General features: G+C 29.2%; 431 protein-coding genes, 2 tRNA genes, 1 other RNA gene, 4 pseudogenes and 1 riboswitch (1 of these 439 running past the window's edge). Of the genes and pseudogenes, 237 read left to right on the top strand and 201 right to left on the bottom strand.

The genetic code is table 11. The features are described 5' to 3' along the window. From pta to LPB03_RS03725, 6 genes are all read right to left on the bottom strand, one after another. Positions 1-380, bottom strand: the beginning of a protein-coding gene (pta, locus tag LPB03_RS03750) for a phosphate acetyltransferase (protein ID WP_065319208.1). The gene continues 1,714 nt to the left of window position 1, outside the view; only the first 380 of its 2,094 coding nucleotides appear in the window; its start codon is at positions 378-380; the stop codon falls past the left edge of the window. A 218-nt stretch (positions 381-598) separates the two neighbouring features. Next, positions 599-2,227, bottom strand: coding sequence for an acyl-CoA carboxylase subunit beta (locus LPB03_RS03745; RefSeq protein WP_065319209.1), 1,629 nt, complete (start codon positions 2,225-2,227; stop codon positions 599-601). Positions 2,228-2,300: 73 nt separating this feature from the next. After that, a complete protein-coding gene (locus tag LPB03_RS03740) occupies positions 2,301-2,546 on the bottom strand; it encodes a T9SS type B sorting domain-containing protein (protein ID WP_065319210.1) in 246 nt (81 codons plus the stop codon). 80 nt (positions 2,547-2,626) lie between these two features. After that, positions 2,627-3,472, bottom strand: a complete 846-nt coding sequence (locus tag LPB03_RS03735; RefSeq protein ID WP_065319211.1) for an ABC transporter permease — start codon at positions 3,470-3,472, stop codon at positions 2,627-2,629. Between the two features lie 19 nt (positions 3,473-3,491). Next, positions 3,492-4,391: an ABC transporter ATP-binding protein gene (locus LPB03_RS03730; RefSeq protein ID WP_065319212.1), complete on the bottom strand. Its 900-nt coding sequence runs from the start codon at positions 4,389-4,391 to the stop codon at positions 3,492-3,494. A gap of 271 nt (positions 4,392-4,662) precedes the next feature. Beyond that, a complete protein-coding gene (locus tag LPB03_RS03725; protein WP_065319213.1) occupies positions 4,663-5,163 on the bottom strand; it encodes an IS1096 element passenger TnpR family protein in 501 nt (166 codons plus the stop codon). Between the two features lie 72 nt (positions 5,164-5,235). Between LPB03_RS03725 and LPB03_RS03720 the strand changes: the two genes are divergently transcribed. Beyond that, positions 5,236-5,652: a PaaI family thioesterase gene (locus LPB03_RS03720; protein WP_065319214.1), complete on the top strand. Its 417-nt coding sequence runs from the start codon at positions 5,236-5,238 to the stop codon at positions 5,650-5,652. 85 nt (positions 5,653-5,737) lie between these two features. Then, complete coding sequence (locus LPB03_RS03715; RefSeq protein WP_170324210.1) at positions 5,738-6,820, top strand: chorismate-binding protein; 1,083 nt, start codon at positions 5,738-5,740, stop codon at positions 6,818-6,820. 201 nt (positions 6,821-7,021) lie between these two features. On the opposite strand, the gene LPB03_RS03710 is transcribed toward LPB03_RS03715, so the two are convergent. Together LPB03_RS03710 and LPB03_RS03705 are read right to left on the bottom strand one after the other, a co-directional pair. Further along, the gene (locus tag LPB03_RS03710; RefSeq protein ID WP_065319215.1) at positions 7,022-7,384 is read right to left on the bottom strand and encodes a PUR family DNA/RNA-binding protein; all 363 of its coding nucleotides are present in this window, start codon (positions 7,382-7,384) and stop codon (positions 7,022-7,024) included. A gap of 73 nt (positions 7,385-7,457) precedes the next feature. After that, positions 7,458-9,212 carry an ABC transporter ATP-binding protein gene (locus tag LPB03_RS03705; RefSeq protein ID WP_065319392.1) on the bottom strand — a complete coding sequence of 585 codons (1,755 nt, stop codon included), beginning with the start codon at positions 9,210-9,212 and terminating at the stop codon, positions 7,458-7,460. A 149-nt stretch (positions 9,213-9,361) separates the two neighbouring features. On the opposite strand from LPB03_RS03705, the gene nusB reads away from it, so the two are divergent. The 8 genes from nusB to LPB03_RS03665 all read left to right on the top strand — a co-directional run bounded on the left by nusB (position 9,362) and on the right by LPB03_RS03665 (position 15,847). Further along, the gene (gene nusB / locus LPB03_RS03700) at positions 9,362-10,300 is read left to right on the top strand and encodes a transcription antitermination factor NusB (protein WP_065319216.1); all 939 of its coding nucleotides are present in this window, start codon (positions 9,362-9,364) and stop codon (positions 10,298-10,300) included. 51 nt (positions 10,301-10,351) lie between these two features. Beyond that, positions 10,352-10,816, top strand: coding sequence for a DUF1573 domain-containing protein (locus tag LPB03_RS03695; RefSeq protein ID WP_065319217.1), 465 nt, complete (start codon positions 10,352-10,354; stop codon positions 10,814-10,816). 20 nt (positions 10,817-10,836) lie between these two features. Next, positions 10,837-11,136 carry a preprotein translocase subunit YajC gene (yajC, locus tag LPB03_RS03690; RefSeq protein ID WP_065319218.1) on the top strand — a complete coding sequence of 100 codons (300 nt, stop codon included), beginning with the start codon at positions 10,837-10,839 and terminating at the stop codon, positions 11,134-11,136. Positions 11,137-11,294: 158 nt separating this feature from the next. Further along, positions 11,295-12,176 (top strand): CdaR family protein, encoded by an 882-nt coding sequence (locus tag LPB03_RS03685; RefSeq protein WP_231953133.1) that lies wholly within the window; start codon positions 11,295-11,297, stop codon positions 12,174-12,176. After that, entirely contained in the window at positions 12,177-12,761 is a 585-nt protein-coding gene (gene coaE, locus LPB03_RS03680) for a dephospho-CoA kinase (RefSeq protein WP_065319220.1), read from the top strand. Between the two features lie 118 nt (positions 12,762-12,879). Continuing rightward, complete coding sequence (locus tag LPB03_RS03675) at positions 12,880-14,448, top strand: sensor histidine kinase (protein ID WP_065319221.1); 1,569 nt, start codon at positions 12,880-12,882, stop codon at positions 14,446-14,448. A gap of 10 nt (positions 14,449-14,458) precedes the next feature. Next, the gene (locus LPB03_RS03670; RefSeq protein ID WP_083187149.1) at positions 14,459-15,160 is read left to right on the top strand and encodes a response regulator transcription factor; all 702 of its coding nucleotides are present in this window, start codon (positions 14,459-14,461) and stop codon (positions 15,158-15,160) included. Between the two features lie 66 nt (positions 15,161-15,226). Next, a complete protein-coding gene (locus LPB03_RS03665; RefSeq protein WP_065319393.1) occupies positions 15,227-15,847 on the top strand; it encodes an L-threonylcarbamoyladenylate synthase in 621 nt (206 codons plus the stop codon). Between the two features lie 162 nt (positions 15,848-16,009). On the opposite strand, the gene LPB03_RS03660 is transcribed toward LPB03_RS03665, so the two are convergent. Together LPB03_RS03660 and LPB03_RS03655 are read right to left on the bottom strand one after the other, a co-directional pair. Beyond that, a complete protein-coding gene (locus LPB03_RS03660) occupies positions 16,010-17,008 on the bottom strand; it encodes a glycosyltransferase family 2 protein (RefSeq protein ID WP_065319223.1) in 999 nt (332 codons plus the stop codon). Between the two features lie 46 nt (positions 17,009-17,054). Further along, complete coding sequence (locus tag LPB03_RS03655) at positions 17,055-17,498, bottom strand: type I restriction enzyme HsdR N-terminal domain-containing protein (protein WP_065319224.1); 444 nt, start codon at positions 17,496-17,498, stop codon at positions 17,055-17,057. A gap of 113 nt (positions 17,499-17,611) precedes the next feature. Here LPB03_RS03655 and holA point away from each other — a divergent pair, with 113 nt between their 5' ends. Together holA and LPB03_RS16940 are read left to right on the top strand one after the other, a co-directional pair. Then, the gene (holA, locus tag LPB03_RS03650) at positions 17,612-18,613 is read left to right on the top strand and encodes a DNA polymerase III subunit delta (RefSeq protein WP_065319225.1); all 1,002 of its coding nucleotides are present in this window, start codon (positions 17,612-17,614) and stop codon (positions 18,611-18,613) included. Between the two features lies 1 nt (position 18,614). After that, a complete protein-coding gene (locus LPB03_RS16940; RefSeq protein WP_317039007.1) occupies positions 18,615-18,908 on the top strand; it encodes a hypothetical protein in 294 nt (97 codons plus the stop codon). A gap of 201 nt (positions 18,909-19,109) precedes the next feature. Here LPB03_RS16940 and LPB03_RS03640 read toward each other — a convergent pair whose 3' ends face one another. Together LPB03_RS03640 and tsaD are read right to left on the bottom strand one after the other, a co-directional pair. Next, on the bottom strand, positions 19,110-20,966 hold the full coding sequence (locus tag LPB03_RS03640; RefSeq protein ID WP_231953132.1) for an LTA synthase family protein: 1,857 nt from the start codon (positions 20,964-20,966) through the stop codon (positions 19,110-19,112). Between the two features lie 83 nt (positions 20,967-21,049). Further along, a complete protein-coding gene (gene tsaD / locus LPB03_RS03635) occupies positions 21,050-22,075 on the bottom strand; it encodes a tRNA (adenosine(37)-N6)-threonylcarbamoyltransferase complex transferase subunit TsaD (RefSeq protein WP_065319226.1) in 1,026 nt (341 codons plus the stop codon). Between the two features lie 230 nt (positions 22,076-22,305). Here tsaD and LPB03_RS03630 point away from each other — a divergent pair, with 230 nt between their 5' ends. The 3 genes from LPB03_RS03630 to gap all read left to right on the top strand — a co-directional run bounded on the left by LPB03_RS03630 (position 22,306) and on the right by gap (position 28,874). Next, positions 22,306-26,712: a translocation/assembly module TamB domain-containing protein gene (locus LPB03_RS03630; RefSeq protein WP_083187155.1), complete on the top strand. Its 4,407-nt coding sequence runs from the start codon at positions 22,306-22,308 to the stop codon at positions 26,710-26,712. A gap of 157 nt (positions 26,713-26,869) precedes the next feature. Then, entirely contained in the window at positions 26,870-27,853 is a 984-nt protein-coding gene (pfkA, locus tag LPB03_RS03625) for a 6-phosphofructokinase (RefSeq protein WP_065319228.1), read from the top strand. Between the two features lie 19 nt (positions 27,854-27,872). Then, a complete protein-coding gene (gene gap / locus LPB03_RS03620) occupies positions 27,873-28,874 on the top strand; it encodes a type I glyceraldehyde-3-phosphate dehydrogenase (RefSeq protein WP_065319229.1) in 1,002 nt (333 codons plus the stop codon). A gap of 135 nt (positions 28,875-29,009) precedes the next feature. Here the strand turns inward: gap and LPB03_RS03615 are convergent, their stop codons facing one another. Both LPB03_RS03615 and LPB03_RS03610 read right to left on the bottom strand, forming a co-directional pair. Further along, positions 29,010-29,390, bottom strand: a complete 381-nt coding sequence (locus LPB03_RS03615) for a Rid family detoxifying hydrolase (protein WP_065319230.1) — start codon at positions 29,388-29,390, stop codon at positions 29,010-29,012. Positions 29,391-29,524: 134 nt separating this feature from the next. Next, positions 29,525-32,122, bottom strand: coding sequence for a putative LPS assembly protein LptD (locus LPB03_RS03610; RefSeq protein WP_231953131.1), 2,598 nt, complete (start codon positions 32,120-32,122; stop codon positions 29,525-29,527). 197 nt (positions 32,123-32,319) lie between these two features. On the opposite strand from LPB03_RS03610, the gene LPB03_RS03605 reads away from it, so the two are divergent. From LPB03_RS03605 to LPB03_RS03545, 13 genes are all read left to right on the top strand, one after another. Beyond that, positions 32,320-33,423 carry an N-acetylmuramoyl-L-alanine amidase family protein gene (locus LPB03_RS03605; RefSeq protein WP_065319231.1) on the top strand — a complete coding sequence of 368 codons (1,104 nt, stop codon included), beginning with the start codon at positions 32,320-32,322 and terminating at the stop codon, positions 33,421-33,423. Between the two features lie 54 nt (positions 33,424-33,477). Beyond that, positions 33,478-34,473, top strand: a complete 996-nt coding sequence (locus LPB03_RS03600; RefSeq protein ID WP_065319232.1) for an MlaD family protein — start codon at positions 33,478-33,480, stop codon at positions 34,471-34,473. A 17-nt stretch (positions 34,474-34,490) separates the two neighbouring features. Beyond that, complete coding sequence (locus tag LPB03_RS03595; RefSeq protein WP_065319233.1) at positions 34,491-35,807, top strand: 4Fe-4S dicluster domain-containing protein; 1,317 nt, start codon at positions 34,491-34,493, stop codon at positions 35,805-35,807. Between the two features lie 175 nt (positions 35,808-35,982). Further along, the gene (locus tag LPB03_RS03590) at positions 35,983-36,762 is read left to right on the top strand and encodes a (Fe-S)-binding protein (protein WP_065319234.1); all 780 of its coding nucleotides are present in this window, start codon (positions 35,983-35,985) and stop codon (positions 36,760-36,762) included. A gap of 4 nt (positions 36,763-36,766) precedes the next feature. Then, positions 36,767-37,348 (top strand): SPOR domain-containing protein, encoded by a 582-nt coding sequence (locus LPB03_RS03585; protein WP_070239014.1) that lies wholly within the window; start codon positions 36,767-36,769, stop codon positions 37,346-37,348. Positions 37,349-37,367: 19 nt separating this feature from the next. Continuing rightward, complete coding sequence (locus LPB03_RS03580) at positions 37,368-37,880, top strand: PH domain-containing protein (RefSeq protein ID WP_065319236.1); 513 nt, start codon at positions 37,368-37,370, stop codon at positions 37,878-37,880. Then, the gene (locus LPB03_RS03575) at positions 37,873-39,381 is read left to right on the top strand and encodes a PH domain-containing protein (RefSeq protein WP_065319237.1); all 1,509 of its coding nucleotides are present in this window, start codon (positions 37,873-37,875) and stop codon (positions 39,379-39,381) included. Before LPB03_RS03580 ends, LPB03_RS03575 begins: the two co-directional genes overlap by 8 nt. Next, complete coding sequence (gene menA / locus LPB03_RS03570) at positions 39,372-40,304, top strand: 1,4-dihydroxy-2-naphthoate octaprenyltransferase (protein ID WP_065319238.1); 933 nt, start codon at positions 39,372-39,374, stop codon at positions 40,302-40,304. The genes LPB03_RS03575 and menA overlap by 10 nt, the downstream gene beginning before the upstream one ends. Positions 40,305-40,344: 40 nt before the next feature. After that, positions 40,345-40,860 (top strand): SRPBCC family protein, encoded by a 516-nt coding sequence (locus tag LPB03_RS03565; protein ID WP_065319239.1) that lies wholly within the window; start codon positions 40,345-40,347, stop codon positions 40,858-40,860. A gap of 100 nt (positions 40,861-40,960) precedes the next feature. Further along, complete coding sequence (locus tag LPB03_RS03560; protein WP_065319240.1) at positions 40,961-41,998, top strand: o-succinylbenzoate synthase; 1,038 nt, start codon at positions 40,961-40,963, stop codon at positions 41,996-41,998. Positions 41,999-42,001: 3 nt separating this feature from the next. After that, positions 42,002-42,979, top strand: a complete 978-nt coding sequence (locus LPB03_RS03555; RefSeq protein WP_065319241.1) for a CPBP family intramembrane glutamic endopeptidase — start codon at positions 42,002-42,004, stop codon at positions 42,977-42,979. After that, positions 42,966-44,021: an AMP-binding protein gene (locus LPB03_RS03550; protein WP_065319242.1), complete on the top strand. Its 1,056-nt coding sequence runs from the start codon at positions 42,966-42,968 to the stop codon at positions 44,019-44,021. The genes LPB03_RS03555 and LPB03_RS03550 overlap by 14 nt, the downstream gene beginning before the upstream one ends. Positions 44,022-44,119: 98 nt before the next feature. Continuing rightward, positions 44,120-46,207, top strand: coding sequence for a VWA domain-containing protein (locus LPB03_RS03545; RefSeq protein ID WP_065319243.1), 2,088 nt, complete (start codon positions 44,120-44,122; stop codon positions 46,205-46,207). 41 nt (positions 46,208-46,248) lie between these two features. Here the strand turns inward: LPB03_RS03545 and LPB03_RS03540 are convergent, their stop codons facing one another. Beyond that, the gene (locus LPB03_RS03540) at positions 46,249-46,899 is read right to left on the bottom strand and encodes a peptidoglycan-binding domain-containing protein (protein WP_065319244.1); all 651 of its coding nucleotides are present in this window, start codon (positions 46,897-46,899) and stop codon (positions 46,249-46,251) included. 386 nt (positions 46,900-47,285) lie between these two features. Here LPB03_RS03540 and LPB03_RS03535 point away from each other — a divergent pair, with 386 nt between their 5' ends. After that, on the top strand, positions 47,286-47,822 hold the full coding sequence (locus LPB03_RS03535) for a hypothetical protein (protein ID WP_065319245.1): 537 nt from the start codon (positions 47,286-47,288) through the stop codon (positions 47,820-47,822). A gap of 57 nt (positions 47,823-47,879) precedes the next feature. On the opposite strand, the gene LPB03_RS03530 is transcribed toward LPB03_RS03535, so the two are convergent. Then, positions 47,880-48,500, bottom strand: coding sequence for a metallophosphatase domain-containing protein (locus LPB03_RS03530; RefSeq protein ID WP_065319246.1), 621 nt, complete (start codon positions 48,498-48,500; stop codon positions 47,880-47,882). Positions 48,501-48,741: 241 nt separating this feature from the next. Here LPB03_RS03530 and LPB03_RS03525 point away from each other — a divergent pair, with 241 nt between their 5' ends. From LPB03_RS03525 to LPB03_RS03465, 14 genes are all read left to right on the top strand, one after another. Beyond that, positions 48,742-53,787: a translocation/assembly module TamB domain-containing protein gene (locus LPB03_RS03525; protein ID WP_065319247.1), complete on the top strand. Its 5,046-nt coding sequence runs from the start codon at positions 48,742-48,744 to the stop codon at positions 53,785-53,787. Positions 53,788-53,792: 5 nt separating this feature from the next. Next, the gene (gene tamL, locus LPB03_RS03520; RefSeq protein ID WP_065319248.1) at positions 53,793-56,072 is read left to right on the top strand and encodes a translocation and assembly module lipoprotein TamL; all 2,280 of its coding nucleotides are present in this window, start codon (positions 53,793-53,795) and stop codon (positions 56,070-56,072) included. Positions 56,073-56,266: 194 nt separating this feature from the next. Further along, positions 56,267-58,645 (top strand): heavy metal translocating P-type ATPase, encoded by a 2,379-nt coding sequence (locus LPB03_RS03515; RefSeq protein WP_065319249.1) that lies wholly within the window; start codon positions 56,267-56,269, stop codon positions 58,643-58,645. Further along, positions 58,642-60,006 carry an oxygen-independent coproporphyrinogen III oxidase gene (gene hemN, locus LPB03_RS03510; RefSeq protein WP_139058954.1) on the top strand — a complete coding sequence of 455 codons (1,365 nt, stop codon included), beginning with the start codon at positions 58,642-58,644 and terminating at the stop codon, positions 60,004-60,006. The genes LPB03_RS03515 and hemN overlap by 4 nt, the downstream gene beginning before the upstream one ends. Before the next feature lie 99 nt (positions 60,007-60,105). Then, on the top strand, positions 60,106-60,273 hold the full coding sequence (gene ccoS / locus LPB03_RS03505) for a cbb3-type cytochrome oxidase assembly protein CcoS (protein ID WP_065319396.1): 168 nt from the start codon (positions 60,106-60,108) through the stop codon (positions 60,271-60,273). Between the two features lie 16 nt (positions 60,274-60,289). Continuing rightward, positions 60,290-62,485 (top strand): cytochrome-c oxidase, cbb3-type subunit I, encoded by a 2,196-nt coding sequence (ccoN, locus tag LPB03_RS03500; RefSeq protein WP_065319251.1) that lies wholly within the window; start codon positions 60,290-60,292, stop codon positions 62,483-62,485. Positions 62,486-62,489: 4 nt separating this feature from the next. After that, positions 62,490-62,657: a cytochrome c oxidase subunit IV gene (locus LPB03_RS16495; protein ID WP_026777565.1), complete on the top strand. Its 168-nt coding sequence runs from the start codon at positions 62,490-62,492 to the stop codon at positions 62,655-62,657. 13 nt (positions 62,658-62,670) lie between these two features. Continuing rightward, positions 62,671-63,615, top strand: a complete 945-nt coding sequence (locus LPB03_RS03495; protein ID WP_065319252.1) for a cbb3-type cytochrome c oxidase N-terminal domain-containing protein — start codon at positions 62,671-62,673, stop codon at positions 63,613-63,615. A gap of 117 nt (positions 63,616-63,732) precedes the next feature. Next, a complete protein-coding gene (ccoG, locus tag LPB03_RS03490) occupies positions 63,733-65,154 on the top strand; it encodes a cytochrome c oxidase accessory protein CcoG (protein ID WP_065319253.1) in 1,422 nt (473 codons plus the stop codon). A 135-nt stretch (positions 65,155-65,289) separates the two neighbouring features. After that, positions 65,290-65,736, top strand: a complete 447-nt coding sequence (locus LPB03_RS03485) for a FixH family protein (RefSeq protein WP_065319254.1) — start codon at positions 65,290-65,292, stop codon at positions 65,734-65,736. Positions 65,737-65,824: 88 nt separating this feature from the next. Continuing rightward, positions 65,825-66,523, top strand: a complete 699-nt coding sequence (locus LPB03_RS03480; RefSeq protein WP_065319255.1) for a sulfite exporter TauE/SafE family protein — start codon at positions 65,825-65,827, stop codon at positions 66,521-66,523. Positions 66,524-67,020: 497 nt separating this feature from the next. Beyond that, the gene (locus tag LPB03_RS03475; protein ID WP_065319256.1) at positions 67,021-68,748 is read left to right on the top strand and encodes an ATP-binding protein; all 1,728 of its coding nucleotides are present in this window, start codon (positions 67,021-67,023) and stop codon (positions 68,746-68,748) included. Positions 68,749-68,825: 77 nt separating this feature from the next. Beyond that, positions 68,826-69,530 carry a LytR/AlgR family response regulator transcription factor gene (locus LPB03_RS03470; RefSeq protein ID WP_065319257.1) on the top strand — a complete coding sequence of 235 codons (705 nt, stop codon included), beginning with the start codon at positions 68,826-68,828 and terminating at the stop codon, positions 69,528-69,530. 111 nt (positions 69,531-69,641) lie between these two features. Beyond that, positions 69,642-69,941 (top strand): hypothetical protein, encoded by a 300-nt coding sequence (locus tag LPB03_RS03465; protein WP_065319258.1) that lies wholly within the window; start codon positions 69,642-69,644, stop codon positions 69,939-69,941. 238 nt (positions 69,942-70,179) lie between these two features. Here the strand turns inward: LPB03_RS03465 and LPB03_RS03460 are convergent, their stop codons facing one another. Beyond that, positions 70,180-70,539: a hypothetical protein gene (locus tag LPB03_RS03460; RefSeq protein WP_065319259.1), complete on the bottom strand. Its 360-nt coding sequence runs from the start codon at positions 70,537-70,539 to the stop codon at positions 70,180-70,182. Positions 70,540-70,690: 151 nt separating this feature from the next. On the opposite strand from LPB03_RS03460, the gene LPB03_RS03455 reads away from it, so the two are divergent. Further along, positions 70,691-71,506 (top strand): SDR family oxidoreductase, encoded by an 816-nt coding sequence (locus tag LPB03_RS03455; RefSeq protein WP_065319260.1) that lies wholly within the window; start codon positions 70,691-70,693, stop codon positions 71,504-71,506. Between the two features lie 111 nt (positions 71,507-71,617). Then, positions 71,618-72,433, top strand: coding sequence for an SDR family NAD(P)-dependent oxidoreductase (locus LPB03_RS03450; protein ID WP_065319261.1), 816 nt, complete (start codon positions 71,618-71,620; stop codon positions 72,431-72,433). Between the two features lie 108 nt (positions 72,434-72,541). Here the strand turns inward: LPB03_RS03450 and LPB03_RS03445 are convergent, their stop codons facing one another. After that, positions 72,542-73,312 (bottom strand): alpha/beta fold hydrolase, encoded by a 771-nt coding sequence (locus LPB03_RS03445; RefSeq protein ID WP_065319262.1) that lies wholly within the window; start codon positions 73,310-73,312, stop codon positions 72,542-72,544. A gap of 135 nt (positions 73,313-73,447) precedes the next feature. On the opposite strand from LPB03_RS03445, the gene LPB03_RS03440 reads away from it, so the two are divergent. The 3 genes from LPB03_RS03440 to LPB03_RS03430 all read left to right on the top strand — a co-directional run bounded on the left by LPB03_RS03440 (position 73,448) and on the right by LPB03_RS03430 (position 76,447). Then, the gene (locus LPB03_RS03440; protein WP_083187158.1) at positions 73,448-75,277 is read left to right on the top strand and encodes an alpha-amylase family glycosyl hydrolase; all 1,830 of its coding nucleotides are present in this window, start codon (positions 73,448-73,450) and stop codon (positions 75,275-75,277) included. Positions 75,278-75,395: 118 nt separating this feature from the next. Next, on the top strand, positions 75,396-75,905 hold the full coding sequence (locus tag LPB03_RS03435; RefSeq protein ID WP_065319264.1) for a DUF421 domain-containing protein: 510 nt from the start codon (positions 75,396-75,398) through the stop codon (positions 75,903-75,905). Next, positions 75,905-76,447: a hypothetical protein gene (locus LPB03_RS03430; protein ID WP_065319265.1), complete on the top strand. Its 543-nt coding sequence runs from the start codon at positions 75,905-75,907 to the stop codon at positions 76,445-76,447. Before LPB03_RS03435 ends, LPB03_RS03430 begins: the two co-directional genes overlap by 1 nt. Before the next feature lie 182 nt (positions 76,448-76,629). Here LPB03_RS03430 and LPB03_RS03425 read toward each other — a convergent pair whose 3' ends face one another. From LPB03_RS03425 to LPB03_RS03410, 4 genes are all read right to left on the bottom strand, one after another. Next, positions 76,630-76,995 carry a YchJ family protein gene (locus LPB03_RS03425; protein ID WP_065319266.1) on the bottom strand — a complete coding sequence of 122 codons (366 nt, stop codon included), beginning with the start codon at positions 76,993-76,995 and terminating at the stop codon, positions 76,630-76,632. A gap of 4 nt (positions 76,996-76,999) precedes the next feature. Then, a complete protein-coding gene (gene mnmE / locus LPB03_RS03420) occupies positions 77,000-78,394 on the bottom strand; it encodes a tRNA uridine-5-carboxymethylaminomethyl(34) synthesis GTPase MnmE (RefSeq protein WP_065319267.1) in 1,395 nt (464 codons plus the stop codon). Positions 78,395-78,491: 97 nt separating this feature from the next. Then, positions 78,492-79,409 carry a mechanosensitive ion channel family protein gene (locus LPB03_RS03415; protein ID WP_065319268.1) on the bottom strand — a complete coding sequence of 306 codons (918 nt, stop codon included), beginning with the start codon at positions 79,407-79,409 and terminating at the stop codon, positions 78,492-78,494. Positions 79,410-79,466: 57 nt separating this feature from the next. Beyond that, the gene (locus LPB03_RS03410) at positions 79,467-79,967 is read right to left on the bottom strand and encodes a Dps family protein (protein WP_065319269.1); all 501 of its coding nucleotides are present in this window, start codon (positions 79,965-79,967) and stop codon (positions 79,467-79,469) included. A gap of 280 nt (positions 79,968-80,247) precedes the next feature. Here LPB03_RS03410 and LPB03_RS03405 point away from each other — a divergent pair, with 280 nt between their 5' ends. Then, positions 80,248-80,586 carry a DUF4870 domain-containing protein gene (locus LPB03_RS03405; protein ID WP_065319270.1) on the top strand — a complete coding sequence of 113 codons (339 nt, stop codon included), beginning with the start codon at positions 80,248-80,250 and terminating at the stop codon, positions 80,584-80,586. 262 nt (positions 80,587-80,848) lie between these two features. Here LPB03_RS03405 and LPB03_RS03400 read toward each other — a convergent pair whose 3' ends face one another. Then, entirely contained in the window at positions 80,849-81,283 is a 435-nt protein-coding gene (locus LPB03_RS03400; protein ID WP_065319271.1) for a DUF4268 domain-containing protein, read from the bottom strand. A 322-nt stretch (positions 81,284-81,605) separates the two neighbouring features. After that, complete coding sequence (locus tag LPB03_RS03390) at positions 81,606-82,187, bottom strand: MiaE family protein (RefSeq protein WP_065319273.1); 582 nt, start codon at positions 82,185-82,187, stop codon at positions 81,606-81,608. Positions 82,188-82,289: 102 nt separating this feature from the next. On the opposite strand from LPB03_RS03390, the gene LPB03_RS03385 reads away from it, so the two are divergent. Both LPB03_RS03385 and LPB03_RS03380 read left to right on the top strand, forming a co-directional pair. Then, a complete protein-coding gene (locus LPB03_RS03385) occupies positions 82,290-83,603 on the top strand; it encodes a DEAD/DEAH box helicase (protein WP_065319274.1) in 1,314 nt (437 codons plus the stop codon). A 203-nt stretch (positions 83,604-83,806) separates the two neighbouring features. Further along, entirely contained in the window at positions 83,807-85,723 is a 1,917-nt protein-coding gene (locus LPB03_RS03380) for a cation:proton antiporter (protein ID WP_065319275.1), read from the top strand. A 141-nt stretch (positions 85,724-85,864) separates the two neighbouring features. Here LPB03_RS03380 and dnaX read toward each other — a convergent pair whose 3' ends face one another. Then, the gene (gene dnaX, locus LPB03_RS03375) at positions 85,865-87,562 is read right to left on the bottom strand and encodes a DNA polymerase III subunit gamma/tau (protein ID WP_065319276.1); all 1,698 of its coding nucleotides are present in this window, start codon (positions 87,560-87,562) and stop codon (positions 85,865-85,867) included. Positions 87,563-87,884: 322 nt separating this feature from the next. Here dnaX and msrA point away from each other — a divergent pair, with 322 nt between their 5' ends. Continuing rightward, positions 87,885-88,556: a peptide-methionine (S)-S-oxide reductase MsrA gene (gene msrA, locus LPB03_RS03370; protein ID WP_065319277.1), complete on the top strand. Its 672-nt coding sequence runs from the start codon at positions 87,885-87,887 to the stop codon at positions 88,554-88,556. 64 nt (positions 88,557-88,620) lie between these two features. On the opposite strand, the gene LPB03_RS03365 is transcribed toward msrA, so the two are convergent. From LPB03_RS03365 to LPB03_RS03325, 9 genes are all read right to left on the bottom strand, one after another. After that, entirely contained in the window at positions 88,621-89,151 is a 531-nt protein-coding gene (locus LPB03_RS03365) for an OmpH/Skp family outer membrane protein (RefSeq protein ID WP_065319278.1), read from the bottom strand. 84 nt (positions 89,152-89,235) lie between these two features. After that, on the bottom strand, positions 89,236-90,498 hold the full coding sequence (locus LPB03_RS03360; protein WP_065319397.1) for a DUF2254 domain-containing protein: 1,263 nt from the start codon (positions 90,496-90,498) through the stop codon (positions 89,236-89,238). Between the two features lies 1 nt (position 90,499). Next, a complete protein-coding gene (miaA, locus tag LPB03_RS03355; protein ID WP_065319279.1) occupies positions 90,500-91,402 on the bottom strand; it encodes a tRNA (adenosine(37)-N6)-dimethylallyltransferase MiaA in 903 nt (300 codons plus the stop codon). Positions 91,403-91,408: 6 nt separating this feature from the next. Next, positions 91,409-92,236 carry an ion transporter gene (locus LPB03_RS03350; RefSeq protein WP_065319280.1) on the bottom strand — a complete coding sequence of 276 codons (828 nt, stop codon included), beginning with the start codon at positions 92,234-92,236 and terminating at the stop codon, positions 91,409-91,411. A gap of 567 nt (positions 92,237-92,803) precedes the next feature. Beyond that, entirely contained in the window at positions 92,804-93,646 is an 843-nt protein-coding gene (locus tag LPB03_RS03345; RefSeq protein WP_065319281.1) for a DUF6503 family protein, read from the bottom strand. A 567-nt stretch (positions 93,647-94,213) separates the two neighbouring features. Beyond that, positions 94,214-94,696, bottom strand: a complete 483-nt coding sequence (locus tag LPB03_RS03340; RefSeq protein WP_065319282.1) for a GNAT family N-acetyltransferase — start codon at positions 94,694-94,696, stop codon at positions 94,214-94,216. A 10-nt stretch (positions 94,697-94,706) separates the two neighbouring features. Beyond that, positions 94,707-95,882, bottom strand: a complete 1,176-nt coding sequence (locus tag LPB03_RS03335; protein ID WP_065319283.1) for a lipoprotein N-acyltransferase Lnb domain-containing protein — start codon at positions 95,880-95,882, stop codon at positions 94,707-94,709. 5 nt (positions 95,883-95,887) lie between these two features. After that, positions 95,888-96,958: a putative type IX sorting system protein PorV2 gene (locus LPB03_RS03330; protein ID WP_065319284.1), complete on the bottom strand. Its 1,071-nt coding sequence runs from the start codon at positions 96,956-96,958 to the stop codon at positions 95,888-95,890. A gap of 71 nt (positions 96,959-97,029) precedes the next feature. Next, the gene (locus tag LPB03_RS03325; protein WP_065319285.1) at positions 97,030-98,013 is read right to left on the bottom strand and encodes a YheT family hydrolase; all 984 of its coding nucleotides are present in this window, start codon (positions 98,011-98,013) and stop codon (positions 97,030-97,032) included. A gap of 95 nt (positions 98,014-98,108) precedes the next feature. Between LPB03_RS03325 and LPB03_RS03320 the strand changes: the two genes are divergently transcribed. Genes LPB03_RS03320 through LPB03_RS03310 form a run of 3 tightly spaced genes read left to right on the top strand, consistent with a single transcriptional unit; the run spans position 98,109 to position 100,420 of the window. Further along, complete coding sequence (locus LPB03_RS03320; RefSeq protein WP_139058955.1) at positions 98,109-98,834, top strand: CDP-alcohol phosphatidyltransferase family protein; 726 nt, start codon at positions 98,109-98,111, stop codon at positions 98,832-98,834. A 4-nt stretch (positions 98,835-98,838) separates the two neighbouring features. Then, complete coding sequence (locus LPB03_RS03315; protein ID WP_065319286.1) at positions 98,839-100,056, top strand: sensor histidine kinase; 1,218 nt, start codon at positions 98,839-98,841, stop codon at positions 100,054-100,056. Positions 100,057-100,063: 7 nt separating this feature from the next. Then, positions 100,064-100,420, top strand: coding sequence for a VOC family protein (locus LPB03_RS03310; RefSeq protein ID WP_065319287.1), 357 nt, complete (start codon positions 100,064-100,066; stop codon positions 100,418-100,420). Here LPB03_RS03310 and lptB read toward each other — a convergent pair. From lptB to LPB03_RS03290, 4 genes are all read right to left on the bottom strand, one after another. Then, a complete protein-coding gene (gene lptB, locus LPB03_RS03305) occupies positions 100,417-101,154 on the bottom strand; it encodes an LPS export ABC transporter ATP-binding protein (RefSeq protein WP_065319288.1) in 738 nt (245 codons plus the stop codon). The two genes, LPB03_RS03310 and lptB, sit on opposite strands and share 4 nt — an antisense overlap. A 123-nt stretch (positions 101,155-101,277) precedes the next feature. Then, entirely contained in the window at positions 101,278-101,622 is a 345-nt protein-coding gene (locus tag LPB03_RS03300; protein ID WP_065319289.1) for a carboxymuconolactone decarboxylase family protein, read from the bottom strand. After that, a complete protein-coding gene (gene tatC, locus LPB03_RS03295; protein ID WP_065319290.1) occupies positions 101,606-102,427 on the bottom strand; it encodes a twin-arginine translocase subunit TatC in 822 nt (273 codons plus the stop codon). The genes LPB03_RS03300 and tatC overlap by 17 nt, the downstream gene beginning before the upstream one ends. After that, a complete protein-coding gene (locus LPB03_RS03290; protein WP_065319291.1) occupies positions 102,427-103,395 on the bottom strand; it encodes a KpsF/GutQ family sugar-phosphate isomerase in 969 nt (322 codons plus the stop codon). Before LPB03_RS03290 ends, tatC begins: the two co-directional genes overlap by 1 nt. Positions 103,396-103,531: 136 nt before the next feature. Between LPB03_RS03290 and LPB03_RS03285 the strand changes: the two genes are divergently transcribed. Next, a complete protein-coding gene (locus tag LPB03_RS03285; protein ID WP_065319292.1) occupies positions 103,532-105,715 on the top strand; it encodes an ATP-dependent DNA helicase RecQ in 2,184 nt (727 codons plus the stop codon). Here LPB03_RS03285 and LPB03_RS03280 read toward each other — a convergent pair. The 5 genes from LPB03_RS03280 to LPB03_RS03260 all read right to left on the bottom strand — a co-directional run bounded on the left by LPB03_RS03280 (position 105,712) and on the right by LPB03_RS03260 (position 110,189). Continuing rightward, positions 105,712-106,353 carry a response regulator gene (locus tag LPB03_RS03280; RefSeq protein WP_065319293.1) on the bottom strand — a complete coding sequence of 214 codons (642 nt, stop codon included), beginning with the start codon at positions 106,351-106,353 and terminating at the stop codon, positions 105,712-105,714. The two genes, LPB03_RS03285 and LPB03_RS03280, sit on opposite strands and share 4 nt — an antisense overlap. A gap of 61 nt (positions 106,354-106,414) precedes the next feature. Then, positions 106,415-108,088, bottom strand: coding sequence for a sensor histidine kinase (locus LPB03_RS03275; protein WP_065319294.1), 1,674 nt, complete (start codon positions 108,086-108,088; stop codon positions 106,415-106,417). A gap of 51 nt (positions 108,089-108,139) precedes the next feature. Further along, the gene (locus tag LPB03_RS03270; protein ID WP_065319295.1) at positions 108,140-108,685 is read right to left on the bottom strand and encodes a hypothetical protein; all 546 of its coding nucleotides are present in this window, start codon (positions 108,683-108,685) and stop codon (positions 108,140-108,142) included. A 104-nt stretch (positions 108,686-108,789) separates the two neighbouring features. Beyond that, the gene (locus LPB03_RS03265; RefSeq protein ID WP_065319296.1) at positions 108,790-109,467 is read right to left on the bottom strand and encodes a ZIP family metal transporter; all 678 of its coding nucleotides are present in this window, start codon (positions 109,465-109,467) and stop codon (positions 108,790-108,792) included. Then, entirely contained in the window at positions 109,464-110,189 is a 726-nt protein-coding gene (locus LPB03_RS03260) for a methyltransferase domain-containing protein (RefSeq protein WP_065319297.1), read from the bottom strand. The genes LPB03_RS03265 and LPB03_RS03260 overlap by 4 nt, the downstream gene beginning before the upstream one ends. 193 nt (positions 110,190-110,382) lie before the next feature. Here LPB03_RS03260 and LPB03_RS03255 point away from each other — a divergent pair, with 193 nt between their 5' ends. Next, a complete protein-coding gene (locus LPB03_RS03255; RefSeq protein ID WP_065319298.1) occupies positions 110,383-111,564 on the top strand; it encodes a THUMP domain-containing class I SAM-dependent RNA methyltransferase in 1,182 nt (393 codons plus the stop codon). Positions 111,565-111,802: 238 nt separating this feature from the next. Here the strand turns inward: LPB03_RS03255 and LPB03_RS03250 are convergent, their stop codons facing one another. The 6 genes and pseudogenes from LPB03_RS03250 to LPB03_RS03230 form a co-directional block, all read right to left on the bottom strand. Further along, positions 111,803-112,534, bottom strand: a complete 732-nt coding sequence (locus LPB03_RS03250; RefSeq protein WP_065319299.1) for a hypothetical protein — start codon at positions 112,532-112,534, stop codon at positions 111,803-111,805. A 133-nt stretch (positions 112,535-112,667) separates the two neighbouring features. Then, positions 112,668-112,748, bottom strand: a pseudogene (locus LPB03_RS16935) (IS3 family transposase); the annotation flags it as partial. A gap of 27 nt (positions 112,749-112,775) precedes the next feature. Then, a complete protein-coding gene (locus tag LPB03_RS03245) occupies positions 112,776-113,165 on the bottom strand; it encodes a hypothetical protein (protein ID WP_065319300.1) in 390 nt (129 codons plus the stop codon). Positions 113,166-113,422: 257 nt separating this feature from the next. Then, positions 113,423-114,052 (bottom strand): hypothetical protein, encoded by a 630-nt coding sequence (locus LPB03_RS03240; protein ID WP_065319301.1) that lies wholly within the window; start codon positions 114,050-114,052, stop codon positions 113,423-113,425. A 298-nt stretch (positions 114,053-114,350) separates the two neighbouring features. Continuing rightward, complete coding sequence (locus tag LPB03_RS03235) at positions 114,351-115,214, bottom strand: alpha/beta fold hydrolase (protein WP_065319302.1); 864 nt, start codon at positions 115,212-115,214, stop codon at positions 114,351-114,353. A 5-nt stretch (positions 115,215-115,219) separates the two neighbouring features. After that, the gene (locus LPB03_RS03230; RefSeq protein WP_065319303.1) at positions 115,220-116,125 is read right to left on the bottom strand and encodes an alpha/beta fold hydrolase; all 906 of its coding nucleotides are present in this window, start codon (positions 116,123-116,125) and stop codon (positions 115,220-115,222) included. 180 nt (positions 116,126-116,305) lie between these two features. Between LPB03_RS03230 and priA the strand changes: the two genes are divergently transcribed. Then, positions 116,306-118,747: a replication restart helicase PriA gene (priA, locus tag LPB03_RS03225; RefSeq protein ID WP_170324212.1), complete on the top strand. Its 2,442-nt coding sequence runs from the start codon at positions 116,306-116,308 to the stop codon at positions 118,745-118,747. Between the two features lie 231 nt (positions 118,748-118,978). Beyond that, positions 118,979-119,425 carry a hypothetical protein gene (locus LPB03_RS03220; RefSeq protein WP_070239013.1) on the top strand — a complete coding sequence of 149 codons (447 nt, stop codon included), beginning with the start codon at positions 118,979-118,981 and terminating at the stop codon, positions 119,423-119,425. Between the two features lies 1 nt (position 119,426). Here the strand turns inward: LPB03_RS03220 and LPB03_RS03215 are convergent, their stop codons facing one another. Then, positions 119,427-121,061: a DUF2135 domain-containing protein gene (locus LPB03_RS03215; RefSeq protein WP_065319305.1), complete on the bottom strand. Its 1,635-nt coding sequence runs from the start codon at positions 121,059-121,061 to the stop codon at positions 119,427-119,429. Between the two features lie 286 nt (positions 121,062-121,347). Here LPB03_RS03215 and LPB03_RS03210 point away from each other — a divergent pair, with 286 nt between their 5' ends. The 3 genes from LPB03_RS03210 to LPB03_RS03200 all read left to right on the top strand — a co-directional run bounded on the left by LPB03_RS03210 (position 121,348) and on the right by LPB03_RS03200 (position 125,556). Next, positions 121,348-122,688, top strand: a complete 1,341-nt coding sequence (locus LPB03_RS03210; RefSeq protein ID WP_065319306.1) for a DEAD/DEAH box helicase — start codon at positions 121,348-121,350, stop codon at positions 122,686-122,688. Positions 122,689-122,857: 169 nt separating this feature from the next. After that, complete coding sequence (locus tag LPB03_RS03205) at positions 122,858-124,393, top strand: SDR family NAD(P)-dependent oxidoreductase (RefSeq protein WP_065319307.1); 1,536 nt, start codon at positions 122,858-122,860, stop codon at positions 124,391-124,393. A gap of 113 nt (positions 124,394-124,506) precedes the next feature. Continuing rightward, positions 124,507-125,556: a zinc-binding metallopeptidase family protein gene (locus LPB03_RS03200; RefSeq protein WP_065319308.1), complete on the top strand. Its 1,050-nt coding sequence runs from the start codon at positions 124,507-124,509 to the stop codon at positions 125,554-125,556. A gap of 107 nt (positions 125,557-125,663) precedes the next feature. On the opposite strand, the gene LPB03_RS03195 is transcribed toward LPB03_RS03200, so the two are convergent. The 11 genes from LPB03_RS03195 to LPB03_RS03145 all read right to left on the bottom strand — a co-directional run bounded on the left by LPB03_RS03195 (position 125,664) and on the right by LPB03_RS03145 (position 135,127). Then, positions 125,664-126,404, bottom strand: a complete 741-nt coding sequence (locus LPB03_RS03195) for an acyl-CoA desaturase (protein ID WP_065319309.1) — start codon at positions 126,402-126,404, stop codon at positions 125,664-125,666. A 57-nt stretch (positions 126,405-126,461) separates the two neighbouring features. Then, entirely contained in the window at positions 126,462-127,031 is a 570-nt protein-coding gene (locus LPB03_RS03190) for a Crp/Fnr family transcriptional regulator (protein ID WP_065319310.1), read from the bottom strand. 143 nt (positions 127,032-127,174) lie between these two features. Beyond that, a complete protein-coding gene (locus tag LPB03_RS03185; protein WP_065319311.1) occupies positions 127,175-127,852 on the bottom strand; it encodes a type 1 glutamine amidotransferase domain-containing protein in 678 nt (225 codons plus the stop codon). A 32-nt stretch (positions 127,853-127,884) separates the two neighbouring features. Then, on the bottom strand, positions 127,885-128,517 hold the full coding sequence (locus tag LPB03_RS03180; protein ID WP_065319312.1) for a nitroreductase family protein: 633 nt from the start codon (positions 128,515-128,517) through the stop codon (positions 127,885-127,887). Positions 128,518-128,539: 22 nt separating this feature from the next. Continuing rightward, the gene (locus LPB03_RS03175) at positions 128,540-129,124 is read right to left on the bottom strand and encodes a TetR/AcrR family transcriptional regulator (protein WP_065319313.1); all 585 of its coding nucleotides are present in this window, start codon (positions 129,122-129,124) and stop codon (positions 128,540-128,542) included. 261 nt (positions 129,125-129,385) lie between these two features. Continuing rightward, complete coding sequence (locus LPB03_RS03170) at positions 129,386-130,285, bottom strand: EamA family transporter (protein ID WP_065319314.1); 900 nt, start codon at positions 130,283-130,285, stop codon at positions 129,386-129,388. 123 nt (positions 130,286-130,408) lie between these two features. Then, positions 130,409-131,698: a mechanosensitive ion channel family protein gene (locus LPB03_RS03165; protein WP_065319315.1), complete on the bottom strand. Its 1,290-nt coding sequence runs from the start codon at positions 131,696-131,698 to the stop codon at positions 130,409-130,411. 19 nt (positions 131,699-131,717) lie between these two features. Next, positions 131,718-132,356, bottom strand: a complete 639-nt coding sequence (locus LPB03_RS03160; RefSeq protein WP_170324213.1) for a thiamine phosphate synthase — start codon at positions 132,354-132,356, stop codon at positions 131,718-131,720. Positions 132,357-132,392: 36 nt separating this feature from the next. Next, positions 132,393-133,004: a DEAD/DEAH box helicase gene (locus LPB03_RS03155; protein ID WP_065319317.1), complete on the bottom strand. Its 612-nt coding sequence runs from the start codon at positions 133,002-133,004 to the stop codon at positions 132,393-132,395. An 89-nt stretch (positions 133,005-133,093) separates the two neighbouring features. Then, positions 133,094-134,341 carry a cation:proton antiporter gene (locus tag LPB03_RS03150; protein WP_065319318.1) on the bottom strand — a complete coding sequence of 416 codons (1,248 nt, stop codon included), beginning with the start codon at positions 134,339-134,341 and terminating at the stop codon, positions 133,094-133,096. A 51-nt stretch (positions 134,342-134,392) separates the two neighbouring features. Further along, positions 134,393-135,127 (bottom strand): arylesterase, encoded by a 735-nt coding sequence (locus tag LPB03_RS03145; protein ID WP_065319319.1) that lies wholly within the window; start codon positions 135,125-135,127, stop codon positions 134,393-134,395. Between the two features lie 100 nt (positions 135,128-135,227). Here LPB03_RS03145 and LPB03_RS03140 point away from each other — a divergent pair, with 100 nt between their 5' ends. From LPB03_RS03140 to LPB03_RS03120, 5 genes are all read left to right on the top strand, one after another. Then, positions 135,228-135,917: an ABC transporter ATP-binding protein gene (locus tag LPB03_RS03140; RefSeq protein WP_065319320.1), complete on the top strand. Its 690-nt coding sequence runs from the start codon at positions 135,228-135,230 to the stop codon at positions 135,915-135,917. Then, entirely contained in the window at positions 135,917-138,448 is a 2,532-nt protein-coding gene (locus LPB03_RS03135) for an ABC transporter permease (RefSeq protein WP_231953130.1), read from the top strand. Before LPB03_RS03140 ends, LPB03_RS03135 begins: the two co-directional genes overlap by 1 nt. A gap of 34 nt (positions 138,449-138,482) precedes the next feature. Beyond that, positions 138,483-139,229 (top strand): 5'-nucleotidase C-terminal domain-containing protein, encoded by a 747-nt coding sequence (locus tag LPB03_RS03130; protein ID WP_065319321.1) that lies wholly within the window; start codon positions 138,483-138,485, stop codon positions 139,227-139,229. Position 139,230: 1 nt separating this feature from the next. After that, positions 139,231-140,145, top strand: a complete 915-nt coding sequence (locus LPB03_RS03125; protein ID WP_065319322.1) for a bifunctional metallophosphatase/5'-nucleotidase — start codon at positions 139,231-139,233, stop codon at positions 140,143-140,145. 196 nt (positions 140,146-140,341) lie between these two features. Continuing rightward, positions 140,342-140,965 carry a MarC family protein gene (locus tag LPB03_RS03120; RefSeq protein ID WP_065319323.1) on the top strand — a complete coding sequence of 208 codons (624 nt, stop codon included), beginning with the start codon at positions 140,342-140,344 and terminating at the stop codon, positions 140,963-140,965. A gap of 269 nt (positions 140,966-141,234) precedes the next feature. On the opposite strand, the gene LPB03_RS03115 is transcribed toward LPB03_RS03120, so the two are convergent. The 7 genes from LPB03_RS03115 to LPB03_RS03085 form a co-directional block, all read right to left on the bottom strand. Next, a complete protein-coding gene (locus LPB03_RS03115; protein ID WP_065319324.1) occupies positions 141,235-142,722 on the bottom strand; it encodes an ArnT family glycosyltransferase in 1,488 nt (495 codons plus the stop codon). A 70-nt stretch (positions 142,723-142,792) separates the two neighbouring features. Then, on the bottom strand, positions 142,793-143,620 hold the full coding sequence (locus LPB03_RS03110; RefSeq protein ID WP_065319325.1) for a hypothetical protein: 828 nt from the start codon (positions 143,618-143,620) through the stop codon (positions 142,793-142,795). A 172-nt stretch (positions 143,621-143,792) separates the two neighbouring features. Beyond that, positions 143,793-144,254 carry a hypothetical protein gene (locus tag LPB03_RS03105; protein WP_065319326.1) on the bottom strand — a complete coding sequence of 154 codons (462 nt, stop codon included), beginning with the start codon at positions 144,252-144,254 and terminating at the stop codon, positions 143,793-143,795. 322 nt (positions 144,255-144,576) lie between these two features. Continuing rightward, positions 144,577-145,737 carry an iron-containing alcohol dehydrogenase gene (locus LPB03_RS03100; protein WP_065319327.1) on the bottom strand — a complete coding sequence of 387 codons (1,161 nt, stop codon included), beginning with the start codon at positions 145,735-145,737 and terminating at the stop codon, positions 144,577-144,579. A gap of 39 nt (positions 145,738-145,776) precedes the next feature. Beyond that, positions 145,777-146,409, bottom strand: coding sequence for a nitroreductase family protein (locus LPB03_RS03095; RefSeq protein WP_065319328.1), 633 nt, complete (start codon positions 146,407-146,409; stop codon positions 145,777-145,779). Positions 146,410-146,545: 136 nt separating this feature from the next. Then, complete coding sequence (locus tag LPB03_RS03090; protein WP_065319329.1) at positions 146,546-147,124, bottom strand: TetR/AcrR family transcriptional regulator; 579 nt, start codon at positions 147,122-147,124, stop codon at positions 146,546-146,548. 262 nt (positions 147,125-147,386) lie between these two features. Continuing rightward, positions 147,387-148,280 (bottom strand): AraC family transcriptional regulator, encoded by an 894-nt coding sequence (locus LPB03_RS03085; RefSeq protein ID WP_065319330.1) that lies wholly within the window; start codon positions 148,278-148,280, stop codon positions 147,387-147,389. A gap of 388 nt (positions 148,281-148,668) precedes the next feature. Here LPB03_RS03085 and LPB03_RS03080 point away from each other — a divergent pair, with 388 nt between their 5' ends. Together LPB03_RS03080 and LPB03_RS03075 are read left to right on the top strand one after the other, a co-directional pair. Continuing rightward, entirely contained in the window at positions 148,669-149,676 is a 1,008-nt protein-coding gene (locus LPB03_RS03080) for a zinc-binding alcohol dehydrogenase family protein (RefSeq protein WP_065319331.1), read from the top strand. 617 nt (positions 149,677-150,293) lie between these two features. Then, a tRNA-Tyr gene (locus tag LPB03_RS03075) sits at positions 150,294-150,375 on the top strand. 373 nt (positions 150,376-150,748) lie between these two features. On the opposite strand, the gene LPB03_RS03065 is transcribed toward LPB03_RS03075, so the two are convergent. The 3 genes from LPB03_RS03065 to LPB03_RS03055 all read right to left on the bottom strand — a co-directional run bounded on the left by LPB03_RS03065 (position 150,749) and on the right by LPB03_RS03055 (position 154,152). Continuing rightward, the gene (locus LPB03_RS03065; RefSeq protein ID WP_065319333.1) at positions 150,749-151,474 is read right to left on the bottom strand and encodes a hypothetical protein; all 726 of its coding nucleotides are present in this window, start codon (positions 151,472-151,474) and stop codon (positions 150,749-150,751) included. A gap of 139 nt (positions 151,475-151,613) precedes the next feature. Then, a complete protein-coding gene (locus tag LPB03_RS03060) occupies positions 151,614-153,038 on the bottom strand; it encodes an amidohydrolase family protein (protein WP_065319334.1) in 1,425 nt (474 codons plus the stop codon). A 133-nt stretch (positions 153,039-153,171) separates the two neighbouring features. Beyond that, the gene (locus LPB03_RS03055) at positions 153,172-154,152 is read right to left on the bottom strand and encodes an alpha/beta hydrolase family protein (RefSeq protein ID WP_231953129.1); all 981 of its coding nucleotides are present in this window, start codon (positions 154,150-154,152) and stop codon (positions 153,172-153,174) included. A gap of 322 nt (positions 154,153-154,474) precedes the next feature. On the opposite strand from LPB03_RS03055, the gene LPB03_RS03050 reads away from it, so the two are divergent. The 5 genes from LPB03_RS03050 to LPB03_RS03030 all read left to right on the top strand — a co-directional run bounded on the left by LPB03_RS03050 (position 154,475) and on the right by LPB03_RS03030 (position 157,922). After that, positions 154,475-155,038, top strand: a complete 564-nt coding sequence (locus tag LPB03_RS03050) for a TetR/AcrR family transcriptional regulator (protein WP_065319335.1) — start codon at positions 154,475-154,477, stop codon at positions 155,036-155,038. A 69-nt stretch (positions 155,039-155,107) separates the two neighbouring features. After that, entirely contained in the window at positions 155,108-155,659 is a 552-nt protein-coding gene (locus LPB03_RS03045) for a carboxymuconolactone decarboxylase family protein (protein ID WP_065319336.1), read from the top strand. A gap of 106 nt (positions 155,660-155,765) precedes the next feature. Continuing rightward, a complete protein-coding gene (locus LPB03_RS03040) occupies positions 155,766-156,080 on the top strand; it encodes an EthD family reductase (protein WP_065319337.1) in 315 nt (104 codons plus the stop codon). 2 nt (positions 156,081-156,082) lie between these two features. After that, positions 156,083-156,727: a DsbA family oxidoreductase gene (locus LPB03_RS03035; RefSeq protein ID WP_065319338.1), complete on the top strand. Its 645-nt coding sequence runs from the start codon at positions 156,083-156,085 to the stop codon at positions 156,725-156,727. Positions 156,728-156,917: 190 nt separating this feature from the next. After that, positions 156,918-157,922: an LLM class flavin-dependent oxidoreductase gene (locus tag LPB03_RS03030; protein WP_065319339.1), complete on the top strand. Its 1,005-nt coding sequence runs from the start codon at positions 156,918-156,920 to the stop codon at positions 157,920-157,922. Positions 157,923-158,022: 100 nt separating this feature from the next. Here the strand turns inward: LPB03_RS03030 and LPB03_RS03025 are convergent, their stop codons facing one another. Continuing rightward, positions 158,023-158,892: a diacylglycerol/lipid kinase family protein gene (locus LPB03_RS03025; RefSeq protein WP_065319340.1), complete on the bottom strand. Its 870-nt coding sequence runs from the start codon at positions 158,890-158,892 to the stop codon at positions 158,023-158,025. A 56-nt stretch (positions 158,893-158,948) separates the two neighbouring features. On the opposite strand from LPB03_RS03025, the gene LPB03_RS03020 reads away from it, so the two are divergent. From LPB03_RS03020 to LPB03_RS02990, 7 genes are all read left to right on the top strand, one after another. Next, the gene (locus tag LPB03_RS03020; protein WP_065319341.1) at positions 158,949-159,917 is read left to right on the top strand and encodes an App1 family protein phosphatidate phosphatase; all 969 of its coding nucleotides are present in this window, start codon (positions 158,949-158,951) and stop codon (positions 159,915-159,917) included. 423 nt (positions 159,918-160,340) lie between these two features. Continuing rightward, positions 160,341-161,189, top strand: coding sequence for an SDR family oxidoreductase (locus LPB03_RS03015; protein WP_065319342.1), 849 nt, complete (start codon positions 160,341-160,343; stop codon positions 161,187-161,189). 152 nt (positions 161,190-161,341) lie between these two features. Beyond that, on the top strand, positions 161,342-163,471 hold the full coding sequence (locus LPB03_RS03010) for a catalase (protein WP_065319343.1): 2,130 nt from the start codon (positions 161,342-161,344) through the stop codon (positions 163,469-163,471). 134 nt (positions 163,472-163,605) lie between these two features. After that, the gene (locus tag LPB03_RS03005; RefSeq protein WP_065319344.1) at positions 163,606-164,031 is read left to right on the top strand and encodes a hypothetical protein; all 426 of its coding nucleotides are present in this window, start codon (positions 163,606-163,608) and stop codon (positions 164,029-164,031) included. A gap of 2,483 nt (positions 164,032-166,514) precedes the next feature. After that, positions 166,515-167,918 carry a hypothetical protein gene (locus LPB03_RS02995; RefSeq protein WP_065319346.1) on the top strand — a complete coding sequence of 468 codons (1,404 nt, stop codon included), beginning with the start codon at positions 166,515-166,517 and terminating at the stop codon, positions 167,916-167,918. Between the two features lie 26 nt (positions 167,919-167,944). Next, complete coding sequence (locus LPB03_RS16875; protein ID WP_262502071.1) at positions 167,945-168,076, top strand: hypothetical protein; 132 nt, start codon at positions 167,945-167,947, stop codon at positions 168,074-168,076. Between the two features lie 748 nt (positions 168,077-168,824). Continuing rightward, positions 168,825-169,112 carry a GIY-YIG nuclease family protein gene (locus LPB03_RS02990; protein WP_065319347.1) on the top strand — a complete coding sequence of 96 codons (288 nt, stop codon included), beginning with the start codon at positions 168,825-168,827 and terminating at the stop codon, positions 169,110-169,112. 345 nt (positions 169,113-169,457) lie between these two features. Here the strand turns inward: LPB03_RS02990 and LPB03_RS02985 are convergent, their stop codons facing one another. The 3 genes from LPB03_RS02985 to LPB03_RS02975 all read right to left on the bottom strand — a co-directional run bounded on the left by LPB03_RS02985 (position 169,458) and on the right by LPB03_RS02975 (position 172,067). After that, complete coding sequence (locus LPB03_RS02985) at positions 169,458-170,327, bottom strand: cation diffusion facilitator family transporter (RefSeq protein WP_065319348.1); 870 nt, start codon at positions 170,325-170,327, stop codon at positions 169,458-169,460. Positions 170,328-170,688: 361 nt separating this feature from the next. Next, the gene (gene hxpB, locus LPB03_RS02980; RefSeq protein WP_065319349.1) at positions 170,689-171,330 is read right to left on the bottom strand and encodes a hexitol phosphatase HxpB; all 642 of its coding nucleotides are present in this window, start codon (positions 171,328-171,330) and stop codon (positions 170,689-170,691) included. Further along, complete coding sequence (locus LPB03_RS02975; RefSeq protein ID WP_065319350.1) at positions 171,330-172,067, bottom strand: NUDIX hydrolase; 738 nt, start codon at positions 172,065-172,067, stop codon at positions 171,330-171,332. The genes hxpB and LPB03_RS02975 overlap by 1 nt, the downstream gene beginning before the upstream one ends. A gap of 313 nt (positions 172,068-172,380) precedes the next feature. Between LPB03_RS02975 and LPB03_RS02970 the strand changes: the two genes are divergently transcribed. The 11 genes from LPB03_RS02970 (at position 172,381) to LPB03_RS02920 (ending at position 188,460) form a co-directional block, all read left to right on the top strand. Then, entirely contained in the window at positions 172,381-172,926 is a 546-nt protein-coding gene (locus tag LPB03_RS02970) for a hypothetical protein (RefSeq protein WP_197497427.1), read from the top strand. After that, positions 172,927-173,811, top strand: a complete 885-nt coding sequence (locus LPB03_RS02965) for a carbohydrate kinase family protein (protein WP_065319351.1) — start codon at positions 172,927-172,929, stop codon at positions 173,809-173,811. A 770-nt stretch (positions 173,812-174,581) separates the two neighbouring features. Then, positions 174,582-175,382 (top strand): hypothetical protein, encoded by an 801-nt coding sequence (locus LPB03_RS02960; RefSeq protein ID WP_065319352.1) that lies wholly within the window; start codon positions 174,582-174,584, stop codon positions 175,380-175,382. Positions 175,383-175,809: 427 nt separating this feature from the next. Then, on the top strand, positions 175,810-177,771 hold the full coding sequence (locus LPB03_RS02955; protein ID WP_065319353.1) for a DUF2779 domain-containing protein: 1,962 nt from the start codon (positions 175,810-175,812) through the stop codon (positions 177,769-177,771). Position 177,772: 1 nt separating this feature from the next. Next, complete coding sequence (locus LPB03_RS02950) at positions 177,773-178,783, top strand: helix-turn-helix transcriptional regulator (RefSeq protein ID WP_065319354.1); 1,011 nt, start codon at positions 177,773-177,775, stop codon at positions 178,781-178,783. Between the two features lie 128 nt (positions 178,784-178,911). Beyond that, positions 178,912-179,229: a DUF3892 domain-containing protein gene (locus LPB03_RS02945; protein WP_065319355.1), complete on the top strand. Its 318-nt coding sequence runs from the start codon at positions 178,912-178,914 to the stop codon at positions 179,227-179,229. Between the two features lie 4 nt (positions 179,230-179,233). Next, entirely contained in the window at positions 179,234-180,253 is a 1,020-nt protein-coding gene (locus LPB03_RS02940; RefSeq protein ID WP_065319356.1) for a nucleotidyltransferase family protein, read from the top strand. Between the two features lies 1 nt (position 180,254). Continuing rightward, the gene (locus LPB03_RS02935) at positions 180,255-182,393 is read left to right on the top strand and encodes a ThiF family adenylyltransferase (RefSeq protein WP_139058957.1); all 2,139 of its coding nucleotides are present in this window, start codon (positions 180,255-180,257) and stop codon (positions 182,391-182,393) included. Continuing rightward, complete coding sequence (locus LPB03_RS02930) at positions 182,386-183,219, top strand: DUF6602 domain-containing protein (protein WP_065319358.1); 834 nt, start codon at positions 182,386-182,388, stop codon at positions 183,217-183,219. Before LPB03_RS02935 ends, LPB03_RS02930 begins: the two co-directional genes overlap by 8 nt. Before the next feature lie 5 nt (positions 183,220-183,224). Further along, positions 183,225-184,298, top strand: coding sequence for a hypothetical protein (locus tag LPB03_RS02925; protein ID WP_065319359.1), 1,074 nt, complete (start codon positions 183,225-183,227; stop codon positions 184,296-184,298). 2,968 nt (positions 184,299-187,266) lie between these two features. Continuing rightward, positions 187,267-188,460, top strand: coding sequence for a multidrug effflux MFS transporter (locus LPB03_RS02920; RefSeq protein WP_065317962.1), 1,194 nt, complete (start codon positions 187,267-187,269; stop codon positions 188,458-188,460). Positions 188,461-188,685: 225 nt separating this feature from the next. Here the strand turns inward: LPB03_RS02920 and LPB03_RS02915 are convergent, their stop codons facing one another. Next, a complete protein-coding gene (locus LPB03_RS02915) occupies positions 188,686-189,498 on the bottom strand; it encodes an RDD family protein (protein ID WP_065317963.1) in 813 nt (270 codons plus the stop codon). A gap of 22 nt (positions 189,499-189,520) precedes the next feature. Between LPB03_RS02915 and LPB03_RS02910 the strand changes: the two genes are divergently transcribed. The 6 genes from LPB03_RS02910 (at position 189,521) to LPB03_RS02885 (ending at position 195,408) form a co-directional block, all read left to right on the top strand. Then, the gene (locus LPB03_RS02910) at positions 189,521-190,486 is read left to right on the top strand and encodes a stage II sporulation protein M (RefSeq protein ID WP_065318096.1); all 966 of its coding nucleotides are present in this window, start codon (positions 189,521-189,523) and stop codon (positions 190,484-190,486) included. Then, positions 190,487-191,203 (top strand): DUF4129 domain-containing protein, encoded by a 717-nt coding sequence (locus LPB03_RS02905; RefSeq protein WP_065317964.1) that lies wholly within the window; start codon positions 190,487-190,489, stop codon positions 191,201-191,203. Beyond that, positions 191,200-192,438 (top strand): DUF4350 family protein, encoded by a 1,239-nt coding sequence (locus LPB03_RS02900; protein WP_065317965.1) that lies wholly within the window; start codon positions 191,200-191,202, stop codon positions 192,436-192,438. Before LPB03_RS02905 ends, LPB03_RS02900 begins: the two co-directional genes overlap by 4 nt. Next, positions 192,422-193,438, top strand: coding sequence for an AAA family ATPase (locus tag LPB03_RS02895; RefSeq protein WP_065318097.1), 1,017 nt, complete (start codon positions 192,422-192,424; stop codon positions 193,436-193,438). Before LPB03_RS02900 ends, LPB03_RS02895 begins: the two co-directional genes overlap by 17 nt. A gap of 175 nt (positions 193,439-193,613) precedes the next feature. Then, positions 193,614-194,948, top strand: a complete 1,335-nt coding sequence (locus tag LPB03_RS02890; protein ID WP_065317966.1) for a DUF58 domain-containing protein — start codon at positions 193,614-193,616, stop codon at positions 194,946-194,948. 34 nt (positions 194,949-194,982) lie between these two features. Continuing rightward, positions 194,983-195,408, top strand: coding sequence for a DUF805 domain-containing protein (locus LPB03_RS02885; protein WP_065317967.1), 426 nt, complete (start codon positions 194,983-194,985; stop codon positions 195,406-195,408). A gap of 226 nt (positions 195,409-195,634) precedes the next feature. Here the strand turns inward: LPB03_RS02885 and LPB03_RS02880 are convergent, their stop codons facing one another. Further along, on the bottom strand, positions 195,635-196,168 hold the full coding sequence (locus tag LPB03_RS02880) for a DUF4251 domain-containing protein (RefSeq protein ID WP_065317968.1): 534 nt from the start codon (positions 196,166-196,168) through the stop codon (positions 195,635-195,637). Positions 196,169-196,286: 118 nt separating this feature from the next. Between LPB03_RS02880 and LPB03_RS02875 the strand changes: the two genes are divergently transcribed. Together LPB03_RS02875 and LPB03_RS02870 are read left to right on the top strand one after the other, a co-directional pair. After that, positions 196,287-196,994: a pseudouridine synthase gene (locus tag LPB03_RS02875; protein ID WP_065317969.1), complete on the top strand. Its 708-nt coding sequence runs from the start codon at positions 196,287-196,289 to the stop codon at positions 196,992-196,994. Positions 196,995-197,040: 46 nt separating this feature from the next. Continuing rightward, positions 197,041-197,445 carry a hypothetical protein gene (locus tag LPB03_RS02870; protein WP_065317970.1) on the top strand — a complete coding sequence of 135 codons (405 nt, stop codon included), beginning with the start codon at positions 197,041-197,043 and terminating at the stop codon, positions 197,443-197,445. Between the two features lie 12 nt (positions 197,446-197,457). Here the strand turns inward: LPB03_RS02870 and LPB03_RS02865 are convergent, their stop codons facing one another. The 3 genes from LPB03_RS02865 to LPB03_RS02855 are packed head-to-tail and all read right to left on the bottom strand — an operon-like array spanning position 197,458 to position 200,669. Next, entirely contained in the window at positions 197,458-197,643 is a 186-nt protein-coding gene (locus LPB03_RS02865) for a CPXCG motif-containing cysteine-rich protein (protein ID WP_065317971.1), read from the bottom strand. Then, on the bottom strand, positions 197,643-198,650 hold the full coding sequence (locus tag LPB03_RS02860) for an NADP-dependent oxidoreductase (RefSeq protein ID WP_065317972.1): 1,008 nt from the start codon (positions 198,648-198,650) through the stop codon (positions 197,643-197,645). Before LPB03_RS02860 ends, LPB03_RS02865 begins: the two co-directional genes overlap by 1 nt. A gap of 30 nt (positions 198,651-198,680) precedes the next feature. Beyond that, complete coding sequence (locus tag LPB03_RS02855) at positions 198,681-200,669, bottom strand: alpha-ketoacid dehydrogenase subunit alpha/beta (RefSeq protein WP_065317973.1); 1,989 nt, start codon at positions 200,667-200,669, stop codon at positions 198,681-198,683. A gap of 241 nt (positions 200,670-200,910) precedes the next feature. Between LPB03_RS02855 and LPB03_RS02850 the strand changes: the two genes are divergently transcribed. After that, a complete protein-coding gene (locus LPB03_RS02850) occupies positions 200,911-201,513 on the top strand; it encodes a hypothetical protein (protein WP_065317974.1) in 603 nt (200 codons plus the stop codon). 12 nt (positions 201,514-201,525) lie between these two features. Continuing rightward, the gene (locus tag LPB03_RS02845) at positions 201,526-202,032 is read left to right on the top strand and encodes a YlmC/YmxH family sporulation protein (RefSeq protein ID WP_065317975.1); all 507 of its coding nucleotides are present in this window, start codon (positions 201,526-201,528) and stop codon (positions 202,030-202,032) included. 135 nt (positions 202,033-202,167) lie between these two features. Here the strand turns inward: LPB03_RS02845 and LPB03_RS02840 are convergent, their stop codons facing one another. Both LPB03_RS02840 and LPB03_RS02835 read right to left on the bottom strand, forming a co-directional pair. Beyond that, complete coding sequence (locus tag LPB03_RS02840; RefSeq protein WP_065317976.1) at positions 202,168-202,647, bottom strand: Lrp/AsnC family transcriptional regulator; 480 nt, start codon at positions 202,645-202,647, stop codon at positions 202,168-202,170. A gap of 76 nt (positions 202,648-202,723) precedes the next feature. Beyond that, positions 202,724-203,782, bottom strand: a complete 1,059-nt coding sequence (locus tag LPB03_RS02835) for a M14 family zinc carboxypeptidase (RefSeq protein WP_083186950.1) — start codon at positions 203,780-203,782, stop codon at positions 202,724-202,726. Between the two features lie 355 nt (positions 203,783-204,137). On the opposite strand from LPB03_RS02835, the gene LPB03_RS02830 reads away from it, so the two are divergent. From LPB03_RS02830 to LPB03_RS02815, 4 genes are all read left to right on the top strand, one after another. After that, entirely contained in the window at positions 204,138-204,488 is a 351-nt protein-coding gene (locus tag LPB03_RS02830) for a helix-turn-helix domain-containing protein (RefSeq protein ID WP_065317978.1), read from the top strand. Between the two features lie 293 nt (positions 204,489-204,781). Then, entirely contained in the window at positions 204,782-205,561 is a 780-nt protein-coding gene (locus LPB03_RS02825; protein WP_065317979.1) for a HipA family kinase, read from the top strand. Further along, entirely contained in the window at positions 205,551-205,934 is a 384-nt protein-coding gene (locus LPB03_RS02820) for a DUF3037 domain-containing protein (RefSeq protein WP_065317980.1), read from the top strand. Before LPB03_RS02825 ends, LPB03_RS02820 begins: the two co-directional genes overlap by 11 nt. Positions 205,935-205,960: 26 nt before the next feature. Continuing rightward, positions 205,961-206,269 carry a hypothetical protein gene (locus LPB03_RS02815; RefSeq protein ID WP_065317981.1) on the top strand — a complete coding sequence of 103 codons (309 nt, stop codon included), beginning with the start codon at positions 205,961-205,963 and terminating at the stop codon, positions 206,267-206,269. Between the two features lie 338 nt (positions 206,270-206,607). Here the strand turns inward: LPB03_RS02815 and LPB03_RS02810 are convergent, their stop codons facing one another. Beyond that, entirely contained in the window at positions 206,608-206,883 is a 276-nt protein-coding gene (locus tag LPB03_RS02810) for a winged helix-turn-helix transcriptional regulator (RefSeq protein WP_065317982.1), read from the bottom strand. Positions 206,884-207,039: 156 nt separating this feature from the next. On the opposite strand from LPB03_RS02810, the gene LPB03_RS02805 reads away from it, so the two are divergent. Further along, on the top strand, positions 207,040-207,552 hold the full coding sequence (locus tag LPB03_RS02805) for a VOC family protein (protein ID WP_065317983.1): 513 nt from the start codon (positions 207,040-207,042) through the stop codon (positions 207,550-207,552). Positions 207,553-207,745: 193 nt separating this feature from the next. On the opposite strand, the gene LPB03_RS02800 is transcribed toward LPB03_RS02805, so the two are convergent. After that, positions 207,746-209,605, bottom strand: coding sequence for a B12-binding domain-containing radical SAM protein (locus tag LPB03_RS02800; RefSeq protein ID WP_065317984.1), 1,860 nt, complete (start codon positions 209,603-209,605; stop codon positions 207,746-207,748). A gap of 173 nt (positions 209,606-209,778) precedes the next feature. Between LPB03_RS02800 and LPB03_RS02795 the strand changes: the two genes are divergently transcribed. The 3 genes from LPB03_RS02795 to LPB03_RS16870 all read left to right on the top strand — a co-directional run bounded on the left by LPB03_RS02795 (position 209,779) and on the right by LPB03_RS16870 (position 211,383). After that, positions 209,779-210,600, top strand: a complete 822-nt coding sequence (locus tag LPB03_RS02795; protein ID WP_083186956.1) for a cyclase family protein — start codon at positions 209,779-209,781, stop codon at positions 210,598-210,600. Positions 210,601-210,776: 176 nt separating this feature from the next. Continuing rightward, positions 210,777-211,208 (top strand): hypothetical protein, encoded by a 432-nt coding sequence (locus LPB03_RS02790; RefSeq protein ID WP_065317985.1) that lies wholly within the window; start codon positions 210,777-210,779, stop codon positions 211,206-211,208. 43 nt (positions 211,209-211,251) lie between these two features. Beyond that, positions 211,252-211,383, top strand: coding sequence for a hypothetical protein (locus LPB03_RS16870; RefSeq protein WP_262502041.1), 132 nt, complete (start codon positions 211,252-211,254; stop codon positions 211,381-211,383). 81 nt (positions 211,384-211,464) lie between these two features. On the opposite strand, the pseudogene LPB03_RS16490 reads toward LPB03_RS16870, so the two are convergent. Further along, positions 211,465-211,644, bottom strand: a pseudogene (locus LPB03_RS16490) (zinc-dependent peptidase); the annotation flags it as partial. 123 nt (positions 211,645-211,767) lie between these two features. Between LPB03_RS16490 and LPB03_RS02785 the strand changes: the two are divergent. Together LPB03_RS02785 and LPB03_RS02780 are read left to right on the top strand one after the other, a co-directional pair. Continuing rightward, complete coding sequence (locus tag LPB03_RS02785; RefSeq protein WP_231953128.1) at positions 211,768-212,019, top strand: type II toxin-antitoxin system RelE/ParE family toxin; 252 nt, start codon at positions 211,768-211,770, stop codon at positions 212,017-212,019. Between the two features lie 3 nt (positions 212,020-212,022). Further along, the gene (locus tag LPB03_RS02780; RefSeq protein ID WP_065317987.1) at positions 212,023-212,307 is read left to right on the top strand and encodes an addiction module antidote protein; all 285 of its coding nucleotides are present in this window, start codon (positions 212,023-212,025) and stop codon (positions 212,305-212,307) included. A 19-nt stretch (positions 212,308-212,326) separates the two neighbouring features. Here LPB03_RS02780 and LPB03_RS16930 read toward each other — a convergent pair whose 3' ends face one another. From LPB03_RS16930 to bcp, 6 genes are all read right to left on the bottom strand, one after another. After that, positions 212,327-212,452, bottom strand: coding sequence for a zinc-dependent peptidase (locus LPB03_RS16930; protein WP_340850760.1), 126 nt, complete (start codon positions 212,450-212,452; stop codon positions 212,327-212,329). Further along, positions 212,397-212,744 (bottom strand): zinc-dependent peptidase, encoded by a 348-nt coding sequence (locus tag LPB03_RS16925; protein WP_317038996.1) that lies wholly within the window; start codon positions 212,742-212,744, stop codon positions 212,397-212,399. Before LPB03_RS16925 ends, LPB03_RS16930 begins: the two co-directional genes overlap by 56 nt. A gap of 13 nt (positions 212,745-212,757) precedes the next feature. Next, a complete protein-coding gene (locus LPB03_RS16920) occupies positions 212,758-213,105 on the bottom strand; it encodes a zinc-dependent peptidase (RefSeq protein ID WP_317038997.1) in 348 nt (115 codons plus the stop codon). A gap of 16 nt (positions 213,106-213,121) precedes the next feature. Next, complete coding sequence (locus LPB03_RS02770) at positions 213,122-215,563, bottom strand: M1 family metallopeptidase (RefSeq protein WP_065317988.1); 2,442 nt, start codon at positions 215,561-215,563, stop codon at positions 213,122-213,124. A gap of 248 nt (positions 215,564-215,811) precedes the next feature. Beyond that, positions 215,812-221,346 carry a T9SS type A sorting domain-containing protein gene (locus LPB03_RS02765; protein ID WP_065317989.1) on the bottom strand — a complete coding sequence of 1,845 codons (5,535 nt, stop codon included), beginning with the start codon at positions 221,344-221,346 and terminating at the stop codon, positions 215,812-215,814. Positions 221,347-221,474: 128 nt separating this feature from the next. Then, positions 221,475-221,927, bottom strand: a complete 453-nt coding sequence (bcp, locus tag LPB03_RS02760; protein ID WP_065317990.1) for a thioredoxin-dependent thiol peroxidase — start codon at positions 221,925-221,927, stop codon at positions 221,475-221,477. Positions 221,928-222,042: 115 nt separating this feature from the next. Between bcp and LPB03_RS02755 the strand changes: the two genes are divergently transcribed. After that, the gene (locus tag LPB03_RS02755) at positions 222,043-222,699 is read left to right on the top strand and encodes an endonuclease III domain-containing protein (RefSeq protein ID WP_065317991.1); all 657 of its coding nucleotides are present in this window, start codon (positions 222,043-222,045) and stop codon (positions 222,697-222,699) included. A gap of 296 nt (positions 222,700-222,995) precedes the next feature. On the opposite strand, the gene LPB03_RS02750 is transcribed toward LPB03_RS02755, so the two are convergent. Together LPB03_RS02750 and LPB03_RS02745 are read right to left on the bottom strand one after the other, a co-directional pair. Then, entirely contained in the window at positions 222,996-223,619 is a 624-nt protein-coding gene (locus LPB03_RS02750) for an SDR family oxidoreductase (protein WP_065317992.1), read from the bottom strand. A gap of 729 nt (positions 223,620-224,348) precedes the next feature. Continuing rightward, on the bottom strand, positions 224,349-224,936 hold the full coding sequence (locus LPB03_RS02745) for an RNA polymerase sigma factor (protein WP_065317993.1): 588 nt from the start codon (positions 224,934-224,936) through the stop codon (positions 224,349-224,351). Positions 224,937-225,152: 216 nt separating this feature from the next. Here LPB03_RS02745 and uvrA point away from each other — a divergent pair, with 216 nt between their 5' ends. The 6 genes from uvrA to LPB03_RS02715 all read left to right on the top strand — a co-directional run bounded on the left by uvrA (position 225,153) and on the right by LPB03_RS02715 (position 234,321). After that, on the top strand, positions 225,153-227,939 hold the full coding sequence (uvrA, locus tag LPB03_RS02740; RefSeq protein ID WP_065317994.1) for an excinuclease ABC subunit UvrA: 2,787 nt from the start codon (positions 225,153-225,155) through the stop codon (positions 227,937-227,939). Between the two features lie 410 nt (positions 227,940-228,349). Further along, positions 228,350-229,441 (top strand): hypothetical protein, encoded by a 1,092-nt coding sequence (locus LPB03_RS02735; protein WP_065317995.1) that lies wholly within the window; start codon positions 228,350-228,352, stop codon positions 229,439-229,441. A 273-nt stretch (positions 229,442-229,714) separates the two neighbouring features. Beyond that, positions 229,715-231,655 carry a sensor histidine kinase gene (locus tag LPB03_RS02730; protein ID WP_065317996.1) on the top strand — a complete coding sequence of 647 codons (1,941 nt, stop codon included), beginning with the start codon at positions 229,715-229,717 and terminating at the stop codon, positions 231,653-231,655. A 40-nt stretch (positions 231,656-231,695) separates the two neighbouring features. Next, positions 231,696-232,445 (top strand): LytR/AlgR family response regulator transcription factor, encoded by a 750-nt coding sequence (locus LPB03_RS02725; RefSeq protein WP_065317997.1) that lies wholly within the window; start codon positions 231,696-231,698, stop codon positions 232,443-232,445. 67 nt (positions 232,446-232,512) lie between these two features. Beyond that, complete coding sequence (locus LPB03_RS02720; RefSeq protein WP_065317998.1) at positions 232,513-232,878, top strand: helix-turn-helix domain-containing protein; 366 nt, start codon at positions 232,513-232,515, stop codon at positions 232,876-232,878. Positions 232,879-233,955: 1,077 nt separating this feature from the next. Beyond that, the gene (locus LPB03_RS02715) at positions 233,956-234,321 is read left to right on the top strand and encodes a helix-turn-helix domain-containing protein (protein WP_065317999.1); all 366 of its coding nucleotides are present in this window, start codon (positions 233,956-233,958) and stop codon (positions 234,319-234,321) included. 146 nt (positions 234,322-234,467) lie between these two features. Here LPB03_RS02715 and LPB03_RS02710 read toward each other — a convergent pair. The 3 genes from LPB03_RS02710 to LPB03_RS02700 all read right to left on the bottom strand — a co-directional run bounded on the left by LPB03_RS02710 (position 234,468) and on the right by LPB03_RS02700 (position 236,468). Then, a tRNA-His gene (locus LPB03_RS02710) sits at positions 234,468-234,543 on the bottom strand. Between the two features lie 54 nt (positions 234,544-234,597). After that, positions 234,598-235,314 carry a bacillithiol biosynthesis deacetylase BshB1 gene (bshB1, locus tag LPB03_RS02705; RefSeq protein ID WP_065318000.1) on the bottom strand — a complete coding sequence of 239 codons (717 nt, stop codon included), beginning with the start codon at positions 235,312-235,314 and terminating at the stop codon, positions 234,598-234,600. Beyond that, a complete protein-coding gene (locus LPB03_RS02700) occupies positions 235,311-236,468 on the bottom strand; it encodes a trans-sulfuration enzyme family protein (RefSeq protein ID WP_065318001.1) in 1,158 nt (385 codons plus the stop codon). The genes bshB1 and LPB03_RS02700 overlap by 4 nt, the downstream gene beginning before the upstream one ends. Before the next feature lie 72 nt (positions 236,469-236,540). Here LPB03_RS02700 and LPB03_RS02695 point away from each other — a divergent pair, with 72 nt between their 5' ends. From LPB03_RS02695 to LPB03_RS02680, 4 genes and pseudogenes are all read left to right on the top strand, one after another. Further along, positions 236,541-237,236 (top strand): Rossmann-like and DUF2520 domain-containing protein, encoded by a 696-nt coding sequence (locus tag LPB03_RS02695; protein ID WP_065318002.1) that lies wholly within the window; start codon positions 236,541-236,543, stop codon positions 237,234-237,236. Beyond that, positions 237,226-237,750 carry a KdsC family phosphatase gene (locus LPB03_RS02690; RefSeq protein ID WP_065318003.1) on the top strand — a complete coding sequence of 175 codons (525 nt, stop codon included), beginning with the start codon at positions 237,226-237,228 and terminating at the stop codon, positions 237,748-237,750. Before LPB03_RS02695 ends, LPB03_RS02690 begins: the two co-directional genes overlap by 11 nt. A 73-nt stretch (positions 237,751-237,823) precedes the next feature. After that, positions 237,824-238,252: pseudogene (locus LPB03_RS02685) on the top strand (DUF2147 domain-containing protein). Positions 238,253-238,285: 33 nt separating this feature from the next. Continuing rightward, positions 238,286-239,524, top strand: a complete 1,239-nt coding sequence (locus LPB03_RS02680; RefSeq protein WP_065318004.1) for an ATP-binding cassette domain-containing protein — start codon at positions 238,286-238,288, stop codon at positions 239,522-239,524. Here the strand turns inward: LPB03_RS02680 and LPB03_RS02675 are convergent. Next, positions 239,521-240,162, bottom strand: a complete 642-nt coding sequence (locus tag LPB03_RS02675; protein WP_065318005.1) for a protein-L-isoaspartate(D-aspartate) O-methyltransferase — start codon at positions 240,160-240,162, stop codon at positions 239,521-239,523. The genes LPB03_RS02680 and LPB03_RS02675 overlap by 4 nt on opposite strands. Positions 240,163-240,370: 208 nt before the next feature. Between LPB03_RS02675 and LPB03_RS02670 the strand changes: the two genes are divergently transcribed. From LPB03_RS02670 to LPB03_RS16815, 3 genes are all read left to right on the top strand, one after another. Continuing rightward, a complete protein-coding gene (locus tag LPB03_RS02670; protein WP_065318006.1) occupies positions 240,371-241,354 on the top strand; it encodes a Gfo/Idh/MocA family oxidoreductase in 984 nt (327 codons plus the stop codon). Positions 241,355-241,496: 142 nt separating this feature from the next. Further along, complete coding sequence (locus LPB03_RS02665; protein WP_065318007.1) at positions 241,497-242,384, top strand: 3-hydroxybutyryl-CoA dehydrogenase; 888 nt, start codon at positions 241,497-241,499, stop codon at positions 242,382-242,384. 9 nt (positions 242,385-242,393) lie between these two features. Next, positions 242,394-243,032: an acyloxyacyl hydrolase gene (locus tag LPB03_RS16815; RefSeq protein WP_083186964.1), complete on the top strand. Its 639-nt coding sequence runs from the start codon at positions 242,394-242,396 to the stop codon at positions 243,030-243,032. 132 nt (positions 243,033-243,164) lie between these two features. On the opposite strand, the gene LPB03_RS02655 is transcribed toward LPB03_RS16815, so the two are convergent. Further along, entirely contained in the window at positions 243,165-243,638 is a 474-nt protein-coding gene (locus LPB03_RS02655; protein WP_065318008.1) for a Dps family protein, read from the bottom strand. 100 nt (positions 243,639-243,738) lie between these two features. On the opposite strand from LPB03_RS02655, the gene LPB03_RS02650 reads away from it, so the two are divergent. Continuing rightward, entirely contained in the window at positions 243,739-244,680 is a 942-nt protein-coding gene (locus LPB03_RS02650) for a hydrogen peroxide-inducible genes activator (RefSeq protein WP_065318009.1), read from the top strand. Between the two features lie 191 nt (positions 244,681-244,871). On the opposite strand, the gene LPB03_RS02645 is transcribed toward LPB03_RS02650, so the two are convergent. After that, a complete protein-coding gene (locus LPB03_RS02645) occupies positions 244,872-246,491 on the bottom strand; it encodes an ABC-F family ATP-binding cassette domain-containing protein (RefSeq protein WP_065318010.1) in 1,620 nt (539 codons plus the stop codon). 184 nt (positions 246,492-246,675) lie between these two features. Here LPB03_RS02645 and LPB03_RS02640 point away from each other — a divergent pair, with 184 nt between their 5' ends. Both LPB03_RS02640 and LPB03_RS02635 read left to right on the top strand, forming a co-directional pair. After that, a complete protein-coding gene (locus LPB03_RS02640; protein ID WP_065318011.1) occupies positions 246,676-248,067 on the top strand; it encodes a TlpA family protein disulfide reductase in 1,392 nt (463 codons plus the stop codon). A 145-nt stretch (positions 248,068-248,212) separates the two neighbouring features. Continuing rightward, complete coding sequence (locus LPB03_RS02635; RefSeq protein ID WP_065318012.1) at positions 248,213-250,033, top strand: DEAD/DEAH box helicase; 1,821 nt, start codon at positions 248,213-248,215, stop codon at positions 250,031-250,033. 122 nt (positions 250,034-250,155) lie between these two features. Here the strand turns inward: LPB03_RS02635 and LPB03_RS02630 are convergent, their stop codons facing one another. From LPB03_RS02630 to LPB03_RS02620, 3 genes are all read right to left on the bottom strand, one after another. Beyond that, positions 250,156-251,664 carry a bifunctional metallophosphatase/5'-nucleotidase gene (locus LPB03_RS02630; RefSeq protein ID WP_065318013.1) on the bottom strand — a complete coding sequence of 503 codons (1,509 nt, stop codon included), beginning with the start codon at positions 251,662-251,664 and terminating at the stop codon, positions 250,156-250,158. Positions 251,665-251,706: 42 nt separating this feature from the next. Next, positions 251,707-252,480: a hypothetical protein gene (locus LPB03_RS02625; RefSeq protein WP_065318014.1), complete on the bottom strand. Its 774-nt coding sequence runs from the start codon at positions 252,478-252,480 to the stop codon at positions 251,707-251,709. A 357-nt stretch (positions 252,481-252,837) separates the two neighbouring features. Continuing rightward, on the bottom strand, positions 252,838-253,695 hold the full coding sequence (locus LPB03_RS02620) for a hydroxymethylglutaryl-CoA lyase (RefSeq protein ID WP_065318015.1): 858 nt from the start codon (positions 253,693-253,695) through the stop codon (positions 252,838-252,840). 85 nt (positions 253,696-253,780) lie between these two features. On the opposite strand from LPB03_RS02620, the gene LPB03_RS02615 reads away from it, so the two are divergent. Next, positions 253,781-254,953, top strand: coding sequence for an MFS transporter (locus LPB03_RS02615; protein ID WP_065318016.1), 1,173 nt, complete (start codon positions 253,781-253,783; stop codon positions 254,951-254,953). 155 nt (positions 254,954-255,108) lie between these two features. Here LPB03_RS02615 and LPB03_RS02610 read toward each other — a convergent pair whose 3' ends face one another. From LPB03_RS02610 to LPB03_RS02575, 8 genes are all read right to left on the bottom strand, one after another. Beyond that, complete coding sequence (locus LPB03_RS02610) at positions 255,109-257,376, bottom strand: aconitate hydratase (RefSeq protein WP_065318017.1); 2,268 nt, start codon at positions 257,374-257,376, stop codon at positions 255,109-255,111. 179 nt (positions 257,377-257,555) lie between these two features. After that, positions 257,556-257,867: RNase P RNA component class A (gene rnpB, locus LPB03_RS02605), an RNA gene on the bottom strand. Between the two features lie 187 nt (positions 257,868-258,054). Beyond that, on the bottom strand, positions 258,055-259,182 hold the full coding sequence (gene dnaJ, locus LPB03_RS02600; protein WP_065318018.1) for a molecular chaperone DnaJ: 1,128 nt from the start codon (positions 259,180-259,182) through the stop codon (positions 258,055-258,057). Between the two features lie 99 nt (positions 259,183-259,281). Then, positions 259,282-259,830: a nucleotide exchange factor GrpE gene (locus LPB03_RS02595; RefSeq protein WP_065318019.1), complete on the bottom strand. Its 549-nt coding sequence runs from the start codon at positions 259,828-259,830 to the stop codon at positions 259,282-259,284. A gap of 205 nt (positions 259,831-260,035) precedes the next feature. Beyond that, positions 260,036-261,343: a UDP-N-acetylglucosamine 1-carboxyvinyltransferase gene (murA, locus tag LPB03_RS02590; RefSeq protein WP_065318020.1), complete on the bottom strand. Its 1,308-nt coding sequence runs from the start codon at positions 261,341-261,343 to the stop codon at positions 260,036-260,038. Positions 261,344-261,346: 3 nt separating this feature from the next. Further along, on the bottom strand, positions 261,347-261,997 hold the full coding sequence (locus tag LPB03_RS02585; RefSeq protein WP_065318021.1) for a DUF4290 domain-containing protein: 651 nt from the start codon (positions 261,995-261,997) through the stop codon (positions 261,347-261,349). Positions 261,998-262,182: 185 nt separating this feature from the next. Next, positions 262,183-262,641, bottom strand: a complete 459-nt coding sequence (gene tnpA / locus LPB03_RS02580) for an IS200/IS605 family transposase (RefSeq protein WP_065318022.1) — start codon at positions 262,639-262,641, stop codon at positions 262,183-262,185. Positions 262,642-262,968: 327 nt separating this feature from the next. Further along, positions 262,969-265,293: an ATP-dependent helicase gene (locus LPB03_RS02575; protein ID WP_065318023.1), complete on the bottom strand. Its 2,325-nt coding sequence runs from the start codon at positions 265,291-265,293 to the stop codon at positions 262,969-262,971. Between the two features lie 207 nt (positions 265,294-265,500). On the opposite strand from LPB03_RS02575, the gene LPB03_RS02570 reads away from it, so the two are divergent. Genes LPB03_RS02570 through LPB03_RS02560 form a run of 3 tightly spaced genes read left to right on the top strand, consistent with a single transcriptional unit; the run spans position 265,501 to position 267,354 of the window. Further along, positions 265,501-266,115, top strand: a complete 615-nt coding sequence (locus tag LPB03_RS02570) for a hypothetical protein (protein WP_065318024.1) — start codon at positions 265,501-265,503, stop codon at positions 266,113-266,115. A 2-nt stretch (positions 266,116-266,117) separates the two neighbouring features. Then, positions 266,118-266,840, top strand: a complete 723-nt coding sequence (locus LPB03_RS02565; RefSeq protein ID WP_065318025.1) for a DUF3307 domain-containing protein — start codon at positions 266,118-266,120, stop codon at positions 266,838-266,840. 1 nt (position 266,841) lies between these two features. After that, positions 266,842-267,354, top strand: a complete 513-nt coding sequence (locus LPB03_RS02560; RefSeq protein ID WP_065318026.1) for a DUF7935 family protein — start codon at positions 266,842-266,844, stop codon at positions 267,352-267,354. Between the two features lie 92 nt (positions 267,355-267,446). Here the strand turns inward: LPB03_RS02560 and LPB03_RS02555 are convergent, their stop codons facing one another. After that, complete coding sequence (locus LPB03_RS02555; protein WP_065318027.1) at positions 267,447-269,351, bottom strand: TonB-dependent receptor plug domain-containing protein; 1,905 nt, start codon at positions 269,349-269,351, stop codon at positions 267,447-267,449. A 144-nt stretch (positions 269,352-269,495) separates the two neighbouring features. Next, positions 269,496-269,722: riboswitch (cobalamin riboswitch) on the bottom strand. Positions 269,723-269,799: 77 nt separating this feature from the next. Here LPB03_RS02555 and guaC point away from each other — a divergent pair. Beyond that, positions 269,800-270,837 (top strand): GMP reductase, encoded by a 1,038-nt coding sequence (gene guaC, locus LPB03_RS02550; protein ID WP_065318028.1) that lies wholly within the window; start codon positions 269,800-269,802, stop codon positions 270,835-270,837. Next, entirely contained in the window at positions 270,837-271,967 is a 1,131-nt protein-coding gene (locus tag LPB03_RS02545) for an ABC transporter substrate-binding protein (protein ID WP_065318029.1), read from the top strand. The genes guaC and LPB03_RS02545 overlap by 1 nt, the downstream gene beginning before the upstream one ends. Here LPB03_RS02545 and LPB03_RS16570 read toward each other — a convergent pair whose 3' ends face one another. The 6 genes from LPB03_RS16570 to LPB03_RS02520 form a co-directional block, all read right to left on the bottom strand. Continuing rightward, the gene (locus LPB03_RS16570) at positions 271,968-272,132 is read right to left on the bottom strand and encodes a hypothetical protein (RefSeq protein WP_157579350.1); all 165 of its coding nucleotides are present in this window, start codon (positions 272,130-272,132) and stop codon (positions 271,968-271,970) included. Between the two features lie 2 nt (positions 272,133-272,134). Then, positions 272,135-272,479 (bottom strand): DUF2834 domain-containing protein, encoded by a 345-nt coding sequence (locus LPB03_RS02540; protein ID WP_065318030.1) that lies wholly within the window; start codon positions 272,477-272,479, stop codon positions 272,135-272,137. A 21-nt stretch (positions 272,480-272,500) separates the two neighbouring features. Beyond that, positions 272,501-272,971 (bottom strand): hypothetical protein, encoded by a 471-nt coding sequence (locus LPB03_RS02535; protein ID WP_065318031.1) that lies wholly within the window; start codon positions 272,969-272,971, stop codon positions 272,501-272,503. Between the two features lie 40 nt (positions 272,972-273,011). Beyond that, a complete protein-coding gene (locus tag LPB03_RS02530; protein ID WP_065318032.1) occupies positions 273,012-275,759 on the bottom strand; it encodes a DNA gyrase/topoisomerase IV subunit A in 2,748 nt (915 codons plus the stop codon). Between the two features lie 339 nt (positions 275,760-276,098). Continuing rightward, positions 276,099-276,443: an ORF6N domain-containing protein gene (locus tag LPB03_RS02525; protein WP_231953127.1), complete on the bottom strand. Its 345-nt coding sequence runs from the start codon at positions 276,441-276,443 to the stop codon at positions 276,099-276,101. Between the two features lie 286 nt (positions 276,444-276,729). Then, a complete protein-coding gene (locus LPB03_RS02520) occupies positions 276,730-278,595 on the bottom strand; it encodes a DNA topoisomerase IV subunit B (RefSeq protein ID WP_065318033.1) in 1,866 nt (621 codons plus the stop codon). Positions 278,596-278,854: 259 nt separating this feature from the next. Here LPB03_RS02520 and lysA point away from each other — a divergent pair, with 259 nt between their 5' ends. The 5 genes from lysA (at position 278,855) to LPB03_RS16565 (ending at position 283,707) form a co-directional block, all read left to right on the top strand. Beyond that, complete coding sequence (gene lysA, locus LPB03_RS02515) at positions 278,855-280,093, top strand: diaminopimelate decarboxylase (protein ID WP_065318034.1); 1,239 nt, start codon at positions 278,855-278,857, stop codon at positions 280,091-280,093. A gap of 95 nt (positions 280,094-280,188) precedes the next feature. Further along, a complete protein-coding gene (locus LPB03_RS02510; RefSeq protein WP_065318035.1) occupies positions 280,189-280,803 on the top strand; it encodes a fumarylacetoacetate hydrolase family protein in 615 nt (204 codons plus the stop codon). A 9-nt stretch (positions 280,804-280,812) separates the two neighbouring features. After that, positions 280,813-281,331 carry a GNAT family N-acetyltransferase gene (locus tag LPB03_RS02505; protein ID WP_065318036.1) on the top strand — a complete coding sequence of 173 codons (519 nt, stop codon included), beginning with the start codon at positions 280,813-280,815 and terminating at the stop codon, positions 281,329-281,331. 81 nt (positions 281,332-281,412) lie between these two features. Next, a complete protein-coding gene (locus tag LPB03_RS02500; protein WP_083186966.1) occupies positions 281,413-283,536 on the top strand; it encodes a Tex family protein in 2,124 nt (707 codons plus the stop codon). Between the two features lie 24 nt (positions 283,537-283,560). Further along, the gene (locus LPB03_RS16565; RefSeq protein WP_157579349.1) at positions 283,561-283,707 is read left to right on the top strand and encodes a hypothetical protein; all 147 of its coding nucleotides are present in this window, start codon (positions 283,561-283,563) and stop codon (positions 283,705-283,707) included. 136 nt (positions 283,708-283,843) lie between these two features. Here LPB03_RS16565 and LPB03_RS02495 read toward each other — a convergent pair whose 3' ends face one another. After that, positions 283,844-284,422 (bottom strand): AbiV family abortive infection protein, encoded by a 579-nt coding sequence (locus tag LPB03_RS02495; protein ID WP_065318037.1) that lies wholly within the window; start codon positions 284,420-284,422, stop codon positions 283,844-283,846. 192 nt (positions 284,423-284,614) lie between these two features. Between LPB03_RS02495 and LPB03_RS02490 the strand changes: the two genes are divergently transcribed. Continuing rightward, positions 284,615-286,960 (top strand): type IA DNA topoisomerase, encoded by a 2,346-nt coding sequence (locus tag LPB03_RS02490; RefSeq protein ID WP_065318038.1) that lies wholly within the window; start codon positions 284,615-284,617, stop codon positions 286,958-286,960. On the opposite strand, the gene LPB03_RS02485 is transcribed toward LPB03_RS02490, so the two are convergent. From LPB03_RS02485 to rpsF, 9 genes are all read right to left on the bottom strand, one after another. Next, entirely contained in the window at positions 286,953-287,231 is a 279-nt protein-coding gene (locus LPB03_RS02485) for an STAS domain-containing protein (protein ID WP_065318039.1), read from the bottom strand. The two genes, LPB03_RS02490 and LPB03_RS02485, sit on opposite strands and share 8 nt — an antisense overlap. A 143-nt stretch (positions 287,232-287,374) precedes the next feature. Then, the gene (locus tag LPB03_RS02480) at positions 287,375-287,698 is read right to left on the bottom strand and encodes a histidine kinase (protein ID WP_065318040.1); all 324 of its coding nucleotides are present in this window, start codon (positions 287,696-287,698) and stop codon (positions 287,375-287,377) included. A 2-nt stretch (positions 287,699-287,700) separates the two neighbouring features. Next, entirely contained in the window at positions 287,701-288,747 is a 1,047-nt protein-coding gene (locus LPB03_RS02475) for a sensor histidine kinase (RefSeq protein WP_065318041.1), read from the bottom strand. Beyond that, the gene (locus LPB03_RS02470) at positions 288,747-289,886 is read right to left on the bottom strand and encodes an FIST signal transduction protein (protein WP_065318042.1); all 1,140 of its coding nucleotides are present in this window, start codon (positions 289,884-289,886) and stop codon (positions 288,747-288,749) included. The genes LPB03_RS02475 and LPB03_RS02470 overlap by 1 nt, the downstream gene beginning before the upstream one ends. A gap of 130 nt (positions 289,887-290,016) precedes the next feature. Next, a complete protein-coding gene (locus LPB03_RS02465; RefSeq protein WP_065318043.1) occupies positions 290,017-290,430 on the bottom strand; it encodes a response regulator in 414 nt (137 codons plus the stop codon). A gap of 133 nt (positions 290,431-290,563) precedes the next feature. Continuing rightward, positions 290,564-291,031 (bottom strand): DUF6495 family protein, encoded by a 468-nt coding sequence (locus tag LPB03_RS02460; protein ID WP_065318044.1) that lies wholly within the window; start codon positions 291,029-291,031, stop codon positions 290,564-290,566. 85 nt (positions 291,032-291,116) lie between these two features. After that, entirely contained in the window at positions 291,117-291,563 is a 447-nt protein-coding gene (gene rplI, locus LPB03_RS02455; RefSeq protein WP_065318045.1) for a 50S ribosomal protein L9, read from the bottom strand. A gap of 15 nt (positions 291,564-291,578) precedes the next feature. Continuing rightward, complete coding sequence (gene rpsR / locus LPB03_RS02450; protein ID WP_026777666.1) at positions 291,579-291,875, bottom strand: 30S ribosomal protein S18; 297 nt, start codon at positions 291,873-291,875, stop codon at positions 291,579-291,581. A gap of 3 nt (positions 291,876-291,878) precedes the next feature. Next, entirely contained in the window at positions 291,879-292,220 is a 342-nt protein-coding gene (rpsF, locus tag LPB03_RS02445) for a 30S ribosomal protein S6 (protein WP_065318046.1), read from the bottom strand. Between the two features lie 124 nt (positions 292,221-292,344). Here rpsF and LPB03_RS02440 point away from each other — a divergent pair, with 124 nt between their 5' ends. Further along, complete coding sequence (locus LPB03_RS02440) at positions 292,345-293,235, top strand: sterol desaturase family protein (RefSeq protein WP_065318047.1); 891 nt, start codon at positions 292,345-292,347, stop codon at positions 293,233-293,235. 93 nt (positions 293,236-293,328) lie between these two features. Here LPB03_RS02440 and ald read toward each other — a convergent pair whose 3' ends face one another. From ald to LPB03_RS02420, 4 genes are all read right to left on the bottom strand, one after another. Further along, positions 293,329-294,411, bottom strand: coding sequence for an alanine dehydrogenase (gene ald / locus LPB03_RS02435; protein WP_065318048.1), 1,083 nt, complete (start codon positions 294,409-294,411; stop codon positions 293,329-293,331). A gap of 281 nt (positions 294,412-294,692) precedes the next feature. After that, a complete protein-coding gene (locus LPB03_RS02430) occupies positions 294,693-295,808 on the bottom strand; it encodes a hypothetical protein (RefSeq protein WP_065318101.1) in 1,116 nt (371 codons plus the stop codon). Positions 295,809-295,869: 61 nt separating this feature from the next. Beyond that, complete coding sequence (locus LPB03_RS02425) at positions 295,870-296,682, bottom strand: hypothetical protein (protein ID WP_065318049.1); 813 nt, start codon at positions 296,680-296,682, stop codon at positions 295,870-295,872. Further along, positions 296,669-297,229: an RNA polymerase sigma factor gene (locus tag LPB03_RS02420; RefSeq protein ID WP_065318050.1), complete on the bottom strand. Its 561-nt coding sequence runs from the start codon at positions 297,227-297,229 to the stop codon at positions 296,669-296,671. Before LPB03_RS02420 ends, LPB03_RS02425 begins: the two co-directional genes overlap by 14 nt. A gap of 296 nt (positions 297,230-297,525) precedes the next feature. Here LPB03_RS02420 and LPB03_RS02415 point away from each other — a divergent pair, with 296 nt between their 5' ends. Beyond that, positions 297,526-297,894, top strand: a complete 369-nt coding sequence (locus LPB03_RS02415; protein ID WP_065318051.1) for a DUF4258 domain-containing protein — start codon at positions 297,526-297,528, stop codon at positions 297,892-297,894. On the opposite strand, the gene LPB03_RS02410 is transcribed toward LPB03_RS02415, so the two are convergent. Both LPB03_RS02410 and LPB03_RS02405 read right to left on the bottom strand, forming a co-directional pair. Then, positions 297,891-298,484 carry a YdeI/OmpD-associated family protein gene (locus LPB03_RS02410; protein ID WP_065318052.1) on the bottom strand — a complete coding sequence of 198 codons (594 nt, stop codon included), beginning with the start codon at positions 298,482-298,484 and terminating at the stop codon, positions 297,891-297,893. The two genes, LPB03_RS02415 and LPB03_RS02410, sit on opposite strands and share 4 nt — an antisense overlap. 2 nt (positions 298,485-298,486) lie before the next feature. After that, positions 298,487-299,155 carry a TrmH family RNA methyltransferase gene (locus LPB03_RS02405; RefSeq protein ID WP_065318053.1) on the bottom strand — a complete coding sequence of 223 codons (669 nt, stop codon included), beginning with the start codon at positions 299,153-299,155 and terminating at the stop codon, positions 298,487-298,489. A 35-nt stretch (positions 299,156-299,190) separates the two neighbouring features. Here LPB03_RS02405 and LPB03_RS02400 point away from each other — a divergent pair, with 35 nt between their 5' ends. Beyond that, positions 299,191-299,874 (top strand): SIR2 family NAD-dependent protein deacylase, encoded by a 684-nt coding sequence (locus LPB03_RS02400; protein ID WP_065318054.1) that lies wholly within the window; start codon positions 299,191-299,193, stop codon positions 299,872-299,874. Here the strand turns inward: LPB03_RS02400 and LPB03_RS02395 are convergent, their stop codons facing one another. From LPB03_RS02395 to LPB03_RS02385, 3 genes are read right to left on the bottom strand one after another with little or no spacing between them, the layout of a single operon-like run. Further along, positions 299,875-300,096 carry a VF530 family protein gene (locus LPB03_RS02395; protein ID WP_065318055.1) on the bottom strand — a complete coding sequence of 74 codons (222 nt, stop codon included), beginning with the start codon at positions 300,094-300,096 and terminating at the stop codon, positions 299,875-299,877. It lies immediately after the preceding gene. A 6-nt stretch (positions 300,097-300,102) separates the two neighbouring features. Beyond that, positions 300,103-300,762, bottom strand: a complete 660-nt coding sequence (locus LPB03_RS02390) for an NAD(P)H-binding protein (RefSeq protein ID WP_065318056.1) — start codon at positions 300,760-300,762, stop codon at positions 300,103-300,105. Beyond that, the gene (locus tag LPB03_RS02385) at positions 300,762-302,384 is read right to left on the bottom strand and encodes an aminopeptidase P family protein (RefSeq protein ID WP_065318057.1); all 1,623 of its coding nucleotides are present in this window, start codon (positions 302,382-302,384) and stop codon (positions 300,762-300,764) included. Before LPB03_RS02385 ends, LPB03_RS02390 begins: the two co-directional genes overlap by 1 nt. Before the next feature lie 132 nt (positions 302,385-302,516). Between LPB03_RS02385 and gcvT the strand changes: the two genes are divergently transcribed. The 3 genes from gcvT (at position 302,517) to LPB03_RS02370 (ending at position 305,807) form a co-directional block, all read left to right on the top strand. Further along, complete coding sequence (gene gcvT, locus LPB03_RS02380; protein ID WP_065318058.1) at positions 302,517-303,602, top strand: glycine cleavage system aminomethyltransferase GcvT; 1,086 nt, start codon at positions 302,517-302,519, stop codon at positions 303,600-303,602. Positions 303,603-303,680: 78 nt separating this feature from the next. Continuing rightward, complete coding sequence (locus LPB03_RS02375) at positions 303,681-304,796, top strand: SDR family oxidoreductase (protein ID WP_065318059.1); 1,116 nt, start codon at positions 303,681-303,683, stop codon at positions 304,794-304,796. A 12-nt stretch (positions 304,797-304,808) separates the two neighbouring features. Continuing rightward, complete coding sequence (locus LPB03_RS02370; protein ID WP_065318060.1) at positions 304,809-305,807, top strand: metal-dependent hydrolase; 999 nt, start codon at positions 304,809-304,811, stop codon at positions 305,805-305,807. Positions 305,808-306,298: 491 nt separating this feature from the next. Here LPB03_RS02370 and LPB03_RS02365 read toward each other — a convergent pair whose 3' ends face one another. Further along, positions 306,299-307,486 (bottom strand): hypothetical protein, encoded by a 1,188-nt coding sequence (locus tag LPB03_RS02365; protein ID WP_065318102.1) that lies wholly within the window; start codon positions 307,484-307,486, stop codon positions 306,299-306,301. A gap of 217 nt (positions 307,487-307,703) precedes the next feature. Between LPB03_RS02365 and LPB03_RS02360 the strand changes: the two genes are divergently transcribed. Then, on the top strand, positions 307,704-309,068 hold the full coding sequence (locus LPB03_RS02360; RefSeq protein ID WP_065318061.1) for an acyl-CoA dehydrogenase family protein: 1,365 nt from the start codon (positions 307,704-307,706) through the stop codon (positions 309,066-309,068). 154 nt (positions 309,069-309,222) lie between these two features. Here the strand turns inward: LPB03_RS02360 and ychF are convergent, their stop codons facing one another. Continuing rightward, positions 309,223-310,314 (bottom strand): redox-regulated ATPase YchF, encoded by a 1,092-nt coding sequence (gene ychF, locus LPB03_RS02355; protein ID WP_065318062.1) that lies wholly within the window; start codon positions 310,312-310,314, stop codon positions 309,223-309,225. Between the two features lie 284 nt (positions 310,315-310,598). Here ychF and LPB03_RS02350 point away from each other — a divergent pair, with 284 nt between their 5' ends. Then, positions 310,599-312,101: a carboxypeptidase-like regulatory domain-containing protein gene (locus LPB03_RS02350; RefSeq protein WP_065318063.1), complete on the top strand. Its 1,503-nt coding sequence runs from the start codon at positions 310,599-310,601 to the stop codon at positions 312,099-312,101. 122 nt (positions 312,102-312,223) lie between these two features. On the opposite strand, the gene LPB03_RS02345 is transcribed toward LPB03_RS02350, so the two are convergent. Then, positions 312,224-312,574 carry a 4Fe-4S binding protein gene (locus LPB03_RS02345; protein WP_065318064.1) on the bottom strand — a complete coding sequence of 117 codons (351 nt, stop codon included), beginning with the start codon at positions 312,572-312,574 and terminating at the stop codon, positions 312,224-312,226. A gap of 69 nt (positions 312,575-312,643) precedes the next feature. Between LPB03_RS02345 and LPB03_RS02340 the strand changes: the two genes are divergently transcribed. The 9 genes from LPB03_RS02340 (at position 312,644) to LPB03_RS02300 (ending at position 321,638) form a co-directional block, all read left to right on the top strand. Next, entirely contained in the window at positions 312,644-313,705 is a 1,062-nt protein-coding gene (locus LPB03_RS02340; RefSeq protein WP_065318065.1) for an acyl-CoA reductase, read from the top strand. Between the two features lie 249 nt (positions 313,706-313,954). Further along, positions 313,955-315,010: a 3-phosphoserine/phosphohydroxythreonine transaminase gene (gene serC, locus LPB03_RS02335; RefSeq protein ID WP_065318066.1), complete on the top strand. Its 1,056-nt coding sequence runs from the start codon at positions 313,955-313,957 to the stop codon at positions 315,008-315,010. An 86-nt stretch (positions 315,011-315,096) separates the two neighbouring features. After that, on the top strand, positions 315,097-316,047 hold the full coding sequence (locus tag LPB03_RS02330) for a D-2-hydroxyacid dehydrogenase (RefSeq protein ID WP_065318067.1): 951 nt from the start codon (positions 315,097-315,099) through the stop codon (positions 316,045-316,047). Between the two features lie 83 nt (positions 316,048-316,130). Then, entirely contained in the window at positions 316,131-317,366 is a 1,236-nt protein-coding gene (locus LPB03_RS02325) for a DUF1015 domain-containing protein (protein ID WP_065318068.1), read from the top strand. A gap of 117 nt (positions 317,367-317,483) precedes the next feature. Next, positions 317,484-318,143, top strand: coding sequence for a YggS family pyridoxal phosphate-dependent enzyme (locus tag LPB03_RS02320; protein WP_065318069.1), 660 nt, complete (start codon positions 317,484-317,486; stop codon positions 318,141-318,143). A 24-nt stretch (positions 318,144-318,167) separates the two neighbouring features. Further along, positions 318,168-319,247 carry an exonuclease domain-containing protein gene (locus LPB03_RS02315; protein WP_065318070.1) on the top strand — a complete coding sequence of 360 codons (1,080 nt, stop codon included), beginning with the start codon at positions 318,168-318,170 and terminating at the stop codon, positions 319,245-319,247. Positions 319,248-319,513: 266 nt separating this feature from the next. Then, entirely contained in the window at positions 319,514-320,047 is a 534-nt protein-coding gene (locus tag LPB03_RS02310) for an RNA polymerase sigma factor (RefSeq protein WP_065318071.1), read from the top strand. Positions 320,048-320,051: 4 nt separating this feature from the next. Then, positions 320,052-320,843, top strand: a complete 792-nt coding sequence (locus LPB03_RS02305) for an anti-sigma factor (RefSeq protein WP_065318072.1) — start codon at positions 320,052-320,054, stop codon at positions 320,841-320,843. A gap of 150 nt (positions 320,844-320,993) precedes the next feature. Continuing rightward, positions 320,994-321,638, top strand: a complete 645-nt coding sequence (locus LPB03_RS02300; RefSeq protein WP_065318073.1) for a hypothetical protein — start codon at positions 320,994-320,996, stop codon at positions 321,636-321,638. Between the two features lie 137 nt (positions 321,639-321,775). Here the strand turns inward: LPB03_RS02300 and LPB03_RS02295 are convergent, their stop codons facing one another. Both LPB03_RS02295 and LPB03_RS02290 read right to left on the bottom strand, forming a co-directional pair. Continuing rightward, a complete protein-coding gene (locus tag LPB03_RS02295) occupies positions 321,776-322,681 on the bottom strand; it encodes a DUF72 domain-containing protein (protein ID WP_065318074.1) in 906 nt (301 codons plus the stop codon). Positions 322,682-322,683: 2 nt separating this feature from the next. After that, positions 322,684-323,658 carry a patatin-like phospholipase family protein gene (locus tag LPB03_RS02290; protein WP_065318075.1) on the bottom strand — a complete coding sequence of 325 codons (975 nt, stop codon included), beginning with the start codon at positions 323,656-323,658 and terminating at the stop codon, positions 322,684-322,686. Positions 323,659-323,888: 230 nt separating this feature from the next. Here LPB03_RS02290 and LPB03_RS02285 point away from each other — a divergent pair, with 230 nt between their 5' ends. The 3 genes from LPB03_RS02285 to pepT all read left to right on the top strand — a co-directional run bounded on the left by LPB03_RS02285 (position 323,889) and on the right by pepT (position 326,886). After that, the gene (locus tag LPB03_RS02285; protein WP_065318076.1) at positions 323,889-324,932 is read left to right on the top strand and encodes a WD40/YVTN/BNR-like repeat-containing protein; all 1,044 of its coding nucleotides are present in this window, start codon (positions 323,889-323,891) and stop codon (positions 324,930-324,932) included. 147 nt (positions 324,933-325,079) lie between these two features. Continuing rightward, complete coding sequence (locus tag LPB03_RS02280; protein WP_065318077.1) at positions 325,080-325,643, top strand: hypothetical protein; 564 nt, start codon at positions 325,080-325,082, stop codon at positions 325,641-325,643. Position 325,644: 1 nt separating this feature from the next. Further along, the gene (gene pepT / locus LPB03_RS02275) at positions 325,645-326,886 is read left to right on the top strand and encodes a peptidase T (RefSeq protein ID WP_065318078.1); all 1,242 of its coding nucleotides are present in this window, start codon (positions 325,645-325,647) and stop codon (positions 326,884-326,886) included. 163 nt (positions 326,887-327,049) lie between these two features. Here pepT and LPB03_RS02270 read toward each other — a convergent pair whose 3' ends face one another. Then, positions 327,050-327,589, bottom strand: a complete 540-nt coding sequence (locus tag LPB03_RS02270) for a 1-acyl-sn-glycerol-3-phosphate acyltransferase (RefSeq protein ID WP_065318079.1) — start codon at positions 327,587-327,589, stop codon at positions 327,050-327,052. Positions 327,590-327,777: 188 nt separating this feature from the next. Between LPB03_RS02270 and LPB03_RS02265 the strand changes: the two genes are divergently transcribed. From LPB03_RS02265 to LPB03_RS02245, 5 genes are all read left to right on the top strand, one after another. Continuing rightward, a complete protein-coding gene (locus LPB03_RS02265) occupies positions 327,778-329,121 on the top strand; it encodes a DNA recombination protein RmuC (protein ID WP_065318080.1) in 1,344 nt (447 codons plus the stop codon). Positions 329,122-329,210: 89 nt separating this feature from the next. Continuing rightward, positions 329,211-329,429 (top strand): hypothetical protein, encoded by a 219-nt coding sequence (locus LPB03_RS02260; protein ID WP_065318081.1) that lies wholly within the window; start codon positions 329,211-329,213, stop codon positions 329,427-329,429. 271 nt (positions 329,430-329,700) lie between these two features. After that, on the top strand, positions 329,701-329,952 hold the full coding sequence (locus LPB03_RS02255; RefSeq protein ID WP_065318082.1) for a hypothetical protein: 252 nt from the start codon (positions 329,701-329,703) through the stop codon (positions 329,950-329,952). A 12-nt stretch (positions 329,953-329,964) separates the two neighbouring features. Continuing rightward, positions 329,965-330,201 carry a hypothetical protein gene (locus tag LPB03_RS02250; RefSeq protein WP_065318083.1) on the top strand — a complete coding sequence of 79 codons (237 nt, stop codon included), beginning with the start codon at positions 329,965-329,967 and terminating at the stop codon, positions 330,199-330,201. 81 nt (positions 330,202-330,282) lie between these two features. Continuing rightward, positions 330,283-330,468 (top strand): CsbD family protein, encoded by a 186-nt coding sequence (locus LPB03_RS02245; protein ID WP_065318084.1) that lies wholly within the window; start codon positions 330,283-330,285, stop codon positions 330,466-330,468. A gap of 60 nt (positions 330,469-330,528) precedes the next feature. Here LPB03_RS02245 and LPB03_RS02240 read toward each other — a convergent pair whose 3' ends face one another. Next, entirely contained in the window at positions 330,529-331,776 is a 1,248-nt protein-coding gene (locus LPB03_RS02240; protein ID WP_065318085.1) for a cation:proton antiporter, read from the bottom strand. 90 nt (positions 331,777-331,866) lie between these two features. Beyond that, the gene (gene glyA / locus LPB03_RS02235; RefSeq protein ID WP_065318086.1) at positions 331,867-333,141 is read right to left on the bottom strand and encodes a serine hydroxymethyltransferase; all 1,275 of its coding nucleotides are present in this window, start codon (positions 333,139-333,141) and stop codon (positions 331,867-331,869) included. Between the two features lie 200 nt (positions 333,142-333,341). On the opposite strand from glyA, the gene fahA reads away from it, so the two are divergent. From fahA to LPB03_RS02165, 14 genes are all read left to right on the top strand, one after another. After that, the gene (fahA, locus tag LPB03_RS02230) at positions 333,342-334,619 is read left to right on the top strand and encodes a fumarylacetoacetase (protein WP_065318087.1); all 1,278 of its coding nucleotides are present in this window, start codon (positions 333,342-333,344) and stop codon (positions 334,617-334,619) included. Between the two features lie 746 nt (positions 334,620-335,365). Further along, positions 335,366-335,722 (top strand): hypothetical protein, encoded by a 357-nt coding sequence (locus LPB03_RS02225; protein ID WP_139058922.1) that lies wholly within the window; start codon positions 335,366-335,368, stop codon positions 335,720-335,722. Then, the gene (locus LPB03_RS02220; protein WP_139058923.1) at positions 335,719-336,075 is read left to right on the top strand and encodes a hypothetical protein; all 357 of its coding nucleotides are present in this window, start codon (positions 335,719-335,721) and stop codon (positions 336,073-336,075) included. Before LPB03_RS02225 ends, LPB03_RS02220 begins: the two co-directional genes overlap by 4 nt. Positions 336,076-336,235: 160 nt before the next feature. Next, a complete protein-coding gene (locus LPB03_RS02215) occupies positions 336,236-336,748 on the top strand; it encodes a hypothetical protein (protein ID WP_065318090.1) in 513 nt (170 codons plus the stop codon). A 177-nt stretch (positions 336,749-336,925) separates the two neighbouring features. After that, positions 336,926-337,819 (top strand): TolB-like translocation protein, encoded by an 894-nt coding sequence (locus LPB03_RS02210; RefSeq protein WP_065318091.1) that lies wholly within the window; start codon positions 336,926-336,928, stop codon positions 337,817-337,819. Positions 337,820-337,952: 133 nt separating this feature from the next. After that, the gene (locus LPB03_RS02205) at positions 337,953-338,159 is read left to right on the top strand and encodes a hypothetical protein (protein ID WP_065318092.1); all 207 of its coding nucleotides are present in this window, start codon (positions 337,953-337,955) and stop codon (positions 338,157-338,159) included. A 600-nt stretch (positions 338,160-338,759) separates the two neighbouring features. Further along, on the top strand, positions 338,760-339,398 hold the full coding sequence (locus LPB03_RS02200) for a DUF6266 family protein (RefSeq protein ID WP_139058924.1): 639 nt from the start codon (positions 338,760-338,762) through the stop codon (positions 339,396-339,398). Positions 339,399-339,663: 265 nt separating this feature from the next. Beyond that, a complete protein-coding gene (locus LPB03_RS02195; protein ID WP_170324176.1) occupies positions 339,664-340,698 on the top strand; it encodes a DUF4365 domain-containing protein in 1,035 nt (344 codons plus the stop codon). 157 nt (positions 340,699-340,855) lie between these two features. After that, positions 340,856-341,938, top strand: a complete 1,083-nt coding sequence (locus tag LPB03_RS02190; RefSeq protein WP_065318095.1) for an outer membrane protein assembly factor BamB family protein — start codon at positions 340,856-340,858, stop codon at positions 341,936-341,938. A gap of 90 nt (positions 341,939-342,028) precedes the next feature. After that, entirely contained in the window at positions 342,029-342,550 is a 522-nt protein-coding gene (locus tag LPB03_RS02185) for a helix-turn-helix domain-containing protein (protein ID WP_065317941.1), read from the top strand. Further along, positions 342,469-343,383 carry an IS3 family transposase gene (locus tag LPB03_RS02180; RefSeq protein WP_139058919.1) on the top strand — a complete coding sequence of 305 codons (915 nt, stop codon included), beginning with the start codon at positions 342,469-342,471 and terminating at the stop codon, positions 343,381-343,383. Before LPB03_RS02185 ends, LPB03_RS02180 begins: the two co-directional genes overlap by 82 nt. Positions 343,384-343,607: 224 nt before the next feature. Further along, entirely contained in the window at positions 343,608-344,018 is a 411-nt protein-coding gene (locus LPB03_RS02175) for a hypothetical protein (RefSeq protein ID WP_157579348.1), read from the top strand. 150 nt (positions 344,019-344,168) lie between these two features. After that, positions 344,169-344,480: a hypothetical protein gene (locus LPB03_RS02170; protein ID WP_065318109.1), complete on the top strand. Its 312-nt coding sequence runs from the start codon at positions 344,169-344,171 to the stop codon at positions 344,478-344,480. Then, a complete protein-coding gene (locus LPB03_RS02165) occupies positions 344,480-344,806 on the top strand; it encodes a hypothetical protein (protein WP_065318110.1) in 327 nt (108 codons plus the stop codon). Before LPB03_RS02170 ends, LPB03_RS02165 begins: the two co-directional genes overlap by 1 nt. A 143-nt stretch (positions 344,807-344,949) precedes the next feature. Here the strand turns inward: LPB03_RS02165 and LPB03_RS16975 are convergent. Then, positions 344,950-345,191 (bottom strand): annotated as a pseudogene (locus LPB03_RS16975) (IS110 family transposase); the annotation flags it as partial. A gap of 140 nt (positions 345,192-345,331) precedes the next feature. Between LPB03_RS16975 and map the strand changes: the two are divergent. Beyond that, a complete protein-coding gene (gene map, locus LPB03_RS02160) occupies positions 345,332-346,096 on the top strand; it encodes a type I methionyl aminopeptidase (RefSeq protein ID WP_065318111.1) in 765 nt (254 codons plus the stop codon). Positions 346,097-346,329: 233 nt separating this feature from the next. Further along, complete coding sequence (locus LPB03_RS02155; RefSeq protein WP_065318112.1) at positions 346,330-348,579, top strand: FUSC family protein; 2,250 nt, start codon at positions 346,330-346,332, stop codon at positions 348,577-348,579. A gap of 65 nt (positions 348,580-348,644) precedes the next feature. Here the strand turns inward: LPB03_RS02155 and LPB03_RS02150 are convergent, their stop codons facing one another. From LPB03_RS02150 to ytxJ, 7 genes are all read right to left on the bottom strand, one after another. Further along, on the bottom strand, positions 348,645-348,929 hold the full coding sequence (locus tag LPB03_RS02150; protein ID WP_065318113.1) for a hypothetical protein: 285 nt from the start codon (positions 348,927-348,929) through the stop codon (positions 348,645-348,647). 82 nt (positions 348,930-349,011) lie between these two features. Then, positions 349,012-349,980, bottom strand: coding sequence for a deoxyhypusine synthase family protein (locus LPB03_RS02145; protein ID WP_065318114.1), 969 nt, complete (start codon positions 349,978-349,980; stop codon positions 349,012-349,014). Positions 349,981-349,989: 9 nt separating this feature from the next. Then, positions 349,990-351,522, bottom strand: coding sequence for a bifunctional GNAT family N-acetyltransferase/carbon-nitrogen hydrolase family protein (locus LPB03_RS02140; protein WP_065318115.1), 1,533 nt, complete (start codon positions 351,520-351,522; stop codon positions 349,990-349,992). Between the two features lie 10 nt (positions 351,523-351,532). Further along, on the bottom strand, positions 351,533-352,477 hold the full coding sequence (gene speB / locus LPB03_RS02135; protein ID WP_065318116.1) for an agmatinase: 945 nt from the start codon (positions 352,475-352,477) through the stop codon (positions 351,533-351,535). 44 nt (positions 352,478-352,521) lie between these two features. Next, positions 352,522-353,913, bottom strand: coding sequence for a type III PLP-dependent enzyme domain-containing protein (locus LPB03_RS02130; protein WP_065318117.1), 1,392 nt, complete (start codon positions 353,911-353,913; stop codon positions 352,522-352,524). A gap of 365 nt (positions 353,914-354,278) precedes the next feature. Next, positions 354,279-355,826, bottom strand: coding sequence for a DEAD/DEAH box helicase (locus LPB03_RS02125; RefSeq protein WP_065318118.1), 1,548 nt, complete (start codon positions 355,824-355,826; stop codon positions 354,279-354,281). A gap of 59 nt (positions 355,827-355,885) precedes the next feature. Further along, positions 355,886-356,287, bottom strand: coding sequence for a bacillithiol system redox-active protein YtxJ (ytxJ, locus tag LPB03_RS02120; RefSeq protein WP_065318119.1), 402 nt, complete (start codon positions 356,285-356,287; stop codon positions 355,886-355,888). Between the two features lie 199 nt (positions 356,288-356,486). Here ytxJ and clpB point away from each other — a divergent pair, with 199 nt between their 5' ends. Together clpB and LPB03_RS02110 are read left to right on the top strand one after the other, a co-directional pair. Next, a complete protein-coding gene (gene clpB / locus LPB03_RS02115; protein WP_065318120.1) occupies positions 356,487-359,096 on the top strand; it encodes an ATP-dependent chaperone ClpB in 2,610 nt (869 codons plus the stop codon). A gap of 94 nt (positions 359,097-359,190) precedes the next feature. Then, positions 359,191-359,691, top strand: a complete 501-nt coding sequence (locus LPB03_RS02110) for a SixA phosphatase family protein (RefSeq protein ID WP_065318121.1) — start codon at positions 359,191-359,193, stop codon at positions 359,689-359,691. Between the two features lie 103 nt (positions 359,692-359,794). Here the strand turns inward: LPB03_RS02110 and LPB03_RS02105 are convergent, their stop codons facing one another. Then, positions 359,795-360,523, bottom strand: coding sequence for a DUF6503 family protein (locus tag LPB03_RS02105; protein ID WP_065318402.1), 729 nt, complete (start codon positions 360,521-360,523; stop codon positions 359,795-359,797). Positions 360,524-360,678: 155 nt separating this feature from the next. Between LPB03_RS02105 and smpB the strand changes: the two genes are divergently transcribed. The 4 genes from smpB (at position 360,679) to LPB03_RS02085 (ending at position 363,457) form a co-directional block, all read left to right on the top strand. Beyond that, positions 360,679-361,140 carry an SsrA-binding protein SmpB gene (gene smpB, locus LPB03_RS02100; RefSeq protein ID WP_065318122.1) on the top strand — a complete coding sequence of 154 codons (462 nt, stop codon included), beginning with the start codon at positions 360,679-360,681 and terminating at the stop codon, positions 361,138-361,140. 8 nt (positions 361,141-361,148) lie between these two features. Then, the gene (locus LPB03_RS02095; protein WP_065318123.1) at positions 361,149-361,727 is read left to right on the top strand and encodes a Maf family nucleotide pyrophosphatase; all 579 of its coding nucleotides are present in this window, start codon (positions 361,149-361,151) and stop codon (positions 361,725-361,727) included. A 146-nt stretch (positions 361,728-361,873) separates the two neighbouring features. Then, positions 361,874-362,827 carry a transketolase family protein gene (locus LPB03_RS02090; RefSeq protein WP_065318124.1) on the top strand — a complete coding sequence of 318 codons (954 nt, stop codon included), beginning with the start codon at positions 361,874-361,876 and terminating at the stop codon, positions 362,825-362,827. 36 nt (positions 362,828-362,863) lie between these two features. After that, complete coding sequence (locus LPB03_RS02085) at positions 362,864-363,457, top strand: outer membrane beta-barrel protein (RefSeq protein WP_065318125.1); 594 nt, start codon at positions 362,864-362,866, stop codon at positions 363,455-363,457. Positions 363,458-363,534: 77 nt separating this feature from the next. Here the strand turns inward: LPB03_RS02085 and LPB03_RS02080 are convergent, their stop codons facing one another. From LPB03_RS02080 to LPB03_RS02065, 4 genes are all read right to left on the bottom strand, one after another. After that, entirely contained in the window at positions 363,535-364,074 is a 540-nt protein-coding gene (locus LPB03_RS02080; protein WP_065318126.1) for a GFO_1091 family lipoprotein, read from the bottom strand. Positions 364,075-364,140: 66 nt separating this feature from the next. Beyond that, a complete protein-coding gene (locus LPB03_RS02075) occupies positions 364,141-364,659 on the bottom strand; it encodes a GFO_1090 family protein (RefSeq protein ID WP_065318127.1) in 519 nt (172 codons plus the stop codon). A 51-nt stretch (positions 364,660-364,710) separates the two neighbouring features. Next, positions 364,711-365,145, bottom strand: coding sequence for a PG0215 family putative anti-sigma factor (locus LPB03_RS02070; protein WP_065318128.1), 435 nt, complete (start codon positions 365,143-365,145; stop codon positions 364,711-364,713). Further along, positions 365,132-365,641, bottom strand: coding sequence for a GFO_1088 family ECF-type sigma factor (locus LPB03_RS02065; RefSeq protein WP_065318129.1), 510 nt, complete (start codon positions 365,639-365,641; stop codon positions 365,132-365,134). The genes LPB03_RS02070 and LPB03_RS02065 overlap by 14 nt, the downstream gene beginning before the upstream one ends. A 153-nt stretch (positions 365,642-365,794) precedes the next feature. Between LPB03_RS02065 and LPB03_RS02060 the strand changes: the two genes are divergently transcribed. Both LPB03_RS02060 and LPB03_RS02055 read left to right on the top strand, forming a co-directional pair. After that, positions 365,795-367,249, top strand: a complete 1,455-nt coding sequence (locus tag LPB03_RS02060; RefSeq protein WP_065318130.1) for a S41 family peptidase — start codon at positions 365,795-365,797, stop codon at positions 367,247-367,249. Beyond that, positions 367,250-368,713, top strand: a complete 1,464-nt coding sequence (locus tag LPB03_RS02055) for a GFO_1087 family putative carboxy terminal peptidase (RefSeq protein WP_065318131.1) — start codon at positions 367,250-367,252, stop codon at positions 368,711-368,713. Between the two features lie 43 nt (positions 368,714-368,756). On the opposite strand, the gene aroQ is transcribed toward LPB03_RS02055, so the two are convergent. From aroQ to LPB03_RS02040, 3 genes are all read right to left on the bottom strand, one after another. Continuing rightward, on the bottom strand, positions 368,757-369,170 hold the full coding sequence (aroQ, locus tag LPB03_RS02050; RefSeq protein ID WP_065318132.1) for a type II 3-dehydroquinate dehydratase: 414 nt from the start codon (positions 369,168-369,170) through the stop codon (positions 368,757-368,759). Between the two features lie 80 nt (positions 369,171-369,250). Further along, positions 369,251-369,865, bottom strand: coding sequence for a porin family protein (locus LPB03_RS02045; RefSeq protein WP_065318133.1), 615 nt, complete (start codon positions 369,863-369,865; stop codon positions 369,251-369,253). 56 nt (positions 369,866-369,921) lie between these two features. Continuing rightward, positions 369,922-370,845, bottom strand: a complete 924-nt coding sequence (locus tag LPB03_RS02040) for a hypothetical protein (protein ID WP_065318134.1) — start codon at positions 370,843-370,845, stop codon at positions 369,922-369,924. Between the two features lie 53 nt (positions 370,846-370,898). On the opposite strand from LPB03_RS02040, the gene LPB03_RS02035 reads away from it, so the two are divergent. Then, entirely contained in the window at positions 370,899-371,270 is a 372-nt protein-coding gene (locus LPB03_RS02035) for a TM2 domain-containing protein (RefSeq protein ID WP_065318135.1), read from the top strand. Between the two features lie 288 nt (positions 371,271-371,558). On the opposite strand, the gene LPB03_RS02030 is transcribed toward LPB03_RS02035, so the two are convergent. Further along, positions 371,559-372,050, bottom strand: coding sequence for a putative outer membrane beta-barrel protein (locus tag LPB03_RS02030; RefSeq protein WP_065318136.1), 492 nt, complete (start codon positions 372,048-372,050; stop codon positions 371,559-371,561). A 203-nt stretch (positions 372,051-372,253) separates the two neighbouring features. On the opposite strand from LPB03_RS02030, the gene xerD reads away from it, so the two are divergent. After that, the gene (xerD, locus tag LPB03_RS02025; RefSeq protein WP_065318137.1) at positions 372,254-373,150 is read left to right on the top strand and encodes a site-specific tyrosine recombinase XerD; all 897 of its coding nucleotides are present in this window, start codon (positions 372,254-372,256) and stop codon (positions 373,148-373,150) included. 234 nt (positions 373,151-373,384) lie between these two features. Here the strand turns inward: xerD and rny are convergent, their stop codons facing one another. The 3 genes from rny to LPB03_RS02010 form a co-directional block, all read right to left on the bottom strand. Then, positions 373,385-374,953 carry a ribonuclease Y gene (gene rny, locus LPB03_RS02020; RefSeq protein ID WP_065318138.1) on the bottom strand — a complete coding sequence of 523 codons (1,569 nt, stop codon included), beginning with the start codon at positions 374,951-374,953 and terminating at the stop codon, positions 373,385-373,387. Between the two features lie 253 nt (positions 374,954-375,206). Then, a complete protein-coding gene (locus tag LPB03_RS02015; protein WP_065318139.1) occupies positions 375,207-375,500 on the bottom strand; it encodes a cell division protein ZapA in 294 nt (97 codons plus the stop codon). 13 nt (positions 375,501-375,513) lie between these two features. Then, positions 375,514-375,804, bottom strand: a complete 291-nt coding sequence (locus LPB03_RS02010) for a hypothetical protein (RefSeq protein ID WP_065318140.1) — start codon at positions 375,802-375,804, stop codon at positions 375,514-375,516. Between the two features lie 146 nt (positions 375,805-375,950). Here LPB03_RS02010 and LPB03_RS02005 point away from each other — a divergent pair, with 146 nt between their 5' ends. Together LPB03_RS02005 and LPB03_RS02000 are read left to right on the top strand one after the other, a co-directional pair. Then, the gene (locus tag LPB03_RS02005) at positions 375,951-377,654 is read left to right on the top strand and encodes a M23 family metallopeptidase (protein ID WP_065318141.1); all 1,704 of its coding nucleotides are present in this window, start codon (positions 375,951-375,953) and stop codon (positions 377,652-377,654) included. Between the two features lie 5 nt (positions 377,655-377,659). Then, positions 377,660-380,107 (top strand): TonB-dependent receptor, encoded by a 2,448-nt coding sequence (locus LPB03_RS02000; protein WP_065318142.1) that lies wholly within the window; start codon positions 377,660-377,662, stop codon positions 380,105-380,107. Between the two features lie 106 nt (positions 380,108-380,213). On the opposite strand, the gene LPB03_RS01995 is transcribed toward LPB03_RS02000, so the two are convergent. The 16 genes from LPB03_RS01995 to LPB03_RS01920 form a co-directional block, all read right to left on the bottom strand. After that, the gene (locus LPB03_RS01995) at positions 380,214-381,245 is read right to left on the bottom strand and encodes an AI-2E family transporter (RefSeq protein WP_065318143.1); all 1,032 of its coding nucleotides are present in this window, start codon (positions 381,243-381,245) and stop codon (positions 380,214-380,216) included. Positions 381,246-381,346: 101 nt separating this feature from the next. Then, positions 381,347-381,706 carry a cupin domain-containing protein gene (locus LPB03_RS01990; RefSeq protein ID WP_065318144.1) on the bottom strand — a complete coding sequence of 120 codons (360 nt, stop codon included), beginning with the start codon at positions 381,704-381,706 and terminating at the stop codon, positions 381,347-381,349. 8 nt (positions 381,707-381,714) lie between these two features. Further along, entirely contained in the window at positions 381,715-382,101 is a 387-nt protein-coding gene (locus LPB03_RS01985; RefSeq protein WP_065318145.1) for a hypothetical protein, read from the bottom strand. Positions 382,102-382,109: 8 nt separating this feature from the next. Beyond that, positions 382,110-382,667 (bottom strand): hypothetical protein, encoded by a 558-nt coding sequence (locus LPB03_RS01980; RefSeq protein ID WP_065318146.1) that lies wholly within the window; start codon positions 382,665-382,667, stop codon positions 382,110-382,112. 47 nt (positions 382,668-382,714) lie between these two features. After that, entirely contained in the window at positions 382,715-384,274 is a 1,560-nt protein-coding gene (locus tag LPB03_RS01975) for a helicase HerA-like domain-containing protein (RefSeq protein WP_065318147.1), read from the bottom strand. Positions 384,275-384,360: 86 nt separating this feature from the next. Beyond that, positions 384,361-385,206, bottom strand: coding sequence for an aldo/keto reductase (locus LPB03_RS01970; protein ID WP_065318148.1), 846 nt, complete (start codon positions 385,204-385,206; stop codon positions 384,361-384,363). Between the two features lie 208 nt (positions 385,207-385,414). Beyond that, positions 385,415-386,062, bottom strand: coding sequence for a hypothetical protein (locus tag LPB03_RS01965; protein ID WP_065318149.1), 648 nt, complete (start codon positions 386,060-386,062; stop codon positions 385,415-385,417). Positions 386,063-386,092: 30 nt separating this feature from the next. Next, complete coding sequence (locus tag LPB03_RS01960) at positions 386,093-386,848, bottom strand: LytR/AlgR family response regulator transcription factor (RefSeq protein ID WP_065318150.1); 756 nt, start codon at positions 386,846-386,848, stop codon at positions 386,093-386,095. A gap of 2 nt (positions 386,849-386,850) precedes the next feature. Next, positions 386,851-387,306, bottom strand: coding sequence for a DUF2306 domain-containing protein (locus tag LPB03_RS01955; protein ID WP_065318151.1), 456 nt, complete (start codon positions 387,304-387,306; stop codon positions 386,851-386,853). 31 nt (positions 387,307-387,337) lie between these two features. Further along, a complete protein-coding gene (locus tag LPB03_RS01950; protein ID WP_083186972.1) occupies positions 387,338-387,652 on the bottom strand; it encodes a 2TM domain-containing protein in 315 nt (104 codons plus the stop codon). 1 nt (position 387,653) lies between these two features. Then, positions 387,654-387,989, bottom strand: coding sequence for a 2TM domain-containing protein (locus LPB03_RS01945; protein ID WP_065318152.1), 336 nt, complete (start codon positions 387,987-387,989; stop codon positions 387,654-387,656). A gap of 4 nt (positions 387,990-387,993) precedes the next feature. Further along, the gene (locus LPB03_RS01940) at positions 387,994-388,281 is read right to left on the bottom strand and encodes a 2TM domain-containing protein (protein WP_065318153.1); all 288 of its coding nucleotides are present in this window, start codon (positions 388,279-388,281) and stop codon (positions 387,994-387,996) included. Positions 388,282-388,296: 15 nt separating this feature from the next. Continuing rightward, complete coding sequence (locus tag LPB03_RS01935; RefSeq protein ID WP_065318154.1) at positions 388,297-388,578, bottom strand: 2TM domain-containing protein; 282 nt, start codon at positions 388,576-388,578, stop codon at positions 388,297-388,299. A 1-nt stretch (position 388,579) separates the two neighbouring features. After that, positions 388,580-388,903, bottom strand: coding sequence for a 2TM domain-containing protein (locus LPB03_RS01930; RefSeq protein WP_065318155.1), 324 nt, complete (start codon positions 388,901-388,903; stop codon positions 388,580-388,582). A 2-nt stretch (positions 388,904-388,905) separates the two neighbouring features. Continuing rightward, positions 388,906-390,264 (bottom strand): 2TM domain-containing protein, encoded by a 1,359-nt coding sequence (locus tag LPB03_RS01925; protein WP_065318156.1) that lies wholly within the window; start codon positions 390,262-390,264, stop codon positions 388,906-388,908. Between the two features lie 17 nt (positions 390,265-390,281). Further along, a complete protein-coding gene (locus LPB03_RS01920; RefSeq protein WP_065318157.1) occupies positions 390,282-390,695 on the bottom strand; it encodes a DUF2141 domain-containing protein in 414 nt (137 codons plus the stop codon). 473 nt (positions 390,696-391,168) lie between these two features. On the opposite strand from LPB03_RS01920, the gene LPB03_RS01915 reads away from it, so the two are divergent. The 12 genes from LPB03_RS01915 (at position 391,169) to argH (ending at position 402,946) form a co-directional block, all read left to right on the top strand. Then, the gene (locus tag LPB03_RS01915) at positions 391,169-391,786 is read left to right on the top strand and encodes a GNAT family N-acetyltransferase (protein ID WP_065318158.1); all 618 of its coding nucleotides are present in this window, start codon (positions 391,169-391,171) and stop codon (positions 391,784-391,786) included. Beyond that, positions 391,783-392,961 (top strand): argininosuccinate synthase, encoded by a 1,179-nt coding sequence (locus LPB03_RS01910; protein WP_065318159.1) that lies wholly within the window; start codon positions 391,783-391,785, stop codon positions 392,959-392,961. The genes LPB03_RS01915 and LPB03_RS01910 overlap by 4 nt, the downstream gene beginning before the upstream one ends. A 61-nt stretch (positions 392,962-393,022) precedes the next feature. Next, entirely contained in the window at positions 393,023-394,003 is a 981-nt protein-coding gene (gene argC, locus LPB03_RS01905) for an N-acetyl-gamma-glutamyl-phosphate reductase (protein ID WP_065318160.1), read from the top strand. Positions 394,004-394,088: 85 nt separating this feature from the next. Then, on the top strand, positions 394,089-394,901 hold the full coding sequence (gene proC / locus LPB03_RS01900; RefSeq protein ID WP_262502048.1) for a pyrroline-5-carboxylate reductase: 813 nt from the start codon (positions 394,089-394,091) through the stop codon (positions 394,899-394,901). Between the two features lie 47 nt (positions 394,902-394,948). Further along, positions 394,949-396,079, top strand: a complete 1,131-nt coding sequence (locus LPB03_RS01895) for an aspartate aminotransferase family protein (RefSeq protein ID WP_065318162.1) — start codon at positions 394,949-394,951, stop codon at positions 396,077-396,079. Between the two features lie 19 nt (positions 396,080-396,098). Further along, entirely contained in the window at positions 396,099-397,268 is a 1,170-nt protein-coding gene (locus LPB03_RS01890; protein ID WP_065318163.1) for a glutamate-5-semialdehyde dehydrogenase, read from the top strand. 89 nt (positions 397,269-397,357) lie between these two features. Beyond that, entirely contained in the window at positions 397,358-398,122 is a 765-nt protein-coding gene (proB, locus tag LPB03_RS01885; protein ID WP_065318164.1) for a glutamate 5-kinase, read from the top strand. A 33-nt stretch (positions 398,123-398,155) separates the two neighbouring features. Continuing rightward, positions 398,156-399,094: a Rossmann-fold NAD(P)-binding domain-containing protein gene (locus LPB03_RS01880; protein WP_065318165.1), complete on the top strand. Its 939-nt coding sequence runs from the start codon at positions 398,156-398,158 to the stop codon at positions 399,092-399,094. Between the two features lie 98 nt (positions 399,095-399,192). Beyond that, the gene (gene argB / locus LPB03_RS01875; RefSeq protein ID WP_065318166.1) at positions 399,193-399,969 is read left to right on the top strand and encodes an acetylglutamate kinase; all 777 of its coding nucleotides are present in this window, start codon (positions 399,193-399,195) and stop codon (positions 399,967-399,969) included. 1 nt (position 399,970) lies between these two features. Continuing rightward, complete coding sequence (locus LPB03_RS01870) at positions 399,971-401,038, top strand: M20 family metallo-hydrolase (protein ID WP_065318167.1); 1,068 nt, start codon at positions 399,971-399,973, stop codon at positions 401,036-401,038. 47 nt (positions 401,039-401,085) lie between these two features. After that, positions 401,086-401,607, top strand: coding sequence for a hypothetical protein (locus LPB03_RS01865; protein WP_065318168.1), 522 nt, complete (start codon positions 401,086-401,088; stop codon positions 401,605-401,607). Between the two features lie 64 nt (positions 401,608-401,671). After that, positions 401,672-402,946 (top strand): argininosuccinate lyase, encoded by a 1,275-nt coding sequence (argH, locus tag LPB03_RS01860; protein ID WP_065318169.1) that lies wholly within the window; start codon positions 401,672-401,674, stop codon positions 402,944-402,946. A 182-nt stretch (positions 402,947-403,128) separates the two neighbouring features. Here argH and LPB03_RS01855 read toward each other — a convergent pair whose 3' ends face one another. The 7 genes from LPB03_RS01855 to LPB03_RS01825 form a co-directional block, all read right to left on the bottom strand. Beyond that, a complete protein-coding gene (locus LPB03_RS01855) occupies positions 403,129-403,725 on the bottom strand; it encodes a hypothetical protein (RefSeq protein ID WP_065318170.1) in 597 nt (198 codons plus the stop codon). Positions 403,726-403,731: 6 nt separating this feature from the next. Further along, a complete protein-coding gene (locus tag LPB03_RS01850; RefSeq protein WP_065318171.1) occupies positions 403,732-404,520 on the bottom strand; it encodes a metallophosphoesterase family protein in 789 nt (262 codons plus the stop codon). A 221-nt stretch (positions 404,521-404,741) separates the two neighbouring features. Further along, a complete protein-coding gene (locus LPB03_RS01845) occupies positions 404,742-405,881 on the bottom strand; it encodes a lycopene cyclase family protein (protein ID WP_065318172.1) in 1,140 nt (379 codons plus the stop codon). 56 nt (positions 405,882-405,937) lie between these two features. Beyond that, positions 405,938-406,384, bottom strand: a complete 447-nt coding sequence (locus tag LPB03_RS01840) for a sterol desaturase family protein (protein WP_065318173.1) — start codon at positions 406,382-406,384, stop codon at positions 405,938-405,940. 2 nt (positions 406,385-406,386) lie between these two features. Next, entirely contained in the window at positions 406,387-407,229 is an 843-nt protein-coding gene (locus LPB03_RS01835) for a phytoene/squalene synthase family protein (protein WP_065318174.1), read from the bottom strand. Position 407,230: 1 nt separating this feature from the next. Next, complete coding sequence (crtID, locus tag LPB03_RS01830; RefSeq protein ID WP_065318175.1) at positions 407,231-408,697, bottom strand: bifunctional phytoene desaturase/3,4-desaturase; 1,467 nt, start codon at positions 408,695-408,697, stop codon at positions 407,231-407,233. A 63-nt stretch (positions 408,698-408,760) separates the two neighbouring features. Continuing rightward, positions 408,761-409,654 (bottom strand): MerR family transcriptional regulator, encoded by an 894-nt coding sequence (locus LPB03_RS01825; protein WP_170324181.1) that lies wholly within the window; start codon positions 409,652-409,654, stop codon positions 408,761-408,763. Between the two features lie 118 nt (positions 409,655-409,772). Between LPB03_RS01825 and LPB03_RS01820 the strand changes: the two genes are divergently transcribed. The 3 genes from LPB03_RS01820 to LPB03_RS01810 are packed head-to-tail and all read left to right on the top strand — an operon-like array spanning position 409,773 to position 411,380. After that, positions 409,773-410,267: an RNA polymerase sigma factor gene (locus LPB03_RS01820; RefSeq protein WP_065318177.1), complete on the top strand. Its 495-nt coding sequence runs from the start codon at positions 409,773-409,775 to the stop codon at positions 410,265-410,267. A 2-nt stretch (positions 410,268-410,269) separates the two neighbouring features. Then, positions 410,270-410,884, top strand: a complete 615-nt coding sequence (locus tag LPB03_RS01815) for a DUF8845 family protein (RefSeq protein ID WP_065318178.1) — start codon at positions 410,270-410,272, stop codon at positions 410,882-410,884. A gap of 10 nt (positions 410,885-410,894) precedes the next feature. After that, positions 410,895-411,380 carry a hypothetical protein gene (locus tag LPB03_RS01810; RefSeq protein ID WP_065318179.1) on the top strand — a complete coding sequence of 162 codons (486 nt, stop codon included), beginning with the start codon at positions 410,895-410,897 and terminating at the stop codon, positions 411,378-411,380. Here the strand turns inward: LPB03_RS01810 and LPB03_RS01805 are convergent. Together LPB03_RS01805 and LPB03_RS01800 are read right to left on the bottom strand one after the other, a co-directional pair. Continuing rightward, positions 411,377-412,396, bottom strand: coding sequence for a threonine aldolase family protein (locus tag LPB03_RS01805; protein WP_065318180.1), 1,020 nt, complete (start codon positions 412,394-412,396; stop codon positions 411,377-411,379). The genes LPB03_RS01810 and LPB03_RS01805 overlap by 4 nt on opposite strands. Before the next feature lie 97 nt (positions 412,397-412,493). Beyond that, entirely contained in the window at positions 412,494-414,908 is a 2,415-nt protein-coding gene (locus LPB03_RS01800) for a zinc-dependent metalloprotease (protein WP_065318181.1), read from the bottom strand. An 86-nt stretch (positions 414,909-414,994) separates the two neighbouring features. On the opposite strand from LPB03_RS01800, the gene prfB reads away from it, so the two are divergent. The 3 genes from prfB (at position 414,995) to LPB03_RS01785 (ending at position 419,294) form a co-directional block, all read left to right on the top strand. Next, on the top strand, positions 414,995-416,083 hold the full coding sequence (prfB, locus tag LPB03_RS01795) for a peptide chain release factor 2 (protein WP_065318182.1): 1,089 nt from the start codon (positions 414,995-414,997) through the stop codon (positions 416,081-416,083). 266 nt (positions 416,084-416,349) lie between these two features. Then, complete coding sequence (gene arsC, locus LPB03_RS01790) at positions 416,350-416,742, top strand: arsenate reductase (glutaredoxin) (protein ID WP_065318183.1); 393 nt, start codon at positions 416,350-416,352, stop codon at positions 416,740-416,742. Positions 416,743-416,828: 86 nt separating this feature from the next. Beyond that, a complete protein-coding gene (locus LPB03_RS01785; RefSeq protein ID WP_170324182.1) occupies positions 416,829-419,294 on the top strand; it encodes an outer membrane beta-barrel family protein in 2,466 nt (821 codons plus the stop codon). 319 nt (positions 419,295-419,613) lie between these two features. Here the strand turns inward: LPB03_RS01785 and LPB03_RS16715 are convergent, their stop codons facing one another. Beyond that, positions 419,614-419,787 (bottom strand): hypothetical protein, encoded by a 174-nt coding sequence (locus LPB03_RS16715; RefSeq protein ID WP_026777886.1) that lies wholly within the window; start codon positions 419,785-419,787, stop codon positions 419,614-419,616. A gap of 155 nt (positions 419,788-419,942) precedes the next feature. On the opposite strand from LPB03_RS16715, the gene fumC reads away from it, so the two are divergent. Beyond that, the gene (gene fumC, locus LPB03_RS01780; RefSeq protein ID WP_065318185.1) at positions 419,943-421,343 is read left to right on the top strand and encodes a class II fumarate hydratase; all 1,401 of its coding nucleotides are present in this window, start codon (positions 419,943-419,945) and stop codon (positions 421,341-421,343) included. A 196-nt stretch (positions 421,344-421,539) separates the two neighbouring features. Then, a complete protein-coding gene (locus tag LPB03_RS01775) occupies positions 421,540-422,010 on the top strand; it encodes a nucleoside deaminase (RefSeq protein WP_065318186.1) in 471 nt (156 codons plus the stop codon). Positions 422,011-422,094: 84 nt separating this feature from the next. Here the strand turns inward: LPB03_RS01775 and LPB03_RS01770 are convergent, their stop codons facing one another. Continuing rightward, the gene (locus LPB03_RS01770; protein WP_394364924.1) at positions 422,095-423,429 is read right to left on the bottom strand and encodes an MATE family efflux transporter; all 1,335 of its coding nucleotides are present in this window, start codon (positions 423,427-423,429) and stop codon (positions 422,095-422,097) included. A gap of 198 nt (positions 423,430-423,627) precedes the next feature. Further along, complete coding sequence (locus LPB03_RS01765) at positions 423,628-424,188, bottom strand: fasciclin domain-containing protein (protein WP_065318188.1); 561 nt, start codon at positions 424,186-424,188, stop codon at positions 423,628-423,630. Positions 424,189-424,387: 199 nt separating this feature from the next. On the opposite strand from LPB03_RS01765, the gene tpx reads away from it, so the two are divergent. The 7 genes from tpx (at position 424,388) to LPB03_RS01730 (ending at position 431,954) form a co-directional block, all read left to right on the top strand. Further along, entirely contained in the window at positions 424,388-424,885 is a 498-nt protein-coding gene (gene tpx / locus LPB03_RS01760; RefSeq protein WP_065318189.1) for a thiol peroxidase, read from the top strand. Positions 424,886-424,887: 2 nt separating this feature from the next. After that, positions 424,888-425,268, top strand: coding sequence for a diacylglycerol kinase family protein (locus LPB03_RS01755; RefSeq protein WP_065318190.1), 381 nt, complete (start codon positions 424,888-424,890; stop codon positions 425,266-425,268). A 44-nt stretch (positions 425,269-425,312) separates the two neighbouring features. After that, complete coding sequence (locus LPB03_RS01750) at positions 425,313-427,781, top strand: FtsK/SpoIIIE family DNA translocase (RefSeq protein WP_065318191.1); 2,469 nt, start codon at positions 425,313-425,315, stop codon at positions 427,779-427,781. Between the two features lie 39 nt (positions 427,782-427,820). Further along, the gene (gene lolA1 / locus LPB03_RS01745; protein ID WP_065318192.1) at positions 427,821-428,477 is read left to right on the top strand and encodes an outer membrane lipoprotein periplasmic chaperone LolA1; all 657 of its coding nucleotides are present in this window, start codon (positions 427,821-427,823) and stop codon (positions 428,475-428,477) included. 70 nt (positions 428,478-428,547) lie between these two features. Next, positions 428,548-429,999: an LptF/LptG family permease gene (locus tag LPB03_RS01740; protein WP_065318193.1), complete on the top strand. Its 1,452-nt coding sequence runs from the start codon at positions 428,548-428,550 to the stop codon at positions 429,997-429,999. Continuing rightward, entirely contained in the window at positions 429,996-431,141 is a 1,146-nt protein-coding gene (gene ribB, locus LPB03_RS01735; protein ID WP_065318194.1) for a 3,4-dihydroxy-2-butanone-4-phosphate synthase, read from the top strand. The genes LPB03_RS01740 and ribB overlap by 4 nt, the downstream gene beginning before the upstream one ends. A gap of 78 nt (positions 431,142-431,219) precedes the next feature. Continuing rightward, the gene (locus LPB03_RS01730) at positions 431,220-431,954 is read left to right on the top strand and encodes an SDR family oxidoreductase (protein ID WP_065318195.1); all 735 of its coding nucleotides are present in this window, start codon (positions 431,220-431,222) and stop codon (positions 431,952-431,954) included. A 2-nt stretch (positions 431,955-431,956) separates the two neighbouring features. Here the strand turns inward: LPB03_RS01730 and pepE are convergent, their stop codons facing one another. After that, positions 431,957-432,652, bottom strand: coding sequence for a dipeptidase PepE (gene pepE / locus LPB03_RS01725; RefSeq protein WP_065318196.1), 696 nt, complete (start codon positions 432,650-432,652; stop codon positions 431,957-431,959). Positions 432,653-432,758: 106 nt separating this feature from the next. Between pepE and LPB03_RS01720 the strand changes: the two genes are divergently transcribed. The 7 genes from LPB03_RS01720 to LPB03_RS01690 all read left to right on the top strand — a co-directional run bounded on the left by LPB03_RS01720 (position 432,759) and on the right by LPB03_RS01690 (position 440,926). Further along, positions 432,759-433,304, top strand: coding sequence for a lipocalin family protein (locus LPB03_RS01720; protein WP_170324183.1), 546 nt, complete (start codon positions 432,759-432,761; stop codon positions 433,302-433,304). Positions 433,305-433,421: 117 nt separating this feature from the next. Beyond that, positions 433,422-434,198, top strand: coding sequence for a BamP family beta-assembly machinery protein (locus LPB03_RS01715; RefSeq protein ID WP_065318198.1), 777 nt, complete (start codon positions 433,422-433,424; stop codon positions 434,196-434,198). Positions 434,199-434,277: 79 nt separating this feature from the next. Beyond that, on the top strand, positions 434,278-435,084 hold the full coding sequence (locus LPB03_RS01710; protein WP_065318199.1) for a peptidase associated/transthyretin-like domain-containing protein: 807 nt from the start codon (positions 434,278-434,280) through the stop codon (positions 435,082-435,084). Continuing rightward, positions 435,081-435,842, top strand: a complete 762-nt coding sequence (locus tag LPB03_RS01705; protein ID WP_065318200.1) for a hypothetical protein — start codon at positions 435,081-435,083, stop codon at positions 435,840-435,842. The genes LPB03_RS01710 and LPB03_RS01705 overlap by 4 nt, the downstream gene beginning before the upstream one ends. Before the next feature lie 30 nt (positions 435,843-435,872). Further along, positions 435,873-436,370 carry a DUF6702 family protein gene (locus tag LPB03_RS01700; protein ID WP_065318201.1) on the top strand — a complete coding sequence of 166 codons (498 nt, stop codon included), beginning with the start codon at positions 435,873-435,875 and terminating at the stop codon, positions 436,368-436,370. Between the two features lie 29 nt (positions 436,371-436,399). Further along, positions 436,400-438,511 carry a M1 family metallopeptidase gene (locus tag LPB03_RS01695; protein WP_065318202.1) on the top strand — a complete coding sequence of 704 codons (2,112 nt, stop codon included), beginning with the start codon at positions 436,400-436,402 and terminating at the stop codon, positions 438,509-438,511. A gap of 213 nt (positions 438,512-438,724) precedes the next feature. Further along, positions 438,725-440,926, top strand: a complete 2,202-nt coding sequence (locus LPB03_RS01690; protein WP_065318203.1) for a M1 family metallopeptidase — start codon at positions 438,725-438,727, stop codon at positions 440,924-440,926. A 483-nt stretch (positions 440,927-441,409) separates the two neighbouring features. On the opposite strand, the gene LPB03_RS01685 is transcribed toward LPB03_RS01690, so the two are convergent. Both LPB03_RS01685 and guaB read right to left on the bottom strand, forming a co-directional pair. Next, on the bottom strand, positions 441,410-442,291 hold the full coding sequence (locus tag LPB03_RS01685; protein WP_065318204.1) for a hypothetical protein: 882 nt from the start codon (positions 442,289-442,291) through the stop codon (positions 441,410-441,412). 37 nt (positions 442,292-442,328) lie between these two features. Further along, on the bottom strand, positions 442,329-443,804 hold the full coding sequence (guaB, locus tag LPB03_RS01680) for an IMP dehydrogenase (RefSeq protein ID WP_065318205.1): 1,476 nt from the start codon (positions 443,802-443,804) through the stop codon (positions 442,329-442,331). Between the two features lie 248 nt (positions 443,805-444,052). Between guaB and LPB03_RS01675 the strand changes: the two genes are divergently transcribed. Then, the gene (locus LPB03_RS01675; RefSeq protein WP_065318206.1) at positions 444,053-446,284 is read left to right on the top strand and encodes a TonB-dependent receptor family protein; all 2,232 of its coding nucleotides are present in this window, start codon (positions 444,053-444,055) and stop codon (positions 446,282-446,284) included. 258 nt (positions 446,285-446,542) lie between these two features. Here the strand turns inward: LPB03_RS01675 and LPB03_RS01670 are convergent, their stop codons facing one another. Further along, positions 446,543-447,808, bottom strand: a complete 1,266-nt coding sequence (locus LPB03_RS01670; protein WP_083186974.1) for a T9SS type A sorting domain-containing protein — start codon at positions 447,806-447,808, stop codon at positions 446,543-446,545. 318 nt (positions 447,809-448,126) lie between these two features. On the opposite strand from LPB03_RS01670, the gene LPB03_RS01665 reads away from it, so the two are divergent. From LPB03_RS01665 to LPB03_RS01655, 3 genes are all read left to right on the top strand, one after another. Further along, complete coding sequence (locus LPB03_RS01665) at positions 448,127-448,720, top strand: Crp/Fnr family transcriptional regulator (protein WP_065318208.1); 594 nt, start codon at positions 448,127-448,129, stop codon at positions 448,718-448,720. Positions 448,721-448,805: 85 nt separating this feature from the next. Further along, positions 448,806-449,315: a YceI family protein gene (locus LPB03_RS01660; protein ID WP_065318209.1), complete on the top strand. Its 510-nt coding sequence runs from the start codon at positions 448,806-448,808 to the stop codon at positions 449,313-449,315. 222 nt (positions 449,316-449,537) lie between these two features. Then, a complete protein-coding gene (locus LPB03_RS01655) occupies positions 449,538-449,936 on the top strand; it encodes a GlcG/HbpS family heme-binding protein (protein ID WP_065318210.1) in 399 nt (132 codons plus the stop codon). 136 nt (positions 449,937-450,072) lie between these two features. Here LPB03_RS01655 and capB read toward each other — a convergent pair whose 3' ends face one another. The 3 genes from capB to LPB03_RS01640 form a co-directional block, all read right to left on the bottom strand. Continuing rightward, entirely contained in the window at positions 450,073-451,320 is a 1,248-nt protein-coding gene (gene capB / locus LPB03_RS01650) for a cysteate-C-fatty acyltransferase (protein ID WP_065318211.1), read from the bottom strand. Between the two features lie 87 nt (positions 451,321-451,407). Next, on the bottom strand, positions 451,408-452,406 hold the full coding sequence (gene capA, locus LPB03_RS01645) for a cysteate synthase (protein ID WP_065318212.1): 999 nt from the start codon (positions 452,404-452,406) through the stop codon (positions 451,408-451,410). A 126-nt stretch (positions 452,407-452,532) separates the two neighbouring features. Further along, on the bottom strand, positions 452,533-454,647 hold the full coding sequence (locus LPB03_RS01640) for a S9 family peptidase (RefSeq protein ID WP_065318213.1): 2,115 nt from the start codon (positions 454,645-454,647) through the stop codon (positions 452,533-452,535). Positions 454,648-454,788: 141 nt separating this feature from the next. Here LPB03_RS01640 and LPB03_RS01635 point away from each other — a divergent pair, with 141 nt between their 5' ends. The 5 genes from LPB03_RS01635 (at position 454,789) to LPB03_RS16560 (ending at position 459,199) form a co-directional block, all read left to right on the top strand. Further along, the gene (locus LPB03_RS01635; protein WP_065318214.1) at positions 454,789-455,112 is read left to right on the top strand and encodes a YbaB/EbfC family nucleoid-associated protein; all 324 of its coding nucleotides are present in this window, start codon (positions 454,789-454,791) and stop codon (positions 455,110-455,112) included. A gap of 92 nt (positions 455,113-455,204) precedes the next feature. Beyond that, positions 455,205-455,492, top strand: a complete 288-nt coding sequence (locus LPB03_RS16480) for a DUF2752 domain-containing protein (protein ID WP_083186976.1) — start codon at positions 455,205-455,207, stop codon at positions 455,490-455,492. A gap of 8 nt (positions 455,493-455,500) precedes the next feature. Further along, entirely contained in the window at positions 455,501-455,818 is a 318-nt protein-coding gene (locus LPB03_RS01630; protein ID WP_065318215.1) for a CCC motif membrane protein, read from the top strand. 166 nt (positions 455,819-455,984) lie between these two features. Beyond that, on the top strand, positions 455,985-458,615 hold the full coding sequence (locus LPB03_RS01625; RefSeq protein ID WP_065318216.1) for an AsmA-like C-terminal region-containing protein: 2,631 nt from the start codon (positions 455,985-455,987) through the stop codon (positions 458,613-458,615). A gap of 161 nt (positions 458,616-458,776) precedes the next feature. Beyond that, positions 458,777-459,199: a hypothetical protein gene (locus LPB03_RS16560; RefSeq protein ID WP_065318217.1), complete on the top strand. Its 423-nt coding sequence runs from the start codon at positions 458,777-458,779 to the stop codon at positions 459,197-459,199. A 16-nt stretch (positions 459,200-459,215) separates the two neighbouring features. On the opposite strand, the gene LPB03_RS01615 is transcribed toward LPB03_RS16560, so the two are convergent. After that, a complete protein-coding gene (locus tag LPB03_RS01615; protein ID WP_065318218.1) occupies positions 459,216-459,665 on the bottom strand; it encodes a DUF5362 family protein in 450 nt (149 codons plus the stop codon). Positions 459,666-459,767: 102 nt separating this feature from the next. Beyond that, positions 459,768-461,045, bottom strand: coding sequence for an ornithine--oxo-acid transaminase (gene rocD / locus LPB03_RS01610; RefSeq protein WP_065318219.1), 1,278 nt, complete (start codon positions 461,043-461,045; stop codon positions 459,768-459,770). Between the last annotated feature and the right edge of the window lie 328 nt (positions 461,046-461,373).

Genomic DNA, 461,373 nt, shown 5'->3' with positions numbered 1-461,373 from the left:
AAGTTTACATCCACTTCTGTAAAACCTCCATCACCAGAAAAATCTGTACCTTCAATTAACACATAATCGTAAGTAGCTTCTAAATTTTTATATTTTTTGATGATATTGTGAATTACCTCATCAGTTTTGCCTTCGCTAATTAATTCTACAACTTCACTTTGTTCGTAAACAAAACAGTCTTTATAATCAATATCTAAATTAAAATAATTAATTGCTGTGTTTGTATGGTTGTCGAATTCGTTATTTTCTCCTTTGTTGATAATCGGCCTAAAATACCCAACTTTAGAAGATTGATTAAGCATCATTCTTAAAATACCAAGAGATATTAAAGATTTACCACTATTAGGTTCAATAGTTGTTATATAAATAGATTTACTCATTTTTAGTAATTTATTGCAAAAATAAGGCATAAAAAAATGACTAATTGTGATATTAGTCATTAATTATTGATTGAAATATAGGTAGTGTTTATTGTTTTGACTTTCTATTTTGTTTTCATATTTCCCAATCACTTTGTCACTCTGGAAGAGTCTTTTATATTATTGTTTGGGATGCTTCCAGCATGACAAAACTGGACAAAAACTTTAGTTATAATTCCCTAAACCTGTAAAACTCCCATATTAAATTTCTTTTCAATAGGAGCGTGGTTTGCAGCTTCAATTCCCATAGAAATCCAAGTTCTGGTATCTAAAGGGTTTATTACACCATCTGTCCAAATTCTTGCAGCAGCATAATATGGAGAAACTTGGTTGTCATAACGCGTTTTTATTTTATTAAAAAGTTCTGCTTCTTTTTCAGGAGTAATTTCTTCACCACGTTTTTTAAGTGAAGCAGTTTCTATTTGCAACAACACTTTTGCAGCAGAGTTTCCACTCATTACAGCTAGTTCAGCACTTGGCCAAGCCACAATTAATCGTGGATCATACGCTTTACCACACATTGCGTAATTTCCTGCTCCATAAGAGTTTCCGATAACAATTGTGAACTTTGGCACTACAGAATTACTTACTGCATTGACCATTTTTGCACCATCTTTTATAATTCCTCCATGTTCAGATTTAGAACCCACCATAAAACCAGTAACATCTTGTAAGAAAACTAATGGAATTTTCTTTTGATTACAATTGGCTATAAAACGTGTGGATTTATCAGCAGAATCATTGTAAATTACTCCACCAAATTGCATTTCTCCTTTTTTTGTTTTTACTAATTTACGTTGGTTGGCAACAATACCAACTGCCCAACCATCAATTCTTGCATAACCAGTAAGAATGGTTTGTCCATAACCTTCTTTATATTGTTCAAATTCAGAATTATCTACCAAACGCTTTATGATTTCTAACATATCATATTGTGCATTTCTTTCTTTTGGTAGAATTCCAAAAATATCATCTTGATTTTCTTTTGGCTCAAAAGCTTCAGTTTTGCTAAAACCAGCTTTGTCATAATCACCAATTTTATCAACAATAAATTTTATTTTGTCAAGTGCATCTTTATCATCTTTGGCTTTATAATCTGTAACTCCAGAAATTTCACAATGTGTAGTTGCACCACCTAAAGTTTCATTGTCAATAGATTCGCCAATGGCTGCTTTTACCAAATAACTTCCTGCTAAAAAGATACTCGCAGTTTTATCTACAATTAAAGCTTCATCACTCATAATTGGTAAATAGGCACCACCAGCAACACAGCTTCCCATTACTGCAGAAATTTGCGTAATTCCCATAGAACTCATCACAGCATTATTTCTGAAAATGCGCCCAAAATGTTCTTTGTCAGGAAAAATTTCATCTTGCATTGGTAAATAAACTCCAGCAGAATCCACTAAATATATAATGGGTAATCTATTTTCTATGGATATTTCTTGCGCTCGTAAATTCTTTTTTCCAGTGATAGGAAACCAAGCACCTGCTTTTACAGTAGCGTCATTGGCAACAACAATACATTGTTTGCCTTTTATATAACCCATTTTTACAACAACACCTCCTGAAGGACAGCCTCCATGTTCTGCATACATATCTTCGCCTGCAAAAGCAGCAATTTCTATCGATTTTTTATTTGAGTCTAATAAATAATCAACTCTTTCACGAGCTGTCATTTTACCTTTTTCATGTTGTTTATCGATTCTTTTTTGACCTCCACCTAATTTTACTTTGGCAAAACGTCTTCTTAAATCTGAAACTAATAGTTTATTGTAATCTTCGTTTTTATTAAAGTTGATGTCCATATAAATCGATTTCTTAATTTTTAGCTAATTTAAGTAATATAAATGTGAAATATTTTATAAAACTATCCATTCTTTACTGTTTCCTCAAAAGTGAAAAGTTTCCTTTTTTGTTGATGGTTGGTTTTGTAGTATCAGCAGGAATTAATGTAATATTGAACCAATAATCATCAGATGGTAATAATTTACCTTGATACATTCCATTCCAGCCTTGGCTGTCTATTGGTTCTTGTGCTACTAATTTTCCATATCTGCTAAAAATAATAAGAAATAAATAATAATAGAGTCTTCTTACTATAACTTTAAACCATTTTATGCACAAAATTAAAATGGAGTATCATTTTTTAATTATGATACTCCATTCTTGAAATTTTTATTGAAATTACAATGATTATAAATAACTTATAAATCTCTTTTTAATAATAATTTATAGGATAAAAATATAAAGATAAACGTCCAGAAAGAAACGATTAAAACGTTTAAAAAATCTACAGAATAGCTTTTTGTGAAAATTTCACCCATTGTATTGGCAGCAGATCTAACAGCTCCTAGTCTAGAAAACGGTTCTTTTATTAAATTTGCCATGGCTTCTAGTGGAAGAAATTGCATAATACTATCAACTTTGTCACCTGAATTATCTGAACCTTGAAATTGCCAATATAAAAATCCTTTAAAGATACTTTCTATAATTAGCCAAACAAACATAGCACCAACAGCAAAAGCTGATCGTTTTACGAGAATGCCTAAAAACAATCCAAAAGAGAAAAAACCGACTAATTTTATAAAGAAAGCTACTAAATATTCTAAATCAGAAACTATAATTGCAAATTCATTATAATCTGAATATATTAAACCCAAAACTAATGAAACAATAAAAACAAAAACGGTAGAAACTGCTGCAAAAGCAATAACTGCATAGAATTTAGATAAAATAAATTCTTTTTTACTTAAACCATCGATTAAGTTTTGTTTTAAAGTTTTATAACTGTATTCGTTAGACATCATTGAAACGATTACTAACAATAAAAAGAATTTTAAAATGGAAGCAATATAGGTGTTGAAATGCCAGATATAAGGAAAGTTAAAAATTCCTGCATCTGCCAAATGTATTTTAAAACTTCCGAACTCAAATTTTATGGCTGCAATTAATGCTATTGATGTAAGCAAGCCAAAATAAATAATTGATAATATTTTACTTGCTTTATTATATTTTAATTTATGAAATTCTATAGTGAGTAGTCTTAACATGACTTTGTATTTTAGTTGATTAGTTGTTGTTGGTTAAATCTAAAAATTGTTGTTCTAAACTTGGTTTACGTTTTACCAAATGGCTTAAAACAAAACCTTTATTAAACAAAAATTGATTAATTTCTGTTGCTGAAATTTCACTATTCAAAGTTGCAATAATCGTTTCGTGATCTTTTGTTACTTTTAAAATTGCAGGATGATTTTCTAAAAGTTGTATTAACTCAGCTTCATTTGTGTCAATTTTTAGTTCTAACAAACCTTTAGAAGCTGTCATTTCATCAACTCTACCAGCATATAATTTTATTCCTTTTCTAATAACAACCACATGAGAACAAACTTTTTCAACTTCATCTAAAAGGTGCGAAGCCAATAAAATAGTGGTTCCATTTGCTGCAATTTTTTTGATGATTTGTCTTATTTCATGAATTCCTTGAGGATCTAAACCATTTGTTGGTTCGTCTAAGATTAAAATTTCTGGATCGTTTAACAATGCAGATGCAATTGCCAAACGTTGTTTCATTCCTAAAGAAAAGGTGCTAAACTTGCTATTTCTTCTTTCAAAAAGATTTACAGTTTGTAATTTTTCATCTATTTTTTCTGTTGATATTCCTTTTATCTTACAAATCAACGCCAGATTTTGAGTTGCAGTCATGTAAGGATAAAAGTTTGGACGTTCTATAATTGCGCCTACTTTTTTAAGTGCTTCATGGGTAGATAAATTTCCATTAAACCAGGAAAATTCGCCAGAAGTTCTGTTTACAACATTTAAAATAATGCCTAAAGTTGTTGATTTTCCTGAGCCATTTGGTCCAAGAATTCCGTAAACATTTCCTTTTTGAATATCAAAAGAAAGATTATTTACTGCATGAACAGCTCCGTATTTTTTATCGAGATTTTTGAGAGATAAGATTGTTTCCAAAGAAATTGATTTAGTCAGTTATAAAAATAAGACGACTAAAGTACGAATTTGTTACAATATACAGTTTACAGTTGGCAGTAGCAGTATTCAGTTTCCAATTTTATGGAAAAAGTATTCTAAAAATATTTTGCCACGAATTCTCGAATTATTTTAAGGTTATACTTAAATAAATTCGTGAATTCGTGGCAATTTTTTATCACTTGGAAATAATTACATAATATTTAATAGTCAGCGTTTTACATAATTCAACACTTACACAATTACACAACAATTAATACTCATTATAATCGAAATCATCAAAATGTCCAAATTCATCATCAATATCATCTTCATCACCAAAACCATCGTCTATTTTTTCTGCAACAAATTCTTTTTCTGGAGCTTCTGCAGGAATTTCGCCAACAGTTAAAATTATTTGAGGTAAATCGTCTCTTTTTTCGTCCGATATTTCAACAACATCTACATAAAAAGTCCACATTTTTAAGAAATCGTATACGTAAATAAGTTTGCTGTTTTCTTCTGGCAACGTTTCATTTAAAATACAACTTTTCATAGAAATATCTTCGCCAGCTTCTGCCATATTAAATAACGGAATTTCCTCACCTTGAGTCCATTCATCATCAGTTCTGTAAAAAGAAGCCATTTCTTGCCCAGCAAAACCAAAAGACGAAGCAATTGTTTTGTGCAAAATTTCTAAATTAATAGTTTCTTCAACTAAAATAGTTCTAATAATATCTTCTTTGGTATCTAAAATAATTCTTATTTTGTACATAATCTCTTGCTCTTTTCAATGGCAAAAATACAAATTTTTATGCGTATTTTTACAAGATAAAACCTTTTTAGAATGGATACAAAAGAACTCCTAAAAGCATTTAATGCTCGTAATAAAAATACATTAATGGAAACGCTTGATATAGAATATGTTGCTATTGGTGATGATTTTTTAACAGCTAAAATGCCAGTTTCACCTAAAGTTCATCAACCTTATGGACAATTACATGGAGGAGCAACTGCAGCTTTGGCAGAAACTGTGGGCAGTGCAGCTTCCAATTTTTTTATTGATAGTAAAGAACATTTTATAAACGGAATTCAGCTTTCTATAAATCATATAAAAAGTAAAAGAGAAGGTGTGGTTTTTGCTACTGCCAAAAATATTCACAAAGGAAAAACAACTCATTTATGGGAAGTTAAAATTGTAGATGAAGAAGATAATTTAATTTCTATTGCTAAAATGACGAATATTATTTTAGCAAAAAGATAATAATTGATTTGAGTTTTTGATGGAATTTTTAGCAGATTTTATCAAATTTTAAATTTAGTAAAGAAGAATTATTAAACTATTTATATTGAAGATTTTTAACACAATCACAGCATTTTACAAAGATAAGTTACCTTTTGTAGTTTATAGAAAACCTAATGAAAACAAGATTTCTGGGTTTTTTGTGAATGATGATTCGTTAATGTATACAGAAAATTTTACAGAATCTGGTTTTGTTTTTACGCCTTTTAATGTTGATGAAAAGGCAATTTTATTTCCATCAGAAAAAGCTACATTTCTGGAAGAAGTATTGTTGTTAAACGATTTTAATTTTGATAAAAATGAATCTTTGGTTGATGAAGATTCCAAAGAAAATCATATTAAAATTGTAGAAAAAGCCATTGATGAAATTAATAAAAGCGATCTTCAAAAAGTAGTAATTTCACGCAAAGAATCAGTTCAGTTATCTGACTTTGAATTGCTTTTAGTGTATCAAAAATTACTAAAAAAGTATCAAAATGCATTTGTTTATGTTTGGTTTCATCCCAATGTAGGGTTGTGGCTAGGAGCAACTCCAGAAACCTTGTTGCAAATTTCTGATGCTAATTTTAAAACAATGTCTTTAGCAGGAACGCAAGTTGCCAATAAAGATTCAGAATCTACATTTACTGAACAAATTAACGTGGTTTGGAAAAGTAAGGAATTAGAAGAACAGCAATTAGTAACCGATTTTATAGAAAAGCAATTGGCAACAATTTCATCGAACTTAAAAATTGATAAAACAGAAACTATTAGAGCTGGAAATTTATTGCATTTAAGAACTAAAGTAGAAGGAAAGTTACTAGAAAAAGCCGATTTAAAATCTTTAATACGAGCTTTGCATCCAACACCAGCAGTTTGTGGTTTGCCAAGAAACATGGCAAGAGATTTTATCATCAAAAATGAAAATTATAACAGAAGTTTTTATACTGGTTTTTTGGGGGAATTAAATCTTAAAAAATCAAATGGAGCTATTCAAAGTTCGCAATTATATGTAAATTTAAGATGTATGGAAATCAACCATAATAAAGCATCGATTTATGTTGGAGGAGGTATCACTAAAGATAGCATTCCAAAGAACGAATGGAAGGAAACCGTTTCTAAAAGTGAAACAATGAAAAAGGTTTTGTAATTAAATTTGGATCTTTTTTTCAAACTAAAAAAAATATAAAAAAATATAAAAAAATAAAAACCGTAAACGTTCGCTTACGGTTTTTTTTAGTAAAAATAATTGTAAATTGAATCTGAATTAAAATTCTTTTAAAAGCTTTAATGATATAAATTAATTAAAAAAATTCTGCAAACTTGCTAATAAAATAGTTTGCAAGTATTGCTAGATATCATCAAAAGAAATGTCTGTAAAACTTTTTGGTGAAGTTGTTGCTTCTTCAGTGCTTTCTTCTTTCTTAAAATCTTTTTGATGACGTTCGCTAATTACTTCATCACCTTTTTCATTAACTATATAATCTGTAGCTTTCTTTAACATTTCATGAAAATCAGAAAAATCTTCTTTATAAAGATAAATTTTGTGTTTTTGATAATGGAAAGTTCCATCATCATGTGTAAATTTTTTACTTTCTGTAACAGTAAGATAATAATCGTCTGCTTTTGTAGATCTTACATCAAAAAAATAGGTTCTTCTTCCAGCTCTTAATACCTGAGAAAAAATTTCTTCCTGTTCAACTCTCTCTGCCATAATCTTTATAATAGTAGTTATTGTTTGTTAGTTTACAAATCTAATAAAATATTTTACGTAGCAATGTTAAAGATTAATTTTCTTTTTCTAAAAGTTGCTGTTCGTATAAATTCTTATAATACCCTTCTTGTGTTAATAGTTGATTGTGAGTGCCTTGCTGTATAATTTCTCCTTCTTCTAAAACAATTATTTTATAGGCATTTTTTGCTGATGAAACTCTGTGACTTATAATAAAAGTCGTCTTATTTTTTGACACTTTCTCTAAATTAGAAAGTATTTTTTCTTCAGTTTCTGTGTCTACAGCAGACAAACAATCATCAAAAATTAAAATTTTAGGATTTTTAATAATAGCTCTAGCAATAGAAACACGTTGTTTTTGCCCTCCAGAAAGTGTTACTCCACGTTCTCCAAGAATGGTGTTGTAACCATTTGTAAATTCGATAATATTATCGTGAACTACAGCATTTTTTGCAGCTTCAATAATTTCATCTTCTGTGGCATCTTCTTTACCGAACTTTATATTATTGCCAATGGTATCAGAAAATAAAAAAGGATCTTGAGGCACAAAACCAATTTGACTTCTAATATCATTTAAATTACCTTGTTCAATAGGTTTGTCATCTAATAAAATGGTACCTTTTGTTGTATCATATAATCTAGAAATTAACTCAATTATAGTAGATTTACCTGAACCTGTATTTCCTAAAATAGCTAAAGTTTCTCCTGGGTTAACTGTAAGATTAATATTTTTTAAAGCAGTAATATTAGTGTCATCATACGTAAATGTAACGTCTTTAAAAGTTACTTTTCCATGAATTTCTGTTGATGTTTCACTCTCGTTTTTAATTTCTGGCACTTGATCTAAAAACTCATTAATTCTTGCTTGCGAAGCTTCTGCTTGTTGCACCATAGATGTTACCCAACCAACAACAGCTACTGGCCAAGTTAAAATATTTACGTACATTATAAACTCTATGATAACTCCAGATTGTATTTCGCCATTTATGTATTGATTACCACCAACATAAATTACAATTAAGTTACTAATACCTATTAAAAATAGCATTAAAGGGAAAAAGAGCGCATTTGCTTTCTGTAAATGAATATTTTTTTCCTTGCTCATATCAGAAATTTTATCAAAATCTTTTATGATTAATTTCTCAATTCCATAAGATTTTACAACATTTATTCCCGAGAAAAATTCCTGGTTAAAAGTGGTTAGTTCAGATAAATATTCTTGAACAATTGTACTTCTTTTATGTATTACTTTGCTTAAGAAAAATATAGAAATCGATAAAAGAGGAAAAGGAAGTAGCGTATATAAGGTAAGTTTTAAATCTACTTGAACCATTTGCGTAAAACCGACTGCAAAAAGCACAATCATATTCATAGTATACATTACAGCTGGGCCAACATACATTCTAACTTTAGAAACGTCGTCGCTAATTCTGTTCATTAAATCTCCAGTTCTATTTTTTTTGTAGAAATTTAACGATAGTTTTTGGTACTGTTGATAAATTTCGTTCTTTAAATCGAACTCAATTAATCTTGAAGTAACAATAAGTGTTTGTCTCATTAAAAACGTAAAAAAACCACTTAATAAAGCAACACCAATAATAATAAGTACATTTATTAAAAGTTCTTTTTTAACAGACGCTATATCAATTGTTTTGTCTTTTAAATAATCTTCTACAACATTAAAAGATTCACCAATAATCTTTGGCACTTGTAATGCTAAAAGTTTCGATAAAATAGTAATGAGTAAACCAATTAAAATACGCCATTTGTATTTCGAGAAATATTTATTTAAATATTGTAATGCTTTCAAACGAGTTTTTTGCTTTTTAAAATAAAGCACGAATATACGAGTTTCGCTAAGATATATTTTCTTAAAAAAGAATTAAAAAAGTACGCATCAAAAAGTAAAATAACACTACTTTTGCAACGCAAATAAATAAGCCTTTTAAGTTCTTTATAATGATTAACAGAAGACATATTCGAGTTAAAGTAATGCAATCTGTATATGCTATGCAGCAATCTCTAAATCAAGATTTGATTAGAGAAGAGAAATTTCTAAAACACAGTGTTCTAAAAATGTTCGATTTGTACGTTTTAAACCTTCAACTTTTGGTGGAAGTTCAAAAACTAGCAGCAAAAAGAATGGCACTTTCTAAAAAGAAAATTCTTGCCACAAAAGAAGACCTAAAACCCAACACAAAATTTATTGATAATAAATTGATCAATCTTATAGCAGAAAGCATAAGTATTGAAAGTTATATTGAAATAAATAATTTAAATAACTGGGAATTAGATAGTGAGTACGTTAAAATTATTTTAGATGAATTACAAAAAAGTGATTTATATAAAAAATATTTAGATACTGTAGAAGATTCTTATAAAGTAGACCAGGCTTTTGTAATTGACTTTTTTAAAGAAATAATTGCTCCTAATGAAAAGTTAGCAGATTATTATGAAGATAAGATGATTTCTTGGGTTGATGATATTCCTTTTGTAAACACTTGGATTGTAAGATCTTTAAGCAAACAAAAAGCGAGTAATAATTTTATTATAGGTGTTTTGTATAAAGATGCAGATGATGAGGCTTTTGTAAGCAAGTTATTTAGAAAAACAGTTCTAAAACAACAAAATTACGAGCAAGATATTGCAGATAAAACGCCAAATTGGGAAGCAGATAGGATTGCTGATATTGATATGATTCTAATTAAAATGGCAATTACAGAGTTTATTGAGTTTCCATCCATACCAACAAGAGTAACTATTAACGAATATATAGAAATCGCAAAAGATTATTCAACCGTAAAAAGTAGTTATTTTATCAATGGAGTTTTAGATAAAATTTCAAAAGAATTAACAAAAGATAAAAGAATTGTTAAAATAGGTAGAGGTTTATTGTAACCTCATTGCTAAAGACAATTTATTTATTATTTTTACAAAAAATATAATATCATGAAAAAAGTATCAATACTATTCGCTTTTATAATTTCTTCAAGCCTATTTATTTCTTGTGGAAATGGTAATAACGCATCTACTAAAATTAATAGCGATAATTTAGAAAGTGCAAAATCTAGAGACACAGAAATTAAAAATGGAGCAGCTTCTATTTCTTTCGAAAACCCTGTGTACGATTTTGGAACTGTAAATGAAGGAGAAGTTATAGAAACTACTTTTAAATTAACAAATTCAGGAAAAACAGATTTGGTCATTACAGATGCACAAGTAACTTGTGGTTGTACAGTACCAGTTTGGCCTAAAAAACCAATTAAACCAGGAGAATCTGAAGAAATTCAAGTAAGGTTTAATACCAATGGTAAACAAAACAGACAACAAAAAAACATTACCTTAATTACAAACACAGAGTCTGGAAGAGAGATTTTAACGTTGAAAGGAATGGTAACACCAAAAGTTCAATAAAAACAAATTAAATTTTACACATGGATTCAGGAACATTAGCAAGTATGTTGCCTTTTGCAGCAATGATTTTAGTCTTATACTTTTTTATGATAAGACCACAAATGTCAAAAGCAAAAAAAGAAAAATCTTTTCAAGCAGAAATTAAAAAAGGAGCAAAAGTGGTTACTTCAAGTGGTATTCATGGTAAAATTGCTGAAATAAATACAACAGACAATACAATTACAATTGAAACTGGTGCAGGTAAAATTAAATTTGAACGTGCAGCAATTTCTATGGAATTAAGCAAACAATATTTAGCAGCACCTGCTGTAAAGAAATAAAATAATTTCAAATTTTAAAAAATGAGCTTTTCTTTTTATAGTAAAGCTCATTTTTTTGTTTATAAGCTTTTCATTAGATTGCATTAAAATTAAATTTCTTGGCTACATCTTCAAAGAAAATACCGAAAACATTTATTACGTTTCTAATCATCTCTTTTTTGATTTGGTTATTAATTACTTTTTCTAAAGAATACACAACAGTTATTACGTATCCTGTAAATTATAATAATATTGCACAAGATAAATTGTTGCAAGAAATTCCTATAAAAAAAATAGATCTTTCTATTACAGCAACTGGTTTTAAAATTTTACGAGCTAAATTAGCCACGAAAAAAATTAATTTAGATGCCTCTAGGTTGAGGAAAAAAAGCGCTTCAAAATTTTATTTTCTTCCAAGAAATCAAACTACAAAAATTCAAAAACAATTATTAAATGGTATTGTTTTAGAAGAAATAATGCAAGACACAATTTTTTTAAGTTTAGGTGTTTTAACTTCTAAAAAAGTAGCATTAAAACCAAAAGTAGATATTACGTATCATATTGGTTATGATTTGTTAAACCAGCTTAAGGTAACTCCAGATTCTATTGTAATTTCTGGGCCAAAAGATCAATTAAATAGCATTGAACATCTTAATTTAAGTCCTTTAACGTTAAAAGGTGTAAAAGGTAGCTTTACAGAAGAAGTGTCAATCTTAAAATCTGAAAAACAGAAGAATTTAAAATTTAAAAATACGAAAGTTACTATTACTGGTAAAGTAGATAAGTTTACGGAAGGTACTATTCAAGTTCCTTTTATTATTAAAAATTTACCAGAAAACACTAATTTAACTATTTTACAAGATAAAGTAGAAATTGTATATGTAGTTGCATTGTCTAATTTTGCAAAAGTATCAGAAACATCTTTTATTGTAGAATGCGATTATGCAATGGCTGTTAAAAATGAAGTTGGTTATTTAATTCCTAAGATAAAAACGGAAATAGATTTTATAAAAAACATAAAAATAATTCCTAGTAAAATTGATTTTTTAATTCAAAAATAAATGAAAATTGTTGGTTTAACAGGTGGTATTGGAAGTGGTAAAACAACTGTTGCAAAATTCTTTGCTGAGTTTAAAAATGTTGCTATTTATATTGCTGATGTAGAAGCCAAAAAGTTAATGAATTCGTCTGAAATTATAAAAACAAAACTTGTAAAAGAGTTTGGAAAAGAGTCTTTTATAAAGGGTGAATTAAATCGTACATTTATTGCAGAAATCGTTTTTAAAGATAAAGAAAAATTAGCTATTTTAAATGGAATTGTACATCCAGAAGTAAGGAAACATTTTCAAAAATTTATAGAGAACAATCAAGACAAAGCATACATTATTTACGAGAATGCTATTTTATTTGAAAGTAAAAGCAATATATTTTGCGATATTGTTGTTACTGTGTATGCAGATTTAAATACTAAAATTAATAGAGTAATTGCCAGAGATTCATCAACCAAAACAGCAGTTTTAAATAGAATGAAAAGTCAATGGAGTGATGCTAAAAAAATGCTACAATCTAACTATATAATCTATAACGAAAAACTCGAAGATACTGTAAATCAGGTTCATAAAATTCATAATATTTTAACACAATAACAAGGTCGATTTTTTGAATTATCAATATTTTTGTTAAATTACTCTTAAATTTGCGCTATTTTTGTTAATTTAGGTTAAAATCGTTAATTCCAATTCTTTAATAACTTAACTTTGATATATGGGCAAGAAAATGTTTGTTCTTATTGTAGTTTTAATGAGCGTTTCCCTGATGGGAATTATCGCTGTTCAGCTCTATTGGATTAACAATGCTGTAGAAAGTAAAAATGAGCAATTTACCAATGATGTTCAAAAATCTCTAGGTAGTGTTGCAGAGAGAATCAACGAAAAAGAAGAAAGTCAACTTAATAGTCAGATACAAGATATTATTAACGAGAAAGCTTCTGCAGACAATGCACAAATTAAGAATTTTTTAATTCAACAAATTGATACAACAAACAATAGAAAAATAACTTTTGGAACGACAGTTTTAGAAGAGAATTTTGAAATTCCGTTAGATTTTTTAGATAATGAAAGTATTATTTATACGAGAGTATATAGTAAAAAAGATTTTTCTCAAACAAGTATCATAAAAGGAGTTGATGATTTATTTAAACCTATAGAAGAAAAACGTTTTTCTTTTACAAGCAGATCAAAAAAAGTAGAGGAAGCTTTATTTGCTGATGCTATGGATGTTTATAAAAAATATTATCCTATAAATCAACGAGTAAATAATAGAGAGTTAAATGAAACGATAAAAGAGGAATTACAAAAGCGAAATATAAATTTAGATTTTAAGTATGGTGTTTATGGAAGTGATGGCTTAGCAACCAAAATAAAATCTGGTTATTATACACTTAATACAAAAGAGAGTTATCCTTATCCATTATTTATGGATGAATATAATGTTCCAGAATATATTTTACATGTAACGTTTCCAACAAAAAATAAGCATATTTTATCAGGTATTTCTGGTATCTTACTATTATCCTTATTTTTTATATTGATAATTATTATCGCATTTTCAAGTTCTTTATATCAATTGATAAAACAGAAGAAAATTTCAGAAATTAAAACTGATTTTATCAATAACATGACACATGAATTTAAAACACCAATTGCTACCATTAATTTAGCAATCGATTCTATTAAGAATCCAAAAATTATTAATGATACAGAAAAAGTAATTCGTTATGTAAATATGATTCGTGACGAAAATAAAAGAATGCACAAGCAAGTAGAAAATGTTTTGCGTATTTCTAAATTAGAAAAAAATCAATTAGACATCAGTACAGAGATTATAGATATTCATGAAGTTATAGAAGATGCAATTAATCATGTTAGCCTTTTAATCGATGATAAAAAAGGAACTGTTAATACACATTTTCAAGCAATTACATCAGAAATAAATGGAAACGAATTTCATTTAACAAACGTTTTGGTGAATATTTTAGAAAATGGAATAAAATACACGCAAGGAGCACCAAAAATTGATGTATATACAGAAAGTGCCAATAAATTTTTTATTATCAAAATAAAAGATGAAGGAATAGGAATGAGTAAAAGTGTTCAAAAACAGGTCTTTGATAAATTTTACAGAGAGCAAAAAGGAAACGTACATGACGTAAAAGGGCATGGTTTAGGTTTGGCTTATGTAAAAGAAATTGTAGAAAAACATCATGGAACAGTTTTTGTAGAAAGTGAAAAAGGAGAAGGAAGCATATTCACAGTAAAATTACCTTTAATTTAAAATTATAAAAATGGGAAGTAAAAAAATATTATTAGTTGAAGACGATCCAAATTTCGGAACTGTTTTAAAAGATTATTTAGCGTTAAATGATTATAATGTAACACACGCAAAAGACGGTATAGAAGGTTTAATCATGTTTAAAAACAGCGATTATGACTTATGTATTTTAGATGTTATGATGCCAAGAAAAGATGGTTTTTCTTTAGCACAAGACATTAGAGTTACCAATAAAGAAGTGCCAATTATTTTCTTAACAGCAAAAACATTAAAAGAAGATGTTTTAAAAGGATATGCTGTTGGTGCAGATGATTATTTAAACAAACCTTTCGATTCTGAAGTGTTATTGCATAAAATTAAAGCGATTTTACAACGCAAAGAATCTGATAAATCTGCTGAATCAGAGCAGTTCGAATTTAAAATTGGTAATTTTTTCTTCAATTCTAAATTGCGTCATTTATCTATTGGTGAAGATGGTGAACCAAATAAATTGTCGCCAAAAGAAAGCAAATTGTTACGCATGTTAGCAATTCATAAAAACGATTTAATGCCAAGAGAATTAGCACTTACAAAAATCTGGAGAGATGATAACTACTTTACTTCTAGAAGTATGGATGTTTACATCGCAAAATTACGTAAGTATTTAAAAGACGATGATTTGGTGGAGATTTTAAATATTCATGGAGAAGGTTTTAGATTGGTAGATAAATCTTAAAAAGTAAAACTTCCTATAATAAAAACTCAATTTGTATTTCAGGTTGAGTTTTTGTAATTTTATATGATGGCAGAATTTATAAAAATTTATAACGAAAATCCTAATCAGAAAGCAATTGATAAAATTGTAAAGGTTTTAAAAAACGATGGTGTAATTATTTATCCTACAGATACTGTTTACGGTTTAGGGTGTGATATTAACAGCAACAAGGCCTTAGAAAGAATTGCTTTGATGAAAGGAGTAAAATTAGAGAAAGCAAAATTTTCTTTTATTTGCGATAGTTTAAGCCATTTATCAGATTATGTAAAGCAAATCGATTCTCCTACATTTAAAATATTAAAACGAGCTTTACCTGGTCCTTACACATTTATTTTGCCAGGAAGTAATAATTTACCGAAAGTTTTTAAGAAGAAGAAGACAGTCGGAATTCGTATTCCTGATAGCAATATTGTAAAAGCAATTGTTTCTTCTTTAGGCAACCCAATCGTTTCTACTTCGATTAGAGATGATGATGATGTTTTAGAATATACTACAGATCCAGAATTAATTTTCGAGAAATGGGAGAATTTGGTAGATTTAGTTGTTGATGGTGGTTATGGAGATAATTACGCATCTACAATTATCGATTTAACTGGAGATGAACCAGAAGTTGTTAGAGAAGGAAAAGGAAGTTTAGAGATACTTTAATTCAAAGTTTAGGGTTCAAGTTCAAAAGTTGTCAATTTGAGTGATTTTTGATTTTTTAGAAAATTGTATCGAGGATTAATTAAAATCAAAAATTTTACATTTTTTCCTCTTTTATTGGAAGTTACCCTAACTTTGAACTAAAAATTTTGAATTTTAAATCTATTACTTTAGATCTTCAAATTTTTTTCTACCCAAAAAGAAATATTGCCAAACAATGCTTGTATGTAAGTTATAGTCTTGTTTTTTCTGAAGTTTTCTACGTTTTCCTAAAAATTTAAAAAAGTTCTTATAAAAACTTAAATGCGCTTTAAGAATCGACCAAGTATGGATTGGCCTTAATTCAATCAAGAATTTAATTCCTGCAATTCCGTCTAAAATTAATCGAGAAAATACAACAAACAAGAACCATTTTTTAGGCACATTTTTCACTATATTTAATAAACTATTTCGAAAGTTTAAATATGTTTTATGAGGATTTGTTTCTTGTAAAGTAGCTCCACCAATATGAAAAACTGTTGACATACCTACATATTTAACCTTATAACCAATGTTTTGAGTTCGCCAGCACAAATCAATTTCTTCTTGATGTGCAAAATAATCTTCATCAAAACCATTTAGTTGATGATAAACTTGAGAGCGAATAAAAAAACAAGCTCCAGAAGCCCAAAAAATTTCAGAAATATCGTTAAATTGATTGTTATCTTTTTCAAGGTGATTAAAAACGCGTCCTCTACAATAAGGATATCCATATAAATCTACAAAACCACCTGCAGCACCTGCATATTCAAACTTAGTTTGATCTTTATAATCTAAAATTTTTGGTTGAATGATGGCTGTTTTTTCATCACTTTTAAAAACATCTATAATAGGAGAAAGCCAATTTTCGGTAACTTCAACATCAGAATTAATTAAGCAATAAATATCGGCATTAATCGACTGTAAAGCATCATTATACCCTTTTGCATAACCACCATTTACAACATTTTGAACAATTTTTACAGCAGGATAAAACTCTTTTATATAATTGATAGAACTATCTGTAGAAGCATTGTCAGCTACATAAATTTCGGCTTCATTAGCGCTAAAATTTACGATTGATGGCAAAAACTGTTCAAGTAGTTTTTGACCATTCCAATTTAATATGACAATTGCTGTTTTCAAGTTTGCGAATTTACATTTTAAAAACTGTTTTATAACTAAAGTTTTCTTAATTATAAGCTGGTATTTCTTTCAAGAAAATATAGGTTTCTTTTTCAAAATCCATTTTGCAGTAAAAATGATCTAAACCATTGGTAACAATTAAATAATTGGCTTTTAGTTTTAGATTGTATCGTGCAATTTGATCGAAAGTAGCTTGAGTAATTTTTATTTGTGGTGCTTTACATTCTACAATAATATCAGGATTTCCATCAGTATTAAAAACTAAAATATCAGTTCTTTTTTTTCTGTTGTTGATTGTTAATTGCTTTTCAATGGCGATTAAAGAAACAGGATATTTTTTTTCATCAATTAAAAACTGCACAAAATGCTGACGAACCCATTCTTCTGGAGTTAAAACAAAATATTTTTTTCGAAAATTATCAAAAATAAGCGTCTTATTTTCGCTACTTTTGAGTTTGAATTTATAGTTGGGTAGATTGAGTTTTTGCATTCGATAAATGTATAAAAAATTACTTTCAGATATTTATTTTCAGACAAAGTATTCATTAGAATAATTAATTAGCAAGAGTTTCCTTTCCTTTGGAAAGGAGTAAGGATAGGCTTATGAACGAGATAAGAACCATTGTTTCAGATATTAAAAAAGGCGATATAAAACCCATTTATTTTTTAATGGGAGAAGAACCTTATTATATAGATAAAATATCTGATTATATAGAAAAAACGGTTTTAGATGAAGCTGAAAAAGGCTTCAATCAGCAAATTATGTATGGTAGAGATGCAAGTGTAGAAGATATTGTTGCTTCTGCAAAACGTTACCCAATGATGGCTGAAAGGCAGGTTTTAATTATTAAAGAAGCTCAGGATTTAAGCAGAACTATCGAAAAACTGGTTTCTTATGCGCAAAATCCACAGCCAACTACAGTTTTGGTTATCAACTATAAATACAAAAAGTTAGATAAACGTAAAAAACTACACAAAGCCATTGCAAAATCGGGTTTAATTTTCGAGAGTAAAAAATTATATGACAATCAAGTTTCAGATTGGATTAGAAGAGTTTTAAGTGGAAAAAAATATCAAATAGAACCAAAAGCTGCTCATATGTTAGTGGAGTTTTTGGGAACTGATTTAAGCAAAATAGCAAATGAATTGGATAAGTTAATGTTGATTCTACCAGTAGAAACCATCATTAATGATAAACATATTGAAGAGAATATTGGAATTTCTAAAGACTTTAATAATTTTGAATTGCAAAAAGCAGTTGGCACAAAAGACATTAAGAAGGCCAATAGAATTATCAATTATTTTGTGGAAAACCCAAAAAATAACCCAACAGTAATGACGATTTCATTATTGAATAGTTTCTTTACAAAATTGTTGTTATTTCATGGTTTGGAAAATAAATCTAAAGATGCTGTTTCTAAATCTTTGGGGGTTGGTTTTTATTTTATTGATGATTATTTTACGGCTGCCAGAAATTATCCTATGAGAAAAGTTGCACAAGTAATTGCCTTTTTAAGAGATGCAGATGTGAAAAGCAAAGGAGTAGGAGCAAGCCAAACTCAAAGAGATATTCTAAAAGAATTACTATTTAAAATTTTACATTAATATGAAAAACATTTTCACAAAAGAAATTACTGAAGAAGTTGTTGCTAGAATTGAGGATTTAACTTCTCAAACTCAACCAATTTGGGGTAAAATGTCTGTGGCACAAATGTTAGCATATTGCTGTGTAACCTATGAAATGGTCTATACAGATAAGCATCCAAGACCAAATGCTTTTGTAAGATTTTTGATGAAAACTTTAATTAAAAATATTGTAACTTCAGAGAAAGCCTATGTTAAAAATGGTAGAACTGCAAAACAATTTGTTATAACAGATAGCAAGAATTTTGAAACATAAAAAAAGCGATTAATCGATTTTATTACAAAAACTCAACAATTAGGAGAGCAAGAATTTGAAGGAAAAGAATCTCACTCGTTTGGAAAGCTAACAGCAAAAGAATGGAATAATTTATTCTACAAACATGTAGATCATCATTTAAGACAATTTGGAGTTTAACACTTTTAGCTTAAACAATTTTATAGATTTACTATAATACATCTATTTTCTTTCCAAAAAATCTTGATAAGAATGCTGTGTAATAGACTTTCCTAAAGAATCTAGTTTTTGAGAATTTTTACCTTCATATAAAATCGGTTTTTGACTTACGTAATCATAAAGATAAAATCCATTTTTATTTTTTATTCCAAAACCCTTATTGAAACTGTAATAAGCATATTGATCATCTGAAGTATTAAAAATATTTTTACCAAAATCAAAGTCATCTTTATCGCCATTTAATAAATCTAATAAAGTATAAGAAAAATCTACTTGGCTAGAAAAATTATTAACTTCTTTGATATTTGAATTTACAGCTCCTCCAAGCCATAACATAGGAATTCTAAATTTTTTAGGTGAAAAATAAGGCCCTTCATGCTTTGGAGAACTATGTCCATGATCTGACATAATTACAATTAACGTATTTTTATACCATTCTTGCTTTTTGGCAAAATTGATAAAATCGCCAATAACACTATCTGTGTAAAAATGTGCACTTCTAAATTGATTATCATGCGTTTCTTTTCCAAATTTATACTCGCCTTTTATTTCGTAAGGTTCATGGCTCGTTAATGTTAATGCAATTTTAAAAAAAGGGTCTTGTTGTTGGGTTGATAAATCATCTGCAAAACGTTTCATAAAAACATCATCATAAGCGCCCCATTTTGAGTTCCAATCTTTTTTATCAAATTGACTTCCATCTATAATTTCTGAAATTCCTGCATTTCGTAAATACGTATTCATATTGCCAAAATTTAAATCTCCACCATAATAAAAAGACGTTTTGTAACCTAATTCTGCCATCTTTTTTGGCAACATTGGTAAGCTTCTGGTTTTGTTTGGCATTCGCATAATTCTCTTTACAGGTTGTGGGTAATAGCCACTTAAAACAGCAGGAATTCCTTTATCTGTTCTATCGCCATTTGCATAGAAATTTGTGAATAATAAACCCTCTTTAGAAAGTCGGTTTAAGTTGGGAGTAACATTTGGTTCACCTCCTAAAGAGCCCACGATTTTTGCAGGTAAACTTTCCCAAAGAATTAAAATAACATTAGGTTTTGTGGTTGTTAAAATAGAATCTGTATCTGCAAGTAAAAGGTTGTTTTTTGTTTTGTTGATGATTTTTAAGGCTGTTTCATCCTCAAAATATTTATAAGGATTTGTGCCATCTGTTTTATGCGTAAGTGTGTTAGAAAAATTCCACATAAAATTAATGGCTGCGTGATTTGCAAACATCGATTCAGAAAAATAAACGTTGCTTTGGTTTACAGGCACAATTTGAAAACCACCTCTTACAGGAATAATCAAAAAAGCTGTCATCAACAAAAAAAAAGGAAGATGTAACCAATTTCTAAAACTGATTTTATCGCTATTTTTTTGATGAATTTTTTTGAAAATTTGAATAAAAAAGAACGAAATTAAAATCCAAGCAAAAATACCAGAAACCAACTGAAAAGTTGATGTTGAAGAAATCATTAATTCTGGTGTATTTAAATAAGGAAGCAAAGAAGTGTCTAAACGAACGCCCCAAGCTTGGTATAAACCAGCATCAATGAGTAATAATAAACTTATAAAAGTGATGATAATAAAAGTGTACCATTTTATGATTTTTAAAATGATTTTTGGGTTGATAATCACAGAAAACATGATTAATAAATAAGGAATTGTCGATAAATACGCAGCAAAAGAAGCATCTAATCGCAAACCATATAAAAATGTTTTTCCTATTGTTGATGCTTCTAATTCTTGAGTTTTATCAACATAATACATCAGAAAAAAGAAACGCGCAAAAACGAAATAAACGACCCAAAATAGAAAGTAATAAATATTATATAAAAATCTGTTTTTAAAGGTTTTCAAATTGTTTTAGTTTAATTGATTTATCAAAAGTCTTTATCAAAGAGAATTAAAGTTAGTTGGTAATAAAAAACTCTCTAAGAGCGTTATTCTGTAACTTTTAAGCGTGCTTTAGCAGTAACATCAGCATTCGCAAAATCGTTATTTAAAAATTTTAAATAGCCAGTAATTGCAATCATTGCTGCATTATCTGTAGTATATTCAAATTTTGGAATGTAGGTTTTCCAGCCAAAATGTTTTTCAGCTAATTGTAAGCGATTTCTAATTTCTGAATTTGCAGAAACGCCACCAGCAATTGCAATTTGTTTAATGCCTGTTTTTTTAACTGCATTTTTTAACTTATTCATCAAAATTTCAATAATTGTAAACTGAATTGATGCGCAAATATCGTTCAGGTTTTCTTCAACAAAATTAGGATTTATTCTTTGCTGCTTTTGAATAAAATATAAAATACCTGTTTTTAAACCACTGAAACTAAAATCTAAATCGCCCACTTTTGGTTTGGTAAATTTATAAGCTTTTGGGTTTCCTAGTTTCGCATATTTATCTATAAAAGGACCTCCAGGATAAGGCAATCCTAAAATTTTGGCAGATTTATCAAAAGCTTCACCAACAGCATCATCAATTGTTTCACCTAAAATTTCCATTTCAAAATGATTGATAACTTTTACAATTTGTGTATGTCCACCACTTATTGTTAAACAAATAAATGGGAATGTTGGTATTTTACTTTCATCATCTTTAATAAAATGTGCCAAAATGTGCGCTTGCATATGGTTTACATCCAACAAAGGAATTTGCAAACCCAAAGCCAAAGATTTTGCGAAAGAGGTTCCCACTAAAAGTGAACCCATTAAACCTGGGCCTTTTGTAAAAGCAATTCCAGCCAATTGTTCTTTGGTTACATTGGCTTGCTCCAAAGCTTGTTGCACTACAGGAACAATATTTTGTTGATGTGCTCTCGAAGCTAATTCTGGCACAACTCCACCATATTTTGAGTGAACTTCTTGATTTGCAACAACGTTACTTAGCACTTTGGCATCGCAAATTACAGATGCACTTGTATCATCACAAGAAGATTCTATTCCTAAAATATAAACAGGTTTTTTCATCAAAAATTAGTTAAAGTGTTGCAAAATTAAGGATTAATTTATGCACCTCTCCATTTTTTAAGAATAGAAATTTAATTCTTTGTTAAAATTGCACGTTCTTTGTACTAAATGGTACTTTTTTTGAGTATAATTACTTAAATTTTACAAGCACTTTAAAAGCAGCAAATATCAAAATAATTGGAAAGAAAATACTGAAATTCTTAGGGTACTTTATCCTCTTTTTACTATTGATGAGTATAGTGCTTTCTATTCCTGCTGTACAAACAAAAATTGGGAAACATTACACAGATAAAATTAACGAAGATTTTGGAACCAATTTATCGATTAAAAAGATTGATTTATCTTTTTTAGGAAGTGTAAATTTAAAAGGAGTTGAAATTAAAGATCATCATAAAGATACCATGATTTATGTTGAGAAATTAACAACATCGATCATAAATGCCAAAAGAATTTTAGACAAAGAGGTTTTTTTGAATGATATTTATCTTGATGGCGCCTATTATTACATGAAAACCTATAAAGGCGAAGAAGATGATAATATGGGCGTTTTTATTGATTCTTTTGATGATGGATCTCCTAAAGATTCGCTAAATCCTTTTATTTTAAAAACATCTAATGTTTACGTAAATAACCTCAATTTTAGATTAACAAATGCCAATAAAGCAGATTCTGTAAACTATGCAGCAAAAAATGCTGGTGGAAATTTACAAGATTTATCGATTGTTGGTTCAAATTTTTCGAGCAATATTAGAGGTTTGTATTTTAATGATAAATATGGTTTGGATGTAACCAATTTAACTACAGATTTTTCGTATTCTGAAACTGCAATGCATTTTAAAAATACCACTTTACAGACCGAAAACACCAACATAAAAGCAGATATCGATTTTTTGTATAAGAAAGAAGATTTATCAGATTTTAACAATAAAGTTCAAATTAAAGCACGTTTTAATGAGAGTGAAGTTGCTGTGCAAGATGTTAAAAACTTTTATAATGAATTGAGTGGAAATGATATTTTAAGCTTAGAAGGAAACTTAAATGGAACTATCAATAACTTTGAGCTAAAGAATTTAATATCATCCTCAGAAAAAGGGTTAAAAATACAAGGAGATTTATTCTTCGTAAATGCTGTAAGTAGAGAGAGAGGTTTTGTTTTTGAAGGAGATTTGGCTAATTTAACAGCCACTTATAGAGAATTAAAAAATATTTTACCAAACGTTTTGGGTAATAATTTGCCAACCGAATTTGGCAAACTAGGAAAATTCAATTTAAATGGACAAGTAAAAGTTACTCCAGATCAAATTCAAACAAATATTACTGTAAATTCTGTAATTGGTACCCTAAAAACAGATTTGCAAATAGCGAATATCGAAAATATAGATTACGCAAAATATGATGGAAAAATTCAATTGAAAAATTTTAATATCGGTAATTTTTTCAACGATCCATTATTTGGTAAAATTTCTTTAAAAGGTGATGTAAATGGAAGTGGTTTTAAATTAGAAAATATTAGTACTTCTTTTATTGGTAAGGTTTCAGAGTTTCAATTTAAAGAATATAGTTACAAAAATATTGATGCAAATGGGCAATATCAAAATAATAAATTCGATGGAGAATTAACGATTGATGATGAGAACTTTAAGATGAAGTTTAATGGTTTAGCAGACTTATCATCAGAAGTTTATGAATTCGATTTTAAGTCAGATATTGATTATTTAAATTTAAAAGAAACCAACCTATTTACAAGAGATAGTATTGCTCATTTAAAAGGTTCTTTTGAGTTAGATATTGAAGGTAACACACTTGATGATATTGTTGGAAACGCCATTTTTAAAGATGTTTTTTATACCAATCAAAAACAGGAATTTAGTTTTAAACAATTTACGGTTTCATCTTCGGTAAAAGATAGTATTAAGAGAATCGATTTAGAATCAGAAGATATTGCAAAAGGGTATGTAACTGGTAAGTTTACGTTTTCTGAAGTTGCTAAAGTTGCACAAAATGCGTTAGGAAGTATTTATACCAATTATCAACCTTATGAAGTTGCTCCAAACCAGTTTTTAGATTTTAATTTTACAGTATATAATCAAATTGTAAATGTATTTTTTCCTGATATTTATATTGATGATAACACCAAATTGAAAGGCAAGATAGAGTCTAACAAAAATCAACTTAGGTTTACATTTTCATCACCAAGAATAGATGCTTATGGCAATGAGTTTAAAGAAATTTTATTGAGGACAGATAATCAAAATCCACTGTATAATTCTCATTTAACAGCTGCAGAAGTAAATACTAAATTCTATAATATTTCTAAACTAAATCTTTTAAATAGAACAGAAAATGATACGCTTTATTTTAAATCGGAATTTGATGGAGGTTTACAAAACAATGAGAATTTTAATTTAGATTTCTATTATACCATCAATAAAGAAAATAAAAATGTTTTAGGTTTTGAAAAATCTACTTTCGTCATAAAAAATACTGCATGGAGTATTAATCCTGATGAAGAATATACAGATAAAATTACCTTCGATTTAAAAAACAATGAGTTTGATTTTAGTCAGTTTAAACTAATATCTGGTCAGCAAAAAATTGAATTTAAAGGAAGTTTAAAAGGAGATAGCGAAAAAATGCTACTTGCAAATTTAACCAAAGTTAAACTACAAAGTTTTTTACCAGAAATAGATAGTTTGGCTTTAAAAGGCAGGGTTTCTGGGAATGTAGATTTTGTTCAAAAAGGAACTGTTTATAGTCCAGAAGCTAATTTAATTATCAGTAATTTTGAAGTTAACAACTTTAAACAAGGAGAATTAGCCATAAATATTGCAGGAGATAATTCCTACGAAAAATACAATGTAGATTTATCAATCAATAATGAAAATGTAAAAAGTATTGCAGCAACTGGTGTTTTAGATTTTTCAAATAAACGACCGATTATAGATATTGGCGTTTATTTAGAAGATTATAATTTGCAAGCATTTAGTCCTTTAGGGCAAGATGTAATTTCGTCTTTAAGAGGTAGTGTTTCTGGTGATTTCTTTTTGAGAGGTTTTCTAAGAAACCCAGATATGGAAGGTGTTTTAAGATTGAAAAATGCAGGTTTAAAATTCCCTTATTTAAATGTAGATTTTGATTTTGAGGGAGAATCCATCATTTCTCTAGAGCAACAATCTTTTATTTTAGAAGATATCAAATTAGTAGATACTAAATACAATTCTACAGGAAGATTGTTTGGAAATATTACGCATCAAAATTTTGAACAATGGTTTTTAGATTTAGAAATCGATACCGAAAATTTGGTGGCATTAGATACAAAAAATACAGAAGAAGCTACCTATTATGGAACTGCATTTATGAAAGGTTCTGTTGCAATTTCGGGTTTAACAGATCAATTAACCATCGATATTAATGCCACAACAAATCCTAGAACAAAATTTGTTGTACCTTTAAAAGATGTGGAAACTGTAGATAGTTTTCGTTTAATCTATTTTAAATCTGATAAAATAAAAGTAGAAGATAAGCAAAGAGAATTAGCACAAGAAGCTTTAAAAGGATTAACATTAAACATCGATTTAGAAGTTACTAAAGATGCAGAAGCACAAGTTGTAATTGATGAAGTAAACGGAAGCCAATTAACAGGAAGAGGAGCTGGAAACTTACAAATTAGAATTGATACAAGAGGTAAATTTAATATGTATGGAGATTACAGAATTGATACTGGGGTATACGATTTTAAATATGGAGGCATTATTAATAAACCTTTTATAATACAAAAAGGAGGAACAGTTTCTTGGATTGGAAATCCTTATGAAGCAAATTTAGATGTTACTGCCATTTACAAAGCAAAAGCTAATCCAGGAGTTTTATTACAAAATTTTAACTCAAATAGAAGAGAGGAAATAGATTTGGTAACAAGAATTACAGGAGATTTATTTAACTCAAAACAGGAGTTAGATATTCAGCTTACAAATGTAGATCCAACAATTGCAAGTGAGTTAGAGTTTGTTTTAAATGATAATAATGTGAACGAGAAAACCACTCAATTTATATCCTTATTAGCATTTAATACATTTAGAAATCCAGATAAAGTAGATTTTGATGTGAATAATACTTTAACAGGAACTGCTTCAAGTGCACTTGCAGGCGCTTTTTCTAATTTATTAAACAATCCAGATAGTAAGTTTCAATTGGGGTTAGATTATCAACAAGGAGAAAGAGGAAATGATATAGATCGTTTAAATATCGATAATCAAGTAGATGTTTCTGTAAGCACACAAGTTAGTGATCGAGTTATTATAAATGGAAAAGTTGGTGTTCCTGTGGGTGCACAAACACAATCGAGTGTTGTTGGTGAAGTTAAAGTTGAAATTCTTTTAAATACCGAAGGAAATTTTAGAGGCATAATTTTTAACAGACAAAACGAAATTCAATACTCACAACAAGAAGAAGGTTACACGCAAGGAGTTGGTTTATCTTATCAAGTAAACTTTAATACTTTATCTGGCTTACTTACAAGAATTGGCCTAAAGAAAGAGGCGAAAATCAAAGAGGCAAAAAATAAGGAGAAAAAAAACGAGGAAAAGGATTCTTTGATATCAAAAGTAAACTCTTTAATAAATTTTGAAGGAAATTAGAACCTTTAATTTTTAACAGTATATTCACTAAAAACGAAATGGTTTTCGTACTTAAATTTGTATTTTTCCTTTTAAAATTAAGGGGTTAAAGGCTATATCGATTTCGTAATTTAATTATTTTAAACCACTTAAAAGATTTATTTTTACATCATAATATATGGAGAAAATTAAAAAAATAGGCGTAATGACTTCTGGAGGAGATTCCCCAGGAATGAACGCAGCAATAAGATCTGTTGTAAGAACTTGTGCATATTATAAAATAGAATGTGCAGGAATTTACAGAGGTTATGAAGGGATGATAGAAGGCGATTTTATCGAATTAAATGCACGTAGTGTAAAAGGGATTATTAACAAAGGAGGTACTTTTTTAAAGTCTGCGAGGTCTAAACAATTTATGACCAAAGAAGGAAGACAAAAAGCTTATGATGCCTTAAAAGCAGCAAATATAGATGCTTTGGTTGTTATTGGTGGAGATGGAACTTTTACAGGTGCTTTGATTTTTAATAAAGAATTCGGTTTCCCAATCATGGGAATTCCTGGAACCATAGATAATGATATTGCTGGTACTACACATACTTTAGGGTATGATACAGCTTTAAACAATGCAGTAGAAGTTATCGATAAAATTAGAGATACAGCATCCTCTCATAACAGATTGTTTTTTGTTGAAGTAATGGGAAGAGATGTGGGACATATTGCATTAAACGTTGGTGTTGGAGCAGGAGCAGAAGAAATTCTAATACCTGAAGAAGATTTAGGTTTAGAGCGTTTGTTAGAATCTTTAAAGAGAAGTAAAGAATCTGGAAAATCGTCGAGTATTGTAATTGTTGCAGAAGGTGATAAAACAGGTAAAAACGTATTTGAATTAAAAGATTACGTAAACGAACATTTACCAGAATACGATGTTCGAGTATCGGTTTTAGGACACATGCAAAGAGGTGGTTCACCTTCTTGTTTCGATAGAGTTTTGGCAAGTAGAATGGGGGTAAAAGCAGTAGAATCTTTATTGGATGGTAAATCGAACTTAATGGTTGGTTTAATTAACGATAAAATAGCTGTAACTCCTTTAAGTAAAGCCATAAAAGGACAATCAAAGATAAATAAAGAATTAATTCGTGTGTCAGATATAATGACCACATAATATTTAAAATTAAGTAATAATGATAAAAGTAGGAATTAACGGATTTGGAAGAATAGGAAGATTAGCATTTAGATCTTCAGTTTTAAGAGATAACGTTCAAGTAGTAGCAATAAACGATTTATTAGATGTAGATTATTTAGCATATATGTTAAAATACGATTCAGTTCATGGTCAATTTGATGGAACTGTTGAAGTAAAAGATGGTAAATTAGTTGTTAATGGAAACGAAATTAGAATTACTGCAGAAAGAGATCCAGCAAATTTAAAGTGGAATGAAGTTGATGCAGATTACGTAATTGAATCTACAGGTTTTTTCTTAACAGAAGAAACTGCTGGAAAGCACTTATTAGCAGGAGCTAAAAAAGTTGTTTTATCTGCACCATCTAAAGATCATACACCAATGTTTGTTATGGGTGTAAATAATAAAGAATTAAAAGCAGATCAAAAGATTTTTTCTAACGCATCTTGTACAACAAACTGTTTAGCACCAATAACAAAAGTTTTAAATGATAACTTTGGTATTGTTGAAGGTTTAATGACAACTGTACACGCTGCAACTGCAACACAAAATACTGTTGATGGACCTTCTGTAAAAGATTGGAGAGGTGGACGTTCTGCAATTGGTAACGTAATTCCTTCTTCTACTGGAGCTGCAAAAGCAGTAGGAAAAGTAATTCCTGCAATGAATGGTAAATTAACAGGTATGGCTTTTAGAATACCAACTATGGATGTTTCTGTGGTAGATTTAACTGTAAAGTTAGAAAAATCAGCAACGTATGAAGAAATTTGTGCAGCAATGAAAACAGCTTCAGAAAGCGAAGAAATGAAAGGTATTTTAGGTTATACTGAAGATTTAGTAGTTTCTCAAGATTTTGTTGGTGATACAAGAACTTCAATTTTTGATGCTAAAGCTGGTATTGCTTTAAATGATAATTTTGTAAAAGTTATTTCTTGGTATGATAATGAAATGGGATATTCAACTAAAATAGTTGACTTAATTGAATATGCTGCTACTTTATAGTAACAACAATTTCATATAAATATAAAAACCTGATAGAATTAATTTTCTATCAGGTTTTTTATTGTTTGTTTAATTTCAAAGTTTTCATTTTCACTAAAAACTAAAAACTAAAAACTAAAAACTAAAAACTAAAAACTACTTCACAGCAATCATACTAATTTCTACGTTTACAAATTTTGGTAAGTTTGCAACTTCAACAGTTTCTCTTGCAGGCGCAGTTTCTTCATTAAAATAAGAACCATAAACCGTATTTATTTTAGCAAACTGATTCATATCAGCAATAAAAATAGATGATTTTATAACATCTTCAAAAGTCATATCAGCAGCAGCTAAAACTTCTTTCATATTTTCCATTACTTGTGTTGTTTCAGCTTCAATAGAATCTAAAACCAATTCTCCAGTTGCTGGGTTAATTGCTATTTGTCCAGAAGTATATAATGTATTTCCGCTTAAAATTGCTTGGTTATAAGGCCCAATAGGAGCAGGTGCTTTTGTAGTTGATATTATTTTTTTCATTTATATAAGTTTCAAAATGTTTAGGATTATTCTTTTTAAATAGATTTCTTTTTTTTTAATTTAACTTCAAACTTCAAACTTCAAACTTCAAACTTCAAACTTCAAACTTCAAACTTCAAACTTCAAACTTCCAACTAGAACAATCTATCTGGTGGTTTATTTTTATCCCACTTTAAGTCTGCTAGAGTAGATGATTTTACACCAATAAAAAAGGTATAAGAGGACTGTGAACCAAAAGGAACCCAGTTAAAATTAAATTGCCAGCTATCTAAATCTCTTGTAAAGTTAAATCTTGAGAAAGAAAAAGCACCATTTTTAACATCATAACCAGAAGAATAACCAACTTTCCATTTTGGTGATAAATCCACATTACCACTAAAACCTAAAGTGTGCACACCAACAGTTCCTGGAATTAAACCATTGTTAGAGTAAGTTGCAGCATATACTAAGTTTACAGTCCAAGGAATTTTACCTTTATATAAATCTGTTTTTTTAGTTCCACCTCCAATATCTCTTGAATCTTGTCTTCCTTGTCTGTCTGTTGGGTCTATATCTGCACCCATTGTATCTGGAGGATTATTGTTTCCATTAGCATTGTTATTCTTATTTTCATTGTCTTTGTTACTTTTATCAAAGTCGGAACTAGAAATTGAATAGTTAGCTGTTAAATTAGCATTTGATAATCTAAAAATTCCAGGGTTAAACTTATCAATTCTCCTACCATTTTCATTTACCTGATAAGGATCTAAAGAACCAGTGAAGTTTAAGGCTAATTTATCTTTAAAAAGTCTTGTTCCAGCACTAAAGGTAACATTAGACCATCGTAAACTATCTGCAGCAATATTATAAGAAGTATTAAAATTTAAATTATTTAAAATCATTATTTTTTCATCTTCCTCATCACTATCAGGATCTTTAGGTGCCATTTTTGCCTCTAAAACATTGTTTAAAGAAAGCCCAATAGAATTGCTTAAACCTCCAGATGGAGATCCATAAATACCTTGATCAAAAACAGTATAATCTATAACATCTAAAGGGTTTGCAGTTTGTTGAACTTGCTCAAGATAATTATCTTTAAAATCTGGTCTGTAAGAATAAGAAACTGTAGGTCTAATAGTATGCCTTATGGCTTTTAATCTCCCTTTTTTAAAGTTGAAAGTTCCATAGATATTAGTAGACAAACTAACGCCCATATTATATTCTCTATACGATTTAAAGCCTCTTAAAGTATCTGTAATAATCACATTATTAGTTTCATCATATTTTTTATCAATATAATCAAACTGCCAAGTTTCCTCATAATTTACACTTGGTGATAATGTAAAATATTTAAATGCTTTAATATTGGTATTGGTACTAGTTTTATGTTGAATACCAGATCTTGCTGTTTCAAACATTTTACTGGTAAAAAACTCATCATCTGTAGTGTTAATTAAATATTGACCTTGCATATTATAATTAAAACCTAATTTTTGAATTGGATTCTTTTTTACACCATCTTTTCCTGCAAATGGGTAAACTCTATTCATATTTAAAGTTAACGATGGTAAGGTCATTATTATACTTTCCGTATTTGTATTTTGTTGATGAGAAGCTGTAACAGCCATATTAAAAGGTGTTCCAACAAATGTTTTACTATAATTAACAGAAGAGTTAAAAGTGTTATTTTGATTTTGATTCAGGTTAAACTGATTTAAAGATTCTCTAAAAAATCGGCTACTTCCTAAATTCACAGAGGCAGAAAATCTCGAATTAGGACTTGCTTTAGAATCCTGACTATGATTCCATCTTATATTAAAATTACTTCTTTTATCAAAATCATCAAAACCTCGAATTCCGTTAATTATGTTTTCATAATTAAAACTAAAAGTACCATTAAACCTATAACGTTTATTATAATTAGAATTAGTTCTTAAACCCCAACTTCCATTTGCCCAAGCATCTCCAGTTAAAGTTAAATCTACATAATCGTTAATTGCAAAATAATAACCACCATTTTGCAAACCAACACCTCTGGTGCTACTTCCTGTATCAAAAGCAGGAATTAAAAATCCAGAAACACTAGTTTCTGTCATTGGAAAATAAGCAAAAGGTAAAAAAAGAGGAGTTGGCACATCTGCCAAAACTAAATTACTTAGACCAACAATAATTTTTTTTCCAGGAACTAATTTTGCTTTATCTGTACTAATATAATAATCTGGAACCTCTTTTTCTGAGGTTGTAAATCTTATTTTTCGAATATAAATAGTAGAATCATTTACCTGCTTTGTTTTCTCTCCATAGGTAAACATTTCTCCTTGTTTGGTTTTTAAACCATAAATTAATGCTCGTTTACTTTTAAAGTTATAAAGAATGGAATCCTGTTCAGATTCTTGTCCACCTTGTTTAAAAACAGGTCTTTGCACATAGCCTGTGCTATCTTTTATTCCTTTAGCAAATAGCGTGTTTTTTTTATAATCAATAATAATAATCCCTGATTTTAAATCGATATCTGTATAGGTAATATTCGCCTCATTATATAAAGTTACGGTTTTTTCTTTCGCATTTTGTATGGTATAATCTTGGGCAATATGCGTAATGATATCATCAATACTTTCCTTCGGTTTTATAGAATCGTTTACAATTGAGTCTTTATTTTTTAGAAGTATGCTGTCTTTTTTTAAAATGATGCTATCTTTTTTGATAGTTACTAAAGAATCTTTCTTCTGTAAATTTATGTAATCTCTTTGCACAGAGGAGATTACAATTTTTTCTGTCGTTTTTATATCTTGTGCAAAACTAATCTTTATAAAAAAGATACAACAAAATAAAAGTAGGTATGATAGGTTTGATTGCAATGCTATATATGCTATTTTTGTATAAAAGTAAAAGTATGGCTCAATAATTGAAACACAAAATTAATGATGCCAAAATTAGTTAAATTTTATTGATGAACTTTTCACAAACTAACAAAATTAATACCAAATTTAAAAAACTTGTTTTTTTAACATTTTCGCTTGTCTTTTTATTTGCAGGATTTACCATAAATGCGCAAAAAAAATACACGATTGTAATTGATGCAGGTCATGGAGGTAAAGATCCTGGGAATTTAGGAAACGGATATAAAGAAAAAAATATTGCGTTAAAGGTTGCTTTAAGTGTTGGGAACGAATTAAAGAAAAATAAAGATATTAAAGTTCTTTATACAAGAGACAAAGATGTTTTTATAGATTTATGGAAAAGAGGAGATGTTGCCAATAGTGCAAAAGCAGATTTGTTTGTATCTATTCATTGCGATTCTCATACGTCTAATGCATATGGAGCAGGAACTTTTGTTTTAGGGTTAAGAGGGAACAAAAAAAATCTAGAAATTGCCAAAAGAGAAAACTCTAGTATTCTTTTAGAAGATAATTTTAAGGATAGGTATGTAGGTTTTGATGCGAATTCAGTAGAGTCAGTAGTTGGATTATCACTTTTACAAGAAGAAAATTTAGATAAAAGTTTAGAAATTGCAAGTCTTATACAGAATAACTTTACTTTTAAATTAAAAAGAAATGATCGAAAAGTAAAACAAGATAATTTTCAAGTTTTAAGAGAAACTATTATGCCAAGTGTTTTGGTAGAATTAGGTTTTTTAACAAACAAAAATGAAGGTAGATATTTAAATTCTAAAAAAGGGCAATTGCAAATGAGTAAATCAATTGCAGATGCTATTGAAAATTATGTTAGCAATTTAAAAATAAATACTGTTATCGATAAAATTTCTGAAAAAGATATAGTTGAAACCTCTAAGAATGATGTTGAATTTAAGGTGCAATTAGCATCTGGAAGAAATAAAATTGAAACAAAATCTTATAATTTTAAAGGATTAACAAATGTTGAAAGAGTAAAGGTAGGGTCTTATTATAAATACTATTATGGTGTAACTTCCTCATACAAAGATGTTATAGCGTCGTTAAGTATTGCTAAAAAGAAAGGCTATACATCTGCCTTTGTTGTAGCTTTTAAAAATGGTGAAAAAATATCTGTAAAAGAAGTGAATAAAATGCCTTAAATTTGCCAGTATCAAACAAAAATATTCAGTAATATTGTTATCAAATTTCTATGTATGTCTAAAGAATTAAAAACAGGAATTATAGTTGTTTTAATAGTTGTAACCTTCGTTTGGGGGTTCAATTTTTTAAAAGGGCATGACTTGTTAGATGGTAAAGCACGAAAATTCCAAGTGGAATATTCTAAAATTGGTGGTCTTAACAGAGCAAGTTCAGTAACTTTAAACGGTTTAAAAGTTGGCCAGGTTAATGAAATAGAGTTTAATACAACTCCAGAAAAAAGAGGTGAATTAATTGTTACTTTTTCAGTTGAAAACGATTTTCAATTCTCTAGAAAAAGTGTTGTTAGAATTTATTCTCCTAATCCATTAGCAGCTTCAAGTTTGGCTATTATTCCTAGTTACGAAGGTGAAATGGCTGTTTCAGGAGATACACTTGAAGGTAAAATTGAAGAAAGTTTATTTACTTCTATTGGAGAAAGATTAGATCCTCTACAAGATAAACTAGAAAAAGTTATTGTAAGAGCAGATACTTTATTTAGTGGTGTAAATAGAATATTAAATGATGAAACTATTGATGGAGTAAATGGTTCTATTAGCAACATAGCAGCCATTATTGCAGATTTAAGAGAAACTGTAAGAAAGGTGAATTTGCTTGTTGTTGATAATCAAGATAATCTTAAAGTAACACTTCAGAATACTAAAAATATTACAGGAAATTTAAGTAAAATTTCTGATAGTTTAACAACCGTTAACATCAATAATATTGTTAAAAAAGCAGAAAACGCTGTAGATAATTTTAATAATTTATCAGAAAAAATGAACTCCAATTCTGGTTCTATTGGTAAATTAATTAATGACGAGGAGTTGTATCGTAATATTGAAGCTGCAACCAAAGAATTAGAAGAGCTATTAAGAGATTTAAAATTAAATCCAAAACGATATGTTCATTTTTCTTTATTTGGCAAAAAACCAAAAGAATATTCGCCTGCAGAAAATCAATTGCAAGAATTAAAGGAATTAAAAGAACAAATTGAAGAGTTAAAACAATAGTATTTTAAAAAACAACTATGCAATATTTGCCAAATATACTTTTTGCGATCATTTTAGCTGTTGGTATTGGTTTTTTTGTGATGAATGTCAGGAAATTATCAAGAAATATCAAATTAGGGAAAGACGTAGACAGAACAGACAATAAATCTGAACGCCTAAAAAATATGTTAATGATTGCCATTGGGCAATCTAAAATGGTAAAAAGACCTTTGTCAGGACTTCTTCATATCGTTGTTTATATTGGCTTTATAATTATAAATATAGAAGTTTTAGAAATTATTATTGATGGTTTACTAGGTACTCATAGAGTATTTCAAGGCATTATTGGCGATGGTTTTTACGCATTTTTAATTGGTACTTTCGAAATTTTAGCAGCATTAGTTTTTGTAGCTGTTATCATTTTTTGGTTACGAAGAAATGTTGCAAACATCAAACGTTTTTTAAATAGAGAATTAAAAGGATGGCCTAAAAATGATGCAAATTATATCATTTATTTTGAAATAGTTCTAATGTCGCTTTTTATAGTGATGAATGCAACAGACGTTCCATTTCAACAAGCAGGAATTGGAAATCCAATAAGTCAATTTGTGGCACCATTGTTCGATGGTTTTACACCAGAAACGATCCATACTGTAGAAAGAACTGCTTGGTGGCTTCATATTGGTGGTATTTTAATATTCTTAAATTACCTATATTATTCTAAACATTTACACATTTTATTAGCGTTTCCAAACACATATTTTGCAAATTTAAAACCAAAAGGACAATTCAATAATTTAGAATCGGTTACAAACGAAGTAAAATTAATGATGGATCCTGATGCAGATCCTTATGCAATGCCAGCTGAAGGTGAAGAAGAAGCTGTTCCAGAAAAATTTGGAGCAAGTGATGTTGCAGATTTAAGTTGGGTGCAGTTACTAAATGCATACACATGTACAGAATGTGGACGATGTACTTCTGCATGTCCTGCAAACTTAACTGGTAAAAAATTGTCTCCTCGTAAAATTATGATGGACACAAGAGACAGGCTAGAAGAAGTTGGTAGAAATATAGATGCAAATAAAGGTACTTTTGTAGATGATGGAAAACAACTTTTAAACGATTATATTTTAGAAGAGGAACTTTGGGCTTGTACAAGTTGTAATGCTTGTGTAGAAGAATGTCCTGTAAATATCGATCCATTATCAATCATTATGGATATGAGAAGATATTTAGTAATGGAAAAAAGTGCAGCTCCACAAGAATTAAATATGATGATGACCAACATCGAAAACAATGGTGCTCCTTGGGCTTACAATCAACAAGATAGGTTGAATTGGGCAAATGAAGAGTAAAAAAGAAGTTGGCAGTAATCAGTAACAGTTTGCAGTTAACCACTAAATAAATAAAATAGTTTACAGTTTTTAGTAAATGTTAGTTTTATTGATTTTGCTTTTTTGTAAAATTACTTTAAGAACCAACAAATATACAATTACACGTTTCAACAGTTAAACAATTAAACAACACGAAATGAACGTACCAAAAATGGCAGATATGATGGCTCAAGGAAAACAACCAGAAGTGTTGTTTTGGGTTGGTGCTGCAGGAAGTTATGATGATAGAGCAAAAAAAATAAGTAGAGCATTTGTAAAAATTTTACATCAAGCAAACGTAGATTTTGCAGTTTTAGGTGTGGAAGAATCATCTACTGGAGATGCTGCAAAAAGAGCAGGAAACGAGTTTTTGTTTCAAATGCAAGCCATGATGAATATCGAAGTTTTAAATGGTTATGAAGTCAAAAAAATCGTGACTTGCGATCCTCATTCTTTCAATACATTAAAAAACGAATATCCTTCTTTAGGAGGAAAATATGAAGTTTTTCATCATACGCAATTCATTCAAAATTTAATTTCAGAAGGTCGTTTAAAGATTGATGATACCAATTTAAAAGGAAAAAGAGTTACGTTTCACGATCCTTGTTATTTAGGTAGAGCTAATGAAGTGTATGAATCTCCAAGAGATTTAATTAGAAGATTAGGTGTAAATTTAACAGAAATGAAACGCAGTAAAGAAACAGCTTTATGTTGTGGAGCTGGAGGTGCACAAATGTTTAAAGATGCAGAAAAAGGTGATAAAGAAATAAATGTTTTAAGAACAGAGGAAGCTTTAAAAACCAATCCTCAAATAATTGCAACTGGTTGTCCTTATTGTAATACAATGATGACAGATGGTATAAAATTTAAAGAAAAAGAAGACAGTGTAATTGTAAGAGATATTGCAGAATTAATTGCTGAGGCAAATAATTTATAGATTTATGAAGATTGTAGGGGTTTTATGTTGTTTTTTATTAGTCAGTTTTTCTTGCTCAAAAAAGCAGAAAGACAGAAGAAACATGAATATTCCTGAACCAGAGTATCCAGAAATGATTCGTAAATCTGATAGTAATACTTTAACACAACTTCAAATTGACGAAGCAACAAAGCAAATAACCACAGAAACTTTAGAAGAAGTTCCTGAAGAAATTACTCAAAAAACTCCTACAGAAACTTTTAAAAACGCCTCGAAAGAAGCTATAAAAATAGAACAAAAAGAAACGGTTAAAGAAGCTCCTAAAGTAGAGAAAAAACAGGTTTCTAAAATAGAAGAAAAAAAAGTTTCTATTGATACATCAGGCCTTATTTATACAGTTCAAATAGCAGCTGTAGATCGTAAAAGTGAAAAATTTAGCGCTATTAATAATGTAATAACTTACAATGAAAACTCATTAGTAAAATATAGTTTAGGTGCTTTTAAAACTCTTAAAGAAGCTAATAAATATAGGTTACAAATAAATAAGAAATACAAAGGTGCATTTGTTAAAGCGTTAAGAAACAATGTGCCAGTTTCTATTAAATAAGTAGTACAACAATAATTCTATGACAGATTATTTTCAAAATTCAGAAGTTGTTTCTTTACCAGATATTATTAAAGTTGAATTTACAAAAATTGATAAAAATTATTTCAAGGTAATTTTAATCAATTTTTTTTTAATATTCATTTTTCTTTTTGTGGGACTGGTTTTGTTAGATAAATTTACGTTTACTGAAGAAATAACAGCATATTCAATTTATATATACGCATCATTTACAGTTTTTTTTGGATTGATTTTTCTATTTTTACTCTTTAGTTTTCCTAAAAGAATGTATGTTCTTCGAGACAAAGATATTTCTTACAAAGCTGGTTTATTTACAAAAACAATTACAACAGTTCCGTTTTCAAGAATTCAACATGTAGAGATTGATGAAAAACCATTTTCTAGAATTTTTAATTTAGCTTCCATTAGTGTTTATACTGCAGGTGATAGTAGTGATGATTTAGAAATAAAAGGCATCAACAAAGAAAAGGCTTTACAAATTAAAGAGTTTATTAGCACAAAAATAGATGAATAATTTGTTTGATTTTTCAACTTTTTCAAGGCAATCTACAAAAGGAATTTTAGTTATTTATATTGCTCATCTTTATAAATTTCTAAAATTAACTTGGATTCTTGTTTTTTTGATTGTAAAAGATTTTACCAAAATAACAAACAAAGTAGATGCAATTTATATTTATGCAGGAGTTGCCTTTTTTCTAATCTTTTTTTTGGTAAGAACTTATTTAATATTCAAAAATTTTCAATTTAAAATAGAGAGCGAACACTTTATTTTAAAACAAGGTATTCTTAAAAAAACAAATACAGCTATTCCTTTTCATCGCATTCAAAACATTAATTTTAAGCAAAATATTGTTCAGCAAATTATTGGCGTTTTTGAGGTTAGTATAGAAACTGCTGGTTCAAGCACTACAGAAATTTCAATAAAAGCTTTGTCTCTTAAAAAAGCAACAGCTTTAAAAGAAGTTATTTCTAAAAACACAAAACTTAGCGAAGCTGAAGTTATAGAAGAACAACACACAAAACCTTTGGTTAGAATTGGTGTTAAAGAACTATTTAAAGTTAGTTTAACAGAAAATCATTTACAGAATTTATTAATATTTTTTGCCATTGTTATTGGTTTGTTACAACAATTACAACAAGTTACAGATAGTTTAGGGAAAACAGAATTGATAGATGGTTTTATAGAAGAAAATACAAATGCAATTTCTGCAAGTATTTTTTTAGTAATTATTTTACTGCTATTGTTAACTGTTGTTGCTTTGGTAAGTTCTTTTGTAAGAGTGTTTTTAGTTCATTTTAACTTAACAGCGTATTTAAAAGAAGATGCTTTTGAAATTAATCAAGGGTTATTTACTAAGAAATCCATTATTTTAAAAAAGCAGAAAATTCAAAATATTACCATTTCTACAAACCCATTAAAAAGATTGATTGGCATTTCCTTTATCACTTTTAAACAAGCTGTAAGTGGTAAATTGAACAATAAAAAGAAAGATAAATTAATACGAATTGTTGGTTGTAAAAAAGAGCAAGTAGAAATTATAAAGGCCAGTTTGTTTGAGCCAAGTGAAGTTGAAAATAATGAGAAAAAATTTCCTGAAAATTATTATAAAAGAAGAATTTTCATTTTCACATTTTTATTTTTAATTGTTTCCTATACCATTGCATATTTAGTATTTTCTAATTTCGAAATTTTCTATTCTACGATAGTAATCATCCCAATTGTTGTATTTTTGATTTTGAAAAAAGTAAAGAAACGTTTCTATAAAATATCTGATGAAATGCTATTAGTTGGCAAAGGATTATTAGAAACTCATGTTACATATTTAGAGATTTTTAAGGTTCAAAATATAAAAATGCAACAAACTATTTTTCAAAAAAGAAGCAATGTTGCCGATTTAATTTTACAAACAGCATCAGGAAAAATAAAAATTCCTTGCATCGATTTTCAAGAAGCCATCAACATTTATAATCATACTTTATACAAAGTAGAAACGACCAAAACTTCATGGATGTAAAAAGTTTTATAAAAGCTGCACGTTTACGTACGTTACCTTTATCAATTTCAGGAATTATAGTAGGGAGTGTTTTAGGGAATTTCTATGCTTTTGAACAGAGTACTTTGTGTATAAAATATCCTTTTTGGTTAACGCCAATTTTTTGGTTAGCAATCTTAACCACAATCGGTTTTCAAGTTTTATCCAATTTCGCAAACGATTATGGCGATTTTGTAAAAGGCTCAGATAAAAACAGAACTGGAGAAGCAAGAATGGTTTCATCAGGAAAAATTACGCCAAAACAAATGAAAACAGCGATGATTATTACAACCATCATCACTTTAATTATTGCTTTATTATTAATTTATGTTTCTTTCGGAAAAGATAATTTTGGGTATTCAATCTTATTTTTTGTTCTTGGAATAGCTTCAATTACTGCAGCCATAAAATACACAGTTGGTAATGCTGCTTATGGATATTCTGGTTTTGGTGATGTTTTTGTATTTCTATTTTTTGGTTTGGTAAGTGTGGTTGGGAGTTATTTTTTATATACAAAATCCATCAATTTTGAAATATTTTTACCAGCAATCTCTATTGGTTTGTTAAGCACAGCCGTTTTAAATTTAAATAATTTAAGAGATAGAGAAGAAGATAAAAAAAATAATAAAAATACATTAGTTGTAAAATTAGGAACTAATAAAGCAAAAAAATATCATTATTCTCTAATTATTGGAGCTTTAATTACAGCTTTAATTTACGTCTTTTCAAATTACGAATCTCCATATCAATTAATTTTTTTGGTAGCTTTTATTCCGTTGATAAAAAATATAAAAACGGTTGCAGCAAATAAAATTCCTGCAACTTTAGATAGTGAATTAAAAAAAGTAGCTTTAAGTACTTTTCTGTTTGCCATTTTATTTGGCATAGGAAACACTTTTTTTTAAACCAATAGCTCTTAAAATTTGTAAAATATTTTATTAAATTATGAAAACTGTAAAAGTAATTTTAACCATTATTGTTATTTTAACATTAGCCTTTTTTGCGACAGGCATTATTGTAAAAGAAACAACATATCAAGCAACAGTTTCTATAAAGAAACCAATTGAAGTTGTTTTTGCTGAATTTAATAGTCCAGAAAACACCAAAAATTGGATTCCAGAAATTAAAAAATTTGAAGTTGTAAACGAAAATTATGGAAAAACGGGTAGTGTTTATGATATTGTAGTAGAAAATCAAGATCAAGAAATTAAAATGACTCAAAAAGTAATGGCTTATGTGCCTAATGAAAAAGTTACTTTGTTTTTTGATGCTGAGAATATGTTAAAAAAAGACGATTATACTTTTTCTGAAAATTATGGGATTACTACTATAAATTTGAATTCAGCTTGTAATAGCAAATCGTATATTATGTCTTGTATGTTGCCTTTTTTTGCTGATAAATTAGAAGCTCAAAGTCAACTTTATTTAGATAATTTTAAAGTATATGTGGAAGGTAAATAGTCTTTATTGCTAGTTTCTATAAGTAATTTTCACTCAATGTCAGTTCGAGTGATTTCGCTTTTGGGCGAAATTGTATCGAGAACATTTTAATATTTTTATTGTGATAAAAGCAACTTACAAAAAATACATACTTAACTTTAAAAATCCAAGTGGAACATCTAGAGGCGTTTTAAGAACGAAAGAAACTTGGTTTATCATTTTAGAAGAAAACAACAAAATTGGTGTTGGAGAAACAGGACTTTTTAGAGGTTTAAGTATTGATGATGTTCCCAATTACGAAGAAAAACTAATTTGGGTTTGTAAAAATATAAACCAAGGTTTAGAAAAATTATTACCTCAAATTGCTAATTTACCTTCGATTCAATTTGGCTTGGAACAAGCTTTTTTATCTTTAAAAAGCAAATATAAATTTGAATTATTTCCATCTGAATTTACCAAAGGAAATAAATCCATCAACATTAATGGTTTAATTTGGATGGGCGAAAAACAATTTATGAAAGATCAAATTAAAGAGAAATTAAAAACGGGTTTTTCTTGTATTAAAATGAAAATTGGTGCGATTGATTTTGATGCTGAAATTGAGTTGTTAAAATCGATTAGAAAAGAATTTTCTGCAAACGAAATTGAATTAAGAGTAGATGCAAATGGCGCTTTTAGTCCTAAAAATGCATTAGAGAAATTAGAGAGATTATCAGCTTTAAAAATCCATTCTATAGAACAACCTATAAAACAAGGGCAAATTCAAGAAATGGCAGCTTTATGTGCAAAAACACCTTTACCAATTGCTTTAGATGAGGAATTGATTGGTGTTTTTTCATCCGAAGAAAAACAACAATTAATAGAAACTATTCAACCACAATTTATCATTTTAAAACCAAGTTTGGTAGGTGGTTTTGCAGGTAGCAAAGAATGGATTAATTTTGCGACAAAAAATAAAGCAGATTGGTGGATAACATCTGCTTTAGAAAGTAATATTGGGTTGAATGCAATTGCACAATTTACGTTTACGTTGCAAAGTAAATTACCACAAGGTTTAGGAACTGGAGGTTTATTTACCAATAATTTTGAGAGTCCATTAGAAGTTAAAAACGGAGAATTACACTATAATTCCAATAAAAATTGGGATTTTAATTTATAAAAAATGAATTATATACAACAAGCATATAAAGGTCAGTACAAATGGTATTATTGGTTAATTACTATTTTATTGGTGTTTTTTGGTTGGCAAATTTTAGGAGCAATTCCTTTGGTAGCTGTTGCATTTGCGCACGCAGATGGTTTGGAAGCTTTTATGGCAGCTGGTGCAGATAATTTTATGACTTTGGGAATAAACAAAAATTTATTTTTATTCCTGATGCTTTTCACCTTTGTTGTTGGTCTTGTTTTCTTATTGATTAGCATAAAATTTATACATAAAAGAAGTATTACATCTCTAGTAACTAGTAGAAAAAAAATAGATTGGAAACGTTTTTTTACAGGTTTTTTAACTTGGGGAGCTTTGGCAATTGCATTTTCGTTTATTGGTATTTATCTGGAACCAGAGGTTTATACATTCAATTTTAATGCAAAACCATTTTTTATATTAGTAGCAATTTCCGTTTTAATTTTGCCTTTACAAACAAGTTTAGAAGAACTTTTATTCAGAGGTTATTTTATGCAAGGAATTGGTATTATAGCAAAAAATAGATGGTTGCCACTTTTAATAACTTCCATTAGTTTTGGTTTGTTGCATGGAGCAAATCCAGAAGTTCAAAAATTGGGTTCTGTAATGATGGTTTTTTATATTGGTACAGGTTTTTTCTACGGAATTTCTACTTTAATGGATGAAGGAACAGAGTTAGCTTTGGGTTTACATGCAGCCAATAATATGTTTGCAGCCTTTTTAATCACTACAGATTGGATGGTTTTTCAAACTGATGCTTTGTATATTGATACTTCAGAACCTGCTGTAAGTTTCGAAATGTTTTTTCCTGTATTTATTTTATATCCTTTGCTTTTATTCTTCTTTTCCAAGAAATATAAATGGACTAATTGGAAAGATAAACTGACAGGAAAAATAGAAAAACCAGTGAATTTAGAAGAAAACTATAGAATTTTAGAGGATATTGGAACAAAATAAATTCCATAAAGAGTTTAAATTAAATAACAATTCATTTGCTTCTGTTGATGAGTTACAAGCGTTTACAAGAAATTTTTCTGATGAAATTTATCAATTTTTAGAAGCTTGGTTTTCTGATGATGATGCAATTATTGTGAATACTTCAGGATCAACAGGAAAACCAAAACCAATTTCACTTAAAAAAGAATTTGTTAAAAATTCGGCAAAAGCAACAGGTTTATATTTCGATTTACAGGCAAATACAACTGCATTATTATGTTTGCCAACTGCCTATATTGCAGGTAAATTAATGTTGATAAGAGCCTTAACTTTAGGTTGGCATTTAGACGTTGTAGAACCCAACTCAAACCCTTTAGAAACGATTGATAAAAAATACGATTTTTCTGCTATGGTTCCTTTGCAAGTAGAAAATTCGTTAGCTAAACTCAACTTCATAAAAAAACTAATTGTTGGTGGAGGAGTAGTTTCCAATTCTCTTCAAGAAAAATTACAAGAAATTTCTACAGAAGTTTTTGCAACCTATGGAATGACAGAAACCATAACTCATATTGCTGTTAAAAGGTTAAATAATTTTAGAGGCTCAAAAAAAGCTTACAAAGACGAATTTTATCAAACTTTACCAAATGTAACTATTTACATAGACGAACGAAATTGTTTGGTAATTGCTGCTCCAAAAGTTTCCGAAAAATTAGTGGTTACAAATGATGTTGTGAATTTGATTTCTGATGTTCAATTTGAATGGTTAGGACGTTTTGATAACGTTATAAATTCTGGTGGTATAAAATTACATCCAGAAAAAATAGAAGAAAAACTATCTAAAATCATTACAAATCGTTTTTTTGTAGCTGGAATTCCTGATGAAAAATTAGGAGAAAAGCTAGTTTTAATTGTGGAAGGAAATCAACAGGAAATTAATATTGATCTTGCACAATTTTCTAAATTTGAAATCCCAAAAGAAATTTACTTTCTAAATAATTTTGTTGAAACTGAATCAGCAAAAATCCAAAGAAAAAAAACAGTAGCGAAAATCTTCACTAAATAGAAAAGTAAGTTAACCTCTAAAAAAGGAGTGTTTACTCATTATTGGTTTTTTAAAATTGATGATAACACTAGTTTTATACTAACTTTAAAACAACTGTTATGTATAAAAAACTATTTTTTCTGTTGATGATTCTAGGAATTACAATAGTACAAGCTCAAGAAAAAAATATTACTGGAATTGTTTACGAAACTTTTGGTCCTTTATCAGGCGTAAATGTTTTGGTAAAAGGAACCACAAATGGAGTACAAACCGATTTTGATGGTAAATATTCAATTAAAGCATCCATAGGAGATCAATTAATTTTTACATATTTAGGTTTTAAAACAGCCTACAAAACTGTAGGTAAATCTTCTACTATTGATGTTACTTTAATTGAAGATGCCCAATCTTTAGAGGAAGTAGTAGTATTTGGATATGGTACTTCAAAAAGATCTTACACAACTGGCTCTTCAGTTTCATCTATAAAAGCAAGTCAAAATAATGCAAGACACAACAAAATAAATAACGCTTTAAATGGTCGAGTTTCTGGAGTTCGAATTACGAATCAACCAAGTACAAGTTCAGCAATAAGAATTAGAGGAAAATCATCGATTTCTAAAAATAAAGAACCTTTATACATTGTAGATGGTGTTGCTATCAAAAATAATTACAATTCCATAATTAAGGATTTGGATAAAGATGATATTCAAAAAATTAATGTTTATAAAGGACATAAAGCGAAGAAACTTTTTGGACATGCAGCATCTAATGGTTGCATTGTTATCACCACTAAAAAAGGAAACTACAGATTAGAAAATGAGGAATCGTATGCACAAATTCATGAAAATAAATTTAAAAGAGTGCAACTTTCTCCTTTATCAACATTTTCAATAGATGTAGACAAAGCCTCTTATAGCAATGTAAGAAGAATGATTAATAATGGTGAAAAAGTTCCTTTTGATGCTGTTAAAATTGAGGAAATGATCAATTATTTTGATTATCAATATCCACAACCTAAAGACGAACACCCATTTTCAATCAATACAGAATTTGTAGAAACTCCTTGGAATACAACTACAAAATTGGTTAAAATTGGTTTACAAGGTAAAACCTTTGAGCAGGAAGATTTGCCACCATCAAACCTTACTTTTTTAATTGATGTTTCTGGATCTATGGGGTCTCAAAATAAATTGCCTTTATTAAAATCGGCTTTTAAACTTTTGGTAAATCAATTAAGAAAAGAAGATAAAGTTGCTATTGTTGTGTATGCAGGTGCTGCTGGAGTTGTTTTAAAACCAACTTCTGGAAATCAAAAAGAAAAGATTTTAAAGGCTTTAAATAATTTAGAGTCTGGAGGTTCTACAGCTGGAGGAAAAGGAATTGAATTAGCGTATAAACTTGCAGAAAAAAACTTTAAAAAGAACGGAAATAATAGAGTAATTCTTGCAACTGATGGCGATTTTAATGTAGGTGCTTCAAGTAATAAAAACATGGAAAATTTAATTGTTAAAAAAAGAGAAACAGGTGTTTTTCTATCGGTTTTAGGTTTTGGTTATGGGAATTATAAAGATTCTAAATTAGAGATTTTAGCTGATAAAGGCAATGGAAATCATGCGTATATAGATACTATGCAAGAAGCTCAAAAAGTTTTTGGACAGGAATTTGGAGGCACTTTGCACACTATTGCAAAAGATGTTAAAATTCAAGTTGAATTTAATCCAAACAAAGTAAAAGGCTACAGATTAATTGGGTATGAAAATAGGTTGCTAAATGATGAAGATTTTATAGATGATACTATTGATGCTGGAGAATTAGGAGCTGGGCACAAAGTAACAGCTTTGTACGAAGTAATTTTAGCAGGAACAGAAAATGAATTTTTAAAAGAAATTCCAGATTTAAAATACACTGCTAAAAACACAAAATTATCCACAAATAATTATGAATTATTTACGGTAAAATTTAGATATAAAAAACCAACAGAAGATAAAAGTATAGAAATGATACACATTCAGAATGATGTAATTACAAATCCTTCAGAAGATATGAAATTTGCAAGTGCAGTTGCTCTATTTGGTTTAAAATTAAGAAAATCTCAATATATAAATGAAATTAAAAATTCAACAATTATTGAATTGGCAAAAAATGGAAGAGGAGAAGATGTAAATGGCTACAGAGCAGAATTTATAAGACTCGTAAAAAGTATTTAATTCAAAAGAAAAAGGATTCCAAATGCAATCCTTTTTACTTTTTACTCAAACATTATTTCTAACGTTAAATCATCTAAATAACCATCTGCTAAAAGGTTGTTTTTTTCTTCAAAAGCTTTTATAGCATTAAAGGTTTCAATTCTGTAAACACCATCAACAGTAATAGTATCACCTTTTCGATTCAACTCTTTTTGAACTTCATAAATAATAGCATTTTTTTCGCCATTATAAAGTTTTACGTTCGAATTGAAAAGGTTTTTAATTTTATCGTACTTTAATTTTCTTTTGTAAGTTTTTAGATCAACTCCTTCAGTTTCAAGAAATTTTATTTCTTTATTATCAAGTCCTTTTTCTTTTAAATTGGTAGAGTTTTCAAGAATAGCTTCATAAAAATGAACCTTGGCAAGTTTTTTAGCGTAGTTTTCTACAGCAACTTTTGTTTCAATATCATCATCTTCTGGAGTTCTCACATCAATTTCGTTAGCAGACCATTGCAACATTACATAGCTATCTAAAGCCTCAACAGCCTCATAATAGTTCATTAAAATTTCTTGATTGTGATAGGAAATATCAATATTTTTATCGGTTTTGTAATTAATTTCTGGTGATGAGTATCTTTTATATTGGCTATATTTTCCATAACCAATAAGCAAGGCAATAATTACAAGTAAAAATATAATGATTTTTTTCATGTTTATTGGGGAGTTAGGTTGATGTCAATTTTTTAACAAATGTATAAAATCTTTTAGAAAATAAAGATATTATGAAATTTAAGGCAAAGTAAGATAATTTCTTGCATATTTGCACTTTAAGAAAGTAATAAACATACAAATTAATCTATGAATAACATCAAACAACATAAAATCGGGCGTTTTTTACGAATATGGATGTCGTTATTTTAGAATTTAAAATATCTATAAAATAGTAAAAGCGTCCAAAATTCATTTTTTGGACGCTTTTTTATTGAAAGATTAACATCAATTAAAAAATCAATTTTAAAAATGATTTAAAAAGACACGTAGAATAATAATATATTTGCAGAATAAAGCACTGTCTTTTTAGTGAAAAGAAAATAAACATGGGATCAGACATTAACAACTATATATTTAAAGCGTTAGAAAATTACCCTTACGATTTAGATGAAGTCATGGAAGCATTAAATTATGCTTTGTCTTATGACGAAAAAAATACAATGGCATTAACTTTAATGGGAAGAATGTATGCCGAAAAATTATACAAATACGAAGAAGCAATTAAATTTTTTAAAGATGCTTTAGCAGAAAATATTTATGCTTTTGAAGCTTATTTGCCTTATATCAATACACTTTTATGGAATGAAGATTACAAGGAAGTGGAAGAGTTTATCGATTTTGCTTTAACTGTAAAAGGTTCTGATAAAGCAGTTTTATACTTAAAGAAAGCAGTTTTACACGATCAATTAAAAGACTATAAAAAAGCATTAGCTTTTGTTAAATTGGCAAAATTACATACGTATAATGCTGAATTTATGGAAAGTGTAAAAGAAGAAAAAGATAGGATTAAAGGTAAAATGCCAAAGAAAAAGAAAGTAGAAGCCGTAAAAAAGGATAAAAAAGAAAAGAAAAAGAAGAAGTAATTCTTGAAAATCTTAATTTTTTTTAATTTTATACTTGTTTTTGCAGGCTTATAAATATCATAAATTAACCACTATAGGTATGTGTGCACTTTGATATTTTTCATTTAATAAAGAGGCGTTTATAAAAAAGGTATTATTAATGGTGGTTGTTCCATAACCTTCGTGAATATGTCCAAAAACATGCAGTTTTGGTTGTATTTCAAACACTTTCTTTTTTAGTTCTTTACAACCAGAATACAACCCAATTGTTGTTAAATCTAAAATTCCATGTGGAGGCCCATGTGTAATTAAAACATCTGTATCTGTGGGAATTAAATCCCAATGTTTTTTAATTTCTTCACCTCTTTTTCTATTAAATGCCCATTTAAAAAAATCAGGCTGAATTGGAGAGCCCCAAAACTTTAAACCGTTAATTTCACAGCCAGAATCGTTTAAATAAATTAGGTTTTTGAATTCAGTTTTTAAATTGTTTTTTACGGCATTTTCAAAATAAAAATCGTGATTTCCAGCAATAAAAATTTTGTGTTTATGTGGCTGTGATTGAAACCATTTTATAAAAACATCAACTTCTGCTTTTGTTCCTCTTGAAGTTACATCACCAGCATGAATTAAAATATCACCTTTAGGAATCCTAAAGTTGTGGTTGGTGTGTGTATCAGAAATTAAAACAATTTTCATAGGCAGTGTGCAAAGTTAAAGGTATTTATTGATAGTTTGCAGCTGCTTTGTGTAATTTTCCTGAATTTCGGTTAGGTAATAATATTCATAAAATCACAGACTCAACAATAATAAGCCAAATTAATAATTTGTAAACTTTATGTTTTAATAAAGAAACATTGTAAAAGAGTTAAAAAATTATTCAAAAAAGACAATTTTCTGCTAAGAGTATAAATATCTTTACGTTTCTAAATTTTATTAATTGTCTGCTAAAAAACCAAAGAAAAGAAAGTATCGTTTTGTAAGGAGATTGCTACGTGTTTTACTAGGAATTGCTATTCTGTTTTTTCTCTTGTATCTGTTTATCAGAAGTCCTTGGGGACAAAATATTATTGTAGATAAAGCAACGAATTACGTTTCTAGTAAAACCAATACAACTGTAGAGATTGATAAAGCGTTTATCACTTTTGATGGAAATTTGAAAGTTGAAGGGTTGTTTTTAAATGATAAAAAAGGCGATACTCTTATATATTCCAAATCTTTAGAAGCTAATTTGCCACTTTGGGGTTTAATAAATGGCACAGCTTTAGGTGTAGATGATGTAAAATGGAATGGTTTAAAAGCCAATATTATTAGAAAAGATACAGTTTCTGGTTATAATTTTCAGTTTTTAATGGATGCTTTTGCGACAAATTCCACAACTACTGTTGCAAAAGATACCACAACAACATCACCAGAAATTGTTATTGGAAGTTTAAATTTATCTGAAATTGATGTTGTTTATATTGATATTCCTTTGGGAATTGAAAGCCGATTTAAAATTGGCGAACTAGAAACTAACATGGAAACTGTAGATGTTGAAAAGATGGTTTTTAGCATTAATGATTTGAATTTATTAAACTCAAACATCAAATATATTCAAAAACCAGTTTTAATAACTTCTACTGAAGAAGCTCCATTACCAAAATTATCCGCAGAAAATATTATCATAAGAAACACGAAAGTTTACTACAAAGCAGAAGAAAATAATTTGTTAGCAGATTTAAATCTTGTTGATGCTGAGATAGAAAACCCTAACTTGAATTTACAAGAATCAATTTTTAAGATTGATAAATTTGCACTTAGAGATTCACAAACGCTTGTAGAAATACAATCTGCGAGTAATTCAAATTCACAAACTACCAATTCAGAATTTATTTGGCCAGCAATTACTTTGGATGTTAATGAAATTGAAATTGAAAATAATTCAATTAATTACATTGTAAACAACTCTAAAATTAATAAAAATGCTTTTGATGCAAATGCAATTTCTTTGCAGGATGTAAATTTAAAAGCATCTACAATTTTTTATAAAGATAAAAATGCAGGGTTGTTAATTGATACTTTTAATTTTAACGAAACTTCTGGCATCAATTTAGAAAAATTAAATCTGAATGTTCAATTAACAGATAAAAATTTAGATGTTACGAATTTAGATGTTGAACTGAATAAAAATAAACTAAAAGCAAACGCGAGTGTAAGTTATAGTTCTTTTTCGCAGTTTATGGCATCACCAGAAACAGCAAAATTAAAAGTTTCTTTATCATCTTTTAATATATTTTTAAAGGAATTATTTAAGATTGAACCCTCTTTAAGAAACAATAAAATTATTAACGATTTAAGCAAAAAACCATTTACAGGAAATTTATATGCAGATGGTACATTTTCTAGCATAGAAGTTTTTAACAGTAAAGTTTTGTGGGGAAATACCACTCAAATTTATTTAAATGGAATTGTTGAAAATATTACAAACCCTGATAAACTTTCCCTAAATATTCCAGATTTTAAAGCAGAGACTATTAAAAAAGATGTGTTAACATTTATTAAAGAAGAAGATTTAGGAATTCAAATTCCAGAAAAAATTTATTTGACAGGTTCAATTAATGGAGGTTTAAAGGATGTTGCTACCAACTTAAACTTAAAATCATCTCAAGGAACTATTGCTTTAAATGGTAATTTTAAAAATACAAATACAATTGCTTTTGATGCTGATATCAATATAGATAATTATCAACTAAACAAACTTTTAAAAAACGATCAATTAGGAGAAATTTCTATCAACATACATACAAAAGGAAATGGAAAGACAATAAATGATTTAGATGCCGATTTAAATGCGACAGTTTCTGATTTCAAATTTAAAAATTATGCGATTAAAGATTTAAACTTACAAGGAAAATTTAAAGATGGTAATGGAAAATTAACATCAAACTATAAAGACGATAATTTAAATATCACTTTAGATGCTTTGGTAAATTTAGACACTGTAAATACAAAAGCAACTGCAACTATTAATTTAATTGGTGCAGATTTGCAAGGTTTGGGCATTATGAAACGTAATGTAAAAACGGGTATGGATATTTCTTTAGAATTTAATGGAAATTTAAACAGCTATAAAGTAGATGCAGATGTTACAAATGGTGCAGTTGTTTACGATAATAGAACGTATTTATTAGGTTCTATAATTGCAAATGGCTTTGTAGATAAAGACACAACATCGATTACCATCAAAAATAAATTAATTGATTTAGACTTGCAATCTAACACAGATCCTGCTACTTTTAGTAAATCTATTCAACAACATATTTCAAGTTATTTTTATAGAGATGTTGTTGTAACAGATACTTTAAAAAAACCTGTAAACTTAAAATTAAAAACTAAAATTGCACAAACATCTTTGTTGAGTGATGTTTTTTTAGTGAATGTAAAAGATATAGATACCATTAATATTTCTGTAGATTATAACGAAGCTAAAAGAAAATTAGATGCAAAAATTACAGCTCCACATATAAATTATAGTGGTAATAAATTGGATAGTTTAGCTTTTACGATGCATACAAACAAGGATAATTTCAACTTTAAATTTGGCTTTAAAGAAATCCTTGCAACCCCATTAAATATTCCAAGAACCATCATTACAGGAAACCAAACCAATAACGAATTGTCATTAAATTTTGCAGGTTATCATAAAGGTAAAACTTTAATGAACGTAAATACCAAAATTACAGGGAATAGAGATCGTTTAAGTTTTACTGTAAATCCAGATAGTTTAATTTTAAATAGAAACAAATGGAATATTCCAACAGATAATGAAATTGTTTTTACTGAAGGTGATAAATTATTATTTACAAACTTTAAAATTGATAGAGAAAATCAATCTATAGAAATTACAGACAAATTACCAAATGTTGCCAAAAATCATATTGCAATAGATTATAATAATTTTAAAATTAGCGAGGTTTTTAATTATTTGAATCCTGATGAAAATTTAGCAACAGGAATTTTAAATGGAGATTTTGTATTGGAAGATCCGTTTTACGATACTGGAATTATAGCAAATTTAAACGTAAGTAAATTTAAAGTTTTAAATACAGATTTAGGTAAATTAACCATGGATGCTAAATCTTTAGGAAATAATAAGTATGATTTTAGTGCAAAATTAGGTGAAGGTGATATCGATTTAAATTTAACAGGCGATTATTCTGTAACAAATAATGATGCAAATCTAAATTTAAATTTAGCAATTAATGAATTTAAAATGAAAGCGTTAAATTCACTTTCTTTAGGTGAGATCAAAGAAACAAGTGGTAGTTTTTCTGGCGATTTTAAAGTAACAGGAACAACATCCAATCCTAAATATAATGGCGAATTAAATTTTAAAGATGCCGTTTTTAACATCACAAAATTAAATACAAAATTTACCTTACAAAACGAAAAATTAAGTGTTGATAATAAAGGACTTTCTTTAAACAACTTTACAGTTTTAGATGCTAATAAAAATGCTTTAAAATTATCTGGCTCAATAGGCACAGAAAGTTTTATAAACCCAACTTTTAATTTAGATTTAAAAGCAACTAATTTTAGAGTTTTAAACGCTAAAAAAGAAGATAATGCATCACTTTTTGGTTTGGCAACTTTTAACGCAAAAGCAAAACTTACTGGAGATTTACAAATACCAAAATTAAATGCAGATGTTACTGTTGGTGCAGATACAAATTTAACGTACGTTTTACCTGCAACCTATGCAAATATAGAGAGTAGAGATGAGGTTGTTGCTTTTGTAAATCGAGAAAACCCAGATGCAATTTTAACACAAACAGAAGAAAAAACGGCTATTATTAGTGGCTTTGATATTAAAACAATTTTAAAGATTGATAAAAAAGCAGCTATAACTGTTGTAATAAATGAAGAAACTGGCGATAATTTTAAAATTTCTGGAACAGGAGATTTTATTTTTACAATGTTACCAAATGGCAGAATAACATTAACAGGAGGTTATGAAGTTGCAGATGGGCATTATGAGTTAAACCTTTATAATTTAGTAAATAGAAAGTTTAATTTAGTGCCTGGAAGTAGAATTTCTTGGTCTGGAGATCCTTTTGATGCAGATTTAAATGTTACTGCAAGCTATCAAATAGAAACTTCTGCTTCTCCTTTAATGGCAAGTCAAATTTCTAATGAAGATCCATCAGTAAAAAATAAATTTAAACAAGTTTTACCTTTTAATGTATATTTAAATATTGATGGTGAATTGTTAAAACCTAAGATTTCTTTCAATTTAAATATGCCAGAAGAAGAACAAGGAGCAATTGGTGGGCAAGTTTATGGAAGAGTGCAACAAGTAAATCAACAAGAAGAAGAATTAAATAAGCAAGTTTTCTCTTTATTGGTTTTAAATAGATTTTATCCAAATTCAGGAAGTGATGGTAGCTCAGGAGGTTTTGCAACCATTGCAAGAGATAATTTAAATGATGCAGTTTCAGGGCAATTAAATACTTTTTCAGATAATCTTTTAGGAGGTTCTGGGATAGAATTAGATTTTGATTTAAATAGTTATACAGATTATCAAGGAGCAAGTGCTACAGACAGAACTCAATTAGGTGTTACAGCGCAAAAAAAACTTTTTAACGAACGATTAACTGTAAGAGTTGGAAGTGATGTAGACATACAAGGAAGCAGTTCTACAGGAGAAACATCGCCATTAATTGGGAATGTTAGTATTGAATATAAACTATCTGAAGATGGCAGATATCGTGTAAAAGGTTTTAGAAAAAGTGAGTTCGAAAATGTAATTGATGGGCAAACGATTGTAAGTGGAATTGCATTAATTTTTACACAAGAATTTAATGAGTTTAATGAATTATGGGATGCTATTTTTAGGGCTAAAGAAGATGAAGAAGAAATAAAAAAAGCAAAAAAAGAAGCCGCTAGAAAATTGAAAAAGAAACAAGCAGCAACTAATGAAAGTATTCAAAAGAAAAAGAATTAATTTAAATGAAAAATATACAAACTAAAATCAGTTTATTTTTTTTAGTAATACTGTTATATTCTTGCAGTATTAATAAATTTATTCCTGAAGGTAAACGTTTATATACAGGCGCAAAAATTAAGATTGATGCAGATTCATCTGTACAAAAAGTAAATAAACTAAAAGAAAATTTATTAACTGTTGTATCTCCTAAACCAAATACCAAATTTTTAGGAATGCATTTGGGTTTGTATTATTACTATAAAAATCAGAAAGAAAACACCAGTTTTATTAATAGATGGTTGTATAAGAAAATTGGTCAAGAGCCTGTTTATCAAGAAGATGTTGAGCTGTTAGATGTAGAAGATATTTTAAGAAATCGATTAGAAAATAACGGTTTTTTTTACAGCACTGTAGTTTCTTCTTTTAATGAAAAAGAAAAAAGAGCTTCAGCAACCTATACTTTAAAAGTACCAAAACCTTATAAAATGGCAAATTATAAGATTGATAGTATGATTTCTCCAATTTATAAAGATATTAAAAAAGCCACTTTAACATCTCCTTTTCAAGAAGATATGCGTTTCGATTTAAATAACTTGAAATTAGAACGTCAACGTTTAGACCTTGAGTTAAAGAAAATGGGGTATTATAATTTTAATCCTAATTTTTTAATTTTTGAAGCAGATACCAATCAATATACAAATAAAAAGTTTGATTTATTTTTAAAATTAAAAGCAAACGTGCCTAAAAAATCTACTGTTCCTTATACTTTAAAAACAATTAATGTATATCCTAATTACAATTTAAAAGATTCCACAACTACAAAGGCTATTAAATTCGATTCTATAAATTATTATCAAGATGAAATATTTTTTAAACCTGAATTTTTAGACGAATTTATCACTTTAAAAAAAGGAAGTAATTACAACCCAATAACCTCTAAAAACACTGCAAGACGTTTGTCTTCAATTGGTGCTTATAAATATGTGAACATTCAATATAAAGAATTAGATTCTACCATAACTGGTAATGAAGGGAATCTGGAAGCAAACATTTTTTTATCGCCTTTAACAAAAAGAGCGCTTCGTGCAGAATTGCAAGCAGTTACAAAATCTAATAATTTTGCAGGGCCAACTTTAGGCTTAACTTTTAGTAACAGAAATTTATTTAAAGGTGGTGAAACTTTAAACATAAGCTCTACAATTGGTTATGAGACTCAAGTTTCTGGTGGAGATAATTCAGGTTTAAGCAGTTTAGAATTAGGGTTAAAATCCGAATTAATTTTTCCAAGAGTAATATCTCCTTTTTCTTTTAGAGAAGATTTTTTCGAATATTCGATTCCAAAAACAAAAACGAGTTTAAGTGCAACCTATTTAAGCAGAAGTGAATTATATACGTTACTTTCTGGAACTGCACTTTTTGGTTATGTTTGGAACGCGAATAAATATATTACATACGAATTCAACCCAATCTCTGTAAATTACACACGCTTATCGAATACAACACCAGAATTTGAGCAAATATTAGAAGATAATCCATTTTTAAAGCGAAGTTTCGATCAGCAATTTATATCGGGTTTAACCTTTGCTTTTACGTATAATGAAATGGTAAGCTCATCAAAAACTCATCAATTTTATGTAAATAGTACTTTAGATGTTGCAGGAAATTCTATTAGTTTATTTGATAAAGAATCGTCTACAAGCACATCAAAAGAATTTTTAGGATTAGAATACGCACAATATGCAAAAGCCGATGTTGATTTTAGATATCATTTTAATTTTGGTAGAAATAAAGAACAAAAAATAGCAACAAGATTATTTGCAGGTTATGGTTTGGCTTATGGAAATTCTGATGTTGTGCCCTTTGTTAAACAATATTTTTCTGGAGGTCCTTATAGTGTTAGAGCGTTCAATATTCGTTCTTTAGGACCAGGAACTTATGCAGATACCACTTCAGAAGACAACAGTTCTTTTTTCGATAGAACAGGTAATATTCGTTTAGAAGCCAATATTGAATATCGTTTTCCTATTTATTCTTTCTTTAAAGGCGCTGTTTTTGCTGATGCTGGAAACGTGTGGAATTCTTTTGCAAACCCAAGTTTTAATGGGCAAGATAAATTCACGTCAAACTTTATAAACGAATTAGGAATGGGAGCAGGAGTTGGTTTGCGAATTGATGTGCAAGGTTTTGTAATTCGTTTTGATTTAGCTGCGCCTTTTCACGATCCTGGTTTGCCAGAAGGAGAACGCTTAGATTTTAGGTTTGATGAGCCAGTTTTAAACTTTGCAATTGGGTATTCTTTTTAAATTCTGATAATAAACGAATTGTAGTTCCTGTAACTGCACCAATACTATTTTCAAATACTTCGTACAATACATTGTTCATATTTGCTTATTTAATAGATGAGTTTACTAGGGAAACAAATATCTTTAAAAGATGATAAATATCATATTTTAAAATTTATTCTTATCGGAAATTTGCACTAGGCAAAAGAGTAAATATGAATACGATACAGTGCTATCATTGTGGAGATTCTTGTAATGATACTAGTATAAATGTTGAGGAAAAAAGTTTCTGTTGCAATGGTTGTAAAACTGTTTATGAAATTTTTTCTGAAAACGATTTAACTTGTTATTACGATTTTCAAGAAAATCCAGGAGCAATTCCAACAGAAATTCAAGGAAAATACGATTTTCTTGACAACAAAACTATCCTCGATAAATTATTAGATTTTAATGATGATGCTACACAAATTGTAACATTATATATTCCTCATATTCATTGTAGTTCTTGTATTTGGGTGTTAGAAAATTTGCATAAATTAAATTCAAAAATAACAACATCACAAGTAGATTTCCCTAAAAAAACAGTAAGAATAACATACAATTCTAGCACTATTTCACTAAAAGAAATTGTGCTTTTATTAAGTTCAATTGGTTACGAACCTTATATAAGTTTAGAAGATTATGAAGCTGGCAAAAAGAAAGTTAACAGAAGTTTAATTTATAAACTTGGTGTAGCAGGTTTCGCGTTTGGAAATGTTATGTTCCTATCTTTTCCAGAATATTTTGAAGTTGATGGTTTTTGGATAGAGGAATACAAAAATATATTTCGATGGTTGATGTTTTTCTTCTCTTTACCTGTTGTTTTTTACGCTGGTAAAGATTATTTTATATCTGCTTATAAAGGTTTGCGTTCAAAAATTTTAAATATTGATGTGCCAATTGCCTTGGGTATTTTGGTATTGTTTGTTAGAAGTTCTGTAGAAATTATTTTCGATTTAGGAACTGGTTTTTTTGATAGTTTAACAGGCTTGGTTTTCTTTTTATTGTTAGGAAAGTATTTTCAACAAAAAACTTACAACTTCTTATCTTTTGAAAGGGATTATAAATCGTATTTTCCAATTGCAGTAACTCGAATTTTAGCGAACAATAAAGAAGAAAATGTTCAGATTTACGATGTAGAAAAAGGCGATAGATTATTAATAAGAAATCAAGAATTAATTCCTGTAGATGGTATTTTAATCAACGGAAATGCACAAATAGATTACAGTTTTGTTACTGGAGAAGCTGTGCCAGTTGCCAAAAAATCTGGAGATAAATTATTTGCTGGAGGCAAACAGTTATCAGGAATTATAGAAATGGAAGTTTTAACTTCTGTTTCTCAGAGTTATTTAACACAACTTTGGAGTAACGATGTTTTCGCAAAAGATAAATCATCCACCTTTAAAACACTAACAGATAACATCAGTAAAAATTTTACCATTTTTGTGTTATCAGGCGCATTTTTATCTACGTCATTTTGGCTATTTTATGATGCTAGCAAAGCCTTAAATGTTTTTACAGCAGTTTTAATTATTGCTTGTCCTTGTGCAATTGCATTGGCAGCACCATTTACTTTAGGGAATTTATTACGCATTTTTGGAAAGCAAAAATTCTATTTAAAAAATGCCACAGTTATCGAGCAATTAGCAGGAATAAATTCTATTATTTTTGATAAAACAGGTACACTTACCACCAATAAAGAAAGCACTATTTCTTACAATGGAATTGCTTTAAATCAACAAGAAAAAAGGATTTTAAAAAGTGCTTTACGAGCTTCCAATCATCCATTAAGTAGAAATTTATACAACACTTTTGCAGATTTAGAAACCTTAGAAATAACAAATTATGATGAAGTTGTTGGGAATGGAATCAAAGCAAAATATAAGGAAACTTCCCTAAAATTAGGCGCTGCTTTTTTTGTGAAGAATGAAAACGAAAAAAGCTCTTTAGATACAGCTGTTCATATCAGTTTTAATGATGTTTATAAAGGGAAATTTACTTTTAAAAATTCATACAGAAAAGAGGTTGTTGCACTTTTAAACTCTCTAAAAAACGATTATGATTTGGCAGTTGTTTCTGGCGATAATGAAGGCGAAAGAGATTATTTAAAAGAAAATTTACCTAAAAACACAAATTTATTATTCAATCAAAAACCCAATGATAAATTAAATGTTATTGCAAAATTACAACAAGAACATAAAAAAGTTGTGATGGTTGGAGATGGTTTAAATGATGCTGGAGCTTTAGCACAAAGTGATGTTGGGATTGCTTTATCAGAAAATATAAATGTGTTTTCTCCTGCTTGTGATGCTATTTTAGATGCTTCACAATTTCATAAAATAGGAACGTTTTTACAAGCTTCAAAAAAAGCGATTACAATTATAAAATACTGTTTTATACTTTCTTTATGTTACAATTTAATAGGATTATACTTTGCAACAACAGGTCAGTTAAAACCAGTAATAGCAGCAATTTTAATGCCTTTAAGCTCTATAAGTGTGGTTGTTTTTACAACAGTTGCCACTAATTTATTAGGAAAAAAAATAAATAGATAATGAAATCATTAATTCAAAAATACAATATTTCAGGACCAAGATATACGAGTTATCCAACTGTTCCTTTTTGGGATGCTGCAACTTTTAGCAAAGAAAAATGGATTGAAAGTTTTAAGAAATCATTTATAAAATCAAACGAAAAAGAAGGTATCAGTTTATACATTCATTTACCTTTTTGCGAGAGTCTGTGTACGTTTTGTGCTTGTCATAAACACATTACGAAAAGACACGAAGTTGAAGAAGAATACATACAAACCGTTTTAAAAGAATGGCAGTTATATGTTAATTTAGTTGATGAAACACCTATCGTTAAAGAATTACATTTAGGTGGAGGAACTCCTACTTTTTTCTCAAAAGAGCAATTACAAATTTTAATGGACGGACTTTTTAAAATAGCAAAAAAGCATCCAGAAGCTGAATTTAGCTTCGAAGGTCATCCAAATAATACAACTAAAGACCAATTGCAAACTTTGTACAATTGTGGCTTTGAAAGAGTAAGTTTTGGTGTGCAAGATTATAACTTAAAAGTACAAGAAGCAATTCATAGAGTACAACCTTTTGAAGCTGTTGAACAAGTTACAAAATGGGCAAGAGAAATTGGCTATACATCTGTGAGTCACGATTTAATTTTCGGACTTCCTCATCAAACCAAAGAAAACGTAATTTATAGCATTAACAAAACAAAAGAATTACAACCAGATAGAATTTCATTTTACAGTTATGCTCATGTGCCTTGGGTAAAAGGAGTTGGGCAAAGAGGTTTTAATGAAGATGATTTGCCAAAAGACGAAGAAAAAAGGCATTTGTATGAAATTGGTAAAGAGTTGTTTGCAGAATTAGGTTATGAAGAAATTGGCATGGATCATTTTGCATTAAAATCGGATAGTTTGTATAAAGCAACCATCAACAAGACATTGCATAGAAATTTTATGGGATACACATCAAGCAAAACACAATTAATGGTTGGTTTGGGCATGTCATCAATTTCTGATTCCTGGTATGGTTTTGCACAAAATGTTAAAACAGTTAAAGAATATCAGCAACTTGTAAATAAAGGTGAAATCTCTGTTTTTAGAGGTCATATTTTATCAGAAGAAGATACAGTCATTAGAAAACACATTTTGAATATGATGTGTCATTTTAAGACTTCTTGGGATACAAAAGAAACTCAAATAAAAAATATTGATACACATTTAGCATTATTAAAAGAATTAGAAGAAGATGGTTTGGTTCAAATAGAAAAATCATCCTTATCAATACCAGAAAAGGCAAGACCTTTTATCAGAAATATCTGTATGGCTTTTGATGTGCATTTATTATCAAAAAAACCAACCACAAAATTATTTTCACAAACTATATAAATCAAAAAGCATTAACATTTTATTAAGAAACATGATAAATGTCATATTTTAAGAATTAGATGCTTATTATTTTTGATGTATCAAATTATCAGGCAAGATATGAGCGTAATATACCTACTACTAACACTAAGTATTCTAGTGGCAATTGTATTCTTTATTGCATTTATTTATTCAGTAAAAAAAGGGCAGTATGATGATTCATACACGCCTTCAGTTAGAATGCTGTTTGATGATGAACTCGTAAAAGAAGATAAAAAAAACAAGTAAAATTTAGATTTTAATTATGGAGATGCAACAGTTTTATTATGACAATAAAATAGTCAAGAAGTTTATTTATGCTACCCTAATTTGGGGGATAGTTGGTTTTAGTGTTGGTTTGCTTTTGGCATTTATGTTTTTATTCCCAAATGTAACTGACGGAATTTCGTGGTTAAGTTTTGGACGTTTAAGACCTTTACATACCAATGCTGTAATTTTCGCCTTTGTTGGTAATGCAATTTACGCTGGGGTTTATTATTCTTTGCAACGATTGCTAAAAGCAAGAATGGCAAGTAACTTTTTAAGTAATTTTAACTTTTGGGGTTGGCAAGCAATTATTGTTGCAGCAGCAATTACACTTCCTTTAGGGTATACATCATCAAAAGAATATGCAGAATTAGAATGGCCTATAGATATTATGATTGCTTTGGTTTGGGTTGCATTTGGTGTAAACATGATTTGGACAATCTTACAGAGAAGACAACGTCATTTATACGTAGCAATTTGGTTCTATTTAGGAACTTTTGTAACAGTTGCAGTTCTACATATTTTTAACAGTTTAGCATTGCCTGTTGGTTTCTTAAAAAGTTACTCAGTATATGCAGGTGTGCAAGATGCACTTGTGCAATGGTGGTATGGACACAATGCAGTAGCGTTTTTCTTAACAACACCGTTTTTAGGATTGATGTATTATTTTGTTCCTAAAGCAGCAAACAGACCTGTATATTCTTATAGATTATCAATTGTGCATTTTTGGTCTTTAATCTTTATTTATATCTGGGCAGGACCTCACCATTTATTATACACTTCTTTGCCAAACTGGGCTCAAAATTTAGGAGTTGCATTTTCTATTATGTTATTAGCACCATCTTGGGGTGGTATGATCAATGGACTTTTAACTTTAAGAGGTGCTTGGGATAAAGTAAGAACAGATCCTGTTTTAAAATTTATGGTAGTTGCAATTACTGGTTATGGAATGGCAACTTTTGAAGGACCCATGTTATCACTTAAAAACGTAAATGCAATTGCTCACTTTAGTGATTGGATTATTGCTCACGTTCATGTTGGTGCATTAGCTTGGAATGGTTTCTTCACATTTGGTATGCTATATTGGATGATTCCAAGAATGTTTAAAACTACTTTATACTCTAAATCATTAGCTAATTTCCATTTTTGGATTGGAACTTTAGGAATTATATTATATGCTTTACCAATGTATGTGGCAGGTTTTGTGCAAGCATCAATGTGGAAACAATTTAATCCTGATGGATCTTTAACGTATGGTAATTTCTTAGAAACAGTAAACGAAATTATTCCTATGTATTGGATGCGCGCTATTGGTGGAACCATGTTTATAATTGGAGCTATTGTAATGTTGTACAATGTTGTAAGAACCGTAAAACAAGGAAGTGGAGTAGAAGATGAGTTAGCAGAAGCTACAGCTTTAACAAAAATTTCTAAACACAGAAGAAAAGGTGAAGGTTACCATACTTGGTTAGAAAGAAAACCTATCAAATTAACAATTTTTGCAACAATTGCCATTTTAATTGGAGGTATTATTCAAATTGTACCAACGTTGTTAGTAAAATCTAACATCCCAACTATAAGTAGTGTAAAACCTTATACACCTTTAGAATTAGAAGGACGTGATTTATATATTAGAGAAGGTTGTGTAGGTTGTCATTCACAAATGGTAAGACCTTTTAGGAGTGAAGTAGAACGTTATGGAGAATACTCTAAAGCAGGAGAATTTGTGTATGATCATCCATTTTTATGGGGAAGTAAACGTACAGGACCAGATTTACATAGAATTGGATCAAAATATTCTGATAGTTGGCATTTAAATCATTTTTATGATCCACAAAGCATCTCTCCAGGTTCTATAATGCCATCTTATAAATGGTTAATTAGAAGTAAGCTAGATAAATCGAATACTGTAACTAAAATGGAAGCAATGGTTTCTTTAGGTGTTCCTTATTCTGATGAAGAAATTGCAAATGCACAAGCTTTAATGGATGCTCAAGGAAAACAAATCGAAGAGAATTTATATCAAGATCCAGATTTTGCTGAAAGTTATGAGGCTGATAAAAAATATGCTAAAGAAAACGGACAAGACTTTGTGGAAATGAAGGATAGAGAAGTTGTCGCAATTATTGCCTATATACAAAGATTAGGGACAGATATTAAAGTTAAAGACGAACAAAAAATTACTAAAAACTAAGAGTATGTTTAAATTTATAAAAGGCCATTTAGAAACAATTACTGGTATAGAAATATATCCATTAATATCACTCCTTATATTCTTTACTTTTTTTGTAGCCTTATTTTGGTGGGTGTTTACAGCAAAGAAAGAGTACATCAATAAGGTTAGTAATATTCCTTTAGATCAATAAAAACAGCATTATCATGAAAAAAAAGATTCAATCTATAGTTTATATACTATTTATACTAATAACATTTTTTGCACTTGTAAATGCTTTTAAGTCGTATCAAAATCCTTTAAGTATTTATGAAAACCCTTTAGTTTGGTTTGCATTAATTGGTTTTATAGCGGTTATTGTTTTAAAGGAAGTTGTAAGTTTTATAGCAACATCAAAAATAACTGAAATAGAAAATGAAAAAGCAGGAATTATACCTGAAGATCCAAACCTTTGGATAAAGAAGTTATTGGTGAAATTTACAAGATCTAAATCTATTGATGAAGAAGAAGATATTGTTTTAGATCATAATTATGATGGAATTAGAGAATTAGATAATTCGCTTCCTCCTTGGTGGGTGTATATGTTTTATGCAACTATTTTATTTGCTGTTGTGTATTTAATCCGTTATGAAATTATGGATGGTGCAACTCCAGAAATGGAATATCAACAGGCTGTTGCAGAAGCAAGAATAGAAATCAATAAATATAAAGCAACTTCACCAGATGTTTTTGACATTGCAAATCTTGAGCTGTTAACCGATGAAAAAGATTTAAAAAGAGGAAAAGCAGTCTTTAATTTAAATTGTGCTTCTTGTCATTTAGGTGATGGAGGAGGTTCTATTGGACCAAACTTAACAGACCAACATTGGATTTTAGGAGGTGGAATTAAAAACGTTTTTAACACAGTTTACAATGGTGGTAGAGATGGAAAAGGTATGATTGCTTGGAACAAAACTTTAAAACCAGAAGATATTGCAAAAGTATCTAGTTATGTTATTTCTCTTGGAGGTACAACACCTGCAAAAGCAAAAGAACCTCAAGGAGAAATTTGGGTTGATGAAACTGTAAAAGTTGAAGAAGTAGAAGTTGAAATTGAGAAAACTGAAGAGGAAATTAATGGGAATACTGTAAAAGTAGAGATTGAAAATTAAATAGAAATTATAAAAGAGGATCAATAGGAAACATTGAAAACTAAATAAGAAAGTAAAGAAGATTATTTAAAGTTAATAGATTAATAAAATACAGAAAATTAGTTTTTAATAATTAGCATGGAAAATACCGAGAACGAACAATTTAGAGATAGTATTGGAACCATCAATGAAGAAGGTAAACGTTCTTGGGTGTTTCCAAAAAAGCCAAGTGGTAAGTTTTATAAATATAGGAGTTATGTAAGTTATATCTTATTAGTTTTTTTATTATCAGCACCCTTTATAAAAATTAATGGGAATCAGTTTTTACTTTTTAATATTTTAGAAAGAAAATTTAATATTTTCGGACTTCCTTTCTGGCCACAAGATTTTTATTTGCTGGTCATATCAATGATTGTTGGTGTTGTTTTTATCATTCTGTTTACAGTAATTTTTGGTCGTGTTTTTTGTGGATGGATTTGCCCACAAACCATTTTTCTGGAAATGGTTTTTAGAAAAATTGAATACTGGATTGATGGAGATAGAGGAAAACAAATTCGTTTAGAAAAGCAACCTTGGAATGCAGACAAAATTAAAAAACGACTGCTAAAATGGTTTATTTTCTTTGTGATTTCATTTATAATCGCAAACGTGTTTTTAGCATATTTAATTGGTGGAGATACTGTAATAAGATACATAACTGGCAATCCTTTAGATAATATTCATACACTAATATCCTTAACAATTTTTACAAGTGTATTCTATTTTATATTTGCTTGGTTTAGAGAACAAGTATGTATCATTGCTTGTCCTTATGGAAGATTACAAGGGGTTTTGTTAGATAATAAAACCATTAATGTAGCTTACGATTATAAACGTGGTGAACGTGAGGAAGGAAGATCTAAATTCAAGAAAAACGAAGATAGAGAAGCCTTAGGAAAAGGAGATTGCATTGATTGTAAACAATGTGTTGTAGTTTGCCCAACAGGAATCGATATTAGAAATGGCACACAATTAGAGTGTGTAAATTGTACAGCTTGTATAGATGAGTGTGATCATATTATGGAAAGTATCAACTTGCCAAAAGGTTTAATTAGATATGCAAGTGAAGATAATATTGCAAAAAAAGAACCTTTTAAAATTAATGCAAGAATAAAAGGATATTCAGCAGTTTTATTAATCTTAATAGGAATTTTAGTTGGAATGTTATTTTTAAGAAATAATGTTGAAGCAACTATTTTAAGGTTACCAGGACAATTATATCAACAGAAAGAGAATAATATTATTAGCAACGTTTATACTTTTAAAGTGATAAATAAAACCACGAAAGATATTGAAAATGTAAGCTATAAAATAATATCTCATAAAGGTGAAATTAAATTAGTGTCGAACCATAATTTTATAATTCCTAAGCAAGGTTTGGCAGAAGGTACTTTATTTATAGAGTTAAATGCAGCTCTTTTAAAAGGTGATGATATAGATCTTGAAATTGGAGTTTTTAGTGACAATAAATTAATTGAAACCACAAAGACTAATTTTTTAGGACCTAGAAGTTATAGATAGAGAGTGGGAAGTTGGGAGTTTGAAGAAGGAAGTAGGAAGTAAGAAGAAAAATGAATTATGTAATCTGCTAATTTAATTATCGATTATTAATTAAAAATTTGCTTTTTATTTCGAAAAGATTAAAATTAAGAAATTATGAAAATAGGTTGGGGAACAGGTATTGTAATTGCAATTGTGGCTTTTATGTCTTTTATTTTGTACTTAGTAATTACCATGAGTACAGATAATAATTTTAGTCATGATTTGGTTACAGAACAATATTATCAGCAAGAATTGGAATATCAACAAGAAATTAATGCTGAGAAAAATTTAAGAAATTTAGAGGAAAAAATAACGCTTCAAAAAAGTAGTGAAGGTTTAAAAATTAAGTTTCCTACTAAATTTAATAATGAAAAAATTGAAGGAAAAGTGTTCCTATATAGACCATCTAATAAACAATTAGATTTTGAAATTCCTATTTCAACTTCTGATACATATTTGCTCGTGCCTGAACAACGTTTATTAAATGGTCGTTGGAACATTAAAATTTCTTGGAAACACAAAAATACGGACTATTTATTTAAAAAAGAATTAGTTTATTAAGCACTTTTTTTTCAAAAAGAATCAGCCACAAATTGCACTAATTGTGCTTTAGGTTTCATATTTAATTACTGTTATTTATATCTAAAATATGCTCTTATCAGCAATCATATTCGGTTTATTAGGTAGTTTTCATTGCATTGGCATGTGTGGACCTATTGCTTTTATGTTGCCAATTGATAGAGCAAATAAAACAAAAGGTTTTTTCCAAATTTTAAGTTATCATTTAGGGAGACTATTTACGTACAGTTTAATAGGATTATTATTTGGTTTTTTAGGAAGAGGTTTTTATTTCTTTGGTTTTCAGCAACAACTCTCAATTATTGTTGGAGTTTTAATGATCATAACTATAGTATTTCCAAAGATTTTACAAAAATTATCTTTATCAAAAAAAATAAGCACACTTGTTTTAAAAATAAAAAATTCTTTGGGTAAAGAATTAAAAAAGAAAGGAAATGATACTTTTTTTACCATCGGTTTTTTAAACGGATTTTTACCTTGTGGCTTAGTTTATATGGCTGTTTTTGGAGCCTTAGCAACTTCAAACGCTTTTACAGGTAGTTTGTATATGTTTCTATTTGGCTTAGGTACAATTCCTTTAATGACCGCTTTTGTGTATTTAGGAAATTTCACCAAAGGCAACTTTAGGAAAAATATTCAAAAAGCAATTCCTATTATGGTTGTTTTTATCGGTGTTCTTTTTATTGTTAGAGGTTTAGGTTTGGGCATACCTTATATTTCTCCAGTTCCTGTTTTAGATATGGTTACAAACAATGCAGTTTGCCATTAAAGCAATAGATTTCTGCTGTAAATTAAAACAGTTTAAAATACGTTAGTTAAAATCCTTTTAACTATAAATTAAACCCTGTGAACTAAAGCTACATACTTTTTTAACAAATGATAAAAATCATTAGAATTTAAAATTTAATTTTACTTTTCTTATATTCGAATTTTAGAAGAATTTTTTTAGCGTAATTGGAACAAGTTATCCAGATCTTTTGGCAACGTATAAAGATCCAATAGAAATGATATCATCTATTGAAAATCATATTCATGTAGAGGTTAAAAAAAAATATATCCAGAAGCTGAATTATCAACTTTTTAATAGATGAAAAATATGATAATTCGTTAATATTAATTTATCAAACTAATAAAGCAATGAAGCAGCATTTTGGTCTTGATTTATTAAATAAAACGTTTAAACGTTTTTAATACTAAGGCTTTCATTACAATAGAGAAAATTATAGAAGATGGCACAGAAGTAAGATTTATTATCAACAAAAATTTATGAATCAAAATAAAACGGAGATATTAAAAAGAGCTTTAGAGCATCAAAAAAAAGCTCGAAAAGAAGCAGAAAAAATACTTGAACACAAGTCTTTAGAGTTATATAATACTTCTCAAGAATTAAAAAAAAATAATGAAAATCTTGAAAACCTTTTAAAAGAGAAAACCTCTCTACTAAAAGGTATTTTTAGAAATATAAATGATGCTTACATTATTATCGATTTAAAAGGTAACGTCTTAAAAATGAATAAAAAAGCTCAAGATTTATTTGGGTATAATTTAAAAAATGAAAATCTTAATACTGCAAAACTCTTTTTTAAAGAAGACTATTCTTACGCATATTCATCCTTTAAAGAGCTTATAAACAATGGGCATTTTTTAGATTATGCATCTAGAATTATTACTAAAAATAACGAAGTTAAATGGGTAAATGTTAACGCGAGTATTATATATGATAAATTTAATAAACCTGCAGCAGCACAAGGTATTGTTAAAGATGTTACTCAAGAAATAGAAAAAAAACGAATATTAGATTTAATAAATAAAACTGCGAAATCTATTTTAGGAAAAGAGGATATATTTGAAATTGCTACAGAAATATCTAAAACAATTGCAAATTATTTAGAAACTGATTATTGTGTAGTTTACCTATTAAATAAAGAAAAAAATGTTTTAGATCAAATTGCAAGATTTAGTAGTAATGCAGGTAATAGCAAAGAAGCTCATCATAAAATAAGCTTCCCATTAGATGAGGGAATTATTGGCAAAGTTGCAAAATCAGGTAAGTCTGAAGTTGTAAATCATATAAGTAAAGACAATAGGCATATGTTAAATGATGATTTCAGATTGTCTGAAATAACAGTGCCAATTATTAGTGATGGAGAAGTAATTGCAGTGATAGAATCAGGTTATAAACATAAAAATTATTTTACAAAAAAACACATAAAAACTCTTGAAAACATTGCAAGTTTAGTAGCTGTACAACTAAAAAGTGCTATCAATTTAAGAGAAATTAAAAAAGTACAATTAAAAAATAAAGAACTTTTAGCCAAATTAGCTAAAAGAAATGAAGAGTTAAATGAGTATGCACACATTGTATCTCACGATTTAAAATCGCCCTTAAGAAGTATTGCAGCTTTAACAACATGGATTAAAATTGATAATCATGATAAATTTGATGCTATAAGTTTACAGAATTTTGATGCCATAGAATTTACTTTAGAAACTATGGAAGCTCTAATTTCAGATATTTTAAGATACTCTAGTTTAGACCCAGTATCAAAAGAAATTGAAGAAGTAGATTTAGATCTTTTGGTTAAAAATTTAAATCATATTTTATACATACCAGAGAATATTACCATTAATATTTTAAATAAACTACCAATTGTACAAGGAGATAAAATTAAATATCAGCAAATTTTTCAAAATTTAATTGGTAATGCTATAAAGTTTAATGATAAAGAAAAAGGTGTAATTAATATTGATGTTGAAAATCAAAATTCCTTTTACAAATTTTCGGTAAGTGATAATGGCATTGGAATTGAAAAAAAATATTATGATAAAATATTTAAAATTTTTCAATCTTTAAAAGTAACAAAAAACTCTACAGGAATAGGGTTGTCTATTGTAAAAAAAATTGTGGATATTTATAAAGGAGAAATATGGTTAGAATCTGAACTAAATAAAGGAACTACCTTTTATTTTACCATTAAAAAGAATCTTTTATAAATTTATCTAAAAAAATAAAAATTTTACTAAAGCTTCTCTTCAAAAGTAGTATTTTAGATAACTAAATAAATTATCCTATGAAATGTATTATTATAGATGATGAAAAAATGGCAAGAGTTATTACAAGAACGCTTTGCAATCAAGTTTCAGATTTAATAGTTGTAGAAGAATTTACTAGTGCAATTCAGGCAATAAAATTTTTAAATGAGAATAGTGTAGATTTAATTTTTTTAGACATACACATGCCAGATTTTAACGGATTAGATTTTATAAAAACGCTAAAAGATCCTCCAAAAATTATTTTAACTACATCAGATCCTCAATTTGCTATAGAAGCTTTTGAATATGATTTTATTATAGATTATTTATTAAAACCTTTAGAATTAACTCGTTTTAAAAAAGCGATAGAAAAAGCTCAAAAAAAGACATTAACTAATGTGTCATCTTCTGCAAAAGCAACTAAAGATAGTGAAAACGATTTTTATGTAAATATTGATAGACGTCTTATTAAAATCGATTTACCATCTATTTATCTAATAGAAGCAAAAGGAGATTATATCAATATAAAAACGGAAGACAAAAACTACACAGTACACTCTACACTTAAAAAGATAGAAGAAAAACTTCCAGAATCTTTATTTTTAAAAGTGCATCGTTCTTACATAATCAACATTAAAAAAATTATAGATATAGAAGATAATAGTGTGTTGATTAAGAGAGATGTAGTTCCTGTTAGTAGATCTAAAAGACCGGAATTAATGAAACGTTTAGACCTTCTTTAAAATACTCGTCTAAACTTATTTACATTTTATCTATAGATAAAATGTAAATAGCGAAAATAAAAAATAGAACTTAATTTAGTTTATAATTTTGTGGTATCATTAAAAAAAGCCATGAAAAAGATCTTACTAATTTTACTAACAACAGCTGTAACTTCATTACAAGCTATACCTTACAAATATTTAGGAGACTATATTTTCAATAAAACTATTCCGTCTTTAGAGTCTCCTGAAGATAACGTTTCAATTGAAACATTGGGAATGATTTATATTTCATTACCAGAATCTTATCCTTTTCCAGCTTATAAACCTTTTACTACTAGTATTGATAAATTTTCTATTAGTACATCTAAATGCGATTTATCCACAGATAGTTATATCGTTATTGATGATAAAAAAAATATTAATATATAAATAAAAATATTATTCCCTGAGATTCCCCAGATTAGTAGCGTGAACCCCTAAAACCCTCTAAAACAAAAGGCTAAGGTTAATTCTTTAGTCTTTTATTTTATATAATGTATTTTTTAAAAAGAACAATTAAAAAAGTAATCCGAACTCTGTAACCATAAAATCAGTTGTAGTTGCAGCAACAATTTTAATTTACAAATCATATAAGTTTAAAATAGTTGGTGCGTAAACCTTGAGTGTTTTAACTAGGCAATTCTTTCTTATCTTTTATTCTAAAACAATTTTCGCTTCCTAAAAACTGCGGATTTCCATATTCTTCGCTCCAAAAACCCTCTAAAATATCTTTGGTAAAACATTTGTAAACTACTGTGCCAAAATAAGTATTGTTTTCATCACCAACATAATTAAAGTTGATGACTAAAATATTTTCCTTAAAAAAACCAACACCAAATTGTTCTTGACTTTTGTTGATGAGCCATTTTGCAATAATTCTATTCTTTTCATCTAAACTTAAAGAAAGCGTGCCATTGTATGTTTCATCAGACTCATTTTGGTTTGTGCCAATAATGGAGTAGTTGCCAAGAATATCTTTTATCATCATAAACGAAAATTTAATTTTAATAATACAAAACACTTTTCATATCTAATAACATATTCAAGATTTTTTCAAAAACGAATTGTGTTAACTTTTAAACTCATCAAGCTAAGACTTTTTTTTATTTACTTCTAATTTTGGAAGTAAACAAAAAAGCATGCAAACAAGTAAAAGATTACAGAATCAAAGTGCCATAATTACAGGTTCTAGCAAAGGAATTGGAAAAGCAATTGCTATGGAATTTGCAAAAGAAGGCGCAAATGTAACTATTAACTATCATAGCAGTAAAGATGAAGCAGAAGAAACTGCGCATTTATTGGAAGAGAAATATAAAGAAATAAAAGTATTGGTTTTAAAAGGAGATGTTAGCAAAGAAACTGATGTAAAAAACGTATTTAAAAAATCAATAAAAGAATTTGGTACAGTAGATATTTGTGTAGCAAACGCAGGTATTCAAAAAGATTATTTATTGCATGAAATGCCATTAGATGCATGGAAAAAAGTAATTGACGTCAATTTAACAGGTCAGTTTTTATGTGCAAAAGAAGCTTTAAACGAATTTTTGAAAAGAGGTTTAAGAAAAGAGGTCTCAAAATCAATAGGTAAAATTATTCATATAAGTTCCGTTCATGAAGTAATTCCTTGGGCTGGTCATGCAAATTATGCAGCGTCAAAAGGTGGTTTATTAATGTTGATGGAAAGCATTTGTCAGCAATATGCACCTTTAGGAATTCGTTGCAATAGTTTGGCACCAGGAGCTACAAAAACGTCTATCAACAAAGATGTTTGGGGTAATAAAGAAGGTTTAAAAAAAATGCTGAAATTAATTCCACAAAAAAGGGTTGGAGAGCCACAAGATATGGCACAAGCTGCTGTTTGGTTGGCTTCAGACGAATCTGATTACGTAAATGGAACTACTTTGTTTGTAGATGGTGGAATGACTTGTTATCCTGGTTTTTCTACCAATGGATAAAAAAATGACTTAAGATTATCAGATTTAAAACGATTGTTTTTTTTTAAAGATTTATGTTTTACATCATTTAAATCTAAGTCAATTAAAATATTAATGAATAAAAATTAAAAAATGGATTTAAAAATTAAAGGAAAAACAGCATTAATTACAGGAGGAGATTCTGGAATGGGATTAGAAACTGCAAAGTTTTTAGCAAGAGAAGGTGTAAATATTGTTTTGTCTGATGAAAGTGGAGGAAAAGAACTAGATACAGCTGTAAAACAGGTAGAAAAAGATTGCCAGTTTGGAGCTAAAGTAATGGGTATTGCAGCAGATGTTTCTAAAAACAAACAAGTTTTGGCATTAGCAGATAAGGTTGAAAAAGAATTTGGAGGTGCACATATAATTTTTCATGCAGCAGGAGCTAGAGGAGCTGCTGGAGATTTTTTAGAATTAACAGATGAAGATTGGATGAAAACAATTGATGTTGATTTAATGGGAGCAGTTAGAGTTGCTAGAGCTTTTGTACCTCAAATGCAAAATCTAAAATGGGGACGAATGATTATGGTTGCCTCTGAAAATGCTTTTCAACCTTATGTAGAGGAAAGTCCATATAATGCTTGTAAAGCTGCCATTATAAACTTATCAAAATGTTTATCAAGATCGTATTCAAAAGAAAATATTTTGTTTAATGTTATTTCACCAGCATTTATAGAAACTCCAATGACAGATGCAATGATGGAAGAAGAAGCAGAAAAAAGAAACGTATCTGAAGAGGAAGCTGCAAAACAATTTGTGAAAGAAAACAGACCACATATTGCTATGCAAAGAAGAGGTAGGCCAGAAGAAGTAGCTTCTACAGTTGCTTTTTTATGTTCAGAGCATGCTAGTTACATCAATGGAGCAAATATTAGAATTGATGGTGGAGCAGTAGAGTCTGCTTTTTAAAATTGATAAATTTCTTAGAAAATAGAGAAAAGAAAAAGTCATTTGTTTGTAGCAAATGACTTTTTCTTTTTTAGATATTTAAGTTGTAATTAGAAGTGGAATTCAAAATTATTCTGTAGAAATATCATACTTAAATTTACTAATTTTTTTGATGTGTCTTGCTAATTTTCTTGTTGCTTCTAAAGGTATTAAATGCCCAATTCTGTTAAATACAATAAGAGTTCCTTTATTTAAATAAGGCATTACTTCATTGTAAATAGCATCCATAGAAATTACAGGGTCATTTTTTGAACAGATAACAAATGTCGGAATTTCTAAGTTTTTTATTCCCATAGAAATATCATGATTCATTCCTTCATTTATCCACCAATTCCAAGCTTTTATATTAATTCTCAATTGAGAGTTTACAGCATACTCAAATTTTCCTCTTCGTAATTTCTTTACAATTCCGTTTTTTACAGTTTGTATAGCTTCTTCTTTATTTGGGTGATGTAGCATTCTTTTTTTCTCATCATCAGCCATGTTTTCTGTAGTTGGTGGAGAAGGTGCCACTAAAATTATTTTTTTCGGTTTGTTAACTTCGTTCATTAAAGCTGCATATAAAGCTATTTTTCCACCCATGGAATGACCACATAAAGTGTAATCTTTAAGTTTTAAAGCTTCAATTTGCTTGTTTACAAAAATTGCATACTCATAGATTGAAGGCTCAAAATTTAGTTCAGTTTCATTAAAACCGGGTAAATTTAACAAAATACATGTGTGCGATTTTACTAATCTTTTTGCGAGCCATTTCCAACTGCCAGCATCACCTCCAAAATAATGTATAAACACAATTTTTTTCTTTCCATTTCCAACAATTTCATAATTATTTTTAGTCATCAATATAATTTTGGAGCAATATAAAATTTAAAAAACTACTTAAAAAATTAAAACTGAATAGGGTTAAACTGAATTTTCTTTGAGTTAAAAAAAGATTTTTTCAATAATTAATTTTGATAAAAAATATCAATACTGATGAAATCAACTAAAAATATAGAAATGACTTTAGAAAGTGGAATGGGTGCAATTTTACATGCTGATAAAAAAGGAGTAACGTTTAGAGTTTGGGCACCAAATGCTGAAGCTGTTTCTGTTGTTGGAGATTTTAATGATTGGAATGTAGAAGAAAATTGTTTAGAACAAGAAGAAAATGGGTATTGGGCTTGTGCTGTGGGTCAAGCCAAAGAAAGAGATGAATATAAATTTAATATTACTTATCAAGGAAATTCTTTTTTAAGAAACGATCCTTATGCCACAGAAATGACGAATAGTAATGGCAATTCTATAATTTGTGACTTAAATTTCGATTGGAAATGTACAGATTTTAAAATGCCAGATTGGAACAAATTAGTCGTTTATGAATTGCATATTGGAACATTTTTTAGAGGTGAAAATAAAGATTCTGTTGGTACTTTTTACGATGCTATAAAACGTTTACCTTACTTAAAAGCTTTAGGAATTAATTGTATTGAAGTATTACCAATTACAGAATTTGCAGGCGATATTTCTTGGGGATATAATCCAGCAGCTCCTTTTGCAGTAGAAACAGATTATGGAGGACCAAAAGGTTTTGCAAAATTTATAGATGAAGCTCATTTGTTAGGAATAGCTGTTATAAATGATGTTGTGTATAATCATTTTGGACCATCAGATTTAGATTTATGGCAGTTTGATGGTTGGAGCGAAAATGATAAAGGTGGAATTTATTTTTATAACGATTACAAATCAGACACTCCTTGGGGAGATACAAGACCAGATTATGGTAGAGTAGAAGTAAGAAGGTATATTAGAGATAATGCCATGATGTGGTTGGATGCATACAAATGCGATGGTTTACGATGGGATGCAACTTCTTATATTAGAGATGAAGCAGGTGGCATTGGCTATAAAAAAAAGGAAATTGCAGAAGGCACTTTATTAATGCAAGAAATAAATACTGAGGTTCATGAAAAATTTCCAAGTAAAATTTTAATTGCAGAAGACTTAAAAGGAGATCATAATGTAACCTCAAAATATGGAGATAAAGCTTTGCATTTCGATTCACAATGGGATGGAGAATTTGTGCACCCAATAAAAAGAGTTTTAACTGCTGTAGATGATGAAAGTAGAGATTTGAATGATATTAAAAGTGCCCTTTTAAACTTATATAATGATGATGCTTTTCAAAGAACCATCTTTACAGAATCTCATGATGAAGTTGCTAATGGAAAAGCTAGAATTCCAGAAGAAATTCAACCAGGAGAAGCAGATAGTAAATTTGCTAAAAAACGATCTATTTTAGGAGCTGTTTTAACATTAACAGCTCCAGGAATTCCTATGATTTTTCAAGGACAAGAATTTTTAGAGGATGAATATTTTATAGATGATGAAGAATTAGATTGGTCTCGTTTTTCTCAATTTAAGGGGATTACAAAACTATATAGAGATTTAATTAAATTTAGAAGTAATCCAAAGGAATTTGAAACTTATGGTTTAACAGGACATGAAATTGAGATTGTACACTGTAACCACGAATCTAAAATTTTAGCATATACAAGAACTCATAAAGATTTAAAAGATAAACCGACACTTGTTATTTTAAATTTCTCATCTAACGTTTATAAAGATTATAAAATAGGAAGCCAAAAACATGAAAATTTAAAAACAATTTTTAACAGTACTTGGCAAGGTTATGATTCTGAAGATTTTGAAACAATCGAGACTAATTTATCAATTTTAAAAGATGAGAATTACGATAATTTTGAGCATACCTTATCTTTTTCTATTGATGGTTATGGAGCAATAGTTATTGCTGTAGATAAATAATTTACAATGGTATTAAATAGCTATATAGTTGTATTATTTATACCAAAACAGTTATCAATTATTTGAAACGGATTAATAAATTCTTTGTGTTTGCAATAAATTTGAAAAAACAATAATTATGACTTTACAAGAAATTTTTTGGTTAGTAGTATCTGTATTAGGTGTGTTTTCTATAATAATTGCAATTACAAGAGTTTTCGGATTAAGAACATTTGCAAAAATGTCTAGTTTCGATTTTGCCTCTACAATTGCTGTCGGTTCTGTTTTGGCATCCGTTATTTTAAATACAGATTATTCTTTATTAAAAGGAGCAGTTGTATTGGTTTCAATTATCGGTTTTCAAACTTTGTTTTCTTTCTTAGTAAGAAAAGTAGATATATTTAAAGAACTCTTTACAAACAAACCACAGATTATTATGTGGAATGGTAAAATTTTATATGATAAATTAAAAAAATGTAATGTGGGTGAAGATGATTTAATTGCGAAGTTAAGAGAAGCAAATGTGCATGATTTTAATGAAGTGAAAGCTGCAGTTTTTGAAAGTACTGGAGATGTTTCTGTTATTCATAATAAAGAAGATAAAGAAATTTCACTCCAAATATTAACAGACGTAAGTAAAGATATATAATGCTTAAATTTTTTAAAAATAATAAGAATGCCATTTATGGGGGCACTTTAGCAACGTTATTTACAGGAATGGGCATATTTCTTTTAGGAAATATTTCTGGCTATGAAGCTAAAAACTTATTAAAAGTATCTTTATCTGGACTTACTATTTTGTGTAATACAATCGTGTTAGCATCTGCTACTATTTTAGCTTTATTATTAACATTATTAAGTGTTAGTTTTGGCTCTGATAATAATTTAAAGAAAAAACATTATTATCAAATTTTAAATATTGCAAAATTCGATGTTATCTTATTTATTGCTGCATTAATTATATTTCAATTTTTTAACATTCCTATTTTAGAAGCTAATAACGTACCTATTTCTTGGTATAATAAAATTTATTGGACAACATTGGCATCAACATCTATAATTAGTGGTATGATGATTACCGTAATTTTAATGTTATATAATGCAGTTACAAACCTTATTACCATCATTGGGTTAAATGCAAATCATCCTTTGCTTTATAATGAAGAGGATGAAGAAGAAGTTGAAAAATAGTATGAAATAATTTATATTTTTCACTCAAAAAAAATAAAATAAGTTTAATCTTTTTTTTAAATTGATAAGGTATCAATTAACTTGTTTTATCAAAAATATCCGTTTTCAATTTCATTTTTATTAAAAGAAATAAAAATCAAATAATATTTTTAAGAAGATATAATTATGCTATTCTTTAAAATTTATAAACCATCTTTATACACCCAATGATTATTTTCTTTTACAAAACTAGACTTTTCATGGATTGTGTTTAAAGAGTTATTTTCGTAAAAAAAAGCTTTAAATTCAACTGTGTTTTCTGTCGATTTTATAACAGTTAATTTTACCCATTCTACAGATTTTGTCCAAGTTAATATTTCTTTTTTTTCAGTTTCAGAAGGTCTTGTGGAACTATGATGACTTTCTTGTAAATAGTTAATATTAGCCATTACAAAAGCACTATATCTGGAGCGCATTAATTCTTCTGGTGTAGTTACAGAAAGTATATTTTGATGTGCTTTTTTACAACAATCAATATATAATTTTGAAGGATTACAAGGACATTTCATCTTATTATTTTCCAATACAAAAGTTTCCAAAAATGTGTCCTAAAATATCTTTATCCACATCATAATCTCCAGTAATGGCACCTAAATGACGTAAACATTCTCTAATATCAATAGAAAATAAATCAGTACCAATTTCTAGATCAATTCCTTGTTGTACAGAAGTAATTGCTATTAAAGCATTATTTAAAGCTTCAAAATGACGCGAATTTGTTACAATTGTTTCATTATTACTCAAAGCACCAATATTTACCAAAGAAGTTAATTCGTTCTTTAGCTCTTCAATTCCTGTTTTATTTTTTGCTGATAATAAAATTAAATTTTCTATTTCTGATTGTAATATTGAAGAATCATGACAAGATAAAGTATCAATTTTATTAGCGATTACTAATAAACGTTTGTTTGGAAAACGTGTTTTTATGGTTTCAATTTCTTCTAAAAATTCTTCTTTAGCATAAGAGAATTTATTGGAATCTATTAAAAATATAATCAATTGGGCATTATCTGCTTTTTCATAGGCTTTTTTAATACCAATACTTTCTATAATGTCTTTGGTTTCTCTAATTCCTGCTGTGTCAATAAACCTAAAAGCAACACCTTCAATAATTAAATCATCTTCAATAGCATCTCTTGTTGTTCCTGCAATATCAGAAACGATGGCTTTTTCTTCATTTAAAAGCGCATTTAAAAGTGTTGATTTTCCCACATTTGGTTCGCCAATAATGGCAACAGGAATTCCATTTTTCATGGCATTTCCAAATGCAAAAGAATCTATCAATCGTTTTAAAACAAAAGTAATCTTTGAAACTAATTCTTTAAATTTTGTTCTGTCTGCAAACTCTACATCTTCACCAGAAAAATCTAATTCTAACTCAATTAAAGCAGCAAAATCTAACAATTGAACACGTAATTCTTTTAATTCGTTGGTAATTCCTCCACGCATTTGCTGAATTGCCATTTGATGACTTGCAGCAGAATTAGCAGCAATAACATCTGCAACAGCTTCTGCTTGGCTTAAATCCATTTTACCATTTAAAAAAGCACGCATTGTAAATTCGCCATTATCTGCCATTCTACAACCATTTTGTAGAAATAATTGTAGTATTTCTTGCTGTATAAAGCTAGAACCATGACAAGAAATTTCCACCACATTTTCGCCTGTGTAAGAATTTGGATTTTTAAAAACCGAAACTAATACTTCATCTAAAATTATTCCTTTATCAACAATATGCCCTAAATGACTGGTGTGTGTTTTTTGCGTTTTTATTGATTTATCTTTTTTTATCGATTTAAAAAAAGCATCTACAATTGTAATTGCATCTTCTCCTGAAAGACGAATTACAGCAATTGCACCAACTCCAGCTGGTGTTGCTAAAGCAATAATAGTATCGTTTTTAATCATGGTACAAAAATACGGAAACATTTTATCAGAAAAATAAAAAGTCCACCACAATTTGTGATGGACTTTCTTGTAAATCTAATAACTAAATTTCTAAAATTTAAGCATTTTCAACTTCCTTTTCCTTTATTTTTTCTTCTTCTTTATTATTTTCTTTATCGTTATTATTCGTAATATTTAAATTATTGTTTGGTACAAATTCCAATGTTCTCATTGGGAAAGGTATGTTAATGCCTTCTTTATCAAAAGCCTTTTTAATTGCTATGATAGCTGTACTTTCTGCTTGCCATCTATGCAAAGCTCTTTCTCCATCAATCCAAAATCTACATAAAAAGTTTATGGAACTATCTCCAAATTCTGTAAAATAAAACTCTACTTCTTTCCCAAATTTTTTCTGATCAAATTTAGCGTCAATAGTTTCAAGCGTTAACTCTTTAACCGCTTCTAAATCTGCTCCATATTCTACACCACACGTTACAGAAATTCTCATTTCTTGCGTTAACGAATAATTTTTAAACGGACTTTCTAAAATTATTTTGTTAGGAATCACAACCATGTTGTTATCAGCTTCTTTTAACACAAAATAATTTAAATTAATATCGATAACTTCACCTGCATAATCATTGGTTTCTACCCAATTACCAATATTTAGGTTTTTTCTGAAAGATAAAACAACACCAGAGATTGTGTTAGATAACGTTCCTTGTAAAGCCAAACCTATTACAATACCAGAAACACCAGCAGCAGAAACAATTGTTTTTAAAGTGTCATCGAACTTTAAAATAGTCATTGCAAAATACAATCCTAATAAAAATATAACACCAGATGCAATTCTAGAAACTAAATCTCTAACCGATTTTTGTTTTATTTTGCTACCAATAGTTCTATTTATTAAAGAACTTATGTTTCTTGATGCGAAGTAAGCAATTACTAAAACTACCAATGCAATTGCCATATTTGGTATGTTTTTTATAAAAACATCTCTCCATAGTTCTAGTTTTTCTATTACTTTATCCATTTTTGTGTGTACTATTTTTATTAATAAATTAGTTGTTAAAATTTAATTTCGTTAAAATTATTCAACAAATGTGGTATTTAACTCTTCTTTTGTGTCTTTAGACCAGGCATTTAACATCCAAGTAGCTTTTTCTAACTGTCTTATATAACCACCCATTAAATCAATAGTTCCTTCATCTGAAGCTTTATTGGCTCTATCAACAACTTTACTTAATTGTTCTAACAAAATTTTATGATCATCAATTATATTTGCCACCATTTCTTTATCAGATAGTAAAGGGCTAGATTCTTTAATTCTAGAAACTTCAATATAATCAGACAATTTGCTTATGGGATGATATTTTAAAGTGATAATTCTTTCTGCAACTTCATCAATTTTAAGTCTTGTATCATTATACATTTCTTCAAATTTTTTGTGCAAATCGAAAAAATTCTTTCCTAAAATATTCCAATGAAAATTTCTTAATTTCTGATAATATACATGATAATCTGCCAGTAAAACATTTAATTCAGTAACTACAGGCAACACTTTTTGGTTTTTCATATTTAAATAATCCATATCTGTTATTTTAAGTTAGTAGTATTTTACAATCACAAAATTAGTTGTAAACACGACTTAAAAGTTGCTCAAATAAGTGAGATGTTAACTCAATCAAATTTCATATTTTCATCAATTTAAAAAATAAACAAAAACACTTAGTTTATTGTAAATAAGCATGTTAATTTTAAAAAATATACGAAAAAAAATATAATAGCTAAAAAATAGTCGTATTTTAGATGTAACATAATAAAAAAATGTACGTCTAATAAATATACCAATCAACTTAAAATATAATATGATGAAAGAAGACAAGCAATTATTAGTAATTACACATTTAAGCCAATTATTAGATTTTGTAACAGGAATTGGAGGTTTTATTGTGCCTTTAGTTTTGTGGCTTACTAAAAGAGACGAAGTTTATAAAATGGACGAACAAGGAAAAGCAATTATAAACTTCAGAATATCGATGTTCATTTACATCTTAATCTGCATTCCATTAATTATTTTATTTGGTTTAGGAATTGTCGGAATTATCGTTATTTCAATTTTCTATTTAATTTTTCCGATTATAAATGCCATAAAAGTGAGCAATAATGAGGAACCAAATTACCCATTAAGTATTACATTTATAAAGTAGTTTTTTAGGGCGTTACCAAGCTGAAAAAGCTTGGTCAGGCTTTACGTTTCAATCTTTTTAATTACGTCTTTGCCAAGTTTACTTTTTTGTAAAGTGTGGCAATCTCATATTTGTTAATTGTGCCCATTTAATTAAAATTAAAAAGGATTTTCACTTCAATCCTTAACGCAAAGCAAATTTACAAACGAACTACCTTATTTTTGTGAAGTTTATTTTTTGTAGATTTTAGAATACAAAAAATTATGAAATACAATTCTTAGCATCAAATTGCTTGGTTGATAAAATCTTCATATTCATAAAAGAAAAGCTCAAATTTTGGCATAGTTTCCATATAAAATTCATAGCAATCTCGCCAAGTGTCTTTATTATAAATGCTAAATTTTTTATCAAAAGGAACATAAATTCTATGAATAATTTTGCCACTTTCCAACTCGTAAGCATCATTAAAAATAACTTCAGGCAATTCAGTTTCCAGTAAAACCTTCAAAGAAATCATTTGATCGAACAATAATTCGTTTGCAATTGCTTCAGGATGATCAATATCCAAACAAACCATGGCTTTTTTTCTATCGGCCACAAATTTAAAAGCGAAACCTTTAATTTTGGTATTGTACAGCAACCATTTTCTTGGAAACGATTTTCCAAAACTTGTCCAAAATAATTTACGTAATTGTGCAGCTTCTTCTTTGCTAAACATGGTTTAGTTTAAGGTTTAATATTTAAAAAATAATAATTGATAACACATAACAATTGCAGCAAACCAATAAAAATATTGAAGATATTTTACAATATTTTTTTCGTTATCAACCACAAACTTTATAGGTTGCCTATGTAAGTTTGCTGGATTGTATTTTTTATGAAAACCAATTAACTTTTTTATGATAGTAGTGATCACAAATCTATTCCAAAGATAAATTATCAACAGAATAAAAAGTACGAAGAGTAATTTTTCAAAATAAGACATGATTAATTTTTAAAGAGTATGAATTTCTTCCCTTTGGGAAGATTAAGATGGGCTTTTACCCATGAATTTTAGCCACATTTCCTCTTTCTTTCATCATTTCAGCTTCGAAAGCTAAAAGTGCATTCCATTTTTCATCAACAATTGCTCTATCTTGATATTGTCTTGCAAACTGCAAAAAAGTAGCATAATGTCCAGCTTCAGAAATCATTAAATTTTTATAGAATTTTTGCAATTCCTCATCTTCCATATTTTCAGAAAAAACCTTAAAACGCTCACAACTTCTTGCTTCAATTAAAGCAGCAACTAATAATCGCTGAATTAGAGCATCTGTTCTGTCACCTGTTTTCTTAAAAAACTTTTGCAAACGAATGGCATAATCGTTTTTTTGCTCACGTCCCAAAACCATTCCACGTTTTACCATTAATAAATGCACCATTTTAAAATGTTGCATTTCTTCAATAGCAATATTGCTCATTTCTTTAACCAATTCTGTTTCTTCAGAGTAATTTATAATGATAGATACTGCATTAGAAGCAGCTTTTTGCTCTAAAAAAGCATGATCTGTAAGTATTTGTTCAAGATTTACTTTGGCAATTTCTGCCCAAGAAGTTTCAGTTTCGAATTGTAAGCCTAACATAATTTTGTTTTGAAATACAAAAGTAAAGAATATAAAATATTTTATTGATGTTAGACTAACTATCTTTGGCGAAATTATACAACACTTAAAATAAAAATCAGAATGGCAAACGATATAAAGAATCAAGAAGAAATTTTAGCGAAATTAAATATCTACGAGCTAAATGAAATGCAAAATGAAGCCATTTCAGTAATTGAAAATACGACGAACACCATTATATTATCACCAACAGGAACAGGAAAAACATTGGCTTTTTTACTACCAACGTTAAAATTAATTGATCCTGAAAATGAAGAAATTCAAGTTTTAATTTTAGTGCCATCAAGAGAATTAGCAATTCAAATTGAGCAAGTTATCAGAGAAATGGGAACTGGTTTTAAAGTAAACGCAGTTTATGGAGGAAGATCGATGGCGAAAGATAAAATAGAAATTAAACATACACCAAGTATATTAATAGGAACTCCAGGTAGAATTTCAGATCATTTTGCAAACGATCGTTTCTCAAAAGACAGCATCAAAACTTTAATTTTAGACGAGTTTGATAAATCTTTAGAAGTTGGTTTTGAGTATGAAATGAGAGGAATTATCAACCAATTACCTAATGTAAACAGACGAATTTTAACATCAGCAACACAAGATGCAGAAGTTCCTGAATTTGTACAGTTAGATAAACCAACTGTTTTGAATTATTTAACAGGAAAAAAATCTAAAAAATTAGATATTAAGATTGTTGCTTCTCCATCAAAAAATAAAAATGAAACCTTAGTTGAATTACTAAAACATATTGGGAATCAGCCAGGAATTATTTTTTGTAATTTAAAAAGTAGTATTGATCATGTTAGTGCGTTTTTAACAAAAAATAAATTAGCACATAGTACTTTTTCTGGAGGAATGGAGCAAAGAGATCGTGAGCGTTCTTTAATTAAATTCAGAAATGGAACAAGTCAAATTTTAGTTGCCACAGATTTAGCTGCAAGAGGAATTGATATTCCTGAAATGAAATATATTATTCATTACGAATTGCCAGAAAGATTAGAAGAATTTACGCACAGAAATGGAAGAACAGCAAGAGTAGATGCTAAAGGAACAGCGTATGTTTTAAAGTGGGAAAAGGAAAAATTACCAGATTTTATTAAAGGTGCAACCAATGCAAATATTGATGCAAAACAGAAAATGAAACCTGTTTTTTGGGAAACGTTATTTATTTCTGGAGGTAGAAAAGATAAAATTTCTAAAGGTGATGTAGCAGGTTTATTTTTTAAACAAGGAAACTTAAACAAAGATCAATTAGGTATTATCGAGTTAAAACAAGATTGCGTTTTTGTTGCTGTGCCAGTTTCTGAAGCGAATAGGTTAGCAGAAGATTTAAATAATGTAAGATTAAAGAATAAGAAAGTTCGAGTTTTTGTTATTTAAATTAGATGCAAAATTTAGATTTTTGAAAGTAATAAAGCAATTATTGTTTTTTATAAATTTGTTGATTTTAAAATAGTTTTAAAAATTGAAGAGAAATTATCTTTTATTGAATAAAACTTAATTATAAAGCAAAAAAACTACGCATTTTATTTTCAAGATACTCAAACATTCTTAAATTTACAATTAATTGTTTTCAAAAAAGTATGATAGAATTAGCAGGAATTATTATTTTAGGAATATTGGCACAATGGGTTGCTTGGAAATTTAAAATCCCAGCAATTTTACCTTTAATTTTAATTGGTTTGTTAGTAGGACCAATTGCTGCAGCTTATTTAAGTGAAGATGGTTCTAAGTGGATAGAACCTGTTTGGAATGGTGAAAAAGGCTTATTTCCTGGAGATAGTTTGTACTATTTTGTTTCCTTAGCAATTAGTATTATTCTTTTTGAAGGTGGTTTAACCTTAAAAAGAAACGAAATTAAAAACGTTGGGCCAGTAATTACCAAACTAATTACATTAGGTTCTGCCATAACATTTTTTGGCTCAGGTATTTTAGCACATTATATTTTCGACTTAAGTTGGGAAATTTCCTTTCTTTTTGCAGGTTTAATTATTGTAACTGGACCTACTGTAATAACACCAATTTTAAGAAATATTCCATTAAAAAAAGATGTTTCAACCGTTTTAAAATGGGAAGGAATCTTAATAGATCCAATTGGAGCTTTAGTAGCTGTATTGGTTTTTGAGTTTATTAGCGTTGGTGGAGGAGGAGGATTTACCAAAACAGCCTTGATAGAATTTGGTAAAATATTACTTTTCGGAACTACATTTGGGTTCACATTTGCACATGCTTTAACCTATGCTGTCAACAAAAAAATGATTCCTCATTATCTTTTAAATGTAGTTTCATTGTCTACAGTATTGTTAGTTTTTGTAGAATCAGAAGTTTTTGCACATGAATCAGGTCTTTTAGCTGTAGTTGTTATGGGAATGGTTTTAGGAAATGGAAAACTAAAGAACTTAAAAGAGTTGCTTTATTTTAAAGAATCTTTAAGTGTTTTGTTAATTTCTATTCTGTTTATTTTGTTAGCAGCAAACATCAATATAAGCGAATTAATGTTGTTGTATACTTGGAAAACAGCAGCTTTATTTGCAATTATAGTTTTTGTAATAAGACCTTTAGCTGTTTTTGGAAGTACTGTAAACTCCAAATTACAATTTAATGAAAAGCTATTTATTAGTTGGGTTGGCCCAAGAGGAATTGTAGCAGCAGGAATTGCATCTTTATTTGGTAGCAAATTGTTAAAACAAGGTGTGGATGGAGCAGAATATATTACTCCTTTAGTATTTATGATTGTTTTAGGAACTGTACTTTTAAACGCAACAACAGCAAGATTATTTGCAAAAATGGTTGGTGTTTTTCTAAAAAGTTCGAACGCTATTCTGTTTATAGGAGCCTCAAAACCATCAAGATTAATTGCTTCTTATTTACGTGATAAAGGAAAACGTGTAGTTTTAATAGATTCTAATAAAACGTTCATTGAAAAGGCTATTGAAGATGATTTAGAAGCGATTAATGTAAACATTTATGATGATGATTTAACCGACAATATTGAACTAAATGATGTTGGTTATTTAATAGCTTTAACAGGAAATGATGCTGTAAATAAATATGCACTTTCTAATTTTGCTGAAGCTTTTGGCGAGCATGGTGCTTTTAGATTAGCATCTTCTTTAGAAGTTATAAACGCTACAAGTGAAGAAAGACAAGGATTTTTTACTCCAAAAGATGATTATATTAATTTAAGTGAAGCCTTTAGAGAAAACCCTACAATTAAGGAAGTTTCAATTAGTTCTGAAGAAGAATATGAAAAGATTTTTGAAATTTTAGCGAATGAAGAAAAATCGATTCCTTTATTTATTGAAAAAGAAGAAGGTTTATATTTAATTCCAGAATTTGAAAAACTAGATATAGAAAAAAATGGGATAATTTTATCTTATTTAGGAAAAGATGTTGGAGAGGATTATAAAATTGAAATAGATCAAGAAAAAGTTGAAATTGAAGACGAAGAACCTTTAATAGAAACAGCAGTAGATCCTATTGCAGATGAAGAAATGTAAAAAAAAGAAGTAAGATTTATAATAATCTTACTTCTTTTTTATGATTATAAATCTACTTCGTAAAATAAAACCACATTTTAAAAATTCATCTTTTTTACTTGTTAACTTTACTAAAAGAAGAACTTATAAGTACTTTAATTGTTACAAATCTAATTCAAAAGTTTGGCGTAATTTTTCTAACAAAGGATTCATTTCCTTCATTTTATTAAACTTTTCTTGTGGAGTGTAAGCAAACTTTTTTTCTACAGTTTCATTGAGTGTCACAATAATTTTAATTCCGTAATTATTTAGTTTTTCACGTAAAAATTTTAATAACATTGGTCTTCCTTTTTTAAATTGATCTTCCATCAACTTATTAGGCACTGTAAAAGAAATTTTAAAATCTTTCCCCAATTTAGGAACATCTGTACCAACAATAGAGGCCATACTTCGTTCTCCTTTTTGCTGAAGTAAAGCAACATATTCTTTCCAAAATTCCTGTAAAGCCTTTTCTGTAAAAATATCTTTTGGATGATTGTCGAAATTTTCCTCAACTACAGATTTTTTTTCAACTTTTTTCTCGTGAATACTTTTTAAAGAAAGTGATGATGATCGTCTTTGTGCAGACTGTAAAATAGGTTTGTTTAGCTTTGGCTTTGGCACTTCAACTTTTTGGGTTTTTTGATGTGTTGAAGGCGCAACTTTTTGCTGAACAGGTTTTGCAATCTCTTTAACTGCAGGAGAAAGCGATTGAAAAAATGTTGCAGGAATTATGTAATTAGCTGGTTTTTTTTTTTCTCCATCAAAAGTGATAGAGGCAATTTGCATTAAGGTTAATTCCACCAGTAATCGTTGGTTTTTGCTAGTTCTATAATTTAAATCACAATCATTTGCTTTGTTAATAGATTGCATTAAAAAAGGAATGCTTGCTTTGGTAGATTGTTCTAAGTATTTCTTCTTGGCAGTATCACCAACTTCTAATAAATCAATAGTAACTTTATCTTTGGCAACTAACAAATCTCTAAAATGGCTCGCCAATCCATTTATAAAATGGTGACCTTCAAAACCTTTTCCTAGAACTGTATTGTATGCATTTAAAACATCAGGAATTTTATTTTCCATCAATAAAGTTGTCATATTAAAATATGTATCATAATCTAATACATTTAAATTTTCTGTGACAGCTTCTCTTGTTAAGTTCTTGCCAGAAAAACTAACTACTCTATCAAAAATAGATAAAGCGTCTCTCATGGCTCCATCTGCTTTTTGAGCAATAATATGCAAAGCATCATCTTCAGCAGTAATATCTTCTTTCTCGCAAATAACTTTCAAGTAGTTTTTTGCATCTAAGACACCAATTCTTTTAAAATCAAAAATTTGACAACGTGATAAAATCGTCGGAATTATTTTATGTTTTTCTGTAGTTGCTAAAATAAAAATAGCGTGAGCTGGTGGTTCTTCCAACGTTTTTAGGAAAGCATTAAAGGCTGCTTGAGAAAGCATGTGCACTTCATCAATAATATACACTTTATATTTTCCTGTTTGTGGTGGAATACGAACTTGATCCGTTAAACTCCTAATATCATCTACAGAATTGTTAGAAGCAGCATCTAATTCAAAAATATTAAAGGCAAAATCTTCATCTGCTGATGCCTCAACATCTTGTTGATTTATTTTTTTTGCTAAAATTCTTGCACAAGATGTTTTACCAACTCCTCTTGGCCCTGTAAATAATAAGGCTTGTGCTAAATGATTGTTTTTTATAGCGTTCTCTAACGTGTTTGTAATGGCTTGTTGCCCAACAACATCTTCAAAATTTTGAGGACGGTATTTACGTGCAGAAACTATAAAATGCTCCATATTGTTTTACTAACTTAATTTTGTCTGTTTGAGCGCAGTCGAGAACTAGCTAATAGACCTTTCGACTGCGCTCAAGGAGACACGATTTATTATTTTTAATTATAGAACAACAAAAATAAGATTCTATTGATAGTTTTACAAGATGGTTTCTTAATAAAATGCTAAAGTTGTAAACAAATTGTATGAAGTTGTAATAAAGAACGACAAATAAAGTAATTCGAATTTTTTTATCGAATTAAAAGTTCAGAAATTTGTTCCAAGAATTTTTAGTTTGTTCTTGGGGCAAATTTTATTTATGAAAAATAACTATTTAATATAAAATATGAATTTTATAAAACCATTATTTCCTGTTGCAGTATCACTTTTACTAATTTCTTGTTTAGGTTTTTCTAAAAAAGAAGAAGTCAAGAATGATGAAATAAAAAATGAAAAGACACTTTATATACCCACTGAAACTACTGAAATTGCTTATTTTGCAAGTGGCTGTTTTTGGTGTGTAGAAGCTATTTTCGAAAGTGTAAATGGAGTAGAGGAAGCTGTTTCTGGTTATGCAGGTGGTCATACTAAAAACCCAACTTACGAAAGTAGCAATACTGGAAAAACAGGTCATGCTGAAACTGTGGCAGTATATTATAATCCTAAAAAAGTAAGTTTTAAAACTTTAGTCACTGTGTTTTTTGGTTCTCAAGATCCAACAACCGTAAATGGGCAACATCCAGATTATGGTTCTCAATATAGATCTATTGCTTTTTATCAAAATGAAGCTGAAAAGAAAATTATTGAGGATGAAATAACAAGATTAAACCAAGAAATGTATAATGGAAAAATAGTTACTGAAGTTGCTAAGTATACAAAATTTTATAAAGCAGAAGAATATCATCAAGATTTTGAAAAAAGAAATCCTAATCAAAGCTATATTAAGGCTGTTTCTATACCAAGGTTAAATAAATTTAAAAGTAAATTTCCTGAGTTGCTAAGAGATTCAGAGCATTAAAAAAAATATTTATAAAACAAAAACCTCACTAAAAATGAGGTTTTTTGTGTTTAAAAAATAAAAATTAATTTTGTGCTGGCTCTTTAATTTCAGGTTCTTTAATATTCAATTTAGCTATTACTAATTTAGTAATATCAAATTCTTGATCTATGTAAGCAAACTGATTTACTGTAGTAGTTAAAATAAGCGTATACCCATTTTCTTTGGCAATTTCCTTGATTGCAAGATTTAGTTTTTTATATAATGGACGCATTAATTCGTTTTGCTTTAACTGCATTAACTTGTTTCCATTATCTTGATATTGTTTAATATCCTGCTCTAATTCTGTTAATTCTTTAACCAAAGTTTTTTTCATTAAAGCACCCATTTCTTTTTCTTTATCTCTAAAATCTTTGACTCTAGCTTGATAATCTTCCATTTTAATAGAGAACATAGAATCTAATCTTGCTCCATATTCTTGAGATTTTGCAATAACAATTTTAGATTCTGGCATTATATTTATAATATAATCACTGTCAATAGTTCCTGTTTTTGTTTGTGCAATTGAAAAAGTGCTGATAAAAGCGACTAGTAATAAAGTAAGTTTTAATTTCATGGTTGTAATTTTAGATGCACAAAGATATAAAAGTGAACGACTTGCCCAAGTTAGCAAATCACAAATAAAGTTTAAATTTTAAAATTAGATATCTTGTAGTTTTTGTAAATCGGTTTTATTAGTAATTGCAATTCTTGCATCTACCAAAAGGTTTTCGATCTCTTTATTTATAATTTCAATTTTATCTTCTTTAGAAGTATATGTTTTAAGATCTTTTAAAAATAAAAGCATTTTTTTTACCACAATTACATCGTGTTTACAATAGGTTCTTAAAGATGCCATTACTTTATAAATTAAATCTTCGAACGCTACAATGTGTAATAAAATTATACATTCTTCTTCTTCAAAAATAAAGTCTTTCTCTTGTTTTATAATTCTTAATTTAAATAATTCGTGTAAATAATCGATAGCATTCATGGCTGTTCCAGGATCATTTATTCCTGGAGACATCGCTTTTAAAGCAATTTCTTTTAAATGTTTAAAGGCAATTAAATAATTATCTTCTATAAATTCATCATTAGAAAAATCGAACGCTTTATATATTTTATCAGTATTTTTTTCATCTAATTCCTTTTCAATTTTAAATAAAACTTCTCCTTTATAGCAAAGTGTGCCTTTGTGTGAAACAATTTCTAATCTACAATCATTATGAAGAGAAATTTCTTTTAATAATTTGATAGAAACATCTTGAAAATATCCAGTTTCTTTCGATTTAAATTCAATCCAATTAGAAGTATCAGGAAAATTAAATTCTTTATCTTTTTCTAAATCTAATAGGTTTTGCAATTTTTTATGAGCAGTAGAACTAATTCTTTTCATTATAAATTCAATTTGAATTTCTTGTGATATTGAATGAATAAAATAGATAAAAGAGCCTAGTGAAAAGACCATAAAAATGATGCTCCAAAGTACAGAAAACCCTGGAAGTTGATATTTATTACCTGAAGGTTCTATAAATACTAAAATAAAAATACAGTATAAAATAGTGGCAATATAAATCCCTAAAATTATTTGATGTTTTCTATTAGATATTAAACCAGGTAATAATCTTGGCGAAAAGTTACTGGAAGCTTGGTTTAATAAAATCATCACCATAGAAAAACTAAACACCATAATTGAAATTAAACCTCCAATAAATGTTGTTAAAATATTTCTTGCAGTTTCAGTATTATTGATTACTAATTGAGGGAAAAACTCTATTAAATATTTAGAGATTCCTTGGTTTTCTGCATACATCATTATATACGCAAAAGCACAACCTGCTAAAGAAATAATAGTAGGAAAAAAAGCAATTTTATCTTTTAAATGATAAACTTTTCTAAAGAATTGTAAAAATCTATCTTTCATTTTATATACTATTTTCAACTTCATTAATAATTTTTTCTATATCCGATTTATAATCGAACCACAATGTTTTTTCATCTCTTTTAAACCAAGTAATCTGTCTTTTTGCAAAACGTCTTGTATTTTTTTTGATTTCACCAATGGCAAATTCTTTTGTAAAATCCTCCTCAAAAAAAGAAAATAATTCTCTATAACCTACAGTTTGTAAGGCATTTATTTTTTTATGTTGATGTAGTTTTTGTGCTTCTTCAACCAAACCATTTTCAATCATTACATCTACTCGTTGGTTTATCCTGTCATAAATAATTTCTCTATCTGCAGTTAAACCAACTTTTATAACATTAAAATTTCTAGGTTCTTTTGGTTTGTTTCTGAATTCGGAATATGTTTTTCCTGAACCAATACAAATTTCTAAGGCTCTCATTATTCTATGAGGATTCTCTAAAGCAATTGTATTGTAGGTTTCTATATCTAGTTTTTGCAATTTTTTTTGTAAACTTTCAATGCCTTTTTCTTCGAGTTCTTTGGTTAAATCCTCTCTAATTTTTGGATCAACTTCAGGAAAATAATCCAAACCCTGTAAAACAGCATCCACATATAAACCACTACCACCAACCATAATTTGTATTGGGTTTTTTAAAAACAAGTCCTCTAGTTTTGCTAAAGCATCTCTTTCAAATTCACCAACATTATAAGCATCAAAAATACTTCTATTTTGAATAAAATGATGTTTTGCAGCACTTAACTCATCTGCAGAAGGAACAGCGGTTCCAATTGTCATTTCTTTAAAAAATTGTCTTGAATCGCAAGAAATTATATCACTTTTAAAATGATTCGCTAATTCTATACTTAAAGCAGTTTTACCAATTGCAGTAGGGCCAACAATGGTTATTAAGGTATTTTTCATACTAAATTATGGATTTAATACGCTTCCACAATTGTAACAATAAATAGCATTATCCTTGTGTTTTTCTTTTAAACAATTTGGGCAAGACTGTGTGTTTACGTCTTCGTTTAACGTAGATTTTGTTAACTCAGAACTTACAATACCTGTTGGAATGGCAATAACTGCGTATCCTAAAATCATAATAACACTAGCAATTAATTGACCTAAAGGTGTTTGTGGTGCAATATCTCCAAAACCTACTGTTGTTAAAGTTACAATTGCCCAATAAATACTTTTTGGAATGTTTGTAAAACCATTTTCTTGACCCTCAACCATGTACATCACTGTGCCAAGAATAATACAAACGATTACTATAAAGAAAAGAAATACAGATATTTTAGCTTTACTAGCTCTCATAGCTAAAGTAAGTTTTTCTGATGCTCCAGTATATCTTGCTAGTTTTAAAATTCTAAAAACACGTAACAAACGTAAAGCTCTTAAAGCGACTAAACTGTGAGAACCCACTAATATAAAGGTTAAATACATAGGTATTGTAGATAATAAATCTATAATACCATAAAAACTGAAAACATATTTTAAGGGTTTTTTAATCGAAATAATTCTCAAAATATATTCTATTGAAAAAAAGATGGTAATAATCCATTCTCCTATGTTTAAATAGTCATGATATTTAAAATCAATACTTTCTACACTTTCTAACATTACCAATAAAATACTGGCAATAATAGTAATCAACAGAATAACATCAAAAAGTTTACCTTCTGGTGTATCTGCTTCATAAATTATTTCATGAATTTTTTCTCTCCAAGATGTTTTATTAGCTTTTTTTTCCAATCGTATGTATAGTTTCTATCACAATATTACAAATATATAATGATATAGTGAATTATTTTTAGAGCGTTTTTATATGTGTTTATAAGGGTTTTAATAAAATATTAAAAAAAAAATAAAAAATTAAAACCGTACTTCAATAAAACTCGTAAGTAATAATGAGATTCAATTTAACAAGAAACTTAAGATTAATATCCCCCAGTATTAATTTAATATTCCCCCGTATTAAATTAATATCCCCCAATATTAACATAAGTAAGACAGTTTTTGAGAACAGAAAAAATTGTTTGGTTAGTTTTAGTTAGAAAAAAAGTGCCTGTTTCTATAAAAGTAATAGGTGCTTTTTAAAAATCTTAAAACCCCTATAAAATAGTTTGAGCTTAAATTTGGTTGATTTTAGTTTGATTAGGAGCCTGTTATAGAAATATAGCAGGTTTTTTATATATAGATAATTAGCGGTAATTCAGGTCTTAAGTCAAAATTTTTTCCATTGACTATTATTGTCAAAATAAAGTTTCATTAAGTGTTCTATGTCTGTGTTATTATCTACGCTAATTGTACTATATATTATTAATTGTTAAATAAAGCGATCTTTAAATTTTGATTAAATTTAATGTCTTCACTAATTTCTTCCACCCAAACATCATTAATTACATTTGCATTCCAATTTGATTTTGTGTATTTGCGATACGTAGGAATTAAAATACCTTGCACATTTTTATAGGTAACACGCATTAAAATTGGATCTGTTACATTTTTAGAAACCACAGTAAACAAAAATTGATCAATTAAATGAGTCTTTGAGTTAATATAAACCTGATAAATATCTGAAGCTTCGTCATTTTGTGTTTTAAAAGTTATTTTTACAACATCATACAATTTATCTTCTAAATTATTCTGACCTAAGTATTCGTAATTGATATTAGGATCTAATAATTTTTGCATCATAGCAAACCAATAAAAATTTGTTTTACGAGTAAATGTTGCACTTTCAATAGCGTTATTAGTGTTTACTTCTTGTCCATCTAATGTTATCCAAAAACCTGTTCCATTATATGCTTGTTGCATTTTTCCTTTTAAATCAGGTAATGTTCTTTCGTGCTTCGAATAGTTACCATGAGAAAGTTCTCCATTAAAAATATAAGATTCAATAGAGATGTCTTCTTTTAGATCTGGAGTTCGATATGTATATTTAAAAACAACGTCTTTTAATTTGAGTAAATCTTGATAACTTCCAGTTTCTTGACTCATTTTATAGATTAATTCATGTCCTTTATTTTGAAATGCAATTGGTTTAACTTTTTGAGTCTTTGCTGTTTTTTTGTTTGATTCTTTCTTTTTAATTTCATTATTTCCACAAGCAGTAAAGAGTGCACTGAAGAAAATTAAAGCTACTAATTTTGAATACTTCATTCGATTATTTTTTTTTTTTGATTTAATATTGTTGTTGATGGAAGTTTACCCTCTAAATCACGAACAAACTTTCCAATATTTTAGCATTATTTCTAATTGAAAAACAAATCTAAACAATCGTTTAGAAATAATGAAAATTTTATACTTTTATTTTTTAAATTTCTGTTATGATTTCATAATTATTTTTTTATCACCAGTAATTTTCTAATTCAGTTTCTGAATAAGCGAATCCATAAAATTTTGCATTAGATGTGAATGAGGTGTGTGTTTTTGTAAATTTCCTTTTTATTTATTACAAAACAAGTTGGAGTAGATTGGGTTCCTTATATAATTTTCATGGATTATGTTTTTAAATCATCAACAAAGATAAAATCCAATTGAAGTTTGTTTTTTAAAGCTTTTAACTCCTAAATATTTGATCTAGAATTAAATACAAGTATTTTTTTTAAAAAATACTAAATATTTTTATAATGTTCTGATTATATAACGAAAACAACGAATATATAAGAATACTAATTTTATCTATGAATAGGAGCATAGATAAAATTTTACTAAAACAATAAATTATTAAAACTCCAAAATCATTTTAATATTTGCTCTTTTATAATGCATATTTTTTTCCACAGGAATTTCTTTAAAGCCTATTTTTTGATATAGATTTATGGCAGGAACTAAAGATCTGTGAGAATATAAAGTAATACTTTTCCATGCTTGTTTTTTTGCAAAGGCTATACAAAAAACCATTAATTTTCGTCCAATTTTTAGACCTTGATATTTTGGTGAAACAGCCATTTTGCTCAATTCAAAAAATGTTTTTTGGTTGATGAGTGCAACAACGCCAACAATTTCATGTTTATATTTTGCCATAAATATAAATCCACCAGTATTTAAAATGTATTCTTCTGGATTGCTTAAAACCATTTCGTCATAAGGTTCTACATAAAAGTATTTTTCTAACCAAGCAACATTTAGGTCGTAAAAGTCTTTTTTGTATTTTTTGTCAAAAGAAATAATTTCTACTTCTTTAAGATTAAAATTTGTGTTTTCCATTACTTAGAAATTACATTGTTTTTAAATTTATTGATAAAAACAAATATCGAACACATAATAAAATCAACAAAGAAATTATGGATGTTGGAAATAATTGAATTTCTAAAATCCATAAAACTGGTATTAGAATCAATAATATCAGCAAAAATTTAAAGTAAAAATGCAACCATTTTTTAGGTTGATTTTTCAAAACTAAAAACGCAATCAGTAAATTGGGAGCAAATGCCCATAAAAAATTATAGTTGTTTGGAGTTGTAGAGTGGTTTGTGAAAAACCAAAGAAAAACTATTAAAACACCTAGAATTCCAGTGCTAAAAAGTAACGTGAAATCGAGCCATTTTGTTCTCTTTTTATTCTTGAAATCTTTGTAGGTTATAAAAAGTCCAAATAAAGAGATAACACTAAAAACTAAAAACGGATTAAATATTGGTATTTCTTGCTCTAATTCTTTAAAATCTAATAAAATATCTTCTCTTTTTACTAAATTTTCAGGTTGATTTCTGATTGTAACGATACTGTTTTTAAAAATAGTATGCACATAATCAGGTAAATACATGTAGTTTTTAAATTCTCTTTTTGTATCTAATTTACTACCTAAAGCCAAATTAATTCCAAAACTCCCCCAAGTATTCCAAGGGATTTCTTTGTTCATTAATTGCCTAAAAGATTTATTTTCTTCTACATTACCAGCTTTAAAATCAACTTTATTTCCTAAAATTTCTGCAGTAATATCTCTTAATTTAGTGGCACAATTATTAAAATAAGGATCATAAAAATAAGTGGCATTTTCAGACAATGCATTTTTTTCTAAATAGATAAAATAAGCTTGTTTTTGTTGTTGATCTAAGTTTAATACTTGCTGTTTTACCCAACGTTTGTCTCTTTTGTTGCTCGCTAAAAAATACTTAAAATCATACCTAGCTAATTTGTAGAGTAATTTACCTTTTGTAAAATTTGAGTAAAAATTTGGTTGATCAAAATCGAACATTCCATAATTATAAATCAAATCTAATTGTAAAACTGGATCTTTAATTCTAATGGCTGAATGTCCAAAAGCTTCATATAATTCTGTTCCTGGACCAGCAGTTACAATACTAACTTCTGAGTAAACAGAAAGTTGAACTTGTGCATGAACGGGTTTTATCAACCCTAAAAAAAAGAGGAAAAATAGGTGTTTTATTTGCATTTTGGTTAAGGTCTAAAAAAACTATAATCGAATGTAATTGAAAAAATATTTGAGAATAAAGCATTGCCAACACTACCAATATTGGTTAAAGCATAATCTATTTGAATGCCTCTATAATTAAAACCAACTCCAAAATTGGGTTGTACAGAAAGGGCTTTTCCATTGTCAAATTCTGTGATGTATTGAAAATTACCAACTCCTAAACGCAAATAAACCAATTTATCATAATCTAATTCGAAACCAACAGCAGGATCTATACTTGCAAATTCAGATGAAAAAATATCATTAGATTGTTCAAAACGAATGTTCAAATTTACTTCTGTTTGTAAGTTAAAATAACGTCCAACTCTAAAATCTTTGGCAACTCCTAATTGTAATTTTGGCTTTGTAATTTCTGTAGTTTCTGGCAATTCTTGATTTTGTCCAGGAATTGCATCTCTAATTTTCTCAAATTCCTCTTCGTTAATTGCCCAACTATTAAAAGTTGTAGTAATATCTCTAGCCATCAATCCAAATTTCCAATTATTTCTTTCAAACTGAATACCTGCATCAAAACCAAAACCCCAAGAAGAGGCAAATTGCCCAATAATTCTTCTTACAATTTTTGCATTTACCCCAAATTTAACATCTTTAAAAATTAAATTTCGAGCATACGCAACATTAAAAGCGTAATCTGCAGCAGAAAAAAGACTTATTCTATTAAAATCGATATTTCCATCACTGTCAATTAATTCTGTAGTGTTTAAAATATCATCTACCCCAAAACGAATTACAGAGATTCCTAAAGCACTTTCAGCATCAATTGGCATTGCAAAAGCAGCATGATTATAATTGGCAATACCTGCAAAATAAGAGGCGTACATTAAAGATCCTTGATAATCTTCTATACCAACTAAACCTGCTGGATTCCAGTAAGTTGAATTAACATTATTCGTAGTTGCAACAACAGCTTTACTTCTTCCTAAAGCAGCAGCATCAACCCCAATATTTAAAAATTCATTGGAATAATTTCTAAACGCTTGTGCATTTAAAAAGAATGGAAAAATGAATAAAAAAAGTAAAATTTTATATTTCAATAGTCGCTAAATTTATCAATACAAATATCTTAAAACCTACTAAAATAACTGTCGTTTTCTTTGGATATTGTTTACAAAGTATCAATCTGAATATTTTCTTTGATAAAACGTGATATTCTGTGTTCTAACCATCTATTTTCATTCGGTTTAAAAGACGTCATAAAACCAACATGACCTCCAAATTTTGTTTCTTCGAAAAAGAAAAACTCGGAGTTTTCTGCTTCATCAAAAGGAAAACATTCTCTTGATAAAAATGTATCATCTTTTGCATTAATTAATAAAGTAGGTTTTTTAATTTTAGATAAATAAGGCTTAGAACTTGCTTTTTTCCAATAATCTTCTGGACTTTCAAAACCAAAAACTGGCACACTATATAAGTATTCTAAATGTTTAAATTTTGTTGCTTTAAACAACTTATCTTTATCTAGTTTATATTCAGGAAACTTATGTGCTTTTTCTAAAATTTTATTTTTCATCGTTTTAAAAAACATTTCCATATACAACTTGTTTTTTAGTTTTTCCATTTCTACTTCTGCACTTGCAATATCAATAGGTACAGAAGTTGCAATACCACCTTTAATAATAGGCGAAATATTAGCTCCTTTTTCACCTAAATATTTCAACGTTAAATTGCCACCTAAACTAAAACCAACAATTACAATATTTTTATAAGTATATTTTTTTAAAAGATGTTGGACTACAAAATCTACATCCTCCGTTTTTCCACTATGATACGTTGTCAAAAGCAAATTATCTTCTCCAGAACAACCTCTTAAATTAAAACAAACAGTATCTAATCCTTTTTTATTTAAGTGATTTGTGTTGGATGCTATGTATTTTGAATCTGAACTACCTTCTAAGCCATGAATTAATAAAACCAAGGTTTCTGAACCTACAAAAGAAAAATCTAAATCTATAAAATCATGATCCCAAGTTGTAATTCTTTCTCTTTTATAGGTAGCTTTGTCCTTCATAAAAAGAGGTCTGTACATAGTGTTAAAATGACCATTTCTAAAAGGTATTGTTGGTAAAAAATCCGAAGTAAAAACAGGCATAACATTTATTATTTATGCAAATATGACGAAATTTTAACAATAAATAAAAACTGGCTAAATTTGATTTCTTATTTTAGCTTTAAAATTGAAACCACATGAAAATTAAAAAACATATTCCTAATTTATTAACGCTTGGAAACCTTTTTTGCGGAACAATTGCTGCCATTTTTGCAGTAGAAAGTAATTTTACTGGAGCAGCTTTATTTGTTGTTATAGGAATTTTATTTGACTTTTTAGATGGTTTTGTAGCACGTTTGTTAAAGGTTTCTGGAGATTTAGGAACACAGTTAGATTCTTTAGCAGATATGGTTACAAGTGGTGTTGTGCCAGGAATTGTAATGTTTAAGTTAATACAATATGATTTATTTGATTCTCCTAATTCTTTTGAAGATTCAATCTTAGACATTTCACTTATTGGATTAATTTTAACTTTAGGAGCTTGTTATAGACTCGCAAAATTTAATTTAGATACGAGACAAACAGACTCTTTTATAGGTTTGCCAACACCAGCAATGTGTTTATTTGTAATTTCTTTACCTTTAATCCAAGAATATTCTGAGATAGAATTTGTTCAGAATTTAATTAGCAATAATTATTTTTTAATTGGGGTAACTTTAGTTTTAACGTATTTAATGAATGCAGAATTGCCATTATTTTCCTTAAAATTTAAAGACTCATCTTTTAAAAAAAACTGGATTATATATTTGTTTTTAGTAATATCGTTAACGTTAATTTTGTTAATTAACTATTTATCTATTCCAATAATTATTACATTGTATATAGTTTTATCTATATTTAAAAATTTAATCCCCAAAATTTAAAATAATGAAGTCTGCAGAAATTCTTGAAAATGAAGAAGAAAGATTAAAAATTTTAGATTCCTATAAAATTTTAGACACCTTACCAGAAGAAGATTATGATGCCATTGCCAAAATAGCTTCTAGCATTTGTAATACTCCAATAGCGTTAATTTCTTTAATTGATAAGGATAGGCAATGGTTTAAATCTAATCATGGTTTAGAAGCTAGAGAAACTCCAAGAGAATTAGCTTTTTGCGCTCATAGTATTTTAAATCCTGATGAATTATTTATTATAAATGATGCAACTAAAGACGAAAGATTTCATGACAATCCTTTAACCACAGAAAATCCTCATGTTATCTTTTATGCAGGAGCACCTTTAAATACTTCAGATGGATTAGCTTTAGGAACACTTTGTGTAATAGATAACAAACCAAATGATCTTAATGAAAGCCAGCAAGAATCTTTAAAACTATTAGCAAATCAAGTTGTTGGTTTGTTAGAATTAAGAAAAAAGAACGAAGAACTTAAGAGTGTAAATAATAAAGTAACGCAATTAAATGAGCAATTAAATAGCTTTGCATTTAGATTAACACACGATTTGAAATCACCTATAAGTGGTGTTAATTTTCTACTAAATGTTCTAAAAGAAGACCATAGTAAATTATTCAAAAATACTGAAGCAGAAAGTTATATTGACTTAATAACCAAAAGAATGGGGTATATGAGTACTTTAATCGATGAAATATTGGAGTATTCAAAAGTAAATACAGAAAATATAATTTATGAAGACTTTAATTTAGAAGTCATTTTAAAAAGTATTTTAAGCAATATAGATTTTGATCACAAAATAGTTTTAAATTCTAAAAACTTAAATATTCATATTAATAGCTCTAAAATAGGGTTTGTACAAATTTTTCAGAATTTAATTTCAAATTCTAGAAAGTTTTCTAATAAAGAAAAAGTTTTTATTGAAGTTGATTTTAAAAAGGACAAAGAGTTTTATCACTTTATTTATAGAGATAATGGTCCAGGAATTGAAGAGTCTTATTGGGAAAAAGTTTTTGATATGTTCGAAACTTTAGAAAATTCAAATAATGAGAATACAGGAATTGGGTTAGCAACCGTAAAATCTATTATAGAAAGATTAGGAGGTAAAATATCTTTAAATAGTAGAGACGATGGTAAAGAAGGTGTTTGCTTTCATTTCTGTATTTCTAAAAAGGAAATATTAGAAGCATAATTTAACAATGCATAAATCTATAAGAACTTTTATTGGCGCTAAAAATTTTAAAGAATCTAGCAGTTTCTATAAAGATTTAGGTTTTTCTGAACTTATTGTATCAGAAAACATGTCTTTTTTTAATGTTGATGAAAAACTAGGTTTTTATTTGCAGAAAGCTTTTGTAAAAGATTGGGTAGATAATTCTATGCTTTTTTTAGAAGTTGAAGATATTGAAAGTTACTTATCAGAAATAAAAAATAAAAATCTTACTCAAAAATATAAAAAGGTGAGATTATCTGAAATTGTAGATAATGACTGGGGAAGAGAATTCTTTTTACACGATCCTTCAGGAATACTTTGGCATATTGGTTGTTTTTACTAAAAAAATTTCCTTTTTTTCAATTCAAAATCCTTTCCTAAATATACTTTACGCACCATTTCATCTGCAGCTAATTCTTCTGGAGTTCCTTCTTTTAAGATACTTCCATTATACATTAAATAAGTTTTATCTGTAATTGCCAGCGTTGCTTGCACATCATGATCTGTAATTAAAATACCAATATTTTTGTTTTTTAACTGTGCAACAATACTTTGTATATCTTCTACAGCAATTGGGTCTACACCTGCAAAAGGCTCATCTAATAAAATAAAATTTGGGTCAGAAGCTAAACAACGTGCAATTTCTGTTCTTCTTCTTTCTCCTCCAGATAATAAATCTCCTCTGTTTTTACGAACATGCCCAATATTAAACTCTTCAATCAACGATTCTAATTTAATTTTTTGCTCTTTTTTGGATAAACCAGTAAATTGTAACACAGACATAATATTATCTTCCACAGATAATTTTCTAAAAACAGAAGCTTCTTGTGCTAAATAACCAATTCCTTTTTGAGCACGTTTATACATGGCATCATTGGTAATTTCTATATCATTCAAGAAAATTTTACCATGATTAGGTTTTACCATTCCAACAATCATATAAAAAGAAGTTGTTTTTCCAGCGCCATTTGGTCCTAAAAGTCCAATAATTTCTCCTTGCTGAACTTCTAAAGAAATACCTTGAACTACTTTTCTTGAACCGTAAATTTTCTCGATATTCTCTGCTCTTAAAATCATGTTTTTGTGGATGTGTAATTGTTTACCTGTTGATTTGTGTAAATGTAAAAAGAACTCAACAATTAAATCTTAATAGATTCTTAAACATTATCATTTTTACTGAAAACTGCAACTTAAAATTGATTACTCATTTTCAAGAAGTTCCCAAAACTCTACAGCTCTTCTTAAATGTGGAATTACAATGGTACCTCCAACCAAAGTTGCTATGGACATTGTTTCCATCATTTCTTCTTTAGTAACCCCATTTTTAAATGCAGTTTCTAAATGATAGGCAATACAATCATCACATCTTAAAACTGCAGAAGCGACTAAACCTAAAAGTTCTTTGGTTTTTTCTGGAAGATGACCAGCTTTAAATGTATTGGTATCTAAATTATATATTCTTTTGATAACTTTATTATCTGAAGCTAAAATTTTTTCATTCATTTTAGCACGATACTCATTAAATTCTTTAACGTTTGTTGGCATTTTTTTCTTGATTTTTGATAACTCTTTGAGATACTTTTATACTTATTTCATATAAAATAAGAATAGGAATTGCTACCACAATTTGACTTGCAACATCAGGAGGCGTAATAACTGCAGCTAACACTAAAACTACAACCAAAGAATGTTTTCTATATTTCTTTAAAAATTCGGGTGTTATTAAACCTATTTTAGTTAAAAAATAAATTAAAACAGGCAATTCAAATAAAACTGAAACCCCTAGTAACATATTGGTTACAAGGCTTATATGAGATTCTAGTGTAAAGCTGTTTTCAATAGCATCTGTAATTTGGTAATTGTATAAAAAATTAATAGATATTGGTGCAATAACATAAAAACTAAATAAAACTCCAATAAAGAATAATAAAGATGCAATAAAAATAAAACCTCTAGATTTTGATACTTCTTTTTCGGTTAAACCTGGAGCAATAAAACGCCAAAGTTCCCAAAGCAAATAAGGAAAAGCAACCACAATTCCTAATATGAATGAAGACCAAATAGAATTCATTAATTGCGATGTAACTTTAATACTCTGTAATTTTTTTTCATTAAAATTAACAACACAAAAATCACTATCCATGCCAAATAAATTGAAAAACTCACAAAATATTTGATAGGTAATAAAATCTGGTTTTAAGTGTGCTAATAAAAAATGATTATACACTTCTTCTGCAAAAATAAAAAATACAACAGCAAAAATAAAAACTGCTCCTGCACTTCTTACTAAATGCCATCTTAATTCTTCTAAATGCCCTAAAAAAGACATTTCTTTTTGTTGTTTAGCCATTAAAAAATACCTTCTTTAATTAAATCGTGTAAATGTACAACTCCTACATAATTATTGGCATCATCTACAGCTAAAATTTGAGTAATGGAATTATTTTCCATAGTATCTAATGCTTCAACAGCCATTGCGTCTTTATGAATTGTTTTTGGGTTTTTACCCATAATGTCTTTGGCTACAAAATCGTCTATTTTTGTAGTTTTACTTAACATTCGTCTAATATCACCATCAGTAATAATACCAATAACTTTTTTGTCTTTTACAACAGCAGTAACTCCTAAACGTTTTTCTGAAATTTCTACAATTACCTTAGCAATTGTATCATTTTCAGAAACTTGAGGAAGATCATTTTTTTCAATTAAATCTGAAACTCTTAAGTATAAACGTTTTCCTAAAGCTCCTCCTGGATGATATTTTGCAAAATCTTTACTTGTAAATCCTTTAAGTTCTAATAAACAAACTGCCAAAGCATCTCCCATAACTAATTGCGCAGTTGTACTTGTAGTAGGTGCTAAATTATTAGGACAAGCTTCTTTTTCAACATAAGTATTTAAGGTAAAATCTGCATTCTTACCTAAAAAAGAATCTATATTTCCTGTAATTGCAATAATTTTATTTCCGTAATTTTTTATCAACGGAACTAATACTTTTATTTCTGGAGTATTGCCACTTTTAGAGATACAAATTACAACATCATCTTCTAACACATTTCCTAAATCTCCATGAATGGCATCTGCTGCATGCATAAAAATAGCTGGAGTTCCTGTAGAATTAAAAGTTGCCACAATTTTAGTAGCAATATTGGCACTTTTACCAATTCCTGTAACAATAACTCTTCCTTTAAAATTATAAATATATTTTACAGCATTTTCAAAATCTATATTAATAAAATTTGCTAAATTAGCAATAGCATTACTTTCTGCTAAAATTGTTTTTTTTGCGTTTGTAATAATTGAAGATTGATTTTTCAAGTCTTTAGTATTTTATCAGAATAAAAAAAAGTTATATCTTTAGATATGTTTATAAGACAAATTTACTATAAAAATAAGTTTGCACAAATAATATAATTAAAGGTTATCTTTTAATTTTCAACAAAATTTATATTGAATGGATTTACATAGTCCTCTTAAAAAGTTTTTTGGTTTTAATAAATTCAAAGGACTGCAAGAAGAAGTCATAAGAAGTATTGTTAACAATAATAATACTTTTGTAATAATGCCAACAGGTGGAGGCAAATCTTTATGTTATCAATTACCAGCTTTAATGGCAGAAGGAACAGCAATTGTGGTTTCTCCATTAATTGCATTGATGAAAAATCAAGTAGATGCCATTAGAGGTATCTCTGAACATCATGGAGTTGCACATGTTTTAAACTCTTCTTTAAATAAAACGGATGTTGCTCAAGTAAAGGAAGATATTGCAAGTGGTATCACAAAATTGCTCTATGTTGCTCCAGAATCTTTAATTAAAGAAGAATATGTTTCTTTTTTAAGAACCCAAAAAATTTCTTTTGTGGCTATTGATGAAGCACATTGTATTTCTGAATGGGGGCATGATTTTAGACCAGAATATAGAAATTTAAAACATATTATTAAAGCAATAGATAATGTGCCTATTATATGTTTAACTGCAACTGCAACAGAAAAAGTGCAAGAAGATATTCTAAAAACTTTAGGAATTACAGATGCAAACAGGTTTAAAGCTTCTTTTAATAGAGCTAATTTATTTTATGAGATAAGACCAAAAACAGAAGATGTTCAAAAAGATATTATTCGTTTTGTAAAACAACGAGAAGGAAAATCTGGAATTATTTACTGTTTAAGTCGTAAAAAAGTAGAAGAAATTGCCCAAGTTTTACAAGTAAATGGTGTAAAAGCTGTTCCTTATCATGCAGGTTTAGATGCTAAAACACGTGTAAAACATCAAGATATGTTTTTGATGGAAGATTGTGATGTTGTAGTAGCAACCATTGCTTTTGGGATGGGAATTGACAAGCCAGATGTTCGTTTTGTAATTCATCATGACATTCCTAAAAGTTTAGAAAGTTATTATCAAGAAACGGGTAGAGCAGGAAGAGATGATGGAGAAGGTTATTGTTTAGCTTTTTATGCTTATAAAGACATTGAAAAGTTAGAGAAATTTATGGCTAGCAAACCTATTGCAGAACAAGAAATTGGACATGCATTGTTACAAGAAGTTGTTGGTTATGCAGAAACTTCCATGAACAGACGTAAGTATTTATTGCATTATTTTGGTGAAGATTTTGATGAAGTGAATGGACTTGGAGCTGATATGGATGATAATTCTAGAAATCCAAAGAAAAAGCATGAGGCTAAAGATAATGTTGTATTACTTTTAAAAGTAGTAAGAGATACACTACAAAAGTATAAATCTAAAGAGGTTGTAAATACAATTATAGGTAAAGAAAATGCTTTATTAACATCTCACAAAACACATTTATTACCTTATTTTGGAATTGGTAAAGACAAAAATGCTGCATATTGGATGGCTTTAATTCGCCAAGTTTTGGTCGTAAATTTTATCAAAAAAGAAATAGAACAATATGGAGTTATAAAATTAACAAAAAAAGGAGAAAATTTTATTAAAAATCCTACTTCTTTTTTAATGACAGAAGATCATATTTATAATGAAGAAAATGATCAAGCAATTGTTACCAATGCAAAATCTTCTGGTGGTGTTGCTGATGAAAAATTAGTTAGTCTTTTAAAGAATTTGCGTAAAAAAGTAGCTATAAAGCAAGGAGTACCTCCATTTGCCGTTTTTCAAGATCCTTCTTTAGATGATATGGCTTTAAAATACCCAATAACTTTAACAGAATTAGCGACTGTTCATGGAGTAGGAGAAGGGAAAGCAAGAAAATTTGGTAAAGATTTTATACAACTTATTACAAATTATGTTGATGAAAACGATATTTTAAGACCAGATGATTTAATTGTAAAAAGTACAGGTGTAAATTCAGGTTTAAAACTATCAATTATTCAAAATACAGATAAGAAATTACCTTTAGATGATATTGCAAAATCCAAAGGTTTGGAAATGAATGAGTTGATTAAAGAAATGGAAGTTATCATTTTTTCTGGAACCAAACTAAATATCGATTATGCTTTAGATGATTTATTAGATGAAGATCAACAAGAAGAAATTCACGAATATTTTATGGAAGCTGAAACCGATGATATTGAGGAAGCTTTAAGTGAATTTGATGGGGATTATGATGAAGATGAATTGCGTTTAATGCGAATTAAATTTTTTAATGAAGTTGGTAATTAAAATTGATACTTCATATCAATAGCATATTTAACCAATTCATTTCCAGAAGATAAATCTAGTTTACGAATCATGTTTTTACGATGCGTATCTACAGTTGTTTTTGCGATGAATAATGTTTCAGAAATTTCTTTAGATGTTTTTCCGTTTGCAATTAAATTTAAAATTTCTTTTTCTCTGTTTGATAAAATAATCTTATCAGATTTTCCAATAGTTACGTTATCATCTATGTAATTATTCATAAAATTGAAAGCCACATTTGGGTCAAAAAAAGTTTGTCTATTAGCAACAGCAATAATGGCTTTTGATAACATTTTTATCCCTGAATTTTTTAAAATATAACCAGTTGCACCAGCATCTAACATTTGTTTAATCGCTTCTGGTTGATCGAACATGGTCATTGCCAAAACATTAATGTGAGGGAATTTTTTTTTGATGATTTTAGTAGCTTGAATACCATCCATAATTGGCATTCTAATATCTGTAATAACTAATTTAGGCTGTTTTAAACTTACTAATTTTATAAGTTCCTCACCATTATTAACGCTACCAATAATGTTAATTTCATCATTATATTCAAAAAAAGAGGTTACACCATCAATTAACATTTGATGATCTTCTGCCATTATAACTGTAATCATAGTTTCATTTTCTATAAAAATAAGCTTTTTTTTAGTTTTTAAAATCCCTATAAATAAGTAATTATGTAATAGGAATATCTAAAATTATAGAACTTCCTTTTCCAGGAGTTGCATCAATATTAAAAGTGCCATTTAGATGCTTTACTCTTGTTTTTATGGAGCTAATTCCCATTCCTTCTTTTAAATCCACTTTATTAATATCAAAACCTTTTCCATCATCTTCGATAATAATGTTTAAATTTTTATCATATAAAGAAATATTAATCGTCGCATTTTTGGCATCAGCATGTTTAATAATATTTGTTATTAATTCTTGAATAATCCTAAAAATGGTGATTTCTAAACTATTTTCTAAACGCTCATTTAGCCCAAAATGAACCACTTCAATTTTAATTTTATCGGCTAATGATATTTTTTCAGCCATTATTTGTAAAGCTATTAATAAAGCTTGATTAGCAATAACTCCAGCATTTTTAGCATGTGCAATACTTCTTACTTTTAAATAAGCTTGATCTATTAAACTTTCAGTTTTATCAAATAATTCTTCTTGATTAATTTTCTTTTTTTCTCTGTTAATTTTTAAGTTTTCGAAATGTAATTTTAAAGTAGCTAAAACAGAACCTAAATTGTCGTGCAAATCTTCAGCAATTCTTTTTCGCTCTTTTTCTTGACCACCTACCATTGCATTTATAATACTTAATTCCTGCTCTTTAAGAAAAGTAATATTTTTTTGGGTTGCGATTTCTTTGTCTTTTTCTGCAAGTTTTATTTTTTTTCTAGAGTTTTTAAGGGTCAGTGTTGCAATAATTCCACCTAATAAAATAAATAGGAGAGAACCTATTAAAAAATTTCTGTTTTTTTCTTTATCAATTTTTAATTGAAGATTTTCTTTTTCTTTTTTTTCATTTTTTGTTTTAAGTTCTTGTTTTTCAATATCGTTTTTATATTTTTTATCTAAATTAGAAATTGCAATATTTTGTGCTGTATTATTTAAACTATCTTTTGTTGCATTAAATTTTTTGTAATATTCAAAAGCTTTTTTATAATTTCCAATTTTTTTATACACATCAGCAAAATTCTCGTAAATAATTTTGTTATATTTTAATTGATAAGCATCTAAATGTATTTCTTCTGCTTTTTTTAATTGAATAATTGCCTCATTAAAATTGCGTTGTTTTTGAAAGAACAATGAATAATTAATGTAAAAATCAACCATTGTTTTTTTATCAGATCTGTCTAAAATACTAATAGTTTTTTTGTAAAAGTAATTGGCTGAATCTGGTTGCTGTAAAGTATATAATAAAGCTAAATTTAAATAAACTGAGGCTTTATATTTTTTTAATTCTTCTTTGTTTGTTAATAATAAAGATTTCTTATAGAATCTCCTAGATTTTCCTATAGACTCTTGATTCCAAAAATATGTTGCATAAGCGTTATTTGCTATTAATAACATTAATGAATCATTTTTTTCTTCTGCATATTTAGAATAATCATCTAAATAAGGTTTAGCATCTTCATTTAAATTGTTTTGTGACTTAATTAAATAATATAAATTGATATCACATTTAGCAATACTATCTTTATTGTTAATTGCTATATACAGTTTTTTTGATTGAATATAACTCTCATAAGCTTTGTAATGTTTGTTTTCAAAATCAAATTTTTCTCCTTTTTTGAAATAGTAATAAGCAGAATCTAGTTTTGAATTTTGAGCATAACAAAAACTACAAAACATAAAAAATATGATTTGTAGTTTGAAAGTACTAAAATGTATAAAAACTTTCAATTAAGGATTTCTAACAATTACACCACCACCACCTTCTAAAGGATCTACGAATAAAAAATCTAAATTCTTTTTACCATTATCTTTTCTAATTGCTTTTTCTTTAAATTTTAAATTAGAGACCATAATATCTTTTAAAATAATAAATACCTTATCATTTATATAGGAAGTGGTCATTTCGTCATTGTCATTAAAAACAACTACATAAATATTGTCTTTTTTTTCAATATTTAAAGCTTCAGCCCCATTTGTATCATCAATTTCATCAAAATTAAAATCTATTTTCATGATTTTATTCTTATCAGAATCCCTAGAAGGGTTTATTGATTTGTCAGAAATATGAATTACAATAGCTTTATAATGTTTTGTAGAAATATTAAACACTTTTTTTACATGAAAGTCTTCTGAAACTACAGGAGTTTCAATATGGATTATTGTATCATTATCTTCATTGAAATAGCTTATTTTTTTTGATCTTTCAGCTATGTCAAAGTTTTTATGATAGTGCTTTTTATGTCCGTCTTCAAAATTCTCAAAAGTTACTTTCATCTATAAAATAGTTTATGGTTAATATCTTCAAATATCAGAAATATTCAAAATAATAACATACCTACAAATAGGTATATTTTCATCACTAAATATAGGAAAAAAAACTATAGTGTAAAAACAGTTAACAAAACACCTAATAAAATTGCAATAAATTTTTGCAAGTTAAATTTATGGTTTTCAGTGCTTTCAAAAAGAATAATAGTGGAAATGTGTAAGAAAACCCCAATAATTAAAGCCGTAATTTCTGTAGCGTACATTGTAAAAAACGGAATTTTATCACCCAATAAAACACCTAAAGGACTCATGAATCCAAAGAAAAATAGAAAACTGAAAACAATCTTTTTTGAGTATTTTGTTTCAAGTAAAAATGAAGTTAACACAATTGCAATCGGAATTTTATGAACCACAATTGCCAATAATAAATTTTCATCAGCATTATGAATGGGTAAGCCTTCAGAAAACGCATGCAAACATAAACTTATAAATAACAATGTTGGAAACTTTTTTCCATCTGAATGAATATGAATATGACCATGTTCTGCACCTTTAGAAAAAGATTCTAAAACCGATTGTAAAATAATACCAACTAGAATAAAAACACCAACAATTGTGCTGTTGCTTGTTACTGTGTATACATCTGGCAATAAATGCAGCACAGTAACCGATAATAAATAAGCACCACTAAAGGCTAATAATAAACGTACAATTTGTTTGCTAGGTTTTACAAATAAAACTAGCAGAGAACCTAATAAAACAGCTGTAATTAATAAGATATAATTCACTTGGCAACTAAAATTAATCTGTTAGAAATTTTTTCATTAAAATCACTCAATTTATAATCTCCAAAGGTATTTATGATTGTAAAACCAACTTTTTCGAAATAAGATTTCATTTTGGCTTCATCTAAATATTTTACTCTTTCTGTATAAGAATGTTGTTTGTCATCAGCAAAAAAAGTAATATTTTTTATTATAAAACCGTTTATAATTTCTCTTGTGATATAAAAGGTAATATCGTCTACAACTTTTGTTTCTTTAGCAACTAAATTATCTTTTACCAAAGCAGCATTTAAAAAATCGAACACAAAAAAACCATCTTTTTGCAAACCATTTTTTATGTTTTGTAAAATTAAAAGATCTTCTTTGTCATCCTCAAAATAACCAAAACTTGTAAACAAGTTAAAAATGGCATCGTATTTATGGTTAAAAGGTTCGCGCATATCATGAACCGTAAATTTTAATGTAGTATTCTCAAACTTTTTGGCGATTTTTATACTGTTTACAGCCAAATCACCACCAGTAACTTTATATTCCAAAGAATTTAAAAATACAGAATGACGCCCTTTTCCACAAGGTAAATCTAAAATATGAGCCGTTTTTGGTAATGCTAAAAACTCAGTGATGTTTTTCATAAACAACTGTGCATCAGCATTATTTCTATCTTTATAAAGAATATGATAATACTTTGTATTAAACCATTCTGTAAACCAATCTTTTTCTTTCATTATTTCTTTAAGTCTGTAAAAGTAGTTAAATCTTACGTTCTGTAAAATCATTTTTTACAAATACTATTCTTTGTCTTTAAGTTGCAGTATTCAGTAGCAGTATTCAGTGAGATACTGTAAACTGCCATTTTTACTGCAAACTAAATTAAACTTCGTACTTCATTCTTCCAACTTATAATAGTAACTTTGCAGCATGGATAAAGATTTTAAAATGACAGCAACAACACTTTTTGGTTTAGAAGGTGTTTTGGCAGAAGAACTGAAAAATTTAGGAGCTCAAGATATTAAAGAAGCTGTAAGAAGCGTTTCTTTTAGAGGCGATAAAGGTTTTATGTATAAAGCAAATATTGCTTTAAGAACGGCTGTTAGAATTTTAAAACCTATAAAAGTTTGTAAAATTTATGACGAAGAAGATTTGTACGAATCTATTCAAAAAATTAAGTGGGAAAACTTTTTAGATGCAGAAGGTACTTTTGCAATTGGAGCTGTTGTAAATTCGAAAAATTTTACATCGAATTCACATTATATTTCTCTAAAATCTAAAGATGCCATTGCAGATTATTTTAGACATAAATACCATAAAAGACCCAATGTAGATTTAAAATATCCAGATGTAAAAATCCACATTCATATTCAGAAAGATTGGTTAACGGTTTCTTTAGATTCTTCTGGAGATTCTTTGCACAAACGTGGTTACAGGACAGCCACGAATATTGCTCCAATTAACGAAGTTTTGGCTGCAGGAATGGTTTTATTGTCAGGCTATACAGGAGAGGAAAATTTTATAGATCCAATGTGTGGTTCAGGTACAATTTTAATTGAAGCTGCTATGATTGCCAATAATATTCCAGCAAATATCAACAGAAAGTTGTTTGCTTTTGAGCAATGGAAAGATTATGATGAAGATTTATATTTTACCATTCAAGAATCTTTATTAAAGAAAATTCGTTCTTCTCATTTTAAAATTATGGGATTTGATAAAGCACCTTCAGCAGTTCAAAAAGCAAAAGCGAATGTAGAAAATGCCAATTTAGATGAATTTATTGGCGTACATCATGTCAATTTTTTCAACTCAACCAAAGAAGTTTTTGGGAATACCACCATTTTGTTCAATCCACCTTATGGAGAACGTTTAAATATAGATGTTCAGGAATTTTACAAGAAAATTGGCGATACTTTAAAACACAATTATCCAGGTTCTACAGCTTGGTTAATTACTTCAGATACAGATGCTTTAAAGTCTGTAGGTTTACGAACTTCAAAAAGACTTGCGCTTAAAAACGGAGATTTAGATTGTAAGTTTGTACGATACGATTTGTATGAAGGTTCTCGTAAAATTAAAGAACGTAAACCAAAATCTGACGAAGAAGAATAGATTTTTTTGGAGCTATTTCCTGCTTTCAGCACTCGCTTTTTTATGCCTGAAAAAAGCAAAAAAGAGCTCAAACAAATGCTTCAATCAGGGCTAAACTTGTTTGCTAATTTATGGATTTTTTAAACTGTACTATTTTTGAATTTACAAATCATTCAAAATTTTAAAGTTAAATAAGTTTTGGCAAATAGATCTATCTTACTTCCTTAGTAAACGTTATTTTTAATGTTGAGAAATTATTTTAATTTCTACTTCCATAAGAACAATCCAAAGAATAGGTTGCTTTTGATCCTATAAACCAGTTGGTAGTAGATTCTGAAAAATTAACATTATCTACTTGAACACACTCTAAATTATCATTTAAATAATCAAAAAAGAAAATTAAAATATTAGTATTATAGTTGTTTTTAACGTTTACAAATTTTAATTTATTGTTACACATTGCTCTGACAGTTATTAAATTAACATTTTTAGAAAGATCCAAAGTAACTAGATTTGTGGTTCTAATATCTAAATGTTTTATGTTGCTGTTTTTTGTAAGATCAATTTTGTTAAAAGGATTATTACCACAACCAAGACTTGTTAAATGAATGTTTTTGGTTAAATCTAAAGTTTTTATACTATTATTACCACAATTAAGCGACTCTATATTCACGAAATTTTCAATACCAACTAAACTCCAAATTCCTTTTCTTGAAACGTCTATATTACCATCAAAGAGAGTAGCTTCCTGAATACTAATTTCATTATCTTTATTTGTATTAATTTCAAAATCACTTAATAAAATTTTTTTGAAAGTAACATCTTCAAAATTCACAAAAGGTCCATCACCAATTGAATAATTTAAATAGTGTTCTTCTTCAATTAAATTTTCCTCTCCAAAAGAAACATCATTTATAATATGTTCTTGGACACAAGATGAAATTAATAATAATGTTAAAGAAATATGGACTAAAAATTTTTGATTTTTCATAATCTAATTTTTAAATGCTAATAATTTTTTATGCTTATTCATAAATAATCATACTAGATTAGTCAATACGTTTTTAGCAAATAAAACCTGAATAGAAAATGAAATGCACCCAAAAGTTTAGACAAATTTATAATTAATTTTGATAATAATGATTTCGATATTCAGTCGGACTCATCCCATTTAAATTTCCTTTAATTCTCTCGTTATTGTAATATTATTTATGTTGTTAGTAAATCGTTTTTTAATACCACTCAACATTTAGTTTTTTCAATTCCAATTTTAATTCAGATGAAGATTCGTCTTCTATTAAACCAATATTGATTTTCATATTCTTTAATTCTGATTTAAGAATATACTCTCCAACAAAATGCTTGATTCTTTTTATTTCATTGAGTTTCATTTTCTTTCCAAAAGGCCAATTTTGCTTTATAATTCCGTTTTCAATAGTGAGATATTTTTCCTTTTTCTGATAAAAGTATATTATCAAATAAGTTCCTGAAATTAAAAACCAGAAATAGTCAAACCAACTTGAGTTTTCATGAAATACAGTTTGCACAATTCCATTAGCAAACCATATTAAACCCATATATAAATTCAGATTTAGTTGTTTCTTTTTGTATTGTATTCTCATTCTTTTTAAATGTTTGCCAAATCCCTATTTAATAACATTTATTAAGCATATCTCGTAAATAAAAGAGGATAACTAAATTTTTAATTACTGTTTCTCTGATTTTAATTGGATATATTAAAAGCTAAATTTACAAAATAATAATAATAAATTATTTTACTGCAATTTCTCAATCTTATAAATTAAATCTCTAAACTTTAATTTTCTATGGGTTGTGTTATGAAAAAATTTACTTTTCTAAAATAAAGTGTTTTTTCAAATTAATTTCCTCCTAACCAAACATCATATTCTTTGATAGAGTAGTAGGTTGTGATTTTTCCTGAGGAATCAGAATGATTTGAAATTCTGGTTTTTGGATGTTTCATCTTTTTTTCAATCCATTTTTTATTGTCTGCATAATCTTTTTCAGAATAAAAATCGTCAGGTTCTTGAATGTCGTCTTTAGTAATGTGATGTTCTTGAATTCGATAATCCCAATTTAAATTGCGCTTATTTTCAGGAAAAGGTTTCTCACTTTCTGGTTTAAAAAAGGTAATATCATAAAATGTGGTAAAATCGCCAATGGCACAAACTACTTGACATTTGGAAACATCTTTTGGGAAGTACCAAACTTTTAGATAGTAAGGTTCTCCTAATTCCTCTAGTTGAGTTTTCCAATGATGATAGATTTCAAAGATTCCATCTACAATTTTTTTTCTAGTTTTCCCTTTTGGTGGCGAAAATTCACTATTTAAAACACTAATGTTACCAAAAGGTGCAATCCAAACTTTTACATAATCTCTCTGTCTACTTTTCAGAGAATCAATATCTAGTAATTTATTTTGAGCAACCCAATTATCTATATATTTCCAAATTCTTTTATGACCTCTAATTTTTTTGTAGCGTATCAAAATTTTATTTTTTTAGTCCTTTAATATCAACATTTGTAATAAACTTTTCTTTCTAAGTATCGATTTTTTTCATTTTCAAAAATCACTCGAAATAAAACAGGTTAATTTACCTTTTTTTACATAAAAATAGTCTCATATCATTTAAAAAGTTTATAAATAGAAATTAAAAGATGAATTACTTATTGAAATATTGTTTTAGATTTTATATAAACAAAAATTCCCATAATTTTTAAATGAAAAATTATGGGAATTATATTTGTAAAAAAATAGCTATTTTTTATAGCTTAAGGATCTCTATTTACACGATAATTTTTTTTATAATCTCTACAAATTCCTTAGGTTTTTCTAGGCTAACAAAATAACCACAATCACGAATTATATGTGTTTCCTTAATTTGAAGTAGTTTTTTTGTGTCTTCTATGTTAGAATATTCGCTGTATTCGTTCGTGTCTCCTAATATAAAATACGTACTAGTTTTTAAATTTTTTAACACCTTTAACCATCTTAAAGTTGAGTTTTGTATTTCTAAAGACCAGTAACTTGCAAAATTAAAAGTTTTTAAACCATCATTATTTTTTAGTAACTCCCAAGATGCTTTTAATTCAGATTCACTAATTAAAGTTGGATCGAAAAAATGCTGTAAAAGATATTTTTTAAATAACCCATAAGAACTAGACATTTTTAGAAAAATTGATGAAGCTAATTTTGAAAATTCTTCTTGCTTTTCAGGATTAAGGTTAACTTCTAAATAAAGGCTTACATTTAGAAGAAAAATATTTTTAATATCAATAGTAAGCGAGTTTGTTTCTATGACGTTTAAAAATTCACACATTACACTAGAACCAAAACCTTGCGTAATTATGGATAAATTATCAATTTTTAAATCGACTAACAGATTTATTAAAATTTCTGCTTGATTTACCATAGAAAAATAAAAATTAGTTGGTTTTGATGATAAGCCAAAACCCACTAAATCTGGAATAATTACTCTATAGTTTTCTTTTAAATCATTAATTATTTTGTGATAATCATAAGAACTAGAACCATAACCATGGATTATTAATAGGGTGTCTTTATCAGATTCACCTGTATCTATATATGAAATTTGTTGCCCTAAAATAGATTTTTTTTGATGCTGATTACTCCAATTTAAAAAATTCATTGATATTAATAAGTTTTTTGAGCTGTTTTTAAATGGTTGTAAACATTTTTATCCATCTCTTTAAGAACCATCATTATCCATTGAATTGCATTTGTTTCTAAAGTAAAACATTTTGAATTCTCAATAATTTCAACATTATTATGTGTATTTGAGGCTACATGTAATAAAATATTTTTTAAATTTTCAAGATTATCTTTTCGCCAAAATATTTTAACTGGAATTTTTGTTTCTTTAACAGCATGCAGCCATCTATGGCAATACAAAAAGCTTTCTTCATTATAAGAACATAGAACTAAAATATCTTTTTGACCTTGTTTACTATTAAATCTTGTCCAAATATCTTTAATTTTAGTTTTGTCTTTATATTTATCATAATCATTAGAGCCCTCATAAAAAAGTTGCTCTTTATAGTTCATAATAATTTCTTTATATTTTATGAGTTTATTATTTTTTATAAGCGCAGATATGGTGTTTATATCCATATACTTTTCATAGTTAGAACTATTACAAATAATAAGCTTCTTAATATCAAAAGGAATTAAATGAGAGTTTTTTCTATATAAAATTTCTTTACCAATATTATTACCAAAACCGTCAGATAATATGGTAAATCTTTTAAGTTTTAATGTTTTCCATAGTTCTACACAAACATTAGCTTGGTCTATTAATGAATAACAATAGGTATCAGGTAAATCTGAAAAACCAAAGCCAAAATGGTCGTGAATTACAACTCTATAAAATTCACTTAATAAAGGTATTATTTTGTGATAATCGTAAGATGTTGTTGGAAATCCGTTAATAATTACTAATGTTTCTTTATTCGAGAAATCATCTCCAGTATCTATGACAAATAAGTTATTATCTTTAACTTTAATAAATTTGCCATAACTCTTCCATTCTGTTGAAGTCATGCTAGGGGGATTAAATTTGGTTATTCAAATCTAATATTTTTATTCCAATTTTTCATCAAAAAATTAATATTTAACAAAAAAGCATAACTATCTCATTATAAATTAACTGTAATTAAGTTATTTTTAATGTTCCATACATATTTTAAAACATTAAATTTGATACTTAATTATTTCTAGTTTTTGTATTATATAGACGTCATATTACCCATACCAATTCAGAAAACTTTCACGTATTCTGTAACCAATGAAGAAGCAAACTTTTTAAATGAAGGCATGCGTGTTGCTGTTTCTTTTGGCAAAACTAAAATGTTTACGGGTTTGGTTTTTAAGATTCATGAAAACGCACCAACTTTATATGAAGCCAAAGAAATTCATCAAATTTTAGATGAACAACCCCTTGTAAATAATTTACAATTAAAACATTGGCAGTGGATTTCTACGTATTATATGTGTTCTTTGGGTGATGTTTTTAGAGCTGCTTTACCCTCTGCATTCTTATTAGAAAGCGAAACAATTGTTTACAAAAACGAGGCTTTTAATAACGAAGATATTTTAGAGGACGATGAGTTTTTAATATTCGAAGCTTTGCAACATCAATCTCAATTAACAATTCATCAGGTTGTAGATATTTTAGGGAAGAAAAAAGTAATGCCAACTGTTAATGAATTGATTAAAAAATCTGCTATTTATATTAAGGAGCAAATTTATGAGCAATACAAACCAAAATTAGTAAAATATGTTCGTTTACATGCCTCTTATAATTCTGATGAATCTCTAAATGCACTTTTAGAAGAATTATCTAGAGCAAAAAAACAACGAGATGCAGTACTAACTTTTTTTCAGTTATCAACTACAAAAAAGCCCATAAAAGCGAAGGATTTAGAAACCAAAGCAAATGTTTCTGCATCAGTTTTGAAGTCTTTGGTTGATAAAAATATTTTTGAGTTTTATGAAATTCAAATAGATAGAATTAATTTTAAAGGCGATACAAACGATTTAAAAGAACTAAACGAATTTCAAGAAACCGCCTTAAAAGAAATCAAAGAAACTTTTACAAATAATGATGTAACACTTTTGCACGGAATAACAAGTTCTGGAAAAACAGAAGTGTACACAAAATTAATTCAAGAAGTTTTAGATGCAGGAAAACAAGTATTGTTCTTGTTGCCAGAAATTGCATTAACAACACAAATAATTACACGTTTACAAGTTTATTTTGGAGATCAAATTTCGGTATTTCACTCCAAATATTCTATGAATGAAAGAGTAGAAGTTTGGAATAATGTGTTAGAAAACAAAAGTAAAGCACAAATTATTTTAGGAGCAAGATCATCTATATTTTTACCATTTTCTAATTTAGGGTTGATTGTGGTAGATGAAGAACATGAAACTTCTTACAAACAGTTTGAGCCTTCTCCAAGATATAATGCACGTGATTCAGCCATTGTTTTATCAAAATTACATAACGCAAAAATTTTATTAGGTTCTGCAACACCCTCTTTAGAAAGCTATTTTAATGCACAGCAAAACAAATATGGTTTTGTGGAATTAAATAGACGTTTTGGAAATGTTCAACTCCCAAAAATAGAGTTGATTGATGTGAAAGAAAAGCACAGAAAAAAGGAAATGAAAGGTCATTTTTCTGATAGAATGCTTAAATTAATTCAAGAAGCTTTAGATGAAAAAGAGCAAATTATTCTATTTCAAAATAGACGTGGATATTCGCCTGTGGTTGAATGCAAAACCTGTGGAGTGGCTCCTCAATGCCCAAATTGCGATGTTTCTTTAACGTATCATAAATTTAAAAACGAATTACGTTGCCATTATTGCAATTATCAACGAGCAATGCCCAATAGTTGTGCTGCTTGTGGAAGCAATACTTTAGATACTAAAGGTTTTGGAACTGAGCAAATTGAATTAGAATTAAAAGAATTATTCCCTGATTTTAAAATTGGAAGAATGGATTTAGATACGACTCGTGGAAAATTCGGATATCAAAAAATAATTGGCGCTTTTGAAGCAAGAGAAATCGATATTTTGGTAGGAACACAAATGCTTTCCAAAGGGTTAGATTTTGATAATGTTTCTTTAGTGGGAATTCTAAATGCAGATACCATGCTTAATTTTCCAGATTTTAGAGCACATGAAAGAGCGTATCAAATGATGGTGCAAGTTTCTGGAAGAGCAGGAAGAAGTAAAAAACAAGGAAATGTTGCAATTCAAACCTACAATCCTTATCATAAAATATTACAACAGGTTTCTAGCACAAACTATACAGAAATGTATAAAGAACAGTTGCAAGAACGTTGGCAATATAAATATCCTCCTTATTTTAGGACGATAAAAATTACACTGAAACACAGAGATTTTAACAAAGTTGACACTGGTGTCAATTGGCTTTTTAAAGCGCTTTATAATTCTTTTGGAGAAAATGTTTTAGGCCCAACAGCGCCTGCAGTTTCTAGAATTCGAAATCAATATATAAAGAATATTGTGATTAAAATTCCACCAAAACAAAGTTTAGCAAACACAAAAAATCAAGTTACTAAAATAAGAAATACCTTTGAAGCTGTAAAAGATTTTAGACCAATTAGGTTTATTATTGATGTTGATAATTATTAGTGAAACTCAAATTTAAAAAGTTGCGAAGCAACGTTTTAAAAATTGTAAGTTGAACTAATCCCAATTTTATATCGGGCCAATTTTATATCGGGATCATTTTAGCTCTTTTTAATTTACATATTTTTTCTTTTTGTTGATAAACCAAGAAAGAATCATTTTTGAGTAAAACTTAAAAAATCCTTGGTTTTGTTTCTAATTTCGTTTCTCAAAAAAAATGGATATATTTATGTAATGAAAATAGTTTTAAATAATAAAAAAACCGATACTTCTTTATTTATAGTTCCAGAATTTAATTACGGACAAATGCAAAGATGGGAAGGTGAGGAGCGTTTGAAATATTCTTTAGAAATAGACATTCATATTTTTATGGAAAAATTCTCCAAGCAATTTTCAGAATTTCGTGAAAATGAAATTTTAGAAGATGATTGTTTCGATTTAGAAGTGCTAATAGCTTATAAAAATGCTGGAAGACCAACTTTAGAAAACCTTCTCAATAGCAATTTATCTTTGCTGGCCAATTTAATGATCTATCATCAATATGAACTACTTCATGCAATTATAAACGCATCTTCTTCTGTTGGTAAGTTGTTGTATTCCATAAATTCAATTGATAAAGTAGAATTTACGGAACACAAAATTCACTTAGAAGGAATTTGTTTTAGGGTTGAAAGACAGTAATTTAAAACGATTTTTTATTCAATTTTAGCAACTCAGTTTTTTTATCGGTTACTATAAAATCAAAAACATTTATTTCTTTTCGTTGATTTTCTCTGCCCCAATTGTAATATGTTGTTGCTTTAAAAACAGTTGGTTTGTATTGTTTATTTCCTAAATAGGTTAAGTTTACCAACCAATTTCCATCTAATAAATCATCAATAAAAATTTCTTTAGAGGTATAGCCTTTTTCTTTTTGATCTATAATTAAACCATTATTTATATGAGTTGAATTCTCAATTTCATACGTTTGTGCAGTTGGGTTTACAAATTCTAGCATAAACTCAGCTTCAGAAGTATTCCATTCAAAAACAACTCTTACATCACTTTCGGTATTTTTAGTGGGACTATTAACTTTAATTTTTTGAGGAGAATTTTCATTTCCTTCGTTACTTTCTGTAGCAATCATTTCTGATACTAAAATTTCTCCAATATCATTATCTTCAATATTAAAATCGTTATTGAAATAGAATAGATACGCTTTCCAAGCCTGAGCGTACTCTTTTAAATCCAGTAAAACATTGGCAACATCTCTGTAAGATTGACTATAATTGGGTCTTAATTTTAATATATTTTTATAAACAGAAAGCGCTTTTTCATGTTCATCTAATTCTTGATATTTATAAGCAATAGCCTTTAAATCTTCTGGATTGTTAGAGTATTCTTCAAAATCTGCCAACACTTTTAACAAAGTGTTTTTATCATATTTTTCATCTTTAAAATGTTGCAATATGCTTAAATGATAATTGGCATTATTTTTTTCTGCTTCGTACGTTTCTTGATAAAGTTTCAAAGCTTCATCAGCCTTAAATCTTCCTTTATATTTTTTTAAAAATTCAGGTTCTCCAACTTTTAATCTTTTGTAAGCAATGGCATCATTCTGATAAAAATCATCATCAATAAAATAGTAACTATCAAAATCAATCCCTGAAACAGTTTTATAATTAATGGTGGTATTCACTTGAATATATAATTTGTTGGTTTCAGTATTGATTACTAAAATATTTTCTACCTCGTTTATAAAAACAGGAATAGGTAAATCATATAAAACTTTATCGAAGATCCAAACAGGTGGCCCATTCAACTCTCTTCCTCTTTGATATATAATTTCTTCACCAAAATCATTTATTTTAACTCGTAAACTTGGAATTTTTTCTTCAATAGCTCTAGAAAGTGAAGTTGCTTCTGGGTTTAAATCTTTTCCATTGATAACTTGTTTTAAAGTGCCCTCAAAGTAATCTCCAATTGTAGTTCCACCTAATTTTAAATTATCATTAGAACGTGAAAAAGTGATCCCTTTTTCTTTTTTCATTTCAATATTAAGAATAGAGGTAACGTCTTCTACCAGAATTATAACATCTTCTAAACCAACAAAATTAAAGTTTAAAAAATCGCCTTCTTTAGCTTTTATGCTATAATATCCAATGGAATCTGTTACTGCATAATTGGTTGAATTTTCTACAAATACATTTACATTTTGCAGCTTTTTGTTATCAAAAGAAACAAAACCTGAAATTGTTTTAAGAGTAACATTTGAATTTGATTGTGCTAAAAATAAAAAGGGAGAAAAAAGGAAAAGGAATATTATTTTATTTTTCATAAGATGGATAGTAAGTTTAATATCGCTCAAAATTTGTGCCATTAATTTAATTAAAAGTAAGAATTATAATTATCAATTCATAAAATATTTTTGAATACATACACTTAGTATTTATGATTTAGATTGATTTTTCAATTAAATTTTAAAAAACAAAAATCAGCAAAAAATAAAGTCTTTAAATTCAAAATCTAAATTTGAACATAAAGAAGTAAACATTCAGTAGAATTATAAACCATTTAGTAAGATTTCTTTTAAAAGTGTCTTTATCTTTGCCCAAAATTAAATTATGTCTAAAAAGTTTTCTGATTTAGGAATTAACGAACAAATTCAACAAAGTTTACTCGATTTAAATATTTCTGAACCTACAGATATTCAAAAAAAAGTAATTCCTATAATTCTTAATAAAACAGCAGATGTTGTTGCTTTAGCAAAAACAGGAACAGGTAAAACTGCTGCTTTTGGGTTGCCTTTATTACAATTGATTGATATTAAAAACAACAATATTCAAGCAGTTATTTTAGCGCCAACAAGAGAATTAGGTCAACAAATTCATGCAAACTTAGCATCTTTTGCAAAGTTTTCTCCAGAAATATCAATAGCAGTAATTTGTGGAGGAATTCCTATAAAACCTCAAATTGAGCGTTTAAAAGAAACGACACATATTGTAGTTGCAACTCCAGGAAGATTGGCAGATTTGGTGAGCAGAGAAGCCATCAACATAAAAAATATTTCTTATTTTATTTTAGATGAAGCTGATGAAATGGTGAGCGCTTTAAAAGAAGGATTGGATGCTATTATTACAGAAATTCCTAAAAAAAGAAGAACTTTATTATTTACAGCAACGATGTCTGGTGCCATTAGACAATTGGTAAATAACTATATGGCTAAAGAAGTTGTTCAGATTGAAGCTGATATGAAAACTGTTGGGCATCAGGGAATTGAACATCAATATGTAATTGTAGAACCAATTGAAAAATTAGAAGTTTTATTACATTTTTTAAATTCGAAAGAAGGAAAAAGAGGGATTATTTTCTGTAAAACAAAAGCTGCTGTTAATAAATTAGCTAAAAATTTAGCCATTAATAAGTTTTCATCTGGTGCAATTCATGGAAGTTTAACTCAAGGAATTCGTGACAGAATTATGGGCCAATTTCGTGAAGGACATATTGATATTTTAGTAGCAACAGATTTAGCTGCAAGAGGAATTGATGTAAAGGAAATTGAATATGTTGTAAATTATCATTTGCCAGACACCTATGATGCATATGTGCATAGAAGTGGACGAACTGCAAGAGCAGGAGCAAAGGGCTTTTCTTTAACGATTATTCAACAAGAAGAAGCTGTTGATATTGCCGATTTCGAAAAAGAATTAGGCATCACTTTTAATGCGTATAAAAAAGCAAATGCAAATAGTATTGAAGAAAACAATGGTTTGCTTTGGGCAAAAAAGATTTTTAAAACAAAACCAAATAAAACGGTTTCCGAAGATTTTAAAAGAAAAGTAAGAACGGTTTTTCATCATTTAACCAAAGAAGAATTGATTGAAAAAGTGTTGGCAGATTATTTGGCAAATGCAAATTCTAAAATCTCAAAAGTAGAAGTTGTTAAAAAGAAAAAGAGAAAATAATTAAAAACTTCTCGATACAAAATTCTTAAAAAAGAATTTCACTCGAAGTGACATTCAGTAATGGTTTAAAAGAAAAATTAACTATGTCAGTTCGAGTGATTATGCTTTTTTGCATAATTGTATCGAGAACTAGTATAAAATCATCAGTAAAATTCGTTTTACCATTATTATGAGTGATAAAAAAAACAATCCAGAAATTACTAATTGTATTCAAACAATACAAGGTTTGTTGGATGATACCAATCAGCTTTTTGAGTTACCAGAAGCACAAAGAGTTGCTTTATTAAAAGTAGCAGGAGAATTGTCAAGACCAAATCGTGATGAATTTCAACGAAGAAGAAAAGATGCTAAAAAAGCTGCAAAACGTAAGCAAATTGAAAGCGATAAACATGCAAGAAAATCGACTGGAATTCGTTCTGCAAGAGAAGCTGCTTTATTTGTTGCACCAAAATTATTAGGAGCAGCACAACTTAATGAAGATACACCAGAATTAGAATCTCCAAGAAATTGCTACGTTTGTAAAACTGTGTATACAAAATTGCATCATTTTTATGATACGATGTGTACAGAATGTGGTGACTTGAATTATGCAAAACGCTTTCAAACAACAGATTTAAAAGGACAGGTTGCTGTAATTACAGGATCTCGTTTAAAAATTGGGTATCATATTACTTTAATGGCTTTACGTTCTGGAGCCACTGTAATTGCAACTACGCGTTTTCCTGCAGATTCTGCAATTCGATTTTCTAAAGAAGAAGATTACAAAGATTGGAGCCATCGTTTGCACATTCATGGGTTGGATTTAAGACACATACCAAGTGTAGAAATTTTCTGTAATTATATTGAGCAAAAATATGATCGATTAGATATTTTAATCAACAATGCTGCACAAACAGTAAGAAGACCTTCAGGTTTTTATCATCATTTAATGGAAAATGAAAAGAAACCAATTACTGAATTACCAAAATTAGCGCAAAGATTATTAGAAAATCATCAAGAATGTTTGCAGGAGATTTCAGATTTGAGTATTTCATCAAACAAAACCAATAAAAATAATGTGTTGCCAGTAACTTGGCATGGACCAGAACCAGGAATTGGTTTGAGAAATTCGGCTGAATTATCTCAAATTCCTTATAGTTTTGATAACTCTTTACAAACTGCAGAAGTTTTTCCTGAAGGAAAATTAGACGCAGATTTACAACAAGTAGATTTAAGAAAAACCAATAGTTGGCGTTTAAAATTAGGAGAAATTGAAACCACAGAAATGGTGGAAGTTCAACTAGTAAATGCAGTTGCACCTTTTGTGTTGTGTAATCGACTATCAAACTTAATGATGAAAGAAAACACAGGTAAAAAGCACATTATCAACGTTTCTGCAATGGAAGGGAAATTTCATCGCTTTAAAAAAGAAGACAGACATCCACATACAAATATGGCAAAAGCAGCGTTGAATATGCTAACCCATACTTCATCAGCAACATTTGCAAAAAAAGGTATTTATATGAATGCTGTTGATACAGGTTGGGTAACAGATGAAGATCCTGCTGAATTATCAAAAAAGAAAGTGGAAGTGCACGATTTCCAACCACCTTTAGATATTGTTGATGGTGCTGCAAGAGTTATGGATCCTTTAATTGATGGGATTAATACTGGCAAACATTGGTCTGGAAAATTCTTAAAAGATTATTTTCCTATTGATTGGTAAATTGAAATTATGAGTTGTAATGTTTGAAAATAAAATTTTATTTGAGATGATTTTATTTTAAAAAACATCAAATAAATAGTATAATTTTACCGATTATTAAATTGTAAAATCTTATGAAAATATTTCAATGTGGCAATTGTAAAACCTCCATTTATTTTGAAAATGTTGAATGTGATAATTGTGGACATTTAACGGGTTACAGAGCTGAAGATCGTAAAATGCTTACGTTCGATTTTGCAAATGACACCCTTATTTCTGATAGGGAAGGTATTGAATACAAATTTTGTAAAAACAAAGAATATAGTGTTTGTAACTGGGTGTTAGAAAAAGATTCTCCTGAAGAATTTTGTTCTGCTTGCCAATTAAATAGAACAATTCCTAAACTTGCTGATGCTGATAATTTCGAAAATTGGACGCACATGGAAATCGCAAAACATCGTTTAATTTATCAATTGCAAAAAATTGGTTTGTCTTTGCCAAATAAAATGGACAATGATGATATTGGTTTGTGTTTCGATTTTGTATCGAATAAAAGCAATCCAAAATTAATGACAGGACATGCCAATGGTGTGGTTACTATTTTAATTCGTGAAGGGAATTCTGTTTTGAGAGAAAAGGCTCGTAAACAATTAAAAGAACCTTACAGAACTTTGGTTGGGCATTTAAGGCACGAAGTTGGGCATTATTTCTGGGATCGATTAATTAGAGATAATCCTGATACTTTAGCAGAATACAGAACTATTTTTGGAAACGAATCGCAAGATTATGGCAAGGCTTTAGAAACGTATTATAAAACAGAAACACCAAAAGATTGGCAAAAAGAGTTTATAAGTCAGTATGCAACTTCTCATCCTTGGGAAGATTGGGCAGAAACTTGGGCACATTATTTGCATATTATGGACATGGTTGAAACTGGTTATTTCTTTAAAATAAGTGTCAACTCTATTGCAGATAATGACGATTTTAAAACAAGTATTTCTTTTGATCCTTATACCATCGAAAATTTCGACAAAATTGTAGAAAACTGTGTTCCTTTGTCGTTTGCTGTAAATAGTATGAACAGAGCAATGGGAATTCCTGATATTTATCCTTTTGTGATTTCGCCAGTAATTATTGAAAAATTACGTTTTATACACAAACTTTTATTGACGAAAAGAAACTAATTTTTTTAGTATTTAAAAAACTAAAAACCACTATATTCATAAAGAGTATAGTGGTTTTTAATTGAAATAAATTAAGTTTATTCCATCAATCTTAAAATTACTTTAAATTACTTTTTTACAGGAATTGCTTTCAGTTTTATAATTTTAAAGAAGTCTAAAACTCTTATAATTAAATAAGTGATATCAATTTCCTGCCATTTTACGCCAAAATTTGCGCTTGTTGCGTGTTTATGGTGATTGTTATGATACCCTTCTCCCATCATTAAAAAATCGAAATGAAAAAGGTTTTTACTCGTGTTTTTCATTTTAAAGTTTACATACCCATAAATATGACCAAACCAATTGATAATAACTCCATGAATTGGCGCCATTAAAAGTGCGACTGGTAATAAAATCCATTGCCATAAAGCTGTTGTAAAATAAGCGAAAAAGAGAACGTAAAAAGTAATCCATAAAAGTCTAGAAAAACGAGAACTTGCAAAAGCATCAAAAGATTTCCATTGAGGAACGTTTTTAGTAAATTTTTGATCAACTTCAATTTTTTGATCATTTATATCTTGATAAATGGTTTTTGTTTTCCACATCATCGCAAATAAATTATCATCAAAAGAAGGTGAATGAGGATCTTTTTCGGTATCTGTATAAGCATGATGCATTCTGTGCATAATACCATAACCATAAGCACTTAAATAACTAGAACCTTGAAAAAGCCACGTTAAAATAAAGGTGATACGTTCTGTAAATTTAGACATCGTAAATACTTGATGTGCAGCATATCTGTGTAAAAAAAAGGACTGGAAAAATAAACCTCCATACCAAAGTATCAATACAAAAATAATTATTGTCATTTATTTTTTATGCAAAGGTAAGTTGATATAGACTAGTAAACAATGAACCTAAATCAATTAAACGCGTTTGCGAATTCTACTTAAAGCTTGTGCAGTAACACCAATATAAGAACTAATATATTTTAAAGGAATTACTTTTATAAGTTCAGGTCTTTCTTTAAATAAATTCATGTAACGTTCTTCTGCTGATAAGTTTAGCAAATTTTGTTCTCTTTTAGATTTGATTAAAAAAAGACGTTCTGCTGTTAAGCGTCCTATTAAATTTCCAATTTGAGTTTGTTGATACACTTCTTGCAAATCTGCATACGTAATACTTAAAAGCGATGTTTCTGTTAAGGTTTCCAATTGATACAAAGAAGGTTTTTGCATTAAAAAAGAATCATAAGCACTTATAAATTGATTTTGAAAACTAAAACCAAATGTAATTTCTTTGTCAGGGTTTTCTTTAGGAATAAATAAACGAACAACACCAGACTCTATAAAAGAAATATAATTTTCTACCTCATTAATTTTTAAGAAAATTGTCTTTTTAGGAATGACATTTCTTTGTAATTTAGAGGTGAAAAAATCCCAATCTTTCTGAGAAATTTTGGCAACTTTATCTAAATACGCTTTTATTTGTTCCAAATTTAAGAGGGTCTTTTTAGTGATGCTAAGATAAGGTTTTGTTTAATTTTGTTAAGATTAATCAACAGGAATATTACATAATCAACAAAAGAAAGCCTATAATTTCTTATAGGCTTCGTGTGTAAATAAAATTTATAATTTGCTTACTTTAAAAGGTTATATAATGTTTCTGCAACTAATTTTGAAGAAGCTGGGTTTTGTCCTGTAATTAAATTACCATCTTTTACAACATATTCAGCCCAATCTTCTTTTTTAGAATACTGTCCTCCATTTTCTTGTAACATATCTTCTACTAAAAAAGGAACAACATCAACCAAATCAACCGCTTTTTCTTCGCTATTTGCAAAACCAGTAACTTTTTTACCTTTTACAATAGATTCTCCATTTTTGCCTTTTACATATTTTAAAGCTGCAGGAGCATGACATACAAAAGAAATTGGTTTTTCTAATTTGTTAAAAGTTTCTATTAACGTAATAGAATGCTCATCGTTTGCTAAATCCCATAAAGGTCCATGACCTCCTGGATAAAAAACTGCATCAAAATCTGTAGGATTCATCTCTGCAAGTTTATGCGTATTGTTAATTAAGTCTTGCGCTTTTGCATCGTTATGAAAACGTTTGGTGTCTTCTGTGCTTGCATCTTCAGTATCACTACTTGGATCAATTGGCGCTTTTCCTCCTTTTGGAGTTGCTACTATAATTTCTACGCCTTTATCTAACAACGTATAATAAGGTGCTGCAAATTCTTCTACCCAAAAACCAGTTTTCTTTCCAGTTTCTCCTAATTTATCATGTGATGTTAATACGAATAATATTTTCATGGTGTTTATTTTTTTAATTTAAGATTTCTATTTTATTTGTATTCAGTGACTAATTTTGAGATTGGTTTTCTAACTTTTTCTAGGTTTACCAACCAATCTTCTGAAGCATCTCTATAACCAATTGGTAATAAAACTGCACTTCGTAAGCCTTTTTCTCTTAAGTTTAATATTTCGTCAACCTTATCTGCGTCAAAACCTTCCATAGGTGTAGCATCTACTTTTTGAAAAGCAGCTGCTGTTAATGCAGCTGTAAAAGCAATATAGGCTTGTTTAGAAGCGTGTTGAAAATTTTCTTCAGCACTTTTTTGTGGATAAGAATTTAACAATTGTTGTCTGTAGTTTTCCCAACCTTCGTTTTTAAAACCTCTAATTTCGTTGGTTAAATCGAACATATAATTGATTCTTTCTGCAGTATATGTATCCCAAGCTGCAAAAACGAATAAATGAGAGCATTCTGTAATTACAGATTGATTCCAACCTACTTTTTTAATTTGTTCTTTAATTTCATCATTGGTAATCACCATAATTTCAAAGGGTTGCAAACCACTAGAAGTAGGTGCAAGATTTGCAGCTTCTATAATATTATCAATTTTATCTTGTGATACTTTTTTACCATTCATGGCTTTTGTTGCATATCTCCACTTTAATTTTTCTAATAATTCCATTTTCTTTTTTTATAATTTATGATTAATTAATAATACGAATGCTATTCCAAGCACAGTTATACGCATCTTCTATGTGCGAATTATCTAATTGAAAAACGCCTTTTTTTTGATTTATCATTAAAAATGATAAAGGATTTATAGAATAAGCATACAGTAAATAATTCGAAATCGGTTTTATGATTCCTTCACGTTTGCCTCTTTCCCAAAGGGTTAATAAAGGCTGTAAATGCTTAATTCCTTCTTCTTTGCTTGTTTCATCAATAATAGGTGAATTGTCACATTGTGCTAAAAACAGGGCATTTTTTACTTCTTTTAATTTAAAATTGGCAATTCTCTTCCAAATATTTTCAAACCCTTCTTCTACAGACATCTCTGTTGAATACGTAGCAAAAGCATATTTTGTATACGCTTCTTTTACTTGTATGTAGGTTTTGTTCACCAAATCTTGTTTATTATCGAAATATAAATATATAGTTGCAGGCGATACGTTTGCCATTTTTGCAATTTTACTCATGGGTGTAGCATGAAAACCGCTATTATTTACAAGCATTATTGTAGCTTCTATGAGTGCGTTTCTTTTTTCGATACTTTTTTTGAGTTGTGCCATTTTTTTAAATTCTGATACAAAGATACGTAAAAATGAACGTTCATTCTTTTATTTAACAAAACTTTATTAATAAGATACTTAGCTTTTTTTTTAAAATTAAGATTGATAAGTATGTATGCAGTTTCTAAAGAGAAATAAACAATTTGTAAGAAAGATGTTTATCAATAAATTGGAAGTTTTAAAAAACCTTTGTGAAGTTTAGACAGACTTTCATTATATCAATTAAGTTTCTAGAATGATTTATAAAACATCAATTTGACTTTATGAATATAAAATCAGAAAAACTCCTATTAAAATACCAGCTAAAGGAATTAATTTTTTACGTTTATTATGTTCTCTAAATAACAAACCACCAATAACCACAGCAATAATAATTTGACTTCTTTTAATGGCAGATAAAAGCATAATTAATGCATCAGGATCTTGTAAGGCTTTAAAATAGAAGTAATCTGCAGTTTGTAAAAGAACTCCTACAGCAATAATTGTCCAACGAAATTTAAAAGCTTTTCGTTTTTCTTTCTTCGGAAACCAAGTAATCGATAAAATGATAAGTAAAATTAAAATGGTGTAAAAGCAAAACCAAAACTGTAATGTTTGTGGATTCAACGTTAAATTCTGAATCAGAAATTTGTCATACAAACCACTGGAAGCTCCTAAAAAAGTAGCGCCAATGATGGCAAAAATCCATTTATTCTTTTTAAAGTTGATGCCTTCTTGTTTGCCGATTTTAGAATATAATAGCACTGAAAAAATAATCAAGAAAAAACCAAGCCATTGTAAAAAGGTTGGGTTTTCATCATAAATTAAAATAGCTCCAATAAAGGTGAAAAAAGGGCCAGCTGAACGAATTGGAGTTACAATGGTAATTGGCAAATGTTTTAAAGCTGCATAGGCTAAAACCCAAGAACCAGTCATAATTATCGATTTTATAAAAATAAAACCATGTGTTTGTATAGAAATTGGTGTAATGTAAAACCCTATTTTTTGAAAATATTCAGGATTGTAAACTGAGCCAATAAAAAACGGAATAAATACTAAAAAGCCTGCTAATAAAGTTCCTAAAAGAACTGGTAAAACTTCATTTCCTTGAACAGCGTGTTTTTTACATAAACTATGTAAGCCTAAAAAAAGCGCCGATAATAATCCTAAATACATCCACATAATGCGCGCGAAGATACTTTTTTACTGTCTGTTAAGATTGATAAAACTTCGTTTATTTCTAAAACGATTTCTTTAAGTTTTTATCCGAAGAAAAGAATAAAAAATAAGATTTTAAAAGTAATTTTATTCGTCTTCTAAATCGATTTTATCAGTAATAGTTCCTTCCTCATTTCTTTGCACAAAACTAGAGTTGCTTGGCAATTCGAAAATTTCTAAATTAAAATAAGGAACAGCAGCAATAACATGATCAAAAATATCGGCCATAATATATTCGTAGTTTTGCCAACGTTTATCACTACTAAAGGCATAAATTTCTAACGGAATTCCTTGAGTATCTGGTGCTAATTGACGCACCATAATCATCATTTCTTTATTTGTGCCAGAATGATTTTCGATATACGTTTCTATATATTTCCTAAAAACACCAATATTCGTCATGTTTCTACCATTTAAAAGGAGCTCTTTGTTGATGTTATTTTTTGTATTATAAGCATCAATATCTTCTTGGCGATTTTCTAAATACGTGGTAATTGATTGAATTTTTTTAAACGAATCTAATTCATCATTCGTAACATAATGAATACTGTCTAACTTAATATTTACAGATCTTTTTATTCTTCGACCACCAGAACTTTGCATTCCTCGCCAATTTTTAAAGGAATCAGCGATTAAAGCATAAGTAGGAATTGTAGTAATGGTCATATCGAAATTTTGGACTTTTACTGTTGATAAATTAATCTCAGTAACATCTCCATCAGCTCCATATTTCTCAAAAGTAATCCAATCTCCAATTCGAACCATATCGTTTATGGAAACTTGAATACTGGCAACAAATCCTAAAATTGTGTCTTTAAAAATTAAAATAATTACTGCAGAAGCTGCACCAATTGTGGTAATAAATTTTATAAACTCGATGCCTGTAATAATTGCAAAAGCCGACAAAATACCTATTGCCCAAGCAAAAATCATAAAAACCTGAATGTAACTATCTATAGGTTTATCTCCTAAATTGGGTATTGTTTTTAAAAAATCTCTGATGCTATTTAAAAGACTCCTTACAATCCAAATAACTAAAATAATGGTAAAGACTAAAAAACTTTTAAGCACAAAGTTTTCAAAATAAGGGAAATCTTTAAAGATTACAGGAATTAAATTTAAAGTAAATATTAGTGGAATAATATGAGCAATATTTTTTGGTGCCTTATTTTTTATAAGCAAGTCATCAAAATTGGTTTTAGTCTTTGAAGATAGATTTGTAAAAAAAGACAATAGGATTCTTCTAATAATATAATGAACTAAAAACGCTGCAATAATTGTAAACGCTAGTAGAACTAACATATTTAAATACTTAGCAGTATTTTCTGATAGTCCAGTTTTTAGTAAATAATCGTATAATAAATTTCCGATTTCCATTATTTTTATTTTTTAAAACTCAAAAAGTGTGTCTTTTTTCTTCTGTTGATGATGCCTTTAATAATTGATTGTATGTTTTTATAATATCAAAATTATTGGTAATTTCTTCTGAAACAGCAATGCCAGAAATACCCGTGTTTAAAATTGCTGAAACATCGTTTGTTGTAATTTCTCCAAATCCTAAAATTGGTGTTTCTGTATGTAATGCTTCTGTAATTAATGTATAACCATTTAAACCTAAGGCTTTTGGTGAATTTTCTTCTTCAGTTGAATTTTTAAATGGACTTAAAGTTATATAATCTACTTGTTTTTTCAATAAGGTTTCACAATCTTGTAAAGTGTTTGCAGAGCCACCAATAATTTGCCAAGTATAAACGTGCTTTCTTGCTTCAATAGGGCAGGAGTGGTTTTTATCTAAATGAACACCATCTGCTTTTATTTCTTTAGCAATTTTATAATGTTTGTTAATAACCAATCTTGTTTGAAAATGAGTGGTAATTTCTTTCACTTCATTGGCTAATTTTAAAAACTTTTTTTCAGAAATAGTGTCTAATTTTAACTGTACAATTTCAATACCAGAAGTACAGGCTTTTTGTATGTTTTCTAAAACTTCTTTTGGAGAATTTCCTTCAGAGATATAATGTAATTTCGGAATCAAAATTGTTAATTTTTTGTGGTTTGTAAATCTTAAGATTTAAATAGAAACTGTTTTAGCATATTGCATAAAATAGTTTTCAAAACGTTTTAATGTAGGATGCATTTTCTCTGCATACATTACAAATTGGCATTTATGGATGCTTTGTGTAATTAACATTAAATCTGATGTAGATGTGTTTTTTGTTAAAAAATCGGCATCATCAATATTAAAAATCTTTAACTGAGTGGTGTTTAAACCTTCTAGTAAAAGCAACTTATTCATTATTTTTGGGGTGGAAATTAAAATATCTACACCTTCAAATATTTCTGACTTTAGCAAATCTATATGTTGTTTTTCATCAGCAACATACACACGTAAAGAGGTTCTTTTTGTATACTTTACAAAAGTATCAAACAATTGCAAAGCGTTGTCATTATTTTCTACTAAAACAACGGCTCTTGGAGCAATACCAACAGCTTCACACTTTAATTTGTTTAATGTTGTTAATAACAAAGTGGTAGTTTTTCCGCTATTTTCAGGAGCAATACAAAAAACATTCGCACCACTTTTTATGGTAGGAATACTTGCTTTTTGTAAAGCTGTAGGAAATGAAATTTCTGAATTTTCAAGTACATCTTTTAAATGAGGATGTAATTTTTTGAAAGGCATACGTAAAAGGATTTTAATTTTACAATAACGAGTACAAAGATACACTTACTGATATATTTTTACTGAAGATTTAAGAATGATTTCATAAATTATGAATTCTTTTTTTCAATATCATCAAAAGCATTAATCATTCTTTTAGCTGTAAATCCGTGTAAAATAATAGAAATTAAAATAACCAAGGCAACAATAGAATACAGCTGATTTGCATCTTGAAAATTACCATGTTTTATTGCATACGATAAATAAAAAACAGAGCCAATTCCACGAATTCCAAAGAATGAAATTGCTAGTTTTTTCTTTGGTGTTAAATCGGTTTTATAAAAACTGATATAGCCTAAAAGTGGTCTTAAAATTAACACCAATCCAAAACAAAAAAGTAAACTTGTTGTGGTAATAAAATCTAAAATTCCTGCCATTACTGATCCTCCAAAGAAAATAATCCAAAAAATAATAAGAAATTTTTCTATGTTTTCTATAAAACTTAAACTTGGTTCGCTTTCTGTCTTTTCATTTTTTTGATGTTGATGATAATGTGCAAATAAACCTGCAAAAAAGACACTTAAAAAGCCATAAGAATTTAAAATTTCTGCCAATCCATAAGAAATTAAGGTTAACGAAATCGCCACAAAAGCTTGATGTATTTTCCGATTATTATCATTGGATAATTTTTTAGTAAAATAACTGTATAAAAACCCAATAATAATACCCATTAAAATACCTATTACTAATTTATAAATCAGGTAGAAACTAAGCCACTCTTGCCATTGTTCAGCTCCCAAAGAGCCGTTTTTAGACCAAACAATTGCTAAAAATATAAAAGGAAATGCCAAACCATCATTTAAACCTGCTTCTGCTGTAAGGTTATATTGAATTCCTACATTTTTAGAAGATGCTGACTGTTTTTTATTTAGTTGAATTTCAGAAGCTAAAGCAGGATCTGTAGGTGCCAAAACTGCCGCTAATAAAAGTGAAATTGGCCCATCAAATTTTAAGATATAATAGGTAAATAAAAAAACAGCAACCATAAACAAAGGCATTGTAATGCCTAATAAACGTAAAGGATTTCGCCATTCTTTCCAAGAATAATTTAAACCAATTTTTAATCCTGCAACCATCAAACTAATAATAACCACAAGTTCAGAAAAATGGATGGTTAAACTCTCATTCCAAATAGGATCTGGCCAAGGTAAAGGTGCTTTTAAATAATATAAAATGGCTCCTAAAAAAAGTAATGGAATGGTAAAACTTATCTTAAAACGTTTTAAAATTATTGGAGAAAAACTCGCAAAAAGAGATGTGATACCAACAATTAATAGAATAACAAAATAGGTGTCCATTTCCTTTTTTTAGATACAAATTACTGATAAATATTTTAAAATCCTAAGAATTTATAGAATTGGCTTTAAAACTTCCCAAGTATTTTGAGCCAAAATTTTATGCCCTTTTTTTGTAGGATGAATTTCATCTGACTGATTTAAACTAGAAATACCACCAACATTTTCTAATAAAAATGGAATAAGTGCAATATCGTTTTTTGCTGCCAATTCTGGAAAAATGTTTTTAAATTCTGTAGCATAATCTTGTCCCATATTTGGTGGAATTTGCATCCCAGCCAATACAATTTTTGTTGCTGGATATTTTTCTTTTACAGCATCAATAATAAACTGTAAATTGCTTTTTGTATCCTTCAAATTAACACCTCTTAAACCATCATTAGCACCCAATTCCAAAATAAAAATATCTGGTTCTTGATTCAAAACCCAATCAATTCTGTTTTTTCCAACAGCAGTTGTTTCGCCACTAATTCCTGAGTTTACAACAGTATATGGTAAATCTAAACTATCAATTTTACTTTGTATAATTCCAGGAAACGCATCTTCAACATCGTCTAAACCATATCCAGCAGTTAAACTATCACCAAAAAAAACAATTCTTTTTGTGGTGGTTTGTGGAGTGTTTTTTGTTTCAGTTTTTGTAGGTATATTACTCGAAGAATTTTCTTGTTTTGGAGCTTCTGTTTTGCAGGAAAGCAAGAACATCAACATAGAAAAATAACATAACTTTAAGAAAATAGTTTGTTTTCTCTTGTTGATATATAAAGGCAATTGATTATTTTTCAGCATTAGCTTATTTTGTTTAAATTCCCGTTTTTATAGGAATTACTAGTCAATAAAAACCTTTTGGAAAAGCCAAAAGGAACTTTTTTTAATTAAAAAATTGTGAATGTCAAAGATATTAAAGATTAATGATTTAGAGAAAACTTATACAAGTGGTTCTAAAAAATTAACAGTAATTAGCAATATTTCTTTCGAAGTAGAAAAAGGAAGTATCTTCTCAATTGTTGGTCCATCAGGAAGTGGAAAAACTACGCTTTTAGGGTTGTGTGCAGGGTTGGATTACCCAACTTCTGGAACTGTTGAATTATGTGGAACTTCTTTAGGAGATTTAAATGAAGATGAACGTGCAGCTTTACGAAATAAAAATGTTGGTTTTATCTTCCAAAATTTTCAATTATTACCCACTTTAACAGCGTTGGAAAACGTAATTGTGCCTTTGGAATTACAAGGTGATAAAAATGCTGCAAAAGTAGGAAAAGAATTACTTACCAAAGTTGGTTTGGCAGACAGGTTGCATCATTATCCAACACAATTATCTGGAGGAGAGCAACAAAGAGTAGCTTTGGCAAGAGCCTTCTCTAACAAACCTGCTATTTTATTTGCTGATGAACCCACAGGAAATTTAGATGAAGAAACTGGCGAAAAAGTAATTCAATTGTTGTTTGAATTAAACAAAGAAGCTGGAACTACGTTGATTATTATTACACACGATTTAGAGTTGGCAAACAGAACACAACAAATTTTACGCTTAAAAGGAGGGAAGATTATTGCTAACGAAAAAACAGCCAATATTTAATGAGCAAAAGTAATTTAAATTTTAAGTGGCTTTTAAAAATGGCTTGGAGAGATGGAAAAGCGAGTCTTACTAGATTGATGCTTTTTATGGCGTCTATTATTTTAGGAATTGCAGCTGTTGTTTCCATTCAATTATTTAGCGATAATTTAAAAGACAATATTAAAAAACAATCAAAATCCTTGATGGGTGCTGATTTTATTATTGATAGCAAACAAAAACCATCTGAAAAAGTACAGAAAATTATTGATTCTTTAGGTGCAAATGCATTTGAAGTCAATTTTGTGTCTATGGCTGCTTTTCCTAAAAATGAAGGCACAAAGTTGGTAAAAGTTAGAGCCTTAGAAGGTGCTTTTCCTTTTTATGGAAGTTTAACGACAGTTCCTGAAAATGCAGGAAAAAACTACCAAGAATTAGGAGGTGCTTTGGTAGATGCTACTTTGTTGTTGCAATATGATTTAAATCCTGGCGATTCTATAAAATTAGGAAATGTAACGTTTTCTATTATTGGTGCTTTAAAATCGATTCCTGGTAGTACAGCAATTTCTTCTTCTGTTGCTCCACAAGTGTTAATTCCATTTCGATTTTTAGAACAAACCAATCTTTTACAGTTAGGAAGTAGAAAAGAATATCAATATTTTTTTAAAAATACTACGATTGATTTAGAGGCATTAGATAAGAAAATTGATCCAATTTTAGATGCAGAAAATGCTGATTTAGATACCCATACAAGTACCAGCAGAAACCTTGGAAGAAGGTATGATAATGTTGGTAAATTTTTAAATTTAGTGGCATTTATAGCCTTGTTGTTAGGCTGTATTGGAATTGCTAGTTCTGTGCATATTTACATTAAAGAGAAATTAAAAAACGTAGCTGTTTTAAAATGTTTAGGTGCTTCTAGAAAACAATCCTTTTTAATTTATTTGATTCAAATTATAGCCATTGGTTTCATTGGAGGCATTATTGGAGCGCTCATAGGAATTAGTTTGCAATTTGCTTTTCCTTATATTTTACAGGAGTTTTTACCATTTAGTGTAGATGTTTCTATATCGTTTCAACCTATTTTAATGGGGATTATTTTGGGTGTTTTAATGTCTGTTTTATTTGCATTATTACCTCTTTTGGGTACTTGGTATGTATCGCCTTTAGAGGTTTTGAGAGGGCAAGAAGAGAATCAACAGAAACCTAAAAAAGCACGAATTTTAGTGTTTTTAGCTATTTTACTTTTTATCTTTTTATTCTCTTTTTGGATGTTAAAAAGTGCAATCAATGGACTCGTTTTTACATTGGGTATTTTTGTGACTTTTGCAATTATGGCAGGTGTTGCCAGTTTGTTTATCAAATTGATTAAAAAGTTTTTTCCAACTTCTTGGGGATTTACAAGCAGACAAAGTTTGTTGAATTTATTCAGACCCAACAACCAAACTATGGTGTTGGTTTTAGCCATTGGTTTGGGGACGTTTTTAATTAGTACGTTGTATTTTACCAAAGATATTCTACTTGCAAAAACATCACTCGAAAATAAAAAGACAGACGCGAATATCATTTTAATGGATGTACAAAGCAGTCAGGAAAAACAATTGGTGCAAAATTTTGAAAGCAAAGGGTTAGAAGTTATTGACAACATTCCAATCATTACCATGAGAATGGAAAGTATTCGTGGAAAAACAGCCAATGAAATACGACAAGACACGACTGTAAACATGCGTAAATGGATGCTGAATCGTGAATTTAGAGTTACTTACAGAAGTGAGTTGACTGAAACTGAGGAATTATTAGAAGGCGAATTTATTGGAAAAGTAACTGCAGAAAAACCAGTATTAATTTCTATTGCAGACAATTTAGCTGAAGATGGAAATTTAAAAATAGGTGATGATGTTGTTTTTAACATTCAAGGTGTTTTGATGGAAACCAAAGTTGGAAGCATCAGAAAAGTAGATTGGAGCAGTATGCAAGTCAATTTTATGATTTTGTTTCCAACAGGTGTTTTAGAAAAAGCACCTCAATTTAATGTGATGACAACCTATGCACCCACTGAAGAAAGTTCTGCTGCCTTGCAAAGAGATTTGGTGAAAAACTTTCCAAACGTTACTATTTTAGATTTACGTCAAGTATTTACGATTGTAGAAGATATTTTAGATAAAATATCTTGGATCATCAACTTTATGGCATTTTTTAGCATTTTAACAGGTTTTATTGTGTTGATTGGCTCTGTGAGAAACAGCAAATATCAACGAATAAAAGAAAGTGTTTTGTTAAGAACCTTGGGCGCAAAAAGCAAACAAATTCTAAAAATAACAGCCTTAGAATATGTGTATTTAGGATTGTTAGGGAGTTTAACAGGTATTTTATTATCCTTATTTGGAAGTCAATTATTAGCTATTTTTATTTTTAAAGAACCTTTTATTCCTTCAGGAATTCCGTTTTTAGTGTTTTTACCAGCCATTACAATTTTAGTGGTAGTTATTGGTTTGAGCAATTTAAAATCGGTTTTGCAAAGTCCGCCTTTAGAGGTTTTAAGAAAGGAAGTGTAGTCTAATTCATTATTTTATCAATTAAAAACAATTCATGAAACCAATCTATTTTATCTGTCTATTTTTTTTAGTTACTTCTTGCAAAAAAACAGACAGAACCCTCACAAAAATTACCGCTAAAAATATTACTATTGATAGCACACTAATGGCATCACCAGAAATTGAGAATGTAATTACGCCTTATAAAGAAAAATTAATAGGCGAAATGGAACGAGTTTTAACGTACACAACTATCGATTTAACAAAACAAAGTACTCAAATGCAAAGTAGTTTGGGTAATTTAATGGCAGATTTATGTGTGGAAATGGCAAACCCAATGTTTAAAGAAAAAACAGCTACTACAATAGATTTTGCGATGTTTAATAATGGTGGTTTGCGAGCGTCCATTGCAGCAGGGAATGTTACCAAAGAAAGTGCTTTTAAATTAATGCCTTTTGATAATGAACTTGTGGTAGTAAATCTTTCAGGAGATAAAGTTGAGGAGTTAATCAATTATTTTATTCGCAATCAAAGTGCACATCCTTTATCAAAAAATATAAATTTACGGATTAAAGAAAATGGGTACGATTTAAAAATCAATGGCGAAAAGTTTGATAAAAATAAAACGTATGCAGTATTAACATCCGATTATTTACAAACGGGTGGAGATGGTATGGTGTTTTTTAAAAATCCAGAGCAATTAACAAATCTCAATTATAAAGTAAGAGATGCTGTGATCGATTATTTCGAAAAAAGCGATACTTTAAAGTTTTCTATTGATAATCGTGTAACAATTGAATAAGATGAAAAGAAGAAATTTTATAAAACAACTTGGAGGCGCATCTGCATTAGCAATGATTGGTGGATTGACATTACCTTCTTTTACGGAGCAACAAAAACGTCATATTACAATTCTACACACCAATGATACACACAGTCAAATAGAACCTTTTAAGCCAAACCACAACAGAAACCCAAATAAAGGAGGTGTTGCAAGAAGAGCTACATTAATTGAGCAAATTCGCAGCGAAAATAAAAACACCTTGTTATTAGATGCTGGTGATATTTTTCAAGGAACTCCTTATTTTAATTATTTTGGTGGCGAACTGGAGTTTAAACTCATGAGCATGTTAAAATATGATGTTGCCACGATTGGAAATCATGATTTTGACAACTCCATTGAAGGTTTATACAAACAATTACCAAATGCAAAATTCGATTTTGTTTCTGCCAATTACGATTTTAAAAACACGGTTTTAGACACGCATGTAAAACCCTATAAAATTATGGTAAAAGACGGAATTAAAATCGGCATATTTGGTTTGGGGATTGAACTAGAAGGTTTGGTTAGTAAAAAAATGTACAAAGAAACAGCGTATTTAGATCCGATAGAAGTTACTCAAGAGATAACCAATCAACTAAAAAATGAAGAAAACTGCGATTTAATTATCTGTTTATCGCATTTAGGCTATAATTATAAAAGAGATGCTAAGAAAATATCCGATTTAAATTTGGCGAAAAACACGAAAAACATCGATTTAATTATTGGAGGTCATACCCATACATTCTTACCAAAACCAACTTTAGTTAAAAATTTAGATGATAAAAATGTTTTAGTGAATCAAGTTGGTGCTTATGGAATTAATTTAGGTAGAATTGATTTTTATTTTGATGAACTAAAAAATAAATCGAGTAAAGGAACTACTATTTTAGTGTAATGTTTGAGTAATTTTATACAGTATTTACACTTTTTTTTGGTTGATGTAAATTCGCTAAAGGTTTAATAATCCTCTCGTTAAAGGTGTTTTTATAAGAAATATTAATATCTTTATAATTGCGCAAAAAAAAGCAAATAAAAAGGCTCAGAAGATTAGATAATTACGTTCTTTTGCAGCTTCAAAATTTTTAAAGAAAATGGATAACTTAATAACATTCGCAATTACTGTGTTTACTGGTTTTTTTGCGATTACCAACCCAATTTCTAACATGACAGTTTTTGTGTCTTTGACACAAGGAATGGACAAAAAAGTGAAAAGAGATATTAATAAAAGATCAAATATTATTGCTTTTATTATTGTGACTGTTTTTGTCTTGTTAGGAAAATATATTTTCGAACTTTTTAATATTAGCATTCCTGCCTTTAAAATTACAGGTGGAATCTTGATATTCTTTATCGGTTTCGAAATGCTACAGTCAAAACAATCGAACGTAAAAAGTTTAGATAGTGTAAATACAGAAGAAGATATTGCTGTTTCTCCAATGGCGATTCCTATTTTAGCTGGGCCAGGAACTATTGTAACTGCGATGAATTTTGTATCTAATGTAGAAACAATTCAGATTTTTTTAGTGATTGGAATTTTTGGTTTTATGAGTATTCTTACTTATTTAACGTTTAGAGCAAGCGATTATATAGTGAAACTTGTTGGGAATAACGTTATTTCTGTAATTGGTAAAATAATGGGTTTAATTATTGCCATTATTGGAACAGGAATGGTAATTACAGGAATTAAAATTTCTTTTGATTTAATCACAGCTTAATTTTTAAGAGATTCAGTTTTTTTATTTTTTATATGAAAATTGTTTATCAGAAATGTAATAAAAAGCGTTTTTGATGAACGACAATCAGGAGCAAAGTACCCTTTAAATTTATAACAATTTTAAAGTTGTAATTTTTCTTGTTAGCAAAATATTTTTTAAGAGTGTTTTTCAGGGAAAGTAGATAAGTGCTAATGAAAATAATCTAGCCTATAATTCTCTCTATCAAAAGGAATTGCTTTAAAAACCACGAATTATTAAGTTGATATAGTTTAATCAAAGATATGGTCTTCATAATCTTTCCACCATTTCTCAATATCAACTTTTGGTTTTCTACAAATGTAAAGAGGAATCCCATTTTCTTCTCCAATGGCATATTTGTGAGTAATAATTTTAACTAATTCCACCTCTTCAAAGACAGATTCTACAGATTCTTTTTCATTTCCTAAACTAATCCAAACGTCTGCATTTTTATTTCCAAAACCCCAAGTCCAAAAACTTCCATGTCTGCTTATTGGATTTGGTAGCTTGTATTTTTTACCGATTATTTTAAGAGCTCCAGCCTCACCATAATTCTCTGCCCATAACACACAGTTGTTTTTTTCTTGTACACTTAAAGATTGATAAACGCTATCTACCAATTGTACTTGAGTTTCCCAACCAAACATATCTGCATAATCACCTTTCAATTCAAATCGTCCATTTTCGGATTCTAGTTGGGCATATGTAACATATTTTTCGATAGGTAGTATTGGTGTTAATTCTGGAATAAAAAATACAGAAGGTGCTAATGTTATCAAAGCAATTACATACACCCAAACTGGTTTTTTAAGAAATAATGCCTCAATTTTAACGGCTCCACTTGCAAACAGAACAGGATATATAGCAAATACATAATAGGCTTTGGAATTAAGAAACCACATTGTACCAAAAATTACAATTGTAGCAACCCCAATTGCTTTGTATTTTTTTAAGTTTTTATCCACCAATAATGCCACTAAACCAACAAGGCTTATAAGTAGCGTAAAAGGATATTCTAATTGTTCAAGACCAAAATCCATGGGGTGTATGTCATCAAGTTGATGGTCTTTTAACGCTTGTAAATGTTTTAAAATTGGGAAGTCGTTTTGTGCTTGCCAAAAAATATTAGGCAATAAAATAAGAAATGTGAACAATGCAGCAATGTAAAGCCATTTGTTTTTAAACAGATTCCCTTTTTGATAAAAAAACAACCCAATAAACACACCAAATGCCCAAACTATAATCGTATATTTATTCATCAACCCTAAACCTAAAGTGATTCCAAAAAGAATCAGGAACTTTTTATGTTGCGAATTCATAAATTTGATGATAAAGTAAAAACCAAGTGTCCAGAAAAGCTGGTCGAAGGCAACAGGCTGAAATAATGTATGATTTCTATAAAATGGAAGAAATGCTAAAATGCAAATTCCTGCTAAAAAAATCGCTTTTGCTTTACCACCGAGTTCTTTCGCAATTAAACAACATACAATTAAAATACCAACTCCAGCAAGCGTTGGGAAAAGGCGAACTCCTAATAAAGAGTAATCGAAAAGCCAATAAGATATTTTCCCTACGAAAGCTATAAAAGGAGGGAACTCCATGTATCCCCAACTTAAATGTTCACTTACAGATAAATGAAGTAACTCATCTCTATGGAACCCGTAATTTCGATTTCCTAACCATTGAATAATTAGTTTTACAAGAGACAACGTCAAAATTATAGATACATATTTCTTCATTGGTTTTCAGATTTTAAGTAACGAACTAAGTGTAATGATATATTTTTTAAGGTTGATATAAAAAACGTTTTTAAAGATTATAGTACTCTTTTAAAACAATATTCTTGTTTTTAGTAAGTCTTTTCAACTCTTTTAAAATATAATATCGATGCATAAATCCACACAAGACAACAATTCTTTTGCCTTTATTTTTTTCTGAAATTGTCATGATATTTTTAGCCATGGTTTGGTTTCTTAGATCCCAAAAATTAGCCCAAAGTTGGTAGCCATCTCTATAACTTATCTTTTCTCCATTTGGTTTTGTAATAAATTTATGAGCAAATTCTTCTCGTGAATTAGTAATTTTTGGAATCATTTTGTATTGGTAAAATTGACGATGTTCACATAAGCTATCTCCTATAGTATTATTCCACTCTTTAGGGTCTTGGGCTGCAATGTCAATTAAAGGATCTAAAGCATCTTGATACGCTTTAAAAATTTCGGCTTCTGAGCTGGTTAATAAATCAGCTTTGTATAAACTGTCTACAAATCTTAATGTTAATCCATCTGTAGGTCGCATTCCATGATCAATTCTATATTGATTTCTACCTTCAAACTCAAAAGGTCTTAATTTAGTTTTCGGATATTTCAATCGATATTTTTCAGCAGCTATAAGTTCATTTTCTCTTACTTCTTTCAATCTAAAGTCAGATGTGAATTTAATGGAATCCAATTCAAGCAAAATAAGATCTGGCTTTACGTTTTCTAAGATATTGAAAAGTATTTCTGGATTAAAATTAGGAACAGGTTTATGTTGAGTTCCAATCACAATAATTTCAGTTTCAGTTGCTGTTTGCTCCTTTGTTTTACAAGAATAAAATAGAATGCATAGGATAAATACGACTATGTTTGTTTTCATTTAGGTGTAAGAGTTGGTAGGTGATTTATATTTGGTTTATTGATGTTTAAATAATCAGAATTGTTAATTTGACACTCATTAAAATTAAACTGTTACAATATAGACGTTTACATCGTTAAAAAAGTTGCCTATATTTTTTTTAATTTGATTAAGGTGATATGAACTTAAAAATTTATGTTATTTCTAGATCAAGTTGTCTACCTTCTTCAAATGCTTTTTTGTCCATTTGAGTACCTACAGCTAATCCAATCACCATTCCTATAGGCAAACCTATTCCTAAAAAGCCCATGTTTCCAAGGGCTGCACCAAAAACAACACCCAAAGGAATTCCAAATGCAGCCATACCAATTGCCAACCAAGTATTTCTATAATAATTTTTGGGTACCAGTTTAAGCTCTTTTTCAATTTTAAGTAGCATACTTGATTGCGATTTTCTAAGTTCTTTTTTTATTTCTTTTTCTGAATTAGAAATTGCGTTTATGTGATCAATTTTAGTGTTGATAAAAATGACAATTTCATCAGGAAGTCCTTGTGTTTCCAATGCTAATAAAAGATTGTTGATTTGTGTATACGCACTCATCAGTTTTTTATGTTGCTGAATGTTAGATTTTTGGTTGAGTTCTTTAATTTCCATGGATGTATCTTATAGTAAGCCTTGTGGTTTATAAGCCTATAAATATATTTCTTTTTGTTTAAAAAAAGCAAAGAGTAGCGCATAAAGAAAGATAAATAAGTATATATTTTTTGTAAAATCTGTGCTGAACTTGATTCAATATTCATCAATGGAGAAGAATAAAGAGAGAATTGCAAAGAGTAAAGAACAAGGAAAATAGGACAAAAATAAAGAGCAAAGAGTAAAGAAAATAGAACTAAGAATTTAGAAGAAAATAACAAACAAAAAAAAAGGTTGCCTTTTTAAGACAACCTTTTTAAAATATGCACTAATAATTGAAAATCTAATAAGCCATTTTAACAATTTCTTCAACCTTATCTGGTGACAAAGATTGATGTTCTCCTAAACCTAACCATCCACGATCTGTAAAACGTTTTGCTATTTTTTCAGCAGTTCCTTCATAATCTTTTGTATAATCAGATAATTTAGTATCAATCCCTATTTCATGGAAAAATGCTACTGTTTTCTTAATAGCTGCTTTTGATTTTTCCTCAAGAGTACCTTCTGTAATATTCCAAACACGTTCACCATATTGTGCTAATTTTTCTTTCTTAGCGTCAAAATTAAACTCATAATGACTAGGTGCAATAATTGCTAAAGTACGAGCATGATCTATACCAAATAAAGCTGTTAATTCATGACCCATTGCATGAACTGCCCAATCTGTTGGAACTCCTTTTTGGATTAATCCGTTTAAAGCCATGGTACAACTCCACATAAAATTAGAAGCAGCTTTATAATCTGTTGGATCTTTTAAAATTTTCGGAGCTACTTCAATAATGGTTTGTAAAATACTTTCTGCAAAACGATCTTGTAACAATGCTTCTACAGGATAGGTCATATATTGTTCTAAAACATGCGTAAAAGCATCCATTAATCCGTTTGCTAATTGGCGTTGTGGAATAGAGCTAATAACTTGTGGATCTAGTATCGAAAACACAGGAAACAAGCCTGGACCACCCATTGCTAGCTTTTCTTTAGTTTCTTTTCTTGTAATAACTGCGCCAGAATTCATTTCGGAACCTGTAGCTGGTAATGTTAATACAGTTCCAAAAGGCATTCCTTTTTCTGTTCTAATATTTTTGGTTAAAATATCCCAAGGAGTTTCACCTTCATATAAAGCTGCAGCAGATAAAAATTTAGTTCCGTCAATTACAGAACCACCACCAACAGCTAATAAGTAGGTTATTTTTTCGTCTTTAATTACCTTTAAAGCATCCATTAATAAAGCATATTCTGGGTTTGCAGGAATTCCCCCAAACTCAATAAAATCTACATTTGCTAAAGCAGTTGTTACTTGGTCGTAAATGCCATTTTTCTTGATACTCCCACCTCCATATAACAATAATACTTTGGCATTTGTAGGAATTTCATTGGCTATATTTTTAATGGTATCCTTTCCAAATATTATTTTAGTAGGATTTTTAAATTCAAAATTGTTCATCTTCTTTTCTTTTTAATTATTGTTCTTAAAATCTTTGTACTATTCAATAACGGTTACTAACTCTTCCATAGGTTTTCTAACTTTTACCAAGTTGGCTAGCCAGTCTTTATCTTCTTGTCTATAGCCTATTGGCAACAAAACAGCACTTCGTAAACCTTTTTCACGCAATCCTAAAATGGTATCTACAGCTGTAGCATCAAACCCCTCTATAGGAGTTGCATCTACACCTTCGTATGCAGCTGCAGTAATTGCATTTGCAAAAGCAATATAGGCTTGCTTTGCAGCATGGTTAAAGTTTTCTTCTGCATCTTTTTGAGGATAGGCATTTAATAACGTTTGACGGTAATTTTCCCAACCTTCGTTTTTAAAACCACGAATTTCATTGGTTAAATCGAACATGTGATTAATCCTCTCTGCTGTATAGGTATCCCAAGCAGCAAAAACGAGTAGGTGAGAACAGTCTGTAATTACAGATTGATTCCAAGCCACTGGTTTTATTTCTTCTTTAATTGCTTGATTTTTAATTACGATAATTTCAAAAGGTTGTAATCCACTTGATGTTGGTGCTAAACGTGCAGCTTCTAAAATTCTATCAATTTTATCTTCAGCTACTTTTTCTCCATTCATGGCTTTTGCAGCATATCTCCAGTTTAATTTGTCTAATAATTCCATATGTTTTATTGTATATTTTGTGATTTTTTGTGTGTACTATTATTTGAGCTAATGTTAATTATTTATTATTGCTTTAATCGTTGTTAAATTGGCTTTGGATAACAAGTGTTTGTACTATTTTTTTGAATTCCGTATATTAAATTTTTATACTATCCCAAGCAGCTTTATATGCTTGATCTATATGTGTTTTATTTAAAACAAAGGATCCACGATTTTGTGTCATCATTAAAAATGATAACGGATTAATGGCATAAGCATATAAAAGATACTCGGATATTGGTTTTATAATGCCCTCTTTTTTACCACGTGTCCAAAGATCAAGTAAAGGCTGTAAATGTTTTATTCCTTCTTGTCTGCTGGTTTCATCAATAATGGGTGTGTTGTCACATTGTGCTAAAAACATAGCATTTTCGCATTCATGCAACTTAAAGTTGGCGATTCGTTTCCAAATTAATTCAAAACCTGCTTCAACCGACATTGTTTCTTTATAAGTTTCAAATGCATATTCTGTATAAACTGCTTTTACCTCTATATAGGTTTGATTGAGTAAATCTTGCTTATTCTCAAAATATAAATAAATAGTTGCTGGAGAAACATTGGCCATTTTTGCAATTTTACTCATTGGGGTTGCATGAAAACCATTGTTGTTTACCAATTCAATTGTTGCTTTTACCAAAGCCTTTTTTTTATCGATACTTTTTTGAAGCTGTGCCATATATTCTAAATTCTGATACAAAGATACTGTGAAAATGAATGTTCATTCTTTTTATTAACAAACATTTATAAATGCATAAATAAACAAAATTGATAGTTGCTTATACAGTTAAGAAACCTCTGTAAAATAGAAAAATATTCATATAGCAAGCAGCTATGTTTTCAAAGAGCATCCGTAGAAAAAATACTGTTTTTAGAAATATATATGTTTTCTATCTGTTTTTGATATAAGAAAACTGTAATGTTTATATTTAAAGAATCGTTTAAACGTTTAAAGTGGGTGTGCAAGAAGCACGTTTTAACAGCATATATTCGCCATTATTTTTAAACTCACGAAGAGACGTTCCTGCATAGCGTTTAAAGGTTTTCGATAAATGACTCACATCTGTAAATCCTAACTCGTCTGCAATTTGTGTCAGTGTAAAGTCGGAGTTTAGCAAACGAATTTCAACAAGTTTTAGTTTTGCTTTGATAATATACTCTCTTAAAGACAGGTGGACTTGTTTTTTAAAAAATTCACTCACATAGGTAGGAGACATCATAAAAACCTCTGCTAAATTTTCAACCTTAAGCAAGGCAGTTTTATCTATATTTTCATTGATATAAGTGAGCATTTTTGTGATTCTATCATCTGAATTATTAGGAATTTCAAAATAAGTACTTTTTTTAATATTTCTAATAAGTACTTCTAAAACGCCTGTCATTAAACTAGTAATTAAATTGATAGAAGAGGCTCCATAATTTCTTGATTCTTGTAAAATCATTTCAATTAAACTAGACACATGATTTCTATCGATGTCGCTATTAATAATATCACCAGGTAATTGGTTGTAGTTTGAAAGAATATAGGAAGCTTCTTTAAACCATTCATTTCTATCAATAGTAATTGTATTCTTATGTTTAAAAAATGAATCATTAAATTTTAAAAAAACAAATTTTGAAGGTTGCTCAATAGTAAATGAATGACATTTTAAAGGAGGTAGTAAAAAGATACTTCCTTTGCTATAAGGCAATTCATTATAGTTAATACATTGGGTACCTGAACCACTTTTTACCAATACCAGCTCGAAAAAATTGTTTTTTACAGGGCGTTGTTTCCAGGTTACTAATTCGATTTCTTGTATTTCAAAAGGTTTGTAAGCTTCAATGATGTTCATTTTGACTCATTTTTATGTCAAAATTAAGTAAATTATCTGTATTTAAAAGAATAACTTGCCTATAAACCTTTATTTATACCTGTATTCCCTTTTTATATACATTAAATTTATAATGTTGTCTATGTACTTTTGTCCTATGATTTGAATCAAATCAATTAAAACATACAAATTCAGATATTCCAAATGGAGGATACCTAATGGAAGGGATTGATGTAAAAGCGTTAAATAAAGAATTTGGCTTAATAGAAAAGGGAATACAGCTTTAATGGCTGTTTCTTTAGGATATAAAAAGACATCTAATTTTAATTCTATTGATAACATCAAAATCTAGATTACCCGAAAACGAATTTTTTACAATACTATAAATCATTTAAAAAACAAGGCAAACATGAAAGCAGTAGGATATAAACAGAATTTACCTATAAACAATGTAAATTCTTTACAAGACATAGAAATAGAAAAACCAAAAGCGACAGGCAGAGATATATTAGTGGAAGTAAAAGCCATTTCAGTGAATCCTGTTGATTATAAAATTAGAGCAAACAGACCAGCTCCCAATGAAAATTGGAGCGTAATTGGTTGGGATGCTACAGGAATTGTTACACAAGTAGGGGAAGATGTTACCCTTTTTAAAGTAGGTGACGAAGTATGGTATGCAGGCGATCTTACACGTCAAGGAAGTAATGCCGAATATCAGGTGGTAGATGAACGTATTGTAGGTAAAAAACCTTCAAGTTTATCGTTTGTGGAAGCTGCAGCTTTACCATTAACTTCATTAACAGCGTACGAAATGTTGTTTCACAGATTACAAGTTTCTAAAGACGATGCCAACAAATCCATTTTAGTTATTGGTGCTGCTGGTGGAGTAGGTTCTATTTTAGTGCAATTAGCTAAAAAACTAACAAAACTGAATATTATTGCTACGGCTTCTCGTGAAGAAACTACTTCTTGGTTACAAGAATTAGGTTCGGATACAGTTGTTAATCACAGACATAAATTGAGTGAAGAGTTTGAAAAGTACAATCTTCCTGCACCAGAATATGTAGTAAGTTTAAATGCTACAGAACAGCACGTAGATGAAATTGTAAAGTTGATAAAACCACAAGGTAAATTCGGATTTATTGATGATCCTAAGGTAATGAATGTGATGCCATTTAAAGGGAAATCAGTGTCAACACATATCGAGTTAATGTTTACACGTTCTATGTTTCAAACGGAAGATATGATAGAACAACACAACATTTTAAATGAAGTGTCAGCATTGATAGACAAGGGCATTATAAGAACTACAGTAGGTGAAAATTTCGGAACTATTACTGCAGAAAACCTTAGGAAAGCTCACGCTTTTTTAGAAACAGGAAAAGCAAAAGGGAAAATCGTTTTAGAAGGCTTCTAAAAATAATACTAAAATCAAATGGCACTGTATTGTTTTTATTGAAAGAGCATGGTAATAATTATGTCTCGACAACTTTTACTGTTCAAATAGTTTTCAATCAAAAAATAGCTAATTTCATAGCTGCATTTTCAAACTAGAGATCCATCATATAAAAATTCAATATATATGATGGATTTTTTTGTTCTAAAGAAACCTATGATAAAGTTCCTATTAAAGAATTAGGAGAAATGTTGCTTTCTTAGACAGATCTTGTAGAGCGTGTTACCAATAAAGAGTACGTAAAGAGTGAACCTACCACCAACAAATGGCCACGTCTGAAATTGTTTCTTATCTCGCAACAGAGACTTGCAATGAGAAGTTTTCGATTTATTTTTTAAGCACAAATCAATCTGTTTAAAAAAATTTACCACTTTTTTTAGGACATTTCTAAAAACTTTGTATATTCGCAAACCTTTAGTAAAAAAGGGTTGTTTTTTACAACAAAAAACGATGGATTTTAATTAACTAAAGCAGTTAGTTTGTAATCAGTAAGTTGTAATTTTAAGAACTACTCTTAGCTAAAAAACAATAAAAAATTGTTGATACAATTTTTAAGTTCATTATAATAATATCTAAAAGGGGAGATACTCAAGCGGCCAACGAGGACGGACTGTAACTCCGTTGACTACGTCTTCGCAGGTTCGAATCCTGCTCTCCCCACAATGAACCTTTTTTGATTGAACCCTACCACAAATTGTATAGCTATTTCATTTTATAGAGTAAACATACGCGAATCGATCATTGCTAGGAGACAGGACGTGGCAAATCCACATAAGAGTAAAAACACGAGAGTAAGTCCCAAAAGATCAGAAGGTAACAGCCACCAGATTGCCACAACTGAGATTGCTTCATATATCGCAACAGGAGCTGGCAATGACGAGTGTTCAGGTAGTCAATTTAAAAGAACAGCTAAATCGCTTAATAAAGTTTTGGCAAACATTAGCAGCCTAGCACAAATGGATTGTAAAATTAGCAATGCTTTTTATCATTTGCCAGTAAAAGCATTATATAGCATTCCATTTTATACAATTCTTTAATTTTTGCGCTCTTTAAAATAATCGTAAACATTATCTAAATCCCAATGATTTCCTGCGATTAATTCGTTCATAAAGAATTCATCATCTGGACTATCAAATGTAGAAAACCGAATTTTCTTTTTATGTTCCACCTCTAAACCTTGTAAAGAATCTATATTTTCTGGAATTCCAATAACATTCTTAGCTGTATTGGGCATGGTAACATTTTCTAAATAATTTTCAACAAAATAATCATAGGAAGAAAACGTAATAAAATCGGTGATGTCCTTACAATAAAACCAAACAAAAGCGCCAATATGTATATGAAGCCATGTATTAAAATCGAACACATTCATTTCACTGAAGGGTTTTTCTAATAGGTTGCTTTTACACATTTGTTTTAATGAACTTTTATGTTGCTGTGTATAATTATGATAGATAAAATGCCCCTTTGGATCGTGGTTAAAAACAATATACGTTAGGATTTCTTTATCTGTAAAACCTAAATACCCAGGAGAATCTAATCCGTTGAAATTAAATATTGGAGCTTCTAAAATATAATGATACATCGCTTTTAAAGCATCCTTTACAATTAATAAGGGCGCGTTCAATCCATCTCCAATAATAAGGGTTCTACTCGTAACTTTAAAAGGCAATTTTGCACTATTGGCTCTTACAATTTTATAAATAGGTCGGTTGCCTATAATTCCAATAAATTCTTTTTCAATATGGTTTTGTATCAATGTGTATGTGCAACTTTAGGGGGATTAATTTATTCGTTTTTTATATGTATAATAATCACTTCTTTCTGTAAACTTATAACGATATTCATTTTTATTTATTATTTGAATAACTAGTTTACAGGGTGTTTAAAATATTCTTTTAATAAGCTCCTACTTTTCCTTTTACAGCTTCAAATATTTTTTTAGAATCAAAACCAACGCCGTTTTTAAAAACAATTTCCATGTTTCTAATGCTTCTAATATCTTTTGATAAGTCGCCATTCATCAGTATTAAATCGGCATTTTTTCCAACGGTTATTGTTCCTGTTGTATCGGCTATTTCTAAATAGTTGGCACCATTTAAGGTGGCTAATTTTATAGATTCTTCTATGCTAAAACCAGTTTCAATCAATAATTCAATCAATCGTTGGTTTGCATAGCCAGCAATTGTTTTTCCACTTCCAGTAGGATCTGTTCCCACTACAATATTCCCACCCATAGCATGAAACTTTAATACGCGTCTCATTTCCTTTTGAAAGCTTAACAAACTCAAAGAATCTCTTTTGGTGTGTATGGAATGATCATAGATTGCTTGCTGCTGTTCTAAGAGATAGGGGGCTAGTGCCACATGACCTCCGCCAATAATAACTTCTCTGTTGGTATAGGGTTCAAATACAGTAGGTGTATAGGTTAAGGTTACATTTTTATCGATTAGAAGCTGCATTAAAGCCAATAACTTTGGATCATCATCAGCCAACTCATTTAAGGAACGTTCGCCTCTTACACAGTCGTTTTCTTGTTTATCCGCTACAAAATCGGTGGCTGCCATAAAGGTATGTTCTAGATTATCGATGCCTAAATTGGCTGCTTCTTCATAAGTGATAGAACATAAATGCCCAGTTACCTTGATGTTTCTAGCATGCGAAACTTCAATTATCTTTTTTAAATCTTCTTTGGTAATGTTGTTATAGACTTTTACAGAGGTAATGCCTTTGTCAAACCAATAGTGCAACCAATTTTCGATATTTTCATCACCATAAAGCGATTGTAATTGAGGAATAAATCCCAATCGTTCTACATGAGGTGTAGACACGTCCATGGCTGGCCCCACCATTTTTCCTTGGTTGATGAGGTTCTTGATATTTAAATCTGCTGAGGCTTCAAAACTTCCGGCAGTTCGCATGGTGGTTACACCTCCTGCCAAATACATTTGCGGAAATGTATTGGTCATATGCACGCCTTTGTAGTTGCCATTATGGGGTTTTGCATAAAATAGGTGTTCATGCAACATCACAAATCCAGGAATCACTGTTTTTCCTGTTCCATCAATCAAAGTGGTATTTTCAGGAAATTCAATAGTTCCTGTTTTGCCAATAGCAGCAATTTTATGGTTGTTAATTAAAATATCTTGTTGGTATTTTACTGCGTTACCAGTTCCATCAATTAGGGTTACATTGGTAAGAGCAACTACAGTATCTTGGATAGCAATATAGGGAGTTACTTGTCTAGAGAAGGCTTGTCCATAGCTGGTGGTATGAACAATTAAAAGGAGGATTATTCCTATAGTTGTTTTTATGTGTTTCATTTGTTAGTTTTTAATGATGGCAAATGATGTGGTATTTAAAGCATGTAATTTAGCAATTAAAAATCACATAGAACATCTGTTGGTTTTGCTACCTATAAAAAAATGTAGCTGTTAATTTGTAGGGAATACTTCATCAATTTAAGTTGTTTAAAGCATTCTTAGAAGTTACAGTTTGTTGTTTGATCCAATTTAGCGAAATATTTATAGGTTCTTCTTGATACGTGTGGTGCCCTAAAGAAGGAAATAAAACATATTCAAAAGGTTTATTTTCTAATTTTAGGGTGTTGATTTGCTCGATACACATTTTTACAGGAATTTGAATGTCCTTTTCTCCAAATAGCCATAAACCAGGAATCGAAAGCGTTTTTAAAACCTCTTTTGGATCCATAGGTTCAAATTGATATCTATCAGGGTCGTCTTTAATATGCTCACGTGCGTCTTTTTCTGTAGTATGTTCCCAAAAATCTGTTCTTCCATTGGTATAAAATTGAAATCTTAATTGTTCGAGCGTAGTAATGGTTGGGGCACTGAACAACACCATAAATTGGACGAATGGATTCTTGTTTGCAACGATTGGAATGATCCACCCAGCCTGACTTGCGCCAAGAAGACCAATAGGGACGTCTTTGTTTTTTGTATGAATTAATTGAACAGCAGCACTGGCATCTTTTGCTAATAGATGTAGATTTTCACGACTAATATTATTAGTCCCAACTTCTGGTCCTGCATAAACACCTCCAGATTCTCCAACACCTCGTTTATCATACGTAAAAACTAACACATTATTTTTTACTAATAAGGTAGCTAACTTCTTCATTCGAGGCACTGAATCTGAACCGTGAACAAGCACAACCGCTGCATGAGGGTTTACAGGACTATACAAAGTACCTGCTAATTGAATTCCCTCACTAGTAAATACTACATTTTCTTTATTTATAGCCTCTTTTACTTGAGTAGCAGGAATCTTTGTCTGTTTATTGGTTGGTTGACAAGCAATTATAGTGAGGACTATCACTAACTTAAAAAGTAGATTTCTTAAATTCATTTTCTTTGTTGATGGATTGTTAGTGCATTTTTGTTGCCTGGTTTTATAAGGTGATATGGCTCTAGGCATAAATTTCTTTTTGTTAAAAATGCTGGTGATGATTATCTGTATAAAACTATTAAATAAGCTGTACCGAACACAAGAATTTATAATATATAAAAATAACGTATAAAAACTTTAAATTATAAGGTTGACTAAAATTTAAAGTTGTTAACATGTAGTATATAAGTGTTAGCCACTGATTTCATTCGGATAGCATCAATTTTTAAGGAAAGTTTTTTTTGAACCTCTTTCTTAAATTATCAACCAAATCATTAAAAAAACGTTAATACGAGTTAAATAGTTGGTTATTACTAACTGATTGTTTAGTTTTGTGCCGTAGTTAAAACTTATGGCAAGAAAAAAACAATATAACGAAGATGAAGTAGTCGAAAAAGCAATGCGCCTTTTTTGGAAGAATGGCTATGAAACAACTTCTATGCAAATGCTCGAAAAAGAAATGGGCATTAACAAGTTTTCTATCTACGCTAGTTTTGGAAATAAACACGGTCTTTTTTTGGAAAGCATTAAGTGTTATAAAGAAATAACGAAAAGCTTGTTTGATGATTTAAGGAAAAACAAAAATGGTATTGATGGTATCAAACAGTTTTTTTATGATTCTGTTGCTATCAATCAACAAGAAGGGAACCATAAAGGGTGTTTGGTAACGAACACTTACAATGAGTTTGCTGAAAATGATGATCTGATTATCAAAGAACAAATGACGGTATTTATGGATACTTTAAAAGAGATATTCATTGAGAAATTAAGCATGGACGCCTCTAAAGACGCAGCAACAATTGTAAAGCAAGCCAATTATTTGGTTTTAGCAAAACATGGATTAGCAGCGGCTTCTCGAGTAAACACTCAAAAAGAAATAGAAGATTATATAGAAATGATCTTTAAAAACCTATAAACATTTTTTTTCACAAAAACTAAACAATCGTTTAGTAATATTAAACATTCATAGTATAAAATTAAAAATATGACAACTTTAAAAATTCACAATTTAGAAACAGCACCAGAAGCAAGTAAAACGTTATTAGAAAAATCATTAAAATCGAATGGAATGATTCCTAGTTTGCATGGTGTTTTAGCAGGTTCTCCGCAATTATTTGAAGCCTACCAAACGTTGCATAAACTATTTACAGAATCATCTTTTAACAAGGAAGAATTAACAGTGGTATGGCAAACCATTAACGTAGAACATGCCTGTCATTATTGTGTCCCTGCACATACTGGTATTGCAAAAATGATGAAAGTAGATGATAGCATTACTGATGCGTTGCGTAACGAAACACCTTTAGCGGATGCAAAGTTAGAGGCATTAAGAACCTTGACCTTAACGATTACTAGAAATCGTGGACAAGTTTCACAAGAAGAGTTGGAGGCTTTTTATGCAGCTGGTTATGGCGAACAACAAGTTTTAGATATTATTTTAGGATTGTCGCAAAAAGTAATCAGTAATTACACCAATCGTATTGCAAATACGCCTGTAGATGCTCCCTTCAAAAAGTTTGCTTGGGAAAAAAAATAGTCGCTTTATAGTAGCTAAAATACAAGCATAGTTTAAAAAATTACACCTTCCGTTTATTTGGGAGGTGTGGTTTTAAATAAAATGAATCTATTAAAAATAAAAACACATGATTAAAGTATCCGTTTTATATCCCAACAGTAAAGATATTCAGTTTGATGCTGAATATTATAAAAATACGCATTTACCCATGATTACAAAATTAGTAGGGAGTGCTTTAAAAGGATTAGAATTAGATTTAGGCATCGGAAGTCGAGTTCCTGGAGAACCTGCACCTTACGTAGCCATTGCTCATTTAAAATTTGAGAGTGTTGTCGTTTTTCAAGAGTCTTTTGGACCTCATGCAGCCGTTTTTGCAGCCGATGTTAAAAATTACACCAATGTACAAGGTGTACTTCAAATAAGTGAATTAATACCCTTTTAAAGATGACAAAAATATTAAAAATAGATATCGTATCCGATGTTGTATGTCCTTGGTGTACCATTGGCTACAAACGTTTGGAAAAAGCAATTACAGAACTTGGGGTAGAAGACCAAGTAGACATTACATGGCAACCTTTTGAACTGAATCCCAACATGCCAGCTGAAGGACAGAATGTAAACGAGCATATTACCGAAAAATATGGATCAACCACAGCCCAACAAAATGAATCGAAAAAAATGATGACTGAAGCTGGTGCTGAACTCGGTTTTAAGTTTGATTATTTTGATGGAATGCGCATGGTCAACACATTTGATGCCCATGTTTTATTAGAATATGCCAAAGATTACGGAAAGCAAACCGAACTAAAGATGACCCTGACAAAAGCCTTTTTCAGCGATCGTAAAGATGTTTCTACAAAAGAAGTTTTAAAAGAGGCTCTTTTAAGTGTTGGTTTGGATGCAGACAAAGCATTGGCAAAATTAGACGATGAGGCAGCTCGTTCAGCAGTTAGAGACCAACAAAACTATTGGAAAAATATGGGAGTAAACTCTGTACCTACCATTGTTTTTAACCGTAAAAGTGCTGTTACAGGTGCACAACCTGTTGCTACTTTTAAGCAAGTATTAACAGAATTACTGGCTGAATAAAAGTACTTTTACTCTCACAAAAAATTGGATGCAATGCCACATACAATGATAAGAATCCTGTGTGGTGTATAAAGCTATGCAGGAATCGATTTGATAAAACAGTGTGCAATGATACTGAGTAGTGTCTTTGTTAGAGCATTAAAAAATAAGTGCTATATAATTTTACGTATAGCAATTAAAAGTAAACGTTATGAACCATAGAAACACTTTATATTCCATCTTAGATCTTGCCTTAGTATCAGAAGGGCAGTCTTTACAACATACCTTTACCAATACCTTAGCCTTGGCGCAAAGTGCCGAAAAATCAGGATATACCCGATATTGGTTGGCAGAACATCATAACTCAGAAAATATTGGGAGTAGCGCTACTTCTATTTTAATAGGCTATGTAGCGCAAGGAACCCAATCCGTTCGTGTAGGTTCTGGAGGCATCATGCTGCCCAACCATTCACCCTTAATTATTGCAGAGCAGTTTGGTACCTTAGCCTCTCTCTATCCCAATAGAATCGATTTAGGCTTGGGAAGAGCTCCAGGAACGGATCGTGAAACTGCAGAAGCTATTAGAGCCGATTTTATGCAAGCTTCTCAAATGTTTCCAAAGGAATTAGAAAGCATTCAAACCTATTTTTCTGCGGATAATAAAAACGCTAAAGTTCGTGCTACTGTAGCAGAAGGTGTGGAGGTGCCTATTTATGTGTTAGGTTCTAGTACAGACAGTGCACATTTAGCTGCCAAAAAAGGATTGCCTTATGCCTTTGCGAGTCATTTTGCTACGACCCATTTATGGAATGCTTTGGATATTTATCGCAGCACTTTTCAACCGTCAGCAACGTTAAAAGAACCTTATGTCATTACAGGAATCAACGTGATTATTGCAGAGACTGATGCAGCAGCACAACGTTTGTCAACTTCCTTAATTCAACTGATTTATGGGTTGTTTACAGGAAAACGACAAGCAGTACAGCCACCTACAGACATGACTCCTTATTTTGAGCAGATTCTACAACATCCACAGGTGCAACAAATGCTAAAGTATTCGTTTATAGGGAGCAAAGCCACTGTAAAAGCTCAGGTACAAGAATTTATGGAGCAAACCCAAGCAGACGAATTGATTGTTGTTACCAATATTTACGATATCGACGATAGAATTCGTTCTTATGAATTATTTGCAGAAATCATGCAGGAGTTGACTTAAATAAACACTATAAAAATAGTGTTTTAAATTCGCTGAATTTTCTTATTGTAAAATGCATGTTGCCATTAGTGAGGGGCATAGATACCACTAAGTGTAAATGTTATTGCACAGCCACTCGTAAACTTTTAGGATTTATCTGCGCAGAGAAATCTTTAAATTCCCCAATATATTCGCCATCTACTTGAAGCGGGACAGGTTTTTTACAACCAATCGACACAGAGGTTGTACTATAAGTAGCTACAGATGTTTTTTGCACCGACCAATTTTTGAAAAAGGTTTTCAAAATTTCTCGGATACTTAATTTTTTATAAAGAATTACCTCAAATTTACCATCATTAATTTTGCCATCTGGATTAATACGAGCACCTGTGCCATATTTTTCTGCGTTAGCAAAAGCTAACAACACCCCTTTTTCCTTCATCACTTTATCATTTATCGAAATTTTAAAATCATAAGGAGCGCCAGATTTAAATAATGTAGGAATCACTTGAAGCGCATACCCCAACATGCCACTAGATGCTGTTTTCTCGTAATTGTAAATCAATTCAGCATTGATACCCATATCTGCAATATGCACACACAAAACATCATTTACTAAAATAGTATCCATATCCATAGCATCTTTTGTAAAGGCTATTTCCAATTGTTGATCGATGTCTTTAGGAATTGCTAAGGAGGTAGCCAAACCATTGGCAGAACCGTAAGGTAAAATACCTAATATTATAGGTGTATCTATTACCACAGAAGCGACCATTTTTAGAGTACCATCGCCTCCAGCAACTAGTATACGACTATATGTACTTGTGTTTAATAAGTGTTTAATCTTGCCTTCATCGTTATTTCCAGTGGTTTTATAGACCTTCAGCTGTGTCTCTAATTTTTGAGACCAGTGTTTTGTTTTAGACAATACAAGTTCTACATTAAGAGAACCTGCTGTTGGATTTAAGACTAAAAGAATATTTTTTTTCACTATAATTTTATATATTTAGTGATATAAATTTACAAATTTTTCAGTAATAATGTTATATGAAGATTGATATAAGTATCTATAGAGGATATATGAATGATAAAGAATTACTCATCTCTGGGCATGTGTTTAAATCATGGGCACCAAGCCAGTATAGTATCGAGAAAAGATATTTTAAGCACGCCTTTTCTATCTTAAAAATGTTTACTATAAAACCAATGGGCAATCAAGAAGTAACCTTACAATTTCAAGAGATCTCTGTTACCACAAAAACACTAAAAGATGGCTATTTTAATTTTAGAATTCCTTTTACGAGCACTTTAGAAGCGGGTTGGCATTCTTGCAATGTTATTTGTAAACATGGGGATTTTCATATGATTTCATCTGGCGAAATTTTAAAACCTTATCTTGGAAAATATGGTATTATTTCTGATATAGACGATACTTTTCTCATCTCTCACAGTGCTAATATTTTTAAAAAACTGTATGTAATGCTCACTCAAAATATAGATGGGCGTAAAGTTTTTGATGAGGTGCCTAAACACTATCAAGCATTAAGTAGAGCAGGACAAAAAAATAAACATTCTTTCAATTCCTTCTTTTATGTCTCTAGTAGCGAATGGAATCTATATCCTTTTATAGTGGCAATTGCAAATAAATATAAACTACCGAAAGCAGTTATTAAATTAAAGAAAATAAAAACAGGATTGGGTGATTTTCTATTTACAGGAGGTGGAAATCACGATCATAAGTTTGAGAAAATTAAAGCCATTATTTCATTCTATCCAGAGTTACACTATGTTTTGTTGGGAGATGATTCTCAAAAAGATCCCTATTTATATGAACGTATCTGTAAAATTTTCCCAGAAAATATCAAAGCTGTCTATATCAGGCAAACAGATAAAAAGCCCAAGACCAACGTAATTACAGTAGGCAATAATATAGCAAGTTTACAGGTAGATTTCTTATACTTTCAAAAAAGTGTAGATGCCATTGCACACTCCAAAAAAATAGGCATTATAGACTAAATAAAGGCAGTAATATGCAATATTTAGGTAAGTAAGCTGCCTTTAGGTTGCCATGTTTATGTTTAACCTTCAAACTTCAAACTTCACACTTCAAACTTCAAACTTCATACTTCATACTTCATACTTCAAACTTCAAACTTCATACTTCCTACATCTCAATCTTTTCTTAACATGAGCTTTTTCTTAATATAGCCTATGCTTTTTTTTAGATACTTTGCAGGTACACTTCTTAGAATCAATTAAATGAGCAAAAGAAATTATTTTTAGCGTTATTCTAAAAATTATTTTTCTCCTAATTTTATGTTTATAATTCTGAAATAGTGCTACAACAAGCAGCCTATTTAGAGGATAGTAAATCATAAAATGAATAAAAGTTTGGGGTACGTTTTGCAGCTCAACCTTTTTTAATACAAACACGTTACAATGACAAAACCAACTAATTTTCCAGCACAAAGCCAAACACTTCCAGGCAAACAAAGCAACATGAATCCTGAGCCAGAAATTATAAGAGAAGGCTATAAAGGCAGTGATAAGTTAAAAAATAAAGTAGCACTCATTACAGGAGGAGATAGTGGTATTGGCAGAAGCATTGCCGTTCATTTTGCGCGCGAAGGAGCAGATATTGCTATTGTATACCTTTCTGAGACTAACGATGCAGCAACAACAAAAAAATTAGTGGAACAAGAAGGTAAAAAATGTATCTGTTTAAAAGCAGATTTGCAGGATACTAAACAATGTGAAGAAGTGCTTCAAAAATGTATTGATACATATGGTAAATTAAACATCTTAGTAAATAATGCAGCGATTCAATTCCCAAAAGATTCAATTCAAGATATTACTATGGACGACTTTACGACCACCTACAAAACTAATATTTTTGCCTACTTTTATCTCACTAAACTTGCCTTAGCACATTTAGCAGAAGACGATTGTATTATCAATACAAGTTCTGTAACCGCATATAGAGGTAGTGAACATCTTGTTGATTATGCCAGTACAAAAGGTGCCATCGTAAGCTTTACAAGATCGCTATCTAAGCAACTTGCCAGCAAAAAAATAAGGGTTAATGGGGTTGCTCCTGGTCCTATATGGACACCCCTAATTCCAGCTTCTTTTGATGATGTTACAGCATTTGGTAAAGACACTCCATTAGGGAGGGCTGGCCAACCAAGTGAGGTGGCACCTGCATATGTGTTTTTAGCTTCTAAAGATGCAAGTTATATAACAGGACAATTTATTCATGTTAATGGAGGTGAGATTGTTGGTGCTTAGTGTTTTAGTGTTTTGTTAGGGATTCATTCTTACACAAGAGCATTTCATTTGAGTTAGCAAAACAATGTTTTGAGTTAATAAAACTGAATAAAAAATAGAAATTTGCTATCCTAATTTCAAACATTGTATCCACATTATAAACTCAACTAATTATGGCTAAGAAAAAATCTACTGCAACTCAAAAAACGGATGATTTAAAGCAATTTGAAAAAGATCCTACAAATCAAGTAATGACGACCAATCAAGGTCTTAAAATTAATGACACTAATAATTCTTTAAAATCTGGTGAAAGAGGTTCCACGTTATTAGAAGATTTTTTATTACGAGAAAAGATAACCCATTTCGATCATGAACGCATTCCAGAACGCATTGTACATGCCAGAGGAAGTGCAGCACATGGGTACTTTGAATTGTATGATAGCATCGAAAAATATAGCAAAGCAGGCATTTTTACAGATACCAAAAGAAAAACCCCTGTGTTTGCGCGTTTTTCTACAGTGGCTGGCTCAAAGGGATCACCCGATTTAGCTAGAGATGTACGTGGATTTGCTGTCAAATTTTATACCCAAGAAGGTACGTGGGATTTGGTGGGGAATAACATGCCTATCTTTTTTATTCAAGATGCCATGAAGTTTCCAGATTTAATTCATTCCGTAAAACCTGAACCGAATAATGAAATTCCACAAGCAGCTTCTGCACACGATACCTTTTACGATTTTGTTTCACGAAGCACAGAAACACTTCACAATCATATTTGGGCCATGAGCGATAGAGCCATTCCACGTAGTTTGCGAATGATGGAAGGTTTTGGAATTCATACATTTCGATTGATCAATGATAAAAACGAATCTCACTTTGTAAAATTCCATTGGAAACCAACTTTAGGGGTTCATTCTGTAACTTGGGATGAGGCTGTAAAAATAAATGGGGCTGATGCCGATTTTCATCGACGTGATTTATGGGAAGCGATTGAAGCAGGACAGTATCCTGAATGGGAATTGGGGATTCAAGTAGTGCCAGAGAAAGACGAACACAAGTTTGAGTTTGATTTGTTAGATCCTACCAAATTAATTCCAGAGGAGTTAGTACCTGTAGAAATTATAGGGAAAATGACGTTGAATAGAAACCCAGAAAATTTCTTTGCAGAAACAGAACAAGTGGCATTTTTACCTGGACATATTGTTCCTGGAATCGATTTTACCAATGATCCTTTATTGCAAGGTCGTTTATTTTCGTATCGAGACACCCAGTTATCGCGATTAGGGAGTCCTAATTTTCATCAAATTCCAATCAATCGTCCTATTGTAGAAACGCATAACAACCAACGAGATGGCCATATGCAAATGGAGATTCCAAAAGGACAAACTGCTTATTTCCCAAATTCATTAAGTGGAGGCTGTCCTCATTTAGCAAAAATGTCTGAGGGCGCTTTTCATTCGTATGAAGAGCGAATTGACGCCAGAAAAGTAAGAGGTAGAAGCGAAAGTTTTAACGATCATTATTCGCAACCTGCTTTGTTTTACAGAAGTTTGGCAGCTTGGGAAAAACAACATGTAGCTGATGCCTATACGTTCGAATTAGGAAAATGTACACAGAAACCAATCAAAGAGCGCATGTTGTATCAAATCAATCAAATTGATGGAGATTTGGCAAAACAAGTAGCAAAGGGATTAGGATTACAAGTACCAAAAAAGATTGAACAACCCGTAAACCAAGCCATAGGAGCTGATGATGATGGAAAGAATCAACCGCCAAAAAAGAAAAATTACTTAGAAAAAGATGACGCTTTAAGTCAAGATCATACCATTTTTAATAGCATTGCTACCAGACAGATTGCGGTTTTAGCAGCCGATGGTTTTTCTATGAGCGATTTCGAAAAGATGCAGAAAGCCTTAGAAAATAAAGGCGCTATGATTAAAATAATTGCACCACATGGAGGTACTATTACCTGTGATCAGGATATGGAACATGAGGTGGATGCTGCTATTGTAACCACAGAAAGCGTATTGTTTGATGCTATTTATGTACCTGGAGGAAAAAAATCCATTGATGCCTTGCTGGACGAACCGAAATATAAAAAGTTTTTAAATGAAGCTTTTAAACATTGTAAAGCCATTGCTGTGGATCATGAAGGAGAAGATTTACTAGACGAAACCTTTATCGCTAATCATAAGGACGACAAGGCCATTTTTATCAATGACAAACCAAAAGCCTTTATCGATGCCATTGCAAAACATCGTAATTGGGATCGTATGGAAGTCGCTGCAAAAGTACCTGCGTAACAAGAATGCTAAAGTTGTCATGGTTTTCAGCCATTTAGATTGCTCCATTACCAGTCGCAATCTACAAGGTTGTTGCATGACAACTTTAGTTTTTTATTTTTAGAAGAATAACCACCAATAATTAAGGAAAACTCATGATGAACTTTATCATATCTGGAATAGTTGCTGTCATTGCCATGACCTTATTTAGTGCTATTTATAACACTTTTACTAAAGATGAGTTTAGAGAACCCAATCTATTAACGCAAATCTTTAAAAAACTGTTTCAAAGAACTTTACATAAGCCTTTGTATGTGTATGGATGGATTGTGCACTTTTTGATAGGCTTTGTTTTTTTAGGGTTGTATGAAATTGCTTGGAGGTGGTTTGCTATTGAAAGATCCATAGATATTGCAGTGTTATTTGGACTCATTTCAGGATTCTTAGGAATTATTGGATGGTATTTTATGTTTAAAGCGGTACGTTATACATATCATTTTAACTATGCCCATTATTATTTTCATTTAGTACTTGCTCATATTGTGTTTAGTGTTGTTGCTGTTTTTGTGTATACGCAATAAGGGTTTGCCTATCTATTGTATAATTAATTGCTGCTTTCTAAAACTTAGAATAGCGTTCAAGAATTTATTAAATATAAAGAATACATCATAAAAATTTAAAACTCCCAAAGTTTTAATAATCTTCTGAAAAACAAGAATAACTACTTCATTAAACCCAACCCCAACCCGACATACTTTTAATTTTTGTAGCAATTCAAAAGATATGCAACGGCTAATGCTGTAAAAAAAGCTTTGTGTTGTAAGTACAAGTCATTGCGAGGAGGTACGACGCGGCAAACCCACGCAAGAGTAAGAACACAAGAGTAAGAACACAAGAGTAAGAACACAAGAGTAAGAACACAAGAGTAAGAACACAAGAGTAAGAACACAAGAGTAAACACATCCAGTAAAGAGTAAAGAACAAGCACAAAAAAAGCAGAACGTTTTAACCAACAGATTGCCACGGCTAAAAAAAGCCTCGCAATGACGAGTATTCAGATATTTTTGTAAGTACAAGTCATTGCGAGGAGGTACGACGCGGCAAACTCACGCAAGAGTAAGAACGCAAGAGTAAGCACACAACAGTAAGCACACAACAGTAAGCACACAACTGTAAACACACAAAGAGTAGAGGGTAACAGCCAACAGATTGCCACGGCTAAAAAAGCCTCGCAATGACGAGTATTTAGATAGTTTAGTTAGTACAAGTCATTGCGAGGAGCTACGACGCGGCAAACCCACGTATGAGTATGAACACAAGAGTAATAACACCCAGTAAAGAGTAAAGAACAAAGAACAAAGAGATTAGTAATTAACAGTTTACTTCATACCTCATAATAAAGATCAACTGTAATAATTTTAAGAAGCAAAAAACCAAGTTACAATCTCAACCCGACATACTTTTCATTTTCGTAGCAATTCAAAAGATATGAAACGGCTAAGTGTCCAAAGAGTGAAACGTAGTGTAACGGTCTGGACACGATAGTGGAATAGCTTGTAGAATTCAAGAAAATTAAAATAAGTCTAGATTTTTTTGTTTCTTTTTTCATCAATGGAAAAAAGAAAAGAATAAAGTAAAGAACAAAGAACAAGCACACAGAAAGCAGAACGTTTTAACCAACAGATTGCCACGGCTGAAAAAGCCTCGCAATGACGAGTATTCAGATAGTTTAGTTAGTACAAGTCATTGCGAGGAGGTACGACGCGGCAAACTCACACAAGAGTAAGAACACAAGAGTAAGAACACAAGAATGAGCACACCCAGTAAAGAGCAAAGAACAAAGAACAAAGAACAAAGAACACAAGAGTAAAGAGTAAAGAGATTAGTAATTAACAGTTTACTTCATACCTCATAATAAAGATCAACTGTAATAATTTTTAGAAGCAAAAAACCAAGTTACAATCTCCACCCGACATATTTTTAATTTTTGTAGTAATTCAAAAGGTATGAAACGGCAAGTGTCCAAAGAGTGAAACGTAGTGGAACGGTCTGGACACGATAGTGGAATAGCTTGTAGAATTCAAGAAAATTAAAATAAGTCTAGATTTTTTTGTTTCTTTTTTCATCAATGGAAAAAAGAAAAGAACAAAGAACAAAGAGCAAGCACACAGAAAGCAGAACGCTTTAACCAACAGATTGCCACGGCTGAAAAAGCCTCGCAATGACGAGTATTCAGAGTACAAGTCATTGCGAGGAGGTACGACGTGGCAAACCCACACAAGAGTAAGAACACAAGAATGAGCACACAACAGTATGGACACAAGAACAAAGAACAAAGAACAAAGAACAAAAAACAAAGAGATTAGTAATTAACAGTTTACTTCATACCTCATAATAAAGATCAACTTTAATGATTTTAAGAATCAAAAAACCAAGTTACAATCTCAACCCGACATACTTTTAATTTTCGTAGCAATTCAAAAGATTTGAAACGGCAAGTGTCCAAAGAGTGAAACGTAGTGGAACGGTCTGGACACGATAGTGTAATAGCTTGTAGAATTCAAGAAAATTAAAATAAGTCTAGATTTTTTTGTTTCTTTTTTCATCAAGGGAAAAAAGAAAAGAATAAAGAATAAAGAGCAAGCACACAGAAAGCAGAACGCTTTAACCAACAGATTGCCACGGCTAAAAAAGCCTCGCAATGACGAGGTTTAAATTACAACAAGCCTTTCATCAAACTTTCAAGTTAATCTTCTTTTAACAAGTTTGCTTTTATACAAGCTTCATGTGATATTCTGAGGTTATATTGATATATGATTAAATTACAACGTAAACTTAACAAATTTACAAATTAACTTTCCTTTAGTGAGTTTGCCTTTCGACAAAATTAGTTGTTGGTATTGGTTTTCATCCTCTCTCCTTAGCCATATCCATGGATTTCTTGTGTTTGGAAACACTATAAAGTGTTGATTATATATGAAATACCTATTTATAGGTAGGGTGTTGGGTTGTTATTTGTTTTAATTTTAAGGTCTAAACCAAACAACAATTAAAACAACTCATTATGAAAAAACTTGCTACTTTATTATTTTTCTTATTTGTTTTTACAATACAAGCCCAACATGACATTCTTTTAACTTATGATTCAGATAAAAATGATATTTCAGCTGATAGAACGGAAATAGTTAGTAAAAGAGAATATAACATTGTATTAGATAATGTGAATTCAGCCATTGTAAAAGCAACAGTTAAATTAAGATATTTTGATATTGCTTCTGATATACCAGAAGTACTAAAACCAATTTTAAACATAAGTAGTTCTGACCAAATAAGTTTTGATAAGGATAATAAAAGTATGTTTATGGAAGCAATTTCAGAAATAGAAGCATTAGAATTATTAGACGAAGAAGCTATTTTGTATATCAATAAAAAAGATTCTATTAAAGAAAACAAAGGTATAGAAAATAAGTTAAGTGAATTAGAATTTAAAAAGTTACAAGAGCATGTTCAAACTGATATTTTAGAGAATTTATATAGTCTTGCAAAAGAAAAATCTGCTTTATTAGATACATTAACAAACAAAATTAATAATTTATACACAAGAACATTGGTTAATCCTGATACTGCAAAAGCACTAATTGTAGAACAGGATATATTACAAAATTTCAGAGTAAGTAATAAAAATGATTTGATAATAGAAGTTTCTAGAGCAGTATATTTTATAAAAGCAACAGAAGTTTTATTTAAATTACGTTTAGAAAAAATAGACACACCATCTATTAAAATAACGATGCTTTATGCATATCTTAAAGAAATTGAAACAAAGCTTTCTGTAACTGAGTATATAAAAGATATTAAGTTTCTCTATGTTTCTAAGACAGCAAAAAGTATAATAACACTTGAATCTTTTAAAGCAAAAAACGCAGGATTACAAGCTGAAGTAGTTCTAATAAATAAAAGAACAAATGATACTATAAAAACACAAAAGATTAATTTTTATACAAAACAGAATGTTACATTCGATTTTTCTTCTGGTTTTTTTCATTCTAATAAAGTCGATCAAGGTTATTATTTAGAAAAAAGAGATACATTAATTAATAATGTTCTTAAAGAGAATCCTAAAAAAGGGGATATTTCTATTGGTGCTTTAGGACACATTTCTTGGCGTTATACAAGTTCGTTTAAAGCTGGTTTTAATCTAGGTGCATCTATATCACCTTTTGACGGTAAAACAAGATATTTAATAGGAGTTAGTGCTATTTTTGGTAGACAAAATCAGATAGGCTTTAACATTGGTACGAGTTTTACTAAAATAAAGGAACTATCAAACGCAGTGAAAGAAGATAATTTAGGTTTATATGTAAATTCATCAGTTACCGAAATACCAACATTCGATAGAATAAGAAGAGGTATTTATTTTGGAATTACTTATAATGTTACAAGCACCAAGAAGTTTAAGGACGAATAAAATCTTTTACTTCCTATAAATCCTAGGTGCTAATTAATTTAGGTTTATATGTAAATTCATCAGTTACCGAAATACCAACATTCGATAGAATAAGAAGAGGTATTTATTTTGGAATTACTTATAATGTTACAAGCACCAAGAAGTTTAAGGACGAATAAAATCTTTTACTTCCTATAAATCCTAGGTGCTAATGTGGTCATTGAGTGCCTATTTTAAAATAATTAAGTATATTATAAAAATAATGAGATTGGTATTGCCCAGAAAGAAGTATAGGATATATTAACCAACAGATTGCCACGATTGAAAACGCCTTGCAGTGACGCTTTGAGACTGATAGATTGCTATGGCTGAAAAATGCCTCGAAATGGATTTGTTGTGGAATAGTCATAGAATGATGAGTATTTAGATATTTTAATGAATACAAGTCATTGCGAGGAGGTACGACGCGGCAAACCCACGTATGAGTATTCAAACAAAAGTAAGAACATGCTGCTGCTTTGAACTTCACAACCAACAGATTGCCACGGCTGAAAAAGCCTCGCAATGACGCGTTGTAAAAAAACGCTATGTACAACTCTATGTGCTCTATGTACTTATGTGGTGAAAATAAGTAGCGCAAAAAGAGGTGTAGAAAGATAAACTAACAGATTGTCATAGCTGAAAATGCTACTTAATGACGATGTTTAAATAGGTTTGGAATGATGAGTGTTTAGATAGTTTAATAAATACAAGTCATTGCGAGGAGGTACGACGCGGCAAACCCACGTATGAGTTAGCACAGTACAGTAAGAACGCACTGCTTTATACACAAAGCTTGGAACTTTACAACTAACAGATTGCCACGGCTGAAAAAGCCTCGCAATGACGAGATTTAAATAGTATTACTATCTTGTACAAAAAAAATTAATGAAACCAGGCTATGTATACATCTTAACCAATAAAAACAATACGACCTTATATGTTGGAGTCACATCGAATCTAGCACAAAGATTAAAACAGCATCGTAGTAAAGCCAATGAAAAATCGTTTACTGCAAAATACAATCTAGACAAGTTAGTATACTATAAAGCTTTTCAAATGATTGGAGATGCCATTGCCAAAGAAAAAGAATTAAAAGCAGGTAAAAGAGCAAAAAAAATAGCCTTGATAGAAGGTGTCAATCCAAATTGGGAGAACTTAATTCCTGAATTTTAAAATAGAATTGGAATGATGGGTATTTAGATAGTTTTTGTTAGCATGAGTCATTACGAGGAGGTATAAGCCTGTTGCGAGGAGGTACGACGCGGCAAACCCACGTATGAGTAAGCAAATAACAGTAAGAACATACTGTTAAACACATAAAGTATAGAAAGATGAACTAACAGATTGCCACGGCTGAAAAAGCCTCGCAATGACGTGTTTTAAAAAAAGCTATGTGCAATTCTATGTGTTCTATGTCCCTATGTGGTGAAAAAAAGGTACGCAAAAAAGGAAGTGCAGAAAGATGCACTAACAGATTGCCACAGCTAAAAAACGACTTGCAATAACGCGTTATTATTTTTATGCATTCGGTTCAATATGAATGAGTACGTGTCCTAAATTCGGGATTTCTTCTCGTAAATAGTCCTTTAAGGTATGGGCAATATCGTGTCCTGATTTTACGGAGATATCACCGTTTACAATGACGTGTAAATCCACGTGAAATTTCATTCCTGATTTTCGAATAAAACACTTTTCAGTATCCAAAACACCTTTCACTTCTATTGATTTTTTTCTAATTTCAAGGATAAGGTCGTCATACACCTGCTCGTCCATTACTTCTCCTAACGCAGGTCTTACGATTAAATAACTGTTGTATAAAATAAATGCGGAAGCCAATAATGCTGCCCAATCATCGGCAGTTTCATACCCTTTTCCGAATAGGATGGCTATGGAAATTCCGATAAATGCCATGACCGAAGTAATGGCATCACTTCTATGATGCCAAGCATCTGCTTTGAGTGAAGAACTATGGGTTTGTTTGCTTTTTCTAATAACGATTTGATAAGAGATTTCTTTCCAAATGATGATTCCCCCTAAAACAAGTAACGTCCACGGTTTCGGAATTTTATGAGGTGTTTGAATATTTTGAATACTTTCGGAGGCAATGATGGTTGCAGAAACCACCAAAAAAGCAACGACACCAAAGGTAATTAAGGGTTCAATTTTTCCATGTCCATAGGGATGGTTTTCGTCTGCTGGTCGTTTTGCATATTTAAAACCCAATAAAACTAGTAAAGAAGCAAAAATATCCGTTGTAGATTCAATGGCATCTGCAATTAACGCGTACGAATTCCCAAAAAATCCCGCAAGTCCTTTTATCAAGGCTAAAATTGTATTTCCGATGATGCTGAAATACGTGATTCGTATGGCCGTTTGTTCGTTATTCATTCGTTTTGTTTGATTGCGTACAGCGTTGTTATTTATGGGTTTGTTGTAAGATTAAACAATCTATTTAAATACTTCTTCATCAAGAACATTTCATTGTGTAAAATTAATGATTTTATAGCTGCTGCAAACGTAAAAGTTACATTTCATCCTCTGAGTTTTTAGTTGGCTAGAACAGTTTTGGTTATGTGCCTTGGGTCTGGAGTAGTACAAATTCTTGTGTGGAGGTATTTGTTGTAAAAATACTATGGGCAACTCTATGTGCTGTAAAAAAAGTAATGTAAGAAAAAAGGTGTAGAAGGATGAATTTACAGCTTGCTTTGGCTGAGCGTGCTTTGTACATTGTACCTTGCAACAGGTTGTTTTATTGTAAAAATTCAATAACCTCAAACATCGATGTAAAAATAGCATCCGCTAAACGAAACCTTGGGTCTGATGGATCTTCGGGAATTACAACGGTTTTCATAGCAGCAGCTTTGGCAGCAATTAAACCAGTAACACTGTCTTCTAAAACGATACAATTACTGGGTGAAACCTTTAATTTTTTGGCAGCCTTTAAATAAACTGCAGGGTGTGGTTTGCCATAAACTTCCTCATCTGCACTACAAACAACCTCAAAATATTGTGCGATTGATAACCTTTTAAAAACGGCATTTATAATGGGTAGGCTAGAGGAGGTTGCCAAAGCAATTTGGTACTTATTTTCTTTTAAAAAATCTAGTAATTCGTACAAGCCTGGTTTTGCTTCTCCTTTTTCAGCAATTAATGTAGTAACTGCGTTTATAATTTCTTGCTCCAATACTTTTGGATCTAGTTGTAAGGAATGCAATTGACACCAGGTAAAAGCAACATCGTCAATTCTTTTGCCCATGGTATATTGAATACAATCTTCAATTGAAATCGTAACCTTGTACTTCGATAAAATGGATATTTGTGCTTGTCTCCAAAAAGGTTCTGAGTCTATGATGACCCCATCCATATCAAAAATAAACGATTTTAGCTCCATTAAATATTGATTAAAAAATTAGTGTTGACCATTTTGTCATAAATATTTTTACTGAACATATAGAGCTGTGCAGGTCTTTTAGAAACGCCAATTTGCTTTTCATCTAAAGGAATCATATATTTTTTATTGATAAGTTTTCTTCTAAAATTACGGTTATCTATGGTAACTCCGAGAATAGACTCATAAACCTCTTGTACTTCATTAATGGTGAATTTTTCAGGTAGAAGCTCAAAAATGATAGGCTCATGTAAACATTTCGTTTTTAAGTCTTCATAAGCTTCTTGTATAATTTTTTTATGATCAAAACCTACACTTGGTAAGTCTGTATAGGGAAACCATTTAGCTTCATGTTTATTATGAATCACATCAATGTCTTCTGTTTTTAATAAAAAGTAATACGCAATGGTAATGGTTCTAAAATTAAAATTTTCATGCTTACTCCACAACACATCTTTTTCGTTCATTAATCTATTAGGATCTCCAAAGGCTTTGAATTGTTTCTTATACAAATTAGTGAGTCCCGTTAATTCTTTTAAAACTCTAGAAGCAGCTTCATCCAACGTTTCATTTTCATAGATATGATACCCTGTTAACACATAATCGTCTACCAACACTTCATCGCTAGTGGTTGCTTTTAAATATCGTTTTATCAATAAAACATTCAATGATTTTGTGTTTGTATCATACCCAAAAATGACACAGTCTACCGATAAATTTGGAATCTTTTTTATTTTCATAAGATATTGTAAGGTGTAAATTTAATCAATTTATTGCGAATAACCAATAAGCGTTTTTTAGACGTTCATATACCACTATTTTATGCTTATTACTGTATATATCGATTTTAAAGATGATAAAACGTCCTGTTTTTTACAGTTGAACGCATAGAATACAGCTTCTGAAAAGTCAATATAGCATACTTTACAGCTAAATTAGCGTATATTTTTTAATTTTTATTAGAATATGTCAAATAATTTTATATACATTTGCATATCTAACGTCATTATGAAGTTTATAACTGAAAGTGATTTCATCGTAAATTAAAAAAGAATGGCACTACCCATTGAACAGGTATCCTTAACAGCAGTAGCCTCCACAAGAAATAATCACATAGTACGAGTGTGTATGTTGTTGTTCTTTACAGCGCATACAATGTCTGCTCAAGAAACGATTGAACAACAAGAGGATTACAACGCGTTTTCAGTAGGAGTACATCTTAAAAACATGCATTTATGGCATGGGTTTGTAGTAACTCCTGGCCCCATGATTGCCACAAGTTTAGAGTTTAATTCTAGCGATGCAAAATTAACTTTAGGAGTTTGGGGAGGAACTAGTTTTGGAGCCTCTACAGATGTTACCCATAAAAATACAGGTGAAACCATAGCAGCACATTATCAAGAGTTTTCTCTCTATAGCAAATATCGTTTTTCAGACACCTTTTTTATGGAAGCAGTTTCCCACAATAATTATACAGGTGTAGAAGAAAGAGGAGATGAGTTGCACTATTGGAGTTATGATAAAACGCAAAGTTATAATTTTGTTGATGTTGGTTTTGGTTATCTTGTAACCCCCAATAGAGTATTAAATAAAATTTAGATGGCACAAATTACATGTTTTGGCGAAGTACTTATGGACGTATTTCCCACGCACAAAAAAATAGGAGGGGCTCCTTTAAACGTTGCTGTAAGATTACAATCTTTTGGCAATGCTATTGCTATTATTAGCAGTGTGGGTGCCGATAAAAAAGGAAAAAAGATTGTTGATTTTATTCAAAAAAACAACCTTAATTGTGAAGGCTTACAAGTTGATGAACAACTGAAAACAGGCAACGTAAAAGTAAGCTTAAATTCAAAAGGTTCTGCATCTTATGAGATTAAGTTTCCTAGAGCTTGGGATCAAATTCAACTTACAGAAAAAGCCAAAAACATCACAAAAGAGGCAGATGCTTTTGTTTTTGGAAGTTTAGTGGCTAGAAACGAGGTATCAAGAAATACGCTCTATGAACTCTTAAAAATAGCCAATTATAAAATTTTTGATGTCAACCTTAGGCCTCCTTATTATACCATTGAAATTCTGAGTTATTTAATGAATCAAGCAAACTTTATCAAGTTTAATGATGAAGAAATCTTTGAAATTGCGAAAGCCTTAAATTTTGAATCTACTTCCTTAGAAGAAAATATTCAATTTATTGCAGCAACTACCCAAACCAAATCTATCTGTGTGACCAAGGGAAAACATGGAGCCATCTTATATTATCATGATGCGTTTTATTACAATAAAGGCTATCATATAAAGGTGGTAGATACTGTTGGTGCTGGAGATTCTTTTTTAGCCTCTTTAATTACGAAACTATTAAAAAAAGAATCGCCACAAAAAGCACTTGATTTTGCCTGTGCAGTTGGAGCTTTAGTAGCTGGTAGCGAAGGTGCGAATCCAGCAATAAAAGTAGAAGATGTCAACAAATTTCTTTTTTCTAGCTAACAAGGGTTTTGTATTGTCCATTTTTTCTTCATGTTGATTTGGGACCCCATCAAATCTCCTTTTTTACACAACTATCGGTCAAGTAACAAGAACTATAAAGATTCCTTTGCTTTGGGTTTAAGAGAAATCCACCAAGGTTGCCTTTTTAAAAGTTGGCATAACACGATGTATTTTTAAAAATTACCATGGGGTACCCCTAAAAACCAATTTACTGATAAGGAAACACTTCACACATCTTTACCCATATAAACACATCCTGACACACAATAAAACACGCTGAAAAACCCTGCCACCAAATGACACAGTGCCTCGAAATTAAAAATGCAGTTGTCATTGCGAGGAGGATACGACGTGGCAATCTTTTAATTGAAACAGGCATTAAAAAAATTAATTCGTGCCTCACAATCGCAGGATTATAAATCACATTCAATCGTGTCATTCCTAAAAAAGAAGAACCTCATAAAAGATCAAAATCAAAGCATTAACACTCAAGCTTTCAATAACAACATCAAAACACCAAAATCACAATCCCTATAAAATAAGAAAAATAGATGAAATAAAAAAAGGGGGTTTTCCCCCTTTTAAATTTAAATATTTTATTATATGTTTGCCTCACTTTAATTACAACACTCAGATTCTTATACACTTAGCCCATATCATTCGGCCAATGATTATTATGGTTTGCAATCGTTGCACACCAATTATCTAATCAGATTGCAAGTAAATTTTAAATCGACTCATAAAATAATTGCAATCACAATTCATTTATTATGGCAAAGCAAAAAGGCTTTATTAAATTACAAGGTTCATTAGGAGGACTAACATTTTACGAAAGTGGTGGCAATAGTATCGTAAAAACTACAGGGGGTGTAGACAAAAGCAGAATTAACAACGACCCAAATTATAAAAGAACTAGAGAAAATATGTCAGAATTTGGTGCTTCTGCTACAGTAGGAAAAGCACTGAGACTAGGTTTTTCATCCATCATTAAAAGTTTCAAAGACAGTACCATTACAGGTAGATTAACAGGTACTATGAAACGTTTAAATACACTAGGTGCTGGTATTCGTGGACAGCGTCAATTTGAAATACTTACAAACAAAATTGTTTTAGAAGGTTTTGAATTCAATAGTAAAATTCCGTTAAGCACTGTTTTTTATCCAGAATTTACCGCTCCTACTTTAGATACTAATAGAAGTATTGCAACATGGGTAATACCAAATTTTAATACCTCTAATTTCTTAAGGGCACCAGAAGGTGCAACACATTTTAAGATGATACTTGTAAGTACAATTCTAAGTAACTATGAATATGTACCAGGTTTAAAAAAATATGAACCTACAGATTCAGAAGAAAATGAAGTAAATGGAATTTCATACAGTGATGCCATAGCTATCGGAGGCGAAGTAGGTGCAGACACCACTTTAACGGTAGATTTAGGCTTTACAAGCGCATTACCAAATACAGTAGGAGTTGTATTAGCAACCGGAATCTTATTTTATCAACAAATTAATACAGAATTCTATGAGCTTTCAAGCGCTAATGCAATGAGAATAAGTGCTATTGGATAACAATTTTAATAACACTAAAATATAAAGGGGTAAGAATCCCTTTAGTATTGCAATTAAAGTTAGAGGCAACCTTGGAGAAGGTTGTCTCTTTTTTTTTTTTAATTTATAATTTTCACATATTATCTAATAGAGTGGAAGTCCCCACAAAAAAACTATTGTTATCTATTTGTCCCGCATTTTTATTACGGGTTTACTTCGCTTTGGAAAAAGCTAAAAAAAAACTAATCTTCTTTATTTTTTTCTTTCTAAAATCTTTCTTAAAAAAAAATGTAATGGGATTATTTTCTCTAATTTTTAATCAATTAAGGATTTCCGTAAATATATACGTCCTAAAATTCTGTATATTTGAGTATTACATTTTGCTATGTGTAATACCTAACTAATTGCTCTAAATGTAAATTTGAGTAAATTATAAAAAGAAAAAGATATGAGAGTACTTTCAAAATCAAGATTCAAATTAGGGCTTGAATGCCCAAACAAACTCTATTACACTAATAAAAAACAGTATCCAAATACTAAAAATGAAGATTCATTTTTACAAGCATTAGCGCAAGGTGGTTTTCAAGTTGAAGAATTAGCAAGAATGCATTATCCAAATGGAATTTTAATTGAAGGTAATGATTGGGATTATCAACTTTTATGTGAGCAAACACAAGAATTACTAAAACAAGAAAATATAATTATTTATGAAGCAGCTTTTTTAATAGATGGATTATTCATTAGAACAGACATCATCGTTAAAAAAGGAAATGATATTGAATTAATTGAAGTAAAATCTAAATCATTTACACCAGATAATGATTTTCTTTTTGTAGGTAAAAGAGGAGCAATGGTTGCAGGTTGGAAACCATATTTATTTGATGTAGCCTTTCAAAAGTATGTAATGCAATTATGTTTTCCTGATTGGAAAATTAAATCATTTATGATGATGGCAGACAAATCCAAGAAAGCAAGTATTAATGGATTAAATCAATTATTTAGAATTACAAATAAAGGAGATAATCGTACTGGTATTATTAAGAAAGTTCAATCAATTGAAGAAACAGGAGATTCAGTATTAGGTAGAAAAGATATTACTCAAATTGTAAAGGATATTGAAGCAAATAAATTTAAGTATCATACAAATTTAACTTTTCAAGAATCTATTTTATTATTTCAAAATATTTATGAAAAGGATAATTATGCTAATTGGCCAACAAGTTATAGTTCTTGTAAGAAATGTGAATTCAAATGCTCAAGAGTAGAAGAATTAGAAGGTTATAAATCTGGTTTTAAAGAATGCTTTAGCAAACAACATAAATGGAGTGAAAAAGAATTTAATGAGCCAAATACTTTTGATATTTATGATTTTAGGAGAGGTACAAAACTTTTCAATGAAGGCATCTTTTTTAAAAAAGAACTTACAGAAGATAATATAGGATTAAAAGAAAACCCTGAAAAGCTAACAACATCTCATAGACAATGGTTGCAAATTAAGAAAGAGGTTGATAGTGATAATAATATTTATGCAGACATTGAAGGTTTAAAAAAAGAAATTGAAAGTTGGAATTTTCCTTTACATTTTATTGATTTTGAAACGAGTACAGTTGCTTTACCTTTTAATAAAAATCTAAAACCATATGAACAAACAGCTTTCCAGTTTTCGCATCATATATATTATGAAAACGGAACAATTGAACATGCAAATGAATATATAAATAATATTGCAGGTGTATTTCCTAATTTTGATTTTATTAGAGTATTACAAAAAGCTTTAGAAAATGATAATGGAACAATTTTTAGATATTCATTTCATGAAAATACAATTCTAAATGCTATATATGTTCAATTATTAAACTCAAATGAAAAAGACAAAGATGATTTAATAAATTTCATTCAAAGTATTTCTCATTCAAAAAAAGATAGCGCAATAGAATGGAAAGGAGAAAGAGATATGGTGGATTTATGGGGAATTGAAAAAAGTTATTATTATAATCCTAAAACCAAAGGATCTAATTCTATAAAGGCAGTTTTACCAGCATCATTAAACTCAAGTAAATACTTAAAAGAAAAGTATTCAAAACCACTCAATCAAATAAAAGTTACAAGTAAAAATTTTTCCAAACAACACATTTGGTTGCAAATTAAAAATAATACTGTAACCAACCCTTATGAAATGTTACCTTCAGTATTCCAAGATTGGAGTGAAAATGAAATTGAAAATACATTATCAGATATTGAAGGTATTGCTGATGGGGGAGCAGCGTTAACAGCTTATGGTAAACTGCAATATACAGATATGGGACAAGCAGAAGTAGATGAATTAACTTCTGCATTATTAAAATATTGTGAATTAGATACGCTAGCTATGGTTATGATTTATGAACATTTTAAAGAATTAATCGATTAATATGGCTAAAAATCAAAAAGCATTAAAGAGATATTTAGTCATTCTAAAAATGTTAAGCAGAGAAGATAAATATTCTTCGAAAAGAATACATCAAGCTTGCATAAATAGTGGTATTGAAGTTAAATACAGAACTATCCAACAGGACCTTAAAGACTTGAAAGATGATGATACTATTTTTGGTAAAAATCTAGGTATAGTAAAAGACAACAAAGAAAAAAAATGGTACAGTTCAGGAATACCAAAAGAAATATTTTCAACACTTGAATTAAAAGATGGAGAAGTTGATGCATTACTGTTCTATACTAAAATAATTAGTCAATATAGAGATTATCCTATTTTTAAGGATATTTCACAAGCTATGAAAAAAGTAATTGATGGTTCAAATATTTCAGAAGACAGAAAAGAATTATTTAAATTAGAAAATTTAATTGAGCCAGAAAAACATCCACCTATTTCAGGTATTGAATTCATTATGGATTTATCTCAAGCAATTTCTAAAAGAAAAGTAATACAATTAGAATATAGACGATTTGGAAAAGAATCTAAAATACATAAAGTAAAGCCGATTCTTTTAAAAGAGGATAAACTAATGTGGTATTTAATAGGTATAAATATTAAGTATGATAGTTTAATTACGTTTGCTCTAGATAGGGTTAATAGTGTTTTGCTTTTGGATGAAGATTTTGTTAAAGTAGAATTTAATAGTGCTGAATATTTTAAACATTCATTTGGTATAACTGTTTCCTATGAAGAGCCAATTGAAGTAATTATTTCATTTGGTCCAGAACAGGCAGATTATCTTAAAACCTTACCTATTCACTCAACACAACAAATAATAAAAAAAAATAAAAAAGAATTAATTATAAAAGTGATTGTAAAACCTTCATATGAGTTTTTTTCAAAAATTTATAGTTATGGAAGTAACGCAACCGTAATTTCACCAAATAGTATTAGAGATGTTTTTATAGCCGAATTTGACAAGGCTAAAACTAATTATAAGCTAAATAATTAAAAATAATTTAAACTATTTTTAATGGCGCATATGGATTGCGCCATCTTGTTATTTATTTGTATTGTTAAATAGTTTTTAATAACAAATTATTTAATTTTTATAAATTTAATACAAATAAGAACACTAAAATGGCAAAAGCAGCAGACTATTTTATTTCGGGAGTATGGAAAGATACAAACGACAATATAACTTACGTATTACTTCATCAAGTGAATGATAAAAATTCATTTTTAAATGGGGTAAAAACTAATGAATTAAATACAATAAATCTTATTAAACAAAATAATATTATTTACACAATCACCTGGAGTTATCCTGGTTGGGAATTAGGAGCAAAAGTTACTTATGTAGCAACTAATAATAATGAATATTTGAGAACAGTTGCCAATGCTTCAATAAAAGATAATTTGGATAATTCAATAAATATGAAATCAATAATAAATTAATATTATGGCAAAAAATAAAGACGAACATCTAAAAAAAGTAATTGATACTCACGATATAAATAAAGTTGAGCATTTAAGTAAGTTCATTGCAAAGAAAAACAAAGTTAAAGAAGCACTAAATAATAAATATTCAGATAAAAAAGCTTCCAATTCTATTGATTCTGGTTCTTATGCAAAAAATACAGCAATTAACACAAAGTTTGATATTGATTGTTGTATACCTTTTAGAAAAAAGTCCAAGGATAATAATGATGAAAAGGGTTTCGAAACTTTAAGTGAAATGTTTGATGATGTATATAAATATTTGAAAAATGAATATACAAAAAATGATGATGATATTAGTAAAGAAAATGTAAGGAAACAAAAAGTGTCAATAGGTTTGAAATTCGACATTGATGGAGTAGAGTTTGATATGGATGTTGTTCCCGGAAGAGAAAGACCAAGCAACAATGATTATAATGACAATAATACTGATTTGAGTTTATATATAAATCCATCAAATAAATCTAAAAAAGAAGAGGAAAATAGTAAAACAAGAATAAAAACAAATATCAAAACTCACGTAGGTTTATTAAAAGGAGCTAATAGAATACACGAAAGGAAAGTTACAAAACTTTTAAAAGTTTGGAAAACAGAGAGAAAAAATCAAAATGGAGGTAAACTTATTAAATCATTTATGATGGAACTTTATACCAAAGAAGCATTTGATAATTCTGTTGAAATACCAATTGGACTTTGGGAAAAAGTTAAATTAGTTATGAATTATATTATTGACAATATAGAAACTACTAATTTGGTAGACCCTGCAAATTCAAGCAACATTATTTCTGATTCAATGAGTGATACTGCAAAAACTCAAACTAAACGAGATATGAAGAATACCATTAAGGATGTTGATGATGATTCTGATAAAATAAAAGAATATTTCCCTTTAAATGATGAATTTGATGATGATGATGATGATGATGATGATTCAAAGAGTGTCTCAACAGCTTCTATCTTAAGCACAAGTAAATTTGGATAATTTGAAAGAAGAAGACATTATTAAAAGAATAAATAATCTATTAAAAAAAGATAAAGGTTTAGTCTTAGTTGAAAAAACAAGAAAAGATGGTAACTATTTTAAAGGTAAATTAGAAGTAAATTATTTGGAACAAGTATTGAACTTTGATTTTGCTATTCCTCATAACTACCCTTTAACACATCCAAATTCGGATAATATATCTATTATTTTTAGAAATAAAAATTATATAGGACTTAATCATATAAATCCTGATGGTTCAGTATGCTTTCATCCAGATAAAGATGATGACTTTGATAGAAAATTACTTTATGAAATTAAATGTTTGAAACAATGGATTAGAGATTATTATATTTTTAAGAAAGAAGATGATAATTATGCCTATTTAATTCATAATACAGAAAGTGGATGCATTAACAAGCTATATTTTACTAACACAAAAAATAGTTTTAAAAAAAACTCCTTTGGGACTTTCCGTTTTTCTATCTTTTCTGATGAAAAAATTGGAGAGAAAAAGTTTCCTGTTAAAAAAATGTTTAGACTTGGTTTTGAAAAAGGTCAAGAAGATGTTTGGTCAAATACTTTTATTAAAGATTTAAAAACAAGAGGTACTAAAAAAGGATTATATTATTATATACAAGATGAACCTTTAAGAAAAAGTAATTTAGGTAGAAAAGCTATTGAAAATTGGGATGAACTAAAAGATTATTTATCAGATGAATTTATTGAAAAGCTATATTTAGGTTTAAAAAGAGATTTCAATAATAATTTCTATCACGAAAATAGTCTGTTTCTTATTATAGGGTACAAAATACCAAATAATGAAAGCTATGAAGAGCATTGGGATTTAATAAGAATACCAAAAAAAAATATTCCTATTGATTCAATAAAATTAGCAAAAGATGAACAAACAAATCCGAAAATAAGGTTTGAACATATTTTAAAGAAAAATAAAATAAATTGGGGAACAACTGAAAATATTGATTATAGTAGATTTTTTGGAAGAGGGAAGTTAAATGATAAAATTACTAATTCAAATATCTTAATTATCGGTTGTGGTGCTATTGGAAGTTCTTTATCAGAAATTTTGGTTAGAGGTGGGGCTAAAAATATAATTCTTATGGATTTTGATTCTACAAAAGGTGGAAATCTTTGTAGAGCAAATTATCAATTAAAAGATATGATATTTCCTAAAACTAATGGTTTAATAAATAGATTAAAATCAATTTCACCATTCGTTGATGTAGCTGTTGAGTATGATAAATTAAATAAATTTGATTTAAAAATTCTTGGAGATGTTTTTAACAAAAAACTTGATATTATTTTTGACTGTTCAACAGATACAGAAGTAACTTATATAGTTGATAAACTTAATTTTACTGGTAATGTTTTTAGTTTAGCGATAACAAATAATGCAAAATCTTTTATTTCTATAACTGGAAATTATTTAACAAAACAAGCAAAGACTATTTTTGATTTTGTAGAAAATGAACCGCCAACTTATTTTGAAGGTACTGGATGTGGTTATCCTACATTTGAAGCAAATTATAATGATATAAATGCTTTACTTAACATAGGTTTAAAAGTTATTAATAATAATTTTTCAAAAAATAAAAAAAATGAATCCTTTATTATTCAGCCAGATTTTAATAATTTATTAAACATAGATATTGAAGAGTATGAAAACTATAATTGTATATATATGAATAGTTCAATACATATATCAAAAAGTGTTTTAAAAATCATAGAAAAAGAAACAAAGTTTCATTACCCAAAAGAATTTGGTGGTGTTTTTGTGGGATTTAAGTCCAATAAAAATTTTATTATAACTAATATTTTAATACCTGATGAATACAAAAATGGGCAAACTATTTTTATTAGGCATCCAGGAACATTAAATGAGAGATTGAATGAAATACATAATTTAACAAATGGTAAAATTCAATATTTAGGGGAATGGCATTCACATCCTAATGGTCCCACAAATCCAAGTTCTATAGATATAAACGCAATGAAAGAAATCGCAAAAGATAAAAATATTAATATCGGTAATCCATTATTGATGATTGCAGAAGTTGATAAAACTTATTTTGGTAAAGATTTATTTATATACGATGATAAAATATTAAAAAAGTATGAGTGATAAGATTAATTTAAGAAAGTTATTTGGAGGTTTGCAAGCACAAATGATTGCCCAATTAAATACAAATAGAGAATTTATAGAACATCCTGGTTCTAAAGGAGATTCGTTAGAAAACACTTGGATTGAATGGTTAAGAACATATTTACCTAATAGATATTGTGTTGATAAAGCTATTGTCATAGACTCTAAAGGACAATTAAGCCATCAGATTGATTTAGTAATTTATGACCAAACATACACACCTTTTGTTTTTAAGCAAAATGGTATTTTTTATATTCCAGCAGAGGGAGTTTATGCTGTTTTCGAAGTGAAACCAGACCTTGATAAGGGTAATATAATTTATGCAGGAGATAAAATTGAAAGCGTTAGAAAATTATTAAGAACATCAACAAAAATAATTGACAGAGGTAGACCTTTTAATCCAAGAGCTTTAACTAAAATTTTAGGAGGTATATTAACTATAGAAACAGAAATAAAAGAGCCTACTATCGAAAAACACTTAAAAAGTCTAAAAGGATTAAAGTCTATTGATATTGGATGTGCTGTAAAAGACAAAAGTTTTTACGTTAATTATAATAAGGATGATAGTATTTTTAACCTCGAAAAAGATGTTAATTTATCTTTGAAAGAACATAATGATTTAATTGCGAAATTTTATGAAAACAGAAATGTAAAAAATATAGAATTTAGTAAAAAGAATAATTCATTAGTTACATTTTTTCTTCAGCTCACAAGATATTTACAACAAAGTATTGGTACAGTTGCAGCAATAGATTTATCTGAATATGCAAAAGCAATAAATTTCGAAATAGATGAAGAAATATAAAAATAATGGATAAGAAACTTATCAAATACAGTAAAAACGGAATAGTTATTTTTGGATTGAGTAATGCTTTAATAAATGCTATTCAGCAATTAAATTCAATCAAAGAAAATCCAGAACAGGTATTTGATTGGTCAAAAATATTTAAATCAGCAGGTAATGGAGCTATTTTAGGAGGATTAGGAGGTGCTTTTTTAGGTGGAATTGTAGATTCTAATAATGATAAAAAACAACGTTTAAATACAAGTGCAATATTATCAACTGTTGTTTCAAATATTAGATTAGATAAAGAAAACCCAATTTATAAAAAACTATCTATAAAAGCTAATCGTATTATAAACGAAATAGAGAAAAAATTTAGATATAGTTTAGGTGGTTCGCCTCTAAAAATTGGTTCTACTGAAGATGGAACATCTCTTTCAGATTCTTTTGACATTGATATAAGTATACCTTTTTCTTCAAATAGTTTTAGTTCTACATCAGAAATGTATGAAAGTCTTTATCAATTTTTAGATAAAAGTTATTCGGATAAAAATCTAATTGAAGTCAGAAAGCAAAGAAAATCTATTGGATTATTATACAGAATTAATAATGAGGATTACAAAATTGATGTTGTACCTTATAAATTAAGTAAAACAATTAATAATAAAACTGCTGGTTATCTATTCGTGAATAATAATTCAATATTTAAAAATGATAGCTATACAAAAACAGATATTATTAGTTTGAAAAGTATTAATTTAACTAATTCTCAACAAAAACTGCTGATAGTATTCAAAAATTGGAAAAAAGAATTTTCTATACCTATTAGTTCACATTTATTAAAAATGTTAATAATAGATGCCTTTGAATTTAATAAAGGAAATATACCAAGAGATTTTACAAAAAAGATACTTTTATTACTAAATTATATTGAAAAAAATATAATGTCCAAAAGAATTATTAGTATTGAAAACACAAATAATATTTTGACTAATTTTGATGAATCAGATAAGTTATATATTAAAAATGAGTGCATTAAAATTCTTAATGATTATGAATATCAGCCTAATTCAATTTTAAAATATTTTAAAAATATATAATTGTAGAACTAAATGTCAAGTATTAATGACAAAATATTAAAATTATAAAATCAGAGTTTAATAAATTTCAAATTAAATTTTCTGAAAAATAAAATGGGAGGGAAGGAGTAGATTTCTTAATCGGAGAAAACCAATTATATCTACAATCCTTAGATTTAGACAATCTTCAAAGAAGTATAAAAATTAAAAAAAAATATTTAGGAGAACTAAAAGATAATTTATTTATTGCTTTAGTTTTAATAATAGATAAAGAACTGAAGATTTTTATTTAATTCCTTCAAAATAGTATTAATAATCAAGAGATTAAAACCTTTTCAAAGTAAACTTAATCTGTTACAATTTATTCTAAAATATAACGATTGAGCCGTAATTGTTTCCAAATTTATATGTGAGCCTTGATTTTTTTGTTTTGTGTAATATTTTGTAGAATTCAAGACTACCAAAACCAAAATATATTTTGGTTGTAGGTAACTATAAATGGTAAAGAACATTGAAAAAAGAGATTACCAATTAAGAGATTGCTTCGTACCTCGCAATGACGGTTAACTTTGATAATTAGAACTAATAAAAAAACTGGTTATAATCTAAACCCGACATACTTTTAATTTTCGTAGCAATTCAAAAGATATGAAACGGCTAAGTGTCCAAAGCTTGTCCTCAACTTGATTGGGGAACTCAATAAAAAGTCTGGACACGTTAGTGTAATAGATTGTAGAATTCAAGACAACCAAAACCAAAAAAGAAAAGAATTTAAAATAAATAGTATAAAGTATAGAGGAAAGAGAAAAATCATAGTTACAATCCTAACCCGACATATTTTTAATTTTCGTAGTAATTCAAAAGATATGAAACGGCTAAGTGTCCAAAGAGTGCAACGCAGTGAAACGGTCTGGACACGTTAGTGTAATAGATTGTAGAATTCAAGAAAATTAAAATAAGTCTAGATTTTTTTGTTTCTTTTTTCATCAATGGAAAAAAGAAAAGAATTATAAAATAAACAGATTGCTTCGTACCTCGCAATGACGGTTAACTTTGATAATTAGAACTAATAAAAAAACTGGTTATAATATAAACCCCGACATACTTTTAATTTTCGTAGTAATTCAAAAGATATGAAACGGCTAAGTGTCCAAAGAGTGCAACGCAGTGAAACGGTCTGGACACGATAGTGGAATATAATGTAGTATTCAAGAAAATAATAGTAAGTCTAGATTTTTGGTTCTTTTCATCTATGGAAAAGAACAAAGAATAATAAAAGAGTCTAACTTAAAATAGTGGAATAGATTGTAGAATTCAAGACTACCAAAACCAAAAGACATTTTGGTCGTAGGTAACTCGCATAGCGAAAAATAAGTCTAGATTTTAGGCGAAGCCTATGCTGAACTTGTTTCAGTATCTATCAATCCTGAGCGCAGTCGAAGGGTCATTAATGGAAAAAAACAAAGAATGCAATATAAAAAGAATACCCTAGTCATTGCGAACGTAACGCAGTGAGAGTGAAGCAACCCCACACAACAGTAAGAACAGAAGATTAAATACGCAAGAGTAAGAACAAAAAGAATAAAGCCTTACAGCCAAGAGATTGCCACGGCTAAAAAAAGCCTCGCAATGACGAGTACTTAAGTGGTTTTGTTATTAAAGATAACGCTAGTCATTGCGAGGAGGTACGACTCGGCAACCCCACACAACACTAAGAACACAACAGTAAAGACGACTCTAGTCATTACAAGAAAGTACGACGTGAAATCCAAATCTCAAACCGATATACTTTTAATTTTCGTAGAAATTCAAAAGATATGAAACGGCTAAGTGTCCAAAGCTTGTCCTCAACTTGATTGGGGAACTCAATAAAAAATCTGGACACGATAGTGGAATATGATGTAGAATTCAAGAAAATTAAAATAAGTCTAGATTTTTGGTTCTTTTCATCAATGGAAAAGAACAAAGAATAATAAAAGAGTCTAACTTAAAATAGAGTAGTGGCTCTAAAAAAAAACTCTATGTTTTCTATGTCTCTATTGTGGTAAACAAAAAAATTAAAATAAGTCTAGATTTTAGGCGAAGCCTATGCTGAACTCGTTTCAGTATTTACCAATCCTGAGCGTAGTCGAAGGGTCATCAATGGAAAAAAGAAAAGAATTATAAAATAAACAGATCATTGCGAGGAGGATACGACGTAAAAATCTCTTGATTAGAACACGAATTAAAAAAACAACTAATTTTAAACACAAAACGCCAAATATTATGTAAAATAGAAACCCCTAAAAAATACCCTAAAAAACCAACAAAATTAAACCAAAAAATGAAGAACAATACCACACCAATAGCAACGCCATAGCAGCGTCATAGCAACGTCATAGTAAGTGCACCTAAAATATCACCAAATTTAAAAGTAAAATAGCATCAAAAAAACAGCAATTTAGAGCCATAAAAATGCTTATTAAATAAACTTTAAATTTAAAGAAAACCTTCCAAATATGTTCAGACAATAAAAAACTTAAAAAGAAGGAATAAAATATCAAATAACACCATTCATAAATACAATATCAAACAATAAAAAAAAGAAAGGATTTTACAATGCAGCAAAAAATAAAATATGTTTAAATAATAAACTTCCAAAATATAAAGAAGTAAAAAACCAAATAATCCAACAGACTTTATAAAAACAATAGCACATATAAAATGTAATTGATAAAAATACATAGGTAAGTTAAAATAGAATATTATAAATAAACAACAACTAAAGCTATTAAAACACATAAAATAACAGTAAGATCGCAAAACTTACAATAAATACATAATTATATATTTGTACTATAATTTATATTATGTAAAATAGCATATTTTTAAACCCCTGCTACTTTCTAAGTTTCAGTATATTTCATTATGTATAAAAAAAAGATCAGATACGTTTAAAACGACGCTCCACATATTATATATTTAAAGTGATTTAAAGTACTTTTGCCGAATGCAAATAAAACAAAAAACTCAAACCGAGTTTATCCTTATCATGGCATGTTTAATGTCTTTGGTCGCGCTTTCTATAGATGCTTTATTACCCGCTTTAAATATCATTGGTATTGCAGTTGGCACTTCTAGTAACAGCGATAGTCAGTTATTAATTACCATGATCTTTTTAGGTTTAGGATTAGGACAATTGGTGGCTGGGCCACTTTCCGATAGTTTTGGTAGAAAACCCATGGTGTATGTTGGTTTTTCAATATTTGTGTTGGCAAGTATTGTTTGTGTGTATTCCACAAGCTTAGAAATGATGATTTTTGGGAGAATACTCCAAGGTATTGGGCTTTCTGCTCCAAGAACCCTAAGTATTGCTATGGTGCGTGATTCTTATAGTGGCGATTATATGGCTAGAATTATGTCTTTTGTGGTTTCTATTTTTATAATCGTTCCTGTAATTGCCCCAACCATTGGTAAAATTATGTTAGATAATTTTGGGTGGCAATCCATTTTTATAAGTCAGTTAGTATTTGGTGCCTTCGTTATCTTTTGGTTTTATAAAAGACAACCTGAAACGCTCAAAGAAATCCATCGAAAAAAGTTTCGCTTGTCTATTTTTAAAACGGGAACTTTAGAGTTTTTAAAATACAAAGATGCTGTTATATACACGCTTTTAAGTGGTTTTATCACAGGATCTTTTATGGTGTTTTTAGGAACATCGCAACAAATATTTCAAGAGCAATATGGGTTGGTAGAAGAATTCCCTTATATATTTGGAGCCATGGCAATCTCTGTTGGTTTTTCTACTTTTATAAACGGAACTGTGGTAATGAAATTCGGCATGAAAAAACTCGTGTTTTTCTTTCTTTCTATGTTTACAATTGTTTCGCTGTTTTATGTGGTTGTTTTTTACGGGAAAGTAAATCCGCCTATAGAAATCTTAATCATTTCTTTTGCGTTGCAGTTTTTTGCCATCGGGTTTTTATTTGGTAATTTACGATCATTAGCCATGCAACCCATTGGTCATATTGCTGGGATTGGTTCTGCAATTAACGGATTTGTGTCTACTATTATGGCTGTTCCTATTGCAGGATATATTGGTAAATATGTGGTGGTTACAGCCTATCCTCTATTTGTAGGGTTCTTAATTTCTGGTTGTATTTCTATTGTTTTGCTATTTTCATTCCGAAAGAAGATCAGTTAAACTAGTTGACCACATAAGGATATAGAAAACATAGATTTCAAGAGTGTGTCATTCTGAATTTATTTCAGAATCTATCTGGCATAAATCAATACTTATTCTTAAGACCCTGAAATAAATTCAGGGTGACAAGTAGTGATTATTGACCACATAGGAATATAGAAAACATGGGCTATCATTATAATTCGTGAATTCGTGGCAAACACTCAGGGTGACAAAGAAGTAATTTTACATATTTTGTGTATAATAATTATAATCCTTCAACACAATATCGATAAAATCTTTATCACTTTTGTGAACGGATTTAATATCAGTAACTTCTATAATTTTAGAACGTAATTTAATTAGCGTTTTATAATCGTTTAACTTGCTAGCCGTTTTAAAAGTTTCTTTGATAATACGTGCATCGTTATCAGAAAGTTTAATCACGTTTGGATAGGTTGGTTTGTAAGTATCGTTGATATTCTCTAAGATGGTTTGTGAAAACTGCACATCATCTTTTAAATAAATAACAATAGTATCAGCAATAATATCTCCAAAACGTTGATTTTTCTCTGTAAATAAGATCAATAGAAAACCGACTAATTTACCACACATAAATAGCAACATCAACAAGGTATATTGGTCTGACAAGCCCAAGGAAGCCACATACACAAAGAGCAACATAAATAAATTAAAATCTACGATTCTTAAAAACCAACGAATAATATAATCTGTGATGGACGGTTTAAAACCATCCTCATTAATCACTTTAATTTTTAGAAGTTTTTTACCCAATGTTTGGCCGTCCATTAAAATTTCGGAATACAAAGAGTAAAATGTTACCGGTAAAAAAAACAAGACATCTAAAGCTCTTATCGTCCAAGTATCGCCATTAATGGCAGGATCAAACAAACTAAAGTCAAAAAGTTGAATTCCAAAATAAATATAGGCGAACTTAATCACATTATCTACAGTAAAAGCTAAAAGCCTTTGAAATACATTGGCAACTGTAAATTTTATATTTACATTTTGTGCTGTTTTTATTTGGAGTGTTTTCATGCAATGTTTAAATTCGCTCTTAATGAGAGAGGTCGCTTTTATAAAGCAAAATAAAGAAAAATGGCTTGAATTTGAACAATTAATTTCAAATAAAGAGAAAAAAAGTCCAGATGACATAGCCAACCTGCATATAAAAATCATGAACGATTTGGTATATGCACAAACCTATTACCCAAAAAGTAAGGTGACGCTTTTTCTGAATAAGCTTGCCAAGACTAGTTTCGATAAGGTGTACGACTCTAAAAGAACCGATAAAAATGTTTTTTTACAGTTCTTTTTTGAGAAGGTTCCACTACGTTGTTATACCTACAGAAAATATATCTACATTTCTTTTATTTTCTTCTTTATCTGTTTTTTTGTGGGATTATTGTCCACTTTTAATGATGAATCTTTTGCAAGACAGATTTTAAGTGATGGCTATGTAGACCAAACTTTAGAAAATATAGAAAGTGGAGATGCCATGGCTATTTATAAAGGTGGCAGCAATTGGGGTACTTTTATTGGTATTTACGATAACAACCAAAGAGTGGGCTTAAATATGTTTTTATCAGGGTTGTTGGTAGGTATTGGCACTGCCTATTATATTGTGGTAAACGCAATTATGGTGGCTGTATTTCAAGCGTTTTTTTATCAACAAAACACCTTATTTGATAGTTTAAAAGGAATTTGGATTCATGGAACCTATGAGATTTTTGGAATCATTATAGAAGCTGCAGCAGGCTATATTATTGGCGCAAGTATTTTATTTCCTGGCACTTTAAAACGTTTCGAGTCTTTTAAAATAGGGATTAGAGATGCGTTTTATATTTTTATTAGTACCATTCCGTTTACAATTATGGCCGCATTTTTAGAAGGTTATGTAACACGTTATTCCAATATAATGCCTACTATTTTTTGCTTTGCCATTATTCTGTTTAGCTTGGTTTCTATCAGTTATTATTATTTGGTGTTACCTTTTAAGGTTGCTAGAAAACACGGTTTACGATAGATGAAAAATAGACTAGCTTCCCTCCTTTTCCTGCTTACTTTTGTTGTGAATGCACAAGAAACCACTAATATTGATGAACTCATTGTGAGCAAAAGCGATACGATTGTTTATCAAAAAGACACGAAAATTAGCGAAGCAAGAACTTTATCACCCAATCTCGCAGAGAAATATAATGATAAGGATTTTATCTATAAAGAGAAAGCTCCAGTTAAGAAAAAGAAAAATGTAAATACTGGTTCAGGTTTCTTAAGTGGATTTGCTTTTTTTATGACGACTATTTTCCCCTTTCTTTTAGGTGGATTTATCATTTTTATGATTGTAAAAGTGATGTTAGGATCAGACATTCTTTTTTGGAAAAACACAAAATCAGCTACAAAAATATCAGAAAAATTAATTTATGAAGATGAAGACATTCACGAAGTTGATTTAGCATCTTTATTAAAACAAGCTATTGAAAGTCAGAATTTTAGATTGGCAATTCGTTATTATTATTTGACATCTTTAAAAGGATTATCGAACAAAAAAATTATTGAGTACCATAAAGATAAAACGAATTCAGAATACCTTTTTGAGATTGAAAACCCAGCAATGAGAACACAATTTTCCTATCTTTCTTATGTATATTCTTATGTTTGGTATGGAGAATTTCCTGTGGATGAAACCAATTTTAAAGCAGCGCAAAACAAGTATCAATCTTTTATAAATTCGATGTCTTGAAAGCGCTTTTAAACATATCAAAACCTAGTATTTTACTGCTAATTGTTTTAGTACTCGCAAGTTGTACAAAAACCAATTGGACAGAGAATTATCGTGAGAAAGAAAAAAGTCCTTTTGGCACGTATATTATTCATAATGAAGCAAATGAGCTTTTTAAAAACCAGGAAATCGTAACCCTTAAAGAAAACTTTTACGATTATCTTTACTTTAATTATGAGGTTACAGGAGCCGATTTTGGCAGTTATATTTGTATTAAAAACTCAGCATCTAAACTCACTGAAGATGGTGTAACTGATTTGTTATCTTTTGTGTATGATGGAAATTCAGCCTTCTTATCTTTAAATTATTTTAGTGATTCTTTATTAGAACAGTTGGAAATTACCACTAATAATTTGGACAAAGATGTATATTTAGTAGAAGATTTAAAAGCTTTGAAAGGCGAGTTTTATTTAGAGAACAACACCTTTGAGAAAGATACTTTTAATTTCGATAGAAACATCAGAAAACATTATTTTGTAACGTATAATGAAGATAAAACCATTGTTTTAGGTTCTGCCAAAATAGATGGAGAAAAAGTGCCCAATTTTATGAAAATTTATCATGGAAAAGGTGCTATTTATGTGCATTCCAATCCTGTGGTTTTTACCAATTACTTTATGTTAAGTGGAAAAGAAAAATACGCAGAAAATGTACTTTCTTATGTGCCTTCGGCTACTGTTTTTTGGGATCCACAAATTAAAAGAAGTGAATATTCCAATGAAAGTGATGAAGACAATACTTCTGTCTTTAAATTCTTTTTACAGCATAAAACACTTACTTGGTTTTTATTCGTTTCTTTAGCAGGTGTGTTGTTGTTTATGCTGTTTAATGCCAGAAGAAAGCAACGTGCAATTCCGATTATTCATCCTTTAGAAAATACCACTGTTGCCTTTACACAAACCATTTCTAGCTTGTATTTAAAAGAACAAGATCATAAGAATTTGGTCACTAAAAAAATAGGTTTTTTCTTGGAGAAAGTCAGAACTAAATACTTGTTAAACACGACCAATTTAAACAAGGAATTTATCCATAATTTGGCAGCAAAATCTGGCAATAACTTACAGAATACAAAATATTTAATCAATACAATTATCACTTTACATAAAAGATCAGAATGCACTCAAGAAGAGTTACTTGTCTTGCATAAAATGATTGATAATTTCTTTAAAAAACAAGATGATGGAAACACCAAATGAGGAATTGAATGCTCCTATAAATTCTGAGAATTTAGAGTTTGAAAATAGAATAGATTTAGCTGAATTACAAGAAAGTGTTTTCAGTATAAAAAAGCAGTTACAGAAAGTAATTGTTGGGCAAAAAGACATGATGGATTTGCTTTTAGTGGCATTGTTGGCAGATGGCCATGTGTTAATTGAAGGCGTTCCTGGAGTGGCAAAAACCATCACTGCAAAACTACTTTCTAAAACGATTGATGTTGGTTTTAGTAGAATTCAGTTTACGCCAGATTTAATGCCTTCAGATATTTTAGGAACCTCTGTTTTTAATGTCAAAACCTCGGAATTTGAGTTTAAAAAAGGACCTATTTTCTCGAACATGATTCTGATTGATGAAATTAACAGAGCTCCTGCAAAAACACAAGCTGCTTTGTTTGAAGTGATGGAAGAAAAGCAAATTACGATGGATGGAACTACCTATAAAATGGAGGAGCCTTTTGTGGTTTTAGCCACGCAAAACCCCATAGAACAAGAAGGAACGTATAGATTGCCAGAAGCGCAATTAGATCGTTTTTTGTTCAAGGTAATTATCGAATATCCGAATGCAGATGAAGAATTGGAAATTATTATGCGTGAGCAAGCTTTGGAAAATACCACAAAAGTTAGCAAAATTGTGTCCATTATTAAAGGAGCAAAAATTGTCGAGTACAGAGCTTTGGTCAATCAAATAAAAATCGAAGAAAACTTACTGAAATATATTGCCAATATTGTAGTAAATACACGTTCTAATTCATTTTTGTATTTAGGCGCTTCTCCAAGAGCAAGTATTGCTATTTTAAACGCATCAAAGGCTTTTGCAGCCATTGAAGGTAGAGATTTTGTAACACCAGAAGATATAAAAAGAGCCACTATTCCTGTTTTACAACACAGAGTTATTGTAACTCCAGAAAGAGAAATGGAAGGTTTGACTAGTACACAAATTATTGAGCAGATTATTGAGGCTGTTGAAATTCCTAGGTAGGTTCAGTATTCAGTAGGCAGTTGGCAGTTTTCAGTTAGCGAGTTTGCTTTTAGTGTTTCAATAGATAAATAAATTTTGAATATTTTAATATAATAATTCGTTTCACATAAAAACAATTACACAATTAAACACTTAAACAATTACACATTTAAACAAATAACCAAATCAACAATTTTTGAAAAAAACTAACATCACTTTATTCTTAAACAATCGCTTTTTCTATTGCTTAGCTGCAATTGCAATCTTATTTGTTGTGGGCTTCTTTGCTCCTATCTTTTTTGAGATTTCTAAAGTGTTGCTTTTTATGTTGATAGGTTTGACTATTGTTGATGTTTTCTTGTTATATCGAACTAAAAAAGGAATTAAACTTGAGCGTAATTTACCTGAACGACTCTCAAATGGCGATGAGAATAAAATTTCTTTAGCGCTTAAAAACGACTATCCTTTTGAGGCTCATTTATCTTTAATTGAAGAGCTGCCTTATCAATTTCAAAAAAGAGATTTTACCTTTTATCAACAATTAAAAAAGCACGAAGAAAAAAACATTCATTATAATTTAACGCCTAAAGAAAGAGGTGTTTACGAATTTGGGAATATAAATGTATATGCAAATTCAGCTTTAAAATTAGCCACTAAAAAATATGTTTTAGGGGAAGAAACTTCCTTAAAATGCTATCCGTCGTTTTTAAAATTAAGAGAGTTTGATATTAAAGCTTTTAACAATGCAACCACTTCTTATGGCACTAAAAAAGTAAGAAGAATTGGACATTCTTTAGAGTTTGAACAAATTAAAGAATATGTTTCTGGAGATGATATTAGAACCTTAAACTGGAAAGCGACTGCGAAAAGAAACCATTTTATGGTGAATCAATATGTAGAAGAAAAATCGCAATCTGTGTACGCAATTATTGATAAAGGAAGAGCAATGCAAATGACTTTTAACGGATTGAGTTTGTTAGATTATGCTGTGAATGCAACTTTGGCCATTAGCAATGTAATTTTAAGAAAGCAAGACAAGGCTGGCATGTTATCTTTCTCCACAAAACTAGAAGATTGGGTAGTTGCTGAACGAAGAAGCTCACAAATGAGTTTAATTTCTGAAGCGTTACACAATATAAAAACCAATTTTGCTGAACCTGATTTTAGTACTTTATATTCGGTTGTTAAAAGAAAAATAACCCATAGAAGTTTATTAATATTATTTACAAATTTCGAAACTATTGATGGTTTAAACAGACAACTACCCTATTTACGAGCGTTGGCAAAAAATCATTTATTATTAGTCGTGTTTTTTAAAAACACAGAATTGGATGCCATGATCGATTCTAAATCAGAAACAATTCAGCAAGTATATGACAGCATTATTGCCGAAAAATTCTTGTACGAAAAAAAGAGAATCGTCAACGAATTAAAAAAATATGGAATTCAGTCTGTTTTAACAAAACCAGAAGATTTAACTGGAAATAGCATCAACAAATATTTAGAATTAAAATCGAGAGGATTATTTTAAAAAATCGGTATTTTCGAAAAAAAACAAATTAACTATGAATTGGTATTTAAAAGTATTAAAAAATTACACGAATTTTACTGGTAGAGCAAGAAGAAAAGAATATTGGATGTTTTTACTTTTCCATTACCTAATTATCATCTTCTTAGTAATGCAACTTGTTTTTTCATCAGAGAACTTCTCAGATTCTAGTGAAATGAATGTTCTAAGTATCATTCTTAGTACTCTTTTAATCTTGTATTTTTTAGGCACCATATTGCCTTTTTTAGCAGTAACAGCTAGAAGATTACATGATACTGATAAAAGCGCTTGGTGGTATTTAATATGTATCATTCCCTATATTGGTCGATTTATTATTTTGATTTTTACGTGCATGGATAGTTATGGAGGAACCAATAAATGGGGTCCAAATCCTAAAAAAGAGGGAAGTGACGTTTTGATCAATCAAATAGGTAAAGAATAAATAGCAAGTACAAGTCATACTATTTATTATCTATCTATCTATCTATCTATCTATCTATACATAATAATTAGCCACGAATGCACGAATTTTTGTGTAATGATTATTAATAATTTTACTAATTTTAAAAACCTTCGGTATTATCTGTGAAATTATTCTTTGTATTTTTTGAATGATATTATTCGTGTCTTAAAAATAAAGTATAATTATTTTTCTGTAATAATCATTTTTATTCTTTCAGAGGGATTTCCCATTTACCATTATAGGTAATTGTGCTTCTATGACTGCTATTTACAGTAAATCGACTTGTTTTATTTGCAAATAAGGTTAATGAAATTCGTAAACTTTCAGTTTTTGTATTCAGTAAATATTCAAATTCATAGGTGTTCTTTTTTGGGTTAAAAGAACTTTCAACTTTTTCGGGGATTCCTTCAAATTGCAAACCGCTTTCAGTTCCATATCCACCACCAAAACGTCTTTCGCCATAAAAAGGCATGTCTAAGAAAATACTATCATTTTTTATGGTGAAATTGTTTTGAATATTTACCAAACTTATGCTGGCTAAATTGCTTCCTGGAGGTAATAAGTTTTCAATTCCTCTGGTATTCATCAAAGCTGTTGGATTTGCAGAATCAGAAATAATTGTAAAATTCTTTGACGTAGCTGTTTCTTTTAAATTTTCAATTTCTGCCAAGGTTGCAGAACTTTTACAACTAAGAAAAGAGATGCATAAAATTGATAAAAATAAAACTCTAAATTTCATAACGATAAATTACTGATTATAAACAAACTAAAATTACATAAAAAGAATTTAAATTTTGATAAATAAATCATAATCTTTTATATGCAAATAGTAGTACTTTTATCACTTTTAATAGAATATGAGTTTAGAAATTATTTTTGAAGATGAATACATTATTTGTGTAAATAAACCAAATAATGTTTTAGTTCATCATGCTTTTTTGTCAAGAAATGTTGGGGATGAAGATTCACTTTTACAATTAATTGAAAAAGAATTCGGCATTAAAGTGTATCCTGTTCATAGGTTGGATAGAAAAACTTCTGGGTTAATTTTATTAGCAAAAGAAAAAGAATATGTTTCTAAATTTCAAGAATTATTTACAACAAAGCAAATTCAAAAAACCTATTTTGGCGTAGTTCGTGGTTTTTCTCCTGAAACAAAAACAATTGATTCTCCTGTAAAAGGACGAGATGCCAATGTGCATAAAGAAGCCTTAACCTATTTAAGAACATTAGCGAATATTACATTAGATATTCCTGTAAAACCCTATGATTCTTCACGTTATAGTTTGGTGGAGTTTTTACCACAAACAGGTAGAATGCATCAATTAAGAGTCCATTCCAATAAAATTAGTCATCCTTTAATTGGCGATGCAAAATATGGTGATAAGAATCATGATACGATGTTTGCTGAAAACTTTGGTTGGAAAAATTTATTCTTACACGCAGGTAAATTAGAATTTATTCATCCTTTTTCATCAGAAAAAAAGATTTTAAAAGGTACTTTTCCAAAAGATTGGATAGAGATGTTTGAGGAATTTAACTGGAATTGGAAAGAACTAACTTAAAACCTACTTTATTAAAGATTTTTGATCAATCTTAATTATAATCAGCATGCTAAAAAATATTTACACTTATTTCATCATTTTATTTATCACTTTAAGCTGTTCAACAAATAATGCCGAAATTGAAACAATAAATATAATCGATGTAAAAACGGAACTAATCCATTTTAATTTTACACCAGCAACTGCTAATACTCCTGAAAATTTAAGTTATTCTATTAAATTTATCAACCCAAATGTTACACCAATTTTGGGCTTTTATAGAATTACTATTAAATCAACTATTAATAACGAAACAATAGAATCTTCATTATTATCTACTAGCTCATCAGAATGTTACACTATAGACAGCGATTCAAGTTGTACATTCAGTTTTAATAAAAATGGAGATCCAAATTTAGGGAATGTCGATAATATTGAGTTTGTTTCAGCCACATATACTATAGATTTGTAAAATTAAATCTAATTATTGTTCTATAGATTGAGATTCAAAACCTATTAATTCGCCATTTTCAAATCTTGGTGATATTTCTATAGGATTGCAGCAAACTTCACAGTCTTCAATATAAGTTTGCTGCCTTATACTGCTATCTAAAATCATGGATATATCTTCCCAACAATAAGGACATTGAAAAAAATGTTCTTGCTCCACTATTCCTCTATAACTTTTAAAACTAATTTTCCATTTTTATCACCAGAAAATAATCGGTTATACGTTTCATGAAAGTTTTCAATGCCCACATAAATATCTTCTCTCGATTTTAGTTTTCCTTCTTGCATCCAAGTTCCCATTTGTTTTGCAGCAACTCCAAAATCTTTGGTATAATCCATTACAACCATTCCTTGCATGGTAGATCTTGTAACTAAAAGTGATAAATAATTACTTGGTCCATTAACTTTAGCTTTGTTGTTATATTGAGAAATGGCTCCACAAATTACGACTCTAGCATGCATTCTTAATTTACTCAAAGCTGCATCTAAGATTTTTCCACCAACATTATCAAAATAAATATCAATTCCTTGTGGGCATTTTGCTTTTAAAGCCGAATAAATATTTTCAGATTTATAATCAATGGCCTCATCAAAACCTAATTCGTTTATCAAATAATCACATTTCTCTTTTCCACCAGCAATACCAATCACTGTACATCCTTTAATTTTTGCGATTTGTCCTACAATACTCCCAACTGCACCTGCAGCTCCAGAAACTAAAACGATATCACCTTCTTTTGCTTTTGCAACTTCTAAAATTCCAAAATAGGCTGTCATTCCAGGCATTCCCAAAGTACCAATATAGGTTGGCATTGGCGCTAAACGCGTATCTACTTTGTACCAGCCATCACCATTTGTAATGGCGTATTGTTGCACTCCACCCCAACTTGTAACCACATCTCCGATTTCAAATTTTGGATTGCCATTATTTTGAATCACTTTTCCAATAGAACCAGCTCTCATCACATCATCTATTTGAACTGGAGGAATGTAAGATTTGGAATCGTTCATCCAACCACGCATTGCAGGATCTAAAGAAATATAATGATGCTCCACTAAGATTTCTCCTTCTTCTAATTCAGGAATTGGGTTTGTTTCTAATTGCCAAGTAGTTGCATCTGGAGTTCCTACTGGTCGTTTTTTAAATATAATTTGTTTGTTATTCATTTGTATTTTTTATTTCGACGTTAAATTTAATCAATAATTATATAAATCTAAAATAGCTTTTGTTAATTTTGATTTCCCTAAATATTGTTGTTCTAAATCCGATTGAAAAGGAATTGGTGTTTCTAAACTCGCCACTCTTTTTACAGGCGCATCTAAATATTCAAAACAATTTTCTGTAATTAATGCTGATAAGTCACTAGCAATTCCACCAAACATAGAATCCTCTTGCACAATTAATATTTTTCCTGTTTTTTTAGCAGATGCAAAAATAGTTTCTAAATCCAAAGGTTGTAACGTTCTTAAATCAATTACATCAACAGCAATTTCTGATAGATTTTCCAAGGCCTCTAAAACCCAATGAACGGCTGCTCCATAACTTATGATTGTCAGGTCTTTTCCTTCCTTTAATACAGCTGCTTTTCCTATTTCTGTCGTAAAATAACCTTCAGAAACTTCCTGATAAACAGATCTATACAGGCCTTTATGTTCAAAAAATAAGACAGGATTTGGATCTTCAATAGCACTTGCCAACAAGCCTTTTGCATCTTGAGGAAATGCAGGATATACCACCTTTAAACCTGGTGTTTTTGTAAACCAAGCTTCATTGGTTTGACTATGAAAAGGTCCAGCACCAACTCCTGCTCCACAAGGCATTCTCACAACAACATTGGCATTTTCGCTCCATCTATAATGAGATTTTGCTAATAAGTTTACAATCGGATTAAAACCAGAAGAAACAAAATCGGCAAACTGCATTTCTACCACAGCTTTCATTCCATTTATGGACAAACCATAACCAGCAGCAACAATGGCAGATTCACAAATGGGAGTATTTCTAACACGTTCTTTGCCAAACTTCTCTACAAAACCATCAGTAATTTTAAAAACACCTCCATATTCAGCAACATCTTGTCCCATAATTACCAAATCATCGAACTTATCCATAGAAAGGTGTAATCCATCAGCAATAGCATCTACAAAACGAATATGTTTTTTGGTTAATGAAGGCTTTGTTTCTTGATATTTAAAAGGTTTATAAACGTCCTTTAGTTCCGTTTCTAAATTGGGAATTATTTTTTCCTCATCAAAAGCCCTTTGTAAATGTTCATTTATTTCTGCAATGATTTCTTTTTTATATTGCTGTTCAATTTCTTCAGATAAAATAGCCTTCTCTTTTAAATAGTGTTCAAAATTTTCTAAAGGATCTTTTTCAGCCCATTCTTTCATCAAATCTTCAGGAACATATTTAGATCCACTGGCTTCTTCATGGCCACGCATTCTAAAAGTTTTGAATTCTAATAAAATGGGTCTTGGATTTTCTCGAACACTTTTTGCTAATTCATCAACTTTGGTGTACACTTCTAGAATATTATTACCATCTATCATATGGCTCTCCATTCCATAACCTATTCCTTTATCAGCAATATTTGTACAGTTAAATTGCTCTGAAGTTGGTGTAGACAAACCATACCCATTATTTTCTACACAAAATAACACAGGTAAATTCCAAACAGCAGCTACATTTAAAGCTTCATGAAAATCACCTTCGCTTGTGCCTCCTTCACCAGTAAAAACAGCGCAAACTTTGTTATTTTTCTTTAATTTGTTGGCTAAAGCAATTCCGTCTGCGATTCCTAATTGTGGTCCTAAATGAGAAATCATTCCAATAATATGATATTCTTGTGTTCCAAAATGGAAACTACGATCTCTCCCTTTTGTAAAACCGTTCATTTTTCCTTGCCATTGAGAAAATAATCTATATAAAGGAATTTCTCTTGTGGTAAAAACCCCTAAATTTCTATGCATTGGTAAAATGTATTCGTCTTTTTGAAGAGCAGTTGTAACTCCTACAGCAATAGCTTCTTGTCCAATTCCAGAAAACCATTTAGATATTTTTCCCTGACGCAAAAGAATCAACATTTTTTCTTCTATCAATCTCGATTTTAGCATCGATTTGTATAAAAATAAAGCCTGTTTATTTGAAGTTGACGATTTATGATAAACAATATTTGATGTCATAGAAAGGATATTTTGAACCTAAACAAATTTAAATAAACTAAAAGAATCAGCATCATAAAAAAAAAGCTCATTTCTTTATATGTCCTTAAAATATATCAATTTTGCATAAAAAAAACTTTAACTATTTATAATCAGAAGTTTATAGTGTAAATACCTTTGTTTTTTTTAATAGCGTTAATCATTACATCAAATAAACACATGCTTTTTATTAGTTTTGAACTTTAACCTTAAAACAAATATTATGGCAGAAATTAAAATCGAGAAGAAAAAGACAATTTGGCCTTGGATAATTCTAGGGATCTTATTGCTACTTGCAGTATTCTATTTTACATCAAAAGAAACAGCAGTTATAGAGGAAAATGAACCTGTAGAAGAAGTGTATCAAGAACCCATTGAAGAAGTTGAAAATGAGGAATATGTAGTAGCATCTGAAGCTGCATTGATTGAATATTCCGATTATATTGGCAATACAGGAAAAATGGGAATTGACCATGAATATAGTAATGGCGCTTTAATGTACCTTATAAATGCAGTTGAAGCAAAAGCAAATGAGTTAAATATAGATATTGAAGCTGATATAGAAGAAGCTCGTAAAAATGCAGAAATAATTACAGATGACCCTGAATCTTTAAATCATGCCAATTTAATTAAAGATTCTGGAATGATTATTTCTCGTGCTTTAACAACTATTCAAAAAAGTGAGTATCCTAATTTAACAACGGAAGCTTCTGATGTTGAAATGGCAGTTTCAAAAATTAAAAAGGATGAACAAACATTGAATCAAAAAGATGATGTAAATAGATTTTTTAAATCTGCTGAAACATTATTAGAAAAAATGAACTAAAAAAATAACATTATGAATACGAATAAAGAAAACAAAACCTTATTTTATTTAGAAGAATTAGGTGATTATAAAGTTGCGGATGATCAAAAAGACGTTCGTGGTTGGAAAGTGAAAGATATCGATAATAGAGTTATAGGTGAAGTAAATAGCCTTTTGGTAAATAAAAATACTGAACGAGTTGTCTATTTAGATGTAGAACTAGATGAAGCTATTTTAAATGTAAATCATGAACCTTTTAGTGCAAAAGCAAAAGATGGCATTCACGAATTTGTAAACGAAGATGGTGAAAATCACGTGATAATTCCAATTGGTTTGGCAAATTTAGATTTGGATAATAAAGTTGTTTCGACAACAAGTATCAATAGCGATACGTTTTCTAAAACAAAAAGATTTAAAAAGGATTCGCCAATTTACAGAGATTATGAAACTCTTATATTAAGGACGTACACAAGACCTGAAGATGTTGTAAATTATCCTGAAGATGATTTATTTTACGAACAAAATGAGTTTAACTCTTAGTAGTACTAAAATCAGAAACCCGAAAAGCAATTTGTTTTTCGGGTTTTTATTTCAACTAAAATAGTATGTATTAAAAAAATCCCTATCAAAATAAATTGATAAGGATTTTTCGTTTATTGATTGGTTGACTTTGGTTTAAAGATCTGCAAAAATTGCGTGCATCATTCTCTTCTTATCATTAATCGTTTCTTCTAATGCAATCATAGTTTCTGTTCTGTTAACACCAGGTACATCATCTATTGCATAAATAATATCTTTGGCATCATTGGTTCCTTTTGCTCTAACTTTACAGAATATATTATATTTTCCTGCAGTTACATACGCAACAGTTACGTTTGGTATTTTTCTTAAATTTTCAATAACATTTTGTGTCATCGATGTTTTTTCTAAGTATATACCTACATGAGCTATAAACGAATACCCCATTTTTTCGTAGTTTAATGTTAATGTAGAACCTTGTATAATTCCTTCATCTTCCATCTTTTTTACACGAACATGAATAGTTCCAGCAGAAACCAATAATTGTTTAGCAATGTCTGTAAATGGTGTTCTTGCATTTTCTATTAAGATATCTAAAATCTGATGATCTATTTCGTCTAGAATGAATTTTTTCATAATTTATGTATTATTCAATTTATAATACAAATTTATGAATTTAATTTAATTAAACAAGCATAAAACTAACAAATACTTAATAAATATTCGCTTCGAAAACGATTTCGTTATGTCCAATTTCGTTTTGTAGGGTGTTTTCGGCTATTTTCTCTAATTTTGAAACTAATTTATTTTCAATAACTTCATCTTTATATTGATACGCTTCATCCTTTTTACCTTTAGAAAAACGATGAATTACATCATAGAAAATTTTATCGTTGTTAGGAATGTTAAAATAATCCTCATAATCTATAAAAGAATCTGCAGTAGCAATATGATAAATTCCTTGTATAATGGAATAAAAAGTAAATTCTCTAGATTTTTCTCGTTGATAATCCTCTGGATAATGACCAGATTCTATTAAAATTGTATTGTAGCCCAATTTTTGAAAATTATCGCCAGTAGCTGTTGGGTAAAATTCATCTGTATACCTACCAACAAAATGTGGAATTATATTTTGCAACATTTTATTCATAGCAACAATCACATTCATGGTTTGCTTTCTACCCTCTGTAATGGCTCTCGTTTCTTCTTCTGAAGGTGCTAAAAAAGAGATTGTTGCAGGGTTTTTAGTGCCTTCTACTCCAAAAATAGTTCTTTGATCGTGTAAATTGAAACAAAATTGAGGATTGAATTCCTCTAAAATTCCTCTTAATAACTTGCTTTCTTTCGCAACTCTATCAACAGCATCTCTATTCAAATCGATATTATTTCCATTTACTCTGGTATAGACTTGTGCTCCATCAGGATTTAACATCGGAATAAAAACAAGTGTACATTCTTTTAAAATAGTTTCTAGTTCTACAGATGTTGTATTGGAGAAACAATTAAATAAATCGAATAACGCTCTTGTTGCTGTACTTTCGTTTCCATGCATCTGGCTCCAAAGTAAAATTCGTTTTTTACCCGAACCAATTTTTAAGGTATAAATAGGTCTTTCTTGTTCCGAAAAACCAAGTTGTTTAATCTCAAAAACAGCTTGATGTTTTTGGAACAAATTTTCAATATTTTTAAAAGTAATCCACTTCCCAAAAAGGGAACTTTCTTTTTGTTCTTCGAAAATATTCTTTAAAAAAGTAGTCGATAAAATATGCACTTGTTTGATTGTTTAGAATTACAAATTTACACTTTTGAACACAAGTAAACAACCTTATGGTTACAATTGTAAACCATAAAAAATACAGAATTGTAAATTTTTAAAAGGCTATTTTAAGTTACTTTTGTAAACTTTTAACTTTTAAATATTTGAAATTTTTAAATTCAAAAAGAATAACTTTCTATGTTGATGCAATGTAGTTTTGTTTTTATTTAAAGAGCATTAATTCAAGTATTTACATAACTCACCTAAACAATAAATTTAATATAAAAAACAACAGTAAAATAGTTTTAAAACATATCCTTTTGTGGCTTATTAATTTTGATTTACATTTGTAATACAATTAAAATTTACAATGATAAACAGCTTAGAATTTACAACTCGAATAAAAAAAGTGATGGATCATCATGAATTAACAGCATCTTTATTTGCGGATAAAATTGGTGTTCAACGTTCAAGTATTTCTCATATTTTGTCTGGTAGAAACAAACCAAGTCTCGATTTTATTTTGAAAATAACAACCGAATTTGAGGATGTAGATTTACAATGGTTGATTAATGGAATCGGTTTTTTTCCTAAAAATTCAGCTCAAAAAGAGGATGCTCCTACTCCATCTTTATTTGCAACAAATGCTAATGATGGAAAAAAAATTCAACGAATTGTCGTTTTTTATAATGATGGTACTTTTGATGAATATTTGAAGTAAGATTGAAGATTGAAGTTGGGAGATTGAAGTTGGAAGTTGGAAGTTGGAAGAGTAACAAATGTCAGTTCGAGTGATTTTTCTTTTTCGAAAAATTGTATCGAGAACTCGTTTAAATTTCAAAGCCAAAGGTCAAAATTCAAAATGATATTCTATAATAACAAAATGTCAGTTCGAGCGCAGTCGAGAACTTGTTCATAATTACAAATTGAGTTCTCGACTGCGCTCGAACAGACAGTAAAATATTTTATTAAAATTAAAAATTCAACTAAATTTAAAATCATATTTTAGTAACAATGAAAAAAATTGATATTAGAACCGTAAATGTTACGCAATATTTACAACCTTTAAGAGAAGGTGGTTCTTTGCCAGCAATCGTAAAAGCAGATGATGGCTTTTTATATGTACTAAAATTTAGAGGTGCAGGTCAAGGGAAAAAAGCCTTAATTTCCGAATTTATTGGTGGTGAATTGGCAAGAGCCATGGGTTTAAAAGTGCCTGAATTGGTTTTTATGAATTTAGATGACTCCTTCAGCAAAACAGAACCAGATGAAGAAATTCAAGATTTGCTAAAATTTAGTGTAGGTTTAAATTTGGGTTTGCATTATTTATCGAGCGCAATTACGTACGATCCTTTGGTTTCTAAAGTAGATGCATTCACAGCTTCTAAAGTAGTTATTTTAGATAGTTTAATCAGCAATATAGACAGAACAGCCAAAAACACCAACCTTTTAAATTGGAAAGATGAATTGTGGGTGATTGACAATGGTGCAAGTTTCTACTTTCATCACAATTGGCAAACTTGGGAAAATCATTTAACAAGAACTTTTCCGTTGATAAAAGATCATGTTTTATTAGCAAAAGCAACTGTTTTAGAGGAAGCTTCATCAGCAGTTAAAAAATTAATCACTAAAGATGTTATTGCTGAAATAATTAGTAAAATTCCAGAAGATTGGTTAATAAATGAAGGTGATTTTTTGAATCCAACAGAAATAAGAGCAGCCTACAATACTTTTTTAAATGCAAAATTGGCAATGATTGATGAACTTGTAAAAGAAGCCGAAAATGCAAGATAAAGTCACCTTTGAATACGCTGTTATTAGATTGGTTCCAAAAGTTGAGCGTGAAGAATTCTTTAATATTGGCGTTATTTTATTCTCAAAGAGAAAGAAATATTTGGACATCAAATTTCACATCAATCCTGAAAAATTAAAAGTGATGGCTCCAGAATTAGCATTGGACTCTTTAAATGAATATTTAAACGCTTGGAAAATCATCTGTGATGGAAAAAAATCCGCAGGAAAAATTGGCGAATTAGAAATTTCTGACAGATTTAGATGGTTGGCAGCTTGTAGAAGCACCATTATTCAGAGTTCTAAAACACATTCTGGTTTGTGTGAAAATCCTGAAAAAGAATTGGAAGCAATTTTTGAGGAGTTTGTGTTGTAAGATTTTAAAATAAAAAATATCTAATTATGGATCCTTGGGGCTCTTTAACAATGTTGATTAAAAAACAAGAAGTTGCTAAGAACAGAAAAGCTGCTTTAAAATATGAACTTCAAAAAAGAAGAGAAGTTTTATTAAAAGGAGGTGCACGAAAAGAAATGGAATTCCCTGAAATTTCTAAAGCTGATATGACAATTTTAAAGGAAGAAATTAGAAGAAAACACAAAGCTGATCAAACCAAAAATATAATAATTTATATATTATTTTTTATACTCGTTTTATTTCTAGTATATTATATTTTTATTAATACAAAATGGGAAGTCATAACTGGCATTTAGAATTCCAGCTTTTTCTCCATCGTTTTGTCTTTTCGACCTTTCGACTTCGCTCAAGATAAACTTTAGGAAAAATTACATATACTTGCTCAACTTTACGTTTTCTACTTTATGAGATTTCTCCTAAAAAGTCGAAATGACACGATTGTGGTTTGAAGTTTGAAGTTTTTTAAAAGAGACAATGATAACATACAGTTTTGCCTTTTCGACCTTTCGACTTCGCTCAAGATAAACTTTAGGAGAAATCACATATAGTTGCTCAGCTTCACGTTTTCTACTTTATGGGATTTCTCCTAAAAAGTCGAAATGACACAATTGTGGTTTACTCTTTATTTAAATAATCAATCTTGAGCATCCTTAAAACCCCAAGTATCTAAACTTCTCAAAATATTTTCTAGTGATTTTCCTCTTTTACTTAAAGAATACTCCACTTTTGGAGGTACAACAGGAAAAATTTCTCTTATAACAAGTCCATCTTTTTCTAGTTCTCTAATGCTTTGCGTAAACATTTTATTTGAAATTCCAGCAATTTTCTTTTGTAAAACTCCTGAACGCAAAGAACCTTCTAAAAGATGAAATAAAATTAACGGTTTCCATTTTGTCCCTATTAAATTCATGGTATAATGCAAAGGACAGTTCATGTTTTTATTCAATATTATAAATTATTATGTTGATAATCATTAATTTACTCTTTTAGGTAACTATACTACTTTTGGGTAAGTTATTGTTTAGTAGGTAAATATAGTTTAATTTTGACATCTAAATTATCAATTATGAAAGAAAAGCAAGAGTATCCTAAATCATTTTCACATATAGGAATTACAGTTCCCAACATCAAAGAAGCCGTAAAATTCTATTCAGAAGTGATGGGTTGGTATATTATTATGGAACCTTCTACTGTTAAAAAAGAAACAGAAACTGCCATTGGACAAATGTGTATTGACGTTTTTGGAGAAGATTGGACTGAATTTGAAATTGCACATTTGGCAACTTCAGATGGCATTGGAGTCGAATTATTTTCATTTCCAAATGGAATCAAAGAAGCTCCAGCATTCAATCCTTTTAATACAGGTCTTTTTCATTTTTGTATTCAAGATCCAAATATCGAAGAATTGATTGAAAAAATTGTTGCTTATGGTGGAAAACAAAGAATGCCTATTAGAGAATATTATCCAAAAGATAAACCTTTTAAAATGTGTTATGTAGAAGATCCTTTTGGAATTGTTTTTGAAATTTACACCCATAGTTATGAGTTAACGTATTCTTCAGGAGCGTATTCAAAATAAAAAAGTTTTATTGAATTAAACACTTTTACAAAAAATTACTCCCAGTTTTGTCATTTCGACTAAAGGAGAAATCACACAAGTTGCTCAGTTTTGTGTTATCAACTTTATGAGATTTCTCCTAAAAGTCGAAATGGCAAGTTTGGGGTTTGTTAGAGTACAAATTATAACAGACAAGTTTTTTTTTATTAATGCTTTAAACCTCCAAAGAACTTGCTATTAAATCAGATTTCAACGTTTTTTTAGGAACTTTAAAATCGAAATAATCTTCTAAAGGAATTTCAAAACCTTTGTAATTCAAGTAATTATTTAAAGCAATATTCAATCCTTGGCTATACAAATGATGGGCTGCTCCTGTTGGATCTTCATGATACAAATCGTTTTCTGCAAAACCTTCAAATTTTGGACCAATGATTTTTATTTGAAAATCATCTGGGTTTTTACCAACTGGACTGTGACTTGTACATGCAAATTGATGCCAAAAAGCAGACTGAATGCAATTGTGCTGAAATAACTGACGCACAACTTCTAAAGAATCAATCGTTTCTTGTGCTGTTTCAGTTGGAAAACCAAACATTAAATAGGCATGCACCATAATATTTTCGTTCGAAAAAGCTTTGGTAACTCTGGCAACTTGTGCAATATCAACGCCTTTTTTCATTTTTGCTAACAACCTGTCAGAAGCCACTTCCAAACCACCAGTAACAGCAATACAGCCAGATTTTGATAATAAGGCACACAATTCTGGCGTAAATGTTTTTTCAAAACGAATGTTCGTCCACCAAGTAATATACACTTTGCGTTCAATTAAAGTGTTTGCTAACGCTCGCAACATTTTTGGAGGTGCAGCTTCATCCACAAAATGAAAACCTGTAACACCAGTTTCAGAAATTATTTGCTCAATTTTATTCACCAAATCTTCAGCTGTGGTATTTTGGTAATTGCCAATATAATCTAAAGTTACATCACAAAAAGAACATTGTTTCCAGTAACAACCATGAGAAATGGTTAGTTTATTCCATTTTCCATCAGACCACATTCTGTGCATAGGATTCATCACATCTAAAAACGACAAATATTTTGCAGTTGGCAAGCCAATGTAACTTGGTGCTGGTAAATTTTTATGATGAAAAATTGTATTGGGTTGTTTATCAGCATATACAACATCATTATTTTTACAGATATAGGTTCTTTCTAGTTGCTCCTCACCTATTTTGTGGTCCAAAAATTCGGTGATTTTTAATAAAGGACCTTCTCCATCATCCAACGTAATAAAATCAACAAAATCAAAAATTCTGGGATCTGACAAACGTCGTAATTCTGTGTTGCAATAGCCACCACCAAAAGCAACTTTAAGTTTTGGATATGCTTTTTTTATAAATTGCGCACATCTTAAGGCCGAAAATAAATTACCAGGAAAAGGAATGGTAAAACAAACCAAATCATATGTATCTTGTTTAATTTGCTCCTCTAAAATGTACAACATTTCATCCTCAATCAAAGTGGTTTCGTATTCAAGAAACTCATCAATTTGATCGAAACTAGAGGCTGTTCTGCCTAATTGTTCTGCATATCTTGTAAAGGAGAAAAACTCATCTACATTGGCATTTATAAAATCGCCCAATTCTTCTACAAACAAAGTTGCAATGTGTTTGGCTTTGTCTAAAATGCCTAATTTGCCAAATTCGGTTGATAAATCTTTGTTTAATTTGATACGTCTATGTCCATGAGGTAAAAAATCTTTGTGCACAATTTGATACGCAGCTGTTACTTCTTGCACACGCAAATATTGCATCACAGTATCTACTTTATTAATGTATTCTTCTCGCTGATTGTACACCAAAGGCAAGTCTTTATTGCCTAATAAATCTGCTTGTTTAAAAATAGCATCGATAAATTCTTTGGTAAACACAGCTGTAAACAACTCGATACTTAAATCCATTTGCGTTGCTTTTACATTTTTAGAATTTAAAAAACCTTTAATGTAGGCAGTTGCAGGATAGGCAGTATTTAACTGCGTAAAAGGTGGAGTTATTAAAAGTGTGTTTATGGACATAAAAAATTGTGAAGTGCAAAGATACTATCTGATTTACGAATAGAAATAAAAATTGTGTTTGGTTTTTGAGGAATACCATATTGAAAATCATTTTTAACAAAAAAGAACAGCTAACCAGTTGATTTTGTGGTTTAAAAAAGCTAACTTTATCAACAATTCTTAAAATTAAAAAAATGAAAACGTCTTATTTTATCATTCTAATATTCTTTTTCTCATTTAATGCTTGTGATCATAAATCCATAGATTCACAAGGTTCTACTACTTCTCAAGAGAAAAAAATAATTGATTTATCACATGTTTATTCTGATGAAACTATCTATTGGGTAACAGCCAAGGAATTTAAATTAGATACTGTTTTTAAAGGACAAACTGATAAAGGTTATTACTATGCTGCCAATAATTTTAGTACAGCAGAACATGGTGGAACTCATATAGATGCACCCATTCATTTTGCAAAAAAAGGACTAACTGTTGATGAAATACCACTTGAAAAACTAATTGGACCAGCAATAAAAATTGATGTTTCTTTAAAAGTGCTTGATAATTCTGACTACCTAATTAGTATTGAAGATATTTTAGAATGGGAAAAAAAGGAGAACACAAAAATTCCAAATGGAAGTATTGTTTTATTACAAACAGGTTTTTCTAAATACTACCCAAATAAAGTTAAATATTTAGGAACTGATGAACGTGGAGAACATGCAGTTCAAAAACTACATTTTCCTGGATTATCTGCAGAAGCAGCACAATGGTTGGTTGATAATCGTCAAATTAATTCAATTGGAATTGATACTCCAAGTATTGATTATGGTCAATCAGAATTTTTTAAAAGTCACGTTATATTACTCTCAAAAAACATACCTGCTTTTGAAAATTTAACCAATTTAGAGCAGTTACCAAATATTGGTTTTAAAGTAATTGCATTACCAATGAAAATTCAAGGAGGAAGTGGAGCTCCATTAAGAATTGTTGCACTGCTCAATGATTCTCAATAAGAACCATCTCTTAAAATTTAACAAAGTTTAAAATTATATCTTTATTATCTCATTAAGTTACAAATAAAAAGGGTGTTTTTCCTGTTTGTTTTCTTTGGAAAAAGACGAAATTAGCTAACTCTGGATATAATAAATTAAAACACGGTATTTTCTTTAATATTATAAAAACTTATTTGATGGAAAATGAAGGAAACAGACTAAAAGGAAAGAAAAACCAATTTTATAGACTTTTAATTTCCTTTAATGATTTTAAAGAAGTTTTGGATATTGCAAGAATAATATTTGATAAAAATAATTTAGACTTAGAAATTAATACTGAAAAAAGAAAAATAGATATATTAACAAAAGAAGCTCTATCTTCAGCTTTAATAGTCGCATACTCAAGACCTTTCTCTGGAAATGATAAAAATTCTAAAAATTCTATTCCTGATTTAAACAAAAATGTTATCAAGATTTTAAACACCAATGAAAAAGAACTGCACAATTCCTTGATAAAACTTAGAAATAAAGCTATTGCTCATTCTGACTCTGATATAATTGATATAAAACCTTATTATATGAGTGTAAATAATAAAAAAACTAGATTTATTAATTCCTTTAAGAAATAAAACTAGATTGACTTTTTCAAATGAAATGCTTCTAAATATTGAAATGATTTGTTCAAAATTACTAGGTGAAATTGATAAAAGAAGAAGGATTTTAGAAAAAGAACTTGAGAATTTTATTCCTATAAAAGAAATAGGTATTGATAATTTTGATTTCCCTTTCAACATCGAAAGCTAAAGATATTTTACAGATCGAATTTTCTCTGATTTTCTAGACTATAAAAAATAGAAAGTTTAAAATAATTCAGAAACTCAAACATCACCTCACAAAACAACTCTCCAGCATCTTATACAATGCTGGATGTTTTCTTTTTAGCAATTTAGGTCTTTCAAAAAAGTATTCTCCTGCCACTGCTAAAAACTCAGTTTGAGAAGTGCCTCCATAATTTCTAATATCGGATTTGTCGTTATTAATTTCCTCCATTTTTTTATGGACTAATTATATCACGCTTAAAAAAGTTTTTAATAACTCTAAAAATTACTTATTTTTGTATCCAAGTAGATACAGTGTTTTATGTTCTTTATTGAGAAAACTATCGAATTTGACAAATGGCTAAGAAAATTGAAAGATTTTAAAGCCAAAGCAAAAATTATATTTAGAATTCAGAAATTAGAGATTGATGAGCATTTTGGAGATTCTAAATCTGTAGGCGATGGAATAAGAGAGTTGAGAATTAATTATGCAAAAGGTTATCGAATTTATTTTAAAGAAAAAGATGGTAAAATAATTGTATTACTTATTGGTGGAGATAAATCTACCCAACAAAAAGACATCAACAAAGCAAAAGAAATCTGGAATAAATTAAATAAATAAAAAATGGAAACTTCAAAATTTGATATAGCCGATTATTTAGACAGCAAGGAAATGATTGCTGAATATTTAAACACTGTTTTAGAAGAAGGAAATACTACAGATATCATAAACGCAATTGGACATGTTGCAAAAGCAATAGGAATGACTAAAATATCTGAAGAAACTGGTTTAAGTAGACCTAGTTTATACAAAGCTTTATCTGATGGTTCTAAACCACAATTTGCAACAATAATGAAAGTTTTAAAAGCAATTGGTGGCCAAATTCAAATAAATCCTATATCTGCTTAAAATATTAAAAATACCAACATCACTTCACAAAACAACTTTTCAACATTTCATACAATGCTGGATGTTTTCTTTTTAGCAATTTTGGTCTTTCAAAAAAGTATTCTCCAGCCACTGCTAAAAAACTCAGTTTGAGAAGTACCTCCATAATTTCTGATATCAGATTTGTCGTTATTGATTTCCTCCATCTTTTTATGCACCAATTGCAAATATGGAATGGTGTATTGTTTGTCTAACAACGCATTCGGAATTCCGTCAACAACACCATCTGCTTTGTCTAACAAATGTATAAATTCGTGAATGGCTGTGTTGCCTTTATCAGTTTTATTGCTAAAACCATGATGCAATGCTTTTCTAGATAAAATCATGTGGTTTTCAAATCTTCCTGTACCTACTAAACCACCAATATTTCTACCTTCGGTTTTACTGCTGAATTGCAACTCTTCATCAAAATTAATCAGGATACATTAAAACAGTAGAGAGATTTGCATAGTGCCAATTTGGGAATCTAAAAACAGGAATTACAGCACTTGCTGCAATTAACAATCGATCTAATTCTTCCAATTCAAAATGAATTGCTTCAATAGTTGTTGCTTCTAAAAAACGAACCATTTTAGCTTGAAAAAGGGTTTGCTCCTCTTTTGTTAACTTCTTGTAAAACAAAACGTTTTGCACTAATATTTGATGCCAATGTTCAGGAACTATCACATCTTTCAAAGACACAATTTTCGACTTCTTTTTAGGTTTTAAAGCAAAAAACAACACCATAAGAAGAATTGCAATACTAATAATATAGCTCATTATTTTTTAAATTAAACTACAGCAATTTAGCCATGGCTGTTTTAATAATTTCTATATTTCGTTCTTTGTTTGGTTTATTCGCTTTCTTTTGATCGTCAATCATATTTCTCATTAAATTGATGACCACTTTATCAAAATTAAACCCTTTAAACTCGGTTCCTTTTACAACCATATCATCCACCGTATTTTGAATAGCTTCTGTATTGTTGCTTTCAGAAATTTGTTTAAATGCCTTTTGATACAACTCTTTAGTATCATCATCATTGGTTAGAAACATCCCAGAAACTACTGTTTTTGCGATAAAAGGCAATTCAGTTTCGTCATTTTCTTCGATAAAAATTCGGGTTAAAGGCGTTGCTAAAATTTTACGCACTTCATCTGGCAATTCTTTCGATTTTTTTAACGCAGTTGGTTTATCAATATAATACATAGAAACCAGTGCTTTGCCCAAAACCGAATACGATTTACTTTCTAATGCTTTTGCAAACACCGATTTTAATTCTGGATCTGTTAACTTTCCTAACGTGTTTAAAGCTTCAGCTTGCACAATAGTTTTTGAATCGTTGTTGGCCATTTTCATAATTTTGGAAATGGCATCTTTCTTTGTGTTTTTATTAATTAAGTCGATATTTTGTAACGCTAACTGTCTTATTTTAAAAGATTCATCATTCAAGGCAGCAACTACTGCATTAAAAGCATCTTTATCTTCTTGTTTTTTAACAACTTCCAACAAAGCTTCTCTTCTGTGTGCGTAATTATCAGCATTTTTTAACTGAAAAATATAATCACTTAAAATCTTGTTTTCATAAATTTTACAAATCAATACATTGTCTGCATTTACTTGGATTAAATTGGGTTGTTTGTTATAAGTAAACGTAAAAGAAGCATCATTTCCTTCTACAAAAACATTGTGTCTTGTTCTTTTAGTTCCTTCAAAAATATCAATAGCAAAAGGAAATTGAAACGTTTCTCCTTGCAACTGAATGATATTTACTGTCACCGTTTTTTGCAACGTATTGTAATCGTAAGAAATTTCTATATTTGGGTGATTTGCGCCAAAATACCACTGATTAAAAAACCAGTTTAAGTCCTTCCCTGTTAATTCTTCAAACACCAAACGCAATTGCGAAACTTCTACATCTTGGTATTTATATTGAGTTAAATACTGCTTTAATCCTAAGAAAAAAGCTTCATCACCTAAATAGGTTCGTAGATTATGTAGAATTGCGCCACCTTTGTTATAGCTTACTAAATCAAACAACTCTTCTTGATCATCATATTGATAACGAACTAAACTTTTGGCATCATTTTGTCCGTTTTTATACGCCTCTAATTGCTCAAAATAATGCATTTCTTTGGCAACTTTTCCGTATTTATATTCTTGCCATAAATATTCACCATAATTGGCAAAAGATTCATTTAAGGTAAGATTACTCCAACTTTCTGAAGTGACTAAATTGCCAAACCAATGATGCATAATTTCGTGAGCAATAGTATTTTCTTGAACATTTTCATCAATTAATTGTCCTGGTTTTTGATAGGCCTGTTCTCCATGCACAACTGCTGTTGTGTTCTCCATAGCTCCAGAAACGTAATCTCTTACCACAATTTGATTATACGCTTCCCAAGGATATTCCACTCCTAATTTCTCTGAAAAGAAACCAATCATTTCTGGAGTTAACCCAAAAATATCTTTTGCATTCGAAGCATATTCCTTTTCTACATAATAATTTACAGGGATATTCTTGTATGAATCTTTGATAATTTCAAACTCACCAACAGCCATAAACACTAAATAAGGTGCATGTTTTTGATCGAATTTCCAATAATCTGTTCTATTATTCCCAACATTTGTTTGGTTTACTAACGTTCCGTTTGAAAGTGTTTTGTACTTGTTAGGAACTGTTATATAAATTTCTTGGGATGTTTTTTGGTTTGGAGCATCAATAGTAGGAAACCAAATTGAATTGGCTTCTGTTTCACCTTGAGTCCAAATTTGCGTAGGTTTATTTTTGTCAATTCCATCTGCATTGATAAAATACAAGCCTTTTTTATCGGTTATTGTTTCTGTAATTCTGTCTTTTGCCTTTTCTGGTCTTGCAGTATACTTGATGTAAATAGTAAATTCTTCGTCTTTTTGATACGTTTTTGGCAATTCGATTGATAAATCGAAATCATTATAATTAAAAGGTAGCTTTTTATTATTTAGAGAAACCTCTTTGATAATCATGGAATTAGCATCCAACGTAATTTTATAAGTTGTATAAAAGTGAGGCTTTGCAGTAATCCAAGCTTCCCCATTCATGGTTTTATCGTCAAAATTAAAATCAACTTTTAGTTTTGTATGCACTAAATCGTGCGTTTTTTCTCTTTCTGATTTATAAGTAGTTGTATTTTGCGAAAATCCACTATTTGCAATCAACACAAATAATAAGATTATAATTTTCTGAAACTTCATAAATGTTATTTTCTTAACGCTTCAAAAATAGTAATTCTAATGATAGAAGCTGTTAATGAGCAGTTAAATTCAAAAAATGTACCAAAAAGATTAATTTGTTTAAAATTGATTGTTTTTGATTTAATAATCAGTAAATATATTTATGTTTTTTTGTGTATTCTATAAAAAAAAACAAGACTAATTGTGTAACTAGTCTTGTTTTAAATGTTATTTTCTCTATTCTCTTTTTTCTATTTTAAAGATAAATTCTAATTTTTAATTAGTTTTTTATGAATTGAACCTTTATTCGTTTTAATTTTTACCACATATACTCCAGTTGCTAATCCTAAAAGATTTACATCGCTATTTTGAGTTGTTTGTAGTTTTTTACCCACCAAATTGTAAATTTCTATCGACTTTAAAATCAAACCATTTGAAACTGAAATTTCAATCCTTGAAGTTGCAGGGTTTGGATACATTCCAATATTTTCATTTAAAAAGTTTTCATCTACAGCCAATGTTCCTGCAGGAGGACAATAGGTATTGTAACTCGCTACAGGATCTTTGGTCCAATTTGCGTTTCCGTTTGCAAAAGCAACATCATCTACTTGAATACACTTTAAATCTGGGTTTCCAGTTGCATCTAGGTTTAAAAGATTTGCATTGCTATCATTATTAATGTTTAAATAAATTAACTTATTATTCCTTACAATTAATTCTGTAAATGTTGAAATTTCAGAAATATCAATTTCTTCAATTAAGTTATCAGCAACATTTAATTTTTTGACATTATTTTTACTTCTGGCTATACTTTTTGTTTTACCAGAAATCCTAGAAGAAACTACTACAGTATTTGCAGTTAATAAGCTACTGATATCTGTAATACTATTGCCAGATATATTGATGCTTGCAGCATTTGTAAACGCTTCTAAACCTGTAACTGAAGTAATATTTTGTCCACTTAAATCTAAATCGCCTGTAAATGCTTGTGCTTCTTCATAGGTAATCATTCCATCTCCATCATCATCTAAACCTGCAATTGAATTTAAAGAATCCTCTAAACTAGAATCTTCTGTATACACTTCCCAAATAGCATTACAATCTGTGCTATAAGTAGCAGTTGTATCTTTATTTAACCAATTATCATTAGCATAAGCAACGTTATCAACAGAAATACACGTTAAATTTTCGTTGCCTGTAATATCTAAATTTGTGATTGCTGCATTATTTCCGTTTCTTAAAACTGCTCTTTCTAAAAGATTGTTATTAATTAGTAAGGTTTCTAGATTTGCATTTCTTTGAATATCGATATTCACAATGTTATTATCGCTAGCATTCAACTCCACTAAAAGTGGATTTTTAGATACATCTATACCTGTAAATTCGTTTTCGTTCATTAACAACGTTATTAATTTTGTGTTTTTAGAAACATTTAAAGAAGTAATTTTTGTTTTAAAAACATCTATTCTTTCTAACAATACATTTTTAGAGACATCTAATGAAGTAACGTTTGTTTCTCCTAATCGAATATCATATAATTTTGGATTGTTAGAAATATCTAAGGTTGTTATTTGAGTATCAGAAACATATAATCTTTGCAGTTTTGACAACATGCTAACATCTAAAGTGGTTAAAGAAGTTCTCCATACATGAATTCTATTCAATTCTAAATTGTTTGAAAAATCAATTGCAGATAAATTAAAATTCCAATCTAATTGTAAATTTTCTAAATTGATATTAGAAGTGATGTCAATAGATGTTAGTTCATTAATATTTAACCAAAGATTTTTTAAATTGATGTTGTTTGAAACATCAATTGAAGTAATTTTATTATCACCAGCATATAAACTCTCTAAATTTACCAACATACTAATATCTAAACTATTCAAATCGTTTAAAGAAATATCTATAAAATTTAACGCTAAATTATTAGAAAAATCTACTTGAGATAGGTTGTTACTGTCTAAATCTATCCAAGTAAGTTTTGTGTTTTTAGATAAATCAATTGTTGTTAAATCGTTACCTCTAAAATTTAGCCCTGTAATATTTACAAAAGCTTCTATACCTGTTAAATCTGCTATGTTTAACTCTTCCCCTACTAAAGCCTCATTAAATTGTTCTGCTTCTGAAATCTGAATTTCAGTATCTTCATTTGTATTTATCAAAGTATTTGCCAATAAAGCAGCTTTTAAATTTGCATCTGGAATACTTACAATACCTTCATTACAATTTAAACTAAAATTGGTTTGAGGATCTTTTTGAGTCCAGTTTGTAGTTGCATAAGCAATATCATCAACTTGAATACATGTTAAATTTGGATTGTTTGAAGCATCAAAATATGTTGAATTGCTATTATTTCCATTTTTTACATTTAATGAGGTTAATAAATTATCATTACAACTAAATGAAAGTAAGTTTGTGTTATTTGAAACATCTAAATTTGTTATTTGATTATTTGCTGTTCTAAAATCGCTCAAATCAGGTAACATACTTACATCTATACTTGTCAACAAATTATCGTAAATATCTATTCTTACTAATTTTGTATTGGTTGATAAATCAATTGTAGCTATTTGATTTCCTGAAGCATACAGCCAAGTTAATTCGGTATTATTTGAAATATTTAAACTGTTAAAAGAATTTTCATGCACAAATAAATCTTTTAAGTTTAGCAACATAGAAACATCAACAGTAGAAATTTGATTTCGCATAATTCCTAAACGTTCTAAATTTATATTGTTAGAAACATCTATAGTTGTAAGTTGGTTTTCATTTACAAAAAGTGAAACTAAATTAACGTTTTTAGAAACATCTATAGAAGTTAATAGATTCGCTCCTAAACTAACATCTCCCAAAGCAATATTTGCTGATAAATCTACAGATGTAATTTCATTTTCTCTAACATCTAAATATGTTAAATTTGGCATTGCAGAAATACCTGTAACATCTGTAATTTTAGCTAACACATTAGGTGTTAATTCATTTGTTAAAGGATTCCCTATTTTTAAGCTATCAATAGCAATTGCTTCGCTTTCTAAAATATTGCCAGTTAAACCATTTGTATCCCATCCTAAATCAATTAAAGCTTGCTCAAAATTTGCATCTGGAATTGTTACAAACATAGATCCAAAACCACAATCTTCACTAAAAGAAAAACCGCCATTAATGTTCGTAAAATTGGTATTCGCATAATTTTCATTATCAACTTGAACACATGTTAAATTAGTATTGTCTTTAATTTCTAAATTGTTAAAGCTAACATTATTACCATTGTTTAGATTTACACTTGTATACAGTGTATTATACATTACAAAATTTTCTAATTGATTATGATTAGACAAATCTAAAGTTCCATCAAAACGAACATCACTAATATCTAATTCTTTTAATGCTAAATTGTTAGAAATATCTAAGTTTGTTAAATTATTAGTATAAACTAATAGTTTGGTAAGATTTGTATTGTTAGAAACATCTAAACTAGTAAGATTCGCTTCATAAGCATACAGTTCATCTAATTTTGTTAAGTTGGATAAATCAACAGTATTTATATTATTGATACCAAAAGCCAATACTTTTAAAGAATCATTTTCGGTAAGGTTTAATTCTGTAAGATTATTCGAGTTTACGTTTAACAGATTTAAATCCTTATTTTTAGAAACATCTATGGTTGTTAAATTAGAACCTGCTATGATTAATTCCTTTAATTTTAAGTTGTTAGAAACATCAATTGTAGCAAAAGAGTTGGTTTCTGATCTTCCACTTAAATCGCCTGAATTTCCTCCTAACCACAAAGAATTTAACTCTGGACTGTTGTTTACATCAATTTCAGTTAATTGATTTTCATAAGCTCTTACAAATAATAACTCAGGATTTTGAGAAACATTTAAAGTTGTTAATTGATTACCATCTACTAAAGCTTGTGTTAAAGCTGGATTGTTAGATAAGTCTAAGCTTGTTAAATTATTGCTAGAAACCCAAAGATTGGTTAGTTTGGTGTTTTGAGAAACATCTAAACTTTCCATTTGTTGAAAAGGAATTTTTAGCTCTTCCAAGTTAGGTAAACCTGATAAATCTAAACTAGCAACTTTATTATATGCTAATTGAATATAAGTTAAATTTGGAGAGTTGCCAAAAATGATATTTTCTAAATTAGATAACGTAGTAAGTGTTATACTCGTTAACTTGGTATTATTACTTAAATCAATAGTTGTAAGTTGAGAACTTCCTCCAAAAATTGAAAAAACTTCTAAATCTGTATTTAAAGAAACATCAATATCAGATAGATTATTACCATCTAAATATAATTTTTTCAGTTGTGAGTTTTGAGTTGTATTAATTGAGGTTAACGAATTATTACTTGCGTGTAAATATGTTAAATTAGACATTTTTTCTAAACCTACTAAAGATGCAATTTCTTTTCCACTAATTTTTAAACTATCAATAGTTTGCGCTTCAGTCTCTAAAATTGTTCCACTTAATCCATTAGAATCCCAACCAGCATCAATTAAAGCTTGTTCAAAATTTGTATCTGGTATTGCAATTGTAGCATTTGGATTTCCACAGTTTGTACTAAATATTGCATTATCATCTTTAATCCATTCTGAAGTGTCTTGAGTTACATCAACTTGAATACAAGATAAATTAGGGTTTTGATTTACAAAAACTGGAGCAAAAGATTGTGGGTTTCCTTTACCTAATAATAAATTTGCACTTACATCTAAACTGCTAAAACCATTATTATCTAAATATAAATTGGTTAATTTAGTATTATTACTAAGGTCGATATCTAAAATTGAGTTGTGTTCTATAGAAAGCCAAAGTAACTCTGGGTTATTACTAACATCTATGCTAGAAATATTATTGTTTGATATTGTTAAATATTCTAAATCTGTATTTTGAGATACATCTAAACTTGTAAAATTGCTATTAAAGCTAGCGTAAATTCTCTTTAGCTTGGTGTTTTGCGTTACATCTATTCCAGAAATTCCAACTCCGTCTAAGGTTATAAACTCTAAATTAATGTTATTCGTAAGATCAATTGCGTTAATTGGATTATTAGAAATTCTTAAATCTCTCAATGCAATATTATTAGATAAGTCTAAACTAGATATTGTATTGTTTGGATTTAAATCGTGATTATTATCCATCCTTAAAATTTCTAAAAATATATTTTGACTTACATCTAAAGTGGATAGTAAATTATCATATGCTTGTAAAGTAACCAAATTTACATTTTTAGTTAAATCTATACTAGTCAATTGATTGCCATGAATAAATAAGTCCTTAATATTTAACAAAGTAGAAACATCGATAGAAGTAAACTGATTTCGCATGATTCCAAAACGCTCTAAAGTTGTATTGTTAGAAACATCTATGGTTGTTAATTGGTTATCATTTACAAATAGTGATTTTAAATTTACATTTTTAGAAACATCTATTGTAGATAAGAGATTTCCTCCTAAACTAACATCTACCAAAGCAATATTTGCTGATAAATCTACAGATGTAATTTCATTTTCTCTAACATCTAAATATGTTAAATTTGGCATTCCTGAAATACCTGTAATATCTGTTATTTTAGCAAAAACATTAGGTGTTAATTCATTTGCTAAAGGATCTCCTATTTTTAAGCTATCAATAACGATCGCTTCACTTTCTAAAATATTACCATTTAAGCCATTAGTATCCCAACCTAAATCTATTAAAGCTTGTTCAAAATTAGCATCAGTAATTGAAATGTTCTGAGAAAAGAGATGGTTACTTATAAAAAAGAATACAAGAATAAAAAATAGTTTTGTTTTCATAATTAATAGTTTAGGATTGTTTAATTTGTAAAAAAAAATGAAATATCACTTCAAATATTAGCAAATTAACAATCAGAAACAATACCTAATACTAGGTATTTTTAATCATAAAAACTTAAAAATGAGCACTACTCCAAAATCTGAGCAGCATGTGCTTTGGTTTTTACTTTCGTAATTACATCTTCAATGATTCCTTTTTCATCAATAACAAAAGTAGTTCTGTGAATTCCATTATATTCTTTCCCCATAAATTTCTTAGGTCCCCAAACATTAAAAGCTTCAATTACAGCTTTGTCTTCATCTGCTAATAAAGGAAATGGTAATTCGTTTTTATTGATAAAATTTTGTTGTCTTTTAGCAGAATCTGCACTAACACCCAAAACATCATAACCTTTGGCTAAAAAAGATTGATAATTGTCTCTTAAATCACAAGCTTCATTTGTACAACCAGGTGTGCTTGCTTTTGGATAAAAGAATAACACTAATTTTTTACCAGCATAATCTGATAATTTTACAGTATTTCCTGCATTGTCTTTTGCTTCAAATTGTGGAGCCTTATCTCCTATCTTTAATGATGTCATAATTGTTAGTTTTTAACAAAGATACAAAGCATGTATAATATTCGAGTAATTGAGAAGTTGTTTAACAAGATATTAATAACTTTGAATTTTAAACCTCGAATCTAGAATTAAAAGAATGACCAAACAAGAAAAAGTTCAATTTGTAATCGATAAATTAGAAGAATTATACCCAGAAATTCCTATTCCTTTAGATCATAAAGATGCGTATACGCTTTTAATTGCTGTGTTACTTTCTGCTCAATGTACAGATGTTCGTGTCAATAAAATTACGCCTTTGTTATTTGCTAAAGCAGATAATCCTTTTGATATGGTAAAAATGTCTGTGGAAGAAATTAAAGAAATTATTCGTCCTTGTGGATTATCACCCATGAAAAGCAAAGGGATTTATGGTTTATCAAAAATACTCATCGAAAAATATAATGGCGAAGTTCCTCAATCTTTTGAAGGCTTAGAGGAATTGCCAGCAGTTGGTCATAAAACAGCAAGTGTTGTTATGAGTCAGGCTTTTGGTGTGCCTGCTTTTCCTGTTGATACACATATTCATAGATTATTATATAGGTGGAATTTAACAAACGGAAAAAACGTAACACAAACCGAAAAAGATGCAAAACGCTTATTCCCAAGAGAACTTTGGAACGATTTACATTTGCAAATTATTTGGTATGGACGTGATTATTCGCCTGCAAGAGGTTGGGATTTAGACAAAGACATCATCACAAAAACAATTGGTAGAAGAACTGTTTTGAGTGATTATTATAAAGGTAAAAAGTAGACTCTGATTTCACGGATTTTTACTTATGATTGTGAGTAAATTTGACACGGAGTTTCGCAGAGAAAATAGTTTTTGACACGGATTTCACGGATTTGCACTGATTGTTGTGGAAATTATTACACAGAGATTCTCAGAGTTTTTTTCGCTGAGATTCACAGAGGAAATAGTTATTTATAAAAAATATAGATTATTTTTTAATGAAAAAAACTCTTACAAATTCTACGGAAATTGTAAGAGTTTTTCTTTTAAAAAAGAGTGTTTTTCCCCTTTGGAGAAATTAAATGCGGCTTTTTTTATTAATTAGGAATCGCCTTTCCAATTAAAGTATCTCCTTTTATAATTTCGAACGTTTCGTTTATGGTTGCAGAATCGTGTAAAACTCTTACTAAAGTTTGTGCAACATCATCTCTACTAATTTCTCCACTTTTATTTAATTTTTCAGAAAGTTCTATTTTTCCTTTTCCTTTATCATCTGTTAAAGAACCTGGTCTAACAATCGAAAATGGCAAATTACTATCTCTTAAATAAACATCTGCATTGTGTTTTGCTTGCAAATATTCTTTTAAATCTTTAGCCTCTTCTGGGTTATCTGCGCCCATAGAACTTAACATAATAAACTTTTTAACCTTTGTGTTTTTAGAAGCGTCAATCAGTTTTATTGCGCCATTTTCATCTACTTCTTTTACCTTTTTACCTCCAGAACCTGCTGCAAATATAACTTTATCAATGTTTTCTGTTGTATGCGAAACATCTTCTTCTAAATCCGCTAACACTGTTTTTATATTTCTTTTTTCAAATTGTTCTTGTTGTTCTTTTTTACGAACCATAGCAACTGGATTAAAATATTGTGATGATTCTAACAATGTTACTATTTTTTTTCCTGTGGTACCATTTGCACCTGCTACTAATATATTTTCCATGGATGCAATTTCGGGAGAAAATTAAGCGCGTATTAATTCTTTTGATTTTTTTAGTAGCGCTTTTGAAAAATTATGAATGCAGAGTTTTGCTGATTTTTTTACAGAGATTCATAGAGAAAATAATTTTGATACAGATAAAATTGAATATCAATACAGTTTGTTATCCTGAAAGGATCTCATACAATTAGATTAAAAGAATACTTTTGAAATTTTTAAATAATTACTGTTGATTTCCAATGTATAAAAGTCGACAAAAATGTGCGCTAGGGATTGAAATGGCATCCTTTTTTATACTAACTTAATTTCAATATCTTATACTGATAAGAAACAAACTTATTAATAAAAACAAGGTTAATTAAAATTCCGCATAAAAAAGATATAACCTTTCGACTGCGCTCAAGATAAATTCCAAGCCAAACCTTTTTAGGGAACGTCCAAAATATTTAAATATAATTTTGGAATATACCAACTATCAAAATAGGCTAAAACTGGAAAAAGCTTCAACATGTGTTGAAGCTTTTTCCGCTCTTAATTCAAATTCAATTCAATGAAGTCTTCTGATTTTGTTTTTACAATAGTTAGCGATTTGGAAAAATTAATCAAAAATTGAACTGTTTCTTTTTTGGGTTGCATCTGAAATTCAGAAGGCTTTTTTGAGTAAAGTTGCATCATATAAGCTGTTTAATTTGTTGGTTATAAACTATTAACGACGCATATTTTACTTTATTGTTAATTCACCAAAATAATTTTATGTTTATCTATTATTTTACGCATGTTTATTAATGCATAACGCATTCTACCTAAAGCTGTATTAATGCTAACTCCAGTGTTTTCGCTAATTTCCTTAAAACTCATGTCTTTATACATACGCATTACCAAAACTTCTTTTTGTTCTTCTGGCAACTCATTTACAAGTTCTCTAACATCAGAAAATATTTGTTCTTGTATCAATTGTTTTTCAGCATTTAAGGTTCCATCACCTAAAACAGAAAAAATATCGAACTCATCTGTAGTTCTAAAAGCGGGCATTCTTTTTGTTTTTCTAAAATGATCGATTACCAAATTGTGTGCAATTCTCATCACCCAAGGCAAAAACTTACCTTCTTCGTTATAATTCCCTTTTTTTAAGGTTTTAATTACTTTAATAAATGTGTCTTGAAAAACATCTTCTGTAATATCTCTATCCTTCACTTTACTATAAATAAAGCTGAATAATCTTTGTTGATGTCTGTTGATTAATATACTTAAAGAAGCTTCTTTACCTTGAATGTATTCGCTTACTAAAGTACTATCGGAAATTGTATTTTTTCGCATCATAACTACTTTTTAAAAGAACTAGTGGTTCCTTTTTTTATTATTATATAAATAATGTTAAAAGTAATTTTAAGCTATATGCGTCTAATTTTGTGATTATTAAGTGCTCAAATATAGTATTAATTTTTAATTAGGCAAACTTTTTTAACAAATTGAAGCATAAACTTTTTTTCCTATCCGTTAAAATAGTAGTATTTTTATGCCTTATATTTTAGATAGATGAAGCCTGATATTTCCACAATAAATCCTAAAGAAAACATCATTATTAAAGGTGCAAAATTGCACAATTTAAAAAATATTGATGTTGTAATTCCAAGAAATAAACTCGTTGTAATTACTGGGCTTTCTGGTTCTGGTAAATCTTCGCTTGCTTTTGATACGTTGTATGCAGAAGGTCAAAGAAGATATGTAGAGAGTTTAAGTTCTTATGCTCGTCAGTTTTTGGGAAAATTAGACAAACCAAAAGTAGATTATATAAAGGGTATTGCACCTGCAATTGCTATTGAGCAAAAAGTAAATTCTACAAACCCAAGATCTACAGTAGGTACATCCACAGAAATTTACGATTATATAAAATTATTATATGCCAGAATTGGGAAGACCTTCTCTCCTATTTCTGGAAACGAAGTTAAAAAAGATACAGTTTCTGATGTGGTAAAATTCGTTCAGAAATTTGAAGAAAAAACAAAACTTTTATTATTTGCACCAGTTACTATTGATGAAAATAGAGAACTAAAAACAGTTTTACAAGTTTTAGAACAACAAGGCTATGCAAGATTAAAATGGAATGATCAAGTATATAGAATTGCAGATTTTCCACAAAAGGATTTTAAAAACGAACCTTTATATTTAGTTGTAGATCGAGTTGTAACTAAAGATGATGAAGATTTTTACAACAGGTTAGCAGATGCAGTACAAACTGCTTTTTTTGAAGGAAAAGGAATTTGTTTTATCGAAAATTTGGCAGATAATACAGTAACTGAATTTAGTAATAAGTTCGATTTAGATGGTATGACTTTTCTAGAACCAAACACTCATTTGTTTAGTTTTAACAATCCTTATGGAGCTTGCCCAACTTGCGAAGGTTATGGAAATGTTATTGGAATTGATGAAGATTTGGTCATTCCAAATACAGGTTTATCTATTTTTGATGATGCCATTTTTCCTTTTAGAACTCCATCTTACATTCATTATAAAGAAGAATTAATTGCTGTTGCTTATAAATTTGATATTCCTGTTCACAAACCTTGGTTTCAGCTAACAGATGCACAGAAAGAATTAGTTTGGAATGGGAACAAGAATTTTAATGGAATCAATCACTTTTTTGCAGCTTTAGAAGAAAAAAGTTATAAAATTCAGAATCGAGTAATGTTATCACGTTATCGTGGAAAAACAAAATGTACAACCTGTAATGGTAAACGTTTAAGACAAGAAGCCAATTATGTAAAAATAAACGAAAAAACAATTTCTGATTTGGTTTCATTACCTTTAGATGAATTGGCTGTGTTCTTTAAAAACATTAAATTAGATACCTATGATGAGAAAATAGCAAAACGTTTAATGATGGAAATTAACAATCGTTTAAAATTTTTAACGGATGTTGGTTTAAATTATTTAACCATCAACAGAACTTCAAACACACTTTCTGGAGGTGAAAGTCAGCGTATAAATTTGGCAACTTCACTAGGAAGTTCATTGGTGGGTTCTATGTATATTTTAGATGAACCCAGTATTGGTTTGCATCCAAAAGATACAGAACGTTTAATTGGAGTTTTAAAAGATTTACGTGATTTAGGCAACACAGTTGTAGTTGTTGAACATGATGAAGATATCATGAAAGAAGCTGATTACATCATCGATATTGGTCCAGAAGCAGGAACTTTTGGAGGAAATGTAGTTGCTGAAGGTAATTTCGATGAAATCTTAAAATCTGACTCTTTAACTGCAAAATATTTAAATGAAGAATTAAAGATTGAAGTGCCTACAAAACGTAGAACCTCAAAAAATAATATTCAAATTATTGGAGCAAGAGAACATAATTTACAAAATGTAGATGTTACATTTCCTTTAGATTCTTTAACGGTTATAACTGGGGTTTCTGGTTCAGGGAAAAGCACATTGGTTAAGAAAATTTTATATCCATCAATGCAAAAAAAGCTACAAGGTTATGGAGATAAAATTGGACAACATACAGAAATTAAAGGAAATTTCGAGAATATAAAACATGTAGAATTTATAGATCAAAATCCTATTGGGCGTTCATCGCGTTCAAATCCTGTAACGTATATTAAGGCGTATGATGATATCAGAGCTTTATATTCGAATGAGAAATTATCAAAAATAAGAAATTACAAACCCAAACACTTTTCTTTTAATGTTGAAGGTGGACGTTGTGAAACTTGTAAAGGTGAAGGCGAAGTTACCATTGAAATGCAATTTATGGCAGACGTGCATTTAGAATGCGATGTTTGTAATGGAAAACGATTCAAAAAAGAAGTTTTAGAAGTAAAGTTCGATGGAAAATCCATTGACGATATTTTAAATTTAACCATTGATGATGCAGTTGCTTTTTTCTCTGAAAATTTAGTGACTAAAATCGCCAAAAAATTAAAACCCTTGCAAGATGTTGGTTTGGGGTATGTTACTTTGGGGCAATCTTCTTCTACCCTTTCTGGTGGTGAAGCTCAACGTATAAAACTTGCATCCTTTTTAGTAAAAGGAACAACTAAAGACAAAGCCTTATTTATTTTTGATGAACCCACAACAGGTTTGCATTTTCACGATATTAAAAAATTACTGAAATCTTTTAATGAATTGATCAAAAAAGGACATTCAATTATTGTGATTGAGCATAATATAGAACTCATTAAGTGTGCAGATTATATTATCGATTTAGGTTTAGAAGGAGGTAAAAATGGTGGAAACCTTATTTTTCAGGGAACTCCAGAAGCATTAGCAAAAAATAAAGAATCTTATACTGCTAAATATTTAGCTGAGAAATTATAAAATTTACTTCAAGATACAACCTGCAAGGTTTTTCAACCTTGTAGGTTTTTATAATTTATAACTTTTTTTTGGAGCTATTTCCAGCTTGGAATTTATCTTGAGCGCAGTCGAAAGGTTATATCTTTTTTCTGAAAAAGAAAAAAGGATGCCATTTCAATCTGGGCTAAACTTCTTTGCAAACTATCTGTAATTTTAATACTAAAACCATTTTAAAACTAAACTTTCAAAGACCTCACAGGTTTTTAAAACCTGTGAGATCTAAAATTTGGTTCATAAAAATCATCAAATTCTCATCAACATAAAAAATGAAGTACGAATTCTAATTCACACTTCACGAATTCTAAAACAGCCAAAATTTACCTAAAGTTCATAACTACTTTTACAGTGTATAACACTAAAAAATAGAAATTATGAAAACTTTATTTAAAATATCAATCTTTGTATTGGCACTATTTTTATCAACAAGTCTGTTAATTAATTGTGATCAATCATCAACAATCAAAAAAAATACACCCACTATTGCATCAACAGAAAACACGTTAGATTATACTATAAAAGAGGAAGTTCTTTCCAGAAATCCTTTAGTTTTTATTACAGGTTTCGATAAAGGAACAGAAACTTATTACAACAATGCAAGAGCTTATTTTGAGGAACAACAATTCGAAATTGTAGAAGATCAATATTCTTTAGAAGAAATTATCAATTGGTTAAACAGCAACGAATCTGAAAAGCCTTATGGAGAAATTCATATTGTAAACAACAGCAATCCTTTTAAAGGTTTGAGTCTAGAAACTGTTATAAAAGGCGAAAAAATTACTGCAGAAACATTACGTAAAAACATTACAAAAGGAACGTTACCAATTTTACGAGAAAGTGTAAATGCAAACTCAAAAATTATTTTTCATGCCAATGGTTTGGGAGAAAATAAAGAGTTGATGAACACTTTTAAAGATGCATTTTGTTCAGACGAAATGCCAAATGTAATTGCTTCTCCTTACTATTCTATTTTTAATGGCGATTTTACACAACATTATTTAGCAAAACCACATTATGTGTTTTATCCAACAGCATATTCTCCAGGAAAAGTAGATTTATCAAAAGAAATTGCTGCAAAATATCCTGAAGAAAAAGATATAGATTGGCTGAATGTTTTGTATAATGATGAGGAAAGATTTGTTGGTGAAGCATATACAAAGCAGTTTACAATTCCTTTAAAATTCGAATTGGATTATCATAATTCTGATAATGAAATTCCAACTTTCGAAAATCAAGATGAATTGATGGATTTTATAGAACTTCAAGAAGTTTTATATGCTGATGTGAAGCAATTGAACATTCCAATCGAAAAATTCAGATGGTCTTATCAACTTAAAAATAGCACCTTAATCATTAAAGGTAAAACAACGGGTTTAGTGGTTTTAAAGCCCTTAATTAAACCTTATGGAGAATTGGAATACATAACTCCAGATACAAATAACAAACGTTTGTATGCAATGAAATAATTGAAAAAGGAAAAGTAGTTTGTAAAACGTCATTATACAAAATTGTGTGTAATGGCGTTTTAATTCTAAAGAGTTATTCAAGGTTTTACCTTGAAGTTCCTATAAATTTGTCATTCCTTTGAAAAAAGGAATCCAAAATAAAATTTTATTTCACTTATTATTAATGAAAAAAAAAGCAGCAATAGTTAATTAAGTAATAACTTCCAAAATTCAAAAAATTTTATTTAGTAAGTTTGTTTTATGACGATTTTTCAAAAATATATCTTGTTTTTTATGCTGATATTATCAGCATTTACCAATTATGCTCAACAAAATATCAGAAACATATCTATGGATGATGGTTTGCCAAGCAATACTATTTTTGATATACAGCAAAATAAAATTGGCTATTTATTAATTGCTACAAATAAAGGTTTGGTTCAATTTGATGGCGATGATTTTACGCAAATCAATAAACTAAATACACACACCATATTTGTTAAAGATGATGCAATTTATGCAGGGTCAGAAAATGGATTGTTCATCAAAAATAAAAGTAAAGAACAATTTATACAAGGGAAAAAAATCTTAAAAATTTTCTTAAAAGATGATGACCTATTTTTAGGAACTCAAGAAGGCGTTTATCACTTTAAGAATACTATTTTAGAACCTGTTAAAATTAATTCAATTATAGATTTTTCGATTATTAATGACATTATTTTTCATCAGAATACTTTTTATATTGCTTCTAATAAAGGTCTTTGGCAAATAGATGATTTGCAAAAACCTAAAAATATTTTTAGAATATCTACAGATCATATAGTTTCTCTTTTAGCTTTTCAAGACAAAATGGTTGCAGCAACTTCTCAAAATGGATTGTTACTAGTAAACGATACATCAATTGAAAAAGAAATACCAACATTAGAGAATATTTCATCTATCAAAAAATTAAAAAATGAGCTTTGGGTAACTTCCAAAACAAACGGATTGGAAATTTTTGTACTTCCCTCCTTTTCTTTTAAACAGAAAATTAATAAATACAATGCTTTAGCCACAAATACAATTTACTCCGTTTTTAATGATTGCCAAAAATCTACATTTATAGCTTCTGATAAAGGAATTTATACTTTAAAAAATGATGCAGAAAATCAATCTTTTTTTAAACCAACTATTTATTTTGAGAATCTTCAAGTAAATCATCAAAATGTAGATTCTTTGTTTTTAGATAAAAAGGTGAATTTCTCGAATTCAGAAAATAATATCTCCATTACTTTTAAAACTGTACATCTTTCAAATCCTAAAAAAGTCTTATATAGGTATAAACTAACTAACAATTTTTCTCCTTGGTCTAGGAATAATACCATTCAGTTTCCCAATTTAAATGCTGGTAAATATAGTTTTGAAGTACAGTCTAAAATAGATAATTATGAAAGTGACATTATCTCTTTTTCGTTTAAAATTGATGCTCCTTTTTACAAACAAGTCTGGTTTATTTTTGCAGTTGTCATATCATTCTTATTAATAGGTTATTTTTATTTAGATTTTTATATTAAGAATATTAATAAAAAGCACAAAGAGAGATTAGATTCCTTGAAACTAAAAAACCGTTTACTGTCTTTAGAGCAAAAATCTTTGCAGTTGCAAATGAATCCGCATTTTATATTTAATGTTTTAAACGGAATTAAAGCACTTGGCAATACCAATAAAATTGATGAATTAAATGCTACAATTTCTAAATTTTCTATTTTATTAAGAGGAATTTTAAACAATTCAAGAACTGAAGAGATCACTTTACAAGAAGAAATTACACTTTTAAAGAATTATATTGAGTTAGAACAAAGAATGAGTTCAAAAACATTTACCTATACTATCACATCAAACTTAAATAATATAGATCCAGATGAAATCCTGATTCCAACAATGTTACTACAACCTTTTGTAGAAAATTGTGTACAACATGCTTTTCAAAAAAACAATTTGGGTACAATTCAAATTAATTTTAAAGTAGAACATGGTTTTTTGCTTTGTAGTATTATAGATAATGGCATAGGCATTCATCAATCTAAAAAAAGAAAATCAACAACAAAACATAAATCTGTAGCATTAAGTGTTGCTAAAGAAAGGTTACATATACTCTCTTATAAAAGTAATTTTAAAATTGATGAAATTATTGAAGACACTAAAATTAAAGGAACTAAAGTAAGTTTTAGAATTCCTTTAAAAACAGATTATTAATAAAGAACTTAATTGAATTTCACCGATAAAAAAATCAAACATGAGTAAGTTAACATCATTTGTGGTAGATGATATTCCAGAAGCATTAGAAATGTTATGTAATGATATTGAAAAATATCATCCATCCATAGAAATAATAGGAAAAGCTGCAAGTGTAGTAGAAGCATCTAAACTATTACAAAAGCAACAACCAGATATTTTGTTTTTAGATATTATGTTAGGAGATGGTACTGGATTTGATATTCTAGAGATTGTAGCAAACTTAAACTCTAAAATAATATTTGTAACTGCAAGTGATGAATATGCAATTAAAGCCTTTAAATTTGCTGCTATCGATTATATCTTAAAGCCTTATTCTATTGAGGATTTATCGAATGCAATAGAGAAAGCTAAAGTTCAAATTCAACCAAAGAAAGAGCAATTAAACGTTTTAAAACAGCTAGTTACAGCACCTAACAATAAGCCAAAAAGATTATCATTACATACTTCAGAAAAAATAATCGTTGTAAATATCGAAGATATAATACGTTGTAAGGCCGATAATAACTACACAACTTTCTATTTAAAGGATACCACTAAAATTTTAGTATCGAAAACATTAAAATATTACGCAGATATTTTAAAAGAAGTAAATTTTTTAAGAGTTCACCAAAGTCATTTGGTAAATAAAGGTTATATAAAAGAATTTATAAAGTCTGATGGTGGATATTTAATATTAAATGATTCATCAAACATCCCTGTATCTGCAAGGAAAAAGAGTGAAATAATGGGGGCTTTAAAAAATAAATAAAAAAATTTATCAAAAAAATCCTTGTTTGTGGTAAATATTTACTACATTTGTAGTGCTGTTAATAAAGATGAAAGAAGAAGATAAAAAAAGATCAGATAGAGTAATAGAGATTTTCAAGGAAACTGGATTAAATCAAAGGCAGTTTTCTGAAATCTTAGGAATATCTCAGCAGTTAGTTAGTGCAGTTGTAAACTACACAAAAAAACCTAACGAAACGATATTGCTAGCTATTATTGATAAAATAAAAAACATCGATCCAATGTGGTTATTAACTGGCATTGGTGAACAAATGAGTAACTATACCCCCAAAGAAGTTGAATCCCCTATAGAACTTCATATAAAAAAAATAGTTAAAAAAGAATTTGAGGAATTGTCTCAAGACATCCTTCAAAAATTATCAAATATTGAGGATTCTGTTAAAAACTCTAATTGACCAACAACAGTATTCATTAGAAATTAACAAATTAAAGATTTAATATTCCCTAAATATTACTTTTTTAGTTTATAATCTTCAATATTTGTTATAATAACAACATAAATTCCCTAGAAATCCCCTTTCTAAAAAAAAAGTCCAATTTATAATTGGACTTTTTTATTGCTCTAAATTTAATAAATACTTATTATACTTTAAAACAACTAGTTATTACGTATTGTTAATTTTTATTGTATTCAAACTACATGTATTTAAAGACATTTTATGAGTCTTATAGAAACAATTTAAAGTATAATAATAGATAAAGTATTATTTATAGAAAAGTTTATAGCTAGTATTCTTTCACTACAATTAAATAGATGTAAGTACTTAATAGATGATAATAACATAGTTATCAATTTGGTTTAATACTATATAGCATAACTGCAAACTAATTTTAATAAAAATTTCTTTTAAAATAAAAAATATATTACTAATAATCAACACGTTAACTATTTGTAGTGATTTATTTTTAAATTTATTTTAAAATAATCATTGTTTGTGGTAAATATTTACTACATTTGTAGTGCCCCTAATAATTATTAAGTTCTATTATCTTATAAAATGCTTGTTTACATTAAAATTAAGTAAAAAATTATTTTCAAAGAAATAATAAATAAGGTAAAAACATATTCTATTATAATTATAATTTAAAATAGAAATTAATGATAACTATGATCCCTAAAAGCTAAATCCCTATATAGCTTCATAAAAAAAGGTTATCATGAATTAGGAGAATTGCTAAAACTATTCTTCGAAATATCAAATACTGAAGATTATGTTAAAAATATAATTGACAAGATAAAAATGTACTGTTCCCTAAACTTTACTTTTTATATAAAAAATCTTCAGTATTTGTTTTCTTCATAAGTTCCCCCTTTAAAAACCCCAAAACCCCTAAACCCCTAAAAGTCCTATTTATCAATAGGACTTTTATTATTATATACAATTTCACATTATTATAAAGAACTAAATTTGAATATGATAAATTATTTAATCATAGTTTGTGGTAAATATTTATTATATTTGTTTTTCAAAATGAAAGAAGAAGACAAACATAGAACAGATAGAGTCGTAAAAGTGTTTAAAGACACTGGTCTAAACCAAAGGCAGTTTTCGGAACTTATAGGAGTTTCACAACAACTGGTTAGTGCAGTCGTTAATTTTACTAAAAAACCTAACGAAACAATTTTATTAGCAATTATAGATAATATAAAAGGAATTGATCCAATGTGGTTATTTACGGGTGCTGAAAAAAATGAACAAAACTATACTCCTCTAAAAACTGAATCCCCTATTGAAGATAGTATTGTAAATATTGTTAGAAAGCAATTTGATGAACTATCTTTTGACATCATTCAAAAATTATCAAATATTGAAGATTCTGTTAAAAATTCTAAATAAGAAGTTAATCGAGTTTTAAATACAATAAATCAAAAAAAGATTTTTTTATAAAAATATTTTCAAAGAAAAAAATATTCAATACTTGACATTCACTTAAAATAAAAAAAAGCTTACTTTTCAGTAAGCTTTTTCAATTAAAAATTTTTGGGTGGAAGATGGGGCTCGAACCCACGACTTTCGGTACCACAAACCGACGCTCTAACCAACTGAGCTACAACCACCATGTAATTTTCGATTGCAAATATAATTCTTTTTCTCTTTTTAAAAAGAAAAAAATCAAATTAATTTATCAAAATTTTCAACAGCAACATAACGTTCTGATGTATAGCCTTCTGCAAAATCAACTCCAATTAATCTTCCTAAATCTCTTGCTCTATAATTAACGCTATCTATAAAATTTTTACTAGTTATGGGTGTTTCTGGTTCTAAACTGTTACTATTAAAGAATTGTGAGCCATATGCCATAATTGATTTTTCTTTAATATCAATAAAACCTGTAACATCAACCACAAAATCTGGCTCAATATTTTTCCATTGAATATAATGATATACTTGTTTTGGTCGCCATTTTTCTTGTGGCTTCTCTCCTAGCAAAGTTTCAATTTTTAACAATCCACTTAAAAAACAAGCATCAGAAACTAATTTACTTCCTCTAGAATGATCAATATGTCTATCATCAGTAGCATTGCACAACACAATTTCTGGTTGATATTTACGAATCATTTTAATGACTTCTAATTGATGTTTTTTATCATTTGTAAAAAAACCATCTGCAAAACGTAAATTTTCACGAACAGAAACGCCTAATATTTTTGCGGCATTGGCAGCTTCGATATCTCTTAAATCTGCATAACCACGAGTACCTAATTCGCCTCTAGTTAAATCTACAATTCCTACTTTTTTGCCTAATGAAATTTCTTTGGCTATGGTTGCTCCACAACCTAATTCTGCATCATCAGGATGTGCACCAAACACTAATATATCTAATTTCATTTTTTTGCTTTTTTTATAGCTTTCTCAATATCCGCAATTAAATCTTTCGTGTTTTCAATTCCTACAGAAAAGCGAATTAAGCCATCTTTAATACCTTGATTTGCTCTTTCTTCAGCACCTAATAATGCATGAGATGTAAGTGCAGGACTCAATAAAGTACTTTCTACACCAGCCAAACTCATAGATGATTTTATCAATTTTAAACTATTTTGAAACTTCATTGGATCTATACCTTCTTGTAATTCAAAAGACAACATCCCTCCAAAGTTTTTCATCTGTTTTTTTGCTAGCTTATAATCAGGATGTCCTTTTAAACCAGGATAGTAAACATGATACACATCAGGGTTTGTAGCCAAATTTTTGGCCATTTTTAGCGCATTTTTACTTTGTTTTTTAACACGAAGATTCATCGTCTTTAAACTTCTTTCCAACATCCAAACTGTAAAATCGCTTAAACTTCCTCCTAAATTTTTAGCAACATTCCATATTTTTAAAATATGTTCGTTACTCCCTGCAATTGCTCCAGCTAAAATATCTGAATGACCTCCCATATATTTAGTAGCAGAATGAATCATAATATCAATTCCGAAATCTACAGGTGTTTGATTTATTGGCGATGCAAAAGTATTATCAATCATCGTAACAATTTCTTTTGATTTCGCCAATTTAGAAACTGCTTTCATATCTGTAATCGTTAATAAAGGATTTGAAGGCGTTTCAATATAAATAACTTTCGTGTTTTTCTGAATTTTTTTCTCAAAATCTTCAATCGCTAAACTATCTGTAAACGAATATTCTATCCCGAATTTATCAAACTCTTCTACCACAAAATTGTAGGTTCCTCCATACAAAGTTTGCTGTAAAATAATATGATCTCCTTTATGCAAAAAAGCCAATAAAGTTGTACTAATGGCAGCCATTCCTGAACCAAAAATTAACGCATTTTCAGTTTTTTCTAAAGCCGCTATTTTTTTACATAGCATTTCCTGATTTGGCGTGTTAAAATAACGTGGATAACGTTTTGTATCAACACCATCAAAAGCATACGAAGTGGACATATATATAGGAGAAATTGCTCCCTTAAATTGCTCGTCTTTTACTTCGCCAACATGCGTGCAAATTGTATCTATTCCTAATTTCTTTGAATCTTTCATATAAAAATTTATGATTGCTAAATTAAGAAAACCAAATGTATCTTTCTATAAAATTTTAATATCTTCGCTATTATGAAATCTGTTTTAATTGTTGGCAAAGGAAATGTTGCTACTCATTTATATAATGCTTTTTTAAATGTTGATGAGATTGCTGTTACTCAAATCAGTTCTAGAACGTTAACAACTATTCCAAAAGCCAGTATTACAATTATTGCTGTTTCTGACGATGCTATTGCTGAAGTATCCTCAAAAATTAAAAATGATTTTGTAGTACATACTTCTGGAAGTGTTGCCATGAACGATTTAAAAAACAGCCATAGAAAAGGTGTTTTTTATATGTTGCAAACTTTTTCTAAAGATAAAAAAGTCGATTTTAATGAAATCCCTTTTTGCTTAGAAGCAGAAAACAAGGAAGATTATCAACTTTTGGAGTTTCTAGCAAAATCAATAGGACAAAAAATATATACAATAAGTTCTGAGCAGCGTAAAACATTGCATGTTGCTGCTGTTTTTGTAAATAACTTTACAAATCATTTATTTAAAATTGGGAACGATATTTGTAACACTAATAATGTTCCTTTTGAAATTCTACAACCTTTAATCAAAGAAACGGTTTTAAAGATTGAAAAATTATCACCAAAGGATGCACAAACGGGTCCAGCAATTAGAAATGATAAAAAAACAATAAAAAATCACTTAAATTTGTTGGATAAAAATCAACAAAAAATTTATAAAATTTTGACAAAATCTATCCAAAATGGAAATTAGTTACAAACAATTATTGCCAAAAATTAACACTTTTATTTTTGATGTTGATGGTGTTTTGACAAACGGAATGTTAACCATAATGCCTGATGGTGAATTGGTAAGACACATGAATGTAAAAGATGGCTATGCCATGAAAATAGCTTTAAATAAAGGTTTTAAAGTTTGTATTATTTCTGGAGGAACTAATAAAGCTGTAAAAAGTAGATTAGCTGCTTTGGGTATTTTAGACATTTATTTAGGTGCTCATGATAAAATAAAACAATATAATGAGTTGGTAGAAAAATACAATTTAAAACCAGAAAATGTTTTATATATGGGTGATGATATTCCAGACATTCCTGTAATGCAAAAAGTTGGTTTGGCATCTTGCCCAAATGATGCAGTTCCAGAAGTTCAGCAAATTTCTAAATACATTTCTTATAAAAAAGGTGGCGAAGGTTGTGTAAGAGATATTATTGAACAAGTTATGAGAGTTCAAGGTAAATGGGATAATTATTTTGAGGCAACATTATAATTATATTAAAGAATTATAAAATAATTAATTTTGGATTTCACTTTTTAGAAGTCTTCTTAAAACCTAAAAAATTATGAAAAAAACGTTTTTAACTTTAGTGCTTCTTACTCTTACATTTTCTATAAATGCGCAAACCATTTTCGGAAATTGGAATTCCAAAAATAAAAAAACTGGCGAAATTGACTGTGTTATTAAAGTCTATGAAAAAGACGGTAAAGCGTTTGCTAAAGTAGCTGAAATTATGAATGATGAAAAAAGAGATGCTTTATGCACAGCTTGTGAGGGAGAGAAAAAAGACAAACCAGTTCTTGGTTTGGATATTCTTACTGGTTTAGAAAAAGATGATGATGATGAATAGTCTGGAGGAGAAATTTTAGATCCAAGAAATGGAAAAGTGTACAAATGTTATATCAAATTAGTAGAACCTAACAAACTAAAATTAAGAGGTTATATTGGAGTTGCTTTATTTGGTAAAACTGCTTATTGGGAAAGAGCAGAATAGTTTATATTCTATAATATCTTCAATAAAATTTTTATGGGTAACATCCATTTTGCAATTAAAAAAGGAACACTTTCTGTTAAAAGTGAATTGATTCATAATCTTTTAAATGATAAACATTCTTTACCTATTTTAAAAAACAAAACTGGCCTTTTATTTTCTGATACTATTTTAGAAAAAATTATTGATAAAGAAGATAGACACAATACTAAAACTATAAAAACACCAGAAAACAGAAGTATTCGTTCTTTTTCTAGTGGTGAACAAAAAAAAATAGTTCTCAATTATTTAATTGATCAAAAACCTTCTTTTTTAGTTTTAGATTGTCCTTTCGAAAGTTTAGATACTTCTGCAGTTTCTTCGTTAAAAGAAAGGCTTATAAGCTTGTCTTCGCAAATTATTTTCATTCAAATTTTTAACAGAAGAGAAGAAATATTACCTATAATTTCTCATGTTTTAGAAATAAAAAATGATCAAATTAATTCACAAATACCTATCACAAATTACAATTTTAAAGAACAAGATATTGTTTTTAATGGTGAAGTTCCAGAAGCAATTACAAAATACACAAACATTCCTAATCAATTAATTAAATTAGAAAATGTATCTGTAAATTATGATGATAATTATATTTTAAAAAATATAAATTGGACCATTCATAAAAACGAATTTTGGCAATTAATTGGCCCTAATGGTTCTGGGAAAACCACTATTATTTCCATGATTTATGGCAATAACGTAAAAGCTTACGGACAAGAAGTTTATTTGTTTGGAAATAAAAAAGGTTCTGGAGAAAGTGTCTGGGAAATAAAAGAGAAAATAGGTTATTTTAATCCTGCAATGTTAATCTTATTTAAAACTGAGGTAACTTTAAAACAAATGATAATTTCTGGTTTTTTTGATAGTATTGGTCTTTATAAAAAGCCAACTTCCCTTCAAGAAAAATTAGCTGAAGATTGGTTAAAATTATTAGGTTTAGAAAAAGAGAAAAACACACTTTTTCAAAATATATCTACAGTTACACAGAGACTTGTTTTAATTGCAAGAGCCATTATTAAACATCCACCATTATTAATTTTAGACGAACCTATGATTAACTTAGATAATCAAGGCACAGCAACAATTGTAACGTTAATTAATAAATTGGTAAATGAAAGTGAAACTACAATTATTTTTGTTTCACATAGATCTGTAGATACGCTACAGGCTAATTATAAATACACACTTTTACCTTCTAAAGACGGTTCTACAGGAAAAGTAATAAAAGAAAATTAATTTCTTTCCTCTAACATTGGCACAAAAGCAAAATCACCTAATTCGTGTTTTTCAAATTCTTTTTGAGATTTTCTAATGAATAACGTCATAATTTGCGATTCATCTCCAACAGGAATTAACAACATACCTCCTACTTTTAACTGACTTAATAATGGTTTTGGAACAAAAGGAGCTCCAGCTGTAACTATAATTTTATCGAAAGGAGCTTTTTCTGGTAAACCTTTATAACCATCACCAAAAATAAATTTCTTAGGTTTATAACCTAATTTTGGTAAAAATAAAGACGTTTTTTTAAACAACTCATGTTGCCTTTCTATGGAATATACTTCTGCTTTTAACTCTAACAAAACTGCTGTTTGATAACCAGAACCTGTGCCAATTTCTAGCACTTTATCGCCTTTTTCTATTTCTAGAGTTTGCGACTGGAAAGCAACTGTATAAGGTTGAGAAATGGTTTGCTCTGCAGCAATCGGAAAAGCCTTGTCTTGGTAAGCATGAGATTCGAAACTAGAGTCTATAAATAAATGACGTGGAATTTTGCGAACAGCATTCAACACATTTTTATCAGTGATTCCTTTTGCTTTTAAAACTGTAGCTAATTGATTTCTAAGTCCTAAATGTTTTGATGTATCTTTCAAATCTGGTTTGGTTTCAAGACTCTAAAGTTAGTAATAAATTGATTTAAATTCTTATAAAATTGTATCTTTGTTTTCGTCTGATTTTATTTTCAGAAAACTCAAAAATAACGTTTTTACGAATATAGTTGCTGTATATATTTTTAGCAAGAAAAATTGACTGTAAATGAGTTTAAATTTTAGTATTCGTAAATAACAAAAACAACCATATATGTTAAAAGTAGGAGTTTTAGGTGCAGGTCATTTAGGTAAAATTCATCTTCGTTTATTAAAAGAATCTAAAAAATACGAATTAGTTGGTTTTTATGATCCATTTACAGAAAATGCAGAAAAAGTGGCTAAGGAATTTGGTTACAAATTATTTGATTCTATAGACGATTTAATTGATGCTGTTGAAGTTGTAGATATTGTTACACCTACTTTGTCTCATTTTGATTGTGCTAAAAAAGCCATTGAAAAAGGATGCCATATTTTTGTAGAAAAGCCAATTGCAAAAACTGTTTTAGAGGCAGAAGCTATTAAAACCTTGGCAAGCCAATATCATGTTCAAGGACAAGTTGGTCATGTAGAAAGGTTTAACCCTGCTTTTATTGCTGCCAAAGATTTAATTAAAAATCCAATGTTTATTGAAACGCATAGATTGGCAGAATTTAATCCAAGAGGAACAGATGTGCCTGTGGTTTTAGATTTAATGATTCATGATATAGACATTATATTATCGGTTGTAAAATCTAAAGTTAAAAATGTACATGCAAGTGGTATTTCTGTAATTTCTGAAACTCCAGATATTGCCAATGCAAGAATTGAGTTCGAAAATGGTTGTGTTGCGAATTTAACTGCGAGTAGAATTTCTATGAAAAACATGCGTAAAACACGTTTTTTTCAGAAGGATGCTTATATTTCTGTAAACTTTTTAAGCAAAGAAGCAGAAATTGTAAGAATTCAAGATGCTCCAGAAACTCCTGATGAATTTGCGATGATTCTTCAAAATGATGAAGGTTTAAAGAAACAAATTTATTTTGAAAGTCCTGAAGTTTTAGAAAGCAATGCCATTTTAAATGAATTGGAAACTTTTGCTGATGCTATTATTAATAATACAAATCCTATTGTTACTTTAAGTAATGGAACTGAAGCTTTAAGAATTGCTCAATGGGTAATTGACTGTTTTAAAAAAGAAGAAGATTTTAAAATATAGCAATTGACTACTAAATAATTGCGTTAGGGATTGAATGGCATGTTTGAGCTCTTTTTGTTTTTCACAAAAAAGCGAGTAATGAAAGCCCGTAAAAACGACAAAAAAAATAAATAATTCAACTTAATTAAAAATTTTATTATTGATGAAAAATATAGCTGTAATTGGTGCTGGAACTATGGGAAATGGAATTGCGCACACATTTGCTCAATTTAATTATAAGGTACATTTAATTGATATTTCTGATGTTGCATTGCAAAAAGGGTTGGCAACAATCACAAAAAATTTGGATAGAATGTTGGCAAAAGAAAAGATTTCTGAAGCTGATAAAACAAAAACTTTAAACAATATTACTACGTTTACAAAAATTAGTAAAGGTGTTGCCAATATGGATTTGGTGGTAGAAGCAGCCACTGAAAATGCTGTTTTAAAAGCAAAAATTTTTAAAGAATTAGATGAAGTTTGTGACGAAAAAACAATTTTGGCTACAAATACATCATCCATTTCTATAACGCAAATTGCAGGAGTTACTAGCAGACCTGAAAAAGTTATTGGAATGCATTTTATGAATCCTGTGCCAATTATGAAGTTGGTAGAAATTATTAGAGGCTATAATACTACTGATGAAATAACCAATGTAATTGTAGAACTTTCAAAGAAAATTGGTAAAATTCCTGTGGAAGTAAACGATTATCCTGGGTTTGTGGCAAACCGAATTTTAATGCCAATGATTAACGAATCGATTGAAACTTTATATAATGGTGTTGCTGGTGTTGCTGAAATTGATACTGTGATGAAATTAGGAATGGCTCACCCAATGGGACCTTTGCAATTGGCAGATTTTATTGGTTTGGATGTCTGTTTATCGATTTTACAAGTGATGTATGATGGTTTTAAAAATCCAAAATATGCTCCTTGTCCATTGTTAGTAAATATGGTAAATGCTGGGAAATTAGGTGTAAAATCTGGTGAAGGTTTTTATGATTATTCTGAAAACAGAAAGGCTGAAGTTGTAGCTAAAATGTTTAGTTAACATAAAAAAATGAAACTAAAATTTTTCATTCTTTGTTTATTATTAAATACATACTTGGCATTGTGTCAAGATAAAAAAACACCAATTTTAAAACCGATTAAAATTGGTGTTCTTTTTAATTACGGAACTAATGAAAATTTGGCTTTTGATGACGTAGATTATACCTACTCCACTAACACTTATAAATTTCAAGTTTTTTACAATTTAGGAAATTGGAAAAATGTTGATTTTGAATTGATTGTGCAACCTCAGGTTCAGTTTTTGAAACATCAATTATTGAACAAATGGTATGTAACTCCAGATCAAGAAAATATTGAAGAAAAAATTGCAGAATTTACGCAACCAAAAAATATGAGTTTGTATGGTTTGGAATTTGGTTTTGCATCAAAATTGAAACTTACCAATACATTAGATTTGCAAGGAACAATTAGCTTGGGGTTTTCTTATATTGATACAAGAACTGAACGTTTAGCAAAGGGTTTTACGTTTATTGAAAACTTTTCTTTGGGATTATCGCATCAAATATTCCAAAAAACATTCATTTATATTGGAACGAATTTTGGACATGTTTCGAATCTTAATTTTCAAAAACCAAATGATGGTTATAATATTTTAGGTTTGGAAGTTGGCTATTCTTATCAATTATAAAAAAAACCTTCCAGAAAACTATTATAAGTTATTCTGATAGGTTTTTTATTGTTGATTAACTTCCTAAAAGTTTAAGTAAAATTAATCCACAGATTCTGAAATAAGCTCAGAATTAGGAACATAGTTTTTTAATTATTTTCCTAGCCAAGAATTTAACATCCAGATTGTTTTTTCTTGTTCTGATATTAAATCACTAACCATCGAGTTTGTCCCTTCATCATCAGAAGTATCAGATAAATCTAAAATTACTCTTTCTATTTCTAATAATTCAGACAAAGAACTTACAACTAATTCAACAGCTTCAACATCATTCGAAATATTTTTACCTACAGGCACAGAAGAATTTTCAATATAATCAGCAAACGTGTGCAATGGTTTTCCTTGTAGAGTTAAAATTCGTTCTGCAATTTCATCAATCTTAACTTGAGAATCTGTGTATAATTCCTCAAACTTTACATGTAATTCAAAGAAATTTTTTCCTTTTATATTCCAATGCAAACCTCTTAAATTTTGATAATAAATTTGAAAGTTTGCTAATAATCCGTTTAATTTTTCAACAGAATCTGCTGAAGTTTGTTTGTTTAAGCCTAAAATATTTTTATTCATAATATTATTTTTATATTGCTCAAAAGTAGCGGAAATTAATCATCATAAACTATAATTATAATTGATAGTTTTAATATCTTTATCAAAATTTCTTATTTAAATGACCATAACCCAATTAAAATACGTTTTATCTGTTGCAGAGTACCAAAACTTTACGGTTGCTGCAGAACATAGCTTTGTAACTCAACCTACTTTGAGTATGCAAATTCAAAAATTAGAGGACGAATTAGGTGTAAAAATATTTAATCGTTCTAAAAAACCAATCGAATTAACAGAAGTTGGTAAAAAAATTGTAGAACAAGGTAAAGTAATTGTAGATGAAAGTAATCGAATTTTAGATATTGTTCATCAACAAAAAGGATATATTGGAGGTGAGTTCAGATTAGGAATTATCCCAACAATAATGCCTACTTTATTGCCAATGTTCTTGCAAAATTTTACTAAAAAATACACCAAAGTAAAGTTGATTATTGAAGAATTAACAACTGAAGAGATCGTTAGAAAATTAACAGATGGACATATCGATGCTGGAATTGCAGCAACTCCTTTAGAGAATGAAGCCATAAAAGAGCGTCCTTTATATTATGAACCTTTTGTTGGTTTAATTCCACAAAATCATAGACTTTACAAAAACAAACAAATTTCTGCTGACGAGTTAGAAATGGAAGATATTCTTTTATTGGAAGATGGCCATTGTTTTAAAGATAGTGTTATCAATTTATGTAGAACTCATAAAATTGACAATAAAAAAGGTTTTCAATTAGAAAGTGGCAGTTTTGATACGCTTATAAAATTATCTAAAGAAGGTTTAGGAATGACGCTTCTACCCTATTTACACACGTTAGATTTGAATGATAATGATAAAAGTCATTTACGTGAATTTACAAATCCACCACCTGCAAGAGAAGTGAGTTTAATTTATCATAAATCGCAATTAAAAATGCAAATGATTGAGGCCTTGAAAAAAACTATTGATGGAGTTGTGAGAGGTGCAATTTCTTTTTCTGATGTAAAAATTATCAGTCCTTTGAATAAAAAATAAAGAAAAATCAAGACTCTAATTTAACGAGTATCACTAATAAAAAAAAGCTATAAAGATTAAAAAAATCTTTATAGCTTTTTTATTTATAAATAGTTACTTATCTAAAAATCAACACTTCAACATAAGTTATCTTAAGCATTAATTTATAATTGATGATTTAGGTAATTCTTGAAATTTGTATCATTTAAAAATTACTCATACATCTTATCACGCAATTCTTTAATCTTTGGATCAGACAAATAATCATCAAAAGTTGAGTATCTATCAATAGCTCCTTTTGGTGTTAATTCTATAATTCTATTGGCAACTGTTTGTGCAAATTCATGATCGTGTGTAGATAATAAAACAGTTCCTTTAAAATTAATTAAAGAGTTATTTAAAGATTGAATCGATTCTAAATCCAAGTGATTTGTTGGTTCATCTAACAATAAAATGTTTGCTCTTTTCATCATCATTCTAGAAAGCATACAACGTACTTTTTCTCCTCCAGACAACACATTACTTTTCTTTAAAGCTTCTTCACCAGAAAAAATCATTTTCCCTAAAAATCCTCTTAAAAAAACTTCTTCACGTTCTTCTTCAGTTTGCGCATATTGTCTTAACCAATCTACTAAATTTAATTCACCATTCTGAAAAAATGAAGAGTTATCTAAAGGTAAATACGATTGTGTTGTGGTAACTCCCCATGAAAATTTACCAGCATCTGCTGTATCATTCCCTGTTATAATTTGATAAAAAGCTGTTATCGCTCTAGAATTCTTAGAAATTATAGCAACTTTATCACCTTTATTTAAATTGATGTGTATGTTGTCGAATAATTTTTCACCTTCAAATTCTTTGCTTAAACCTTCTATATTTAAAATTTGATCTCCAGCTTCTCTATCTCTGTCAAAAATAATGGCAGGATAACGTCTGCTTGAAGGTTGAATATCTTCTACATTTAATTTCTCAATCATTTTTTTTCGAGAAGTTGCTTGTTTTGATTTTGCAACATTGGCAGAAAATCTTCTAATAAATTCTTCTAATTCCTTCTTTTTATCTTCTGCTTTTTTATTCTGCTGTGCTCTTTGTTTTGCTGCAAGTTGACTAGATTCATACCAAAAAGTATAGTTTCCTGAATAATGGTTTATTTTACCAAAATCTATATCAGAAATATGTGTACAAACTGCATCTAAAAAGTGTCTATCATGAGAAACCACAATTACACAGTTATCAAAATTTGCTATAAAGTTTTCTAACCAAGCAATGGTTTCGAAATCTAAATCGTTGGTAGGTTCATCCATGATTAAAACATCTGGATTGCCAAAAAGTGCTTGTGCAATTAACACACGTACTTTTTGTTTACCATCCAAATCTTTCATTAAAGTATAATGTAAATCTTCTGAAATACCAAGGTTAGATAGCATTGCAGCTGCAGAAGCATCTGCATTCCAGCCATCCATTTCTTCGAATTTTATTTGAAGTTCGCCAATCTTTTCTGCATTTTCATCAGTATAATCAGCATATAAAGCATCAATTTGTTTTTTTATTTTAAACAACTCTTTATTACCCATAACCACAGTTTCCAATACAGGAAACTCATCATAAGCATAATGATCTTGTGTTAAGACAGACATTCTTTTGCCTTTTTCTAGATGTACTTGTCCAGAAGTTGGGTCTTGTTTGCCAGATATTATTTTTAATAAAGTAGATTTTCCTGCTCCATTTGCGCCAATAATTCCATAACAATTTCCTTGTTGAAATTTCGTGCTAACTTCATCAAACAAAACACGTTTACCAAATTGTACAGATAAATTAGAAACTGATAACATAATAGTATTTTAAATTTCTGCAAAAGTACAAATTTGATAACTATTTTTGGGGGCAAATTTAAATGCATTTTAGGAAAAGTTAAATCTATCTTTACAACTGAGAAACCTTGTATTTTTAACAACGTATTAACAGCTGTAACAGCATTGAATACCTAAATTTGTACACGCTTTTAGCTATATACATATGATGAAAAAAGTAATTACTTTATTACCAATTTTATTTCTAGTCATCTTAGTTGGCTGCAATTCAACTGATAAAAATGTTGATATGTATTTTGGTGGTAAAATAATAAATCCTAAAAATAATCATGTAATTCTTTATTCTATGGAGAAAGTTATTGATACTTTTTTCTTAGACACAACAAATAAATTTATTGGTAAAATTAACAAAGCAAACGAAGGTTTGTATTATTTTTCTCATGGTAATGAAAATCAGCATATTTATTTAGAACCTGGAGACAGTTTAATGTTACGATTAAACACTTGGGATTTTGATGAATCTTTAGTTTTTGCAGGTAAAGGAGCAGAAAGAAATAACATATTGGTAGACTGTTTTTTAGAAACAGAAAAAGAAAGAAATTTATTCTATGAATACAACCAACTAGAGCCTGCAAATTTTAAATTAAAAGTAGACTCTTTAATAAAGACTAAATTAGTTACATATAATGAGTATATTAAAACACATTCTTTTGAAACTTTTGGTTTTAATGAAATTCTAAAAATAGCTTTAACATATCCTATATATTCTAGAATTGAAAAATACCCGATTATACATGCAAAAATTACCGAGGAAAATAAATTACCTAAAGTTGATGCTTCCTTTTACGATTACAGAAAAAAAATAAAAAAGGATAACGATTCTTTAATGTATTATCCTCCATACTCAAGATATATTAGAAATTACTTATATAATGAAACTTTTACTTTAGGACATAATCCTTTAGAAAGTGAATATTCATCAGAATTCACCTTAGATTTATTAAACACAATTAACGAGAAAGTTAGTACAGAAAGCTCTAAAAATGCTTTTTTAAGACAAACTGTTATTGGTCATTTTTATAACAAATCTAGTTGTTCGATTAATTTAGAGGCTTTTAATACGTTTTTTAAATTATCAACGAATGAAAAAGATAAAAAACTAATAACTAATTTAATTGATGATTCTCAATCGATTGTAATTAACGAGGAATTACCACAATTTAGTATTACAGATTACGCAAATTCTGAACATTCTATAAGTGATGTTATCAAAGATCAAAATACCTTTTTGTTTTTTTGGAGTCCAGAATTTGTTTCTGAATCTTATATTGTTTCAAGATTTCAATATTTATCTACCACATACCCAAACATTAAATTTATTGAAATTAAAATTGATGGCGATAAAAATAAAAGAATTCAAAAATTAGATATTAAAAACCAATTTTATTTAGCAAATAACAGTGCTGCACATGATTTCTTAACATGTAAAATGCCACGTTCTATATTAGTGAATAAAAAGGGAAAAGTTGTAAATGGTTATGCTTCAATTTCTTCTACAAACTTAACTCCTTTTCTTAATGATTTGAACAAAAACTAATTAAACTCTTTAATTGCTGTTTATCTCCAATATTTAATGTACCTTTGCACGGTTTTAAAAACGAGTGTTAACTCTATTAAAACCAGTCCGAATTATAAACGGGTTTACAGGTGAGGCGTTCTGTGAATCCAATAAAAACACAGTAATGTCAACATTTTCAGAGTTAGGTTTAAACGAACCTATTATTAAAGCATTAACAGATTTAGGGTACGAAAGCCCAACTGTTATTCAAGAAAAAGCAATTCCACAAATAATTTCTTCTAAAAGCGATTTAAAAGCTTTTGCACAAACAGGAACAGGAAAAACAGCTGCTTTTAGTTTACCAATTTTACAACTTATAGATGGAGATAGTAGCAATGTACAAGCTATTATTTTATCACCAACAAGAGAACTTGCAGTTCAAATTGGTAAAAACATAGAAGATTTTTGTAAATATCAAAAAAAGATACAAGTAACTACTGTTTATGGTGGTTCTAGTATGGAACAACAAATTAAATCTTTAAAAAGAGGATCTCAAATAGTAGTTGGAACTCCAGGTAGAACTGTAGATTTAATTAATAGAAGAGCTTTAAAGTTAGGAAACGTTCAATGGTTAGTCTTAGACGAAGCTGATGAAATGTTAAACATGGGCTTTAAAGAAGAATTAGATAAGGTTTTAGAGGCAACTCCAGATACCAAGCAAACTTTATTGTTTTCTGCAACTTTTCCTAAAGAAGTAGAAGCAATTGCAAGAAATTACATGCACAAACCAGTTGAAGTAACTTCTGGTGAAAAAAATTCAGGTTCAGAGAATGTAAGTCACGAATATTATTCGGTTACAGAAAGAACACGTTACCCAGCTTTAAAAAGAATCGCGGATTTAAATCCTGATATTTATGCAATTATTTTTTGTAGAACTCGAAGAGAAACACAAGAAGTTGCAGACAATTTAATTAAAGATGGTTATAGTGCAGATGCTTTGCATGGAGATTTATCTCAAGGACAAAGAGATTCTGTAATGGGTAAATTCCGTAAAAAAACAATTCAGATTTTAGTAGCTACAGATGTTGCTGCTCGTGGTTTGGATGTTACTGAATTAACACACGTTATCAACCATAAATTACCAGATCAGATAGAAAACTACACACACAGAAGTGGTAGAACTGGTAGAGCTGGAAATTTAGGGATTTCAATTGCGTTAGTTAACGGAAAAGAAAAAGGTAAATTACGTGTTATAGAACGTATTATAAAACAAAAATTTACAGAAGGTAAAGTGCCAACTGGAAAAGAAATTGTTGAAAACCAATTAATTAATTTAATTGATAAAGTTAAAAATACAGCCGTTAACGAATCTGAAATGGAGGAGTTTTTACCAAGTATTTACGAGAAATTAATAGATTTAGACAGAGAAGAATTAATTAAAAAATTCGTGTCTTTAGAATTCAATACAATGCTTGCATACTATGAAAACTCTAAAGATTTAAATGATTTAGGTAGAGAAACTTCAAGAACTAGATCTACTGCAGATAATATGACTCGTTTCTTTATTAACATTGGTAGAAAAGACGAATTAAATCCTGGTAAATTGATTGGTTTAATTAACGATCAAAATATTGGTGATAAAATAGAAATTGGTGCTATCGATATTTTAGATACTTTTTCTTTCTTTGAAATTGATAAGAATTTTGAAGATAAAACTTTAGATGCTTTTGCTGCAAATCAGCCAGATTTTGAAGGGCGTTCAGTAAATGTAGAAGTTACTAAAAAAGAACGTTCTGGAGGAGGAAGAAGAGGAGGAAAAAAATCATTTGGTAAAAAAGAGGGTGGTTTTGGAAGAAGAAGAAGTTCTGAAGGAGGTTCTGCAAGAAAAAGTGATGGTGGAGGAAGAAATGCTGACAAATCAAACAGACGTTCTTCATCTGAAAGACCAAGAAGTTCTGGAGACAGAAAATCTGGTGGATTTGGAAGAAAACGTAGAGATTCTTAAATAAATATAGAATTGTTGCAAAATTTGCAATCTAAATAATCTTAAAAAGCTCAAAATTGAATTTTCAATTTTGAGCTTTTTTTATATATCAATTTTAGATTACAAAAGTTACTACTAAAAAATTACTTTTGTGTTTTCAAGTATTCTACAACAGCTTTTCTAATATCAAAAGCTAATTCATTTTCTTTAGGGTGATAAACTCCTAAAACTTCTTTATTTTCTTCTGATAAAAAAGGAATATCAAATCCTTTTAATAAATAATCAGAAAAAGCAATTGTATATATTTTAGTCGTGTTTAATTCTTTGTTTTGAATCAACCACTTCTCTCCTACTTTCTCAATATGATGTCTTTGAAGGTATGCTCCAGTTCCAGCAGCTAATTCTCCATAATCTAAAACACGCTTTAATAATCTTCCTTTTATTTTAACCTTTACAATGGCACCACCAAAAGGTAAAACTCTAAAAATATCTACAGGTGTAATATTACCAACTAATTGATCATCAATCCTTATAGAACCACCATTTACAATGACTCCATCAACTTTTTCGTTATACGCAAAATACATTGCTTTTGTAATTGTTGACCCTAAATTAGATTGTTCTCCTCTCACAGAAAAATCTCGTCCATCTAAAGGAATTTCGGTTGCATAAATAATTTCTTCAGGATTTTGAATAACTTCTTTAATCTGAGTATTTAAAATATTTTGCCATTTATTGACAACTGCCCCAACTTTTTCATCTGTTTTAATGGATGCATTTATTTCTTTTAATTCTGATACGATTGTTGCCTTTTTCGTTTTTTTATCAAAAGAAACTCTATGAATATACACCGTTTTTGCATTCGCATCGGCTTTTGTAATGACGCCATTTTCGGTTTCAATTCTCATATTAGTATGTTCATGACCTCCCATAATTAATGGGATTTCAGGAATTAACTTTGCAATTCTTTTATCATTTGCAATTTTAACATGTGTCAATCCAAAAACAATATCTACAGAATCTTTTAATGCTGCATAAGATGCTCTTGCTTTTACAAACATATTTCCATATTCCACATATTCTTTTGGGTTTGATGGAATGCAGACACTTATAAAACCGACTTTAATTTTTGTACCATCTTCATCTGTAAATTCTTTTACAAAAGTTTCGTGCACATTTTCTTTTTTTCCATTGATTTCTTTGTAAAATGGAATTGCAGCTTCTGCTGTTTTTAATTTTACGTTGGCAGAAACCCAAGGAAAAGTACTTTCATTCAAACGTTTTTGCAAATCTTGTTGAGAAATATCAAATTCATGATTCCCAAATGCTGCCAAATCGAAATTCATAGCATTCATAACATTGACCATTTGTGCTCCTCGAATTCGTTCTCCATCAACTTTTAAAGTTCCTAATAAAGACGGATTTAAAAAATCACCAGCCATAAAAAGCATCGTATTTTTATTTTCTTGCAATAATTCTTTGTGTACAGTTGCAACTCTAGCCATTCCTCCAAACTGTCCTCCTTGAATTGGCGCAATTTCATACACATCATTCAGTTGTAAAAAAGTAAAGTTTATTTTTTGATCGTCTTTTTGACAAGAAGATAAAACTACGATTGCTAAAAAGTAGGTAATTAGTTTTATTGATTTCAATTGTGAGTTTTTATTTGTTATATATAGATGCTCTAGACAGTACTATTTTTTTTTATTGACAATTTTTGATAAACTATCAATTTCTGTTAGTCTATAAACCTCTGATTTTAATTGACGTCTATCTTTTTCAATTCCTCTTATGCTATCTTGTAATAATAACTTTTCACTTCTCAATTTTTCAATTGAAGTTTTGTTTTCAAATTCTGCATCTTTGGAAGTGCTTTTCTCTAATTGTACTCCAAACCATGCTGCAGAAACTAAAATACTAATAACAATTCCAATTAGAGTAATCAATTGTGCTAATGGTAAATTGCCTAACATTCTGAAAAGTTTGGCAAGAGTAATATCTGAAAGTTGAACAGTGTTTTTTTTAAGATTAGTAATTTCTATATCCTGTTGCTCTAATTCAGCAGAATAATTCTCCAAAATTCCAATAGATTCTTTATAATTCCCTAATATAATTTTCATTTCTGTTTCTAATTCGAAGTATTTTTGCTCATAAATCCGTTCTCTTTTGTCAGCTTTTTCATTTGCAATTTTAGAGTACTCTTCAATTTGCTCAATAAACACTTTTAAAAAACCATCAGCTTGCTTTTTCCCATTTTCCAAAACATCTTGTTTTGCAGAAGGAACTACTGTTGTAAACTTAATTTGTCTAATTTTCAACCATTTTAAATCTAGAGCTCCAAAAATATATTGTAAATCTTCTTCTGTTGCTCCTTTCCATACTTCCGGCTCAAATTCATAAGAATTGATTTCCAATATTCGTTTTTCAAGTCTTGCAATTGCTTGTTCTTTTGGTATTTGTAATTTCAATGTATTTCAGATTTTAGTTGGTTTGGCGTATTGTGTACAACTTGTCTTATAGTAACTATAAGTACTCATATCCCATAAATAAAACAGAATATGTGAATTTTTTATTACTCTTTATAAGTAAAGATAATTTATTTATAATAATCAAGGCAAATCAAATTATACAAAACCACAGACTTTAATGTGTGATATCAATTTAAGTACAAAAACAATAAACCCATCAAAAAATGATGGGTTTATACTTTATGAAATAATAAATATAGTTATTCAATAGAATCAATATTACTTTTAAAAAATATTCCATTTATCTGATTTTCAACTATATAAATATTAAAATATCATTATAAGTAAAATGAAAATTTATATAAAAACCTCTAAAGCTTTATTATAAGCACTTTCAAAACTCATCGGTTTTATGTTTGTATCAGCTTTTTCAGCTGTAAAATAACTCAGTAATTTTTCAGTTGGCATATTTCCTGTCAATTCGTCTTTAGCCATTGGGCAACCTCCATACCCTTTTATGGCACCATCAAATCTGTTGCAACCAGCTTTGTAAGCAGCATTCACTTTTTCAAACCATTTATCTGGAGTTGTGTGTAAATGTGCACCAAACTCAATTTCTGGATATTGTGGAATTAAGTTCGAAAATAGATAGTCAATAACTTCTGGAGTTGAGCTACCAATAGTATCTGAGAGCGATAAAATTTTAACACCCATTTTTGATAATTTTTCTGTCCACTCGCCTACTATTTCCACATTCCAAGGATCTCCATAAGGATTTCCAAAACCCATCGATAAATAAGCAACCACTTCCTTATTCGTTTTTTGTGAAATGTTTAAAATAGCATCTAAAGCTATAATAGATTCATCAATAGTTTTGTGCGTATTTCGCATTTGAAAGTTTTCTGAAATCGAAAATGGATATCCTAAATAATCAATTTCTTCAAATTGAGATGCATCATTTGCACCTCTAACATTTGCGATGATTGCTAAAAGTTTGCTGTCTGTTTTCGATAAATCCAACTTTGCTAAAACGTCTGCTGTATCTCGCATTTGCGGAATTGCTTTGGGGGAAACGAAGCTACCAAAATCAATAGTATCAAAACCAACTTTTAAAAGCGAGTTGATATACAATGCCTTTTTTTCTGTGGATATAAAATGAGATTTTATTCCTTGCATTGCGTCTCTTGGACATTCTATAATTTTAACTTTTTTCATCAACTCAAATATAAAGAAAGTAAACTTGTTGTAAAATTATTTAATCTGATTATTCCACTCATTTTGATTAATTTCGTTTGCTGAAATGAAAAGCTCTAAATTTATACTTCCCATCATTGTTATATCGCAATTTTGCTGCACTTCTCTGTGGTTTGCAGGCAATGGAGTAATGCCAAATCTTATAGAAAATTTTAATTTAAACGATGCTTCTATAGGGTATTTAACATCTGCTGTTCAGTTTGGTTTTATTTCTGGAACTTTTATTTTTGCTTTATTTACAATTGCTGATCGTTTTTCGCCTTCAAAAGTATTTTTTATAAGTGCCATTTTAGGAGCAGCTTTTAATTTGATGTGTGTTTTAGACAATCAAACTTTAGTTAGTTTGATGAGTTTACGTTTTTTAACAGGCTTTTTCTTGGCTGGAATTTATCCTGTTGGAATGAAAATTGCCACAGATTATTATGATAAAGGGTTAGGAAAATCTTTAGGTTATTTAGTTGGAGCTCTAGTATTAGGAACAGCTTTGCCTCATTTATTAAAAGATCTTTTTACAAATTCTTCTTGGAAACATGTTTTAATTGCAACCTCTTTATTATCCATCTTTGGTGGTTTATTATTGTTGATATTCATTAAAGACGGGCCATTTAGCACAAAAAGTAAAGGTTTTAATGTATTAAGTTGCTTCAACGTTTTTAAAAATATAGAATTCAGAAAAGCGTCTTTTGGCTATTTTGGTCATATGTGGGAATTGTATACCTTTTGGACATTTGTTCCTGTTTTATTTTTGATGTATCAAAAATTACATCATAATATAGTTTTCAATATTCCTTTGTTATCTTTTGCTATTATTGGATTTGGAAGTATTTCTTGTATTTTATCTGGCTATATTTCAGAAAAATTAGGTGTCAAAAAAACAGCTTTTCATTTTTTATTATTGTCCTGTTTGTGTTGTTTACTTTCTCCATTGATATTTTATCAACCAAATAAAACACTATTTATAATTTTTCTTATTTTCTGGGGATTGGTTGTAATTGCAGATTCTCCACTATTTTCAACATTAGTAGCAAAAAATGCTCCTTCAGAAAATAAAGGAACTGCTTTAACTATTGTGAACTGTATTGGTTTTGCAATAACAATTATCAGTATTCAACTGTTAACCACGTTACAAGTATCATCAACCTCTAGTTTTATCTTTATTATTTTAGCAATAGGGCCAATTTTTGGGTTGCTTGCTTTGAAGAAAAAATCAGTTTCATAAATTTTGTTTTTAAGTGTTGTAAAATAATATCAATTCTGTATAAAAATTTTAATCAATTTAAATTTAAGGATGTATAATAAATTTTGATGATTTTTATCCATAAAAAAACTCCTGAATTTCTTCAGGAGTTTTTAAATACTAATTTTTATGTATGTTTAAGCGTTTTGCAACTTAATTAAGTTCAAAGCAGAACCTTTTTGATACCATTTAATTTGAGCATCATTATAAGTATGATTCACTTTTATAATATCTTTGCTTCCATCTTCATGAACAGCTTCGATTGTTAATTGCTTATCTGGCGCAAATTCATTTAAATCTAAAAAGTTGAACGTATCATTTTCTTGAATTAAATCGTAATCAGCTTCATTTGCAAATGTTAAACCTAACATTCCTTGTTTTTTCAAGTTTGTTTCGTGAATTCTAGCGAAAGATTTTACAATCACAGCAGCAACACCTAAATGTCTTGGTTGCATTGCAGCATGTTCTCTAGAAGAACCCTCTCCATAATTATGATCACCAACAACAATTGTTTTAATACCTGCTTTTTTGTATTCTCTTTGTACTGCAGGAACTGCATTATACTCACCAGTTAATTGGTTTTTAACAAAGTTTGTTTTTTTGTTAAATGCATTTACAGCACCAATTAATGTGTTATTTGCAATATTATCTAAATGACCTCTAAAACGTAACCAAGGTCCAGCCATAGAAATATGGTCAGTTGTACATTTTCCAAAAGCTTTAATTAATAATTTTGCTCCTGTAATTGTATCTCCTAAAGGTGTAAAAGGCTCTAATAATTGTAATCTTTCAGAATCTTCATTTACAGCAATCTTAACATGACTACCATCTTCTTCTGGTGCTAAATATCCATTATCTTTTACTTCAAAACCTTTTGGAGGTAATTCCCAACCAGTTGGTTCATCAAACATAACTTCTTCTCCATTTTCGTTGATTAATGAATCTGTTAAAGGATTAAAATCTAAACGACCTGCAATTGCAATTGCTGCTGTTATTTCTGGTGATGCAACAAAAGCGTGTGTATTAGGATTCCCATCTGCTCTTTTAGCAAAGTTTCTGTTAAAAGAATGTACAATACTATTTTTAGGCGCATTTTTTGGATCAGAATATCTTGCCCACTGACCAATACAAGGTCCACATGCGTTTGTAAATATTTTAGCATCCAGTTTTTCAAAAATCCCTAGAATCCCATCTCTATCTGCAGTATATCTTACTTGTTCAGAACCAGGATTAATTCCTAATTCAGATTTCATTTTTAATCCTTTGTCAATTGCTTGTTGTGCTATTGATGATGCTCTTGATAAATCTTCATAAGATGAATTTGTACAAGAACCAATTAATCCCCATTCAACAGTTAGTGGCCAATCATTATCATTTGCTTTTTTGGTCATATCAGATCCAACAGTTGTAGATAAATCTGGCGTAAAAGGACCATTTAATAAAGGACCTAATTCCGATAAATTGATTTCAATTACTTGATCAAAATATTTTTCTGGATTTTCATATACTTCAGCATCTGCAGTTAAATATTCTTTAACTTCATTTGCAGCATCAGCAACATCTGCTCTATCTGTAGCACGTAAATAACGTTCCATAGATTCATCATACCCAAAAGTTGATGTTGTTGCACCAATTTCTGCACCCATGTTACAAATTGTACCTTTACCAGTACAAGACATAGAAGTTGCACCTGGACCAAAATATTCTACAATTGCTCCTGTTCCACCTTTTACAGTTAAAATTTCAGCAACTTTTAAAATAACATCTTTTGGAGCTGTCCAACCAGATAATTTTCCAGTTAATTTAATTCCTATTAATTTTGGAAATTTTAATTCCCAAGCCATTCCAGCCATAACATCTACAGCATCTGCACCACCAACACCAATTGCTACCATTCCTAATCCTCCAGCATTAACTGTATGAGAATCTGTACCAATCATCATTCCTCCTGGAAATGCATAATTTTCTAAAACTACTTGGTGAATAATACCTGCTCCTGGCTTCCAAAAACCGATTCCGTATTTATTAGAAACTGATTCTAAGAAATTAAAAACTTCACTACTTGTAGAATTTGCATGTTTTAAATCTGTTGCAGCTCCTTCTTTAGCTTGTATTAAATGATCACAATGAACTGTTGTAGGTACAGCAACTTTAGCTTTACCAGCTTGCATAAATTGCAATAATGCCATTTGTGCAGTTGCATCTTGACAAGCAATTCTATCTGGAGCAAAATCTACATAATCTTTTCCTCTAACTAATTCTTTAGTAGGTTTTCCTTCCCATAAATGAGAGTATAAAATCTTTTCAGATAATGTAAGTGGTTGTCCAGTAATTTTTCGTGCAGCATCTACGCGTTCTGTCATATTTGCGTAAACCTGTTTGATCATATCAATATCAAATGCCATATTCAGTTGTGATTTTAAAATTTTTGTAAAACAAATTTACAGCTTTAATATCACTTTTAAAAGATAAATAATAGATTGCTATAATTAATAGATAAATAAAAGCTATTTTTAAAAATGTTGAAGATACTTCAATAAAAAAAGAGTTTTTATCTCTATTTTTAAGAATTTAATAATTAAAATAAAAAAGCAGACTTGTAAGCCGAATTCTGTTCCTTACATAAGTAAGGCTCTTATCATTTATCTAGTTCTAAAATTACTTTTAGAATCTATCTGCCTACCCTTTAGAATCGAGCGAGTAGCTCTCAAGCTCTAATTTACATGACATTGCACCTCATAGAGTTTACCTGGTTTCACTACAGCCTAACTGTACTTGCTTTCTGTTGCACTTGTCCTCAGCTTACGCTGGATGGATGTTATCCACTATGATTACTCTTTGGTGTCCGGACTTTCCTCTTTAAAATTAATTTAAAGCGATAAGATAAATCTGCTCTTTATTTTAAAATTTTATTATTCTCTTTTATAAAAAACCCACTCAAATAAAATTTGAGTGGGAAAAATTGCTATGAAAAAGAAAAAGTGTGACTAGTAAACTAATCACACTGCAAATATAAAGTTTTAAATAATATTAAAAGTAAATTTGATAAAATAAATCTACTTTTTTAAGAATTTAATATTTTATTAAGAAAACATATCCTTAACTTTTTCAAAAAATGATTTATCCGTATTATTTGGACTTGGTGTAAAATTTGAATTATCGCTCATTTTTTCAAAAAACTGTCTTTGTTCTTTGTCTAATTCCTGAGGTGTCCAAACATTGGTATGAATTAAGAAATCTCCTGTTCCATAACGTTCTATACTAGGTAAACCTTTTCCTTTTAATCGAAGAATTTTACCTGATTGTGTACCTGGATCAATTTTAATTTTCACTTTACCAGTTACAGTTTCAACCTCTTTGCTAGTTCCTAAAACAGCTTCAGAGAAATTGATGTATAAATCATAATGAATATTTGTACCTTCTCTTTTTAAAGTTTCGTGAGGAACTTCTTCAATTAGCACTAGTAAATCTCCAGAAATAGAGTTTTTACCTGGAGCATCATTTCCTTTTCCCCCAACTTTTAACTGTACACCTTCTGTTACACCAGCAGGAATATTAATTGATACAGTTTCTTCTTTAATAATTAAGCCTTGTGCATCTGCTTCATTTGGTTTAGAACTGATAATTTCTCCAGCTCCAGAACAAGTACTACAAGTAGTAGCTGTTTGCATTCTACCTAAAATAGTATTGGTAACTCGCATTTGTTGTCCAGAACCATTACAAGTTGTACACGTTTTATAACGCACACCATCTGCTTGTACTTTTCTACGAACTTTTACTTTCTTTTCTACACCTTTGGCAATTTCTTCTAAAGTAAGTTTTACACGAATTCGCATATTACTACCTTTAACTCTGGCTTGTCTTTGGCCTCCACCACCAAAACCACCAAAGCCTCCACCTCCACCACCGAAAATGTCTCCAAACTGGCTAAATATGTCATCCATATTCATTCCACCACCACCAAAACCACCTCCACCTTGAGGACCGTCAAAAGCTTGATGACCATATTGATCATATCTTGCTTTTTTATTTTCGTCACTCAAAACTTCGTAAGCTTCTGCAGCTAATTTGAATTTCTCTTCAGCAGTTTTATCATCTGGGTTTTTATCTGGATGATATTTGATTGCCATTTTTCTATAACCTTTCTTAATTTCTGCTTGTGTTGCAGATTTAGAAATGCCTAATATTTCGTAAAAATCTTGTTTTGCCATTTTTATTAGTTTGCAGTATTTCAGTCTTCAGTATGCAGTCTTCAGTTTGCAGATAGTTTTGAACTGCTTACTGAAGACTAAAGACTGCCTACTTTTTTTTTACTGTCCTATTACTACTTTTGGATAACGAATAATTTTAGTACCCATTTTATATCCTTTCTCTACACAATCGATTATTTTTCCTTTTAAATCTTCTGATGGTGCAGGAATTTGTGTAATTGCTTCATGAATTTCAGCATCAAAAACATCACCAGCATTGGTTTCTATTTTTGATAAGCCTTTTTGCTCTAGAGTATTGTAGAATTTATTGTAAATCAATAAAACTCCTTTTCTTAATTCTTCTGCTTCTATATCTTCTGCAATATGTGTCAAAGCACGTTCAAAATCATCTACAACTGGCAGTAAAGATGTCATTAATTCTTGTCCTGCTGTCTTATATAATTCAATTCTTTCTCTGGTTGTTCTCTTTTTATAGTTTTCGAACTCTGCAAACAGACGTAAAAACTTATCTTTTTCTGTTGCTAGTAATTCTTCTGTAGTAGGTTCTTCTTTCACTACTTCTACTTCAACCTCTTGATTTTCTTCAACTTGTGCAGTTTCTTGCTCGTTGTTTATTTCTTCGTCTTTTATATCTTCTTTCTTACTCATTTCTTTGTAATAATTAAATTGTCTCTACTATATTGACAAAAATGTTGCCAACAAAAAAATAGTGTCAAGATGACACTATTTTCTAATTATTTATTATTGTTGGCAAACAAGTTTAGCCCTGATTGAAACATTTGTTTGAGCTCTTTTTTGTTCTTTTTCTGAACAAAAAAAGCGAGTGTTGAAAGCAGGAAATAGCTTCAAAACATTACTCTATTCTTTCAATTTTTGCTCCAATAGATTTTAAACGTGCTTCTATGTTTTCATAGCCTCTATCTATTTGCTCAATATTGTTGATGATGCTTGTTCCTGTTGCAGAAAGTGCTGCTATTAACAAAGAAATTCCTGCTCTAATATCTGGAGAAGTCATTTTTGTTGCTTTTAAAGAACTTTCAAAATTCATACCAATAACTGTGGCTCTGTGAGGATCGCACAAAATAACTTTTGCGCCCATATCTATTAATTTATCCACAAAAAACAAACGGCTTTCGAACATTTTTTGATGAATTAAAACAGTTCCTTTTGCTTGGGTTGCAATTACTAAAACAATACTCAATAAATCTGGTGTAAAACCAGGCCAAGGAGCATCTGCTACTGTTAAAACTGAACCATCTATATAATTCTGAATTTCGTACGATTCTTGTTCTGGAATGTAAATATCATCGCCTCTTTTTTCGAATTGAATTCCAAGTTTTCTAAATACATTTGGTATTTGCCCTAAGTTTTCCCAACTAACATCTTTGATAGTTAATTCTGAACGTGTCATTACTGCAACACCAATCCAAGAACCAATTTCAATCATGTCTGGTAAAACTCTGTGCTCACAACCTCCTAAAGAATCTACGCCATTTATGGTTAATAAATTTGAGCCAACTCCTGTAATATCTGCACCCATTGAATTCAACATTTTACATAATTGCTGAATGTAAGGTTCGCAAGCTGCGTTGTAAATTTTTGTAGTTCCTGTTGCTAAAACAGACGCCATTAAAATATTGGCAGTTCCTGTTACAGAAGCTTCATCTAGTAACATATCTGTACCAAATAATTCTTCTGCTTCTACTCCGTAAAATTTGTCTTCTTTATTGTATCTAAATTTTGCACCTAATCTTATAAAACCTTCAAAATGCGTATCTAAACGTCTTCTTCCGATTTTATCACCTCCAGGTTTAGGAATATATCCTTTTCCAAAACGTGCCAATAATGGACCAACAATCATAATAGAACCTCTTAAAGAGCTTCCATCTCTTTTAAAATCATCTGATTCTAAATATTCAAGATTCAATTCATCTGCTTGAAATGAATATGCATTGCTACTTAATTTCTCTACTTTAACCCCTAATTCTCCTAAAATAAATATCAGTTTATTAACATCAATAATATCTGGAACATTGTTTATCGTTACTTTTTCTGGAGTTAATAAAACTGCACAAAGTATTTGTAAAACTTCATTTTTTGCTCCTTGAGGTGTAATTGTTCCTTTTAGTTTGTGTCCTCCTTCAATTTTAAATGATGCCATTGACTAATATCTTTTTCTACCTTTATTATTATTGTGTGGTTTCTTGTAAGTACTTTTTGAGGTGTTCTGACCTTGAGAATTTCTCTTTTTTAATAAGTTTTTACTTTCTGACAAATCCTCATCAGAATCTCTTAAATCGAATTCTCCATTAGATAAATCATATAAATGTTTAAAAATTACAGCATCATCTACAGTGTCTTTATTCCAATTTAAATAACACTTTTTCATGTGGTTTGCAATTGTAAAAACCAACGCTTCTCTTTTATCTCCTTCTTCCCAGCTCAAAGCAACGTCGATCATTGTTTGAATATTGTTACCATAATAACGATACTTTGAGGCATATTTTGGATAAGGTAAACGTTCTGGCTTTTCTTGCAATTCTTCTCTTGAAGGAATTGGATAAGGTGAATCTGCATCCAATTTAAAATCGGACATTATATAAAGTTGATCCCAAAGTTTGTGTTTAAAATCTGGAACATCTCTTAAATGTGGCTGTAAATTTCCCATAACATCAACAATTGCTAATGCCATTTCATTACGTTCTTCTTTGGTTTCTAATGCTAGGCAATGATCTACCAATTTTTGAACATGTCTGCCATATTCTGGAATTATCATTAATGTTCTTGCTGAATTATATTCTAAATCGAATGTCATTTATTTATTTTTGAAGTGTGTTTTCGATACATTTTCTATATAATTTTAGTAAAAAGAAAATACTCGAATTAACAATTTATACTCTGTAGTTATTTAACGTTGCAAAATAACAATTTATTTTTGTTTTATAATTGATTTTTTAACCAATCACTTTTAATTTTAAAAAAGTTACTCAATTTATAAAATTAATCTTCTGAAAAAATATATTTATCTTCAAAATCAATTTTATAACCTTTTAAAAAATCGATATATTCGTCTTTAAAGGATTTTATTTTATGATGTTTCTCTTGATCTTTTATATATTTTATCACTTTATCAATTCCTGAATGACTAACTGTAAAAGCACCAAACCCTGTTTGCCATTCGAATTTACCTAACACAAATTTATTTTCATTTATCCATTTAGATGAATTTGCTTTGATATCTCTCACTAAATCTGATAAATTACAATTTGGTTTTGTACCGATTAAAAGATGAATATGATTGGGAATTCCATTAATAATCATCAATTTTTGATTTTTATTGCTGATTATTCCTGTGATGTATTTATATAGTTCAATTTTAAATTTTGATGTAATTAGATTATCTCTTCCTTTTACAGCAAATACAATGTGGAAATATAATTGTGTATATGTATTTGCCATTTTTTATGGATAATTTTTGAATTATTTTATAATTGATTTCTGAATATCTTTGCTTGTATTATATGTCGCTCTTACAGAGCTAAATAATGTTTTTGAATTTTATTATTATTATTATTATTATTTCGCTCCTATGGAGCTTGGTTTTTAGATTTAAATTATTTTCTATTAATTTATCACTGCTCTGCAGTTTTAGTTTAATTTTAATTTTTTAATGTTTTAAGCTCCATAGGAGCTGTAGATTAATAGAAACTAAATTACATAATTTCGTAAAACTCCTTTAGGAGTGACATATTTAAAAACCTATTATATAATTTTATCCTAGGCATTTTAACCAATCACTTTTAATTTGGCGAATTGTAGTAATAATTTCTTTTTACCAACAGTTCCAAACTTTATCTCTGCTTTTTTATTGGGGCCATTTCCTTCTAAAGCAATTACTTCTCCACTACCAAACCTATTGTGTTCAACAATATTACCAACTGCAATAGTACCATCAAACAAATTGGCTTTAGGTGTTGTTGCTTGCGATACTTTTTTTAAGTTTTTAGGAACAATAATTTCTTTCTTTTTTATTAAATCTCGTTCTGCTTTTTTACGTTGAATTGGTTTTTGAAAACGAATTCCTTTTGGTGCATCATCAAAAATACTTTTATCAATAAATCTATTTACAGAAGATTCTGGAACTTTTGGAGTAATATAATGCAAATATTGATCATCAATTTCTTCTAAAAATCGACTTGGCTCTGCATCAATTAATTTTCCCCATCTATAACGAGTTTGTGCATAAGTTAAATACGCAACTTTTTCTGCTCTGGTTAACGCCACATAAAACAATCTTCGTTCTTCCTCTAACTCACTTCTAGTATTCATGCTCATGGCAGATGGAAATAAATTTTCCTCTAAACCAACAACATACACATACAAATATTCCAATCCTTTAGATTGATGAATTGTCATTAAAGAAACTGTAGGTTTGTCATCATTTTTTTCTGAATCAAAATCTGTAGCCAAAGCAACATCCTCCAAAAACGATGTTAAAGAAGTATCTTCTCCCTGTTCAATTTTATCAGTAATAAAATCTTTAATTCCGTTTAAAAGTTCTTGAACATTTTCTACTTTACTAACAGCTTCTGGAGTGCCATCTTTTTCTAAATCTTTTATTAATTGCGTTTGTTTTACAACTACTTCTGCAATTTCAAAAGCATTTTTTGTTTTTGCTTCAATTTGTAATCGCAAAATCATATTCATAAAATTCTGCAACTTATTTTTTGTGCCAGAATTTAATTTTAGGTCAATTTTATCAATATATTTTAAAATATCGAAAATGGATTTTTTATAATGATTTGCAGCAATCGTAAGCTTATCAATAGTTGTAGCACCAATTCCTCTTGCTGGGTAATTAATGATTCTCTTTAATGCTTCTTCATCACTTGGGTTGATTAAAATACGCAAATAAGACAAAATGTCTTTAATTTCTTTACGCTGATAAAAAGAAATTCCCCCATATATTTTATAGTCGATATTCTTTTTTCTTAAAGCATCTTCTATGGCTCTAGATTGTGAATTTGTTCTATACAAAATACAAAAACTATCGGGCGTTAATTGATTGTTCATCATATTTTCCCAAATAGATTGTGCTACAAAACGTCCTTCTTCACCATCAGAAATGGTTCGCATTACGTTTATAGAATCTCCAGCATCATTACTCGTCCAAACTTCTTTATCTAATTTTGTTTTATTTCTTGCAATTACAGAGTTTGCTGCATTTACAATGTTTTTTGTAGATCTGTAATTTTGCTCTAATTTAAAGGTTTTTACATCAGGATAATCTTTTTGAAAATTTAAGATATTCTGAATATTTGCTCCCCTAAAACTATAAATACTTTGAGAATCATCTCCAACTACACAAATATTTCCAAATTTATCTGCCAATGCTCTTACAATTATATATTGTGAGTGGTTTGTATCTTGGTACTCATCCACCATAATATATCTAAATCTGTCTTGATATTTAGCCAAAACATCTGGAAAACGCGCCAATAATTCGTTGGTTCTTAACAATAAATCATCAAAATCCATAGCACCAGATTTAAAACATCTATCTACATATTCTTTATAAATATTACCAACTTCTGGTCTGCTTGCATGTAAATCTGCTTCTTGTAAATCCGAATTATTAAAATAAGCTCTTACTGTTATTAAACTGTTTTTAAAGGATGATATTCTCCCTAAAATCTGTTTTGGTTTGTATTGTTCTTTGTTTAAATTCTTCTCTTTTATGATGGCAGAAATTAAACGAACAGAGTCTTGCGTATCGTAAATAGTAAAGTTTGTTGGGAAACCTAATTTATCTGCCTCCGAACGTAAAATACGTGCAAAAACAGAGTGAAAAGTTCCCATCCAAAGATTTTTAGCTTCACTTTGCCCAACAACTCCAGCAATTCTAGCTTTCATTTCTTTGGCAGCTTTGTTGGTAAATGTGAGCGATAAAATATTAAAAGCATCTACTCCAGATTGCATTAAATGTGCAATTCTGTAGGTTAAAACTCGTGTTTTACCAGAACCTGCACCTGCAATAATAATCATTGGGCCGTCTTTTTGAATAACAGCCTGCTTCTGTGCTTCGTTTAAAGTATTTAAGTATGTATTCAAGCGTAAATTTTGTATGAATTTGAAAGTGTGAATTTAACCAAACTATTCGTTTTTGAAAAGGAAGATTTCGTGTTTTTATACACAACTTATTATGATAAAAATTCGTCTTAAAACCCGAATAATAGAATATTCGTCTTAAAACCCGAATTATTAATTATTCGTCTTAAAACCCGAATATTAATGATATATTTGTAAAAAACATTTTTAATGACCAGTATTTTAACAGGAGATATTATAAATTCGAGAGAAGTTGATTCTAATGAATGGCTTCCTTTAATAAAAAATGCTTTTCAAACTATTGGAGCATCACCCAAAATATGGGAAATTTATAGAGGTGATAGTTTTCAAATTGAAATTGAAAATATTGAAAATGCGCTATTATTTGCAATAAAATTGAAAGCAACTCTAAAGAAAATAAAAAATTTAGATGTAAGAATTGCTATCGGAATTGGAGATAAAAACGATAACTACAAAAATATTACTGAAGGAAATGGAGAGGCCTTTATTTATAGTGGATTGGCTTTTGACACGCTATTAAAAAAACAAAATTTAGCAATTACATCTTCAGATAAAGATTTTGATGCCATATTTAATACTTCTTTAGCACTTGCATTATTAACTATGGATAACTGGACTGTAAATTCTGCAGATTTTGTCTTAAAATATTTAGAGAATCCAAATACGACACAAAAACTAATTGCAAAAGGATTAAAAATTTCAGAAAGTAGCGCAAGTGAACGTAGGAAAAGAGCAGGTTTAGATGAAATTATGCAGTTAGAAAATCTCTACAGACAATTAATCAACCAAAAAATAAACCACTAAATATGTTGATATTTTTAAAGTTTTTATTGGCACATATTTTAGGAGATTTTGTTTTTCAGTCAGAAAAATGGGTAAAAGACAAAGAAGGAAAGAAAGTAAAATCTACAAAATTATACGTCCATATTGCTGTTCATACTGTTTTATTATTGTTGATATTACAAGTTGATTTGCAAAAATATTGGGCAGGATTTTTACTAATTGTTATTTCTCATTATGCAATTGACTTGCTAAAACTATACTTTCAAAAGAAGAAAACAAAACGAGTTTGGTTTTTTATAGATCAAATTTTACATATTTTTATGTTGATTGTTGCCACTTCTTTTTATACTGATTTTTCGTTATCAACTTTAAACATCATCAACGAAGAAAATTTATTATTGTTGATATTTTTATTGCTCGTAATTTTTGTTGCTGCAATTATCATTAAATTAATTATTACACAATGGAATCCTGAAAAGAAAAAAGAAAACGACGATTCTTTGGCAAAAGCAGGAAGATATATTGGGATCTTAGAAAGGCTATTTGTATTCACTTTTGTAGTTACAAACCATTGGGAAGCTATTGGTTTTTTGTTGGCAGCAAAATCGGTTTTTAGATTTGGCGATTTAACATCATCTAAAGACAGAAAATTAACCGAATATATTTTAATAGGAACTTTATTGAGTTTTGGGTTTGCGATACTTTTAGGAGTTTTATATTTGCAAACCTTAAAAATACTATCATAAAATGGAAGACAAAATCTTTGAAAGTATCGCCTATATTTTACCTGCAGCAGTTACTGGTTTTGTAGCTTATTATATGTTTAATGGATTTATAAAAAGTCAAAATTCGGAAAGAAAATTAGAAATATTAGCTGCAAAAAGAAAAGATTCTTTACCCATAAAATTGCAAGCTTATGAGCGTCTTTTATTATTTTGTGAGCGTATAAACCCTGTGAAAATGCTGCTTCGTATTCAGCCTTTATCAACAGACACAAACGAATATCTACAGCTTTTAATTGCGAATATAGAGCAAGAATTTGAGCATAATTTGGTTCAACAAATCTATATTTCTGACGATAGTTGGACAGCTATTTACGCAGCAAAAAGTGCAGTTATCAATAAATTAAAACAAGTTGCAGAAAACTCAAGCTCTGCAAATGAATTGCGTGAAAGTGTTTTAATTGATTATTCTAAAACCTTGCCACCAACAGAAACTGCAATTGCTTTTATTAAAAATGAAGTAAAAAAACTATTATAAAATCAAAAAGCTCTCTTTTTACAGAGGGCTTTTCTTATTTATGAATATATAAACTCATAAAAACGGGGGAATCTTTTATGAATTCGATAAAATTATAAATTTATTTTTAAACCTAAATTGTAGTTTCTTCCACGAGTTGTAAAACCTGCAATTTCTTGAAAATCTTCATTAAAAATATTGGTTACACTTCCGTAAAAAGTAACTTTATTTTCTAATAAACTATGGTTTATGAAAAAATCTACTAAACTGTAAGAAGCCAAATCTACATTACCAAAATCTTTTGTTTCATCAACAAACCTGTAACTTAAAGAAGTAAATGTTTGTGGAAACAAATTATAATCTGCCTTGATAAAAAATTTGTTTTGAGGAATTTTTAATAACAAATTCTCATCTCTATCTATATAGGTGTAATTTGCTAATAAATTTAATTTCTGAGACGCTTTGTAAGAAATTTCAGTTTCTAAACCTTTGGCAGAAAAAGTTCCTAAATCATTAATGGTCTGATAAGTTGCTGGATCATACCCTATTTTATTAGTTTCTTCTCTATAAAAATAGGTTACACTTAGGCTGATTTTATTACCTAAAGCTACATCAAAACCACCTTCTATAGTAACATCTTCTTCTGGTAATAATTCGTCTAAAGTTGGCAATTTTGTGAAAATTTCTGACAAAGTTGGTGCTATAAAAGCAGTACTGTAAGACGCAAAAACCTTAATATCATTTTCTGCAATTTTAAAATTGTAAGAAGGGTTTACATCAAAAACAAAATTGTTTCCATATTCACTATGTATATTTAAACGAGTTCCTGCACTTATATTAAAGCCAGCTTCCGAAAAATAATTTACAGACACATAAGGATCATAAAAATGCTGTTTTCCTGAACCTTCTTCAATAGTACTATAAGAAGTTCTTTGAATCATATCTTGAAATTGTGATGTAAAACCAACTAAAAAAGAAAATTGATCATTGAATTTATAATTATTATAAACATCAAAACCATACACTTCTCCATAGAAAAAATCATTAGAAGGCGTTTCATTTCTATCAATTTCAGTCAAGAAAGTTCTTATTTTTAATTCGCCATTTTTGTAAGAATAATCTGCATTTACTCCTACTCTTTTTTGAACGCTTGTTGAGTTATTATCTTTATCAGCAGGAATACTTGCAAAGGTTACTGGATCATAATCAAAACCATCAAAATCTGTAGAAAATTCATCATAACTAGATAATAAACCTATTTTTAATTTATCATTTACAGCATAATTAACTTTTAATAGCACATTTTGTCTTGAAAAATTATCTTCTTCAAAAGCAGAATTTGTTGTGCTTTCTGCAGCAGACAAACCACTAGAACCATTAGCATTTAATCCTAATAAATAATCAACTTTACCTAAAGTTCCGTTAAAATTAAAGTTCGTAGAAAATTCTTCTCCAGAAAAATTATTATTTTCACTCGATGAATTTGTACCAATAGAAGTTGTAAAAGTTCCTGCAAAACTATCTTTCGAAGATTTCTTTAAGATGATGTTGATAACACCTGTTGCAGCTCCTGAACCATACAATGTAGATGATGCTCCCTTTAAAACCTCAATACTTTCTATTTGATTAATATCTATTTGACGTAAATCGAAATCGCCATTAAAAGAAGATGGGTCATTTACATTTACACCATCAATTAAAATAGCTACTTGTCTATTTCGTCCACCTCTAATATAATAACCTAAATTTTGACCTTTTGTACTAAAATTACCATTAATTTCTACACCAGGAACGTCATTCAATAAGTCTACAACTGTTTTTCCTTGATTATTTTCGATAGTTTCTTGTGTAATTTTGTACACAATTTTACCAACATTCTTTTTATTGGTTTCAAATTTTGTAGCGGTTACTACAACTTCATTTAAAGATTCTATTTTCTCTTTTTCTTGTTGAGAAAATACATTTGTGCTAAAAAAATTGCACGCCAAAACACTAACAATTAAAAACTGTTTTTTCATTTTAATGATATAATTTAAAGTTTGCCTTTTGCTTATGCAAAAAACAGTAATGTTTATTCCATAATTTTTATGGAACCTAAATTATTCAGGTAAATTTCGTGTACGAATAGAAACAATAAGTACATAAACTTTTATCCCAAAAGTTATAACTTGTGATTTAGGGCAGGTCTCCTGACTTATTTTATGTTATTTCACCTTCCCAACAATAAATTGTCAGTGGTATAAGAATAAATAACATCCTCAATTGAGGTGCTGAAAAAAAAAATCCAGCATAAACTTACAGTTGTGGGAACAGTTCTGGCTTTTTACCAGATTCCCTTTTAATTCAATGTTAAAAAAATAACATCAAAACCAAAAATCGATGCAAATATATATGCAATCTTATAAACAATCTAATAAAATTACTTCTAAATTTTATACCTTTAAACTCTGAAATTTTGATACAATTATGAGGATAGAAAATGAACTAAAATTAGGTTTTAAAGATGTAATGATTCGTCCAAAACGATCTACTTTAAAATCGCGTTCGCAAGTAAGTTTAGAAAGAGAATTTAAATTTTTACATAGTGATGTTGTTTGGTCTGGAATACCAATAATGGCAGCAAATATGGATACTGTTGGCACTTTTGAAATGGCAAAAGCATTAGCAAAACATAAATTATTTACAGCAATTCATAAACATTATTCTATTGAAGAATGGCGAGATTTCGCTACAAATTCATCCGAAGAAATTTTAAAAAATATTGCAGTAAGTACAGGAACTGGAAAAGAAGATTCGCAGAAAGTTGCGCAAATTTTATCAGAATTTCCGCAAATAAATTTTATTTGTGTGGATGTTGCTAATGGCTATTCTGAACATTTTGTAAATTTTGTAAAGAAAATGCGTAAAAATCATCCAAAGAAAGTAATCATTGCTGGTAATGTAGTTACAGGAGAAATGGTGGAAGAACTTTTATTGGCTGGAGCAGACATTATAAAAGTTGGCATTGGACCTGGTTCTGTTTGTACAACTCGTGTAAAAACGGGTGTTGGTTACCCACAATTATCTGCCATTATAGAATGTGCAGATGCTGCTCATGGAATGGGTGGACAAATAATTTCTGATGGTGGTTGTAAAATTCCTGGAGATTTATCGAAAGCTTTTGGAGGAAGTGCAGATTTTGTAATGTTAGGAGGTATGTTTGCTGGACACACAGAAAGTGGTGGAGAATTAATCGAAAAAAACGGAGAGAAATTCAAAGCTTTTTATGGAATGAGTTCTGAAACTGCCATGAATAAACATGCAGGAGGTGTTGCAAATTACAGAGCTTCTGAAGGTAAAACTGTAGAAGTGCCTTTTAAAGGTGATGTTGAACATACAATCATCGATATTTTAGGTGGAATTAGATCTACTTGTACGTATGTTGGCGCAAGCAGATTAAAAGAATTGACAAAAAGAACCACTTTTATTAGAGTTCAAGAACAAGAAAATCAAGTTTATAACTAATGAAAAACTCAAAAATTTTATTCTTTTTATCGATTTTATCAATTTTAATTTCTTGTAAAAAAGAAGTTATTAAAGTTGATGAAAAAAATCAACCTGAAAGTAATATTAAATATGCAAAAGGTTTTGATATTGTTGATGAAAATGGAGTTAAAAAGTTGATTATAAAATCTGCGTATCAAAATTCCGATGAAATTTTTGAGTATATCATTCAAAATAAAACTGACCAAAAAGAGCAAATTGAAAACAACCTCTTTACTCCTATTCAAAAAATTGTGGTGACTTCTACAACCCATATTCCAATGGTTGAGTTGTTGAATGAAGAAACTGCTATTGTTGGTTTTCCATATTCTAAATATGTTTCATCAGCAAAAACTAGAGTTTTAATTGATGAAGGAAAAATACAAGAAATAGGAAAAGAAAGTTCGCTAAACACAGAAATATTATTGGATTTACAACCAGAATTAGTGGTTGGTTATAGTGTTTCTTCTGCTGATAAATCTTTAACAACCATTCAAAAATCAGGCATAAATGTAATTTACAATGGAGATTGGTTGGAAGAAACTCCTTTAGGAAGAGCTGAATGGATTAAATTTTTTGGAGTTTTGTTTGATAAAGAAAAACAAGCTGATAGTATTTTTAAAATGATAGAAGCCAATTATATAGAAGCGAAACAAATCGCTTTAAAATCCACAAAAAAACCAACAATTTTATCGGGTGCAATTATGAGTAAGGATATTTGGAATTTACCTGCTGGAGAAAGTTTTGTTGCTCAATTTTTAATAGATGCAAATTTAGACTATCTATGGAAAAATACAGAAGGGAAAGGAAGTTTGTCTTTGAGTTTTGAAAGTGTTTTTGACAAGGGTCAAAATGCCGATTATTGGATTACTCCTGGTTATTTCTCATCAAAAGAACAACTTTTAAATAGTAATGACATCTATAAGAAATTTAATGCTTTTCAAAACGATAAAATCTATACACCAATCCTTAAAAAAGGAAAAACAGGTGGCGCAATTTATTACGAATTAGCAGGAACTAGACCTGATTTGGTTTTAAAAGATTTGATTAAAATTACAAATCCTGAATTATTACTTAATTACGAATTTACGTTTTTTGAAAAAATGAAATAATTATTGCTGTTGCTCTTGTTCTTGTTGCTTTTTCAATATATCAGTTTCACTTTTATTCTTATCCGATTTTTTTTGATGCTCTAAAGAAGGTAAAGAAGCAGTTAATTTATCTTTTTTAAACGTGGTTTTTTTTTCAATATTTTCGCTATCTTTTCTTGATGTCATCTTTATTTATTTTGAGCCTCATTCATTCTTTTTTCTAAAGCATTTGCTCTCAAATATAAGAAAAGAGGAAAGGTAAAGGCGATTGCAATTAAAAATGTAAACGGAATTAAAACCCACCAATATTTAATTTTTAAACGTAAAGATTCAGGAATCATAAAAGCAAAAAACGTAAAAACAACCACAGTTAAATCTGCTCCAAAAGATTTACCAGCAAAATTTTGTTGAGCATCATTAAGGAAACCAACAAAACTTACATTTTCAACTGTGTTGAAATATTGGATATTATAATACCAAGTGTAGCAGATTCCTAAAATTGATAATAGTAAATAGAGATGTTTGAGTTTCAAAGATTTTTATATATTATTTATTTAAATAAATTTAGTCCAAAGCTCTACTATTCTGTTTGCAAAATATAGGATTTCATATTTTTTACCAGATTCAAATTCAATATAAAAAGTATCACTATCAATTCTCATCATTGAATCAGAAGTATAAGAACTATTATCAATTGTAATTTCGGAAGAATATATATTTTTAACTGGATCTTCTTTAGATCTAAATGTTCTTAGTATTTTATGTTTTGCTCCATTACATAAATCAGCACAAACTTTTAATTCAATATTAAAATTTATATATTCCTCTACTCCATCATAACCTTCAACTTTAAGCCAATCTTTTATTTGATATCCTGAAGTGTATAAATTCATTATTGAGTCATTTAATTCAGACTTTTGTTGTTTTATTAATGCTTTTTTAAGAATATCTCTATCTCTTTTAATTTTTTTTAAAACATCTTGTGAATTATTAAAACCAATTTTAGAAAAATTTATATTTTTCATCAATAAAATAATTTTACTCTAATTAATATTTAAACTCAAATTAAAACAACTTCGTCTGATTTTCATCATCAATTCTCTTTTGTTCTGCTTTCTTTCTGGCTATCGATTTTTGCAAAGCAATTTTTGCTTTTTCTTCTGCAGATAATTCTTCTGAAACAGGTTTTTTAAATTCAGGAACATCAATGGGTAATTTATCTTCAATCACTTCTTCATCCACAACTTCAATTTCTTCTGGAGTTTCTTCTTCAGGTTCTTCAAAAGGTAAAGATTCTAACAAATTAACTTGTTTAATTTTATCGGTTGTTAATTGATTTCCTAAAGCTTTTATTCCTTTTACAGCTATAAATTCCTCAAAATTAACTTCTTCATTTTCTAAACTTCTTTTAGAAAACTGAACTTCTGCAACAGGTCTATAATCTGTAGCTACAATTTCTAATTGACTTTTTGGGTGATCAGATATAAACTCTTCCTCCTTTTCTGTGGTTTCAATCAAAAAGCGTTTTACATAATAACGTTCTTTTTCTCCATCAAAATAAATGGCAGAAATAGGTTTATTTGGTTTCCATTTTTCTAAGACAATCATATCATCTTCAAAATGCATTGCCAAGTTTGGTTTTACGGCTTTTGCTTTTCCACTTTGAGTAATAATTAATAATTTATCTTCTGCTCTAAATTCGCCTAACAATTCGCCTCTTTCATCAACATTTAAACGTTGCACAGCATCATCAAACCAAATTTTACGTGGTTTTAATGTTGAAACTCCTTCGCTTTTAAAATCGACAGATTTAATACTATACTTTGTGATTCTATTTCCTCTAACAGCTCTACCTTTTACAGCCAAATCTGCAAAATCAATATCCCATTTCAATTTCTTAACACTACCAACTGCTCTTAAATTAATAGTAACTACTTCTGCTTCTCCATTTGGATTTGCAGAAAAATAATGCACAATAGAGTTTTTACTTCCATTGGTTAAATCGTACTCTTTATCACGAGTCATAGATGTTACGTTAAAACGTTTCATATAACTTGCGCCTCTTGCTCCATCTCTATAAATATAGTTGTAAACAGTACGTTTATCTTTCTTTTTAAATACAGCAACGTGAATAATATCTTTACCAACAAAAGTTTTTGCATCCGCTTTAGTAACCATCATTCCACCATCTTTTCTAAAGATAATAATGTCATCAATATCAGAACAATCTGTAACAAATTCATCTCTTTTCAATGATGTACCAATAAAACCTTCTGCCCTATTTACATATAATTTTGCGTTATTCATAGCAACTTTACTAGCTACAATATCATCAAAAATTCTAATTTCTGTTTTACGTTCTTTTCCTGCTCCATAGGTTTCTTTTAAACGTTTAAAGTAATCAATTGCGAATTCAATTAAATTGGCTAAATGATTTTTAACCACTGCAATTTTATCTTCTAAACTTTCTAAAAATTGTTTGGCTTTGTCAATATCAAATTTCGATATTTTCTTAATACGAATTTCTGTTAAACGTGTAATATCTTCTTCTGTAACTGGTCTTTTAAGATGTTTAATATAAGGTTGCAATCCTAAATCGATTGCTTTAATAACACCTTCCCAAGTTTCTTCTTCTTCAATATCCCTATAAATTCTATTTTCTATAAAAATTCTTTCTAAAGATGAAAAATGCCATTGTTCTTCTAATTCATTTAACTGAATTTCTAATTCCTTTTTCAGTAAATTAACAGTTAAATCTGTGGAGTGTTTCAACATTTCTGAAACGCCAACAAAAACAGGTTTGTTATTTTCAATTGTACACGCTAAAGGCGAAATTGAGCTTTCGCAATTTGTAAACGCATACAAAGCATCAATACTTTTATCTGGTGAAACGTTTGGTGGTAAATGCACCACTATTTCTACTTCAGCAGCAGTATTATCTTCAATTTTTTTAATTTTTATTTTCCCTTTTTCATTGGCTTTTATAATACTGTCAATTAAAGAAGTTGTGGTGGTTCCAAAAGGAATTTCATTAATAACCAACGTCTTTTTATCTAATTGCGAAATTTTTGCACGAACTCGAACTCTTCCTCCTCTTTTTCCGTCTTTATATCCTGTAAAATCTGCAATTCCTCCTGTTAAAAAATCTGGAACAATTTTAAAACTTCTCCCTTTTAAATATTTTATGGAAGCATCAATTAATTCAATAAAATTGTGAGGTAATATTTTGGTTGATAACCCTACTGCAATTCCTTCTGCTCCTTGTGCCAGTAATAATGGGAATTTTACAGGTAAATCAATTGGCTCTTTTCTACGACCATCATAAGACATTTTCCAATCCGTAGTTTTCGGATTAAAAACAACATCCAAGGCAAATTTAGACAAACGTGCTTCAATATATCTTGAGGCTGCAGCTCTATCTCCAGTCAAAATATTTCCCCAGTTTCCTTGCATATCAATTAGCAATTCTTTCTGGCCAATTTGAACCATAGCATCTGCAATAGAAGCATCTCCATGAGGATGATACTGCATTGTATGCCCAACAATATTCGCTACTTTGTTGTAACGTCCATCATCCAAATCTTTCATAGAATGCATAATTCTACGTTGCACAGGTTTCAATCCGTCTTCTAAAGAAGGCACTGCTCTTTCTAAAATTACGTAACTAGCATAATCCAAAAACCACTCCTTGTACATTCCTGTAACTTTGGTAATGGTTTCTACAGATTCTGTCTGGTTATCAGTATCTTCAGATTGATTTTCTTGATTCGTTAATTCCTCTTCGTGTTCGTTCTCGTTTATTTCTTCACTCATAAAAACGTATAATCGTTTAATTGTGTACTTGTTTATTCTTTGGGCGTTCCCTAAAAAGGTCGGGCTTTACGCTATATCTTTTTGCGGAAAAGCAAAAAGGATGTCGCTTCAATCCCTAACGCAAACTTGTTTGCTAACTAAATTATTTGATAAATTTTTTATTTATAACCTATTTTATTTCTTTCTGTTCCACTCTCTTTTTTCTCAATTAATTCATCCAAGTAAGAAAATACCAATTCAATGTTTTTATCATGATTGTTTACTTTCTTTTTAATGTCTTAAATTTCTAATCGTAAACTTAAATTATCACTTAATAAATCTCGCATTTTCGTAAATATTCTAATAATTTTTAATATTTACAGCAATAGCTCTATCGCTATTCAAAACGCTCGATAACATTGCAACTCCTTGTTCTGTAAATACAGAAGGTAAATATCTTGTACCTCCCCAACTTGAGGTCGCAAATTGCGACCTCAAGTTTTCAAACTCTTCTTTTGTCAATTCAAACATAAAATCTTCAGGGAATCTTTCTGAATTTCTTTTTACAGACTCTTTTAATCTTTTTGTTTCTACTTGATATAAATCCGCTAAATCTCTATCTATCATTACCTTTTGATTGCGAATCAAATAGATTTTATTAGATATTATTTCATCTGGAATTATACTTTTTTCTTCTTCTTTCATTTTTTGTAATCTTAAAGGTCACAATTTGTAACCTCAAGTTGTTTTTTAAATTGGAGGTCGCAAATTGTGACCTCCAATTTTATTTTTACATTTTAATTTTAAGGAGCCAATTTGGCATCTTAAACTTTAATTTGAATTTTGATGACGCAAATTGCGACCTCAAGATTTTCGTATTTCAGACCTCACAGGTTTTAAAAACCTGTGAGGTCTTTATGAGATTTGGAGGAGTCAATTTGGCACCTCCAATTCCATAACCTTGCTAAAAGTCCTTTCCTTGGGAAAGGATTTAGGATAGGCTTTCCTCCTCAATAGTATCCAACTCAACTTTTAAATTATCAATAATAAACTTCTGTCTATCAGGTGTATTTTTGCCCATATAAAACTGCAACATTTGTTCAATCGACATTTCTTTATCAAGCATTACAGGATCTAAACGAATATCATCACCTATAAAATGCACAAATTCATTTGGCGAAATTTCACCCAAACCTTTAAATCGAGTTATTTCTGGTTTTCCTCTTAATTTCTCTATGGCTTCTCGTTTTTCTTCATCAGAATAACAATAAAAAGTTTGTTTTTTGTTTCTTACTCTAAACAAAGGTGTTTCTAAAATAAATAAATGTCCTTCTTTTATTAATTCTGGGAAAAATTGCAAGAAAAATGTAATCAATAACAAACGAATGTGCATTCCATCAACATCGGCATCTGTGGCAATTACAATATTATTATAACGTAAATCTTCTAACCCATCTTCAATATTTAAAGCGGCTTGCAATAAATTGAATTCTTCATTTTCGTACACAATCTTTTTACTCAAGCCATAAGAATTTAAAGGTTTTCCTTTTAAACTAAAAACGGCTTGTGTATTTACGTTTCGTGATTTTGTAATAGAACCAGATGCAGAATCTCCCTCTGTTATAAATAACGTTGATTCTAAATAATTATCTTTTTTAATATCTCCTAAATGAACTCTACAATCACGTAATTTCTTGTTGTGTAAACTTGCTTTTTTTGCTCTATCTCTTGCTAATTTCCTGATTCCTGATAATTCTTTTCGCTCTTTTTCTGCTTGAACAATTTTCTTTTGAAGTTTATCTGCAATTTCAGTATTTCTATGCAGAAAATTATCCAGCTTTGTTTTTACAAAATCGTTAATGTATGTTCTTACTGTTGGCAAATCATCACCCATTTCTGTAGAACCCAACTTAGTTTTTGTCTGACTTTCAAAAACAGGTTCCATCACTTTAATAGCAATTGCAGAAATTATGGATTTACGAACATCTGAAGCTTCAAAATTTTTTCCGTAAAAATCACGAATCGTTTTTACAATAGCTTCTCTAAAAGCAGCTTGATGCGTTCCTCCTTGTGTTGTATATTGTCCATTTACAAAAGAGTGATATTCCTCTGAATATTGCGTTTTACTGTGTGTAATTGCAACCTCAATATCATCGCCTTTTAAATGAATTATTGGGTATAATAAATCTTCTTGGTTGTTATTATCTTCTAATAAATCTTTCAATCCATTTTCTGAAAAAAACTTTTCTCCATTAAAAATAATGGTTAAACCTGGATTTAAATACACATAGTATTTTAGCATTTTTGCTACATACTCGTTTCTGTATTTGTATTTTTTAAAAATTTCTTCATCAGGAATAAAAGAAACTTTGGTTCCTTTTCTTCTTGATGTTTCTTCTAAAAATTCTTGATTTTCTAAATTACCTTGGCTAAATTCAGCAGAAGCAGATTTTCCTTCACGTGAAGATTCTACTCTAAAATAAGAAGAAAGTGCATTTACTGCTTTTGTACCAACTCCATTTAAACCCACAGATTTTTTAAAGGCTTTAGAATCGTATTTACCACCAGTATTCATCTTGGAAACCACATCAACTACTTTCCCTAAAGGAATTCCACGTCCATAATCACGTACTGTAACTTTACTTCCGTGAATGGAAATTTCGATGGTTTTTCCTGCGCCCATTACATATTCATCAATGGAATTATCCAACACTTCTTTTACTAAAATGTAAATTCCATCGTCTGCAGAAGAGCCATCTCCCAATTTACCAATATACATTCCTGGTCGCATTCTAATATGCTCTTTCCAGTCTAATGATCTAATATTATCTTCTGTATATTTTGTTTCTTCACTCATAAAAATCCTTACTGTGATTAGGTTTAAAGTACTCGACAATATAGTATTATCAGTAGAAAAATAAAACAGTAACTTTAATTAGTTATCAACAGTATTTCAACGACTTTTTTTAGTAAATGATACTCAATCAAGTTCAATATTTCATCATTAAAAAATGATGAAAAATCACAAAAAAAAACAATATGTTATATTTTTAAACAAAACATAGTTTATTAAACAAAATAGTTACTTTTGAAGCCAGTAATAAAATCAAAACAACGTGGAAAATACACAACTTTTAGAATTAGCAAATAAATACGGAAGTCCTTTATATGTATATGATACAGATAAAATTGAATCTCAATACAACAGATTAACAAGCGCTTTTAGCAGTGTTAAAAACTTAAAATTGAATTATGCTGTAAAAGCACTTTCGAACATCAATATTTTAAAATTCTTTAAAAATTTAGGTGCTGGTTTAGATACGGTTTCTTATCAAGAAGTTCAGTTGGGTTTAACAACAGGAATTGATCCGAAGAAAATAATTTACACACCAAATGGCGTTTCTTTAACAGAAATTGAAGAAGTTGCTAAATTAGGGGTTCAAATTAATATTGATAATCTTTCTATTCTAGAATCTTTTGGTCAAAAACATCCAGAAATTCCTGTTTGTGTAAGAATAAATCCACATATTATGGCTGGTGGAAATTCTAAGATTTCTGTGGGTCATATCGATTCTAAATTTGGAATCTCTATTCACCAAGTTCCTCATATTAAACGTGTTGTAGAAAACACAAAAATGAATATCAATGGAATTCACATGCACACAGGTTCTGATATTTTAGATATTGATACTTTTTTACGTGCTACAGAAATTTTATTTGATGTTGCTAAACAATTCGAAAATATAGATTTTATAGATTTTGGAAGTGGTTTTAAAGTACCTTATAAAGAAGGAGATATTTCTACGGATATTGAGCAATTAGGTGTGCAATTATCAGAAAGATTCAACGAATTTTGTGTTGAATATGGTAAAGACATTACATTAATGTTTGAACCAGGAAAGTTTTTAGTTTCTGAAGCTGGTGTATTTTTAGCAAAAGTAAATGTTGTAAAACAAACTACTTCTACAGTTTTTGCACATGTAGATTCTGGTTTTAATCACTTAGTAAGACCAATGATGTACAACTCTCATCATCATATTACAAACATTTCTAACCCAGCAGGAAGAGATCGCTATTACTCAGTTGTTGGTTATATTTGTGAAACAGATACGTTTGCCTCTAACAGAAGAATTTCGGAAATTTCGGAAGAAGATGTTTTGTGTTTCCATAATGCAGGAGCGTATTGCTTTTCAATGGCATCAAATTACAATTCAAGATATTTACCTGCAGAAGTAATGATTGTTGATGGCAAAGATTATTTAATCAGAAAAAGACAGACCATCAAAGATATTTTACACAATCAAGAAGTTGTGGAAATTTCATCAAAAAAGAAAAAAGAAGCTGTTACAGCTTAGAAAATTCTTAAAATAAATTATTTTAGCCATAAATTCATCAACTTTGAAATTGATAATTTATGGCTTTTTATTTAAAATTTTAAAAAATAAATACAATGAAAATATTAGGAATTGGTAGTAATTACGTATCAGATTTAAAGGATCTTGAAGAGAAAAAGAAAGCTAAAAAGTTTATTTTTTCTAAACCAGAAAGCAGTTTGGCTGTAAATTGTGATGTTGTGTATCCAAGTGATATTACCAACGAATTAATTTACGAAATTGAATTGGTTATCAAAATAGGGAAAGAAGGAAAAAACATTACCAAAGAAACTGCTAATTCTTACATTTCTGAAATTGCTGTTGGAATCGATTATACAGCAACAGACCTTTTAAATGATGCCAGAGAAACAAAACATCCTTGGGATTTTGCCAAAGGTTTTGATGGTGCTGCACCAATTTCTAGCTTTAAATCGATTGCTGAATACCCAAATTTAGACGATATTAATTTCGATTTAAAAATTAATGGCGAAGAAAAACAAAGAAGTAATACAGCTTATATGATAAATGATTTTGCTGATATTATTGTGTTTATTTCTAAATATATGACTTTGCAACCTGGAGATTTAATTTTTACAGGAACTCCTGCTTTAGGAAAAGGAGAAATTTTTAAAGGAGACCATTTACAGTGTTCTATAAATGACGAATTGTTGTTAGATTTTAAAATGATATAATTTTTTCTGATGAAAATAAGACTTTCTACGTTTGATGATATTCCCAATATCATGACCATTATTGATGACGCAAAAGCTTATTTGGCTTCTCAAAACATCGATCAATGGCAAAATGGCTATCCAAATGCTGAGCAAATTGAAAATGATATTAATAAAGGCGAAAGTTATGTGGTTGTAAATGATAAAAATAAAATTATGGCAACCTCTATGTTTACCTTAAGAAAAGAACCAACGTATAAAGAAGTTTTTGATGGAAAATGGATCATTTCTGAAGACGAAATTTATGGCGTAATTCACAGAATGGCAATCAAAAAAGAATTCAGAAAATTTGGTTTAGCTACATTTTTATTTCACGAATTTCACTTGCAATTAGAAGAAAAAAACATCAAAAGTTTAAAGATTGATACACATGAAGAAAATATGGGTATGCAATCTTTAATTAAAAAATTGGGCTACCAATATTGTGGAATAATTTACACCAATTACAATGCAAAAAGATTGGCTTTTGAGAAAGTAATATCATCTTAAAAAGACAAAATAAAACTATATTTACAACCTCATAAATTATTTTATGAGGTTTCTTTTTTCTGATAAAATTCAAATATAAAAATGCAAATTCTTCCATATATAATTCAACAAACACAACTTTCATCAAAATCTGTAGAAAATACGATTTCTCTTTTAAATGAAGATGCTACAATTCCCTTTATCAGCAGATACAGAAAGGAAATTACTGGCAATTTAGATGAAGTTCAAATTGGCGAAATTGTAAAATTTAAAGAGCTTTTTGAAGCCTTAGAAAAACGTAAAATATCAATTTTAAAAACATTAGAAGAACAAAATGTTTTAACTACAGAATTATCACAAAAAATACATAATTCACAAGACTTCATATCTTTAGAAGATTTGTATTTACCTTTTAAGAAAAAGAGAAAAACCAAAGCAGAAACTGCTCGTTTACAAGGTTTAGAACCTTTGGCAAAAATGATAATGAGTCAGAATGTGAATAATTTAGAACAAACTGCCTCAAAATATACATCAAAAGAAGTTGCCACTATTGATGATGCTATGGAAGGCGCTCGTTTTATTATTGCAGAATGGATTAACGAAAGAACAGATATCAGAAATAATATTAGAAGAGAATTAGAACGTTTTGCAACCATTTCATCAAAAATAATAAAGAGTAAAATTGATGAAGAAAAAGCGCAAAAATTCAAAGATTATTTTGATTGGAATGAAGCTTTAAAAAATATTCCTTCACACAGATTATTAGCAATTTTAAGAGCAGAAAATGAAGGTTTTATCCGCGTAAAAATTGAAATTGATTCAGAAAGAATCTTGCAAAGAATTGAAAATAGAATTATTAAATCTCAAAATAATTGTTCAGCACAAATTGAATTCGCAATTCAAGATGCGTATAAACGTTTGTTGTTTCCTTCTTTATCAAATGAAGCTCTCTCAATTGCTAAAGAAAAGGCAGATGAAGATGCTATAAATGTCTTCACCAAAAACTTAAAACAATTATTATTAGGTTCACCTTTGGGTGAAAAACGTGTTTTGGCAATCGATCCTGGTTTTAAATCTGGCTGTAAATTGGTTTGTTTAAATGAACAAGGAGATTTACTACATAATGAAAACATATATCCTCATCAACCTCAAAATCAAACAAATGAAGCAATAAAAAAAATAGGTTCTTTGGTTGATGCTTATAAAATTGATGCGATTGCAATCGGAAATGGAACAGCCTCAAGAGAAACAGAAGAATTGGTGAAAAAAATTTTCTTTAAAGATAAAGTTGATGTTTTTGTGGTGAGTGAGGCTGGAGCCTCTATTTATTCAGCTTCTAAAATTGCAAGAGACGAATTCCCAAATTACGATGTTACTGTTCGTGGTTCTGTTTCTATTGGACGTAGATTGCAAGATCCTTTGGCTGAGTTGGTTAAGATTGATGCAAAATCGATTGGAGTTGGCCAATATCAACATGATGTTGATCAAACAAAATTAAAAAAGTCTTTAGATACAACTGTGGAAAGTTGTGTAAATACTGTTGGCGTAAACATTAATACTGCTAGTGAATCTTTGTTAAGTTATGTGTCAGGAATTGGACCAAAATTGGCAGAAAACATCGTAAACTATAGAAATGAAAAAGGCTCTTTTACTTCGAGAAAAGAAATTAAAAAAGTGCCAAGATTAGGAGGAAAAGCTTTTGAACAAGCTGCTGGTTTTTTGAGAATTAAGAACGGAAAAAATCCTTTAGATAATTCTGCTGTGCATCCTGAAAGTTATGTTTTGGTTGATAAAATAGCCAAAGATTTAAAAATAAATATTGCTGATTTGATTGGAAATAAAGACATCCTTCAAAAAATAAATTTGCAACATTATGTTTCTGAAACCATAGGTTTGCCAACGTTACAAGACATTGTGAAGGAATTAGAAAAACCAGGTTTAGATCCAAGAGAAAAAGCAAAAGTATTTTCTTTTGATGCAAATATTAAAACTATTGCTGATTTAAAAACAGGTCAACTTTTACCAGGAATAGTAAATAATATTACAAATTTTGGTTGTTTTGTAGATATTGGTATTAAAGAAAGTGGCTTAATTCACATTTCTAATTTGTCTGATACGTTTGTAAAAGATGTAAATGCAATCGTTAATTTGCAACAACAAATTATTGTAAAAGTTTTAGAGGTTGATGTTGTTAGGAAGAGAATTCAATTGGCTTTGGTGAAGTAAAATAATAATTCTTATATTTATAAAATGAGCAATAAAGTAGAAAAAACAGATTCTTGGGATGACTTAACTGATTATCAAAAAAATGAAATACAACAAGGAATTAATGAGTCAAATAAAAAGAAAAAAGTTTCTTGGGAAGATGTTAAAAAAGAACTTTTAAAATTAAAATAAATAAAATCCTTCAGGTTTTAAATAACTGAAGGATCTTCAACAAAAAAAATAAATAGAAATCATTATAATTATTCATAGTATATAAAAATCTAATAATTAGAATAAGGTTTAATAAAAACTATTTAAGAACTTCACATTATCTGTAAATTGAAAAATCCATATTTGTTATTTTTCTAATAAAAACTTCTGGACTAGTTAAAAACATTTCGACAAAAGTCCTTGATTTTGATAAGCTTAATTTAGATTCTTGTTGAATCTTATAACATTTATTTTTGGAAATAAAATCGGATGGTAGTCTAATTTTGTTATTAATCAAATGTGCATAAAGTCCATATTGTTTAAAAATATCTAATTGTCTAGGGTTTGATATTTGACTTAAAATTTGTTTTTTTATTTTGTGCTGTTTAATACTATATTTTTCAAAAAAATCAAAAAAAACACAATCTTCTATCAAAGAAAATTTAATTTTTAATAAGTGGTCAGTGAAAATATTTTTAAAAAATGATTCATCTTCTATACTAAAATCTTTATTTATAGGTTTCTCAATAATTAAATAAATTAACATATTTGATATTTGATTTTCTTCTATAGATAATCTATAGATTGAATAAGCTCTAGCAAAACGATTATCTTTAAACAAATAATCAGCATCACTTAATAATGATTTGGAATTATTTAAACATTTTAATAATTCATTAATTTCTAAATTTACCATATTTAATACTATAAAGACTTTTAATAAATCTAGTTCTTCTAGAAATACTCTTCTCTATACTATAAAAACAAAAAATATTTTAAATGAAACACTAAATTTAATAATATGTTAATAACTAATCTTTTATTCCATATAATAAGCTAATTAAATTTCACATTTATTTGCCTATTTTCGAGTTCACAAAAATAACCAATGAAAGTCTGTATTGCAGAAAAGCCAAGTGTAGCAAGAGAAATCGCTAACATTCTAGGAGCCAACACAAAACGTGATGGTTTCTACGAAGGGAATGGTTATGCTGTAACTTATACTTTTGGGCATTTGTGCACGCTTTTAGAACCTAAAGACTACAAACCTCACTGGAAAAGTTGGGATTTGAACAATTTGCCAATGTTACCAGAACGTTTTGATACAAAAGTTACTGGAGATGCAGGTATTAGAAAACAGTTCAATATTGTAAAATCTTTGTTTGATAAAGCAACTGTAGTTATAAATTGTGGGGATGCAGGAACAGAAGGAGAACTCATTCAAAGATGGGTAATTAACCAATGTGGTTATAAAGGTGAGGTGCAACGTTTGTGGATTTCTTCATTAACAGAAGAAGCAATTAAAGAAGGTTTTAATAATTTAGAATCTTCCACAAAATATGATAATTTATACTATGCAGGTTTCTCTAGAGCTATTGGAGATTGGCTTTTGGGTTTAAATGCAACCAGATTGTACACTGTAAAATTTGGTGGTTACAAGCAGGTTTTATCTGTTGGTAGAGTGCAAACTCCTACTCTAGCAATGTTGGTAAATCGTTATTTGGAAATTCAAAACTTTAAACCAGAACCTTATTGGGAACTTCAAACTACGTATAGAGACACACTTTTTAATTACGAAGATGGACGTTTTCTAAAAAAAGAAGATGGGCAACTTTTAGCTGATAAAGTTAAAGAATCTGACTTTGAAATTGTTTCTGTTACCAAAAAAAAGGGGAAAGATTACGCTCCTAAATTATTCGATTTAACAGGTTTACAGGTTTATGGCAATAATAAATTCGGTTTTTCTGCGGATGAAACTTTGAAAATTGTTCAGAAGTTATATGAAATGAAGGTAGTTACATATCCAAGAGTTGATACAACTTTTTTACCCAATGATATGTATCCAAAAGTTCATGGAATTTTATCGAAATTAACAAATTACAGCGAACTTACACAACCTCTTTTAGGAAAGAAAATAAAGAAAACCAAACGTGTTTTTGATGATAAAAAAGTTACAGATCACCATGCTATAATTCCAACAGGAATTCAGAGTAACTTGCAATACAATCAACAGCAAGTTTATGATATTATTACCAAACGTTTTATAGCTGTTTTTTATCCAGAATCAGATATTTCGAATTCAACTATTTTAGGAAAAGCTGCAAAAATTCCTTTTAAAACAACAGGAAAAGAAATATTAACACAAGGTTGGCGCGTTGTTTTTAAATCTGCAGAAAAGATTGATAAAAAGAATAGTGAAGCAATTTTACCCAATTTTGTAAAAGGTGAAAAAGGGCCTCATGAACCTTCTTTTTTAGAAAAGGAAACAAAGCCACCAAGAAATTTTACAGAAGCAAGTTTATTAAGAGCCATGGAAACTGCTGGTAAACAAGTTGATGACGAAAATTTACGCGAATTAATGAAGGAAAACGGAATTGGGAGACCTTCTACAAGAGCAAGTATTATCGAAACTTTATTCCGAAGAAAATATATTGAACGTAAGAAAAAGTTAGTTTTACCAACGCAAACAGGTATCGATTTAATTAATATTATTGATAATGAATTGCTAAAATCTGCTGAACTTACTGGAAGATGGGAAAAACGTTTAAAAGAAATTGAACGTGGAGAATTTAGTGCAGCAACTTTCATCAACAATATGAAAAAGATGGTGGATGAATTGGTGTATGAAGTTCGTTCTAACAAATCTTCTAAACGAATTTCATCTGTGATTGCGAATGACAAAAGCATGAAGCAATCTGCTACTTCAAATACTAAAACATCATCAAAAAAAGCTTCAACAAAAAATAAAAATGTTGCTGGTAAAACGTGTCCTAAATGTAAAAAAGGGCAACTTTTAAAAGGGTCTTCTGCCTTTGGTTGCTCTGAATATAAAAATAATTGCAATTTTAAAATTCCTTTTGAAATTTATGGAAAGAAAGTTTCTGAAAATCAACTAAAAAGATTGATTGATAAAAATTGCACTACCAACTTAAAAGGTTTTGTAATAAATGATAAAAAAGTAGAAGGTTTAATTCGTTTTGATGATGATTTTAATTTGAAATTAGAACCTAAAAAAGAATTAGAAAAGCCTCAACAAAATACGGAAACAAGTTCAGCATCAAAAATTTCTTGTCCTAAATGTAAGACAGGAACTGTTTTAAAAGGAAAAACGGCTTATGGTTGTTCTAATTATAAAAATGGTTGCGACTTTATTTTTACTTTTGAGAACATAAAAAAAATTGCCAATGGAAAACCATTGACAAAAGATTTAGTTTTGGAAATTATATCTAATTAAGCTGATTTATAAAAATATGATCGTAAATTTCTTTACAGCCACCACCAACTATTGAAAAGTTTTTTTCTTTTGAGGTTGCTAAAATCATTAATTGCTGAATAGCATTTAAACCATTCTTGTCAATTTCTTCAGCTTCTTCTATGTTTAAAGTTATTTTCTTTTTTTTATCAATTTTTTCAGTAAAATAAGTTAAAAAAGTTTCTACATCTGGCGCATTTACTTTTCCCTTTAAATGATAAACACTTTTGTTTTTTGAAATTTTTAGAGGCATAATACATATATTTATTAGGTTAATATAAATTAATTTTCAAAAACTAAAATTCATTACTATCAAAATAAAACACTTATAATCAAAAAAAATAAACCAATATAAAACTAAATTATAATTGGTAAGTTTTTATAAATAAAATACAATTATATTGTTTTTAAATATTCAGAAATTACGTCTAAAATTTGTTCGAATTTTTCTTTCTCTATAACTTCAATCTTACTTTCACGAAGGTTATGTTCAAATTTATTAGCGTTTTCGTAATTTTCTTCGAGTCCTAAAATACTAAATTTATGCTTAATTCTATGAACATTAGCTTCAATTTCTTTAAAATTATTTTTTTCGATGCTATTATAGTACTCTTTTACCTCTATTGGAAACTCATCTTTTATTACATTAATTAAAGTGTTTTTTACGGAAACATCTTCTCTGGCTAACTTATTTATATATGTTAAATTGGGTTTTTCCATTATTATTTTTTTATTGTAAAAGTAAAAATTGTTTCTACATTTGGAGTTGACTCTATATAAATATCACCATTGTAAGCCTCTATAATTTTTTTTACGATAGATAAACCAATGCCTGTAGATTTATTATCGTTTTCTAATTTTTGAAAAGCAGCAAAAATTTTATCGAAATATTCGTTCTCAATTCCTTTTCCATTGTCTTTAACTGTAAACTTCCAAAAATCTTTTTGATCATAATAATTTATCTCTACAAAACCATTTTTTTCTTTATTATTAAATTTTACAGCATTATGAATCAAATTATAAAATAAAAGATCTAATCTATGTTTATCTCCATAAATAGTTGGTAAGTTTTCTGGAATTAAAATTTTTATACTTTGAGGATTATCGATTGTAGGAATTAAAATTTTTAATAAAGAATTTAAATTGACTTCATATCGTTTTTTTTCGGCTTTACCTATTGTAGAATATTCTAAAATACCTTGGATAAGGGTATCCATTTTCTCCACATTAGTTCGAATTAAGTTTAAAATTTCTTTACCTCCATTATCAAAATCTTCAAAATAATCTTCTCTAATCCATGTTGTTAAAGCATCTATACTTTGCAAAGGTGATTGTAAATCGTGAGAAATCATATGTGCATATTCATTCAACTCTTGATTTTGTTTCACTAAACTAGTTACTAATTTGTCTTTTTCTTTATTAATTTCAATAATTTCTTTAGTTTGATTATCAATAAAATCTACTAATTTTAATGAATCTTTACTCTCTAAATTATTAACTTCCTCTAATTCATAAAACTTTAAAGTATTTATGACATTATTAAGTTTCGAAATTATATTTTTTTGAGATTGTGTTTCTTCTCTTAATTGTTGGTTTGTTTCAAAAAGCTCTTCAGAACTAATAGTTACAGCTCTTTGTAACATAGTAAATTGCTCTTCAGAAGAATCGTAAGATTTACTTACAGCTTCTAAAAAAACATCTAAATCTTTGTTAGCATGTAAATTTTCAGGTAAATATTTTCTTATTTGTCTTTTTAACAGAGAATTCATTATTCGCTCATTAAGGTAATTGCTATGGTTTGATTATGCAGTTGACAGCTCATTTCGTCTTCAAAAGGTGCAATTTCTCCATAAGAATAAAACCCGCAAATTTTAGTTTCGTTTCCAATTGCCTCTATAACTTCCTCTACTTCTTCTTCAACTCTTTGATCTAAAACCAATTTTCGACCAATACAACTTATCAAAATTGCCAATTCTGGTTTTTTAATTCTACTTTCTAAAGCTTGTTTAGCACCTATTTCTGCAGCATTTACAATATTATCTACATTTGTCATCATTAACTGAACTTTAGCACCTTCTAAAATATCACCTGCTAAAATCATTGAATTTTCATCCTCATTAATATTTAGAATTGTTCTAACAATAGATTTTTTGGTATCAGTAGATTTTACATTTAAAGGATATAGTAATGCAGCTCCAGGTAATTCTTTAGATTTATCACCTAAATATTTTTTATATAAATCTAATGCAGGCTTTCCATCAAGTTCATACAGTATATTATCGTTAGATTTTGTCACAATTCTTTCTGGTCCAAAAGGAGTCCAACCACCATTTGTTGCAAAAGAAACCTCTAAAGTTTCACCATAAAAACCAATTGCTACAATTTCGCCTTCTTTAGGTTGCTCATTATAAGATGTAAGCGTTTTTTCAAATCTAGATCCATCTCCACATAAAGCTCCTGTAATTAATACATTATTTTCTGTTGCAGCATTCATGCCAATAGCAAGCTGACTTCCATTTATAAAACTACCATCTGAAACAATTAAAACATATTTTAAATCTTTTTGCGGTAGTTGTTCAATTAATTCTTTACCGATTTTCTGGCTATTAATTAAATTTTCAGGGTTTAAAACGCCTGTTGTTTTTATTACGAAATTACTTTTTTCAAATTCAATTGCTGTAATTGTTATCGATTCATCGTCTACAGAATCTGAAGTAATATCACCAGAAGTTGATCCAAAAACAAGATGACCCTCTTTAAACTCTTCTCTGATTTCATGATAAATAATTGCATCTTCTAACATATATCTATTACCAAAAATCAAAACTAAAGGTTTTTTTAATAAAATTTGTTCAGATAAATATTCTAATTTTTTATTTTTTACTTTTTTTAACTGAACAGTTTTCATTATTTATAATATTAAGAGGAAGGTATTTAAATTGATTTTTAATGTTTTGGTTAATGAATAAAAGGTATTAATAAATCTAAGAGATTAATTTAAAAATAAATAACTGTACGTAAGTAATTTAATATTTAAATTAAATTTTTATCAACTCATTTATACTCCAATAGGCTAAAACTGTTTCTATTTTTTTAACGTAATCTTCATATTTTAAAGGCTTTAAAACATAACCAGACATTCCTGTTTTATAACATTCCAATAAATCTTTCTGATTGTTAGATGTTGTTAAAATAATAGTAGGAATATGTTTTAAATCTTCATTTGCTTTTATGATTTTAAGAAGTTCTAGGCCACTAATCTTTGGCATATTTAAATCTAGCAAAATTATATCAGGAATATTTTCTTTATTTTCAAGAAATTTTAAAGCTTCTTCTCCATTTTTTGATTCATATATGGTATGTTTTAATTTTAATAATGAAATGGTTCTATTCATTTTCATTATTTCAATTAAATTATCTTCTACCAATAAAACCTTTAAACTTTTTTCCATCAAATAAAACTAATTAATACAATACAAATTAAGTCTAAAGTTATTTTTTAATAGAAAAACGCTGTTTAAATGATTTAAAGTAAAGTTAAAATGCTAAAAACTATCGATAAACAGTTTTATAAATAAAAAAAGATTAACCAATTAACTGGCTAAAATATTCGAAAATTTCTCCTTTTGAAATAGAACTTCCTTTTTCAATTAAATCAAAAATCTCTTGATTTCTTTCTAAATGATAAGGTTTAGATCCTTTAAAAATTTCTACAGAATTATCCATTGGGTTTTGCATTAACCATTCGAAACCTTTTTGTTCTAATAAATTAATATCCCAAGAAATTTTAATGGCAATTCTATGAATTTCATTTTCATCGCATTTAAATAAGTTTGCAGATTTTTCTGAAAAGTGTTCTATATAGTTTGTTTTGGTTAAAACATCATCCCAAACAACATCAGAAAATACATTTAGTTCCTCTTCTGCAACATTTGGTTGTTCTTCTTTAATTGTTTTCCATTCTTTTACATCAATACTTTGTGAAGCCAAGAAAAGGGCAAATTCTTGATGCAAACTTTCGAATTGTTCTTTGGTAAGTTGTCTGTATTTCATAGGAAGTTGGAAGTTGGAATAAAAAATAGAAAAGCTCGTTATTTCTAACGAGCTTTTAAAAAATTATTTAAATGTGTTTCTAAAATTATTCAGCAACAACATCAAAAGTAATATCAGCAACTACAGCTCTGTGTAATCTTACAGATGCTTCGTATTTACCTAATCTTTTTACAGAACCACCAACAACTTTAATAAACTTTTTGTCGATTTCTGTACCTGCTTTTGCAAGTGCTGCAGCTAAATCTATATTGTTTACAGAACCAAATAATTTGTCTCCTGAACCAGTTTTAGATGCAATTTGTAATTCATATCCTTTAATTGTTTCAGCAATTGCATTTGCATCTTCAATTAATTTAGCTTCTTTATAAGCTCTTTGTTTTAAATTCTCTGCTAAAACTTTCTTTGCAGATGAAGTAGCTAAAGATGCTTTTCCTGATGGGATTAAAAAGTTTCTACCATATCCGTTCTTAACGTCTACAACATCATCTTTAAATCCTAAATTTTCTACGTCTTGTCTTAATATCAATTCCATGTCTGTACGTATTTATTATTTTAGTAAATCTCCAACGTAAGGCATTAACGCTAAATGACGCGATCTTTTAATTGCTTGCGCAACTTTACGTTGATATTTTAATGAAGTTCCTGTTAAACGTCTTGGTAAAATTTTACCTTGTTCGTTTACTAAATACATTAAGAAATCTGCATCTTTATAATCGATATATTTGATGCCTTTTTTCTTAAATCTACAGTATTTAGCTTCTTTTTTAGTGTCTATATCTAATGGCGTTAAATATCTAACGTCAGCAGATTTACCACCTTTTGCTTGTTGTTCTATTGATGCCATTTCTTATTTTTTAGTAGATTTAACACGTTCTCTTCTTTTCTCAGCCCAAGCTGCAGCATGTTTGTCTAATCTAACAGAAAGGTAACGCATAACGCTATCATCTCTTCTAAATTCTAACTCAAATGCAGCGATTTCCTCACCAGCAACTTTATAGTCTATTAAGTGATAAAAACCACTTTTTTTCTTTTGGATTGGGTAGGCTAATTTCTTTAAGCCCCAATCTTCTTTTGAGATTATTTCAGCTCCTTTGGAAACTAAATAATCCTCGAACTTTTGTACTGTCTCCTTTATCTGTGTGTCAGATAAAACGGGATTCAAAATGAAAACAGTTTCGTAATGATTCATAATTAATAATTTATTGTTTATTTTTAAGGGTGCAAATATAGTAACTTTTTTATATTTACTGCATCTTTTTTATGATTAAAAAGTTTACACTATAATCTCTATGAACATAATTTAAAATACTGATATGCAAATACCTGAAATACCAGACTTAATTCATTATGCAATTCCGTTTTTTGTAGCCACTGTAATTCTTGAAATTATTTTAACTGTAAAGGTAAAATTGGAAGATTATGAATTTAAAGATGCTGGTACTTCCATTATAATGGGCTTGGGAAATGTATTTATTAGCATATTTACTAAAATAATGATTTTAGCTGTATTTCTTTTTTTATATAAATTTAGATTTTTTACGATTCCTTTTGTTTGGTGGGCTTGGCTTATATTATTATTTGCTGAAGACTTTTGTTATTATTGGTTTCATAGAATTAGTCATGAAAGTAGGTTGTTCTGGGCAAGTCATGTTGTGCATCATTCTTCACAGAAATATAATTTAAGCACTGCTTTAAGACAAACTTGGTCTGGAAGTTTTTATACATTTATCTTTTGGTTTCCTTTAATTTTAATGGGTTTTCATCCTATAATGGTTTTGGTGCAAATGAGTATTAGCCTAATTTATCAATATTGGATTCACACAGAATTAATTAACAAAATGCCAAAATGGTTTGAAGCTGTTTTTAATACTCCAAGTCATCATAGAGTTCATCATGCAACAAATCCACAATATTTAGATAGAAATCATGCAGGTATTTTTATTATTTGGGACAGACTTTTTAAAACGTTTGAACCTGAAGTTGAAAAACCTGTGTATGGATTGGTTACAAACATCAATACTTATAATCCTATAAAAATTGCTTTTTTAGAATGGAAAAATATGCTAAAAGATTTTTACAGCTCAAAAACATCCCTCAAAAATAAATTTAAATATTTGATAAAACCTCCAGGTTGGAAACATGATGGAACTAGTATTTTATCAACAGATCTTAGAAAAAAGTGGGAAGAAAAAAAAGAAAAGTAATTTTTACGGGATTTTAATTTCATCTAATTAAAAAACCACTAATTCAAAACTTAAAAATATATCAATCGTGAATTAGTGGTTTTATATACGTTTTTAGTTAAAAATACCTTCTAACTCTTTGTAAACAATTTCACCTTTTACAATGTTTAATCCTTTAGCTAAAGATTCATCATTTTTACAAGCTTTTTCCCAACCTAAATTTGCTATTTTTAAAATATAGGTAAGTGTAACATTGGTTAACGCCATTGTTGATGTAAAAGGAACAGCACCAGGCATATTTGCAACACAATAATGTACAACATCATCAATAATATAAGTAGGATCTTCGTGAGTTGTAGCTCTTGTGGTTTCAAAACAACCTCCTTGATCTACAGCAACATCAACAACCACAGTTCCTGGACGCATTTCTTTTAACATATCTTTTGTAATTAATTTTGGCGCCTTTCCTCCTTTTACCAAAACTCCACCAATTATTAAATCGTGTGTTTTTATATGTTGTCTAATTACATATTCGCTTGAAAAACCTGTAATAACGTGACTTGGTAAAACATCATTAACATAACGTAAACGTTTCATGTTAATATCTAAAATTGTAACGTGAGCACCTAAACCAGCTGCCATTTTTGCAGCTTGTACACCTACAACTCCAGCTCCTAAAATCAAGACTTTTCCTGGAGTAACTCCTGGAACACCTCCTAATAAAATTCCTCTACCTTTTACGGGTTTTTCTAAGTATTTTGCTCCTTGTTGTACAGACATTCTTCCTGCAACTTCAGACATTGGTGTTAATAATGGTAAAGAGCCATCAAAATCTTCTACAGTTTCATAAGCGATACAAATTGCTTTGCTAGCAATCATAGCTTTTGTTAAAGGCTCACTAGAAGCAAAATGAAAATACGTAAATACAATCTGGTTTTCTGTAATTAGAGGATATTCAGATGCAATCGGTTCTTTTACCTTTACAATCATTTCACTTTTCGCATACACATCTTCTATTGTTGGTAAAATAGTTGCACCAACATCTATATAATCTTTATCGAAAAAACCACTTCCTTCACCAGCTGTTGCTTGTACATATACTGTATGATTTTTATTTGTTAAAGCAAAAACACCAGCAGGAGTCATACCTACTCTACTTTCATTATTTTTAATTTCTTTAGGAATTCCTATTTTCATTTTAAACTATTTAGTTAAGGTTTAGATGGGGATAAAATTAAAGTTTTTTTAGTATTGATAAAATAAAATCGAATTTGGTTTAATTTTTGCGAATTCCTTACTATAATCAACATTAAAGATAGAATTCTATATTAAAATACCAGTTTTTTACTTAAACAACAAAAGCCATTGCAAATGCAATGACTTTTGTGTGAATTTATATGTTTTTTTCGATTTTAAAATTGAATCAAAATGTCAATTTAGCGATCATACATTCATTTAATATTATAAATATTTTTTTGTTAATCCAAATCTAAACGAATTCCCATTGAAATATTTCTTGTTTCTGTGTTTTTGAAAAGTGGATTCAAATCGTACTTTACATAAAAACTAACATCTTTATAGCCTACATAACTGCTTAATCCATAATTGAAAACATTCATATTAAAATTATCATATTGTACAGATTCCACTTCTACTCCTTCAGAATCTTTATATTCTAAATATTGTCTTGTTCCTAATTTAAAACCTGCAAAACCTCCAATTCCTAAACGTACTGAGTTGTTAGTTACATCTCTTTTTCGTCCATCAGAATATGTTTTATTACTAGAAAAATCCCACTCTAAATGCACTGGAAAACTCATTTGAACATGACGTAATCTACTCTCTGTCAACATTTCATCAATTCTAGTTTCAATATTCGTCACATCTCCATTTTTAACATGTTCTTGATTATCCTTTAATCGTAAATTATTCCAAAGAAAAGAAACACCATATTTAAAGTACAATTGAGAAGGTTCTTTTGTAAAACGTGTTTTCCAAGTAAAACCTAATTCGTAAAAACGTGAACGCCAAGTTTGATAATCATCTCCTAAAGTAGATAAATTATTATCTGTTAAAGTATTGTTTATACCCATTGCAAAAACAAACTGCGAAGTAGTTCTTCTGTTCCATTTTTTATGAAAACTCCATTTTTTTTCACGAGCTTCTTTTTTCTCTTTTTGAGTATCATAATAATCCTCATTATCTTTAAATATAAAGGTTTTGCTACCAATTGTAAAGGTTTTTTCCTCATTATAATCTTTATCAAATTCGCCTGAACTTGCAATTTTACCATTTGTTTTATCTTGCACTAATAATTGTAATAAAGCTTCTTGTTCGCTTACTAGTTTTTCGATTCTTCTTGCATGATAAGCTGCTAATTCTTTCTTTAAAGAATCTGATGTACTTTTTGTAATTTCTCCTTTTTCTAATCGTTTATCAATTGCAATAACTTTTAATTTTAAAGAATCTTTCTGCTCTTTTGCAATACTTTCTATTCTTTTTGATATTTTACTCACTTCTCTTTCAAATGATTTTTCTTGAGCTTGTGAAACTGTTGCGCACAACAATAAGAAGATACATACTATTCTTTTCATTTTTATTGGGTTTAAATTTTTTGTTAAATTGTTTGATTTTTTTTCTGAGAAACGACTTTTATCAATCATTTCTACTCGCAATTGCAGAAGCAATATCAGATACTTTTCTTTTTAATGAGTTCATGAAATTATTCTGAAAAACATCATCATCTATAGTTCGTTCTACTTCAGCTAAAATAGTATTCGGATCTATTTTAAAATTCGATTTTTTGAGTTCTCTTTTTATCGTTCTTAAAACATCTTCTCTATTTACATTATATTTTGCATAATGCTCTGAAACCTCTTTAGGTGTATGTGTTACAGCAAATAATAAATCGTAAGCATTTATTTTAATAGCACTATTTGAATCTCTTTTTAAAATGTTAACTTCTTTTAACTCCTCATTTTCAAGAGATTTATTTGAAAAATCATCAACCTTTGCAATTACTACATTTTCTTTTTGAGTAGCTTTTACAGCTGTTATTTTTGTGGAATTATAATATTCTTTTGAAATAACTTTCTCAGAAATGTTTTTTTCTATCGGTTTTTCTGGAAGTAATTTTACTGTTTCTTTATGTACAATTACTTCTTTAATAGGTAACTCAGATTTTATATTCTTAATGTTTTTATCAATTAAATCTTTATCAATTTTTTCGATAACAACTTCGTCTTTAAAATTGATTTCTTGAGAATCTCCGCTAAAAACATAGAGACTTACTGAAACCAAAAGCAAAATACTTGCTGCTACACCTATATAAAAAAACCAACCGATTTTCTTTTGTTTAGGAGCTTCATCTAATTTAACAGATAAGCGTTCCCAAGCAGAAGCTGATGGCTCAAAACTTCTGTTTTCGAACTTTTCTTTTATAGAATTATCTAATTTATTTGTCTTCATGAACTACTGTATTCATTTTAATATAATTTTGTTGCAATTGTTTTCGCGCTTTAAACAATTGCGATTTTGATGTACTTTCAGAAATACCTAATTGTTCTGCAATTTCTGAGTGTTTATAACCTTCTATGGCGTATAAATTAAACACCATTTTGTAACCTTCTGGTAATTGATCTATTAGTTTTTGAATATCTTCTACAGAGGTATTTTCTAAACTTTCTGTAGCTGCATCATTAAAAACATAGTCTTCGTCAGACAAATCAATTACATTTTTTTTTCGCAGATAAGAGATGCACGTGTTCACCATAATTCTACGAATCCAACCTTCAAAACTACCTTCGTGTTTAAAAGTATGTAAGTTTTTAAAAACCTTAAAAAAGCCTTGTAATAATAAATCTTCTGCATGATGTAAATCTTTTACATATTGCCTACAAACACCTAACATTTTAGGAGAATGTTGCTTAAACAATTGTTCTTGCGCTTCTCTATTATTGTTACTCGCTTTTTTTATGAGCGATTTTTGTGAGTTATGTAGTTTTATAATTTTCAAGCCTCTTGATTCCGTTTTTAATGCCTTACAAATATATAGACTACCAAAGTTTTAAAAAGGTTGCTTTGGATAAAAAAATAAATTTATTGATATTTTTTGGTTGATGATTTATAATGATGAAATTTATCAAAACTAGAAAATATTAGTAATCATTAAAGTTTATGTGAAAAATAAAGCTATTTTTAAAATAACAATTATTGTCATAAAATTATAACTGAGAAAATCGTTCCAAATAACTCTTTTAAATAGACCAATAATTACACAAATTATATAACTTTGCAGTCAACAATTTTAGCATGTTAATTAAAAGAATAGGGTATTTTTTAGTGGGAGTTTCTTTAGGTTCAATTGGTGTTTACTTTTTCTGGCAAAAGAAAAATGCAACGTTCGATTATGGAATGGATGCAAGAACTTTAAAAACAATCAGAATTAAAGAACGTGTTTTTTCTGATAATGCTAAAAGGGTAATGCTAAATTCTGATATTGATAGTACAAAAATTTCTACCATTTTATATACAGGTGATGTAGATTTTGGTAAAAGCAAACCAAGACAAAAACCTTGTGCAGAATATTATATTACAGGAAATAACGAATTAGAAAACGTAAGTTTATATGTTTCTAGATGCGATTCTGTATCTACAATCAAAGAAATTATTATTGATTAACAATTCTTATATTTATCATGCAATCCTGCTCCACTAATAATCATTGGAATTATTTTTTCGAGTCTATTTAATTTTGTTGATGCTCTTTTAGCTTCAGAAATATAAGCTGCATATTCTCTTTGCTTACTTAAAGAAAATTTTTCAAAACTTATTTTTAACTCTTTATTTGTATTTAATTCTTGTTGTAATTCTTCAGGAATAAGTACGGGTTTTAAAGATCTTGTAGGTTTAATTTCATTTCCTAATTTCACATTTTCGATAGCCTCTAAAACATATTCTTTAATTTGCACTGTATTTATTTCATCAAAAGAATTAAATCTCCATTGCAACATGGCTTTGGTTTTTCCTTCTTGTGCATTTATAAAAACCTTGTATTTGTCTTTTAATAATGCACCTTGAAAAAACCATAAACCAAAGTAATTTTTAAAAGCGGATAAACCAACTATATTTTTGCCGTTAAAAACATACACTGGAGATCCCCATTTTATGGTTTCATCTACAGGTAAATCTGCAAAAACAGCACGTAAAAGATTGAGCTCTTTACTCCATTTTTCTTTTTTTGAGATATATTCATCAACCTTAATATTCATATTTATAAGTTGTTAAAATAACGTTCTTCAATTTTATCTACATTTTTAATTGTTTTTTTAACCCAATCAAAATATAAAATTTCTTTTTCTTTGTTTGATAGTTGCCAATCAATCTTAGAACTACGAAGTTTTGTAGTAACCGATTGTAAAATAATGGCAGCAGCTACAGAAATATTTAAACTTTCTGTAAACCCAACCATAGGTATTTTTAAAAAACCATCTGCTTGGCTTTTTACAATATCAGAAACACCTTCTGCTTCTGCTCCTAAAATAAAAGCCGTTTTTTTACTGATGTCAAAATCTTGTAATAAACAAGAATCATTATGAGGTGTAGTTGCAATAATTTGATACCCTTTTTGTTTTAAAACATCCAAACAAATTTGAGTATTATTGCCATCTTCTCTATATCTATATTGATTTAACCATTTTTGAGAACCTTTAGCAACATGTCTAGAAACAGTATTACTGTACTTATTTTCAATAGAATGCACATCTTGAACTCCAAAAATATCACACGTTCTTACAACTGCACTTGCATTATGTGGTTGATAAATATCTTCCAAAACAACTGTAAAATGTCGAGTTCTATGCTCTAAAACATTTTTAAAAGTTGCTTTTCTTTTTTCGGTTAGATACTCTTCTAAATAAGCTAAAAGTTTTTCATCAATCATAAATACAAACATAAAAATTATTATTTTTACAAGTGATGAAAAAATTAGTTGTTTTAACAGGCGCAGGTATTTCTGCAGAAAGTGGTATTAACACCTTTAGAGATGCAGATGGTTTATGGGAAGGTCATGATGTGATGGAAGTTGCAACTCCACAAGGTTTTGGTGCAAACCCTGCATTGGTTTTAGAATTTTATAATCAACGTAGAAGAGAATTATCAACAGTAAAACCCAATAAAGCACATTTAAATTTAGTGGAATTAGAAAACCATTTTGATGTGGAAATCATTACTCAAAATGTAGATAATTTACACGAAAAAGCTGGCAGTAAAAATGTTACGCATTTGCATGGAGAACTTTTAAAAGTTAGAAGCTCTGCTGATGAATCTTTAATTTTAGATTGGAATAAAGATCTAGTTTTGGGAGATTTATGCACCAAAAACAGCCAATTAAGACCTCATATTGTTTGGTTTGGAGAAATGGTGCCAATGTTAGATAAAGCAATTGAAATTACTAAAGAAGCAGATATTTTAGTAATTATTGGCACTTCTATGCAAGTATATCCTGCTGCAAGTTTGGTTGATTATATAAAACCAAAAACACCCATTTATTTTATAGATCCAAAACCTCAAATCTCAGAAAACGATTTTAACGATTTAACAATCATTAAAAATGTTGCGAGTTTAGGTACCCATAAATTAATAGAATTGCTGATTAAATAATTACTTAACCATATTTTTTAGATAAAAATTTTCTACTTTTTCTCTTGCCCAAGGTGTAGTTCTTAAAAATTTTAAGGAAGATTTATACGTAGGATTATTTTTAAAAGCATTAATATTTAAAGAATAGCCTAATTCTTCCCAGCCATATTCTAAATACAATTGCTCTAACATGGTTGCTAACTTAATACCATGCAAAGGATTGTTGGGTTGTTCTGTACTCATTTATAATTATGAATTTGCGATTTCTACGATTTCATCAGAACTAAAAATAGCCTGATCTTTATTACTTCTTGCAAGTGTTTGCATACAAGTTGTGATATCTTCTGGATCAATCATTTTGTATTTTTTTAAACCTCCAACAAATAAAGGATTTAAAATACTCATAATTCCTTTGCCAATTCTTTCTCCTAATCTAAACTCTTCACGATTTCCACCAATTAAAGAAGGTCTTAAAATATAGGTGTTTTTAATTTTTTGCTTTAAAACATCACGTTCCATTTCGCCTTTTGTCTGGTTATAGAACGTATTGCTGGTAATATCTGCTCCCATAGAAGACATAACTACAAAAGTATTAATAGTATTTTCTTTAGCAATTTTTGCAGCTTTTACAGGAATTCCATAATCGATTTGCTTGTATTTAGCACTGTCTTTTGTTTTAGCAGCTGTTGTGCCAATGCAACAGAAAACTACATCCCCAGTAAAATCTTCTTTATAATTTTCTAGTTGAAATAAACTGATTAAATGTTGTTCAATTTTGTCAGATTTAATATCTACAGAACTTCTAGAAAATAATTTAATTTTCGAATACGTTGTATCTGCAAGTAATTTCTCTAACAAAATTCCTCCTGTTAAACCTGTTGCTCCTAATATAATTGCTGTTTTACTCATTATTTATCTAAATCTGGTAATAAAAAATCATCCAAAACAGATTTTTTAGCCATCATTTTTTCGATAGCTTCTGTTGTTCTTGGTGCTTCTGCAGATAAGTTTACAGGGCCATTTTTAGTTACTAAAATATCATCTTCAATTCTTATTCCAATTCCCCACCATTTTTTATCACAAGGACTGCCATCTGGAATATAAATTCCAGGTTCCATAGTAACAATCATATTTTCTTCGAAATTTCTATAATTTCCTGGATCATGTACATCTAAACCAATGTGATGTGAAGTTCCATGAGGAAAGTAATTATGTCTTTCATCCACAGATTTTATAATTCCTAATTTATACAAACCTTCGTTCACAATTTTTCTTGCTGCTAAATTTGGAGCAGACATTCCTGCACCAATTTTATACAAAGCAATTCCTGCTTCTTGGGCATCGTAAACAATATCATAAATTTGTTTTTGTTCTTTGGTAAATTTTCCATTGGCAGGAATTGTTCTTGTTACATCTGCTGTATAGCCTCTGTACTCTGCTCCTAAATCCATCAAAACTAAATCGTTACCAACTTTTGTTTGATTATTTTCTATATAATGTAAAATACAACCATTGTTTCCTGCACCAACAATACTTGGATATCCTTCATATTCTGCTCCATATTTTTTATAAACAAATTCGTGAATTCCTTGCAGTTCAGTTTCAGACATGTGAGGTTTCATGGCTTTCATCACTTCAATTTGCCCAACAGCAGAAATTCTTACAGCTTTGGTTATTAATTTAACTTCAGCAGCAGTTTTAACTTCACGCATTGTAGTCAAATTTGCTGATAAAAACGTTAAATCGATATTTGTTTTTGGTTTTAAAGCCAAAGATATTTTCTGTTGATATTCTTTCTTTAATTCGTCTGTAGTTGCAGATTTGTACCCTTTAATTAACTCATCGTTATTAATTTCTGGAGCACGTGAAGCCAATCTATCAATAATATTAATCACATTTGCGCTACTTTCTATAGGTGTTTCTGCAATATTATTATAGACATATTCTTGTACTCTCGATAAATATAAAGAAGGATCGTAACCCGCTTTCATTTTAAAATTTTTCACCAAATTAAAAACATCTGCGCCACCTAAATCTCTATAATCGTCGTTAAATTTTTCGATATAAACCTTGTCAAAACTTTTAAAATCGATGTTAGATTTTAAAAATTCACTGGCATTCATTGCCATTTTAAAGCCTAATTCTTGTTTTGCGCCTTCAACTCCTAAACGTTTTCCATTCCATTGTTCTGCTCTTTCATCTCTTTCTTGCACATATAAAATTTCATTGTAAGATTTACCTTCTTCATCTGTTTGGTTATCAGAAAACAAAACTAAAACACCATTTGGTTCTCTATAACCTGTTAAATAATAAAAATTTGGATCTTGATGAAAAACGTAATCTACATCATTTGCTCTATTTCTTAAAGGGTTTGCAAAAACAACAGTTACCGAATTTTCAGGCATTTTAGAGCGCAAAAATTCACGTCTTTCTTTATGAAATTCTTTCGATAAAAAATCGGTTGGCGTTTGTGCTTGATAGTTTAAACTGATTGTTATAAACAGAATGAATAAAAACTTTAAACTTTTCATAGGTTGTAGATTTTGTTTATGATTTCAAATGTACTATTATTTATTTTTTGAAATATGAATATTAACAGAATTTTAATGCTTAATTATTATGAATTTTTCAATAATTTAGCCAAAAATTAAAGAATTTACACGATGAAAAATATTGCCTTACATAAAGTTCACGAAAAATTAGGAGCAAAAATGGTGCCTTTTGCAGGTTTTAATATGCCTGTTTCTTACAAAGGTATAAATATTGAACATGAAACTGTTAGAAATGGCGTTGGTGTTTTTGATGTAAGTCATATGGGTGAATTTTTAGTTTCTGGCGAAAATGCGTTGGCATTAATTCAAAAAGTAACTTCGAATGACGCTTCTAAACTTCAAATTGGTGATGCACAATATAGCTGTTTTCCAAATGAAGAAAATGGAATTGTAGATGATTTAATTTGTTATAGAATAAAAGAAGATCAATATTTATTAGTGGTAAATGCTGGTAATATTGAAAAAGATTGGAACTGGATTTCTAAATACAATAAAGAGTTTAATGCAGATTTAAAAGATATATCTGATGATTATTCTTTATTGGCCATTCAAGGTCCAAAAGCTGTGCAAGCTATGCAACCTTTATCTACATTAGATTTAGATGAAATTCCTTTTTACAAATTTAAAATTGGTGATTTTGCAGGCATTGAAAATGTTATAATTTCTGCAACTGGTTATACTGGTTCTGGAGGTTTTGAAATTTATTGTAAAAATAGCGAGGTAGAACAAATTTGGAATAAAGTTTTAAAAGCGGGTTCAGATTATGATATTAGACCAATTGGTTTAGCAGCAAGAGATACTTTGCGTTTAGAAATGGGCTATTGTTTATATGGTAATGATATCAACGAAACAACATCGCCATTGGAAGCTGGTTTAGGATGGATTACTAAATTTACTAAAGATTTTGTAAATCATGAAAATTTAGCAAAACAAAAAGCAGAGAAACCTTCAAGAAAATTAGTCGCTTTTACAATGAATGAAAAAGCAATTCCAAGACAAGGTTATGAAATTCTTGATAACAATTCAAATAGAATAGGTACAGTAACTTCTGGAACTATGAGCCCTAGTTTGGGAATAGGAATTGGATTAGGATATGTAAGTACATTATTCACAGCCAAGGATACTCAAATTTATATTAAAATTCGTAAAAATGTAATTCCTGCAACCGTTGTAAAGTTGCCTTTTTATAAAGGATAAAACGAAACTTAAAACTTCACAAACCTTGTGAAGTTTTTTTTATTTAATGATATTGGTATTTTTCAAAATAGAAATAAAATGAATTGTTTATTGACTGGTGGTGGTGGAATTGTTGGAAGTCATATTATATTTGAATGGATTCATAAAGCGATTGTTGAAAAAACGGTAAATCATCTTTATGTAATTATTAGAGATAATGAAAAACCTGCTAAACAACGATTATTAGCTATTCTTCAAGATGATTCTCGACCAAGTTTTTTAAACAAATTCACTTTAAAGGAATGCTTAGAAAAAATTACATTGATTGAAGGGAATTTATCTGAAATAACTAAAACCACCTTAAAAAACTATAATTTTGATACCATTATTCATTGTGCAGGCTCAACAAGTTTGCTGCATACAAATGATTCTAAAGAAATAGTTCACACACAAAACTATTTAATTACCAAGCATCTTTTAAAGGAGTTGCCAAATTCTGTAACTCGTTTTATATATATTTCTACTGCCTATTCTTTTGGTATTCAAAACGAAAAAGTAAATGATAATATTGAAAATTATAAGGTTAGTGATTTTAGAAATCCCTATGAAAAATCTAAGTACGAAAGTGAAGTTTACGTAAAAGAGACTTGTGAGAAAAACAACATCGATTATCAAATTTTAAGACCTAGTATTATTTGTGGACGATTAATTGAAAAGCCTTTCTTTGAAACACCAAAATTTGATGTTTTTTATTCTTTAGCCATGTTTTTATATAAATATGCTGATAAATCAAAAGAAAAATTTAGAATTTGGATTGATACAAAAAGTGGATTAAATATTGTGCCTGTAGATTTTGTTGCAAAATCAATTTTATATGGTTTTTTAAATCCGGCAATCAAAGAAATGAATATTGTAAACCCTAAACAACTACTACACAAGGAATATGTAAATGATTACTTGAAGTATTTCAACATTAATTCTTATGAATTTGTTTCTAAAAAGCCTGAAAATTTAAATGCTTTCGAACAATTGTATTACAAAACTATTGGTAGCCTTTTCGAAAAATATGTTTCCATTCCAGATTTGCAATATCAATCAGAATTTATTTTAAATTTTATTGAAAAATTACAACTGGAAATCAATCTTGGAGTTCATGAAAACTTTATGAACTTGATTCATTTTTCAGTTGAAAAGCAATTTCAGAAAAGTTATTAAATAATTTAAATATTGGATTCTTTAACACAAATAATTTTAGGAGCTGCTGTTGGTGAAGCTGTATTAGGAAGAAAAATAGGCAATAAAGCTATGTTGTATGGAGCAATTGCTGGTACCATTCCTGATTTAGATGTTATTTCTTCTTTTTTTACAGACACTGTTTCTGCTTTAGAAATTCATAGAGGTTTTACACATTCCATATTTTTTTCTATAGTTTTTGCGCCAATTTTGGCCTTTTTAGTCACAAGATTTGAAACCTATAAAAACCTAAAAGATTGGTCTTGGTTATTCTTTTGGGCATTTATTACACACCCAATTTTAGACGCACAAACAACTTGGGGAACACAGCTTTTTTGGCCTTTGGGTATTCGTTTGGCTTTTAAAAACGTTTTTGTAATAGATCCTTTGTACACAATTCCTTTTTTGGTTTTTCTAATTTTGGCAATGCTTCAGAAAAGAGGAACTAAAAAAAGAAGATTCTACAATAATTTAGGGTTAATTATTAGTAGTTCTTATTTAATAATCACTTTAATTTTAAAAGGTTTTGCATATCAAAAATTTAATAAAGAATTGGCAGTACAAAACATCACTTTTAAAACCTTAAACACAAAACCAACACCTTTAAATACTATTTTGTGGAGCGCAAATATTGAAACTGAAGATTCTTTTTTAATTGGGTATTCGTCTTTTTTTGATAAAAATCCGATTCAATTTTCTGAATATCCTAAAAATCATCAATTATTAGGTGAGTTGGAACATCATTCAAAAATGCAAAGAATGATTGCAATTTCTAAAGGCTGGTATACCATCAACAAAAAAAATGATACTTTATATTTTAATGATTTACGTTTTGGAGCCTTAAGTGTACAACCAAATGCCACTAATTTTGTTTTTAAATATAAAATTGAAGTTGATAAAAATGGAACACCTTTTTTTATAGAAGAACCTAAAGAAAAAAGAGATGGTAAAAAATTATTATCAGAATTGTGGGAAAGAATAAAAGGGAACTAGATTTTCTAATCGCAGTTTAAAAGTGTCTTCTTCTATAATTCAAAACTGTAAAGTGTGTTTTGAATAAAACGTTTTAAAACGATTACGAGTCTTTACGAAGCGTTTAATTAGGTATAACCTTTGCAGTTGATTTCTTAGTCTTATTTATTTTATGCATCAATTTATCCACCAACATAAAAAACATAAAAAAAGCAAAAATTAAAACTGAATACTCTACAAATTCAATTGCAAATGATTTTAAAGATATTAGGTTGAAGTATTGAGTTGTCATAATCATATATTTTAGTTACTCAAAAGTACCGTTAATACATGTATAATTATTCTTTTAATATACGAATGGTACGTTTATATCGTTAAATGGAATTTTTTGTAAGATAAACTAATTTTATATTATTAAATTTAATAACTGAAAAGTATATTATTAATAAAAAAGTCGCTATAAACAATTGTTTATAGCGACTTTACTTATTTATTATAACAATAAAATTTCGTTAATTTCTAAATTTATTTCTAGTAATAATGCTCTTTAATCTTAATTTTAAATCTTGACCAGAATCATAAATCATTTGTTCGTTGGTTGGAAAAGGAACAACTCGCAAAGCAATTAAATCTAAAAAAGACGATTCTAAAGCTCTTTTATCTCCTCTGTAATTTGCATAAATATGCTGAAAAGCAAACTCACTTGCTATAGGATATGTTTGTATGGTTTGTTTAGAATTTAAATCTACAAATTTTACTTGGCCTGTAACTTTTGATGATTTGAACTGCGTAAATTGATAAATTTCACAACGTACATTTACCAGTTTATCAACTTTAATTTTATTGCCATCCTTATCTAGAACTTGATTTCCTTTATCATCTAAAAGATATTTAAAGCCATCTACAACTTGCTTTTCTTTAACCAATTCCTTTTCTCTAACTTGTTCTGGAGAAACTTGAATGTTTCTTAAATTTAACTCTAAACCAAAATCATACTTAATATTTGGGTTTTTGGCTCCATGATAAATTGTCCATAAATCATCTAAACCATACGTATCAAAATTTAATAAATCTTCTTCCAATCTTTTAGGAATTACTTTATCAGATTCGTTTTTCATAGAAACAATCACAAAATCTACTCCTCTTTGACGAGCTACGTTCATTAAATTACGAGTGTCTCTAAAGTTTGGGTTTACTTTTTCTAAATATTCCAAATCTTCATAAGCAGTTCTGTAATCAAACTTATTATCTGCTCTAAATAGCTTTTCTACTTTCGCATATAAATAATCTGACAATTGATTTTTATTCGCTATAATTTCATCATCATAATTTACCAGTTGAAAATCAGCATTTTTATTTTGATCTAAAATTGGCAAGGGCAATAAAGGTTTCAAGACCTCTTGCCTATTTTTCAAATCATTATAAAGACTGTAAATAGCTTCTATATTTTGAGGGTTGTTATCCTTTTTCAAAAAATTAATTCGGTCTAAATCTCTTAATCTTGCTTTGTTAAAAGCCTCTTGAAGCATTAAAACATAGGGTTGATTTCCTTTTTTAGTTTTATTCTTTTTTAAATTTTCGATGGCAATATCTATGGCTGTATCGTAATTTCCATTGCTAATTGCTTGTTGCGTTTTTTTTACTGAACTACAAGAAATCAATAAAAAAAAAGATGAAATAATGAGTAGTTGTTTTTTCATAATAGTTAGGTTTAATTTCTTCATTTCAATAGCTATGCCAAAAATATCATTTTTTAATTTATTAAGGAATAAAAAGAAGCAACTTACAAATCAACCTTATTTTTTATTACTTTTAATAAAAGTTTATTTCATGATTTTTACGACTAAAATAATTCTTAGTAGTGTAGAAATCTTTATAAATTAACAAATCTGAAATTTTACACTTAAAAATCATACTATGTCCATATTCAAAAAAATAAAATCTACATTTTCAGTATTAAAATCTGTAGACATTGCTGCAATCGCTAAACTTTCAGAAAAAATAGATTTAGGAGAAGTTATGAAAACTGTTGGAGAACTTGATGATCGACAAATGGCAGGTCTTATGAGAATGCTAAAAACGAAAGCTAGAAAAGGCCAACATAATTTACCTCCAATTGATGGCGACTTTTATGACCTGAGCTTAAAATTGACACCACATCAGCGAGAAATTCAGTTAAAAGTTCGTCAATTTATGGAAAAGGAAATAAAACCTATTGCCAATGACTTTTGGAATAGAGCAGAATTTCCACATCATATTATCCCAAAAATGGCAGCATTAAATGTTTGTGGATTGGCATATCAAGGATATGGTTGTCCAGGAGAAAGTTTTTTAATGGAAGGAATTTTAGCAATGGAATTGGCAAGAATTGATGTTTCAATCTCTACTTTTTTTGGTGTTCATTCTGGTTTAGCCATGGGAAGCATTTATCTTTGTGGAAGTGAAGAACAGAAACAGGAATGGCTTCCTAAAATGCAAAAAATGGAAGTTATAGGTGCTTTTGGATTAACAGAGCCTAATGTAGGTTCTGCTGTTGCTGGTGGAATGGAAACCACGTGTCGTAAAGAAAATAATGAGTGGATTATTAATGGACAGAAAAAATGGATAGGAAATGCCACCTTTAGTGATGTTACTATAATTTGGGCTAGAGAAGAAAAAACGAACGCAGTAAAAGGCTTTTTAGTTAGGAAAGGAAACCCAGGTTATAAAGCAGAAAAAATGGCAGATAAAATGGCGTTACGAACTGTACAAAATGCATTAATTACGTTAACAAATTGCAAAGTACCAGAAGAAGATAGACTCCAAAAATGTGATCATTTTAGTGATACTGCACAAGTACTTAAAATGACACGTGCAGCAGTTGCTTGGCAAGCTGTTGGTTGTGCAAGAGGTGCTTATGAAAATGCATTGAAATACACAAAAAAGCGAGAACAATTTGGCAGGCCAATTGCACGTTTTCAACTTATACAAAATCATTTAGTTGAAATGGTTGCGAATCTTACAGCTATGCAAACGATGTGTTTTAGACTAAGTGAAATGCAAGATGCAGATATTATGACAGATGAACATGCAAGCCTTGCAAAAGTTTTTTGTAGTATGAGAACTCGAGATGTAGTGAGCAGAGCTAGAGAAGTTATGGGAGGAAATGGAATACTTTTAGAATATAATGTAGCTCGTTTTGTTGCAGATGCAGAAGCTATTTATAGTTATGAAGGTACCAAAGAAATTAACTCATTAATTGTTGGTAGAGCAATTACAGGATATAGTGCATTTGTGAGTTAAATTTCAACAATCAAATAAAAATTGAAATTAAGAACCTAACCATACATATAAATTCTAATAAATGAATTTTGAATTAAATAAAAAATCTCAATAATTTCTTATTGAGATTTTTTTATAAATTTATTAGAAGTTCTTATAACTTTAAAAAAAATAATTAAACATTAAATCTAAAGTGCATAACATCACCATCTTTTACAATGTACTCCTTACCTTCTACTCTCATTTTTCCAGCTTCTTTTACTTTAGCTTCAGAACCATAAGTAACATAATCTTCGTAAGCAATTGTTTCTGCTCTAATAAAACCTTTTTCAAAATCGGTATGAATTACACCTGCTGCTTGTGGCGCAGTTGATCCAATAGGAATTGTCCAAGCTCTTACTTCTTTTACACCTGCTGTAAAATAAGTTTGTAAGTTTAATAATTTATATGCTGAACGAACTAATCTAGAAACACCAGCTTCTTCTAAACCAATATCTGCCAAAAACATTTGGCGCTCTTCATAATCGTCTAATTCTGTAATATCTGCCTCAGTTCCTACAGCTAAAACAATCACTTCAGCATTTTCATCTTTTACAGCTTCTCTAACTTTATCTACATAAGCGTTTCCAGAAACAGCAGAATTTTCATCAACATTACAAACATACAAAACTGGTTTTGCAGTTATAAATTGTAATGGTTGTACAAATTCCATTTCTTTTTCATTAAAATCGATGGCTCTTACAGAAACACCTTTTAACAAAGTCTCCTCTATTTTTAGCAAAACTACCAATTCTGCTTGCGCTTCTTTATTCCCTGTTTTTGCAGTTCTTTTTACACGTTCTAAACGCTTTTCTACAGTTTCTAAATCTTTTAATTGTAGTTCAATATCAATGGTTTCTTTGTCTCTAACAGGATCAATAGAGTTATCAACATGAATAATATTATCGTTATCAAAACAACGCACAACATGTAAAATTGCATCTGTTTCTCTAATATTTGCCAAAAATTGATTTCCTAAACCTTCTCCTTTACTTGCTCCTTTTACCAAACCAGCAATATCTACAATCTCTACAGTTGCAGGTAAAACTCTTTCAGGATTCACCAATTCTTCTAACTTTTGCAAACGTGTATCTGGCACATTTACAACTCCTAAATTTGGTTCTATAGTACAAAAAGGAAAGTTAGCACTTTGCGCTTTTGCATTCGATAAACAATTAAATAAAGTTGATTTTCCTACGTTTGGTAATCCTACAATTCCAGCTTTCATTTTCTTTGATATTTAGATAAAAAATGCAAGAACCATTACTTGATTTTTGCGAGTGCAAATATAGTTTTTTTAAAAATAAAAAAATCCGAATTAAATTGACATTTTTATCAATTTTAAATGTTGATGCACCTTTTTAAAAATCGACTAAAAGGAAATTAATTAACTTAATTTAAGTTAACATCTCTTAAAATTCTGATAAAGCTACTCTAATACTTTGTTAAACTTGAAATTTTGATAGTTTCAGCTTTTGAAATTGTTTTACATTTCCCAAAAATTAATCAACCATGCTTAAAAAATTACCTTTTATTTTTCTTTTTTTCTTCGGATGTTTTTCTTTGATTTCTCAAACTATTACAGGAAAAGTTGTAGACAACGTTTCCTTAGAACCTATACAAAACGTGGCTATTATTACGAATTTACAAAGAGGAAGCACTTCTAATATTGATGGAAAATTCACGATTCAAAGCAAAGATTTAGAATCAATTACGTTTTCAAGTTTAGGTTATGTAACCTTAACTTTAAAATTTGATGAATTTAAAAAACTCAATTACACCGTTTTTTTAGTTGAAAAAGTAAATGAGTTAGATGAGATTCAATTGAATTTAGCAAAAATTTCTTTAGATTCTATTTTGATAAAAACTCAAAAAAGCATGAAAGAAAATTATGTTTCTGAAGCTTTACAAAGTAATTTTTATGTGAGAGAAAATAGTTATATCGACTTTAAAAAATTGGAATTAGATTTAGATAAAAGCACGTTATTAACTAGAAAAAAGAGAAAAATAGCTGAACAAGAATTTACAGATTATGCAAACAATCTAAAAAATAGTGATCCTAATTTTTCGAATGAATTTTATGGTAATATCAAAACCAAAAAAGTTTTTTCAGAAAAGATGAAGAAGTTTCATAATTTGGATAAAATTGATACTGTACAAGGTTACAAATCGATGCAAAATAATAAAAAAATTACCATAGAAGATGCTCAAAACGATTTGCAAAACATTGTTTTAAAACACCTTAATAAAAACAAAACTTATAAAGTAAGCTCTGGTTTATTTCCTATTGAAGATTCACTTTCTTTAAAAGAAGTACTTGACGAAGCAGATTCTTTAAAAATTGACAACACTTTTAATAAGTCCTTTGCAATTAGTGGTTTTAACACTGCTAAATATAGAGGGAAGTTTTTTAATTTAGAAAAACAACGAAACTTTTTAAGTCCAAAATATTACGAACATATTTTAGAAACCAATACTTTTTTAGGATCCAAAATGATGTATGTTTTGAACTTTACACCAAGAAAATCAAAATCTAAATACAGTGGTAAAATTTTTATTAATCCAAGAGATTTTACAATTGCTAAAATTGAATACCAATTTGCAGATGGAAAAAGAGGTCAGAATTTAAATTTAAAATGGTTGTTGGGTATTAAAGTTTCAGAAGACATTAATAAAGTAACTTTATTTTATGAAAAAAATAAAGAAAACAAAGTTTACACATCTTATTATAAAGAAACTAGAGGAGTTTATGCCTATGTGCATAGACCTATAAAATTTAAAGAAAATTCGCGCACAAAAAATAAAGTAAAGTTTGATATAAAAATAGAATTAGATACCAAAGAAACTACAGAGGTATTAATTTCTGACGTGTTTGCTATTGAAGCTGAAGAAGCAAAACCTGTAAAAAAAGATACTCCACAAAAACGAGTTGCGCATCTGACTTTAGACACCTATAATAAAACTACCTGGAAAAACAGACAATTAGTTACTGAGTATCTAAAAAAATGGGAATAAAAAAACCTCGAAACTAATCGAGATTTTTTATTCCCATTCAAATGATTTTTTAAAGAGTAAAAAATCTTATTTTTTTATTTGAAACATGATTTTTTTTCGAATTCGTGTTTCAAATAAAATATTTAATCATTGTGCATAAACCTCTGTTTCGCCAATAACTCTTCTTCAGTTTCTACATTGTCATCATCTGGCACACAACAATCTACAGGACAAACTGCAGCACATTGTGGCTCTTCATGAAAACCTTTACATTCTGTACATTTATCTGCAACAATAAAATAAATTTCATCAGAAACTGGCTCTTGATCTTCGTCAGCATTTTTAGTTTTACCATTTGGTAAAACTACATTTCCTTTCAAATCTGTTCCATCAGAATATTTCCAATCGTCTGCACCTTCATAAATTGCTGTGTTAGGACATTCTGGTTCACATGCCCCACAATTTATACACTCATCTGTTATTATAATTGCCATAATTTTCTTTTCTGTTTTTGTACCTTTGCTTCTGCAAAAATAAAGCCAAAATAATAGACAACCAAATAAATGATTAGTATTCAGAATAGAATTTTAGCATTTTCAAAATTAGGGCACTTTTTAAGTCAATTTAAAACATCCGGTTTTGAGAAAAAAGAGAGTATTGTAGATAACATTCTTTTTTTTGAAGGGTTCAAACATCAAATAAAATTAGCACAAGAAAAGAACTCTTGGTTTACGAAAGAAAATATTTTATTTTCTTTAGAGAGTTGGTCTAATGCTTTAACAGAAAACAACCTACAGGCCTTTGTTAATGAAGTAAATATCAATAATAATGCGTCTAAAAATGTAGCAGTTATTATGGCTGGTAACATTCCTTTAGTTGGTTTTCACGATTTTTTATCGGTCTTAATTTGTGGACATTCTGTTATTGTAAAACAGTCTTCTAATGACAAACATTTGTTACCTTTTTTAGCCAAATTTTTAGAATATGTAGAACCTGGTTTTAAAGGGAAAATTACATTTACAGAAGAAAAATTAACTGATTTTGATGCTGTTATTGCAACAGGAAGTAACAATACAGCTCGTTATTTTGATTATTACTTTAAAGATAAGCCAAATATCATCAGAAAAAGTAGAAATTCTGTAGCTGTTATTACTGATAAAGTTACTGATGAAGATTTTGAAAAATTATCAGATGATGTGTTTCAATATTTTGGTTTAGGTTGTAGATCTGTATCCAAATTATATGTGCCAAAAGAGTTTGATTTCAATCCATTTTTTAATGGAATGTTTGCAAAAAAAGAGATCATCAACAATGCAAAATATGCCAATAATTACGATTATAACAAAGCTGTATATTTAATGAGCGAATTCGATTTGTTAGAAAATGGTTTTTTAATGATTAAGGAAGATGAAAGTTACTCCTCTCCTATTGCCACCGTTTTTTATGAATATTATGATAATGAAATCGATTTAAAAATAAAATTGCATCAAGATAAAGAAAAAATACAATGTATTGTTGCAAAGGATTTTTTAGAAAACGAAGTTGCTTTTGGGCAAACTCAACAACCTAGATTAGATGATTATGCAGATGGCGTAAATACATTGGAATTTTTATCATCAATTTAAAATAAAATTAAACGCAAAGAGCGCAAAGTATTTTTGCTAAGTTCGTCAAGGATTATGCTAAAAATATTTGTCACGAATTCACGAATTAAAAATAATTGTGTGGTATTTTTAAAATTTCACAAATTTATTTTTTTAAGTTTTAAATGATAAAAATTCGTGAATTTGTGGCATGAAAAAATAAAAATTTAAGATAAAATTTTCACACAAAACTTTGAATCTTAAACATTAAACTTTGAACCTATTAATAGTATGAAAAAACACAATTTTAGTGCTGGGCCTTGTATATTACCACAAGAAGTTTTACAAAAAGCATCAGAAGCTATTTTAAATTTTAATGATGATGATTTATCGTTAATCGAAATTTCGCATAGAAGTAAACCTTTTGTTGCAGTAATGGAAAAAGCTAGAAATTTAGCTTTGGAATTGTTAGGTTTAGAGAACAAAGGTTACCAAGCTATTTTTTTACATGGTGGTGCAAGTATGGAGTTTTTAATGGTTGCTTATAATTTATTAAACAAAAAAGCAGCTTATTTAAACACAGGAACTTGGTCTGATAAAGCTATAAAAGAAGCTAAGGAATTTGGTGAAGTTGTAGAAGTTGGCTCATCAAAAGACAAAGGATATAATTATATTCCTAAAGGATATTCAATTCCAGAAGATGCAGATTATTTTCACTGTACAAGTAATAATACAGTTGCAGGAACGCAAATAAAATCGTTTCCAGAAACAAATGTTCCTTTAATTTGTGATATGAGTTCAGATATTTTTTCACGTCAATTAGATTTTGAGAAATTCGATTTAATTTATGCTGGAGCACAAAAAAATATGGGACCTGCAGGAACAACTTTAGTCATTATCAAAGAAGAAATTTTAGGAAAAGTAGAAAGACACATTCCTTCTATGTTAAACTATCAAGTTCATATTAAAAGCGATAGCATGTACAACACACCTTCTGTTTTTGCTGTGTATGTTTCTATGTTAACCTTACAATGGTTAAAAGATTTAGGTGGAATTCCGTTTATTGAAAAAGTAAACAATAAAAAAGCAGAGCTTTTATATACTGAAATTGATAGAAATCCGCTTTTTAAAGGAATTGTAGCCAAAGAAGATAGAAGTAATATGAACGCGACTTTTGTGTTAACAGATGAATCTTTAACAGAAAAGTTCGACAAGATGTGTGCAGCAGCAGGTATTAATGGTTTAAATGGACACAGAAGTGTTGGTGGTTATAGAGCAAGCATGTACAATGCTTTGCCACTTTATAGTGTGCAAGTTTTAGTAGATGTGATGAAAGCTTTAAAATAAGAGGTTCAAGGTTTCGTTAATATTCAAAATTTTGAATATTAACGAAACCTTGAATTATAAATTATGAATTTTGAATTGAATTAAGAATGAAAATATTAGCAAACGACGGATTATCAAAAAGCGGAATTGACGCTTTAAAAAAAGGAGGTTTTGAAGTACTAAACGTAAAAGTTGCTCAAAATCAATTAGAAAATTATATTAATGAACACAATATAGATGCACTTATTGTAAAAAGCTTAACAGAAGTTAGAGATGATTTAATTGATGAATGTCCATCATTAAAATTAATTGCTTTTGCAGGTGTTGGCATGGATACTATTGATGTAGATTATGCTATCGATAAAGGTTTGCACGTAATTAATGCTCCAGAAGCTTCAACAGTTTCTGTTGCTGAAATGGTATTTGCTCATTTATTTGGAATGGTAAGATTTTTACATTCTGCCAATAGAGAAATGCCTTTAGAAGGAGATTCTAGATTTAGAGAATTGAAAAAAGCTTATTCTGATGGAACAGAATTACGTGGAAAAAAATTAGGGATTATTGGTTTTGGAAGTATTGGTCAAGAAGTTGCAAAAATTGCCATCGGAATTGGAATGGAAGTAATTGCTATTGATGATAATACTACTTCAGAAAGTATTACTTTAAACTTTTTTAACGGTCAAAAAGTCAATTTTAATATTGAAATGAGTACTAAAAAAGAGTTATTAAAAGAAGCCGATTTTATTACAATTAATGTTCCTGAGCAAGAAGGTTATGTTATAGATACTGATGAAATAGAAGAAATGAAAGATGGAGTTGGTATAATAAACACTTCTAGAGGTAGTAATTTAAACGAAGTTGCTTTAATTACGGCTATTGAAAACGGAAAAATTCAATTTGCTGGTTTAGATGTATTTGAAAACGAACCAAATCCAGAAATTCAACTATTAATGAATCCAGATTTATCTTTATCTCCACATATTGGTGCTGGCACATTAGAAGCAGAGGAAAGAGTTGGCTTGGAAATTGCGAAACAAATTATAGAATTATTAAGATAATTTTTTTCTATTTAAATATCTTCTTAAGACTTAGAATTAAAACCGTATTTGCATACTAAACCTGAAAACTGAACACTAAAAACATGGCCATAATTAAACCTTTTAAAGCTGTTAGAGCAAGTAGAGATAAAGTTGCTTTGGTTTCTTCCAAATCTTACGAAACCTATACTCCTGCTGAATTAGGGGCTAAACTAGATTTTAATCCATACACGTTTTTACATGTTGTAAATCCTGATTATAAGTATTTACAAGAAGTTTCTACTGAAAGAAGATTTCAATTAGTTCAGAACAGATATGCAGATTTTAAAAGGAACAAAATCTTTAATCAAGATACCATTCCTGCTTTTTATATTTATGAAAGAATTGATGCAAATAATACTTTTTGTGGAATTATTGGAGCCACAAGTATCGATGATTATTTGAATAACGTGATCAAAAAACACGAAGGAACGATTCATAAAAGAGAGCGTCTTTTTGAAAAATATTTAAAGATTATCGGTTTTAATGCAGAACCTGTTTTGTTAACGTTTAGAGATGATGAAACTCTTAAAGAAATCATCAATCAAGAAAAAGCTAAAAACCCTGAATATGAGTTTTCTACAACTGATAAAATGTTGCATAAACTTTGGGTTGTAAGTGATGAGAATATCACTCAAAATATAACAAAAGCATTTGCAAAAATAGAAGCTTTATATATTGCTGATGGGCATCATAGAACTGCATCTTCTGCATTGCTGGCTAAAGATTTGGCATCAGAAAATGAAAACCATAATGGAACTGAAGCCTATAACTATTTTATGAGTTATTTAATTCCAGAATCGCAATTAAAAATCTCTGAATTTAATCGTTTTGTAAAAGATTTAAATGGTTTATCTGTTAATGAGTTTCTAGAGAAATTAAGTTTACATTTTGTGATTCATAATCGTGGACAACTTATTTATTTTCCAGATAAAAAACATCATTTTAGTATGTATTTAAATGGCGAATTTTATTCATTATATTTAAAAGAAGATGAATATACGTTTACAAATGCTTTAAGTAAATTAGATTCAGAAATTTTATTTAGAACGGTTTTAGAACCTATTTTAGGGGTAAAAGATTTAACGAATAATGATAGAGTTGGGCATTCTGATAACAAAAAAGATGTTATTTCCATTAAAACAAAAGTAGATTCTGGTTTATATACTGTTGGTTTTAGTTTAACTGCTGTAACCATTGTAGAACTAAAAGAAATTGCGGATGCTAATTTAAAAATGCCTCCAAAAACCACTTATATTCAGCCAAAATTAAGAAGTGGTTTAACTGTTTATGAGTTTTAAGTTTTTTGATAAAAAAAAACATCAGCATAAAAAAAAATTGAAGACACAGAAACATAGAAAACATAGGTTTTTTTAGATTTTTAATTTCAATTAGAATCTCATCGTAAAATAATTTAAATGATTAAAGAAAATATACAAGATTTTAAATCGAAAATACCAGAAAATGTAACACTTGTTGCAGTTTCTAAAACAAAACCAATTGAAGATTTACAGGAAGCTTATGATGCTGGTCAGCGTATTTTGGGTGAAAATAAAATTCAAGAAATGGTGGACAAATATGATGCTTTACCTAAAGACATAAAATGGCATATGATTGGTCATTTACAGAGTAATAAGGTAAAATATATGGCTCATTTTGTAGATTTAATTCACGGAGTTGATAAATTGAAAACCCTAAAAGTTATCAACAAAGAAGCTAAAAAACATGATAGAGTTATTAAGGTTTTGTTGCAAGCTAAAATTGCGAAAGAAGATTCTAAATTCGGACTTTCCTTTAATGAGATTGATGCTATTTTAACATCCGAAGAAATAGCAACTTTACAAAATATTAAAGTAGTTGGTTTTATGGGAATGGCTACTTTTACAGAAGATAAAGAACAACTAAAAGAAGAATTTTCATCGCTTAAAAACTTTTTTGATACACAAAAATCAAAGAATTCTGATCTAGAAATTCTATCTATGGGAATGAGTGGAGATTATCAATTGGCAATAGAAAATGGGAGCACAATGATTCGAGTTGGAAGTTCTATATTTGGCAGTCGTAATTATTATGAGTAAATTTCACAAAAAAAAGAGAAAGAATTGTACGCTATTTTAGATATTGAAACTACTGGAGGTAAATTTAATGAAGAAGGAATTACGGAAATTGCTATTCATAAATTTGATGGACATGAGGTTGTAGATACGTTTATATCGCTTATAAACCCAGAACAACCTATTCAAGAATTTGTGGTAAGACTTACTGGCATCAACAATAAAATGTTGCGAAATGCACCCAAATTTTATGAAGTTGCTAAAAGAATTGTAGAAATTACAAAAGATTGCATTATTGTAGCCCATAATTCTGCATTCGATTATAGAATTTTAAGAACCGAATTCGAACGGTTAGGATTCGATTTTGAGAGAAATACGTTGTGTACTGTAGAATTAAGTCAGCAACTTATTTTAGATCAACCTTCTTACAGTTTAGGAAAACTTACAAAAGCTTTAGGAATACCAATTACAGAAAGGCACAGAGCAAATGGTGATGCTTTAGCAACCATCCAATTATTTAAATTATTATTGGCAAAAGATACCGAAAAAAGTATTATTCAAAGTTCTATTAAATATTTTGATAGAAGACTTGAAAAAGAAAAGCTGAACAATTTGATTAATGAAATTCCAAATGTTTTAGGTATTTTTTATGTGCATGACACCAATGGAAAAGTTATTTTTATTGGAAAAGGTAAAAATATAAAAGCAGAGATTAACAACTTGTTTATTAAAACTACTAGAAGAGCTGTTAAAATTCAAGAAAGAGCTGTATCAGTTTCTTATAATAAAACTGGTAATGAATTATTTACACGTTTAAAATTTTATTTAGAATTAGAATCCATTTCGCCAAAATTTAATTTTAGAAAAACTTTTAAAATTAACGAAGACAATTTTAATAACGATAATTTTATCATTATTGAAAAAGGAAGAGAAATTGAAGAAAACGCTATCATTTTAATTGAAAATAATGTAGTAATCAGTTATGGATATACAAATTTAGCATTTCAAGAAGATAATATTGAAATTCTAAAAACGGTGTTAACATCAATTAAAGAGAATGAAATTGCTAAATCGATTGTAAAAAATTACTTGAACAAAAGTAAAGTAAAAAAAATAGTGCGTTTTTAAAGCTGTGATTTTATATGAAGATGCTAAAATTTATTAGATAAATTAAACAGATTGCTATAGCATAAAGTTCTCATATTATTATCGGAAAAAAAATATTTTATTAGATTGTTACTTATATAAAGTAAGTGATAATTCTATAACAAATTACTCAAGTAAGTAAAATCATTTATAAGAATAGTTAATATTTCCATCTTTAAATAATATTTTATCTTTATCAAAATAAATTAAAATAATACTAAAAATTTATACTATTTTTGCTTTAATAGATGAAAGACCAATCCGAATTAATTTTACAATTTCAGCAAAAAGATGTAAAAGCTTACGAAAAACTATACAATTTATATTGTGATAGTATTTCTGGTGTTGTAAATAACATTGTTAAAAATGATGATGTTGCTCAAGAAATTACTCAAGACGTTTTTATAAAAGCGTGGAATAAAGGAGATACTTATTCTCCACAAAAAGGTCGTTTCTTTACGTGGTTATTGAATATTGCTAGAAATGCAGCAATTGATTATACGCGTTCAAAAAAATTTAAACAGTCTAAACAAAACCTTAATGCAGATTTTTTCGTAGATATATTGGAAAGCAGTTCTAGTTTAGATAGCGAAACAAATACAATTGGTTTAAAAGAATTTGTAACCAAGTTAGGCGAAACCTGTAAATCTGTAATTGAATTATTATATTTTAAAGGATTTACACAAAAAGAAGCATCTGAAGAATTGAACATTCCATTAGGAACCATAAAAACAAGAAATAGATCTTGCATTGGCGAATTACGTACAATGTTAGGCGTTTAAAGAAATGAATATAAAAGACTACATAGCATCTGGAATTTTAGAACTGTACATTGCAGGCTCGCTTTCTGAAAAAGAAAATGAGGAAGTGTATGCTGCAATTCAAGAAAACCCAATATTGTTAGCAGAAGTAGAATCTATAGAAAAAGCGATTGTACAATTAACTGCTGCCACTAAAAAAGATGCCTCTTATTCATTTGATAACATAAAAAATAAATTAAAAGTTGAGGAAACAAAAGTAATCTCATTAGCAAAACCACAATCGAATTGGAAACAGTATGTTGGTTGGGCAGCTGCTTTTATATTGGGTTCCACTTTAATTTTATCTGTACTTCAAAATAATAAATTGAAAGAGCAATTAGCCTCTGAAAATTCTGAAAAAGAACTTTTAGAAGCACAAATAGATAGTGCCTCTACCAATTTAGCATCCGCAGAAAAACTAATTACAATTTTTAGAGATAAAGATATTATATCTATTCCTTTAGGTGGCCAAGCAGTTTCTCCAACATCTTATGCAAAAGTATATTGGGATAAAAAATCAAATGCTATTTATTTAGATGCCAAAGGTTTACCTGAGCCTCCAAAAGGAAAAGTATATCAAGTTTGGTCTTTAACTTTAGATCCTTTAACACCAACAAGTTTAGGAACTTTAGATTCTTTTACAGCTGATACCAACAAAATATTTACCATCACAAATGCAAATCAATCTGAAGCATTTGGTATTACCTTAGAGCCAGCAGGTGGTAGCATCTCTCCTACTCTAGAACAATTGTATACTTTAGGAACAGTTTCTTCTTAATATTGTTGATTTTCTTTTATTGTTTTAAATAACTTAACTTTGATTTTATAATAAGTAGTAAAACTTCTGTATATCATTCTTATTTTAAATTATATACTTTAAAAGTTCTGCTTATATATTGTTGCAGTAATTTGAGAAAATCTTATATAAATGAAAATAAGTCTATTAATTGGGATTCTTTTTTGCTCAACTTTATTTATGTTCGGAAATAAAAATGAGGAACAATTTATTTTTTTCCTTCAAAACCGATTTTTAGAAGAACACGAATTAAATGAATTACATCCCGAATTTGGTCGGACTGAATACTATGAAATTATTGCTGAATTTAAAAAAGAAGGATTTAATGTAATCAGTGAAAAACGGAATGGCAATGTTAACGCAAGAGAATACGCAATCGGAATTGTAACCCAAATTGACAGCTTAATAAAAAACGGAACAGAACCGAGAAAAATAACGGTGGTTGGAACTTCAAAAGGCGGATATATTGCTCAATACGTTTCGACTTTAGCAAATAATCAAGATTTGAATTTTGTTTTTATTGCAAGTTTTAGAAATAGCGATATTCAAAATATACCTGAAATCAATTTTTGCGGAAATATTTTAACGATTTACGAAAAGTCTGACCCTTTTGGAGTTTCGGCATTGGAACGCAAAAAAAATTCAATTTGCGAAATCAAACATTTTAAAGAAATAGAACTGAATACAGGTATGAGACACGGTTTTTTATTTAAACCTTTAAAGGTTTGGATTGAACCGTCAATAAAATGGGCGAACGGAAATTACAACTTGGAATAAAAACTTGGCAACAATGTTTATAATTAATAGCTAGTTCTCTCTTACTTACGAGAATTCCTACGGGTTTTCTATTCAGTTTTTATTTACTAAATTAGGTATTTAAACACGTAAAAAACCACATATAAACAAGATGATTTTTACAGCAAGCTTATTTGTCCATTATTATTAGATTCATCTTTCTGATTCGGAATTGTTAGTTTCAAACCGAATTCCGCATTAATTTTTTTAATAAAATAAGCGGCTAATAAAGGCGATTCAACTTCTAAATTTTGATGAATAAAAAAGTGAACATTTTGTAAACCCGCATTTTTCCATTCTTTTAATTTTAAAACCCAATCATCTAACCTATCATAATCTGTAGGATGATTTGCGCCTACATAACGTATAAATGCTTCATTATTTGTTAAACGATTATGAACCATATCTCTTCTGCCAGCAGTATCAACCAATACATTAGCAACATTATAAGCTTCTAATAAATTTGTAAAATCTGTAAAAACGTTTTTATCTTCAAACCAATCTTTATGACGAACTTCCACAGCTAAAGGTAAAGTTTTCGGCCAACTTTTGATGAAGTTTTCTAAAAGTTCAAAGTTTTTTGGACCAAAATTAGCATGCAGTTGTAAAAATATTGTTCCCAGTTTTTCTTCAAGATTGCTAAAGTTATCTATGTAAGAATTTACAACTTCCTCAACTCCTTTTAAACGTTTCCAATGGCTAATTTCTTGTCCTAGTTTTGGAAAGAACCTAAAATTATTAGGTGTTTTTTCTTTCCATTTTTCAAATTGTGAAGCAGGAAAATTTCTGTAAAAAGTGGCATTCAACTCAATAGAGTTAAATTGCTTAGAGTAATATTCTAATTCGTCTTTAGTTCCTCTTGGATAAAAACCTTTCAAATCTGCTTTATTCCATTTTGCACAACCTACAAAAAAGTTCGGGGTTTCAATTGTATCGTATTTAGATAAAACTCGAAACGTTTCTGGATGTGTTTTTGGTAATGTAAAATCTATATTTTCAGGAGTATCAACTTGTCCGAATTTCATAGTTATTTTTTTAAGTTGATATCTTCAACATCCTCAATACCTTCCTCAATTTCTTGATCTGTTAAAACATCTGGTCTAAACTCGCTCATTAATTCTTCTTGTTTAGATTTCGCATAATTAAAACCAGATTTCCACCATTTTCTCATTAATTTCTGATCAAAAACTAAAGAATTGGTAGTTAAAACTGTAGGTGTATAGTATAAATTTAACTTCACATTTTTGTTGGTGGCAGCAAGTTTCCCAATGGTAATATTGTGCCTTTCTACATGCGTTAACATAAAATCGAACACATCAAACAACAACGAAAACGGATTTTTAGAAGGCAATCTATTTAATTGCGTTACTTCAGTTTCTAAAATAATGGCATCAATTTCTGTGGCTCCTCTTAAAATTGCTTCTCTAATAGGTACTAAAGAACCAAAACCACCATCTGCATATTGGCAATGATCTTTTTCTAGCAAACTCATAAAAGGAACATAGTTGCAAGAACCCCAAATCCAATCTGCAAAATCATCGTAAGTACAATCTTTGCTAGATTTGTACTCAATTTGATTGGCGGTTAAATTGGACACAGTTACCACAACTTCTTTATCACTTTGTTGAATTTTAGCATACATTTCTTTGGTAATTTTCTCTTTGATTAACTTTCGCAAATTTTTACTTTCACCAAAAGTTTTTCTTCCGTTTATAAAATTCCATAATGTATTTAAATGCCTTACACTTACCACTTTTTCGCCAGCGACCACTTTTACATGAAAAGGATTGTTGCTGAAAATAGTATTCTGATTTACGTTTGTGTATAACTCCTTTAAATCGTCTAACATTCCTAAAGCCAAATGAGACACCATTAAACTGCCAGTAGAAGTGCCTACAAACAAATCGTAATCTTTATTTTCCTTTTTCATAAGGTATTGAGCAACACCACCTGCAAAGGCTCCTTTGCTTCCTCCTCCAGAAATTACCAACGCTTTTTTCATTAACTAGAAATAATTTGTTTATTCGAAAAAGAGCGCCACAAGTATTTTCCTGAAGTTCCCTTATAAATTATCATTTCCGCATTTTGCGGAAATCTAAAAATACAGTTTTTTTTAATTTCTAATTTCAATATTTATATCAATTTAAAATCAAAACGAATTAAATATTGATATCAATTTGGTTTTAAGTAATTATCTATAAAAAAACTTTATTTTCGTTAAAAATATTAAAAATGAAAAGAATATCGCTATTAATTTCTGTTTTCCTTTTAATTATATGTTGTACAACCGAATATATTCCTAGAAATATAGATGCTATTGAAATTGAAACCTTTAAAATGGAAGGCACAAGTATAAGAGCTATCATTACTTTAGATGAAAACAACGTTGCTTATGCAGGTTCTGATGGAAGTTTTGGTTTTAAAACTGATAAAGGTATTTCTTTACATACTCAAAACATAAAATATCAAGATTCAATTGCACCTAACTTTAGAAGTTTAGCTTTTAATGGAACTGATTATTTTGCGCTTTCTATTGCAAATCCTGCTTTGTTATATAAAATTTCTGAAGACGAATATTCGTTAGTGTATAAAGAAGAACATGCAAAAGTGTTTTATGATTCTATGCACTTTTTTGATGATAATATTCATGGAATTGCAGTTGGAGACCCAACAGAAAATTGTGCTTCTATTATTTTAACTGATGATGCAGGAAAAACTTGGAAGAAATTATCTTGCGAAAGCTTACCTAAATTTGAAGAAGGTGAAGCTTTTTTCGCAGCCAGTAACACCAACATAAAAACAATGGGAAGCACAGTTTGGATTGCTTCTGGAGGCACAAAAGCAAGAGTTTTAAAGTCGGATGATTTTGGACAAACTTGGCAAATTTTTGAAACTCCATTCATTCAAGGAAATAGACCTCAAGGAATCTATGCTATGGATTTTGCTGATAAAAATAATGGAATTATAATCGGTGGAGATTATTCTAAACCACTGGAAAACAAAGCGAATAAAGCAATTACAAAAGATGGTGGAAAAACATGGGTTTTAGTTGCTGATAATCAAAATCCAAATTATAAGAGTTGTGTGCAATATGTACCAAATACAAATGGAAAAGAGGTTTTTGCAGTGGGAAAAACGGGTGTTTCTTTCTCAAATGATGGAGGAGTTTCTTGGAAAGATGTTTCTGATGAAAGTTATTATTCAATTCAGTTTGTGGATAAAAATACAGCTTGGCTAAGTGGAGATGAGAAAATTGGGAAACTTATTTTGAAGTAAAATAGCCCCTTTTAATTTCCCCAAAGGGGAAAAAATGTTTGTGAAATCTTTGTGTTATAAAATCTCGAAATTAGCAAAACGTAGTTGTGTATTATTGATGAAATTAGTGCAATTCGTGTCTTATTTTTTAATAATTAAATAAAATCTGTGTCAAAAAATATTTATAGTATTCTTATAATAGCTTCACTCCTATTTATTTCTTGTGATAAAAAATCTGCAATTCGTGAAGAATTTGATTGTGAAACAAAAACGTTAGATCATCTTGAAATTGTTGATGATGTCAAGAATTTATTTTCTGTTGATATTCCAAGTGATTGGAAAATTAATCTATATCAAGATGAGATACAATCTTCTGTTTTTGCAGCAGATACCACAAAACAATTGACAGAAACAGTGTTATTGGATGTTACTTTCATCAACAAAAAAATAAGTTTTAATGATGCTTTTTTATTACAACAAGATCAAGAAAATTTAGCAAACGAGTTGATCAGAATAAAAACAAAGGAATTTATATTTCTTGAAAAACCTTCAATGTATTTGGTTTATAAAGGTAAAAAAGGCAAATTTGACTATCAAGTTTGTAATACTTTTATCAAAGTAAACGAATCGAACTTTATATTAGCAAAAACCGAAGTTTATGGAGATTCTATTGTAAACCAACGTTTTTGTAAAGCATTTTCACTGATGGAGAACATCAAAATAAAAAATTAATATGATCGATAAACAATATATAATTAGCCGTTTTATAAAATATGTAACCATTGACACAGAGTCTAATCCTGAAAATCCTGCTTTTCCAAGTTCAGAAAATCAATGGGATTTAGCCAAGGTTTTAGAAAAGGAGTTGAATGAAATTGGCATGCAAGATGTTGAGCTAGATGAAAACTGCTACATTATGGCTACTTTGCCAAGTAATTTAAATTATGAAGTGCCAACAATCGGTTTTATTGCGCATATGGATACAAGTCCAGATTTTACAGGCAACAATGTAAAACCACAAATTGTTGAAAATTATGATGGGAAAGACATCATTTTGAATGCAGCAAAAAACATTGTTTTATCTCCAGATTATTTTGATGATTTACTGCAATACAAAGGTCAGACTTTAATTACCACTGATGGAACTACGCTTTTAGGTGCAGATGATAAAGCTGGAATTACAGAAATTGTTTCTGCTATGGAACATTTAATTGAGCATCCAGAAATTAAACATGGTAAAATTAGAATTTGTTTTACGCCAGATGAAGAAGTTGGCAAAGGAGCACATTTATTTGATGTCGAAAAATTTGGTGCAGAATGGGCATATACTATGGATGGAAGCCAAATTGGGGAATTAGAATATGAAAATTTTAATGCTGCAAGTGCCCTTGTTACCATTACAGGAAAAATTGTACACCCAGGTTATGCAAAAGGAAAAATGATTAATTCCTTATTGATTGCTAATGAATATATAGCTGCAGTTCCTGCTGAAGAAGTTCCAGAAAAAACAACCGATTACGAAGGTTTTTTTCATTTACATGATGTAAAAGGAAATGTAGAAAAAACTGTTTTAGAATATATTATTAGAGATCATGATTTAGATATATTTGAAAAACGAAAGTATTTAATGCAAAAAATTGCCTTTGATATGAATGAAGAATTGGGACAAGATTTAATTTCTTTAGACATTAAAAATCAATATTTTAATATGAAGGAAAAAATAGTTCCTGTAATGCATATTGTAGATATTGTTGAAGAAGTGATGAAAGACATTGGTATACAGCCTTTAATTAAACCAATTAGAGGTGGTACAGATGGTTCGCAACTTTCTTACAAAGGTTTACCTTGCCCAAATATTTTTGCTGGCGGACACAATTTCCATGGACGTTTTGAATATGTTCCTGTAGAATCTATGCTAAAAGCTACAGAAGTAATTGTAGGGATTGCTAAAAGCATTCCTGAAAAATATAAATAAAGATCTTTTAAATAAAAAAATCTCCAAAAATTTCTTTTTGAAGATTTCGCATTGAAAAAATAATTATACAATATAGTTTCTTTTTGAGTAAACATCCCCCGAAATTCCTCATTAGAAGACTATAAAACAAATTTAAATCAAAATTTATAGTATGTAAAGTGCTTTAAGATAATTCAGGGTTTTTCCCTTTTACGTTTAGGTAAAACGCCTTTATAAAAGCAAAGTCATTTTCCTTGTCATCAGTTGTATAGTAAGGTTCAGAAATTTTAAGTTTTTTATTTTCAAAATCTAAAGTTGCCATTACTATTGGCACATTTGCACCTTTTGCAATATAATAAAAACCAGTTTTCCAGTCAGCTACTTTTTTTCTAGTTCCTTCTGGAGATAATGCTAGCCTGAAAACTTCCTTTTTATGAAAGATTTCTACAATAGCATCTACCAAATTATTGGTTTTACTTCTATCTACTGGAGTGCCTCCTAAAATTTTAAAGAAATAACCAAAAGGCCATTTAAAAAGTGATTTTTTACCCACAAAATTAATCATAATTCCAGAACTCATTCTTGCTAAAATTGAGATGGGAAAATCTAACCAACTTGTATGAGGAGCAGCAATAACTACGTATTTTTTAGGTTCTCTTGGAAAATCACCATCTAATTTCCAGCCTAAAACAGTATATAAGATAAAACTTGCAAATCTTTTCATTCTTTATTTTAATCGATACACAAAATTAAGCATTTAATTATGGACGTATTAAAAATTGAATAGCAATTTATGATGCATCGTTTCTAAATAAAATAATCTAGTAATGTTACAAAAACAAATACTTCTGCTTTTACATAGAATTTTCTTGTTATTTTTATGACTACTAATAAGCAAATTTTCAAAAATCAATGACAGAATTAATTACCTACTTTATAATTGCATTAATTTTTAGTTTGATTGTTTTTTTTATAGGGAAACTCATCTCAAAATTAAACTTCGAAAAAGAGAAAACAAGTCTTGAAAAAGAAAAATCTACTTTAGAAGAACGTGCTGCTTTATTGCAACAATCTAAAGATATGGTTGAAGATAATTTTATAGAATTGCAAAAAGAAGTAAAAAAACAGCAATTAGATAAAGAAAATTTAATCACTTTAAATACACGTCTAGATTCAGAAAACAAAAATCTACAACTAAAGTTAGAGGAGCACAAAAAAGAAGTTGAACAACTTCAAGATAAGTTTAGCAAAGAGTTTGAGAATTTAGCGAATAAAATCTTAGAGGAAAAATCTAATAAATTCACACTTCAAAATAAAGAAAACTTAAAAATCATCTTAAATCCGCTTCAAGAAAAAATTAAGGTTTTTGAAGATAAAGTAGATAAAACTCATAAAGAAAGTATCGATTATCATGCAGCTTTACGTCAGCAAATAATGGGTTTAAAAGAGTTGAATCAACAAATGAGCAAAGAAACGTTGAACCTAACCAAAGCTTTAAAAGGCGATAACAAAATGCAAGGGAATTGGGGCGAATTGGTTTTAGAACGCGTTTTAGAAAAATCGGGTTTAGAGAAAGATAGAGAGTATTTTGTACAGCAAAGTTTTACGACTGATGATGGAAAAAGAGTGTTGCCAGATGTTGTAATTCATTTGCCAGATCATAAAAAAATGGTTGTAGATTCTAAAGTTTCTTTGGTTGCTTATGAACGTTTTATCAATGAAGAAGATGAAGTTTTAAAAGAACAATTTTTAAAAGAACATATTATATCGCTTAAAAAACATATTGAGCAATTATCAGATAAAAAATACGAAGATTTATATCAAATAGAATCACCAGATTTTGTGTTGCTTTTTATCCCAATAGAACCTGCTTTTGCAGTCGCTTTAAATTCGGATAATCATCTATATAATAAAGCTTTTGAGAAAAATATAGTAATTGTAACTCCCTCTACATTATTAGCCACATTAAGAACCATAGATTCTATGTGGAATAATGAAAAACAACAAAGAAATGCGTTGGAAATTGCAAAACAAGCAGGTGCATTATATGATAAATTTCAAGGTTTATTAACAGATTTAGTAAGTATTGGCAAACGAATTGACGACAGTAAAAAAGAATATTCTAATGCTATGAATAAGTTATTTGATGGACGAGGAAACTTAATAAATAGTGTAGAAAAGCTAAAGAAAATGGGTGCTAAAGCAAAAAAAGCCATCCCAGAGAAAATTATTGAAAGAGCAAAAAGAGAAAATTAGATTTACAATACGTTAAAAATTAGATAAATATCTGTTTTATGTTTTATTTTTTTTTAAATTTATCGTTATTAACTTAAATTTTAAAAGTCATGGGGAAAGACGAAAAAAGTATTAACAAAAAGAGTGTAAACAAAGATGGAGTTACTGAAAATGGTATTGGTGCTCAAAACATTGAAACTAGAGAAAAAAAAATGCTAGAATTTTATGGTAAAGACATTTTAATTGGAAAAGACATTGATGAAGTGAAGAAAATATCAGAAAGTCATGAGTCTTTACAAAGTAGACTATTAAATAAAATAATGAAATAATCTTTTTTTTATTATTCTTTATCGTAAAAATCCCTAATAATTAAAATCCTTTAAAAAGAAATTTTTAAGGGATTTTTTTATTGACAGCAATTCATTTAAAATTAGTATTGAAATTCTATGAACAAAACCTAGTTAAAAATAGTATTGACAAATAGTGATTTTAACTACTAAATGAATTTGTTTGCTAATGAGTTAAGAATTATTTTGATTGAATTCATACAAAACTGCCTTCTCTTATATCTTTGTTATACAAATCAAAAAAACGACAATTATGGGGGCAATTGACAAGAACAAGAACGAAGATAAAAAAGACGAGTTATATAAAGATATTGAAACTGATGGCGTTACTAAAAACGTGGCTGGTGAACAAACCATACAAACTGAAGAAACAAAGATTTTAAAATCTGATGATAAAAGTGATGGTAGAGAAGTTTTGATTGGTAAAAAGTTAGAAGAAGTTGAAAAAGTAGAAGAAGATCACGAATCTTTACAAAGAAGAATCTTGAATAAATTGATGAAATAAAACCAAAATATTATGGCAGAAAAATCAAAGCGAATTAGTGCAGAAAATACAACAAAAGGAAATTCAGGAGATGTACACGAAAGAGGTTTACATCCTTTAAAAGGAACCGTCAAAAAAGACGAGTATAAAGATAAAGACAGTAGCAAAGAGAGGTTAAAAGGTGAAGATAAAGAAAAATTAGAAGATCAGGTACATAGTGCTACTGACAATTCTGATAAGCGAGTTGCTGATAAAATTCAGAACACGTAGTAATTTTTATAAAGTAAGTATATACTTATAAATATTTATTTTTTACTTAAAAACTATTTATTAACATTAATACATATTATTATGAATAAGGACACAAACGAAGGAACTTGGAAACAAATTAAAGGTGAGTTTAAAGAAACTTACGGGAAAATTGCCAATGACAAGTCTGCAGAAGCAGAAGGAAAAAAAGACAAAATGTTTGGAGAAATCCAAGAAAAATATGGTAAAACCAAAGATGAAATTGCAGAAGCAGTTAAAAATTGGTAATATTTTTTAATTTTTAAAAAATGAAAAGCATTCAATAATTAATTATTGAATGCTTTTTTTTTATTTTATAATTTCTTTTAATTTTTTCACTAAACTCCCCACTGTTAAACCTTGCACTATTATAGAGAATACAACAACTACATACGTAATTACTAAAAATAAATCTCTATGCATATCAGAGGTTAATCCTAAAGCTAAAGCAATAGAAATTCCACCTCTTAAACCACCCCAAGTCATAATTAAATTGGTTTTCGGTACAAAATCTAACTTCTTTTTAAAGATATTTATGGGTAGAAATAACGATATATATCTACAAGCTAACACAACAGGAATTGCAATTAGGCCAGCTACTATAAACTTACCTTCAAAAACTAATAATAACATTTCCATACCAATTAAAACGAATAAAATAGCGTTTAATAGAATGTCTAATAATTCCCAAAACTTATCGACATATTTTTCTGTATTTTCCGACATTGTAGCAGATCTCACAGTATCATTCCCAATAATTAAACCAGCTGTTACTATTGCCAAAGGTGCAGATAAATGTAATTTATGAGCAATTACAGTTCCACCCATCACAACCGCTAATGTTATAATTACTTCAATATCATAATCATCAATTGTTTTTAATAATCTGTAAGAAACCCAACCTAATAAAGCCCCTAAAGCAATTCCCCCTAAAACTTCTTGTCCAAATAATTGAAAAACATCAGCTGCAGTGGTATTTTCTACGCCCGATTTTGCAATTTGAAAGATGGTTAAAAACACCACAACTCCTACTCCATCATTAAATAAAGATTCACCAACAATTTTAGTCTCTAATTTTTTAGGAACATTAGCTTTTTTAAGAATTCCTAACACAGCAATAGGATCTGTTGGCGATATTAAGGCACCAAATAATAAACAATAAATAAAATTAACCTCAAAATTTAAAACCTGTAAGATGAAAAACATGGCAATTCCCACTAAAAAAGTAGAGGTTAAAACCCCTAATGTAGAAAATAATAAAATGGGCCAACGTTGAATTTTAAGCTGCTCAAAATTAGTATGCAAAGCACCCGCAAATAAAAGGAAACTTAACATTTCATCTAATAAAACAGTTTTAAAATCGATGCTAGAAATAATGCTTTTCTCAATATTTAACAAAGTAGCATCAAACACACTAATTAGTAAAATAATCAACGTAAAAACAATTGTAATAATCATCAACCCAATGGTATTGGGCATTTTTAGAAAACGAACATTTATATATCCAAAAATGGCAGATAAAAATATGAGTATTGTTGCAATTAAATAAGCATCCATAAGTTTTAATTTATTTTTAAAAGTACAAAAAAAGCATCAAGATTTAATTTGATGCTTTTAAATATATAATATTTTAAGACGAATTGTCTTTTACATTACAAATAATCTGCGAGAACCCATCATATCTGCAACTCTATCTCCAATTTCGTGTAAAGCCTCTTCATTAGCTGCATTTTGCAAAGCTTCATCAATAAAATCTACAACAGTTTTCATATCAGCAACTTTTAAACCTCTTGTAGTAATTGCAGGCGTTCCAATACGTATTCCTGAAGTTACAAAAGGAGATTTATCATCAAAAGGAACCATGTTTTTATTAACAGTAATATCTGCTTTTCCCAATGCAATTTCTGCATCTTTCCCAGAGATATTTTTATTTCTTAAATCGATTAACATACAGTGATTGTCTGTTCCTCCAGAAATAATATCATACCCTTTTGCAACAAGTTCTTTCGCCATTGCTGCTGCATTTTCTTTCACTTGAATTTGATATTCCAAAAACTCGTCTGTTAAAGCCTCACCAAAAGCAACCGCTTTTGCAGCAATAACGTGCTCTAAAGGTCCTCCTTGATTTCCAGGGAAAACAGCAGAGTTTATCAACGTAGACATCATTTTTGGTTTTCCAGATTTTAAAGTTTCTCCAAACGGATTTTCAAAATCTTTACCAATCATGATGATTCCTCCTCTTGGTCCACGTAAGGTTTTATGTGTGGTAGAAGTAACAATATGACAATGAGGTAATGGATCGTTTAAAATTCCTTTTGCAATTAAACCTGCAGGATGCGAAATATCTGCCATTAAAATTGCACCAACAGAATCAGCAATTTTTCTAAAACGTTCAAAATCGATATCTCTAGAATAGGCAGAAGCCCCAGCAATAATTAATTTTGGTTGTTCTTTGGTAGCAGTTTCTTGAATTTTATCATAATTTAAAACGCCAGTTTCTTTTTCAACTCCATAAAATACAGGGTTGTATAATTTACCAGAAAAATTTACAGGCGAACCATGTGTTAAATGTCCTCCATGAGATAAATCGAATCCTAAAATTTTATCTCCAGGTTTTAAACAAGCAAAAAACACAGCTGTATTTGCCTGAGAACCAGAATGTGGCTGTACATTTACATATTCAGCACCAAACAATTCTTTAGCTCTGTCAATGGCAATTTGCTCTACAATATCTACAATTTCACAACCTCCATAATAACGCTTTCCAGGATAGCCTTCAGCATATTTGTTGGTTAAAATAGAACCTTGTGCTTGCATTACTTGATCACTTACAAAGTTTTCTGAAGCGATTAATTCCAAACCATTTAATTGTCTTTCTTTCTCTTCCTGAATCAGGTCAAAAATTTGATTATCTATTTGCATTCTTGGTATAATTTATTAAAAAAATCAAAATTAATTAAAATCGCCTTGTAAATGAAGACTTTTTATTGTTGTTTTCAACAAGTTATCAATAATTATACATAATAGATTAAAGTAATCTTAAAATTACATTTTTCATTAAATAATAGTTTTAAAATGATAAAAATTTATGTAGGTTTGGAGAACTAAAAAAAATCAGACGAATGATCATAACAGCAAACAATCCGAAAAGAAAATCTTGGTTAAAAGTGAAAGAAAATTCAGATTTTCCGATTCAAAATATTCCTTTTGGCGTTTTTATAACCAGAGATGATATTATTACAATCGGAAGTAGAATTGGAGATTTCGCCATTGATCTAGGCGCATTTCATCAATTAGGGTATTTTGAAGGGATTCCTTTAACAGACGATATTTTCTTACAAGATAATTTAAATGATTTTATTGCTGATGGTAGAAAAACATGGAGATTAGTACGTAACAGAATTGCTGAAATTTTTGATGTTACCAATGGTTCTTTAAGAGATAATGCCAACCATAAGGATAAAATTATCTTTAGAATGGACGAAGTAGAAATGCTGTTACCAGTTGCTGTTGGTGATTATACAGATTTTTACTCAAGCAAAGAACACGCAACAAATGTTGGTTCTTTATTCAGAGATCCAGAAAATGCCTTATTGCCAAATTGGTTGCACATTCCTGTAGGGTATCATGGAAGAAGTTCATCTATTGTGCCTTCTGGAACACCTATTAGAAGACCTTATGGACAAACAAAACCTGCTGAAGGAAGTAATACTCCAGGATTTGGCCCATCAAAATTATTAGATTTTGAATTAGAAATGGCTTTTATTACTACTGATGCTAATGTTTTAGGTGATAGAATTCCTATTGAAGAAACAGAAGAATATATTTTTGGTTTGGTACAGTTTAACGATTGGTCTGCAAGAGACATTCAAGCTTGGGAATATGTGCCTTTAGGTCCGTTTTTAGGGAAAAGCTTTGCGTCTACTATCTCACCTTGGATTGTTACTTTAGATGCTTTAGAGCCTTTTAGAACCGAAAATCCAAAACAAGTGATTGAGCCTTTACCATATTTAAAACAAGAAGGAAAAGGAAGTTACGATATTAAATTACAAGTAGGCATTAAACCAGAAGATGGTGAAGAAACGATTGTTGCAAAATCGAATTTTAAATATATGTATTGGACCATGGCTCAGCAATTGGCACACCATACCGTAAATGGCTGTCCAGTAGAAGCTGGAGATATGATGGGTTCTGGAACTATTTCTGGCCCAACAAAAGACAGTTATGGTTCGATGTTAGAGTTGACTTGGAAAGGACAAAACCCAGTAACATTAAAAGACGGCACAACCCGTAAATTTATCAATGATAATGATACTGTAATTATGCGTGCTCATTGTAAAAATGATAAAGTTCGTATTGGTTTTGGTGAATGTGTTGGTAAGATTTTACCTGCAAAATAAAAGGCAATACCTTCAAATACTTTAAAACCAAAACTTATATAGTTTTGGTTTTTTTTATGTCTTGTTTTTCTATGTTCATTTTTATTAAAAACCACTAATAAATATTAATTATATTTACGGGATAACAGTAACATAATAAGTGGAATATCACGCTAATTTTACGGGATATGTGTACCAAAAGTTACTGTATAAACAGTTAGCAAAAACTGGGTTGAATCGCCACAGAAAGACATAAGTTCTTTAAATAAACTTTTCGCTTTAAAGTTGTGAAACTAAAAATTGTGATTTAAAATTCCTGAATATTTAAATCGGAAAAAAGCTAAATTTTAAAATGCAGAACAATCTCTCACTTATGAAATTATTGCGGAATTTTAGCAAGTTTTCGGAATTCTAAAACGTTGAATTTACTCAAACTCTGAAAAACCAATATTGCGGAATTCTTACTCAAACTCTGAATTCAGCAAGTTTGCGGAATTGAGCAAAGTGCGGAATTAATTGCTGTACGGAACTCTTACTCGAAATCTGAATTTTGAAACCGAGAAAAAAATAGAAAAAAAGAAAATAGAAATTGCGGAAAAATGAGCGAAAAATTAAACACGCATTTGCTAACACCGTGCATAATTTATTGCTTATTTCGTTTTTCCTGCGGAAAAACCTCGCGTACGTAAAAGTCTGTGCTTTTTAAGTTATTTTTCGCTAAATTAGCGCAACAAACCATGCACAAACACGTTGGTAATAATTTAAAAATGAATAATCCAATAAACATTTTAGATAATAACAAACAAATTGAATTGCCTGTTGGAATTTACAGTTTGAAAGTTTTAGGAGGTTGGAAAGTTATTACAAATAATTTTTCTGTAATTCTACGAGAGATTGGCGGAGAAATGGAAATTAAATCAAAAGATTCTTTTTGGAAAATTCAATCATTTACTCATGGACAAAGAGCAAAAAAGATAGCTTCAATCGATATTCCGAAAAGAGCTAAATATGAAATTGAATTTCTAAACGCAAAAGAAATTAAAGTAAAAAAATCAAATCTAATGTTATTAAGTTCTTTTCAAAATTATTTGCCTACAAACGAAATTCAGATATGTATCGAATGAAACAAACAATCATAATATTAATTTTGATTTTGATTTTAACTCTGACTTCTTGCGTTCGGACTGAAAAACAAGAAACACTACTTTTAGCTGATCGAGAAGCACCTTTGGGTTGGGTTTATTTGAGGGTTTATAAAGACAAAACGTTTGAATTTGAATCTCGTGGATTAGAACGAAGAGGAGATATTTACGAAGGAATTGTGGAAGTAAGAAATGACACGATATTTTTTCAATATGTTGACTCAGTTCCTAAAGCTGGAAATAAAGCTATTCTGACAGAAAATTTTGTTTCTTACTTTAGCGGAGAATATCCAGAAAGATTAGAAATAAAAAAGAATGTATTGAAAACGGAATAAAAACTGGTGGAACAACGTGTATAATTAATTGCTTTATTGAGCCTACTTACAAAAATCCTCGCGGACCTTTCATATAATATGTATTTTGATAAATTAAGTGTTTAAAATACGAGGCAAACCAAATACAAACACGTTAGCAAAAATTAAAAACTCAAGCAATATGAACAAAATAATACTTACATCAATTAGCATAATTTTCGCTTTCAATTCAATTTACGGACAAACGAATAAAGAAAAATACGCAGAAGACGTAAAATCCGTAGATGCAATAATAAATGCATATTACGATGTTGTTTCAGGTTCGAGTAGTGAGCCTTGGGAATTTGAAAGAGATAAATATATTCATTCAAAAAATGCTATTATAACAAGGCTTGACGAAAATGGAAAAGCAGAATCACATACGCTTGAAGCGGAATATATACCAATTGGATTATCACCAAAAGAGGATTTTTATGAAAAGGAACTAAAACGAGTAGTTAGTAAGTTTGGAAATATTGCGCAAGTTTGGAGTGCATTTGAAATTCGAACTGACCTAAAAACTGAATCCAATATTAGAGGACTTAATAGCGTTCAACTTCATTATGAAAATGGAAGATGGTTTATAGACAGTTGGACTTGCGAAATGGAATCTGAAAAGAATAATTTAGTAACTGAATTTTTGAATAAGGAGTAAATAACTTTTGCTAAAAACGTGCTATAAAAGGGTATCAACTTTATTGCTGATAAAAGCATCCTTACAAAAGTACTAACGAACTTTATATATCTGTAATTATTTACTAAATTGGTTGCTTAAAAACGCAGTAAATCATATACAAAATTACGTTGTAGATACTTTTAAAAAAAAGAGACAATGAGAAAATACGTACTAATATTTTCAGCACTGGCGCTTGTAGTATTATTTAATGCTTGTAATACTAAGAAATCAAAAGAGAATAATTTATCTGTTGAGCAAAGTCTTTATCTTGGTCAAAAACCTCCTGGTTTAAAGCCTGAACCTTTCGCTCCTGGTATAGTTACAACAGAAGGTTGGGAATATTGTGGAGGATTCACGCCTGACCTAAAAGAATTCTATTACCTCAGAGAAATTGGGGAAACCAAAGAGGATAAAAAAACAGAATTTGTAGTTATTCAAAATAAAGATAATCAATGGAAAAAGACTGTTATATCTCTAAGAGTGGGAACACCCTTTATCTCTCCCGATGGTAAAATAATGTATTTAGGTAAAAGATATAAGGAACGATTGGATAACGGAAATTGGTCTGAAATAAAAAAACTTGGCTTTCCTTTTGACAGCTTACCCATTATGCGTCTTACAGCTTCTTCTAAAGGGACCTATTTTTTTGATGAGTTCAAATCAGACTTCACTGGTGATATTCGTTATTCACGGATAGTGAATGGAGAACGTGAAGAACCGAAACTGCTTAGTAAAAAGATTAATGGAGGCAAAAGTTTTCACCCCTTCATCGCCTCAGATGAGTCCTATCTAATATTTGATGGTAAAAGAGAAGGCGGATATGGTGATTCTGATATTTATATTAGTTTTCGAACAAAAGATGGTTCATGGGGTGATGCCATTAATTTAGGAGACATAGTAAACACAGGAGCTTGGGAAGCTTCTGCGACTGTGACACCAGATGGAAAATACCTTTTTTTTAATAGAAATATGGGCTCAGACAATTATGAGAATGTAGACATTTTTTGGGTAAGTACTCAAATTATAGAAAAACTAAGACCAAAACAGTAATTGGTTATAAAATTAGAAATTACAAAATAAAACGACCATCAACACCCTATAAAATTTATTGTTGTTCACTTGCCTACCTAAAAAAACAACACGTTATTACATTTGAATCATTAAAAATTAAAAAAGAAACAACATGAAAATTGCAAAAATAAGTATAACAACTATCATTTTATTGATGGCTATAATTTCATTAAACAGCTGCGAAGATGATTGTACAAAAATGGTAAACATTCCTATATACAATCCAAACCACGGAAATGGAAATGGTGCTCCTTTTACTGACAACTATCAAGAAGTTCCTTGTGATTTTGAAGAACCTGTAACAGAACCTGTGAATTAAATGTACAGACTTTAATTTTAGAACGATACTATTTCGGTTCATTTCATAATCTTTTTTTCCTTTAGTATGAAATGTAGCATCTTAGTTTCAATAATAAACAACTTGCAATTGCATATCTATCTTTGTTTTATAAAAATGATCTGCTATTACGTTTCCTAAATTCATAAAAATAGCCTCTTATAAAGTATTTAGTTTCTTCACATATAATTACCTCTTCACTATACACAGTACCCTTATTTAAATCTCGATCTTTTTTAGATGTTTTTTTGTGAAATCATCTTTTTTTTTAAATGATAAAACTGAAAATTGTTTAAAATTTACACTCTAATAAATAGCTATTTAGTTATAAAACTAACCTTATTCTAAAAATAAATAAGGGGTATGCTCCCCTGCTTTTCGTTTAGTTTCCTCCTAGATTCCTTCGAGGATTCTTCGTAAAAAGCCCGTTTTTACAAGGGAAACCCGAAGAATCCTCGAAGGAAACACGAACAAACCCTTAATCAATCTAAATGTTTACGTGTTAAAAATCAGTGTTTTGCATTTTTTTTGATTGATTTATTTTCTTATATTAGCATAGGTAGCACATTAAAAAACAAGCATATGGCAACAATGAATCAAGGTATTTTAGGTGGTTTTTCTGGAAAAATTGGTACTGTAGTTGGTAGTTCTTGGCGAGGAAAAAATGTGCTACGATCTGCACCCTCTGTATCTACCAAACCTGCAAGTGCTGCGCAACAAAAACAACGAAATAAGTTTAAAGGGGTCTCACAGTTTTTAACCCCCATCAAAGAAATTCTTACGGAAACCTTTGGTGCTTCTGTAGGTTCAAAATCGCCTTTTAACAACGCCATGTCTTACCACATGAAAGAAGCTGTACAACAAACAACGGTTGGTTTTCAATTAGAATATGCTAAAGTATTAATAGGAAAAGGCGGTTTATGTGGGTTAGAAAATCCTGTTGTACAAATGCTCCCAACACATCGTTTACAAGTTTCTTGGGATGATAATAGCACACAAGGCCTAGCCTACCCCACAGATGCTTTTTTAATAGTGGCATACGCGACTGATTTACAGTGTTTTGAGTATGCTATGGGTGAAAGTCTGCGAGAAACGGAACAAGGTGTCCTTAGTTTTCAGGAGTCTTTTTATGGCGAAACCGTACACCTATGGGCCACCTTCCACAATGCCAAATTAGCCCTTACTGCAACAAGTAGGTATTTAGGTTCTTTTGTAATTTAATAGCGGTTATAAGGTGGTATAAAATGTATTTAATGAGTTTACCTGCTAAATAGAAGGCAATGCCTTCAACTAATTTAAAATCAAAACTTATATCGTTTTGGTTTTTTTATGCCTTGTTTTTCTATTTTCATTTTTATAAAAGATACTAAAAAAAAATAATTATATTTACAGAATAACAGTAACATAAAAGTTACATTATCATGCCATTTTTACTGGATAAGTGTACCAAAAGTTACTATATAACGAGTTATATGCAATTCAAAAATTGAGAGTAACCAACACAGATAGAACAGGAGTTTACGTTTCCGCATTAATTTTCACAAAGGAGTTAAATTGGATATTCCGAGAACAGCCTATTGTTGATGTTGGAATTGATGCACTAACAGAAGAAGTTATTGATGGTAATCCAACAGGTCAGTTTCTTGCCACACAAATTAAAACTGGTCTTGGGAATTTTCATGACGCCAAAGCTCATTTAACACTTTATGTTACTAAAATCCATTATCACTATTGGACTAATTTGAATTTACCAATCATTCTAATAGCTCATTTGCCGGAAAGTGAAGAAACAATTTGGGAATTAATTAGTGAACACACTTTAATTAAAACTGGAACACAGTGGAAATTGAATATTCCAAAAGACAAAGAATTAAATAAAGATTCAACACCAGAACTTACAAAAATCTTAAAAAAAGAAGTTCAAGATGATTTTATAAAATCTTTTATAAAGCAAGATATTTCAATAGCACAAATCGATGAAATAATTGACGAAACCAAGTCGATTGATGAAGCAGGCTCTATTTTATTTGATATGACTGAAGTCATCGAAAACCTTGGAACAAAGACCAATGAGTTAACAGAAAAAATAAATGAGTTTGCCAGAATGAAAGTCACTAAAAACGACAAAAGGCTTGTTCGTTCGATAAAAACATATGCAGAATACTTAAACAATGCTGCAATTAAACTAAATGCTAGAATTGATGATTTTGCTGATTATTTCTCAGAAGGGTTTAGAGCTTACGAAAAACTAACTCTAATAGATTTTAAATTAAATCAAAACTATAAATCATTACAAGAAACTTTGGACACTATAAGTGGTTTAATTCCAGAAATTCAAGATTCTATTGATGCTATGATACATTTTAGAAATGAAATATCATCATTACCAACAGAATATTCTCATTTAAAAAAAGCAAGACTAAAAATGATAAATTCAATAAATCAAATTATGGAGGAATTTAAATTAGCCAATAGTTTATCTGAAAATTTCTCAAAGAACTTAGAAGAGATATTAAGCTAGAACAGCATATAACAACGTGTATAATTCATCGCTAGTTCTGTGTGTACTCGGAAAATCCTACGGATTCTCCTCTGGTTCGGTTTCTTTTATTAACTTAGTTCTAGCCTACGCGACAAACCATACACGAACACGTTGGCAACAATATAAAAATCGAACTATGAAACGAATTTTTTTTATAATTTTCATATTTATTCTATTCAACTGTACGAATGAAAAAAGCAAGATTATATATCATCAAAACCTTGATTTTATCTGGGAAAATGAAGGCATTAATTGGAATGCAACTTCATTAACTTTAAATGAAGGAAATATTTATGGTCATACACTTAATGATAGTATTTTTAAATTAGACTTTAAAACAGGAAATGTAATTTGGACAAAATATTTAAGAGGAACTTACTCTAATGAATTTCCAAAAATCCAAAAAGGGAAAGTATTTTTTAGTGGTGCTGAAAACATTATTGCTTTAGATAAAAAAGGACAAATGTTGTGGTCTGAAATTACTAATGTAAAAACAATAGGTCTGACTCTAAATGATAGTCTACTATTCAATACAAGAACAGACGAAGGACTTTTTGCCAATAGAACAAAAAATGGAAAAGAATTATGGAGTATCAAACCTGAATATCAAATGTTATCAATGTCTAATCCATCAATAATTGATAGTCTTTTAATTTTAGGAAATTTTGATTATTTGAAGAATATTGGAAATCATTTAACTTGTATAAATATTAACAATCAAAAAGTTAAATGGAAAATTGAAAATAGAGGTTACTCTAATGGAAAATCAATAATTGAAAATAATCACTTAATTATTAATTCAGATTCTGCATATCAAAAGGGTTTTACTAATAAAATAGATTTACTGACAGGAAAAATATTATGGAAAACAAATACAAATCCGATTATATTTTACAAATCAAAAATTTATAATAATAAAGTATTTGTTCCATCTTACAGAAATGGAATTGTTTGTATAAATAACAATACAGGAAAAATATTATGGAAACTTAATAAAGAATTCTACCCAAATACAAAACTTGTATTTCATAAAAACATTTTGTTTTTCGGAACTACAAATAGCAAACTTATTGGAATAAACGAAAAAGGAGAGATAGTTTTCAAATCGAATTTTGAATATGGAATAGGAAATCCTTTTATTTATAAAAACAATATTTATGTTAATGATGGAGGAGGTAAATTATTTAAAATAAAAAATACTGTTGCCAACACCGTGTAAAAAAAATTGCTAGTAAAAACCTACTTACGAAAATCCTCGCGGATTTTTGAACTGCCCCCAAAAAGTTAGACACTATTTGAGGGTATTTTTATGGGGAGAAAAGTCAAGTATACTTACGAATTTAAACTTCGCTGTGTAAAGCAAGTTTTAAATAATCACCAAACAGTTGAAGATGTTTCTAAGCTACAAGGTTGTCATCATACTACCCTGCATGATTGGATTCGATTTTATGAAAAATATGGTAAAAAGGCCTTATTACCTAGAGAAACTAAAGTTTACAGCATACCTTTTAAAATTAAAGTTTTAGAAGCTATTGACAAGGATTCATTATCTTTCAGTCAAGCGTGTTTAGAGTTTAATATTCCTACCAAATCTGTAATTATGAAATGGCAACGTAATTATAAAAAAGAGGGTATTATAGGCTTAAACCATAAACCTAGAGGTAAACCAAAATCTATGCAATTTAAAAGAGCTAAAAAGAAGTCTAATAAACCTTTAACAAGAGAAGAGCAACTTTTATTAGAAAATGAATCATTACGTGCAGAACTAGACTTGCTAAAAAAGTTACAGGCCTTAATTCAACAAGAGCAAAACAAAAAGCAGAAGCCATAACAGAATTAAGGCATAAGTATGATTTAGATATTTTATTATATCATACAAACATGGCAAGAAGTAGTTATTATTATCATCAAAAAAGAAGTCTTTTAGTTGATAAATATAAAGAGACAAAACTGTTGATTCATCAAATATACCATCATCACAAAGGAAGATTGGGCTATAGAAGAATCACTTTAGAAATCAATAAAAGAGACACTTTAATAAATCATAAAACAGTACTCAAGTTAATGCGTGAATTAGGGTTGAAAAGTTTAGTCAGAGCTAAAAGATACAAGTCTTATAAAGGACATATAGGAGAAACAGCTCCTAATATATTACAACGCAATTTTAAAGCTATTAGACCAAATAAAAAGTGGGCTACCGATATTACTGAGTTTAAAATCTTAGGAAATAAATTATATTTATCTCCAATAATTGATCTATTTAATAGGGAAATAATAAGTTATCAATTATCTGAAAAACCTGATTTTAAACAAGTAGCTATAATGTTGAAAAAGTCTTTTAAAAAGATACCTGATCAAACAAATTTAATATTACATTCAGATCAGGGATGGCAATATCAAATGAGACAGTATCAAAGATTATTAAAAGAGAAAGGCATTACTCAGAGTATGTCTCGAAAAGGAAATTGTTTAGACAATGCTGTGATAGAAAACTTCTTTGGTATTCTGAAATCTGAGTTGTTTTATCTAAATAAATACAACTCAATATCTCAATTAAAAAAGGATATTAAAGAATATATAAAATATTACAATAACGAGAGAATTAAAGGAAATTTAAATGGGATGAGTCCGACTGAATATCGAAATCATTATTATCAAAATTAATTATAAATTTGTCTAAACTTTTGGGTGCACTTCATTTTCTTGGTTCGTGTTTTATTTACTAACTTTAGTGCTTAAAACACGCAACTTTTCTTACACAACAACGTTGTAAAACATTTAATACAGACCTTATGAATAGAAAAATTTGGATTTTAATTCTAATAATAAATTCGACATTTGGATTTACTCAAACTGAAAATAAAAATTTAAACTCTCAACTTGAAGAAATGAAAAATTTCTTTCTTACTGGAGATTTTGAAAATTATGCAAATTACACCTATCCTAAAATTATTGAAATGATGGGAGGAAAATCGAATATGATTAAAGTCACTAAACAAGGAATGACCAAAATGAAAAATAATGGTTTTACATTCACTGATTTAAACTTCAAAAACCCCTCTGAATTCTTAAAAAAAGAGAATGAACTGCAATGCACTTTAACTCAAATAATTGTTATGGAAACACCTCGTGGAAAAATTGAATCAGAATATACTTTAATTGGAATATCAAGTGACGAAGGACAAAATTGGACTTTTATAGATACATCTGGAAAAGATAAAGAAACAATGCTCAAACATTTTCCAAACTTGCATAATGAAATTATAATTAAACCAAAAAAACAAAAACTTATTGAATAAAAACGTTTTACAACAACGTGTAAAAAAATTGCTTAATTTTAGCTTAATAAAAGTTAGTCGCATTTTTGTAAACTCCTATTTCCCTTCGGAAAATAACCGTTCACTTTAAACGCAACTTTCCTTAACACAATAACGTTAGCTACAAGCAAAATGAACACCCAAACTGAACAAGGAGAATTTGAAGTTATTGATAGTTTTGCAATCAAGAGAAGGAATGAATTCTATATGATTGGTGAAATTAAAAAAGGAACAATGCAAGTTAATTGGTTTGTTAATATCACTTTAAATTTAGGACTTTCGTTGACCTTGAGAATTTCGGAAATAGAAACTGTAGAATTTTCTGAAGAAAAAAAAGATTATAAATTAATAATTATTTCAGCAGATGAAGAAACAATAAATATTCTTTTAGGTTTAAAAATAGGAATTGAACTTGTTAAAATATCAATAGACGGAAAAGATTAATGAAAGCTAAAGTTTATATAAATACAAAATTTGTTGGAATAACAAAACTCAAAATTTCAGACGAAAGTATGGGTGGAATAATTGGAGATTTAGTTCCTAATGAAAACTATAATTTATATAAATCAAATATTCAGTCTTTATCTGAAAAAAAAGGAATTGCTAATTGTTCTGACTTCAATTTTATATTGGAACTAGATAACAAACAAAAATTGAATCCTGAAGGTGGAATTGGAATATCTGATTTTAAAGAATTTAATGAAATAATAATTGAATCAGCTGGAAACAGTAATGAAATAATAGAATTAATAAAAAATGCCAGTAGCTAACAAAGAACTGAGTTAAAAAACAAACATTTTCTTCGTTAAATTTAGGCATTAGTTTTCAGACATTGTTGAAGTAGCATAAATCTCCTTTGGTCGATTTATTTCAATTCAACAAGCTATAATTATCATTATCCCCTTTTTAATATTTATCTCGTTTTTAATAATGAAACGTGGTTTGCATCATAAGAAATACCTGACTTTGCAATGGCAAAATATTGTTTTAATAGCTTATAACATACTGCTATTAATGCCAGTTTTTACTCTCTGCTTTAGCAATGATTTGATCATAAATTGCCTTGCAAGCTTTGTTACATTTATATGTATTAAAACTGCACATAATTGGTAGATTTCTTAGTTTTTGGTTTCCTATTTCACGAATCCTTGGGCGTATATAAAAAATTGCTACATTAGTGCTTTACTAAAGTTAGTTGCTTTTTTGCCAACTTCTGAATTTCCGATGGAATTTCCTTGTACGCAAAATCAAACTATTCTTATACATAAATGTTGTAGCCAAATAAAAAAAACGAAATGTCAATAACAAAGGAAGCCGAATTAATAGGAATGAAAAAAATTAGTGAAGTTGTTGGTACTACACTAAAATTAATGATAGAATATGCTAAAGTTGGTATGTCCACAAAAGAACTTGATGAATATGGAGGTGAAATTTTAAAGCGTTATGAAGCTAAATCTGCCCCTTATGAAACTTATGGTTTTCCTGGCTATGCTTGTATAAGTGTAAATAAGGAAGCAGCACATGGTATACCCTCAGAGAAAAAAATACTGAAAGAAGGAGATTTAATTAACATTGATGTTTCTGCTGAACTAAACGGATTTTGGTCGGATAATGGTGGTTCTTTTATCCTCGGAAAAGACATTCATAAACATCAACCTCTGGTAGATGCTTCTAAAAACATTTTACGCAAAGCCATACATAATATTAAAGGTGGAGTGAAAATATCAGAAATTGGCTATTTAATAGAAACCGAAGCAAAAAAGTCAGGGTTTAAAGTCATTAAAAACTTGGCTGGTCATGGAGTTGGTAGAAGTTTACACGAAGAACCCGAAAATATATTAAACTACCGAGTTAAAAGTAACAAGGAACGATTTAAGAAAAATACAACAGTAGCCATAGAAACTTTTATTTCAACAAAATCTACGATTGCTGTAGAATTAAATGATGGTTGGACTTTGGTTGGAAACAAAGGTGGGTATGTAACCCAACACGAACAAACCATATTGATTACTGATAAGAACCCAGTTATTTTGACAGAAGCAAATGGATTGTGGGATTAAATAACGGGTTACAACATACGGATATAACAAATAGAATATATAATTATATCCTTAGAAAGAAAGAACTGTTTTTGACATTTTTATTTAAAACATAAATTCATAAATAATAAAACTGTCCTCAGTTTTATTATAAAATAAATGATCTCCTACTCTATTTTAAAGTATCAAGTTTTTAAAAAGAGTACTCAATACTCATCAATTACCTTAACTTTGCAAACTAATTGCAAAGCACGTTGAAAAACAAACTCAAAGAATTAAAACTATTTCTAAAAAAAACTGATTTCGATCGAGGAATTAAGTTAGGCTTTGCCATTGCAATTCCTTTTGCAATTTTATATTTCTTAGGATATTCTGAATTCGCGCCAGCAGTTGCTGTTGGGGTACTTTTAAATTCGTCTGGAGATATTCCAGGAAGTAAAAAACGTAAAATAAATGCGATTCTAATTAGCATCGCTTTAACAAGTACCATCACTGCAACCATATTATTTTTAAAAGCATTTTTAGTTTTTCTATTATTTGCAATTGCAATAATTTCATTTTTAATTTCCCTCATTTCTGTCTATGGATTTAGAGCTTCTTTAGTCTCTTTTTCTGGTTTACTTGCCATGGTTATTTCATTTGCAGTGCAAAAAGATACAGCACAAGGTATTTTTATGCAAGTTGCATTTTCAGCAATTGGTGGTTTTTGGTATTTAATGGTATCTCTTATAATTCAGCAATTGGCTCCAAAAAGAGAGCAGAATCAGTTATTAGCAGATACATTGTCTCTTTTAGGAACTTATTTAAAATTGAGAGCAAAATTATTAACGAAGAAAACAAATCGTGATGAAATTTTTAAAGAAACCTTGGCAATTCAAATTCAAATTAACGAAAAGCATGAAACCTTAAGAGAAATATTATTAACTGCTAGAAAACGTTCTGGAAGGTCTCGTTTTGAAGAAAAACAGTTGCTTATTTTAGTTTCTACGATTAATATATTCGAACTTATAGAAGCAGAACATTTAGATTATAACCTGATTGATGAAATTTTTGGAGATCGAAAAAACTTTTTAGAGGCTTCAAAAAACTTGAATAAAGTAATGGGAAACCATATGATTCTTTTATCAGACTTATTAATTCAAAATAAAAAAATACCGAATAAAGACACCTTATTAACGGCTTTATCAAAAGCAAATGACTCTATTGAAAGTTATGTGGATACGTTTAAATTACCAGAAGCTAGAGAAGGTGCTTTGATATTAAGAAACTTGTATGATTATCAAGAGCAGTTATTACAAGAAATTAGAACAATAAGAAGAGTTATTGCAAATGTTCATGATGCCTCTAAAATATCTTTAAAAAGAGAAGATTCAAGTCAGTTTTTAACGTTGCAGGAATATAGATGGAATGTTTTAACGCAAAACTTAAGTCTAAAATCTAAAATGTTTAGACATTCTCTACGACTTACAATTGCAATTGTCTTTACTTATCTTTTAGGGTATACTTTAGAAATCCAAAATGCTTATTGGATTATGTTAACTGTAATTGTAATTATGAGACCTAATTATGGTTTAACCAAAGAGCGCTCAAAAGACAGAGTTCTCGGAACAATTATTGGTGCTATCATTGCTTTTTGTATTGTTTTATTGACTCAAAATGAAATAGTATATGCAGTGTTGGCTTTTATTTCTTTGGTTTTATCTTTTTCTTTAATTCAGCAAAATTATAAATCTGCAGCTGCATTTGTAACCATTAGTATTATCTTTTTATATTCCTTTATAAACCCAAATGCTTTTGAGGTGATTCAATATCGTATATTAGATACAGTTATTGGAGCTATTATTGCTGTGGTTGCCAATTATATAATTTTACCAACTTGGGAAGCAGATAATTTGAGACAAATTGTTTTAAACGCTCTAAAGATGAATAAAAAGTATCTTTTAGCAGCACAGGTATTATATGAGAATCCAAAAGCGCAAAAAATGGATTACAACTTAGCAAGAAAAGATGCATTTCTTGCAGTAAGTAATTTGAACGCGTCTTTTCAAAGATTAACACAAGATCCTAAATCAAAACAAAGAGAGTTTCAATTGATTTATGAGATTGTAACAATTAATCAAACAATGATTTCTGCAATTGCTGCCATTGGTAATTTTATCATCAATCATAAAACAACACCTGCTTCAGAAGATTTTAAAAAACTAATCTATACTATTTCTGGAAACTTACAAGGGTCTGCTGATATTTTAGAACATATAGAAATTGAAAAAGAAATACCTGTAGAAAAAAATGAAGATGCTCAAGATAAATTATTTGATACCTATAAAAAACTATCCCATTTAAGAGATGAAAATATTAAAAAAGGGAATAAAGAAATAGATACAGAAACGTTGCATCAGCTTCAAGAAGCCTATCTAATCTCTAATCATTTAAATTGGCTAAAATCACTTTCCGAAAGTCTAAAAAAAGCAATTGGAAAGTATTCATCTATTATTTTGGAATAATTAGCATCAAAAAAAAATAGCTCTGAAAACTCAGAGCTATTTATATATATCCTATTTATAAGAATTTAATCCTCATCATCGTCATCAGGTAAATTTGCATCAAAATCGTCATTATCTTCAAAGAAGTCTTCATCATCTGCATATTCTTCCATGGCGTTTTCTAAACGATCACTAATTTTCACTAAATAAATAGTGTCTTCAGTTTTAACTTCAATAGCTTTTACGGTTTCACCTTTTGAGTTTTTAAAGGATATAACATCACTATAATCATATCCATCAGGATATTTTTCAATTAACATATCTAATATGTCCGTTGTTAATTTTGCGTATTCTACAATTATTCTTTTCATTATTTCTTTATTTAATCAATCTTTATGAGATTTCTCAATCGCCAAAAAAGGCTCATTTCGAAATGACAATCAGAATTGTAATTTACATTTCTAGAAGATAAGCAAATATTAAAGGTGCTACAATAGTTGCATCACTTTCAATAATAAACTTTGGTGTGTTAATATCTAATTTTCCCCAAGTAATTTTTTCGTTAGGAACTGCTCCAGAATACGAACCATAACTTGTAGTAGAATCTGAAATCTGACAGAAATAACTCCAAAAAGGTGTATCTGTTCTTTCCATATCTTGGTATAACATTGGTACTACACAAATAGGGAAATCTCCTGCAATTCCTCCTCCTATTTGGAAAAATCCAATTCCTGAACCTACATTATCTGTATACCAATCTGCCAAAAATGTCATGTATTCAATTCCAGATTTCATGGTAGTTGCTTTCAACTCACCTTTCATAACATAAGAAGCAAAAATATTACCCATGGTAGAATCTTCCCAACCAGGACAAATTATAGGTAAGTTTTTTTCTGCTGCTGCATACATCCAAGAATCTTTGATGTCTATTTCATAATACTGCTCTAAAACGCCAGATAACAATAATTTGTACATGTATTCATGTGGCAAATAACGTTCTCCTTTAGCTTCTGCATCTTTCCATATTTTTACAATATGCTCTTGAATTCTTCTAAAAGCTTCTTCTTCAGGAATACAGGTGTCTGTAACTCTGTTTAAGCCTTTTTCTAATAAATCCCATTCGTCTTGAGGAGTTAAATCTCTATAGTTAGGAACTCTTTTATAGTGAGAATGTGCTACTAAATTCATCACATCTTCTTCTAAATTTGCACCAGTACAAGAAATAATTTGCACTTTATCTTTACGAATCATTTCTGCAAAAATCTTTCCTAGTTCTGCTGTACTCATTGCACCAGCTAAAGAAACTAACATTTTGTTTCCTTTTTTTAACTGCTCTTCATATCCTTTTGCTGCATCAACCAAAGCAGCTGCATTAAAGTGTAAAAAGTATTTTTCAATAAAATTTGTAATTGGTTTACTCATGTTTCTTTTTTATTTTTTTGATACTTTTCTAACTTCAAAAATATCGGTTCTTCTGTCTTTTAAATTACGTACGCTTCCAAATTGGTTCAAATCTTTTAGCAAATCTAAATCTACATCAGCAATTAAAATCATTTCTGTATTTGTGGTTGCTTCTGCTTTTATTCCATTTGCTGGAAAAGAAAAATCACAAGGTGTAAATACCATAGATTGCGCATACTGAATATCCATATTATTTACTTTTGGTAAATTACCAACACTTCCTGCAATTGCTACATAACACTCGTTTTCAATAGCTCTTGCTTGTGCACAATGCCTAACTCTTGAGTAGCCATTTTGAGTATCTGTTAAAAAAGGAATAAACAAAATATCCATACCTTCATCTGCTAACAATCTACTTAATTCTGGAAACTCTGAATCGTAACAAATTAAAACACCAATTTTACCACAATCTGTATCGAATGTTTTTAACTCATTTCCACCTTGCATTCCCCAAATTTTTGCTTCATCTGGAGTAACATGCAATTTTTCGTAACGTTCTTTTGTACCATCTCTTTTACAAATATAACCAACATTATACAGTAAATCTCCTTTAATTTCTGGCATGCTTCCAGTAATAATATTGATATTGTAAGAGATTGCCAACTTAGAGAATCGATCTACAACTTCTGGTGTAAATTTTGCTAACTCTCTAATGGCTTGCGATTCTGGCAAATGATTAAATTCTGCCATTAAAGGCGCGTTAAAAAACTCTGGAAATAATGCAAAATCTGATCTGTAAGCAGAAACAGAATCTACAAAAAACTCTGCTTGCTCCATTAGCTCGTCCAGATCTTTGTACAAACGCATTTGCCATTGAATTAATCCTAAACGAACCACTGTTTTTTTAGTAGCTGCTTTTTTAGATTTTTTCTGATAGTAAATATTATCCCATTCCAATAAAACTGCGAATTCACCAGAATTTGCATCACCTTCTAAATATCCTTTTAAAATTTTAGAGGGATGAAAATCATTAGAAATCTGAAAATTTAAAACAGGATCGTAAATTTCCTTACGTTTTACGCGCTCTAAATATTCTTTAGGTGATATTTCTGCAGCAAACTTATGATAGTTTGGCATTCTACCTCCAAAAACAATTCCTTTTAAATTTAGCGTTTCACAGATTTCTTTTCGATAATCGTACAAACGTCTTCCTAAACGTAAACCTCTAAATTCTTTTTTTATAAAAACATCTATTCCATATAAAACATCTCCTTCTGCATCATGTGTGCTAAAGGTAAAATTCCCTGTAATATCTTCATAGGTATGTGTTTCATCAAATTTATCATAATCTACCATGATTGATAAAGCACAACCCGCTAATTGCCCGTTAATTTTTATAACAATTTGCCCTTCTGGAAATTTTGTAATTAAAGATTGTATTTGAGATTCTTCCCAATAGGTATTTTCCATACTGGTGTAAATCTCAATCATTGCTTGTTTTAACTCTTGATAATCATCAATCGTTAAGTACTGCAATTCTATATTTTCAATTGTTTTTATCATTTATAATTGACTAAAAATCGTCATCGTCATTTTTAAATTTCGATAATTTACTGAAAGGATTATCAATATTTTTATCTTCTGTATTATCATAAGAATCATCATTAGAAGCAAACTTATAACTCAACATTTTGTAGAATAATTTTGCTGCTAAAAAGTCCGATGATTTTTCATTTTCGTTTGGACATAATTCAACCATATCAAAACCAACCACATTTTTTTGTTCAAAAACAGTTTTTAAGAATTCTAAGGTTTCATAATAGAATAATCCTCCTGGTTCTGGAGTTCCTGTACTTGGCATAATTGAAGGATCCAAAGCATCTAAATCGAACGTAATAAATACATTTGTGCTTAATTGATCTATAACATCATCCATCCAACCTTCGTTTACAGCCATGTCATGTGCAAAGAAAACTTTGTCAAGATTCATACTTCTTTTTTCAGAAATATCCATACTTCTAATACCAACTTGCACTAAATTGGTTGTAGAATTTGCTTCATACACTGCACAAGCGTGGTTGCATTTAGAACCTTCATATTCTTTACGTAAATCTGCATGCGCATCTATATGCAACACTGTTAAATCGCTAAAACATTCGTTAAACGCTCTAATAGTTCCAATAGAAATTGAATGTTCACCACCAAAAATAGTTACAAACTTATTTCTATTAATGTACTTTTTTGTTTCTTGATGTACAGCTTCCACCATTGCTTCTGGTGAAGAATTTTCTATAACTGGTTGAGACAAGTAAACACCTTCTTTGTAAACTTCAGAATCGGTTTCAATATCATACAATTCCATATTTTCAGACGCATCTAAAAAAGCTTTTGGTCCTTTATCAGAACCTTTTTGCCAAGTACTTGTTCCATCATAAGGAACAGGAATAATTACAATTTTTGATGTTGATAGGTTTCCAAATTCTTGTGGAATACCTGCATACGTTTTAGTTGTGTTCATTTTAATAATTTATAATCAAAGAAGTTAAACCTTTGTTTTTTATGTTAATATCCTAATATTGATAGTAATTCGCTACTTTTTTGCTGTTCTTTAAATAGTTTTATTTTTAATTCTCCATTTTCATCTCTATCAATAATAAGATGCTTAGGATGTGGAATTAAACAGTGCTGCAAACCACCAAAACCACCAATAGATTCTTGATAAGCACCTGTATTGAAAAAGCCAATATACAAAGGTTTATCTTTTTCATAGACAGGTAAGTAAATTCCATTAATGTGTTGTTCTGAATTGTAATAATCATCACTATCACAAGTTAAACCACCTAATAAAACACGTTCATATTTAAGATTCCATTTGTTTAAAGGCAACATAATAAAACGTTTGTTAATTGCCCAAGAATCTGGTAAAGTTGTAATAAAAGATGAATTTATCATATTCCAAAGCTCTCTATCATTTTGTTTCTTTTGATATAAAACTTCGTAAATAGCGGCTCCAGACTCACCAACAGTAAAACTACCAAATTCAGTATAAATATTTGGCACATCAACTTCTGCATTTTCACAAGCATCATTAATTTGATTTACGATTTCATCAATCATATATTCATAATCATACTCAAAAGCTAATGAATTTTTTATAGGAAAACCACCACCAATATTTAAACTATCTAAAGTTGGACATACTTTTTTTAGGTTGATGTAAACTTTTAAACATTTCATCAATTCGTTCCAATAATAAGCATTGTCTTTGATACCAGTATTGATAAAAAAATGTAACATTTTTAAATCTACCTGCTTATTTTTTGCAATTTCTCTTTCGTAAAAAGAAACGATGTTTTTGTAGCCAATTCCTAATCTAGAAGTATAAAACTCAAATTTAGGCTCTTCTTCAGAAGCAATTCTAATACCAACCTTAAACTTCTTTTTAGTTTCATTTTGAAGTAGTGCTAACTCCTCATAATTATCAATTATAGGAACACAATTTTTATGGCCTGACTCAATTAGATCTCCGATGTTTTTTATGTATTGGTCTCTTTTAAAACCATTACAAATTACATACGTATCATCTTTTATTTTGTCTTCTTTTTTAAGATTGTTAACTATATCAATATCAAAAGCAGAGGATGTTTCTATATGAATGTCATTTTTTAAAGCTTCATTTAAAATATGTTTAAAATGAGAACTTTTTGTACAATAACTATAAAAATATTTTCCTTTATAATTATGCTTATCAATAGCATTCTGAAACCAATCTTTTGCTTTGTTTATATTTTCTGAAATTTTTGGTAAGTAGGTAAATTTTAATGGTGCACCATACTCGGCTGTTAATTCCATTAAATTGATACCATGCCAAAATAGTTTATTATTTTCTGTTTTAAATTCTTCTTGTGGAAAATCGAATGTTTGTTCAATTAAATCTATATACTTTGTATTCACTATGATTTATTAAAATTATTAAATGATAAAAAAAAGCCTAAACTAAAACAAACTTAATGATTTAGAATAGAAACGCCAACCTTAAAAAAGATTTATCACTGTAATATTTTTAAATAAACAACGTGCAGCTTCGAAAAAAGCAACAGTTTTTGCGGAAGGGAAAATGGAGATACCTTAATTTTTTCGTCGCATTTCCAAAATGCAGTGTAAACTTTATTCTCCTCTAAAGTTTTACTTCCGAAATAAGAAAAACGAAACATTTTTACTTAAGTAAGTTGAGCAAATGTATATTTTTTTTTAATACAAAAAACAAAAGCAAAAAAAAAGTGAAAAAATATTTTCACTTTTAAATTTTATTATAAATTTTACTCTTCAGGAGGAAATCCGTGAATTTCTTCGAAGTCTTCATCGAAATTTTCTCTTAAATACGTGTTTAATTTTTTTCTGTAATCGTCTTTTAACCAAGTAACAAAGTTATGAGTGCTTTTAGAAATGCATTTTGCATATCTATTAATTCTATCATCTATCTCCTCTCCTAGCATTTTCGCTAAGATTAGTGCGTCAAAAACATCTTCACTATTTTCTATACACATTTTTGCATGATGCACTATCGATTTTTCTAAAACACGTTTAGAAGATTCTCCAGAACGAATGGTATCAATATATACTTTTTTCATATCGAAATAAGTATCTTTAGACTTTGCAAATTCCTTTTTAACATCAGCAGGTAATTCGTATCTAAAAGTACTTTCAATTTCTTCATCAGATAAAATAGCATTCAGATAATAATCTGGTGCTCTAAACATTTTCTGCCAATCTAAATCTGCTCCCCAAGGACCAAATCTGTGAAAGTTATTCCCTAAATCAATAACATCAAACGTATTTGTGTTATTGTAAATACGAGAACCACGACCAATCATTTGGTAATATAAAGTCAAGGATTTTGTTGCTCTGTTTAGAATAATAGCCTCAATACTTGGTTCATCAAAACCAGTGGTTAAGATACTTACAGAAGTAATAATTGCTCCTGGTGTTTTATGAAACCATCTTAAAATAAGCTCACGTTCTTTTTTTGTGTTGGTATTATCTAAATGTGCAATTGGATATCCCGCTTTTTTAAACGCATGAAATACCTGAATAGAGGTATTAATTCCGTTGTTAAAAATTAAGGTTTTCTTTCCTTTTGCAGTTTCTTCATAAGCCGAAACTAATTTAGAAAGCATGTCTGAATTTGTATATAAATCTTCAGAAGATTTTACAGTATAATCTCCATTTGCACCAACTTCTAATGAAGTTAACCCTACATTATAAGAATATAAGTTTGCTTTTGCTAAATAGTTACTATTTATTAAATCTTGAATAGATTCTCCCACAAACAATTCTTGATAATTCTCATACATTGGTAATTTAATGTTAGAACTTAAAGGTGTTGCAGTAACTCCTAAAATAAAAGAATCGTGAAAGAATTTAAAAATCTTTGTAAAAGAGTTGTAATGTGCCTCATCAACAATTACTAAACCAATATCAGAAATATCTAATTTATCGTCATTTAACCTGTTTTTCAAGGTTTCAACCATGGCTACAAAACAATTAAAATCGTCTTGATCGTCTAATTTTGCAGTAGAATTAATTATTTTATTTTTCACACCAAACTCCTTCAACATTTTAGAAGTTTGTTTACTTAATTCAATTCTGTGCGTTAAAACCAGCACTTTTTTGTTAAACTTTTGAATATAACGTCTTACTATTTCAGAGAATATAACTGTTTTTCCACCACCAGTTGGTAGTTGATATAACAAGTGATAATCTTGTGGAGTGGAATCAAATCGCTGAAAAATCTCTGTAAGAGCATCTTGTTGATATCCATATAATTCTTTTCCGATAATAGGTTCTGAAGTTTTTAAATCTGCCAAAAGTGTAAAAATTTAGAATACAAAAATAAGACTTAAATAAGGTTTAATGCAAGTTTATCCTATACAAATCTTGTTAAATTTGTTTCAGTGATGTCAGAATGTGAGGCATGATATACAGAAACTTCATTTTTTACCACAATTAATTGTGGAGATTGGTGCATAACTTGAAACATTACGCCTATTTCTGCAGAAATATCTCTGTGATTTAATAAATCTAAATAATAAACTTTTAAATTTTGATGCTCTTCTTCGAATAAATTCTCAAACTGTCTTATAACCATTTTACTAATTCCACATCTTGTAGAGTGTTTAAAAATTAAAACTGCGCTAATTTTAGATTGTTCTTTTATTTCTTCTAATTGATTTAAGGACGTTAAAGGAATCCAGTTTAAGTATGCCTTTTTTTCCTCTTTTGATTTTTCATCTTTATTACCTCCAAACATGTTGTTAAATATACCCATTTTATGTATTTTGTATTTTTATAGTGCAAATATAAGGAACTTTAATCCGTCAAAAAGTCAGCAACAACAATACTTAACAAGACAATTTGACTTGTTTTAACACTAAACATCAATTGGTATCATAATTGACATTTATCGATTGTAAAACATACAAACAACCTAAGGAACTTAACACCCCTTTGAAAAATATATAAAGAAAATGAATTTTAATAACTATACCACAAAATCGCAAGAAACCATACAAATGGCGCAACAAATTGCGCAAAGTTTTGGTCATAATCAAATAGAAAACGAACATATATTTAAAGCTTTAACACAAGTTGATGAAAATGTGCTTCCTTTTTTATTGAAAAAATTAAACATCAATATTGATATTGTAAATCAGATTGTTGATAAACAATTAGAAAGTTTACCAAAAGTTTCTGGAGCAGAATTAATGATTTCTAGAGAGGCAAATAAAACCTTAACAGAAGCATCTGTGATTGCAAAAAACATGAAAGATGATTATGTTTCCATCGAACATTTAATTCTGGCTATTTTTAAGTCGAAAAGTAATATTGCCCAAGTTTTAAAAGACCAAGGAGTTACAGAAAAGCATTTAAAAGCAGCCATAGAAGAATTGAGAAAAGGTGAAAGAGTAACCTCTCAATCTCAAGAAGAAACATATAATTCACTTAATAAATTTGCTAAAAATTTAAATGAATTAGCAAAAAACGGAAAATTAGATCCTGTAATTGGTAGAGATGAAGAAATCCGTAGATTATTACAGATTTTATCAAGAAGAACAAAAAATAACCCAATTTTAGTAGGGGAACCAGGAACTGGTAAAACTGCTATTGCAGAAGGTTTAGCACACAGAATTGTAGATGGAGATGTACCAGAAAACTTAAAAGATAAATTAATTTTTTCTTTAGATATGGGTGCTCTAATTGCGGGTGCAAAATACAAAGGAGAATTTGAGGAGCGTTTAAAAGCGGTTATCAAAGAAGTTACAAATGCAGATGGAGATATTGTACTTTTTATTGATGAAATCCATACTTTAGTTGGTGCTGGAGGTGGACAAGGAGCCATGGATGCTGCAAATATTTTAAAGCCTGCTTTGGCTCGTGGAGAATTACGTGCAATTGGAGCTACTACTTTAGATGAATATCAAAAATATTTTGAAAAAGACAAAGCTTTAGAACGTAGATTCCAGAAAGTACAAGTAAACGAACCAGATACAGAAAGTGCCATTTCTATTTTAAGAGGAATCAAAGAAAAATACGAAACACACCATAAAGTTCGTATTAAAGATGAAGCTATTATTGGTGCTGTAGAACTATCTCAAAGATATATTACAAACCGATTTTTACCAGATAAAGCCATCGATTTAATGGATGAAGCTATGGCTAAATTGCGTATGGAAATCAACTCTAAACCAGAAGAATTAGATGTTTTAGATAGAAAAGTGATGCAGTTAGAGATTGAAATTGAAGCGATTAAACGTGAAAATGACGAAGCTAAATTAAAATCTTTACGTTCTGATTTAGCAAATCTCAAAGAAGAGCGTAATGAGATGAACGCAAAATGGAAATCTGAAAAAGAAGTTGTTGATAATATTCAGAATGCAAAAGCAGCCATTGAAGATTTTAAAATGGAAGCTGAGAAAGCAGAACGTGAAGGAGATTATGGAAAAGTGGCAGAAATAAGATATGGAAAAATTAAAAAAGCGCAAGAAGATTTAGAAGGTTTCCAGAAAGTTTTGGCAGAAAATCAATCTGAAAAATCCTTGATAAAAGAGGAAGTAACTTTAGATGATATTGCAGAAGTGGTTGCAAAATGGACAGGTGTTCCTGTGACTAAGATGATACAATCTGAACGTGAAAAATTGTTGCGATTAGAAACTCAATTACACAAAAGAGTTGTGGGTCAAGAAGAGGCAATTGTTGCAGTTTCTGATGCTGTAAGAAGATCTAGAGCTGGTTTGCAAAACCCGAACAAACCGATTGGTAGTTTCTTGTTTTTAGGAACCACAGGAGTTGGAAAAACAGAATTAGCAAAAGCATTAGCAGAATATATGTTTGATGATGAAAATGCCATGACCAGGATTGATATGAGTGAATATCAAGAAAAACACGCTGTAAGTAGATTAGTAGGTGCACCTCCAGGATATGTAGGTTATGATGAAGGTGGACAGTTAACAGAAGCTGTAAGAAGAAGACCTTATTCTGTGGTGTTGTTAGATGAAATTGAAAAAGCGCACCCTGATACTTTTAATGTGTTGTTACAGGTTTTAGATGAAGGAAGATTAACAGATAATAAAGGACGAGTTGCAGATTTTAAAAACACGATTATTATCATGACATCAAATATGGGAAGCCATATTATTCAAGAGAAATTCGCAGATCCAAAAGCAGATATAGAAGCTGTTACAGAATTGGCTAAAATTGAAGTGATGGGATTATTAAAACAATCTGTAAGACCAGAATTCTTAAACAGAATTGACGATGTAATTATGTTTACGCCTTTAAATGAAAAGGATATTTTTCAAATTGTAAAATTACAAATTGAACATTTAAAGAAAATGATTGGCAAACAAGAAATTACTTTAGATGCTACAGATGAAGCTATTACCTATTTGGCTAAAAAAGGATATCAGCCAGAATTTGGGGCAAGACCTGTTAAAAGAGTTATTCAGAAAGAAGTATTAAATCAACTTTCTAAAGAGATTTTATCAGGAAAAATAACCACAGATAGCATTATTTTGTTAGATGCTTTTGATGATAAATTAGTTTTTAGAAATCAATCTGATTTGGTGGATGAGTTGTAAAATTTTAGTTTGATTAGTTCGTTCAGAAAAAGTGATGCTTGAAAAAGTGTCGCTTTTTCTTTTTTAAGTATATTTGGTTTTTAATATCAATCTTATGAAAAAATATTTCTTCCTTTTTGCCTTTGTTTTTAGTTTGTTAATTTCTTGTTCTTCTGATGATACAACTACTTATTATTTAATTCGTCATTCAGAAAAAGATGTATTTGATAAGACAAACAACAACCCGAATTTAAGTAACGAAGGCGAAAAAAGAGCACAAAGATGGGCAACTTATTTTAAGGATATTGAATTAGATGCTGTGTATTCTACCAATTATAATAGAACCATTCAAACAGCTACACCAACTGCCATGAGTAAAAGTTTAGAAATTGAATTCTACAATCCTTCAAAAATGTATGATTCAGTTTTTCAAGCAAACACAAAAGGAAAAACTATTTTAGTGGTTGGTCATAGTAATACAACACCTGTTTTCGCCAACCAAATTTTAGGCGAAAAGAAATACGAAAACATGGATGATAATGACAATGCAAGTCTTTATAAAGTAACTATTTCTGGTGATAATAAAACGAGTTCTGTTGAGAAAATAGAGAAATAATTGCTTTCTTTAAAACCAAAAATTGGCAAACTGGTTTAGCCCTGATTGAAATCTTTCGACTACGCTCAAGATAAATTCCTAGCAGGAAATAGCTCCAAAAAAACTAATCTAAAATCTCAACTTTTATATCTTCTAAGACAATTTCTGAGACTTTTTTTAGTTGATTATTCTCAAAAGCTTCATCTAAATTTATGAGCTTTATTTCTTTGGTTAAAGGTTTGTAATTATGGTAATCCACAAAACGAATTCCGTTTCTGTTGCATTGCTCTTTTAAAACTCTAAAACGTTTTCCGCCTCCATTTGTATGATAGGAATACGCTAAATAATCAATTAAAAAATCTTGTTTTCCTATCCAATAAATAAAAACATCTTCAAAGTCCTCTCCTCCTCCATTTTCTACAAAAGAAACTTCAACCTTATAATATTCCTTGTCTTTGATTTTTGTTGATGGCAGTAATTTTTTACGAACAGCTTTATCATTCAAACCAAAAGGCAACACAGAAAAATAATGTACAGAATTAATGGAATTTGTAATTTTTCCATTCATTTCTTCATCAAGTTCAGCTTCATTTCCTTTTACAAAACGTTTAAAACCATCGTTGGTTAAAACATCTTTAATCGTATCTATTTTTCTAGATAATTCAAATTTGCCATTTTCTCTAATAGCAGTATAATTAAGATCTCTAAACTTGAAAGTGATTTTTGAATTTTTAACTTTATCTGTACCAGAAGCAACAATGGTTTTATCAATAATTTGTTGTGCTGTTAATTTTTTGTCTGATGATGTACAAGAAAATAAAAGAATAGAAAAAAGGAATACTAAATATTTCATTAAAGTTTTTTTGGTTGATCTAAAATAGATTTCAAAATTACATTTCTTTCTCGAATGTAAAAATGTATCTTTGTATAAATTGATAATAAACTTAATTTTTATCAATTTTATATGTTTTTCTATAGCATAATTAATCATAAAAAAACAATTTAACGTTGCAGAAAAAAATTAACATACAGAATAAAAAAGCGCGTTTCGAATATGAAATTCTCGACAAATTTGTTGCTGGAATTCAGTTAACAGGAACCGAAATAAAATCTATAAGACTAAGCCAAGCAAGAATTACAGAAAGTTTTTGCGAATTTAATGATCGTGGAGAATTGTTTATTGTAAATATGTACATTCAAGAATATATGTTTGGACATCACTTTAATCATAAACCAAAAAGCGAACGAAGGTTATTATTGAACAAAAGAGAATTACGTAGTTTAAAAAAAGATGTAGAAGCAAAAGGTAACACAATTGTGCCTTTAAAATTGTTTATTAATGATAGAGGTTTTGCCAAGTTAGAAATCGCTTTAGCAAAAGGTAAACAAACACATGACAAACGAAATGTGATAAAAGACAGAGACAATAAACGTGATTTAGCCAGAATTAAAAAGAAATTTAATACTTAATATCCTGTATGCTCAAAGAAAAACTTAAAAATTATCATCTAATTTTAGCTTCTAAATCTCCAAGAAGACAACAGTTTTTTAAAGATTTAAATCTCGATTTTACAATTCAATTGAAAGAAGTTGAAGAAATTTATCCTAAAGAATTAAAAGGAACAGAGATTACTGAGTTTTTAGCCGATTTAAAATCGAAAGCATTTACAAATTTATCAGATAAAGATCTTTTAATTACTTCAGACACCATTGTTTGGCTAGAAAACGAAGCTTTAGGAAAACCAAAAGATGAAGCTGATGCTTTTAAAATGCTACAATCTTTATCAGGAAAAAAACATGAGGTAATTTCATCCATCAGCATAAAAACAAACAATTTTCAAAAGATTATAAGTGATGTAACTTCAGTTTATTTCAAAGAAATTTCTGATGAAGAAATAAATTATTACATCAAAAATTATAAACCTTTTGATAAAGCTGGTGCTTATGGAATTCAAGAATGGATTGGTTTTATTGCAATCGATAAAATTGAAGGTAGTTATTTTAATGTTGTTGGTTTACCTGTTCATAAATTATATGATGCGTTAATGAAATTATAAGGAAATCCCTTTTTTATAATCAAATTAATAATTTTTATTGGATATTTTTCTTTGTTCAAAAATCTTTACGCTAAAATCTCTTTTATCTTCAATAAAGAGAAATAAAAGTTTATTTTTACGCAAATTTTATAAATTATATATTTACAATAATGAAATACACATTCACAGAAAAGAAAGATACACGTTCAGGTTTTGGTGATGGACTAACAGAATTAGGGAGAACAAATCCAAATGTTGTTGCTTTATGTGCAGATTTAATTGGTTCTTTAAAAATGGATCAATTTATAAAAGAAAATCCTGAAAGATTTTTTCAAATTGGTATTGCAGAGGCAAATATGATTGGTATTGCAGCTGGTTTAACCATTGGAGGAAAAATTCCTTTTACAGGAACTTTTGCTAATTTTTCTACAGGAAGAGTGTATGACCAAATTCGTCAATCAGTTGCTTATTCTGGTAAAAATGTAAAAATTTGTGCATCTCATGCAGGTGTAACTTTAGGAGAAGATGGTGCAACACACCAAATCTTAGAAGATATTGGTTTAATGAAAATGTTGCCAGGAATGACCGTTATAAATCCTTGTGATTATAACCAAACCAAAGCAGCTACTATTGCAATTGCAGATTTTGATGGACCTGTTTACTTGCGTTTTGGAAGACCAAAAGTGCCAGTTTTTATGCCAGCAGATGCTAAATTTGAAATAGGAAAAGGAATTTTATTAACAGAAGGAACAGATGTAACCATCGTTGCAACTGGTCACTTAGTTTGGGAATCTTTGCAAGCAGCAGAACAATTAGAAGCTGAAGGAATTTCTGTAGAAGTAATTAATATTCACACAATTAAACCTTTAGATGAAGAAATCATTCTAAAATCTGTTGCAAAAACTGGTTGTATTGTTACTGCAGAAGAACATAACATTATTGGTGGTTTAGGAGAAAGTGTTGCAAGAACATTATCTTTAAATACACCAACAGTACAAGAATTTGTTGGTACTAACGATACTTTTGGTGAATCTGGAACTCCAGAACAACTAATGAAAAAGTATGGTTTAGATGCAGAAGCTGTAATAAAGGCTGTTAAAAAAGTAATTTCTAGAAAATAATAACGTTTTACTACATATAACTTAAATCAAATAATTATGAAAAAAATAATTTTATTTTTTGTGTTGACTTTTGGAATAAGTCAATTTACGAATGCTCAAGTAGATTTTGGTATTAAAGGAGGTATTAACTACAACAACAATGGTAAAGAATCTTTTAAAGATGCCACCAATGACATTGCTGATGGCGCAAGCGCTAAAACTGGTTTTCATGCAGGTTTGTGGTTTAGAGGTAATGTACCAATTTTAGGTTTATATGTAAGACCAGAAATTGTATATACACAAGTTAAAACTGAATTTGAACAACAAAGTGGTAGTGAAGATTATTCATTCAAAAAAATTGATGTTCCTGTTTTAATAGGTAAGAAGTTTTTAGGTTTTGCCAATGCATTTGTTGGCCCTTCTTTTCAATATATTTTAGATGATAATATTAGCTTTGGAGATTTATCTACAGATGAGTTTGATAAATTTTCTGTGGGTGTACAATTTGGTGCTGGTGTAGAATTTGGTAAACTAGGACTAGATGTTAGATGGGAAAGAGGTTTGTCTGAAAACGAAGCAAAATTTACAAATACTCAAAGAATTGACAATAGAACAAATCAAATTATATTCGGTATTTCATTAGAATTATAATTCGAAATACGAAGCATAAAAAAAGAGGGAAATCATATTGATTTCCCTCTTTTTTTTATTAAATATTTTTATCATTTTTATTTCCCTTTAAAAATGGCACTAAAACCTTGTAAATTGCTTGAATCCATTTTTATATCATTTATCACTTCCATAATTTTTGCAGGGTTCATGTTTTCACCCAATAATCTTGCAACTCCTACTCCAACATCTTGACTATAACCAAAAGCAACAATTTCATCGATAGAATCTGTTTCTCCAGAATAATAAAGATTTACATTCATACCTTTCATTTTCATAGATGATAATGTTTTATAATCTTTATTATCTTTAAAAATATTTTTTAAAGTTGCTTTCTCAGTTTCATAAACAGTTTCATTTTCTTGCGTCTTTTTAAGAAACACAACATTTATTTTTTTAATGCTTTTAATGGTTTCTTTTACATCTTCTGAAACATCTGCTTTAGGACTTAAAACAGAACTTACAGGAACATCTATCGAAGAAAACCCTGCTTTATCATTTGCTTCTACTAAATAACTCTGTAGCGATTTTTCATTTTTACAAGCAGTTGCAAAAACGACTAAAAATACTAAAGAACATAATAAGGTTAATTTTTTCATTGTGTATATATTTTATAATAAAAAGCCGAGTTTATCACAAACCCGACTTTTTAATCTTGGTTAATTTTACTTATTTTCTTTTACAATTTTATCTGTAAAGTCAGACATTTTGTTGATGTCTATATTGCCAGTTAAAGACATAACCATAGCTTCAGACACTCCTTTTGATTCTTTATCAATCCCTTTTATAAACATTAAAACTTCGCTAACGTAATCTTTATTTTTTGTAGCTTTTACATAAATTTTAATACGAGAATCGTCTTGTTTAATTCGCATTAACTGCGTTAAATTCGAGTTTTTGATAGATGAGTTTACCATTTTTTCCATTTTAGAAGCAATTTCTAAATTATTAGTAGAAAACATTTTAAACTCTTTTAAATCGTTAATGATTTCAAAAGCTTGCATCACTTCATTACCATCACTTTTTATGTCTTTCGATTTAAATTTATTTAACAATTCAAAAGCATCTTTGGTAACAATTACCATATCTACTCCATCCATATCTTCTAAACTATCGAAAATACTTTGTGCGTTTGCAAACATTGGTGCTACTATAAACGCTATTAATACTATTATTTTTTTCATAATTACTGTGTTTACTTGGTTTTACTATTTTTACTTGGTTTATCTTGTTTATTATTTTAATGCTTCATTTACTTTGTCTTCAACAGTATATAAAGTTGCAACTGCTTGTTCTCCTTTTTTTAGATTTGTAGACAATAGTTTTAATCCATTAGTAAGATCTGCATAAATTTTTTCTGCTTTTTTTCTTTGTTGATATTCATCAAATTGTTGTTTCCCAACAAATACACTAAACAAAAGTGCTACAGATGCTGCTACAGAAAGCCATTTTAAGTTTCTCTTCTTCGATTTTATAGTTTCTAACTTAATGGGTTTTGTATACGTATCTTCTTTGGCAGTATTAAAATACGCAAACATAAATTTGTATTCTTGCAAGTGTGGTGCAACATCCTCTTTTGTAAAATAGTTTTTAAGGATTGCTTCTTCTTGCAAAGAAGTTTCTGCATTTTCGTATTTTTCTACTAATTTCTCTATGTTAGCTAACTCCATAGTTGTGTTTTTTAATTAATTCTTCCCTTATTGTTTTTCTTGCTCTAGACAATGCAACTCTTACTGCTGTTGGTTTCATATCTACCATTTTACAAATTTCATCAAAATCATACTGTTCAACATCTCTTAATTGAATGATTATTTTTTGTTGTTCTGGTAGTTTTTCTATCAATAAATGTACTTGGTTTACACTGTCTTGATATTCCAACTTCTTATCTAAAGACGTTTCTTTTTCTTTATAATTACTATGTACTAATGTTAAATTACTTGCTTGCTTACTTTTTAAACGATCATAACAATAATTTTTTGTCATGGTCATTGCAAAAGCTTCTACATTCTTATAGTTGCCAATTTTTTCTTTGTTTTTCCATAATTTAAAGATAAGTTCCTGTGTAGCATCTTCTGCTTCTTCTCTAGATACTAGCAATCTTTTTGCTAATCTAAAGACCTTATCTTTAAAGGGTAAAACAACTTTTAAAAAGTCTGATTGGTTCATTGGTTGTTGTTGTTTTTCTGATATTTTTTCATCTCTTATATCAGGTTTACATAATTACGACGACTAACAATTTATTTTGTTACATCTTATTTTAAATTGATACTAAAAAAGTTTAAATTGCGTTAAATTTACTATAATCTATAGACATTTTACATGAAGATTTTTTTTAAAATTATTTTTTTATCAATATGTATTTCAACAATAGTAGGTTGTAGTAAAGAATATGAAGTTCCACAAGATTTAGTCGTAAACGATTTTGTTTGGAAAGGTTTAAACGCCTATTATTTGCACCAAGATTTAGTCCCAGATTTAGCAGATACCCGTTTTAATTCTGATGCACAATTAAATAACTACTTAAGTTCTTTTCCCGATTATAATACGCTTTTTTCTAATTTATTAATTTCTTCGGATGTAAAATCAACTTTAGTAGAAGATTACAATACAATTACAGAACCATTACCAAGAACAGCATTTACCAATGGTTTAGAGTTTGGTATTATCGAAAATCCTTCTAATAACGATCTTGTAATAGGATATGTAACTCATATTCTTCCAAACTCTAATGCATCAACAAAAAATATTATTAGAGGTGAGTATTTTTCTGCTGTGGATGGTGTTCAATTAACCAAAACAAATTATCAAGATTTGCTGATAAATGGCTTAGATAATTTCACTTTACAAATGGCAAATTTTGATGGAACAATAACTACTCCAAATACAAAAACAGTTACTTTAGAAAAACAAGCCTATACATATCCTGCAACATTTATGGAGAAAGTAATTCCTGTAAATGCAGAAAATGTTGGATATTTAATGTACCAAAATGATTTTTCTAATAACTACATTAATGATTTAAATAACATATTTTTAAACTTTAATAATCAATCTGTTAACAAATTAATTTTAGACTTCAGATACAACATTGGCACTGGAGGTTTTGCAAAAAATATTGCAAAAATTGCAGCTATGATTACCGAACAAAATGCTGACGAAATTTTAATAAAAGAGCAATGGAATTCAAAAGCTCAGTCTTGGTTTTTGGCGAATCAACCAGATTCTTTAGTGACTAAATTTCCGAAAACAATAAACCCAAACATCAACATCAATAGTTTAAATATTAGTGATGTGTATATCATTTTAAACGGACCTAATTTTGAAGGTTCTTCTGCAACTGAATTATTAATTAATAGTTTAAAACCACATTTAAACGTTCATATAATTGGGAATCAAACTGCTGGAAACAACACAGGAGCTATTACTTTATACAATTCTGAGGATTATGATTTTCCTTTAAAAAATGAAACTCATACAGTAGCTTTACAACCAATTGTGTTAAATTTCTTAAATAAAAACGACCAAACTTATGAAAACGGATTTTCGCCAAATATTAACCTTTGTGCTAACGAAGATGTATTAGATTTAGGAATTTTAGGTGAAGATTCAGATCCTATTTTAAATAGTGTTTTAAATTATATTTCAACAGGAAATGCAGTTTCTAATACAAATTGTAATCCTAACAATTTTGACTATTTATTTAATAGCATTAACACACAAAGAACACTTGATAAAGGCATTTTTATTGAGCAAAATTTGCCAAATACAAATTAGATGAAAAAAATTACATTATTATTTATAGCAATCCTATTTATTTATTCTTGTGAAAGAAAAGAATCATCTTTAATTGACCCTACTACAGATGATGACATCAATTACTTTATTTGGCATGGTTTAAATTTATACTATTTATGGCAAGAAGATGTACCAGGTTTAGCAGATAACAGGTTTGCTAATTTTGATGAATTATACACCTATTTTAGAATTTATAGATCACCAGAAAATGTTTTTGAAAGTTTATTAAACAGACCTGAAGATCGTTTTTCTGTTATTGTTGATGATTATATTGCTTTAGAAAACTCTTTTCAGGGAATCAATTTAAGTAACGGAATGGAATTCGGTTTAGTGCAATATAAAAACGGAAGTACAAATGTTTATGGTTATGTGCGTTATGTAGTGCCAAATTCTGATGCTGTTGCTAAAGACGTAAAAAGAGGAATGCTTTTCAATCAAATTGATGGAAATCAACTTACAACAACGAACTATGGCAACTTGTTGTTTGGAAATTCTACTAATTATACTATTGGTTTGGCCGATTTTAATGATGGAAATCCAATTACAAATGGAACATCTATTTCTTTGACAAAATCAGAAATTCAAGAGAATCCAATTGCCATTTCAAAAGTAATTGCAGATGGAGACCAAAAAATAGGATATTTAATGTACAACCAATTTGCAAGAAATTACGATAGCCAATTAAATGCTGCTTTTGCATATTTTAAGGCAGAAAATATTGATAATTTAATTGTAGATTTAAGATATAATCCTGGAGGATCTGTAAGTTCTGCAACTTATTTAGGAAGCATGATTACTGGTCAGTTTAATGGTTTGTTATATTCTCAAGAAGTTTGGAACGATAAAGTTAGAAGATCAAATCCTGCAGATCGTTTTATAAATAATTTTACAAATCAAATTAGAAATACAGATGCCAATGGAAATGTTGTTTTACAAGAAAGCATTAATAGTTTGGGGTTAAATAAAGTTTATTTTATTGTTACAAATGGATCAGCATCAGCATCAGAATTAGTTATCAATTCTTTAAGTTCGCATATAGATGTTGCTTTAATTGGTAAAACTACAAGAGGAAAACAAGTAGGCTCTATCACTTTATATGATTCTGAAAATTTTCAAAGAACAGGAGCTAATTTAAATACAGCTCATAGATATGCAATGCAACCTTTGGTTTTAGAAATTAGCAATAAAGACAATAAAAATTATCCACAAGGATTAATCCCTGCAAGTACCGATTTTCCAGGAGTAGAATTAGGTGAAAATTATGGTGATTTGGGTGTTTTAGGAGAACGTTCTGACCCTTTATTGGATAGAACGTTAATTTACATCTCAACAGGAGCTAAAAGTTTTTCTTCTAAAAGTAGTTTTTATAATTTTGATGAAATTTACGACTCTAAATTGGCAACACCTGCAAGCGATTATATGTTTGTTGATGTAAAAAAATAACCCTAAAATACTTTTAGTAAGAGCTTTAACAGTATTATTTTATTTATAAAAAACTTTGAATAGCTAATTCATAACCTTTTAAACCAAAACCAAATAAAACACCTTTAGCATTTGGAGCAATATAACTATGTTGCCTAAATTCTTCACGAGCGTGAATATTAGATATATGTACTTCTACAACAGGAGTTTCAATACCTTTTACAGCATCTCCAATGCCAACAGAAGTATGTGTATAAGCTGCTGCATTTAAAATAACACCATCAAAAGTAAAACCAACTTCGTGTAATTTATCTATCAATTCTCCTTCAATATTCGATTGAAAATAAGATAATTCTACATTTTTATACTTTAATTGTAAAGTTCTAAAAAAATCTTCAAAAGTTTCTGAACCATAAATTTCTGGTTCGCGTTTTCCTAAAAGATTTAGATTGGGTCCGTTTATAATAATGATTTTCATAAAGTAAAGATATTAAAAATTGAGCAAAATAAAAGGAAGCAAAAATGCTTCCTTTTTATTTAATAAATTATTGTTTATAATTAGAACCTGTATCCTAATGAAAATGAAAAAACTGAATTTTTCACATTAACATCTTCTGAATCCTCTCCATCAGCAATACTTGATAAACCTAAATTATATCTACCAGCTATAAATATATTTTCAACGATATAAAAAGAAGCACCGAAATTTAATCCAAAATCAACTGACTTAAATGAATCTTTTACATCTTCCTCAACAGAAAATGAACTTCCATCCATTTCTCCTTTCACCTCTGATTTAGCTGAAAGTAAAAAACCAACTTGTGGACCTAATTCCAACATAAATCTATCAGATGCAGCAAATTTTAACATTAATGGAACATTCAAATAGCTTGTTTTTATATTATTTTCAAAATCATCGCCACCAAATTCTTCACCACTACTGGCACCTTGAGTAGAATACAATAATTCTGGTTGAAAAATAAATTTTTCGGAAATACTAATTTCTGCAAATGCGCCAACATTAAAACCTAAAAGATTTTCTACATCTTCTAAATCATCACCCGCAAACCTAGCTAAATTTACTCCTGCTTTTGCTCCAAATTTCACTTCTTGTGCATTTACATTAGAAAAACCCAATATCGCTAATCCAATACTAAATAATACTTTTTTCATAATAATATTAATTTTTATATTAAGAAGTAAATATATATAAAGTTAATTTAAGTGTATTATTTTTTAACTGAATTTGTTTTTACTTTTAATTTTACAATATTTATTACTGCTGCTTTTCCTTCTTCTAAATTTGCAACAACTTCATATTCTCTTCTAAAATCGTATAATTTTAATTTAGTGGTATTGGTTTCTAGCTTTCCAGAATTTATTGTTATAATTTTAAATGCATTTTCTTTTTCATTTAAAACTAAAGTAATTCTTTTCTTTTTCCTTGTTACTTTAAAGTTTTCTAAAACAGGTTTATCATTTTGTAAAATAGTTATAATATCTCCATCTTCTATTCCATAATCCCAAATATCAACATCAATTTTACTAGAATATACAAACACAGAAACTTTTTCACCCGATTTTATATTGGTTTCACTAAACTTCTTCAAAAAGTTTTCTGGCTTTAATTCAGCTATTACAGTGCTATCTATTTTTTTTACTTTATCTATTTTCTTTACTTTCTTATAGATGTTTTTTACTTTTTTTTCTACAAACTTTGTTCCAACCAATTTAATATTTCCTGTTGCACACGTATCTTTATCTTCGTAAATCCCTACAAACTTACCTTCTAATAGTTTTTTCTTTGAATCACCTTTAAAGGTACCTTCAAAACTAATAAAACAAAATTCTTCAGGTAAAAATTTAGATTTTGTATATAAAATATCACTTTCTTTAAATTTTATATTTTCGGTTTTCTCATCATAATATCCTCTTATATAAGATTTAGTTTCGTTTTCTCCATCTAAATCTGTTAATGAGTATCCTTGAATAAAGTTATTAGCTTCAACATTAAATTGAATTTTATAAGAAATTAATTGATTTTCATCTAACATTACAGCACCAAGTAACTCATAATCAAACTGGTTCTTCTCTTGGGAGTTTAAATTTAAAAAAGTAAAAAAGCAAATTATTAAATATTTGTTTATTTTCATGACAATTTTTTAATTACATTAGTGGCAAATTAACTAAAATAATTAATATTATTATGAAAAAATCATTAACTCTTTACACATTTTTATTTGCTTTTTTAGCATTTTCATTTACTGCTAAAGCATCTTTTCCTGTAAAAAAAACAGTTGAAACTGTTGAAATCATTAAAGGTGATACAGTAGAAAAAGAACAAGTTACTAATTATGCAACTGTTGCTTATTCTGGAAAAAGTCAAACAACAGCACTTTTGTTATCAGTATTTTTAGGAGGTTTAGGTGTAGACAGATTTTATTTAGGTTACACTTTATTAGGTGTTCTTAAATTAATAACTTTAGGTGGTTTCGGAATTTGGTATATTATTGATTTAGTAATGATTATTACTGGAGATTTACAACCTAAAAACGGAAGTTATTCTAAAACTTTATAAATAAGTTAAAATATTTATCTAAAAACCATCCTAAATAGGATGGTTTTTTTTGTTGTGTATTTTTAAAGTATCAAATAGCTAAACACAATAAGAGATCGTCAATTATACTTAAAGATTAAACTTGGTTTACCTAACTATACAATTATTATTTTTTAGTGATTAATAAAAACTAATATTTTTTTAAGAAGAAAATGTTATAATATCGCTTGCTTTTTCTATTGATACAACTATTTATACATAAAAAAAGGAGGCAAAATTGCCTCCTTCTAAATATTAAATTTCTATTCATTAATTCAAACCAAATGTAAATCCTAAACCTACATTATTAACATTAAGGCCATCATTAGTTACACCTTCATAAAATAAAGATAAACTTGTAGCATTACCAACTACATAACTTAACATTGGTTTGTAATAAAAACCACCATCATTATCATCATCAACTCCAATTGCGTAACCAGCTTTAGAACCTACTGAAAAACTATCTGTTAATCTATACATTAAAGAACCTGCTAATGGTATATATTGTATAGATTCAGCCTCAATAGTTGTACCTAATACCTCATAGTCTTTTCCAAAATAATTTAAAAAACCTGCAGAAACTCCTAACATTAAATTGCTTTCGGTCGCAAAAGAATAACCAACATCTCCACTTAATGCAAAAGAAGAATATTCTTCTACATCTGAAACAGGTAAACCTGCATTAACACTAACTGAAAACTGTGCGTTTGCAGCTAAAGAACTCAAAACTAAAGCGAATACTAAAATTACTTTTTTCATTATATTTATTTTTAAGATTATACCACAAAACTAGAATAATATGAATCTCTACTTTAACTCAATCACTATTTTTAAGAACTATATTGATTTTTTTTAAGAAGACCCTTTTGTATATAATTTTATCGGTCTTTAAAAGAATCTTTATATACAAATCAAATAATTGAACACTACTAAACATAGAATTTAAATTGTAATTTTACAATATGAAATGGCAAAACGCAATAAGAGATTATCAGTTATACTTAAAGATTGAACGTGGTTTATCTCAAAATACTGTTGAAAGTTATTCTAGAGATTTAGATAAACTAACCTTATTTTTGGAAGAAAATGATATTAAATCTTCTCCTATTTCTATTGATAAAACTATGGTGCAGCAATTTATTTATGAAGTTGCTAAAAAAGTAAATCCAAGAAGCCAGGCAAGAATAATATCAGGATTAAGAAGTTTTTTTGATTATTTAGTGTTTGAAGATTACAGAGAAACGAATCCTACAGATTTATTAGAAGCTCCGAAAATTGGCAGAAAGTTACCTGATACTTTATCCGAAGAAGAAATAAACGAATTAATTTCTGCTGTTGATTTGAGCCATTCTCAAGGTGAAAGAAACAGAACTATTTTAGAAACCATGTACAGCTGTGGTTTAAGAGTTAGTGAATTAGTTACACTAAAAATTTCTGATTTATTTTTTGAAGAGGGCTTTATAAAAGTTACAGGAAAGGGAAATAAGGAACGTTTTGTACCTATTCATTACAATGCTCAGAAATACATAACTATATATATTTCTGAAATTAGAAGTCACTTAAAACCTAGCAAAGGTTTTGAAGACACACTCTTTTTAAACAGAAGAGGAAAAGGCTTAACAAGACAAATGATTTTTACAATTTTAAAAGATTTATCAGCAAAAATAAACCTAAATAAAAAAATAAGTCCACATACTTTAAGACATTCCTTTGCTACACATTTATTAAAAAATGGAGCAGATTTAAGAGCGATACAACAAATGCTAGGTCATGAAAGCATTACCACAACAGAAGTATATGTACATTTAGATACAAGCTATTTAAAAGAGGTTGTAGAAACGTATCATCCTAGAAAATAAAAATAACCCATCCTAGCTTTCCCAAAGGGAAGAGACTCTTCCTCTTGTGGAAAATTAGGAATTAAGAAAAACTTCTTATTAAATAAAAAAATACTAAAAAGATTACTCTTATGTGAGACGCTTCCAGCGTGACAAGTTTAGAAATAAAAAATCTCGCTCAATTAAGAACGAGATTTTAAAAATATTAAAAACACAATAGTGTTTATTCCCTTTTGGAAATTAAGATGGGCTTTTTTATTTAGCTACATTCACAGCTCTAGTTTCTCTAATTACAGTAACTTTTACTTGTCCTGGATACGTCATATCATTTTGTATTTTTTGTGAAATACTAAAAGATAATTCAGCCGCTTTTGTATCGTTTACTTTATCACTTTCAACCATAACACGTAATTCACGACCAGCTTGAATAGCGTAGGCTTTTTGAACTCCTGTAAACCCGAAAGCTATTTCTTCTAAATCTTTTAAACGTTGAATGTAAGAATCCAAAACTTGACGTCTTGCACCTGGTCTTGCTCCAGAAATAGCATCACAAACTTGTACTATAGGAGAAAGTAAACTCTTCATTTCAATTTCATCATGGTGAGCTCCAATTGCATTACAAACTTCTTCTTTTTCACCATATTTTTCAGCCCATTGCATTCCTAAAAGTGCATGAGGCAATTCGCTTTCTTCATTTGGCACTTTACCAATATCGTGCAATAAACCTGCTCTTTTAGCTAATTTTGCATTTAAGCCCATTTCAGAAGCCATAATTCCACAAAGATTTGAAACTTCACGTGAATGTTGTAACAAATTCTGTCCATAAGAAGATCTGTATTTCATACGACCCACAGTTTTAATCAATTCTGGGTGCAAACCGTGAATTCCTAAATCTATTACTGTTCTTTTACCAACTTCTATAATTTCTTGGTGAATTTGGTTTTCGGTTTTCTTAACAATTTCTTCAATTCTTGCTGGGTGAATTCTACCATCTGTTACTAATTTATGCATTGATAAACGAGCAATTTCTCTACGAACTGGATCAAAACAAGAAAGTATAATTGCTTCTGGAGTATCATCAACAATAATTTCTACACCAGTTGCAGCTTCTAAAGCTCTAATATTACGTCCTTCTCGACCAATAATCCTACCTTTAACATCATCTGACTCTAAGTTAAAAACAGATACACAATTTTCTACTGCTTGCTCTACCCCAACTCTTTGTATAGTTCCTAAAACAACTTTTCTTGCTTCTTGTTCTGCTGTTAATTTTGCTTCTTCAATAGATGTTTGTACAAAAGCCATTGCTTCTGATTTAGCTTCCTCTTTTAAAGAAGAAACCAATTCCTTTTTAGCTTCCTCTGCAGACAAACCAGAAATTTGCTCTAACATATCTACATGACGTTTGTGCATCTTATCTAAATCGTCTTCTTTCTTTTCTAAAAAGTCGATTTTAAAATCATAATCTTTTTCTTTTTGTTCTAAAGATTGATTTAAACGTTTATTTTTATCGTATTCTGATGCTACCTTAGATTCTCGATCTCTAATTCTTTTTTCTACATCAGAAATCTTTTTTTCTCTTGATATAATAACTTTTTCGTGCTCCGATTTAAGTTCGATAAATTTTTCTTTTGCTTGTAAAATTTTATCTTTCTTAACAGATTCTGCATCAATTTTAGCTTCTTTTAAAATGGTTGCTGCCTCTTTTCTAACACCATTAAGCATTTTTTTACCTTTAGCTTTTTCCATCGATCTAAAGATTATAAAACCTAAAGCTACTCCTATTAAAACTCCCATAATAATGGGTAGTATTATTCCTTCCATAATTTAAATTTATATATATAAAAAAAAGCCTACATTAGATAGGTCTTTAAACTCCAATATGACATTTATAGGACTAACTAACTGTTCAAGGATCCAATGAAAACTGTATCAGACTGAAATAAATTCCAGTATAAATGTTCAGCATTATTGGCATGCTATAGTAGTTAAGACTCATCCTTCATAATAGAATAGTGTTGAGTTTAATAAACAATTACTAACGTAGGCAGTGTGTTGTTAATGTATTTTAATGAACTTATTCTAAATGACTACTTACCAATTTAGTAAGCGCATTTAATTTTTGCATTTCTTCTTCTTTAATATCAGTTTTAGTTAAAGATAATAACTCTAATTTAGATGCAAATTGTAATGCAGACATGGCTAAAACATCTTGTTTGTCGCTAACTGCATAATTTTGCTCGTACATAGAAATTAACTTATTAATTGCAGTTGCTGCTTTACGCATTGCCTCTTCTTCTTTAGTGTTATTTACACTTAAGGGATAAGTTCTACCTGCAATTATAATTTTAATCTTTAATTTTCCACTCACAATTTAAAGAACTTTATTCTTGTAACTGAATTATACATTTATCAATTTCTTTGATTAATGAATTTATTTTCAGTTTTGTATCTTTTGTATTTGAACTACTGCCTTCAATAGTTTTAGCTATTTTTAACAAATCAAACTCCTTTTTTTGAGTAATTAAAATTTGCTCTTTTTCTAAAAGTTGTTGTTGTAATACTTGGTTGTTTTGAAGCAAAATAGTGTTTTCTTTTTTTAAAAACTCATAATTAGAAAGCAAGTTTTGCAACGTTTTTTCTAATAAATGAATTGCTTCTAGTGTATTACCCATTTTACTTTTTAGCATAAACTATCTCTACAAAGTTAGCATTCTGTTTTAAATTTTACAACATTTTATTGCTTTTTTAATAATTCACTGGTGTTGAACCAATTACAATGAAAATGATTTTTACTATTTTTACCTAAAATTATTACCCTTTGAAACATTTACTTATACTCGCATTTTTAGCAATTTCTTCCCTAAGTTTTTCACAAGAAAAATATCCTCAAGACTATTTTAGAGATCCTTTAGATGTGCCTATTTTTTTGTCAGGATCTTTTGGTGAACTTCGAAGCAACCACTTTCATGCTGGTTTAGATATTAAAACACAAGGCAAAGAAGGTTTAAAAGTGTATGCAGCTGCAGAGGGTTATGTGTCAAGAATAAAAGTGCAACAATTTGGTTATGGCAAAGCTATTTACATTACACATCCAAATGGTTTTACCACTGTTTACGGACATTTGAGCAAGTTTAACGATGAAATTGATGCATCTGTGAGAAACATCCAGTATGAAAAAGAAAACTATGAAACTGGTAATCTTTTTTTTAACGAAAATGAATTTCCAGTAAAAAAAGGTGATGTTATTGCTTTTTCTGGAGATACAGGAGGCTCAGGTGGCCCTCATTTACATTTTGAAATTAGAAATACAATCTCAGAAAATATTATAAATCCCTTACTATTTGGCATCAAAGTAAAAGACACAAGAAAACCTACCTTTCAAGGACTAAAAGTATATGCTTTAAATTCGGATACTCGAATTAATCAACAAAATAAAAACTTTCAAATTCCTATAAAAAAAATAAGCGAAGGCAATTATACTGCAGATAGAACTTCAGCAAGTGGACTTATTGGCTTTAGTGTTAGCGCTTTTGATCAATTTAATGGTGTGCCCAATAAAAACGGAATTTACAGCTTAGAAATGTTGGTAAATGGCAAACGTGTTTATTATCATGATGTAGAAATATTTTCTTTTGCTCAAAGTAAATTTTTGAATTTACATATTGATTATGAGCATTATAAAACATATAAAAAGCGATATCAGAAAACACACAAAGAAACTGCCAACAAATTATCGATCTATAAAGATTTGATAAATAATGGTAAAATCGACATTCAAAAAAACATGAATTATGCAATAGAAATTATCGCAAAAGATTTTGAAGGCAATTCTAGTTCTTTAAAATTTTCTGTTGTAGGCAAAGAAAGTAATGCTCTTTTTTCTGAAATTAAAGACACTACAAATTATAAAATAGTTGCCAAGAAATTTCATAAATTTAGTCAAGAGAATGTAACTATTGCTTTTCCTAAAAACACGTTTTATGAAGATGTGTATTTAGATTTTAAGGTTGATAAAAAAATAGCTAAAATACATACACCAACAATTCCACTCGATAAAAGCTTTACGCTTACTTTTAATGTTTCTGAGTATTCTGAGGATGAAAAAGAACAACTTTATATTGCAAATTTAGAGAATCCAAAATACCCAAGATATCAATATACAAGAAAAAAAGATAGTACTTTTTACACTACATCTAAAACTTTAGGTGGTTACACTCTATTAACTGATAATCAAAAACCTACAATAAATATTTTGCACTTTAAAAACGATCAGTGGATATCGAATTTTGAAACGATACAAGTAAAAATAAACGATATTGGTTCTGGTATTAAAGATTGGAAAGCAACCATAAATGATGAATGGATTTTAATGCAATACAATCATAAAAAAGGAATATTAACCTATAATTTTAGCGATAAAAAATTGGTTGGTAGCAAACATATCTTTAATCTTGTAGTATCAGACAATGTTGGGAATACGAATACAATTTCTACAACGTTCTTTAAGAAACAAATAAACTAATTTTTGTGAAAAAAATATTCTTATTCTTACTAATACTTCCTAGCTTTTTATTGGCTCAGAAAACAACCATCTTAAAAGGTACTGTAAAAAACAGCCAAAAAGAAGGTATAGAAGAAGTTTCTATAAAGTTTGGAAATACAGGAACGTCAACCGATATTGATGGCAACTACTCTATTAGAATTCCTTTAGACCAAGAAATAACCATTGTTTTTAGCCATGTTTCTTATAAAACTTTTACAGAAAAAATAACAGCAACCAATAGAACTGTAATTCGCTTCTCACCTACTTTACTTTTAAAAACAGAAAAATTAGAGGAAGTTATTGTAAAAGATAGCAGAAAAGAAGCTGCAGGTCTTATAAGTATTGATGTTAAAAAAGCACAAAATATTGTGGGACCCAATGCTGGTGTTGAGAATGTTTTAATGACGTTACCAGGTGTAAATAATAACAACGGATTAAGTACACAATACAATGTTAGAGGTGGTAATTTTGATGAAAATTTGGTATATGTAAACGGAATTGAAGTCTACAGACCTTTTTTAATACGATCTGGTCAGCAGGAAGGTTTGAGTTTTATCAATACAAACATGGTAAGAAATATCGATTTTTCTGCTGGAGGTTTTCAAGCAAAATATGGTGATAAATTATCATCAGTTTTAGATATCACTTATAGAAAACCAACAGAAACTGCTACATCTGTAGATGCAAGTTTATTAGGCGCAAGTGTAACTTTTGAAGGGAATTTTTTAAATGATAAATTAAGTACAATCACTGGAATTCGTTATAGAGACAACAGTCTGTTTGTAAATAGTAAACAAATTGAAACAAATTTTAGACCGAGATTTACAGATGTACAAACCTATTTATCTTATGAATTTTCAGAAAAATTCGAATTAAATTTTCTAGGAAATTTTTCTCTTAACAATTATAATTATCAACCTATATCTAGAAGAACACGTTTTGGAACAGTTGCAAATCCTTTAGAATTGGTGGTTTTTTATACTGGTGAAGAACAAAATAATTACCTAACACTTTTTGGTGCTTTATCTGCAGATTATAAAGTAAATAAAAATTTCACACTAACTGGAACAACTTCAAGATACAACACTCAAGAAGAAGAACATTTTGACATTGCTGCACAATATAATTTAGGGGAAGTTGATGCCAATATTGGTTCAGAAAATTTTGGAGAAGTTGAGTTTTCACAAGGAATAGGCTCTCAATTAAATCATGCACGTAATGATTTGGATGCTTTAATTACCAACGTACAAATTAGAGGAACCATTCAACAAGAAGATATTCAGTGGAATTTTGGTGTAAAATATCAAAAGGAAGATATAAAAGATAGAATAAGAGAATGGGAAGTAATTGACTCTTTAGGTTTTGCTATTAGACCTCCATTTAGCCCATCTAACAATCAACCTTATGAACCTTTTGAAGGTGAATTAACACCTTTTCAATCCATTAGAAAAGATAATAATGTTGCTATCAATAGAGTTTCTGGTTTTGTTCAGTTTAATAAACGTTCAGTTTGGAACGATCATGATATTTGGTATAATGTTGGTGTGAGAGCTCATAATTGGTCGGTTACAGGAAATGGAATTGCCTCAAAAAGTCAAACTATAGTTAGTCCAAGAGGTCAATTTGCTATCAAACCAAATTGGGGAAAAGATATGCTATTTCGTGTTTCTGGTGGGTTTTATTCACAACCTCCTTCTTATAGGGAATTACGAGATTTTGATGGAAACGTAAATGTGGATGTAAAAGCTCAAAAATCGATTCATTTTGTATCTGGAATGGATTATAGTTTTATAATGTGGGAAAGACCATTTAAACTGACTACAGAAGTATATTACAAAGATTTATCGGATGTGAATTCTTACACCATTGATAATGTTAGAATCAGGTACAGAGCAGATAATGTTACAGAAGCATATGCTTATGGATTAGATTTGCGTTTAAATGGCGAGTTTGTTCCTGGTAGTGAAAGCTGGGTAAGTATTGGTTATTTAAAAACGGAAGAAAATATTAATGACAGAGGTTATATTGCAAGACCTTCTGACCAACGTATAAAATTCGGAATTCTATTTCAAGATTATGTCCCAAATTTACCAGATTTAAAAGCCTATTTAAATTTAGTGTATAATTCTGGAGTTCCTGGAGGTGCACCTGCATATTCAGATCCTTACAATTTTCAAAATCGTTTGCGCGATTATAGACGTGCAGATTTAGGTGTTTCTTATATTTTTGCTGATGCTAACAAACAATTTTCCTCTGGTTGGTTATCTCAATTTAAAGAGCTTTCTGCAGGTTTAGAATTGTTTAATATGTTTGATATTCAAAATGCAATTACCAATACTTGGGTTAGAGATGTGTATTCTAAAACACAATTTGGAATTCCAAATTTTATGACAGGTAGAGTTTTAAACTTTAAAGTAGCAATGAAGTTTTAGCTTTAAATGAACTATTGTTTTTGATTCAAATGACAAATAGCTAGAGTATTGAAAGTAAAATTTTGTTCTGTATAATAAATCAACATAACTTAAAGCTTTATTTCTTTCAAAGAACTTTATGGTCATCTAGCATTACACCAAATTCTTTTTTGTAAATTCGGATTACAACCAAGAATAAACTGATTAGAAGTGGCCCAAAAATCAATCCAATAAAACCAAATAAAGGTACACCAACAATAACTCCTATTAATGTAATTAAAGGATGTACATTGTCTAATTTCTTTAAAACATAAAGCCTAATTATATTATCTGTAGATCCTACAACTACAATTCCGTAAATTAAAATTCCCCAAGCAGAAAAAGCATCACCATTAGATAATGTTAGTATAAACACTGGTAGAATTCCTATAAAAGTCCCAATAAATGGAATCATAGAACCTACTGTAACTATAATGAACCAGAAAAACGGATCTTCTACATTAAAAATTAAAAATCCAATCAATGCAATTATTCCTTGTGCAATAGCAACTAAAGGAATACCAATTGCGTTAGAGCGAACTATAGCTTGTGATTCTTGACCAATTGTTTTTAAGTTTTTTTCGCTAATAGGAATGTAATCATACAAAGACTCTTTTAGTTGTTTTCTGTTAGTTAACATATAATACAGCATAAAATACATTAATCCAATACCAATAAATATATTAAAAGTGCTTCCAGCAAAGTTTTCTAAATTATCTGCAATCCAAGTAGAAATTTCTTCGACGTTTATTCGTGAACTTAAATCGTACCCAAATTTGTTTTCAAAATCGCTCATGTGCCCTTTTAAGGCTTTTGCAACTTCTTTTGAATTGTCTACAGCTTCGCCAATTTTGTTACCCAACATTATAATAACTCCTGTAACTGGTAATAAAATACATACAAAAGAAATGAACATTAAAAATAACGCAGCTAAATCTGAATTCCATTTTCTCTTTACTAAAAAAACCATTGGCTTTCTTAATAAAACATAAATTGTAATGGCACCTAAAACTCCAGATAAATAAGGGATTAATTCTGTAAAAATTAATAAAGCAAAAATTACAATTAGTAGCAAAACAAATACTTGTCTTATTGTTTTTGGTGGAATTACATTTTTCATCATCTCAATTATTTTGATGCAAGATATTATTAAATCATTTTAAAAAATAATACAATCAAATTTATTATTAATGCAATTACCAAACTAAAGTGATAACAAAATTACTCTCTATTCACTAAATCCATAGAAAAAGCAGGCGTACAAACAGCAATATATTCACACTCTTCATCAAAAGGATTTGAATATTGAACACGTGTATTTTTATCAATTTTGATAGATTGACCTGCCTCTAAAACAATCAATTCATCTTCAATAATAAATTGCTTTTTACCTCTAATAATATAAGTATATTCTTCGAATTGAGGAGTTTGAAAAGGCTCTTTCCATTTTGGAGGAGCAATCATGTGAGCAATACTAATACCTGATTGTTGGTTTGTAGCATTTCCAAAATGCTCTTCAATTAATTTACCATCAGTAGTTGGTACTACAAATGGTGCTTTTTGAATAGTATATTTTTTCATAATTATAATTAACAAAAAGTTAGATAAACATTAGTAACATCTACCTCAACTTTAGTGAGACTTTCATATTCTCTTTCCACAAAATAATAAATATCTGCTGTATTTACATCTAAATTCAACAATAGTTCTTTAGATAAATTCGCTAATTTTTTATTAGATTTATTAGTAGAAGCAATCGCTAAACGCAATGTATTTAAATGTGAGTTATCATTTAAAAGGCAACCAATAATTCCAATATTTTCTGGTTCTACAGCAACACATTGTAAAAGAATTTCTCTCTCCTCTTCAGTTATTTTAATATCATTATCTAAATAATATTGAAAAATAACTCTTCTTTCAAATTCAGAATTTGGACGTAAAATAGTTTCTTTATGAGTTGAAATAGCTCTTTTCACAAAATCTTTTAATTAAACCAAACCACAAAAGATTTTATTTTTGCTAAATCTGGTATTTGAGCCAAAGATACTTTCTGAGTTCTAAAATCTCTTAAACCTAATTCCTCCTTATCAATAGTCATAGTTGCGTTTAACTCATCTACAAATAAGGTTACAGATTGTAACGTAGATTCTGGTCTTAAACTGTTAGTTGCATTTATTTCAGAAAAGTTAGATTTTAAGTTGATGCCCGCTTTTGTTTTAAAACGCTCATCATGAATTTCTATACTTTTAATAGTTGATGTAGAATCTAATTGTTCTTTTGGCACAATTGTTAACAAATGCTTCCCTCCTTTTTCATAGATTAAATACTTGTCATCATCTTGAAAATAATTATCCCCTAAAGCACCTTCACTTAATTGAGTTACAATGGAATCGTTTTCAAAAATATTACCTAATTCTTTCACTGTAGTTTCTGTAGTAATTAGACCAACTTTACCTTTTTCAACTATAAATTGATCATTATTTGTACAACTCATTATTAAAAGTGATGCTACAATTAGCGATAGGAAATTTCTTTTTATCATTTTGGTTTAGTTTTTATAAAATATAAAACGTTCGTTTTTTGAATTTGTTATTTTAATACTTTTTTTAAAATACCAAAAGCAGCTCTTATAAAAGTTGCGCTTGTTAATACTTTAACTATTGGGTTCATTCTAGTACTTGTTCTTCTTGAACTTCTAGAAGAAGTTCTTCTCTCTTTTACTCTTTCTTTTGCTAATTTTTCTCGTTCTTTCTCTTCTTCTGCATCTTTAATTGCTTTTTGCTCTGCTAAATTAACTTTTTCAATTTTACTATTTAGCATTTCATACGCACTTTCTCTATCAATATTTTTATTGTATTTTGAGGCTAATTTAGAGTTGTTAACAACAGCATTTAATTCTTGTTCAGATAAAATATCCATTCTACTCATTGGAGCTCTTAGCATAGTTCTTGCTAAAGGGGTTGGAATTCCTTTTTCATTTAAAACTGATACAAATGCCTCTCCAATTCCTAATTGCGTTAATACTTCTTTAGTATCATAATACTCTGAGTCTGGGTAGTTTTCTGCTGCTAACTTAATTGCTTTTCTATCTTTTGCTGTAAAAGCTCTCAAAGCATGTTGTACTTTTAAACCCAATTGTGCTAAAATATCTTCTGGCACATCTTTTGGGTTTTGAGTAACGAAATACAAACCAATTCCTTTTGAACGAATTAATTTTACAATACTTTCTATCTGATTTAATAATGCTTTGGATGCTTCTTCAAAAACCAAATGTGCTTCATCTATAAAAATGATTAATTCAGGTCTTCCAGAATCTCCTTGTTCAGGAAACGTTTCATAAACCTCTGCCAATAATTGCAACATAAATGTAGAAAACAATTTTGGTTTGTCTTGAATATCTGTTAAACGTAAGACAGAAATTATACCTCTTCCATTTTCATCGATTCTAGTTAAATCTTCTACTTCAAAAGATTTTTCACCAAAAAACAAATCTCCTCCTTGTTGTTCTATTTCAACAATTTTACGCAAAATAGCACCTGTAGATGAAGATGAAATTCGCCCATATTCTGCTTGAATTTCTTCTTTACCTTCATTAGTAACAAACTGTAAAACTTTTTTGAAATCTTTAATATCTAAAAGTGGATATTGATTATCATCACAATATTTAAAAATGATGGCTAAAATACCAGATTGTGTTTCTGTTAAATCTAAAATTCTTGATAATAAAACTGGGCCAAATTCAGAAACTGTGGCACGCATTTTTACCCCTTTTTGTTCAGAGATTGATAAAACTTCGATAGGAAAACTTTTTGCTTCGAAAGGAAAGCCAATTTTTTCATGACGTTCATCAATTTTTGCGTGTCCAGGACTTGCTTTAGCCAAACCAGACAAATCTCCTTTAATGTCCATTAACAAAACAGGAATTCCTTTTTCTGATAAATTTTCCGCTAAAACCTGTAGTGTTTTTGTTTTTCCTGTTCCTGTTGCTCCAGCAATTAAACCATGTCTGTTTAAAGTTTTCAATGGAACTTTTACAATAGCATTTGTAATGGTTTCTTCACCCAACATGGCTGCACCTAACTCTATAAAATCGCCTTTGGTTTTGTAACCATCATTTATATATTCAAAAAACTCCTCTTTTTGGCTCATCAATTAAAATTTTGATAAAAATAATCAAAGTTTAATGGTTAGGAAATTTTTTGCGGGTTTTGTTAGAAAATGTTTTTATAAAAAACTTATTTAACTCTATCTGGCCAAATATTAGGTAATTCTCCACTAAAGCCTATTTCTGGCAAATCATTAATTTGTTTCATTTCTGATGTAGTTAACTCAAAATCGAATAAGCTTATATTTTCTTCTATTCTTTTAGGAGATGTTGATTTTGGAATAACAATTACGTTGTGTTGAATAATCCACCTTAAACAAATTTGAGAAACAGATTTTTGATGTTTTTTTGCAATTGCTTTTAAAATTTTATTTGAAAACACTTTTCCTCTTGCTAATGGAGACCAAGATTCTACAACGATATTTTTACTTTTACAAAATTGTACTAATTCTTGTTGCCAATAACCTGGGTGAAACTCTATTTGATTAATTGACGGAATTACTTTTGCTGTTTTTAATAATGCTTCTAAATGTTCTTGAAAAAAATTACTTACACCAATGGATTTAATTTTACCTTCTGCTTGTAATTCTTCCATTGCTCTCCAAGTATCTGCATTAGTCTTTTGCCAGTTTTTATAATTTTTGGCATTTGCAGGCCAATGGATTAAATATAAATCTATATAATCTAGTTGTAGTTTTTTTAAAGATGCTTCAAATTCCTTTTTTGTAGATTCATAACCTAAATTCTCTCGCCATTTTTTTGTGGTTACAAAAACATCTTCTCTTGCAACACCACTTGCTTTTATTCCTTTACCCACAGCTTCTTCATTACCATAAATAGATGCTGTGTCTATTAAAGTATATCCTTTAGACAATGCAATTTTTACAGCATCAATACCTTCTTGCTCTAAAGATTTATAGGTTCCAAAACCAATAATTGGAATTTTAGTAGCATCATTTAAAATTAATTCCTCCATTATGTATTGTATAAAATATAATCTAAATTAAAGACAATTAGCTGAAATAAAAAGAGATTTCTCCATAAAATCGAAATAACATCCGTTTACATTTTAAAACTTTAAACTGCAACTGCTTACATAATTTTAATCAATCCAATTTTTAAAATCTTTTACACGTTCTCTACTCACAATAATTTCTGATTCGTTATATATGTTTTAAATAAAATTATTTTATCAAATATTTTCTAATCGATATAAAATAATATAGACTTAAAGCTTTTAAACTATTTATTTGACTACCATAATTAATTGAGTTTCCATGCATAATTCCATGACGCATTAATTCTGAACTTGAAGATTTTTTTGGTATAAAATGTTTATTAACTAAATTTTTTTCATTAAAAACGTCTAATAAAAAATGTTTTTTATTCTTTCTTTTTATTTTTTGAAAAAAACCATTAGTAAATAACTTTCCTTCAGCAATTCCATCTGTTAGAGATATTAACAATATAGTAGATGCAAAATAAAATCCTTTTTTATGGCATTGAATAGCTTCTTTAATAATATGCGAAGTATCTTTATTTATACTAGATAAATCTGACTCTATATCATTAATATTATCTTCATAAAGTTTCATAAAGTTTTTATCTGCTTCAACAAACCTTTCTTCATTATATAGCTTTAAAAGAAACAATACATCTTCAATAGTACTACCATCAAAGATACACCATCCATGAGCCGCAAATAGCTTATCGTGATCTTTGAATACCATTTCCATTTCTTTTGAATACTCTATCCTAAATCTTTCAAAAATGGAATTTAAATTTTCTAAAGTCTTTTTAAATTCTAGAGAAAACAATTTATTTATATACATACATTAGATATTTTTTTTCTGTAATCCAGATTAATCAATCCAATTTTTAAAATCTTTAACTCTTTCTCTACTCACAATAATTTCTTGTTCATTATAAGAATGTAAAATCAACTTTAAACGTGAATTAGAATAGGCAATTATGTCTTTAATGGCATTTATTTGCACAATAAAAGTTCGGTTTACTCTAAAAAAATGTTCTGGATCTAGTTGTTCTTGCCAATATTCTAAAGAGTTGTCTAATAAATAATTTCGGTTTTCTTGGTTGTGAATATATGTTGATTTATTTTCACTATAAAAACATTCTACTTCATCTATATTGATGATTTTTATATGTTGACCGACTTTAATCGTTAAGCGTTTTTTAAACTTTCTATCAACAGGGTTTATCAATAATTTTCGAATTTCATCTAAATTCACCTGAACATCAGATTGTTTTGGATAATTTGCTTTGAACTTATTTACGGCAACTTCTAATTCATCTTCATCTAAAGGTTTTAGCAAATAATCGATACTATTTAGTTTGAAGGCTTTTAGAGCATATTCATCATAAGCAGTAGTAAAAATTATGGCAGATTTTACCTCAATTTCTTCAAAAATCTCAAAAGACAAACCATCAGAAAGCTGAATATCTAAAAATATCAAATCTGGGTGTTCGTTATTTTGTAACCAATTTAAAGACTCTTCTACTGAGTGCAACATTTGTTCCACATCAATATTTAAAGCTGCCAACATTCTATGTAATCTTCTTGCTGCTGGTTTTTCGTCTTCTATAATTAGTACTTTCATATTTATTTAATATTTAGTTTTTTAGCATTTTTATTTATAATTTTTGATCCTAAAAAAGCGGTTAAAAAAGTAGCAATCATAACAGCCCACCAAAATTCTTCCATATTATTTACAAATCGAGTACCAACTTCAGACCAAAAGGCACAATACAAACCAACTACAGACCAACTCATAAAATAATAATGGCTTGCTAACCAATTTTTATGTTTCTTTAAAACAGCATACATTCCTCCTAAAATTGTTATGAAACTAACAATTGCAAAAAAATGGAAAATACTAAATCCATTAAAATTAGATATAAAAAAAGATGTGATATTCATTAATAGCATATTCGATACATACATATATCCTATTTTTTTATGAAACTTAGTTCCTTTGGTATTAAAAACTACTACCAAACCAGTAATCATAGAAATTACAGCACAAGCTAAGTGAATATAACCAATTGTAGAAAACATCTTTTTATTTTTATCATTTTAACGAACTTCATTACTCTTTCATAAATTCTTTAATCTTTTTTTCTTCCCAATCTTTAGTAAATCTATTGGTTATTCCAAATATTTTTACAGCATCTGCTAACAAGAAAATTCCCCAAATAAACCAAATTGGAATATGAGTAAAACCATCATCATTAAATTGATTGCTAATTACAAAATCACCAAAAATTTTAAAAGAAAATTTCCAAACAAAAGCTAAAAATAAATTTACAAGAACATAAGCCACTACATGTTTGTAGAACTCTTTTAGATCCTTAACTCTTTGCTTCGCTTTTAATAAATTTTCATTCATTGAATTTTTCATCATTTTAAAATTTACTTTTTTGTTGATCTTCTTTATCTAACAATTCTTTAATTTTCTTTTCTTCCCAGTCTTTGCCTAAACCTAAAGATTTAAACCCAAAAACGCCCATAAAGTGAAAAAACATTCCTATTCCCCAAAAAAGCCAAGTAGAATAGACTCCAAAATTAGTAATTGCATCATAAAAGCCATAGCCACTTTGCATTAAACCAAATACAATAATGCCACTTAAAAAAATATTTACTAAAACATACACAATTAAATGAACATAAAAACCCTTTATGGCTTTCACCCTCTTTTTGGCTTTCATATAATTGTGTTCTTGTATATAATTCTGTTCCATCTTTTTACTTTTCTTTGTTCATAAATTCTTTAATCTTATGCTCTTCCCATTTTTTTCCAAAACCTAATAAGTTGAATCCGAAAACTCTAAGCCAGTGAATAAAAAGCCCTGTTCCCCAACCAATAAGAGAAAACCAAAACCAATGAAAATGAGGTTCGTATTTTAAGTTGATAAAAACAAGTAAAGAAATTACCACACAATAAATGGTTAAATGTGTGTAAAACCCTTTTATGTCTTTTACTCTTTTTTGAGCTTTTAAGTATTGTTGTTCCTTTTTTAATGCTGTATTCATGTTGTGCTCTATATTTTACTCATTCATAAATTCTTTAATCTTTTTGTCTTCCCAGTTTTTTCCAAGTCCTAATAAACGAAAGCCGAAAATACCTAACCAATGAAAAAACAAACCCATTCCCCAGCCAAAAACAGAGAACCAAAACCAATGAAAATGAGGAACAAATTCTAGGTTGATAAAAATAATTATAGGGATTATGAAACAATAAATTGTTAAATGAATATAAAACCCTTTTATGTCTTTTACTCTTTTTTGAGCTTTATAATAACGTTGCTGATTTGTAAATTCTATGTCCATATTATCTTCTATTATCTTGCTGATTCATGTATTCTTTAATCTTTCTTTCTTCCCAATTATTGCTAAAAAACATGCCTAATCCAAAAACATTTAAAGCTTTAAAAACAATTCCTATTCCCCAAAAAAACCAAATTTGATAATTCCAAATATTCAAAAAAGCTTCATTAAACGAATCTCCATCATTCATATCACCCACAATAAAAACAGCTGTTAAAAACGTGTTTACAATAATATATACTGCTAAATGTTTATAAAATTTAGTTATTTTCTCCACTCTTTTTCGAGCTAAAATATATTTCTGTTCTTGTGTAAATTGCTTTTCCATTATCATACTCTTTTTTGTTGATTCTCTTTTTCCATCAATTCATTTATTTTTCTTTCCTCCCAATTTTTGCCAAGAAAAATATTGTAATTATTTACTTCTAAAAAGTGAAAAGTTAATCCTAATCCCCAACCAAATAAAGGAAACCAAAACCAGTAAAATCCTGGTGAAAATCTTATATTGATAAATATTAAAAAAGGAATTACTAAGCAATAAGAAGCCAAATTCTGATAAAATTCTTTAAGTTTTTCAACTTTTTCTACTGCTTTTACATACTTGTTATTTTCTAAATTATCTGAATACATAATGTCGTTCATTTTATATAAGAGAGGTAAACTCACCTTAAAAGTTTTGTTATTATTTTCTATTTTCACTCCTTTTTGAGTGATGAGCCCATATCTATCAGCAATATTCTGCAAACCTACTTTGGTACTTTTGCCAATAGCTTCTTTTGGGTTGATGTTATTTTCAATAATCAAATAATTATCTTCTTGATAAATAGTAATTGATAATGGTTTAGAGGGCGAAACCACATTGTGTTTTACTGCATTCTCTAATAATAATTGTAAAGAAAGTGGTACAATTTTTAAATCGCTATCACTAATTTCATCTGGAATATGAAACTGCACAGCATCTTCAAAACGCATTCCTAACAATTGCATATAGGTTTTTGCGAATTTCAATTCCTCTGAAACTGGTACTAAATCTTTATTTCTTTGTTCTAAAACATATCTGTAAACTTTAGATAGTTTTGTGGTAAATTTTTCTGCTTGCGCAGGATTTTCTCCAATTAAACTCGTTAAAACATTTAAGCTGTTAAACAAAAAATGCGGATCTAGTTGATTTTTTAAAGACTCAAATTTGGCAGTTTCTGTTTTTGCAACAATTTCTTGTTTTGTACTTTCTTGTTTTACTGATTTTTTCCACTCAATCATAAAACTTCTTGCATGTAAAAATGCAGAGATTCCAAAAGAAAGAATGATATAAAAAATGTGCTGCCAAACATAAGAGCCTCTAAAAAAATGATCAGGATTATTACCAGAAATAACAATAAAATTCACATAATTTATCAATAAAACAACAGGAACAGTATATATAATTGTAGCAATAATTCCTGCCCAAATTCTACTATTGGTATTCTCAACCCAATCCCATTTTGTAGTTAAAAAATCATTTAGAATACCTTGAGCAAAACCCAAACCGAAAGAATACATAGCAGAAATCAAAACACAATAACTTATTGCTTTTATAGAAAAGTCTTGATTCATTAAAGTAAAGACCAATGCAAATATTAGAGTTATTTTAAGGCTAACAATAAAACTTTCTTTATAATTACTTTTTGATATTCTGCTGTTAGAACTCATATTCTATATATTTTTTTCTAAAATTTAATATCTAAAGATACATTTTTATCAGCAACTACAAACTTTGCTTTTTCAAAATTTGGCGGCCCTAAAGTCATGTCGTTGTTAGAAGATCCATAATCTTCTAGGGGCATTCCATTTGCTGCAAAATCCATTTTATCATTATTATTTTTATCATGGAAACATACAATTGCATATTCTCCTGATGAAACATTTTTAAAAGTTACTGTACTTTTTCCGTTGATAATTTTAGCATTTTTAGATTGTATGCCCATTTTTAAAAATGACGTTTTATTATGCAAAGCAAAACCTATTTTACCAGAATCTGAAGTTGCATTAACAACAGTTACTGTAATTGTATTGTTTTGAGCTGTTATTAATGCCGAAACAAATAAAGCTACTGTTACTAAAAGTGTTACAAGAAATTTCATAATGTTAAGTTTTAATGATTAATTCTGATACAAAGATGTAACTGAAACTTAGTATTTAAAAGTAAAGAATACCCAACTGTATTTTTTTTAGGATGAATTGTAGATTTTAAATTTTTAGTTTAAAAACAAGATTTAAAAATTGAATAATTCTTAGTAAATACGGTCTTAAAAAAAGGAATATTTTTGAAACTATACAAATTACTTAAATAATCATAAAAATTTCAAAAAAGACATAGATAATTGCTAATCTTTAAAAAAAATAAATACATTTGTTTCACAAAAAAGATATAAAATTGTTTAAAACAACTTTCATAAATGCATTAACTGTTTCTACTATAACAAGTAAAACTTTTATTTTGCGTCGCTTTTTTTCTCCTCGCCCTTTGGGTGTATAATTTCTATGGAATTAGGTGAGTCCAATTCTTCTGTTAAAAAACATCAACAAAACATTTTTCAACTAAAAATTCAATACAATGGAAATTGTAATTGCTAATACAACTCATATAAAATACGCAGAAATTATTTGCGAAACCATTGCTGAAGCTGCACTTGTTAGAGGTACAGGAATTGCAAAAAGACAACCAGAATACATAGCCACCAAAATGGAAAATGGCAATGCTGTTATTGCTTTAGATGGCGATAAATTTGCTGGCTTTTGCTACATAGAAAAATGGGGACATGGAAAATTTGTGGCCAACTCAGGTTTAATTGTACATCCAGATTACAGAAATATTGGATTGGCAAAAAACATCAAAGAAGTAATTTTTAAACACTCTAGAACTAAGTTTCCAGATGCAAAAGTATTTAGTATAACAACTGGTTTAGCTGTTATGAAACTAAATAGCGATCTGGGTTACAAACCTGTAACTTTTTCTGAACTTACAGACGACCCAACTTTTTGGGATGGTTGCCAAACTTGTAGAAACTATGATATTTTAACAAGAACAAATAGAAAAATGTGTTTATGTACAGGAATGTTATACGATCCTAACAATAATAATAAGTTGGCTTCTAAAGAAGTAAAAGAAAGTGTTTTTAAAAAATTAAAAAATATGAAACAGAATTTGTTTCTAAAAAATGAAAAAAAATGAAAAAATTAGTAATTGCTTATAGTGGTGGTTTAGACACATCTTATTGTGCTGTAAGTTTATCAAAAGAATATGATGTACATGCAGTAAGCGTAAATACTGGTGGTTTTACATCCGAAGAAATAAAAAACATTGAAAGTAACGCTTATAAAATGGGCGTTTCAACCTATAAAAATATTGATGCAGTTGCTACTTTTTACACTAAAGTTGTAAAATATTTAATTTTTGGAAATGTTTTAAAAAACAATTCCTATCCACTTTCTGTAAGCGCAGAAAGAATTATTCAAGCCATCGAAATTATTGAATATGCAAAAAGTATTGATGCAGAATATATTGCACATGGAAGTACTGGAGCAGGAAATGATCAAGTTCGTTTTGATATGATTTTCCAAACATTGGCGCCAAATATTAAAATTATTACGCCCATTAGAGATGGTAAATTAACAAGACAAGAAGAAATAGATTACTTAAAAGCGGAAGGAATTGATATGCCTTGGGAAAAATCTAAATATTCTGTAAATAAAGGTTTATGGGGAACAAGTGTTGGTGGTGTAGAAACCTTAACTTCAGAAAATGCTTTGCCAGAAACTGCCTATCCTTCTCAACTAGAAAAACAATATCCTGTTAAAGTAAAATTGACTTTCAAAAAAGGTGAATTGGTAAAGCTTAATGGGAAGAAAAATCAACCAGAAATAAATATTGAAAAGCTAAATGAAATTGCTTCTAAATATGCAATTGGTAGAGATATTCATGTTGGTGATACCATTGTTGGAACAAAAGGTAGAGTTGGTTTTGAAGCTGCAGCTGCTTTGATCACTATAAAAGCGCATCATCTTTTAGAAAAACACACACTTACCAAATGGCAATTGCAACACAAAGAATATTTGTCTAGTTTTTATGGAATGCATTTGCATGAAGGGCAATATTTAGATCCTGTGATGAGAGATATTGAAGCGTTTTTGCAAAATTCTCAAGAAATGGTTTCTGGAGATGTAGTTGTAACGTTAAAACCGTATCATTTTTCTTTAGATGGAATTGTGTCTAAACACGATTTAATGTCAAGCGCATTTAGTACGTATGGAGAAGAAAATAAAGCTTGGACAGCAGATGATGCTAAAGGTTTTATCAAGATTTTAGGAAATCAGAATAAAATATATCAACAAGTAAATAAGAAATAAGTTTAAATGTTTAATTGTGTAACTGAACAATTAAACGATTAAACGATTACACAATAAAACAATGAATTTAGAAGTAGGAATTATTGGTGGAGCAGGTTATACAGCAGGAGAATTAATACGTTTGTTATTAAATCACCCTAAAACAAATATCAACTTTGTATATAGTACTTCTAATGCTGGCAATAAAGTATATAAAGTTCACCAAGATTTAATTGGATCTACAGAAATTAGTTTTGTTGATACAATAAAAACCAATATTGATGTTCTTTTTTTATGTTTAGGACATGGAAATTCAACAAAGTTCCTAAAAGAAAATAGTTTTTCTTCGGATACAAAAATCATCGATTTAAGTAACGATTTTAGATTAAATGCTGATAAAGTTTTAGACGAAAAAGAGTTTGTGTATGGTTTACCAGAATTGCAAAAAGAGCAAATAAAAACAGCTAAATATATTGCAAATCCTGGTTGTTTTGCAACAGCTTTGCAATTAGCTATTTTACCTTTGGCTGCAAATAATTTATTACAGCATGATGTTCACATCAATGCTGTTACTGGAGCAACTGGAGCAGGAACTTCTTTATCTGAAACTACACATTTTACATATAGAGATAATAATTTTTCTCATTACAAAGCTTTTACGCATCAACATTTAGGAGAAATAAATCAAACTGTAAAACAATTACAAGTTGGTTTTAATTCAGAAATTAACTTTATGCCAAATAGAGGAAATTTCTCAAGAGGAATTTTTGCAACGACTTACACAAAGTTTGATGGTTCTTTAAATGATGCAAAAAAAATGTATCAAGAATATTATAAAGATGCTGCTTTTACATTTATTTCTGATGATGAAATTCACATGAAACAAGTTGTAAACACCAACAAATGCATTATTCATTTAGCAAAACACGATAACAAATTATTAATTACAAGTGTCATCGATAATTTATTAAAAGGTGCTTCAGGACAAGCAATTCAAAATATGAATTTAATGTACAATTTTGAGGAAACTTTAGGTTTGAATTTAAAAGCAAATTATTTTTAAAATCTTGCATTTTCCTACAAGGTTTCAAAAACCTTGTAGGTATATAAAAATAAAATAAAACCTACAAGGTCAAAAAAAAAAGACCTTGCAGGATAAAATAAAAGAAATGAAAGTAGCAATTATAGGCGCAGGAAGTTTAGGACAATCAATCGCAAAAGGTTTATTGAAAAATAAAGTTGTGAGTTCTTTGTATTTAACAAAAAGGAACACAAGCTCTATTGTTGGCTTCGAAAATTATGATGAAGTAATTTTAACTTCAAATAATAAAGAAGCAATTAAAAATGCTGATATTTTAATTTTTGCTGTTCAACCAAGACATTTAGAAAAAATATTACTAGATTCTAAAGATTTATTACGAAAAGAACAACTTATTATTTCTGTAATTACTGGTTTTTCTATTCAAAAAATTGAAGATATAATTGGTGCAAATCATTTTATAATCAGAGCTATGCCAAATACAGCAGCTTCTGTTGGGCAATCTATGACGTGTCTTTCTCCAAACGAAAAAGGAATAGAAAAAGTAGAAATTGCAAAAACTATCTTTAACAGTTTAGGAACTTCCATGCAAATTCCTGAAGAACAATTGCAAGCTGCAACTGTTATTTGTGCAAGTGGAATCGCTTTTTGGATGCGTTTAATTAGAGCCACAACACAAGGTGCCATTCAATTAGGTTTTGAAGCGCATGAAGCACACGAATTGGCAATGCAAACATGTTTTGGAGCAGCTAGTTTATTAAAAGAATCTGGCAATCATCCTGAAGCAGAAATAGATCGAGTTACAACTCCTGGAGGTTGTACTATAGAAGGTTTAAACGAAATGGAACATCAAGGTTTGAGTTCGTCTTTAATTAAAGGAATAAACGCTTCTTTTGAGAAAATAAATCAAATTAAAAATTAAATAGTTGCTAATCAAAAACTATCAACCAACCATTAAAAACTACAATTATGCCATTATTTAACGTGTATCCTTTGTATAATGTTACTCCAGTTTCAGCAAAAGGAGCTTATGTGTATGATGAAAACAACACAGAATATTTAGATTTATATGGAGGTCATGCAGTAATTTCTATTGGTCATGCACATCCTAGATATGTGGAGGCAATTACCAATCAAGTTTCAAAATTAGGTTTTTATTCTAATGCAATTCAAAATCCTTTACAGGTTGAATTAGCCAATAAATTAGAAGCACTTTCTGGTTGTAAAGATTATGAATTATTTTTATGTAATTCTGGTGCAGAAGCCAATGAAAACGCTTTAAAATTAGCTTCATTTCAAACTAATAAATCTAGAGTTATTGCATTTAAAAATGGTTTTCATGGACGTACTTCTGCTGCAGTTGCTGCAACAGATAATAAAGCCATTATTGCACCAATTAATGCACAACAAAAAGTAACGATTCTAGATTTAAATGATTTGGAAGCTGTAAAAACCGAACTTGAAAAAGGAGATGTTTGTGCTGTTATTGTTGAATTTATTCAAGGTGTTGGAGGTTTAGACCAAGCAACTGCTAACTTTTTTGAACAAGTAGATCTTCTTTGTAAAGCAAATAATACGCTATTTATTGCTGATGAAGTGCAGTCGGGTTATGGACGTTCAGGAAAATTTTTCGCTTTTCAGTATTATAACGTAACTCCAGATATTATTTCGATTGCCAAAGGAATGGGAAATGGTTTTCCTATTGGTGGTATTTTAATACATCCAAATATCAAAGCAAAATTTGGAATGTTAGGAACCACATTTGGTGGAAATCATTTGGCTTGTGCTGCTGGTTTAGCTGTTTTAAATGTTATTGAAGATGAATTTTTAATAGATAATGTAAAAGTTATTTCTGAATATTTTATCAAAATTGCAGAAACAATTCCGCAAATAAAACAGATTAAAGGAAAAGGTTTGATGATTGGTTTAGAGTTTGATTTTGAAGTGAGCGAGTTGCGTAAAAAATTAATTTACGACCATCATATTTTTACTGGTGGAGCATCCAATAAAAAATTATTACGAATTTTACCTCCTTTAAATATCAATAAAGGACATATCAACCAGTTTTTTGAAGCTTTGGTTGAGGCTCTTGACGAATAAAATATTGTAAACTAAAAACATGAATACCTTATTATCCATAGAAACTAGAAACGCTGTTTTGTTAACAATGGCTCAATTCTTAGGTGAAGAGAGAAAAGAAATTATCAACATCAATACAAAAGATTTAGAGGCTTACAAAGGTGATGATATTTCTATGTTAGATCGTTTAAAAGTAGACAATGCAAAAGTTGATGAAATGATTGCTGCTGCTAAACATTTAGCTTCACAAAAAGATCCTGTTGGTGTTGAGCGTTTTAGTTTTAAACATGATAATGGAATGCAAGTTTATAACAAAACCGCTTCTTTTGGAACCGTTTTAATTATTTATGAATCTAGACCAGATGTAACAGTGGAAGCTGCAGGAATTGCTTTTAAATCTGGAAATAAAATACTTTTAAAAGGGGGAAAAGAGTCGTTAAATTCCAATTTAAAAATTGTAGAATTATGGCACAAAGCTTTAAAACAGCATAATGCTTCTACAAATTGGGTAGAATATTTACAATTCAACAGAACAGAAACGCAAACGTTTTTAGAAAAACCAACGCAAAAAGTAGATTTAATCGTTCCAAGAGGTGGAGAAAAATTAATCGCTTTTGTAAAAAAACACGCTACTTGTCCTGTAATAATTAGCGGACGTGGAAATAATTTTGTGTACGTTCATAAAGATGCAGATACAAAGATGGCTCTTGATATTATCATCAATGGGAAATCTAAAATATCTGCTTGTAATGCTGTTGATAAAGTTTTAATTGATAAAAATTTACCAAATAGAATTGAATTTGTAAATAAATTGATGTCACAATTAAAAGATTTAAATATTGAAGTTTTAAAAGCAAAGAACTTTTCTTCGGATGAAATTTGGTACGAAGAGTTTTTAGATTACAAAATATTAATTGGTGAAATTTCTTCTAATGAAGATGCAATTGCTAAAATCAACAAATATTCTGGAGGTCATTCATCAGTAATTATTACTAAAAACAATGAGGTTGCAAAAACGTTTATGGAAAACGTAGATACAGCAGCTGTTTATCATAATGCTTCTACTCGTTTTACAGATGGAGGTCAATTAGGTTTAGGTGGGGAATTGGCTATTAGTACAGATAAATTACATCAACGTGGACCTATTGGTTTACAACATTTAGTAACCAACAAATGGTATGTGCATGGAGATGGACAGATTAGAAGTTAACAGTTTTTCAGTCGCAGTTGGCAGTTAAAAAACTTTGCGACTTGGCGACTTTGCGAGATTTATAAATTTTAAAATTGTAATTAAATACAATGCAAAAAAAGAAACGCATTTTACTAAAAGTAGGTTCTAATACACTTACCAAAGAAACCAATAATATCTCCAGAGGAAAAATTGAAGATATTGCAAATCAGATTGCAAAATTGAAGGATTCTTGCGAATTTATTATTGTAAGTTCTGGTGCAATTGCTGTTGCAAAACAGTTTGTAAAATTAGAAAGCAAATCTGAAGACGTTTTTGTAAAACAGGCTTTGGCATCCATTGGACAACCACATTTAATTAGAATTTATCAAGAAATTTTTAGAGAATATGGTTTGTTGAGTTCTCAGTGTCTCCTCTCCTATTCAGATTTCGAAAAACAACAAAGTAAAACCAATATTGTAAATACGATTAATGTATTAGTTCAGAATAATTACATTCCTATTATCAATGAAAATGATACTGTTGCAACCGATGAAATTCAGTTTGGAGATAATGATAAATTAGCAGCATTAACAGCAGTTTTATTAGAAGTAGATTTGCTAATTATTGCCACAAATACCTTTGGAATTTACACAAAAGAATCCATCAAAAATAAAAAACCAGCAACCATTTTAGAAGTTACAAATTTAGAAGAGTTAATTGAAGAAGTTGTCAACTTAAAATCTAGTCATGGAACTGGAGGAATGCAATCTAAAATAGAAGCTGCTACTTTAACAAAAAAAGAAAGTATAGAAACTTGGATTGTAAATGGTTTAGAAGACAATTTTATTACCAATGCTTTTGATCATAAAGTTCCTTTCACAAAAATAAAATAACCTCTAAGGTTTGCATCATATAAAATATAAGAGATGAAGAATTACACCTCCATAAACGACATAGATAATATCAATACTTGGATTAAAGAAGCCAGAGAAATTAAAGCAAATCCATTCGAAAATATTGATTTAGGAAAAAACAAAACGTTAGGATTATTGTTTTTTAATTCGAGTTTACGTACGCGTTTAAGTACACAAAAAGCAGCTTTAAATTTAGGCATGAATCCTATTGTAATGAATGTTTCTGGTGATGCTTGGGGAATTGAATTTGGAGATGGAACCATCATGAATGGAAACACAGCAGAACATATAAAAGAGGCTGCAGCTGTAGTTTCTCAATATTGTAATGTAATTGCTGTTAGAGCTTTCCCGAGTTTAACAGACAAGGAAAAAGACGAATCTGAACAAGTTTTAAAATCGTTTGTAAAATTTGCTTCTGTGCCAATTGTAAGTATGGAAAGTGCAACTGGGCATCCTTTACAAGGTTTTACTGATGCTATTACAATTGCCGAAAATACCACTAAAAAAAGACCAAAAGTAGTGTTAAGTTGGGCTCCACATATTAAAGCTTTACCACATGCAGTTGCCAATAGTTTTACGCAGGCCATGCAAAAAATGGATGTTGAATTTGTAATTACAAATCCAGAGGGATATAATTTAAGTCCAGATATTACAAAAGATACAAAGATTTTTCACAATCAAGAGGAAGCTTTTAAAAATGCCGATTTTGTGTACACAAAAAATTGGAGTTCTTATGATGATTATGGAAAAGTGCTAAACACAGATCCTAATTGGATGATTACAAAAGAGAAACTAGGAACTGCTAAATTTATGCATTGTTTGCCTGTTAGAAGGAATTTAATTGTAGAAGATGCTGTGTTAGATTCTGAGGCTTCTTTGGTAATTGAACAGTCAAATAATAGAACTTTTGCAGCGCAATTGGTTTTGTCTAAAATATTAAAAGAATTATAAATTTGTCAGGTTGAGCGCAGTCGAGACCTAATTAACCTCTCGACTGCGCTCGAGGAGACAATAAAAATAAATAAGAAACTGAAACAAGTTCAGCTCAAATGGAGAAACTATCAATCATAAAAATTGGCGGAAATATTATTGAAGACGAAACTTCTTTAAATTCATTTCTAAAACTATTTTCTAAGCTGGAAGGAAAGAAAATTTTGGTTCATGGAGGAGGAAAACGTGCAACGCATATTTCATCAAAATTAGGCATTGAATCGAAGTTAATAAATGGTAGACGAATTACTGACAAAGAAACTTTAGAGGTAATTACGATGGTTTATGGAGGTTTAGTAAACAAAAATATAGTCGCTAAATTACAAGCTTTACAAATTGATGCTATTGGTTTAACAGGAGCAGATATTAACAGTATTCAATCAGAAAAAAGACCCGTAAAAGAAATTGATTTTGGTTTTGTAGGTGATGTAAAAAAAGTAGCTTCAAATTCTATTGATAAATTAATGAAAGCCGATTTTACGCCTGTTTTCTGTGCGATTACACATGATGGAAATGGACAATTGTTAAACACAAATGCAGATACAATTGCAAGTACAATAGCAGTTGGCATGAGTAAAATTTATGATACTTCCATTTATTATTGCTTTGAACTGAATGGTGTTTTAAGTGATTTTAATGATAAAAATTCTGTAATTAAACAGATCGATTCTAAGACATATCAAAAATTACTAAAAGACAATATTATTACTGATGGAATGATTCCTAAAATAGACAATTGCTTTGATGCTTTAAATAATGGCGTATCTAAAGTACATATAGGAAACACTGCTATGCTAACTAAAGAAAACGAAAATTTCACAACAATTACCTTATAAAATGAGTATTGAAAAATTAACAGAAAATGCAATTTCACTTTTAAAGAATTTAATTGAAACACAATCATTTTCATCCGAAGAAGAACGCACAGCTTTATTAATTGAAGGTTGGTTTACAGAAAATGAAATTCCCTTTCAAAGAACAAAAAATAATGTTTGGGCAATCAACAAATATTTTGATGAAAGTAAACCAACAATGTTGTTAAATTCTCATCATGATACTGTGCATCCAAATTCTGCATATACAAACGATCCTTTTAAAGCGATTGTAAAAGATGGCAAATTATTTGGTTTGGGTTCTAATGATGCTGGTGGTTGTTTGGTGTCTTTACTTGCAACGTTTACTCATTTTTATCAACAAGAAAATTTAAAATATAATTTAGTCATTGTGGCTTCTGCAGAAGAAGAAAGCAGTGGACCAAATGGCTTAAATTCTATGTTGGCAATCATTCCACATATAGATGTTGCCATTGTTGGCGAACCAACTTTAATGAATTTAGCAGTCGCAGAAAAAGGTTTGGTGGTTTTTGATGCAATTGTAGAAGGAACTCCAAGTCATGCAGCTCATCCAAATAACAATAATTCCATTTATAACACTATAGAAGTTTTACAATGGTTTAAAGATTTTAAGTTCAATAAAACTTCTGAAGCTTTGGGTGATGTTAAAATGACAGTTACACAAATAAATGCTGGTTCTCAGCACAATGTGGTTCCTGCTCACGTAGATTTAGTTGTAGATGTTCGTGTAAATGATGCCTATTCAAATCAAGAAATTGCCACTATTTTACAAGAAAAATCACCTTGCACAAAAATAACTCCAAGAAGTTTACGATTAAACTCTTCTGCTATTTCTACTGAACATGATTTGGTAAAAGCAGGAATTGCAATGGGAAGAGAAACTTATGGTTCTCCTACTCTATCAGATCAAGCTTGTTTATCTTGCCAATCTTTAAAATTAGGTCCTGGAGATAGTACACGTTCTCATTCCGCAAATGAATTTATATATTTGGCAGAAATTGAGGAAGGAATAGAAATATATGTGGAATTGTTGAATCGTGTAATTGTTTAGAAAGAAGCAAGACAAAAGAAAAGAGATAAGTTTAGATTTTAAAAATTATGGGGTATAATATTTCAGGAATAGCCATTAATAAAAATTATGAAAATGATTTTGAGAGTCTTCAAAATCAATTAGGTTGGAATTTAGAAAAAGTTGCTGAAATTGATTTTGAAACAGCTTCTGCAAACTGGACTGATGATAAAATTTGCAATGTTCATTTTACAAAAACTGGAACACTTATTTTTATTGGAATGGAGAATTGCGAACAATCGTTTAATTTAAAAAATGATCATGTTTTAACTTTTGCGCTTTCAGAAACTTCCATGGTTTTCAATATTAATTATAGTGAAAAAGGAGTTGAAAAACGTTCAATTATTGAAGTTAATGATGAAAGAGTTGAAGATTCTGGAGAAGCATTAGCAATAGAAAAAGATTCTGAAGATACTTCTGAAATTATATGGAATCAAATAGAGGTTCTTCTTGGAAAACGTTTTTTCGATATAGAATTAGAAGAAAAAGCGACTCAATATAGATTTAAACCAGTTATAGATTTGAAAAAATGGTGGAAATTCTGGAAATAGTTTCCTTATGTTCACTTTTTAACAAGTACACGATTAAACAAATAAACGCTTAAACAATTTTCACATGAAACTTTGGGATAAAGGATTTTCAATAGATAAACAAATAGAAAACTTTACAGTGGGTAATGATAGAGAGATTGATATCCATATTGCAAAATATGATGTTCAGGCTTCTTTAGCTCACGCAATAATGCTGGAATCTATAGGTATTATTTCTGCTGATGAGTTAAAAGATTTAAAAAGAGGTTTGCAAGAATTAGCTTCAGATATTGAAAACGGAACGTTTGTAATTGAACCTTCTTTTGAAGATGTACATTCTAAAATTGAGTGGGAATTAACCAATAAATTAGGTGAAGTTGGTAAGAAAATTCACACAGCTCGTTCTAGAAATGACCAAGTTTTAGTGGCGCTTCAATTGTATTATAAAGAGAATTTAGCCATTATAAATGATAAAACTAAAACTTTATTTGATACCTTATTAAATCTTGCTGAAACGCATAAAAAAAGCCTTTTACCTGGTTATACACATTTACAGGTTGCAATGCCATCGTCTTTTGGATTGTGGTTTTCTGCCTATGCAGAATTGCTAATTGATGATGTTTATATGCTAAATGCAGTTGCAAAAGTGGTAGATCAAAATCCTTTGGGTTCTGCTGCTGGGTATGGTTCTTCTTTTCCTATTGATAGAGAATTAACTACCAAAGAATTAGAATTTGCAACCTTAAAATACAATGTAGTTGCTGCACAATTAAGTCGTGGAAAAAGCGAACGTTCTATTGCATCTGCTTTGGGTGGTTTGTGTAACACTATGTCTCGTTTTGCAATGGATGTCTGTTTGTATATGAGTCAGAATTTTGGTTTTATTTCTTTTCCTGATGAATTAACGACAGGAAGTAGCATTATGCCTCATAAAAAAAATCCTGATGTTTTTGAATTGATTCGTGGAAAATGTAATAAAATTCAGGCTTTGCATACAGAAATGGTGATGATCACCAATAATTTACCAACAGGTTATCACAGAGATTTTCAATTATTGAAAGAGAACATCATTGCTGCTTTTGAAGATGTAAAAGATATTTTAGACATTTTTAATTACTCCATTCAACAAGTTATTGTAAAAGATATCGATTTGAATGATGAAAAATATCAGTATTTATTTACGGTAGATTCTATCAACAATTTGGTTGTTGAAGGAATGAGTTTTAGAGAAGCCTATCAACAAATTGGTGGTCAAGTTCAAAGTGGAACTTATAAGCCAGATTTAGGAAAACAACATACACATGTGGGTAGTATTCATAATTTGAGTTTGGATAAAATTGCTGAGAAATATCCTAAATAACATAAAAAAAGACCTTTCAAATTTGAAACTTTGAAAGGTCTTAATATATTAATAAAAAACTATTTATTTTCGGAAACTAAAATAGCTAGCAAAAAAATTGCGTTAGGGATTGAAATGGCATCCTTTTTTCTTTTTCGGAAAAAAGATATAATTGAAAGCCCGTTAAAACGCCCAAAAAAATATTAAAAGTAAAAATTTACGCCAACTGAAGTACTGAAAACGTTTTTAAATGTTACAGATTCATTTACAACTGCATACCATAAATAAGATTCTACAGTACCAACTTCTAAATAAAAATCGGCTCCTTTAAAAATACTTTTGTTTTTAAAATCTTGATGAACCATAGCTCCTGCATACAAAGTTGCATGAAAAGCCGTGGGAAAATAATAACCCTCAGGAAATTTATCTGGAAGTGTTGTAAAGGTTGTTGAACCAACATCATACGTTACAGCAATACCTGCTATTGGAATTAAAGTCAACTCTTTTCCTATTTTTTTTCTAAAAAGAGGAAATGTATTTTTTAAAGTGATTAAATGAATATTTTCTGCTCTTGAAATAGATTTTGGTACAAAACCATAGAGTAATTCTGTATATAATACTTCATTAAATAATTGATAACCTGCTCCCACTGATAAAAAACCAATATTTCCTGCAAATTGCATTTTTACATAATCTGGAGTATACCAAGATTTATCTTGAATTGAATCTTTTTCTTGCGCAAAAGATTTTACAAAAACCAGTAATATGATAGGTACTATTAAAATATTTTTAAACTTCATCTTTATTTATAACTCTATAAGTTCTACATTAAAAGTATCTTTTTGAACACTAATAATACCATAAGCAGTGTCTTTAACTGTTGGTATTATTAAATAACTTACAACTCCAGGTTCATAAGAATAACTGTGTGTATGGCCATGAACAGAAAGTGCAACATTATTATCGAGCATGATAGATTTATATTTTTCCTGCATTTCTGGTGTAATATCATCGCTAATTGTTGGAATATGTGCAAATGAAAATACTTGATTATAATTGGCATTGTCACTTAATGCTGATGATAACCAATCAAAATCTACTTCATTATCACTTTCCAAATAAATATTGTCGAACACAACAAATTTATTATTATTAAATTCGAAGGAATAGTTATAATCTCCAAACATTTGCTTGTAAATAAAAGCACCATTCGAATTATAGTCATGATTACCAATTACTGTTAAATATGGTTTTTTAAGATTTGTCATAATATCATAAAAAATCTCATATTCTTTTAACAATGCTTGGTCTGCAATATCGCCACCAAAAACCACAAATTTTACATCATCTCTCTTATTAATATCGTCGACGATTGTTTTAAGATCATCATAATAATAATGGACATCTGTTATAAAAGCGAATTTAAAATCATCAGAAGCTGTAGTAACGTTCTTTAATAATTCTAAATTTTTAGCGGTTGTATTTTTATGCTCTCGAATTACGTTTGCTTCGTACACGCTAAATTCGAAAAAATGATCGCAATTATTGAACGTAAATGCAATTACAATTAAAAGTATAATTTTTGAAAACTTCATTTATTGTTTGATAATTTTAATAAATAATAATACTATTTTAGATCGAAGGAAACATAAAAGTTAGACTTTTATATTCATAGGAATAAAAAAGTGCAAATATAGATATACTACTATATTTTTAAGGTATAAATGTTATTAAAAGTAACTATTTTACAATTCAATTAATATAAAATGAATATTTGTGAATTTGGACGAAACAAATATATAAATGGATAAAAAATTTAGAAAATTCGCCTAATAAGTGCTTTAGAAAATAATCTTTTCTGCATTTTAGAAAAAATTTGAATCTCTTCTACAATTGTAGTTTCTTCGTCCAAGAATTTGAAGATTTTTTGAGGAGCAATATTTTTAAACATTTTAGAAAATATAGAAGCTCCTAAATAATTTTTTTTGGCTAAAATATCTAACAATAATAAATCATAAAGCCAAAATTTTGTTTTTTGATGAAACGTTTCTAGAGATTTTTCTTGTTTTAAATGATGAATTAATTCAACAGTTTTTTTATCAATATTTTTAAAAGTAAAACCTGTACTTGCTTTGCTCCAACCACCTGAAGTGCCAATATTTATGATGTTTTTTGAATTCTTTTTCCAAAATTCATAACTGGTCATTGGTATTGAACCCTGCTCCTTTTCAATAATTTCATAATCTGTGATTCCTTTTTCTAGCAGATATTTTTCGATTCCTACCTTGTATTCATCATAAGGTAATAAATCTGCAGAAAAAAGTGTGTATTCAAAAAGTGCTTCGTTTTTTTTGTAAGGTAACACATACATAAAACGTGTATTTTCTTTTTGTTCCACAGAAAAATCCATAAAAGTGGCAATGGAATTATCAAAGTGATTTTCTTTTGTTTTGATAAAAAAACCTACAAAATGTTGCTGTAAAGCTGGATACTTTGATTGTTTTTTATAATCGTCAGAAAACAAAATACTATTCAGGATATTTTTAGAAAAATATGTGTTTTTCGAAGTTATTACTGTTGCGAATTTTTCTTCTTGAAGAATTTCAGAAACAGGTTCTTTACGAAAAGTGATATTTGATTTATTTTCTAGAGATTTCCATGTTTTTTTATAGAAATCATCACCTTTAATCATCTTGTATTTGTAAGGAGAAATACTTTTTTTTGATGAATAAGAATCTGATGTAAAGTATATTTTACTCCAAGAATGATGTAAGATATCATCCCATTCTCCTTTGTTTTGTTCCCAGAAACACCAAGTTCTATCGTTTTGTGTTTTCTTTTCTTTGTCTAAAATTAAGATGGTTTTATCAGCAAAAAAAGGTTCTTTTGCCATTCTGTAAGCCATCATTAAACCTGCAGCTCCTGCACCAACAATTATATAATCGTATTTTACCATTGTTGATTAAACCATTTTAAATTAGAGCTTAAATTTTAAATAATAGAAAGAAATCGCTATTTTTTATACGCTTTAAAATATTTAAAAGGCACAAATAACATTCCAAAACATTGGCTATCTTCTTTCCCCATATTTTTATGGTGTATTTTATGGGCTTTTCTCAATCCTTTTAAATACCAATTATTTGTTCTTTTAAACCAACTAAATCTCTGGTGAATTAGAACGTCATGAACCATAAAATAAGCGATTCCATAACATAAAATACCTAAACCTATAAAGAACAAATAGGTGTGTTCTGTATACGTTCCAAAATAAAATAATGCGATACTAGGAATCGCAAAAACAATAAAAAAAGCATCGTTTTTCTCAAATACATGAGGATAACCAGGTTCATGATGATCTTCATGTAAAAACCAACCAAAACCGTGCATTATGTATTTGTGTGTTAGCCAAGTAACACCTTCCATTAATAAAAAAACAACTAAAGTTACTAATATTAACATGCTTAAATAATATTCAATTTATATTTAACATAACTTCTAGCCAACAAATTTATTTTCATTGGGTCAGAAATTCTTATTCTTGTATCCATAATTTTTTCAGAGGGAACAGATTTTAGCTTTTTTAATAACCTTCTATAATATCGATAAGCCATATAAACTCCAAATTTTGCTTCTACTGGTAATTTTAAAATTCCATTTGTATACGCATAATTAAAATCGGCTTCAATTTCATCAATAATAAGTTGTTTAGAAGCTTGATCTAGTTTACCTAAATCTATATTTGGGAAATAAGAACGATTTAACAACTCAAAATCGTCTTTTAAATCTCTTAAAAAGTTTACTTTTTGAAATGCAGAACCCAAACGCATTGCTGCATCTTTTAGCTTATTAAACATTTCATCATCACCATTAACAAAAACTTTTAAACACATTAAACCTACAACATCTGCAGAGCCATAAATGTATTCATCATATTCTTCCTTGGTATTATATTCGGTTTTATTTAAATCTGCTTTCATGCTTTTTAAGAAAGCCTGAACCATATGATCTGGAATATTATACTTTTTTACAGTTTGCTGAAAAGAGTTTAAAATAGGATTTAAACTAATGCCTTCTTCTATTGCAAAATAATAATCGCGCTCAAAATGTGCCATTAATTTCTCTTTGTTGTAATCATGAAAAGTATCTACGATTTCGTCTGCGAAACGAACAAAACCATAAATATTATAAATGTCTGCTCTTATTTTCGGCGACAACATATTTACAGCCATAGAAAAGGAGGTACTATATTTTTTAGTAACCAATTCACTACATCTATTAGAAACGCTATCAAACAATTCTTTCATATTACAGTTGATTTTTTTTAATTAAATCTGATGCTATTTTTCCTGATATTAATGCTGGAGGAACACCTGGACCTGGCACAGTTAATTGTCCTGTAAAATACAAATTATTTACTTTACTACTCTTAATTCTTGGTCTTAAAAAAGCTGTTTGTAAAAGTGTATTTGCCATTCCATACGCATTGCCTTTGTAAGAATTGTATTCTTGTTCAAAATCTTTTACACAAAAAGATCTTTTAAATAAAACACTTTCTTTTATTTTTTGATTTGTTAAAGACTCAAATCTGTCTACTATTTTATGAAAATATTCTTCTCTTAATGCTTCTGTATCTTCAATACCTGGAGCTAAAGGAATTAAGAAAAAACCAGCTTCCTTACCTTCTGGAGCAGAAGTTCTATCAGTTATCGATGTAAAGTTAGCATAAAATAGTGGCGCTGTTGGCCATTTTGGTTGATCATAAATTTCTACAGCATGCAAATCGAAATCTGTATCAAAAAATAAAGTATGATGGCTCACATTTTTAACTTTTTTATCAAAACCAACATAAAATAATAAAGATGATGGAGCAAAAGTTTTTTTAGCCCAATAAATTTCTGAATATTGTCTTAAATTTTGATTTAATAAGGTTTCTGTATGATGATAATCTGCACCACTTAACACTAAGTTAGTCTCAATTTCATCTCCATTTACAACCAAACCTTTTACATTGTTTTGCTCATCAACAACAATCTTTTCTACATTTGCATCAACTTGAAATTTAACACCTAAAGTTGTTGCTAAAGTAACCATACCTTCAATAACTTTGTACATACCTCCTCTTGGATGCCAAGTTCCTAAACCAAAATCTGCATAGTTCATAAAATTATAGAAAGCTGGAGTATTGCTAGGTTTTGCTCCTAAAAACAATACTGGAAATTCTAAAATTTGAATTAATTTTTGACTTTTTATATTTTTACGAACTTGTGTTCTTATGGTCGAAAAAAACTGAGTTACTCTTGCAATTGTGGTAGAATTCACTAATTCTAAAGGAGAAATTCCTGGTTTGTAAACCAAGTCTAAAATTGCAGTTTCATAGTTTGATTTTGCTGAATCTAGAAAACTTTTTAGATGTTTTGAACTCCCTTTTTCTTCTTCCTCAAAAAGTTGATAAATTTCTTCTAAACGATCTGATATTTTAAAAGAATCGTTTTTACCAAAATAAACTTCGTAACCAGGACTTAATTTATCTAAAATATAATAGTCAGAAGGTTTTTTGCCAAAATCTGCAAAAAAACGCTCAAAAACATCAGGCATCCAATACCAAGAAGGTCCTAAATCAAAAGTAAAACCATCTTTTTTGTATTGCCTTGCTCTACCTCCTAAAGTATCGTTTTTTTCTAAAACAGTTACTTTATAGCCTTCTTTTGCTAAATAGCAAGAAGCTGATAAAGAGGAAAAACCTGAACCTATTATATATATGTTTTTATTCATTCTATTTATTTGTTTAACAAATATAAATATTAATTAAACAATAAAAATTATTACTGTAAAACTTTATAAGACTTTTAACAAATCTGATATAGAATCGTACATTGTAATATTAGAGCTTAAATCTAAGTGTTTAACTTTTTGTACTTTTCTACCAACTGCAATAAATTTATGATTATTATTGGTCATTAATTCATTAATGTTATAAAAATATTTCTCTATTTTATCATCATAAGGCTGTATGGTTAAGGAAGTTATAAAGCAAATTTCACGATCACCTTGTAAAAAATAATTAAGGTTTGCTAAAGGCAAACTTTGCCCTAAATAGATAGTATGAAAACCTCTTAAGACTAACTCGTAATTTAAATATAACAACCCTAATTCATGAATTTCGTTATCTGGTAAAAACAATACATAAGTTTTATTTGTACTGATAATATTAAATTGTAATTTTTCTGTATTTATTTGAATTTTCTGTGCAATTAAATTCGATATAAAATGCTCATGTGCAGGCAATAAAGTTTCTGTATGCCATAATAAACCAATATGCTCTAAAAAGGGAATAAAGACATTTTTGAAAATATCCCTAAATGTTTTTTTATGAAGTAACGTATTATAAGTATTGTTAAATAACACTTTATCGAACTGAAACATCGAAACTTTAAAAGAGTTTATAGCTTCATCATTAATAGCAGTTTTAAAGGCTAACTCTCTAGATTGAAGCGTAATTTCTTCATCTGACATAGCTGCTATTTTAGAAATTTTAAACTCATTATTGTTTAACAGCACAATGTTTAAGAGTTTTGTTAAATCTTCTGAAGTATAATACCTAATATTTGTTTCTGATCTTTTTGGTGATAATAAATTGTAACGCTTTTCCCAAATTCTAATTGTGTGCGCTTTTATTCCAGAGATATTTTCAAGGTCTTTAATTGTAAAATCTTGCTTAATATTGTTCAATTTATTTAATTTTATATTTAACAAATCTAATAATTTAAATTGGAAATAAAATTAATTTGAGAAAAATGTAACATTTCTTAAATTTAAACTACTAATACAATAACTAACTATAACTAAAGTGCAGAAAGATTTAGAGACTAGATTTTTATCGGACTTTGAAACAAACCAAAATATTGCGCATAAAATTTGTAGAATTTACACTACAAATAAAGATGCTCATAATGATTTGTTTCAAGAGATTACTATTCAACTTTGGAAAAATTACCCCAAATTTAGAGGGGATTCCAAATTTAGTACCTGGATGTATAGAGTAGCTTTAAATACAGCAATTTCTTTATATAGAAAATCGACAAGAAGAATTAAAACACAAGATATAAGTGATTTTGCTTATAAAATTAAAGGGCATGAATATGATGATACAGAAGAAAAACAATTAGCCTCTTTATACAAAGCAATTCATCATTTAAATGATATTGACAAGGCTTTAATTTTCTTGTATTTAGAAGATAAACCTTATAAAGAAATAGCTGAAACCTTAGGTATAACCTCTGTAAATGCTAGAGTAAAGATGAACAGAGCAAAAGAAAAATTAAAAAACATTTTAAACCCATAAACATGGATTTATTAGAAAATTATAAAAAAGCCTGGGTAAACCAGCCAGAAGAAAATGAGAAATTATCTTCTTTAGAAATTTACAAATTGGCACATTCTAAATCGTCATCTATTGTAAAATGGATATTTATAATAGGTATTTTAGAGTTTGTAATTCTTAACTCTCTATATTTTATTATAGATATGGATGAAGCTTATGCTGAATACAAAAAAATGGGATTAGAAGATTTTATTTTTTATACTCAAATTGCTGCTTATGGAATTTTATTCTACTTCCTTGTCATGTTTTATTTAAATTATAGAAGAATTTCTACAACAGATGCCACAAGAACTTTAATGAGAAAAATTCTAAAAACTAGGAAAACTGTAAGAAATTATGTCCTCTTTAATTTAAGTTATATGGCTTTAATAATGATTGTTGTTACAATAGCTTCCATAAATAATAATTTTGATGATTTAAATAACAAACAAATATTTTTAATAATAATTGCTACACTTATAGCAACGCTTCTAATTTTAGGTGTTTTATGGCTTTTCTATCAATTATTATATGGTTTTTTATTAAGAAAATTAAATAGAAATTACAAAGAATTGGCTAAATTAGGAGAAACAAATTAAACAATTGGTAATGAAAAAATTAGTCCTTTTTATATTTTTAGCTTTTTCTTTAACAACTTTTTCTCAAAAAACCGACTTTTGGGACAATGTTCAGTTTGGAGGAGGATTTACACTAGGTTTTGGCAACAACCAAACAACTATTGGTATTTCACCAAGTGCTATTTATAATTTTGATAATGGTTTTGCTCTAGGTGCAGGTCTTGGGTATTTATATAGCGAAATAAACGATTTTTCTACAACTGCATACAGCACAAGTATACTCTCTTTATATCAAACTAATTTTAACGTTCAGTTTTCTGGTGAGTTAGAGTATTATTTTGCAAAACAACAAATACAAGGTTCAAACTCTTTCAATTCGAATTTTCCTGCACTACATTTAGGAGTTGCCTATAACCAAGGTAGGTTTGCTGTTGGTATTCGTTATGACGTTTTATATGATGATGATAAAAGCGTTTTTGCTTCGCCAATTTCGCCTGTTGTTCGTTTTTATTTTTAAAAATTTTTCAATTCTTTTAATAAAATTTCGTGCATTTTATCTGTATAATCTAAATGCGTAACAATTCGTAATTTTCCATCTCCCATTGGTGTTAACAAAATATTTTTTTCTTTCATTTTGTTGATAAAAAACTCAGCACCAATTTTTTCATCAACATAAAAAATAATGATGTTTGTTTCTATAGGTTCTACTTTTGTAATGTAAGAAAGTGATCCTAAAAGTGCGCCTATTTCTTTTGCTTTTTGATGATCTTCTGCCAATCTTTCCACATGATTATCTAAAGCATAGATTCCTGCAGCTGCTAAAAAACCAACTTGACGCATTCCACCACCTAATAATTTTCTTAATCTTAAACCATACGTCATATCTTTTTTTGATCCTAATAAAAGAGAACCAATTGGTGCTCCTAGTCCTTTTGATAAACAAATAGAAATCGTATCAAATAATTCTCCATATTGTTTTGGAGTTTCATTTTTTGCAACCAAAGCATTAAATAAACGTGCTCCATCTAAATGAAACTTTAAATTATTTTTTTTAGCTACTTGCTGTATTTTTTTTATTTCTTCAAAATCCCAACAAGCTCCACCTCCTTTATTTGTAGTATTTTCTAAACAAATTAGTTTTGTATAAGGTAAATAGATTTCTGGTTTTGCAGCAGCTATTTCTTCAATTTGCTTTGCTGTAAACATGCCTCTTTCACCATCTATTAACTTACACGTAACTCCAGAATTAAAAGCAACTCCACCACTTTCATAATTATAAATATGAGCATATTTATCACAAATAACCAAATCTCCAGGCTGTGTATGCAATTTTATGGCTGTTTGATTTGCCATAGTTCCTGATGGAAAAAACAAAGCGTCTTCCATTCCAAACATTGTAGCTACTTTTTCTTGTAGCTCGTTTACAGTTGGATCCATTTTAAAAACATCATCGCCAACTTTTGCGCTCATCATTGCTTCCAACATTTTTGGTGTTGGCTTTGTAACTGTATCTGAAATTAAATCTATGATCATTTTTATTTTTTAGAAAACACAAATTTCACTAATCAAACTCAATTTTCTTGAATTAATTTAGAGAAATTTGTAAAATTTTTAAACTTTGTTTCTGTTTTTAATTCCCAATTGGAGAACCATCTGGAATTTGTGGAGCTGGCGATTTTTTAAAAGTCGTTGGATTTTTTAAAAAACCATCAATCATTTTTACCATAGCTGCATCATATATTTTTTGAACGCCATTTGCATTTTTACCTTCAAGGATTTTTTTAACTTCCTCTAGCTTAAACATGGCAATTGCGTTTACTTGTTGATACTGATTTTTATAGGTTGATAAATACATTAATGCTTCCAAAAACTGACTATTTACAACATTTTGCAACTCTTGGTAATACGTATCTTTATGATTAACTTTAATTGTATTCTGTATTAAAATATCAAGTAATTCATTGAAACCTAATTGCGAATCGTCCAAACTTTTATGCGCAATAAGTCTAGACATTCTTTGTGGATGTAATAAAAGTTCCAACGTCATTTCTGAAGTGGTTTCTACAGCAGAAAAAGCATCAAAAGCAACTCCTAATTTACTTTTAAAAGATTCTCTTGTTCTGTTATAACCATAAGCTCTTGGAGAAAAAAACGCCAATTTTTCTTTTGGAATTGCAATTTCATCTACAGAAATGGTTTTTATAACTGCAGCTAAAGCTTTTAATTCTGTTTCTCCAGAAACTCTTTCTACCACTTTCTGATTTCCTCCTTTTACAGCATAAGAATATTCTAAACCACCAATCAATTTTACAGTTGCTTCTGTTTGAAATCTATGTAAAAAATAAAGAGGTACAAATACATCTTCCAACACAGAATAAGGTTCGCCAGTTTTTATATTATCCAAAGAAAAATTAGTAATGGCAGTTTTTCTTATTTTTAAAAGATTGATTAATTCATCGTAAATAGTACCTCCATTATCCCACAAATGTGCTGTTGCACTTGCACTTCCTTTAGGTCTTGCATCTGCATCAGACAAATATTTTAAACCACTTTCATACGCATTTTCTAAAATGTCTTTTAAGGCTGTTTCTTCATCTTTATCATCAGCAAAATCTTGATAAGAGTAGTTTACAATTACTTTATCCCAAGCACCAATTTTAGTATCATAAGCATCAGAAAAATCAATTTCACCATTTTTTAAGGTGAATTTTGGATGTGGATAATCCATCACAGAAGTTCGTCCATTTGTACTTGCTGCAAAATTATGACTGAATCCTAAAGTGTGTCCGATTTCATGTGCAGCTAATTGTCTGATTCTTGCAATTGCCATTTGCATAGCAAAATCATCATCAACTGTATTATTTTTATAAGGAGCTTGCAGGGCTTGTGCAATTAAAAAATCTTGACGAATTCGCAAACTTCCTAAACTTACATGTCCTTTTAAAATCTCTCCAGTTCTTGGATCAGAAATATTAGAACCATAACTCCATCCTCTTGTAGATCTATGCACCCATTGCACAACATTGTAGCGAACATCTAACATATCTGCACCTTCAGGCAACATTTTAAACTGAAAAGCATCTTTATACCCAGCAGCTTCAAAAGCTTGATTCCACCAACGTCCACCATCTAAAAGCGCACTTCTTACAGGTTCTGGAGTTCCTCTATCTAGATAATAAATTATAGGTTCAACTGCTTCAGAAATTGCAGCATTCGGATTTTTCTTTTCTAATCTGTGTCTGTAAATAAAGCGTTTTGTAATCGATTCGTTTACGGGCGATGAATAATCTAAATAGCTCATTTGCCAAGAACCAGCTCTTGGATCATATTTTCTAGTTTTGTATTTATTGTCTGGCAATTCCACAAAAGAATGATGTTGATGCACAGTTACTAAACTCGCATCTGGAGTTACACTTCTAATATTATAGCCTTTTGGAGTTCCTTTAAAAGTTAGCATTAAATCGAACTCAACATTTTTAGGAAACGCTTTTGTACGCTCTAAATAAAAAGCCGATTTACTTTTATCCAAACTGTAATTTCCTTGGTTATTTCTTGCTAAAGTTCTAGCAACTCCATGTGCATCTCTCATAAAAAAATCAGTAGCATCTACTAAATAAACGCCTTTTTTTTCTTGGTTGATGACAAAACCATGCAAAACCGATTTTGCAAACGCTTCCTTTACCGAGTTTTTTTCTTCTTCATTATCTGTAATGGCTCTAAAATCTTGATTTGGTTGAATCATTAAAATTTTATTACCCGCTTTTTTAAAAAAGACGACAACTCCACCTCCTAATTGTCCTCTATCTAAACCAATATCATTAGAACCAATTCCTTGAGAAAGTGCATTTACATATAAAAATTCCGAATCTAAATTCTCTATTTGTAAAAATACCTTGTCTTTCTTTTCATCATAATAAAAAGGAATGTAGCCCTCATATTTTGTAATGCCTTCTTGTAATTTTTTACCAGTTTTTTCTTCAAAAAATTGAGAAAAACTATTAAAACTACATGCAATAAAAAGTAAAAAAAGTATTGATTTTTTCATGGTTTGAATATTTTCTATAAATCTATAAAATAACTATCAACTTTAAAAACTTGAAATCCTAAAAAATCATTTATTTTTGTTCTTGTATGATTACACAAGACCAACTTAAAGATATTGCTGCTAGAATTGAGAAATTAAAAGATTATTTAGAAATCGATAAAAAACTCATAGAAATAGCTAATGAAGAAGAAAAAACGGTAGATCCTAATTTTTGGAACGATCCAAAAGCTGCTGAATTATTTATGAAAGAACTCCGTTTTAAAAAGAAATGGGTAGAAGATTACAATCAAATAATTCGTTTAAATGAAGATTTAAATGTGTTTTACGATTTTTATAAAGAGGATGAAGCAGAAGAAGAAGATGTAAAAAATCAATATGAAAAAACTAGTACGTTTTTAGAAGATATTGAGTTTAAAAATATGCTTTCAGAGGAAGGAGATTCACTTTCTGCAACCATTCAAATTACTGCTGGAGCTGGAGGAACAGAGAGTTGCGATTGGGTAGAAATGCTTTCTAGAATGTACACAATGTGGGCAGAAAAGCAAGGTTTTAAACTAAAAACATTAAATTATCAAGCTGGTGATGTTGTTGGGATTAAAACAATTACCATAGAAATTGAAGGCGATTATGCTTTTGGCTGGTTAAAAGGAGAAAATGGTGTGCATAGATTAGTCCGAATTTCGCCTTTCGATTCCAATGCAAAACGCCACACAACTTTTGGTTCTGTATACGTTTTTCCTGTTGCAGATGATTCTATTGAAATTGATATAAATCCTGCAGATGTAGAAATTGTTACTGCACGTTCAAGTGGTGCTGGAGGACAAAATGTAAACAAAGTAGAAACGAAAGTTCAACTAACACATAAACCTTCTGGAATTCAGATTTCTTGTTCAAACTCACGCTCTCAGCATGATAATAGAGCAACTGCCATGAAAATGCTAAAATCGCAATTGTATGAAATTGAATTACAAAAACAGCAAGCTGCAAGAGATGAAATTGAATCAGGAAAACTAAAAAACGAATGGGGTAGTCAAATAAGAAATTATGTGATGCATCCTTATAAATTAGTAAAAGATGTTAGAACTGGGCATGAAACAGGAAATGTAGATAATGTAATGAATGGAGATATCAATCCTTTTTTAAAAGCATATTTAATGTTGAATGGGCAGAAATAAAGCCCATCTTAATCTTCCTATTTCGACTACGCTCAATATAAACTCGGGAAGAAATACTCTTGTGAAGAAATACTCTTATGAGATTTTTTTCAAATAATAATTTGAAGCCATTTCCTGCTTTCCATTATATCTTTTTTTAAGAAAAATAAAAAAAGGATGCCATTTCAATCAGGGCTAAACCTGTTTGCAAACTACGTTACAATTAAAAAATAATTACATTATTAAAAACCTAACTGAAATAAACAATTCATAAAACACAAAAAGCCATGACTAAAATAAACAATTTACTCCCTTTGGGAGAAAGAGGGCTTCAAATTTACCACAATCCAAGATGTAGAAAATCGAGAGAAGGTTTAGCCATTTTAGAAAACTCAGGAAGAGAATTTGAAATCATAAAATATTTAGAGGAAGTTCCATCAGAAAAAGAACTTACAGAAATTATAACAATGTTAGGAATTTCGCCTATTCAACTAGTCAGAAAAACAGAAAAAATCTGGAAGGAAGAATATAAAGGTAAAGAACTTTCAGATTCAGACATTATCACAGCAATGGTTCAAAATCCCAAACTGATAGAAAGACCTATTGTAATCAACAAAAATAAAGCTGTTATTGGCAGACCTCCAGAAAATATTTTAGAATTGCTCTCAATGACTAAATAAATTTTTGTTTAACGAATTTTTAACTTATTTAAACTAAACTAAAAAGGATATTTGCAGTCTTAAAGTAAATCTTAAATTCAAAAGTTTTGACTAAACAAATATCTCTTTTTATTTTTTGCCTGTTTTCGGCATCAGTTTTATTTTCTCAAATGGCAATGCCAGTAAAAGAAATTTCTATTACAGGAAAAGTAGTAGATGCAAATTCAAACCAACCTTTAGAGTACGCAACTATTGTGTTAAAAAACACAGATACTCAAAAAATTTCTGGAGGAATTACAGATATGGAAGGAAAATTTGATATTAAAACTCCTACAGGAAATTACGAAATTAGTGTAGAGTTTATTTCTTTCAACTCAAAAAAATATCCAAAACAAAATATTACAAGTGATTTAGATTTAGGAACTATAAAATTATCTGAAGATTCAAAATCTTTAGATGAAGTTGTAATTATAGCAGAAAAAACAACTGTTGATATTCGCTTAGATAAAAAAGTTTTTAATATCGGTAAAGATTTATCTATTAGAGGTGGTAATGCAAGTGACGTTTTAGGAAATGTACCTTCTGTTCAAGTAGATGTTGAAGGAGCAGTTAGTTTACGTGGAAATGAAAACGTAACCATTTTAATTGATGGAAGACCAAGTGCTTTAGTAGGTATGAATGGTGCTGAAGCTTTAAGACAAATTCCTGCAGAAGCAATTGAAAAAATTGAAGTTATTACTTCTCCATCTGCAAGATATGATGCTGAAGGAACAGCTGGAATTTTAAATATCATTTTAAGAAAAAACAAATTAACAGGTTTCAATGGTTCTTTACAGTTAGATTTAGGGGAGCCTGCAAGAGTTGGTACAGCTTTTAATGCAAACTGGAGAACAAAAAAGTGGAATCTTTTTACAAATACTGGTTTTCGTTACAATGAAACTCCAGGAAATGCATTTTCAGATTCTGATTACCTTTCTCCATCTGCACAAAATGCTAAAGTTGTAGAACAAAGAAATTTTGATCGTTTAGGAAGATCTATTTTTACTAGTTTTGGAGCAGAATATTATTTAACTGAAAACTCAAGTATTATTGGAAACATAGTATTTAGTAAAGGAAATGATGATGATGTAAACTCAAATACCATCCAAAGATTTAATGCTCAAGGAGATATTAATGAAGCTACTTTTAGAACAGAAGGTGAAGGAGAAGATGAGCAAAGAGTTCAATATACATTAGACTATGTAAATAATTTTAATGATTCTGGAAAAAAATTATCTATCAACTTACAATACTCTACAGAAGAAGAAGATAAATTAAATAATATTACAGAAATAGATACACAAGCAAATCTTTTAAACGATTTAGAGTTGGTTTTAGAAGATCAAAATGAAAATAGTGGTTTATTACAAATAGATTATGTACATCCTGTTGGAGAAGACATTCAATTTGAAGCAGGTTATAGAGGTAATTATAGAGATATTTTTAATAGTTTTTATTTAGCAGAAAGACAAGATTTTCCTAATGGAGACTTAATTCCTGATGATGGTTTAAACAACTCTTTTAATTATGAGGAATTTGTAAATGCAGCTTACTTTCAATATGGACAAAAATTTAATAATATTTCGCTTTTAGCTGGTTTACGTTACGAATATACTAATATCGAAATCGTACAACAAACATCTACTACAAATGATGAAAGATCTTATGGAAACTTATTCCCTACTATAAATCTTGGTTACGAATTAGAAGGTGGAGATAGTTTTACTTTAGGATATAACAGACGAATTAGAAGACCAAGAGGTAGAAGTTTAAATCCTTTTCCTAGTAGATCTAGTGAAAGTAATATTTACAGTGGTAACGTAAATTTAAATCCTGTAATTACAGACGCAATAGATTTAGGTTATTTAAAACGTTGGGATAAATTAACTTTAAGTACTTCTATTTACTACAATGTAAGTAATGATAATTGGGAAAACATTCAAGAAGATACAGGTGAAATTACTGATAATGGAGATCCAATTACAAGAAGATTTCCTGTAAATTTATCTACACAAGAAAGATATGGTTTTGAATTCACCTTAAACTATAGACCATTTAAAATTTGGAATATTAATAGCGATTTTAATTTATACAATGTAAAAACAGATGGAGATTACTTAAACCCTACAACAAATGTTTCACAAAATTTCGACTTCGAAAATACTGCATTTTTTATAAGATTAAATCAAAAAATAACTTTACCATCTAAAATAGATTTACAAGTTAACTCAAATTATAGAGGTCCAAATAAAAATGCGCAAACAGAAAGCCAAGGTGTTTTTAGTATGAATCTTGCTGCAAGTAAAGATATTTTTAAAGAAAAAGCATCTATTAGTGTAAACTTTAGCGATGTTTTTAATAGTAGAATTAGCAAAAGAACTACAAATTTACCAGGTTTTTTAGATCAGTATTCAGAATTCCAATGGAGAGAACCACAATTTACGGTTAGTTTAGTATATCGTTTTAATCAAAAGAAAAAAGTAAATAGAGAAAATAGAGAAGAAAATGGTGGTGTAGAAGATTTTGAAGGATAGTCTTTGGGCGTTTTAACAGGCTTTCAACACTCGCTTTTTTTCTGAAAAAGAAAAAAGAGCTCAAACAAATGTTTCAATCCTTAACGCACTTACTCAAACCTATAAAAAAACTCGTTCAATTTTTGAACGAGTTTTTTGTATTTTATAAAATGGTTAATCTTATGCAACATCTTACAAACTTTTCTATTTCTGAAAACTGGAGAATCTCTTCAGTAAGTTATCCAAATATCTTAATCATTATAAAACTAAACTATAACAACAAAAAAACTCATTCAATTTCTTGAATGAGTTTTATATAGTACAATATATTTTTAAAAAACTACTTCCCTTCAGCAGCTTCTTTTGCTTCTTTTTTTAATTTGAAATTTTCCCAAATTGTTCCTCCAATCCAATAAGGAACCACAAAAGTTAATAAGAATATTAACAACCAAAAACCAGCTGTAAAAATAAACATGAATAAAACTAATCCTGAAAATTGAGAAAAATCTAACATTGTTGAATATTTGTAAAAATTATGTCACAAAAATAACACATATTTTCAAATTCTACGTATAAATCAAAAAAACTTTTAACACGATTTCTACAAAACTGTTTATCTGTAATCATTTTAGATTATGTAAATTTGTTCTTTTATTAAAATATCCAAAAATGACAAAATACAGAGTTGAAAAAGACACAATGGGTAACGTAAATGTGCCAGCAGATAAATATTGGGGAGCACAAACAGAACGTTCTAGAAATAATTTTAAAATTGGTGCAGCAGGTTCTATGCCTTTAGAAATTGTATACGGTTTTGCATATCTAAAAAAAGCAGCAGCATTTACAAATTGTGAATTGGATGTTTTAACATCAGAAAAAAGAGATTTAATTGCACAAGTTTGTGATGAAATTTTAGCAGGCAAACATGATGATCAATTTCCTTTAGTAATTTGGCAAACAGGTTCAGGAACACAATCTAACATGAATGTGAATGAAGTGATTGCAAACAGAGCTCATGAAATTGCTGGAAAAACAATTGGTGAAGGTGATAAAACCATTCAACCAAATGATGATGTAAACAAATCACAATCTTCTAACGATACGTTTCCAACAGGTATGCATATTGCTGCTTACAAGAAAATTGTAGAAAACACCATTCCTGGAATTACACAATTAAGAGATACTTTAAAAGCAAAATCAGAAGCATTTTCTGACGTTGTAAAAATTGGACGTACGCATTTAATGGATGCTACTCCCCTAACCTTAGGTCAAGAATTTTCTGGTTATGTTGCACAATTAAACTTCGGTTTAAAAGCATTAAATAACACTTTAGAACATTTAAGTCAATTAGCTTTAGGTGGAACTGCAGTAGGTACAGGTTTAAATACTCCAAAAGGATATGATGTTTTAGTTGCTAAATACATTGCAGAATTTACAGGAATGCCATTTATTACAGCAGAAAATAAATTTGAAGCTTTAGCTGCTCATGATGCTTTAGTAGAAACGCATGGAGCTTTAAAACAAATCGCAGTTTCTTTAAATAAAATTGCAAACGATATTAGAATGATGGCTTCTGGACCAAGATCTGGAATTGGAGAAATCATAATTCCTGCAAACGAACCTGGTTCTTCAATTATGCCAGGAAAAGTAAATCCTACTCAAGCAGAAGCAATCACAATGGTTTGTGCGCAAGTTATGGGTAATGATGTTGCTGTTACAGTTGGTGGTACTCAAGGACATTATGAATTAAACGTTTTTAAACCAATGATGGCTGCTAACGTTTTACAATCTGCTCAATTAATTGGTGATGCTTGTAGATCATTTGATGAAAATTGTGCTGCTGGTATTGAACCAAATAGAACAAGAATTACAGAATTAGTAAACAATTCTTTAATGTTAGTTACTGCTTTAAATACAAAAATAGGTTATTATAAAGCTGCAGAAATTGCAAACACAGCGCATGAAAATGGAACAACTTTAAAAGTTGAAGCTGTACGTTTAGGATATGTAACTCCAGAAGAATATGATGCTTGGGTAAAACCAGAAGAAATGACAGGAGGTTTAAAATAATCTTCAGTTGGCAGTTGCTGTATGCAATCATCGATTAAAAATTATACTTTTATTTTAAAAGTAAACAAAAAAACAATTCAAATAATTTAAAGGTTTATAAATTTGAATCTTTATTAAAAATTAAACAAGTTTGCAGAAATTCAGGTGGTTTTAAATACTCCACTGTTAACTGATACTGAAAACTGAATACTAAAGTATGAATCACACAGAATTTATGAGTGAAGCAGTAAAAGCTGCTTTAAAAGGAATGAGTAATAATGAAGGAGGCCCTTTTGGATGTATCGTTGTAAAAGATGGAGAAATTATTGGTCGTGGAAATAACAAAGTAACATCTACCAACGATCCAACAGCACATGCAGAAGTTACAGCCATTAGAGATGCTTGTAACAAAATTGGTTCATTTCAATTAGATGGTTGCATTATATACACTTCTTGCGAGCCTTGCCCAATGTGTTTAGGCGCAATTTATTGGGCAAGACCAGATAAAGTGTACTATGGAAGTAATCAACAGGATGCTGCTGATATTGGTTTTGATGATGAATTTATTTATAAAGAAATTCCACTCCCTTACGAAAAAAGAAGTATTCCATTTGAACAAGTTGGACGAGAAATTGCTTTAGAACCTTTTCAAAAATGGTCTGAAAAGCAAGATAAAATTGAATATTAAAAACTAAAATCCTGATGTAAAAATCAGGATTTTTTTTGTTGAAAAAATGAAATTAAAAAAATATATACTCTATTTCTTATAAAGTTAACTTTCAAGAACTAACTCTTTCTTTTCCTCTATTAACTTTAAAGTTAATGTATTAAACCTTATATATAACAACACAGAAGCTGTTGTTAAACCAGCCAATAAGCCTAGCCAAATTCCAAAACTACCATACATATCTTCTTTACCTAAAAAGTAAGAGACAGGAAAACCAACACACCAATAAGAAATAAAGGTAAGAATTGTGGGCACTTTTACGTCTTGTAAACCACGTAAAGCTCCTAGAAATACAACTTGAATACTATCAGAAATTTGGAAAAATGCAGCCACCAATAATAAATCTGCAGCTATAGAAACCACTTCCATATTGTCTATATAATTTTTAGTATCATTTAAATCCATATAAATATTAGGTAAACTTTTATGGAATATAAAAAAGAAAATCGCAAATAAAGTTGCCAGTAAAGCCCCTAATAAGAAGATTGAAAAAGCAATTCTTCGCAATTCTTTGTAATTCTGCAACCCTTTTTGATTCCCAACTCTTATCATAGAAGCAACGCTTAAACCCATTGCTACCATAAATGTCATGGAAGATAAATTCAAGGCAATTTGATTCGCTGCTTGCGGATTTTTACCCAATAAACCACTCAACCAAATTGCAGCCGTAAAAATAGCGACTTCAAAAAACATTTGCATCCCACTTAAAGAACCTAAGTTGATGATTTTTTTGATCATCAAACTATCTAAAACAAAGAATTTTATATTTTTTACTATTTGCGCAGAACGTTCTTTGTAACGCAATAAAACCCATAAATAAATAACCATTACAAAACGTGAAACTAAAGTTCCATAAGCTGCACCAACAATGCCCATTTCTGGAAATCCGAATTTACCAAAAATTAATAAATAGTTTAAAACTACGTTTACAATATTTGCCAATAAAGTAGCATACATTGGGTATCTAGTCATCGACATTCCATCACTAAACTGTTTAATTGCTTGGAAAATTATCAACGGAATTAAAGAAAATGCCACCAAATCTAAATACGGAATTGCCAATGCTACCACTTCTTCTGGCTGTTGCATTAAATACATGAACGGTTTTGAGAAGAAAACTAACAGGAATAATAAAATCCCTAAAGTTGTGCATAAAAAAAGTCCACTTTTATAACCAGATCTTGCTTGCTGTAAATTATTAGACGAATCTGCTTCTGCAATAATAGGTGTAATTGCTGTTGAAAATCCGATACCAATAGACATCGCAATAAACATAAAACTATTTCCTAAAGAAACTGCTGCTAATTCTGCAGTTCCTAATTGACCCACCATAATATTATCTACAAAAGCAACAAATGTATGCCCTAGCATTCCCAACATTACTGGTGTTGCAAGTTTTAAATTGTATTTAAATTCTGATGTATATTGTGTGATATTCACGCTTTTTGGTTGCTTTTTTCAGTGTGCAAAAGTACAATTAGTTATCAATACAATTTGTTACTATTTCAAAAAATAAAAAGCATAAAAAAACCACTTTTAGGGAAAGTGGCTTAAAATTTATATAAGAGTTCTTATAAATTAAGATTTTGGTAATAAAACACTATCAATAATGTGAATTACTCCATTAGATTGATTCACATCTGCAATGGTTACTACTGCTTTACCTCCATTTTCATCAGAAATGTAAACTTTTTTATCTTTCATCCAAGCTGTAATGGTTCCTCCACTTACTGTTTTTATTGCCACTTTTCCGTCATTATCTTTAATCATTTTAATTAAATCTGCTGCACTAACTTTACCAGCAACTACGTGATATGTTAAAATAATTTGTAATTGTTTTTTATTTTCTGGTTTTAATAAAGTTGCAACAGTTCCTTCTGGCAACATTTCAAACGCTTTATTTACGGGTGCAAAAACGGTAAATGGACCATCTCCAGATAACGTTGCTACTAAATCTGCTGCTTTTACTGCTGCTACTAAAGTGGTATGATCTTTAGAATTTACTGCATTTTCTATAATGTTTTTAGAAGGAAACATTTCTGCTCCACCAACCATTTTAGTTTTTTGAGCAAAATAAGTTTGTCCTATAAATAATGTAAAAATAAAAATTGACACTTTTAAAAAATTTGATTTCTTCATAATGATAAAATTATTTATTAATAATTAATATTTGTGTTACGCTCATATTTACGCAAAGAATGAAGTTACGGTTTTCCATAACTGTTAAAAAAGTATTAAATCGATAGTAATACTTAAAATTAAGGATGTTTTAGATATTATTTTTTATTGATTGATTTAATTATTCTTACTTTTGAATATCACTAAAAAAAATAATAAAATGGCAGATATTACATTAAAAGGAAACGCAATAAGTACAATAGGAGATTTACCAAAAATAGGTAGCAAAGCTCCAAATTTCACATTAACCACTGTAGATTTATCACATAAATCTTTATCAGATTTTGAGGGTAAAAATATCATTATGAATATTTTTCCTAGTGTAGATACTGGTATTTGTGCAATGTCTGTAAGGGAATTTAATGAAAAAGCTTCTGGTTTAGACAATACTGTAGTATTATGTATTTCTAAAGACTTACCTTTTGCGCAAGCTCGTTTTTGTGCTGCAGAAGGATTAGATAATGTTGTAATGCTTTCTGATTTTGCGAATGGTGATTTTGGAAAAGATTACAAGCTAAACATCGCAAATGGACCCATGGCAGATTTACATTCAAGAGCCATTGTTATCGTAAATCCAAAAGGAATTGTTACGTATACACAACAAGTTCCTGAAATTGCTGAAGAACCAAATTACGAAGCTGCTTTAAAAGCTATTTAAGAATGAAAAATCCTAATGATGGTTTTCTAAGAGGTAGAATTAGAAGTTTAAAGTTTGCCTTTAAAGGGTTATGGATTTTAATGTCTACTGAAGACAGCATAAAAGCACAATTATTTTTCGCTTTAATTGCAACTATCTTAGGTTTCGTTTTTGATATTTCTGAAATGGAATGGGCTGTGCAATGTTTAGCAATTGGTTTAGTTTTAGTAGCTGAAGCTGCAAATTCTGCCATTGAAGAAGTTGCCGATTTTATTCATCCAGAATTCCATATAAAAATAGGATTGATTAAAGATATTGCTGCAGGTGCACCAACATTTGCAGCTTTAATCTCCTTAATTATTGCTGGAATTATTTATGTTCCAAAAATTACTTTGTTGTTGTAAGCAAAAATGTATCTTTACGCTCTAAAAAATTACTTTCATTTTTAATGGCAAAAAAGAAGCAAATCTTAAAAAAACCAACAGTTACAAAAGAAAATAAAAAGGATAAAAAACTTGGTTTTTTATCTTATTTTAAATCAAGACAAGCGCAAACCATTTTTGGTTTCTTCTTAATGTTGTTCGCATTTTTTTTGTGCACTGCATTTATTTCCTTTTTCTTTAATTGGCAAGAAGACCAAAGTACCTTAAACTATTTAACAGATAAATCTGTAAAAAGCAGTAATTTATTAGGTAAAATTGGCGCAAACTTAAGTCACTTTTTTATTTATGATGGTTTTGGTTTAGCTGCTTTTATTATTGTCTTTCAAATTTTTATATCTGGCTTTTATATTTTGATAAAGCAAAGATTCGCGAAAGTTATCATTTCTTGGAATTGGAGTTTATTAGCCATGCTTTGGATTTCTGTAACGCTTGGTTTTTTACATCAAAAATATGCCCTTTTATCTGGGGTTATTGGCTTCGAAATTAATGATTATCTACAGACTTTTATTGGTAAAACAGGTTTAGCAATAATTTTAATCTTTTTATTATTAACGTATTTAATTGTTCGATATAAAGTAAATATTGATGCTTTTATTGAAAAAATGAAGCAAAAAAGAATTGAAAGAGCAGAAAGACAATTAGAAGAATTGGAGTATTCTGCAATGGATGAGGTTGTTAATGAAAGTTTAGAAAAAGAAACTATTTCTAAAACTGAAAAACAAGAGGTAAAGAAAGTAAAATCTGGAGTTGAGTTATCTTTAGAAAACTTAAAACCTACTATTTCTAAACATTCTGATGTAAAAACAGCAAAAGAAAAACTTACCTTATTAATTGAAGAAAAACCTGCAACAGAAGATCAAGTAGAAGAAACTGTTGAAGATATGAATGATGTTGGAATTGATATTGCCATTGCAAGAGAGGAAGAATCATCCACAGAAAATTTATCAGACAAAATATTACAAGACTTTGGTGAGTTTGATCCTACTTTAGAATTATCTAACTTTAAGTTCCCAACTTTTAATTTACTGAAACAATATAATGAAAGTATTTCTATTGATCCTGAGGAATTAGAAGCCAATAAAGATAGGATTGTAGATACTTTAAAAAATTATAAAATTGGTATTGCAGAAATAAAAGCTACTGTTGGGCCAACAATTACTTTGTATGAAATTGTTCCAGAAGCAGGAATTAGAATCTCAAAAATTAAAAATTTAGAAGATGATATTGCACTTTCTTTATCTGCTTTAGGTATTAGAATTATTGCTCCAATTCCAGGAAAAGGAACGATTGGTATAGAAGTACCAAATAAAAAATCGACCATTGTTTCTATGCACTCTGTAATTACATCAAAAAGATTCCAAGAATCTCAAATGGAATTACCAATTGCTTTGGGTAAAACAATTAGTAACGAAACTTTTGTGATTGATTTAGCAAAAATGCCTCACCTTTTAATGGCTGGAGCAACTGGTCAAGGAAAATCGGTTGGTTTAAATGCGGTTTTAACATCACTTTTATATAAAAAACATCCAGCAGAAGTAAAGTTTATTTTGGTAGATCCAAAGAAAGTAGAACTTACGTTGTTTAATAAAATTGAGCGTCATTATTTGGCAAAATTACCAGATGTTGAAGAAGCCATTATTACAGATACTACCAAAGTTGTACATACATTAAATTCGTTATGTATTGAAATGGATAATCGTTACGATTTGCTAAAAGCAGCCATGGTTCGTAATATTAAGGAATACAATGTTAAGTTTAAACAACGAAAATTGAATCCTAATGAAGGACATCAATTTTTACCTTATATTGTTTTGGTAATTGATGAATTTGCAGATTTAATAATGACTGCTGGTAAAGAAGTAGAAACACCAATTGCACGTTTAGCTCAACTTGCAAGAGCTATTGGTATTCATTTAATTGTAGCAACACAAAGACCTTCTGTAAATGTAATTACAGGGATAATTAAAGCAAACTTCCCAGCAAGAATTGCCTTTAGAGTAACCTCTAAAATAGATTCTAGAACCATTTTAGATGCTGGAGGAGCAGACCAATTAATTGGACGTGGAGATTTATTATATACAGCTGGAAATACCTTAAGCAGAATACAATGTGCTTTTGTAGATACTCCAGAAGTGGAAAAAATTACCGATTTTATTGGTTCGCAAAAAGCGTATGCAGATGCGTATTTATTGCCAGAATATGTAGATGATGAAAGTGGCACAAGTATTGATATTGATATTGCAGATAGAGATAAGTTGTTTAAAGATGCAGCAGAAATTATTGTAACTGCGCAACAAGGTTCAGCTTCTTTATTACAAAGAAAATTAAAATTAGGCTATAATAGAGCTGGTAGATTAATTGACCAGTTAGAAGCTGCTGGAATTGTTGGTGGCTTTGAAGGTAGTAAAGCAAGACAAGTTTTGGTGCCAGATTTTATAGCTTTAGAACAATTATTAGAAAACGAAAAAAATTAAACAAATACTTTTATTTTAAAAGAAAGAAATTAGAGAAATATGAAAAAAATAACAATTTTATTTTTAAGTTTATTTTTAACTACAGTCGCATTTTCACAAAACTCAGCAAAAGCAAAATCTTTGTTAGATGAAGTTTCTACAAAAATGAGTGCCTATAACAATATGTATTTAGGTTTTAGCCAAACGTTAAGCAATAAAGAAGCTGGAATTAAAGAAGGTGATGAACCACCAATTAGAGGTGAAATAAATTTACAAGGAGAAAAATATAATTTAAATTACTTAGGTAACAATTTTATTTATGATGGTAAAAACCTGTATGTAATTAACAATGAAGAAAAAGAAATTTCAATCACTTCTGGAGATATGAGTGGAGATGATGGTTTTATTTATCCATCGAAATTATTAACTTTTTATAAAGAAGGTTACAATTTTGAAATGGGAAAATTAGAGAATATTAATGGTAGAAATATTCAGTTTGTAACTTTAAATCCTATAGATAGCAATTCTGATATTGTTAAAGTAGAATTAGGTATTGATGCTAAAACAAAACATATCTTTAAGTTGATTCAAACAGGTTCTAATGGTGCTAAAACAAGTTTTGTAATTACAACCTTTAAAAGTAATCAACCTTTATCTACAAACTTTTTTGTGTTTGATAAACAAAAATATGTAAGTCAAAAATATACCATTGATTAATTATAAATATTATTTCAATTAACAATAAATTAGTAGCATCTTATCATTTAAGGTGCTACTTTTGTTTTTTATGAAAATTTTAGATAAATACATTTTAAAAAGCTTTCTAGTTCCTTTTGTAGCTACATTCCTTATTGTATTATTTGTATTAGTAATGCAAACTTTATGGCAAGCTTTCGAGAATATTGCTGGTAAAGGAATTAGTATTATTTTTATACTAAAGTTTTTATATTATACTACTTTAATGATTATTCCACAAGCATTACCTATTGGTGTGCTTTTGTCATCAATTATGGCATTGGGTAATTTAGGGGAGAATTATGAGTTTGCAGCAGCAAAATCCGCAGGAATTTCACTACAAAGATTAGTAAGACCAATTGCATTTTTAGCAATTGCTTTAAGTGGTATTAATTTTCTTTTTCTTAATAATATCTTTCCCTATGCCAATTTAAAACAACGAAATTTATATCTGAACATTAAAAAGAAAAAACCTGCTATGGCTTTAGTTCCTGGTAGTTTTAATGCAGATATTCCTGGATTTCAAATTAAATTTGATGAAAAATATGGCGAAGATGAAAATCTTTTAAAAAATGTTTTAATTTATGATTTAAAAGGAAATAGAGGAAATCAAAAAGTTATTACTGCAGAAAGAGGAAAAATAGTTACAGAAGAAGGCAGCAGATATATGACCTTTATTTTATATGATGGTAATTATTATGAAGAACACGTAAAATCTGCAAGAACTGTTGCAAAAAAGCAAAAAATGGCAGCCTCAAATGCCACTTTTAAAGAATACGAATTTAATATTGATATTGGTGATGCTTTAGACCAAGGAGCTTTAGATACTATTGTTTCTTCAACAAGTGCAATGATGTTAACTTTAAAACAAATTAAAGATACCATCCCAAAATTAAAGAGAAATTACGACGAAACTTTAGAGCTTCGTGCAAAAAATATTTATACAAGTACACAAGCAAAAGAGTTATATAAATATCCAGACTCTTTAAAAAAAGACAATTTAGAACCTATTATTATTGATAATTTTGAACTGCAAGAAAAAATTACGATTCTAAATGCAGCTGTTACAAAAGCAGGTAGACTTAGTAGTACGTTAAAGAATAACACAGATCAGATTAAATTTTTTAGAAAAGTATTAAATTTTTACGATACAGAATATTACAACAGAATGGCTTTTTCGCTTTCTTGTATTATTTTATTTTTTATTGGTGCTCCTTTAGGATCTATTATTAGAAAAGGTGGTTTTGGCTTGCCCATGATTTTAGCAATTGCTGTATATGTAATTTACTTTTTTGCCAATACATTTGGTAAAAATTTGGCAGAAGAAAGTTCTATATCTTCATTTTTAGGTTCTTGGATTTCTGCAATCATTATGGTTCCTGTTGCTATTTTATTAACAAGAAGAGCCACAAAAGATAAAGGAATATTTAATATAGATTCCTTTTTACAACCTATTACAAAATTTTTCAAAAAAATATTCTCCAAAAAAACGGAAAAAATATGACAACGCAAATACTTCATAAAAGTACACAATTAAATACCATAGAAGATGCTATTAACGACATTAGAAATGGGAAGGTTATTATTGTGGTTGATGATGAAAATCGTGAAAATGAAGGTGATTTTTTAGCAGCAGCAGAAAAAACAACGCCAGAAATGATCAATTTTATGGCAACTCATGGTCGTGGATTAATTTGTACACCTTTAACTGAAAAACGTTGTAAAGAGTTAGAGTTGGGAATGATGGTAAACAACAACACAGATCCAATGGAAACTGCTTTTACAGTTTCTGTAGATTTACGTGGTAAAGGGGTTTCTACAGGAATTTCTGCATCAGACAGAGCTTTAACTGTTCAAGCTTTAATAAATAAAGACATAAAGCCATTTGATTTGGCAAGACCAGGACATATTTTTCCTTTAAAAGCTAAAGAAGGTGGTGTTTTAAGAAGAACAGGACATACAGAAGCTGCCATAGATTTTGCAAGATTAGCGGGTTTACAACCTGCAGGAGTTATTGTAGAAATCATGAACGAAGATGGAACTATGGCTCGTTTACCACAACTTTTAAAAGTGGCTAAAAAGTTCGATATTAAAATTGTTTCTATTGAGGATTTAGTTGCTTATAGAATGGAACACGATTCTTTAATCGATAAAAAAGAAGATTTCGAAATTGACACACGTTTTGGAAAATTCAGATTAAGAGCCTATCAACAAACCACAAACGATCAAGTTCATATTGCATTAACCAAAGGTACTTGGGCAAATGAAGAAGGCGTTTTAACAAGAATAAACTCAACATTAGTTAATAATGATATTTTAGGAACCTTAACCAACAATCCTGATAAAAAATTAGACAAAATGTTTAAGGTTGTAAATGACGAAGGAAAAGGTGCCATTCTGTTTATCAATCAAAAAAATGAGTCTAAAAACTTATTAAGTAGATTAAATATTTTAAAAGAAAATCAGAAAAAAGGGGAAACAAAAGCGCCTGCAATTGGTATGGATCATAGAGATTTTGGAATTGGAGCGCAAATTCTACATGATTTGAATATCAGCAAATTAAAATTAGTAACCAATACACAACAAACAAAAAGAGTTGGAATGATTGGTTATGGATTGGAAATTGTGGATTATGTTAATTATTAAATCATTAACAAATTTAACTTTATAAAATAACGCTAAATTCTTACCTTTTTACTTTAAAGATACTAAAACATATAATTTATGAAAGTAAAAGATAAAGTTGTAATTGTAACTGGAGCATCAAAAGGAATAGGCAAAGAAATTGCAATGCTATTAGCTAAAAATGGTGCTAAAGTTGTTGTTAATTATTCCAATAGCGAAAAAGATGCAATTGCTGTAGTAAATCATATTGAAAAAAATAGTGGTGAAGCTTTTGCTTTTAAAGCTGATGTTTGCAAACATGAAGAAGTAGCTGCTCTGTTTGATAAAACCTTAGCAACTTTTGGTAAAATAGATGTTTTAGTAAATAATGCAGGTGTAATGTCTGCAAAAAAGCTAAAAGATAATACAGAAGCAGATTTTGATACGCATTTTAACGTGAATGTGAAAGGTCTTTTTAACACGCTAAAACAAGCCGAAAGTAAACTTGCAGATCATGGAAATATTATAAATATATCTTCTAGTACTGTAAAATTAATGTTGCCAACGTATGCAATTTATTCTGCAACAAAAGCTGCAGTAGAACAAATGACAAGAGTTTTTTCTAAAGAAATTGGCAGAGGAATTTCTGTAAATGCTGTAGCTCCTGGTCCAACAGAAACCAACTTATTTTTAGAAGGTAAATCTGATGAATTTATCGAAAAGTTAAAAGGAATGAATGCTTTTAATAGACTTGCAAAACCCATAGATATTGCTCAAGTAGTTTTGTTTATGGCTAGTGATGAATCTAAATGGATTTCTGGACAAGTAATTGGTGCCAATGGAGCAATGGTTTAAATTTAAACCTTTACTCCACTTTCTAGTTCAATTGGTTTTTTATTTTGTTGAAACAACCTTGCAGTTAAATCGCCTTTTAAAATAATTTCATCACCTATTACTTCTAACCAACTTCCTTCTCGTAAACCCAAAACATCAATACCATTAAAAACATGAAACTCTTTTATTCGGGTTTCTCTGGTTTCTCCTTTGTGAGTGGATCCTACAATTGGATCTAAATAATGTGCATTAATGTTAAAAGGAATACATCCTAAAGTTGTAAAACTTGGTGGATATACAATTGGCATATCATTGGTATTCATCATATTAACACCGCAAATATTGCTTCCTGCACTGGTTCCTAAATAAGGAGTTCCGTTTTCTAAAACTTTTTTTAAAGTTGATAAAATATGTTTTTTATATAATTGATTTACCAATTCGAACGTATTTCCACCTCCAGTAAAAATAGCTTCAGCTTTTAAAATAGCTTCTTTAGGATTTTCAAATTGATGAATGCCAACAACATCAATATTAATATTTGAAAAAGCATTTTTGGCTATTTTAGTGTATTCATCATAAGAAATTCCACTGGGTCTTGCATAAGGAATAAAAAGAATGGTTTTTACATCAACAAAAAAAGATTTTAATGTTGGTAATAAATATTCTAAATATCCACTTCCGTAAATTGTTGAAGTACTCGCAACTAATAGTTTTTTCATTCTGCAAAGTTAGTATTTATGAAACCATATAAAAATAGTATTTTTACAAAACATACTTGAAGTGTATTTGAAAACGAGTATGAACTTCAATAAAGATAAAAAAATTATGAAAACAAAAATTTTAATTGCAGCAATATTTATTTCAACTTTATATGCTTGTAGCGTAAACAACACTTCAGATGTTGTTGTGCCTGCTCCAGATTTAGTGGGAACTTGGAATTTAACGAGTGTTACTATGGATGATGCTGTATTAAGTGTTACAAGTCCAGTTATTACAACCTTAACAGGTGAAGGTTTTGGTAAAGATTTAAACGCAAGCATGACTTTTACCGACAATCCAAACAAAGTTGTTATAGATGGGGATTTTGTTTTTCAACTTACTTATAGAACTGCTGGTGGACAAGAATCTACAGAAGAATTACCTTTAGACAATCTTTTTTTCAATGATACTTTCGGTTTTTTATCAAGCACTTGGGCTTTGAATGATAATATTTTAACCTTAAGCGAAGGTGGAGAACAATTAAATATTAACGTAATTTCTTACATAGGCACTATAATTACGATTGAAACGGATGTAAATAAAGCAATTACTGTAAATAATGTTACGTCTACTGTAACAGGAAAAGCATTGTTGACCATAGAAAAACAATAATTTATTTTAAAAATTTTCTTAAAAGCATCATAAAATTTATGATGCTTTTTTCGTTTAACAAAAATTTACAATTCTATTAGTAGATTTTTAAGAAGTTGTTCTCTTTTCTTTGTGATTATGAGAAATCAACCACTACTCTACTTACTATTTTTTTGTGCATTTACGTATGGACAAAAAAAGAATCAATTAATTACAGGACAACTTTTTTTTGATAAAGAGCCTGTTTCTGATGTTCATATTGTGAATAAAAACACCAACAATGGAACAATTTCTAACGATTATGGTCTGTATGAAATTTATGCTTCTATTGGCGATGTTTTAGAGTTTTCTCACCTAAATTTTATGACAGAAGAAATAATTGTTACCGAAGAAATTTTAGCGCAAGCAATTTATAAAATCACTCTAAAATTAAAAACGTACGAATTAGAAGAAATAATTATTGAAAAACAAAAAGGAATTTTTTATGTAGATCCAGAAATAATGACGGGTCCATTTGTAAATGTAAATGCTAAAACTTTAAATCTACCTTATGCAAATTCTAAAAAGAAAAAAGATGACGGAATTGTAAAACTGAGTTCTGGTGCAGTTGTAAGTTTAGACAATTTAATTGGTGCTTTAAATGGAGATAATCGACGAAAAAAAATACTTAAAAAAATTAGTACTGAAGATTCAGTTTTATCAAAAATAAGGAAATATTATACTGATGATTTTTTTATTACGGATCTAAACATCAAACCAGAAAACATTAATCCTTTTTTAAATTATTGCTTTAAAAAAAATATAATTACGCATTATAATGAGAAAGACTTGTTGAAATTAACATCAATTTTAATGACAGAAAGTAAAAGTTTCCCTCAAGATAAAACAGAAATTGCGTTGATTAAAAAAAATTAAAGATTTTAACATAAGTTTAGAAGCTGTTTTACAAATTGGTACAAAAAAAAAGCGAAATTTGTTAGAACTAACTTAGGCTATGAGCAAAAAACTACTACTTTTTATATTTCTTTTTTCGATTATTAATCATTTATTTTCTCAGGAAAAAAAACAATTAATTAGAGGAAAAGTTCAAGATTCTATTGGTATTGTTAAAAATGCGAATATCATCAACCTAAAAACAAAACAAGGTACTTTTTCTAGTGAAGAGGGTTTTTATAGAATCTTTGTTTCTAAAGGCGATACCTTAAGTTTTTCTTCTGTACAGCATTTGCCTAAAAAAATAGTGGTTACAGAAAAAATTTTAGAACAAAATGGAACCGATATTTTACTAAAATCTAACATTTATGAGTTAGATGAATTCGATTTAAAAAGGCATAATTTAATGGGCAGATTAGGTGTTGATACCAAAGACGTTCCTAGAGATGTGCAAGATTCTTTATTAAGAAACGTTATGGATTTTTCGAATGTTAATTTTGCTGAAAAAGATTTTACCATAGATGAAATTGAAAAAGTAAGACCACCAATTGTAAATACAATGGCTGGTTCTATTCCTATGGCTGGTGCTGGAGCTTCTGCAAATATTCCGTTTAAAGGATCTGAAAAACTTTGGGCTTTAAGAAAAGAATTGGCGCAAAAAAAAGCGTTTCCTTATAAAATATTATCAGAATTGGGAGAAAAATTTTTCTTTGACGAATTAAAAATCCCTGTAGATAGATATTTTCACTTTCTAGAATATTGTAATCCTTTAGGGATTGAAAATTTACATAAAGAAGGCAGGCAATTAGAAGTTATTAAAATTTTAAGAGCAGAAAGCGAGCCTTATTTGAAGCTAATTAAGGAGTGAAAAAAATAATTTTTCTCTTATTATTAATTGCTTTCAATACTTATAGCCAAAAAACAAAACCAATTTACGGAATTGTTATAGATTCTTTAGGTGTTGTAAATGATGCCAATATTTACAATAAAAACTCCAATATTGGTACAAATTCTACTCAAAAAGGAGATTTCAAAATCTACTGTAAATTAGGAGATACCTTAGTTTTTAGTTCTGTTCAGCATCAAACAAAAGAATATATTGTTAATGAAGGCAGTTTTGTAAGTTTTAATTTCAAAATTTATTTAAACCTAAAAACGTACGAATTAGATGAGTTTGAACTTAAAAAACACACTCTTTTAGGGGTTTTAGCTTTGGATGTATCTCAAGTAAAAGAAGTTGAAAATGAAATTAGTGCAGTTTCCCTTGGCTTGCCAAATGCTGGCATTCCTAAATTAAAACCCATTGATAGAAAAATTTATACAGCTAGCACAAGTAATGGTATGATTCCTTTAGATTTAATTATAAATACAATTAACGGAAAAATAAAAAGGTTAAAAAAACAGAAGAAAATTATTGAAGATAATGCAGATGTAGCAAAACTTTACAGCGAATTCAAATTTAATTTAGGAGCTGATTTTAAGATTGATAAAGAAGATGAATATCGATTTTTATATTATTGTAGAAGCGATTCCTCTTTTATTACTGCACGTTCCAAAACCAAATATGAGTTTATAAACTTCTTAAAATTGAAAGCAAAGGAGTTCAATCAACTAAAAAATGATTAATTTGGCTCAATAATTGATTTTTATCTTTTCATGAAAACAAAACACACTTTACTACTACTTTTTATCATTCCACTTTTATCTTTTACTACGCATAAATATTACTTGAGTTTAACGCAACTTACTTATAAAAGCGAAGCAAAATCAATACAAATTATCATGAATGTTTTTATGGATGATATAGAGGTTGCTTTAAACAAAGACTATAATATAGATTTGCAATTAACCACAAAAAAAGAACTAAAAAATAATGATGTTTATTTTGAACGTTATTTGAAAGAAAAACTCCTTTTTAAAGTTGATGGGATAACAAAAACCTTTAATTATATTGGCAAAGAATATGAAGGAGATTTGGTTTATTTTTATCTTGAAATAGAAAACATCAACCAAGTAAAAACGATACATGTTACTAATAATATTTTAACAAAACATTTTCCTGAACAACAGAACTTGGTAAAATCGAAAGTTGGTAAAAAAAATAAAAGTGTTTTACTAACTAAAGAAGACAATACAACTACTCTAAAATTTTAATCAAACACTAACAATTAAACATAACATTTATGAAAAAACTTGCATTTTTACTTTTTTCCTTTGTTTTTGTAGCCACTTCTTATGGGCAAATCACAAAACAAGGGCACACAAATCAGAATAAATTTAGACAGTTAAAACAAGAATTACCTACACCTAATTTAGAGAGAACAGCTTCTGGTGCTCCAGGAAAGGAGTACACACAACAAAAGGTAGATTATACTATGGACATCATTTTAGATGATGAAAAAACTAGAATTACAGGTGCAGAAACAATTACGTATCATAATAATTCTAAAGATAATTTAACGTATTTGTGGGTTCAGTTAGATCAAAATATGAGAGCTAAAGACTCTAAAACTCCAGATATTTCACCAAACTCCATTCCTAATAAATTAAGCAAAAGCAGGTTTGATAAAAATTATGTAGAGGAAGCTTTTGATGGAGGTTTTAACATTATGAGCGTTACAAATATGGATGGTTCTAAACTTTCATATACCATTAACCAAACCATGATGCGTATTAATTTACCAAATCCATTAGCATCTGGAGCAACCTTTAAATTTAATATTGAATGGTGGTACAACATCAACAATCATAGAGAAGATGGAGGAAGATCTGGTTACGAACACTTTCCTGAAGATGGTAATAACAACTATGTAATTGCACAATTTTATCCAAGAATGTGTGCATATGATAATGTAGAAGGTTGGCAAAATGATCAGTTTTGGGGACGAAGTGAATTCGCTTTAGAATTTGGAGACTTTACAGTAAATATTACAGTTCCTGAAGATCACATGTTGGGAGCAACAGGAGTTTTACAAAACCCAAAAGATATTTTTTCTAAAAAAGAATTAAAAAGACGAGAAGAAGCAAGTAAGAGTTTTAACGATCCTGTTATTATTAGAACGCAAGAAGAAGCAGAAAAGATTGAAAAATCAAAAGCTACAAAAACAAAAACTTGGAAATTTGTTGCAGAAAACGTTCGTGATTATGCATTTGCAACTTCAAGAAAATTTATTTTTGATGCAATGGCTGTCAACATAAATGGTAAAACTGTAATGGCAGAATCTTTATATTCTAAAGAAGCAAACCCTTTGTATGGAGATCATTCTACAAGAGCTGTTGCACAAACTTTAAAAACATATTCTAAATACACGTTTGATTATCCTTATCATAAAGCTATTTCTGTTGATGGACAAATGGGAATGGAATATCCACAAATTTGTTTCAATCCTGGAAGACCAGATTTAGAAGATGGTGGTTATTCTGACAGAGTAAAATACAGAATGGTAAAAGTAACGATTCATGAAGTTGGGCATAATTTTTTCCCAATGATTGTAAATTCTGATGAAAGACAATGGACTTGGATGGATGAAGGTTTAAACTCATATATGGAAATGTTAGCGGAGTTAGATTATGATAAGGACTTCCCTATTGTTAGAGGGTATCCTAAAAATATTGTAAAATATATGGCAGGAGATCAATCTAAAATTGCGCCAATAATGAGTAAAGGAGATAATGTGTACGAGTTTGGAAACAATGCGTATGGAAAACCAGCGACTGCTCTTTGGATTTTAAGAGAAACCATTATGGGTAAAGAATTATTTGACCACGCTTTTAAAACCTATTCTCAAAGATGGATGTTTAAACGTCCTTCTCCAGCAGACTTTTTTAGAACCATGGAAGATGCTTCTGGAATTGATTTAGATTGGTTTTGGAGAGGTTGGTTTTACACGACTGATGTTACAGATATTGGAATTAAATCAGTAAAAAAATATAGTACTAAAGAAGTTGATGATTCAGTTGAATTTGTAGAAGATGCTTCTGAAGGTTTAGGTTTTGCTTCTAATCAAAATAAATATCATTATGAAATTACATACGAAAAACCAGGAGGATTGGTGATGCCAATTATTGTTGAGTTTACGTATAAAGATGGTTCTAAAGAGAAAAAAACATATCCTGCTCAAATTTGGAGATATACAGATGATGAAGTAACCAAAGTATTTTCATCAACAAAACAAATTGCAAGCATTATGATTGATCCAGATTTAGAAACTGCAGATGTAGATACTTCTAACAATAGTTTTCCTAGACAAGATGCTAGTAAATTTGATCAATTTAAAGAGAAAATAAAACAGTAAAAAAGTAGGCAGTATTCAGTAGGCAGTTTGCAATATACAGTAAGCAATAATTCTATTTATTTCAAACTGCTAGTTACTAAAAACTGTCGACTGAAGACTGTGGACTGAAGACTGTGGACTAAAAAAAGATAAAGGTTTGTTAAAATTTTAACAAACCTTTATCTTTTTGGTTACTTATTGTAAATTTAGCCAAAATAAATTCAAACAAAACAAATGAAAAAAATCTATTTATTAATGTTTTCTTTATTCTTTGTTACTGCAGCTACCATTGCTCAAGAACAAAAGGAAGAAAAGAAAACGCAACAAGGACACACAGATCAAAACAAATTCAGACAAATGAAGGATGTTTTGGCTACTCCAAACGATCAGCATACAGCTTCTGGTGCTCCAGGTCATCAATACACACAACAACAGGTGGATTATGTGATGGACATTCGTTTAGACGAAGCAAATAACAAAATTTATGGTGATGAAAAAATTACCTATTATAACAATTCTAAAGATGTTTTAGAGTATTTATGGGTTCAGTTAGATCAAAACATGAGAGCAGACGATTCTCAAACTCCTTTAGCAAAATCTAATGGAGCTTCTGCTTTTATTACTCCAGAAAATTTTAAAAGTACCTTTATGAAAGAAGGGAAAGGTTTTGGCTTTAACATCGAAAAAGTTGAAACTGATGGAAAGCCTTTATCACATTTAATTAACAGAACAATGATGCGTATTAATTTACCAAAAGCATTGGCTCCTGGAGATAAATTTAATTTCAGCATTAAATGGAATTATAAAATTAACGATATCAACAAAGATGGTGGACGTTCTGGTTTAGAATCTTTTGAAGATGGAAATAACAATTATACAATTGCTCAATTTTTTCCAAGATTAGCAGTCTATAATAATGTTGAAGGATGGCAAAATATGCAATTCTGGGGACGTTCTGAATTTGCTTTAGAATTTGGAGATTATGAAGTTAATTTAACTGTACCTGCAGATCATATTGTAGAAGCTACAGGTTCTTTACAAAATGAAAAAGATGTTTTAACAAAAGAACAGCGCAAGCGTTATGAAAAAGCTACAAAAACTTTCGATAATCCTGTACTAATTGTTACACAAGAAGAAGCAGAAAAAACTGAAAAAGGACGTGCAACTGGTACTAAAACTTGGAAGTTTAAAGCTGAAAAAGTAAGAGATTTTGCTTTTGCAACTTCAAGAAAATATATTTGGGATGCAATGGCTGTAAATATTAATGGGAAAACTGTAATGGCTACTTCTTTATATCCTAAAGAAGGAAATCCTTTATGGGAAGAGCATTCTACAAGAGCAGTTGCAACTACTTTAATTGAATATTCTAAATTAACATTCGATTATCCTTATCCTAAAGCTGTTTCTGTACATTCAGAAAGACAAGGAATGGAATACCCAATGATTTGTTTCAACTTTGGTCGTCCAAATCCTGATGGAACCTATTCTGACAGAACTAAAAAAGGAATGTTAGGCGTAATTATTCACGAAGTTGGGCATAACTTTTTTCCAATGATTGTAAATTCTGATGAAAGACAATGGACTTGGATGGATGAAGGTTTAAACTCTTTCGTAGAAATTTTAGCAGAAGATGTGTATGATGCAGAATTATTCGCATCAAACCCAGCAAAAGATATTACACGTTATATGGGTGGAGACCAATCTAACATCTCTCCTATTATGTCTCAAGGAGATTATGTAAAACAATTCGGACCTAATGCATATTCTAAACCAGCTGCTGGTTTGTACATGTTGCGTAAAACAATAATGGGTCCAGAATTATTTGATCATGCTTTTAGAACGTATTCTCAAAGATGGATGTTTAAACACCCAACTCCAGAAGATTTCTTTAGATCTATGGAAGATGCTTCTGCAATGGATTTAGACTGGTTCTTTAGAGGATGGTTCTATACAACAGATGTTACAGACATCGGAATTAAAGAAGTAAAACCTTTATTTTTAACAGATAAGGCAGGTGAAAGAGTTACAAAGTTAAAAGAACAATACAAGCAGTATTTTGATAATTTAGGAGATTTGGTATACATCACAGACAAAAAAGAGGATGCAAATCCAAAAGCAATGGATGCTTATGCTGATGGTAAAGAAATCCCTACGTTTATCTATTCTGTTGAATTTGAAAAGCCAGGAGGTTTGGTTATGCCATTAATTGTTGAATTAACATATGCTGATGGTACAAAATCGAAACAAACGTTCCCAGCTCAAATTTGGATGCAAGATGATGCAACTGTAAAAAGAGTATTTTCTTCTACACAAGAAATTACAAAAATTACAGTAGATCCAGATATGGAAACTGCAGATGTTGATACTTCTAACAATAGCTGGCCAAAACCAACAACTGATAAGTTTGATGAATTTAAAGAGAAAGTAAAAGAATAAGTTTTTTACAAACTCCATAAAATAAGAAGCCTCACAATTATGTATTTAATTGTGAGGTTTTTTATGTTTATAAATGATGAAATTATTTCAGTATTATAATTCAATCCTAATTGAAAATAAAAACTTCCATCCAGTTTTGTCTTTTCGACCTTTTGGGAGAAATCACATAAAGATTTTCAATCTTGTGTTAGCAAGACTACTAGGCTTCTCTTAAAATCTAAATAAACTCTTTTGTGAATAAAAAATCAAAAACTTCCATACAGTTTTGTTATTTCGCCCTTTTATGGTTTAATTGATCTTCAAATCAATTTGTTATAAATATTTCATCCCTATGAGATTTTCAGCTCCATAGGAGCAAAATATTAATAGATGAATACAATAAAAACTAAAGTAGAGCTCCATAGGAGCGAAACCTTATCATAAAAAGATATTAAAAAAATAATATTAGATTTAGTAAAAATAATTCTATAAATCAAAAATTATTTAATAAACACCAATTTCATTAATCATCTCTGAAGTAGGATTTTTTTGTTCTTTTATATCATAATAAACAAATACAATAACAATTACTGAAACTAAATACAAAATGAAATTTATAAGGTAAGAAAACCCCATTAAAACTAAATAAATAGGATCTTGAAAAGAATTTAACATTTCAGTAGGATCTTGCCCTTGTAAGATTGTAGTCATATCAGCACCTTGATAAATACTTGCAGGTAAACCAGCAAAAAATCCTATAAGACCAATTAAAATTTGTATCACCAATAAAATCCCAAATGTTTCCCACCAATGACCTTTTATGAAACCAAAAGAATCGCTAATTGAATCTAAAGCACCTTTATTTTTAAAAATGACCAAGCAAATAGATAATGATAAAACTACTGCAAAATAAATACCTGGCAGAATACAAAATAACATCCCAAAACCAACAATAATTGCCACTAAAATAAACAACCCTATGTATGACCAAAATTTGTCTTTGGTTGTTTTTTGAACCTCATCAAAATTTACAAAACCCTTATTAGCTATATAAGATTTTATGTAAGCTAAAGAAGACACTGTCATTAAAGAATACGCAACTATATATGAAAGTATATAAATTAAAAGTGGCACTAATATTTGAGAAGAATTTAATTCATCAAAAATACTGTCTTCATTAAACTGAGATAAATCAAGAATAAAATCGGTAGATATCATTGCAAAATAAATTACTGCACAAATAGCAATGATAATAGGAATAATAGATATTTTAAGAATAGTTCCTAAAAAGGGTTTCCACTCTACACTCAAAAACTTAATGGTATCAGAAATCATCGCTCCTAAATCTCGCGTTTTTTTAAAATTGATAAAATTCTGATCTTCCATTTTCGTTTTTGTTTATTAAAAATATTTTGCTTGCTTATTATCTTCTACTATAGTTTGGCGCTTCTTTTGTAATTGCTACATCATGAGGATGACTTTCGTTAATTCCACTTGCTGTAATTCTTATAAATCTCCCAGTTTCTTTTAAAGTTTCAATATCTTTTGCACCACAATATCCCATTCCTGCTCTTAAACCACCCACAAACTGGTGAATGCTTTCAAACAATTCTCCTTTATAAGGTACTCTACCAACAATTCCTTCAGGAACTAATTTTTTAATATCATCTTCTACATCTTGGAAATATCGATCTTTAGAACCATGTTTCATAGCTTCTACAGACCCCATTCCTCTATAAGATTTAAACTTTCTTCCTTCGTAAATAATGGTTTCTCCTGGAGATTCTTTGGTACCAGCTAAAAGTGATCCTAACATTACACAATCTGCACCAGCAGCAATAGCCTTAGGAATATCTCCTGTATAACGAATTCCACCATCTGCAATTACAGGAACTCCACTACCTTTAATAGCGTGTGCAACTTCTAAAACTGCCGAAAATTGAGGATACCCAACTCCTGCAACAACTCTTGTTGTACAAATAGAACCTGGTCCAATCCCTACTTTTACAGCATCTGCACCTGCAGCTACTAAATATTTTGCTGCTTCTGGAGTTGCAATATTTCCTACTACAACATCTAATTCAGGAAACTTTTCTTTCACAGCTTTCAATACTTTTACAACACCTTCTGTATGTCCATGAGCAGTATCTATAATTACAGCATCAACTCCTGCATTTACCAAAGCTTCTGCTCTATGAACAGCATCTGGAGTTACACCTAAAGCTGCTGCAACTCTTAACCTACCAAAAGAATCTTTATTGGCAATTGGTTTTTGAGTAACTTTTGTGATATCTCTAAAAGTGATTAATCCTTTTAATTTATAAGCATCATCAACAATTAAAAGTTTTTCTATTTTATAATTCTGAAGAATTTTTTCTGCATCATTTAAAGAAGTTCCAACACCTGCAGTTACCAAGTTTTCACTGGTCATCACCTCAACAATTGGTCTATTATTGTCATGCTCAAAACGCAAATCTCTATTGGTTACAATTCCTTTTAAAATTCCATGAGCATCCACAATCGGAATTCCACCAATTCCATGCTCTTTCATAAATGCTTTTGCATCTAAAACTTTGGCAGTTAAAGGCAATGTTACAGGATCTAGAATCATTCCACTCTCTGCACGTTTTACTTTTCTAACTTCTTGGGCTTGTTGCTCAATGGTCATGTTTTTATGTAAAACTCCAATACCACCTTCTCTTGCAATGGCAATTGCCAAAGCAGATTCTGTAACAGTATCCATAGCTGCAGAAGCAATAGGAACGTTAATGGTAATATTTCTAGTAAATTTTGTTTGTATACTTACTTCTCTTGGAAGTACTTGAGAAAAAGCTGGAACTAAAAGAACATCATCATATGTTAGTCCTTCTCCTAAAATTTTGTTTTCGTGTGCTATCATGTTGCAATTAAGATATAATTGCGTACAAATTTACGATTTATATTGATTGTAAACTAATTTAATATGAATGGTTTATAAACCCTAAATTATTTATTAAATTTTTAATAAATCATATACTATAATTATGTTTTGAAAATCAATTTATTATAGATCAATATTTATTTATTCTAAATAAACTTTGTAAATGTATGATGGGGTTGTATCTTTGCGCCTGTTTTAAAAACCTATTTATACTTAATCTAAATAAAATGAAGAAAGGTCTTCTTGTATTATCAGCCTTATGTACGCTTGCAATAAGTGCTCAAGAAAAAAAGAAAAAGGATGTTACGTTAGATTCAATCCAAAAATTGGACGAAGTAATTATTTCTACAACTGCTATTTTTGGCAATAAATATGTAGCAAAAAACAGAACAGGTTCTGCATATTATTTATCGCCAAAAGAATTGCAAAAATTTGGTTTTACAGATGTAAATAGAGCACTAAGAACAGTGCCTGGAGTTAGTATTTATGAAGAAGATGGTTTTGGTTTACGTCCAAATATTAGTTTGCGAGGAACCTCTCCAGAAAGAAGTTCTAAAATTACCTTAATGGAAGATGGCATTTTAATTGCACCAGCTCCTTACAGTGCTTCATCTGCTTACTACTTCCCTACTATTGCTAGAATGGAAGCTGTAGAAGTTTTAAAAGGAAGTAGCCAAGTACAATATGGGCCTTTTACAACTGGTGGTGCTATTAATATGATTTCTTCTCAAATTCCGACTGAATTTGGAGGACAAGTGAGAGCCAGTTATGGTAGCTTTAATTCTAGCCAATTGCATGCTAAAATTGGTGGAGGAAATGAAACTTTTGGATACATGGTTGAGTATTTAAATTATGGTTCAGATGGTTTTAAAACCTTGCCAAGTGGAAAAGACACAGGTTTTAATAAGAATGATGTTGTTGCCAAATTAGCTGTAAACTTATTCCCAAATGCGCAAGTAAAACAGTCTTTTGAATTTAAATTTCAATATTCAGATGAGGTTGGTAATGAAACCTATTTAGGGCTGACAGAAGCTGATTTTAATGAAAATCCGTTTGCAAGATATGCGTCTTCTGATGCTGATAAAATGAAGACTGACCATACACAATATGCAATTACACACAAAGCGAACTTCTCTAAAAATATACGATTAACAACTACTGCATATCAAAATAATTTTGCTAGAAACTGGTATAAATTAAATGATGTTACTTTTAATGGTGATAAACAATCTATTGCCAATATTTTAGAAAACTCAACAACTTTGCCTAACCATTTTGCAATTGTAAATGGAAGCGTAAATTCGGGTGCAGATGCTCTTGGAGTTAAAGCAAATAATAGAAAATATGAGTCACAAGGAATCCAATCTAAATTAGATTATCATTGGTATAAAGGAGATGCTTTTCATGATATTGAAGTTGGTTTTCGTTTTCATTATGATGAGGAAGATCGTTTTCAATGGGTAGATCAATATGGTATTTCTGACACTGGTGTTTTAGCCTTAACAACAGCTGGAACTCATGGAACTGATGCCAACAGAATTACAAGTGCAAATGCGTTTGCTTCTTTTATCACCTATAAATTAAAATATAATAATTGGACGTTTACACCTGGAGTTCGTTATGAAAATATCACTTTAAAAAGAGAAGATTTTGGTAAAAGTGATGTAAACAGAACTGGTGTAAATTTAGCGGAAAGAGAGAATTCAGTGAATGTTTTTATTCCTGGAATGGGTGCAAATTATCGATTTAATAACGACTTATCTATTTTTGGTGGTGTTCATAAGGGATTTTCGCCTCCTGGAAATCAAGAAGGTCAAGAACCAGAAGAAAGTATTAATTATGAGTTAGGAACGCGTTTTAATTTTGCAGGAATTTCTGGTGAATTTGTAGGGTTCTTTAACGATTATTCTAATCTTTTAGGAAGCGATTTAGCTGCGACTGGTGGAACAGGTTCTTTAGATCAGTTTAATGCTGGTGAAGTAAATGTAAACGGAATTGAATTGTTACTAAATTATAATTTCGCAAAAGCGGATGCCAAAATTGCCTTGCCTATTTCTGTTGGTTATACTTTTACAAACACTGAATTCCAAAATAGTTTTGGTAGTGATGATGCTTTATGGGGAACTGTAACTATGGGTGATGAATTACCATATATTCCAAAACATCAATTTAATGTTGTTTTTTCTGTAGAACATTCAGCTTTTGAAATTAATTTAAACGCACGTTATAATGGTGAGTTTAGAACGCTTGCAGGTTCAGGAAACATTCCAGATAATGAAAGAGTTGATGCTAATTTTGTAATTGACGCTTCTGGTAAATACTTCGTAAACAATCAATTAAGCCTTACTGCCAATATTATTAATTTGTTAGATGAAACCTATGCAGCTTCTAGAGTTCCTGCAGGTTTAAGACCTGGACATCCTTTTGGAATCTATGGTGGTTTAGAATTTAGATTCTAAAACTTATTTTTATAATAATTTAAAAACTCGAATGGTGTTTGCTATTCGAGTTTTTTTTTACTTTTCGGTGTTTTTCTATAGGTTTTTTAAACAATAAAACCGTTCTTAGCTAAGTGACCCGTCTTTATAAAAGCTACATAATTTTAAAAATCATATATAAAAATGATAAAGTAATTAGACGTTACAGTGAAACATTTAAATTAAAAATTTAAGCAGAACTTATAGTCGAAAAACACATCAAGTTAATTTTTGAACCAATTAATATTTAACTACTTTTTTCACAACTTTTTTACCATTAAAAAATGTTTGTACCAAATAAATTCCATTATCTAATGTTTCCATATTGATGTTAGTTTTATGATCTTTTACAACCCCTTTAGATATCACTTTTCCATCTATCGAAGTCAATATCCATTTTGTATTCACTGGAATGTCCAAATAGAAAGCTCCTTTTGTAGGATTTGGATAAGCATTAAAAGTAAATTCTATATTTTCATCAATTCCTAAGGTTCCCTTAAAACCAGGATTCGAACTGAACAAATCCCAATTCATTGTATATAATTTGTCATCAATATGAAAGAATAAAGGAAGTGGCGATGTGGTAAGTCTTGTAAACAATCCATTGGTATCACCTTTTTGAAAATCAGGAACTTTGGTCGATGAAAACAAATAAGGAGGAGGATCAAAAAAACCTCCAGAAGCTGGATTAACCGCGGCAAAAACATAATCTTCCACTGCATACATGGCTCCAAGCCATGCATTCTGGTGGGTATAATGTCCAGCAGAATTGGCAAGTCTCCAACTTTCTCCAGAATCATCCGAATAATAAACTTCGTTACCACCATTTGCTGGAGATTCTAAAATGAACATTCTATTTACACCATTCGTAGTAATTTTAAACCAGCCACCTCCTCTAGGTAAACCATTCAATGGTACTGGTGCCCAAGTTGCGCCATGATCTGTACTTTTCATAATATCATTCTGACCAAGTACATACCAAACATCGTTCAGAGAAGTGACATCAGAAATTGATGTGGATATTGTAGTCTGGATCCAGGCAGTTGTACCATTTTGTTTGTAGCTGGTATGCGTAGCATCATAAGCCATAAGATATCCATTACCCATATTTTTTACATTCATAGAAAGTTTACCAGTGTCTACATAGTTTTGGGGAAGACCTATTGTATCTCTCGTCCACGTTGTTCCATTGTCAAGTGTATAATGCAATTCATAATCATAGGTATTGATTTTCATATTGGCATAAATACGATCACCTCCATTATACAAAGCTACATACTGTCCTGGAGGACGAGTGATAGTCGGGGCTGTCCAAGAAGCGCCTTTATCAATTGAAAGAGCCATTAGTTGATTGTTGCCAATTACCAAGATATTATCTCCCAAATGGCTAGCAGCAATAAGATAAGAAGCTGAAATAGGAGTGGTAGCGTTCAAGTTTTGCCAATTCTGTGCTTGGATGGAGCAAATGCCAATTACACTCAATCCGAAAAGTATGATATTTTTCATAATAAATAATTTTATAAGCCAAAATTAGCAGATGATAGTAAGCGAGACAATACGTAATTTGACGTATATTTAAAAAATAAAAAATTAGTCACAACTGAATAATAGCAAAGCAAATTTTTTGTTGACCAAAAGACATTTTTAAAAGCAGAAACTTTTTAAAAGTAAACTTATGCCATATAAAATAATTGCTAGTTTTAGCCTACTTACGAAAATTTTAGCGGACTTTCTTGGACGATTTACTAAATTTACTGCTAGACAAACGCAACAAAGCTTATATTCAACTTTATAGATATTTTTCAAAAACTGTCAAAAAAATAAATGAATTATTCTAATTTCAATACATTTTTAACTTCAACTCTTGAAATTGACGAAAATGAAATTTCATCAATAGCTAAAAATTGTGTGGTAAAAACCGTTAAAAAAGATGAGCTATTACTAAGAATAGGCGAAAATTGCAAACACTCATTTTTTGTAGAAAAAGGACTTTTACGACAATATTCGATTGATGAAAAAGGTAAAGAACACATATTGTCTTTTGCGCCTGAAAGTTGGATTGTTACAGATAGAGAAAGTGTCTATTTCAGTCAACCGTCAGCTTATTTTATTCAAGCTTTGGAGAATAGCCAAGTCATTCTATTAGATGAAAACTTTTTTCTTTTGCTTTCAAAAAAATTTCCAAAATTTACTGACTTTAATAATCGATTACTGCACAATCATATTCGTCATTTAAAAAAAAGGATTAAACTATTATTAAGTGCAGTTGCAGAAGATAGATATTTAGAATTCTTAAAAATGTACCCAGATATTGTGAATAGAGTTCCACAAACTATGATTGCATCTTATTTAGGAATTACACCTGAGAGCCTGAGTCGTGTCCGTAAAGAATTGACTCGAAAAAATTTTAAAATGTAATTTCTTATCATACATCAATGCATAGATTATTTTTTAAAAGTTATTTTGTATCGAATAAATTATTAACTAATAAAACATAATAAAAATGAATTGGAAAATAGACAATACGCATTCAGAAATTACATTCAAAGTTAAACACATGATGATTTCAACAGTTACAGGTCACTTTGAAAATTTTGACGCAACTATAAATACAAATGATGAAAGTTTCGATAATGCTTCTTTTGAGTTAAATGCAAAAATAGATTCTATAAACACAAAAAATAAAGATAGAGATACACATCTGAAATCTGAAGATTTTTTCAATTCGGAGAAATTTCCAGAAATGAAATTTGTTTCTAAATCTTTTGACGGGCAACAATTAATTGGAGACTTAACTATAAAAGATGTTACTAAAACAGTAAAATTAGATGTTGATTTAAATGGTATTGCTGTTGACCCTTATGGACAAACTAAAGCAGGTTTTGAAATAAGTGGAGAAATCAATAGAAAAGAGTTTAATTTAACTTGGAATGCTGTTACAGAAGCAGGAAGTATTGTAGTTTCGGATAAAGTGAAATTGGTAATTGACGCTCAATTTATAAAACAAGCTTAAATTTACTATAAGTAAAAAATACTTACAGCATTGTAACTAAAAATAGCAGTTAAGAGCAATACAAAAAGTTTGTTTTTTTCTGCTATTTTTATTTCTATCCAAAAAGAAATAGCATTGTAATCAGCTATTTTTCATATACGGAAACGTTACCTACAAAATTAAAAATTCCAGATATCGATAGGAAACATACCTAAAATAATAACAAAATTAAAACACAAAATTATGAATATTACATTAGCACAAGCAGAAAAAGCAATTGTAGCAGCAAAAGAAAAATCTACAGCAATTGACACAAAAATGAATATTGCAGTTGTAGATGCTGGAGCAAATTTAGTTGCATTTGGTAGAATGGATGGTGCATGGTTAGGCTCACTTGACATATCAATTAAAAAAGCAAAAACAGCTCGTTTTTTTGATATGAATACAGGAATTATTGGAGAGTTATCTCAACCAGGACAACCTTTATTTAATATTGAACATTCAAATAATGGATTGATTACTTTTCCAGGTGGTGTGCCAATTAAAAATGAATCAGGAGAAATTATTGGAGGTATTGGTGTTAGTGGAAGTTCAGTTGAAAACGACCATATTGTTGCAGAAGCTGGAGCATCAGCAATTTAAAAACTTATTAAGTAATAAAAAAGAGGATAATTAGCTTTAATTATCCTCTTTTTTATTTTTAATATTATAAAAAAACAAAAAGAATTATCGAGTTGTGTTATAAAACACGATTTCTAAAATTCTTTAATTATAAAAACTACACCATTGCTGCTGCAATCTTTTTATAGGTTCCATTTTCTAATTTTTCACGAATTGCAGAAAAAGCAGTAATGGTTTCATCAATATCATCTTGTGTGTGTGTTGCTGTTGGTATCAATCTTAAGATAATTAAACCTTTTGGTATTACAGGATACACAACAATAGAACAGAAAATTCCGTGATTTTCACGTAAATCATTTACCATTGCCATTGCTTCTGGTATTTCTCCATTTAAAAATACTGGAGTAATACAAGTTTGTGTGGTTCCTAAATCGAAACCTGCATCTCTTAAACCAGATTGTAAGTTTCTTGTGTTTTCCCACAATTTTTCTTTTAATTCTGGCATAGTACGCAACATATCCAAACGCTTTAAAGCTCCTTTAACCATTGCCATTGGCAAAGATTTTGCAAAAGTTTGCGAACGCATATTGTATTGCAAAAACTGCATTACATCTTTATCTCCTGCTAAAAAAGCACCAAAACCTGCCATTGATTTTGCAAAAGTTGCAAAATAAACGTCAATTTCATCTTGAATTCCTTGCTCAAAACCAGTACCTCTTCCTCCTTCTCCAAGAGTTCCAAAACCATGAGCATCATCTACTAAAATTCTAAAGTTGTATTCTTTTTTAAAAGCGATAATTTCTTTTAAACGCCCTTGTTCTCCACGCATTCCAAAAACACCTTCAGAAATTACTAGAATTCCTCCTCCAGTTTTTTCTGCCATTTTTGCAGCACGCTTTATGTTTTTTTCAAAACTTTCCATATCATTATGACGATATACAAAACGTTTTCCTGAATGCAAGCGAACACCATCTATAATACAAGCATGTGTGTCCATATCATAGACAATAATATCATTTTTAGTAACCAAAGCGTCTATAGCAGACATAATCCCCTGATAACCAAAGTTTAGTAAATATGCTTTTTCTTTATTAACAAATTCTGCACATTCACGTTCTAATTGCTCGTGAATTGGTGTGTGTCCAGACATCATTCTAGCACCCATTGGGTATGCCATTCCATGTTCTGCTGCAGCTTCTCCATCAACCTTTAAAACTTCTGGATGGTTTGCCAATCCTAAATAATCATTGATACTCCAAGTAACTACTTTTTTACCATTAAAAGACATTCTGTTAGAAATTGGACCTTCTAACTTCGGAAAAACATAATATCCTTCTGCTTGTTTAGCCCATTTTCCTAAGGGACCTTTATCTTTTATAAATCTATCAAATAAATCTGTCGTCATTTTATGTTTTGTTTTTAAAAACGTGCAAAGTTAAGTAAAATTAAGAATTTGGACAATGTAAGTAATTTTATAGTATTATTTGTAGAACTATTCCATAAAACCTTGTTCTTTCATCCAAGAGTCGTTATAAATTTTGTTCATATAGCGTGAACCATGATCAGGAAAAATAAGGACGACAACGCTATTTTCATCAAAATAATCTTGCTCTGCATATTGCTTGGTAGCTTGCACAACTGCTCCACAAGTATATCCACAGAAAATTCCTTCTTTTTTTACAATGTTTCTTGCTGCAAAAGCGGCTTCTTTATCAGATACTTTTTCGTAGATATCAATAACGTCAAAATCGGTTGCAGTCGGAATTAAATTTTTTCCTAAACCTTCAATTTTATAAGGTGAAACTTCGTTTAAATCTAATTCGCCAGTTTCGTGATATTTTTTTAAGACAGAGCCAATAGCATCAACTCCTAAAACTTTAATGTTTGGGTTTTGTTCTTTTAAGTATTTTCCTGTTCCAGAAATAGTGCCTCCAGTACCACTTGCCACCACTAAATGCGTGATTTTGCCTTGTGTTTGTTCCCAGATTTCTGGACCTGTAGTTCTATAATGTGCTTCAATATTTAATTCGTTAAAATATTGATTGATATACACAGAATTCTTCGTTTTTCTATGAATGGTTTTGGCAACCTCATAATAAGATCTTGGGTCTGCTGCTGGTACATTTGCAGGACAAACATGTACCTCTGCTCCCATTGTTTTTAATAAATCGATTTTATCTTGAGAAGATTTGTCTGAAACTGCTAAAATACATTTATAACCTTTTACCAAACCAATCATTGCTAAACTATAGCCTGTGTTGCCAGATGTTGTTTCTACAATGGTTGCTCCTTTTTTAAGGATTCCCTTTTTTTCCGCATTTTCTACAATATGCAGTGCAATTCTATCTTTTTGAGACAACCCAGGGTTAAAGGCTTCTAATTTTGCGTAATAAGTACCTTTTAAATGTTTGGTTATTCTTTGGAGTTTTACCATTGGTGTTTCTCCAACCAATTCTAGAATAGTATTGTTAATTCCTTGATTTCTTGTCATGCTTAGTTTTCATGGAAAAACCTCACAGATTTTGGATACTGAATAGCATTCAGCATGAAAAACCTGTGAGGTTTGTTTTTCAATCGGTTGCAAAAATACACATCCTAATTGAAATACGAAATTATTTTAAATCTTACTATTTTCAATATCTACTTTATTCTCTAGAGCTAAAAAGAATGTGTAATCTTTTGCTGTTTCTTTTAAAGCTTCAAAACGCCCTGAAGCTCCTCCATGACCAGCTTCCATATTGGTATGCAACATTAACAAATTAGCATCTGTTTTTAGTTCTCTTAATTTTGCAACCCATTTTGCAGGTTCCCAATATTGTACTTGAGAATCGTGATAACCAGTAGTAACCAACATATTTGGATATTCTTTTGCCTCAACTTGATCGTAAGGCGAATACGATTTTATATAGTCATAATACGTTTTATCATTAGGATTTCCCCATTCATCATATTCTCCAGTTGTTAAAGGAATGGAATCGTCTAACATTGTAGAAATAACATCCACAAAAGGTACAGCTGCAATAATACCATTATACAACTCAGGCTTCATATTTATAATAGCACCCATTAATAAACCTCCTGCAGAACCACCCATTGCATATAAATGTTTGGCTGATGTGTAGTTATTATCAATTAAATATTTTGAGCAATCTATAAAGTCTGTAAATGTATTTTTCTTGTTCAACATTTTACCATCTTCATACCATTCACGTCCTAAATATTGACTTCCTCTAATATGCGTTAAAGCAAATACAAAACCTCTATCTAACAAACTTAAACGAGTTGTAGAAAAACTATCTGAAATTGTATGTCCATAAGAACCATACGCATATTGCATTAATGGTGTGTCTTTGTTTAGCTTTGTATCTTTATGATACACCATAGAAATGGCAACTTTTTTTCCATCTCTTGCAGTTGCCCAAACACGTTCGCTTCTATAATTTTCTTTGTTGAACTTCCCTCCTAAAACTTCTTGTTCTTTTTTTATTTCTTTGGATTTATCTGCCATATTAAAATCGATGACAGAACTTGGAGTTGTAAAAGAATTGTAAGAATACCTTATAATTTCTGTATCGAATTCATCATCTCCATACACACCAACTGAATAGGTTTCTTCACCAAAAGGTAAATAATAATCCTCGGTTTCGTCCCAACGTTTTATACGGATCCTATTCAACCCATTTGTACGTTCTTCTAAAACTAAATACTCTTTATAAATAGAAAAATCCTCTAACAAGGTTTCTTCTCTATGAGGAATAACATCTACCCAATTCTCTTTCGTTGTTTGAGAAATGGGAGTTTTCATCAACTTAAAATTGGTAGCATTGTCTTTATTCGTCATTATATAAAAATGATCTTTATAATGAGAAACATTATATTCTAAATCGGCTACTCTTTCTTGCAACATGGTAAATTTCCCTGTTGGATTATTAGCATCTAAATATTGTGCTTCGTTTGAAAGCGTGCTGTAAGAACCAATAATTATGTAGTCTTTAGATTTTGATTTGGTTACATACGTGCCAAAAGTTTCATCTTTTTCATGATACACTTCCACATCTTCAGATGTTGGTGTACCTAAAACATGTCTAAATATTTTTTCGCTTCGTAATGTTTTTGGGTCTTTTTTGGTGTAAAAAATGGTTTTATTATCATTTGCCCAAACAGAACCTCCTGTTGTATTATCGATAATATCTTTATAAATTTCGCCAGTTTCCAAGTTTTTAATTCGTAAAAAATATTGTCTTCTACTTACAGTATCTGTTGCAAAAACAATCAATTTATTATCTTCAGAAACATTTAAACCTCCTAATTGATAATAATCAAAGTCTTTTGCCATTTCATTTACATTAAACAAAATTTCCTCTTCAGCCTCTAAGGTTTCTTTTTTTCTACTATAAATTGGGTATTGACTCCCAATTTCGAAACGTGTGCTATAAAAATAACCATTGCTTTTAATAGGTACAGAAGAATCATCTTCTTTAATTCTGCTTTTCATTTCATGAAACAATTCTTCTTGAAACGTTTTTGTATACCCAGTAACATTCTCATAATATTCATTTTCGGCTTCTAGATAAGCAACTACTTTTTGAGTTTGTTCATCTTTTATAGGAGCTAATTTTTGATCATCAGACAAACGCATCCAAAAATAGTTATCTATTCTTACGTCATTGTGTTTTTTTAATTCAGTGGGTATTTTTTCGGCTACAGGATGCTTTGCATCAGTACTCTTCATCATTTTATTATCATTTTTACAAGCGACCGCAAAAATAAGACTAATAAATAAGGATAAAAGAAATATTTTTTTCATTTTTAAAGAATAAGAATTCTTTATGAATTTGTTAGTTTTGTATTTATAACTAAAAAAAGAAAAATTATGTTTGGAGATATGTCTGGAATGATGCAGAAAATAAAAGATGCTCAAAAAAAAGTAGAAGAAACTAAAGTGCGTTTAAATTCAGTTTTGGTTGATGAAAATGGTGCTGATGGAAAAATTAAAGTAACCTTAACTGCCAATAGAGAAATAAAATCGATCTCAATTGATGATGCTTTGCTTAGTGATAAAGAAGAATTGGAAGATTTTTTAATCATCACTTTAAATAAGGCAATTGCAAAAGCATCTCAAATTAACGAGCATGAAATGGCTGTTGCTGCAAAAGCTGGGATGCCAAACATTCCTGGAATGGATATGTTTAAGTAAGTTTGAGTTGGAAGTTTAAATACTTAAAAATAATAAATTTATTGACTCTTGGTTCTTGTTTCTTGAATCTTGCTTCTAAAAATAAATAAAAAATGCTCATCAATTTAAAAGATTACATGTTGCCTTGTTTTAGCAAAACCTTTTTTGGGATTGAGTGTTTGGGCTGTGGTTTTCAGCGCTCTTTTTTAATGCTAATTCATGGCGATTTTTTGGGTTCTTTTAAAATGTATCCCGCAATTTTTACATTATTAGGCTTATTCTTGTTTATTTTGATAAATTTTAAAGCGAAATTTAAGCAATCAAAAAAAATAATTAGTAGTTTAGCATACTTGAATTTATCAATCATGATTATTAACTATCTTATTAAAATTAACTATTAAACTACCAAATGAAAAAACTAAGCACAACTCTAATCTATATATTATCTTCTGTAAGTCTATTATGCTGCTGTTTTGCAGGTCTTGGTATTTTATTAGCACTTCCATCTTTTTTAATTGCTAATAAAAAATTAAAAGAAGCCTATGAATTTCCTGAAGAATATGATTTGGATGATGTAAAAGCCATGAAAACAGCAAAAACATTTGCATTAGTAGCTTTAAGTATTAATGGATTGTATTTTGTTTATAGCATATATAGTCTTGCAACTACAGATTGGGATACTTTTATGAATAATTTTAATTCTCAAATGGAGAAATATCAGCAATAAGATTTATTTCTTTATTATTTAAAAAATTAAATATCCAACTACTTTCTCGGAAATAGTTGGATATTTTTTTGTTATCAATCTTATTTTTATTTGAGTTACATTTAACATCATATAAACAAATTCGCTTCTTTAAATCGACTAACTTTGTGCTGTTAAATAACGAATTATGACCACAGAGAAAAATAAAAAATCGATCGGAAAAAGAATTTTAAAATGGGTGGTTTCAATCTTCCTAATTTTAATAATTGCATTGGTTTCCATTCCGTTTTTATTTAAAGATAAAATTGTACAAATGGTTACCAATACCGTTAACAATAATATAAATGCAACTGTTACTTTTAAAGAAACCGATTTAAGTTTGTTTACAAATTTTCCGCTTGCAAGTTTAACTGTAAGCGATATTGCAGTGACTAATAAAGCGCCCTTTTTAGGCGATACTTTATACAGTGCAAAAGAATTAAGTTTTAGCATGAAAATTACAGAACTGCTAAAAAAAGCGGATGAAGTTATTGAATTGAAAAGTATTGCTACCAAAAACGGACAAGTAAATATCATTTTTAACGAAAAAAATGTTGGGAATTATGATATTGCTATTGCAAAAGAAGAAACCAATACTACAACAACAAATAATTCTTTTTCATTTGACATTCAAGAATACGAATTAGAAAATATGAAGTTCGTTTATCTTGATAGAAGCACGAACTTGAAACTTCATTTAAATGATATAAACCATATAGGAAAAGGGAATTTTGCGCAAGACATTTTAGATTTAGACACAAAATCTACCGCAAATTTATCTCTTGATGTGGATAGTGTAAACTACTTAAGCAACGTTGCTATTTCTTTGGATGCAGTTTTAGGAATCGATTTAAAAAACAGCAAATACACGTTTAAAGATAACACAGGCTTTATAAATCAGTTGCCTTTAGAGTTTGATGGTTTTATTCAATTGGTTGATGAAAATCAATTATATGATATCAATTTTAAAACACCAACATCAGAATTTAAAAATCTTTTAGCCTTATTACCCAAACAATATTCAGGAAATTTAGATGCCATAAAAACGGAAGGAAATTTCGATTTAAAAGGATCTGTAAATGGTATTTTATCCACAGAAAGAATTCCTGCTTTTGATATTACTTTTTCATCGAAAAACGCCATGTTTAAATATGATGATTTGCCAAAAGCGGTTAAAAATATAAATATTGATGCCCAAATTATCAACAAAACAGGAAATACAGATGATACGTATGTAAACGTAAATCAATTAAATTTTAAGATTGATGAAGATGCGTTTTCTGCTAATGGAAATATTGCGAATTTAACCACCAACCCAAAAGTTAATTTAGCTGCAAAAGGAAACATTAATTTAGCGAATATCAACAAAGCGTATCCTTTAAAATTAGAGCAAGAATTAGCTGGAATTTTAAAAGCAGATGTTACCACAAGTTTTGATATGAATGCTATTGAAAAAGGCAATTATCAGAATATTAAAAATACAGGAACTATTGCTGTAAGCGATTTTAAATATGATGGAAAAGATGTTGCAAACCCTTTTTACATTACCAAAACAGCAATTACATTCAATACAAATACCATAAAATTAAATGAGTTTGATGCAAAAACAGGAAGTTCTGACATTGCTATTGATGGGAATTTAAATAATTTTTACGGATTTTTATTTAATGACGAAGTTTTAAAAGGAAATTTCAACCTAAAATCGAATACGTTTAAAGTATCCGACTTTTTAGCGGAAAGTTCAGCAGAAGAACAAACTACAAAAACATCAGCCTTAAAAATACCCGCTTTTTTAGATTGCACATTTAATGCTGATGCAAAAAAAGTAGTGTATGATAATATTAATCTAAGCAACGTATCTGGTGTTATTTACGTAAAAGATGAAGCCGTTAATCTTAAAAATTTAAAATCAGATGTTTTTGGAGGTAAAATTGGTTTTGATGGAAACGTTTCTACCAAAGGAAATACATCCACTTTTGCCCTAGATTTAAAGTTAGATAAAATAAATATTACTGAATCTTTTAGTGCTTTGGATATGCTAAAAGCGATTGCTCCTATAGCAAGTACTATTGGTGGGAATATAAACTCTACCATTAGTCTTTCTGGGAATTTAAATGAGGATATGACTCCGAATTTAAAAACCATTACTGGTGAGTTATTTGGAAAACTTTTAGATCCAAAATTAAATACAAGCAACTCTAAAGTATTAAGTTTATTAGGCAGTAAAGTTTCTTTTTTAGATCCTAATCAATTGAATCTAGATGGTATTAATGCTTTTTTATCTTTTGATAATGGGATTGTAAACATCAAACCAATTCCTTTAAAATATAAAGATGTGGGTATAGAAATTTCTGGAAATCATAGTTTTGATAATGTGATGAATTATAATGTTGTTTTTGATGTACCTGTAAAATATTTAGGGACAGAAGTTACCAATTTAATTGCAAAATTAAATCCAAAAGATGCAGCAGAAATTAAAAGTATTCCTGTAAAAGCAAACTTAACAGGAAGTTTTACAAGTCCTACTATTGCTACTAATATACAAGATGCGACTGCTAGTTTAGTCAAAAATTTGGTAGAAAGACAAAAGCAAAGTTTGATAAATTCAGGGAAAGACAAATTAACGGATTTGTTAGGTTTGGGCAAAGACAAGAAAGATTCTACAAACACTGCTACACCACCAACAAACAAAGACGCTACAAAAGATAAAATTAAAGATGTTTTAGGTGGTCTTTTTGGAAATAAAAAGAAAGATACTGTAAAGAAAGAAAATCAATAGGAAGCTAGCAAGTTCTTAATAAAAGATTTCTAAAAATAAATCACTCATCTGATAGCTTTTTTTTAACAAAATGTCAGTTTGAGTGATTTTTCTTTTTCGCAAAAATGTAACGAGATGTTTTTTTATATTTGAATTCAATTATATAGTACTCAAATAATTCTATGAAAAATAAATTACGATTCCTCTTTATCTTAATCATACTTTATTTTTGCAGTTATATTTTTTACGGAAAAAACTCACTAGGCATACAAATCATAGAAAACACAACTTTCTCAAAAGCTCAAGTTTCTATACAAATTCAAATTTTTGATTTGGAGGATTACAATAGAAATCAATTAGAAATCACCAAAATTGTAAGAGAAAAAGGCTTCAAAAATGTAAATGTAAATTATGCTGATAATTTCTTAAACGATAAAGGTTTCAGCTATTGGTTAGATGTAGAACCTTTAACTCCTTTTATCACTTTTAGTTATGATGGTTTCTTCAAAAAAGATGAAATTTCAGAAGAATACGAAAGCCTATATATTTGGTGTGTTTTTAAATGGATTAGAGTTTATAAAAGTGAAAATAGAGCTATGTATTGATTTTTTTAAAATCACCCTAAACCAAAGAGCCAGCTACTAAAGAAAAAACAATTAAAAGCACATATAAAGAAATTACAATAATTGTTAAAACTCCAATATATTTAAAATGCGATTTTAAGTTTTCGAAAGCATCTGCAAGCACATCATCATTTTTGGTTGCTAAGGCCGATTTCATTTTTCTAGAAAATTTAAATAAATACCAAACTGGCATAAAATATAGCAAAGCAGAAACTACGTATGTAATTGCTAATGGCAAACCTATAGCTGGCAAACCTTGTTGCTGAGAAACCATATTTAACATGGGTGCATACACAGTTGCTATTAAAATTGCTGCAATTAATGTAAGTGCAATACTAATAAAGCCTAAAATAGAAAAGAAAAAAGTCCATCTTGCTATTTCTCTTAAAAAACTTTTAGATTTTGAGTTTACAACTAACTGCTCTAACTGTGTAATTGGACTTTGCATAATTTCTTGAAATTTTATAAAATCAAAAATAAAAAAAATAAGCCACTAATTCACACTTTTAAATTGATGAATTAATGGCTAAAAAATATTTAATTTAATTTCTTATTTAAACTCAGAAATTGTTTTTGTAATAATTGAAATACAATCTCTTAACTGTTCTTCAGTCATTACCAGTGGTGGTGCAAAACGAATAATATTACCATGAGTTGGTTTTGCTAACAAACCATTATCACGCAATTTCATACAAATATCCCAAGCTGTAGAACTATCTTCTGAATCATTTATTAAAATTGCGTTTAACAAACCTTTACCTCTTACAGATTCTACAAGATGATTATTTTTACAAAACTTAGTTAATTCTTCTCTAAAAATAATCCCTAATTTATCTGCATTATCTGCTAAATTTTCATCGGCAACAACTTGCAAAGCAGCAATAGCAACAGCAGCTGCAATTGGGTTTCCACCAAATGTAGAACCATGATTTCCTGGCGCAATTACATTCATAATTGGATTATTTGCCAAAACTGCAGAAACAGGATAAGCGCCTCCACTTAATGCTTTTCCAAGAATTAAAATATCTGGTTTTACTTCTGGAGTTCCAGAGCAATTTTTATCTTCACAAGTACAATTACCACAAGTTGCTAATAAACGCCCAGTTCTAGCAATTCCTGTTTGAACTTCATCTGCAATAAAAAGCACGTTATGATCTTCGCACATTTTTTTTGCAGCAGCCAAATAACCTTCAGAAGGCACAAAAACGCCAGCTTCACCTTGAATTGGTTCTACCAAAAATGCAGCAATATTATTGCTACTTTCTAACGTTTCTTGTAATTCTTGTAAATTATCGTATTCTATTTTTATAAATCCTTTTGTATAAGGACCAAAGTTTTTTCTGGCAACAGGATCATTAGAAAAAGAAATGATGGTAGTTGTTCTTCCATGAAAATTGTTTTCACAAACAATAATTTCTGCTTTATTTTCTTTAATTCCTTTTACTTCATATGCCCATTTTCTAGCAATTTTTAAAGCAGTTTCTACAGCTTCTGCACCAGTATTCATGGGTAACAATTTGTCGAAACCAAAAAGTTCTGTGGCAAATTTTTCATATTTACCAAGCATATCATTGTAAAAAGCTCTTGAAGTTAAGCTTAATGTTTTTGCTTGATGCGTCATTGCATCTACAATTTTTGGGTGGCAATGTCCTTGATTTACGGCAGAATATGCAGATAGAAAATCGTAATACTTTTTACCTTCTGCATCCCAAACATACACTCCTTCTCCTCTACTCAAAACCACAGGAAGTGGATGATAGTTGTGAGCACCATGTTTTTCTTCTAATTCAATCGCTTGTTGCGAACTTAACTTGTCTAAAACAGTCATTTTAAAATTTTTAAATGTTTGTACTAAAAACATTCCTGTTCTACCTTTATCTTTCTGATACCTCAATTTAAATTGGTCAGAAATTCAGCGTGGGAAAGAAATCATCCTCGAAGTTACACAAAAGTAATAAAAAAAAGTCCATCCTAACCTTACCAAAGGGAAGGAACTATAAACTGTTTTAATATTTCTTACCAAACTAACTAAATATTGCTCACTATAACACTACTAACTAATTTTTGGACGTTCCCTAAAAAGGTCGCGCTTTCACTACTCGCTTTTTTTGATAAAAACAAAAAAGAACTCAAACATAAAGCCTGTCTTTAGCGAA

The organism is Polaribacter vadi (assembly GCF_001761365.1).
GTDB lineage: Bacteria > Bacteroidota > Bacteroidia > Flavobacteriales > Flavobacteriaceae > Polaribacter > Polaribacter vadi.
The sequence above is the reverse complement of the archived record's forward strand: the minus strand, read 5'-3'. Positions and strand labels throughout refer to the sequence as shown.

Bases quoted from the DNA above. Each gene is read 5' to 3' on its own strand.
- LPB03_RS02830 (WP_065317978.1), top strand. From the start codon at position 204,138: ATGATAAACAGCTTAGAATTTACAACTCGAATAAAAAAAGTGATGGAT.
- LPB03_RS16920 (WP_317038997.1), bottom strand. From the start codon at position 213,105: ATGAGCTATATTATTAGTATTGCAATTCTTCTTATGGTGTTGTTTTTT.
- LPB03_RS16930 (WP_340850760.1), bottom strand. From the start codon at position 212,452: ATGGAGGTACTTCTCAAACTGAGTTTTTTAGCAGTGGCTGGAGAATAC.
- LPB03_RS01945 (WP_065318152.1), bottom strand. From the start codon at position 387,989: ATGGAACAGAATTATATACAAGAACACAATTATATGAAAGCCAAAAAG.
- LPB03_RS03735 (WP_065319211.1), bottom strand. From the start codon at position 3,472: ATGTTAAGACTACTCACTATAGAATTTCATAAATTAAAATATAATAAA.
- LPB03_RS03545 (WP_065319243.1), top strand. From the start codon at position 44,120: ATGTATAAAAAACTATTTTTTCTGTTGATGATTCTAGGAATTACAATA.
- rpsF (WP_065318046.1), bottom strand. From the start codon at position 292,220: ATGAATCATTACGAAACTGTTTTCATTTTGAATCCCGTTTTATCTGAC.
- LPB03_RS02040 (WP_065318134.1), bottom strand. From the start codon at position 370,845: ATGAAAATAAACAAATATTTAATAATTTGCTTTTTTACTTTTTTAAAT.
- serC (WP_065318066.1), top strand. From the start codon at position 313,955: ATGAAAAAACACAATTTTAGTGCTGGGCCTTGTATATTACCACAAGAA.
- LPB03_RS03665 (WP_065319393.1), top strand. From the start codon at position 15,227: ATGGCAGAATTTATAAAAATTTATAACGAAAATCCTAATCAGAAAGCA.
- gap (WP_065319229.1), top strand. From the start codon at position 27,873: ATGATAAAAGTAGGAATTAACGGATTTGGAAGAATAGGAAGATTAGCA.
- LPB03_RS03695 (WP_065319217.1), top strand. From the start codon at position 10,352: ATGAAAAAAGTATCAATACTATTCGCTTTTATAATTTCTTCAAGCCTA.
- LPB03_RS03055 (WP_231953129.1), bottom strand. From the start codon at position 154,152: ATGCCTAGAGCCATATCACCTTATAAAACCAGGCAACAAAAATGCACT.
- LPB03_RS03165 (WP_065319315.1), bottom strand. From the start codon at position 131,698: ATGGAAATCGGAAATTTATTATACGATTATTTACTAAAAACTGGACTA.
- xerD (WP_065318137.1), top strand. From the start codon at position 372,254: ATGAAATGGCAAAACGCAATAAGAGATTATCAGTTATACTTAAAGATT.
- LPB03_RS02870 (WP_065317970.1), top strand. From the start codon at position 197,041: ATGCTAAAAAATATTTACACTTATTTCATCATTTTATTTATCACTTTA.
- capA (WP_065318212.1), bottom strand. From the start codon at position 452,406: ATGACAAGAAATCAAGGAATTAACAATACTATTCTAGAATTGGTTGGA.
- argH (WP_065318169.1), top strand. From the start codon at position 401,672: ATGAAACTTTGGGATAAAGGATTTTCAATAGATAAACAAATAGAAAAC.
- LPB03_RS16870 (WP_262502041.1), top strand. From the start codon at position 211,252: ATGATTTGTTCAAAATTACTAGGTGAAATTGATAAAAGAAGAAGGATT.
- LPB03_RS02715 (WP_065317999.1), top strand. From the start codon at position 233,956: ATGAAAGAAGAAGACAAACATAGAACAGATAGAGTCGTAAAAGTGTTT.
- argC (WP_065318160.1), top strand. From the start codon at position 393,023: ATGAATTTAGAAGTAGGAATTATTGGTGGAGCAGGTTATACAGCAGGA.
- LPB03_RS02725 (WP_065317997.1), top strand. From the start codon at position 231,696: ATGAGTAAGTTAACATCATTTGTGGTAGATGATATTCCAGAAGCATTA.
- LPB03_RS02840 (WP_065317976.1), bottom strand. From the start codon at position 202,647: ATGAAAAAATTCATTCTAGACGAAATAGATCATCAGATTTTAGATATC.
- LPB03_RS03315 (WP_065319286.1), top strand. From the start codon at position 98,839: ATGAAGTCTGCAGAAATTCTTGAAAATGAAGAAGAAAGATTAAAAATT.
- LPB03_RS02210 (WP_065318091.1), top strand. From the start codon at position 336,926: ATGAGAAAATACGTACTAATATTTTCAGCACTGGCGCTTGTAGTATTA.
- LPB03_RS03140 (WP_065319320.1), top strand. From the start codon at position 135,228: ATGTCAAAGATATTAAAGATTAATGATTTAGAGAAAACTTATACAAGT.
- LPB03_RS01730 (WP_065318195.1), top strand. From the start codon at position 431,220: ATGAAAGTAAAAGATAAAGTTGTAATTGTAACTGGAGCATCAAAAGGA.
- LPB03_RS02310 (WP_065318071.1), top strand. From the start codon at position 319,514: ATGAAAGACCAATCCGAATTAATTTTACAATTTCAGCAAAAAGATGTA.
- LPB03_RS03250 (WP_065319299.1), bottom strand. From the start codon at position 112,534: ATGAAAAATCAAAAATTTTTAGTCCATATTTCTTTAACATTATTATTA.
- LPB03_RS02765 (WP_065317989.1), bottom strand. From the start codon at position 221,346: ATGAAAACAAAACTATTTTTTATTCTTGTATTCTTTTTTATAAGTAAC.
- LPB03_RS03150 (WP_065319318.1), bottom strand. From the start codon at position 134,341: ATGGACACCTATTTTGTTATTCTATTAATTGTTGGTATCACATCTCTT.
- LPB03_RS02405 (WP_065318053.1), bottom strand. From the start codon at position 299,155: ATGATTGATGAAAAACTTTTAGCTTATTTAGAAGAGTATCTAACCGAA.
- LPB03_RS02265 (WP_065318080.1), top strand. From the start codon at position 327,778: ATGACAGAATTAATTACCTACTTTATAATTGCATTAATTTTTAGTTTG.
- LPB03_RS01805 (WP_065318180.1), bottom strand. From the start codon at position 412,396: ATGATCATAGATTTAATTTCAGATACAGTTACAAAGCCAACACCAAAA.
- LPB03_RS02500 (WP_083186966.1), top strand. From the start codon at position 281,413: ATGCAAATTCTTCCATATATAATTCAACAAACACAACTTTCATCAAAA.
- yajC (WP_065319218.1), top strand. From the start codon at position 10,837: ATGGATTCAGGAACATTAGCAAGTATGTTGCCTTTTGCAGCAATGATT.
- LPB03_RS02930 (WP_065319358.1), top strand. From the start codon at position 182,386: ATGAGTGATAAGATTAATTTAAGAAAGTTATTTGGAGGTTTGCAAGCA.
- LPB03_RS03725 (WP_065319213.1), bottom strand. From the start codon at position 5,163: ATGTACAAAATAAGAATTATTTTAGATACCAAAGAAGATATTATTAGA.
- LPB03_RS03540 (WP_065319244.1), bottom strand. From the start codon at position 46,899: ATGAAAAAAATCATTATATTTTTACTTGTAATTATTGCCTTGCTTATT.
- LPB03_RS03230 (WP_065319303.1), bottom strand. From the start codon at position 116,125: ATGACTTCAACAGAATGGAAGAGTTATGGCAAATTTATTAAAGTTAAA.
- LPB03_RS02570 (WP_065318024.1), top strand. From the start codon at position 265,501: ATGACCAGTATTTTAACAGGAGATATTATAAATTCGAGAGAAGTTGAT.
- LPB03_RS02495 (WP_065318037.1), bottom strand. From the start codon at position 284,422: ATGGTAAATTTAGAAATTAATGAATTATTAAAATGTTTAAATAATTCC.
- LPB03_RS02645 (WP_065318010.1), bottom strand. From the start codon at position 246,491: ATGTTATCAGTTTCTAATTTATCTGTACAATTTGGTAAACGTGTTTTG.
- tatC (WP_065319290.1), bottom strand. From the start codon at position 102,427: ATGGCTAAACAACAAAAAGAAATGTCTTTTTTAGGGCATTTAGAAGAA.
- pepT (WP_065318078.1), top strand. From the start codon at position 325,645: ATGATCGATAAACAATATATAATTAGCCGTTTTATAAAATATGTAACC.
- LPB03_RS03390 (WP_065319273.1), bottom strand. From the start codon at position 82,187: ATGTTAGGCTTACAATTCGAAACTGAAACTTCTTGGGCAGAAATTGCC.
- LPB03_RS02875 (WP_065317969.1), top strand. From the start codon at position 196,287: ATGAGTTTAGAAATTATTTTTGAAGATGAATACATTATTTGTGTAAAT.
- LPB03_RS02655 (WP_065318008.1), bottom strand. From the start codon at position 243,638: ATGAATAAAAATATTTTAGGCTTAAACAAACAAACTTCAGCAGATTCT.
- LPB03_RS03720 (WP_065319214.1), top strand. From the start codon at position 5,236: ATGGATACAAAAGAACTCCTAAAAGCATTTAATGCTCGTAATAAAAAT.
- LPB03_RS01685 (WP_065318204.1), bottom strand. From the start codon at position 442,291: ATGGAAGATCAGAATTTTATCAATTTTAAAAAAACGCGAGATTTAGGA.
- LPB03_RS03235 (WP_065319302.1), bottom strand. From the start codon at position 115,214: ATGAATTTTTTAAATTGGAGTAATCAGCATCAAAAAAAATCTATTTTA.
- LPB03_RS02610 (WP_065318017.1), bottom strand. From the start codon at position 257,376: ATGGCATTTGATATTGATATGATCAAACAGGTTTACGCAAATATGACA.
- LPB03_RS01720 (WP_170324183.1), top strand. From the start codon at position 432,759: ATGAAAACAAAAATTTTAATTGCAGCAATATTTATTTCAACTTTATAT.
- LPB03_RS03465 (WP_065319258.1), top strand. From the start codon at position 69,642: ATGAAAAAGATCTTACTAATTTTACTAACAACAGCTGTAACTTCATTA.
- LPB03_RS03345 (WP_065319281.1), bottom strand. From the start codon at position 93,646: ATGAAGTATTCAAAATTAGTAGCTTTAATTTTCTTCAGTGCACTCTTT.
- LPB03_RS02970 (WP_197497427.1), top strand. From the start codon at position 172,381: ATGGCACTACCCATTGAACAGGTATCCTTAACAGCAGTAGCCTCCACA.
- LPB03_RS03450 (WP_065319261.1), top strand. From the start codon at position 71,618: ATGGATTTAAAAATTAAAGGAAAAACAGCATTAATTACAGGAGGAGAT.
- LPB03_RS02240 (WP_065318085.1), bottom strand. From the start codon at position 331,776: ATGGATGCTTATTTAATTGCAACAATACTCATATTTTTATCTGCCATT.
- LPB03_RS02470 (WP_065318042.1), bottom strand. From the start codon at position 289,886: ATGAAAACTGTTCAGTTAAAAAAAGTAAAAAATAAAAAATTAGAATAT.
- LPB03_RS02750 (WP_065317992.1), bottom strand. From the start codon at position 223,619: ATGGAAAATATATTAGTAGCAGGTGCAAATGGTACCACAGGAAAAAAA.
- LPB03_RS03280 (WP_065319293.1), bottom strand. From the start codon at position 106,353: ATGATTACAGTTATAATGGCAGAAGATCATCAAATGTTAATTGATGGT.
- LPB03_RS02855 (WP_065317973.1), bottom strand. From the start codon at position 200,669: ATGACATCAAATATTGTTTATCATAAATCGTCAACTTCAAATAAACAG.
- LPB03_RS02565 (WP_065318025.1), top strand. From the start codon at position 266,118: ATGTTGATATTTTTAAAGTTTTTATTGGCACATATTTTAGGAGATTTT.
- LPB03_RS03475 (WP_065319256.1), top strand. From the start codon at position 67,021: ATGAATCAAAATAAAACGGAGATATTAAAAAGAGCTTTAGAGCATCAA.
- LPB03_RS02755 (WP_065317991.1), top strand. From the start codon at position 222,043: ATGACCAAACAAGAAAAAGTTCAATTTGTAATCGATAAATTAGAAGAA.
- LPB03_RS02780 (WP_065317987.1), top strand. From the start codon at position 212,023: ATGGAAACTTCAAAATTTGATATAGCCGATTATTTAGACAGCAAGGAA.
- LPB03_RS02080 (WP_065318126.1), bottom strand. From the start codon at position 364,074: ATGAAAAAATTAACCTTATTATGTTCTTTAGTATTTTTAGTCGTTTTT.
- LPB03_RS02850 (WP_065317974.1), top strand. From the start codon at position 200,911: ATGGCAGAAATTAAAATCGAGAAGAAAAAGACAATTTGGCCTTGGATA.
- LPB03_RS03325 (WP_065319285.1), bottom strand. From the start codon at position 98,013: ATGCCTGTTTTTACTTCGGATTTTTTACCAACAATACCTTTTAGAAAT.
- guaB (WP_065318205.1), bottom strand. From the start codon at position 443,804: ATGATAGCACACGAAAACAAAATTTTAGGAGAAGGACTAACATATGAT.
- LPB03_RS01850 (WP_065318171.1), bottom strand. From the start codon at position 404,520: ATGAAGTTTTCAAAAATTATACTTTTAATTGTAATTGCATTTACGTTC.
- LPB03_RS03425 (WP_065319266.1), bottom strand. From the start codon at position 76,995: ATGAAATGTCCTTGTAATCCTTCAAAATTATATATTGATTGTTGTAAA.
- LPB03_RS02545 (WP_065318029.1), top strand. From the start codon at position 270,837: ATGAAAAACTCAAAAATTTTATTCTTTTTATCGATTTTATCAATTTTA.
- LPB03_RS02585 (WP_065318021.1), bottom strand. From the start codon at position 261,997: ATGACATTCGATTTAGAATATAATTCAGCAAGAACATTAATGATAATT.
- LPB03_RS01955 (WP_065318151.1), bottom strand. From the start codon at position 387,306: ATGTTTTCTACAATTGGTTATATTCACTTAGCTTGTGCTGTAATTTCT.
- dnaX (WP_065319276.1), bottom strand. From the start codon at position 87,562: ATGGAGCATTTTATAGTTTCTGCACGTAAATACCGTCCTCAAAATTTT.
- LPB03_RS01925 (WP_065318156.1), bottom strand. From the start codon at position 390,264: ATGAGTTCTAACAGCAGAATATCAAAAAGTAATTATAAAGAAAGTTTT.
- rny (WP_065318138.1), bottom strand. From the start codon at position 374,953: ATGGAAGGAATAATACTACCCATTATTATGGGAGTTTTAATAGGAGTA.
- LPB03_RS02395 (WP_065318055.1), bottom strand. From the start codon at position 300,096: ATGAGTACAGAACAACCCAACAATCCTTTGCATGGTATTAAGTTAGCA.
- LPB03_RS02065 (WP_065318129.1), bottom strand. From the start codon at position 365,641: ATGAACCAATCAGACTTTTTAAAAGTTGTTTTACCCTTTAAAGATAAG.
- LPB03_RS03340 (WP_065319282.1), bottom strand. From the start codon at position 94,696: ATGGAAAACACAAATTTTAATCTTAAAGAAGTAGAAATTATTTCTTTT.
- tpx (WP_065318189.1), top strand. From the start codon at position 424,388: ATGGCAGATATTACATTAAAAGGAAACGCAATAAGTACAATAGGAGAT.
- LPB03_RS02950 (WP_065319354.1), top strand. From the start codon at position 177,773: ATGGCTAAAAATCAAAAAGCATTAAAGAGATATTTAGTCATTCTAAAA.
- LPB03_RS02270 (WP_065318079.1), bottom strand. From the start codon at position 327,589: ATGAAAAGATTTGCAAGTTTTATCTTATATACTGTTTTAGGCTGGAAA.
- LPB03_RS02880 (WP_065317968.1), bottom strand. From the start codon at position 196,168: ATGAAATTTAGAGTTTTATTTTTATCAATTTTATGCATCTCTTTTCTT.
- LPB03_RS02790 (WP_065317985.1), top strand. From the start codon at position 210,777: ATGGAAAATGAAGGAAACAGACTAAAAGGAAAGAAAAACCAATTTTAT.
- LPB03_RS02695 (WP_065318002.1), top strand. From the start codon at position 236,541: ATGAAATCTGTTTTAATTGTTGGCAAAGGAAATGTTGCTACTCATTTA.
- LPB03_RS03310 (WP_065319287.1), top strand. From the start codon at position 100,064: ATGCATAAATCTATAAGAACTTTTATTGGCGCTAAAAATTTTAAAGAA.
- LPB03_RS02985 (WP_065319348.1), bottom strand. From the start codon at position 170,327: ATGAATAACGAACAAACGGCCATACGAATCACGTATTTCAGCATCATC.
- LPB03_RS03210 (WP_065319306.1), top strand. From the start codon at position 121,348: ATGTCTAAAAAGTTTTCTGATTTAGGAATTAACGAACAAATTCAACAA.
- LPB03_RS03180 (WP_065319312.1), bottom strand. From the start codon at position 128,517: ATGGAATTATTAGAAAAATTAAAGTGGAGATATGCAACAAAAGCCATG.
- LPB03_RS03535 (WP_065319245.1), top strand. From the start codon at position 47,286: ATGGGATCAGACATTAACAACTATATATTTAAAGCGTTAGAAAATTAC.
- LPB03_RS03400 (WP_065319271.1), bottom strand. From the start codon at position 81,283: ATGTTTAGCAAAGAAGAAGCTGCACAATTACGTAAATTATTTTGGACA.
- LPB03_RS02485 (WP_065318039.1), bottom strand. From the start codon at position 287,231: ATGCCTCTAAAAATTTCAAAAAACAAAAGTGTTTATCATTTAAAGGGA.
- glyA (WP_065318086.1), bottom strand. From the start codon at position 333,141: ATGCAAATAGATAATCAAATTTTTGACCTGATTCAGGAAGAGAAAGAA.
- LPB03_RS02360 (WP_065318061.1), top strand. From the start codon at position 307,704: ATGTCCATATTCAAAAAAATAAAATCTACATTTTCAGTATTAAAATCT.
- LPB03_RS03040 (WP_065319337.1), top strand. From the start codon at position 155,766: ATGATTAAAGTATCCGTTTTATATCCCAACAGTAAAGATATTCAGTTT.
- LPB03_RS01960 (WP_065318150.1), bottom strand. From the start codon at position 386,848: ATGAAAGTACTAATTATAGAAGACGAAAAACCAGCAGCAAGAAGATTA.
- LPB03_RS02350 (WP_065318063.1), top strand. From the start codon at position 310,599: ATGCTTAAAAAATTACCTTTTATTTTTCTTTTTTTCTTCGGATGTTTT.
- LPB03_RS02520 (WP_065318033.1), bottom strand. From the start codon at position 278,595: ATGAGTGAAGAAACAAAATATACAGAAGATAATATTAGATCATTAGAC.
- LPB03_RS02505 (WP_065318036.1), top strand. From the start codon at position 280,813: ATGAAAATAAGACTTTCTACGTTTGATGATATTCCCAATATCATGACC.
- LPB03_RS02410 (WP_065318052.1), bottom strand. From the start codon at position 298,484: ATGAATATTAAGGTTGATGAATATATCTCAAAAAAAGAAAAATGGAGT.
- LPB03_RS03260 (WP_065319297.1), bottom strand. From the start codon at position 110,189: ATGAAAGAAAAAGATTGGTTTACAGAATGGTTTAATACAAAGTATTAT.
- LPB03_RS02415 (WP_065318051.1), top strand. From the start codon at position 297,526: ATGTTAATTAAAAGAATAGGGTATTTTTTAGTGGGAGTTTCTTTAGGT.
- ald (WP_065318048.1), bottom strand. From the start codon at position 294,411: ATGAAAATAGGAATTCCTAAAGAAATTAAAAATAATGAAAGTAGAGTA.
- LPB03_RS02345 (WP_065318064.1), bottom strand. From the start codon at position 312,574: ATGGCAATTATAATAACAGATGAGTGTATAAATTGTGGGGCATGTGAA.
- LPB03_RS02700 (WP_065318001.1), bottom strand. From the start codon at position 236,468: ATGAAAGATTCAAAGAAATTAGGAATAGATACAATTTGCACGCATGTT.
- LPB03_RS01675 (WP_065318206.1), top strand. From the start codon at position 444,053: ATGAAGAAAGGTCTTCTTGTATTATCAGCCTTATGTACGCTTGCAATA.
- LPB03_RS02030 (WP_065318136.1), bottom strand. From the start codon at position 372,050: ATGAAAAAAGTAATTTTAGTATTCGCTTTAGTTTTGAGTTCTTTAGCT.
- LPB03_RS02730 (WP_065317996.1), top strand. From the start codon at position 229,715: ATGCTGATATTATCAGCATTTACCAATTATGCTCAACAAAATATCAGA.
- rocD (WP_065318219.1), bottom strand. From the start codon at position 461,045: ATGACTGTTTTAGACAAGTTAAGTTCGCAACAAGCGATTGAATTAGAA.
- LPB03_RS03095 (WP_065319328.1), bottom strand. From the start codon at position 146,409: ATGGAATTATTAGACAAATTAAACTGGAGATATGCTGCAAAAGCCATG.
- tamL (WP_065319248.1), top strand. From the start codon at position 53,793: ATGAAAAATATACAAACTAAAATCAGTTTATTTTTTTTAGTAATACTG.
- LPB03_RS03460 (WP_065319259.1), bottom strand. From the start codon at position 70,539: ATGATGATAAAAGATATTCTTGGCAACTACTCCATTATTGGCACAAAC.
- gcvT (WP_065318058.1), top strand. From the start codon at position 302,517: ATGAAAAATATTGCCTTACATAAAGTTCACGAAAAATTAGGAGCAAAA.
- LPB03_RS01750 (WP_065318191.1), top strand. From the start codon at position 425,313: ATGGCAAAAAAGAAGCAAATCTTAAAAAAACCAACAGTTACAAAAGAA.
- LPB03_RS03300 (WP_065319289.1), bottom strand. From the start codon at position 101,622: ATGCCAACAAACGTTAAAGAATTTAATGAGTATCGTGCTAAAATGAAT.
- fahA (WP_065318087.1), top strand. From the start codon at position 333,342: ATGATCATAACAGCAAACAATCCGAAAAGAAAATCTTGGTTAAAAGTG.
- LPB03_RS02975 (WP_065319350.1), bottom strand. From the start codon at position 172,067: ATGAAAATAAAAAAGATTCCAAATTTATCGGTAGACTGTGTCATTTTT.
- dnaJ (WP_065318018.1), bottom strand. From the start codon at position 259,182: ATGGCAAAACAAGATTTTTACGAAATATTAGGCATTTCTAAATCTGCA.
- ccoN (WP_065319251.1), top strand. From the start codon at position 60,290: ATGGAGATGCAACAGTTTTATTATGACAATAAAATAGTCAAGAAGTTT.
- LPB03_RS03380 (WP_065319275.1), top strand. From the start codon at position 83,807: ATGATAGAATTAGCAGGAATTATTATTTTAGGAATATTGGCACAATGG.
- LPB03_RS01710 (WP_065318199.1), top strand. From the start codon at position 434,278: ATGAGCAAAAAACTACTACTTTTTATATTTCTTTTTTCGATTATTAAT.
- speB (WP_065318116.1), bottom strand. From the start codon at position 352,477: ATGAACACAACTAAAACGTATGCAGGTATTCCACAAGAATTTGGAAAC.
- LPB03_RS02430 (WP_065318101.1), bottom strand. From the start codon at position 295,808: ATGAAAAGAATAGTATGTATCTTCTTATTGTTGTGCGCAACAGTTTCA.
- LPB03_RS02010 (WP_065318140.1), bottom strand. From the start codon at position 375,804: ATGGGTAATACACTAGAAGCAATTCATTTATTAGAAAAAACGTTGCAA.
- LPB03_RS02670 (WP_065318006.1), top strand. From the start codon at position 240,371: ATGTTAAAAGTAGGAGTTTTAGGTGCAGGTCATTTAGGTAAAATTCAT.
- LPB03_RS02745 (WP_065317993.1), bottom strand. From the start codon at position 224,936: ATGATGCGAAAAAATACAATTTCCGATAGTACTTTAGTAAGCGAATAC.
- LPB03_RS02895 (WP_065318097.1), top strand. From the start codon at position 192,422: ATGGAAACACCAAATGAGGAATTGAATGCTCCTATAAATTCTGAGAAT.
- LPB03_RS03255 (WP_065319298.1), top strand. From the start codon at position 110,383: ATGGATAAAGATTTTAAAATGACAGCAACAACACTTTTTGGTTTAGAA.
- LPB03_RS03035 (WP_065319338.1), top strand. From the start codon at position 156,083: ATGACAAAAATATTAAAAATAGATATCGTATCCGATGTTGTATGTCCT.
- LPB03_RS03120 (WP_065319323.1), top strand. From the start codon at position 140,342: ATGGATAACTTAATAACATTCGCAATTACTGTGTTTACTGGTTTTTTT.
- tnpA (WP_065318022.1), bottom strand. From the start codon at position 262,641: ATGGCAAATACATATACACAATTATATTTCCACATTGTATTTGCTGTA.
- aroQ (WP_065318132.1), bottom strand. From the start codon at position 369,170: ATGAAAATCATTATTATAAACGGACCCAATCTAAATCTTTTAGGAAAA.
- LPB03_RS03060 (WP_065319334.1), bottom strand. From the start codon at position 153,038: ATGAAACACATAAAAACAACTATAGGAATAATCCTCCTTTTAATTGTT.
- LPB03_RS16495 (WP_026777565.1), top strand. From the start codon at position 62,490: ATGTTTAAATTTATAAAAGGCCATTTAGAAACAATTACTGGTATAGAA.
- LPB03_RS01870 (WP_065318167.1), top strand. From the start codon at position 399,971: ATGAGTATTGAAAAATTAACAGAAAATGCAATTTCACTTTTAAAGAAT.
- LPB03_RS03555 (WP_065319241.1), top strand. From the start codon at position 42,002: ATGAATTATATACAACAAGCATATAAAGGTCAGTACAAATGGTATTAT.
- arsC (WP_065318183.1), top strand. From the start codon at position 416,350: ATGACTAAAATAAACAATTTACTCCCTTTGGGAGAAAGAGGGCTTCAA.
- LPB03_RS01970 (WP_065318148.1), bottom strand. From the start codon at position 385,206: ATGGAGGAATTAATTTTAAATGATGCTACTAAAATTCCAATTATTGGT.
- LPB03_RS03270 (WP_065319295.1), bottom strand. From the start codon at position 108,685: ATGAAAGTAACTTTTGAGAATTTTGAAGACGGACATAAAAAGCACTAT.
- LPB03_RS03200 (WP_065319308.1), top strand. From the start codon at position 124,507: ATGAAAATATTTCAATGTGGCAATTGTAAAACCTCCATTTATTTTGAA.
- LPB03_RS03185 (WP_065319311.1), bottom strand. From the start codon at position 127,852: ATGAAAATATTATTCGTATTAACATCACATGATAAATTAGGAGAAACT.
- LPB03_RS01690 (WP_065318203.1), top strand. From the start codon at position 438,725: ATGAAAAAAATCTATTTATTAATGTTTTCTTTATTCTTTGTTACTGCA.
- pepE (WP_065318196.1), bottom strand. From the start codon at position 432,652: ATGAAAAAACTATTAGTTGCGAGTACTTCAACAATTTACGGAAGTGGA.
- LPB03_RS01890 (WP_065318163.1), top strand. From the start codon at position 396,099: ATGAATACCTTATTATCCATAGAAACTAGAAACGCTGTTTTGTTAACA.
- rpsR (WP_026777666.1), bottom strand. From the start codon at position 291,875: ATGGCATCAATAGAACAACAAGCAAAAGGTGGTAAATCTGCTGACGTT.
- LPB03_RS02810 (WP_065317982.1), bottom strand. From the start codon at position 206,883: ATGAATTTAATAGGGACAAAATGGAAACCGTTAATTTTATTTCATCTT.
- LPB03_RS01835 (WP_065318174.1), bottom strand. From the start codon at position 407,229: ATGAAAGAATTGTTTGATAGCGTTTCTAATAGATGTAGTGAATTGGTT.
- LPB03_RS02290 (WP_065318075.1), bottom strand. From the start codon at position 323,658: ATGAAAAAAGCGTTGGTAATTTCTGGAGGAGGAAGCAAAGGAGCCTTT.
- LPB03_RS02940 (WP_065319356.1), top strand. From the start codon at position 179,234: ATGGCAAAAAATAAAGACGAACATCTAAAAAAAGTAATTGATACTCAC.
- guaC (WP_065318028.1), top strand. From the start codon at position 269,800: ATGAGGATAGAAAATGAACTAAAATTAGGTTTTAAAGATGTAATGATT.
- LPB03_RS03405 (WP_065319270.1), top strand. From the start codon at position 80,248: ATGAAAGAAGACAAGCAATTATTAGTAATTACACATTTAAGCCAATTA.
- LPB03_RS01655 (WP_065318210.1), top strand. From the start codon at position 449,538: ATGAATATTACATTAGCACAAGCAGAAAAAGCAATTGTAGCAGCAAAA.
- LPB03_RS02795 (WP_083186956.1), top strand. From the start codon at position 209,779: ATGAAAACGTCTTATTTTATCATTCTAATATTCTTTTTCTCATTTAAT.
- LPB03_RS02250 (WP_065318083.1), top strand. From the start codon at position 329,965: ATGGCAGAAAAATCAAAGCGAATTAGTGCAGAAAATACAACAAAAGGA.
- LPB03_RS02365 (WP_065318102.1), bottom strand. From the start codon at position 307,486: ATGAAAAAACAACTACTCATTATTTCATCTTTTTTTTTATTGATTTCT.
- LPB03_RS02145 (WP_065318114.1), bottom strand. From the start codon at position 349,980: ATGAGTAAACCAATTACAAATTTTATTGAAAAATACTTTTTACACTTT.
- LPB03_RS03590 (WP_065319234.1), top strand. From the start codon at position 35,983: ATGAACGTACCAAAAATGGCAGATATGATGGCTCAAGGAAAACAACCA.
- LPB03_RS02190 (WP_065318095.1), top strand. From the start codon at position 340,856: ATGAAACGAATTTTTTTTATAATTTTCATATTTATTCTATTCAACTGT.
- tsaD (WP_065319226.1), bottom strand. From the start codon at position 22,075: ATGAAAAAACCTGTTTATATTTTAGGAATAGAATCTTCTTGTGATGAT.
- lolA1 (WP_065318192.1), top strand. From the start codon at position 427,821: ATGAAAAAAATAACAATTTTATTTTTAAGTTTATTTTTAACTACAGTC.
- LPB03_RS02185 (WP_065317941.1), top strand. From the start codon at position 342,029: ATGGGGAGAAAAGTCAAGTATACTTACGAATTTAAACTTCGCTGTGTA.
- LPB03_RS02620 (WP_065318015.1), bottom strand. From the start codon at position 253,695: ATGAAAAAAGTTAAAATTATAGAATGTCCAAGAGACGCAATGCAAGGA.
- LPB03_RS01640 (WP_065318213.1), bottom strand. From the start codon at position 454,647: ATGAAGAGTACTGATGCAAAGCATCCTGTAGCCGAAAAAATACCCACT.
- menA (WP_065319238.1), top strand. From the start codon at position 39,372: ATGGATGTAAAAAGTTTTATAAAAGCTGCACGTTTACGTACGTTACCT.
- LPB03_RS02465 (WP_065318043.1), bottom strand. From the start codon at position 290,430: ATGGAAAAAAGTTTAAAGGTTTTATTGGTAGAAGATAATTTAATTGAA.
- LPB03_RS02400 (WP_065318054.1), top strand. From the start codon at position 299,191: ATGAAAAAATTAGTTGTTTTAACAGGCGCAGGTATTTCTGCAGAAAGT.
- LPB03_RS01800 (WP_065318181.1), bottom strand. From the start codon at position 414,908: ATGAAAAAATCAATACTTTTTTTACTTTTTATTGCATGTAGTTTTAAT.
- LPB03_RS02070 (WP_065318128.1), bottom strand. From the start codon at position 365,145: ATGGAGTTAGCTAACATAGAGAAATTAGTAGAAAAATACGAAAATGCA.
- LPB03_RS01740 (WP_065318193.1), top strand. From the start codon at position 428,548: ATGAAAATTTTAGATAAATACATTTTAAAAAGCTTTCTAGTTCCTTTT.
- LPB03_RS02480 (WP_065318040.1), bottom strand. From the start codon at position 287,698: ATGGAAAAACCCAATTTAACATATATAAATAAGTTAGCCAGAGAAGAT.
- LPB03_RS16715 (WP_026777886.1), bottom strand. From the start codon at position 419,787: ATGTTAGATTTTTCTCAATTTTCAGGATTAGTTTTATTCATGTTTATT.
- LPB03_RS02640 (WP_065318011.1), top strand. From the start codon at position 246,676: ATGATGAAAAAAGTAATTACTTTATTACCAATTTTATTTCTAGTCATC.
- LPB03_RS02905 (WP_065317964.1), top strand. From the start codon at position 190,487: ATGAAAAATAGACTAGCTTCCCTCCTTTTCCTGCTTACTTTTGTTGTG.
- LPB03_RS02170 (WP_065318109.1), top strand. From the start codon at position 344,169: ATGAACACCCAAACTGAACAAGGAGAATTTGAAGTTATTGATAGTTTT.
- LPB03_RS03220 (WP_070239013.1), top strand. From the start codon at position 118,979: ATGAAAATAGTTTTAAATAATAAAAAAACCGATACTTCTTTATTTATA.
- LPB03_RS02285 (WP_065318076.1), top strand. From the start codon at position 323,889: ATGAAAAGAATATCGCTATTAATTTCTGTTTTCCTTTTAATTATATGT.
- LPB03_RS01865 (WP_065318168.1), top strand. From the start codon at position 401,086: ATGGGGTATAATATTTCAGGAATAGCCATTAATAAAAATTATGAAAAT.
- LPB03_RS03175 (WP_065319313.1), bottom strand. From the start codon at position 129,124: ATGGCACAACTCAAAAAAAGTATCGAAAAAAGAAACGCACTCATAGAA.
- capB (WP_065318211.1), bottom strand. From the start codon at position 451,320: ATGACGACAGATTTATTTGATAGATTTATAAAAGATAAAGGTCCCTTA.
- LPB03_RS02425 (WP_065318049.1), bottom strand. From the start codon at position 296,682: ATGAAGACAAATAAATTAGATAATTCTATAAAAGAAAAGTTCGAAAAC.
- LPB03_RS03485 (WP_065319254.1), top strand. From the start codon at position 65,290: ATGAAAATAGGTTGGGGAACAGGTATTGTAATTGCAATTGTGGCTTTT.
- LPB03_RS16560 (WP_065318217.1), top strand. From the start codon at position 458,777: ATGAAAAATAAATTACGATTCCTCTTTATCTTAATCATACTTTATTTT.
- LPB03_RS01670 (WP_083186974.1), bottom strand. From the start codon at position 447,808: ATGAAAAATATCATACTTTTCGGATTGAGTGTAATTGGCATTTGCTCC.
- LPB03_RS02805 (WP_065317983.1), top strand. From the start codon at position 207,040: ATGAAAGAAAAGCAAGAGTATCCTAAATCATTTTCACATATAGGAATT.
- LPB03_RS02060 (WP_065318130.1), top strand. From the start codon at position 365,795: ATGAAGATTTTTTTTAAAATTATTTTTTTATCAATATGTATTTCAACA.
- LPB03_RS01895 (WP_065318162.1), top strand. From the start codon at position 394,949: ATGCCATTATTTAACGTGTATCCTTTGTATAATGTTACTCCAGTTTCA.
- LPB03_RS01990 (WP_065318144.1), bottom strand. From the start codon at position 381,706: ATGAAAAAATATACTATTCAAAAAGCACCATTTGTAGTACCAACTACT.
- LPB03_RS01845 (WP_065318172.1), bottom strand. From the start codon at position 405,881: ATGGTAAAATACGATTATATAATTGTTGGTGCAGGAGCTGCAGGTTTA.
- LPB03_RS03105 (WP_065319326.1), bottom strand. From the start codon at position 144,254: ATGGAAATTAAAGAACTCAACCAAAAATCTAACATTCAGCAACATAAA.
- LPB03_RS03100 (WP_065319327.1), bottom strand. From the start codon at position 145,737: ATGAACAATTTTGAATTTAAAAATCCTACTAAAATAATATTTGGAAAG.
- LPB03_RS03565 (WP_065319239.1), top strand. From the start codon at position 40,345: ATGAAAACTGTAAAAGTAATTTTAACCATTATTGTTATTTTAACATTA.
- LPB03_RS03215 (WP_065319305.1), bottom strand. From the start codon at position 121,061: ATGAAAAATAAAATAATATTCCTTTTCCTTTTTTCTCCCTTTTTATTT.
- LPB03_RS03470 (WP_065319257.1), top strand. From the start codon at position 68,826: ATGAAATGTATTATTATAGATGATGAAAAAATGGCAAGAGTTATTACA.
- ytxJ (WP_065318119.1), bottom strand. From the start codon at position 356,287: ATGGGTATATTTAACAACATGTTTGGAGGTAATAAAGATGAAAAATCA.
- LPB03_RS03030 (WP_065319339.1), top strand. From the start codon at position 156,918: ATGAACCATAGAAACACTTTATATTCCATCTTAGATCTTGCCTTAGTA.
- LPB03_RS02965 (WP_065319351.1), top strand. From the start codon at position 172,927: ATGGCACAAATTACATGTTTTGGCGAAGTACTTATGGACGTATTTCCC.
- LPB03_RS02510 (WP_065318035.1), top strand. From the start codon at position 280,189: ATGAAAATATTAGGAATTGGTAGTAATTACGTATCAGATTTAAAGGAT.
- LPB03_RS03435 (WP_065319264.1), top strand. From the start codon at position 75,396: ATGACTTTACAAGAAATTTTTTGGTTAGTAGTATCTGTATTAGGTGTG.
- prfB (WP_065318182.1), top strand. From the start codon at position 414,995: ATGATTACACAAGACCAACTTAAAGATATTGCTGCTAGAATTGAGAAA.
- LPB03_RS03445 (WP_065319262.1), bottom strand. From the start codon at position 73,312: ATGACTAAAAATAATTATGAAATTGTTGGAAATGGAAAGAAAAAAATT.
- LPB03_RS02205 (WP_065318092.1), top strand. From the start codon at position 337,953: ATGAAAATTGCAAAAATAAGTATAACAACTATCATTTTATTGATGGCT.
- LPB03_RS01880 (WP_065318165.1), top strand. From the start codon at position 398,156: ATGAAGAATTACACCTCCATAAACGACATAGATAATATCAATACTTGG.
- LPB03_RS01775 (WP_065318186.1), top strand. From the start codon at position 421,540: ATGAATCACACAGAATTTATGAGTGAAGCAGTAAAAGCTGCTTTAAAA.
- LPB03_RS01770 (WP_394364924.1), bottom strand. From the start codon at position 423,429: ATGTTGGGAATGCTAGGGCATACATTTGTTGCTTTTGTAGATAATATT.
- LPB03_RS02440 (WP_065318047.1), top strand. From the start codon at position 292,345: ATGCAAATACCTGAAATACCAGACTTAATTCATTATGCAATTCCGTTT.
- LPB03_RS01980 (WP_065318146.1), bottom strand. From the start codon at position 382,667: ATGATAAAAAGAAATTTCCTATCGCTAATTGTAGCATCACTTTTAATA.
- LPB03_RS02340 (WP_065318065.1), top strand. From the start codon at position 312,644: ATGATTAGTATTCAGAATAGAATTTTAGCATTTTCAAAATTAGGGCAC.
- LPB03_RS16570 (WP_157579350.1), bottom strand. From the start codon at position 272,132: ATGACATCAAGAAAAGATAGCGAAAATATTGAAAAAAAAACCACGTTT.
- LPB03_RS02955 (WP_065319353.1), top strand. From the start codon at position 175,810: ATGAGAGTACTTTCAAAATCAAGATTCAAATTAGGGCTTGAATGCCCA.
- clpB (WP_065318120.1), top strand. From the start codon at position 356,487: ATGAATTTTAATAACTATACCACAAAATCGCAAGAAACCATACAAATG.
- fumC (WP_065318185.1), top strand. From the start codon at position 419,943: ATGACAAAATACAGAGTTGAAAAAGACACAATGGGTAACGTAAATGTG.
- LPB03_RS03515 (WP_065319249.1), top strand. From the start codon at position 56,267: ATGAATACGATACAGTGCTATCATTGTGGAGATTCTTGTAATGATACT.
- LPB03_RS03010 (WP_065319343.1), top strand. From the start codon at position 161,342: ATGGCTAAGAAAAAATCTACTGCAACTCAAAAAACGGATGATTTAAAG.
- LPB03_RS02305 (WP_065318072.1), top strand. From the start codon at position 320,052: ATGAATATAAAAGACTACATAGCATCTGGAATTTTAGAACTGTACATT.
- LPB03_RS02990 (WP_065319347.1), top strand. From the start codon at position 168,825: ATGAAACCAGGCTATGTATACATCTTAACCAATAAAAACAATACGACC.
- LPB03_RS01815 (WP_065318178.1), top strand. From the start codon at position 410,270: ATGGATTTATTAGAAAATTATAAAAAAGCCTGGGTAAACCAGCCAGAA.
- LPB03_RS02215 (WP_065318090.1), top strand. From the start codon at position 336,236: ATGAACAAAATAATACTTACATCAATTAGCATAATTTTCGCTTTCAAT.
- LPB03_RS01665 (WP_065318208.1), top strand. From the start codon at position 448,127: ATGAATTATTCTAATTTCAATACATTTTTAACTTCAACTCTTGAAATT.
- LPB03_RS03455 (WP_065319260.1), top strand. From the start codon at position 70,691: ATGCAAACAAGTAAAAGATTACAGAATCAAAGTGCCATAATTACAGGT.
- LPB03_RS03195 (WP_065319309.1), bottom strand. From the start codon at position 126,404: ATGACAATAATTATTTTTGTATTGATACTTTGGTATGGAGGTTTATTT.
- msrA (WP_065319277.1), top strand. From the start codon at position 87,885: ATGAATTTTATAAAACCATTATTTCCTGTTGCAGTATCACTTTTACTA.
- LPB03_RS02815 (WP_065317981.1), top strand. From the start codon at position 205,961: ATGGATCCTTGGGGCTCTTTAACAATGTTGATTAAAAAACAAGAAGTT.
- LPB03_RS03045 (WP_065319336.1), top strand. From the start codon at position 155,108: ATGACAACTTTAAAAATTCACAATTTAGAAACAGCACCAGAAGCAAGT.
- LPB03_RS03710 (WP_065319215.1), bottom strand. From the start codon at position 7,384: ATGGCAGAGAGAGTTGAACAGGAAGAAATTTTTTCTCAGGTATTAAGA.
- lptB (WP_065319288.1), bottom strand. From the start codon at position 101,154: ATGATTTTAAGAGCAGAGAATATCGAGAAAATTTACGGTTCAAGAAAA.
- LPB03_RS02095 (WP_065318123.1), top strand. From the start codon at position 361,149: ATGCTCAAAGAAAAACTTAAAAATTATCATCTAATTTTAGCTTCTAAA.
- LPB03_RS02690 (WP_065318003.1), top strand. From the start codon at position 237,226: ATGGAAATTAGTTACAAACAATTATTGCCAAAAATTAACACTTTTATT.
- hxpB (WP_065319349.1), bottom strand. From the start codon at position 171,330: ATGGAGCTAAAATCGTTTATTTTTGATATGGATGGGGTCATCATAGAC.
- LPB03_RS02555 (WP_065318027.1), bottom strand. From the start codon at position 269,351: ATGAAAAAACAGTTTTTAATTGTTAGTGTTTTGGCGTGCAATTTTTTT.
- LPB03_RS03145 (WP_065319319.1), bottom strand. From the start codon at position 135,127: ATGCTGAAAAATAATCAATTGCCTTTATATATCAACAAGAGAAAACAA.
- LPB03_RS03005 (WP_065319344.1), top strand. From the start codon at position 163,606: ATGATGAACTTTATCATATCTGGAATAGTTGCTGTCATTGCCATGACC.
- LPB03_RS02910 (WP_065318096.1), top strand. From the start codon at position 189,521: ATGAGAGAGGTCGCTTTTATAAAGCAAAATAAAGAAAAATGGCTTGAA.
- LPB03_RS02390 (WP_065318056.1), bottom strand. From the start codon at position 300,762: ATGAGTAAAACAGCAATTATATTAGGAGCAACAGGTTTAACAGGAGGA.
- LPB03_RS01715 (WP_065318198.1), top strand. From the start codon at position 433,422: ATGAGAAATCAACCACTACTCTACTTACTATTTTTTTGTGCATTTACG.
- LPB03_RS01930 (WP_065318155.1), bottom strand. From the start codon at position 388,903: ATGGAAAAGCAATTTACACAAGAACAGAAATATATTTTAGCTCGAAAA.
- LPB03_RS03360 (WP_065319397.1), bottom strand. From the start codon at position 90,498: ATGAAAGATAGATTTTTACAATTCTTTAGAAAAGTTTATCATTTAAAA.
- LPB03_RS02845 (WP_065317975.1), top strand. From the start codon at position 201,526: ATGAATACGAATAAAGAAAACAAAACCTTATTTTATTTAGAAGAATTA.
- LPB03_RS16565 (WP_157579349.1), top strand. From the start codon at position 283,561: ATGAGCAATAAAGTAGAAAAAACAGATTCTTGGGATGACTTAACTGAT.
- LPB03_RS02055 (WP_065318131.1), top strand. From the start codon at position 367,250: ATGAAAAAAATTACATTATTATTTATAGCAATCCTATTTATTTATTCT.
- LPB03_RS03745 (WP_065319209.1), bottom strand. From the start codon at position 2,227: ATGGACATCAACTTTAATAAAAACGAAGATTACAATAAACTATTAGTT.
- map (WP_065318111.1), top strand. From the start codon at position 345,332: ATGTCAATAACAAAGGAAGCCGAATTAATAGGAATGAAAAAAATTAGT.
- LPB03_RS03155 (WP_065319317.1), bottom strand. From the start codon at position 133,004: ATGCCTTTCAAAAAATTACATCCTCATTTAAAAGATGTACTTGAAAAT.
- LPB03_RS03595 (WP_065319233.1), top strand. From the start codon at position 34,491: ATGCAATATTTGCCAAATATACTTTTTGCGATCATTTTAGCTGTTGGT.
- LPB03_RS02665 (WP_065318007.1), top strand. From the start codon at position 241,497: ATGAAAAATATAGCTGTAATTGGTGCTGGAACTATGGGAAATGGAATT.
- LPB03_RS02615 (WP_065318016.1), top strand. From the start codon at position 253,781: ATGAAAAGCTCTAAATTTATACTTCCCATCATTGTTATATCGCAATTT.
- LPB03_RS01630 (WP_065318215.1), top strand. From the start codon at position 455,501: ATGAAAAAACTAAGCACAACTCTAATCTATATATTATCTTCTGTAAGT.
- bcp (WP_065317990.1), bottom strand. From the start codon at position 221,927: ATGACATCATTAAAGATAGGAGATAAGGCTCCACAATTTGAAGCAAAA.
- LPB03_RS02330 (WP_065318067.1), top strand. From the start codon at position 315,097: ATGAAAATATTAGCAAACGACGGATTATCAAAAAGCGGAATTGACGCT.
- LPB03_RS02375 (WP_065318059.1), top strand. From the start codon at position 303,681: ATGAATTGTTTATTGACTGGTGGTGGTGGAATTGTTGGAAGTCATATT.
- uvrA (WP_065317994.1), top strand. From the start codon at position 225,153: ATGAAGCCTGATATTTCCACAATAAATCCTAAAGAAAACATCATTATT.
- LPB03_RS16940 (WP_317039007.1), top strand. From the start codon at position 18,615: ATGAAAAACATTTTCACAAAAGAAATTACTGAAGAAGTTGTTGCTAGA.
- LPB03_RS02220 (WP_139058923.1), top strand. From the start codon at position 335,719: ATGAAACAAACAATCATAATATTAATTTTGATTTTGATTTTAACTCTG.
- LPB03_RS01915 (WP_065318158.1), top strand. From the start codon at position 391,169: ATGGAAATTGTAATTGCTAATACAACTCATATAAAATACGCAGAAATT.
- bshB1 (WP_065318000.1), bottom strand. From the start codon at position 235,314: ATGAAATTAGATATATTAGTGTTTGGTGCACATCCTGATGATGCAGAA.
- LPB03_RS03415 (WP_065319268.1), bottom strand. From the start codon at position 79,409: ATGGATAAAGTAATAGAAAAACTAGAACTATGGAGAGATGTTTTTATA.
- miaA (WP_065319279.1), bottom strand. From the start codon at position 91,402: ATGAAAAATACCTTAATAACCATTGTTGGCCCTACTGCAATTGGTAAA.
- ccoG (WP_065319253.1), top strand. From the start codon at position 63,733: ATGGAAAATACCGAGAACGAACAATTTAGAGATAGTATTGGAACCATC.
- LPB03_RS02720 (WP_065317998.1), top strand. From the start codon at position 232,513: ATGAAAGAAGAAGATAAAAAAAGATCAGATAGAGTAATAGAGATTTTC.
- LPB03_RS02995 (WP_065319346.1), top strand. From the start codon at position 166,515: ATGAAAAAACTTGCTACTTTATTATTTTTCTTATTTGTTTTTACAATA.
- LPB03_RS02825 (WP_065317979.1), top strand. From the start codon at position 204,782: ATGAAAAAAATTGATATTAGAACCGTAAATGTTACGCAATATTTACAA.
- LPB03_RS03125 (WP_065319322.1), top strand. From the start codon at position 139,231: ATGAAAAGAAGAAATTTTATAAAACAACTTGGAGGCGCATCTGCATTA.
- LPB03_RS03585 (WP_070239014.1), top strand. From the start codon at position 36,767: ATGAAGATTGTAGGGGTTTTATGTTGTTTTTTATTAGTCAGTTTTTCT.
- LPB03_RS03575 (WP_065319237.1), top strand. From the start codon at position 37,873: ATGAATAATTTGTTTGATTTTTCAACTTTTTCAAGGCAATCTACAAAA.
- LPB03_RS02255 (WP_065318082.1), top strand. From the start codon at position 329,701: ATGGGGGCAATTGACAAGAACAAGAACGAAGATAAAAAAGACGAGTTA.
- LPB03_RS02915 (WP_065317963.1), bottom strand. From the start codon at position 189,498: ATGAAAACACTCCAAATAAAAACAGCACAAAATGTAAATATAAAATTT.
- LPB03_RS01995 (WP_065318143.1), bottom strand. From the start codon at position 381,245: ATGAAAAATGTAATTCCACCAAAAACAATAAGACAAGTATTTGTTTTG.
- LPB03_RS01965 (WP_065318149.1), bottom strand. From the start codon at position 386,062: ATGTATATAAATAAATTGTTTTCTCTAGAATTTAAAAAGACTTTAGAA.
- ychF (WP_065318062.1), bottom strand. From the start codon at position 310,314: ATGAAAGCTGGAATTGTAGGATTACCAAACGTAGGAAAATCAACTTTA.
- LPB03_RS02680 (WP_065318004.1), top strand. From the start codon at position 238,286: ATGGGTAACATCCATTTTGCAATTAAAAAAGGAACACTTTCTGTTAAA.
- LPB03_RS03600 (WP_065319232.1), top strand. From the start codon at position 33,478: ATGTCTAAAGAATTAAAAACAGGAATTATAGTTGTTTTAATAGTTGTA.
- LPB03_RS03630 (WP_083187155.1), top strand. From the start codon at position 22,306: ATGAGTATAGTGCTTTCTATTCCTGCTGTACAAACAAAAATTGGGAAA.
- LPB03_RS01755 (WP_065318190.1), top strand. From the start codon at position 424,888: ATGAAAAATCCTAATGATGGTTTTCTAAGAGGTAGAATTAGAAGTTTA.
- LPB03_RS16480 (WP_083186976.1), top strand. From the start codon at position 455,205: ATGCTCATCAATTTAAAAGATTACATGTTGCCTTGTTTTAGCAAAACC.
- LPB03_RS01840 (WP_065318173.1), bottom strand. From the start codon at position 406,384: ATGTTAATATTAGTAACTTTAGTTGTTTTTTTATTAATGGAAGGTGTT.
- murA (WP_065318020.1), bottom strand. From the start codon at position 261,343: ATGGCATCATTTAAAATTGAAGGAGGACACAAACTAAAAGGAACAATT.
- LPB03_RS03110 (WP_065319325.1), bottom strand. From the start codon at position 143,620: ATGAAAACAAACATAGTCGTATTTATCCTATGCATTCTATTTTATTCT.
- LPB03_RS03320 (WP_139058955.1), top strand. From the start codon at position 98,109: ATGAAAATTAAAAAACATATTCCTAATTTATTAACGCTTGGAAACCTT.
- crtID (WP_065318175.1), bottom strand. From the start codon at position 408,697: ATGAATAAAAACATATATATAATAGGTTCAGGTTTTTCCTCTTTATCA.
- LPB03_RS02820 (WP_065317980.1), top strand. From the start codon at position 205,551: ATGCAAGATAAAGTCACCTTTGAATACGCTGTTATTAGATTGGTTCCA.
- LPB03_RS03615 (WP_065319230.1), bottom strand. From the start codon at position 29,390: ATGAAAAAAATAATATCAACTACAAAAGCACCTGCTCCTATTGGGCCT.
- LPB03_RS02110 (WP_065318121.1), top strand. From the start codon at position 359,191: ATGAAAAAATATTTCTTCCTTTTTGCCTTTGTTTTTAGTTTGTTAATT.
- LPB03_RS02535 (WP_065318031.1), bottom strand. From the start codon at position 272,971: ATGAAAAATATAAATTTTTCTAAAATTGGTTTTAATAATTCACAAGAT.
- LPB03_RS02860 (WP_065317972.1), bottom strand. From the start codon at position 198,650: ATGAATAACAAACAAATTATATTTAAAAAACGACCAGTAGGAACTCCA.
- LPB03_RS02175 (WP_157579348.1), top strand. From the start codon at position 343,608: ATGAAAAATTTCTTTCTTACTGGAGATTTTGAAAATTATGCAAATTAC.
- LPB03_RS01635 (WP_065318214.1), top strand. From the start codon at position 454,789: ATGTTTGGAGATATGTCTGGAATGATGCAGAAAATAAAAGATGCTCAA.
- nusB (WP_065319216.1), top strand. From the start codon at position 9,362: ATGATTAACAGAAGACATATTCGAGTTAAAGTAATGCAATCTGTATAT.
- ccoS (WP_065319396.1), top strand. From the start codon at position 60,106: ATGAGCGTAATATACCTACTACTAACACTAAGTATTCTAGTGGCAATT.
- LPB03_RS03275 (WP_065319294.1), bottom strand. From the start codon at position 108,088: ATGTTTTGTAGTTTTTGTTATGCTCAAAATTCAAAACTAGATTCTGCT.
- coaE (WP_065319220.1), top strand. From the start codon at position 12,177: ATGAAAATTGTTGGTTTAACAGGTGGTATTGGAAGTGGTAAAACAACT.
- argB (WP_065318166.1), top strand. From the start codon at position 399,193: ATGGAGAAACTATCAATCATAAAAATTGGCGGAAATATTATTGAAGAC.
- LPB03_RS02490 (WP_065318038.1), top strand. From the start codon at position 284,615: ATGAAAGTCTGTATTGCAGAAAAGCCAAGTGTAGCAAGAGAAATCGCT.
- LPB03_RS01625 (WP_065318216.1), top strand. From the start codon at position 455,985: ATGACCACAGAGAAAAATAAAAAATCGATCGGAAAAAGAATTTTAAAA.
- LPB03_RS03480 (WP_065319255.1), top strand. From the start codon at position 65,825: ATGCTCTTATCAGCAATCATATTCGGTTTATTAGGTAGTTTTCATTGC.
- LPB03_RS01695 (WP_065318202.1), top strand. From the start codon at position 436,400: ATGAAAAAACTTGCATTTTTACTTTTTTCCTTTGTTTTTGTAGCCACT.
- LPB03_RS02045 (WP_065318133.1), bottom strand. From the start codon at position 369,865: ATGAAAAAAGTATTATTTAGTATTGGATTAGCGATATTGGGTTTTTCT.
- LPB03_RS03085 (WP_065319330.1), bottom strand. From the start codon at position 148,280: ATGAACATCATTGAAGCTTACAAACCTTTTGAAATACAAGAAATCGAA.
- LPB03_RS02885 (WP_065317967.1), top strand. From the start codon at position 194,983: ATGAATTGGTATTTAAAAGTATTAAAAAATTACACGAATTTTACTGGT.
- LPB03_RS16815 (WP_083186964.1), top strand. From the start codon at position 242,394: ATGAAACTAAAATTTTTCATTCTTTGTTTATTATTAAATACATACTTG.
- LPB03_RS02245 (WP_065318084.1), top strand. From the start codon at position 330,283: ATGAATAAGGACACAAACGAAGGAACTTGGAAACAAATTAAAGGTGAG.
- LPB03_RS02075 (WP_065318127.1), bottom strand. From the start codon at position 364,659: ATGAAAAAAATAATAGTATTAATAGCGTTTATAGTAGCACCAATGTTT.
- LPB03_RS02770 (WP_065317988.1), bottom strand. From the start codon at position 215,563: ATGAAGTTTCAGAAAATTATAATCTTATTATTTGTGTTGATTGCAAAT.
- pfkA (WP_065319228.1), top strand. From the start codon at position 26,870: ATGGAGAAAATTAAAAAAATAGGCGTAATGACTTCTGGAGGAGATTCC.
- holA (WP_065319225.1), top strand. From the start codon at position 17,612: ATGAACGAGATAAGAACCATTGTTTCAGATATTAAAAAAGGCGATATA.
- LPB03_RS02150 (WP_065318113.1), bottom strand. From the start codon at position 348,929: ATGAAAAGAATAATTGTAGAATACGCAAAATTAACAACGGACATATTA.
- LPB03_RS03655 (WP_065319224.1), bottom strand. From the start codon at position 17,498: ATGCAAAAACTCAATCTACCCAACTATAAATTCAAACTCAAAAGTAGC.
- LPB03_RS02165 (WP_065318110.1), top strand. From the start codon at position 344,480: ATGAAAGCTAAAGTTTATATAAATACAAAATTTGTTGGAATAACAAAA.
- LPB03_RS02735 (WP_065317995.1), top strand. From the start codon at position 228,350: ATGAAAACTTTATTTAAAATATCAATCTTTGTATTGGCACTATTTTTA.
- LPB03_RS03205 (WP_065319307.1), top strand. From the start codon at position 122,858: ATGAGTGATAAAAAAAACAATCCAGAAATTACTAATTGTATTCAAACA.
- LPB03_RS01910 (WP_065318159.1), top strand. From the start codon at position 391,783: ATGAAAAAATTAGTAATTGCTTATAGTGGTGGTTTAGACACATCTTAT.
- LPB03_RS03115 (WP_065319324.1), bottom strand. From the start codon at position 142,722: ATGAAGAAATATGTATCTATAATTTTGACGTTGTCTCTTGTAAAACTA.
- LPB03_RS01920 (WP_065318157.1), bottom strand. From the start codon at position 390,695: ATGAAATTTCTTGTAACACTTTTAGTAACAGTAGCTTTATTTGTTTCG.
- LPB03_RS01975 (WP_065318147.1), bottom strand. From the start codon at position 384,274: ATGAGCCAAAAAGAGGAGTTTTTTGAATATATAAATGATGGTTACAAA.
- LPB03_RS03675 (WP_065319221.1), top strand. From the start codon at position 12,880: ATGGGCAAGAAAATGTTTGTTCTTATTGTAGTTTTAATGAGCGTTTCC.
- LPB03_RS03080 (WP_065319331.1), top strand. From the start codon at position 148,669: ATGAAAGCAGTAGGATATAAACAGAATTTACCTATAAACAATGTAAAT.
- LPB03_RS03365 (WP_065319278.1), bottom strand. From the start codon at position 89,151: ATGAAATTAAAACTTACTTTATTACTAGTCGCTTTTATCAGCACTTTT.
- rplI (WP_065318045.1), bottom strand. From the start codon at position 291,563: ATGGAATTGATATTAAGACAAGACGTAGAAAATTTAGGATTTAAAGAT.
- LPB03_RS02925 (WP_065319359.1), top strand. From the start codon at position 183,225: ATGGATAAGAAACTTATCAAATACAGTAAAAACGGAATAGTTATTTTT.
- LPB03_RS01615 (WP_065318218.1), bottom strand. From the start codon at position 459,665: ATGCAAAGTCCAATTACACAGTTAGAGCAGTTAGTTGTAAACTCAAAA.
- LPB03_RS02200 (WP_139058924.1), top strand. From the start codon at position 338,760: ATGGCAACAATGAATCAAGGTATTTTAGGTGGTTTTTCTGGAAAAATT.
- LPB03_RS02385 (WP_065318057.1), bottom strand. From the start codon at position 302,384: ATGAAAAGTTTAAAGTTTTTATTCATTCTGTTTATAACAATCAGTTTA.
- LPB03_RS02325 (WP_065318068.1), top strand. From the start codon at position 316,131: ATGGCCATAATTAAACCTTTTAAAGCTGTTAGAGCAAGTAGAGATAAA.
- LPB03_RS03430 (WP_065319265.1), top strand. From the start codon at position 75,905: ATGCTTAAATTTTTTAAAAATAATAAGAATGCCATTTATGGGGGCACT.
- ribB (WP_065318194.1), top strand. From the start codon at position 429,996: ATGACAACGCAAATACTTCATAAAAGTACACAATTAAATACCATAGAA.
- LPB03_RS02530 (WP_065318032.1), bottom strand. From the start codon at position 275,759: ATGAGTGAAGAAATAAACGAGAACGAACACGAAGAGGAATTAACGAAT.
- LPB03_RS02960 (WP_065319352.1), top strand. From the start codon at position 174,582: ATGGCAAAGCAAAAAGGCTTTATTAAATTACAAGGTTCATTAGGAGGA.
- LPB03_RS03245 (WP_065319300.1), bottom strand. From the start codon at position 113,165: ATGAGAATACAATACAAAAAGAAACAACTAAATCTGAATTTATATATG.
- mnmE (WP_065319267.1), bottom strand. From the start codon at position 78,394: ATGATTAAAAACGATACTATTATTGCTTTAGCAACACCAGCTGGAGTT.
- LPB03_RS03440 (WP_083187158.1), top strand. From the start codon at position 73,448: ATGAAATCAACTAAAAATATAGAAATGACTTTAGAAAGTGGAATGGGT.
- LPB03_RS03135 (WP_231953130.1), top strand. From the start codon at position 135,917: ATGAGCAAAAGTAATTTAAATTTTAAGTGGCTTTTAAAAATGGCTTGG.
- LPB03_RS03090 (WP_065319329.1), bottom strand. From the start codon at position 147,124: ATGGCACAGCTTCAAAAAAGTATCGATAAAAAAAAGGCTTTGGTAAAA.
- LPB03_RS03495 (WP_065319252.1), top strand. From the start codon at position 62,671: ATGAAAAAAAAGATTCAATCTATAGTTTATATACTATTTATACTAATA.
- LPB03_RS01810 (WP_065318179.1), top strand. From the start codon at position 410,895: ATGAAAAAATTAGTCCTTTTTATATTTTTAGCTTTTTCTTTAACAACT.
- LPB03_RS02260 (WP_065318081.1), top strand. From the start codon at position 329,211: ATGGGGAAAGACGAAAAAAGTATTAACAAAAAGAGTGTAAACAAAGAT.
- LPB03_RS02140 (WP_065318115.1), bottom strand. From the start codon at position 351,522: ATGATAAAAACAATTGAAAATATAGAATTGCAGTACTTAACGATTGAT.
- LPB03_RS03580 (WP_065319236.1), top strand. From the start codon at position 37,368: ATGACAGATTATTTTCAAAATTCAGAAGTTGTTTCTTTACCAGATATT.
- LPB03_RS01700 (WP_065318201.1), top strand. From the start codon at position 435,873: ATGAAAACAAAACACACTTTACTACTACTTTTTATCATTCCACTTTTA.
- LPB03_RS01935 (WP_065318154.1), bottom strand. From the start codon at position 388,578: ATGGACATAGAATTTACAAATCAGCAACGTTATTATAAAGCTCAAAAA.
- LPB03_RS02460 (WP_065318044.1), bottom strand. From the start codon at position 291,031: ATGAAATACAGACAACTTACCAAAGAACAATTCGAAAGTTTGCATCAA.
- LPB03_RS03015 (WP_065319342.1), top strand. From the start codon at position 160,341: ATGACAAAACCAACTAATTTTCCAGCACAAAGCCAAACACTTCCAGGC.
- LPB03_RS02085 (WP_065318125.1), top strand. From the start codon at position 362,864: ATGAAAAAAATAATTTTATTTTTTGTGTTGACTTTTGGAATAAGTCAA.
- LPB03_RS02650 (WP_065318009.1), top strand. From the start codon at position 243,739: ATGACCATAACCCAATTAAAATACGTTTTATCTGTTGCAGAGTACCAA.
- LPB03_RS01855 (WP_065318170.1), bottom strand. From the start codon at position 403,725: ATGAAGTTTAAAAATATTTTAATAGTACCTATCATATTACTGGTTTTT.
- LPB03_RS03285 (WP_065319292.1), top strand. From the start codon at position 103,532: ATGGATTTACATAGTCCTCTTAAAAAGTTTTTTGGTTTTAATAAATTC.
- proB (WP_065318164.1), top strand. From the start codon at position 397,358: ATGCAAAAAAAGAAACGCATTTTACTAAAAGTAGGTTCTAATACACTT.
- LPB03_RS02945 (WP_065319355.1), top strand. From the start codon at position 178,912: ATGGCAAAAGCAGCAGACTATTTTATTTCGGGAGTATGGAAAGATACA.
- LPB03_RS02920 (WP_065317962.1), top strand. From the start codon at position 187,267: ATGCAAATAAAACAAAAAACTCAAACCGAGTTTATCCTTATCATGGCA.
- LPB03_RS02035 (WP_065318135.1), top strand. From the start codon at position 370,899: ATGAAAAAATCATTAACTCTTTACACATTTTTATTTGCTTTTTTAGCA.
- LPB03_RS03670 (WP_083187149.1), top strand. From the start codon at position 14,459: ATGGGAAGTAAAAAAATATTATTAGTTGAAGACGATCCAAATTTCGGA.
- LPB03_RS03130 (WP_065319321.1), top strand. From the start codon at position 138,483: ATGAAACCAATCTATTTTATCTGTCTATTTTTTTTAGTTACTTCTTGC.
- LPB03_RS03335 (WP_065319283.1), bottom strand. From the start codon at position 95,882: ATGCAAATAAAACACCTATTTTTCCTCTTTTTTTTAGGGTTGATAAAA.
- LPB03_RS03385 (WP_065319274.1), top strand. From the start codon at position 82,290: ATGGCAAACGATATAAAGAATCAAGAAGAAATTTTAGCGAAATTAAAT.
- LPB03_RS03410 (WP_065319269.1), bottom strand. From the start codon at position 79,967: ATGGATTATTTAAATATGAAAAACCAAAAAGTGTTGCCTGTAGTTACT.
- LPB03_RS02800 (WP_065317984.1), bottom strand. From the start codon at position 209,605: ATGTCCATAAACACACTTTTAATAACTCCACCTTTTACGCAGTTAAAT.
- LPB03_RS02300 (WP_065318073.1), top strand. From the start codon at position 320,994: ATGAAAATAAGTCTATTAATTGGGATTCTTTTTTGCTCAACTTTATTT.
- LPB03_RS01765 (WP_065318188.1), bottom strand. From the start codon at position 424,188: ATGAAGAAATCAAATTTTTTAAAAGTGTCAATTTTTATTTTTACATTA.
- LPB03_RS02635 (WP_065318012.1), top strand. From the start codon at position 248,213: ATGTCAACATTTTCAGAGTTAGGTTTAAACGAACCTATTATTAAAGCA.
- LPB03_RS02560 (WP_065318026.1), top strand. From the start codon at position 266,842: ATGGAAGACAAAATCTTTGAAAGTATCGCCTATATTTTACCTGCAGCA.
- LPB03_RS02320 (WP_065318069.1), top strand. From the start codon at position 317,484: ATGATTAAAGAAAATATACAAGATTTTAAATCGAAAATACCAGAAAAT.
- LPB03_RS02525 (WP_231953127.1), bottom strand. From the start codon at position 276,443: ATGAAAGAAGAAGAAAAAAGTATAATTCCAGATGAAATAATATCTAAT.
- LPB03_RS01940 (WP_065318153.1), bottom strand. From the start codon at position 388,281: ATGAATACAGCATTAAAAAAGGAACAACAATACTTAAAAGCTCAAAAA.
- LPB03_RS02295 (WP_065318074.1), bottom strand. From the start codon at position 322,681: ATGAAATTCGGACAAGTTGATACTCCTGAAAATATAGATTTTACATTA.
- LPB03_RS03530 (WP_065319246.1), bottom strand. From the start codon at position 48,500: ATGAAAATTGTTTTAATTTCTGATACACACACCAACCACAACTTTAGG.
- LPB03_RS03020 (WP_065319341.1), top strand. From the start codon at position 158,949: ATGAAGATTGATATAAGTATCTATAGAGGATATATGAATGATAAAGAA.
- LPB03_RS02595 (WP_065318019.1), bottom strand. From the start codon at position 259,830: ATGAGTAAGAAAGAAGATATAAAAGACGAAGAAATAAACAACGAGCAA.
- LPB03_RS01950 (WP_083186972.1), bottom strand. From the start codon at position 387,652: ATGATGAAAAATTCAATGAATGAAAATTTATTAAAAGCGAAGCAAAGA.
- LPB03_RS01660 (WP_065318209.1), top strand. From the start codon at position 448,806: ATGAATTGGAAAATAGACAATACGCATTCAGAAATTACATTCAAAGTT.
- LPB03_RS02105 (WP_065318402.1), bottom strand. From the start codon at position 360,523: ATGAAATATTTAGTATTCCTTTTTTCTATTCTTTTATTTTCTTGTACA.
- LPB03_RS02475 (WP_065318041.1), bottom strand. From the start codon at position 288,747: ATGAATTCTCTGTTAAAAAGACAAATAAGAAAATATTTACCTGAAAAT.
- LPB03_RS03170 (WP_065319314.1), bottom strand. From the start codon at position 130,285: ATGTGGATGTATTTAGGATTATTATCGGCGCTTTTTTTAGGCTTACAT.
- LPB03_RS02225 (WP_139058922.1), top strand. From the start codon at position 335,366: ATGAATAATCCAATAAACATTTTAGATAATAACAAACAAATTGAATTG.
- LPB03_RS03050 (WP_065319335.1), top strand. From the start codon at position 154,475: ATGGCAAGAAAAAAACAATATAACGAAGATGAAGTAGTCGAAAAAGCA.
- LPB03_RS03605 (WP_065319231.1), top strand. From the start codon at position 32,320: ATGAACTTTTCACAAACTAACAAAATTAATACCAAATTTAAAAAACTT.